The 461,373-nt window shown below is 40.9% G+C and carries 474 protein-coding genes, 1 other RNA gene, 3 pseudogenes, 3 riboswitches and 1 other annotated feature (2 of these 482 running past the window's edge); of the genes and pseudogenes, 174 read left to right on the forward strand and 304 right to left on the reverse strand.

What is annotated here, in order from left to right; genetic code table 11:
• The 3 genes in view from rnz to BLR93_RS00305 are tightly spaced (at most 22 nt apart) and all read right to left on the reverse strand, a layout consistent with a single transcriptional unit that may run on beyond the window.
• Positions 1-489: the 5' portion of a ribonuclease Z gene (gene rnz, locus BLR93_RS00295; RefSeq protein WP_093210285.1), read on the reverse strand. 435 nt of this gene lie to the left of the window's left edge; 489 of the gene's 924 nt are visible here — the first part of the coding sequence; the start codon lies at positions 487-489; its stop codon lies off the left edge, out of view.
• Positions 490-504: 15 nt separating this feature from the next.
• Positions 505-1,524 carry an NADPH dehydrogenase NamA gene (gene namA, locus BLR93_RS00300; RefSeq protein ID WP_093210286.1) on the reverse strand — a complete coding sequence of 340 codons (1,020 nt, stop codon included), beginning with the start codon at positions 1,522-1,524 and terminating at the stop codon, positions 505-507.
• A gap of 22 nt (positions 1,525-1,546) precedes the next feature.
• On the reverse strand, positions 1,547-2,305 hold the full coding sequence (locus BLR93_RS00305) for a glycerophosphodiester phosphodiesterase (RefSeq protein WP_342720192.1): 759 nt from the start codon (positions 2,303-2,305) through the stop codon (positions 1,547-1,549).
• Positions 2,306-2,378: 73 nt separating this feature from the next.
• On the opposite strand from BLR93_RS00305, the gene BLR93_RS00310 reads away from it, so the two are divergent.
• From BLR93_RS00310 to BLR93_RS00330, 5 genes are all read left to right on the forward strand, one after another.
• Positions 2,379-4,001 (forward strand): M20/M25/M40 family metallo-hydrolase, encoded by a 1,623-nt coding sequence (locus tag BLR93_RS00310; RefSeq protein ID WP_093210288.1) that lies wholly within the window; start codon positions 2,379-2,381, stop codon positions 3,999-4,001.
• A gap of 173 nt (positions 4,002-4,174) precedes the next feature.
• Entirely contained in the window at positions 4,175-5,140 is a 966-nt protein-coding gene (locus BLR93_RS00315) for an MBL fold metallo-hydrolase (RefSeq protein ID WP_093210289.1), read from the forward strand.
• Positions 5,141-5,145: 5 nt separating this feature from the next.
• Complete coding sequence (locus BLR93_RS00320; protein WP_093210290.1) at positions 5,146-5,937, forward strand: SDR family NAD(P)-dependent oxidoreductase; 792 nt, start codon at positions 5,146-5,148, stop codon at positions 5,935-5,937.
• Positions 5,938-5,989: 52 nt separating this feature from the next.
• Positions 5,990-6,319, forward strand: a complete 330-nt coding sequence (locus BLR93_RS00325; RefSeq protein WP_093210291.1) for an iron-sulfur cluster biosynthesis family protein — start codon at positions 5,990-5,992, stop codon at positions 6,317-6,319.
• A complete protein-coding gene (locus BLR93_RS00330; protein WP_093210292.1) occupies positions 6,316-6,546 on the forward strand; it encodes a YqkE family protein in 231 nt (76 codons plus the stop codon). Before BLR93_RS00325 ends, BLR93_RS00330 begins: the two co-directional genes overlap by 4 nt.
• 144 nt (positions 6,547-6,690) lie before the next feature.
• On the opposite strand, the gene BLR93_RS00335 is transcribed toward BLR93_RS00330, so the two are convergent.
• A complete protein-coding gene (locus BLR93_RS00335) occupies positions 6,691-7,611 on the reverse strand; it encodes an aldo/keto reductase (protein ID WP_093210293.1) in 921 nt (306 codons plus the stop codon).
• A 133-nt stretch (positions 7,612-7,744) separates the two neighbouring features.
• Between BLR93_RS00335 and BLR93_RS00340 the strand changes: the two genes are divergently transcribed.
• From BLR93_RS00340 to BLR93_RS00380, 9 genes are all read left to right on the forward strand, one after another.
• Positions 7,745-8,290, forward strand: a complete 546-nt coding sequence (locus tag BLR93_RS00340) for an NUDIX hydrolase (RefSeq protein WP_093210294.1) — start codon at positions 7,745-7,747, stop codon at positions 8,288-8,290.
• A 7-nt stretch (positions 8,291-8,297) separates the two neighbouring features.
• Positions 8,298-9,458 carry an endonuclease Q family protein gene (locus tag BLR93_RS00345; protein ID WP_093212247.1) on the forward strand — a complete coding sequence of 387 codons (1,161 nt, stop codon included), beginning with the start codon at positions 8,298-8,300 and terminating at the stop codon, positions 9,456-9,458.
• 87 nt (positions 9,459-9,545) lie between these two features.
• The gene (gene spoIIM / locus BLR93_RS00350; RefSeq protein WP_093210295.1) at positions 9,546-10,184 is read left to right on the forward strand and encodes a stage II sporulation protein M; all 639 of its coding nucleotides are present in this window, start codon (positions 9,546-9,548) and stop codon (positions 10,182-10,184) included.
• Positions 10,185-10,293: 109 nt separating this feature from the next.
• Positions 10,294-10,758 (forward strand): ferric iron uptake transcriptional regulator, encoded by a 465-nt coding sequence (gene fur / locus BLR93_RS00355; RefSeq protein WP_093210296.1) that lies wholly within the window; start codon positions 10,294-10,296, stop codon positions 10,756-10,758.
• Positions 10,759-10,890: 132 nt separating this feature from the next.
• Entirely contained in the window at positions 10,891-11,109 is a 219-nt protein-coding gene (locus BLR93_RS00360) for a YqzK family protein (RefSeq protein ID WP_093210297.1), read from the forward strand.
• Between the two features lie 8 nt (positions 11,110-11,117).
• Entirely contained in the window at positions 11,118-12,005 is an 888-nt protein-coding gene (gene xerD / locus BLR93_RS00365) for a site-specific tyrosine recombinase XerD (protein ID WP_093210298.1), read from the forward strand.
• Between the two features lie 107 nt (positions 12,006-12,112).
• Entirely contained in the window at positions 12,113-13,294 is a 1,182-nt protein-coding gene (gene deoB / locus BLR93_RS00370) for a phosphopentomutase (protein ID WP_093210299.1), read from the forward strand.
• Positions 13,295-13,307: 13 nt separating this feature from the next.
• Complete coding sequence (locus BLR93_RS00375; protein ID WP_093210300.1) at positions 13,308-14,126, forward strand: purine-nucleoside phosphorylase; 819 nt, start codon at positions 13,308-13,310, stop codon at positions 14,124-14,126.
• 22 nt (positions 14,127-14,148) lie between these two features.
• Positions 14,149-15,450 (forward strand): pyrimidine-nucleoside phosphorylase, encoded by a 1,302-nt coding sequence (locus BLR93_RS00380; protein ID WP_093210301.1) that lies wholly within the window; start codon positions 14,149-14,151, stop codon positions 15,448-15,450.
• A 208-nt stretch (positions 15,451-15,658) separates the two neighbouring features.
• Here BLR93_RS00380 and BLR93_RS18200 read toward each other — a convergent pair.
• Positions 15,659-15,893 (reverse strand): annotated as a pseudogene (locus BLR93_RS18200) (IS5/IS1182 family transposase); the annotation flags it as partial.
• Positions 15,894-16,295: 402 nt separating this feature from the next.
• Between BLR93_RS18200 and BLR93_RS00385 the strand changes: the two are divergent.
• The 12 genes from BLR93_RS00385 (at position 16,296) to BLR93_RS00440 (ending at position 25,708) form a co-directional block, all read left to right on the forward strand.
• Positions 16,296-17,486 carry a D-alanyl-D-alanine carboxypeptidase family protein gene (locus BLR93_RS00385; protein WP_093210302.1) on the forward strand — a complete coding sequence of 397 codons (1,191 nt, stop codon included), beginning with the start codon at positions 16,296-16,298 and terminating at the stop codon, positions 17,484-17,486.
• A gap of 105 nt (positions 17,487-17,591) precedes the next feature.
• On the forward strand, positions 17,592-17,942 hold the full coding sequence (spoIIAA, locus tag BLR93_RS00390) for an anti-sigma F factor antagonist (protein ID WP_093210303.1): 351 nt from the start codon (positions 17,592-17,594) through the stop codon (positions 17,940-17,942).
• Positions 17,942-18,382: an anti-sigma F factor gene (gene spoIIAB, locus BLR93_RS00395; protein WP_093210304.1), complete on the forward strand. Its 441-nt coding sequence runs from the start codon at positions 17,942-17,944 to the stop codon at positions 18,380-18,382. Before spoIIAA ends, spoIIAB begins: the two co-directional genes overlap by 1 nt.
• 10 nt (positions 18,383-18,392) lie before the next feature.
• A complete protein-coding gene (gene sigF / locus BLR93_RS00400) occupies positions 18,393-19,148 on the forward strand; it encodes an RNA polymerase sporulation sigma factor SigF (protein ID WP_093210305.1) in 756 nt (251 codons plus the stop codon).
• Positions 19,149-19,298: 150 nt separating this feature from the next.
• On the forward strand, positions 19,299-19,925 hold the full coding sequence (locus tag BLR93_RS00405) for a stage V sporulation protein AA (protein WP_093210306.1): 627 nt from the start codon (positions 19,299-19,301) through the stop codon (positions 19,923-19,925).
• Positions 19,903-20,322 carry a stage V sporulation protein AB gene (locus tag BLR93_RS00410; protein WP_093210307.1) on the forward strand — a complete coding sequence of 140 codons (420 nt, stop codon included), beginning with the start codon at positions 19,903-19,905 and terminating at the stop codon, positions 20,320-20,322. The genes BLR93_RS00405 and BLR93_RS00410 overlap by 23 nt, the downstream gene beginning before the upstream one ends.
• 45 nt (positions 20,323-20,367) lie before the next feature.
• Positions 20,368-20,931 (forward strand): stage V sporulation protein SpoVABEA, encoded by a 564-nt coding sequence (gene spoVAEA / locus BLR93_RS00415; protein WP_093210308.1) that lies wholly within the window; start codon positions 20,368-20,370, stop codon positions 20,929-20,931.
• On the forward strand, positions 20,931-22,412 hold the full coding sequence (locus BLR93_RS00420) for a spore germination protein (RefSeq protein WP_093210309.1): 1,482 nt from the start codon (positions 20,931-20,933) through the stop codon (positions 22,410-22,412). The genes spoVAEA and BLR93_RS00420 overlap by 1 nt, the downstream gene beginning before the upstream one ends.
• A gap of 242 nt (positions 22,413-22,654) precedes the next feature.
• Positions 22,655-23,968 (forward strand): diaminopimelate decarboxylase, encoded by a 1,314-nt coding sequence (lysA, locus tag BLR93_RS00425; RefSeq protein ID WP_175559201.1) that lies wholly within the window; start codon positions 22,655-22,657, stop codon positions 23,966-23,968.
• A 2-nt stretch (positions 23,969-23,970) separates the two neighbouring features.
• Entirely contained in the window at positions 23,971-24,405 is a 435-nt protein-coding gene (locus BLR93_RS00430; protein ID WP_093210310.1) for a peptidylprolyl isomerase, read from the forward strand.
• A 155-nt stretch (positions 24,406-24,560) separates the two neighbouring features.
• Positions 24,561-25,163, forward strand: coding sequence for a site-2 protease family protein (locus tag BLR93_RS00435; RefSeq protein ID WP_093210311.1), 603 nt, complete (start codon positions 24,561-24,563; stop codon positions 25,161-25,163).
• A 191-nt stretch (positions 25,164-25,354) separates the two neighbouring features.
• Positions 25,355-25,708, forward strand: a complete 354-nt coding sequence (locus BLR93_RS00440) for a GNAT family N-acetyltransferase (protein ID WP_093210312.1) — start codon at positions 25,355-25,357, stop codon at positions 25,706-25,708.
• Positions 25,709-25,878: 170 nt separating this feature from the next.
• On the opposite strand, the gene BLR93_RS00445 is transcribed toward BLR93_RS00440, so the two are convergent.
• On the reverse strand, positions 25,879-25,962 hold the full coding sequence (locus tag BLR93_RS00445; RefSeq protein WP_035426703.1) for a YjcZ family sporulation protein: 84 nt from the start codon (positions 25,960-25,962) through the stop codon (positions 25,879-25,881).
• 166 nt (positions 25,963-26,128) lie between these two features.
• Here BLR93_RS00445 and BLR93_RS00450 point away from each other — a divergent pair, with 166 nt between their 5' ends.
• The 17 genes from BLR93_RS00450 (at position 26,129) to BLR93_RS00530 (ending at position 41,711) form a co-directional block, all read left to right on the forward strand.
• Entirely contained in the window at positions 26,129-26,860 is a 732-nt protein-coding gene (locus BLR93_RS00450) for a segregation/condensation protein A (protein WP_093210313.1), read from the forward strand.
• Between the two features lie 5 nt (positions 26,861-26,865).
• Positions 26,866-27,462 carry an SMC-Scp complex subunit ScpB gene (gene scpB, locus BLR93_RS00455; protein ID WP_093210314.1) on the forward strand — a complete coding sequence of 199 codons (597 nt, stop codon included), beginning with the start codon at positions 26,866-26,868 and terminating at the stop codon, positions 27,460-27,462.
• A 53-nt stretch (positions 27,463-27,515) separates the two neighbouring features.
• Positions 27,516-27,998 (forward strand): DUF3907 family protein, encoded by a 483-nt coding sequence (locus BLR93_RS00460; RefSeq protein ID WP_093210315.1) that lies wholly within the window; start codon positions 27,516-27,518, stop codon positions 27,996-27,998.
• 157 nt (positions 27,999-28,155) lie between these two features.
• Positions 28,156-29,040, forward strand: a complete 885-nt coding sequence (locus BLR93_RS00465) for a superoxide dismutase (protein ID WP_093210316.1) — start codon at positions 28,156-28,158, stop codon at positions 29,038-29,040.
• A 170-nt stretch (positions 29,041-29,210) separates the two neighbouring features.
• Positions 29,211-30,305, forward strand: a complete 1,095-nt coding sequence (locus BLR93_RS00470) for a D-alanyl-D-alanine carboxypeptidase family protein (RefSeq protein WP_425440918.1) — start codon at positions 29,211-29,213, stop codon at positions 30,303-30,305.
• A complete protein-coding gene (locus BLR93_RS00475) occupies positions 30,306-30,896 on the forward strand; it encodes a nucleoside recognition domain-containing protein (protein ID WP_093210317.1) in 591 nt (196 codons plus the stop codon).
• Complete coding sequence (locus BLR93_RS00480) at positions 30,893-31,426, forward strand: spore maturation protein (protein ID WP_093210318.1); 534 nt, start codon at positions 30,893-30,895, stop codon at positions 31,424-31,426. The genes BLR93_RS00475 and BLR93_RS00480 overlap by 4 nt, the downstream gene beginning before the upstream one ends.
• An 88-nt stretch (positions 31,427-31,514) precedes the next feature.
• Positions 31,515-32,255 (forward strand): pseudouridine synthase, encoded by a 741-nt coding sequence (locus BLR93_RS00485; RefSeq protein ID WP_093210319.1) that lies wholly within the window; start codon positions 31,515-31,517, stop codon positions 32,253-32,255.
• Positions 32,256-32,309: 54 nt separating this feature from the next.
• Positions 32,310-32,879, forward strand: a complete 570-nt coding sequence (gene resA, locus BLR93_RS00490; RefSeq protein WP_245690024.1) for a thiol-disulfide oxidoreductase ResA — start codon at positions 32,310-32,312, stop codon at positions 32,877-32,879.
• A 28-nt stretch (positions 32,880-32,907) separates the two neighbouring features.
• Positions 32,908-34,542, forward strand: coding sequence for a cytochrome c biogenesis ResB family protein (locus tag BLR93_RS00495; RefSeq protein WP_093210320.1), 1,635 nt, complete (start codon positions 32,908-32,910; stop codon positions 34,540-34,542).
• Positions 34,543-34,576: 34 nt separating this feature from the next.
• Positions 34,577-35,767, forward strand: a complete 1,191-nt coding sequence (ccsB, locus tag BLR93_RS00500) for a c-type cytochrome biogenesis protein CcsB (RefSeq protein ID WP_093210321.1) — start codon at positions 34,577-34,579, stop codon at positions 35,765-35,767.
• A gap of 49 nt (positions 35,768-35,816) precedes the next feature.
• Positions 35,817-36,533 carry a response regulator transcription factor gene (locus BLR93_RS00505; protein WP_093210322.1) on the forward strand — a complete coding sequence of 239 codons (717 nt, stop codon included), beginning with the start codon at positions 35,817-35,819 and terminating at the stop codon, positions 36,531-36,533.
• Positions 36,533-38,302: an ATP-binding protein gene (locus tag BLR93_RS00510; protein ID WP_093210323.1), complete on the forward strand. Its 1,770-nt coding sequence runs from the start codon at positions 36,533-36,535 to the stop codon at positions 38,300-38,302. The genes BLR93_RS00505 and BLR93_RS00510 overlap by 1 nt, the downstream gene beginning before the upstream one ends.
• 120 nt (positions 38,303-38,422) lie before the next feature.
• A riboswitch (cobalamin riboswitch) is annotated at positions 38,423-38,610 on the forward strand.
• Positions 38,611-38,774: 164 nt separating this feature from the next.
• Positions 38,775-39,188: a DUF4430 domain-containing protein gene (locus BLR93_RS00515; protein ID WP_093210324.1), complete on the forward strand. Its 414-nt coding sequence runs from the start codon at positions 38,775-38,777 to the stop codon at positions 39,186-39,188.
• On the forward strand, positions 39,185-39,715 hold the full coding sequence (locus tag BLR93_RS00520) for an ECF transporter S component (RefSeq protein WP_342720194.1): 531 nt from the start codon (positions 39,185-39,187) through the stop codon (positions 39,713-39,715). The genes BLR93_RS00515 and BLR93_RS00520 overlap by 4 nt, the downstream gene beginning before the upstream one ends.
• Before the next feature lie 179 nt (positions 39,716-39,894).
• Entirely contained in the window at positions 39,895-40,431 is a 537-nt protein-coding gene (gene sigX / locus BLR93_RS00525; RefSeq protein ID WP_093210325.1) for an RNA polymerase sigma factor SigX, read from the forward strand.
• The gene (locus tag BLR93_RS00530) at positions 40,428-41,711 is read left to right on the forward strand and encodes a GerMN domain-containing protein (protein ID WP_093210326.1); all 1,284 of its coding nucleotides are present in this window, start codon (positions 40,428-40,430) and stop codon (positions 41,709-41,711) included. Before sigX ends, BLR93_RS00530 begins: the two co-directional genes overlap by 4 nt.
• Positions 41,712-41,812: 101 nt before the next feature.
• Here the strand turns inward: BLR93_RS00530 and BLR93_RS00535 are convergent, their stop codons facing one another.
• Entirely contained in the window at positions 41,813-42,316 is a 504-nt protein-coding gene (locus BLR93_RS00535) for an inorganic diphosphatase (RefSeq protein WP_093210327.1), read from the reverse strand.
• Positions 42,317-42,532: 216 nt separating this feature from the next.
• On the opposite strand from BLR93_RS00535, the gene BLR93_RS00540 reads away from it, so the two are divergent.
• Positions 42,533-42,991: a helix-turn-helix transcriptional regulator gene (locus BLR93_RS00540; protein WP_093210328.1), complete on the forward strand. Its 459-nt coding sequence runs from the start codon at positions 42,533-42,535 to the stop codon at positions 42,989-42,991.
• 56 nt (positions 42,992-43,047) lie between these two features.
• Here BLR93_RS00540 and BLR93_RS00545 read toward each other — a convergent pair whose 3' ends face one another.
• Positions 43,048-43,296, reverse strand: coding sequence for a ferredoxin (locus BLR93_RS00545; protein ID WP_093210329.1), 249 nt, complete (start codon positions 43,294-43,296; stop codon positions 43,048-43,050).
• A 146-nt stretch (positions 43,297-43,442) separates the two neighbouring features.
• Between BLR93_RS00545 and BLR93_RS00550 the strand changes: the two genes are divergently transcribed.
• The 4 genes from BLR93_RS00550 to BLR93_RS00565 are packed head-to-tail and all read left to right on the forward strand — an operon-like array spanning position 43,443 to position 47,038.
• Entirely contained in the window at positions 43,443-44,558 is a 1,116-nt protein-coding gene (locus BLR93_RS00550) for a YpbB family protein (protein WP_093210330.1), read from the forward strand.
• Positions 44,558-46,108, forward strand: coding sequence for a RecQ family ATP-dependent DNA helicase (locus BLR93_RS00555; protein ID WP_093210331.1), 1,551 nt, complete (start codon positions 44,558-44,560; stop codon positions 46,106-46,108). Before BLR93_RS00550 ends, BLR93_RS00555 begins: the two co-directional genes overlap by 1 nt.
• Positions 46,086-46,679, forward strand: a complete 594-nt coding sequence (locus tag BLR93_RS00560; RefSeq protein ID WP_093210332.1) for a CPBP family intramembrane glutamic endopeptidase — start codon at positions 46,086-46,088, stop codon at positions 46,677-46,679. The genes BLR93_RS00555 and BLR93_RS00560 overlap by 23 nt, the downstream gene beginning before the upstream one ends.
• Positions 46,676-47,038 carry a hypothetical protein gene (locus BLR93_RS00565; RefSeq protein ID WP_093210333.1) on the forward strand — a complete coding sequence of 121 codons (363 nt, stop codon included), beginning with the start codon at positions 46,676-46,678 and terminating at the stop codon, positions 47,036-47,038. Before BLR93_RS00560 ends, BLR93_RS00565 begins: the two co-directional genes overlap by 4 nt.
• A gap of 42 nt (positions 47,039-47,080) precedes the next feature.
• On the opposite strand, the gene BLR93_RS00570 is transcribed toward BLR93_RS00565, so the two are convergent.
• The 3 genes from BLR93_RS00570 to BLR93_RS00580 all read right to left on the reverse strand — a co-directional run bounded on the left by BLR93_RS00570 (position 47,081) and on the right by BLR93_RS00580 (position 48,210).
• Positions 47,081-47,650 carry a manganese catalase family protein gene (locus tag BLR93_RS00570; protein WP_093210334.1) on the reverse strand — a complete coding sequence of 190 codons (570 nt, stop codon included), beginning with the start codon at positions 47,648-47,650 and terminating at the stop codon, positions 47,081-47,083.
• Between the two features lie 76 nt (positions 47,651-47,726).
• Entirely contained in the window at positions 47,727-47,990 is a 264-nt protein-coding gene (locus tag BLR93_RS00575; protein WP_245690025.1) for a spore coat protein CotJB, read from the reverse strand.
• Positions 47,983-48,210: a spore coat associated protein CotJA gene (locus BLR93_RS00580; RefSeq protein WP_093210336.1), complete on the reverse strand. Its 228-nt coding sequence runs from the start codon at positions 48,208-48,210 to the stop codon at positions 47,983-47,985. Before BLR93_RS00580 ends, BLR93_RS00575 begins: the two co-directional genes overlap by 8 nt.
• Before the next feature lie 146 nt (positions 48,211-48,356).
• Between BLR93_RS00580 and BLR93_RS00585 the strand changes: the two genes are divergently transcribed.
• The 6 genes from BLR93_RS00585 to BLR93_RS00610 all read left to right on the forward strand — a co-directional run bounded on the left by BLR93_RS00585 (position 48,357) and on the right by BLR93_RS00610 (position 54,287).
• Positions 48,357-48,989: a CBS domain-containing protein gene (locus BLR93_RS00585; protein WP_093210337.1), complete on the forward strand. Its 633-nt coding sequence runs from the start codon at positions 48,357-48,359 to the stop codon at positions 48,987-48,989.
• Between the two features lie 143 nt (positions 48,990-49,132).
• Complete coding sequence (locus BLR93_RS00590; RefSeq protein WP_093210338.1) at positions 49,133-49,900, forward strand: metallophosphoesterase; 768 nt, start codon at positions 49,133-49,135, stop codon at positions 49,898-49,900.
• A gap of 109 nt (positions 49,901-50,009) precedes the next feature.
• On the forward strand, positions 50,010-50,600 hold the full coding sequence (locus tag BLR93_RS00595) for a genetic competence negative regulator (RefSeq protein ID WP_093210339.1): 591 nt from the start codon (positions 50,010-50,012) through the stop codon (positions 50,598-50,600).
• A 229-nt stretch (positions 50,601-50,829) separates the two neighbouring features.
• Positions 50,830-51,759 carry a D-alanine--D-alanine ligase gene (locus tag BLR93_RS00600; RefSeq protein ID WP_093210340.1) on the forward strand — a complete coding sequence of 310 codons (930 nt, stop codon included), beginning with the start codon at positions 50,830-50,832 and terminating at the stop codon, positions 51,757-51,759.
• A 138-nt stretch (positions 51,760-51,897) separates the two neighbouring features.
• The gene (locus tag BLR93_RS00605) at positions 51,898-53,178 is read left to right on the forward strand and encodes a Glu/Leu/Phe/Val family dehydrogenase (RefSeq protein WP_093210341.1); all 1,281 of its coding nucleotides are present in this window, start codon (positions 51,898-51,900) and stop codon (positions 53,176-53,178) included.
• A 116-nt stretch (positions 53,179-53,294) separates the two neighbouring features.
• Positions 53,295-54,287, forward strand: a complete 993-nt coding sequence (locus BLR93_RS00610) for a YpdA family putative bacillithiol disulfide reductase (protein ID WP_093210342.1) — start codon at positions 53,295-53,297, stop codon at positions 54,285-54,287.
• Positions 54,288-54,341: 54 nt separating this feature from the next.
• On the opposite strand, the gene BLR93_RS00615 is transcribed toward BLR93_RS00610, so the two are convergent.
• Positions 54,342-55,310 (reverse strand): asparaginase, encoded by a 969-nt coding sequence (locus BLR93_RS00615; protein ID WP_093212257.1) that lies wholly within the window; start codon positions 55,308-55,310, stop codon positions 54,342-54,344.
• Positions 55,311-55,397: 87 nt separating this feature from the next.
• Between BLR93_RS00615 and prsW the strand changes: the two genes are divergently transcribed.
• The 40 genes from prsW to BLR93_RS00820 all read left to right on the forward strand — a co-directional run bounded on the left by prsW (position 55,398) and on the right by BLR93_RS00820 (position 90,711).
• On the forward strand, positions 55,398-56,084 hold the full coding sequence (gene prsW / locus BLR93_RS00620; RefSeq protein WP_093210343.1) for a glutamic-type intramembrane protease PrsW: 687 nt from the start codon (positions 55,398-55,400) through the stop codon (positions 56,082-56,084).
• Between the two features lie 330 nt (positions 56,085-56,414).
• Complete coding sequence (gene sleB, locus BLR93_RS00625) at positions 56,415-57,293, forward strand: spore cortex-lytic enzyme (protein WP_093210344.1); 879 nt, start codon at positions 56,415-56,417, stop codon at positions 57,291-57,293.
• A gap of 15 nt (positions 57,294-57,308) precedes the next feature.
• The gene (gene ypeB / locus BLR93_RS00630) at positions 57,309-58,652 is read left to right on the forward strand and encodes a germination protein YpeB (protein WP_093210345.1); all 1,344 of its coding nucleotides are present in this window, start codon (positions 57,309-57,311) and stop codon (positions 58,650-58,652) included.
• A gap of 88 nt (positions 58,653-58,740) precedes the next feature.
• Positions 58,741-59,397, forward strand: coding sequence for a flagellar brake protein (locus BLR93_RS00635; RefSeq protein WP_093210346.1), 657 nt, complete (start codon positions 58,741-58,743; stop codon positions 59,395-59,397).
• Between the two features lie 141 nt (positions 59,398-59,538).
• Positions 59,539-60,219 carry a (d)CMP kinase gene (cmk, locus tag BLR93_RS00640; RefSeq protein WP_093210347.1) on the forward strand — a complete coding sequence of 227 codons (681 nt, stop codon included), beginning with the start codon at positions 59,539-59,541 and terminating at the stop codon, positions 60,217-60,219.
• An 18-nt stretch (positions 60,220-60,237) separates the two neighbouring features.
• Positions 60,238-60,819 carry a lysophospholipid acyltransferase family protein gene (locus BLR93_RS00645; RefSeq protein ID WP_093210348.1) on the forward strand — a complete coding sequence of 194 codons (582 nt, stop codon included), beginning with the start codon at positions 60,238-60,240 and terminating at the stop codon, positions 60,817-60,819.
• A gap of 105 nt (positions 60,820-60,924) precedes the next feature.
• Complete coding sequence (gene rpsA, locus BLR93_RS00650) at positions 60,925-62,064, forward strand: 30S ribosomal protein S1 (RefSeq protein ID WP_093210349.1); 1,140 nt, start codon at positions 60,925-60,927, stop codon at positions 62,062-62,064.
• Between the two features lie 11 nt (positions 62,065-62,075).
• Positions 62,076-63,098: a type 2 isopentenyl-diphosphate Delta-isomerase gene (gene fni / locus BLR93_RS00655; protein WP_093212259.1), complete on the forward strand. Its 1,023-nt coding sequence runs from the start codon at positions 62,076-62,078 to the stop codon at positions 63,096-63,098.
• Positions 63,099-63,241: 143 nt separating this feature from the next.
• On the forward strand, positions 63,242-63,850 hold the full coding sequence (locus BLR93_RS00665) for a YphA family membrane protein (RefSeq protein WP_139184368.1): 609 nt from the start codon (positions 63,242-63,244) through the stop codon (positions 63,848-63,850).
• Positions 63,843-64,739: a YIEGIA family protein gene (locus tag BLR93_RS00670; RefSeq protein ID WP_093210352.1), complete on the forward strand. Its 897-nt coding sequence runs from the start codon at positions 63,843-63,845 to the stop codon at positions 64,737-64,739. The genes BLR93_RS00665 and BLR93_RS00670 overlap by 8 nt, the downstream gene beginning before the upstream one ends.
• Positions 64,736-64,921, forward strand: coding sequence for a capping complex subunit for YIEGIA (locus BLR93_RS00675; RefSeq protein WP_093210353.1), 186 nt, complete (start codon positions 64,736-64,738; stop codon positions 64,919-64,921). Before BLR93_RS00670 ends, BLR93_RS00675 begins: the two co-directional genes overlap by 4 nt.
• A 153-nt stretch (positions 64,922-65,074) precedes the next feature.
• Positions 65,075-66,385 (forward strand): ribosome biogenesis GTPase Der, encoded by a 1,311-nt coding sequence (gene der / locus BLR93_RS00680; RefSeq protein WP_093210354.1) that lies wholly within the window; start codon positions 65,075-65,077, stop codon positions 66,383-66,385.
• A 12-nt stretch (positions 66,386-66,397) separates the two neighbouring features.
• Entirely contained in the window at positions 66,398-67,438 is a 1,041-nt protein-coding gene (locus tag BLR93_RS00685) for an NAD(P)H-dependent glycerol-3-phosphate dehydrogenase (RefSeq protein WP_093210355.1), read from the forward strand.
• Between the two features lie 59 nt (positions 67,439-67,497).
• Complete coding sequence (locus tag BLR93_RS00690) at positions 67,498-67,758, forward strand: stage VI sporulation protein F (RefSeq protein ID WP_093210356.1); 261 nt, start codon at positions 67,498-67,500, stop codon at positions 67,756-67,758.
• Between the two features lie 262 nt (positions 67,759-68,020).
• On the forward strand, positions 68,021-68,218 hold the full coding sequence (locus BLR93_RS00695; RefSeq protein WP_093210357.1) for a DUF2768 domain-containing protein: 198 nt from the start codon (positions 68,021-68,023) through the stop codon (positions 68,216-68,218).
• Positions 68,219-68,282: 64 nt separating this feature from the next.
• The gene (locus BLR93_RS00700) at positions 68,283-69,011 is read left to right on the forward strand and encodes a hypothetical protein (RefSeq protein ID WP_093210358.1); all 729 of its coding nucleotides are present in this window, start codon (positions 68,283-68,285) and stop codon (positions 69,009-69,011) included.
• Between the two features lie 230 nt (positions 69,012-69,241).
• A complete protein-coding gene (spoIVA, locus tag BLR93_RS00705) occupies positions 69,242-70,720 on the forward strand; it encodes a stage IV sporulation protein A (RefSeq protein ID WP_093210359.1) in 1,479 nt (492 codons plus the stop codon).
• 975 nt (positions 70,721-71,695) lie between these two features.
• Positions 71,696-71,968: an HU family DNA-binding protein gene (locus BLR93_RS00710; RefSeq protein ID WP_139184369.1), complete on the forward strand. Its 273-nt coding sequence runs from the start codon at positions 71,696-71,698 to the stop codon at positions 71,966-71,968.
• Positions 71,969-72,153: 185 nt separating this feature from the next.
• A complete protein-coding gene (locus tag BLR93_RS00715; protein WP_093210361.1) occupies positions 72,154-72,963 on the forward strand; it encodes a heptaprenyl diphosphate synthase component 1 in 810 nt (269 codons plus the stop codon).
• Between the two features lie 6 nt (positions 72,964-72,969).
• Complete coding sequence (menG, locus tag BLR93_RS00720) at positions 72,970-73,680, forward strand: demethylmenaquinone methyltransferase (protein ID WP_093210362.1); 711 nt, start codon at positions 72,970-72,972, stop codon at positions 73,678-73,680.
• A gap of 22 nt (positions 73,681-73,702) precedes the next feature.
• Entirely contained in the window at positions 73,703-74,674 is a 972-nt protein-coding gene (gene hepT, locus BLR93_RS00725; RefSeq protein ID WP_093210363.1) for a heptaprenyl diphosphate synthase component II, read from the forward strand.
• 88 nt (positions 74,675-74,762) lie between these two features.
• Complete coding sequence (gene ndk / locus BLR93_RS00730; RefSeq protein ID WP_093210364.1) at positions 74,763-75,209, forward strand: nucleoside-diphosphate kinase; 447 nt, start codon at positions 74,763-74,765, stop codon at positions 75,207-75,209.
• Positions 75,210-75,370: 161 nt separating this feature from the next.
• Positions 75,371-76,141 (forward strand): CheR family methyltransferase, encoded by a 771-nt coding sequence (locus tag BLR93_RS00735; RefSeq protein ID WP_093210365.1) that lies wholly within the window; start codon positions 75,371-75,373, stop codon positions 76,139-76,141.
• A 161-nt stretch (positions 76,142-76,302) separates the two neighbouring features.
• Positions 76,303-77,469, forward strand: coding sequence for a chorismate synthase (gene aroC, locus BLR93_RS00740; RefSeq protein ID WP_093210366.1), 1,167 nt, complete (start codon positions 76,303-76,305; stop codon positions 77,467-77,469).
• On the forward strand, positions 77,470-78,549 hold the full coding sequence (gene aroB, locus BLR93_RS00745; protein WP_093210367.1) for a 3-dehydroquinate synthase: 1,080 nt from the start codon (positions 77,470-77,472) through the stop codon (positions 78,547-78,549).
• Positions 78,546-78,908 carry a chorismate mutase gene (gene aroH / locus BLR93_RS00750; protein ID WP_093210368.1) on the forward strand — a complete coding sequence of 121 codons (363 nt, stop codon included), beginning with the start codon at positions 78,546-78,548 and terminating at the stop codon, positions 78,906-78,908. Before aroB ends, aroH begins: the two co-directional genes overlap by 4 nt.
• 15 nt (positions 78,909-78,923) lie before the next feature.
• Positions 78,924-80,030 carry a histidinol-phosphate transaminase gene (gene hisC / locus BLR93_RS00755; protein ID WP_093210369.1) on the forward strand — a complete coding sequence of 369 codons (1,107 nt, stop codon included), beginning with the start codon at positions 78,924-78,926 and terminating at the stop codon, positions 80,028-80,030.
• Complete coding sequence (locus BLR93_RS00760; protein ID WP_093210370.1) at positions 80,027-81,127, forward strand: prephenate dehydrogenase; 1,101 nt, start codon at positions 80,027-80,029, stop codon at positions 81,125-81,127. The genes hisC and BLR93_RS00760 overlap by 4 nt, the downstream gene beginning before the upstream one ends.
• Positions 81,128-81,141: 14 nt before the next feature.
• Positions 81,142-82,440, forward strand: coding sequence for a 3-phosphoshikimate 1-carboxyvinyltransferase (gene aroA, locus BLR93_RS00765; RefSeq protein ID WP_093210371.1), 1,299 nt, complete (start codon positions 81,142-81,144; stop codon positions 82,438-82,440).
• A gap of 51 nt (positions 82,441-82,491) precedes the next feature.
• On the forward strand, positions 82,492-83,373 hold the full coding sequence (locus BLR93_RS00770) for a hypothetical protein (protein ID WP_093210372.1): 882 nt from the start codon (positions 82,492-82,494) through the stop codon (positions 83,371-83,373).
• A gap of 35 nt (positions 83,374-83,408) precedes the next feature.
• Positions 83,409-84,671 carry a tetratricopeptide repeat protein gene (locus tag BLR93_RS00775; protein ID WP_093210373.1) on the forward strand — a complete coding sequence of 421 codons (1,263 nt, stop codon included), beginning with the start codon at positions 83,409-83,411 and terminating at the stop codon, positions 84,669-84,671.
• Positions 84,672-84,701: 30 nt separating this feature from the next.
• Positions 84,702-85,259 (forward strand): ReoY family proteolytic degradation factor, encoded by a 558-nt coding sequence (locus BLR93_RS00780; protein WP_093210374.1) that lies wholly within the window; start codon positions 84,702-84,704, stop codon positions 85,257-85,259.
• Positions 85,260-85,383: 124 nt separating this feature from the next.
• Positions 85,384-85,842, forward strand: coding sequence for a DUF2487 family protein (locus BLR93_RS00785; RefSeq protein WP_093210375.1), 459 nt, complete (start codon positions 85,384-85,386; stop codon positions 85,840-85,842).
• A 25-nt stretch (positions 85,843-85,867) separates the two neighbouring features.
• On the forward strand, positions 85,868-86,104 hold the full coding sequence (locus tag BLR93_RS00790; protein ID WP_093210376.1) for a hypothetical protein: 237 nt from the start codon (positions 85,868-85,870) through the stop codon (positions 86,102-86,104).
• Between the two features lie 307 nt (positions 86,105-86,411).
• Positions 86,412-86,921 carry a QcrA and Rieske domain-containing protein gene (locus BLR93_RS00795; RefSeq protein ID WP_093210377.1) on the forward strand — a complete coding sequence of 170 codons (510 nt, stop codon included), beginning with the start codon at positions 86,412-86,414 and terminating at the stop codon, positions 86,919-86,921.
• A 3-nt stretch (positions 86,922-86,924) separates the two neighbouring features.
• Positions 86,925-87,599, forward strand: coding sequence for a menaquinol-cytochrome c reductase cytochrome b subunit (qcrB, locus tag BLR93_RS00800; protein ID WP_026570134.1), 675 nt, complete (start codon positions 86,925-86,927; stop codon positions 87,597-87,599).
• 31 nt (positions 87,600-87,630) lie between these two features.
• A complete protein-coding gene (locus BLR93_RS00805; protein ID WP_093210378.1) occupies positions 87,631-88,410 on the forward strand; it encodes a menaquinol-cytochrome c reductase cytochrome b/c subunit in 780 nt (259 codons plus the stop codon).
• Between the two features lie 112 nt (positions 88,411-88,522).
• Entirely contained in the window at positions 88,523-89,104 is a 582-nt protein-coding gene (gene lhaT / locus BLR93_RS00810) for a lipoprotein heptaprenylglyceryl N-acetyltransferase LhaT (RefSeq protein WP_093210379.1), read from the forward strand.
• A gap of 87 nt (positions 89,105-89,191) precedes the next feature.
• Positions 89,192-89,956: a sporulation protein YpjB gene (locus BLR93_RS00815; RefSeq protein WP_093210380.1), complete on the forward strand. Its 765-nt coding sequence runs from the start codon at positions 89,192-89,194 to the stop codon at positions 89,954-89,956.
• Between the two features lie 68 nt (positions 89,957-90,024).
• Positions 90,025-90,711 (forward strand): zinc metallopeptidase, encoded by a 687-nt coding sequence (locus BLR93_RS00820; protein WP_093210381.1) that lies wholly within the window; start codon positions 90,025-90,027, stop codon positions 90,709-90,711.
• A 95-nt stretch (positions 90,712-90,806) separates the two neighbouring features.
• Here BLR93_RS00820 and BLR93_RS00825 read toward each other — a convergent pair whose 3' ends face one another.
• The gene (locus BLR93_RS00825) at positions 90,807-91,682 is read right to left on the reverse strand and encodes a YitT family protein (protein WP_175559202.1); all 876 of its coding nucleotides are present in this window, start codon (positions 91,680-91,682) and stop codon (positions 90,807-90,809) included.
• 225 nt (positions 91,683-91,907) lie between these two features.
• Here BLR93_RS00825 and BLR93_RS00830 point away from each other — a divergent pair, with 225 nt between their 5' ends.
• From BLR93_RS00830 to nth, 17 genes are all read left to right on the forward strand, one after another.
• Entirely contained in the window at positions 91,908-92,264 is a 357-nt protein-coding gene (locus BLR93_RS00830) for a nucleotide pyrophosphohydrolase (protein ID WP_093210382.1), read from the forward strand.
• The gene (gene dapB / locus BLR93_RS00835) at positions 92,257-93,057 is read left to right on the forward strand and encodes a 4-hydroxy-tetrahydrodipicolinate reductase (RefSeq protein WP_093210383.1); all 801 of its coding nucleotides are present in this window, start codon (positions 92,257-92,259) and stop codon (positions 93,055-93,057) included. Before BLR93_RS00830 ends, dapB begins: the two co-directional genes overlap by 8 nt.
• Positions 93,058-93,067: 10 nt before the next feature.
• Positions 93,068-93,469 carry a methylglyoxal synthase gene (mgsA, locus tag BLR93_RS00840; protein ID WP_093210384.1) on the forward strand — a complete coding sequence of 134 codons (402 nt, stop codon included), beginning with the start codon at positions 93,068-93,070 and terminating at the stop codon, positions 93,467-93,469.
• A gap of 18 nt (positions 93,470-93,487) precedes the next feature.
• Positions 93,488-94,618: an N-acetyl-alpha-D-glucosaminyl L-malate synthase BshA gene (gene bshA, locus BLR93_RS00845; RefSeq protein WP_093210385.1), complete on the forward strand. Its 1,131-nt coding sequence runs from the start codon at positions 93,488-93,490 to the stop codon at positions 94,616-94,618.
• Positions 94,619-94,625: 7 nt separating this feature from the next.
• The gene (locus BLR93_RS00850; RefSeq protein WP_175559203.1) at positions 94,626-95,822 is read left to right on the forward strand and encodes a CCA tRNA nucleotidyltransferase; all 1,197 of its coding nucleotides are present in this window, start codon (positions 94,626-94,628) and stop codon (positions 95,820-95,822) included.
• The gene (locus BLR93_RS00855; RefSeq protein WP_093210387.1) at positions 95,794-96,768 is read left to right on the forward strand and encodes a biotin--[acetyl-CoA-carboxylase] ligase; all 975 of its coding nucleotides are present in this window, start codon (positions 95,794-95,796) and stop codon (positions 96,766-96,768) included. The genes BLR93_RS00850 and BLR93_RS00855 overlap by 29 nt, the downstream gene beginning before the upstream one ends.
• 15 nt (positions 96,769-96,783) lie before the next feature.
• On the forward strand, positions 96,784-97,638 hold the full coding sequence (panB, locus tag BLR93_RS00860) for a 3-methyl-2-oxobutanoate hydroxymethyltransferase (protein WP_093210388.1): 855 nt from the start codon (positions 96,784-96,786) through the stop codon (positions 97,636-97,638).
• Positions 97,625-98,494, forward strand: a complete 870-nt coding sequence (panC, locus tag BLR93_RS00865) for a pantoate--beta-alanine ligase (protein ID WP_093210389.1) — start codon at positions 97,625-97,627, stop codon at positions 98,492-98,494. The genes panB and panC overlap by 14 nt, the downstream gene beginning before the upstream one ends.
• Positions 98,495-98,508: 14 nt before the next feature.
• A complete protein-coding gene (gene panD / locus BLR93_RS00870; protein WP_093210390.1) occupies positions 98,509-98,892 on the forward strand; it encodes an aspartate 1-decarboxylase in 384 nt (127 codons plus the stop codon).
• A 170-nt stretch (positions 98,893-99,062) separates the two neighbouring features.
• The gene (gene dinG, locus BLR93_RS00875; protein ID WP_093210391.1) at positions 99,063-101,867 is read left to right on the forward strand and encodes an ATP-dependent DNA helicase DinG; all 2,805 of its coding nucleotides are present in this window, start codon (positions 99,063-99,065) and stop codon (positions 101,865-101,867) included.
• Positions 101,868-101,925: 58 nt separating this feature from the next.
• Positions 101,926-102,723 carry a ComEC/Rec2 family competence protein gene (locus tag BLR93_RS00880; protein ID WP_093210392.1) on the forward strand — a complete coding sequence of 266 codons (798 nt, stop codon included), beginning with the start codon at positions 101,926-101,928 and terminating at the stop codon, positions 102,721-102,723.
• A gap of 374 nt (positions 102,724-103,097) precedes the next feature.
• Entirely contained in the window at positions 103,098-103,268 is a 171-nt protein-coding gene (locus BLR93_RS00885) for a YpmA family protein (RefSeq protein ID WP_093210393.1), read from the forward strand.
• On the forward strand, positions 103,234-103,767 hold the full coding sequence (locus BLR93_RS00890) for a cell wall elongation regulator TseB-like domain-containing protein (RefSeq protein WP_093210394.1): 534 nt from the start codon (positions 103,234-103,236) through the stop codon (positions 103,765-103,767). The genes BLR93_RS00885 and BLR93_RS00890 overlap by 35 nt, the downstream gene beginning before the upstream one ends.
• Positions 103,768-103,782: 15 nt before the next feature.
• Positions 103,783-104,964, forward strand: a complete 1,182-nt coding sequence (locus BLR93_RS00895) for a pyridoxal phosphate-dependent aminotransferase (RefSeq protein WP_093210395.1) — start codon at positions 103,783-103,785, stop codon at positions 104,962-104,964.
• Positions 104,965-104,984: 20 nt separating this feature from the next.
• The gene (gene asnS, locus BLR93_RS00900; RefSeq protein WP_093210396.1) at positions 104,985-106,277 is read left to right on the forward strand and encodes an asparagine--tRNA ligase; all 1,293 of its coding nucleotides are present in this window, start codon (positions 104,985-104,987) and stop codon (positions 106,275-106,277) included.
• A gap of 138 nt (positions 106,278-106,415) precedes the next feature.
• Positions 106,416-107,120 (forward strand): DnaD domain-containing protein, encoded by a 705-nt coding sequence (locus BLR93_RS00905; protein ID WP_093210397.1) that lies wholly within the window; start codon positions 106,416-106,418, stop codon positions 107,118-107,120.
• Positions 107,121-107,133: 13 nt separating this feature from the next.
• Entirely contained in the window at positions 107,134-107,799 is a 666-nt protein-coding gene (nth, locus tag BLR93_RS00910; protein WP_093210398.1) for an endonuclease III, read from the forward strand.
• Positions 107,800-107,889: 90 nt separating this feature from the next.
• Here the strand turns inward: nth and BLR93_RS00915 are convergent, their stop codons facing one another.
• Both BLR93_RS00915 and recU read right to left on the reverse strand, forming a co-directional pair.
• A complete protein-coding gene (locus BLR93_RS00915; protein ID WP_093210399.1) occupies positions 107,890-110,547 on the reverse strand; it encodes a penicillin-binding protein 1A in 2,658 nt (885 codons plus the stop codon).
• An 18-nt stretch (positions 110,548-110,565) separates the two neighbouring features.
• A complete protein-coding gene (recU, locus tag BLR93_RS00920; RefSeq protein ID WP_093210400.1) occupies positions 110,566-111,159 on the reverse strand; it encodes a Holliday junction resolvase RecU in 594 nt (197 codons plus the stop codon).
• A gap of 131 nt (positions 111,160-111,290) precedes the next feature.
• On the opposite strand from recU, the gene BLR93_RS00925 reads away from it, so the two are divergent.
• Entirely contained in the window at positions 111,291-112,244 is a 954-nt protein-coding gene (locus tag BLR93_RS00925; RefSeq protein ID WP_245690026.1) for a DUF2515 family protein, read from the forward strand.
• A 62-nt stretch (positions 112,245-112,306) separates the two neighbouring features.
• Here BLR93_RS00925 and BLR93_RS18170 read toward each other — a convergent pair whose 3' ends face one another.
• On the reverse strand, positions 112,307-112,423 hold the full coding sequence (locus BLR93_RS18170) for a spore protein (protein WP_217629267.1): 117 nt from the start codon (positions 112,421-112,423) through the stop codon (positions 112,307-112,309).
• Positions 112,424-112,573: 150 nt separating this feature from the next.
• On the opposite strand from BLR93_RS18170, the gene BLR93_RS00930 reads away from it, so the two are divergent.
• From BLR93_RS00930 to BLR93_RS00970, 9 genes are all read left to right on the forward strand, one after another.
• Positions 112,574-112,894, forward strand: a complete 321-nt coding sequence (locus tag BLR93_RS00930) for a hypothetical protein (protein WP_093210401.1) — start codon at positions 112,574-112,576, stop codon at positions 112,892-112,894.
• A gap of 33 nt (positions 112,895-112,927) precedes the next feature.
• Positions 112,928-113,293, forward strand: coding sequence for a DUF1798 family protein (locus BLR93_RS00935; protein WP_093210402.1), 366 nt, complete (start codon positions 112,928-112,930; stop codon positions 113,291-113,293).
• 107 nt (positions 113,294-113,400) lie between these two features.
• On the forward strand, positions 113,401-113,808 hold the full coding sequence (locus BLR93_RS00940) for a cytidine deaminase (protein ID WP_093210403.1): 408 nt from the start codon (positions 113,401-113,403) through the stop codon (positions 113,806-113,808).
• A 150-nt stretch (positions 113,809-113,958) separates the two neighbouring features.
• Complete coding sequence (locus BLR93_RS00945; protein WP_093210404.1) at positions 113,959-114,372, forward strand: CotD family spore coat protein; 414 nt, start codon at positions 113,959-113,961, stop codon at positions 114,370-114,372.
• Between the two features lie 93 nt (positions 114,373-114,465).
• On the forward strand, positions 114,466-115,026 hold the full coding sequence (locus tag BLR93_RS00950) for an SLOG family protein (RefSeq protein WP_093210405.1): 561 nt from the start codon (positions 114,466-114,468) through the stop codon (positions 115,024-115,026).
• 135 nt (positions 115,027-115,161) lie between these two features.
• Complete coding sequence (gene gpsB, locus BLR93_RS00955; RefSeq protein WP_093210406.1) at positions 115,162-115,467, forward strand: cell division regulator GpsB; 306 nt, start codon at positions 115,162-115,164, stop codon at positions 115,465-115,467.
• Positions 115,468-115,581: 114 nt separating this feature from the next.
• An RNA gene (rnpB, locus tag BLR93_RS00960) (RNase P RNA component class B) lies at positions 115,582-115,965 on the forward strand.
• Between the two features lie 129 nt (positions 115,966-116,094).
• On the forward strand, positions 116,095-117,219 hold the full coding sequence (locus BLR93_RS00965) for a THUMP domain-containing class I SAM-dependent RNA methyltransferase (RefSeq protein ID WP_093212265.1): 1,125 nt from the start codon (positions 116,095-116,097) through the stop codon (positions 117,217-117,219).
• Positions 117,220-117,229: 10 nt separating this feature from the next.
• Positions 117,230-118,732 (forward strand): carboxypeptidase M32, encoded by a 1,503-nt coding sequence (locus tag BLR93_RS00970; protein ID WP_093210407.1) that lies wholly within the window; start codon positions 117,230-117,232, stop codon positions 118,730-118,732.
• Positions 118,733-118,827: 95 nt separating this feature from the next.
• On the opposite strand, the gene BLR93_RS00975 is transcribed toward BLR93_RS00970, so the two are convergent.
• Positions 118,828-119,397, reverse strand: coding sequence for a gluzincin family metallopeptidase (locus BLR93_RS00975; protein WP_093210408.1), 570 nt, complete (start codon positions 119,395-119,397; stop codon positions 118,828-118,830).
• Positions 119,398-119,536: 139 nt separating this feature from the next.
• Between BLR93_RS00975 and BLR93_RS00980 the strand changes: the two genes are divergently transcribed.
• From BLR93_RS00980 to BLR93_RS00995, 4 genes are all read left to right on the forward strand, one after another.
• Positions 119,537-120,304, forward strand: coding sequence for an SDR family NAD(P)-dependent oxidoreductase (locus BLR93_RS00980; RefSeq protein WP_093210409.1), 768 nt, complete (start codon positions 119,537-119,539; stop codon positions 120,302-120,304).
• Positions 120,305-120,504: 200 nt separating this feature from the next.
• Entirely contained in the window at positions 120,505-121,593 is a 1,089-nt protein-coding gene (locus tag BLR93_RS00985) for a type III polyketide synthase (protein WP_093210410.1), read from the forward strand.
• Positions 121,590-122,099: an isoprenylcysteine carboxyl methyltransferase family protein gene (locus BLR93_RS00990; RefSeq protein ID WP_093210411.1), complete on the forward strand. Its 510-nt coding sequence runs from the start codon at positions 121,590-121,592 to the stop codon at positions 122,097-122,099. The genes BLR93_RS00985 and BLR93_RS00990 overlap by 4 nt, the downstream gene beginning before the upstream one ends.
• A 120-nt stretch (positions 122,100-122,219) precedes the next feature.
• A complete protein-coding gene (locus tag BLR93_RS00995) occupies positions 122,220-122,516 on the forward strand; it encodes a DUF6123 family protein (RefSeq protein WP_245690027.1) in 297 nt (98 codons plus the stop codon).
• Positions 122,517-122,604: 88 nt separating this feature from the next.
• On the opposite strand, the gene BLR93_RS01000 is transcribed toward BLR93_RS00995, so the two are convergent.
• The 3 genes from BLR93_RS01000 to BLR93_RS01010 form a co-directional block, all read right to left on the reverse strand.
• Positions 122,605-122,994: a reverse transcriptase-like protein gene (locus BLR93_RS01000; protein WP_093210412.1), complete on the reverse strand. Its 390-nt coding sequence runs from the start codon at positions 122,992-122,994 to the stop codon at positions 122,605-122,607.
• Between the two features lie 138 nt (positions 122,995-123,132).
• Positions 123,133-123,834: a queuosine precursor transporter gene (locus tag BLR93_RS01005; RefSeq protein WP_093210413.1), complete on the reverse strand. Its 702-nt coding sequence runs from the start codon at positions 123,832-123,834 to the stop codon at positions 123,133-123,135.
• Positions 123,835-124,055: 221 nt separating this feature from the next.
• Positions 124,056-124,256, reverse strand: a complete 201-nt coding sequence (locus tag BLR93_RS01010; RefSeq protein ID WP_093210414.1) for a cold-shock protein — start codon at positions 124,254-124,256, stop codon at positions 124,056-124,058.
• 320 nt (positions 124,257-124,576) lie between these two features.
• Between BLR93_RS01010 and BLR93_RS01015 the strand changes: the two genes are divergently transcribed.
• Positions 124,577-125,431 carry a DUF72 domain-containing protein gene (locus tag BLR93_RS01015; protein ID WP_093210415.1) on the forward strand — a complete coding sequence of 285 codons (855 nt, stop codon included), beginning with the start codon at positions 124,577-124,579 and terminating at the stop codon, positions 125,429-125,431.
• 26 nt (positions 125,432-125,457) lie between these two features.
• Positions 125,458-126,057: an HD domain-containing protein gene (locus BLR93_RS01020; RefSeq protein WP_093210416.1), complete on the forward strand. Its 600-nt coding sequence runs from the start codon at positions 125,458-125,460 to the stop codon at positions 126,055-126,057.
• Positions 126,058-126,182: 125 nt separating this feature from the next.
• On the opposite strand, the gene BLR93_RS01025 is transcribed toward BLR93_RS01020, so the two are convergent.
• Together BLR93_RS01025 and BLR93_RS01030 are read right to left on the reverse strand one after the other, a co-directional pair.
• On the reverse strand, positions 126,183-126,356 hold the full coding sequence (locus BLR93_RS01025; RefSeq protein WP_245690028.1) for a hypothetical protein: 174 nt from the start codon (positions 126,354-126,356) through the stop codon (positions 126,183-126,185).
• A gap of 173 nt (positions 126,357-126,529) precedes the next feature.
• Positions 126,530-127,600 (reverse strand): C40 family peptidase, encoded by a 1,071-nt coding sequence (locus BLR93_RS01030; RefSeq protein ID WP_093210418.1) that lies wholly within the window; start codon positions 127,598-127,600, stop codon positions 126,530-126,532.
• A 202-nt stretch (positions 127,601-127,802) separates the two neighbouring features.
• Here BLR93_RS01030 and BLR93_RS01035 point away from each other — a divergent pair, with 202 nt between their 5' ends.
• From BLR93_RS01035 to BLR93_RS01065, 7 genes are all read left to right on the forward strand, one after another.
• The gene (locus BLR93_RS01035) at positions 127,803-128,543 is read left to right on the forward strand and encodes an anthrax toxin lethal factor-related metalloendopeptidase (RefSeq protein ID WP_175559204.1); all 741 of its coding nucleotides are present in this window, start codon (positions 127,803-127,805) and stop codon (positions 128,541-128,543) included.
• A 22-nt stretch (positions 128,544-128,565) separates the two neighbouring features.
• The gene (locus tag BLR93_RS01040; protein ID WP_093210420.1) at positions 128,566-129,525 is read left to right on the forward strand and encodes a thymidylate synthase; all 960 of its coding nucleotides are present in this window, start codon (positions 128,566-128,568) and stop codon (positions 129,523-129,525) included.
• Between the two features lie 24 nt (positions 129,526-129,549).
• On the forward strand, positions 129,550-130,050 hold the full coding sequence (locus tag BLR93_RS01045) for a dihydrofolate reductase (RefSeq protein WP_093210421.1): 501 nt from the start codon (positions 129,550-129,552) through the stop codon (positions 130,048-130,050).
• A gap of 190 nt (positions 130,051-130,240) precedes the next feature.
• A complete protein-coding gene (tatA, locus tag BLR93_RS01050; RefSeq protein WP_093210422.1) occupies positions 130,241-130,438 on the forward strand; it encodes a twin-arginine translocase TatA/TatE family subunit in 198 nt (65 codons plus the stop codon).
• Positions 130,439-130,458: 20 nt separating this feature from the next.
• Complete coding sequence (locus BLR93_RS01055) at positions 130,459-130,641, forward strand: twin-arginine translocase TatA/TatE family subunit (protein WP_093210423.1); 183 nt, start codon at positions 130,459-130,461, stop codon at positions 130,639-130,641.
• A 222-nt stretch (positions 130,642-130,863) separates the two neighbouring features.
• The gene (gene tatC / locus BLR93_RS01060) at positions 130,864-131,586 is read left to right on the forward strand and encodes a twin-arginine translocase subunit TatC (RefSeq protein WP_093212269.1); all 723 of its coding nucleotides are present in this window, start codon (positions 130,864-130,866) and stop codon (positions 131,584-131,586) included.
• A 16-nt stretch (positions 131,587-131,602) separates the two neighbouring features.
• A complete protein-coding gene (locus BLR93_RS01065) occupies positions 131,603-131,821 on the forward strand; it encodes a YozE family protein (protein WP_093210424.1) in 219 nt (72 codons plus the stop codon).
• 93 nt (positions 131,822-131,914) lie between these two features.
• Here BLR93_RS01065 and BLR93_RS01070 read toward each other — a convergent pair whose 3' ends face one another.
• Positions 131,915-132,241 carry a YolD-like family protein gene (locus BLR93_RS01070; RefSeq protein ID WP_093210425.1) on the reverse strand — a complete coding sequence of 109 codons (327 nt, stop codon included), beginning with the start codon at positions 132,239-132,241 and terminating at the stop codon, positions 131,915-131,917.
• Between the two features lie 178 nt (positions 132,242-132,419).
• On the opposite strand from BLR93_RS01070, the gene BLR93_RS01075 reads away from it, so the two are divergent.
• The 13 genes from BLR93_RS01075 to BLR93_RS01130 all read left to right on the forward strand — a co-directional run bounded on the left by BLR93_RS01075 (position 132,420) and on the right by BLR93_RS01130 (position 143,825).
• Positions 132,420-133,574, forward strand: a complete 1,155-nt coding sequence (locus tag BLR93_RS01075) for an exonuclease SbcCD subunit D (RefSeq protein ID WP_093210426.1) — start codon at positions 132,420-132,422, stop codon at positions 133,572-133,574.
• A gap of 1 nt (position 133,575) precedes the next feature.
• Positions 133,576-136,686: an AAA family ATPase gene (locus BLR93_RS01080; protein ID WP_093210427.1), complete on the forward strand. Its 3,111-nt coding sequence runs from the start codon at positions 133,576-133,578 to the stop codon at positions 136,684-136,686.
• A gap of 151 nt (positions 136,687-136,837) precedes the next feature.
• A complete protein-coding gene (locus BLR93_RS01085) occupies positions 136,838-137,227 on the forward strand; it encodes a DUF5365 family protein (RefSeq protein WP_093210428.1) in 390 nt (129 codons plus the stop codon).
• Between the two features lie 68 nt (positions 137,228-137,295).
• Complete coding sequence (locus BLR93_RS01090) at positions 137,296-137,544, forward strand: DUF2584 family protein (protein WP_093210429.1); 249 nt, start codon at positions 137,296-137,298, stop codon at positions 137,542-137,544.
• A 224-nt stretch (positions 137,545-137,768) separates the two neighbouring features.
• Positions 137,769-138,335, forward strand: coding sequence for a VrrA/YqfQ family protein (gene vrrA / locus BLR93_RS01095; RefSeq protein ID WP_175559205.1), 567 nt, complete (start codon positions 137,769-137,771; stop codon positions 138,333-138,335).
• A gap of 127 nt (positions 138,336-138,462) precedes the next feature.
• Positions 138,463-139,425 (forward strand): peptide-methionine (R)-S-oxide reductase MsrB, encoded by a 963-nt coding sequence (gene msrB / locus BLR93_RS01100; RefSeq protein ID WP_093210431.1) that lies wholly within the window; start codon positions 138,463-138,465, stop codon positions 139,423-139,425.
• A gap of 79 nt (positions 139,426-139,504) precedes the next feature.
• On the forward strand, positions 139,505-140,266 hold the full coding sequence (locus BLR93_RS01105) for a TerC family protein (RefSeq protein ID WP_093210432.1): 762 nt from the start codon (positions 139,505-139,507) through the stop codon (positions 140,264-140,266).
• A gap of 49 nt (positions 140,267-140,315) precedes the next feature.
• Complete coding sequence (locus BLR93_RS01110) at positions 140,316-141,362, forward strand: AbrB family transcriptional regulator (protein WP_245690029.1); 1,047 nt, start codon at positions 140,316-140,318, stop codon at positions 141,360-141,362.
• Between the two features lie 188 nt (positions 141,363-141,550).
• A complete protein-coding gene (locus tag BLR93_RS17845) occupies positions 141,551-141,694 on the forward strand; it encodes a VOC family protein (RefSeq protein WP_175559206.1) in 144 nt (47 codons plus the stop codon).
• Between the two features lie 3 nt (positions 141,695-141,697).
• Positions 141,698-142,309 (forward strand): alpha/beta hydrolase, encoded by a 612-nt coding sequence (locus tag BLR93_RS01115; protein WP_093210434.1) that lies wholly within the window; start codon positions 141,698-141,700, stop codon positions 142,307-142,309.
• Between the two features lie 74 nt (positions 142,310-142,383).
• Complete coding sequence (locus tag BLR93_RS01120; RefSeq protein WP_093210435.1) at positions 142,384-142,752, forward strand: VOC family protein; 369 nt, start codon at positions 142,384-142,386, stop codon at positions 142,750-142,752.
• A gap of 32 nt (positions 142,753-142,784) precedes the next feature.
• Complete coding sequence (locus tag BLR93_RS01125; RefSeq protein WP_093210436.1) at positions 142,785-142,988, forward strand: DUF6501 family protein; 204 nt, start codon at positions 142,785-142,787, stop codon at positions 142,986-142,988.
• 279 nt (positions 142,989-143,267) lie between these two features.
• Positions 143,268-143,825, forward strand: a complete 558-nt coding sequence (locus BLR93_RS01130; protein ID WP_093210437.1) for a histidine phosphatase family protein — start codon at positions 143,268-143,270, stop codon at positions 143,823-143,825.
• A gap of 48 nt (positions 143,826-143,873) precedes the next feature.
• On the opposite strand, the gene BLR93_RS01135 is transcribed toward BLR93_RS01130, so the two are convergent.
• Positions 143,874-145,064 carry a M14 family metallopeptidase gene (locus BLR93_RS01135; RefSeq protein WP_093210438.1) on the reverse strand — a complete coding sequence of 397 codons (1,191 nt, stop codon included), beginning with the start codon at positions 145,062-145,064 and terminating at the stop codon, positions 143,874-143,876.
• 284 nt (positions 145,065-145,348) lie between these two features.
• Between BLR93_RS01135 and BLR93_RS01140 the strand changes: the two genes are divergently transcribed.
• Positions 145,349-145,588, forward strand: coding sequence for a ferredoxin family protein (locus BLR93_RS01140; protein WP_093210439.1), 240 nt, complete (start codon positions 145,349-145,351; stop codon positions 145,586-145,588).
• Positions 145,589-145,648: 60 nt separating this feature from the next.
• Here BLR93_RS01140 and BLR93_RS01145 read toward each other — a convergent pair whose 3' ends face one another.
• Positions 145,649-145,924 (reverse strand): acylphosphatase, encoded by a 276-nt coding sequence (locus BLR93_RS01145; protein WP_093210440.1) that lies wholly within the window; start codon positions 145,922-145,924, stop codon positions 145,649-145,651.
• A 351-nt stretch (positions 145,925-146,275) separates the two neighbouring features.
• Positions 146,276-146,650: a PH domain-containing protein gene (locus BLR93_RS01150; protein ID WP_093210441.1), complete on the reverse strand. Its 375-nt coding sequence runs from the start codon at positions 146,648-146,650 to the stop codon at positions 146,276-146,278.
• Between the two features lie 161 nt (positions 146,651-146,811).
• Here BLR93_RS01150 and BLR93_RS01155 point away from each other — a divergent pair, with 161 nt between their 5' ends.
• From BLR93_RS01155 to BLR93_RS01165, 3 genes are all read left to right on the forward strand, one after another.
• The gene (locus BLR93_RS01155) at positions 146,812-148,347 is read left to right on the forward strand and encodes an FAD-dependent oxidoreductase (RefSeq protein ID WP_093210442.1); all 1,536 of its coding nucleotides are present in this window, start codon (positions 146,812-146,814) and stop codon (positions 148,345-148,347) included.
• A gap of 248 nt (positions 148,348-148,595) precedes the next feature.
• The gene (locus tag BLR93_RS01160; RefSeq protein WP_093210443.1) at positions 148,596-149,744 is read left to right on the forward strand and encodes an NAD-dependent epimerase/dehydratase family protein; all 1,149 of its coding nucleotides are present in this window, start codon (positions 148,596-148,598) and stop codon (positions 149,742-149,744) included.
• Between the two features lie 18 nt (positions 149,745-149,762).
• Positions 149,763-150,923 (forward strand): glycosyltransferase family 4 protein, encoded by a 1,161-nt coding sequence (locus tag BLR93_RS01165; protein ID WP_093210444.1) that lies wholly within the window; start codon positions 149,763-149,765, stop codon positions 150,921-150,923.
• Positions 150,924-151,421: 498 nt separating this feature from the next.
• On the opposite strand, the gene BLR93_RS01170 is transcribed toward BLR93_RS01165, so the two are convergent.
• The 3 genes from BLR93_RS01170 to BLR93_RS01180 form a co-directional block, all read right to left on the reverse strand.
• Positions 151,422-152,588, reverse strand: coding sequence for a TraB/GumN family protein (locus BLR93_RS01170; RefSeq protein ID WP_093210445.1), 1,167 nt, complete (start codon positions 152,586-152,588; stop codon positions 151,422-151,424).
• Positions 152,589-152,696: 108 nt separating this feature from the next.
• Entirely contained in the window at positions 152,697-154,115 is a 1,419-nt protein-coding gene (locus tag BLR93_RS01175) for a YfcC family protein (protein ID WP_245690030.1), read from the reverse strand.
• A gap of 186 nt (positions 154,116-154,301) precedes the next feature.
• Positions 154,302-155,228: an exosporium glycoprotein BclB-related protein gene (locus tag BLR93_RS01180; protein WP_139184374.1), complete on the reverse strand. Its 927-nt coding sequence runs from the start codon at positions 155,226-155,228 to the stop codon at positions 154,302-154,304.
• 331 nt (positions 155,229-155,559) lie between these two features.
• Between BLR93_RS01180 and BLR93_RS01185 the strand changes: the two are divergent.
• A pseudogene (locus BLR93_RS01185) lies at positions 155,560-155,889 on the forward strand (transposase); the annotation flags it as partial.
• A 685-nt stretch (positions 155,890-156,574) separates the two neighbouring features.
• Here BLR93_RS01185 and BLR93_RS01195 read toward each other — a convergent pair.
• From BLR93_RS01195 to BLR93_RS01235, 9 genes are all read right to left on the reverse strand, one after another.
• Complete coding sequence (locus tag BLR93_RS01195) at positions 156,575-157,594, reverse strand: thiazole biosynthesis adenylyltransferase ThiF (RefSeq protein ID WP_093210448.1); 1,020 nt, start codon at positions 157,592-157,594, stop codon at positions 156,575-156,577.
• Positions 157,591-158,358, reverse strand: a complete 768-nt coding sequence (locus tag BLR93_RS01200; RefSeq protein WP_093210449.1) for a thiazole synthase — start codon at positions 158,356-158,358, stop codon at positions 157,591-157,593. Before BLR93_RS01200 ends, BLR93_RS01195 begins: the two co-directional genes overlap by 4 nt.
• 2 nt (positions 158,359-158,360) lie before the next feature.
• Positions 158,361-158,564, reverse strand: a complete 204-nt coding sequence (gene thiS / locus BLR93_RS01205) for a sulfur carrier protein ThiS (protein WP_093210450.1) — start codon at positions 158,562-158,564, stop codon at positions 158,361-158,363.
• Positions 158,561-159,703 (reverse strand): glycine oxidase ThiO, encoded by a 1,143-nt coding sequence (thiO, locus tag BLR93_RS01210; protein WP_093210451.1) that lies wholly within the window; start codon positions 159,701-159,703, stop codon positions 158,561-158,563. The genes thiS and thiO overlap by 4 nt, the downstream gene beginning before the upstream one ends.
• 52 nt (positions 159,704-159,755) lie before the next feature.
• Entirely contained in the window at positions 159,756-160,361 is a 606-nt protein-coding gene (tenI, locus tag BLR93_RS01215) for a thiazole tautomerase TenI (RefSeq protein WP_093210452.1), read from the reverse strand.
• Between the two features lie 98 nt (positions 160,362-160,459).
• Positions 160,460-160,560, reverse strand: a riboswitch (TPP riboswitch).
• 82 nt (positions 160,561-160,642) lie between these two features.
• Complete coding sequence (locus BLR93_RS01220) at positions 160,643-162,292, reverse strand: thiamine pyrophosphate-binding protein (RefSeq protein ID WP_093210453.1); 1,650 nt, start codon at positions 162,290-162,292, stop codon at positions 160,643-160,645.
• The gene (locus tag BLR93_RS01225; protein ID WP_093210454.1) at positions 162,285-163,913 is read right to left on the reverse strand and encodes an ATP-binding protein; all 1,629 of its coding nucleotides are present in this window, start codon (positions 163,911-163,913) and stop codon (positions 162,285-162,287) included. Before BLR93_RS01225 ends, BLR93_RS01220 begins: the two co-directional genes overlap by 8 nt.
• A 104-nt stretch (positions 163,914-164,017) precedes the next feature.
• Positions 164,018-164,185: a Spo0E family sporulation regulatory protein-aspartic acid phosphatase gene (locus BLR93_RS01230; protein WP_093210455.1), complete on the reverse strand. Its 168-nt coding sequence runs from the start codon at positions 164,183-164,185 to the stop codon at positions 164,018-164,020.
• A 196-nt stretch (positions 164,186-164,381) separates the two neighbouring features.
• Positions 164,382-165,245 carry a CvfB family protein gene (locus tag BLR93_RS01235; RefSeq protein ID WP_093210456.1) on the reverse strand — a complete coding sequence of 288 codons (864 nt, stop codon included), beginning with the start codon at positions 165,243-165,245 and terminating at the stop codon, positions 164,382-164,384.
• 266 nt (positions 165,246-165,511) lie between these two features.
• On the opposite strand from BLR93_RS01235, the gene BLR93_RS17675 reads away from it, so the two are divergent.
• The 4 genes from BLR93_RS17675 to dapA (BLR93_RS01250) all read left to right on the forward strand — a co-directional run bounded on the left by BLR93_RS17675 (position 165,512) and on the right by dapA (BLR93_RS01250) (position 168,044).
• The gene (locus BLR93_RS17675; RefSeq protein WP_139184375.1) at positions 165,512-165,658 is read left to right on the forward strand and encodes a BH0509 family protein; all 147 of its coding nucleotides are present in this window, start codon (positions 165,512-165,514) and stop codon (positions 165,656-165,658) included.
• A 138-nt stretch (positions 165,659-165,796) separates the two neighbouring features.
• The gene (locus tag BLR93_RS01240) at positions 165,797-166,240 is read left to right on the forward strand and encodes a YaiI/YqxD family protein (RefSeq protein WP_093210457.1); all 444 of its coding nucleotides are present in this window, start codon (positions 165,797-165,799) and stop codon (positions 166,238-166,240) included.
• Positions 166,241-166,366: 126 nt separating this feature from the next.
• Positions 166,367-166,675 (forward strand): hypothetical protein, encoded by a 309-nt coding sequence (locus tag BLR93_RS01245; protein ID WP_093210458.1) that lies wholly within the window; start codon positions 166,367-166,369, stop codon positions 166,673-166,675.
• A 123-nt stretch (positions 166,676-166,798) separates the two neighbouring features.
• Positions 166,799-166,983, forward strand: a riboswitch (Lysine riboswitch).
• Between the two features lie 173 nt (positions 166,984-167,156).
• Positions 167,157-168,044, forward strand: coding sequence for a 4-hydroxy-tetrahydrodipicolinate synthase (gene dapA, locus BLR93_RS01250; protein WP_093210459.1), 888 nt, complete (start codon positions 167,157-167,159; stop codon positions 168,042-168,044).
• A gap of 47 nt (positions 168,045-168,091) precedes the next feature.
• On the opposite strand, the gene BLR93_RS01255 is transcribed toward dapA (BLR93_RS01250), so the two are convergent.
• The 10 genes from BLR93_RS01255 to BLR93_RS01295 form a co-directional block, all read right to left on the reverse strand.
• A complete protein-coding gene (locus BLR93_RS01255; RefSeq protein ID WP_093210460.1) occupies positions 168,092-169,621 on the reverse strand; it encodes a UDP-N-acetylmuramoyl-L-alanyl-D-glutamate--2,6-diaminopimelate ligase in 1,530 nt (509 codons plus the stop codon).
• A gap of 212 nt (positions 169,622-169,833) precedes the next feature.
• Positions 169,834-170,205 carry a helix-turn-helix transcriptional regulator gene (locus tag BLR93_RS01260; RefSeq protein WP_093210461.1) on the reverse strand — a complete coding sequence of 124 codons (372 nt, stop codon included), beginning with the start codon at positions 170,203-170,205 and terminating at the stop codon, positions 169,834-169,836.
• Between the two features lie 202 nt (positions 170,206-170,407).
• Entirely contained in the window at positions 170,408-171,667 is a 1,260-nt protein-coding gene (gene ilvA, locus BLR93_RS01265; protein WP_093210462.1) for a threonine ammonia-lyase IlvA, read from the reverse strand.
• A gap of 141 nt (positions 171,668-171,808) precedes the next feature.
• Positions 171,809-172,762 carry a DMT family transporter gene (locus BLR93_RS01270; protein WP_093210463.1) on the reverse strand — a complete coding sequence of 318 codons (954 nt, stop codon included), beginning with the start codon at positions 172,760-172,762 and terminating at the stop codon, positions 171,809-171,811.
• 176 nt (positions 172,763-172,938) lie between these two features.
• Positions 172,939-173,715 (reverse strand): enoyl-CoA hydratase/isomerase family protein, encoded by a 777-nt coding sequence (locus BLR93_RS01275; protein ID WP_093210464.1) that lies wholly within the window; start codon positions 173,713-173,715, stop codon positions 172,939-172,941.
• A gap of 69 nt (positions 173,716-173,784) precedes the next feature.
• Complete coding sequence (locus BLR93_RS01280) at positions 173,785-175,404, reverse strand: fatty acyl-CoA synthetase (RefSeq protein WP_093210465.1); 1,620 nt, start codon at positions 175,402-175,404, stop codon at positions 173,785-173,787.
• Positions 175,405-175,568: 164 nt separating this feature from the next.
• Positions 175,569-176,447: a gamma-glutamylcyclotransferase family protein gene (locus BLR93_RS01285; RefSeq protein WP_093210466.1), complete on the reverse strand. Its 879-nt coding sequence runs from the start codon at positions 176,445-176,447 to the stop codon at positions 175,569-175,571.
• Between the two features lie 586 nt (positions 176,448-177,033).
• The gene (locus tag BLR93_RS17850) at positions 177,034-177,201 is read right to left on the reverse strand and encodes a hypothetical protein (protein WP_175559207.1); all 168 of its coding nucleotides are present in this window, start codon (positions 177,199-177,201) and stop codon (positions 177,034-177,036) included.
• A gap of 40 nt (positions 177,202-177,241) precedes the next feature.
• Complete coding sequence (gene uvsE, locus BLR93_RS01290) at positions 177,242-178,204, reverse strand: UV DNA damage repair endonuclease UvsE (protein WP_093210467.1); 963 nt, start codon at positions 178,202-178,204, stop codon at positions 177,242-177,244.
• Positions 178,205-178,373: 169 nt separating this feature from the next.
• On the reverse strand, positions 178,374-179,126 hold the full coding sequence (locus BLR93_RS01295) for an STAS domain-containing protein (protein ID WP_093210468.1): 753 nt from the start codon (positions 179,124-179,126) through the stop codon (positions 178,374-178,376).
• Positions 179,127-179,403: 277 nt separating this feature from the next.
• Between BLR93_RS01295 and BLR93_RS01300 the strand changes: the two genes are divergently transcribed.
• Together BLR93_RS01300 and BLR93_RS01305 are read left to right on the forward strand one after the other, a co-directional pair.
• Positions 179,404-180,030 carry a YitT family protein gene (locus BLR93_RS01300; protein WP_093210469.1) on the forward strand — a complete coding sequence of 209 codons (627 nt, stop codon included), beginning with the start codon at positions 179,404-179,406 and terminating at the stop codon, positions 180,028-180,030.
• A gap of 81 nt (positions 180,031-180,111) precedes the next feature.
• Complete coding sequence (locus tag BLR93_RS01305; RefSeq protein WP_093210470.1) at positions 180,112-181,083, forward strand: tripartite tricarboxylate transporter substrate binding protein; 972 nt, start codon at positions 180,112-180,114, stop codon at positions 181,081-181,083.
• Between the two features lie 26 nt (positions 181,084-181,109).
• Here the strand turns inward: BLR93_RS01305 and BLR93_RS01310 are convergent, their stop codons facing one another.
• The 12 genes from BLR93_RS01310 to gltB form a co-directional block, all read right to left on the reverse strand.
• Positions 181,110-183,059 (reverse strand): tripartite tricarboxylate transporter permease, encoded by a 1,950-nt coding sequence (locus BLR93_RS01310; RefSeq protein WP_093210471.1) that lies wholly within the window; start codon positions 183,057-183,059, stop codon positions 181,110-181,112.
• A 61-nt stretch (positions 183,060-183,120) separates the two neighbouring features.
• A complete protein-coding gene (locus BLR93_RS01315) occupies positions 183,121-183,402 on the reverse strand; it encodes a hypothetical protein (RefSeq protein WP_093210472.1) in 282 nt (93 codons plus the stop codon).
• A gap of 25 nt (positions 183,403-183,427) precedes the next feature.
• On the reverse strand, positions 183,428-184,627 hold the full coding sequence (locus BLR93_RS01320) for an MFS transporter (protein WP_093212273.1): 1,200 nt from the start codon (positions 184,625-184,627) through the stop codon (positions 183,428-183,430).
• A 334-nt stretch (positions 184,628-184,961) separates the two neighbouring features.
• Complete coding sequence (locus tag BLR93_RS01325) at positions 184,962-185,345, reverse strand: c-type cytochrome (RefSeq protein WP_175559208.1); 384 nt, start codon at positions 185,343-185,345, stop codon at positions 184,962-184,964.
• Positions 185,346-185,396: 51 nt separating this feature from the next.
• Positions 185,397-186,149, reverse strand: coding sequence for a twin-arginine translocase subunit TatC (tatC, locus tag BLR93_RS01330; RefSeq protein WP_245690032.1), 753 nt, complete (start codon positions 186,147-186,149; stop codon positions 185,397-185,399).
• Positions 186,150-186,167: 18 nt separating this feature from the next.
• A complete protein-coding gene (tatA, locus tag BLR93_RS01335) occupies positions 186,168-186,398 on the reverse strand; it encodes a twin-arginine translocase TatA/TatE family subunit (RefSeq protein ID WP_093210474.1) in 231 nt (76 codons plus the stop codon).
• 41 nt (positions 186,399-186,439) lie between these two features.
• Positions 186,440-188,179: a GMC family oxidoreductase gene (locus BLR93_RS01340; protein ID WP_093210475.1), complete on the reverse strand. Its 1,740-nt coding sequence runs from the start codon at positions 188,177-188,179 to the stop codon at positions 186,440-186,442.
• 22 nt (positions 188,180-188,201) lie between these two features.
• A complete protein-coding gene (locus BLR93_RS01345; protein WP_093210476.1) occupies positions 188,202-188,960 on the reverse strand; it encodes a gluconate 2-dehydrogenase subunit 3 family protein in 759 nt (252 codons plus the stop codon).
• A 237-nt stretch (positions 188,961-189,197) separates the two neighbouring features.
• Positions 189,198-190,178, reverse strand: a complete 981-nt coding sequence (locus BLR93_RS01350) for an LLM class flavin-dependent oxidoreductase (protein ID WP_093210477.1) — start codon at positions 190,176-190,178, stop codon at positions 189,198-189,200.
• A gap of 122 nt (positions 190,179-190,300) precedes the next feature.
• Entirely contained in the window at positions 190,301-191,374 is a 1,074-nt protein-coding gene (locus BLR93_RS01355) for a branched-chain amino acid aminotransferase (protein ID WP_093210478.1), read from the reverse strand.
• Positions 191,375-191,599: 225 nt separating this feature from the next.
• Positions 191,600-193,096, reverse strand: a complete 1,497-nt coding sequence (gene gltD / locus BLR93_RS01360; RefSeq protein ID WP_093210479.1) for a glutamate synthase small subunit — start codon at positions 193,094-193,096, stop codon at positions 191,600-191,602.
• A gap of 16 nt (positions 193,097-193,112) precedes the next feature.
• Positions 193,113-197,675, reverse strand: coding sequence for a glutamate synthase large subunit (gene gltB / locus BLR93_RS01365; RefSeq protein ID WP_093210480.1), 4,563 nt, complete (start codon positions 197,673-197,675; stop codon positions 193,113-193,115).
• Positions 197,676-197,805: 130 nt separating this feature from the next.
• Here gltB and gltC point away from each other — a divergent pair, with 130 nt between their 5' ends.
• On the forward strand, positions 197,806-198,708 hold the full coding sequence (gene gltC / locus BLR93_RS01370) for a glutamate biosynthesis transcriptional regulator GltC (RefSeq protein ID WP_093210481.1): 903 nt from the start codon (positions 197,806-197,808) through the stop codon (positions 198,706-198,708).
• Between the two features lie 636 nt (positions 198,709-199,344).
• Here gltC and BLR93_RS17855 read toward each other — a convergent pair.
• Genes BLR93_RS17855 through BLR93_RS01380 form a run of 3 tightly spaced genes read right to left on the reverse strand, consistent with a single transcriptional unit; the run spans position 199,345 to position 200,771 of the window.
• Positions 199,345-199,482, reverse strand: a complete 138-nt coding sequence (locus tag BLR93_RS17855) for a hypothetical protein (RefSeq protein WP_175559209.1) — start codon at positions 199,480-199,482, stop codon at positions 199,345-199,347.
• Positions 199,483-199,530: 48 nt separating this feature from the next.
• Positions 199,531-199,857 carry a CHY zinc finger protein gene (locus BLR93_RS01375; protein ID WP_093210482.1) on the reverse strand — a complete coding sequence of 109 codons (327 nt, stop codon included), beginning with the start codon at positions 199,855-199,857 and terminating at the stop codon, positions 199,531-199,533.
• A gap of 35 nt (positions 199,858-199,892) precedes the next feature.
• Positions 199,893-200,771 carry a 5'-3' exonuclease gene (locus BLR93_RS01380; protein WP_093210483.1) on the reverse strand — a complete coding sequence of 293 codons (879 nt, stop codon included), beginning with the start codon at positions 200,769-200,771 and terminating at the stop codon, positions 199,893-199,895.
• 158 nt (positions 200,772-200,929) lie between these two features.
• On the opposite strand from BLR93_RS01380, the gene msrA reads away from it, so the two are divergent.
• On the forward strand, positions 200,930-201,457 hold the full coding sequence (gene msrA, locus BLR93_RS01385) for a peptide-methionine (S)-S-oxide reductase MsrA (protein WP_093210484.1): 528 nt from the start codon (positions 200,930-200,932) through the stop codon (positions 201,455-201,457).
• A 137-nt stretch (positions 201,458-201,594) separates the two neighbouring features.
• On the opposite strand, the gene BLR93_RS01390 is transcribed toward msrA, so the two are convergent.
• The 10 genes from BLR93_RS01390 to BLR93_RS01435 all read right to left on the reverse strand — a co-directional run bounded on the left by BLR93_RS01390 (position 201,595) and on the right by BLR93_RS01435 (position 209,629).
• Positions 201,595-202,617: an LLM class flavin-dependent oxidoreductase gene (locus tag BLR93_RS01390; RefSeq protein ID WP_093210485.1), complete on the reverse strand. Its 1,023-nt coding sequence runs from the start codon at positions 202,615-202,617 to the stop codon at positions 201,595-201,597.
• Between the two features lie 31 nt (positions 202,618-202,648).
• The gene (locus BLR93_RS01395) at positions 202,649-203,062 is read right to left on the reverse strand and encodes a GNAT family N-acetyltransferase (protein WP_093210486.1); all 414 of its coding nucleotides are present in this window, start codon (positions 203,060-203,062) and stop codon (positions 202,649-202,651) included.
• Positions 203,063-203,274: 212 nt separating this feature from the next.
• The gene (gene hisIE, locus BLR93_RS01400) at positions 203,275-203,943 is read right to left on the reverse strand and encodes a bifunctional phosphoribosyl-AMP cyclohydrolase/phosphoribosyl-ATP diphosphatase HisIE (RefSeq protein WP_093210487.1); all 669 of its coding nucleotides are present in this window, start codon (positions 203,941-203,943) and stop codon (positions 203,275-203,277) included.
• Positions 203,924-204,691, reverse strand: coding sequence for an imidazole glycerol phosphate synthase subunit HisF (gene hisF / locus BLR93_RS01405; protein ID WP_093210488.1), 768 nt, complete (start codon positions 204,689-204,691; stop codon positions 203,924-203,926). The genes hisIE and hisF overlap by 20 nt, the downstream gene beginning before the upstream one ends.
• Entirely contained in the window at positions 204,688-205,392 is a 705-nt protein-coding gene (gene hisA / locus BLR93_RS01410; RefSeq protein WP_093210489.1) for a 1-(5-phosphoribosyl)-5-[(5-phosphoribosylamino)methylideneamino]imidazole-4-carboxamide isomerase, read from the reverse strand. The genes hisF and hisA overlap by 4 nt, the downstream gene beginning before the upstream one ends.
• Positions 205,393-205,989: an imidazole glycerol phosphate synthase subunit HisH gene (gene hisH / locus BLR93_RS01415; protein WP_093210490.1), complete on the reverse strand. Its 597-nt coding sequence runs from the start codon at positions 205,987-205,989 to the stop codon at positions 205,393-205,395.
• Positions 205,986-206,573, reverse strand: coding sequence for an imidazoleglycerol-phosphate dehydratase HisB (gene hisB / locus BLR93_RS01420; protein ID WP_093210491.1), 588 nt, complete (start codon positions 206,571-206,573; stop codon positions 205,986-205,988). The genes hisH and hisB overlap by 4 nt, the downstream gene beginning before the upstream one ends.
• On the reverse strand, positions 206,560-207,885 hold the full coding sequence (gene hisD, locus BLR93_RS01425; protein WP_093210492.1) for a histidinol dehydrogenase: 1,326 nt from the start codon (positions 207,883-207,885) through the stop codon (positions 206,560-206,562). Before hisD ends, hisB begins: the two co-directional genes overlap by 14 nt.
• Complete coding sequence (gene hisG / locus BLR93_RS01430) at positions 207,882-208,502, reverse strand: ATP phosphoribosyltransferase (protein WP_093210494.1); 621 nt, start codon at positions 208,500-208,502, stop codon at positions 207,882-207,884. The genes hisD and hisG overlap by 4 nt, the downstream gene beginning before the upstream one ends.
• Entirely contained in the window at positions 208,499-209,629 is a 1,131-nt protein-coding gene (locus BLR93_RS01435; RefSeq protein WP_093210496.1) for an ATP phosphoribosyltransferase regulatory subunit, read from the reverse strand. The genes hisG and BLR93_RS01435 overlap by 4 nt, the downstream gene beginning before the upstream one ends.
• 208 nt (positions 209,630-209,837) lie before the next feature.
• Here BLR93_RS01435 and hisJ point away from each other — a divergent pair, with 208 nt between their 5' ends.
• Complete coding sequence (gene hisJ, locus BLR93_RS01440) at positions 209,838-210,674, forward strand: histidinol-phosphatase HisJ (RefSeq protein WP_093210498.1); 837 nt, start codon at positions 209,838-209,840, stop codon at positions 210,672-210,674.
• Positions 210,675-210,743: 69 nt separating this feature from the next.
• On the opposite strand, the gene BLR93_RS01445 is transcribed toward hisJ, so the two are convergent.
• The 5 genes from BLR93_RS01445 to BLR93_RS01465 form a co-directional block, all read right to left on the reverse strand.
• On the reverse strand, positions 210,744-210,935 hold the full coding sequence (locus tag BLR93_RS01445; RefSeq protein ID WP_093210500.1) for a YozQ family protein: 192 nt from the start codon (positions 210,933-210,935) through the stop codon (positions 210,744-210,746).
• A gap of 599 nt (positions 210,936-211,534) precedes the next feature.
• Positions 211,535-215,173: a dynamin family protein gene (locus BLR93_RS01450; protein WP_175559210.1), complete on the reverse strand. Its 3,639-nt coding sequence runs from the start codon at positions 215,171-215,173 to the stop codon at positions 211,535-211,537.
• Between the two features lie 139 nt (positions 215,174-215,312).
• Complete coding sequence (locus BLR93_RS01455) at positions 215,313-216,356, reverse strand: C45 family autoproteolytic acyltransferase/hydrolase (RefSeq protein WP_093210504.1); 1,044 nt, start codon at positions 216,354-216,356, stop codon at positions 215,313-215,315.
• A gap of 142 nt (positions 216,357-216,498) precedes the next feature.
• Positions 216,499-216,960, reverse strand: coding sequence for a CBS domain-containing protein (locus BLR93_RS01460; protein WP_093210506.1), 462 nt, complete (start codon positions 216,958-216,960; stop codon positions 216,499-216,501).
• 93 nt (positions 216,961-217,053) lie between these two features.
• Positions 217,054-217,521, reverse strand: coding sequence for a flavin reductase family protein (locus BLR93_RS01465; RefSeq protein ID WP_093210508.1), 468 nt, complete (start codon positions 217,519-217,521; stop codon positions 217,054-217,056).
• Between the two features lie 230 nt (positions 217,522-217,751).
• On the opposite strand from BLR93_RS01465, the gene BLR93_RS01470 reads away from it, so the two are divergent.
• Positions 217,752-219,698 carry an AMP-binding protein gene (locus tag BLR93_RS01470; RefSeq protein WP_342720196.1) on the forward strand — a complete coding sequence of 649 codons (1,947 nt, stop codon included), beginning with the start codon at positions 217,752-217,754 and terminating at the stop codon, positions 219,696-219,698.
• 104 nt (positions 219,699-219,802) lie between these two features.
• Here BLR93_RS01470 and BLR93_RS01475 read toward each other — a convergent pair whose 3' ends face one another.
• The 12 genes from BLR93_RS01475 to BLR93_RS01530 form a co-directional block, all read right to left on the reverse strand.
• A complete protein-coding gene (locus tag BLR93_RS01475; protein WP_093210512.1) occupies positions 219,803-221,329 on the reverse strand; it encodes an acyl-CoA carboxylase subunit beta in 1,527 nt (508 codons plus the stop codon).
• A 23-nt stretch (positions 221,330-221,352) separates the two neighbouring features.
• The gene (locus BLR93_RS01480) at positions 221,353-222,135 is read right to left on the reverse strand and encodes an enoyl-CoA hydratase-related protein (RefSeq protein ID WP_093210514.1); all 783 of its coding nucleotides are present in this window, start codon (positions 222,133-222,135) and stop codon (positions 221,353-221,355) included.
• Positions 222,132-223,046 carry a hydroxymethylglutaryl-CoA lyase gene (locus BLR93_RS01485; protein WP_093210516.1) on the reverse strand — a complete coding sequence of 305 codons (915 nt, stop codon included), beginning with the start codon at positions 223,044-223,046 and terminating at the stop codon, positions 222,132-222,134. The genes BLR93_RS01480 and BLR93_RS01485 overlap by 4 nt, the downstream gene beginning before the upstream one ends.
• Before the next feature lie 12 nt (positions 223,047-223,058).
• Positions 223,059-223,271, reverse strand: coding sequence for an acetyl-CoA carboxylase biotin carboxyl carrier protein subunit (locus BLR93_RS01490; protein WP_093210518.1), 213 nt, complete (start codon positions 223,269-223,271; stop codon positions 223,059-223,061).
• Between the two features lie 19 nt (positions 223,272-223,290).
• The gene (locus BLR93_RS01495; RefSeq protein WP_093210520.1) at positions 223,291-224,643 is read right to left on the reverse strand and encodes an acetyl-CoA carboxylase biotin carboxylase subunit; all 1,353 of its coding nucleotides are present in this window, start codon (positions 224,641-224,643) and stop codon (positions 223,291-223,293) included.
• A gap of 42 nt (positions 224,644-224,685) precedes the next feature.
• Positions 224,686-225,828: an acyl-CoA dehydrogenase family protein gene (locus tag BLR93_RS01500; RefSeq protein ID WP_093210522.1), complete on the reverse strand. Its 1,143-nt coding sequence runs from the start codon at positions 225,826-225,828 to the stop codon at positions 224,686-224,688.
• A 68-nt stretch (positions 225,829-225,896) separates the two neighbouring features.
• Positions 225,897-226,532 carry a TetR/AcrR family transcriptional regulator gene (locus BLR93_RS01505; RefSeq protein WP_093212277.1) on the reverse strand — a complete coding sequence of 212 codons (636 nt, stop codon included), beginning with the start codon at positions 226,530-226,532 and terminating at the stop codon, positions 225,897-225,899.
• Positions 226,533-226,656: 124 nt separating this feature from the next.
• Positions 226,657-229,113 (reverse strand): DNA topoisomerase IV subunit A, encoded by a 2,457-nt coding sequence (gene parC / locus BLR93_RS01510; RefSeq protein WP_093210524.1) that lies wholly within the window; start codon positions 229,111-229,113, stop codon positions 226,657-226,659.
• 29 nt (positions 229,114-229,142) lie between these two features.
• Positions 229,143-231,080, reverse strand: coding sequence for a DNA topoisomerase IV subunit B (gene parE / locus BLR93_RS01515; RefSeq protein ID WP_093212279.1), 1,938 nt, complete (start codon positions 231,078-231,080; stop codon positions 229,143-229,145).
• A 659-nt stretch (positions 231,081-231,739) separates the two neighbouring features.
• Positions 231,740-232,159, reverse strand: a complete 420-nt coding sequence (locus BLR93_RS01520) for a CoA-binding protein (RefSeq protein WP_093210526.1) — start codon at positions 232,157-232,159, stop codon at positions 231,740-231,742.
• Positions 232,160-232,174: 15 nt separating this feature from the next.
• On the reverse strand, positions 232,175-233,698 hold the full coding sequence (locus tag BLR93_RS01525) for an ABC transporter permease/substrate-binding protein (RefSeq protein ID WP_093210528.1): 1,524 nt from the start codon (positions 233,696-233,698) through the stop codon (positions 232,175-232,177).
• Entirely contained in the window at positions 233,698-234,762 is a 1,065-nt protein-coding gene (locus BLR93_RS01530) for an ABC transporter ATP-binding protein (protein ID WP_093210530.1), read from the reverse strand. The genes BLR93_RS01525 and BLR93_RS01530 overlap by 1 nt, the downstream gene beginning before the upstream one ends.
• A gap of 173 nt (positions 234,763-234,935) precedes the next feature.
• On the opposite strand from BLR93_RS01530, the gene plsY reads away from it, so the two are divergent.
• The 4 genes from plsY to BLR93_RS01550 all read left to right on the forward strand — a co-directional run bounded on the left by plsY (position 234,936) and on the right by BLR93_RS01550 (position 237,393).
• Complete coding sequence (plsY, locus tag BLR93_RS01535; protein ID WP_093210532.1) at positions 234,936-235,517, forward strand: glycerol-3-phosphate 1-O-acyltransferase PlsY; 582 nt, start codon at positions 234,936-234,938, stop codon at positions 235,515-235,517.
• A gap of 184 nt (positions 235,518-235,701) precedes the next feature.
• Positions 235,702-236,637, forward strand: coding sequence for a GTP cyclohydrolase FolE2 (gene folE2 / locus BLR93_RS01540; RefSeq protein ID WP_093210534.1), 936 nt, complete (start codon positions 235,702-235,704; stop codon positions 236,635-236,637).
• 12 nt (positions 236,638-236,649) lie between these two features.
• Complete coding sequence (gene yidD / locus BLR93_RS01545; RefSeq protein ID WP_093210536.1) at positions 236,650-236,877, forward strand: membrane protein insertion efficiency factor YidD; 228 nt, start codon at positions 236,650-236,652, stop codon at positions 236,875-236,877.
• Positions 236,878-237,105: 228 nt separating this feature from the next.
• Positions 237,106-237,393 carry a HesB/YadR/YfhF family protein gene (locus BLR93_RS01550; RefSeq protein ID WP_093210538.1) on the forward strand — a complete coding sequence of 96 codons (288 nt, stop codon included), beginning with the start codon at positions 237,106-237,108 and terminating at the stop codon, positions 237,391-237,393.
• A 67-nt stretch (positions 237,394-237,460) separates the two neighbouring features.
• On the opposite strand, the gene BLR93_RS01555 is transcribed toward BLR93_RS01550, so the two are convergent.
• The 9 genes from BLR93_RS01555 to BLR93_RS01590 form a co-directional block, all read right to left on the reverse strand.
• A complete protein-coding gene (locus BLR93_RS01555) occupies positions 237,461-237,760 on the reverse strand; it encodes a hypothetical protein (protein WP_093210540.1) in 300 nt (99 codons plus the stop codon).
• Between the two features lie 2 nt (positions 237,761-237,762).
• Positions 237,763-238,185 (reverse strand): acyl-CoA thioesterase, encoded by a 423-nt coding sequence (locus BLR93_RS01560; protein WP_093210542.1) that lies wholly within the window; start codon positions 238,183-238,185, stop codon positions 237,763-237,765.
• Positions 238,182-240,470: an AAA family ATPase gene (locus BLR93_RS01565; protein ID WP_245690033.1), complete on the reverse strand. Its 2,289-nt coding sequence runs from the start codon at positions 240,468-240,470 to the stop codon at positions 238,182-238,184. Before BLR93_RS01565 ends, BLR93_RS01560 begins: the two co-directional genes overlap by 4 nt.
• A 153-nt stretch (positions 240,471-240,623) precedes the next feature.
• The gene (gene tlp, locus BLR93_RS01570) at positions 240,624-240,857 is read right to left on the reverse strand and encodes a small acid-soluble spore protein Tlp (RefSeq protein WP_093210544.1); all 234 of its coding nucleotides are present in this window, start codon (positions 240,855-240,857) and stop codon (positions 240,624-240,626) included.
• A 12-nt stretch (positions 240,858-240,869) separates the two neighbouring features.
• Complete coding sequence (locus BLR93_RS01575) at positions 240,870-241,013, reverse strand: acid-soluble spore protein N (protein WP_093210546.1); 144 nt, start codon at positions 241,011-241,013, stop codon at positions 240,870-240,872.
• 85 nt (positions 241,014-241,098) lie between these two features.
• Complete coding sequence (locus BLR93_RS18335) at positions 241,099-241,245, reverse strand: FbpB family small basic protein (RefSeq protein WP_139184397.1); 147 nt, start codon at positions 241,243-241,245, stop codon at positions 241,099-241,101.
• Positions 241,246-241,303: 58 nt separating this feature from the next.
• Entirely contained in the window at positions 241,304-241,855 is a 552-nt protein-coding gene (locus BLR93_RS01580) for a TlpA family protein disulfide reductase (RefSeq protein WP_093210548.1), read from the reverse strand.
• A 218-nt stretch (positions 241,856-242,073) separates the two neighbouring features.
• Positions 242,074-244,782, reverse strand: coding sequence for an aconitate hydratase AcnA (gene acnA, locus BLR93_RS01585; RefSeq protein WP_093210550.1), 2,709 nt, complete (start codon positions 244,780-244,782; stop codon positions 242,074-242,076).
• A gap of 406 nt (positions 244,783-245,188) precedes the next feature.
• A complete protein-coding gene (locus BLR93_RS01590; protein ID WP_245690034.1) occupies positions 245,189-246,325 on the reverse strand; it encodes an ATP-binding protein in 1,137 nt (378 codons plus the stop codon).
• A 341-nt stretch (positions 246,326-246,666) separates the two neighbouring features.
• Here BLR93_RS01590 and BLR93_RS01595 point away from each other — a divergent pair, with 341 nt between their 5' ends.
• Positions 246,667-247,095 carry a DUF2621 family protein gene (locus BLR93_RS01595; protein ID WP_093210552.1) on the forward strand — a complete coding sequence of 143 codons (429 nt, stop codon included), beginning with the start codon at positions 246,667-246,669 and terminating at the stop codon, positions 247,093-247,095.
• 67 nt (positions 247,096-247,162) lie between these two features.
• Here BLR93_RS01595 and BLR93_RS01600 read toward each other — a convergent pair whose 3' ends face one another.
• The 9 genes from BLR93_RS01600 to BLR93_RS01640 all read right to left on the reverse strand — a co-directional run bounded on the left by BLR93_RS01600 (position 247,163) and on the right by BLR93_RS01640 (position 253,463).
• On the reverse strand, positions 247,163-247,639 hold the full coding sequence (locus tag BLR93_RS01600; protein WP_093210554.1) for a CcdC family protein: 477 nt from the start codon (positions 247,637-247,639) through the stop codon (positions 247,163-247,165).
• A gap of 36 nt (positions 247,640-247,675) precedes the next feature.
• Positions 247,676-248,035, reverse strand: a complete 360-nt coding sequence (locus tag BLR93_RS01605) for a response regulator (protein ID WP_093210556.1) — start codon at positions 248,033-248,035, stop codon at positions 247,676-247,678.
• A 14-nt stretch (positions 248,036-248,049) separates the two neighbouring features.
• Entirely contained in the window at positions 248,050-248,478 is a 429-nt protein-coding gene (locus tag BLR93_RS01610) for a Na(+)/H(+) antiporter subunit B (protein WP_093210558.1), read from the reverse strand.
• Positions 248,479-248,543: 65 nt separating this feature from the next.
• Positions 248,544-249,248 carry a cytochrome c biogenesis CcdA family protein gene (locus BLR93_RS01615; RefSeq protein ID WP_093210560.1) on the reverse strand — a complete coding sequence of 235 codons (705 nt, stop codon included), beginning with the start codon at positions 249,246-249,248 and terminating at the stop codon, positions 248,544-248,546.
• A gap of 194 nt (positions 249,249-249,442) precedes the next feature.
• The gene (locus BLR93_RS01620; RefSeq protein WP_093210562.1) at positions 249,443-249,661 is read right to left on the reverse strand and encodes a YneF family protein; all 219 of its coding nucleotides are present in this window, start codon (positions 249,659-249,661) and stop codon (positions 249,443-249,445) included.
• 46 nt (positions 249,662-249,707) lie between these two features.
• Positions 249,708-250,166: a sporulation inhibitor of replication protein SirA gene (sirA, locus tag BLR93_RS01625; RefSeq protein ID WP_093210563.1), complete on the reverse strand. Its 459-nt coding sequence runs from the start codon at positions 250,164-250,166 to the stop codon at positions 249,708-249,710.
• Positions 250,167-250,330: 164 nt separating this feature from the next.
• Complete coding sequence (tkt, locus tag BLR93_RS01630; RefSeq protein ID WP_093210565.1) at positions 250,331-252,337, reverse strand: transketolase; 2,007 nt, start codon at positions 252,335-252,337, stop codon at positions 250,331-250,333.
• Between the two features lie 138 nt (positions 252,338-252,475).
• Positions 252,476-252,712 carry a DUF896 domain-containing protein gene (locus BLR93_RS01635; protein WP_093210567.1) on the reverse strand — a complete coding sequence of 79 codons (237 nt, stop codon included), beginning with the start codon at positions 252,710-252,712 and terminating at the stop codon, positions 252,476-252,478.
• An 82-nt stretch (positions 252,713-252,794) separates the two neighbouring features.
• Positions 252,795-253,463, reverse strand: coding sequence for a YneB family resolvase-like protein (locus tag BLR93_RS01640; RefSeq protein ID WP_093212286.1), 669 nt, complete (start codon positions 253,461-253,463; stop codon positions 252,795-252,797).
• 300 nt (positions 253,464-253,763) lie between these two features.
• Here BLR93_RS01640 and lexA point away from each other — a divergent pair, with 300 nt between their 5' ends.
• Positions 253,764-254,387: a transcriptional repressor LexA gene (gene lexA / locus BLR93_RS01645; protein WP_093210569.1), complete on the forward strand. Its 624-nt coding sequence runs from the start codon at positions 253,764-253,766 to the stop codon at positions 254,385-254,387.
• A 519-nt stretch (positions 254,388-254,906) separates the two neighbouring features.
• On the forward strand, positions 254,907-256,826 hold the full coding sequence (locus tag BLR93_RS01655) for a S8 family peptidase (RefSeq protein WP_093210573.1): 1,920 nt from the start codon (positions 254,907-254,909) through the stop codon (positions 256,824-256,826).
• A gap of 50 nt (positions 256,827-256,876) precedes the next feature.
• Here the strand turns inward: BLR93_RS01655 and BLR93_RS01660 are convergent, their stop codons facing one another.
• The 8 genes from BLR93_RS01660 to miaA form a co-directional block, all read right to left on the reverse strand.
• Positions 256,877-257,137 (reverse strand): holin, encoded by a 261-nt coding sequence (locus tag BLR93_RS01660; RefSeq protein ID WP_093210575.1) that lies wholly within the window; start codon positions 257,135-257,137, stop codon positions 256,877-256,879.
• Positions 257,138-257,436: 299 nt separating this feature from the next.
• Positions 257,437-258,774, reverse strand: coding sequence for a type I glutamate--ammonia ligase (gene glnA, locus BLR93_RS01665; RefSeq protein WP_093210577.1), 1,338 nt, complete (start codon positions 258,772-258,774; stop codon positions 257,437-257,439).
• Positions 258,775-258,797: 23 nt separating this feature from the next.
• Positions 258,798-259,193, reverse strand: coding sequence for a MerR family transcriptional regulator (locus BLR93_RS01670; protein ID WP_093210579.1), 396 nt, complete (start codon positions 259,191-259,193; stop codon positions 258,798-258,800).
• Between the two features lie 173 nt (positions 259,194-259,366).
• Positions 259,367-260,617 (reverse strand): methionine gamma-lyase family protein, encoded by a 1,251-nt coding sequence (locus tag BLR93_RS01675; protein ID WP_093210581.1) that lies wholly within the window; start codon positions 260,615-260,617, stop codon positions 259,367-259,369.
• A 10-nt stretch (positions 260,618-260,627) separates the two neighbouring features.
• Positions 260,628-261,860 carry a GTPase HflX gene (gene hflX, locus BLR93_RS01680; RefSeq protein WP_093210583.1) on the reverse strand — a complete coding sequence of 411 codons (1,233 nt, stop codon included), beginning with the start codon at positions 261,858-261,860 and terminating at the stop codon, positions 260,628-260,630.
• A 97-nt stretch (positions 261,861-261,957) separates the two neighbouring features.
• Entirely contained in the window at positions 261,958-262,869 is a 912-nt protein-coding gene (gene spoVK / locus BLR93_RS01685) for a stage V sporulation protein K (RefSeq protein WP_093210585.1), read from the reverse strand.
• A gap of 140 nt (positions 262,870-263,009) precedes the next feature.
• Positions 263,010-263,234 carry an RNA chaperone Hfq gene (gene hfq / locus BLR93_RS01690; RefSeq protein WP_093210587.1) on the reverse strand — a complete coding sequence of 75 codons (225 nt, stop codon included), beginning with the start codon at positions 263,232-263,234 and terminating at the stop codon, positions 263,010-263,012.
• Between the two features lie 36 nt (positions 263,235-263,270).
• Positions 263,271-264,206, reverse strand: a complete 936-nt coding sequence (gene miaA / locus BLR93_RS01695; RefSeq protein WP_093210589.1) for a tRNA (adenosine(37)-N6)-dimethylallyltransferase MiaA — start codon at positions 264,204-264,206, stop codon at positions 263,271-263,273.
• 247 nt (positions 264,207-264,453) lie between these two features.
• Here miaA and BLR93_RS01700 point away from each other — a divergent pair, with 247 nt between their 5' ends.
• The gene (locus tag BLR93_RS01700) at positions 264,454-264,702 is read left to right on the forward strand and encodes a GlsB/YeaQ/YmgE family stress response membrane protein (protein WP_093210591.1); all 249 of its coding nucleotides are present in this window, start codon (positions 264,454-264,456) and stop codon (positions 264,700-264,702) included.
• 98 nt (positions 264,703-264,800) lie between these two features.
• Here the strand turns inward: BLR93_RS01700 and BLR93_RS01705 are convergent, their stop codons facing one another.
• The 117 genes and pseudogenes from BLR93_RS01705 to smc all read right to left on the reverse strand — a co-directional run bounded on the left by BLR93_RS01705 (position 264,801) and on the right by smc (position 383,943).
• Positions 264,801-265,292: a Dps family protein gene (locus tag BLR93_RS01705; protein WP_245690036.1), complete on the reverse strand. Its 492-nt coding sequence runs from the start codon at positions 265,290-265,292 to the stop codon at positions 264,801-264,803.
• Between the two features lie 228 nt (positions 265,293-265,520).
• Positions 265,521-267,392, reverse strand: a complete 1,872-nt coding sequence (gene mutL / locus BLR93_RS01710) for a DNA mismatch repair endonuclease MutL (protein ID WP_093210593.1) — start codon at positions 267,390-267,392, stop codon at positions 265,521-265,523.
• Positions 267,393-267,410: 18 nt separating this feature from the next.
• Complete coding sequence (gene mutS, locus BLR93_RS01715; protein WP_093210595.1) at positions 267,411-270,026, reverse strand: DNA mismatch repair protein MutS; 2,616 nt, start codon at positions 270,024-270,026, stop codon at positions 267,411-267,413.
• Between the two features lie 129 nt (positions 270,027-270,155).
• Entirely contained in the window at positions 270,156-270,719 is a 564-nt protein-coding gene (cotE, locus tag BLR93_RS01720) for an outer spore coat protein CotE (protein ID WP_093210597.1), read from the reverse strand.
• 806 nt (positions 270,720-271,525) lie between these two features.
• Positions 271,526-271,954 carry a YlbF/YmcA family competence regulator gene (locus tag BLR93_RS01725; RefSeq protein ID WP_093210599.1) on the reverse strand — a complete coding sequence of 143 codons (429 nt, stop codon included), beginning with the start codon at positions 271,952-271,954 and terminating at the stop codon, positions 271,526-271,528.
• Positions 271,955-273,535, reverse strand: a complete 1,581-nt coding sequence (gene miaB / locus BLR93_RS01730; protein WP_093210601.1) for a tRNA (N6-isopentenyl adenosine(37)-C2)-methylthiotransferase MiaB — start codon at positions 273,533-273,535, stop codon at positions 271,955-271,957. It lies immediately after the preceding gene.
• 229 nt (positions 273,536-273,764) lie between these two features.
• Positions 273,765-274,943, reverse strand: a complete 1,179-nt coding sequence (locus BLR93_RS01735) for a glycine C-acetyltransferase (protein ID WP_093210603.1) — start codon at positions 274,941-274,943, stop codon at positions 273,765-273,767.
• A gap of 22 nt (positions 274,944-274,965) precedes the next feature.
• On the reverse strand, positions 274,966-276,006 hold the full coding sequence (gene tdh / locus BLR93_RS01740) for an L-threonine 3-dehydrogenase (protein ID WP_093210605.1): 1,041 nt from the start codon (positions 276,004-276,006) through the stop codon (positions 274,966-274,968).
• A gap of 175 nt (positions 276,007-276,181) precedes the next feature.
• Complete coding sequence (locus BLR93_RS01745; RefSeq protein WP_093210607.1) at positions 276,182-277,102, reverse strand: dipeptidase; 921 nt, start codon at positions 277,100-277,102, stop codon at positions 276,182-276,184.
• A 73-nt stretch (positions 277,103-277,175) separates the two neighbouring features.
• Positions 277,176-277,436, reverse strand: coding sequence for a stage V sporulation protein S (locus BLR93_RS01750; RefSeq protein ID WP_026570294.1), 261 nt, complete (start codon positions 277,434-277,436; stop codon positions 277,176-277,178).
• Between the two features lie 107 nt (positions 277,437-277,543).
• Entirely contained in the window at positions 277,544-278,341 is a 798-nt protein-coding gene (locus BLR93_RS01755; RefSeq protein ID WP_093210609.1) for a TIGR00282 family metallophosphoesterase, read from the reverse strand.
• 140 nt (positions 278,342-278,481) lie between these two features.
• Positions 278,482-280,047, reverse strand: coding sequence for a ribonuclease Y (gene rny, locus BLR93_RS01760; protein ID WP_093210611.1), 1,566 nt, complete (start codon positions 280,045-280,047; stop codon positions 278,482-278,484).
• A 253-nt stretch (positions 280,048-280,300) separates the two neighbouring features.
• A complete protein-coding gene (locus tag BLR93_RS01765) occupies positions 280,301-280,744 on the reverse strand; it encodes a recombinase RecA family protein (protein WP_425440921.1) in 444 nt (147 codons plus the stop codon).
• A 368-nt stretch (positions 280,745-281,112) separates the two neighbouring features.
• A pseudogene (gene recA / locus BLR93_RS01770) lies at positions 281,113-281,718 on the reverse strand (recombinase RecA); the annotation flags it as partial.
• 313 nt (positions 281,719-282,031) lie between these two features.
• Positions 282,032-283,273 (reverse strand): competence/damage-inducible protein A, encoded by a 1,242-nt coding sequence (locus tag BLR93_RS01775; protein ID WP_093210613.1) that lies wholly within the window; start codon positions 283,271-283,273, stop codon positions 282,032-282,034.
• The gene (gene pgsA, locus BLR93_RS01780; protein ID WP_093210615.1) at positions 283,270-283,848 is read right to left on the reverse strand and encodes a CDP-diacylglycerol--glycerol-3-phosphate 3-phosphatidyltransferase; all 579 of its coding nucleotides are present in this window, start codon (positions 283,846-283,848) and stop codon (positions 283,270-283,272) included. The genes BLR93_RS01775 and pgsA overlap by 4 nt, the downstream gene beginning before the upstream one ends.
• A gap of 127 nt (positions 283,849-283,975) precedes the next feature.
• Complete coding sequence (locus BLR93_RS01785) at positions 283,976-284,911, reverse strand: helix-turn-helix domain-containing protein (RefSeq protein ID WP_093210617.1); 936 nt, start codon at positions 284,909-284,911, stop codon at positions 283,976-283,978.
• A gap of 19 nt (positions 284,912-284,930) precedes the next feature.
• Complete coding sequence (locus BLR93_RS01790) at positions 284,931-285,722, reverse strand: YmfK family protein (protein WP_093210619.1); 792 nt, start codon at positions 285,720-285,722, stop codon at positions 284,931-284,933.
• Positions 285,723-285,969: 247 nt separating this feature from the next.
• Positions 285,970-286,230 carry a DUF3243 domain-containing protein gene (locus BLR93_RS01795; RefSeq protein WP_093210621.1) on the reverse strand — a complete coding sequence of 87 codons (261 nt, stop codon included), beginning with the start codon at positions 286,228-286,230 and terminating at the stop codon, positions 285,970-285,972.
• 92 nt (positions 286,231-286,322) lie between these two features.
• Entirely contained in the window at positions 286,323-287,039 is a 717-nt protein-coding gene (gene ymfI, locus BLR93_RS01800) for an elongation factor P 5-aminopentanone reductase (protein WP_093210623.1), read from the reverse strand.
• 7 nt (positions 287,040-287,046) lie between these two features.
• The gene (gene yfmH, locus BLR93_RS01805; protein WP_093210625.1) at positions 287,047-288,336 is read right to left on the reverse strand and encodes an EF-P 5-aminopentanol modification-associated protein YfmH; all 1,290 of its coding nucleotides are present in this window, start codon (positions 288,334-288,336) and stop codon (positions 287,047-287,049) included.
• On the reverse strand, positions 288,329-289,624 hold the full coding sequence (yfmF, locus tag BLR93_RS01810) for an EF-P 5-aminopentanol modification-associated protein YfmF (protein ID WP_093210626.1): 1,296 nt from the start codon (positions 289,622-289,624) through the stop codon (positions 288,329-288,331). Before yfmF ends, yfmH begins: the two co-directional genes overlap by 8 nt.
• A gap of 135 nt (positions 289,625-289,759) precedes the next feature.
• Complete coding sequence (locus BLR93_RS01815) at positions 289,760-290,713, reverse strand: ABC transporter permease (protein WP_093212290.1); 954 nt, start codon at positions 290,711-290,713, stop codon at positions 289,760-289,762.
• A gap of 6 nt (positions 290,714-290,719) precedes the next feature.
• The gene (locus tag BLR93_RS01820; RefSeq protein ID WP_093210628.1) at positions 290,720-291,766 is read right to left on the reverse strand and encodes an ABC transporter permease; all 1,047 of its coding nucleotides are present in this window, start codon (positions 291,764-291,766) and stop codon (positions 290,720-290,722) included.
• Positions 291,766-293,274, reverse strand: coding sequence for an ABC transporter ATP-binding protein (locus BLR93_RS01825; RefSeq protein ID WP_093212292.1), 1,509 nt, complete (start codon positions 293,272-293,274; stop codon positions 291,766-291,768). The genes BLR93_RS01820 and BLR93_RS01825 overlap by 1 nt, the downstream gene beginning before the upstream one ends.
• Positions 293,275-293,512: 238 nt before the next feature.
• Complete coding sequence (locus BLR93_RS01830) at positions 293,513-294,646, reverse strand: BMP family lipoprotein (RefSeq protein ID WP_175559213.1); 1,134 nt, start codon at positions 294,644-294,646, stop codon at positions 293,513-293,515.
• 101 nt (positions 294,647-294,747) lie between these two features.
• On the reverse strand, positions 294,748-295,473 hold the full coding sequence (locus tag BLR93_RS01835) for a GntR family transcriptional regulator (protein WP_093210632.1): 726 nt from the start codon (positions 295,471-295,473) through the stop codon (positions 294,748-294,750).
• A gap of 387 nt (positions 295,474-295,860) precedes the next feature.
• The gene (locus BLR93_RS01840) at positions 295,861-298,161 is read right to left on the reverse strand and encodes an FtsK/SpoIIIE family DNA translocase (RefSeq protein WP_093210634.1); all 2,301 of its coding nucleotides are present in this window, start codon (positions 298,159-298,161) and stop codon (positions 295,861-295,863) included.
• Between the two features lie 175 nt (positions 298,162-298,336).
• Entirely contained in the window at positions 298,337-298,546 is a 210-nt protein-coding gene (locus BLR93_RS01845) for a YlzJ-like family protein (RefSeq protein WP_093210636.1), read from the reverse strand.
• Positions 298,543-299,265: a ClpP family protease gene (locus tag BLR93_RS01850; protein ID WP_093210638.1), complete on the reverse strand. Its 723-nt coding sequence runs from the start codon at positions 299,263-299,265 to the stop codon at positions 298,543-298,545. The genes BLR93_RS01845 and BLR93_RS01850 overlap by 4 nt, the downstream gene beginning before the upstream one ends.
• Positions 299,266-299,479: 214 nt before the next feature.
• The gene (gene dapA / locus BLR93_RS01855) at positions 299,480-300,346 is read right to left on the reverse strand and encodes a 4-hydroxy-tetrahydrodipicolinate synthase (RefSeq protein ID WP_093210640.1); all 867 of its coding nucleotides are present in this window, start codon (positions 300,344-300,346) and stop codon (positions 299,480-299,482) included.
• Between the two features lie 109 nt (positions 300,347-300,455).
• A complete protein-coding gene (gene dapG / locus BLR93_RS01860; protein WP_093210642.1) occupies positions 300,456-301,679 on the reverse strand; it encodes an aspartate kinase in 1,224 nt (407 codons plus the stop codon).
• Between the two features lie 15 nt (positions 301,680-301,694).
• Positions 301,695-302,741: an aspartate-semialdehyde dehydrogenase gene (gene asd, locus BLR93_RS01865; protein WP_093210644.1), complete on the reverse strand. Its 1,047-nt coding sequence runs from the start codon at positions 302,739-302,741 to the stop codon at positions 301,695-301,697.
• A 116-nt stretch (positions 302,742-302,857) separates the two neighbouring features.
• Positions 302,858-303,445, reverse strand: a complete 588-nt coding sequence (locus BLR93_RS01870) for a dipicolinate synthase subunit B (RefSeq protein ID WP_093210646.1) — start codon at positions 303,443-303,445, stop codon at positions 302,858-302,860.
• A gap of 1 nt (position 303,446) precedes the next feature.
• Positions 303,447-304,343: a dipicolinic acid synthetase subunit A gene (dpaA, locus tag BLR93_RS01875; protein ID WP_093212294.1), complete on the reverse strand. Its 897-nt coding sequence runs from the start codon at positions 304,341-304,343 to the stop codon at positions 303,447-303,449.
• 409 nt (positions 304,344-304,752) lie between these two features.
• A complete protein-coding gene (locus BLR93_RS01880; protein WP_093210648.1) occupies positions 304,753-304,983 on the reverse strand; it encodes a YlmC/YmxH family sporulation protein in 231 nt (76 codons plus the stop codon).
• 126 nt (positions 304,984-305,109) lie between these two features.
• Positions 305,110-306,321, reverse strand: a complete 1,212-nt coding sequence (locus BLR93_RS01885) for a M16 family metallopeptidase (RefSeq protein ID WP_093210650.1) — start codon at positions 306,319-306,321, stop codon at positions 305,110-305,112.
• 38 nt (positions 306,322-306,359) lie between these two features.
• Positions 306,360-307,307, reverse strand: a complete 948-nt coding sequence (locus BLR93_RS01890) for a polysaccharide deacetylase family protein (RefSeq protein WP_093210652.1) — start codon at positions 307,305-307,307, stop codon at positions 306,360-306,362.
• A gap of 219 nt (positions 307,308-307,526) precedes the next feature.
• Positions 307,527-309,635: a polyribonucleotide nucleotidyltransferase gene (gene pnp / locus BLR93_RS01895; protein ID WP_093210654.1), complete on the reverse strand. Its 2,109-nt coding sequence runs from the start codon at positions 309,633-309,635 to the stop codon at positions 307,527-307,529.
• 337 nt (positions 309,636-309,972) lie between these two features.
• Positions 309,973-310,242, reverse strand: a complete 270-nt coding sequence (gene rpsO / locus BLR93_RS01900; RefSeq protein ID WP_093210656.1) for a 30S ribosomal protein S15 — start codon at positions 310,240-310,242, stop codon at positions 309,973-309,975.
• Positions 310,243-310,366: 124 nt separating this feature from the next.
• Entirely contained in the window at positions 310,367-311,308 is a 942-nt protein-coding gene (locus BLR93_RS01905; protein ID WP_093210658.1) for a bifunctional riboflavin kinase/FAD synthetase, read from the reverse strand.
• 18 nt (positions 311,309-311,326) lie between these two features.
• Entirely contained in the window at positions 311,327-312,235 is a 909-nt protein-coding gene (truB, locus tag BLR93_RS01910; RefSeq protein ID WP_093210660.1) for a tRNA pseudouridine(55) synthase TruB, read from the reverse strand.
• A gap of 127 nt (positions 312,236-312,362) precedes the next feature.
• A complete protein-coding gene (gene rbfA / locus BLR93_RS01915) occupies positions 312,363-312,713 on the reverse strand; it encodes a 30S ribosome-binding factor RbfA (RefSeq protein ID WP_093210662.1) in 351 nt (116 codons plus the stop codon).
• 41 nt (positions 312,714-312,754) lie between these two features.
• A complete protein-coding gene (locus tag BLR93_RS01920; RefSeq protein WP_093210664.1) occupies positions 312,755-313,033 on the reverse strand; it encodes a DUF503 domain-containing protein in 279 nt (92 codons plus the stop codon).
• Entirely contained in the window at positions 313,030-315,189 is a 2,160-nt protein-coding gene (gene infB / locus BLR93_RS01925) for a translation initiation factor IF-2 (protein ID WP_093210666.1), read from the reverse strand. The genes BLR93_RS01920 and infB overlap by 4 nt, the downstream gene beginning before the upstream one ends.
• Before the next feature lie 4 nt (positions 315,190-315,193).
• A complete protein-coding gene (locus BLR93_RS01930; RefSeq protein ID WP_093210668.1) occupies positions 315,194-315,508 on the reverse strand; it encodes a YlxQ family RNA-binding protein in 315 nt (104 codons plus the stop codon).
• Positions 315,501-315,779 carry an RNase P modulator RnpM gene (gene rnpM / locus BLR93_RS01935; RefSeq protein WP_093210670.1) on the reverse strand — a complete coding sequence of 93 codons (279 nt, stop codon included), beginning with the start codon at positions 315,777-315,779 and terminating at the stop codon, positions 315,501-315,503. The genes BLR93_RS01930 and rnpM overlap by 8 nt, the downstream gene beginning before the upstream one ends.
• Before the next feature lie 14 nt (positions 315,780-315,793).
• Positions 315,794-316,909 (reverse strand): transcription termination factor NusA, encoded by a 1,116-nt coding sequence (nusA, locus tag BLR93_RS01940; protein WP_093210672.1) that lies wholly within the window; start codon positions 316,907-316,909, stop codon positions 315,794-315,796.
• A 14-nt stretch (positions 316,910-316,923) separates the two neighbouring features.
• Positions 316,924-317,397 (reverse strand): ribosome maturation factor RimP, encoded by a 474-nt coding sequence (gene rimP, locus BLR93_RS01945; protein ID WP_093210674.1) that lies wholly within the window; start codon positions 317,395-317,397, stop codon positions 316,924-316,926.
• Between the two features lie 467 nt (positions 317,398-317,864).
• Positions 317,865-322,157, reverse strand: a complete 4,293-nt coding sequence (locus BLR93_RS01950; protein WP_093210676.1) for a PolC-type DNA polymerase III — start codon at positions 322,155-322,157, stop codon at positions 317,865-317,867.
• A 165-nt stretch (positions 322,158-322,322) separates the two neighbouring features.
• Entirely contained in the window at positions 322,323-324,020 is a 1,698-nt protein-coding gene (locus BLR93_RS01955) for a proline--tRNA ligase (RefSeq protein WP_093210678.1), read from the reverse strand.
• A gap of 110 nt (positions 324,021-324,130) precedes the next feature.
• A complete protein-coding gene (gene rseP, locus BLR93_RS01960; protein ID WP_093210680.1) occupies positions 324,131-325,387 on the reverse strand; it encodes an RIP metalloprotease RseP in 1,257 nt (418 codons plus the stop codon).
• 15 nt (positions 325,388-325,402) lie between these two features.
• Positions 325,403-326,548: a 1-deoxy-D-xylulose-5-phosphate reductoisomerase gene (dxr, locus tag BLR93_RS01965; RefSeq protein WP_093210682.1), complete on the reverse strand. Its 1,146-nt coding sequence runs from the start codon at positions 326,546-326,548 to the stop codon at positions 325,403-325,405.
• A 27-nt stretch (positions 326,549-326,575) separates the two neighbouring features.
• Positions 326,576-327,367, reverse strand: coding sequence for a phosphatidate cytidylyltransferase (locus BLR93_RS01970; RefSeq protein WP_093210684.1), 792 nt, complete (start codon positions 327,365-327,367; stop codon positions 326,576-326,578).
• Between the two features lie 14 nt (positions 327,368-327,381).
• Positions 327,382-328,149 (reverse strand): undecaprenyl pyrophosphate synthase, encoded by a 768-nt coding sequence (locus tag BLR93_RS01975; protein WP_093210686.1) that lies wholly within the window; start codon positions 328,147-328,149, stop codon positions 327,382-327,384.
• A 152-nt stretch (positions 328,150-328,301) separates the two neighbouring features.
• Positions 328,302-328,859, reverse strand: coding sequence for a ribosome recycling factor (gene frr, locus BLR93_RS01980; RefSeq protein WP_093210688.1), 558 nt, complete (start codon positions 328,857-328,859; stop codon positions 328,302-328,304).
• A gap of 2 nt (positions 328,860-328,861) precedes the next feature.
• Positions 328,862-329,584, reverse strand: coding sequence for a UMP kinase (gene pyrH, locus BLR93_RS01985; protein WP_093210690.1), 723 nt, complete (start codon positions 329,582-329,584; stop codon positions 328,862-328,864).
• A 160-nt stretch (positions 329,585-329,744) separates the two neighbouring features.
• Complete coding sequence (tsf, locus tag BLR93_RS01990) at positions 329,745-330,629, reverse strand: translation elongation factor Ts (RefSeq protein WP_093210692.1); 885 nt, start codon at positions 330,627-330,629, stop codon at positions 329,745-329,747.
• Between the two features lie 111 nt (positions 330,630-330,740).
• Entirely contained in the window at positions 330,741-331,487 is a 747-nt protein-coding gene (gene rpsB, locus BLR93_RS01995; RefSeq protein ID WP_093210694.1) for a 30S ribosomal protein S2, read from the reverse strand.
• 155 nt (positions 331,488-331,642) lie between these two features.
• Positions 331,643-332,140: a DUF6115 domain-containing protein gene (locus BLR93_RS02000; RefSeq protein WP_093210696.1), complete on the reverse strand. Its 498-nt coding sequence runs from the start codon at positions 332,138-332,140 to the stop codon at positions 331,643-331,645.
• A gap of 10 nt (positions 332,141-332,150) precedes the next feature.
• Positions 332,151-332,453 carry a hypothetical protein gene (locus tag BLR93_RS02005; RefSeq protein WP_093210698.1) on the reverse strand — a complete coding sequence of 101 codons (303 nt, stop codon included), beginning with the start codon at positions 332,451-332,453 and terminating at the stop codon, positions 332,151-332,153.
• Positions 332,454-332,624: 171 nt separating this feature from the next.
• Positions 332,625-333,404, reverse strand: coding sequence for a FliA/WhiG family RNA polymerase sigma factor (locus BLR93_RS02010; RefSeq protein WP_093210700.1), 780 nt, complete (start codon positions 333,402-333,404; stop codon positions 332,625-332,627).
• 55 nt (positions 333,405-333,459) lie between these two features.
• Complete coding sequence (locus BLR93_RS02015; protein WP_093210702.1) at positions 333,460-333,957, reverse strand: chemotaxis protein CheD; 498 nt, start codon at positions 333,955-333,957, stop codon at positions 333,460-333,462.
• A complete protein-coding gene (locus tag BLR93_RS02020) occupies positions 333,954-334,589 on the reverse strand; it encodes a chemotaxis protein CheC (protein ID WP_093210704.1) in 636 nt (211 codons plus the stop codon). The genes BLR93_RS02015 and BLR93_RS02020 overlap by 4 nt, the downstream gene beginning before the upstream one ends.
• A gap of 4 nt (positions 334,590-334,593) precedes the next feature.
• On the reverse strand, positions 334,594-335,064 hold the full coding sequence (locus BLR93_RS02025) for a chemotaxis protein CheW (RefSeq protein ID WP_093210706.1): 471 nt from the start codon (positions 335,062-335,064) through the stop codon (positions 334,594-334,596).
• A 65-nt stretch (positions 335,065-335,129) separates the two neighbouring features.
• The gene (locus BLR93_RS02030) at positions 335,130-337,172 is read right to left on the reverse strand and encodes a chemotaxis protein CheA (RefSeq protein WP_093210708.1); all 2,043 of its coding nucleotides are present in this window, start codon (positions 337,170-337,172) and stop codon (positions 335,130-335,132) included.
• A gap of 1 nt (position 337,173) precedes the next feature.
• Positions 337,174-338,244: a protein-glutamate methylesterase/protein-glutamine glutaminase gene (locus tag BLR93_RS02035; RefSeq protein ID WP_093210710.1), complete on the reverse strand. Its 1,071-nt coding sequence runs from the start codon at positions 338,242-338,244 to the stop codon at positions 337,174-337,176.
• Positions 338,245-338,249: 5 nt separating this feature from the next.
• The gene (locus BLR93_RS02040) at positions 338,250-339,119 is read right to left on the reverse strand and encodes a MinD/ParA family protein (RefSeq protein WP_093210712.1); all 870 of its coding nucleotides are present in this window, start codon (positions 339,117-339,119) and stop codon (positions 338,250-338,252) included.
• Complete coding sequence (flhF, locus tag BLR93_RS02045) at positions 339,112-340,254, reverse strand: flagellar biosynthesis GTPase FlhF (RefSeq protein WP_093210714.1); 1,143 nt, start codon at positions 340,252-340,254, stop codon at positions 339,112-339,114. The genes BLR93_RS02040 and flhF overlap by 8 nt, the downstream gene beginning before the upstream one ends.
• A complete protein-coding gene (gene flhA, locus BLR93_RS02050; RefSeq protein WP_093210715.1) occupies positions 340,251-342,284 on the reverse strand; it encodes a flagellar biosynthesis protein FlhA in 2,034 nt (677 codons plus the stop codon). The genes flhF and flhA overlap by 4 nt, the downstream gene beginning before the upstream one ends.
• Before the next feature lie 17 nt (positions 342,285-342,301).
• Entirely contained in the window at positions 342,302-343,390 is a 1,089-nt protein-coding gene (flhB, locus tag BLR93_RS02055) for a flagellar biosynthesis protein FlhB (protein WP_093212296.1), read from the reverse strand.
• A 1-nt stretch (position 343,391) separates the two neighbouring features.
• The gene (fliR, locus tag BLR93_RS02060) at positions 343,392-344,171 is read right to left on the reverse strand and encodes a flagellar biosynthetic protein FliR (RefSeq protein ID WP_093210717.1); all 780 of its coding nucleotides are present in this window, start codon (positions 344,169-344,171) and stop codon (positions 343,392-343,394) included.
• Between the two features lie 3 nt (positions 344,172-344,174).
• Positions 344,175-344,444 (reverse strand): flagellar biosynthesis protein FliQ, encoded by a 270-nt coding sequence (fliQ, locus tag BLR93_RS02065; protein WP_093210719.1) that lies wholly within the window; start codon positions 344,442-344,444, stop codon positions 344,175-344,177.
• A 21-nt stretch (positions 344,445-344,465) separates the two neighbouring features.
• Complete coding sequence (gene fliP, locus BLR93_RS02070; protein WP_093210720.1) at positions 344,466-345,131, reverse strand: flagellar type III secretion system pore protein FliP; 666 nt, start codon at positions 345,129-345,131, stop codon at positions 344,466-344,468.
• A complete protein-coding gene (gene fliO, locus BLR93_RS02075; RefSeq protein ID WP_093210722.1) occupies positions 345,124-345,795 on the reverse strand; it encodes a flagellar biosynthetic protein FliO in 672 nt (223 codons plus the stop codon). The genes fliP and fliO overlap by 8 nt, the downstream gene beginning before the upstream one ends.
• Before the next feature lie 16 nt (positions 345,796-345,811).
• Positions 345,812-346,174 carry a response regulator gene (locus tag BLR93_RS02080; protein ID WP_093210724.1) on the reverse strand — a complete coding sequence of 121 codons (363 nt, stop codon included), beginning with the start codon at positions 346,172-346,174 and terminating at the stop codon, positions 345,812-345,814.
• Positions 346,175-346,195: 21 nt separating this feature from the next.
• A complete protein-coding gene (fliY, locus tag BLR93_RS02085; RefSeq protein ID WP_093210726.1) occupies positions 346,196-347,380 on the reverse strand; it encodes a flagellar motor switch phosphatase FliY in 1,185 nt (394 codons plus the stop codon).
• Entirely contained in the window at positions 347,370-348,368 is a 999-nt protein-coding gene (gene fliM, locus BLR93_RS02090) for a flagellar motor switch protein FliM (RefSeq protein WP_093210728.1), read from the reverse strand. Before fliM ends, fliY begins: the two co-directional genes overlap by 11 nt.
• Before the next feature lie 32 nt (positions 348,369-348,400).
• Complete coding sequence (fliL, locus tag BLR93_RS02095; RefSeq protein WP_093210730.1) at positions 348,401-348,823, reverse strand: flagellar basal body-associated protein FliL; 423 nt, start codon at positions 348,821-348,823, stop codon at positions 348,401-348,403.
• Entirely contained in the window at positions 348,813-349,034 is a 222-nt protein-coding gene (locus tag BLR93_RS02100; RefSeq protein WP_093210732.1) for a flagellar FlbD family protein, read from the reverse strand. Before BLR93_RS02100 ends, fliL begins: the two co-directional genes overlap by 11 nt.
• Before the next feature lie 41 nt (positions 349,035-349,075).
• Positions 349,076-349,975, reverse strand: a complete 900-nt coding sequence (gene flgG, locus BLR93_RS02105; protein WP_093210734.1) for a flagellar basal body rod protein FlgG — start codon at positions 349,973-349,975, stop codon at positions 349,076-349,078.
• 79 nt (positions 349,976-350,054) lie between these two features.
• Positions 350,055-350,426, reverse strand: a complete 372-nt coding sequence (locus BLR93_RS02110) for a TIGR02530 family flagellar biosynthesis protein (RefSeq protein WP_093210736.1) — start codon at positions 350,424-350,426, stop codon at positions 350,055-350,057.
• Between the two features lie 13 nt (positions 350,427-350,439).
• Complete coding sequence (gene flgD / locus BLR93_RS02115; RefSeq protein ID WP_342720197.1) at positions 350,440-350,889, reverse strand: flagellar hook assembly protein FlgD; 450 nt, start codon at positions 350,887-350,889, stop codon at positions 350,440-350,442.
• Positions 350,890-352,296, reverse strand: coding sequence for a flagellar hook-length control protein FliK (locus BLR93_RS02120; protein WP_175559214.1), 1,407 nt, complete (start codon positions 352,294-352,296; stop codon positions 350,890-350,892).
• Between the two features lie 32 nt (positions 352,297-352,328).
• A complete protein-coding gene (locus BLR93_RS02125; protein ID WP_093210740.1) occupies positions 352,329-352,910 on the reverse strand; it encodes a MotE family protein in 582 nt (193 codons plus the stop codon).
• 3 nt (positions 352,911-352,913) lie between these two features.
• On the reverse strand, positions 352,914-353,360 hold the full coding sequence (fliJ, locus tag BLR93_RS02130) for a flagellar export protein FliJ (protein ID WP_093210742.1): 447 nt from the start codon (positions 353,358-353,360) through the stop codon (positions 352,914-352,916).
• Positions 353,360-354,679, reverse strand: a complete 1,320-nt coding sequence (fliI, locus tag BLR93_RS02135; protein ID WP_093210744.1) for a flagellar protein export ATPase FliI — start codon at positions 354,677-354,679, stop codon at positions 353,360-353,362. The genes fliJ and fliI overlap by 1 nt, the downstream gene beginning before the upstream one ends.
• Positions 354,669-355,430, reverse strand: a complete 762-nt coding sequence (fliH, locus tag BLR93_RS02140) for a flagellar assembly protein FliH (protein WP_175559215.1) — start codon at positions 355,428-355,430, stop codon at positions 354,669-354,671. The genes fliI and fliH overlap by 11 nt, the downstream gene beginning before the upstream one ends.
• Positions 355,423-356,433 (reverse strand): flagellar motor switch protein FliG, encoded by a 1,011-nt coding sequence (gene fliG / locus BLR93_RS02145; protein ID WP_093210748.1) that lies wholly within the window; start codon positions 356,431-356,433, stop codon positions 355,423-355,425. Before fliG ends, fliH begins: the two co-directional genes overlap by 8 nt.
• A gap of 16 nt (positions 356,434-356,449) precedes the next feature.
• Positions 356,450-358,060, reverse strand: coding sequence for a flagellar basal-body MS-ring/collar protein FliF (gene fliF / locus BLR93_RS02150; RefSeq protein ID WP_093210750.1), 1,611 nt, complete (start codon positions 358,058-358,060; stop codon positions 356,450-356,452).
• A gap of 83 nt (positions 358,061-358,143) precedes the next feature.
• Positions 358,144-358,428 (reverse strand): flagellar hook-basal body complex protein FliE, encoded by a 285-nt coding sequence (gene fliE, locus BLR93_RS02155; protein ID WP_175559263.1) that lies wholly within the window; start codon positions 358,426-358,428, stop codon positions 358,144-358,146.
• A 50-nt stretch (positions 358,429-358,478) separates the two neighbouring features.
• Positions 358,479-358,934 carry a flagellar basal body rod protein FlgC gene (gene flgC / locus BLR93_RS02160; protein WP_093210754.1) on the reverse strand — a complete coding sequence of 152 codons (456 nt, stop codon included), beginning with the start codon at positions 358,932-358,934 and terminating at the stop codon, positions 358,479-358,481.
• Between the two features lie 3 nt (positions 358,935-358,937).
• On the reverse strand, positions 358,938-359,336 hold the full coding sequence (gene flgB / locus BLR93_RS02165; protein ID WP_093210756.1) for a flagellar basal body rod protein FlgB: 399 nt from the start codon (positions 359,334-359,336) through the stop codon (positions 358,938-358,940).
• Positions 359,337-359,786: 450 nt separating this feature from the next.
• Positions 359,787-360,566 carry a GTP-sensing pleiotropic transcriptional regulator CodY gene (codY, locus tag BLR93_RS02170; RefSeq protein ID WP_093210758.1) on the reverse strand — a complete coding sequence of 260 codons (780 nt, stop codon included), beginning with the start codon at positions 360,564-360,566 and terminating at the stop codon, positions 359,787-359,789.
• A 21-nt stretch (positions 360,567-360,587) separates the two neighbouring features.
• The gene (hslU, locus tag BLR93_RS02175) at positions 360,588-361,982 is read right to left on the reverse strand and encodes an ATP-dependent protease ATPase subunit HslU (RefSeq protein ID WP_093210760.1); all 1,395 of its coding nucleotides are present in this window, start codon (positions 361,980-361,982) and stop codon (positions 360,588-360,590) included.
• A 15-nt stretch (positions 361,983-361,997) separates the two neighbouring features.
• Positions 361,998-362,543, reverse strand: coding sequence for an ATP-dependent protease subunit HslV (gene hslV, locus BLR93_RS02180; protein WP_093210762.1), 546 nt, complete (start codon positions 362,541-362,543; stop codon positions 361,998-362,000).
• A gap of 18 nt (positions 362,544-362,561) precedes the next feature.
• Entirely contained in the window at positions 362,562-363,476 is a 915-nt protein-coding gene (xerC, locus tag BLR93_RS02185; protein ID WP_093210764.1) for a tyrosine recombinase XerC, read from the reverse strand.
• Positions 363,477-363,762: 286 nt separating this feature from the next.
• Positions 363,763-364,086, reverse strand: a complete 324-nt coding sequence (locus BLR93_RS02190) for a hypothetical protein (protein ID WP_093210766.1) — start codon at positions 364,084-364,086, stop codon at positions 363,763-363,765.
• A 161-nt stretch (positions 364,087-364,247) separates the two neighbouring features.
• Positions 364,248-366,323: a type I DNA topoisomerase gene (topA, locus tag BLR93_RS02195; RefSeq protein WP_093210768.1), complete on the reverse strand. Its 2,076-nt coding sequence runs from the start codon at positions 366,321-366,323 to the stop codon at positions 364,248-364,250.
• 150 nt (positions 366,324-366,473) lie between these two features.
• Positions 366,474-367,415, reverse strand: a complete 942-nt coding sequence (gene dprA / locus BLR93_RS02200; RefSeq protein WP_093210770.1) for a DNA-processing protein DprA — start codon at positions 367,413-367,415, stop codon at positions 366,474-366,476.
• Positions 367,416-367,490: 75 nt separating this feature from the next.
• Positions 367,491-368,393 carry a succinate--CoA ligase subunit alpha gene (gene sucD, locus BLR93_RS02205; RefSeq protein ID WP_093210772.1) on the reverse strand — a complete coding sequence of 301 codons (903 nt, stop codon included), beginning with the start codon at positions 368,391-368,393 and terminating at the stop codon, positions 367,491-367,493.
• A gap of 121 nt (positions 368,394-368,514) precedes the next feature.
• Positions 368,515-369,675, reverse strand: coding sequence for an ADP-forming succinate--CoA ligase subunit beta (gene sucC, locus BLR93_RS02210; RefSeq protein WP_093210774.1), 1,161 nt, complete (start codon positions 369,673-369,675; stop codon positions 368,515-368,517).
• 106 nt (positions 369,676-369,781) lie between these two features.
• Positions 369,782-370,051 carry an EscU/YscU/HrcU family type III secretion system export apparatus switch protein gene (locus tag BLR93_RS02215; protein WP_093210775.1) on the reverse strand — a complete coding sequence of 90 codons (270 nt, stop codon included), beginning with the start codon at positions 370,049-370,051 and terminating at the stop codon, positions 369,782-369,784.
• Positions 370,048-371,883: a hypothetical protein gene (locus BLR93_RS02220; protein WP_093210777.1), complete on the reverse strand. Its 1,836-nt coding sequence runs from the start codon at positions 371,881-371,883 to the stop codon at positions 370,048-370,050. The genes BLR93_RS02215 and BLR93_RS02220 overlap by 4 nt, the downstream gene beginning before the upstream one ends.
• Positions 371,884-371,895: 12 nt before the next feature.
• Positions 371,896-372,675, reverse strand: a complete 780-nt coding sequence (locus BLR93_RS02225; RefSeq protein ID WP_093210779.1) for a ribonuclease HII — start codon at positions 372,673-372,675, stop codon at positions 371,896-371,898.
• A 152-nt stretch (positions 372,676-372,827) separates the two neighbouring features.
• Positions 372,828-373,688, reverse strand: coding sequence for a ribosome biogenesis GTPase YlqF (gene ylqF / locus BLR93_RS02230; RefSeq protein ID WP_093210781.1), 861 nt, complete (start codon positions 373,686-373,688; stop codon positions 372,828-372,830).
• 102 nt (positions 373,689-373,790) lie between these two features.
• The gene (gene lepB / locus BLR93_RS02235; RefSeq protein WP_093210783.1) at positions 373,791-374,348 is read right to left on the reverse strand and encodes a signal peptidase I; all 558 of its coding nucleotides are present in this window, start codon (positions 374,346-374,348) and stop codon (positions 373,791-373,793) included.
• 229 nt (positions 374,349-374,577) lie between these two features.
• Positions 374,578-374,922: a 50S ribosomal protein L19 gene (gene rplS, locus BLR93_RS02240; protein ID WP_093210785.1), complete on the reverse strand. Its 345-nt coding sequence runs from the start codon at positions 374,920-374,922 to the stop codon at positions 374,578-374,580.
• Between the two features lie 208 nt (positions 374,923-375,130).
• Positions 375,131-375,856 carry a tRNA (guanosine(37)-N1)-methyltransferase TrmD gene (gene trmD, locus BLR93_RS02245; protein WP_093210787.1) on the reverse strand — a complete coding sequence of 242 codons (726 nt, stop codon included), beginning with the start codon at positions 375,854-375,856 and terminating at the stop codon, positions 375,131-375,133.
• Positions 375,856-376,380, reverse strand: coding sequence for a ribosome maturation factor RimM (gene rimM, locus BLR93_RS02250; protein ID WP_093210789.1), 525 nt, complete (start codon positions 376,378-376,380; stop codon positions 375,856-375,858). Before rimM ends, trmD begins: the two co-directional genes overlap by 1 nt.
• A gap of 12 nt (positions 376,381-376,392) precedes the next feature.
• Positions 376,393-376,815, reverse strand: coding sequence for a YlqD family protein (locus BLR93_RS02255; RefSeq protein ID WP_245690038.1), 423 nt, complete (start codon positions 376,813-376,815; stop codon positions 376,393-376,395).
• Between the two features lie 194 nt (positions 376,816-377,009).
• A complete protein-coding gene (locus BLR93_RS02260) occupies positions 377,010-377,237 on the reverse strand; it encodes a KH domain-containing protein (RefSeq protein ID WP_093210791.1) in 228 nt (75 codons plus the stop codon).
• Positions 377,238-377,251: 14 nt separating this feature from the next.
• Positions 377,252-377,524: a 30S ribosomal protein S16 gene (gene rpsP / locus BLR93_RS02265; protein ID WP_093210793.1), complete on the reverse strand. Its 273-nt coding sequence runs from the start codon at positions 377,522-377,524 to the stop codon at positions 377,252-377,254.
• Positions 377,525-377,606: 82 nt separating this feature from the next.
• Positions 377,607-378,950, reverse strand: a complete 1,344-nt coding sequence (gene ffh / locus BLR93_RS02270) for a signal recognition particle protein (RefSeq protein ID WP_093210795.1) — start codon at positions 378,948-378,950, stop codon at positions 377,607-377,609.
• Positions 378,951-378,963: 13 nt separating this feature from the next.
• On the reverse strand, positions 378,964-379,290 hold the full coding sequence (locus BLR93_RS02275; protein ID WP_093210797.1) for a putative DNA-binding protein: 327 nt from the start codon (positions 379,288-379,290) through the stop codon (positions 378,964-378,966).
• Between the two features lie 66 nt (positions 379,291-379,356).
• A complete protein-coding gene (gene ftsY, locus BLR93_RS02280; RefSeq protein ID WP_093212302.1) occupies positions 379,357-380,358 on the reverse strand; it encodes a signal recognition particle-docking protein FtsY in 1,002 nt (333 codons plus the stop codon).
• An 18-nt stretch (positions 380,359-380,376) separates the two neighbouring features.
• On the reverse strand, positions 380,377-383,943 hold the full coding sequence (smc, locus tag BLR93_RS02285) for a chromosome segregation protein SMC (protein WP_093210799.1): 3,567 nt from the start codon (positions 383,941-383,943) through the stop codon (positions 380,377-380,379).
• A gap of 181 nt (positions 383,944-384,124) precedes the next feature.
• Here smc and BLR93_RS02290 point away from each other — a divergent pair, with 181 nt between their 5' ends.
• The gene (locus BLR93_RS02290; RefSeq protein WP_093210801.1) at positions 384,125-384,346 is read left to right on the forward strand and encodes a DUF1128 domain-containing protein; all 222 of its coding nucleotides are present in this window, start codon (positions 384,125-384,127) and stop codon (positions 384,344-384,346) included.
• Between the two features lie 47 nt (positions 384,347-384,393).
• Here BLR93_RS02290 and rnc read toward each other — a convergent pair whose 3' ends face one another.
• From rnc to BLR93_RS02345, 11 genes are all read right to left on the reverse strand, one after another.
• Positions 384,394-385,080, reverse strand: a complete 687-nt coding sequence (rnc, locus tag BLR93_RS02295; protein ID WP_093210803.1) for a ribonuclease III — start codon at positions 385,078-385,080, stop codon at positions 384,394-384,396.
• Between the two features lie 129 nt (positions 385,081-385,209).
• On the reverse strand, positions 385,210-385,443 hold the full coding sequence (locus tag BLR93_RS02300) for an acyl carrier protein (RefSeq protein WP_093210806.1): 234 nt from the start codon (positions 385,441-385,443) through the stop codon (positions 385,210-385,212).
• Positions 385,444-385,490: 47 nt separating this feature from the next.
• Positions 385,491-386,231, reverse strand: coding sequence for a 3-oxoacyl-[acyl-carrier-protein] reductase (fabG, locus tag BLR93_RS02305; RefSeq protein ID WP_093212304.1), 741 nt, complete (start codon positions 386,229-386,231; stop codon positions 385,491-385,493).
• 2 nt (positions 386,232-386,233) lie between these two features.
• Positions 386,234-387,181, reverse strand: a complete 948-nt coding sequence (gene fabD / locus BLR93_RS02310) for an ACP S-malonyltransferase (protein WP_093210808.1) — start codon at positions 387,179-387,181, stop codon at positions 386,234-386,236.
• 1 nt (position 387,182) lies between these two features.
• Positions 387,183-388,187 carry a phosphate acyltransferase PlsX gene (gene plsX / locus BLR93_RS02315; RefSeq protein WP_093210810.1) on the reverse strand — a complete coding sequence of 335 codons (1,005 nt, stop codon included), beginning with the start codon at positions 388,185-388,187 and terminating at the stop codon, positions 387,183-387,185.
• A complete protein-coding gene (fapR, locus tag BLR93_RS02320; protein WP_093210812.1) occupies positions 388,171-388,764 on the reverse strand; it encodes a transcription factor FapR in 594 nt (197 codons plus the stop codon). Before fapR ends, plsX begins: the two co-directional genes overlap by 17 nt.
• A 92-nt stretch (positions 388,765-388,856) precedes the next feature.
• Positions 388,857-390,893: an ATP-dependent DNA helicase RecG gene (gene recG, locus BLR93_RS02325; protein ID WP_093210814.1), complete on the reverse strand. Its 2,037-nt coding sequence runs from the start codon at positions 390,891-390,893 to the stop codon at positions 388,857-388,859.
• Positions 390,894-390,898: 5 nt separating this feature from the next.
• Positions 390,899-391,783 carry an L-serine ammonia-lyase, iron-sulfur-dependent, subunit alpha gene (gene sdaAA / locus BLR93_RS02330; protein WP_093210817.1) on the reverse strand — a complete coding sequence of 295 codons (885 nt, stop codon included), beginning with the start codon at positions 391,781-391,783 and terminating at the stop codon, positions 390,899-390,901.
• Between the two features lie 77 nt (positions 391,784-391,860).
• Positions 391,861-392,523, reverse strand: a complete 663-nt coding sequence (gene sdaAB, locus BLR93_RS02335; protein ID WP_093210819.1) for an L-serine ammonia-lyase, iron-sulfur-dependent subunit beta — start codon at positions 392,521-392,523, stop codon at positions 391,861-391,863.
• A 131-nt stretch (positions 392,524-392,654) separates the two neighbouring features.
• On the reverse strand, positions 392,655-394,319 hold the full coding sequence (locus BLR93_RS02340; RefSeq protein WP_093210821.1) for a DAK2 domain-containing protein: 1,665 nt from the start codon (positions 394,317-394,319) through the stop codon (positions 392,655-392,657).
• A gap of 120 nt (positions 394,320-394,439) precedes the next feature.
• Positions 394,440-394,799 carry an Asp23/Gls24 family envelope stress response protein gene (locus BLR93_RS02345; RefSeq protein ID WP_093210823.1) on the reverse strand — a complete coding sequence of 120 codons (360 nt, stop codon included), beginning with the start codon at positions 394,797-394,799 and terminating at the stop codon, positions 394,440-394,442.
• A 232-nt stretch (positions 394,800-395,031) separates the two neighbouring features.
• Between BLR93_RS02345 and rpmB the strand changes: the two genes are divergently transcribed.
• Complete coding sequence (rpmB, locus tag BLR93_RS02350; RefSeq protein WP_026570405.1) at positions 395,032-395,220, forward strand: 50S ribosomal protein L28; 189 nt, start codon at positions 395,032-395,034, stop codon at positions 395,218-395,220.
• Positions 395,221-395,376: 156 nt separating this feature from the next.
• Here the strand turns inward: rpmB and spoVM are convergent, their stop codons facing one another.
• The 15 genes from spoVM to BLR93_RS02425 form a co-directional block, all read right to left on the reverse strand.
• On the reverse strand, positions 395,377-395,457 hold the full coding sequence (gene spoVM / locus BLR93_RS02355) for a stage V sporulation protein SpoVM (protein WP_093210825.1): 81 nt from the start codon (positions 395,455-395,457) through the stop codon (positions 395,377-395,379).
• A gap of 60 nt (positions 395,458-395,517) precedes the next feature.
• Positions 395,518-396,174 (reverse strand): thiamine diphosphokinase, encoded by a 657-nt coding sequence (locus BLR93_RS02360; protein WP_093210827.1) that lies wholly within the window; start codon positions 396,172-396,174, stop codon positions 395,518-395,520.
• A gap of 103 nt (positions 396,175-396,277) precedes the next feature.
• Positions 396,278-396,928 (reverse strand): ribulose-phosphate 3-epimerase, encoded by a 651-nt coding sequence (rpe, locus tag BLR93_RS02365; RefSeq protein ID WP_093210829.1) that lies wholly within the window; start codon positions 396,926-396,928, stop codon positions 396,278-396,280.
• Between the two features lie 5 nt (positions 396,929-396,933).
• On the reverse strand, positions 396,934-397,821 hold the full coding sequence (gene rsgA / locus BLR93_RS02370; RefSeq protein WP_093210831.1) for a ribosome small subunit-dependent GTPase A: 888 nt from the start codon (positions 397,819-397,821) through the stop codon (positions 396,934-396,936).
• On the reverse strand, positions 397,822-399,813 hold the full coding sequence (gene pknB, locus BLR93_RS02375; protein WP_093210833.1) for a Stk1 family PASTA domain-containing Ser/Thr kinase: 1,992 nt from the start codon (positions 399,811-399,813) through the stop codon (positions 397,822-397,824). It lies immediately after the preceding gene.
• Positions 399,813-400,568, reverse strand: coding sequence for a Stp1/IreP family PP2C-type Ser/Thr phosphatase (locus BLR93_RS02380; RefSeq protein WP_093210835.1), 756 nt, complete (start codon positions 400,566-400,568; stop codon positions 399,813-399,815). The genes pknB and BLR93_RS02380 overlap by 1 nt, the downstream gene beginning before the upstream one ends.
• Positions 400,569-400,639: 71 nt before the next feature.
• Positions 400,640-401,986, reverse strand: coding sequence for a 16S rRNA (cytosine(967)-C(5))-methyltransferase RsmB (gene rsmB, locus BLR93_RS02385; protein ID WP_093210837.1), 1,347 nt, complete (start codon positions 401,984-401,986; stop codon positions 400,640-400,642).
• A complete protein-coding gene (fmt, locus tag BLR93_RS02390; protein WP_093210839.1) occupies positions 401,979-402,926 on the reverse strand; it encodes a methionyl-tRNA formyltransferase in 948 nt (315 codons plus the stop codon). Before fmt ends, rsmB begins: the two co-directional genes overlap by 8 nt.
• Before the next feature lie 13 nt (positions 402,927-402,939).
• Positions 402,940-405,348 (reverse strand): primosomal protein N', encoded by a 2,409-nt coding sequence (gene priA / locus BLR93_RS02395; RefSeq protein WP_093210841.1) that lies wholly within the window; start codon positions 405,346-405,348, stop codon positions 402,940-402,942.
• Positions 405,345-406,559 carry a bifunctional phosphopantothenoylcysteine decarboxylase/phosphopantothenate--cysteine ligase CoaBC gene (gene coaBC / locus BLR93_RS02400; protein ID WP_093210843.1) on the reverse strand — a complete coding sequence of 405 codons (1,215 nt, stop codon included), beginning with the start codon at positions 406,557-406,559 and terminating at the stop codon, positions 405,345-405,347. Before coaBC ends, priA begins: the two co-directional genes overlap by 4 nt.
• Positions 406,560-406,778: 219 nt before the next feature.
• Positions 406,779-406,982: a DNA-directed RNA polymerase subunit omega gene (rpoZ, locus tag BLR93_RS02405; protein ID WP_093210845.1), complete on the reverse strand. Its 204-nt coding sequence runs from the start codon at positions 406,980-406,982 to the stop codon at positions 406,779-406,781.
• Complete coding sequence (gene gmk / locus BLR93_RS02410) at positions 406,979-407,599, reverse strand: guanylate kinase (RefSeq protein ID WP_093210847.1); 621 nt, start codon at positions 407,597-407,599, stop codon at positions 406,979-406,981. Before gmk ends, rpoZ begins: the two co-directional genes overlap by 4 nt.
• Before the next feature lie 16 nt (positions 407,600-407,615).
• Positions 407,616-407,876: an extracellular matrix/biofilm regulator RemA gene (gene remA / locus BLR93_RS02415; protein ID WP_093210849.1), complete on the reverse strand. Its 261-nt coding sequence runs from the start codon at positions 407,874-407,876 to the stop codon at positions 407,616-407,618.
• A gap of 87 nt (positions 407,877-407,963) precedes the next feature.
• Entirely contained in the window at positions 407,964-408,845 is an 882-nt protein-coding gene (locus BLR93_RS02420) for a YicC/YloC family endoribonuclease (RefSeq protein ID WP_093210851.1), read from the reverse strand.
• Positions 408,846-409,054: 209 nt separating this feature from the next.
• The gene (locus BLR93_RS02425; protein WP_093210853.1) at positions 409,055-411,700 is read right to left on the reverse strand and encodes a calcium-translocating P-type ATPase, SERCA-type; all 2,646 of its coding nucleotides are present in this window, start codon (positions 411,698-411,700) and stop codon (positions 409,055-409,057) included.
• Positions 411,701-411,790: 90 nt separating this feature from the next.
• Between BLR93_RS02425 and BLR93_RS02430 the strand changes: the two genes are divergently transcribed.
• Complete coding sequence (locus BLR93_RS02430) at positions 411,791-413,506, forward strand: Rqc2 family fibronectin-binding protein (RefSeq protein ID WP_093210855.1); 1,716 nt, start codon at positions 411,791-411,793, stop codon at positions 413,504-413,506.
• Between the two features lie 104 nt (positions 413,507-413,610).
• Here BLR93_RS02430 and BLR93_RS02435 read toward each other — a convergent pair whose 3' ends face one another.
• The 43 genes from BLR93_RS02435 to BLR93_RS02645 form a co-directional block, all read right to left on the reverse strand.
• Complete coding sequence (locus tag BLR93_RS02435; protein WP_093210857.1) at positions 413,611-414,036, reverse strand: hypothetical protein; 426 nt, start codon at positions 414,034-414,036, stop codon at positions 413,611-413,613.
• Positions 414,037-414,598: 562 nt separating this feature from the next.
• Positions 414,599-415,225: an orotate phosphoribosyltransferase gene (pyrE, locus tag BLR93_RS02440; RefSeq protein ID WP_093210859.1), complete on the reverse strand. Its 627-nt coding sequence runs from the start codon at positions 415,223-415,225 to the stop codon at positions 414,599-414,601.
• Positions 415,209-415,919: an orotidine-5'-phosphate decarboxylase gene (gene pyrF, locus BLR93_RS02445; protein WP_093210861.1), complete on the reverse strand. Its 711-nt coding sequence runs from the start codon at positions 415,917-415,919 to the stop codon at positions 415,209-415,211. Before pyrF ends, pyrE begins: the two co-directional genes overlap by 17 nt.
• Positions 415,897-416,826, reverse strand: a complete 930-nt coding sequence (locus BLR93_RS02450) for a dihydroorotate dehydrogenase (protein ID WP_093212306.1) — start codon at positions 416,824-416,826, stop codon at positions 415,897-415,899. Before BLR93_RS02450 ends, pyrF begins: the two co-directional genes overlap by 23 nt.
• Entirely contained in the window at positions 416,826-417,605 is a 780-nt protein-coding gene (locus BLR93_RS02455; RefSeq protein WP_093210863.1) for a dihydroorotate dehydrogenase electron transfer subunit, read from the reverse strand. Before BLR93_RS02455 ends, BLR93_RS02450 begins: the two co-directional genes overlap by 1 nt.
• A complete protein-coding gene (gene carB / locus BLR93_RS02460) occupies positions 417,598-420,801 on the reverse strand; it encodes a carbamoyl-phosphate synthase large subunit (protein WP_093210865.1) in 3,204 nt (1,067 codons plus the stop codon). The genes BLR93_RS02455 and carB overlap by 8 nt, the downstream gene beginning before the upstream one ends.
• Positions 420,780-421,895, reverse strand: coding sequence for a carbamoyl phosphate synthase small subunit (locus BLR93_RS02465; RefSeq protein ID WP_093210867.1), 1,116 nt, complete (start codon positions 421,893-421,895; stop codon positions 420,780-420,782). The genes carB and BLR93_RS02465 overlap by 22 nt, the downstream gene beginning before the upstream one ends.
• Positions 421,870-423,171, reverse strand: a complete 1,302-nt coding sequence (locus BLR93_RS02470; RefSeq protein WP_093210869.1) for a dihydroorotase — start codon at positions 423,169-423,171, stop codon at positions 421,870-421,872. Before BLR93_RS02470 ends, BLR93_RS02465 begins: the two co-directional genes overlap by 26 nt.
• Entirely contained in the window at positions 423,128-424,060 is a 933-nt protein-coding gene (locus BLR93_RS02475; RefSeq protein ID WP_093210871.1) for an aspartate carbamoyltransferase catalytic subunit, read from the reverse strand. Before BLR93_RS02475 ends, BLR93_RS02470 begins: the two co-directional genes overlap by 44 nt.
• An 89-nt stretch (positions 424,061-424,149) precedes the next feature.
• Complete coding sequence (locus tag BLR93_RS02480; protein WP_093210873.1) at positions 424,150-425,517, reverse strand: uracil-xanthine permease family protein; 1,368 nt, start codon at positions 425,515-425,517, stop codon at positions 424,150-424,152.
• A 170-nt stretch (positions 425,518-425,687) separates the two neighbouring features.
• The gene (gene pyrR / locus BLR93_RS02485; protein WP_093210875.1) at positions 425,688-426,230 is read right to left on the reverse strand and encodes a bifunctional pyr operon transcriptional regulator/uracil phosphoribosyltransferase PyrR; all 543 of its coding nucleotides are present in this window, start codon (positions 426,228-426,230) and stop codon (positions 425,688-425,690) included.
• 189 nt (positions 426,231-426,419) lie between these two features.
• Positions 426,420-427,325, reverse strand: coding sequence for an RluA family pseudouridine synthase (locus BLR93_RS02490; RefSeq protein WP_093210877.1), 906 nt, complete (start codon positions 427,323-427,325; stop codon positions 426,420-426,422).
• On the reverse strand, positions 427,322-427,789 hold the full coding sequence (gene lspA / locus BLR93_RS02495) for a signal peptidase II (RefSeq protein WP_093210879.1): 468 nt from the start codon (positions 427,787-427,789) through the stop codon (positions 427,322-427,324). Before lspA ends, BLR93_RS02490 begins: the two co-directional genes overlap by 4 nt.
• A 135-nt stretch (positions 427,790-427,924) precedes the next feature.
• The gene (gene ileS / locus BLR93_RS02500; RefSeq protein WP_093210881.1) at positions 427,925-430,687 is read right to left on the reverse strand and encodes an isoleucine--tRNA ligase; all 2,763 of its coding nucleotides are present in this window, start codon (positions 430,685-430,687) and stop codon (positions 427,925-427,927) included.
• Between the two features lie 115 nt (positions 430,688-430,802).
• Positions 430,803-431,029 (reverse strand) — a binding site (T-box leader).
• A gap of 75 nt (positions 431,030-431,104) precedes the next feature.
• Positions 431,105-431,620: a DivIVA domain-containing protein gene (locus tag BLR93_RS02505; protein WP_093210883.1), complete on the reverse strand. Its 516-nt coding sequence runs from the start codon at positions 431,618-431,620 to the stop codon at positions 431,105-431,107.
• A 125-nt stretch (positions 431,621-431,745) separates the two neighbouring features.
• Positions 431,746-432,519, reverse strand: coding sequence for a YlmH family RNA-binding protein (locus tag BLR93_RS02510; RefSeq protein ID WP_093210885.1), 774 nt, complete (start codon positions 432,517-432,519; stop codon positions 431,746-431,748).
• 43 nt (positions 432,520-432,562) lie between these two features.
• Complete coding sequence (locus tag BLR93_RS02515; RefSeq protein WP_093210887.1) at positions 432,563-432,820, reverse strand: YggT family protein; 258 nt, start codon at positions 432,818-432,820, stop codon at positions 432,563-432,565.
• A 5-nt stretch (positions 432,821-432,825) separates the two neighbouring features.
• Positions 432,826-433,251, reverse strand: coding sequence for a cell division protein SepF (locus tag BLR93_RS02520; RefSeq protein WP_093210889.1), 426 nt, complete (start codon positions 433,249-433,251; stop codon positions 432,826-432,828).
• A gap of 15 nt (positions 433,252-433,266) precedes the next feature.
• A complete protein-coding gene (locus BLR93_RS02525) occupies positions 433,267-433,941 on the reverse strand; it encodes a YggS family pyridoxal phosphate-dependent enzyme (protein ID WP_093210891.1) in 675 nt (224 codons plus the stop codon).
• Between the two features lie 20 nt (positions 433,942-433,961).
• Positions 433,962-434,768: a peptidoglycan editing factor PgeF gene (gene pgeF / locus BLR93_RS02530; RefSeq protein ID WP_093210893.1), complete on the reverse strand. Its 807-nt coding sequence runs from the start codon at positions 434,766-434,768 to the stop codon at positions 433,962-433,964.
• Between the two features lie 65 nt (positions 434,769-434,833).
• Complete coding sequence (locus tag BLR93_RS02535) at positions 434,834-435,100, reverse strand: YlmC/YmxH family sporulation protein (protein ID WP_093210895.1); 267 nt, start codon at positions 435,098-435,100, stop codon at positions 434,834-434,836.
• A gap of 169 nt (positions 435,101-435,269) precedes the next feature.
• The gene (gene sigG, locus BLR93_RS02540; RefSeq protein WP_093210897.1) at positions 435,270-436,049 is read right to left on the reverse strand and encodes an RNA polymerase sporulation sigma factor SigG; all 780 of its coding nucleotides are present in this window, start codon (positions 436,047-436,049) and stop codon (positions 435,270-435,272) included.
• 121 nt (positions 436,050-436,170) lie between these two features.
• Entirely contained in the window at positions 436,171-436,890 is a 720-nt protein-coding gene (gene sigE / locus BLR93_RS02545) for an RNA polymerase sporulation sigma factor SigE (protein ID WP_093210899.1), read from the reverse strand.
• A 27-nt stretch (positions 436,891-436,917) separates the two neighbouring features.
• Positions 436,918-437,838 (reverse strand): sigma-E processing peptidase SpoIIGA, encoded by a 921-nt coding sequence (gene spoIIGA / locus BLR93_RS02550; RefSeq protein WP_093210900.1) that lies wholly within the window; start codon positions 437,836-437,838, stop codon positions 436,918-436,920.
• 346 nt (positions 437,839-438,184) lie between these two features.
• Positions 438,185-439,318, reverse strand: coding sequence for a cell division protein FtsZ (ftsZ, locus tag BLR93_RS02555; RefSeq protein WP_093210902.1), 1,134 nt, complete (start codon positions 439,316-439,318; stop codon positions 438,185-438,187).
• 70 nt (positions 439,319-439,388) lie between these two features.
• Entirely contained in the window at positions 439,389-440,672 is a 1,284-nt protein-coding gene (gene ftsA, locus BLR93_RS02560; protein WP_093210904.1) for a cell division protein FtsA, read from the reverse strand.
• A 289-nt stretch (positions 440,673-440,961) separates the two neighbouring features.
• On the reverse strand, positions 440,962-441,330 hold the full coding sequence (locus BLR93_RS02565; RefSeq protein WP_093210906.1) for a small basic family protein: 369 nt from the start codon (positions 441,328-441,330) through the stop codon (positions 440,962-440,964).
• Positions 441,330-442,049: a DUF881 domain-containing protein gene (locus BLR93_RS02570; protein ID WP_093210908.1), complete on the reverse strand. Its 720-nt coding sequence runs from the start codon at positions 442,047-442,049 to the stop codon at positions 441,330-441,332. The genes BLR93_RS02565 and BLR93_RS02570 overlap by 1 nt, the downstream gene beginning before the upstream one ends.
• Positions 442,050-442,051: 2 nt before the next feature.
• Positions 442,052-442,756: a DUF881 domain-containing protein gene (locus BLR93_RS02575; RefSeq protein WP_093210910.1), complete on the reverse strand. Its 705-nt coding sequence runs from the start codon at positions 442,754-442,756 to the stop codon at positions 442,052-442,054.
• The gene (locus BLR93_RS02580) at positions 442,740-443,546 is read right to left on the reverse strand and encodes a cell division protein FtsQ/DivIB (protein WP_093210912.1); all 807 of its coding nucleotides are present in this window, start codon (positions 443,544-443,546) and stop codon (positions 442,740-442,742) included. The genes BLR93_RS02575 and BLR93_RS02580 overlap by 17 nt, the downstream gene beginning before the upstream one ends.
• Before the next feature lie 246 nt (positions 443,547-443,792).
• Positions 443,793-444,908, reverse strand: a complete 1,116-nt coding sequence (gene spoVE / locus BLR93_RS02585; protein ID WP_093212308.1) for a stage V sporulation protein E — start codon at positions 444,906-444,908, stop codon at positions 443,793-443,795.
• A 58-nt stretch (positions 444,909-444,966) separates the two neighbouring features.
• Positions 444,967-446,316: a UDP-N-acetylmuramoyl-L-alanine--D-glutamate ligase gene (murD, locus tag BLR93_RS02590; RefSeq protein ID WP_093210914.1), complete on the reverse strand. Its 1,350-nt coding sequence runs from the start codon at positions 446,314-446,316 to the stop codon at positions 444,967-444,969.
• On the reverse strand, positions 446,313-447,299 hold the full coding sequence (gene mraY, locus BLR93_RS02595) for a phospho-N-acetylmuramoyl-pentapeptide-transferase (RefSeq protein ID WP_093210916.1): 987 nt from the start codon (positions 447,297-447,299) through the stop codon (positions 446,313-446,315). Before mraY ends, murD begins: the two co-directional genes overlap by 4 nt.
• Positions 447,300-447,345: 46 nt before the next feature.
• On the reverse strand, positions 447,346-448,707 hold the full coding sequence (locus tag BLR93_RS02600; RefSeq protein WP_093210918.1) for a UDP-N-acetylmuramoyl-tripeptide--D-alanyl-D-alanine ligase: 1,362 nt from the start codon (positions 448,705-448,707) through the stop codon (positions 447,346-447,348).
• Between the two features lie 12 nt (positions 448,708-448,719).
• Positions 448,720-450,189, reverse strand: a complete 1,470-nt coding sequence (locus BLR93_RS02605) for a UDP-N-acetylmuramoyl-L-alanyl-D-glutamate--2,6-diaminopimelate ligase (protein ID WP_093210920.1) — start codon at positions 450,187-450,189, stop codon at positions 448,720-448,722.
• A gap of 291 nt (positions 450,190-450,480) precedes the next feature.
• Positions 450,481-452,421 carry a stage V sporulation protein D gene (locus BLR93_RS02610; protein WP_093210922.1) on the reverse strand — a complete coding sequence of 647 codons (1,941 nt, stop codon included), beginning with the start codon at positions 452,419-452,421 and terminating at the stop codon, positions 450,481-450,483.
• An 80-nt stretch (positions 452,422-452,501) separates the two neighbouring features.
• Positions 452,502-454,712, reverse strand: a complete 2,211-nt coding sequence (locus BLR93_RS02615; protein WP_093210924.1) for a penicillin-binding protein — start codon at positions 454,710-454,712, stop codon at positions 452,502-452,504.
• A 15-nt stretch (positions 454,713-454,727) separates the two neighbouring features.
• On the reverse strand, positions 454,728-455,117 hold the full coding sequence (ftsL, locus tag BLR93_RS02620; protein ID WP_093210926.1) for a cell division protein FtsL: 390 nt from the start codon (positions 455,115-455,117) through the stop codon (positions 454,728-454,730).
• Positions 455,117-456,094, reverse strand: coding sequence for a 16S rRNA (cytosine(1402)-N(4))-methyltransferase RsmH (gene rsmH, locus BLR93_RS02625; RefSeq protein ID WP_093210928.1), 978 nt, complete (start codon positions 456,092-456,094; stop codon positions 455,117-455,119). The genes ftsL and rsmH overlap by 1 nt, the downstream gene beginning before the upstream one ends.
• Before the next feature lie 33 nt (positions 456,095-456,127).
• On the reverse strand, positions 456,128-456,559 hold the full coding sequence (gene mraZ, locus BLR93_RS02630) for a division/cell wall cluster transcriptional repressor MraZ (protein ID WP_093210931.1): 432 nt from the start codon (positions 456,557-456,559) through the stop codon (positions 456,128-456,130).
• A gap of 322 nt (positions 456,560-456,881) precedes the next feature.
• On the reverse strand, positions 456,882-458,507 hold the full coding sequence (gene bshC, locus BLR93_RS02635) for a bacillithiol biosynthesis cysteine-adding enzyme BshC (RefSeq protein ID WP_093210933.1): 1,626 nt from the start codon (positions 458,505-458,507) through the stop codon (positions 456,882-456,884).
• 75 nt (positions 458,508-458,582) lie between these two features.
• Positions 458,583-458,966, reverse strand: coding sequence for a DUF3397 domain-containing protein (locus BLR93_RS02640; RefSeq protein WP_093210935.1), 384 nt, complete (start codon positions 458,964-458,966; stop codon positions 458,583-458,585).
• The gene (locus BLR93_RS02645; protein WP_093210937.1) at positions 458,959-459,852 is read right to left on the reverse strand and encodes a 2-dehydropantoate 2-reductase; all 894 of its coding nucleotides are present in this window, start codon (positions 459,850-459,852) and stop codon (positions 458,959-458,961) included. The genes BLR93_RS02640 and BLR93_RS02645 overlap by 8 nt, the downstream gene beginning before the upstream one ends.
• Before the next feature lie 305 nt (positions 459,853-460,157).
• Here BLR93_RS02645 and BLR93_RS02650 point away from each other — a divergent pair, with 305 nt between their 5' ends.
• A complete protein-coding gene (locus BLR93_RS02650) occupies positions 460,158-460,637 on the forward strand; it encodes an N-acetyltransferase (RefSeq protein WP_093210939.1) in 480 nt (159 codons plus the stop codon).
• A gap of 95 nt (positions 460,638-460,732) precedes the next feature.
• Here the strand turns inward: BLR93_RS02650 and BLR93_RS02655 are convergent, their stop codons facing one another.
• Both BLR93_RS02655 and BLR93_RS02660 read right to left on the reverse strand, forming a co-directional pair.
• Positions 460,733-461,218, reverse strand: a complete 486-nt coding sequence (locus tag BLR93_RS02655; protein WP_093210941.1) for an RsfA family transcriptional regulator — start codon at positions 461,216-461,218, stop codon at positions 460,733-460,735.
• Positions 461,219-461,288: 70 nt separating this feature from the next.
• Positions 461,289-461,373, reverse strand: the end of a protein-coding gene (locus BLR93_RS02660; protein ID WP_093210943.1) for an enoyl-CoA hydratase/isomerase family protein. It continues 689 nt past the right edge of the window; only the last 85 of its 774 coding nucleotides appear in the window; its start codon lies beyond the right edge, outside the window; its stop codon occupies positions 461,289-461,291.

Here is a 461,373-nt window from a genome sequence, read left to right on the forward strand (position 1 = left end):
GAGTTTTTCCGGCTGCAGCTCTCCTTGTCGTGTTTTTTCGACGATACGGTAGCCAAAACTGTCAATGCCGTGATCTAATTTTTTGGCGTAAGCTTGCGTATGTTCATTTTCAAAAATTAAACCTTCTGTGACTTCTTCAATAAGTAAAGGATAAGAGAGACTTGTTTTGCTTACTCGCAGACTTGTTTCAATATATTCTTTTAATCCTGCCGGGCCGTAAATAGTGACGGGCAGCTCCCCGCTTTGAAAGGAACGGCTGCTTAGTAATCCAGGGAGACCATAAATATGGTCTCCGTGCAGGTGGGTGATAAAAATTTTTTCGATTTTCCTCGGTTTGATCGTTGTGTGCAGGATTTGATGCTGGGTAGCTTCCCCGCAGTCAAATAACCAAATGGTTTGCTGTTCCTGCAGCATTTGCAATGCAATAGAAGAGACATTTCTTTCTTTAGACGGCAAGCCTGCTCCCGTCCCTAAAAACAGTAAGTCCATATCGAACCTCCTAATCTACATCCAGCCGCGTTGGTACTGTTTTGGTGCTTCTAGCTGACAGCCTAACTCGTCTGCTGCTGACTTGGCCCAATACGGGTTTCTTAACAAGGCTCTCGCAAGAAAAATTAAATCTGCTCGTTGATTTTGCAGTATTTCTTCAGCTTGAATGCCATTAGTAATTAGTCCGACAGCACCAGTAGCTATTCCTGCCTTGTGTTTGATAGCTTCACTTTGGGGAACCTGATAACCTGGGTATGCGGAAATTCCTGCTGGCACCACACCACCGGAACTGCAGTCAATCAGGTCAATTCCCTGCAGCTTCATTTGGCTTGCAAAATAGACGAAGTCTTCTAAAGTGTTCCCGCCTTCGGCATATTCCTCAGCCGAAATCCGCACAAAAATCGGGCCATCCCATTCTGTCTGGACTGCTCTAATAATTTCAGAAAGCAAGCGATACCTATTTTCTTTAGCTCCGCCATATTGATCTGTTCTTTTATTCGTTAAAGGCGATAAAAATTGATTAATCAAATAGCCATGGGCACCGTGAAGTTCAATAATGTCAAAGCCAGCCTGTTTTGCTCTTCGAGCGCCTAGTTTGAACGCTTCTATTGTTTCAGCGATGTCTTCTGCAGTCATCTCGATCGGTTTCCGGTACCTTTCATTAAAGGCAAGGGCACTAGCGCTGTATATTTTTGCTTCATCTTCCGCTTTTCTGCCGGCGTGGGCAAGCTGAATACTGCTTTTTGCTCCATGCGCATGGACCCTGGAACTGATCGTTTTCAAGCCTTCTACTTGTTCATCACTCCAGATACCGAGATCCTTGGAGGAAATTCTTCCTTCTGGTTGGACGGCGGTTGCTTCTACCATGACTAAACCGGCCTGTCCAGCTGCCCTTGACTCATAGTGGGCAATGTGAAAAGGCTGAATGGTCCCATCCTCAGGCTCACAAGAATACATACACATAGGGGACATGACTATCCTGTTTTTTAAAGTGACATTTCTAAACGTTATTGGTGTAAACAGCTTTGCTGACATGTTCCGTTACCTCCAGATTGTTTTAGTAAGAGTGATTTCCTCCGGTAAATAATTGGCGTTGATCGATTGCAATATCGGGCACGTCAGTGAAGATAGCATCAGCTTTAAGTTGATAGCACTTCTTCATTAGGCTGACACGGTTGATCGTATAAACACGTAACGCCATATCTTTTTCGAAGCATTGTTCGACGATGGCGCTGTTTAGCAATCGATGTTTGATGTGTAAAGCATGCGCACCAAGTCCAGCGGCATAATCTACCAAGCCTTTTATTCTCTGTGATGTTAACAGAGCGGTGGCTATTTTTCTATCGATGTGCTTGAAGCGTTCGATGCTGGCAGGATTAAAACTGGAAATGGTCGTCCGCCGTGCGAGCTTATATTTTATTAATAGCTGATAGACCTTCTTCTCCAAGTCTGAATAATCAATGACGTTGTTTTTTAATTCAATATTCAAATCTATATTTTTTCCTTCAGCCCAAGCCAGAAATTCTTCCAGTGAAATAATCGGCGTATTTTCAAACTTTTCCGAAAACCAGGACCCGGCATCTAGATTTTGCAGCTGTTCATATGTATAATCTTGTACAAAGCCAATGGCATTAGTAGTGCGGCGGACTGTTTCATCGTGGATTAAAACAGGTATTCCGTCTTTAGATAATTGTACATCTGTTTCAATGCCTTCCGCTCCCATCTCGTAGGCAAGCTGAAAGGCTGGCATTGTATTTTCCGGGGCTAGTTTACTAGCACCTCGGTGAGCGTAGACGAGCGTTTTCAAAGATTCCACCTCTTCATCGAAAGTATGGTTAAATTGTGTGTTATTTTGTTAGAAAAGTCAATTTACAAGGGAGGATTGAATCATGCAAGAATGGCAGACGAAGGACCAGCTGACAGATTTACTTTGCTCGCTGGTCAGGTATCCCAGTATCAGTGGCAGTGAAGATGAGCTGGCGCTCGCTGAATACTTATATTTCCTATTGAAAAAGAAAGAATACTATAAGCAACATCCTGATTATATTAGTCTTCACCCGTTAAAAGACGGTCGACAGTTATTAACCTCACTCGTCAAACAAGGGGAGGAAGAGGATACGGTCATCCTGCTCAGCCATTTTGATGTAGTCGGTATAGAGGACTATGGATCTTTAAAAAATCTTGCCTTCCATCCTCGTGAATTAACTGCAGAAATGCATAAACGTCAGCAGGAACTCCCTGAATTGGTTCGTAAGGATCTTGATTCTGATGGAGAGTGGCTCTTTGGTAGGGGAGCAATGGATATGAAATCAGGTCTTGCTGTTCATCTTTCCATGCTGGAAAAGGCGATGGAAGGTGAGTTTAATGGGAATATCCTGCTTTTGACTGTACCAGATGAAGAAGTTAATTCTTTGGGAATGCTTACCGCACTTCCAGTTCTAGAAAAGATTAAAAAACAGTTTAATCTGACGTTTCGCGCTTGCCTCAACGGTGAGCCAATGTTCAGCAAATATCCAGGAGATAAAAATCATTATCTATATACTGGATCAATAGGGAAAGTACTGCCTGGATTTTTATGCTATGGGAAAGAAACGCACGTGGGAGAACCTTTTGCCGGATTGAATGCAAATTTAATGATTAGTTTTCTATCGAAAGAATTGGAGCTAAGTGAATCTTTCGTAGAAAAGGTCGGCGAAGAAATCACTCCGCCGCCAGTCAGTTTAATGCAGCGTGATTTGAAGGAAGAATACTCTGTTCAAACACCGGTATCTGCAGTTTCCATGTATAATGTCCATTATCTTAAGCAATCGATCGATTCGATTAACCGAAAATTATTTCAGGCAGCTGAAAAAGCGGCTACAGCAATCGAGCAGCATTATGACGAAAAAGTTGATCAATTTTCCCGGTTATCTTCCGACTTTGTTAAGCCGGAATTCCACGTAAATGTTTATATGTACGATGAATTATACAATATGGCTGTGGACCAATTTGGAAAAGAAGAAGTTGAGCGCAGACAGAATTTATTAATGAAGAAACGGGATACCGGAGACCGCGATTTTTCTACATTATTAGTACAAGAACTGGCAGCTTTATGTAAAGACTTAGCGCCAATGATCGTATTATTTTACAGCCCGCCTTTTTATCCATCTGTATCTTCCCATCACGATCAGTATATAGCAGATGCTGCTGCAAGGGTGAAAAAGTATGCAGGGCAACAGTTTGGATTATCATTGCAAGATATTGAATACTTTCCAGGACTTTCTGATTTAAGTTATATTGGTCCAGTTTCATCGGACAGCAGTATGAAACCATTGACAAGAAATATGCCGCTTCAAAATAAAGGATTTGAGCTTCCGGAAGATGTAATGGAACAAATTACAATGCCGATACTTAATGTAGGGCCTTTAGGAAAAGATCCTCATCAATGGACGGAACGGTTAGAGTTAATATACAGTTTTGAGTATCTTCCAACGTTAGTGAGCGAAGCTATCGAATCCTTACTGAAAAAATAATAAACAAAGCACCCTTTCCTCAGCAGGAGGAAAGGGTGCTTTGTTTTGGGCAGATTATATTTAAACATTCACACATCCAAACCAGGACAAGTGGAATAAAACATGACTTTCCCGGGAGGAAGGAGTACAATAGAAATAATGAATAACCATTCATTATTTGAGGAGGTATAAAAATGACTGTCACAGCAATTAAACAGCTGACTGTTCCTACTCCATTTGCGGTAGGTGATGCACATATTTATTTATTGGAAGGCGAAACACTTTCCCTGATAGATGCTGGTGTAAAAACGAAGGAAGCATGGCAAGCTTTAAAAGCTGGTTTAAAAGAAATTGGCTACTATCCAAATGATATAGAGCAAGTCATATTGACCCATCACCATCCGGATCATAATGGCCTGATTGAAGAATTCCCTAGACTGAAGGCGGTATATGGGCATCCGCTAAACGATGTCTGGTTAAAAAGAGATGAAAGCTACTTTCAGCGATATGAACAGTTTTTTGCAGATTTATATGAAAGATCGGGCGTTCCTGAATCCTATAAAAAGTTTTTAAAAGGCTTGCGGGAGCCTCTTCGTTTTGCAGGAGCAGGAGCGCTAACCGGTAAGCTGTTGGAAGGAGATGGGTTGCCAGGGCATGAGGAGTTTACCGTCATAGAAACACCAGGTCATGCTCAGAGTCATTTGTCTTTTTATCGAAAATTAGATGGTGCTTTTATTGGTGGAGATCATTTGCTTGCGCATATTTCTTCTAATCCATTACTGGAACCCCCGATAAATCCCGGAGAAGAGCGTCCAAAACCGCTTCTGCAGTACCGGGACGCCTTGTTGAAATGTTTAGATTTGGAAATACATAACGTGTATCCTGGTCATGGGCCAATCTTTCAGGAGGTGCCTGACTTGATTGCTAGCCGGTTGGAAAAACAGAAGCAGCGGGCTGAAAAAGTAAAAGAGATTCTCCACGGTAAAAAGGAAAAGACGGTTTTTCAAGTGTGTGAACATTTATTCCCAAGGCATATAGATAAGGAATTCGGCTTAACCATGTCCGAAACAATCGGTCAGCTTGATTTTTTACAGGAACATAATAAAATTGTAATGAGTAATCAAAATGGAGTATGGGAAATCCGGGCAAGAATTGAGTGATATATATGGAAAAATTGAAGGGAAAGAAAATTTTAGTCACCGGCGCATCTGGCGGGTTGGGCGCAAGTATCGCCTGGCATATTGCCAAACAGGGGGGCACGCCGATATTGGTGGCGCGTTCAAAGGATAAAATCGAAAGATTATCGAAGGAAATCTCTCATCATTTTTCAATAAAACCGCCAGCCTATCCTGCTGATTTAACCGACTTAGAGCAATGGGAGGACATTTTAGGTATAATTATTAAAGATAATCAGCCAATTGAAGGGCTTGTCAATAATGCAGGCATCGGCGTTTTTGATTATGTCCATGAAGCCAGTTGGGAAGACTTTGATAACATGTTCCAACTGAACGTTTATGCCTTGGTAAAAACGGTTTATCAACTGCTTCCTCATTTTCTTGATAATAATAAAGGCCATATCATCAATATAGCCTCTCAGGCCGGAAAAATAGCGACGCCTAAATCATCGGGCTACAGCGCGAGCAAACATGCTGTTATCGGTTTTTCCAATGCATTACGGATGGAATTGGCAGGCAAAGGAATATTGGTAACGACCGTGAATCCAGGACCAATCAGGACCGGTTTTTTTGATAGGGCGGATCCTTCCGGCAATTATCAACGGTCTGTTGAGAGGTATATGCTTGACGCGGATAATGTGGCAAGAACAGTAGTCAAGCACATGTTTAAAAGAAAGAGGGAAATCAACTTACCGTTATGGATGGATACAGGCAGTCGGCTTTATCAGCTGTTTCCTGGATGGTTTGAAAGTATAATGAAGAAGCAATTTAGTAAGAAGTAACACTTCATAATTTATTCAGGTAAGAAAGCATTATAAAGTAGGAGGTTTTCCTTTGCATCTAGCGATAACAGACACAGCTTTGCAAAAGATATATGAATTAATGACTGAAAAGGAATACTATTTACAGCTCTTTTATGATACAGAAGGCTGCTGTGGAGTAAATGGTGTTCCAACCCTCCGTCTTTCAGCTGACACGTGGCCGGATTATGTAAAAGTCCACAATAAACACATGGATGTTGTTATCCATCCGCAGCAAGCGGCCTTTTTTGAAAAGGAGATGACCTTGGACTTTAGGAACCATACTTTTCGGTTATCAAGCCCTCAAGGAATTTTAAATGGATTTATTTCACCAAACGACCTGTTAAAAGGAGATGTACCATGAGCAGCTCGAGAAAAAATAAGGATGATGGAAGTTCACTGAAGGATCGATTGGATGCAGAATTATTAACTCAATTAACTTCAAAGAAACACCAGTTGAAAAATGAGCAACAGCAAAAACAAGAATTAGAAAGACAAAAGAAAATAGAGGCGAGAAAGCAAAGGGAAGCAAATAAAAGCTTTGAAGAGCTCCTTCAGGAAAGTAATATGGATTGGAAAAAGTTCAAATAGCAGCAGCTAGTGCGCATTTTCTATATTGGTCTGTGGGGATCGGGCTGTCGAGCAAACCTCGACAGTCCCTTTTTCTTTGGAGATTTAATAAACTTGTAGAAAACCGGGGTTCTCTACAAGTTTAAAGCAAAAGGGTGTTTATTTTTACCGATGTTTCTCATAAATAACTGGTTTAGTAATTTTCTGCAGTTCCTTATAATCTTCAGCTGTCAATGGAGCAGCATGTGAAACATGCAAGTTTTCTACCAGCTGCTCGACGGAACTGGCGCCAAACACGGCGGATGCAAGGGCGGGGTGTTGGAGTACATATTGTAAAGCCAAAGCTGTTCTGCTTCTCGTATCACCTGTGTATAATTTTAACTGCCCGCCGATTCTTTCCAATTCTTCTTTTGAGTAATTGAGGTAGCCTTGATCGCCCTTCTGTTTCACTTTGGTTTCTGCCTGGTCGCTTAGCATTCCTTTCGCCATAGGCCCACGGGCAAGTACGCTAATATTATTTTCATGTAATAGATCGAGCATTTCTTCTTCCGGCCGTCTGTCTAACAGGCTGTATTGCATCATGACACTGACAATATTGGACCGTTTAATATATTCCTTGATTACATTCGGTCTGATGGAGGAGATTCCATAGCAGCGAATCAACCCTTCTGTTTTTAGTTCCTCAAATGCTTCGATGGTTTCCTCTATTGGGTCATCAATTGTGCCGCCGTGCAGCTGGTATAAATCAATATAATCTGTACCCAGCCTGCGCAGGCTATCTTTTACTTCTTCCTTTATGTAGGATTTCGAAGGATCCCAGAACCACTCTCCGGTTTGCTTATTAAAATGATTACCAACTTTTGTGGCCAGGATAACCTGATCTCTTTTTCCTTTCAATGCCTTGCCGACAATTTCTTCATTAGCTCCAAAGTCATACAGGTCAGCTGTGTCCAAATAATTAATACCTGCGTCAAGTGCGCGATCGATAATGTTTTTAGCCTTCTCCTCATTCGTTCCTAAGGACATGCAGCCCAGCCCTAACTCCGATACATATAACTCGGAAGTGCCAATTTGGCGTTTGTTCATAATAATCATCCTCCTGACAGTTTGATTCTATTTTAATGAACGAGAATCAAGGATTACAAATAAGAAGATTCGTACAGGATAGGTATGTTAAAATATTTATGCTTTATCAGTTAAATAAGCAGGAGGAGTTTAAATGAGTAAGTTTGAAGAACGGACAATTACCTCAAAACATATATTCGAAGGAAAGGTAGTCAACTTACAGGTGGATGAAGTCGAACTTCCCGATGGAAAGAGGTCAAAGCGGGAAATTATTAAACACCCTGGAGCAGTGGCAATTATTCCGGTTACTAAAGAAAATAAAATAGTATTTGTCAAGCAATATAGGAAGCCGCTTGAAAAAAGTCTAATTGAAATACCGGCAGGTAAGCTGGAACCAGGTGAAGTACCGGAGGTAACGGCCAAAAGGGAACTGGAAGAAGAAACTGGTTATACAACGGATAATCTTACTTTCTTGACTTCGTTCTATACTTCTCCGGGCTTTGCCGACGAAATTATTCACTTGTATGTAACGAAGGATATAGTACCCCTACAGGAGCTAGTCGACGGGGATGAAGATGAGTTTGTGGAGATAATGGAATTGTCGCTGGAAGAAGCAGAACAATTGGTGAAAGAACAGCGTATCCATGATGCAAAAACCGCTTATGCTATTTTATATTTAAAACTGCAGGGATTGAACTAACGTGGCATTGAACCGTTTTTTTGCTGATTTGCACATTCATATCGGCAGAGATATGTACAACCAGCCAGTCAAAATAACTGGGGCTCGAACACTTACTTTATCGAATATTCTAGTAGAAGCTAGCAGAAATAAAGGTATTGATATGGTAGGAGTCATTGACAGCCACGTTCCCGCAGTGCAAGCAGAGATAGAAGAATTAATTGCTGATTTCGGAGCAAAAGAGCTGACACAGGGTGGAATACAGTACGAAAAAACGACATTAATCCTCGGCTCGGAAATAGAGGTGTACGATCAGTATTGCCAGGGGCCGATTCATGTGCTGTGTTTTTTCCCGTCTTTATCAAAAATGAAGCAGTTCACACATTGGCTCCAGGACAAGATGACGAATATTCATTTAAGCTCTCAGCGATACTATGGTTCAGGCAAGGATTTGCAATATAAAGTAAAAGAGTTAGAAGGCTTGTTTATTCCAGCGCATGTGTTTACGCCCTTTAAGAGCCTTTATGGAAAAGGAGTAACCAGGTCCTTACAAGAAGTGCTTGACCCTGATCTGATAGATGGGATAGAACTGGGTTTAAGTGCCGATACCATGATGGCAGATCAAATCAGCGAGCTGCACAATTATACGTTTCTCACTAATTCAGATGCCCATTCCCTTGCTAAAATCGGCAGGGAATATCAACAAATAGCGATGGAGAACCCCTCCTTCAGGGAGTTGAATTGGGCGCTGCACAGAATAGATGGAAGGGGGTTCACAGCCAATTTTGGGATGAACCCACTGCTGGGGAAGTATCATAACACCGTTTGTTCAGAATGCTTGAATCCTGCCCAAGCAGATAATCGCTGTAGCTCCTGCGGGAATAGGAAATGGATCAAAGGCGTAAAGGAACGAATAAATGAACTTAAAGATAACAATAAGCAAGTTGCCAGGCCGCCATATGTCCATCAAGTACCTTTAGAATATTTGCCCACCCTTGGTCCTAAAACATTACAGAGACTCCTGGATGCTTTTGGCACAGAAATGGATATTTTACATCGGGCTACAAGGAAAGAGTTAGAGCAAGTAGTTTCTAAAAAACTGGCGAATGCTATCCTATTAATGCGTAAAGGGAAACTACCAGCCGTGCCTGGCGGTGGTGGAAAATATGGCCGTATTTCCCTGCCTTAAACGTTCCTATTGTTGGTCTAATTAATAAAACCCTCTCATAGATTTGAAGTATAACCAATACTTCTAACTAGATGATGGGGGATTCGCATGTATAAAAACCGTAGTCTGATTGCAAGCCATATGAAGGATCATGCTGTTATCTACTTTTTTATGGTAGTTCTCTTCTTGATCGGTATAATCTTTGGGGCTATTATTGTAAACAGCATGAATTTCATTCAGAAAGAGGATTTGTTTTTTTATCTCGACCGTTTTTTCGGGCAGATGATGGAAGGGTCAATCGCATCCAGTAATGAAGTATTAAAAGCGAGTATTTTTTACCATCTAAAGTATCTGCTTTTGCTTTTTATTCTTGGATTGTCTGTTATTGGCCTGCCAATCATATGGGTGATGTTATTTGTTAAAGGATTGGTTGTCGGCTTTTCTGTCGGATTTTTCGTAAACCAAATGGGCTGGAAGGGACTTTTGTTCGCAACAGCTTCGATTGCTCCACAAAATTTGCTGATCATACCAGCTTATTTAATTGCGGGGAGTTTAGCGATGATTTTTTCATTGACACTTTTGCGAAAAATTTTCACAAGAAAGCTACAGCAGCCGATATTGCAGCCGTTTGTCAAGTATAACTTGTGTTTTATGGTTATCATGCTGTTTGTATCAGCTGCAGCTGTCATTGAGTCCTTCATTTCCAAACCGGCGATGAAGTTAGTTATTGATTGGATTTATAAATAATTAATATCTCATTATAATAATTATAAATAACTGTTTATAATTATTATAATTTGACACTGGTTCCATGTCTGCTTATAATGAAATTGGTATTATGAGGGAGGGATGGGACTTGGAACATCGAATTGACCGCATAAAAAAGCTGCTCCATGCGCAGAGTTATAAATTGACTCCTCAACGAGAGGCAACTGTCCGTGTCCTATTGGAGCGGGAAGAAGACCATTTAAGTGCTGAAGATGTTTATCTGTTAGTCAAAGAAAAAGCGCCGGAAATTGGTTTGGCAACTGTTTATCGTACATTAGAATTGTTATCAGAATTGAAAATTGTTGATAAGATAAATTTCGGTGATGGTGTTTCTCGATATGATTTAAGAAAAGAGGGAGCAGCGCATTTTCATCACCACCTCGTCTGTATGGAATGTGGGTCTGTAGAAGAAATAGAAGAAGATTTACTAGAGGATGTAGAGAAAATTGTCCAAAATGACTGGGGTTTTAAAGTAAAAGATCATCGACTGACATTTCATGGAGTCTGTCAGAAATGCCAGCTTGACGCTGCCCAAAAAGTACAAACTTCTTAAAGGGACTCTTGTTTATAAAAAACTTTCAATGGTTATGATAATCTGTTAATCTAAACTTGAAGTATATTTTAATGATTTTTTGGCATATCTTTATTAGTAGAAAACTTTTCATTCTATTGAGGAGATATGTCTATGAAGCCTGCAATTTCATTAATAAGAGATGCTTTGAAGATTTTCGTCATTTTTACAGTATGTACGCTGTTGTTTTACTTTGGTTTGAGAGCTATGCACGCAGAATACCAGGATTACCATAGGTATGATCCGCCAGAGGGCAGGGCTGTAAAAGTATTTAAAAATGACGAGCAAGAATGGATAGAGCGGTTGTCGATATTTTTTAGACTAGGGGAGTAGAACCTACCATGAAGGACGAACTAAATGACTTTTTCCATTACTTAACGGTGGAACGCGGGTTATCTGATAATACCCTCCAGTCTTACCGGAGGGATTTGAAGCATTACCATTTGTTTCTTACGGACAACCTTCAAGTTGAAACATGGGAGATAGTGGATCGGACACATATTATGCAATACCTATACGAGCTGAAGGATAGTGGTAAATCGTCGGCCACTTTGGCACGCGCGCTTTCTTCCGTAAGATTGTTCCATCAGTTTCTTGTCAGAGAATGCGGTATTACCAAAGATGCAAGTTTACATATTGAAACACCAAAGAAAGAACGGAAACTGCCAAAGGTTTTGTCCTCAGACGAAGTAGAAGTCCTGCTGAATATCCCTGAAACAAATGCTTTATCAATAAGGAATAAAGCAATGCTTGAAATGTTGTATGCTACAGGATTACGGGTTACCGAGTTAATTTCACTGAAGGTGAGCGACCTCCACTTAACCATGGGTTTTGTCCGTTGTTTTGGAAAAGGCTCAAAGGAAAGAATTGTGCCATTGGGGAATGTTGCCAAAGATACAGTCGAGAATTATATAGAAAACGCCCGCGGAGCTTTGCTTAACCGTAAGAATACAGATGCATTGTTTCTAAATCATCACGGCAGCCAGTTGACGAGGCAGGGATTTTGGAAAGTGTTGAAAGCGATTGCTAAAGAAGCGGGCATAAAAAAGGAGATTACTCCCCATACACTACGGCATTCCTTTGCAACACACTTACTGGAAAATGGCGCTGATCTCAGGGCTGTACAAGAAATGCTTGGACATGCGGATATTTCGACAACTCAAGTATATACCCATGTGACAAAAGCAAGATTGAAAGATATATATAAAGCTTATCATCCGCGAGCTTGACCGGAGGGGAATTTTTTCGCAAGAAGAGGTCTGACATCCTACAACGTGATGATTCGGGCATAATTCGTTTCGCTTTAGGGAAAGTAACAATATTAGGAGGGATTGCTGTGAAGGAATTTAACAGAGTTTTTTTAATAGTAATGGATTCAGTCGGTATCGGAGAAGCCCCGGATGCAGAGAAGTTTAATGACAAAGGGGCAGATACCTTAGGCCATATCGCAGAACATATGAACGGTCTTCATATGCCTCATATGGGAGCATTAGGGCTAAGTAATATTAGAGAAATTAAAGGTATAGAGAAATCTAATAAACCGAAAGCGCACTATACAAAAATGCAGGAAGCGTCAAATGGAAAAGACACGATGACTGGCCATTGGGAAATCATGGGCTTAAATATCCAGCAGCCGTTTCAAACCTTTCCAGATGGTTTTCCAGAAGAATTACTGAACCAGTTAGAAGTGGAAACAGGCAGAAAAATCATTGGTAACAAGCCAGCATCTGGGACAGAAATCATTAAAGAACTTGGTGAGGAACATATGAATACCGGTTCCTTAATTGTTTATACTTCAGCAGATTCTGTCTTACAAATAGCTGCACATGAGGAAATTATTCCTATTGAGGAGCAGTACCGTATTTGTGAGATAGCACGTGAACTGACTTTAGATGAAAAATACATGGTCGGCCGAGTAATTGCCCGTCCATTTGTTGGGAAGCCGGGTGCATTTGAACGAACCTCCAACCGCCATGACTATGCGCTGAAGCCTTTTGGCAGAACAGTGATGAATGAAATGAAAGACAGCGGATACGATGTAATCGCGCTTGGTAAGATTTCGGATATTTATGATGGGGAAGGGGTCACCGAAGCAGTCCGGACAATTGATAATGATGATGGCATGACGAAGCTGTCTGAATCAATGGATAAAGATTTTCACGGTTTGAGCTTTTTGAATTTAGTCGATTTTGATGCTAAGTATGGCCATCGCCGTGATCCGCAAGGTTATGGACAAGCATTGGAGAGCTATGACAGGCGTTTGCCAGAAGTCCTGGAAAAGTTAAAGAAAGATGATTTACTGATTATAACAGCTGATCATGGAAACGATCCTGTCCATCACGGTACAGACCATACAAGGGAATTCGTTCCGCTGCTTGCTTACCACCAAGACATTGATCAAGGCAGTCAATTAGAATTAAGAGAAACATTTGCTGACATAGGAGCAACGATTGCAGATAACTTTAATATTAAAATGCCGTCAAACGGCAAAAGCTTTCTAAAAGATATTACAAAATAGGGGGATACAAAGAATGAATAGTAAGCAAATTCAAGAATCAGCAGCATTTATTCAGTCAAAACTACAAGCAGAGCCGGAGATTGGATTGATTCTCGGTTCAGGACTGGGGGTACTGGCAGATGAAATAGAAAACCCGGTGGCCATTTCTTATAAGGATATTCCCCATTTTCCGGAATCGACTGTCTCAGGTCATAAAGGACAACTGGTTGCCGGCCAGCTGGAAGGAAAGCAGGTTATCGCGATGCAGGGGCGCTTTCACTTTTATGAAGGATACAGTATGGAGCAGGTCACATTTCCGGTTCGTGTAATGAAAAAACTTGGAATTAGCAGATTATTTGTTACAAATGCTGCTGGCGGTATCAATGAGAATTTCCAACCAGGAAACTTGATGCTCATAAACGATCATATTAATAATATGGGGACAAATCCGTTGATCGGCCCTAATGAAGAGGAGCTAGGACCTCGTTTTCCAGATATGTCCCAGGCTTACAATAAGGAATTGTTAAAACATGCCAAACAGTGCGCCGATACGCTTGATCTATCTATCCAGCAAGGAGTGTATGTAGGAAATACGGGACCTACATATGAAACAGGAGCTGAAATAAGAATGCTGCGCACTTTAGGCGGCGATGCAGTAGGAATGTCAACGGTCCCTGAAGTAATTGTTGCCAGCCATATGGGAATTCAGGTACTAGGTATTTCTTGCATCTCGAATATGGCTGCAGGAATTCTTGATCAACCGTTGTCACATGATGAAGTTATCGAGACAACAGAACGTGTACGCCAGGATTTCTTGAGCTTTGTCAAAGAGATTGTAAAAACTTTACCATAATGAGGGGCAAAGGTGATATGCTATGAGAATGGTTGATGTGATATTAAGAAAGCGGAACGGAAGCGAGTTAACTTCAGAAGAAATTGATTATTTTATTGAAGGTTATACCAATGGTTCCATTCCGGATTATCAGGCTTCGGCTTTAATGATGGCTATTTATTTCAAGGGAATGACTGAAAAAGAAACCGCTCGATTGACTAAGGCAATGGCTGAATCAGGAGAAACTATTGATTTATCAGGGATAGAAGGTCATATCGTAGATAAACACTCGACTGGCGGTGTCGGTGATAAAATCACTTTTATTACTGGTCCGTTGGTTGCATCTGCGGGAGTTCCAGTTGCTAAAATGTCCGGAAGAGGACTGGGCCACACGGGTGGTACGCTTGATAAGCTTGAGTCTGTCAGTGGATTTCATATCGAGATGTCAAAAGAAGAATTTATTGAAAATGTCAATAAAAATAAACTTTCTGTTGCAGGACAAACCGGGAACCTGGCACCTGCCGACAAGAAGCTATATGCATTGCGAGATGTCACAGCTACAGTGGATTCTATCCCGTTAATAGCTGGATCGATTATGAGTAAGAAACTTGCCTCTGGGGCAGACAGCATTGTATTAGATGTTAAGACTGGAACAGGGGCTTTCATGAAAACGCTGGAGGAATCGAGAAATTTAGCGGAGGAAATGGTCAATATTGGCAAAAATCTAGGGCGTAATACAATTGCTGTGATAAGTGATATGAATCAGCCGCTCGGATATGAAGTAGGAAACGCTAATGAAATAAGAGAAGCTGTTGAAGTGCTGCAAGGAAAAAGAATTGCTGATTTGCGGGATCTCGGGCTCGAATTAGCCTCCCATATGACCGTTCTTGCTGGCATCTATTCTTCCTACGAGGAGGCATACCGCGGTTTAGAGAAAAATCTCGATAATGGCAAGGCTTTTGAGGCATTCCGTACATTTATCGGAGCTCAAGGCGGCGATACCGCTATGATAGACGATTTGTCAAAACTTCCATCTGCGCCTAATCATATTGAAGTAACGGCTGATACGGATGGATTTGTTGCAGAGATTGATGCAGAATCCATCGGAGTAGCTGCTATGTACTTAGGGGCAGGAAGAGCTACCAAGGATGATAAAATCAACCATGCGGTTGGCATTACATTGAACAAGAAGATTGGCGATTCGGTTAAAGCTGGTGAACCATTAGCGATTCTTCATAGTGAGCAATCAGAGCCGAATGATTCGATAAAAAAAGTGAAAGAAGCTTACCGTGTTTCTTCGGAACAAGCACCAAAAAAACAATTAATATATGAAGTAATCAAGTAAAATATGGTCCGGTATAAAGCGAGGGCACTGAAAAACGGAAGCTCTATGATAGGTAGAATTTTAAAAAAGCGGTCTGTGTGGGATTTAAATTCCATACAGACCGCTTTTCGTCTAACTTCAAGAGGTTTGTGCCTCTATTCCTTCATTGGTTTAACGATCCGTTTCACATGTGCCGTGAAAATCGCCATCGCCCCCTTGAATGCACATGCCTTCGAGACCTTACTAACTCAGGTAATTGCTTACTGTCGTTTTTTGCTCTAGTAGCCACTGTGGCCGCCGTAATGATACGTTCCGGCGACATGCCAAGGTGTGTCTTATATCCAAAGAAAGCAGAGTCAGCTGATTTATGCCAAACGGGCATCAGGATTTTGGGATTCTTGTAACTCCAGTTGGTCATCTGTAATCGTCTCTTTAAGTAAGTTCAAGGGCTCTTTGATTTTGGGATAAAGACGAGCTTTGGTTCCTTTTCCATTGACTTCAAGAAGACGTTCCGAATGATATTGTTTGCCGGTGGATGCTTGCCGCGGGCACGGCCTCAGCTAACTTGGTCAAAAAGATCGCCTGACCAAGTGGATCTTCGGCTCGTGCTCTTCCCGCAGGCGTCACCACCGACCGCCCATCGCGGAAGCAACAGAGGCCGAATTAAAAGGTGAATCTATGAAGCAAATGTTTCCTGAGAAACCAACTGAAGATACGCTTGAAGCTGAGCTGGCATGGAGTCGACAACAACCTTTGACGGTCCCTTTAGCTTTTTCAGTGGCATCGTATAAAGCCGAATCATTTTTTTGTTATAAAAAATTCAGTACATGGAAAAAATAGCAATAATAACACATGGAGGTATTGCTATGAAAAAAATTATCTTAACCCTTGTTTTTCTGTTGGCTTTCTTTTCCATCGTACCAAGCATGACAATTGCAGAGGAAGAGTCAAACAACAAAGATACTGCAGAGGACCAATTGAATCTGGCAGAAAACTCGCAATCAGCAATATTGCTGGAAAGAGATACTGGACAAATTTTATATCAGAAAGATTCGCATAAGCAATTGCCGCCGGCAAGTATGACGAAAATCATGACATTGATTTTGATCATGGAAGCATTAGATGAAGGTAAACTAAAGCTTGATGAAAAAGTTAGGGTTAGTGAATATGCTGCCTCAATGGGCGGGTCGCAAATATTCCTGGAAGCAGGGGAAGAAATGGCTGTTAAGGATTTATTAATGGGGGTGGCCGTCGCATCAGGCAATGATGCCAGTGTAGCTTTAGCTGAAAGAATTGCCGGAAGCGAACAGGCTTTTGTAAAAATGATGAATGACAAAGCCAGCAGCTTAGGTTTGGAAAACACGCGCTTTCAAAACACGACTGGACTGCCAGCCGAAGGGCATTTCAGTACTGCTTACGATATGGGAGCAATGGCAAAAGAATTGTTGAAGCACGAAGAGATTACCGAATATACAAGCATCTATGATGGCTATTTAAGAGAAGGGACAGAGGATGAGTTCTGGTTGGTAAATACAAACAAACTGGTTAAATTTTATCCCGGGGTCGATGGTTTAAAAACGGGCTATACTTCTGAAGCCAAATACTGTCTAACTGCTACTGCAAAGAAAAAGGATATGAGAGTGATTGCTGTAGTCTTAGGGGCAGATACAACTAAGGCAAGAAATAGTGATGTTACACAAATGCTCGATTATGCATTTAACCATTATGATACAAAACTATTATTTAAAAGTGACCAGCCAGTATCTAAACTAAAGTTACTGAAAGCTGCAAAAGAAACAATTGATGTAGTAACCGAAGAACCAATCTCAGTTGTATATAAGAAAGGGCAAAAGCTTGATGAAGTGGTGACCAAAGTAGAAATGAAAGAGGACATAAAACTCCCGCTTAAAACAGGCGATAAGGTTGGTAAACTCGAAGTTATCCAGGGGGGTAAAGTGTTATCAGAAACTCCGCTTGTCGTCAAGGAAGATATAGATAATGCCGGTTATTGGAAGCTTTTCAAAAGAACTTTTCATGAGATGTTGAAAAAAGCATGATAATAAGTGGTTTCAGCGAATTACCACTTCTTTTGTCGTCTTGCAGGAATTAAGCAGGCCCGTAAAGAAAAGGTTCACTACAGTAACAGTAAGGAGGAATCAGTAGTGGGTCTAAACGTCCAATTCACAACCAAAGAGAATGTTTTATTGGTTCGTCTCTCGGGAGAACTTGATCACCATGCATCTGAACAATTAAAGAAGGAATGGCAGCTGGCAATCAAAGAACACGGAGTGAAACACGTAATCTTAAACTTGGAAGATTTAAGTTTTATGGACAGTTCAGGGCTTGGTGTGTTTCTAGGAAGGTATAAGGAAATAATGCAGCTAGGCGGGGAAATGGTCGTCTGTTCGATTTCTCCGGCGGTCAAAAGATTATTTGACATGTCGGGGCTTTTCAAAATCATTCGACTGGAAGAAAGTGAAGAATATGCCTTGCTTCGCTTGGGGGTGGCCTAATGAAAAATAAAATGAATCTTGATTTCTCAAGTGTCAGCTCGAATGAGGCCTTTGCCAGAGTGGCTGTCGCCTCTTTTGTCACACAGCTGGACCCTACTATGGATGAATTGACGGAGTTGAAAACAGTGGTCTCAGAAGCTGTTACCAACTCGATTATCCACGGGTATGATAATCAGCCTGATCAAACGATATACATTTCGTGTACATTGGAAGAAGATGCAATTGAATTAATCATCAAAGACGAAGGAGTAGGTATTGCAGATATCGATGAAGCCGTTCAGCCTCTATATACATCTAAGCCGGAATTGGAAAGGTCTGGCATGGGTTTTACTATAATGGAAAACTTCATGGATAAAGTAGACGTAGTTTCCCATCCTGGCGAAGGTACCATGGTTAAATTGTATAAACAATTAAAGAAAAGTAAAACCTTGTGCAACTAAGGGGATGCCTATGGAAATAGAGCTGAAAAAAAACAAAAAAGAGGAACAATTAACGGATGAGCAAGTAAAGGAGTTAATCCTTAAAAGCCAGGAAGGCGATCAGACGTCAAGGGACATCCTTGTTGAAAAAAATGTCCGGCTGGTTTGGTCGGTAGTCCAGCGATTTATTAATCGCGGGTACGATCCGGATGACTTATTCCAAATTGGCTGCATTGGCTTGCTGAAGTCAATCGATAAATTCGATCTGTCCTATGACGTACGCTTTAGTACATATGCCGTCCCGATGATTATAGGAGAAATCCAACGGTTTATTAGGGACGATGGCAGTGTAAAAGTAAGCAGATCTTTGAAGGAAACTGGTAATAAAATCAGAAAAGCGAAAGACGATTTAACGAAGTCACTGGGAAGAGCCCCTACAATCACGGAAATTGCGGTGGAAATGGAATTATCTCCGGAAGAGATAGTTCACGCCCAGGAGGCTTCAAAACTCCCGCATTCGATTCATGAAACGGTTTATGAGAATGACGGTGATCCAATCACTCTTCTGGATCAGATAGCCGACCAGGATACAAAGTGGTTTGATAAGATAGCTCTAACAGACGCAATTCGAAACTTAGAAAAAAGAGAAAGATTAATTGTTTACTTGCGATATTACAAGGATCAGACCCAGTCAGAGGTGGCAGAAAGACTTGGCATATCCCAAGTCCAGGTTTCCCGGCTTGAAAAACGGATATTACAATATATAAAGGACCAGATTGGCGTATAGATTCTGAAAAAGTAATAGCGAGGTTTCCTGCAGTGACAGGAAGTCTCGCTATTTTAATTTTCCATTTGCTAATCATTGCTCCGACGATGCATGTTTCTTAGGGTTGTTAACCATAATAAGAAGGTATATTGAGCATCGAGGAGGAGTTTTATGGAAGGGATAATATACCTTAGGCTGAAAAAAAAGCTTCTAGTTAAAGAGCATGCAACATTGAAGCTGAAAGATATTGCTTCATTATCAAGCAATGGTCCTGAAGTAAGGGAGTTGGGGGAATCCCTAATATATCAAGTATCTCCTTCTGATGAAAATGTAGCAGTTATTGATGTATTTACCATCATTGATAAATTAAACTCCTGTTATCCGGAGTTAGAGTTTCAACACATCGGCCAAGCCCAGACAATCCTCATTATAGAGACTGGCAAGAAACAAGCTTCTATCTTTTTGGTGTCGATGATTTGGCTGCTCTTATTTGTCGGTTCAGCTATGGCTATTATGAACTTTCACTATGATGTCAGCATGCAGGAAGTTCAGCAGAGGCTGCACTTTCTCATGACAGGGGAGGAACTAAATTATCCATTATGGCTGCAGATTCCTTATTCATTCGGGTTGGGGGTAGGGATGATTCTCTTCTTCAATCATTTGTTCAAGAAACGTTTTAATGAAGAGCCGAGCCCTTTAGAAGTTGAAATATTTAAGTATCAGCAAGATCTAGATAATTATGTTGCCTATTATGAGAATGAGTTGAACAAACCGCATGATCATAATCATTCTCAGTGAAATATTTATTGGCTTGGCTTCTGGTTTGGTTGTTGGCACAGGGTTTGTTGCTTTTTTGACAGTATTAGGTATTATCCCCAGATTAATTCAGCTAAGTAAAACAGAAAAGCATGTAAGACTTTATGAAGCAGGGGTTATCGGTGGCGCGCTGTTTGGCATTTACCTTTCTTTTGTAGGTGTTTCCCTCCATCTCTCCACTTTAGCTACTGTATTATGGGGTGCTTTTCATGGTGTGTTCATCGGTATGCTCGCAGCCGCTCTTGCAGAAGTGCTGAATGTCTTTCCTCTCTTAGCTAAGAGGGTGGGATTAGAACAACACCTGCTTTCTTTGCTAATGGCGATCGTTCTTGGCAAGATTGCTGGTTCATTGTTCCAGTGGATTATTTTTGTAAGATAAGTCCACAGATTAGCAGGACAAGTTAAGCCGAAAGGAATAATTAACATGCAAAAAAAGAAAAAAGTGATTGTGATAACAGATGGTGATACTTATGCCAGAAAAACGATCGATTTTTTAGCAGGACAAATTGGCGGAACCTGTTTGGCTTACTTATCTGACAATCCTACCCACGCATCGGCCGGGGAAGTAATCGCTGCAGTGCTAAAAGCTAAAGAGGAGCCGGTTTATGTCCTGATAGATGATGCAGGGGCGACAGGCCCAGGGGCAGGGGAAAAAATATTATTGGAAATATCAAGGCACCCGGAAATTGCTATCATTGGAGCGGTGGCAGTCGCTGCCCATACGAAAAACATTGAATGGACCCGGTTCACACTAGCGATTGACCAGGACGGACAACTGACCGCGAATGGGATCAGTAAAGAGGGAATTCCGATACCGGAGATCGGCCGGATCAATGGTGATACGATCTACTCGCTTGACCAGCTGGAAATCCCGATAGTGATAGCCATCGGAGATATTGGGAAGATGCAGGGGAAAGATGATCTAAAAAAAGGCTCGCCAATTACCAGGAAAGCAATAGAAATCATTTTAGAAAGAGGTGGTTTTTAATGAAAACAAAGAATAAAAAAAAGGCCACTATCTCATCTCATCTCAAGGATAACCAGCGCTTTATGGAGGAAAAAGTCGGCGTCGGCACTTCTTTTGACGTTGGGTTCAGGGAATTGGAGATTCTCGAAAAGCATATACAGCTGTATTACCTGACAGGGCTTTGTGAAACACCTACTATAGTTGAATTATTGAAAAAATTAACAGAAATAAATGATTTGTATAGTGCGAAGGGCAAAAATGGCAGTCTGGAAGAACTGGTAGAAAGTCATCTTGTCCATCAGCAAGTGACAAAAATAACCAGCATGGATGAAGCTGTTGACCAAATGCTCAGTGGTCTAATCGTTATCTTTCTTGAAGATGCATCAACAGCTTTTGTAGTGGATGTAAGAACGTATCCGGGACGGGCGCCAGAAGAGCCTGACACAGAAAAAGTTGTCAGGGGATCGCGAGATGGTTTTACTGAAAATATTATCGAAAACACTGCGCTAACCAGAAGAAGGATTAGAGATGAACGGCTCCGGCACGAAATGATTAAAGTAGGAGAACGTTCCAAAACTGATATTTGCATTTCCTATTTACAGGATGTAGCCGACCATGGATTGGTAAAGCTGATAAAAGATGAAATTAAACATATCGAAATAGACGGCATTTCCATGGCGGATAAAACGATTGAAGAGTTTCTCGTAAAACAGGGCTATAACCCGTTTCCTCTCGTCCGTTATACTGAGCGCCCTGATGTAGCTGCCACCCATCTTCTGGAAGGGCATGTCTTGATAATGGTGGATACTTCGCCAAGTATGATTATTACCCCAACCACTTTTTTTCATCATGTACAACATGCCGAAGAATACCGGCAATCACCGGCCATCGGGACCTTTATTCGGTGGATAAGATTTCTTGGCATACTTGCTTCCGTATTCTTATTGCCGTTATGGCTTGTGCTGGTGATCGAACCGGCATTGCTTCCAGCATCCTTGCAGTTTATCGGTCCAACGGAAGAAGGAAATGTTCCGATTGTTGTTCAATTGATTGCAGCCGATATTGGCATTGAGTTTTTGAGAATGGCCGCCATTCATACACCAACTCCATTGTCTACAGCAATGGGTTTGATTGCTGCGGTATTGATCGGGCAAATTGCCATAGATGTCGGGTTGTTTAGTGCAGAAGTGATATTATATGTTTCCTTATGTGCTATCGGTTCGTTTGCTACTCCCAGCTATGAATTAAGCATAGCCAACAAAATCAGCCGGGTGACGTTATTGGTCATTACTTCTTTATTTGGTGTGAAAGGGTTGGTGATCGGGTTTACCCTTTATATCTTGTTATTGGCTTTCACCAGATCATTAAATACTCCCTACCTTTGGCCGTTCATCCCGTTTAATGCCAGTGCAATGAAACAAATTATATTCAGAGTATCGGTTCCTTTAACGAAAGATCGTCCAAGTATTGTTCATCCACGCAATAACTATAAACAGCCATAATAGAAAAGATTGAACCTTCGCGTTCGTTGTGGTAAATTTAGTTTATCTATTTTTACATCCTGAAAATATAAAATCGGCATGCGATAGCTGATTTTTATATTTTCCATCCCTTGTTACACTCTTCCATCCATTTGGTCGGTGCAGCGGAGGGATTTTCCTTTGTGGTCCACTACCACTCCATCGCTGTGGCTTTGGCTGGTAATTTTATAGTTAGAACATAACTTTTTGTGGAGGTGTCGATAATGAACCACCCTTTTGAAATAAATAAGGACGGTCATCTCATGGTTGGCGGAGTTGACACAACTTATTTGGCGCGCAAATATGGTACACCTCTGTTTGTTTATGATGTTTCGCTGATAAGGAAGAATGCAAGAGCTTTTGTTGATACATTCAGAGAACTGGGAATCAAAGCACAAGTCGCATATGCCAGCAAAGCCTTTTCTTCTATTGCAATGCTCCAAGTAGCGAAACAAGAAAACCTTAGCCTAGATGTCGTTTCCCAGGGGGAACTGTACACAGCTCTGCAGGCAGATTTTCCGGTGGAACGGATTCATTTGCACGGAAACAACAAAAGCTACCAGGAACTGTCAATGGCTGTTGAACATAATATAGGCTGTATTGTCGTCGATAATTTCTCTGAAATAGATTTGCTGGAAGAAGTTTTAACTGAGCAGAATAAGACAGTTAATGTACTGTTGCGAGTGACACCGGGGATTGAAGCCCATACACATGATTATATACTGACTGGAAACGAAGACTCGAAGTTCGGTTTCGATTTGTTAAATGGACAAGCAGAACAGGCATTTCTCAAACTCCAAAACATGGAGGCGATCAATGTAGTCGGGCTTCACTGTCATATAGGCTCCCAAATATTTGAGACAGACGGATTTATCATGGCTGTCAGGAAGCTATTCGAAACACTTGGAGCCTGGAAACAGAAATTTAGCTATATGCCGAAAGTATTAAATCTCGGAGGCGGATTTGGAATTAGGTACACAGCGGAGGATGACCCAATCCCATTAGGCGGTTATGTAGATGCGCTTGTAGATGAAGTGGCGAAGCAAGTCGACCGGCATGGGCTGGATTTTCCTGAAATCTGGATAGAACCTGGCCGGGCCATTGTGGGGAATGCTGCGGTTACTTTATATACCACCGGAGCCAAAAAGGAAATCCCGGGAGTTAGAAAGTACTTGTCAGTCGATGGCGGTATGACAGATAATCTCCGTCCTGCACTGTACCAGGCCAAATATGATGCAGTGGTGGCAAATAAAGCAAATGATCCATTAACGGAAATGGTGTCTATCGCAGGCAAGTGCTGTGAATCGGGGGATATGTTAATTTGGGATATTGAAGTACCTGAAGTAGAATATGGGGATATATTGGCCGTTTTCAGTACTGGCGCTTATGGATATTCCATGTCTAACCATTACAATCGTTTCCCGAAGGCTGCTGTCGTTTTTGCTGAACAAGGAGAAGATCAACTTGTCATTCAGCGTGAATCCTACCAGGATTTAATTAAAAATGATCTACCATATGAAATAAAGGAGAGGGTTTAATTATGAAACAAGCAACAATCGAATTTGAAAATGGAGAAATAATTAAAATTGAAATGTTTGATGAGGCAGCACCTAATACGGTTGCCAACTTCGAAAAATTGGCAAATAGCGGGTTTTATAATGGGGTAACTTTTCACAGGGTCATTCCTGGCTTTGTTGCACAAGGAGGAGATCCTACCGGTACAGGTGCTGGCGGACCGGGTTACACGATTAACTGTGAAACAGAAGGGAACCCGCACAAACACGTTGCAGGCTCTCTTTCTATGGCACATGCTGGAAAAGATACAGGCGGGAGCCAATTTTTCCTTGTTCACGAGCCGCAGCCGCACTTAGATGGAGTCCACACTGTGTTTGGCCAGGTTACAGAAGGTATGGACACTGTATTACGTATTCAAAAAGGCGACGAAATGAAAAGTGTAAAAGTGGAAACAGTATAAAAAAGCGGGCCATCAGGCTCGTTTTTTTATTGTATGCTAAACAGCAATAACAGAGCGTTTGCCAGCGAATTCTTAAAATTATCTTGAAGAAACATGGATAAACTAATAGAATATACCTTAGACATTCTCGGTTCGAATTTCAAAAGGCGGTATCCATGATTGGATTATTGATGATTGCTTATCTTATTTTCATAGTTGCTCCGTTAGGGACAATTATTCACGAGCTTGGCCACGCTTTGGGTGCATGGTTATTAAAAGCTGACAGAATAGAGTTTTCGCTGGGGACAGGAAGAAGAATGTCAACGATCCACTTGAAGAGGCATCAATTGAATATTCATTTGTTGTTTATAGCAGGCGGCCAGGCTTTCAGCCAAAGACATAAGCCATACTCCAATGTTGAAGCAATTGTTATCTCTCTAAGCGGGCCGCTAATCAACCTAATGGCTGCTGCTATCATTCATTTAAGTGCCAGCTTCCTTACCATACGTTTGGAGTTGTTGTTTTGGTTTAATCTATGGCTGGCCGTTATAAACTTGATTCCCTTTAAATGGAACGGAAAACACTCGGATGGTTATCATGTATTATCATTGTTATTAAGCGAGAAAAGAAGGCTTGTTGGAAAATCGCTGTTTAAAAATATGATTCATAAAGGAAGAGTTGACTTGGGTAATAGCAAGAAGAATTGGATCTTATTTGCGGTACTATTAGTAATTGGCTTCATTTGGGGATTTATTTATTGGTTCTTTATTGTTCTGTAATACCGATTAAATTTGACAAAATCAAATAGATAGGTCATAAATATATTATAGCTCACCAACTATAAAGGGTGATTATAAGAATGAATAATAGCGACAAGCAGGAGAAAAAACTTTTCTGGCTGATGCTCGTCGTTGGGTTAGTTTTTCTTCTCTCCATTTTGACTAAGTTATTTAACTAATGAGGGGTAAATATGTTAATTCGCTATAAAAAGAGTTTTGAAAAAATTGCGATGGGGCTTCTGTCATTTATGCCGGAAGAAAAAGAAGTAAAAAAGCTTCTAAATACCGTCAGAGAATATGAAGAGAATCCCAAATGGCAGCTTTTCCTATGGAAAGAGGAAGATATACTAGGAGCTATAGGGGTAAGAATTGAAAACGACATTAATGTTGTTATTCAGCATATAACGGTCAATCCCTCCCATCGAAATTCTGGGATTGGACAAAAAATGGTTCATGGCATTAAAGAACTGTACGATCATGAGTATGCAGTTTGCGCAGATGACCTCACGGAAAGATTTCTTGAGAAGTGTGAAGCGGAGGAGTAGCTCCCGTCTTTCTTGGCATAAAAAGGGCCAGCTCTTTATTGAGCTGGCTTTTCGATTGTAAGCTTACAGATTTTATCAAGGGTACTATGTAAACCGGCCTTGCTGGATTTCAAGACCGGTTTTGCAGGTGTAAGAGTCATAATATCATTCAGTCACGAATGATTGCTGGCTTACAGCCAAGCAGCACCTACGATAATTAGAAGAATGAACAATACTACGATCAAAGCGAATCCACCGCCGTAATAAGCACCCATAGTCTAATGCCTCCTTTATTAGCAAACGATATTATTTAACTTACAATATTAATCTATGCGGGTGCTGTTATCGTGTATGGGCATATGCCATAGGAGATTTATTTTTTACTGCGTTTGTCTTTTTTAACGAAGGATTAGAGAACAGACAGCAGGGAGGGATTATGATATGAGTTTAGTATATGAAGTGAAAATAGATGCTTTTGAAGGCCCTTTAGACCTCTTGCTGCATTTGATTAACCAATACGAAATAGATATTTATGATATTCCTGTGGCCGAGATCACCGAGCAGTATATGACTTATATACATACAATGCAACAGCTTGAACTTAATGTTGCAAGCGAGTATTTAGTGATGGCAGCAACACTGCTCGCCATCAAAAGTCAATTGCTATTGCCTAATCAAACGATTGAGGCGGAAGACGAAGAATACGAGGAGGATCCGCGCGATGAATTGATGCGCAGGTTGATTGAGTACCGAAAATATAAAGAAGCAGCAGATCAATTAAAGGAAAGGGAATTGGAAGCAAATCGGATTTATACCAGGCCGCCGATGGAGTTTGCTGAGGTACCCTCAAGCAGACCTACGGTTCAAGGCGATGTTTCCATCTATGATATGATCGCAGCAATGAACAAAATTATGGAAAGAAAAAAGTGGAACCAGCCAATGGAAACAAAAATCCAGCGGACTGAGATTCCCATCAGGCAACGGATGGAAGAAGTGCTGACACAAGTGAAACAACATTCCCGCGGCATTTCCTTTAATCAGTTATTTCCATATCCTTCACGTTCACATATCGTAGTCACCTTCATGGCTATTTTGGAGTTGATGAAGGGAAGAGAAATATACTGTACGCAGGAACAGCACTTTGACGAATTAATGATTTATAATATGAGGTGAAAGCGGTGGAGTTATCTGAATGTAAAGCTGTAATGGAAGGTCTCTTGTTTGCTTCGGGTGATGAAGGAATAAGCTTGAAACAGCTTGCTCAAATTCTGGATTTAGATATCGATGCAGCCAAGCATGTTTTGGAAGAACTGCAGTATGATTATGACCATGCAGAACGAGGTATAACTATAATGGAGTCAAATGATGTTTTGCATCTTACAACCAAACCTGAGCATACGGTGTACTACCAAAAAATGATGGAAGCTCCACAATCATCTAGACTGTCCCAAGCGGCTTTAGAAACGTTAGCAATCATAGCCTACCAACAACCGATAACAAGAACGGAAATAGAAGAGGTCCGGGGCGTCAAAAGTGACCGCCCTGTCCAAACCTTGATGTCCAGAAGTCTGATTCAGGAAATGGGAAGGAAAGAAGGGATAGGCCGACCGATTTTATATGGAACATCGACGGATTTTCTAACATACTTCGGTTTGCGTTCGCTTGAAGAACTGCCTCCCCTGCCTGATAATGTGGAAGAAGCAGATGTAGAAGGGGAAGCAGATATCTTTTTTAAAAAATTTCAAGATCAACTGGAAGCGCAGGATAAAGAATAACTTTAGCGAGTATATTCTTTATAAAACAATGAGTAATTACAGGAGGCTGAAAGATGAGCAAAGATTTTTTATATGCTCATGTAAAAGAAGTGAATATATTTCTCGTTAATTCTCTTGAAGAAATGAGCGGTTATTTAAATAACCGAAAACTAGAGGATTTACTGCAAGAAGAAGGAAGCGGAGATGCGGAATATTATAAAGAATTATTAAAAGCACTAAGACGGCTGGAAGTATTCTGCGATGAAGCGCATGACGCGGTCAACGCACTTTTAAGAGAAAACCCATTAAGGGAAACTGCGGCGGAAAAAACATTGCATGGCATTTACCGACAATGCATTTTAGGGTTTTATGCCCCGAAAAATGATGTTTGGTATGAGGACAGCCGGGCTGCTTATACAGGCAGACGTAAAATTAACTACCATAAAACCCCTCCATTATCATTTGCCCGTCTTTTGGATTCCCTTGATGGAGCTTTTGAGGAAATTCGTGAAGAGCTTGGTTACTACGATACCAAAAATCAAGCTAATATGTCTTGACGTTTTTAATGGCTTGAAGCCGTACTGTACTCCCCTGTTTATACAGGGAAGTACAGTATTTTTTTTGCAATCATCTTTCCTGGAGGAAGCACTTCCCTTATGCCCGCTTTCGACACAAACTTGGGCGGGTTGCATAAGATAATAGTGAGGTGATGGTATGAATGAAAAGAAACTAAGTTATTTAAAGTCTTTATTAGCATGGGGAAAGGACATAGAAGAAAAGGCGCAGAAAACAGAAGTGAATTCTCAGGAAATGGATCATTGGAAGAAACAGCTGGTAAATTGGAAGGTAATGCTTCAGGAATTGTTGGAGTCCGATGAGGAACCCTCCGAGGAACAAATTGCTATGGTTCAGGAGAAAAGTGTAAAGCTGCTTGATTTATTGCAGCTAATGATTGAGAAACCGAGAAATAGTATGAGGGTAATTCCAGCAGGTAAGCACCGGCTCCCTGAACTTCCTTACAGTTATGATGCCTTAGAGCCTTATATTTCCAGACAAATTATGCGCTTGCATCATGATCAACATCACAAGTCTTATGTTGAAGGCTTAAATAGAGCAGAATTGCAGTTATATAAAAACCAAGCGGACGAAAAAATGATCAAGCATTGGCTGCGAGAACAGGCCTTCCATGGATCGGGACACTTTTTACACACCCTGTTTTGGGAAAATATGTCGCCAGAAGGTGGGGGCAGACCTTCCGGTGAATTGTTGAGGCAGATAGAGGCAGATTTCGGTTCTTTTGCAAATTTTAAAACATTGTTTACAAAAGCTGCTGAATCGGTAGAAGGTGTTGGATGGGCAATTTTAAACTGGGAAAACAGGTCAGGAAGGTTGGCAATCCAGACAGCAGAAAAACATCAGATGTTCAGCTTATGGGATGTAACTCCTCTTTTGGTTCTAGATGTCTGGGAGCATGCTTATTATTTACAATACAAAAACAACCGAAGCGACTACATTAAAAATTGGTGGAATATTGTTAATTGGCCGTCCGTTTCCAATCGGCTGGAAGAGGCAAAAAAAATGAAATACTCATTAACATGATAACTAAGCAGGGTCGAATGTCTTGTCCATGGGCGGAACAAGAACATTTGACCCTGAAGTTCGATACTTGGTTCTTTTGCGATGGTTCTATACAGCGGATAAAAATTCATACATACGCCTGTCCTTTCTGCATATTATGGTACAAGAGAGTTTGGTAGGGAGGTAGGAAGTTGAAGCGATTAATAGCAATCATGAGCTGTATATGTATTTTATTAATGGCCATACCGAAAACTGCGCTGGCAGTTCCAGGAGTTTCTGCTGCTCATGCAGCTTTGATTGAACAGTCGACGGGAAGGGTCTTATTTGAAAAAAATGCCCATCAGCCACAAAGAATTGCCAGTATTACCAAGATTATGACTGCCATTATAGCAATAGAATCCGGAAAAATGAATGAAACGGTAACAGCAAGCCGCCGTGCTGTATATACAGAAGGCTCCTCCATTTACCTAGAAGAAGGCGAAAAAATGAAACTAAAGGATTTAGTTTACGGTCTGATGCTCCGTTCTGGAAATGACTCGGCCGTTGCTATCGCAGAGCATGTAGGAGGCAGCTTAGAAGGCTTTGTGTATCTTATGAATGAAAAAGCCGCATGGCTGGGCATGAATAACACCCATTTCGAAAACCCGCATGGACTGGATTCTGAAAAACATCGGTCAACTGCATATGATATGGCCTTATTGATGAGATATGCGATGGACAATGAAGATTTTAAAGAAATTACCGGAACAACTTCTTACAAATCGGAAGCGCGGACCTATGCCTGGGGAAATAAGAATAAACTATTGACACAGTATTACAAGTATTGCACGGGAGGAAAAACAGGCTACACAAAAAAAGCTGGACGAACACTAGTAACTTCCGCAGAGAAAGAGGGTATGACTCTAATCATGGTAACGATAAATGATCCGGATGACTGGCGGGATCATATTCGGCTATTCGACTGGGGATTTAATAATTATGAGCTCACTGATCTTCAGAAACAAGGAACGGAAAAGTTTCAAATAAAGGACTCAGGTAAAGAATTAAGCGGCTACTTTCAGGAAGACATTCAATTTCCATTGACAGTTGCAGAGCAGAAACAGGTTGCCGAATCTACTTATATGCTGGAGTCGATGAAAGCAGCTGATTCCGAATTAATCGGTAAAAAAGTATTTAGGGTGAATGGCAGCTACTTAACGGATACTTCCATTTTCCAAATCAGGGAGAAAACATTTGGTGTAAAGTCCTTTATGGAAGTTTTCAATAAAATAACAGGGGTTTTATAAGTGGTTAATTATATTTGGGCCTCCATGGCAGTTATCGGTATTATTTTTGCAATGGTGAATGGTTCAATGGAGCAGGTGAACCAAGCCTTGTTCGAAAGTGCAGATGATGCAGTGATGTTGTCGATCGGCTTAATAAGTGTTTTGGTATTTTGGCTCGGTTTAATGAAGGTAGCCGAAGAGGCAGGTTTATTGTCGGTTCTCGCTAAAATATTTAAACCGGTGGTAACCCGTTTATTTCCGGAAATACCAAAGGACCATCCAGCCATGGGCTATATCCTATCCAACTTTACGGCGAATCTATTTGGGTTAGGAAATGCAGCTACCCCTATGGGAATAAAAGCGATGGAACAAATGAAAAAGCTTAGCAAATCGGATCAAGCCAGCCGCTCAATGATTACCTTTTTGGCTATTAACACTTCGAGTCTTACGTTAATTCCAGCCACGGTAATTGCAATCCGCATGAAATATGACTCGGCAGCACCGACAGAAATAGTAGGCACGACGATAATCGCCACGCTGATTTCCTCTTTCGCAGCAATATTAGTGGATCGATTATTCTACTATAGAAGGGTGAGAAAAACCAAAAAATGAACATTGTAACTACCGTCAGTACTTGGATGATTCCATTGATCATTCTAGTTATCCTCGTGGCAGCAGCTTGGAAGAGGCTGCCCTCTTATGAACTGTTTGTTGAAGGAGGCAAAGAAGGAGTTAATATGGCTTTTTCATTGCTTCCTTTTTTATTAGGGATGATGGTTTCCATTGCAATCCTTCGAGGATCTGGAGCACTTGATGCTTTGATCAATCTGATATCTCCTCTATTGGAATTGTTTGGCGTTCCTCCTGAAATCGTCCCTTTGTCAATTGTTCGTCCGATTTCAGGCACGGCTGCTCTGGGAATGACCACTGAATTGATAAAAACATATGGCCCTGATTCATTTATTGGCCGTCTGGCTTCTACGATGCAAGGAAGTACGGACACAACTTTTTATATAATAACGGTGTACTTCGGAGCTGTAGGGATTCGAAAAATGGGAGATGCTTTAAAAGTTGGACTCTTAGCAGATTTAATTGGTATAATAGCCTCAATCGTTATTGTTTCGATTGTATTCGCAAAGTAAGGCGTTAACAATAGTTAACGCTCTTCTTATTGTTAAAAAATAAATCAGTAACGGCGTGGATAAAAAATTCAAAAGATATGGTGATAATATGACAAATGGTCAAGAACGTTTACAGAAGGTTATTGCACAAAGCGGAATTACATCAAGAAGAAAAGCTGAGAAATTAATCGAAGAAGGCCAAGTGAAAGTAAATGGAAAAGTTGTTACAACACTGGGCACAAAAGTGTCTTCCGATGATAAAGTAGAGGTGAATGGCGTCCCTTTAGAGAAAGAAGAACCTGTTTATTATCTTCTATATAAGCCAAGAGGGGTAATATCAAGTGTCAAGGATGACAAAAATCGCAAGGTTGTCACAGACTTTCTTCCGGAGATTGAGCAGCGGGTTTTTCCTGTCGGTCGTCTGGACTATGATACCTCGGGCCTGCTGCTGCTGACAAATGACGGAGACTTTGCCAATTTGCTTATGCACCCGCGCCATGAGATAGATAAAGTCTATGTCGCTAAAACAAAAGGGATACCAGACAAAGATACACTGTTAACCATTAAAAAAGGCGTCAGGTCTGAAGGTGACTTATTGAAGGCTGCCCATGCGAAAATTTTATCAAATGACCATAAGAAAAATACGGCGATCGTTCAATTGGTGCTTCATGAGGGTAAAAACCGGCACATCAGAAGGATGATGGAAGCATTGAATTATCCTGTTGACAAGTTAAAGAGGGAACGCTATGCCTTTTTGACACTTCAGGGGCTAAACCCAGGCGAGTTTCGTGAGCTTACTCCCCATGAAGTGAAAAAATTGCGTACGCTGGCCGAGAAAAATGTTAAATAAAGTTCAAAAAATCTGCTTGCTTTTAATGATATAATTGCACAAGGAGTGAGCATAGTGAGTAAAGTGGAAGAAGCAAAACAAAGAAAAAATAAAAAGAAGAAGATGCGCCTTGTGTTCCGTTCCAGTATATTGCTGGTTTTGCTGGCTGCTGTTGTGTTTGTCTTAGTTTCTAATTTCAATAAAGATAAAACAGTTATCGGCGTGGGGGCGGATGCTCCTAATTTTAAACTGCAGCAAATGAACGGCGATGGGGGAGAATTAGCCCTGGATGATTTGAAGGGGAAAGGAGTAATGTTGAATTTTTGGGCGACTTATTGCGGTCCATGTAAGGACGAAATGCCTTATATGGAAAGCCTTTACCCTGAGTATAAAGAAAAAGGCGTTGAAATCCTGGCGGTCAGCCTGGATTCCACGGATTTAGTTGTTGACCGGTTTATCGATGATTATGAGTTAAGTTTTCCCATTGTCAGGGACAATGGTGGACAAGTTTTGGAATTATATGATGTCGGAGAGTTACCATCCACCTTATTTATAAATGAAAATGGCGAGGTGGTCGAAAAGGTATCAGGGCCCTTGAGCCTGGACAGGCTGGAGGGATATTTGCAACAGATAGTACCTCAGTAACAATAGTAGTAAATTGCGAGGGATAGCAATGAAAAAAATCATTTGTGAATCTTGCGGGCATGAAAACCCGGAAGGTACAGTATTATGCGGAGCATGTGGAAAGCCGATCGAAAACAATCAACATATTGACGGCAATCAATCTGGTAAACTGTTGAACATGAGATATGAAGGCAGTGCCAGACGGTCACAAACTCACAATAAATCTATAATAGATAAAATATGGAATTTCTTTTCTTCAGTAAAAGTCGGTGTAACTTTGATCGTTATTACACTGATTGCTTCTGCTGTAGGTACAATATTTCCGCAGGAGATGTATATTCCACCTAATGTCAATCCTGCCCAGCATTATGCCGATCAATACGGAATTTTAGGGAAAATATACTATCAGCTAGGCTTTCACAATTTGTACAGTTCCTGGTGGTATATGATATTAATAGCCATGATTGGCACCTCAATAATTATTGCCAGCTTGGACAGGGTAGTTCCCTTGTACAAGGCATTGAAAATGCAAAAGCCAAAGCGGCATACTAGTTTTCTGCAGAGGCAGCGGTTATTCAGCAAGACGGAAAGTGTTTCCAAGGAAGATATGGAGACAGTCGCTGCAAAACTGAAAAGCCAACGCTATAAATTAACAGAAGAAGACGGGCATATCCTTGCAGAAAAAGGGCGTTTTTCCAGGTGGGGACCTTATGTGAACCATATCGGTCTTATCGTGTTTTTATTGGGAGCTTTATTAAGGTTTGTTCCTTTCTTGTACATAGACGATTATGTTTGGGTGCGTGAAGGAGACACAGTAGTGGTTCCGGAAACCGATCAGCAATATTATGTCAAAAACGAAGAATTCATTATTGAGACATATGACGAACAAGATAAGCGCTACCAGGCTGCCATCAAAAAACAGGGAGGATCTGTGCCGAGTAATTACCAGACGGACGCAGTAATTTATAAGGCTTCCAATGCTTCTGTTGCGGGCGAGGATCCCGAACTAGAAGTTGTTAAGGAAGGCAGCATCCAAGTAAATAAGCCGATAAAATTCGATGGGTTTGCCTTGTATCAATCAAGTTATCAATTAGATGAGTTTAAAACGATGACCTTTAAAATCCATGAAACGGAAGATGAAGAGGAAGAAGCGCTTACCAGTTTTACGGTGGACTTGACGAACCCTGAATATGAATATGAGTTGGATAACGGGTTTCGCGTTGTAATTGATCAATATTTCCCGGAATATTATTTGGACGATGGATCACCGGCATCTAAATCTAAATATCCGAGAAATCCTGCATTCGTATTTTTTGTTTATCCTCCTAATGAAGATTCACCTGAAGTAAGCTTTGCCGGAATCGGCCGCAATGTTGACGCAACAGGAGAAAATGATTATAAAGTAGGTCTGCAAAATTTCGAAGTTAGAGATGTGACTGGACTTACCGTGAAGAAAGATTATACATTGCCTTTCATTGCTTTAGGCGGTCTCATTTTTATGATTGGCGTTATACAAGGGATGTATTGGCAGCATAGGAGAGTATGGATTCATCCAAGTGAGTCGGGAGTCTGGCTGGCTGCTCATACGAATAAAAACTGGTATGGCATAAAACGGGATATTGAAAAGGCAATCGACGGCACGGAAGTAAAAATGGTGCAAGATCAACAAGAGTTGGACGAATAATTGGAGCACTTATTTGAAATAAAGGAGGATAATCATGGGAGATTTAACCACAATAAGCAGTAATTTGCTTTATCTGGCATTTATCCTGTACTTGATTGCTACATTTGTGTTCGCTGGAACCATTCGTGATAAGCGTACAGATAGCGGGGACAGTAAGTTAGGTAAGGTGGCAATCACGATTACAATCATTGGCTTTTTGACTCAAATTGGCTATTTCATTACAAGGTGGATAGCAAGCAGTCATGCACCTGTCAGTAATCTATTTGAATTTACTACGTTTTTTGGAATGATGCTTGTTTTTGCGTTTATTATTATCTACTTTATATACCGCTTGAATTTGCTGGGAGTATTCACCTTGCCGGTAGCATTATTGATTATTGCTTATGCGAGCATGTTCCCGAGGGAAATATCGCCATTGATACCGTCGCTTAAAAGTCATTGGTTGTATATACACGTTACAACAGCCGCAACAGGGGAAGCGATATTGGCTGTCAGCTTTGCAGCAGGATTGATTTATCTTATAAAAAAGGTTGATCAGACGAAGAGGAGCAAGCGTACAACCTGGTTGGAAATTGTGTTATTTTCTATTGTCTCTACACTTGGTTTTGTAGTTGTTTCTTCCATATTCAGCGGTCTTAACTATAGTGCTGAGTTTCAGTTCCCTGTAGAAGGCCAGGAAATTACAGCAGAGTATCAATTGCCAGCTTTAGCCGGCCCCAATGGAGGAGAGCTGCTTACAGGCGATGCCATGCAGCCGTGGTTTGAAGCTCCGGGATGGATGCAAGGTGAGAATGCAGCACGAAAATTCAACACACTATTATGGTCGATTGTTACAGGGGCAGTGTTGTATTTACTTGCCAGATTGATACTAAGGAAACGGATTGCAGCTGCTATTCAACCTTTGTTGAGAAAAACAAACGCTGATTTGGTAGATGAAATATCCTATCGTGCGGTTGCGATTGGCTTCCCTGTATTTACGTTAGGTGCATTAATTTTTGCGATGATTTGGGCACAACAGGCATGGGACCGTTTTTGGGGCTGGGACCCCAAAGAAGTATGGGCACTAATCACGTGGTTTTTCTATGCAGCCTTTTTACATTTACGTTTATCACGAGGATGGCATGGAGAAAAATCGGCATGGTTGGCGGTAGGCGGTTTTGCAATAATCATGTTTAACCTAATTGCAGTAAACCTGATTATTGCTGGTCTCCATTCTTACGCCTAATCAACCAATATTCTTTGCTTGATAACATAGAAATGAAGGGGCTGAGATAATGGCCAATAATGAAAAAATATTAGTCGTCGAGGATGAAGAGAGAATCAGGCGGCTGATCCGTATGTATTTGGAACGGGAAAATTATGAAGTGGAAGAAGCCGAGGATGGAGAGACTGGTCTGCTGTTGGCATTAGAGCAGGATTTTGACCTGATACTGCTTGATATTATGCTTCCCGGAAAAGATGGCATTGAAGTGTGTAAGGGCATCCGCGAGAAAAAAGATACCCCTGTAATCATGTTGACTGCAAAAGGAGAAGAAACAAACCGGGTCCAGGGGTTCGAAGTTGGTACCGATGACTATATTGTTAAGCCATTCAGCCCTCGTGAGGTCGTATTGCGTGTCAAGGCATTGTTAAGGCGTTCATCTGCAAAATCCTTTTCGGCAGCTGACCATACGACAAGAGATTTGATTGAATTCCCTCATTTATTGATCGATAATGATGCGCACAGAGTTATGGCTGATGAAATGGAAGTGAGTTTAACACCAAAAGAGTACGAACTGCTTTATTTTTTGGCAAGCTCTCCCGACAAAGTGTTCGATCGGGAACAGTTACTTAAGGAAGTGTGGAAGTATGAGTTTTTCGGTGATTTACGGACAGTAGATACACATGTGAAACGGTTAAGGGAGAAACTCAATAAAATTTCCAGTGAAGCTGCAAAAATGATTGTAACTGTTTGGGGAGTGGGCTACAAGTTTGAGGTTAAAGGAAACTGATGTTTTGGAGAAGTGTAGTTGGTAAGCTTTGGTTTACGATCTTGCTGCTAGTCTCGTTTGTTTTACTGATTTTAACGATTTTGCTTTTAGAGTTTTTTCAAAATTACCATGCTCAGGAAGCGGAAAAAAACTTAATGCAAACTGCAACAAAGGTCTCTGTCATGGTTAAGCAATATGATGACAGGGGCTTGATTTTTGAGACGTCAGAACGAGTCAAGGATCCATCAAGCCGAATAGCGATTATTTTTGGTGAAGACGATTATTGGATTTCCAACAGTAATGACAATCAGCTGCCTGCGGTTTCTTATGACTGGCTGCAAAGCGAAGGGGGATTCACTTCTATCCAGCAAAACCAGGAGGAAGTCAGTAAACAAGTATACCTCCCCCATAGTGACAGCCAGGTTATTATTGTAGGGATTCCTATACCTGATCAAAATGGAGCCGTTTTTGTTTACCAGTCTCTAAGTGTATTACATGAAACATCGAGGCAGACGACGAAAATAATCTGGCTTGCAGCCGGTGTGGCATTAATTTTGACGACTATTTTTGCCTTTTTCCTTTCTTCACGGATAACATCGCCATTAATCAAGATGAGAGAAGGGGCCATCGAACTGGCTAAAGGGGAGTTTAACACGAAAGTTCCTATCCTTACTCATGATGAGATAGGCGAGTTAGCAATGGCCTTCAACCGAATGGGGAGACAGTTAAAGTTCCATATCAATGCATTGCGCCAGGAAAAGGAACAAGTATCCAGCATTTTAAGCTCAATGGCAGACGGAGTCATAACGTTGAATCGAAAAGGGAATATTATTGTCTCTAATCCCCCTGCAGAAAAGTTTCTGGAAGATTGGCATTATGAGAATGATTCACAACTGGAAAAAGACATTCCATTGCCAACAGAATTAATGGAAACATTAGAAGAAGTAGTTAAGACTGAAAAAGAAGTAATGAGAGAGATTCAGATTCAGGGCAGAAACTGGGTAATGATTATGACTCCACTGTATGACCAGGCATATGTCCGCGGAGCAGTTGCTGTGTTTCGCGATATGACGGATGAACGTCGTTTGGACAAGCTGAGGAAAGACTTCATTGCTAATGTTTCTCATGAACTTCGGACACCTATATCCCTGCTGCAGGGATATAGTGAGGCAATTGTCGATGATATCGCTGAAAGTAAGACAGAGAAGAATGAGTTAGCCCAAATCATTCATGAAGAATCGCTGCGGATAGGAAGGTTAGTTAATGAATTACTCGATTTAGCAAGAATGGAATCCGGGAACATCCAGTTGAATCTAGAAACAGTGCGAATGAATCCTTTTGCAGATCGGATTGTCAAAAAATTCGCCGGTATGGCAAGGGAAAAGGATATTAAGCTAACGCTTGATGCTAATTTACCTGAAGATACAATGAAGATTGATCCGGATAGGATTGAGCAAGTTATGACTAATTTGATTGATAATGCAATCAAGCATTCTTTTGCGGGCGGAGAAGTTTTTGTTCAGCTCTCATCAGAGCAGGATGGCATGACATGCTCTGTGAAAGATTCAGGTTCAGGGATACCTGCCGAAGATTTGCCGTTTATTTTTGAGAGGTTTTATAAAGCAGATAAATCCCGGAAAAGAGAGAATGGAAAGGCAGGAACCGGATTGGGCTTGGCGATTGCAAAGAATATCGTTGACGCACATCAAGGGACGTTGTCAGCAAAAAGCAAAATTGGCGAGGGAACTACATTTATTTTCCGGATTCCGAAAAATAGCGAAATATCATAATTCATGAAGAAAAATCTTGTTCCCTATGTAACAATAAATCTTTCTAAACATGAGGAACTGTGGTAGAATAACTTTTGGAAATTGAATATGTAAACGATGGTGCAGTAAGGCTAGTGACCAAGCCGTTATTCAACAGGTGGTTCCAGCCGTAAATGTGCTGAAAAGGGAATCTGGTGCAAAACCAGAGCTGTCCTCGCAACTGTAAGTGCGGACGAAATGAATTGATCCACTGTGTGCTTGTTACATGGGAAGGATTCAGAGTAGAGAGATGCATAAGCCAGTAGACCTGCCATCGTTTTCAGTTTCAAAGCTTCGGGGATTGAGCGTTTGAGACAACCAGTAAAGGGCTGTAGCCTAAAGTCTGGTATGTCTTAAGCTTATCTTCTACGGGGATAAGCTTTTTATTTGGTCATTTACATATCGGCTGAAAAATCGTTCAACAGCCTCAAAAAAACTAAATGGAGGTTGCGAAATGAAAAAGTTTTTGTTTAATTTATTTTCGGTGTTATTGTTTGCGGTATTATTAACTGGCTGTGGCGGACAGGAACCAAATAATAATGAGCAGTCAGAAACGGAACAGACTGGAGAAACAGAAAATCAGGAATCTGTGATGGTGACAATTTCTGAGAATCAGGGCGAAAAAGTAATTGCTGAGAAGGAAATAGCAATAGAAGAAGGAGCTATTTTGCTTGAAGTAATGAAAGAAAACTTTGAAATTGAAGAATCTGATGGGTTTATTACTTCCATCGAAGGTGTGTCCCAGAATGAGGATGAAGGCAAGTATTGGATGTACACCATTAATGGAGAAATGGCGGAAGTAGGCGCTAATGAGTATGAATTGACGCCAGGAGATGAAGTGACTTTTGATTTACAAGCTATGGAATGATTGGTTTGAATACCTATAAGCTTACACTCATAGCGGTTCTTGCTGCTCTTGCTGTGGTAGGAAGGTTTACCTTTCAATTTCTCCCCAATGTACAGCCGGTGACTACGCTTATTATGATTAGCGGTTTTTTTCTTGGGCCCTTATCAGGAATTTTATTAGCCGTGCTGACTACCTACTTATCTAACTTATTTTTAGGAATGGGGCTTTGGACAGTCTGGCAAATTGTTGGCTGGGCACTGATTGGTTTGTTAAGCGGTTTGCTAGGAAAATACTTCAGGTCTGTACCGCTCGTACTGCTAGTTCTGTTCGCTGTCATGGCGGGTTATTTATATGGGTTGGTAGTATCCTTGGCTACCTATACAGTGGCGGGTAAATTCTTGCCATATTACTTGTTAGGCTTACCGTTTGATACTTATCATGCTGTCGGCAATGGAGTTTTTATGTTTATGTTATTTCCGCTTTTTTCCAGGATTTTTAGAAGATACAGCGAAAAATTAATGCCTGCAAAAATACCAACTAGTAAATAGTTGGTATTTTTATTTAATTCATCCTTAAAGATTAGATGGAATGGAGTATAATAGAGACGATTGCTTTTTTACAGCAATTCGGATTTAGAAGGGCACAGCATTTCTGCATAATAAAATTTTCTTTCTTTGTAACTTTTACATAGTGTGCTTCGACAATTATAGTGAACGGGGGATCCAGGATGAAGGCCGTTTTTCAAGAGCTGTACCAAAAATACCACCAGGACTTATTCCAATTTCTCATATACATGGTCAAGGATAGAGAGCAGGCAGAAGACCTCGTCCAAGAAGTTTATATAAAAGTACTAAAATCTTATCATACATTTAAAGGAGAAAGCAGTGAAAAAACATGGCTTTTTTCTATAGCACGGCATGTAGCTATTGACCACTTTCGTAAGCAGGCAAATAAACGAAAAAGAATTTTGGATTTTTTTGACTGGGGCGAACAAGGAGAACAACTCGAGGACGATCGTTCACTCCCAGAGGAAGTAGCTCAGATGAACGAGGAAATAAGGCTGGTATATCGTTGTCTCGATAAATGTACTATCGATCAGAAAAGTGTCATTATCCTAAGATATATTCAGTCTTTTTCCTTGCAAGAAACTGCGGAAACACTGGGATGGAGCGTCAGTAAAGTAAAAACGACGCAACATAGAGCAATCAAGGCACTCAGGCAATTACTTCAAGGAACAAACGGAGAGGAGGGGACCATTCATTGAGCAATAAATGGGAAGACAAAAGGATAGAAGGCTTACTAAAAAAAATGCCTGTAATCAAAGATCAAAAAGATCCAGAAGAAATTTACCAGCAGATTGCTGACAACTTGGACGAGAAAACTCCGCAACGCAAACGGAAACAGAACTCTAAATCATGGTTGATCCCCTCCTTTGCCATGCTGGCAGTTCTGGTGCTTTTAGCTGTGATCGGGCAGAGTTTTATGCGTACCGATTTTAATTCTACTCAACAGGAGTCTGCTGATATCATGAGCAGCGAATCAGCGGAGAATGGCCAGTCAAGTGCGACCCTTGAAGAAAAGGGAGCTCCGCAAGAAGAATCAACTGGCGAGCCAAAAGGTGAAACAAACGATGAACCGAACAAAGAACAAAACGACGAGGGTGATTCTGTTATAACCGATAATGATGATCGGGAGGTTGGCAAAGCAGAAAGAGAACCACAGAATGGAATGGAAGCAGCTAACTCGAAGATTTTGTATCAGGAGAGCGCAGATACAACTATCCTTCAACTGTCGGTCCCGGATAAGACTAATCAATTCTTAGTTCCGCTAGCATATGAAATTATGAATGATGAACAAACGATGGAAGAATATTTAAATCGTTTGGACCAAATAGTTGATTTAAAGGCATTAGGTTTTTCGGAAAATTTGCTGGAAGGGCTGTTATTTGATATCAATACCGAAAGGAATGAGGTAACCATTGAATTTCCGGTAAATTATGCTTTTTCAGGTGACGCAGCAGCACAACAGTTTGAAACAATTCTTTCACAATTATTTTTGCCGCTTAATATTGATCGGGTTATATTGCAATCAAATGGAGAGACAGGAGTAAATCTGGCGCCAATAGGCGAAAATGTGGAAACGTTGAAGCTTAAACCGCCGGGAAAGCAAATTTACAAAATATATCATGATAGCAGCAGGTCTGCAGACTGGCTGGCAGTTCTGCCTGGCGAAGATCAGCAGACTATTGAGCAGGCTTTTCAAGAAATGAAACAGGAAGAACCTGCATATGACTTGGAGCCATCGATTCCTCCCAATTTCGAAATTAGCGTTAATCAACATGATAATCAACTTGCCGTTTCCATTTCCGGGCCAGTTGCCAATAACCAAACCGCTGTTAATATGCTGGAAGCAATCTTGATGACGGCCAAAAGTTTTGGGTTTAAAAAAGTGAACTTTCATGTCGATCAAGCGGAAATAGGACCTTATAATAATTTAGAGAAACCTTTACCAGTACCAGATGGGGTAAACCCTGTCCTGCCATAATATTTGCTTATACAAAAAAGACCAGATTGCATGCTCACGGCAGTTACAATCTGGTCTTTACTCTATATGGATGGGACAATGGAAACGAACAGCATATACTGTTATTTTCCTTCGTTTGCTTCTTTATATCTTTTCAAGCAATCTTCGATTAGTTGGTTGGCAGCTTCTACGCCTTCCCATTCACCAACTTCGGTCTTCTTATTCTGCAAGTCTTTATAAGTTTTGAAGAAATGAGAAATTTCATCAAGTTTATGCGAAGGCACATCATCCAAGCTGTATACGTCTTTAAAACGAGGGTCTTCGACTGGAACAGCAAGTAATTTCTGGTCTTCTTCGCCGCTGTCAATCATATTCAAAAATCCGATTACGCGAGATTCGATCACACAGCCGGGAAATGTAGGGTTAGTAACTAGAACCAACGCATCCAATGGATCGCCATCTAATGCAAGCGTTTCATCAATGTAACCATATTCAGCTGGATAGAACTGAGGGGAGAAAAGTACTCTATCTAATTTAAATACCCCTTTTTCCTTATCAAATTCATACTTATTTTGATTTCCTGTAGGTATTTCCACGAAAACTTCTACGTTTTTGTTATCTGCCATTGTTTTTTCCTCCTTATAATCTTGGGATAGAGGTGGTCCAAAACCAATTTCTATGAGTTTTGGACGTGCACTCATATGTACTAAACTACGATTACATATTATATCAATAATTTTTAAGGAAAGAAAGCAGAGAACATGTTAAAATAAGAGTAAAAATACTCTAATTAGATGATTACGCATAAAGTATTTTTCAATTAAGCAGCAGGGCGGTAGAAAATGAACAAATCAATAGTTATGGAAAAAATATCTGTTAAGATAAAATTAATCAGGGTGGAACGGGGTTATACCCAGGACAAAATGGCATCTATTCTGGGCATTTCAAAAAAGACGCTTGTTCAAATAGAGAAAGGCAGAACACAAGCCAATTGGCCTACTACAGTTACTGTTTGTGCTTTGTTCAGGAATAGCGAAGTTATACAACACCTGTTAGGCGGGGACGTACTGGAAGTAATAGAAACAGTTGCTCATAACACTGTCGAAGAACCGAAGGAAAAAACAATGGGCGGCAAGGTCTGGTGGAAAAACGTCTCAGAGAGCAATGGTTATGTTTTGCAGCAAAACTTGATAAGCCAGCATTACCGGATTATTGACTCGAAAAATAACCGGTGGTACAGTTCATTGGATGATGAAGAAGCCGCGGCGAAACTGGAAGAATTGGGAAGAAGCACTGACTAAATCTAAAAGGGCAATAACTAATAAAGACACCCAGTAAAGGTGTCTTCTTTCACTAATTACTCAAATTTTTCCGGATCCCCGTTAAAAGGCTTTTCTGCGATTTTTATTGAATTGGTAGGACAGCCTTCTAACGCATCCAGCATGTCTTCCTCCAATACATTCGGTATTTCGGTGATTCCTTTATTGTTATCCGCTATGGTTAGCGCAATTCCTTCGTCGTCATAGTCGTATATATCAGGAGCGGCTGCACCGCATGCACCGCAAGCGATACAAGTTTCCTGATTAACGATGGTGTACTTTGCCATCCAAGAGATCCTCCTAATTGTCGTGCTTATAAATGATAAACTTTACTGAATACGGGAGAGAAGAAACGATTAATATTCTTTTACTATACCATTGTAAATCTGTTATCCTGCCATATCAAAGGTTTTATTTTGTCAGGTAAATAAATATGCTGGCCGAGAATATCAAGTTGACAGGAAATCAGCCGAAGGAGCATTCGATTGTGTTGGATTTAATCATTTTGGACTGTATATCTAAAATAAATAAAGAGAGGAGCCTTGCTGCAATTTATCATTTATTAACAGGCAAAAGGTCCTCTCAAACGCTTCAGGATGCTCATATCTATCATCTAACCGGATATTTTGGGATATGCAAGGGAATGGAAAAGGCAGCATTTGATCAACTAATACAATCGGTAATCGACCGGAGATTTGCAAAACCTGAAGGAGATGACGCTGAACTGACCGGGCGGGGAATAGACTTTTTAACCGGCAGCGACTCATCAAGTGATTTAGCCCATTTTAACGGTTTGGCTTATGACCGTGCTGCTTCATTGTTTTATGACAGATTATCCTTATTTATCCAGACGGCTACGAACCTAGAGTCCGGGAATCACAATTTTATCCCTGTAACAGAAAATACAGATACCTTAAGATGGATGAAAAGGTTTTACAATGCTAACAAACACCAGCTTCGCAATTTGCTTGACGGGCTATATCAGGAGCTCTTGATATATCTTCATCAACTCCCGGATGAACAAGCTTCCGTTTTTGTTAAGAGGTTAAGCGGATATTCTCGTTTCGGCCTTAGTAAGGCTCAATTAGCGATAACATATGGATACGAAAAACAGGATTTTAATGTAATTTATTTATTGCTTCTTCATCGTCTGTTGAATTATGTTCTTTATGACAATGAACCCACTCCAACGCTAGCCTTGTTTACGAAAGATATAGTAAAGGAAGTGTTTCTAACTGATTCCGCCAGGAAAACGAACCAGCTGCTGAACAGCGGGAGAAGCATCGAACAAATAGGACGGATAAGAATGCTTAAAGAAAGTACGATTCACGATCATTTAATAGAAATCGCCTATGCTCACCCGCATTTTCCATTAGATAGATATGTCCCGCAACAAGCGATAAAAGAAATCGCCCGTACGGTTGATCGTTTGCAAACCAGAAAATTAAAGATAATTAAACAGGCATTAGACAACCGATATAGTTACCTGCAAATACGGTTAGTATTAGCGATCCACAAGTCTGGCTGGCAAAAGGGGGAGAATATTTAATGAGCTTGATTGACAAAGCGTTAAAAAAGTATTATGGTTTTTCTTCCTTCAGGCCAGGCCAAAAGGAGATAATCGAAGATGTTTTGGCCGGGAAAGATGTACTGGGGATTCTCCCTACTGGCTCTGGGAAATCGATATGTTACCAGCTGCCCGCAAGAGTAGTAGACGGCAGTGTCCTCGTTATCTCGCCTTTGATTTCGTTGATGATAGACCAGGAGAAGGAGCTGCAAGCTTCAGGATTCAAGGATGTTATCGCTTTTAACAGCTTTTTAAGCTTCTCCAGAAAGCAAAGGGCATTTCAACATTTAGCTGATTACAAATTAATATATGCTTCACCTGAAATGCTGCAGAACGAAAGGTTTATGCAAAAATTGTCCAAGCTGGAGATTTCTTTGTTTGTGGTCGATGAAGCTCATTGCATTTCCCAGTGGGGGCATGAGTTCCGTCCAGATTATTTAAAGCTCGATGAAACCATCAAAGCATTGAATGACCCGGCCGTGTTGGCTCTGAGTGCAACAGCAACGCCTGAAGTTCAGAAAGATATAGCAAAACAACTAAATAGAAATGATATCAATAAACATATTTATCCAATGGATAGGGAAAACATTGCCTTTCAGGTAACTACATTGGCGAATGCTGAAGAAAAAATAAATTACATAGCTGGTTTGTTAAAAGAGCATTCTGTTCCAACGATGATTTACTTTTCGAGCAGGAATTGGACAGAAAAAGCAGTGGATCAATTGGCGGCGAAATTGCCTAAGCGTAATATCGCATTTTACCATGGAGGGATGGAACAAACAGACCGCATTTTAGTCCAGCAGCAGTTCATGAAGGATCAGTTAGATATCATTTGTTGTACGAGCGCTTTTGGAATGGGGATAAATAAACCTAACATCCGATTGGTTATCCATTTTCATCTCCCCACTCAAGTGGAGTCTTTTATTCAGGAAGTTGGCAGAGCCGGGAGAGATGGACAGTCAAGTGTCAGTCTTGTGCTGACCGCACCCAATGATGATTTGTTGCCGAAGTTGTTGATAAACTCAGAATTACCAGGAAAGGAAGATGTTCGCCGAACCTTCCAATATCTCAAGTCATTATTGGACAACCACCAGAACGAAATACAAAATGGAGAGCAGTTGATCCAACATTTAAATATTAATGAAACACAATGGAGATTTATGAGTTATCACCTCGAAAAAAATGGTATTATGAAAGATAATAATCTATTACCTTATCATCTATCTAAGTGGCAAACCACTTATGAGGAAATTCTTGCTTTAGCTGCTAATCGGGTCAAATACAAAATGGAGAAGTTATCGGAATTACTCGTATGGGCAGAAAAAGACCAATGCCGGCGTCAAGCTTTATTTGCTTCTTTCCAAGATACAATCAAAGAGCCTGCCTTTAGCTGCTGCGATGTTTGTGGTTTTTCATTTAAAGATTGGCATCCGATAAAGTCGCAATCTCTTGAAAGCTCACTTAATTGGAAGGTGGATTTTAAGCAGCTTATGCTGCAAGGAGGCGATGATGAAAAAGTTAAGCCAGGCTGAATTAATTAAGCGAATATCCGTACCCCAATTAAAAAAACAATTATATTTATCCCAGTTATTATTTTTTTTGGCTGCCTTGGCAAGTGCTGGTTTTTTATTTGATTCGGCTAACCAGTTGATTGGTCTTATCAAGTGGCAGCCATTCGAACTGATATACTACGGTATTGGGTCAGGTATTGCTGTTATACTGACAGATCTCTTATTAATGCGAATTTTTCCTGCAGCAGCATTTGACGATGGGGGCTTAAATGCTAAACTGTTTAAAAATTGCTCTGTTCCGGAAATCTTTTTGATTGCTTTAGTGGTAGCTGTCGCAGAGGAAACATTATTCAGAGGTGTGTTACATACGGAATTTGGTTTTATCTTTGCAAGTTCTATTTTTGCCCTTGTCCATTTCAGGTATTTAAAGAAACCATTGTTATTGTTATCCGTTATTTTTGTAAGCTTTTTGCTGGGATGGATGTTTGAATTGACAAATAATCTTTTAGTTACTATTACGGCCCATTTTGTTATTGATTTTACACTGGGAATATTAATAGCGCAGACAACAAGTGGGGAGGAAGAACAATGAAGAAAGAAAACAAAAAGGATCAGGCGCAACAACTTAGAAGTGCTATGGACAAAGAAGAAAGTAAGAGTTTCTCTCTGGAGAATCAGCTAGAACATCATCCAGATCCTGAAGAGGAAGTAAACGTCTTGAACCTTCCGCCAAGGAAGCAAGTGCACCATCAAAAGAAAACAGGGATGAAGTGGAAAATAAGCATCCCGCTGATTCGTTTTTTGTTGATTTTATTTTTGTTAATTATTGGTTTGGTGCTGGCTGTCCATTTTTGGGGAGACGAGCTATTACGGCTGGAAGGGGAACAACTTGAAGGCAATCAGCCTCCAGCAGGAGAAGAGGTTGAAATTAAGAAGCGTGCAATTGAGTAAAGCCGAGTTTTAAAAAATCAAACCCGGCCGTAAGTTGGCTTGTTAAAAAAAGACTTTTTTATCTTTCTCTTCAATTAAAATTTGGGCAGCTTCCCGGAACCTTTGTGAATGCACTACCTCTCGTTCTCTTAAATATTTTAATCCATCATTCAATTCAGGGTCATCTGACATGTTAATAATCCATTGATAGGTAGCCCGTGCCTTTTCCTCTGCTGCTATATCCTCGTATATATCAGCAATTGGGTCTCCTTTAGCTTGTATGTAGCTGGCCGTCCACGGAACGCCAGCTGCGTTTTGATAAAATAACGCATGATCGTGATTGGCATAATGATCTCCCAGCCCGGCATCTTTCATTTGTTCCGGAGTAGCATCTTTTGTTAATTTATATATCATCGTGGCAATCATTTCTAAGTGAGCAAATTCTTCTGTCCCTATATCCGTTAACAGACCAATGACTTTATCTGGTATGGAATAACGTTGATTTAAATAACGGAGAGCAGCAGCGAGTTCGCCATCGGCGCCCCCGTATTGTTCGATTAAAAATTTTGCCAAGCGAGGATTACATTCGCCAACCCGCACTGGATATTGAAGTTTCTTTTCGTAATACCACATAGAACCCTTCCTTTCGAAACTGGAATTACATCCAATAGAGACGATTTATATGGTTCCCTCTTAAATTTTAGGTTTGTTAGACTTGCCAGGGCCAGGGGGCATCTTTCCAATTCCAAGGATAACTTGAGTAACTCATGCCATACTGCATTAAAGGACCGTATTGTTCTTCATATTGTCTTTTCAACTGTCTGCTTTGTTTGGAATGGTAATTGAATTGTTGAATTGCTTCGTTATCCGATGGGTGCGTGTCGAGATACAGGGTAAGCTCGCATAACACAAAATCAACCGCTTGTATTTGCTCCAACAGCTGGTAATATTCGGGTGGAAAAGCGTTAGTCATCATCTTCACCTCTTTCATACGGTGAGGAGTATGGACTATATAAAAGCGGCCATAAAGTTCCACGGTAGAGTGCCTCTCGGGCTGTTGCGTATTGAGGAAGGCCTGGAGGCTGCATGCCAATATAAAGCTGAGGCGGTGTATCATAGCTTTTTATCTCTATTGGTTTACAAGGATCATAGGGACTGATATAGGGAGTATAATATTTGCGCTGGGTAAACATTTTATTCTCCTTTCCCATATTGCAATATAATTTATGCTATGATTTAACCGGTTTGTCTCATTCCGATGTTAAATAATACTTAAGCAGGGAATGACTTAGTAAGTGTAGAAATAATATAATGTATTACAATAAGGAGGCTGATTATAATGTTTGTAAAAAGTATTATGAAACCAAGCTATAAGTGTATTATCGCTTCCCAAAAGGAAACACTAAAAGCGACTATAAATCTGTTAGAAAGCAATGATATTGAAGCTATGCCTGTAGTTGATTCTGGGGAATTCATGGGAATGATATCAAGACAGGATATATATAAAGCATATTTTCAAAGCGGTCAGCCAAGAGAGGAATTTCTTACGGGCACAACAGTCGGCGATATTTCTTCCCATGGAGATTTGTATATAGATGAAGAAGCTGTATTTGAAAAAACGCTGACCACCTTTAAAGGATATCCTATTTTAGCTGTAGTGGAAAAAAATAAAAAGTTTTTAGGGATTGTCACTAGGTTTGATATGATCGAGCAGTTTGAAAGTGCTTTTGGCGTAAAAAAACACGGGATAAGAATTGCTTTTACTTCAGAAGAATCTTCTGGCAGGCTGTCCCGATTAGCTGATATAATTAAACAACATCATGCAAATGTTATTTCGGTTACTACATTTGATGAAACAGACAAACTTGCAAGAAGGATTGTTTTGAAAGTAGAAAAAACAGATAATATTGAAAAGCTATCACAAAAATTGGAGAAATCTGGTTTCCGCGTTTTGGATATAAAAGAAGTTTAAAGTAAAAAATAACCTCTATTGGCATATAAATATGCCAATAGAGCGTTTTTCTACTAGGGGAAGCGTTATAGACATACGCTTGATGTGGTAAAGAACAGCTTTTTCATTTTCTAGCTGCATAATATTGGTAAAGGAGAAACGGCTTGGGTCCTTATATTTTCGGATTTATTGTGCTTGCTTTATTGTTTATCGTATTTATGGTATACAAAGCTCATCAGGATCATTTAAGATATAATAAAATTTCAATAAGCAAACACACAATGGATAACGAACAAATTAATCTGTTTTTTATTTCCGATATTCATAAAAGAATTATTAAGGAGCATACTTTGGCTCAAATTCAACAGCCGCTGGATCTGGTGATCATCGGAGGCGATTTAACTGAATCCAAAGTTCCGTGGAGCAAGGTCAGCACCAATTTAGCAAGGCTGCACAGGATGCAAGCACCGATTTTTTTTATATGGGGAAATAACGATTATGAGGTCGATAGATATAAATTATTACAATTGTTAGTTGACCAGCATGTCCATATACTGACAAATGAAACAGTAAATATCACATTGAAAAATAACCGTGCGGTAAGTTTGATCGGAGTAGATGACCCTGATAACAGCTCGCCGATAATGGATTTGCTAGTAAGGGAGGCTGCAGGAGAAGTCGTAATCCTGTTATCGCACCGACCGAGTGTCTTTGAAGAAATGGAAGACGTGTTTACATCGGCTATCGACGTAGTGTTAAGCGGTCATACACATGGCGGCCAAATTAGAATCTTCGGATTTGGTCCTTATACGCGCGGTGGAGTAAAGCAGATGAATAGCAAACCTATCTTAATTAGTGAAGGATATGGCTACACTAGTTTGCCATTTCGGCTGGGTACAACGGCAGAGTGCCATGTAGTCACTATCCTGTGAGTTTTATAAGCTGATCAACGTAGATTTCTGTGTTACTGTCTAGGTACCATCGATTCAAATTCCTCATATACTAAATAATTAGATGAGGCATTCAAGGGGGGATAAGTGAATGCGTTTAGAACGACTATCGACCAACCAATTTAAGATTTTTTTGACTTTTGATGATTTGATTGAAAGAGGTCTGACAAAAGAAGACTTGTGGCACGACCTGCCAAGAGTGCATCAGTTGTTTCATGATATGATGTATGAAGCAAGTGATGAATTGGGGATTGAGTTAGAAGGCATGCTGCTTGTCCAAGTACATCTAATGCAAGCGCAGGGAATGCTCGTAATAGTGACTCAAAATAATCATTGGGTAGATGATGAAGACGATGAAGAAGAATACGTAGAAATGAAGGTTACTTTAGATGAAAGCAGGGAGTTGATCTTTGCTTTTACTGATTTTGAAAATATAATCCAGGTTTGCTCTCACTTAACTGATATCGGAATAAACGGCGGTACAGTGTTTTATATGGATGGATTTTATTATATGCAAGTCTCCGATCAGGAGGTAGATGGCCAGAATAGAGAACATGTTATTGCCATCATGTCTGAGTTCTCTTCTCCGAGTATTGTTACTTCTTTTAAACTAAAAGAGTACGGCAAGCTCATTTTTGATAAAAATGCTGCTGCTCAAATAAATAAATATTTTCTCCGTTAATGATCTGAGCCTAAGGAGTTGGTTAACCATTTTGCCAACTCCTTTACATATTGAATCAAAAGAAATGCCATCATTTTTCTAGCTGACTGCCTAGTAAAATGTTACTATATTTACGTACGATACTTAGAAGTTTGTCTATGCTATTTTAAATCAGAATAGCTGCGGTTTATTAAGGTTAATTATCATATGGAAATTGCAGGCAGGATTACGGGTTTAGGGAGTGAAAGTAGTGAAAATCGCAGTTCTTTATGGAGGCACCTCTGGCGAACGGGAGGTTTCCCTTTCTACAGGAAAGGGAATTATCGAAGCACTAAAGAAAAACGGACATGAAGTAATCGGAATTGATTTTGACCCGAGAAATCTAACTGAAATAGTAAATCTTAAGGTTGACTTAGCATTTATTGGGTTACATGGAAAGTATGGAGAAGATGGAAAAATCCAGGGGCTTCTGGAAATGCTGAACATCCCCTATGTCGGATCGGGAGTTTTAGCTTCGGCTTTGGCAATGGATAAGTCAAAAGCAAAGCAAATATTTGAAAAAAATGGCTTGCCTGTTGCCAAAGGCTTGACTATCGAGGTTGGGGATTATTCCCAAGAGGAAATAGTGGAAATGGTGAAAAAGTCATTCACCCCTCCTTATGTTGTCAAGCCGAACCAGGAAGGTTCCACGTTGGGATTGACAATAGTCAAGAAAGAAGAACAGCTTCCTGATGCCATTAAGCTGGCAGCGGAAAGCGATGATGTCCTGCTAATTGAAGACTTTATCTCGGGAAAGGAATATACCGTTGCTATCGTCGGGCAAAGAGGAAAGGAAATCGCGTTGCCGGTGATTGAAATCATTCCGAAAAGCGAATACTATGATTTTGATTCAAAATACAAGCCTGGCGGAAGTGAACATATTATTCCAGCAAGGATTGGTGAATCGCTCACAAAAGAAGTCAAAAATCTTGCTGTCGAAGCCCATCAATTATTAGGGTGTGACGTTTATTCCAGAGTTGATTTCATTATCACGGAGGATAATCACCCGATCATACTTGAAGTAAACACGCTTCCCGGCATGACTCCGACAAGCTTATTTCCGGATGCTGCCAAAGTAATGGGCTGGACTTATGAGCAAATGATTGAGGAGTTTGTTTCATTATCAATAAAAAGGAACTAACTCTCGAGAAATTATTTAATTATAAATATTCATAACATATTGCATAATAGCTTCTAGCGTGTATACTATTGTCTGAAAGAAAATCACAATAACTTAAGAGAAAATTGGTTAATTGAATATTGATTGGGAGGTAAGTTCATGGTAGCCGATAAAGCATCAGATTCTCCAAACGAACAAAAGGACAAACTGGACGTACTAAAATCAACCCAGACCGTTGTACAAATTGCTCTTGATAAGCTGGGTTATCCAGAAGAAGTCTTTGAATTATTAAAAGAGCCAGTGAGGATGATGACCGTTCGGATACCTGTACGAATGGATGATGATTCCATTAAGATATTTACAGGCTATCGGGCACAGCATAATGATGCAGTTGGGCCGACGAAAGGCGGCGTAAGATTTCATCCTGCCGTTACAGAAAAAGAAGTAAAAGCTCTCTCTATATGGATGAGCTTAAAAGCAGGTATTGTCGATTTGCCATATGGTGGAGGAAAAGGCGGCATAGTTTGCGACCCAAGAGAGATGTCTTTTCGTGAACTTGAAGGATTAAGCCGCGGTTATGTAAGGTCTATCAGCCAAATCGTCGGTCCAACAAAGGACATTCCAGCGCCGGATGTTTTTACCAATCCGCAAATAATGGCATGGATGATGGACGAATACAGCAGAATCGATGAGTTTAATAATCCTGGTTTCATCACCGGAAAACCAATTGTCCTAGGCGGTTCCCATGGCCGGGAATCAGCAACGGCTAAAGGTGTTACCATCTGTATTGATGAAGCAGTTAAGAAAAAGGGCATTAAGGTAGAAGGTTCAAGAGTGGTCATACAAGGATTCGGTAATGCAGGCAGCTTCTTAGCAAAGTTCTTGCATGATCAAGGTGCAAAGGTCGTTGGTATATCTGATGCTTATGGAGGCTTGCATGATCCGGATGGATTGGATATAGATTACTTGCTGGATAGAAGAGATAGTTTTGGAACTGTAACAAAGCTATTTGAAAATACAATTTCAAATGACGAGCTATTAGAACTTGATTGTGACATTCTTGTGCCCGCTGCCGTAGAGAATCAAATTACAGAAGATAATGCCCATAAAATCAATGCTTCAATAATAGTCGAGGCAGCTAATGGCCCGACGACATTGGAAGCTACTAAAATCTTGTCTGAACGAGGCATTTTGCTGGTACCTGACGTTCTAGCTTCAGCTGGCGGGGTAACTGTGTCCTATTTCGAATGGGTGCAAAACAAACAAGGCTATTACTGGTCTGAAGAAGAAATTGAAGAGAAGCTTTATAAAGTGATGATTAAAGGCTTTAATAATGTATATAACACAGCAGAGACCAGAAAAGTAGACATGCGCCTTGCAGCCTATATGGTTGGCGTAAGAAAAATGGCGGAAGCAGCAAGGTTTAGAGGCTGGATTTAAAGAAAAGCGGTACTTATCAGCTGTTGGCGGTAAGTACCTTTTCTAATTATATTAAGTAAGTTATAGAAATTCTCTGACATAAACATGGAACGGTTTCCTCTAAAGGAGTGTAAGAAATGCAAGAAGAAAACACAATAATCATTGGGGCTGGCCCCTGTGGCATGTCTGCAGCAATCGAACTGCAGCAAAAAGGGATAAACCCGCTGTTAATTGAAAAAGGCAATGTTGTCAATTCCATTTATAATTACCCTACCCACCAGACCTTCTTCAGCTCGAGTGACCGTCTGGAAATCGGAGATATGCCGTTTATTACAGAAAAGAAAAAACCAGTTAGAAATCAAGCGCTCGCCTACTATAGAACCGTAGCTGAACGCAGAAAATTAAGAATTAATTCATTTGAACGGGTCACTAGCGTTAAACAGATAGCAAGCGGATTTGTTATAAGTACAAAGATAGCTAATGGCAGGGAGGTGCAGTATAAGGCAAGCCACATCGTGGCGGCTACTGGATATTATGATCAGCCGCGTCTATTGGGGATCAAGGGTGAGGAACTTGCCAAAGTCAACCATTACTTCAAAGAGGCTCACCCTTACTTTGGTAAAAAAGTGGTTGTGATTGGCGGTAAGAACTCTGCCGTTGATGCCACCCTGGAACTGCATAAAGCGGGAGCTCATATCACTGTTTTGTATCGCGGTAACGAGTATTCCTCCAGCATAAAACCATGGATACTTCCTGAATTTGAATCCTTAGTAAGAAAAGAAATTGTTCATATGGAGTTCAATGCTTGCGTCACCGAAATAACAGAAGAAGCTGTCTATTACGAAGTTGATGGGAAGAGGAAATCGATTGAAAACGACTTTGTTTTTGCAATGACTGGATATAAGCCTGATAATGAATTTTTGCAAAGTATAGGGATTACTATTGATCAGCAAACAGGAGCCCCAAGTTTCAATGAAGAAACAATGGAAACTAATGTGCCTGGTATATATATTGCAGGTGTGATTGCAGCCGGCTATAATAATAACAAAATATTTATAGAGAATGGCCGATTTCATGGTGGACTGATTGCAGAGTCAATCTGTAATTCTGCTAAGCAAACGCAAGAGTAATAAACAAAAGCTGTATGCCTCATTGGGATGGATGAGGCGTACAGCTTTTTATAGTTATTCAAACATAGGGGAAAGCTCAGTCAACTTATTGGTTAACTCCAACACTACCATTAATTTGATCCTGGCTTTAGGTCCGGTCAGGCCGTTTGCAAAAATTAAGCCCATATTTTTGAGTTGACGTCCGCCGCCTTCATAGGTATAGGTTGCCTGTACAATGCCCTGATAGCATCTGGAGACTAAAATGATTGGAATGTTGTCATCTATCATTTCCTGCAGAGCAGGAATAATCCCTTCAGGCAAGTTTCCTTGACCTAACGCTTCAATTACGAGGCCGTCGATGCCGGCGTTGTGAATAGCTCTGATAAAATTGCTCTCCATGCCAGCATAGGCTTTGACTAAAGCAACATTTTTATTTAATTGCTGGATAGGGTACGATTCATAGGCTATGAGCTTCTGGTGAAACAAAATTTCCTGCTTGGTAATAATGCCGATGGGACCATATTGGGGACTTTGAAAGGTCGCCACATTACTTGTAGATGTTTTTGTAACATTTTTTGCTGTATGTATTTCGTCATTCATGACGACCAGCACACCTTTATCCTGGGCTTCATCTGTGTTGGCCACTCTTACAGCACTAATTAAATTATACAATCCGTCTGAGCCGATTTCATTGCTGGATCGCATAGCCCCCGTAACCACTACTGGTTTTCTGGTTTGTAAAAATAAATCCAAAAAATAAGCTGTCTCTTCCAGTGTGTCCGTGCCATGAGTTACGACCACTCCGTCGAAGTTTCCCGCTGCTAATTTGTCATGGATGCGCCTGCCTAATTCCAGCATATGTGCAGGAGTGATTTGCGGCGAAGGCAAATTAAATAAAAAGTCTTCTTCAATATGGGCATCATGGTTGAAGATAGAAGCCGAATTGGATAAAGGGTGTTCCGTTGAAGTGGAAACTTCCCCGCTGCTTTTGTCTTCCTTCATCGAGATGGTTCCGCCTGTATGGATAATAATAATCTTTTTCAACATTTACACCTTCTTTTATTAGGACTATTTTAATTGCGTCAACTTCATGATACGATGAATCATATTAGATTGAAAGAGGGTGTCGTTATGTTTGCTGTCCTATCTGCAGGGATTGCTCCGACACTAGCACTAATGTCATTTTTTTATTTAAAAGACCGCTTTGACTCAGAGCCTTTATCCATGGTTTTCAGAACCTTTATGTATGGGGCTTTATTGGTATTCCCAATTATGTTTATCCAATATGCTTTCATGGAAGAGGGGATCGGGCAAGCACCAATGATCCGTTCCTTTTTGCTGACTGGTTTGATGGAAGAATTTTTCAAATGGTTTATTTTCCTATATACGGTTTATAAATATACTGATTTTGATTCTCTGTATGACGGCATTATTTACGGAGTTGCTATAAGTCTGGGGTTTGCTACTGTAGAAAACTTGCTTTACTTACTTGCCCATGGTGTGGAATACGCCTTTGGCCGTGCCCTGTTTCCTGTTTCATCCCATGCGTTATTCGGGGTCATCATGGGGTATTATTTAGGGAAGGCAAAATTTTTCACCCATAATCATAAATCCACGTTGCTGTTAGCTCTTATTATACCTGTTACTCTACATGGATTTTATGATTTTATTCTGGAAACGATTCCTTACTGGATTTATATAATGACACCATTCATGATCATATTATGGTTGCTTGGATTGCGGAAAGTAAAAATAGCAAATCAGCATTCATCGAAGCAAGTAGTAGTTATTCCAAAAGAAGAGTCACAAATCCTATAATCATTAGCCATTACCGCTTTAGCGGTAATGGCTTTTTCTATGAATTGAAGTGCTGTTGCTGTATCTCCCCATAGTGAACTTCCGGCTACTCCTTCCGATAAGTCAACATATCGCTGTCGCTCTGTGTTTCCTTTATCTAGTTACGCATGAAGTTCGATCAAAGCCCGCCGTTTTGCACGGCAATGTCGAACCACCCGCGATGCGCGGGTGCACTTCATACGGCGCTAAACAAGGTGCTTTCGCTTTTGTTCATCGTCTATGTATAAAAAAAGGATGGTTTCAAAAAATAAGGCAACAACGAAGACTTAGACTCTCTTAGGAGGAAATGGTATGCGGTTAAAAAAAACAGTTATTCTTTTGTTTTTTGCATTAATATTTGCGATCGGGATTTCAGCTACAAATGATATTCAGCCGACAGAAGCATTCAGTAACCAGGTGATTCAGCAAGGGGCGGTCGGCGATGATGTGATTGAGCTGCAGTCCAGGTTGCAGTATCTGGGTTTCTACAATGGCAAAATAGACGGAGTATTTGGCTGGGGGACTTATTGGGCACTAAGAAACTTCCAGTACGAATTTGGTCTAGAGATTGATGGTCTTGCTGGCACGGAAACAAAGCAGAAATTAGTAAAGGCAAGCGAGTACGATAAAAATTATGTAAATCAACAAATTAAGAAGGGCAATGAATTTACGCACTATGGAGGAACACCTAAAGAACAGCAGGTGAAGCAAGGACAGAAAAAGGGGCAAGAAGGCACGAAAAAACAGCAACAGGGTCAAGGAGAGGGCGGCAAGAATCAGCAGCAGACAAAGGATACTCCGGCAGAACCTAAAGCAGTGAATGTTCCTGGCGGTTTTTCACAAAATGATATCCGCTTGATGGCGAATGCTGTCCATGGTGAAGCGCGTGGAGAATCGTATGAAGGAAAAGTAGCAGTGGCTGCAGTTATTTTAAATCGGGTGGAAAGTCCCACGTTTCCTAATACAGTATCTGGTGTGATTTTCGAACCAAGAGCTTTTACTGCAGTAGCCGATGGACAAATATGGTTGACGCCAAACGATTCTGCCGAGGAAGCTGTTCTGGATGCTCTAAATGGTTGGGATCCAACTGGAGAGGCGATTTATTACTTTAATCCCAATACCGCTACCTCGGATTGGATTTGGTCACGGCCGCAGATCAAACAAATAGGCAAGCATATTTTCTGTATGTAAGGAAGGTGAGAAAAAATGATAAGATGGATTTTAGTAGCAGTACTGGCGATAGGGATAACAGCAACAGGGTTATGGGGGTACCAGGAACATCAGGAAAAAAACGCGATACTTGTTCAAGCGGAAAATACGTATCAGCGGTCTTTCCATGATTTGTCCTACCATATGGACTTGCTGCATGACAAGATTGGGACAACATTGGCAATGAATACCAAAGAACGGTTATCACCACAACTCGCTGACATTTGGAGGTTGACTTCTGAAGCGCATAACGATGTTGGGCAGCTGCCATTGGCACTTCTGCCATTTAATAAAACAGAGGAGTTTCTTTCAAATATCGGGGACTTCAGCTATAAAACCGCTATAAGAGACTTGGAAAAAGACCCGTTATCAGACAAGGAAGTTGAGAGCCTGCAATCACTTTATAAAACTTCTGGCGATATTAAAAATGAATTGAGAAAAGTACAGCATTTAGTATTAGAGAATAATCTTCGTTGGATGGACGTTCAACTTGCCCTTGCCACTGAAGATAATCAGGCAGACAATACGATTATTGATGGATTTAAAACAGTAGAAAAGACAGTGGAAGGGTATACCGAAGGGAACTTAGGGCCAAGTATGACTGGTACATCTAGTGAGAAGCATGAATTTAAATTTCTAACTGGAAAAAAATTAAATGAAAATCAAGCAATGGAAAGAGCGAGACAGCTATTTGACCTTGACGAACAGACCGAAATAACTCTGGCAAAGTCGGGAGATGGAGCGGAAGTGGATATGTACAGTGCTTCCTACCATAAGGATGGGAGAAACGGTTACATGGACTTTTCCATGAAGGGTGGCCATCCTTTGTCGCTGATCATTAACAGAGAAGTGAAGGATGCCAGCAAGAGTCTGAATGAAGGGATGGAAATTGCCCAGGATTATTTGGAGAGACTGGAATTATCCAACATGGAGCCTTTTCAAAGCAGTCAGTATAATAATGTTGGTGTCATTAACTTTCTTTATACCCAGGACGAAATAAGAATGTATCCAGACTCTGTCCAAGTGAAGGTTGCATTGGACAATGGGGACATATTAGGTTTTACATCAAGGGATTACTTTTTGAATCACCAGGAAAGGGAAATTGCTGAACCGAAGATGACAGAGGAAGAAGCAAAAAAGATGGTCAACGGTAATATAGATATACAGGAGGCCAGGTTATCTGTTATTGAAAACGATACAGGTGAAGAGGTTTTGACCTATGAATTTTTAGGATTGCTGGAGAATGAAACCTATCGGATTTTCATTAATGCCATGACTGGGTCGGAAGAGAAAGTGGAAAAGCTTAAGGGAACAGAAGAAAAATTTGAGCAAGCAGTTTAGGGAAAGGGGATTTCTCCTTTCCCTTTTTCCTGTTTTTTGAGATAATATAGAAAGGACAAATATTATTAGAAAAGAGGCGGAGCCATTGATGAAAATAGGTACACCGCTCACCTTAGAAGTTGAAAAAAATAAGGAAATCGAGCGATATCGCTGTAAAATTGTGGAGCGGCAAGGAAGTTTTTTATTCGTAGATTACCCTGTTCATGAAGCAACTGGAAGAACAAGCATCTTTGAAAAGGGAACAGAGTTTTCGGCTAGTTTTGTCAGCAGCAATAATGCTGTTTACCGGTTCGATACCGAAATCAAGGATAAAAAGAACTTGAAAATTCCTACATTAGTATTAAGCTATCCGGGAAAAGATGAGCTGGAAAGAGTGCAGAGAAGGGAGTACGTCAGGATAGAATCAGCGGTTGATATTTCTTTACATGATACGGAAGAAGAGATACAGCCGTTCACCACTATTACCCATGATGTTAGCGGCGGGGGCTTTTCGATCGTCCTCCCCCGTGAGCAGAAAATCCCCAAGGCCAAGCAATTGGAAGCATGGATGGTACTGCCGATGGAATCAGGGGAAAATGCTTATATAAGTTCGCTTACGCAATCCATACGTATTTTTGAAAGAAGCGAAGGGCGGCCTCCGCTCCTATCCATGGAGTTTGTTGACATCGCCGAAAAAGATCGACAGGTCATTATAAGGTATTGCTTTGAGAAACAATTACAGGCTAGAAGAAAGGGTTTAACTTAAGTACTGGCAGTATTGATTTTCCATGAAAATTCAAAACAAAATATGTTATTATCTTATTAAATTATTTGATTCATGCAGGTTATCTTATCTGCTACAGTACATGTCATTCCATTATCAAGCAAGAGAGGATTGTAGAAACAAATGAAAAAAACAGAATTAGCTATTGCAATTGATGGACCAGCAGCTGCAGGCAAGAGTACAGTTGCCAAATTAATTGCAAAAGATTTATCTTATATTTACATAGATACAGGAGCAATGTATCGGGCTCTTACTTATCAAGCGATAAATGAGAATGTCGACTTGGAAAATGAAAGACAATTACGAGGGATCCTGGAGCATATAGAAATCGATTTGCAGCAGAGTCCGGAAGGGCAAAAAGTATTAGTGAACCAGATGGATGTGACTCATGACATTCGTACACATCAAGTTACCAATAATGTTTCCGTTGTTGCAAAACACCCCGCCGTACGTGAAGAAATGGTGAAACGACAAAAGGCGCTGGCTCTGAAACGAGGGGTTGTGATGGATGGCCGGGATATTGGCACACATGTACTTCCTGATGCGGAAGTAAAGATATTTTTAATCGCTTCGGTGGAAGAGCGTGCGGGGAGAAGGCATAAGGAAAACCTTGAAAAAGGATTTGCGTCCGATCTTAATGATTTAAAAAAAGAAATAGAAAAAAGAGATCAGCTTGATTCAGAAAGAGAAGCATCTCCGTTGCTAAAAGCTGAAGATGCAATTGAAATTGACACGACTTCTTTATCTATTCAGGATGTGGCAGACAGAATTCTTGAAGTTGTAGAAGCTGTTAGAAAAAAATAGAGGAGATATTAAAAAGATATGAGCTTGTACAAGTTTGCAAAAAACGTTGTAGGTTTTCTTCTTTTTCCGATTTTTAGAATTAAAGTGGTGGGAAAAGAAAATGTCCCGGCTGCTGGACCTGTTATTATTTGTTCTAATCATATTTCTAATTTTGATCCACCAGTAGTAGGGATAACAGCGCCAAGGGACATTTACTTCATGGCGAAAGAAGAACTATTTCAAAATCGCCTGTTAAAAGGGCTCTTAACCAGAATTCAAGCTTTTCCAATAAAACGGGGCATGAAGGATCGGAATGCACTCCGGCAGGCGCTTCGTATCTTGGAAGAAGGAAATACACTCGGGTTATTTCCGGAGGGTACAAGAAATAGGACAGGTCAAGTAGGCAAAGGTTTGTCTGGTGCGGGCTTTTTTGCTTTACGTTCGAACGCATATATTGTGCCCTGTGCAATTATCGGTCCGTACAAGCCTTTTAAACAATTAAAAGTTGTTTACGGAAAGCCGATTGAAATGGAACAATTAAGGGAAAATAAAACACCAGCAAAGGATGTTACAGAAGTAATCATGCAGGAAATACAACAATTGATGGATAAACATCGATAACTGATTACTGCCTATTGCTTGACAAAAATGGGCAAATGTTAGAAGTTAGAAAAAAGGACATTTCATAAAGTTTGGTTGTGTCGGAAATTGAAGGAGGTCTCTTTTATGGATGAAATGAACAATGAACTTTCAGATTTACAACAACTATCAACCGGTGATCAGGTAACGGGCAAGGTAGTTAAAGTAGAGGAAAAACAAGTGCTCGTTGACATCGGTTATAAAGTGGAAGGGATAGTTCCTATCAGTGAGTTGTCCAGTCTTCATGTGGAAAAAGCATCAGATGCAGTAAGCGAAGGAGACGAGCTTACGTTACAAGTGAAAAAAGTAGAAGATGACGAAGTTGTGTTATCCAAGCGTGCTGTAGACGCTGATAAAGCATGGGAAGATTTAGAAGAAAAATTTAATAATGGTGAAATATTCGAAGCTGAGGTCAAGGATGTCGTCAAAGGCGGACTCGTTGTTGATGTAGGCTTACGTGGATTTATCCCCGCTTCTTTAGTGGAAACGTATTATGTGGAAGATTTTGCAGATTATAAGAATAAACAATTAAGCCTCAAGGTAGTTGAATTAGACCGCTCTCAAAACAGGGTGATTCTTTCACACAGAGCTGTTTCTGAAGCCGATGAAGCTAACAAAAAACAGGAAGTCCTGCAATCATTGGAACAAGGACAAGTGCTGGAAGGTACAGTTCAAAGGCTTACAGACTTTGGAGTGTTTGTCGACATCGGAGGGATAGATGGACTTGTTCATATTTCCCAATTATCGTATGAGCATGTGGAAAAAGCATCCGATGTAGTAGAGGAAGGCCAAAAAATAAATGTAAAAGTATTGTCAGTCGATAGAGATAATGAGCGAATTTCATTATCGCTTAAAGAGACGTTGCCCGGACCTTGGGATAACATTGAAGAAAAAGTAAGTCCCGGTTCTGTTGTTGAAGGAACGGTTAAACGTTTAGTGAACTTTGGAGCTTTTGTGGAAGTGTTCCCAGGTGTAGAAGGGCTTGTCCACATTTCGCAAATCTCGAACCAGCACATCGGTACACCGCAGGAAGTCCTTGATGTAGGGCAGGAAGTACAGGTGAAAGTTCTTGATGTAAATGAACAAGACCAGCGGATGTCATTAAGCATCAAAGAACTGGAACGGGATCAAGACCAGGCTGAATTAAAGCAGTATGAAAAAGAAGAAGACCATTCAGGCTTTCAATTAGGAGATATGATTGGAGATAAGCTTGATAAGTATAAGTGATGGTGAAACAGATGAGCAGAGCCAATAGAAAATTAGAGCATATTAAATATGCTCTTGAATCAAATAAGGAAGAAGTGAGTGCTTTTGACGGGATGAAAATTATCCATCAAAGCGTTACTTCTCTTAATTGGGATGACATCGAACTCCATACAAAATTGGGCGGACTTTCTTTAAGTTCGCCTCTTTTTGTTAATGCCATGACAGGCGGCGGAGGGATGGATACAGAAACTATAAATAAAAATCTAGCCATCGCTGCAAAAGAGACAGGGATAAGTATGTCAGTTGGGTCCCAGATGTCAGCAATTAAAAACAACGAGGAAGAACGTACATATCGGGTAGTTAGGTCGGAAAACCCTAATGGAATTATTTTTGCAAATTTAGGCAGCGAAGCAAGTGTAGAACAAGCCCAAAGAGCAGTGGATATGATTGAAGCAGATGCCCTGCAAATCCATTTAAATGTGTTACAGGAATTAATCATGCCGGAAGGCGACAGAAATTTCGAACGGATGGAATCAAGGATTGAAGCAATAGTAAACCGTTTACCGGTTCCTGTGATAATAAAAGAGATAGGACAGGGCTTTTCCAAAGAATCTGCTTTGCGCATGAAAAATGTTGGCGTCGAATACATAGATGTTGCAGGTAAGGGCGGTACAAATTTTTCAATAGTGGAAAATCGCAGGAGGAAAACGCCTTTATCATCTTTTGACTATTGGGGCATTCCCACCCCTGCCTCGATAAAAGAAGTCCATTCGGTATTTCCTGAATGTCAATTGCTCGCTTCTGGGGGGATTAGGAACGGACTGGATGGAGCGAAATCATTAATTCTAGGGGCAAAAGCCTTTGGTATGGCAGGAAGTCTATTGAAAGTGCTTGTAAACGAAGGACTTGAGGCGTTAGTGGAAAGAATTGAGGATATCCATAAGGAAGTCCAAATGATTATGCTTATGCTGGAAAGTAAAACACCTGATCAGTTAGCTGGAAAACCACACGTATTTACAGGAGAATTGTATGACTGGATCCACCAGAGAATATAAAAGGCCGGAAAGTCGTCTATAATCGACTTTCCGGCCTTTTCCAATATGATAGAGGAATTTTTCTTTGTTTGGGTTCAGGAATGCTTTGATTAAGGTTTAGATGGCCTTTCATATAGTTATAATGCTAATGGAAGGTGAAGCTAATGGATGGATTGCTGTTTTATTGGATAAGTTGGATTTTATGGGTGATATTTACGTTTCTTTTAAAGAAAACGAAAGTTCGCTTCTATTTGTCAGTATGGATACTTTTACTGCTAAGCTGTTCGAATACGGTAGTGGAAATATTGGACTATAAGGTTAATATAGCAATATTTGTTTCATTTGTGTGTGCTATCCTCTATATGGCTAAGTCCCCGGATTGGATGTATCAGTTGTTTGGCAGCTTATGCATGACATTTAGTTACATTGGTATTCTACTCTGGGAGTTAATCAGCCCGATTTGGTTATTTGTTCCCAGAATAATAATCATTCCATTTCTTGCCATGATTATGTTGTATTTCATTGCCGACAATCTAATTGATAAGTGCATGATTTGGTGTCTTGGACTCACAAGCGGTGAAATCCTCCATGGCTTAATTATGAACAGCTATGGCTTTCAGCCTGTTATTGGTGAGCGTTCTTTCTTCGATTTGATGTTTGTAGGTATAGGTTTTCAGATAATAGCGAAACTAATTATGATTATCAAACATAATACGGAAAACCTTCTGCAATCCTTGGAAAGAAAGCTTAAGATGAGGTGGAATCATGAATGAATATACATATCCAATTTTATTTGGTGTGGTGATTGGGACGATAGCCAGATTGGTCATGCTAAGAACAGATTACCGTCAGTATCCAACTTATCTCCATGGGAAAGTCATCCATATTTCATTGGGCTTCATAGCTGCGGCTCTAGGGACCGTAGCGGTTCCTGCAATTATGGAAAAAGAATTTACTGCAGTAACCTTTCTAACAATTGCAGCATCGCAATTCCGTGAAGTGAGAAATATGGAGAGAAATACGTTAACAGAATTAGACGCTTATGAGCTTGTTCCCAGGGGAAACACATATATAGAAGGGATCGCAGTAGCTTTTGAGGGGAGAAATTACCTGGTTATTTTCACTTCATTCATAGCCACGTTGTCTTTTTTGGCGTGGAATATTTGGATAGCAGTTATTTCCTCCCTTATCTGCTTTTTTGTTATTAGAAAATTCATGAGCGGAGCTACTTTAAAAGAACTGGTAAATATAGAGTACCAGAATCTGCATTTTGAAGGGGCCGGGCTGTATATTGATAATATATATATCATGAATATTGGTCTTCCGCAGCGGCAGGAGGAAATTCTTAAATATGGAATGGGTTTTGTTTTGACCCCCAAAAATTTCAATGTGCGTTCAACCATTGCCAACCTGGGCCAACGACAGGCAATTCTTCATGATGCTTCGGTATCCTTAGGGGTTTTCCGAGATTCCGGCACACCTGCCTTAGTTCCGCTGATTAAAAGAGATTTAGATGACGGCAGAATCGGAGTATTCCTATTACCGCAAGACAAAGATGTCGATAAAGCGAAAAGGATTATTGGTGCTGTCCCTGTGTTGGAAAATGCGATTAGAATGCCTTCTGAATCTAAAGCAAACAAAAAGGGGAATAAAAGCCGATGAAAATGGAAAAAGCTGTTTTGGCTGTGATTACAACGCAAAGAGAAAAAATCGGCGGTGGTGCTCCGATTTTTTTATGTGATACAAAAGAAGAGATGGAGAAAATAGCTGCCAACTTGGAGGCTATTTTAGATGGCATCGGTCATGCATTGAGCGATCAGTTATATATCATTGTTAAACATTGACACCCATATAGTCAATGCGAAAAGGATAAGAGGGGAATGCTGACTTTTAAAAAGCGTTGTTTAAAATTTCCTCTTTTGCTAAAATAGAAAAGTTAAAGCTTTCGATAATAAAGATTTATTGGATTAATAGTAGAGGGAAAGGATGATCCTTTCATGAGGAAATCTGTAGTAGCGATAGTTGGCCGGCCGAATGTTGGCAAATCGACTATTTTCAATAGGCTGGTCGGAGAGAGAATATCAATAGTAGAGGATGTGCCTGGTGTAACGAGAGACCGTATATATTCACAGGCTGAGTGGCTTAATACCACTTTCAATATCATAGACACCGGGGGAATCGAGCTTGGTGATGAACCCTTGTTAGTACAAATGCGAGAGCAGGCAGAAGTTGCTATTAATGAAGCAGACGTCATTATTTTTATGGTCAATGGCAGAGAAGGCATTACAGCAGCTGATGATGAAGTAGCCAAAATCCTCTTTAAATCGAACAAACCAGTAGTATTAGCAGTAAATAAAGTCGATAATCCAGAAATGAGAGATCAGATTTACGAGTTTTATTCTTTAGGTTTCGGAGAACCGTTTCCTATTTCAGGCACACACGGGCTTGGTCTTGGAGATTTGTTAGATGATGTAGTAAAGCATTTTCCAGAGCTGGAACAGCCGGAGGAAGACGACTTAACCATCCATTTTAGTTTGATCGGGCGGCCGAATGTTGGCAAGTCGTCGCTTGTAAATGCTCTTTTAAATCAGGAAAGGGTCATTGTCAGTGATATTGCCGGTACAACGAGAGATGCCGTCGACACCCCCTTTACCAAGGACGATAAAGATTTCGTGATTATTGATACAGCGGGTATGAGAAAACGGGGAAAAATCTATGAGACAACAGAGAAATACAGTATATTGCGAGCTTTAAAGGCGATTGAACGATCGGATGTTGTTTTAACGTTGATAGATGCGGAATCAGGCATCATCGAGCAGGACAAAAAAATCGCAGGCTACGCTCATGAAGCTGGAAAGGCAGTAGTCATTGTAGTCAACAAATGGGATACCGTCGAAACAAATGAGAAATCGATGAAAGAATTTGAAGAAAAAATCCGGGCCCATTTTCAATTCTTAGACTATGCCCCAATTGTATTTTTGTCAGCTAAAACGAAAAAGCGGCTGCATACGTTGATTCCAAGTGTACTGGAAGCCAGCGAGAACCATGCTAAACGAGTGGAAACAAATGTTTTAAATGATGTAATCATGGATGCTTTAGCGATGAACCCTACGCCAACAGTTAAAGGAAAACGTTTAAAGATCATGTATGCTACCCAAGTGTCGGTGAAGCCACCAAGTTTTGTTGTATTTGTAAATGATCCGGAATTAATGCATTTCTCCTATGAACGCTTTTTGGAAAATAGAATAAGAGAGGCTTTCGGATTTGAAGGCACTCCGATAAAAATATTTGCTAGGAGAAGGAAATAAGGAGGAGATTCCGTGGAAAAAATAGCAGTGTTAGGTGCAGGGAGCTGGGGAACAGCACTTGCGATGGTTTTGGCGGATAACTCTCACGAAGTAAGGTTATGGACCCATAACCAGGAACATGCCAATACGATTAATCAAACCCATGCAAATGAGAAATACTTACCTGGCGTCCGGATACCGGATGAAATAACCGCCTTTTATGATTTGGAGAAAGCGGTACAGGATGTTTCTACAATCCTGTTAGTAGTTCCGACAAAGGCAATCAGAGACGTATGCAAGCAATTAAACGACGTATTGCATCATCCAGTAACTCTCGCCCACGGCACAAAGGGAATTGAACCAGGTACATTTAAACGGGTGTCTGAAATGATTAACGAAGAACTATCCAACGGGCTTTATAAAGAAGTGGTGGTTTTGTCGGGCCCGAGCCATGCAGAAGAAGTCAGTCAGCGTCAGCCGACAACGCTGACCGCATCATCAGAAGATATAGAAGAAGCAAAAAAAGTACAAGACCTGTTTATAAACGGCAATTTGCGTGTGTACACCAGTCCGGATATGGTCGGTGTCGAACTAGGCGGGGCGCTTAAAAATATAATAGCGCTGGGCGCTGGAATATCGGATGGTTTAGGATACGGTGATAATGCCAAGGCGGCACTGATTACAAGGGGATTGGCCGAAATTGCCCGGCTGGGCACATCCATGAATGCCAACCCGTTGACGTTTTTAGGGCTGACCGGTGTCGGTGACTTAATTGTTACTTGCACGAGCGTCCATAGCAGAAATTGGAAAGCCGGAAACCTGCTAGGCAAAGGTAATAAACTTGATGATGTATTGGAGCAAATGGGGATGGTTGTGGAAGGGGTCAGGACCACACAGGCCGCCCATCAACTTGCTAAGATGCAGGGTATTGACATGCCGATCACCGATGGTTTATTTCGGATACTTTTCGAAGAAGCCCAGCCAAAAGATGTTGTCGACCAATTAATGACAAGGGTGAGACGCCATGAGATGGAAGATTTATCACATATTTTAAGTAACCGTTTTTCCAGTTAACACTGTACTACCCTCTTTGCATATAATGTGGGGAATACCAAGGGCAAGGAGGAGTGCACGTGAGCGATTTTCAAAAGAAGTTGTTTGACCAGATTCAAAACAATTCAAATATTAAATCAGATCAAATTTTCAAAGTGGCTGACTCAGTGAAAAATGCTGATTTTTCGGACGAGAAAACTGTCCGGAGGCTGGTAAGACAACTGGCTAAAATGGCAGATAAACCTCTCTCGAAAGAAAAGGAAGATAAGATTGTAAAATCCATCACTAAAAATAATATGCCAACAGATATGAACTCATTGAGTAAGCTTTTCAAAAAGTAAATGATATTGGGCAAAGTGAGGATACAAAGTGGATAAGGCTCGCATAATATAAATCGCACAAGCATTCATTTTAGAGCCGCAATGGGTATTATTTAGTCACACCGAGGTAGAAATTGCCCCTTCTGCCTCGGTTTTTTATTGTTGTAAAATAACAAGGGCTTTTGCTGGTTTGTCACAATTGTTTTTCCATGAGGGAATGCGATTATGTTATAATACAAAATGCATTATAGGCTTGTCTTACTGTATTAAAGGAGTGAAAGTCTTGTCAGAATCCATGTTGAATATGTATATTTCTTTTGGTGGAATTATCTTTTTATTTTTAGCTATCGGTCTTATCTTGTTAAGCAGATATAAACTAAAAGGTATTTTTGGAACAATTATCGCTATCTTAGCTTATATCTTTTTAATTGTGGGCGGCCTTATTATTTTTTACATAGTATTTAGCGGACCTGCCGCTTAATGTTTACAACAACGCATTGCATAGTGCCTGGTACACCGCCAGGTTTTAGGAGGATGTTGTGTTTATGAAATGGAATATAGCTCTAATGCTGAGTGTTATGACCTTGATTTTGAGCGGCTGTCTTTATCCTAATGAACAGCTTTCGAAAAACCGGGTTCCTAACGAGGTGCAGCTTCAGACGATCCAGCACGCTGTCAATCAATACAGGGAAAGTAAGCAGGGGCTGCTGCCGATTAAAACAAAACCAAGTGATACACCTATTTTTCAAAAATATTTACTTGATTTTACCGCTTTGAAACAGGAAGGGTTCATTACGAGCATTCCCGGAACGGCGTTTGAGAATGGTGGTGTCTATCAATACACTTTGATTTATCCTGAAGAAGATCCTCAGGTAAAACTAATTGATTTACGGATAGCTCAAGAGGTTAGAACGGTCCAGAGGCAAATTGATTTGTACCGGGACGAAAATCTTTATCCTCCTTTCGGCGAGCAGTTGTCCGAGGGGGTTTATAAAATCAACTATGAAAAGATTGGGATCGATACACCGCCTCGTATACCAAGCCCTTATTCTCAATCAAATTTATCGTTGGTGATGGATACCAATGGTCAAGTATATGTCGATTACGGTCCGGATTTATATGAGGCACTTAATAAATATGAACATCAGTACACAGAAGGTGATGATATCCGTTTTATTTTACCGGACAACACACCGTTTGTCCCTGCTTATTCCCTGCCATACACGGTTCAAAACGGAGAACCTGTCATTACTATCGACAATCCCGAAAATTAAATAGAAAGCATCTGAATACTTTATCCCTTGCCGCATATCATGTTGTAAGGGATTTTTTTATTACATACCTTCGAGGTGCTGAAACAGAAATTATCCCGTTAACTTGCAGTAGTTTTGTTTTTTAAATTTTTTCAATCAAACAAGTCATATTTCAATAGGACAACGTCATAGACTTTAAATGTCAAAGATTCGTAATAGTTCTATGGCGAAGTAGACCGGGAGGGGATTTTTTGGAAAGAGTAGATATTTTTAAGGATATCTCGAAACGGACCAATGGAGATATTTACCTTGGGGTGGTAGGCGCCGTCCGAACAGGTAAATCAACCTTCATAAAAAAGTTTATGGAACTTGTTGTTTTGCCTAATATTCAGGATGAAGGGGAAAGAGCAAGAGCGCAGGATGAACTTCCGCAAAGTGCTGCGGGAAAGACAATAATGACTACTGAGCCAAAGTTTGTTCCGAATCAAGCCGTATCTATTCAAGTGGATGAAGGACTGGACGTAAATGTACGAGTAGTAGACTGCGTGGGTTATACGGTGAAAGGCGCTAAAGGATTTGAAGATGAAAACGGCCCGCGTATGATCAATACTCCCTGGTACGAAGAACCGATTCCATTTCATGATGCTGCGGAGATCGGAACACGAAAGGTCATCCAGGAGCATTCTACTATCGGAGTTGTTGTTACTACGGATGGCTCCATAGGAGAAATACCAAGACAAGATTACCTTGAATCGGAAGCAAGAGTTGTCGAGGAATTAAAAGAAGTTGGCAAACCGTTTATCATGGTGATTAACTCTGTACAGCCTTATAATCAGGAAACGGAGCTATTGCGGCAGGAGTTAACAGAAAAGTACGATATCCCTGTATTGGCTATGAGTGTAGAAAGCATGGCAGAGCATGATGTGTATAACGTGCTGAGAGAGGCCTTGTATGAATTCCCTGTGCTGGAGGTTAACGTAAACTTACCGAGCTGGGTAATGGTCTTAAATGAAGACCACTGGTTGAGGGAAAGTTATCAGTCGGCAATTCAGGATACCGTCAAAGACATAAAACGGCTTCGTGATGTTGATCGAGTGGTCGGACACTTCAGTGATTATGATTATATCAACGAGGCAAAGCTAGCTGGGATGGAAATGGGCGAAGGTGTAGCCGAAATTGATTTACAAGCTCCAGACTATTTGTATGATCAAGTGTTAAAAGAAATAGTTGGAGAAGAAATCAGGGGTAAAGACCACTTGCTTGAATTAATGCAGGATTTTGCCAATGCAAAACGGGAATATGATCAGGTTGCAGAGGCCTTGCAAATGGTTAAACAAACGGGATATGGAGTTGCCGCTCCTACTTTAGAAGATATGGTTTTGGATGAACCGGAGATTATTCGCCAAGGGTCGCGGTTTGGTGTTAGATTAAAAGCGGTAGCGCCTTCCATCCATATGATCAAGGTAGATGTTCAATCCGAGTTTGCCCCGATCATTGGCACTGAGAAACAAAGTGAAGAACTCGTCAGGTATTTGATGCAAGACTTTGAAGAAGATCCATTATCTATTTGGGAATCAGATATCTTTGGCAGATCTCTTAGTTCCATTGTAAGGGAAGGAATCCAAGCAAAACTTTCTTTAATGCCGGAAAATGCCCGGTATAAATTAAAAGAAACCCTGGAGCGGATTATCAATGAAGGCTCTGGCGGTCTTATAGCAATAATATTGTAGCGGCTTTTTACAGGCCGCTTTTTACTTGCTTGGCAATGATAAGCCTCTAAGAAACTCCGCTAAAACAAACACGGGAAAGGTGGTTGGAACATAACATACATCCACTTGCAAAATCCGAATGATAACAGCATATGGAGTTTTAAAAACCACCTTCAAGCACTCGATGGATGATGAAATGGATATAAATGCCATGTAACAGTAGGTGATTTCTTAATAGTACAGTATTACGCTGCGCAAATCCACTACGCTTTCCGTGGGCGGCTGTTTTACCTCCTCGAGCTTGCGCTCTGGGGGTCTCACCAAGGCGTTCCCTCCCGCGGGATTCACCGTGGATTTCTCCTCTCTGTTTTCAACCAATAGACCTATCAGCACAGACAGAATCCGTAGACTCCAGGGGAAAAACACAAATCTGAAAATCCCGGAAGAATCCGCTTTTTGCTTCTGAGGACGATGTGGGTGAGGTCTGTCCGCGGAAAGCGGAGTATTCGGTCGGCGCACGTTTAAGCACTCAACCTTTGTTTGAAGGAAGAAATAGAGTTGTCCCTGTGTCTAGAAGTTATCTTTAACATTTGAAAAGAACAATCGAACGAGCTCGAATCCGAAGGATTTCGAATCATCGTTCGATTTTTGCTTTAGCCGCTATCCTTTTGACCCAACCGCTATTTTTTTAAGTTTTACTCATTTTATTCAAAAATCTGCAGTTTTTTTAGCAACATCTTGTAAAACTGCTTGCTGACAGTATTCAACTATGATAATATCCAAATATGCCCGGGCTTATTAATTTTAGGAAATAACCACAAATTTTACGTAAAGTTGTTGATTTTTGTTGAATTTCCTTTAAAACTCGTTTATTATAAGCCTTGTCATCTTTTTAAGAGGTGGCGGAGGTATAAAATACTTATAATTTGTGAACAAATGGAAGTAAGACTTTCCTTGTTCGAAACCGTAAGAAATTATTGGGAGGAGGTGAATGTCATGAATAAAACTGATCTAATTAACACAGTCGCTGAAAAAAGCGATCTATCTAAAAAAGATGCAACAAAAGCTGTTGATGCAGTTTTTGAATCTATCATGGATTCACTTAAAGATGGTGAGAAAGTACAACTAATTGGTTTTGGAAACTTCGAGGTACGCGAACGTGCTGCACGTAAAGGGCGTAACCCGCAAACAGGAGATGAAATTGAAATCCCTGCAAGCAAGGTTCCTGCTTTCAAACCAGGTAAAGCCCTTAAAGATAATGTAAAATAATTTACATAGGGGCAAAAAAGGGTGCGATTAAGCACCCTTTTTATTTTTGTTTAAAATCTCAAAATAAATAGATATAATTAACAGCTGAAATCATACTTTGGCATGAGCCTGATAGGCGATAAGCTCGCGCAGTTGTGTTATAATATTTGTAAGACAAGTTTGGTAATAATGCAGGAAGGGCTTGGGTGATTACTTTGAGAGCATCAAATCTACCGCTTAGTGAGATAAGAGAAGCGATTGAGAATAAAATTCAACATTCCTATTTGGAAAAGTATATACAAAAGCCCGTCATTGATGATGATAAGCTGTGCATTTTATCCTCTATCATAAAAAACACCCCATATTCAGATACAAAAAAGAAGAATTATATTATCACTGTAATGCTGGTTCAAATTGCGCTGGATACACATGATTTGGTTTCCAAGCAAGAAGAAAAAGACGAGCCGGATCGAACAAAGAAACAGCGTCAGCTCACCGTTTTAGCGGGGGATTACTATAGCGGTCTTTATTATTATTTTCTTTCCCAACTTGATGATATATCAATGATACATACGCTGGCTTCAGCTATCAAAGAAATCAATGAGTTAAAAATGACGGTTTACTATAAAGAGTTCGAATCGGTGCAGGAATTTATGGATGATTTAATGTTGATTGAGTCGTTATTGATCAGGCGTGTTGCTGAATTCTTTGAAAGGTCATTTGTAAATGAATTTACAAGCAATTGGCTGCTTACGAGAAAGTTGATGAGGGAAAAACACAATTATCTCAAGCAAGAACATTCGCCCATATTTGAATTACTGACTAACGGACCAGCCCAAAACATTCACTATAATCAGATTGTCGGAACGGTAGAGCAATTCATCCAACGGAGTGTTCTCAGGGTAGAAGAAACAGTTGTCCAACTGCCAGTTCATTTTCAGTCTCTTAAGACCTATGTAAATAAAAAGATATATGAGTCTATCGGCAATAATTCTAAAGTATTGGAAGAGGGTTAACAAAGAATGGTGCAACAAACTAAAGAAGAGCGTGTCCATCACGTATTTGAAAAGATATACAACCGGTATGATGTGATGAACTCCATCATTTCCTTTCAAAGACATAAAGCCTGGCGGAAAGATGTTATGAAACGTATGAGTCTAAAACAAGGTGACTCTGCCCTTGATGTCTGCTGCGGAACAGGTGACTGGTCGATAGCCCTAGCTGAAGCTGCAGGAAAGACTGGTAAAGTCGTCGGGTTGGACTTTAGTAAAAATATGCTTTCTGTCGGAGAAGATAAAAAACAGGAAAATAACATTGGGCAGTTAGAATTTCTCCACGGCAATGCAATGGAGCTTCCATTTGCCGATAACACGTTCGATTTTGTAACGATCGGTTTTGGGTTGAGAAATGTCCCCGATTATATGCAAGTGCTAAACGAAATGGCGAGAGTAGTAAAACCTGGGGGAAAAGTAGTCTGTTTGGAAACTTCCCAACCCACAGCAATTGGATTTCGCCAAATGTATTATTTTTATTTCCGTTTTATCATGCCTTTATTTGGCAGGTTGTTCGCCAAGAGTTATGAAGAATATGCCTGGCTCCATGAGTCCGCTAAAGACTTCCCGGGCAAGCATGAATTAAAACAAATGTTTAATGATGCCGGACTAGCAAACGTGCAAGTGAAGGCATATACTGGCGGCGTGGCAGCAATGCATATGGGAGAAAAGCCATCTTAAAAATAACGTAAAGGTGACCTACATGAAATTAGCAATGACTTATTCTTACTTAAAGCAAGATCTGGACCATATAGAAAAAATGTTAACCAAAACAATTCAAGCGAAGCATCCGGTCCTCAGAGAAGCTTCAAAACAATTACTTCAAGCAGGAGGAAAAAGACTTCGTCCTGTTTTTGTATTGCTTTCCGCCAAGTTCGGAAACTATGATATGGAGCGGATGGAAAAAGTAGCAGTTTCGATGGAATTGATACATATGGCTTCTTTAGTGCATGATGATGTCATCGATGAAGCTGAATTGCGCAGAGGTGAGCCAACGGTAAAAGCCAGATGGGATAACCGTATTGCTATGTACACAGGTGATTACATTTTTGCTCGTTCCCTGGAATATTTAACTACGATTGATAATCCTCGCGCCCACCAGACTTTATCAGAAACTATCATTGAATTATGCATTGGGGAAGTAGAACAAATCAGGGACAAATATGTTATAGAACAAAATGTTCGAAACTATCTTCGCCGGATTAAACGGAAAACGGCACTGCTGATATCATCGAGCTGCAAGATAGGCGCCATAGCAGCAGGTGTTCCAGCAGGTTATGAAAAAGCTTTATATCGATATGGTTACAACATAGGAATGTCCTATCAGATTATTGATGATATTTTGGATTTCACAGCAACTGAAAAGGAACTGGGTAAACCTGCAGGAAGTGATTTACTGCAAGGAAACTTAACGCTTCCAGTGCTTTATGCTATGGAGGATCCATTATTGAAATCAGAGCTCGAAGACTTGTTTAGTGAGCCTTCTGAATTAACAACTGATGGTATCCAGCCAATCTTAGCGAAAATCAAAGCGTCGGACGCTATTTCGAAAGCAAATGCAGTTAGTGAAAGGTATTTACAAAAAGCTTACCAATCCCTTGATGAGCTCCCGGATACTAAAGCCAAGCAAACAATGAAGGATATTGCAAAATACATAGGTAAAAGAAAATCCTAAACCAATTGTCAACCCGGCTTTTTTTTGGTAGAATCTATTAGGTTAGCGCTTTCATACATATCAAAAATATCGCAAAGAGGTGGAAGTAATGGAAAAGACTTTTATTATGGTAAAACCCGATGGTGTACAACGTGATTTAATTGGCCAGATAGTGGAAAGATTTGAGAAAAAAGGATTTCAGTTGAATGCCGCAAAATTAATGCTGATAACGGAAGAGTTAGCAGAGAAACATTACGGGGAACATAAAGGAAAACCTTTTTTTAATGATTTAGTGTCATTTATTACATCCGGACCAGTATTTGCGATGGTTTGGCAGGGAGAAAACGTGATAGCTTCAGCCCGCCAAATGATGGGCAAGACAAATCCTCAGGATGCGTTACCTGGTACGATTAGAGGAGATTTTGGCGTTACAGTCGGAAAGAATATTATCCATGGCTCTGATTCCCCAGAAAGCGCAGACAGAGAAATAGCATTGTTTTTCGAGAAGGAAGAGATTCTATCATACGATAAAGCCAACCAAGGCTGGCTTTACTAATTTTATTCCCCTCATTCTATAATGAATGTGGGGAATTTTTTACAGGAAAAAAGCGTCCGGCAGCGATAATATTTTTTTGAATTAACAAAATTATTATTTACTTATTTGGCTTTATTCATTAGGATTAGTACTAACATGGATTCTGAAAGAGGAGAAATTGAATGACAGACTATCAAGAGTTTATTGCATTGGTTTATAAGAAAACAGGATTGGACTTAAATCTTTACAAGGAAGTACAAATGAAAAGAAGGCTGAATACGTTAAGGGAAAAAAGGGGATATCAGGATTTTGTCGCTTACTATCATGCTTTATCCTCTGATAATATGTTATTAAAGGAATTTCTTGATAGAGTGACGATCAATGTGTCTGAATTTTACCGAAATTATGCAAGGTGGGAAGTACTAGAAAAAAAGATTCTTCCAAATCTATTAAAAAAGAAAAAGAAGTTAAAGATTTGGAGCGCCGCCTGCTCAACCGGCGAAGAACCTTATACTTTGGCGATGATCATGCATCAGTATGTGAATCCCTCTGATATAAATATTGTGGCAACCGATCTTGATGAGTCAGTCATCGAACGGGCGAAAACGGGAATTTATCCTGAGAGGGCTTTAAAGGAAGTTCCTGCACCGGTAAGAAAGAAGTTCTTTAAGCAAGAAGGCCCGTTCTATAAAGTGGAAGATAGCGTAAAGCAATGCGTGACATTTAAAAAACATAACTTATTATCAGATGGATTTGAGTCTAATTTCGATTTAATTGTGTGTAGAAATGTATTGATATATTTTACAGAAACTGCAAAACAAGAAATATATCATAAGTTCAGCAATTCATTAAATAACCAGGGGATATTTTTTGTAGGGAGCACGGAACAAATTTTTCATCCTGATCAGTATGGTTTCGAGGTAATCGATAACTTTTTTTATCAAAAAAAATAGCCAGCAAAGAATAGGCGTTCCTTGTTTAACAGGGAACGCCTTTGAATTTAACAACTATTTTTAAAAAACAGATATGTAAGCGTTTACCTTAATTTAGATGCCCACACAGGCTGGAAGGTATGATATAGTAGTACAAAATTAATGTATATGGAGGTATATTCATGCGCTATTTAACCGCTGGAGAATCACACGGCAAACAATTAACTACAATAGTTGAAGGAATTCCTGCTTTAATGCCTTTAACGAAAGAAAACATTAATGAATCATTACTGCGAAGGCAAAAAGGGCATGGACGAGGAAAAAGAATGCAGATTGAAAAAGACCTCGTAGAACTTGCTGGCGGTGTGCGGCACGGGTATACCCTAGGTTCACCAATCGCTATGGTTATACATAATGATGACTTTAAGCACTGGGAAGATATCATGGGAGAAGATCCATTTCCAGAAGACCAAAAAATAAGAAGGACTGTTACAAGGCCAAGACCGGGCCATGCTGATTTAAATGGTGCCATGAAATATGGCCATAGAGATATAAGAAATGTGCTGGAGCGTTCCTCGGCAAGGGAAACGGCTGCACGTGTTGCAGCTGGAGCTGTCGCCAAAACGCTGCTGGCACAGCTGGATATAAAAATCATTGGATATGTGCGCGAAATTGCCGGCATCATAGCAGAAGAAAATATGGAAATGCCGATACAGGAAAGAATGGAAATATCAGAAGCATCTCCTGTCCGCAGCTTGGATGCTGACGCGGGGCAAAAAATGATGGATGCCATTGACCAGGCAAAAAAAGAGGGCGATTCCATTGGGGGCGTCGTAGAGGTATATATAGAAGGCATGCCTGCAGGGATAGGTTCTTATGTACACTATGATCAAAAGCTAGATGGCAGGATTGCCGGAAGTGTCGCCAGTATCAACGCATTCAAAGGAGTCGAATTTGGCATTGGCTTTGAAGCAGCCCGCAAGAATGGCAGCCAGGTTCACGATGAAATTGCCTGGGATAAGGAAAAAGGATACTACCGAAAGACAAACAGATTAGGTGGATTCGAGGGGGGAATGACTACAGGGATGCCTATTGTCGTCAAAGGAGTCATGAAACCTATCCCAACACTTTATAAGCCCTTGCAAAGTGTGGATATCGAAACAAAAGAGCCTTTTTCCGCAAGTATCGAGCGTTCTGATTCCTGTGCTGTACCTGCAGCGGCTGTAGTAATGGAGCATGTGGTGGCTTTTGAACTGGCTAAGTCGTTATTAGAGCAGTTCCCCCATGATCAATTTCCGAAATTAAAAGAAGCATTAGATAGCTACCGGGAAGAAATAAGGAGCTTTTAAATGGATTCAATTACGATTCATACGAGCACGAACCAATACCAAGTCCATATCGGGCAGAAAATCCGCCACAAGGTTCCAGTGTTTTTAAGTAAGCATTATCCATCCATCCTGATTATTACCGATTCGGTTGTTGCAGATTTATATCTAGAGGATGTTAAACGCTCCTTTTCATCCGAACAGCAAATCTTTACAGCAATTGTTCCGGCTGGAGAAGCTTCTAAAAACAAGGATTGTTTTTTTGATTTAATCACTAAATGCATTGATAGCAGCTTGGATAGACACTCACTGATAATCGCTCTTGGTGGAGGAGTTGTCGGCGATTTGGCTGGGTTTGTTGCTGCATCTTATATGCGGGGGATTGATTATGTTCAAATTCCTACTACTTTGTTGGCCCATGACAGCAGTGTGGGCGGAAAGGTAGCTATTAACCACCCGCAAGGGAAAAACCTTATTGGCAGTTTCTATCCTCCGCAGGCAGTTGTGTATGATGTCGAAACGCTATATACACTACCTGAACAAGAGATCCGGTCAGGTTATGCAGAAATCATTAAACATGGATTGATAAGCGATGAAGTATATTTTGAAGATATCATCCAGAATGGCAGTATAAATAAACTATCTAATTCGATATTAATGGACCATTTGCTTAAAGGGATCGCCGTCAAAGCAGAAATAGTCGAAAAAGACGAAAAGGAAAGCGGACAGAGACAGTATCTAAATCTTGGCCATACTTTAGGCCACGCAATAGAAGCAGAGCTAGGGTATGGAGCTATTACCCATGGTGAGGCTGTAGCGATTGGGTTGTTGTTTGCTATGAAAGTCAGTGAAACAGTATATAGTGAAGATTTTCCTTATCAGCGATTGAAAAATTGGATGAAGAAAAACAACTATCCACTCACGGTTACTGGACTTGATGAACAAGCACTTATCGGCAGGATGAAAAAAGATAAAAAGTCTAAAAACCAAAAGGTACAAATGGTACTGTTAAAAAGCATCGGAAAGCCATGTGTCCACGAAGTAGATGATAGATTACTTATGGAATTGCTTCATAAATTTCTGAGAGAGTTGGTGAATCATTGATCAGAGGTATTCGGGGAGCGACAACAGTATCAACAAATGCATCAGCAGAAATTATAGACAACACCCAGGCGCTGGTTGAGGAAATGGCTGAAGCAAATTCCATCCGGCCGGAAAGTATTGCTACCGTGCTGATTTCTGTAACTGCTGATATTGACGCTGACTTTCCTGCCAAGGCATTGAGAAATATAGAGGGTTGGAAATACGTGCCAGTCATGTGTATGAAAGAAATAGATGTACCAGGTAGTTTGGAAAAGTGTATTCGGGTTATGATGACAGTTAATTGTGAACAAGCACAGCAGGATGTCAAGCATATATATCATCAGGAAGCGGTGAAACTGAGACCTGATTTATTGCGTTGAAAGGAGTTAATAGGGATGTTGGCAAAAGAAGTTTTTAAAGGAATGGCCCCATACAAGCCGGGTAAACAGATAGAGGATGTAAAGGCAGAATTCGGTCTTGATCGAATAGTAAAGCTAGCATCCAATGAGAATCCATTCGGGTTTTCGCCTAAAGTAAAACAAGCTTTGCCGAAACTGATTGAAAATCTCGAAATTTATCCGGATGGATACTCCACAGTACTAAGGGCTGAACTTGCCGCCAAACTTGGCGTTCAAGGCGATCAATTAGTGTTTGGGTGCGGCTCCGACGAGATAGTGGAAATCATTTGCCGTACATTTCTTGATGAAGGAACAAATACGATCATGGCGACCCCTACTTTTCCACAATATAAACATAATGCATTAATAGAAGGAGCCGAAATAAAAGAGGTTCCTCTTATAAATGGTTATCATGACCTGGAAGGAATGTTAAAAGAAATTGACGAGCAGACAAAAATTTTGTGGCTGTGTTCCCCTAACAATCCAACAGGCTCATTGATAAACAAAGAGCAATTCGATTATGTGATGGATCACTGTCCCAACGATGTGCTGGTAGTTGTTGATGAAGCTTATTATGAATATATTGAGACGGAGGATGTCCCTGATACTGTTAAGGAAATAGAGAATTACCCCAATTTATTAGTTTTGAGGACTTTTTCTAAGGCATATGGCCTGGCAGGCTTGAGAATTGGTTACGGGATTGCAAGGGAAGAAATCACTACACTTTTAAATATCACAAGAGGCCCCTTCAATACCACATCAACAGCACAGAAAGCTGCCTTGATTGCATTAAAAGACCAGCAATTTTTAGAAGAATCTTTAGCCAGGAATGTGGAGAATAAACATCAGTTTATGGATTTTTGTACGAAAAATGGCTTGCCTTTTTATGATTCGGAAACGAACTTTTTATTTGTCCAGTTACCTGTGAGCGGAGACCAGATGTTTGAATATTTGTTAACTAAAGGATTTATCGTAAGGTCAGGTGAGGCTCTCGGCCACCCCTTCGGCATTAGAGTAACCATTGGCGCGAGTGAGGATATGAAACAACTGGAATCTCTGATGAGCAGCTACTTAACCGCTATTAAAGAAGGAAAAGCTCAGTGAAGAAAACTGTGGTTATAGCGGGATTGGGTTTGATTGGGGGCTCATTAGCATTAAGCATTAAGCAGACTGGACAGTATTATATCGTTGGATACGATGTGAACAATTCTACGCTTGATTATTGTTTGAAAAACGAAATTATCGATAAGGCTGCGGGAAGTTTTGCAGGTGCAGTGAAAGAAGCTGATTATGTTATATTAGCTGCTCCTGTTTCCAAGACCATAGAACTTATCGAGCAATTAAACGGGATTGAAGTAAATAAACCGATCACGGTCACAGATGTATCATCTGTTAAACAACCGATCATGGAAGCGGCTGGGCGTTTGGATGCTGACTTTATTCACTTTATCGGCGGCCATCCAATGGCCGGTTCCCACAAAAAAGGGATAGAGGCCGCCAAAGAGCACTTGTTTGAAAATGCTATTTATGTACTTACCCCAATGCGGAATTGCTCCACAGGCATTGTGGAAGATTTGAAAGAAGTGTTAAGAGGTACGAAAAGCAAGTTTATGATCCTTGACCCTGCAGCACATGACGAAATGACTAGTGTTATTTCGCATTTTCCGCATTTAATTGCATCTTCCCTGGTCCATCAGGCGAAAAGCTGGCAAAAAACTCACGCTTTTATTCCTAAGCTGGCTGCGGGGGGATTTCGTGATATCACCCGTATCGCTTCGAGTAATCCTGAAATGTGGCAGGATATTTTCTTTCATAACAAAAAAGGAATGGCCCGTCTGCTCGATGATTGGATAACGGAAATGAGTACTTTAAAAAGTCTGTTGGAAACAGGGGACAAGGCATCGATGTTCCAGTACCTGGAGCAAGCCAAGGAATACCGGGACGGATTAGGGCCAAAAAGCAAGGGGGCTATTCCCTCTTTTTACGATTTATACGTGGATATTCGTGATCAACCCGGAGCTTTGTTAAAAGTAATAGAATTACTTGCTGGAGAACAAATAAGCATTAATAATATAGAAATTTTGGAAATAAGAGAAGGTATAACCGGTGCCTTAAGGGTAAGTTTTCAAGACAAGCAAGCCCAACAGGCTAGTGAGCGGATTTTATTCAGAAATGGCTATGAAACCACAATACAAGAATAAAGGGGACAAGGCAGATGTCGAAGAAAGTATTGGAGCCGTTAAAATCTTCGTTATCGGGAGAATTGACGGTGCCCGGGGATAAATCAATTTCTCATCGGGCAGTTATTTTCGGTTCACTGGCAGAAGGAACCACAGAGATCACCCATTTTTTAGATGGGGAAGATTGTATGCGGACGATCGATGCTTTTCGGGCTATGGGCGTAGAAATCGAAAAGGATAACCAAAAAATTGTGGTTCACGGACAAGGTATTAGTTCTCTTGCGGAACCTGAACAACCAATAAACCTGGGGAATTCAGGAACGACTGCCAGACTGTTATTGGGGGTTCTTTCAGGCCTCCCTCATCATTTTGTCGTTTACGGGGATGAATCTTTATCAAGACGCCCGATGGATAGAGTCTCCATTCCTTTGCGGAAAATGGGCGCAGAAATAGACGGACGCGAAAATGGGCGTTTGCTGCCGTTGGCAGTCAGGGGTGGGAGTTTACAGAATATTGCCTATGAGACCCCTGTTAAAAGTGCTCAAGTAAAATCAGCTGTTCTGCTGGCGGGACTGCTTGCAGAAGGAACAACGACGGTTACCGAAAAAACGACCACAAGGGATCATACGGAGACAATGCTCAGAGGATTCGGCGGGGAAATTACTAAACAAGGGGATGTAATCTCCATTACCGGCCGTCAATCCTTGAAAGCAGCGAAAGTGGAGGTTCCAGGTGATATTTCTTCGGCAGCTTTTTTCCTGGCAGCAGGAACGCTGGTACCAGGAAGTAAACTGATTCTTAAAAAAGTCGGGTTAAACCCGACTCGTACCGGGATGCTTGATGTACTAACAGACATGGGAGCAAGGCTGGACATAATCAATCAGCGTACAGTCGGTGGGGAAGCTATTGGTGATATCCTCGTGGAATATTCCTCCTTGAAAGGAACGACGATAGAAGGAGAGATAATTCCCCGTCTCATTGACGAACTGCCGATTGTTGCATTATTGGCAAGCCGAGCGGAAGGCGAAACAATCATCCGTGATGCCGAGGAACTCCGGTATAAGGAAACGGACCGAATAGCTGCTGTTGTAGACACACTTGCCAGCTTAGGTGCTGATATATCTGCAACAGAGGATGGCATGGTCATAAATGGTGGAAGTTCTCTCAGGGGAGCTGTAGTTGACTCGTATGGAGACCATAGAATCGGAATGATGATTGCCATTGCTTCGCTAATCGCTAGCGGACAAGTAGTTCTTACCAACCATTCTTGCATAGGGATTTCTTATCCTGATTTTTTCGCAGACCTGCAAAAAATCTCGACAAATCTATCATAGATTAATCAAAACCTTCATAGCTTGTACAAATCCATAAGGAGGAGTACGGCTATGGGGGTTTATTATTTTTATAGTGAATTCTTTTTTGACGAAAATTCCTGGAATACACAAAGTGTAAGTGTCGAAAATGAGAAGTTCGCCCGCGAGCTTTGCGGTAAAGGGAATGCAATGGAACTGAATACAGACCATTTTTGGGTTGGCCCTGGCAAGGTTTATTTAGATTATGAGGAACCCGTTTATTACCAGACTTCCCCGGAAAACACCATAAAAAAATTCATTTATCGCGGATGTACCCTGCTGCTTTGCCAGATGCCGGTTTTGAGCCATACAAATTACAAAGAAAAATTTAACCAGTTCAAGAAGCAATTATCGGGGATGGCGATTGACTATATGATTGTTCCTAGACTTCCGGTATCTATCCTTAAGCCAGACCTTGTCAGGTATTTTGGAAGAAAAAGACTTCCATTTATTCTTTTGGATGCCAATAATGAACAAGAGCTTAAAGAAGTTAAATGGGAGTGGATCCAACAAGCCCAGGGATTAACACAAATACCGCTTTTATTAGTTACCGAAGTGCAAACCAAGAATGAAAATAAAAAAATTGCCGGTACATGGGAGTCTATCGTTGAAACTTATGGAATTTTCACTATTATAGAAAGCTCTTTAGCCGTTCCCCTTTCAAAAAATATGCTTAAAATGACAGGAATATCTCCCTATAAAGGCGAAATATTAGCACAGGCAAGTGCTGATTATAATCTTTATTTGCAGCATAAAGTCCAATCCATTGATGAACAGCCTGAATTCAGATATCATAAAGCTATTCCGGAGGTTACAGTTGCCAAAGGAAGAGTTATTAAAGTAAACCATATCATACAGTGCCTGGAAGGGAGTGGATCTTATACACATGTTTCCATCCCCAGGCATTTCATATAATCGGGTTTAGAGCTGTTTAGAAAGGATGACTGAGATTGGAAGAAATACATGAAGCGATCAAACTAATGGAGCAGAATAAAACGGAGGAAGCGATAAATAAACTTGAAACTTATCTTCCTGTGGCCAATGAAGAAGATAGGTATACAATTGGTGAGCTGTATATGCAGTGGGGAATGCTGGAGGAAGCGAAATTTATTTTTCAGGCACTTTCTGAGCAATACCCCAAAGAATCCGAATTAAAGATTATGCTTGCTGAGATCCATATAGACCTGCAAGAGGATGAAGAAGCGATAGAAGTATTAAATCGTTTTACATCCGAGGATGAAGAATACATGGAAGCACTTGTCCAATTAGCAGACCTTTATCAGGCACAAGGGCTATTCGAGGTATCTGAGCAAAAGCTGCTGGAAGCGAAAAATTTTGACCCGACAGAGCCGGTGATTGATTTCGCGTTGGGAGAGTTGGCTTTTTCCACTGGCGAATACCAAAAGTCTATTCCTTATTATGAAAAAGTTTATGAAGTGCAGGGCTTAATCGGAGACATTGAAGTTGCAGCAAGGCTGGCTGAAGCATATGCAGCCACAGGCGAGTTTGAAAAAGCCATCGAGTTCTATCAATCAACCGAAAGCGAGAATCCTGATAATCTATTTAAATACGGATTTACAGCTTATAGGGCCCAGCGCATGGATATAGCTGTCAAAGTCTGGGAACAGTTAATCGAAAATGACCCATACTATCAGTCGGTATATTTATATCTTGCCCAGACCTATGAAGCAGAAGGCATGATAGAAGAGGCTTACCAGACAGCACAGAAAGGTTTAAAAACGGACGAATTCAATAAGGAACTTTACCATTTAGCCGGTGTGCTTGCCTATAAACTTGGAAATAACGAAGAAAGTTATAAGTTAGTCAGGGAAGCCGTCGCAATAGATCCCGGCTTTAAAGAAGCTGTCTTATTTTTAATTGAAAGCTATAAAGGGAATCAGGATTATGAGGCAATTGCTGAATTATTGTCTTCGATAATGGAGAATGGGGAAGAAGATGCCAATTACCATTGGGAGCTTGCCAAAGCATACCGTGAGATAGAATCCTATCAAGATGCATTAATTCAATACCAGGCGGCATATACTAACTTCAAAGAAGACTCAGACTTCTTAAAAGAGTATGGTTATTTTCTTGTAGAAGAAGGGAGGACACAGGAGGCGAAGGAAGTATTTGCGAAATATCTGGTCATCGAACCGAGTGATCATGAAATTGAAGAGTATCTCAGTCGTTTGTCCGAAACAGAAGAAATGTAACTCTCTTTGATGAAGGAGGGAGCGAATAATTTGAACACACCAATTTCTATTAAAGATAAAAAAGAATTCATCCGCTGGTTTCTTCGTAATTATCAATTAAAAAGAAGAGAAAGCGTATGGATTTTAAATTATTTAATTAATCATGAGAAATTGTTAGAAAGGGTTCATTTTATAAGGGAAGCCCGTTTTTGCCCGAGGGGAATAGTAATATCAACTTTTTGTTCAGACGAAGCTCCTTTTCGCTTTTATAAAAATCATATTGTCACGACAGATGCCGAAAAATCGTTCCATGATATTAGGTTGAACCGGAAAGATCCGGTCTATATCCAATTGAATTTTAAAAACGCCAATCAATCAGCACCATATGTAGCTGTATTGGAGGATAACCCTTACCTTCCGGACGATTACTTTATCACCAAAAAAGATCGCTTGGCAGCCAAAAATTTATTAGAAACATCTATTTATCACACCCAAAAAGAAAGACTTCAATTTGAAATCGACAGGGCCCTTGACGAGCGGGACCAGAAAAGATTCGATCAGCTGTTGCAAGAGTTGAAGCAACTGCAAAATGAATATTCGAATTTATAATTGATAGTCTTCAGGATATTATATAGATAAAGATAGGACGGATTTCATTTAATTAGATGAAATTCGTCCCTTTTTATGATAATTTTAGTAAAGTGACAAAGAATAGGAAAGGTGATAGCTGAAAATGCAATGGAATAAGCAAGACTTGGGTCAATATTTAACTGCAGAGGAATACATCGATACATTATTAATCCCCCTGGTACCTATTTCGCTTGCAACCGGAGAAGATATGGTGAAGGGCGCCGGACAGATGGAAACAACTAATATCTTTGTAAAAGAGATGGAGAAACAATACAAGGGTCGGATTTTCCTGCTGCCAATCTACAGCTATCTTAGCTCCCCGGACTTAGAAGCGGAAGCTGTCAGGCTCAATAAATGGGTGGAAAATGCCTGTCAGCGGCCATTCAGGCATGTCTTTTTTTTCACCTTTGACCATCAATGGAAAAAGCAGGAACGTTTACTAAGTGGGAATCTTTTATGGCTTCCTTCCATTAAGGCCGACGATATTCAATCCAAGGAAACGAAAGCGGTTGTCAACGACCAAGTCAGCCAACTCACCGAACTAATCAAATCCTATTGGTAGAGTCAAAAGCGGAAGCGACCGGTCTGTGCCAAATTGGCTGGACGGTACCGAAGGAGATAAAGGAAACACGCACGAAGTAGCGATGTTGACTTATCGTACGGAGGTAAAGGAAGCCGATAGGCACAGGGAGCTGCAGCTAGCCGAGTCAAAAGCGGAAGCAACCGGTCTGTGCCAAATAGGCTGGACGGTACCGAAGGAGATTATTAAAACTAGCTTATCGCTTGTGCTAAAAGCGAGAAGTGTAGTTTTGATTATACTTTGATCCATTTATAAAATCGCTTTGGCAAAGTAAAAAGGAAACACGCACGAAGTAGCGATGTTGACTTATCGTACGGAGGAAAAGGAAGCCAGAAAGGCACAGGGAGCTGCAGCTGGACGAAATCGAAGTGCCGGGAATACTGATAAACAATTACTAAAACGGTCTATAGAGCTGGTTAGCTAAGCTGCAAGAAACTTTGCTGACCAGCTGATAATTTATTGACCGGACAAACAGTTTGCGCTATCATGGTAATGTCCTAGTAAACTTATAATTATCATGTGTTGGATTTTAGCATAGAGGGGGGTAAACCATGAGTGAAAAGAGACAACAAGTATCCCGTCGCCAGTTTTTAAACTATACACTTACCGGTGTAGGTGGATTCATGGCTGCCGGAATGCTTGCACCGATGGTACGTTTTGCCATTGATCCTGCACTGCAGGCTTCTACTGCAGGCGAATTTAAAGCAGTGGAAGAAGTGGACAACATCACGGAAGAGCCAACGAGAATCGATTGGGAGATTGAACAGGTTGATGCCTGGTATGAATCTACTGTAACGAAAACAGCGTGGGTGTACAAAGATGAAAATGGGGATATTGTTGCATTATCGCCAATTTGTAAGCACCTTGGCTGTATGGTTACTTGGGCCGGCAGTGACGAATATCCAGATCAATTCTACTGCCCTTGTCATGATGGACGCTATTACAAGGACGGGGAAAACGTCCCTAATACACCACCGGCAGAAGGCCTGGATTTCTACGAATATAAAATTGAAGATGGCACCTTATTGCTTGGGCCTACAAAACCAAGAGGGGAGGCGTAATAAATGTTGCAAAAACTTTATGACTGGGTCGACGAGCGTGTTGACATTACGCCTTTATGGCGGGACATCGCCGACCACGAGGTACCAGAGCACGTAAACCCAGCCCATCACTTTTCGGCCTTTGTTTACTGTTTTGGCGGATTGACATTCTTTGTAACGGTCATTCAAATTCTATCTGGAATGTTTTTGACCATGTATTATGTTCCGGATATTGAAAATGCATGGAGATCTGTTTATTATTTGCAAACAGAAGTGGCACATGGACAAATTGTAAGAGGCATGCACCACTGGGGAGCCAGTGTTGTTATTGTCATGTTGTTCCTACATACTTTACGTGTCTTTTTCCAGGGAGCTTATAAAAAGCCGAGAGAACTTAACTGGATGGTAGGGGTGCTTTTATTCTTTATCATGCTTGGATTAGGTCTGACAGGCTATTTGCTTCCTTGGGATAACAAAGCTTACTTTGCTACCCAGGTTACCTTGGAAATAGCAGAAAAGGTACCATTTATTGGAGAAGCAACTAAAACATTATTGGCCGGAGACCCGAACATCGTCGGGGCACAAACATTGACTAGATTCTTTGCTATTCATGTATTTTTCCTGCCGGCTGCGCTATTCGCATTAATGGCTGTCCACTTTATCTTAATTAGAAAACAAGGTATTTCCGGACCGCTTTAAGTTATTGACATCGTAAAAAGGAGGGAAAGCTGTGCATAAAGGGAAAGGGATGAAATTTGTCGGTGATTCCCGAATTACCGCTGAACGCAAACCTAATATACCAAAAGATTATTCGGAATATCCTGGAAAAACAGAAGCGTTTTGGCCAAACTTCCTTTTAAAAGAATGGTTGGTTGGAGCTGTTTTCTTAGTAGGTTTTTTATGCTTGACCGCGGCACATCCAGCGCCTTTGGAAGGAATTGCTGATCCAACTACTGCAGGGTATATACCTTTGCCAGACTGGTATTTCTTATTTTTATATCAATTCTTGAAATATGAATTTGCAAGTGGACCTTATTTTGTCATTGGGGCAATTGTTGCACCCGGATTGGCATTTGGCGGCCTTTTACTTGCTCCATTTCTGGACAACAGGCCTGGAAGGAAAGTTTCCCAGCGCCCTATAGCAGTTTCATTAATGATTCTTGGTATTGCAAGCGTGTTTTGGCTTACGTACGAATCTGCAGCACATGTAGACTGGGAAACGAGAGCAGAACAGAATACACCTGAAATGCCAGTAGAAGTGGAAATTGATGAAAGTCATCCTGGATATGAAGTCTATCAGAACAACAGTTGTATCCAATGTCATGGCGAAAGCCTGGAAGGCGGAGCTGCTGCTCCTGCTTTAACTAATATTGACCTCTCAGTAGACGAAATCAAAGATATTGCTGTGAACGGTATTGGAGACATGCCGCCTGGACAGTTTGAAGGCTCGGATGAAGAATTACAGCAATTAGCTGAATTTATTGTACAAGTCAATGAAAGCGGAGATTAAGCATTCTTCATGAAACTGAATCAACTGGTATAAACCCCCGCCTGCTACCTTGGCGGGGGTTTTCTGCTATTCTGATTTGCTTTAAATTCCAAGTGAAAGGGATTATACAAAAATGTATCAGTATATCTTAATGAATAACACATTTTTATGGCTGCTTTTAATAGTGAACAGCCTAGGGACTGTGTATGGGTACATGTGGTATGGCAGCCAGTTATCTGTCACTCCAGCCATTTTTCTCCCGTTTGTACCCGATAGTCCTACAGCAAGTTTGTTTTTTTGTTTCGTTTTAGCATTTTTTTTGATTGGGAAAAATTCGCCCTATATTGAGGCATTAGCGGTGACTACCCTATTTAAGTATGGCATTTGGGCAGTGGTTATGAATTTGCTTACATTATTTGTGGAAGGGGAGATAGGCTGGCAGGGGTATATGTTAATGGTCTCTCACGGAGCAATGGCGCTGCAAGGGTTGCTATACGCTCCATTTTACCGTATGAAATTAAGGCATATTTGTTTTGCTGCGATATGGACTTTACATAATGATATTATCGATTATGTGTTTGGCATGATGCCTGTTTATTCTTCATTGTCTGATTACATGAATGCAATTGGCTATTTTACTTTTTGGTTGAGCATTTTATCGATTGCCATTGCTTATTATATAAGTGAAAAAAGAATGAGCCTTACCAAGGTTTGAATCTAACAAGAGAATTTTTGTTTTGCTGGTCTAAACTTGTCCTGCCTTTCATACATTTGAAAGGAAAAGGTAGGAGAGGGGATCTCTATGAAAAGGACAAGTTATTTTATATTATTATTGATAATCATATTGCAAATAGGGGGTCTTTTCTCCAGCAGTTATGCAAATGCCCATCATCAGGATATCCACTCCTCCATCTACCAGTACATGCGCCTTATTCAGGAGGATAAACATACAGAGGCAGAGTTGTTGATTAATCAGCATAAGCTGGAGTTGTATGAGTATGCCGAAAAGCATGCTTCTGAAAAAGATCTCCCGGCTATCATGTCAGTTATTACTAAGAATGTGGACACCATTGCGGCAAATAATGCTGATAAGCGTGAAAAATACATTCAGGCTATGTCGATGCTGCTCGTTTTTGACGCCTTGAAAAGCGAAGAGGCCCCTTTGTGGTTACAATGGAAACAGGAATTTCAAAAAGAATTAAAGGCTTTAATGGCCGAAGAGATACTGACAGATCAATCCGTAGAGAAACTTGCCGCCAGCTGGGACATTATCGAACCGGCTTTGCAAATCATGGCCAGCAGTGATGATTACCAGGCGGCAAAAGACGAGTATCAACACTTCATGTCGTTATCCTCCAGTACGGTTTGGAAGCAGCAATTAGCGGCTGTTGACGCTCAATTGAATCTCATAGATATCAAAAACGATGAGAAACTAAAACGTAATCTAACATTGATTTTTATGCTGGTAGCAGTCGGTGGGTTTATTACTATCACCTTGTCGTACGTTGCTTGGAAAAAGTACAAAGGGGAAAAAAGCAACGACGGAAACAAGAGTGAAAACAATTGACTTTTTGATCATCTTTGACTAAAATTGACCTTAGCAAGCAATTGATTTTCAACAATGGAGGAATGAGCATGTTTGCATCACTAGGCGGTTATTTGATATATATAGCACTTTTGATGATTATTCCGCTTTGGGCACAATCCAAAGTGAAAAGCACTTACAAAAAATACTCAAAAGTTGCTACGTCATCCTATATGACTGGTGCCCAAGTGGCTCGGAAAATATTAGATGACAATGGCTTATTTGATGTTCAAATCGAAGAGACAAAAGGTAAATTATCTGATCATTATGATCCGAGAAAAAAGGTTGTACGACTTTCCAGTGATAATTTTCATGGCCACTCAATGGCAGCTTCAGCTATCGCTGCCCATGAAGTAGGACATGCAATACAGGATGCGGAAGCTTATGCATTTCTTCGTTTTAGGCATTCGTTATTTCCGTTAGCTAATTTGGGTTCAAACTTATCGTTTATATTAATTATTGGCGGTGCTCTTATGGGCTTGATGAACTTAGTGTTAGCCGGAATTGTGTTCATGTCATTTGCCGTTCTGTTCCAGCTCGTAACGCTGCCAGTCGAATTCAATGCTTCAAGCAGAGCAATGGGACAGCTGGTATCGAGCGGAGTCATCCGCAATAACGAAGAACGCCAAACGAAAAAAGTACTAAACGCTGCTGCGTTAACATATGTAGCTGCTGCTATGGTGGCAGTAGCGGAATTAATCCGTTTTGTCTTAATGTTCTTTGTTTCGGAAGATTAATAAATGCAGGGCTGGCCAATCTTATTGAGCCGCCCTGCATTTTTATTTGTATTTATTTTTTAAATAGCTGACTTATCAGTATTATCTATTTCGAGTCAATCTTCTATCGGTTTTTTGTTCTCATCCAGGGTGAATCCTTCCCCTAGGACATCATGTACCGAGGTGACAGCCACAAAAGCATGAGGGTCGGCACTGTCAATAATATTTTGCAGCCGTACGATTTCGTTCCTGCCTACGACACAGTATAATACTTCTTTGTTTTCACCTGTATACCTTCCCTTGCCTTGTAACACTGTAACACCTCTGTCCATCTGTTTCATGATTTCCTCTGAAACTTCGTGGCTGTGGTTGGAGATGATCATGGCCCCACGGGCAGCATAAGCACCTTCCTGAATAAAATCAATTACCCGGGCTGCCACATAAACGGCTACTAAGGTGTACATTCCTTCCACCAATTCGAGGTATGCGATAATCGAAGTAGTGATTACCACGGCGTCAAATAAGAACATTGTTTTTCCCATACTCCATCCTGCATACTTGTTGACTATTCTTGCGATGATATCCACTCCGCCGGTAGTTCCTCCATAACGGAAAATGATACCAAGACCAATCCCGATGGAAACCCCGGCAAATAAAGCAACAAGCGTCATGTCAGACTGGAGGTGCAAATAAAATTGGTTAGCTTGAAAGATGCTTAAAAACAGCGAGACGGCAAACGTTCCTATAACTGTATAAATAAAAGTATTACGGCTTAAAAATTTCCAGCCAACGATAAAAGCCGGAACATTCAATACGATATTCATTATGGCGGGATCCCAGCCCCATAAAAAATAAAAAAGTAATGTTATTCCTGTAAAACCACCTTCGCCAAGTTCGTTTTGCATATTAAAATGTACGATGCCGAAAGAAAATATTGCAGATCCTAGTAAAATAAATAAAGTGTTTTTTATCTTCAAACCAAATATACTCATTTCATCACCTCTCGTTTAGAATTTCCCTAATCATTATAGACAATCCCTGCTCAGGGAACAATGGATATCCTTCTTATGAATAAATAATTTGTCAAAACCTATCCTTTTAGCTAACATGTTAAGTAATAATGGAAAAGGCGTACTAGTTTCAAACCAGCCAGGGTAATTCCTTGTAAGCAGTGAAACGCACTAGCCCGGCTGTCGTTAAGAAAAGGAGAATAGCAAATGAGTGTCGAAAAAACTTATCATACCGAACAAATGCAAAAAAGGGTAGATGAATACATATCACAATTCAAAGAAGGCTATTTTTCTCCTTTGAGTATGTTAGCTAGATTATCCGAAGAAGTAGGAGAAATGGCTAGAGAAGTGAACCACTTTTACGGAGAAAAACCGAAAAAGAACGATGAGAAAGAGAACACGATTGAGGACGAATTCGGAGACTTATTATTTGTTATGGTAAGCTTTGCCAATTCGTTGGGAATTGACATTTCTGAAGCGTTTGATCGCTCCATGAGCAAAATAGAATCTAGAGATAAAGACCGATGGACCAGAAAAGATGGAGAGGGAGATAATCATGAATAATGTACGAGTCATCGTAGCCGGCCCCCGTGGCAAAATGGGCAGTGAAGCTTTGCGGATGATAGAAAAAGAGGAAGGCTTGGAATTGGCAGCCTGTATTGACCGGAAGCATAACGGAGAGCAGGTAAAGGATTTAAAGGGCTTGCCTGCTTTTGATGCTTTCATTTATGAAGATATAGAAGAGTGTTTCCAAGCGGTTGAGGCAGATATACTAGTCGATTTAACCACACCGGCATTTGGCTATAAACATACGAAAACAGCACTGGAATATGGAATACGTCCAGTAGTCGGTACAACTGGCTTTACAACAGCACAGTTGGAAGAACTTACTGATTTAGCTGAAGAGAAAGAGTTAGGAGTAGTCATCGCACCTAACTTTGCATTGGGAGCAGTGCTGATGATGCAGTTTTCTAAGTGGGCAGCAAAATATTTCCCCGATGTGGAAATCATTGAAAGGCATCATGATAATAAGTTGGATGCTCCCTCCGGAACTGCTGTGAAAACGGCGCAATTGATCCAGGAAGCAAGAGAAAGCAAACAACAGGGGCATCCTCAGGAGAAAGAAACAATTGAAGGAGCCAGAGGTGCTGATATAGATGGCATGAAAATCCACAGCGTCAGACTCCCCGGTTTAGTTGCTCACCAGGAGGTCGTGTTTGGATCTTCCGGACAAAATTTAACTATCAAGCATGACTCGTTTCACAGGGAGTCATTCATGTCGGGAGTTAAACTGGCAATAGATCATGTACAAAAGCTCGACGTATTGGTTTATGGCCTTGAAAATTTACTAGATTGAGGGGATAAAAGTGAATATTGCTCTAATTGCGCATGACAAAAAGAAAGCTGATATGATCGAATTTACGATCGCATACACGCATATTCTCCAGAAGCATGAGTTATTTGCAACAGGGACGACGGGCACAAAAATTTCCGAAGCGACAGATATGGAAATTTACCGATTCCAATCAGGTCCCTTGGGTGGTGATCAGCAGATTGGCGCCATGATTGCCCAAAATAAAATGGATGTCGTTATCTTTTTCAGAGACCCTTTGACCGCACAGCCGCATGAGCCGGATGTAAGTGCGCTTATGCGCCTCTGTGATGTTTACCAAATTCCTCTTGCAACTAATTTAGGAGCAGCAGAAATCGTAGTAAGAGCCCTTGAACATGGTGATTTCCAATGGAGAGAGATTGTCAGGGGAAAATAAATAGTTAGGAAGTCAGACATGATAAAAATAGGAATAACCTGTTATCCATCAGTGGGAGGTTCAGGTGTAATAGCAACAGAATTAGGAAAACTACTTGCCAAAAAAGGAAATGAAATACACTTTATTACTTCCAGCTTGCCTTTTCGGTTAAATGGGGTGGATTCCAATATTTATTTCCATGAAGTAGAAGTGAATCATTATCCTGTCTTTCAATATCCTCCATATGACTTAGCGTTGGCCAGTAAAATGGCTGAGGTGATTGATCGGGAAAAACTGGACATCTTACATGTTCATTACGCCATGCCTCATGCGATTTGTGCAATCCTGGCAAGAGATATGGCAGAGCATGACGTAAAAATTGTCACCACTTTACACGGGACAGATATAACTGTGCTAGGCATAGATAAAAGCCTGACAAAAATGATCAAACATGGAATTGACCAATCAGATGCTGTTACCGCTGTTTCCCACAGTCTGGTTGATCAAACGAAAGAAATGTTGGGTGTAGAGAGGGAAATAGATGTTGTCCATAATTTTATCGATAACAATGAGTATTTTTACCGTGAGAATAGTAACTTAAGAAAGCAATATGGTATCAAGGATGATGAAAAAGTACTTATTCATATTTCTAATTTTCGGAAGGTAAAGAGAGTTTCCGATGTAATCTATGCATTTTCTGAGATAGCTTTGAACATTCCTGCAAAGCTTCTGTTGGTTGGGGACGGTCCTGAGTATTCAGAAATGTACAGACTTGTTAAGCAGTTGAATATTGAGGAAAAAGTATTGTTTCTCGGCAGGCAAATGAACGTGGCTGATCTCCTTTCCATTTCGGATCTTAAGTTGCTGCTTTCTGAAAAAGAAAGCTTTGGATTAGTATTATTAGAAGCTATGGCTTGCGGTGTTCCTTGCATAGGGACAAATGTCGGCGGTATTCCTGAGGTGATTGAGGACGGGGAAACAGGTTTTATTACAGAGCTGGGTGATGTCAAAAATGTCGTGAAGAAAGCAATGGAATTGCTGACCGATCAGGAGCTTTGGACTGCCTTCTCGAGCAAAAGCATCGAGCAAGCGTATCAGCGTTTTAATGCAGAAAAAATACTTTCAGAGTATGAGCATATTTACGACTCTACATTAAAATCAGGTGGTTGACATGGAGATGGACACATTTTATAAAGGAAGAAAAGTATTGGAGACCCTCGAATCCCATGGTTTTCAAGCCTATTTTGTCGGTGGATCTGTCCGTGATTATTTGATTGGAAGGTCAATAGGCGATATTGATATCACTACTTCCGCGAAACCGGAGGAAGTACAAAGAATTTTTCCGAAAGTGATACCGGTCGGAATAGAACATGGAACGGTGATCGTAAGAATGGACGGAGAATCGATCGAAGTGACTACTTTCCGGGTGGAGGAAGACTATTCGGATTACCGCCGCCCCGATCAAGTCCACTTTGTCCGTAATCTTGAAGAAGATTTAGCGCGACGTGATTTTACCATCAATGCAATAGCTATGGATAGACATGGTAATATCCTGGATCCCTTTAAGGGAGCCACAGATATCAAAGAAAATTGTATTCAAACTGTCGGCAGCGCAACACAGAGATTCCGGGAAGACCCTCTTCGAATGCTACGTGCATTGAGGTTTGCCAGCCAGCTTGGATTCCAGTTAACAGCGCACACTTTTTCTTCACTAAAAGAGGGGGTCCCTTTAATTAGGGAAATTTCCATCGAACGGACAGCAGTCGAGTTGGAAAAGTTATTCTCAGGAAGCTATGTCCAGCAAGGAATTCGCGGCTTGATCCACACGGGATTATTAGACCATTTACCGATATTCAGGGAATATAAGCAGCTTATACATGAATTAAACACTGTCTCCCGCCCGTTTGGTTCTTTTCGCGAAGTCGTCTGTCTCTTAGTTTTGGCAGAACCACAAGTACCAGTAGAAATGTGGGCGAAAACATGGAAATTGTCCAATCGCTTCAAAAAAGAAACTGGACAGCTGCTAGAGGCAATCAATTATTGCAAACGTAATAAAATAGATCGATGGCTCGTCTATCGGCTTCCTCCCCACCTATTTGGGAGTTTTGCCAGGGTTTATGAAGATGTGTTCGGTTCCATCAATGTCGCTGACCTGCATGCTTTAAGGAAGACATTGCCGATTGAGCAGAAAAGGGAGCTGGCCGTTACCGGCTCAGATCTGGTCCACTTGTTTCCTAACAGAAACAAAGGTCCATGGATCAATGACTATTTACAAGCTATTGAAAAAAAAGTAGTGTCTGGGGAGCTTACCAATAGCAAAAAGGCGCTGAAGGAGTGGGTGATATATGAGCACCACCCGCAATCAACTGATTGAATTGCTGGAGAATAATCAACAGGAATATATTTCCGGACAACAGCTCTGTGAAAGGTTAAATATTTCCCGAACAGCTGTCTGGAAACACATGAAAGAATTGGAGAAAGACGGATATCGCATTGTAGCGGTACCAAAAAGGGGCTATCGAATTATTGAATTTCCGGATAAGCTTAGTAAAAACACACTTCAATGGGGCCTGCAAACGTCATGGCTTGGCCGTAACATTGTTCATTATCCAGAAATTAGCTCTACCCAGAAAATTGGACATCAGCTGGCTCTGGAAGGTGCTGCCGAGGGAACGGTTATCATAGCTGACCAGCAAACCGAGGGAAAAGGCAGAATGGGGAGGAAATGGCATTCCGCCAAAAATGAAGGAATTTGGATGAGCATCATCCTGCGCCCCCAAATCATTCCTCAGCTCGCTCCTCAAATCACCTTAATGACTGCTGTTATTTTAGCAAAGGCTATCGAAACAGTGACTGAGGTCTCTCCGGCTATTAAGTGGCCTAATGACATTTTCATTAACAACAGAAAAACGGCTGGAATATTGACGGAAATGCAGGCAGAACAGGATGAAATTCAATACATAGTCTTAGGGATCGGCATTAATGTAAATCAATCCAGGGACAACCTGCCGGAAGACATCCAAAAAATCGCTACCTCGATTAAGCAAGAGTCAGGAAAACAATGGAGGTTAGTACCGCTAATCCAGGAAATTTTCATACAGTTTGAACAAAAGTATGAAACCTTTTTACAAAAAGGGTTTACTGATATTAAAGAAGAGTGGGAAATGTACGGGTACAAGATTGGCGAGCAGGTAAGAATTTCTTCAAATAAGCTTACATATCCTGCGAAACTGATCGGACTGGAAACGGATGGCGCATTGAAAGTCCAGAAACAGGACGGAAGTACAGAAAGTATATATTCAGCGGAGATACTTTGGTAAAAGAGGGGAAAAAAGATGATAAATACATCCCAATTTCAACAAATGAAAGAAAAAGGCGAAAAAATTTCTATGGTAACCGCTTATGATTATCCTTCTGCTAAACTGGCCCAACAAGCGGGAATAGATATGATTTTAGTTGGGGATTCGCTTGGCATGGTAGTGTTAGGTTACTCATCTACGATAAAAGTTACCGTAGACGATATGATTCATCATGGCAAGGCGGTGGCTAGAGGTGCGGGTGACACTTTTATCGTTGTCGATATGCCCTTTATGTCTTACCATGTGTCTTTGGAGGAATCTCTTAGCAATGCCAGAAAGATATACCAGGAAACTGATGCCCATGCATTAAAAATCGAAGGCGCCTCCTCGGACACCATCTTGTTGATTGAAAAATTAACGGAGGCTGGTATTCCAGTGGTTGCCCATCTAGGGCTTACGCCACAATCGGTAAATGTTTTGGGTGGTTACCGGGTTCAGGGAAAGGATAAACAAACAGCTGAGCAGTTGCTCACGGATGCATTGGCTGTGGAAGCATCAGGAGCAGCGGCGCTCGTTCTGGAATGCATTCCTAAGGAGTTGGCAGAACTCATCACCCGGTCAGTAAGGATACCGACAATCGGAATTGGAGCGGGAGCTTCCTGTGATGGCCAGGTGCTTGTTTACCATGATATTGTTAAATATGGTGTCGACCGCGTTCCTAAGTTTGTTAAGTCGTACAAGGATAATAATGCGGAAATTAAAGTCGCTATAGAGTCTTACATAAATGATGTGAAGTCCGGACAGTTTCCGGGGGAAGGACATTCCTTCTCCATGAAACGCGAGTTCTTGCCTGATATACAGGGAGAGGATAAAACAAATGGAGATCATTAGATCTGCTGAAGAATTACAGCAAAAAACGTTAAAGATCAGACAGAAAAATAAACAAATAGGTTTTGTCCCAACGATGGGATATTTACATGAAGGCCACGAGAGGCTGATGGAAGCAGCCCGGAAGGAGAATGAACTGCTGATTGTCAGTATTTTTGTAAATCCCCTGCAGTTTGGCCCAAATGAAGATTATGACTCATATCCGCGTAATGAAGAGCGCGATATACAGGTAGCAAAAAACAACCAAGTTGATATACTATTTCTGCCTGATGCAGCGGATATGTACCCGGCTGAACAGGCAATTACCATGCAGGTGGTTAAGCGTGTCAATGTACTGTGCGGCAGAACGAGAAAGGGACATTTCGATGGAGTTGCGACCGTGTTAACCAAGCTATTCCATTTGACCAACCCTCACCGGGTATATTTTGGCCTAAAAGATGCTCAACAAATAGCGGTAGTCGACGCACTTGTCCATGATTTGAACTTTTCTCTTGAAGTCATCCCAATTGCTACTGTTCGCGAAAAGGATGGCCTGGCAAAAAGCAGCAGGAATGTCCGGTTATCAGAGAAAGAGAGAAACGAAGCGAAATATATTTTTCAAGCGTTGCAATCGGGACGTCAATTAGTAATTGACGGAGAGAAAAATCCTGTTAATATTGTTAAAGGGGTAGAACATTTCATAAAAAATCATACCCATGGTAAAATAGATTATATTGAATTATTAAATTACCCAGATCTGACAAAGCCGGAATTTATTAATCAACAGGTTATTTTAGCAGCGGCCGTTCATTTTGAAAACGCCCGCCTGATTGATAACTTAGTTTTCGATGCGAATGGTGTTATTTCTGAGCAATTATAGTAGGGGGAAGACATATGTTACGAACCATGATGAAATCTAAAATTCATCGTGCAAGGGTAACGGAAGCCAATTTGGATTATGTTGGCAGTGTTACGATTGATCAAGAGATCTTACGGCAGGTTGGCATCTTACCGAACGAGAAAGTGCAAATTGTGAATAACAATAACGGCGAAAGACTTGAAACATACGTAATTCCTGGGGAATCCGGAAGCGGTGTAATTTGCTTAAACGGAGCAGCTGCCAGACTAGTCCAAAAAAATGACATCGTCATTATTGTTTCCTATGCCATGATGTCAGAGGAAGAGCTAGCAGTATATTCACCGAAAGTTGCTATTATGAACGAAGAAAATAAGATCGTTCAATTGATCGAGGAAGAGCCGCCGCTTACAGTAATATAACCTTTAAACCAATGAAATAAATACCATAGAGGTATGTCCTTGTTTTTGAAAACTCTTATCAACGTGGTGTTTGATAAGAGTTTTCCTTTATAATACATAACTTAAAGAAGAAGATAGGGCAAAACGATTGAAAAGATATTTTTAATTGCAGGGCGCTTGGAGGTGTTTGTATGCAAAAATTCGCAGTAGTTGACTTAGAAACGACCGGCCATACTCCTTCAAAAGGGGATAGGATTATAGAAATAGGCATTGTGGTAGTAGACAATGGTCTTGTTGTCAAGAAGTTCTCCAGTTTAGTTAATCCAGATACATCGATACCTCCATTTATTTCAAGCTTAACAGGCATATCAGACGAGGATGTTGCTGACGCCCCTGAATTCGAAGATATTGTCGATGAAGTCATCGAATGCTTTGAAGATGCCTACATCGTTGCACACAATATTCCGTTTGATCTCGGTTTTTTAAATTACGAAATTCAAGCAGCAGAGAGGAAACCATTAAAGCAGCCAGCGATTGATACAGTGGAGCTGGCGCGGATTCTCATGCCGCAGTCGCCTGGCTTTAAATTGGGACAGCTGTCGGATTATTTAGCATTGCGGCATGATGACCCGCACCGCGCTTTGTCTGACGCAGATGTTACAGCAAAACTTTTATTATTCCTGTTTACTAAGCTGGAGGCTCTTCCTTTAGAAACCCTCACCCAGCTGCAGGAGCTAGAGTCTCGTTTAAAAAGCGATCTTTTTGCAGTATTGCAAAGTTATATCGATGAAGCATCTTTCACTGAAACTTTAAGAAATGATTTGGAAGTTCACCGAGGCATTGCCCTTAAAAAATTTGACCTCCTTGAAGACACCCACATAGAGGCCATGCCTGCTTTCGGTGATTTCCTGGACGATATTTATAATGAAGGTGGAAAGATTGCAGACTATATGGCTGATTATGAAATCCGCCCAGGACAAAGAGAAATGTCTGAAACTGTTTATGACGCGTTTGAATCAAAGCAGCATGCATTAGTCGAAGCTGAAACAGGTACTGGTAAATCGCTGGCCTACTTAGTCCCGGCTATTTATCAATCATTGTCTAAAGGAAAACGAATCGTAATCAGTACGCATCTAACGCAGCTTCAATCACAATTGCTGGAAAAAGAAATACCTCTGTTGAAAAGTATGCTGTCGCTTCCTTTTAAGGCAGCCTTAATAAAAGGAAAGCAGCACTATTTGAGCTTGAGTAAGTTTGAAAGAGAAGTTTTTTCCAGCCAACAGGATAATTATGATATTGCGCTCACAAAAGCGATTTTACTGGTCTGGCTGACAGAAACAAATACTGGGGACATCGATGAAGTTCAATTGCCTTCAAGCGGAAAAAAATACTTTAGGAGTATTTCGACCGATACAGAGGGTTACTTGGATCCACACTCTCCATGGTTCAGCCGTTCGTTTTACCAAAGGGTCAGGAATCAAGTACAGCGGGCTAATATTGTCATCACTAACCATTCGCTGTTTTGTACAGATTTAAATAGCGACTATCAGCTATTGCCCTCATATAAATTGGCAATTATTGATGAGGCCCATCATTTGGAGACCACTGCTGCCAAACATTTCGGTTTAAAATTGGATTATGTCGGTCTCCAGCATTTGCTCAATCGGATAGGTACGACAGAGCCCGGTGATTGGTTCAACAACATAGTGAAACAGGGGCAGTTACTAAGAGAAGGGCTAGTTGAAGAAGATTGGGACCGGTTATGGCAGCAAGCGAAGATCGAAGCAGATGAACTATTCCGCTATATTTTTAATTATGTTGTTGAGCGGAATCAGCGCGATGTAGCTGTCAATGACATTGGGAGATTCCAATACCGCTTTCAAGAGGATAAAGAGGTTGCTCAGAAATGGAACACAATTAAAGAAATGGCCACAAGGCTTACTTTCTTTTTAAGAGATTTAATTCATATCCTGTCGTTTGCGAAAAGCAATTACAATGTAAAACAGCCAGGAATGGATACAGCTGAAGTGCAAGAGGAACTGCAAAACAATATCGACAGTTTACAAAAAGTAATTGATGATTTGGAGCACTTTTTTCTGTCAGACGATGAAAAACAGGTGAAATGGGTCGAGATTGAAGCATATGGCGCTAAAAATGCGGTCTACTTATATAGTGAGCCGGTAGAAGTCTCACATGTCTTGTTTGAAGGGTTGTTTCAGAAAAAGGACAGCATTATTCTGACTAGTGCTACATTAAGTATGAAGAAATCTTTTCAATTTATCCGAGAGCGGTTAGGCTTGCCTGAAGAAGGAACGATCGAAAAGAAAATTACTTCTCCTTACCAGTACGACAATCAAGTTCAGTTATTGGTACCTAATGATTTTCCCGATATTAAATCCGGGAACCAAGAGACGTTTATTTACTCTGTATGTGAAGCTGTCTACTCACTGGCAGAAGTAACTAACGGACGAATGCTTGTCCTGTTTACTTCCTATGATATGTTAAGAAAATCTTACCAAATATTAAGGGAATTAACAGAGGAACAGGATTTTATGTTGATCGCCCAAGGCATTTCAAGTGGCAGCCGGGCGAGGTTGAAGAAGAACTTTCAGGCATTTGACCGTTCGATCTTACTGGGAACCAGTTCCTTTTGGGAAGGTGTAGACATTCCCGGAAGTGATTTGTCGTGCCTGGTTATTGTCAGGCTTCCTTTCCAGCCGCCTGACCACCCTGTTTATGAAGCGAAGTCAGCTCAAATAAAAAATACCGGCAAAAACCCATTTATGGAATTATCTTTGCCAAATGCAGTAATAAGGTTCAAACAGGGTTTTGGCAGGTTAATTCGTTCCAGTACTGATAGAGGCATTGTTTTTATTTGTGATGAACGGATCATTAAAGCTCGTTACGGGAAGTATTTCACCGAATCGATTCCGGATGTTCCAATTACTTACGATAGTACAAATAATTTAATGAAAAAAGCAGAAGAATGGCTATGATATGAAATGAATTTCTACATACCCTATAACTAGTTTGACTAGGATAGGTGATGGATTTGTGAAAATGATAATCAGGCTTTTCATTCTACTTTGTTTAATGCTATCGGCCCCTGCAAGTATGGCGATGGCTGAAACGTCAATTGGATTAAAGGACAATGAAATTTATTATGCTTTTTTCAACCTTCCAGATGGTGAAGCGGCCTTGCTTGAAGGCAATGGTGGAGCGGTATTAATCAATACTGGTTCTCCTCAAAGCGAAGAAGCGCTGTTTAATCAACTCGAAGAACTAGAAGTAACGGAAATTAACACCTTAATATTAACAAAACAGCTGATGGATTACTGTGGCAATGCCAGGCAATTAATCGAACAGTTTCAACCGAAATCTGTGGCTTATACCGGCAAGCTAAGTAATACATGCCAAACGCAGCTGGAAAACACGAATATCGAGGTGTGGGATAATGGGAAAAGTATCGAAATGCCAATGGGAGGCACTTTGACGGTACTAAAGGCTGAAGAGTCTGGAGAAATGACTTTGGATATTACCTATGGCAAGACTTCTATGCTGTTTTTAAGCAACAGCCATATAGAGGATGAAGATGAATTACTCCAATATGAACTCGACCCGCAAATTATAAAAATCGGCGACTACGCCCGAGGTAAGTCACCAAGTGGCTATCTGCTTGATAAAATTGACCCGCATATCGGGATTATTTACAATTGTAAACAAGGCTTGCCGAATGAAGGATTAATGGAACGTTTAAATGAATCATGGATAGATGTTTACCATTTGAAGCAAGTTGGAACCACTATAATCCGACTTAATGAAACAGATTACGAAGTACTTTCTTTTGATTAATGGAACAATTATGAATCGTTCCCAGTCCTTGTTTTTTCAAGAAAAAATGTGCGCTGGAAACAGCGCACAATCAAGTATGGGTTAGGTTAATTGTAGTTGAAAAATCACAAATCATCATAAAAATGTTCCAAATAACTGTTATAATAAGAAGGGAATTTGTTTTTCAACCTACTTATATTGTGGGTAAATTCAGCCTTGCTATGTGTTACAAATATTGAAAGTATGACAAACATCTGCTTATTTTTCACTTAGCTGGCTAAATATAAAGAAGATGTACAACCTGCTTCAAGTCTGCAGCAAAATGGGTTATGATAAAGAAGGATGGTTAACAGGGTATATCTGGTCCTGGATGTATCTAGTACGGAGGTGCTGTAATGGATAATAAAATCGAAACATTATCGACAATCAGAATTAAGCATTCGGACGATCTGTATAAAATTGTCGACAGCTTAAATAGAACTTTGAAAGAAGATGATTTAATGTTTGGTTTAGCATTGGATGATGAAGATGATGGAAAAGCAATTTTCACCATTTATCGTACCTAATTGGCTTAAGTGGGGGCTAATTGTCCTTCTGTTACTTGTGGTTAGTCTATTTGCTTACAGCATTTATTTATATAATAATATACTAGAAAGCAAGCAATCAGGATTTGAAGCATCAGTCGAGCTTGCATTGGATCAAACCGATTTAGCTGAAGCGGAAAATGTGACCAGATATTCTGGAAAAATGCTGTACCATGTTGTCGCAGGAAAGACAGAAAACGGAGAAAAGGCTTTTGCTTATGTTCCAAAGAACCCAGAAAAGCAAGTGAAGATTCATTTTTTCCTCGCTGAGGATATTGTTTCAGAACAACAAATTGTAAATGACTGGCGCAACAGCTGTGCCGACTGCGAATTACTGGAAAGCAAAATGGCAATTGAAAATGAAAAACCATTATTGGAAGTTAAATACATAGATGAAAAGGATCGGTATGTATTACAGTATTTTTCTTTAATTGATGGAAGTTCTGGTGATCATTTTCGGTTTAACCGATCCTCATCATAGAAAGGTGATAAAATTATGGAGTTAGCGAACAGAGTAAAAACATTGACTCCTTCTTCAACGTTGGCAATTACAGCAAAAGCGAAGGAATTGAAAAAAGAGGGACATGATGTCATTGGCTTAGGAGCTGGAGAACCTGATTTTAACACGCCTGCCCATATTTTGGAGGCTGCTGCCAAAGCAATGAAAGAAGGGCATACAAAATACACTCCAGCAGGAGGTATGATGGAACTCAAGCAAGCCATCACAGACAAGCTTCTTAGCGATCAGCAGCTTGCTTATCAAGCTGACGAAGTTATCGTCACTAATGGAGCGAAGCACAGCCTTTATACTTTATTTCAAGTTATTTTGAACCCCGGCGATGAGGTGATTGTTCCTGCGCCATATTGGGTCAGTTATCCAGAGCAAATCAAGCTTGCCCAAGGAAAACCGGTAATTATCGAAGCCAAAGAGGAAAATGACTTTAAAATCACACCTGAGCAAGTAAAACAAGCTGCCACCGACAGGACGAAGGCTATTATTATCAACTCGCCGAGTAATCCTACAGGTGTGATGTATTCAAAAGAAGAGTTGCGGCAACTGGGTGACGTCTGCTTACAGAACAATTTACTTATCGTTTCTGATGAAATTTATGAAAAGCTCATTTATACAGAGGAACCCCATGTGTCGATTGCCGAACTAAGCAAGGACTTAAAGAATCAGACAATCATCATTAATGGCGTATCGAAATCTCATTCAATGACAGGATGGAGGATAGGCTATGCCGTTGGGAACAAGGAAATAATCAAAGCGATGACTGGGTTAGCGTCTCATTCCACTTCCAACCCAAACTCGATTGCACAGTATGCAGCATTGGCCGCCTATCAGGGAGATCAGGAAAAAGTAGAAGAAATGAGAGAGGCATTCCAGGAGCGCTTGGAAAAGCTATACGGATGGCTCACAGACATCCCAGGAATAGCGTGTGTAAAACCTAAGGGTGCCTTTTATCTCTTTCCAAATGTGAGTAAAGCAGTTCAATCAAGTGGATTTCAAACTGTTGATGACTGGGTTAATGCATTGCTTGAAGAAGAAAAAGTGGCACTTGTACCAGGTTCCGGATTTGGTGCTCCAAACAACGTTCGTTTGTCTTATGCCATTTCCCTGGATCAATTAGAAGAAGCAGCAAAAAGGATTAAACGTTTTGTTATCAACCATCAATAAATGCATTCGGAGGTATTATCTTGAAAACAACCATATCACAAGTTTCAAAATATGTCGGACAAGAGGTAACAATTGGAGCATGGCTGGCCAATAAACGCTCTAGCGGAAAGATAGCTTTTCTGCAGCTTCGCGACGGGACAGGCTTTATTCAAGGAGTTGTGGTGAAAGCGGAGGTAGCTGAAGAAATCTTTCAGTCTGCTAAGAACTTAACGCAAGAAACGTCTCTTTATGTAACAGGGGTAGTTGCCGAAGATAACCGATCTCCTTTTGGTTATGAATTACAGGTGAAAGATTTGGAAATCATTCATGAATCTACCGATTTTCCTATTACACCTAAAGAGCATGGAACAGAATTTTTAATGGATCACCGCCATTTATGGCTTCGTTCTAAAAAGCAGCATGCGATAATGAAAATCCGCAATGAGATTATCCGTGCGACATATAACTTCTTCAATGAAAATGACTATGTCAAAATTGACCCGCCTATTTTGACTGGTTCTTCTGCTGAAGGTACAACCGAGCTTTTTCACACTAAATATTTTGACGAAGAAGCATATCTTTCGCAAAGCGGACAGTTATATATGGAAGCTGCTGCCATGGCGTTCGGCAAGGTGTTTTCCTTTGGACCGACTTTCCGGGCAGAGAAGTCAAAAACCCGAAGGCATTTGATTGAATTCTGGATGATTGAACCAGAAATGGCATTTATGGACCATGAAGATAGTTTAACTGTTCAAGAACAATATGTTAGCTACATAGCTGAAAATGTGCTGCAAAATTGTAAACTGGAATTGAATGCATTGGAGCGAAACACGGAAAGCTTAGAAAAAATAAAAGCACCTTTTCCGCGGATTACTTACGATGAAGCGATAGATTTGCTAAAGGAAAAAGGGTTTGATGATATTGAGTGGGGAGAAGACTTTGGGGCTCCACATGAAACAGCTATAGCGGAAAGTTTTGAGAAACCAGTGTTTATCACTCACTATCCTGCTGATATTAAAGCATTTTATATGAAGCCCGATCCTAAACGGCCTGAAGTTGTATTGTGCGCTGACTTAATCGCTCCAGAAGGTTATGGCGAAATCATTGGCGGCTCTCAAAGAATTGATGATTTGAGCTTAATGGAGCAAAGATATGAAGAACATAATCTAACAGGTGATGCTTACAAATGGTATCTCGAGCTGAGAAAATACGGTAGTGTCCCTCATTCTGGTTTTGGACTTGGTCTGGAGAGAACAGTCGCCTGGTTTGCCGGAGTTGAACATGTACGGGAGACTATCCCATTCCCAAGATTGCTAAACCGCTTATATCCTTAATCAAGCTTATTACTAGTAGTTATAATAAATAAGCGGTGTAATGAATCCCTTGCCACTCAGTGACAAGGGATTATTGTCTGTATTTGGAAAATTTACAGAGAAAAACGCGTGCTATAATGAAGACGAGGTGAGTTTTCCATGGAAAGCCATATGAATTACCAAATGATTGTTCAAGATCAATTCGTTATCCCTTCGATTTTGCTGAAAAGCTATCATCAATTAAAATTATCTGAAACAGAAGTCATGGTTATTTTACATATCCATCGATTTCAAATGGAGGGCAACAAATTCCCGACGCCTGAAGACATTGCCCAATACACTAGTATTTCCGGACAGGAGTGCACGAAAATATTGCGTACGCTTATACAAAAAAACATACTTGTAATTGAGCAGGAAGAAAATGAAAATAAGCTGCTGAGCGAATGCTACTCATTGGAACCATTATGGGTAACCTTGTATAAAGGTGATCAATCAAGTCAACCACCTGTCCAGGATACTAACGATCAGCAATCCAATATTTTTATTTTATTTGAACAAGAATTCGGACGCCCGTTATCCCCCTTTGAAATAGAGACAGTTAATATATGGATTGATGAAGAAGAACAAGCACCCGCGCTGATAAAAGCTGCATTAAGAGAAGCAGTTTTGATGGGGAAATTGAATTTCCGGTATATCGATCGTATTCTTCGTGAATGGAAGAAAAAAGGCATAAAGTCAGTAGAACAGGCCAGGAATCAAAGTAAACAATTCCATGCAAATCAATCAGGCCAGCCAGATAAGCAAAAGCAGACCACAGCTGCGAGAGATGTTTCCTTGTATTACAACTGGCTAGAGGATGAGTAGGGAGGGCGAAATGATGCTTAATAAAAAACAAGTCAGATATTGCCTGGATGCCATGGAAGAAATGTTCCCTGAAGCGGAATGCGAATTGGTGCATGATAACCCCTTCGAATTAGTCATCGCTGTTGTATTGTCAGCTCAGTGTACAGATGCTTTGGTAAATAAGGTGACAAAAGATTTATTTAAAAAGTATAAAACCCCAGAAGATTATTTAGCAGTTTCGCTGGAAGAATTACAGCAGGATATTCGCTCGATCGGATTATATAGAAATAAAGCAAAAAACATTCGTAAACTCTGCCAAATGTTGATTGAAGAATATGGCGGAGAAGTTCCTTCTACTCAGGAAGAACTCGTAAAACTTGCAGGAGTAGGGAGAAAAACAGCAAATGTAGTAGCTTCTGTTGCTTTTAATGAACCAGCCATTGCGGTAGATACCCATGTAGAAAGAGTTTCAAAACGGTTAGCTATATGTAGATGGAAGGATTCTGTCTTAGAGGTAGAGAAGACCCTTATGCAAAAGGTGCCGAAAGAAGAATGGAGTCAAACGCACCACCGAATGATTTTTTTCGGGCGGTACCATTGTAAAGCTAAGAATCCGAACTGTTCTGAATGCAAACTACTTGATATTTGCCGGGAAGGACAAAAAAGAATGAAAGCAAGAAAGCTGGATTTAGAAGTTTAACTATAACCACATATATGAGTAGAGAAGAGGAATAACAAAACAAGGCCGGCTGCATTATTTGCAGCCGGCCTTGTTTTTATGCTATTAATTTTAAGCGATAAAGTACTTTCTTAATGCCGGAGAAGAAATAGTAGCTGTTCCTCCGTCACCCTCTGGTTCCGTAGGTGGTTCTTCACCAGCTGGAGGATCCTCGCCGTCTCCTTCTGGATTTTCAGGATTATCACCTTCGTTTGGATTTTCTTCATCTCCAGTATTTTCATCATCATCGTTGCCATTACCATTTCCATTACCATTTCCGTTGCCATTGCCATTGCCATTTCCGTTCCCATTTCCATTACCATTATTTCCTTCGTCTTCATTCGTTTCGTCTTCCTGGTTTTGGTCTTCTTGTTCTTCTTCTGTTTCTTCTTCAACTTCATCTGGAACTTCTACTGTGACAGTAGAAGCCTCACTTGTGTTGCTGGAGTTTTGGTCACTGACAGCAGTTACTTCGATTGTATAGGCAGTACCGAAATCGACATTGCTGATTTCCAGGCTGGTCTCCTTTGTGCTCGTTATCTTTTTCAAAGAGCCACCGCCTGATCCAGCTTTTACATCAAAAGTAACAGGACGTTTACTATCTTGCTCGTAACTCCAGGATACTTCAATCGATTGGCTTTCTTGATTAAAGCTGGCTGACAGGCCGCTGACAGCGTCAATTTGATCATATTTTTCTGATGTCTTTTTAGGTTCCTGTCCTTTTACAAATAGTTCTGTCACTATATTAGATTGTGGAGTATATTCACTAGGAAGCTTTGCCGGATTGGAGCCTTTTTCTACTTGGACTTCAACCACAGAGTCTGGTTTACTAAAGTCTGGTGTATCAACTCCCTGGGAAATGTGTGCCATTGTTTCTTTAAACAAATGTTGAGCTATCACAGTTTCCTCGCGTCCAATCAGCGTTTTTTTCTGCTTCTCATATCCGGTCCATACTGCAATCGTATAATTAGTCGTATAACCGCTGAACCAGGAGTCAGGACTGCCTTCTTTACCTTCAATATTCGTCGTGCCTGTTTTTCCTGCCATAGGCAGTCCAGCGACTTTGGCCGCTGTTCCGGTTCCACTAGGATCATCCACTACTGATTTAAGCATGTCGGTAATCATGTAAGCTGTGTATTCATGCATTGCTGGTTTTGATTCTGGCTTCAAGTCAATCGAGCGGCCGTCACTATAGACAACTTCTGTCACAGCGTAAGGTTCATTATAGATACCTTTATTACCAAAAGCACTATAGGCGCCAGCTAATTGCAAAGTTGTGACCCCAGTTCCTGACCCGCCGATGGCGTCACCGATTACCATGGTATCATCAGCAAAGTCTATTCCTAATCCTTCAGCAAATTCCTTGGCTTTTCCTGTGCCGATTTCCTCCAGCGTCTTAGCGGCTGGCACATTCAATGAGCGGGCAATTGCTGTACGAATGGACATCCAGCCTGTATGCTGACTGTTCCAGTTGTCGATATACTTATCTGTACCGGCAATGGCATACGGGCCATCATCATTTATTTGGTGGTAAGTTGACCACTGCGCATTTTCAATGGCAGGGCCATATGCAGTAATTGGCTTAAAGGTAGAGCCGGGCTGTCGGTTTTTATTGTCTATTGCAAAGTTCCAGCCGCCTTTAGTATTATCGAGATTTCTGCCGCCGCCAATGGCGCGGATAGCTCCGGATGTTGTATCCAATACCGTCAATCCTGCTTGGAATTCATCGTTAGGGTACTTAATTGGATTGTTGTCATCTTCACTGAGCAAAAACTCGACGTGTTCTTGGGCGCCTGGGTCAAGTGTAGTATGAACTTCCAATCCATCACTATAGATATCGGCGTCCAGTTTCTCCCTTACTTCATCTTGCACCTGTTGAATAAAGGCTTCATAAGGGGTAGATTCGGGCCGGTTTTCAACCAAAAGTGACTCGATGGAAACTTCGCTGGCTTCGTCTGCTTCTGCTTGAGTGATCTTTCCGTGCTGTACCATTAAACTTAGAACCGTGTTCATCCGTTCTTTCGTCAACTCTGGATTTCTCGTAGGATCGTAAGCGGATGGGCGCTGCGGAAGGCCGGCCAAAACAGCGGCTTCAGGCAGTGTGAGTTTATCCAAGTCTTCTTTTCCGAAATAATAATCAGCTGCTTCTGCAACTCCATACACGTTGCCATAATATATACGGTTTAAGTACATTTCTAAAATTTCTTCTTTAGAATATTGGCTGTCTAAACGCAATGCCAGCCATTGTTCCTGTACTTTTCTTTTTAACGTTTTTTCAGGAGTCAAAAAGGATCCTTTAATAACTTGCTGAGTTATCGTACTAGCACCTTCTGAACCAAACCCGCTAGTAATATTTGCCAGTATGGCACCGCCAATTCTGCGGAAATCTATTCCTATGTGGTCAAAGAACCGAACATCCTCGGTGGCAGTTACTGCATCAATTAAAAGGTCAGGGAGATCTTCATAATCAATTTTGGTCCGTTTTTCTTCTCCCAGATTGGCAAATTCCTCACCGTTGATATCTAACAGTTTTGTTGATGCTGGTACTGAGAGGCTTTCCGCATCCAATTTCGGGGCGGTAGCTATATAATAGGTGAACAATCCACCGATTCCTAATCCGATTAATAACACAAAAATGAATAATATCTTAAAAAATCTTTTCCAAACTGGTTTCTTCTTCTTCTTAAGCTGCTTTCTTCTTGCTGAACGAGATTGGCTTTTTTCTGCCATCACTCATCTTCCTCCGTTCTAAAAATAAAGCTGATCTAAAATTTCCAAATAATCTACCCTTGCTTGATATTTAAAAGGGATCTGGTGACCAGCTTCTTTGATTTCTTGATAGGGGATTGATTTTCTCCCTCCATTATATTGACTCTCCCAGTAGGGGAAAAGTTTCACAGATGGAAACAAAAAAGTTTCTTCATAATAAGAAAATCTTATAATCAGAAAGCTTATGCCGCCATGTTCTCTTACTTGCCTCATATGAGAAATTTGGTGTTCGTGTATATTAGAGAGAGGGAAAGACGTCTTATTTTTTGTTTCCTTTGCCTCGAAATCTATATATTTTTCACGGTACACCCCATTATAATCCGTAGTCGATGCTTGCTTAAAGTATGCCTCTTTTATGACAGCAGCACTCCTTTTAGGATAGTCGACTTTAACGATTTGGACGGGAGTAGGTTTCTTATGGATGACGGCTTTGTTTAGGTGCAGATAATGGTCATTTGTCGCATTAATATCATCTTCAAGCGTCATTCCTCTGTTGCCAAATGCGAGTTCATTTGATTGCTGGTTCTTACCAGGACGAAAAGATGCTGACTTCTTTCCGTTTGGATAATTCATTTTCATCCCCCCATACATGAAAGTATCATACCAGAAACAAATAATAAATGATAATTATAAATCGAAAAATTGATGACATTTCCTTTTTAAAATTGTTTTTTGTACAACCTAAATGGAGGGAGGCGATCCTCTTGAGTGCTAATATGGAAGAGATTGTTCAATACATTCAAATAATGACGAAAAGAAACAACCTGGATAACATAGCAAGGACAAAGGCGTATCTTTCTTATTACATGGCACATCCGGAAATAAAATGGGCATTCCTGGCGAGCATGGTATCAAGAAATGCAGGATGGAATATGACTGATTTATATACACCTGTCTTTAAAGGATTGTTATCAGGAACGGTCAGGAAGCAGTTGTTTTCCACTTATGAAAGGGCAAACTGGCTGATTTTTTCCGATGCATATCCCCAACTGCTTATTTATCAATTTTCTAAACAATTGAACCAACCTTTATTCGAGCTTTTGCCGCGGTTTCACGTCACAAGATATATGGAGGAGGAGTGGCGGTATTATTGGCAGTATCAAAATCGAAATCGCTTAATGAGATCTTTAATCATTAACGAACAAAATGTTATTGAGCAGCCTGTCATTAAAAATCCCTATTACCGGAAACATGTTTTTTTAAGGATCCCATATCTAGCTCAGGATTTTTTTCTTGTCAATGCTGTGCTGTTTCCTGATCTCCGCGGACAAGTAATTGGATCATATGTTCATGATTTTTCTAATCTGAATAAACGAATAGTGCTCGGTAAAAAACTTGCTGCCAAGTTATTCTCTCCGCATAATTATCATGGCGTATTGGATTTTGCATTGCACATTGAACCTACAGGGTCGAGGGACGAATATGAACAGTTTTTTAGCGATAAACAGGCTTCCTTCTCTTCTCCCGAGTTAAGGGAGGTTTACTCTGTGATAAACCATCAAGACAGAGTTCGTGAAGATTGGAGTGTGAAAGGGGGTATAAACAAGAAATGGTTGAAGGCTGTCAAAGAAACGGATGATCTTCAGACGGCAGAAAATTTTTACAAAAAAAGAAAGCTACTTGAACGAATATGGTTAATAAAACAAATTTGGAAATAGCGAAGCCGGGCTGCCATAAAAGCTCGACACCCCGGCCGTGGAACCGCTGGAAAAATAACAAATTACACAGAAGGACGATCGGGTCCGCCTAGTTTTTTATCGGTATAATCGGTCCGTTTCTTTTCTTCATTTTTCCGGTCTTTTTTTTGCTGGTCTTTTGATTTGTTGCTCATTTTCATCCCTCCTTACCGTTAGTCTGGTTTATTGATTGGGAATTCATACGATTAATTCACTTTTTTTGTCTGCTTTCTTCTAGTTTTGTCGGAAGGGAAGGGAGCCGTGGAGGGTGCGACGAATAGGAGAGTAAACAGATAGAAGGAGAGATCTATATGGGATATGCATTAAAAGAAACCAACACGGCCAAAAACGGCGTGTCAAAACAGGCGTTCGAAAAAGCTTACATCGACCTTACGGATCGAATGAGACTGATTGACCAAAAGCTGGCTACAAAAGCTGACGAAGTTGTTTTAACGTTAACCTTATCCCACAGGCAAGAGATAGAAGAATTACAAACAGAAGTGTTAAAGCTCCATGAGGAATTGAAAAAACTTAAAAGCAAAAAAGAGGTACACAAAGCTGAAACTTATTATGCTGTAAAGACCTCCCTTTTCCGAGGCTTGTTTAAAAGAATGCAATTATCCCGCAAATAATGGTAAAGTAGAGGGGAAAGGCGGGAATGCAACATGGAATTAAAGACGATAACTGAACAATTAAAACAGGAAATCACAAAGTTGAAAAACAGGTTTGAGACGAACGAGAAGCCTGAAGACCGCCGGGATCGTGAATTCTTTAATTTTGTTAAAGAAGAAACAACTCCGATCCATTCTTTAGTTCAGGAATGGGAAAAGCAGGCGTCCCTATTTGTGAAAAACAAACAGGTTTCCGTCCATCCTCAACAAGTTGCTTCAACATCCGATAATCTGCAAATCCTGTTATTGAATAGTTATTATATAGACACACCAAGGAAACGTTATATGGAGATGTACCATTCCATTCATTATGTCTTGGATCAACTGTTGAGCGATATCGAGAAATCCGATGTTAATTGACTGCGCCTTTTCAACGATTGGTTTATCCATAAAGGAGTGCAAGCCTTTACAAGCTGGAATTTTTCTTTTATAATAATCTTCCCCCTTTAAAGAAAGGATGCAAAACTATGGATAAAAATAATCTGTTCGAAAAAGCTAAAGAAATTAGAGAAAGGGCTTATACTCCGTATTCTAAATTTCCTGTAGGAGCTGCTCTTTTGACGAAGTCAGGAAAAGTATACCAGGGATGCAATATTGAAAATGCCGCTTATCCTGTGAGTCTTTGTGCTGAAAGAGTCGCTATTTTCAAAGCGATCTCTGATGGGGCCACTGATTTTGCTGAAATGGCAGTTGTTGCGGATACAGGCAGGCCAGTACCACCTTGTGGGTCATGCCGGCAAGTAATGAGCGAATTCTTCGATAAAAAAATGAATATACATATTGGAAATCTTTCCGATCAAAGTAAAACAATGACAATGGAGGAGTTATTGCCATTCTCTTTTGAGCCTGCAGACCTACCGAAGGATAAAAATTAATTACTTTCCACAAGGAAACCCTGTGTTCATTTTACACAGGGTTTTTCCGTTATCAAGATATTTATAACAAAATTAGGTTGTTGTCTCAGACATGTCTTAGCCTCTTATCATAGGTTATTAGTGAACCTATCATAAGAAAGGAGACAAATTATGAGACATCATCATGGCCCGCACTGCGGATGCCCTAACCCAGTGGTTTATCCGACAAAAGAGAACGTCATCCACAATTGCAGCGAGCAAACGATTGATCATATTCATCCATCGCATACAACAATAATGAATCACCATCTGGTGAAAAATAATCATGTGTACCCTCACTCTACATCTGTTGCAAATACAGTGGACAGTGTAGACGTATATGGCGGTTCATTCAATGTACCAGGAAACCAAGTAGCAGGTGCTGCGACTCCTCCTGGCGGTCCTGGTTATCCCGGCGGAATGGGACCTGGGGGACCAGGCAATTCAGTAGCTGGAGCTACGACACCCGGCGGACCTGGCATGGGACCGGGTTTCGCTCCTCCTCATGGAATGAAAGGATGGAAAAAACCGAATAAATGGTGCTAACAAACGTAAAGAGCTGGCTTCATCGCAGGTCAGCCAGCTCTTTATATTTTCTTTTACAGCAAATGAAATACATAACAGGCGAGGTGGATACATATGGATGTACTAGCTGTCACTGGATATAAACCAATGGAGATGAACATTTTTAAAGAGGACGACCCTAAAATTGCGTATATTAAAGCCGCTATTCAAAAGAAGATAATCGCTTTTATCGAGGAAGGATTAGAGTGGGTATTGATTTCTGGACAGATGGGGGTGGAATTATGGACAGGCGAGGTAATTATTGAATTACAAGAAGCATACAATATAAAGCTTGGCATCATTCCTCCTTTTCAAAACCAAGAAAGCCGCTGGCCGGAAGCAATCCAACACAAATATCAGGAATTGACCAGCTGTGCCGATTTTTTTCAGCCGCTTTATCAAAGCGAGTACAAAGGGCCCTTTCAGTTTAAAGCAAAAAATAAATGGCTGGTTGAAAAAAGTAATGGATGTCTTATCTTACTTGACAGCGAATACCCGGGAAGCTGTCGTTTTTATCACGAAGAAGCACAGCTGGCCAACCAATCAAACGGTTATCCTATCTATTTGATAACGCCAATGGATTTAGATGATGTCGTTCAAGAACTGCAAATGGAGGATCCTGATTACTGGTCATAACGATGAACAGGAAAAAAAGGAATGGTATAATTAGAAATAGGGAAAAGGGAAATGGACACCGGAAGTAAAAATTGACATTCGATCAATGTTTTGAAAAAATAAGAAATAAGTTGTACGAGATATGAGGTGATATTAATGGGCTTAGATCGTATTCAATTGTCAGGAAAAGATATATTAGAGAAAAACTTCAAAACAGCCATGAGGGGATACAATCAGGAAGAAGTAGATGAATATCTTGATACCATCATTCAGGACTATGAGGCTTATCAACAGGAAATTGAACGTTTAAGACAAGAGAACGAACGGTTGAAAAGACAGTCGGATCCATCAAGAACAAGAACAGCGCCGACAAACCACCAGGTGAACTATGATATCTTGAAACGCGTATCTAATTTAGAAAAAGCTGTTTTCGGAAAAAAATATGCAGACGCAGATTCCTAATCTATTTAATTTCCTTTGATTACCAATGCACAGCAGAGCAGTACATGTTATAATTGGTTTTGTCGCATTGACTTAAGTTAAAGATGATATTACAATAGATTAGCAATTAAATGAATGTTTGAGTAATCGCTGCACATTCTTTTTGTGTAGAGGAAAGTCCATGCTCACACAGGCTGAGATGCTTGTAGTGTTCGTGCTTGACGAATTCATAAGTCAAGGTAATCCTTTTTAGGATTAACGGCAGGGAAGATGCCTAAGTCCAACGGATATGGTATCGCAACCTTGAAAGTGCCACAGTGACGTAGTCAGGCGGGAAACCGCCTGAGTGGAACGAGGTAAACCCCGCGAGTGAGCAACCCAAATATTGGTAGGGGCATCCTTCATTAGGGAATTCAACCGAAAGAGGGCCAAGCTTTTGCTTGGAGATAGATGATTACTACTTGCGTACGAGGTTGACCACCGATGGCAGTACAATAGTACAGAACATGGCTTACAAAACATTCATTGGTCGTTGCTTATATTTATGAAAACAGCAACCCTTTCTAACAGCAGGCGTGTTAGAAAGGGTTTTTTATTTACATACTAAAAGCAAACAAAAAAGCTATAGTCAGGAAAGGATATATGTATATGGAACAAGTAACATTGATAGCAACTGCCGCTATGGGACTTGAAGCACTGGTGGCAAGTGAAGTGAAGGACCTGGGATATAGGGAAGTAAGTGTGGAGAATGGACGTGTGACATTCAAGGCAAGTGTTTCCGCGATTCCTAGGTGCAACCTTTGGTTAAGGACAGCCGACAGAATTAAGGTGCTTGTTGGAGAATTTGAAGCAAAAACGTTTGATCAATTATTTGAAAATACAAAAGCACTTCCGTGGGAAGATTTTATACCGGAAGACGGAGAATTTCCGGTCATCGGAAAATCGGTAAAATCAACTTTGTATAGTGTTTCTGACTGCCAGGCAATCGTCAAGAAGTCCGTTGCAGAACGATTGAAACAGAAATACGGTGTTGCCTCGTGGCTTGAAGAAACCGGGACGTTTTTCCGAATCGAAATTGCTATCCATAAGGACAGGGCTACTTTGTCTATCGATGCATCAGGCAGCGGATTGCATAAACGGGGCTATCGAATCGGACAGGGGGATGCGCCTTTAAAAGAAACATTGGCAGCCGCGTTAATCAAATTAACCAATTGGAAGCCAGACCGGCCATTCGCAGACCCATTTTGCGGCTCAGGAACCATTCCGATTGAAGCTGCTCTTATTGGCCAAAATATTGCCCCAGGCTTTAATAGAGAGTTTTCTTCAGAGGATTGGAGATGGATTGGCTCAAGCTTATGGGAGAACGCCCGCGAGGAAGCCGAAGACCTTGCCAACTATGATCAGCCTTTAAATATAACTGGCTCGGATATTGACCACCGGATGATTAATATTGCTAAGGACAACGCGATGGAAGCTGGTCTCGGAGATTTGGTTACTTGGAAGCAAATGCAGGCAAAGGATTTCCATAGCAATCAAGAAAAGGGTTATCTAGTGGGAAATCCGCCATATGGTGAAAGAATCGGTGATAAAAAAGAAGTAGAAAAGATGTACAAAGACTTTGGAGAGGTGATGAAGCGTTATCCATCCTGGAGTGTCTACATCTTAACCTCCAATGAACAATTTGAACAAGTATATGGAAAGAAGGCTTCGAAAAAACGAAAGCTGTTTAATGGGTTTATTAAAACCGATTATTATCAATTCTTTGGTAAATAGGGGGATGCAGATGGCAGAATACAATTTACAAGCAGAACGTGAGTTTCGCGGCTTACTAAAAGAACGGCAAGCTTACGAGGAAGCATTAGCGTTAATCCAATGGGATTTGCGGACAAAGATACCTGCAAAGGGTGCCGATCAGCGATCAGAAGTGATCGGTTTCCTTTCGCAAAAATCTTACCAGCTATCTACCTCTGACAGAATGAAACACTATATTGATACCCTTAAAAGCCGGCCGAGTAATGAGAACATTAAACGGTCTTTGGAGGAATGTGAAGAAGAATATAATCGAAATAGAAAAATTCCTGAACAGGAATTTAAAGAATTTACGATGCTGCAATCCAAATCGGAAACGGTCTGGCAAAAGGCTAGGGAGGCAGGGGACTTTAAACTTTTACAGCCTTATTTGGAAAAGCTTGTAGACTACAATATAAAATTCGCTGAGTATTGGGGCTATGAAAAGAACCGGTATGACGCCTTGCTGCAGATCTATGAACCCGGGGTGACTACGGAGTTATTGGACGACGTTTTTCAAAAACTGCGAACGTCACTGACAGATTTAGTTGAAAAGGTAAACCAAGCAAAGCAAAAACCTGATTCTGCGATATTACAGAAGCATTTTCCTAAATCCGGTCAGGAAAAATTCACAACAGAAATTTTAAAACGAATGGGATACGATTTCGAGGCAGGACGACTGGATGAAACGATTCACCCATTTGCTATCGCCTTAAACCCCCAGGATGTCAGGGTAACCACAAGATATGATGAAGAAGACTTCCGCATGGCAGTCTTTGGGACAATCCATGAAGGCGGACATGCCTTGTACGAGCAAAATATCAATGAAGAATTGGCTCTAACCCCACTGGCTACAGGTACTTCGATGGGTATGCATGAATCTCAATCATTGTTCTGGGAAAATTTCGTAGCAAGAAGCGAAGCTTTCTGGATAAATCATTATCCTTTATTTCAATCGATGGCACCCGAGCCATTTAAAGAGATTGCGTTTAGTGATTTTTATAAAGCAGTTAACGAAGTAAAGCCTTCGCTCATAAGAATTGAAGCAGACGAAATGACTTACTCGCTTCATATCATGATTAGATATGAATTGGAAAAGGCCTTAATAAACGAAGAGATTGAAGTAAAAGACCTTCCGGAGCTATGGAATCAAAAAATGGAAGCTTATTTAAAAGTAAGGCCGAAGTCGGACCGGGAAGGCGTTTTGCAGGATATTCACTGGTCTGCAGGTGATTTTGGCTATTTTCCCTCCTATGCATTAGGTTATATGTATGCTGCTCAATTCCATCAATCGTTGAATAAAGAGATGGACGTTGATGAGGCGGTCAGAAGCGGTGATTTTGGAAAAATAAAACATTGGTTAACTGAAAATATCCACCAACACGGTAAATTGAAAAGACCATTGGAAATATTGAAAGAGGTAACAAACGAAGGGTTGAATCCTGAATATTTAGTAAATCATTTAAAAGAGAAATATTCAAAAATCTATCGAATGTAAGAAGAAGAGCACATGCCGTTTTCAGCATGTGCTCGATGTTTACCCTATGATAGCCCAGGCATGGTGTCTGCTAGAATAAAAGCTGCTCACTCATGTTAGCTTAAAGCATCGGCCATATTTGGAGCAAACATGTCTTCGCCTTCATAAATATCTGTGATTGAGCTTTGGAAGTTGTCCCATTTTTCCTGGGCAGCAGTAAAGTCAGGCTCTAAAGCTGATTCTTCTATTGCGGCCTCTGCTTCACTATAATACTCGGCAAGAATAGCAATTGCCTGCTCATAACGTTCCTTAATATCTTCTGGCACATTTGCTTCTATCTTGTAGCCATCCAATTCAGATTGCGCTTCCCCAGCAGCGGTCAAAGCTTCATCAGCAGCCTTCTGAATATCTTCATCAGTTGCTTCTTCATCTGCTAAGCTTGCCTGATAGGCATTAATTTTTTGCTGATAAGGGCTGATTTTGCTCGTGAAGTCCATTTGAGCGCTAAGCAATTCTTTCTTTACTTCTGCGTTATCTGATGATTCCTCTTCCTTCTTGCTTTGTTCATCCGTGCTTTGTTCTTCGCTATTGTCGTCGCCATTGGTTTCTTCATCTGTTTCGGATTGAGAGCAGCCAGCGATAACTAATGCGGAAATAAGCCCTAATGATAGTAAAAACTTTTTCATTCGATAACCCCCTGTTAGAATATTATGTATAATCATCAAATAGTAGTTTAGTACTGAATCGACAAAAAGTAAACAATTTGGAGAAATGTTTTAATTATCAAAATAATATAAATTTTCCCATACGAACAGGAGTGAAGCAATGTATTTACCAAGTTTTAAATTAGAGGATAAGTTAGCCGTAATCACTGGAGCAACGAAGGGGATTGGAAAAGCGATCGCTTTAGCCTATGCTGAATCTGGAGCAGACGTAGTGCTGATTTCCCGGACTAGACATTCACTGGAAGCGCTCAAAGAGGAAATAGAAGTCAGTGGCAGAAAGGCTTATATCATTTGTGAAGATGTGAAGGACTATACGGCTATTATTAGTCAATTGGACAAGCAGATTGGACAGCGGAAGATAGATGTCTGGGTCAATAACGCAGGCATTAATATAAGAAGTGAAGCATTGGAAGTTACTGAGGAGGAAATGGATCAAATTATCGGGGTAAACATGAAGAGTTCTTTTTTCCTGGCCCAAGCTGCTGCTAAACGGATGAAGAAACACAATCAGGGGAAAATTATCAATATATCCTCTGTCGGCGGTCATGTTGCTCTGAGGACAGGAGTAGTGTATGCCATGACGAAAAGCGCCCTCATCCAGATGACCAAAAACCTGGCGATGGAATGGGGAAAGTATGGGATTAATGTCAATGCAATTGGTCCTTGGTATTTTCCAACTGCATTAACAGAAGAACTGTTGAAAGACGAAGATTATGTGGCTGATATCTTAGCTAGAACTCCTCTGAAGCGGATCGGAAAGCTGGAAGAGCTAGCAGGGACAGCTGTGTTTCTTGCTTCCGATGCCAGCAATTACATAACAGGGCAGACGTTGTTTGTCGATGGAGGAATGACAATTTATGGCTTCTAATAGCTTATCCTTGAAATTCCTGCGTTGATTATAGCGGAGAGCCCGCTTATTAGACCATGCTTGGTTTTTTTGCTCAGGTTAGGAAATCCTATATATCTAATGGAAACAGCTTTGTTTTTTAGCTTAGCAAGTAGGGAAGAAGGAAGTATACAACTATTTTTTCTGCTAATTATTATGATATAAAAAGAGAAGGTGGATATATGTCTTATATAGGTTCTTTGGGAGTCAGTCTTCCGGAATACGAAATTCCTCAAACAGAAATAAAGGGATTAATCGAGAATATTTTCCCGCGTCCAGAAAGGGAATTAAACCGGTTGCTTCCTGTATTTGAAAATGCTAATGTAGCAACCAGGCAATTTGTTGTTCCGAAAAACTGGTTTTCGGTCGAGCATACTTTTGTCGAACGGAATAAGATCTACCAGGAAAAAGCACTGCAACACAGCCTGCAGGCAATCGATGAATGCTTGTCAAGTTCCGAATTTCTTCAACAATCCATTCCTTATCATGCAGTTGACTCTATAATCTTTGTCTCAAGTACAGGGATATCAACTCCTTCATTGGATGCCCACATTATTAATGAACGGGACTTCCGTTCAAATATTACCAGAATGCCACTTTGGGGGCTGGGTTGCGCCGGCGGAGCCAGCGGGCTGGCAAGATCGCATGAATGGCTGGAAGCCAATCCGCAAGGAGTATCGTTAGTTGTTTGTGTAGAGCTTTGCAGCTTAACCTTCCAAAAGGATGATGACAGTAAAAGTAATTTTATCGGTACGGCACTGTTTGGAGATGGAATCTCAGCAGCCTTGATGATCGGTGATCAGTCCGAATATAAGCATTATTTAAAAAAACCTGCACCAAAAGTGACAGCGGTTGATTCACGAATCAAAAAAGCATCACTCGATGTTATGGGTTGGGAAATCGCCCCCCATGGATTTGAGGTGATTTTTGCTAAAAGCATTCCTCAATTGGTAGAAACTTTTTGGAGGGACCATGTCCATGCTTTCTTTTCCGCCCAAAACACCAACAATGCGGATTATTCCTTTTTTGTAGCACATCCTGGTGGAAAAAAAGTGCTGCAAGCGATAGAAGGAGTTTTAACAATTGATAGTGAGCAGCTTTTTCATTCTTACGAAGTCCTGAAAAAACACGGAAATATGTCTTCTGTCACTGTTTTATATATACTAAAAGAATGGATGGCCCGAAACATCCAGCCGGGGGAAAAAAGTGTTATCTCAGCTTTGGGGCCTGGGTTTAGTTCAGAACTGATAGAACTGGAGTGGTCACAATGACATTATGGATGTGGATCCTGTTTTTGTTCCTAATATTCCAACGAGTGATTGAACTAGCAATCGCACGCAGAAATGAAAAATGGATGAAAGCGCAAGGAGGGATAGAGGAAGGTTCAGATCATTATAAATGGTTTGTGATCACTCACAGCTTGTTTTTTGTGTTTTTGCTGGGGGAAGCCTTCATCAGGCAATTAAATGACCTTCCTGTCAACCAGTTCCTGTTGGCAGTTTTTTTGCTGTCACAGTTATTCCGGATGTGGTGCATTGCTTCTCTGGGAAAGTTTTGGAATACGAAGATAATTATTTTGCCGGGCGCGGAGTTGGTCAGCAAAGGACCCTATCGATTCATCAAGCACCCCAATTACCTGATTGTCCTGATAGAATTGATCGTTATTCCATTATTATTTCATACATATATAACAGCTATTGTCTTTCCGGTGCTACACCTTCTTTTACTGAAGATCAGGATTCCGGAAGAAGAAAAAGCGCTTGCGAGGCTCCAATAAACCAAAGGGTGATAATGGACGACGGAACGTTTGTTCTGTATAATGGAAAAGAGATGTTCAGATGATTTTTACTACGGTTAAACTTTTTGCAATATGATTTAAAACCAGGAGTGATTTTGTATGGCCACTGGGATAGAGAAGGATAATCAGCTCGGTTACTTTATTGAAGATTTATGGGCACAAGGATTCAGGCTGTCCGATAAGGATGTGCGCTTTGTTTATTTAGGGAAAAACTCGACCGCTGCTCCAGAGTGGAAGGTAATCAAAGCATTGAAAGTAACCTTGCAATTTCAACTCCATTTTGATGGAAGTTTCTTTTTGAGTGTATTAGAACTTCTGGCTAAGGATTCTGTAAAGAACAGAAAGATGGCAAACGCAGTATTGAAGGAAAAGGGATTTGCCATAGAGAAAAAGTAAATAAGGAAGAAATGGACCAGAAAACTGCGCGAATAATGAAGATAAGCTGAAAACTTCGGTGTTTACTACATAAAAAAGCTATCCGTAATCAGTTTGATCGGATAGCTTTTCTAGCTAATTCATCTGCATGTTTGTTTTGTTTCTCTGGAATCCACTTGATAAAGAAGTAAGGAAAACTACTGGCCTCTTGCTTTATTTTATTTAGCAGGGGAAGGTAGTCCTTATTTTTAGTAAAATCTTTTTCCACCGCCTCAACCACAAGTTTTGAGTCGGAGCGAAAAGATAATATTTCTTGCGGAAACAATTCTTTGCAAACTTGCAGTGCTTTTATAACTGCATGAAATTCAGCTTCATGGTTTGATAAATTGCCTAGTGGATAGGAATATTTATAGCTTTCTTTTCCTGATTTAATATATACCCCTGCACCGCTTAAACCAGGATCTCCACTGGCAGCTCCATCGGTGTAAACCTCAATCAATGAGCAAAACTCCTTTCTGGCCTTGCTGCTTTTTAGTGATAGACCAAAAACAAAACAGTTCATTATTCCATTTATTTATCTCAATAGATAAAGCATGACGCTAGCAGCAGAAAAGAAGAGGTCCTGCTTTCCACTTTATCACAAGGATGTTTTTTCTGTCTGTGCGGAATCTTTGTGCATTGCTTTTGCCCAATACAGGAATGGTGTATCTATTGCAGCTACAAGGAACTTTATAATGTAAGTTGTGAAGAAAATTTCCAGCCAAATGTCTAAAGGGTATTCCCCATAAAAGGCAATTCCGCAGAAAACAGCGCTGTCCAATAATTGACTGATCATTGTGCTGGCATTATTCCTTATCCAGAGATATTTAGAGCTTGGGAACAGGTTCTTTAATCTGGCATAGATCCAAACATCAAAGTACTGGCTGATAATGTAAGCAGTTAGACTTCCAATTGCTATATTGGGCACCAAGCCGAACAAGGTTGCCAATGAGTCCTGGGCAAAATCATCTGGTCCAGGTTGGAACTTCAGGGCAATCTGCATCATTATAGTCATTGCTATCAAAGTGGAAAAACCCATCCAGACTGCTTTTTTCGCTTCCTCTTTCCCATACTTTTCGTTAAGAATATCTGTTGCCAGAAATGCTGTACCATAAATAATATTGCCAAGTGTGGCAGTCAGGCCAAACAATTCTACTGTCTTGACCACTTGGATATTTGCGATAACGGTAGACATCCCTATCCATACAAATAAACCAGGCTTGCCGAAAATCCGGTAGACAATCAGCAGCATACCAAAGTTAACCAATGCAAAAATAATCCATATTAATTCATTTTCCATCAAAATAGCCTCCTTAGTTTTGGTAACGCGGGAGATTGCGAACCGCGGGTTTTACCGGCAAATTTATATTATACTTCCACAAATTCAGTTATGCAACGAGAGAGAATAGAACGAATTTCTCTTCTATTGGTTGTTAGCCGATATCTGAAAGAATGTTTGTATTTGAACAGCAAAAAAACGGTGATCATTTTGATCACCGTTTAAATTATCTTTATATAGATTTAGTTTTTGGTCACATTAGCAGCTTGTGGTCCGCGTTCTCCTTCGACAACTTCGAACGTCACTTCCTGGCCTTCTTCTAATGTTTTGAATCCTTCCTCCTGAATAGCAGAGTAATGAACAAAAACATCATTGCCATCTTCTAATTGGATGAACCCGTAACCTTTTTCAGCATTGAACCATTTTACTATTCCGTTTTGCATGTAAATAATCCTCCTAAAAACCTTCACGTCATACGTGGAAATTTCACAAAAAAGATGAGGAAAGCAAGATGAGTAATAGTTTCCTGAGAAATTGCAGATTCTCTCATGTTTTTGCTCCCATCTTCATTGCTTGCCCCAAATATAGCGTATTTTCAAGAGCTAGTCAAGAATTTACTCATGAAAACATCGGTTTGTCAAGGCACAATTTATCAACAGTTTTTTTGATGTGCACGAGGTTTAACATCATCGGCGAATGGTAGTTTTTTTATGGAAATTATACTACTATTAGTATATTACCTTTCAGTTGGGAGGAGTAGCCAATGCCGATCAATATCGGAGTTACCGGATGGGGAGACCATGACATTCTTTATCCAGATAAGACTCAGGCTAAGGATAAGCTTAGTGTCTATAGCTCTCACTTTCCAGTAGTGGAAGTGGATACAGCTTTTTATGCCATCCAACCTCAACGCAATTATGAAAAATGGGTAAAGCGTACACCCGAAGGCTTTTCCTTCGTCATAAAAGCCTTTCAAGGGATGACTGGACATGATCGCCATTCTTTAACTACCCAGGAAGCAAAAGATATGTTTAAAGCATTTTACGAATCGATTCAGCCGGTTATCGAAGCTGGAAAGCTTAATGCCGTATTGTTTCAATTTCCGCCCTGGTTTGGAGTGAGTCAGCAGAACATTGCCAGGCTAAGAAAGACAAGGGAACTGCTCGCAGATTTACCACTAGCTCTCGAATTTAGAAATCAAACATGGTTTGAGGAGAAATTTCGGGAAAGCACCTTGTCATTTATGGAGCAAGAAGGCTGGATCCATTCGATTTGTGACGAACCGCAAGCAGGGGTCGGTTCCATACCGACAGTTCTTCATCCGACCCATCCCGACAAGACCCTTATCCGGTTTCATGGCAGAAATGTACATGGCTGGAACCGTAATGGGCGGGATAACTGGAGGGAAGTCCGGTTTCTTTATAAATATAACGCAGAAGAGTTACAGGAATGGAAAGGGTATATTCAAGAACTGTACAAACAGACAAAGGACATCACCATTTTGTTTAACAACAATTCAGGCGGAGATGCAGCCGGAAATGCGAAACAGCTGATTCATTTGCTGGATATTAAGTATGAACATTTACATCCACGGCAGCTTGATTTGTTTCATTTCTGAATTTTATACGCAAAGGCGGCAAAGGCATGGATAAAAAAACAAGCTTATCTAAAATAGAAGATTACGTTATGCAGCTATTTCAGAATGAAGGAACCGGCCACGATTACTACCATATGAAACGGGTTGCTTTGATGGCGAGGGGGTTTGCCCGGGAAGAAAATGCCGATACCTTTGTTGCGGAGGCTGCTGGCTGGCTCCATGATATCGGAGATAAAAAATTATTTAATGACCCATTTTCTGCAAAGGAAGGAATGAAGGTTTTTTTACAGCAGATTGGGCTGGACGATGAACAAATCTCCACCATTGAAAGGGCTGTTGCTGATGTCTCCTTTAGCAAGGGACATAAAAAACCATCAACCTTGGAAGGGCAAATTGTCCAGGACGCTGATCGACTTGATGCGCTAGGAGCGGTTGGCATTGCCAGGACGTTTGCTTATGGGGGGGCTAACGGTCAATTAATTCATAGTGAAAATACTGCAAATACATCGATCCAGCACTTTTATGATAAATTGCTGCTTCTCAAAGATTTGATGATTACTGCCGCTGCCAAAAAGGAAGCAGGAATAAGGCACCAGTTTATGAAAACCTACTTAGCGCAGTTTTTTAAAGAGTGGGATGAACAGTAAAGGATATGATATCTACGTGTTGCTTCCAAACTAATTGGTTTTAACGATAGGAGGAATGACATGAACAGTGATGAACCTTTGCCTATATTGATGCTTCCAACAGGGGCAAGTGCGGGGATTCGCTGTTACGCTTTTTGTAGTTCTTCCTCAAAATAGAAAGTCCCTGGATACTCAGCGACAATATAGGAGTATTTTTTCATGTGTTTAATGTATTGCCATTTGGATATGGTTACGGGTTCTCCTGTTTTTGCTATATGAACGACGTCGCCGTGGGAAAATTGATTTGTTAGATGTTTCAATTGTACACTTCCTTTCATTGGTCTATCTTAACTATAACACAAATGAAGAGAATAAGGGGATTTCTTTCTTGCAGCTAATCTTTGAAAGAAGAAGCTGGAACAAGAAAGAGCGGGTGTGATACAAACCACCCCCCCGCTTCATTTCATTCATATTTATAGATTATGAAAAATGGTTACTGTGTATTCAAGCGTTTGGCTCCGAGGTATCTAGGCTGCCAGTAAGAATTATCCATTCGGCTGATTTCGACTCCTCGTGATTCTCCTGCATGGAGGAATTGGCCATCTCCTACATAAATTCCCATATGAGAAGGGCCAGAGCGGTATGTTTGAAAAAATACAAAGTCACCTACTGACGGACTGTCAACTGGTTTGGTAATATTCCAGAGTTCGTTTACCGTTCTTGGCAGCTGAATACCAAGTTCTTTGTAAATGTATTGGATCAAGCCGCTGCAATCGAACCCTTGGGGGGAATCCCCACCCCATACATAGGGAGTGCCAACCAGTTGTTTGGCCGTTTTCATCACTTGAGCTACATCAATAGCTGACTTTGCTTTTACCGTTTTCGGTTCCTTGGCAGCGGGGGCAGACTTTTCTTTTGGGTTCGGGGCTTTAGCAGCTGCGGTCTTTTCCTCTGCAGGAGCAGAAGCGTCACTGTCTATAGAAGCTTCTGGTTCTGCGGTATAGATAGCATCGATAACCTTCTCGCTCACATGATCTTGCACTTCATAACCATTGTCCTGCTGAAAAGATTTTAAAGCTTGCGCGGTAAGCGGTCCAAATATTCCATCGATTTCCGCCTTGTAATATCCAAAATAATAGAGAGCTGTCTGAATTGTTTCAATTTCTTTTCCGGTATCGCCGGGGCGGAGAGGAGAGGAAAGCTCCCGCAATGGAGCCAGATTCTTCTCTCTTTCTTCGATGATCAACTTATTGACTGTCCTGCGGTCAGCCATACCCGTTATCGATAAGTCTTTTTCTTTTTGAAATTTTTTTAGGGCATATTCCGTAAGTACACCGAAGTCTCCATCGATCGGATGGTCAAAATATGACAATGTTTTGAGTTTATGCTGCAATACTTTCACTGATTCATTATGTTGTCCGTAATATAGGACATCCGATTCTTTAATGATATTATTTTGTATTGAAGGGTATGCATCCACATAAAAAGCAAATGGCTGGCTCAGCACAAAACCATAAGACAACGAATGCTTGACGACATGTTGAACGGTTGCATCAGTAAGCATGCCTATAACCCCTTTCCAATTTGTACTCTTAACAAGATATATGTAGAATGGACGGGAATATGATTTTATTTGTTAAACGAAATATAACTGTAATATGTTAAAATAAATATACCACTTTTACATTTTTACATAGTGCAAAAGATTAAGCGGCAGTAAATGAGAGATATTATTCTTTGTTATTTTCATGCATGTTATGGGCAAATTGCTTAAATCAGTAAAACCGATCGCTATTATCCTATTGTTCTTATTTATTCCATTTGTCGATATCACACGCCCTTTTCACGGGATGATGTTACAGAAGGCACAGGGTGGAGATAAAGTCAGTCGATTGCAAAACCTGGAAAATTATGATGTATTGGATCAATTAATTGTGATTCCCCAAAACCCAAGCAATCCAGATGCTATTGTGGCAATGGTCGAGCGGATTAATCAAATAGATCGCCCGGTACTGGAACTGTTGGCTTCCCAACAAGTAAAGGTACGTCTATTTGAAGGGAATCTCACTGACGAGCCATTGCTGTATTATTTAAAATGGCAGAAGCCAAGAGGCTGGGAGCAGGATATTTCCTGGCAGGATGTCCCGGGATCGGGAGGCAGCTGGCTGATTTCTGCTAAAATAGGTGCAAGCAATCCTGGCAGCGGCCATGGTTCTTTTAATCTGGAGCTTCATGAAATTGGACATACTGTTTACCGATTGTTAATGAGCGAACAAAAATATGCCAGACGTATTAAGCGAATTTGGAATCGCGAGGCTGAGGCTGTGTTTCCTGGACAGGATTACTTTATTACTTATGCTTCTGAATATTTTGCTGAAATGTTTTCTTATTATTACTATGGCTCCGATGCTGCAAACAAAATGTTCGCCAAGGCACCGGAAACCTATCGATTTTTCTTAAAGCTTCAGGATTTGGACATTCACCAATTCGAAGCCTACTATTACTAATTTGAAGGAAGGAAAGTTAAAGATGAGTGACGGAGAAAAAACATACTTAGATTTGTGCAGAATGGTGTTAGAAACAGGTACGAAAAAAGAGGACAGAACAAATACAGGCACATATTCGCTATTCGGCCATCAAATGCGATTTGACTTAAGCAAAGGATTTCCTTTATTAACAACCAAACGTGTGCCATTTCGTTTAATTGCCAGTGAATTGTTATGGTTTATAAAGGGAGATACGAATATCCGTTACTTATTGGAAAATAACAATAACATTTGGAACGAGTGGGCGTTTAAGAACTGGATCGAGAGTGACGAATATCAAGGGCCGGATATGTCTGACTTTGGTCATAGAAGCCAAAATGACCCTGCTTTTAAAGTAGCTTACGAGAAGGAAATGGACAACTTTAAACAAAAAATTTTAACCGATGACTCCTTCTCTGAAAAATACGGAGACCTTGGTTCTGTGTACGGTCAGCAATGGAGAGCCTGGAAAACGTCTAAAGGAGAAACACTGGATCAATTGAAGCAAGTAATAGAAGCAATTAAAACCAATCCGGACTCACGCAGGCATATTGTAACAGCCTGGAATCCGGAGGATGTGCCAGGTAATATGGCTTTGCCTCCTTGCCATACGATGTTTCAGTTTTACGTTGCTGAAGGAAAACTGTCGTGTCAGCTTTATCAACGGAGTGGCGATATCTTCTTAGGCATTCCTTTCAATATTGCCAGCTATGCGTTATTAACCCATTTGATCGCCTACGAGTGTGGCTTGGAAGCAGGGGAGTTCATTCACACCTTGGGAGATGCCCATATTTATTCCAATCATTTAGAACAGGTAAGGACTCAGCTGGAACGCACCCCGTATCAACTGCCAGAGCTAGTAATTGACCAACATGCCTGCTCGCTTTTTGAGATAGAAATGAAAGACTTACACATCAAAGATTATCAATCTCATCCGCCAATCAAGGCTCCAGTAGCCGTTTAGCTGCTGATCAAAAGGAGGAAAATGATGATATCTCTGCTTTATGCCATGGATCACGCCAGAGTTATTGGCTATAAGAATGACTTGCCTTGGAGGCTTCCAAATGATTTAAAATTCTTCAAGCGTCTAACAACTTCCCATTGTGTCATCATGGGGAGAAAAACCTTTGAGTCCATGAATGGACCTCTTCCTAACCGGAAAAATGTAATACTTACCCGGGATGAAGAATACCATCCGGAGGGCTGTGAGGTTATCCATTCGATTGATACAATCGTCGATTGGAGTAAGGCAAATCCGGAGGAAGAGTATTTTGTCATTGGCGGGGGAGATATTTTTGAACAAATCCTTCCTTTTTCCGATCGTATGTATATGACGCTTATCGATGAGGAATTTCCGGGGGATACCTATTTTCCTATGTTCGATGAAAGTGAATGGTCGTTGACAAGAAAGGAAAAAGGCGAGAAGAATGAAAAAAATCCTTATGACTATTATTTTATCCAGTATGACCGGAAATCAGGCAGGAAGTAACTTGTCTAATCCGGCTTACAGGTAGGAAATGCCTGGTATTATAATAGAAAACTTTTATTTTATTAGGACATGCAGCAAAAAAAGTGGTAAGATGGACGAGAAATATAAACCGTAGGTGTTTTTGTTTTGTAAGTTATTGATTTTTCAACCATCAATTAGGTTACTTAATAGTAGGCAGGTGATTGATAAGATGTTAACATCTATTGGCATCCCAGGGCTAATACTGATTTTAATTATTGCTCTAGTCGTTTTTGGTCCGAAAAAATTGCCTGAAATTGGCAAAGCAACGGGTCAAACGTTAAAAGAATTCAAGAATTCAACCAAAGAACTTACGGAAGATTCTTTCGATGAACAAAAGCATGCAGACTCAGATAAGGAAAACAAATAAAGTTAGCGGAGTGATGCGTTATGTTTAGCAATATCGGCTTTCCCGGCTTAATCTTGATTTTGGTTATTGCCTTGGTTGTTTTTGGTCCTGCCAAACTTCCGGAAATCGGTAAAGCGGTCGGCAGCTCTTTGAAGGAATTTAAAAAAGCCACTAGAGATATTGTGGCGGACGAAGATGCCAGCAAAACAGAGGATAAAAAATAAAATAGCGACACATCCATGTAAGTTTTAGGCCGGTCAAAGAAAAGTATCGGTGTACTGCGGAATCCTGTGGTAAGCTGAGTTTTTTCTAAAGAAGGTGTAGGGATAATTATCCTTACATCTTCTTTTCTTCCAGCTTGGGATCGAGCATTTTTTCAATCAGCCTTTAAGGAATTGAAGGGGGGAGCAGCATTGTCCGATTATGATAAAGGCGTCCATAAAGATATGAATATGACTGAACATTTAACAGAGTTGAGGAATCGTATTATCTGGACGGCTGTTATATTTATTGCTTTCTTTATTATAGGGTTTGTTTTTGTTAAGGATATATATAGCTTTTTTGTGAAAGATTTGGAGTTTTCCTTACATGTGATTAGCCCGGGGGAAATCATATGGATTTACTTTACTATGGCTTCTGTAGTCGCTATTATAGGTACCATTCCCTTTTTTTGCCTACAGGCTTGGCTTTTTGTCCGCCCGGGATTGACTCCAAAAGAGCGCAAGGTTTCGCTCTCCTATATACCAGCGACATTTTTACTGTTTATAGGCGGAATGGCCTTTGGCTATTATGTTTTCGTTGATTTAATCCTCCCATTTTTATTGTCGTTGAACGATGGGATGTTCAATCAAATTTTTACGGTAGATAAATATTTTCGATTTTTGCTCCGGATAACGCTTCCTTTTGCTATCTTGTTCGAAATACCGATTATTACGATGTTTTTGACCAGTTTAGGTATTTTGACGCCAAGCTTTATGAGGAAAACCAGGAAATATGCTTATTTGATTCTGGTTATTATCGGCACCATGATCTCGCCGCCTGATTTTGTCCTACAAATTGTGGTAGCCGTTCCTTTAATTCTCCTGTATGAAATCAGTATTTTCTTGTCTAGTTTTACTTACAGAAGAAAACAAAAAAAGCATGAGGACTTTATGAATAACAACGAATAGGGGAGGTGGAAGGACATTGCGTTCTTTTTATCATTATATGATGAGATATCGGGGAGCCGGCCCTAGAAGTAATGAACGGCGCCTTGCTGATTGGATGTTTAATGACCATGACTTCCCTAAACAAGCAACTTCTTATGATGAAGTCAGCCGTTACTTAGAATGGAACATCCCGTTTACTGAAGCCTCTCAAGTATTTGACCGTTTGTGGGAGGATTATTTAAATAATGAAAGTTGATCGTTTCAAAGAAGAGCCCTTGATCGGGCTCTTCTTGTATTTTCATGAATTCATTAGCTGTTGGTAATATTGGCAGGTATCCAATTGAACTTTTCAGTGAGTTATTTCTGCCCGGCTGATCTCCGAAAAGCCAATCGAATAGTTTTCTCCATTTTGCCGAATAGTTAACAGTTGTTTCTCTGGTTTGATAGCAGTAATCTTTCCGGTAATCACGAGTTTGCTGCTTTGGCGGAAGACTATCAACTTCACGGGTTTACCCTGCTCCCAAGCTTCAGAAACTACCAGGCTTATTACCTCCAGCTCCTGGTCATCTATAATTGGTTTTGACTGTTTCTCATCCTCTGCCCATAAGCTGCGAAGCATTTCCACATGCTCTGGCAGCATTAAAGATGTCCATTTGATTGTTCCGCGCTCATTCATGTTGTAACACTCCTTTCCATTTATTATAACCAAACAGGTGTTCTACAATCAATGGAAATAGAACCTATGTTTGGTTTAAAATGGAGAAGCATAAATAAGATTAGAAAGAAAATGGCAGCTGCATTTAATTAAAACACGATTGGAAAACGTGCTAAAATAACATATAGGAGGGAATACCGTGAAAATATTACATACCGCAGATTGGCATTTAGGGAAAATAGTTAATAGTGTTCATATGACGGAAGATCAAGCCTTTATTCTCGATCAGTTGCTGGAGATAATCAAAGAAGAAAAGCCTGACGCAATTATTATTGCCGGGGATCTTTATGACCGTTCAGTACCGCCGAAGGAAGCAGTCGAACTACTAAACAACATGTTAACCACAATCATTTCTGAGTTACATATCCCAGTATTGGCGATCTCAGGCAATCATGACAGTCCAGACAGACTAGACTTCGGAAGCAGACTGTTTCGCTCGCAAGGGTTATATTTGGAAACCAAATTTAAAGGAGATTTATCACCAGTAACTTTATATGATGATTACGGCCCTGTCCATTTTCATTTGATTCCATACATCGAACCGGCAGATGCCAGAGCATTTTTCAACGATGACGAGATTCACTCTCACCAATCAGCAATGGAAGCGGTAGTGCGGCATATAGAGTCGACCAATGATATGAATGAACGCCATGTTTTCGTGGGACATGCCTTCCTTGCTGGCGGAATGGAATCAGAGTCAGAGGAACGCTTATCCATGATTGGCGGGAGCCCTTATGTAGATGCCCACTTATTTTACAACTTTTCTTATGTAGCACTTGGGCATTTGCATCAGCCGCAACGTGTATTAAAAGAAAATATCCGTTACAGCGGATCGATATTAAAATACTCTTTTTCAGAAGCGAAGCAAAAAAAGTCAACGACTATACTGGAATTGGACCAGCAAGGATTTTGCGAACTGTCTTATCGTCCATTAGTGCCGAAGAGGGATATGAAGGTTGTAGAAGCATATTTTGAAGCGTTAATCAGCGGATCAATCGATATTTCTCCGGATGATTATTTACATGTTCAGTTACTTGATGATGGCCAATTAGTGGATCCAATGGGGAAATTAAGAAAACGGTACCCGAATATTCTACGGCTGGAACGTAAGGCACTTGCGTCCCAAGTGCAGTTAAACGATCTAAGCAGAATCCGCGAGAAGCAACGAATGTCCCACACAGAGCTTTTTGAAGCTTTCTATATGGAAATGAAGGGCGAAGAAATCCCCGAGGAAAGAAAACAGCAAATGAATCAAGTAGTACAGCTATTAATGGAAGAGGAGAGAGGGAAGTAATATGCGTGCCATTTCATTATCAATGACAGCTTTTGGTCCTTACAAAGAAAAACAAACGGTAGATTTCAGAGAAATCGGTGAAGAAACGATATTTTTGATTACTGGTCCTACAGGCGCGGGAAAAACAACTATTTTTGATGCCATTTGCTACGCATTGTACGGAAGAGCCAGCGGAAGTGACCGGGATCATGATTCGCTTAGAAGCCACTTTGCCGAAATAGACTTCTCCACAGAAATCAGCTTTTGTTTTTCCTTGAGGGGAAAAACCTATCATGTAACAAGGTATCCAAAGCAATTGAAGCGGAAAGCGCGTGGCGAAGGGCTTACGGAGGATCCAGCAAGGGCTGAATTATATGAGATTCAAGACGGACAGAAGGTTTTGCTTTCCTCGAAAATCAAGGACGTAAATGAAACGTTAGAAGAAAAACTTGGCCTGGATTACGAACAATTTCGCAAAATGATAATGATTCCCCAAGGGGAATTCCGCAAATTGATTTCAGAAAACAGCAAGGAAAGAGAAGAAATTCTCCAGAAAATTTTTCACACGTATTTCTATGAAAAGATAACAGACGAATTGAAGAAACAATCGAGGGAATTGCATCAATCGATTCAACAGATTGAAACGAGACTGGAACAAGAGGCCGATAAAATAACATGGAGGACCTTGGAACCAGAAGAAACAGATTCTATCGAGGATATTGCCAATAAGCTGTCAAAGGAAATTGATATAGTGAAGCAGGAGCTGGCCGAAACGGAAGAAGCCCTGAAACGGGAAAAGACGGAATTGAACCAAGTGCAGGCAGCATACTATCATGGCAAACAGTTGGAGGAAAAGTACAAGGAATACGATGAATTAAAAGGCACAGAGAAAGAATTGACAGAAATGCAGCCTGTCATCGAAAGCAAGCAGGAAAAACAACTTCTTGCTGAAAAGGCTGCTAAAGTCATTCCATTTGAAGAACAGGCTCTTAACAGGAAGCGGGAGTGGGACGAGCAAGCAGCACGCCTAAAAGAGCAAAAAGAAAAAAAAGAGGGGGTTGAGCAGCGCTTTGAAGCAGCAAGAGCGGGCTATGAAAAAGAACTAAACCGGGAAAATGAACGCGAAAAATTAAAAGAAACCATTGAAACAAATAAAAAGCAATTAGAAAAATTAAAACAATATAAGCAGCTTAACCAGGAGAAGCAAAAGGTCGAGCAGGAAAAACTAGCAATAGAGAGAGAAATCGTTGATGTCGATAAACAACTGGACACCCTAATCAGCAAGCGGGAACAGTTGGAAAAAAAACTTCAAGCCCAAAATCAGATGACAAAAGAGTACTACAAGGCAGAACGGGATTGGAAAGAGGCTCTGGAAAAACCGAAGAAATTGGAAGAGATAATCAAGCAAAACGATAAACTGAAGAATATGCGAAACAATTTTCAAAACGTGCAAAAACAATATGGCGAAAAGCAAAAAACGATCGAAACATTGCAAAAGTCGATTAAAAATCTGGAGGATGGGCAAAAAAGCAATCACGCTATCTTGCTCGCCCAAGAGCTGCAAGCCGGGAAAGCATGTCCAGTTTGCGGTTCAACGGAACATCCGGTAAAAGCAGCTGGTACGACCACAGAAATTTCTGATCATCAACTTGAGGAGTTGCATGAAAAGCTCGAAGCTGAAAAGAAGAGCTTTAATGAGTGGCAAAACCGGTATATTCAAGTGAAATCCGAAGGCCAGGCACAACGCTCATTGATCGACCAGCTTTACCAGGACTTCGAAACAAGTCTAGGCGAATTTAATGAACAAGCTATCCATGACCATCTAAAACGTTCAAGAGAAGAAGTGGAATCTAAAAGAGAGCAGAAGGAAGCGGTAGAAAAACAGTTGAAAAGCATTGAGGAAGCAAGCGCCTTACGCGAACGAGTATTAACAAACATCCGCAGCAAACAAACAGAGATGGAAAACAAGAAACAATCAAAAGAAAAAGTAACAGAAGCATGGCTGAAAATCAACATGCAAATGGAACATACCAAACAGGAAATCGGACAGCCTGATAAGGATCCTGCCGATTTACAAAAGGAGATAACTGCCCAGGAACGATCATTGACAGACTGGCTGGAAACTTGGGAGAAAATGAAACAAGATTACCAAGAGTCAAAAGAACAGCTGCAACAGTTCCAAACCATTTTACAACAGCAGGACACCTTTACGAAAGAGACGGAACAAAAATACAGTAAGGATTTAGACAAATTCGAGAGTATGATAGCATCGAATGGTTTCTCTTCTATAGCAGCTTATCAGTCTGCCCGCTTGACAGAAGCGGAGCGATCACAGTTGCAAACAGAAATTGATACATTTAACCAAAGAAAGCAGCTAGTTAAGGAAAGATTACAGGAGACAGCTAAACATTTAGAGAATAGTGATAAGCCGAATATTGAAAAGTTACAGGAAACGTTAAGCGCAAAGGAAAAAGCTCTCGAGCAAGTAAATCAGACACTTCAACAATTGAAATTTTCCCATCATGCCCTCGGACAAATTAGCGATACTATGCACGGATTGCTCGAGGAACATCATAATAAAGCAAAACAGTATTATGATATCGGGGAACTTGCCGATTTAGCGCGAGGAGAAAACCATTTAAGACTTTCATTTGAACGATATGTGTTATCTTCTTTCCTTGATGAAATTTTATTACAGGCAAATTTGAGATTTGGGCAAATGACCGAACATCGGTATCAATTAATCCGTAGTGACCAGGTAGCGAAACGGGGAGCACAAAGTGGCCTGGATTTGGAAGTATTGGACCACCATACTGGCCAGCAGCGTTCTGTCAAAACCTTGTCAGGCGGAGAAGGATTTAAGGCGTCATTAAGCTTAGCCCTTGGCATGGCGGATGTTGTCCAGGCACATGCTGGCGGGGTTCAGTTGGAAACGTTATTTATTGATGAAGGCTTTGGAACGCTGGATGAATTATCCCTGGAACAGGCAATAGAATGTTTAAAAGGGCTGCAGCAAAGCAACAGGGTTCTCGGCATTATCTCCCACGTTCCCCAGCTTAAGGAAGAGATTCCCGCCAAGCTGCAAATAACACCTTCACAAACCGGATCGAATGTAGCCTTTACTTTTTCCTGATTATTCAGTTGCCAATAATTACTCCTTATCGGTGAAAAGTAGAACATGGTATAGTGTTAAGTAACTGCTAAACTTGACTAATCTGCCGCTGCAATGAAATGTACAGATATAGGTGGCAGGTTTAACTTTTCAGCCTTACAGGAGGAATAGCATGAAAGTAATAACCGCATCCACTCCCGAACAGCATCAGTACGTACGGAATCTTGTGGAAGACTTATACAACAGGGTATTTCCTGAATATTTTTCCGGACAGTACATAGCTGAATTGAAAGCATTCGAACTGATGGATCCGCCTTTCATTGAGGATTTATCTATGATGGAAATATTGGAAGTAACTACTGCCATTCAGGCAATAACGTCCATTTTGGATACGTATGCGCAGTACCGGGAGCCGGCTAGTATAAAAAAGTACCAGTGCATATTTGAAAAAAACACACAAATTTTAGGGAAACATAACGTGAATTTTCCTTTTCGTTTGCATGATTTTCTGGCAGGTGATTACAAAATCACTAAACAAGCGGATAAAACCTTTTATATATAATAAATCTTGCCAATCCTTCCTATGTGTCTTAGGATAAAGGGAACAGTTACGATGGAGGAGAGTATTATATGCCAATGCCTATGTCAATAGAGTGGAAATTGCTGACTCACGGGAAAGAAAAGCGATTAGAAAATAAAGAAAATATGTTTGAAATCGAATTTGAAGGATATAAATTATTTCCGCTTAATCAGGTTATCGAAATAAAGAGACATCATGATTCAGACCAGATCGGCAATGGTAAAATTGTCGAATTGACATGGAAAAACGAATCTACACGATGCACTTATCAACTGCTTTCTTTATATAACGTCAATTAACGACAATTCGAATGCGAGCAGCGTCGCTTTCTGCGCTTGCCCGGGAAATATTCATTATTTTATGGTGAAATAATTCACCGCTTCAAGAGCATCTATTGGATGCTCTTTTTTTATATGCTCGAGGTCCTATCTCCATGCAGAAGATCTATCTTTTAATGCCTACACCTATCTTTATGAATATACGTACAATAAACCAATCAACTTACCGAAATGAGGGGATTCTTATGTTTTATCCAAATCAACAGTCTTCAGGTTATGGTCCATTCCCGTTTTCCCAGGCAGCTAGGCAGCCTGTTCCTTATCAAACCAACTTTCCTTACCAGACTCCCGGCGGAACAGCTGGAAGGGGAGGTGTGCAAGGTCTGCTGCAACGATTTATCCAACCAGCAGGCGGGGGCGCTTCGCAACTTCCTGCCGCTGGCTCCAAATTAACCAGCACCCTTGGTAATGTACAGCAGGCGATAAAAATGGCTCAGTCTGCAATGCCGATTGTACAGCAGTATGGGCCAATGATAAAAAATATTCCAATGATGATTAATATGCTGAAGGCTTTCAATGCAGATGAAGAGGAGGAAGAGGGTGCAGCTGACACTGTCAATCAAGATACAGATGATGACTTGGATGACATTGGGGCAGGTGAACAAAAAGAAACAGAGAAGCACTCGGTTGCAGTCCAGCAAGAAAACCTTTATAAGATAGAGGCAGCTGAAAAAATCGCTGAAAAAACAGAGATAGAAAAAAAGTCGAAAAAAAACGGTGCGGGGCAGTCATTACCAAAGCTATATATCTAGTCCTCCTATGCAGACTGCTTGATTTTTTTTCATAAAAGAGAAAAAATAAGGAGGATGCAGACTTTTTTGTGTAGAAGAGGAAGAATTCTTCTGCAGTTTTTCGAATGTCTAAAAGGAGGAATAAATGATGGCTGGAAATCAGTTAGAGAAAGCAACGTTTGCCGGAGGCTGTTTTTGGTGCATGGTGGAGCCTTTTGATCAGCGGCCGGGGATAGAGAGTGTTATCTCCGGTTATACTGGCGGCAGAACAGAGAACCCAACTTATGAAGAAGTATGTTCTGATACAACTGGCCATGTAGAAGCTGTGCAAATCACCTTCAACCCTGACATTTTCCCATATGAAAGGCTATTAGAAGTGTTTTGGCAGCAAATTGATCCTACAGATCCTGGCGGCCAATTTAACGACAGGGGAGAATCCTACCAAACAGCAATTTTTTACCACAACGAACAGCAGAAAGACCTAGCCGAACAATCAAAGCAAAAACTACAACAAAGCGGTAAATTTAATCAGCCGATAGTAACCAAAATACTTCCGGCAGCTCCTTTTTATAAAGCTGAAGAAAAACATCAGGATTATTATAAAAAACAGTCTTTTCACTATAAATTGTATAAAAAGGGATCTGGCAGACAAGATTTTATTGAGCAACATTGGAAGCTGCCAAAAAATCCTGAGGAATTAAAAAGCAGACTGTCTCCTTTGCAATACCATGTTACCCAGGAAAATGGTACAGAAACGCCATTTAACAATGAATATTATAATCATGAAGACGAAGGTATCTATGTGGATATCGTTTCTGGTGAACCGTTGTTTTCTTCCAAGGATAAGTATGACGCTGGTTGTGGTTGGCCAAGCTTTACCAAGCCAATTGATAAACATCAGGTGAAGGAGAATACTGATACATCTCATGGAATGATCCGGAGAGAAATCCGCAGCAGCCAGGCAGATTCCCATCTTGGCCATGTATTTGAGGATGGGCCTCAAGACAAGGGCGGACTTCGTTATTGCATGAATTCAGCAGCCATGAAGTTTGTTCCGAAAGAAAAGATGGAAGAAGAGGGTTATGGATATCTGTCGTATTTATTCGATTAAGTCATTGCTGTCTCGGAAAGGATAATAAATATTCCGGGACAGCTTCTTTTGTTAACTACATAGGAGGAAGGTTATTGTATTGAGCACAAGTATATTACTGGAATATGGATGGACCCTGCTTGCCTTGATCGGGCTGGAAGGGCTGTTGGCTGCTGATAACGCCTTAGTAATGGCGTTGATTGTTAAACATCTGCCCCAGGAAAAACAGCGGAAAGCGCTGCTGTATGGATTGGGAGGAGCTTTTATCTTCCGGTTTGGTTCATTATTCTTTATCTCGTTTCTTATCGATATTTGGCAAGTACAAGCTTTAGGAGCAATATATTTACTGTTTATTTCAATTAACAATCTATTGAAGATTTACTTTAAGAAGGAGCCGAAAGAAGGACAAGTCCTCAAAGCTAATAAACAGTCTGGATTTTGGGTAACCGTGATTAAAGTTGAATTAGCGGATATCGCATTTGCTGTTGACTCTATTTTAGCTGCTGTAGCTTTGGCAACTACTCTGCCGGAGACTCCTGCGCCTTTGATCGGAGATATGGACGGCGCTCAGTTTGCAATTATTATAGCTGGTGGAATGATTGGGTTGATTCTGATAAGGATTGCTGCGTCTTATATAGTCAGGCTGCTTAAGAAGAAACCAGCCTTGGAAACAGCAGCCTATTTAATTGTAGGCTGGGTTGCTGTTAAGCTTGCAATCCATACGCTGGCCCATCCAAGCCTTGCTATCCTTCCCCAGCATTTTCCTGAATCTCCTCTTTGGAAGACTACCTTTTGGGCTGTTATGGCAGGCTTCGCCCTAATTGGATGGTTTTGGCAACCTGGCGACAAACATAAAAGATAGGTTAATGCTGAATAGATTCTTGTTTTTGGAATGAAAAGAGGCTGGTATCTTGTTTCATGTTGGTCATTTACTCTTCACGTATTTAGTAGGTTTGCTGGGCGGGTTGCTTTTTTTATGGCTTCATTTACCGCTGGCTTGGATTCTTGGCCCTTTATCACTATTGTTGATTTACAAAACCTTGCCGAAGACGTCGACAAGGGCTTCCTTACGTTTACGTAAAGTCAGCTTCGCCATTCTTGGCATTCAAATCGGCAGTACCTTTACTTCATCAACACTAACAGCAGTGACACCTTATATCCTTCTTTATACGGGTCTGACTTTACTGTTAATTGCGATTAGTTTATTTAACGCTTATCTAGTGACGAAGTGGATACCTATCGATGTCACAACAAGTCTTCTCGGCAGTATTCCTGGCGGATTGTCTGCCGTTCTGGCATTAAGTGATTCTTTTAATGGAAATACTGTCCTTGTTACGATATTCCAAACCATTCGATTAATAGCAGTCCTTTTCCTTATTCCTTTCTCAGCTACGCACTTGTTTTACGAGAATGTAAATACTGTCCAAGAATCTTCAGGGCAGCAAATGGCGTCAGGATCGTTATGGACTCTCCTGATTTATATAGCGGTTTTTCTATTGGCGCTGCTGCTCCAGAATAAAGTTCCTGCCGCTTTAGTGCTTATACCGATGCTGGTAATAGCAGTCCTGAAAATAAACGGGATACCATTATGGGAGCTTCCTGTAGCTATTTATCTATTTGCACAGCTTACCATTGGTGTCTATCTGGGCAATTCAATAGAAATGAAAGATCTATGGAAAGCAGGTAAGTATTGCATTTATTATTTGTTACTGGCTATTGTATTAATAGCTATTTCCTTTTTATTCGGTTATATATTCAGCATGTTTACCAACTTGAATTTAGCTACTGCTGTATTGAGCCTGGCCCCTGGAGGCTTAATCGAAATGGCGCTTACTGCTCAATCAGTAAACGGTGACCCATCGATTGTCAGTTCGCTGCAAATGATAAGGTTGCTAACGATCGTTATGCTATTGCCATTCTTTTTAAAGTGGCTGCTAAAAAGGATACAGTCTAAATAAATCTTTTGCCAATCCTGCTGAAAGGGTAATGATTATTATTAATAAATATGATATGTTAAAATAATCTTGAATCTGAGATTATTTTTCGGGGATTGTTTGCAATAACATAATTATGTTAACAAGAAGGTCGACAACCAAAAAATAAAGGTTACTTTCCCTCGATTTTCTTCCAGGAGTTTGGAGTCTTATTGATTGAGCTTTCAACAGATTCTCCAGGCTTTGCTATCGAGGGGGATCTAAGCAATCTCGGCCAATCGTTTAAACTGCCAGGATGGCTGGAGGAAGAACGGACAGATATTATAAAGAGCTTACCATCATTAAAGGAGGAGTAGAAAATGCATCATTTTTATCAGGAAGGAAAATACGAAGACGGACCGGTATTTTTATTGTTACACGGGACTGGAGGTTCAGAAAAGGACTTGCTGCCGATTGCCAGCATGATAGATGAACATGCTTCTGTACTGGGGGTAAAAGGAAATGTTTCTGAAAATGGGATGGCACGTTTCTTTAGGAGAATCCGTGAAGGTGTGTTTGACGAAGAAGATTTGATTGAACGTACCGCTGAGTTACATGCATTTTTAGACGAAGCGGCGGAAAAATATCGATTTGATCGAAGTAAAATCGTAGCTGTTGGTTACTCGAACGGTGCTAATATTGCTGCAAGTTTGCTTTTCCATTATGAAACATCCTTAAACAGTGCTATTTTATTTCATCCGATGGTGCCTAGAAGGGGAATCGAGCTTCCAGATCTTGCAGGAACCCCAATTTTTATAGGTGCAGGTACAAACGATCCTATAATAAATAGTAAAGAAACAGAGGAATTAGCACAAACATTAACTGCTGCCAATGCATCTGTTGATTTGCATTGGGATAATATGGGGCATCAACTATCGGAAAATGAAGTATTGCAAGCAAAATCATGGTATAGTGAGCATATCAAACAATAAGTTGAATAAATGCAGAAATCAGGCATGATGGCCTATGCCTGATTTCCTTGCAATCGTAAGTTGGAGGGATGTTCATGACTTTTATTTTTCGAACGATTGACCATGTGCAGTTAGCTGCTCCGGCCGAAAGTGAGCAAATTTGCCGGGAGTTTTTCCATAACATTTTAGGTATGGAGGAGATCGAGAAGCCGGATAGCCTGAAGAAAAACGGCGGAGTCTGGTTTAGGTGCGGGGAGCAACAACTACATATCGGAATTGACTCGGATTTTATGCCAGCAAAAAAAGCGCATCCTGCTTTTTATATCGAGAATTTGGATGAATTGAAAAAAAGGCTGCTGGAAAAGCAAATAAAAGTCCAGGAGGACGATCGGCTGTCCGGATATAATCGGTTTTATGTGAACGATCCGTTTGGTAATCGATTGGAATTCCTGGAGATAGCATAGTTGAAATTTTCATCACAAAGAGGAGGATAAAAGTGATTCACAAAAATTGGGAAAACAATAAAACTATTAAAAAAATAGAATGCGTTCATGCTGACGCGAAGAAGTTTGTGGTCGATACTACACTGACCCCCGGGAAAACCTATGAAGTTAAAAATGAAACGGATGAATTTTACTTTATCATTGACAATACGAACCGTATAGGCGGTTTTTACAAGGAGTATTTCAAAGAATTATAAATCAGCAATAAAAACTAACCGTACCAATAGGGCCGGTTAGTTTTTATTATTAAGTATGCAGCTTAAACTTTTTTTAGTCTGTCGGTAACATTTGGGCAGTATGGATAGATGGAAAAAAGATAAGAAAAAAAGTTTCCAATTAAAGAATAGAAAAGCTTCGCGATGGCGAGAATTACAAGTATATTGTATTGATTTCACAAGAAGAATATAGATATGTGCTTGTTTTTATGGCTTGGTTACTAGATAATAGAGATATGACCCTTGGAGGAGATGGTTTGCATGAAAAGGCTGTTTATGATTCGTCACTGTAATGCAGAAGGTCAACACAAGGATTCACCATTGACTAAAGATGGAGTAATACAAGCACAGATAGTAGCAGAATTTTTGCAAGATTATGGCTATAAAATGGATCGTATCTTGTCCAGTCCTTTTTTACGGGCAGTGGAGAGCATTAAGCCATACGCACAACGAAACAGTCTTCCCATTGAAATTGATGAAAGGCTGGAGGAACGATTGCTTAGTGAAGAGCCAGTCGATGACTGGATGGATGTATTAGAGCAATCATTTACAGATATGAACTTTAAGCTTCCTGGCGGTGAATCATCCAATGATGCCAGCCTGCGGGCCAAACAACTAGTGGATGAAATAATGGAGGATGATTCCTGCGAGAATGTAGCAATTGTCACTCATGGCAATCTTCTTGCCCTTCTGTTAGGTAAATATCAAGCCGATATTGGATTTGCACAATGGAAGGGACTTACTAATCCAGACATGTACTTAATCCAAAAAACCGGAGGAGAGTACATAGTAGAGCGTATTTGGCAGGATAAAAACTAAGCGTGCCTTTCAAAACACGCTTAGTTTTTCTGGTTGTTTTCTTTGCGATTACATATATAAATTAGCTAGCAGGATGCCGCTGGCGGCTCTGTAGATTTGATTGAATTGGCTGAGCGGAAGCGGATTTGTTCCTCTGCCTAACTCAATTGTAAATCCTGGGCGATTCCACTCCTGAATAAACCAATCCTTGTAGCCTGCATAACTTTCGACAGTACGGATTGGCAGGTAGCCGCTAACGTTAGCGTATTCCTGCACAATGGTTTCCGCTTCTGGCGGTTCCTGGTCTTCAAATCCCCAGTAGATGACTTCTCCCTGAGTGTGCAACGCGTTCACTCGCCTGAAATCCATGCTTCTCGTTAGTTCTGCCATAGCTTGTGCCTCTGGCTCTGATAACGGGAAAGGGCCTGGATAATCTCTAGGACTCGGAACTTGGCGTTTCCGCGCTTTTTCTATTTCCCATTTGGCTGGGAATTGATTGTTTAAATCGACTCCTCTGATATTGGCTTTCCAACCAGAGAAATCCCTGCTCCCTCCATTGATTTCCAATACTTCGCTTCGGTACGGCTCTTGTTCAGGTAATCCATTGAGAACAAGATTGACCCCATCTGGGTTCACCATTGGTACAATCGACCACAACACATTGTTGTATATTTCCGGCATGTTTATATTCGCAATCGACCCATTATTCGTTACTGCTAATAGATAATCGTTTAGAAACCACATCATAACCGGGGTGGTTATCCATTCATTGGCATGAAAAGAGCTGTTTGTATGAACTTGTTTTGCTCCTCGGCCTACCCTGATTTCCGTAATGTTTTTTCCCATCACAGAATTCCCGATAGTCTCAGTCATCAAGAAGGGATATATGTTGATTAACTGATTGATGTCTTCATTCATTGCCTCATAATTGTATGCTTCCTGCCCGTCTACCACCCGCCATGTAACTCTTGCAGGTAAAAGAAGCCGCTGTCCAATCGTTAGCTGCTGGGGGTTCACTGCTGGATTAAGCAGCGAAAGAGCATCGGCATTCAGGTTTCTCCGTGCTGCTAACGACCAAAAGGTATCGCCGCTTTCAACTGTATATTCACTGACAGTAAAACCGGGAATCTGGATCGTTTGCCCTGCGGTTATCTGGCTGGGGTTTATGTTCCGGTTGGAATCATAAACCAACTGCGCGGGTATTTGGAATAATTGGCTGTAATACCATAAAGAATCGCCCTGCCGAACTGTTATCTCCATCCTTACGCCTCCTGTTAACTTGTATAATTAACTATATGAGCAAGAGGACGGAGGGGTTAAAGCTGTGTAAATTCATGATAGTAAAGGTAGAAAAATGAAAAAGTATATAGTATACTCAAATTTAATGCTTCGAAAGTATTGCTAGTACCAAAAGGCTTTCAAGCATAACCTGCTGTTAAGGATAAAAGTTTTTGGTATAATAAATAACCTAGTAACAGTACCTCACGTTATAACGGGCGGTACTTTCCAACAAGCATGTCGATTATATGAAGGAGGAGATATACTTGGCTTTTGTAATTACATCACCTTGTAAAGATGAAAAAGCTGGCGAATGTATGGAGGTTTGTCCAGTAGATTGTATAGAGGAAGGAAAAGACATGTTCTTTATTGATCCTGATATTTGTATCGATTGTGGAGCGTGTGAAGCTGTCTGCCCTGTCGAGGCTATCTATATGGAAGATGAAGTTCCTGAAGAAGAAAACGAATATATTTCGTTGAACCGCAAATTCTTTGAAGATAGATAATTCTTTCCAATGGCAATACTTACGATAGAAATAAAAAAAGCCGCTCACCAGCGGCTTTTTTTAATAAACAACATCAAAAGAAGTATAACCCTTCTGTTCGTCAGACCTGTCTATTTCTAGATTATCTACTTTGATAAAACGATGTGGTCCTTTTCGGATGGTCTCGACAAATTTATTCACTTGTTCAGGAGTTCCCTCTGCTTCCAGCTCGACATCTCCATTGGGAAGATTTTTTACCCAGCCTTTCACCCCGGTTTCGATTGCTTTTTGCTGGGCGGTCGCTCTAAATCCTACCCCTTGGACCGTTCCACTGGCAATCATATGTGCAATAGTCATAACCGTTCACCTCTTGTGCTTTTTTACATCTCATTGCCTTTTGTGCATCTATTAAAACATTTCCTGTTCCACTAAATAAGGGGAAATTACGATTGATCCGTTCAATGATTTTATGGGTGTCCATGAAGCAGAAGATGAGGCTGTAACTGGCTTCCAGTGATTACTTTCGTAGTTCGACTCAGATGGCAGCTGATGCCGACATATAGGTTTTGGCAGCACAGGCAACAGAAAAACAATCGAATAATCCACCGAAGGATATTTCAGCTGCCATGAGCAGAAGCTGCACCAAATAGTGCGTCTTTATCTTTAGTTGAACAAAAACTTACCAACATTTTTCAAAAGCCTTGCAGGTTATAAAACGTGGCTTGCCAGAGCTTTATGCACTTTATAGATATTGTCCCCTTTTCTGAACTCTTTTACGATAGGGGCGGAAGATCCGGAAATCCATATTTTTAATTCTGCATCAAGGTCAAAACTTCCAGCAGTTTCTACACTAAAATGGGTAACTGCCCGGTAAGGGATAGAATGATATTCTACCTTCTTGCCTGTAACTCCTTGTTTGTCGACAAGAATCATCCGTTTATTGGTGAATACAACCAAATCCCTGATGATTTTGTAGACACTTGCTAATGTTTCCTCGTTTGTAATAATCTCCTCCAGGTCTTTTTCCACCTTTTCAACGTCAACTTCTGAAGCGTTGCCCATCAAACCATCCAATATTCCCATGGCTGACATCTCCTTTTTTAAGTTATATGGTCATTATAAGTGTTGTTTTCCAAACATGAAAGGAGGATATGCTGAATCCTCTGTTAACGAAGGTTTAATATTCAGCTCGACAGGTAAAAGACAGAGGACGAGTAATACGAAAAACGGAGGTGGAAGACTATATGACGAAGCATGGAAAATTTGAATGGCTATCAGAATCCCCAGACTCTTTGTGGAGGGAAACGGTAAAGATACCTGATTTCCCTCGCCTAAGAAGTAATCTTGAAGTCGATATTGGTATTGTGGGAGGCGGCATAACCGGAATAACTGCAGCATACTTACTGGCGAAAGAAGGATATAAAATTGCCTTGATGGACGCCGGCAAATTATTGGAAGGAACCACAGGAAATACAACTGCTAAGATTACGGCCCAGCATGGATTAATATATGACGAGCTAATCCAGCAGTTTGGTGAAGATACTGCCGAACTATATTATCAATTTAATCAGGAAGCCATGGAGCTTATAGAAGAATTGATAGACATTCATCAAATTGAATGTGGCTTTTCGCAGGAGGACGCTTATATTTATACTGCCTCCAGCCAGTTAGTGGATACATTAAAGAAGGAAAAACAGGCGTATGACATACTCGGGATCGATAATGAGCTGGTCAGTGAACTGCCAATCGGACTTTCGGTGGAAGCAGGTTTAAAAATGAAAAACCAGTATCAATTCCACCCGCTTGAGTATCTTCGCAAATTAGTCGAGAAGCTGGAAGAACAAGGTGTTCAAATATTCGAAGAGACGACTGCCACAGGGGTAGATAATAAAGGTAAACCGACCATTGAAACGAAGGATGGTTTCCAGATTACTTGTGAGAAGGTAGTGGAAGCGTCACATTTTCCGTTCACGGACGCCCGCGGTGTGTTTTCAACAAGGATGTATCCAGAACGATCTTATGTTGTAGCGGCTAAATCAGCTAGACCGTTTCCTGGCGGTATGTATGCCAGTATTGATACACCGACAAGATCGATACGTTCCGTCTCGGCTGCAGGAGAAAATTGGTGGCTGATTGGCGGGGAAGGACACAAGACAGGAAAAGGAGGAAATACAGCCGGCCATTATCAAGCTTTGGCAGAGTTTGCGGAAACCCATTTTGAAGCTGAAGCTTATCCTTATTACTGGTCTGCCCAAGATTTAACTACTTTGGATAAAATGCCATTTATCGGCCCTATTTCGGATGATCAATCAGATATTCTCGTTGCTACCGGATATAGAAAATGGGGGATGACGTTAGGTACAGGAGCAGCTATGATGATAACTGATATCATTCTCCAAAGAGAAAATCGATTTCAGGAAGTCTTTTCTCCGTCGCGTTTCCATGCTGATCCGGATTTAGTGTCGTTTGCCAAGTATAATACTGATTCCGCTAAAGAGCTAATCAAAGGAAAATTGGAATACACATCGAAAAATGTCGAAGATATCCCTGCTTCGCAAGCGGATATAATAAGAGTGAAAGGCAAGCGGACAGGAGTCTATAAAGACCCGGAAGGACATATTCATATGGTAGATACTACTTGTACCCATATGGGGTGCGAAGTTAACTGGAATGAAGCAGAGCGGACATGGGATTGTCCTTGCCATGGCTCCAGGTTCACTGCTACAGGGGAAGTGATCGAAGGACCGGCAAAAATTCCATTGAAAAAGAAAGACAACTAATAGATCCACCTGATTAATAGGAAGTTAATTCCGTTTTATTGATTTGGTTTAAATGCCTGGTTTAGTTCAATTCCTTATTTTTGTCGATAGGTTAGGTATGTAATTGTTTTGAAAAGGTAAATATAATGTAAAATAAATGAAGCTAAGATAGAAATATACTAAATATAATGGATTATATTTCTCAACTAACCCGAGATGTTTTATAATAATGGATAGTTGTGTAATGAAAATGTAACAGGAGGGGAATTATGAGAATTATCGTAGCGGGGGGAGATGGCTTCTGTGGGTGGCCAACAGCCCTATACTTATCCAACCAAGGACACGAAGTAACGATATTAGATAACTTGGTCAGAAGAAAGATAGACGATGAATTACGATCGAACTCGGTAACACCAATTGCTTCGTTGGAAGATCGGGTTGCCAAGTGGAAAGAGTTGACGGGGAAAGAAATCAAAACCTTCACAGGCGATTTAAATCACTATGACTTTCTTACAGAGGTTTTTAAACAAACAAACCCGGAAGCGTTTGTACACTTTGCAGAGCAGCGTTCTGCTCCATACTCGATGATTGACAGGGAGCATGCGGTATTTACTCAGACAAACAATGTGATGGGGAATTTGAACGTTCTTTATGCCATAAAAGAGTTAGCCCCTGACTGCCATCTGATTAAATTAGGCACCATGGGCGAGTATGGCACGCCTAATATTGATATTGAAGAAGGTTATTTAGAAATAGAGCATAATGGAAGAAAAGATAAGCTGCCTTATCCAAAGCAGCCCGGTTCTTTTTATCACTTATCCAAAGTACATGACAGCCATAACATTATGTTCGCCTGCAAAATTTGGGGAATCCGTGCAACTGATTTAAACCAAGGGGTTGTCTATGGTTTACATACGGACGAAACAGAAATGGATCCAATGCTTGCTAATCGATTGGATTATGATGGAGTATTTGGAACGGCGCTAAATCGGTTTATCATTCAAGCGGCGATAGGCCATGACTTGACTGTTTACGGAAGCGGCGGACAAACTAGAGCATTTTTAAATATTAAAGACACGGTGCGCTGCATTGAAATAGCAGCCAATAATCCGGCCGATAAAGGTGAATTTAGGGTATTTAACCAGTTCACGGAATATTTTTCAGTTAATGAGCTGGCTGAAAAAGTGCAGAAGGTCGCTAAGGAAGCGGGACTTGCTCCGGAAATCGCCAACATTGAAAATCCTCGTATAGAAGCTGAAGACCATTATTATCATGCAGTAAACACTAAGTTGCGTGATTTAGGGTTGGAGCCTCATTTATTAACAGAGGAAGTATTACAAGGGATCCTAAAAGCTGCACTCGAAAATAAAGAACGAGTTATTAAAGAAAACGTCTTACCAGCTATTACTTGGAAATAGAAGAAGGAGCTTTACACGTTGAAAATTGCAATCATTACAGAAACCTTTTTACCATCCACCGATGGCGTGGTTACCAGGTTGACAGAAGCAATTAAATATTTAAGGAAACTGAACCACGAAGTAGTAGTGATCGCACCAGACCTGGGTGTATATGAATATAAAGGAGCGATGGTGGAGGGAGTTAAAGCCACCACGATGCCCTTTTATCGTTATCGCCCTTTTTCACTGCCGCAAAAAAAGGTGAAAAAACTTTTAGAAAAACATAATCCTGATCTCGTACATGTAGTTAACCCAGCACTTGTTGGCGCTACTGGTGTATATTACGCGGAAAAACTGGGTTTTCCATTGATTGCTTCTTACCATACCCATGTTCCTAAGTATTTAGATTATTATCGATTATACCGTCCATTAAAGCCGATTTTTTGGAGCTTTTTCAGAAATTTGCATAATAAAGCCGAACTAAATCTTTGTACATCGGAAGCGATCCGGGAAGAGCTAGTCGAAAAGGATTTTTTCAATGTGCATGTTTGGAAAAGGGGAGTGGATATCGATAAGTATCACCCTGATCATTATAATGCAAATATGCGCAGCAAGTTGACGAACGGACATAAGCAGAAAAAATTGCTTTTGTTCGTCGGCCGGCTTGCCATTGAAAAAGAAATTCATAAATTAAAACCTATGTTGGAAAAAAGAGAAGATGTTTGTCTTGCAATCGTAGGAGACGGTCCTGCCAGAGCAGAATTGGAACAGACATTTGCAGGTACGAACACTTTGTTTACTGGCTTCCTGCATGGAAAGGATTTATCAGAAGCCTTTGCCAGTGCCGACGCTTTTGTATTTCCATCGGTAACAGAGACGCTTGGCCTGGTTATTTTGGAATCGATGGCTTCTGGCTTACCGGTAATCGCAGCAAAAAGCGGTCCGACAATGGAACAAATTGACCATGGCAAAACAGGGTTGCTGTATGAAAATGGAAATACTGAAAGCTTGATTAATACATTAGAATATTTAGAAACTCCAGATAAACTTAACGAAATGAAGCAAAATGCTCGGTTGGAAGCTGAAAAATTCAGTTGGGAAAAACCATCGAAGCAATTAATGGAATTTTATGAGCAAACATTAAGGCTTCACGAAGTTGGCGGCATTTCATTTAAAGATTCTCAGAAAGAAAATTCATGATAATCAAAGCATCAAGAATTAGTTGATTGAGTGTAATTTATTTGGCCAGTTAATATAGAATTATTTTTAATATCTCAATATCTCAAGAATACTTAAGTTTTGAGACTTGAGATATTAAAATTTCATTAACTTCCTATAATATATATTATGTAAACTAAAAATAAAATTAAAATAATAACTGAATGGCTTGATTTATGTTACCTCCTATTTTTGCAGTAAATTGTTTTGTATGGATTACAAATCAAATCTTCTCTACTGAAGCTCTATGATAGGTAGAATTTTTAAAAAGCGGTCTGTGTGGGGTTTAATTTCCATACAGACCGCTTATCGTCTTTTGTGCCCTCTATTCCTTCATTAGTTTAACGATTCGTTTCCCATGTGCCGTGATCCACTCTTTTTACATTGGCCTCTGTTGATTCCTCGATGGGCAATCAGTGGTGACGCCGTGCCCGCGGCAAGCATCCACCGCCAACCGATTCGTGGAACCAACAACAAACTTTACAAGTTTTCAATAAATAAACGGATTACGTCTGCTCCGCCAATTACTGTTCCTAAGGTACTGCCGATATTTGCTAATACAATGATCAGCAGAATCCGAGTCACTTTGTTATTCCAAAATCCCTTTACATGCAATACATCCTCCGATAGTGTTTCAAAGTCTCCGACATTTGGCTTTCGTATCATCGCCTGTACGATACCTGCAAACCAACCAGCCGCGATTAATGGATTTAATGACGTAATCGGAGCAGCTACAAAAGCCGTCAGAATTGCCAATGGATGCCCTAATGCCAGTGCAGTACCTAGCGCTGAGAAAGAACCATTCCATAACACCCAGCTAATTGTCTGCTGCGCTCCGGCAGATGGATTTGCATAAAATGTGTAAGCAATCAATGCAATAATCAAGACAGGTATTGTCCAGCCAATTAACTTCGGAAGCTTTGATTTTGGCGGCTGTTCCGTTAATCGCTCTAGATTATGCTCTCTATGGATTTCTTTTTTAATCCCTGGAACGTGGGCTGCACCTAATACGGCAACAACTTTATTGCCAGGAGCTTCCTTGATTTTTTGCGATAAGTATTGGTCTCTTTCATCAATTAAAGGTACTTTGAGTCTTGGGAAATTTTCCGTAAAATCATTGAGCATCGCATCAAGCATATCCTGGGATTTCATTTTTTCTAAGTCTTGCTCAGAGATGGATTCATTGCTGAAGATGCTGTAAATAACCTGTAGGAGCAGTTTTGCTTTACCGAAAAAACCGACCCCTCTCCATATACGGGAAAAGGTAATTTGAATATTTCTGTCAGCTAATACTAGATCGGCATTGACGTTTTTTGCTGATTTTATTCCCTGAATCATCTCCTGTCCTGCGTTAATGCCGAATTGTTTTGCCATTCTTTTTTGGAATGAAGAGATGGCGAGATTCATTAACAGCAATGTTGCTTTTCTTTCTTTTATTACTTTAAAAATATCAGTCTCGGCCCATTTGCTTCCCTCGGTGATCGATTGATATCTTTGTTCGTCGAGCTCAATACAAACAGCATCCGGCTGTTCAGCTTCGATAACTCTCTTAACCTGCTCTGCGCTTTGCTTGGATACGTGAGCAGTTCCGATAAGAATAATTTCCTTACCGCCTATGTCTATTCTGGTGATATTTTGCTCTGGCATAAGTAACCTTCCTTTAAAAAATTCATTAAATACACAATTTAGTATTAATTATAAACGTTTTTATATGGAAGGAAAACAATATATCGAAATTGGTTGGAAAGTTATCGATTAGAATGGCCCCCAATTGATCATTACACCGATGGATAACATAATAACAGCAATCACTACCCAAGCTAAAAACAAAGGAAATATGAACTTTACCCATTTTGTCCAGGGAACACCCGCAACAGCAAGACTGGCCATCAAAATTCCCGATGTTGGAAAAATACTGTTCGTTAATCCATCTCCGAATTGGAATGCTTGCACGGCTACCTGCCTGGTCACACCTACCATATCAGCCAACGGCACCAGCATCGGCATGGATATCATGGCCTGTCCACTTCCGGAATTGACTAAAAAATTAAGGAAAGCACTAGAGATAAACATGCCTATCGCAGCCAAAACAGAAGGTAAATTCTCCAATGGAACAGATAAAGCCTGAACAATAGTATCGAGGACTTCTCCGTCTTCCAGGACTACGATTACTGCTCTAGCCAATCCGACAACAAGGGCACCGTAGACTAGCTTTTGCGTTCCCTGCAAAAAAGTTATGGCAATAGTATTGTAGTGCATTCCTGCAATGATTCCAGATACTAGTCCGATTAATACAAAAAAGGCAGCCATGTGGTTAATCGACCACCCTAAGTTGATGGAAGCGTAAACGAAAAATACTAATGCTAACCCGACAAAACCGAGTAACAGCTTATGCCGGAGAGTAAACGCTGATGCAAGCGTTTCTTCATCCTTTTCTTCATCATAAACACCAATTAAGCTTTTGTCGGGATCCTCCATTACTTTTTTAGCATACCTCCAAGTGTACCAAATGGTAAGAGCCAGGATAATAACAAAGACGATCACCCTGAATAATGCACCTGAAAAAAGCGGCAGATCTGCAATATTCTGGGCAATCCCAACTGTATAAGGATTGATAAAACCGACATTAAACCCGGCAAAATTAGCGCCAAAGGTAATTGCCACTGCTACAATCGGATCGAGCTTCAGCATTCTGGCGATTATCACGCCGATTGCAACAAAGGCGATGACTGCATTAGCAACAGCACCGACTGCTCCGCCTAAGGCGAACAGCGTTGACACGATAGCAATCATCCAAAATTCCTTGCCGCGTGTGATGCTGACAGCACTGTTAATCGCCCCGCGTAATGCTCCAGATCGTTCAATGATTTCGAAGGCCCCGCCGGTAAACAAAACCATAAAGATGATATCCGCGGATTGCACCATCCCCATTTGTATCGCTGTGAAAATATCCATAAGACCTAATACAGATCCGTCCGTTAGCGTATAAGTACCAGGAATTACCCTTTCGACATTATCAATTGTTTCTCTTTCAAAGTTGCCTGAAGGAACTAAATAGGTAGCAATGACACCTGCTAACAAAACTAAAAATAAAATAACATACGTATCTGGCATCTCCCATCTTTTTCTATTGCTGCTGAGCGATTGATCCCTTTTCTTTTCTGTAAGTGCCATACGTTACAAAACCTCCAAGTTGTTTTAATTGTACGAATAGTCAGAATTCATTAAGTATTAATCTAGCATACATTTTTGAAAAAATAAAATAAATGTATTCGTAGTCCCGTTTTGTTCTTAGATTAATATACATAAACTTTAATAACCGCCCTCCTATTGGGCGGTTATTATGATGAAGAGTTTTTGTTAACTAATTGCTACTCCGGCACTGGCATAACCTGCAATAGTACCTGCCAATTCTACTCCTTCTGCAGTAGCTGAAAAGACTAGTAAGATTCGATCCCCTTCTGTGACTGGAATAGCTAATCCAGACAAACTACCTCTGCTAATTTCCCCGATGGTAATTGGTGCTGAGATTGCAGGAGTCAAGGTAACCAAAGTCCCAGGAATAGGGTCGAAAATGTTAGTTGCCGGGCTTGGTGAACGATATAATTGGGCATTTATCGTAAGATCACCGATTAAATTGACCGAGGCTGTCGTGCTAAAGTAAGCCTCAATTGAGGTGATTGTACCATCCCTTGGTACAGAGAACGCAAAGTTCAGAGCGGTTCCTCCTGCACCAGTAATATCTATTTGCCCTCCTCCTAAAATCTCTACGCCTGTATTACTGCTTCCGAAGCCAACCAGACTAGTAGTGTCTACAACTCCACCTAGTGCCGTAGTGAGCACCACAGGTGTACCAGATGCGTAAGGGATAATCGCGGCTCCTCCTGCCTCCCCTGTCGCCCCGGTAGCGCCAGTAGGCCCTGTAGCTCCTGTTGGTCCAGTAGCGCCAGTAGGCCCTGTAGGTCCTGTAGGTCCGGTAGCGCCAGTAGGCCCAGTAGGTCCCGTTGGTCCAGTAGCGCCAGTAGGCCCCGTCGGTCCGGTAGCACCAGTAGGCCCTGTAGGTCCCGTTGGTCCAGTAGCACCAGTAGGTCCTGTAGGTCCCGTCGGTCCGGTAGCACCAGTAGGCCCTGTAGGTCCTGTTGGTCCAGTAGGCCCAGTTGGTCCCAGATCAATCACTCTGGTAAAAGTTGGCCTTCTAGGACCCCTTGGCCGGCATAAGGAACTTCCGGTAGGGCAGCATATTACCTCTGGAAAGCACTTATTCTTATTCGAATTTGGCTTTTTCATCCATTTTACCTCCTTCTTAATTATTGAATGAATTACTAGAAAAATGTTTAACCTGGACATACCTCCCTGTTAATCGACTTATAATTATACCTTTAATTACCAGCCTTACTACAAATTATTCTTTTTCTGATATTTTGGATGGTCGACTGTTCTATTTTTTTCTATTTACTGATGATTGGTGAAAGTGTCTTTATAGTTTTTTTATCCTAAAATAAAAAGTTAAGAGTATCGCCCGGTCTAAGGTTGCAGAAGAGTGAGTTTAATTTCTGCTTTATTTTAAGGCTCTGTTATAGGTGCATGTTGATATTTGATACCTATCCGAGTTCTTCATATAAACAATATAGGAACGAAGGTTCGATATGGAGGTTGTCAAGGTGAAAAAGAACAAGTATATCAATGGGTTCAGTGCTACGTTGAACCTGCTTCCTCTGCGGGTGGTCGTTTAATCAACGAAATGAGGGAAACTCGCTTTAAAGAAGGATTTGAGTGTCCTTATTATACATCAGGACACGTTGTTCGATTCGGAAAATATAATGGTCGCCAACGGTATCGCTGTAAGTGTTGTGATAAAACCTTCACTGACACAACTAATACCGTTTTGTATCGTACTCGTAAAGGCAACGAATTTGATTGTATTTATAAAGGCTATTCCCTGCGGAAATACGAAATATCTTGATAATTACCTTGCTTGGTTCTTATTTGCCGATAGTCGTAGTAACGAAAGCACTAATCACCATATTAAAGAATTTATTAACATCATTTGTGTTTGAAATGACGGACATATATCATTGTTTACGAGTATCAAAATTTAATTTGTAGTCAACTAAAAGAGCAAAAGTGAAACTCTAATTTTTTCTAAATCGTATAAGGGTATAGAGATTAATATAATTGGTGCGATAAATGAATAAGATATATTAAGATTAAGGGGATGTCAGCTGTGTCTACAGGTATTATTGCAATAGTTTCTATTGTTATTTGGATAGCAGTTTCCAGTGAACTTCGGAAATCTTCAGAAGAAACGAACAGACGGAAAATAATCACTTTAATGTTTGCTGGTTGCTTATCAACCTTGATAATTACCGTTTCGCTTTTTCAAAATATCCAATTTTAAAAGATTAAAGTATAAAGCAGATTATTGCTTAGAGGAAAGTATGTCGAAAGTTTTTGTAAACCTTCATAATTAAGTGCGTTACTAGCACAATATTGAAGGGAACCCAATTAAATTGGATTTCCTTTTATTTTTACTCAAATTATCAACATTAAATATTAAAAGAGCCCATTTTAAAAAGTCCGCTAAAATAAAAAGAGACACTGCTTATATTCACTAGCAGTGTCTCTCATTTTTTTCATGCAAAATAACGGTGGTATATTGTTCTGGCTTTAGAAATATCGCTGGTTCCATGTACCAATACTCTGCCATCCAGAAACAAAACAAGTCGGTATTCCTCCACCATGAAGGATAATAAAAACGGATTCATGGAAACCTGCCTGCCTTGTTTGGAAAGTAAGGCAGCATACTTTTCTAAGTCTGGTTCCGACCGTTGCGACGGGCGTATTTGAACAGTGTCTCTTCCACATAACACGGCCGTTTTCGTTCGATTCGTGTAATCTAAATAAGGGTACGTTGGTTCCGGTCCGCATGATAAGCATTTTTCTTTTTTTACTTTGTCTACATTTATAGCCGTCTGTTGGTTATTCCATAAGTCAAACGATACTAGTTTGTTGCTCAAAGCGGCGTCGTCTTCTACAAGTATCTTTAATGCTTCTGTTAGTTGATAGGAAGCAACCATCTGTACTGCAGGATTGATGATACCGGCCGTCTCGCACGTAGCTCCCCCCATCGGAACCGTTTCAAGTAAACAATGCAAACAAGGGGTGACTCCTGGCAAAATCGTATAACTAAGCCCATAACTCCCGACACAAGCGCCATAAATCCAGGGGATGCTAAACTTCTGGGAGACATCGTTGATAATCATTCGAATATCAAAGTTATCAGTTGCATCAATGATTAAGTCGATTCCGCTAATCAGCTGTTCGATTTCTTCTACCGAAATATCGATGATATAGCTTTGTATCTCTACTTCTGAGTTAATCTGCCTGAGCCGATTTTCTGCAGCAACAGCCTTAGGCACCTTTTGAGCGGCATCTTCTTCGCTGTACAACTGCTGTCGCTGTAAGTTACTCCATTCCACATAATCACGATCAACGATAGTCAATTTACCAATCCCTGCCCGGACAAGGCTTTCTGCACTGCTAGTTCCAAGAGCTCCTGCACCGATTATTAATACATGTTTCTTTCTGATTTTTGCCTGCCCCATTTTGCCGATAGGAGCGAAAAGTTCTTGGCGTGAATAACGATTTGTCACCCTGTGCTCATTCCTTCGGCAGGACTGCTTGCGGTTGCATATTGTTTTTTTGCTATTCTGCCTGCTTGATAGCTTAGCCTCCCCGATTGGATAGCCAGTTTCATCGCTTCTGCCATTTTTATTGGATCCTTTGAGCCGGAGACAGCTGTGTTCAGCAAAACGCCATCTGCTCCTAATTCCATTGCTTCTGCCGCATCTGATGGAGAGCCAATACCAGCATCGACTATGACAGGAACGATCGCCTGTTCGATAATAAAGTGTAAGTTTAACGGATTTACGATGCCTTGGCCCGATCCAATAGGAGATGCCCCAGGCATAATCGCATGGCAGCCTAATTCTTCTAAACGCTTGGCGAGCAATACATCGTCTGAAGTGTACGGTAAAACAATGAATCCTTCTTTTAGCAGTTCTTCGCATGCTTTCAGGGTTTCGATTGGATCGGGCAGCAATGTTTTTTGACAGCCGATTACTTCCACCTTTACCATGTCGCATAAGCCAGATGCTTTAGCTAACCTTGCAGTCCGGACAGCCTCTTCAGCTGTTTTGGCTCCTGCCGTATTCGGCAGCAGTGTATAATCGGAAGCTTCAAGCTTTTCCAGGATATTTGGCTGGTTAGCTTCAAAAATATTCATCCTTCGGACAGAAAAGGTAAGAATTTCTGTTCCAGAAACTTCTACCGCTTTTTTCTGGATGTCAAAATCGGGGTATTTGCCAGTGCCCAGTAATAGTCTTGAAGAAAAATTATAAGGTCCTATTTTTAACATAATCATCCTCCTCCTACAAAATTAACAATCTCAATTTTATCCTCATCCGCAACAAAAGATTGCTCATGGCACTCTTTTTCCAGGATACGTTTATTCAACTCTACGATAACTATTTGCTGATCCAGGTTAAAATGTTTTAAAAGATCGGACACCGTCCGGATGGAATTTGAAACTTCTATTGCCTCTCCATTAATGACTAGCTTCATATCGAGCCTCCATTCCCTACTGACGTCATATTATTGCGTTCTAATCGAAAAGGAGTAAGGTCAACGCCAGTCGTTTTTTTCTCCACTAGGTCAGCCATAACTTCTCCGGTTATGGGAGAAAGCAGAATACCGTTTCTGTAATGTCCCGTTGCGACAAACAATCCTTCCAACGCTGGGTGTTCCCCCAGATAAGGGAGGGCATCAGCAGTTTGGGGTCTGATGCCAGCCCAAGCTTTCTCCAATTCTGCATTAATAATAACCGGAACCAAGCTTTTGGCTTTATCCATTAGGGAGTAAATCCCTTTCATCGTAACTGTTCGATCAAATGTATTTTGCTTTACAGTTGCGCCAACAATGATTCTCCCTCCACTTTTAGGGACAAGATAACAACCATCAGAAAATATGGTATAGCTAAGCAGCGGCTTTTGGATCAATAATGAAAAGCATTCACCTTTCACAGGATAAGTATTTAAAGGAGCTTCTGTTTCTTTTAGTAACTTATCACTCCATGCACCCCCTGCTATAATGACGTTTGGGCTCAAATAGCTGCTTTTGCTCGTATTTACTCCTGTGATTTCTCCTCCTTGCTGCTGTAAAGATAGTACCTCCTCGTATTCGAAAATGTCAGCTCCTAATACTGCGGCAGCGTATAAAAACCCCCGTGTGAGATGTGGTGCAGACACGTGACCATCTTTTTTTATATACATTGCTCCTCTCACTGCACATGACAGATTTGGCTCTAATTTCTTTGCCTGTTCAGCAGTCAGCCAATCCGCTTGTTCCCCAGCTTCTTGATATTTTTCAATAGATTGTTTGCAGGCGATCTCTTCTGCTTCTGTAAGTGCCGGTTTAAGAGTCCCTTTATTCACCAGCTGAATGTCCACTCCGCTTACCTTTTTAATTTCCTCTTCGAGAAAGGGGAACATTCGCCTGCTTTCTTTCGCCAATGGAAATAATTGTCCGCATCCGCTTAGCTCTGCTTGCGCAGCAAGCATACCTGCAGCTGCGCTTGAGGCTTGGCTCGCTAACCGGTCTTTTTCCAATAATAAAACCTTTTTCCCTCGCTTTGCCAGGTTATATGCAATCGCCCCCCCAATCACACCACCGCCAACTATAATAGCTTCATATTCTTTGCTCATAAAAGAACTCCTTTTCTCATGATAATTACTTACCAACATAGAAGCATGAGGTTTAGAAAGCCAGTTTCGCACAATATGCCTGTACCTCCCTTAAAGGATCAGGAGCATCCATTACCCCCGACATTACCGCTGCCCCACTGGCGCCAGAATCAATCACATCCCTGATATTATCAGGTTTCACACCACCAATAGCGATAACCGGAATCGAAACTGACTTGCAAATTTCCTCTAATTGCTTTAATCCCTTTGCTTGTAACCCAGCTTTACTGTTTGTCGGGAAAACGTGGCCAAACAACAAATAATCAGCTTTTCCTCGTTCAGCCGCTTTGGCTTCCTCTAAAGAATGGACAGAACTACCTACTTGTAATGGAGAAAAGTTGTTTTTTACTAATTTTACCGATATCGAATGATTAGTAAGCTGAACGCCCTTTACCTTAGAGATATAAGCTGCATCCACACGATCATTGATGATGATTTTTGAACGGGGCATCCGTTTTTGCTCCAACTGGGAAATTAAGTCCATAAGAAGGCTGGCTGTGCAGTTTTTTTCCCGAATATGAAAAGCGTCTAGATAAGGATGTATTTGTGAAGCAATCTCTACAAGACGCTTGGTCGATTGTTTCCCAGTTGAAACGATGTGCAGATCTCCCTTATACATGTCATCCCGCCTTTACAAAGTCTCCAAAAAATTAAATTAAAAACACCACTCCGGACAGAAGTGGTGTCTCATTATGAATAACATTAATTAATTGATAATATTCATATCGGCCACTTCCCTCCGCTGGTTTCACCCAGATCAGGTTCAAAGGGTCTGGAAACTCCATCTCAGTCCGTAAAGGACTCCCCTAGTGATGCTTTATTATTAAAATTTATAGATTAATTGTAACATAACTGTTTCCGCTTACAAGAGTCCCCAATCATAAATTCCCTCTATATTATTTAAACTCTATCAAGTATTGGCGGAATTTCTTTTGGATCAACTACTATCTCAATTACTGACGGTCCCATTCGATTGTCTAGTGCTTGTGCAAACGCCTGGGCGATATCAACCTCGTCCCGGCATTTAAACGATAAAGCGCCTAAGGATTCACCGAAAGCTTGTACATCTAACCCCTGCTGGTAAGAAGAACCTACAGTAAAACCTAGCATTTTGTCCATGCCCTTATCGACCATATCTAAACTGTAGTTATTTAATACAATATAAATGATTGGCAGTTTTTCATCAACAGCTGCAGCGATTTCGGTGCCATGCATAAACATGCAGCCATCGCCAGTTAAGCAAGCAATCGTTTTGTCTGGCTGCGCGAGTTTGGCGCCTATCGAATACCCGATCGCATGCCCCATCGTACCAAATACATCATCAAAAAAGAATGTGCCTGGCTCATAAATTGCGAAGTGTTTTATAGCGTGAAAAGTATGGCTTCCATCATCTCCAAATAAAACAGCATCGTTTGGCAAATGGCTTCTGATTAATTTGACTGCTTGTTCGGCAGTAATTTTGTTGTTTGCATAAATAGCGTCAGGGCCTTTTGTTTCGGGCTTTGTACTTCCATAATGTGGTTGGGGAATAACCTTTATATTTGATTGTTCAATTAATCTCTTCATTTCGGAAATGTTTGCTTTAGCATCGCCTAATATCTTAAGCGTTGGTAATGGAAGCGACTTTTCCATAAATTGAGCATCGATATCTAAATGGATCATATGGGAAGGATGCATCGATTCGGAAAACCCTGCAAGAGACATGTCTGTCAGCTTGCTTCCTATCACGATCATCTCATCCACCCCTGCTGCTATAAAATCACGGGCGGAAGCGTTTCCGCCTAACCCGAAAGCTCCCAAAGAGAGCGGGTGTTCTGTAGGGAATGCTCCTTTGCCTCCAGGCGTTGTAACAACGGGGATATTCCAGCTTTCCGCCAGCCACTGCACTTGCTTATAAGCTTTTGAGATATGGACTCCTTTGCCGACAAACAAGACAGCATGTTCAGAGTTGTTTAGTCTTTCGATAACAGATGGCAATCTAGCCGAGATTGTTTCAGGTCTTTCGGCAGGAAGATCAAAAGAGAAAGGAGGGATCTTTTCTAATAGCACCTCCATCGGAATGGAAAGGTGGACAGGTCCTTTCCGGCCGCTGCAAGCATGATCAACTGCATGCTTTAACATTAGTTCAAATTGAGCGCTAGTTTCAACTTTAGCGCTAAATAAAGTAACGGACTCGAACATTTTCACTAAGTCAGTACCGAATATGGATGAATCTTGTCCTAAAGGTTTGCCTGTTTGTCTGGAAGATGGATGTCCGGTAATAAACAACACAGGGGCATGGTAAGCTTTTGCCTGTCCGGCGGCTGTCAACAGGTTTGTACCGCCAGGCCCTGAAGTGCCAACAGCCACTCCTAACTGATTATTGATTAGCGAATAACCAGCAGCTGCAAAACCAGCACCTGACTCGTGCCTCGATAGAATAAACCTCATTTCTTGTTTTTGAAATTCTGCTAACAGTGGAACAAGGGGTTTTCCAGGAATGCCAAAGGCATAGTCGATGCCCCATTTTTTAAAGAGAGTTGTAAGTATTGATGCAATTGACTTATCCATTTTTTCTCTTCCTTTCAGGGATATTATGAAAGGGCAGGATCAGATAAATAGTTGTTCCTACTCCTTTTTCAGATTCAACATCGATCGTTCCATTGTGGGCTTTTATAATATCAAAGCAGATTGGCAGTCCCATACCAAGACCGCTTTCCTTAGTAGTGAAGAATGGAGTGCCAAGACTTTCAATTTCCTTTTCTGTCATTCCTTTGCCTTCATCTGAAATGGAAATGGCCAATTCCTTCTTTTCATGGTTCACTTCCAGGTTGATGATTAGCCGGCCGCCATCAGGCATGGCTTCAAAGGCATTTTTAATAAAGTTAATTAACACCTGTTTAATTTGTGATTCATCTACAAAAATATATAGGTCTGGAATGTCACTGATAAAATCAATTTCAATATCATTCAACTGGGCGTTGCTGTTCATCAGTTCGACCGTATCGCTTATTAACCTGGGAATATTGCTATTTGTTTTGTGTAGTTTTGTAGGTTTACCTAGTAATACAAATTGATTTACTAAGCTTTTCATTCTTTCTAGTTCATCCGTGATGATTTCCAGATACTTGTTTTGTTCATTATTTTCTTTTAAAAGCTGGGTCAGTCCAATAATAGAAGTCAAAGGATTCCTTATTTCATGAGCTAATCCGGCTCCTAGTTTTCCGATAGCTGACAACTTTTCCGACTGAATCACTTGTTTTTGTAATTCATAGTAATTCGTCATGTCTCTAAATTGGGCAAAAGCTCCGATCGTTTGCTGAAAGCTGTCATATAAAGGCAGAACGTCGAGCAAACAGACCTTGTCTGTTCTCTCTTTATAGTCTTTTACTGTGACTTCCATATTTTCTATCTTGTTCCCGTTGCTGAGGACTTTATCTATGTATTTATTAATCTCACTTAAGGAAGTAATTCCCTTCTGTTTAATTTCCTCTTTCGTTAAACCGATGATATCAGCTGCCCCTGGATTATACTCGAGTATCTCTCTATTCATATCAGTCATTACTATCCCTAAGGGAGCAGAGTTAATAAGTACTTGGTTTAGTAAATGCAGCTTATTGTTTTGCTCCTGGAGCCGAATCTCTCCTTCAATGGTATCTACTGCCGATGATAGTAAGCCAAGGTGGAACTGATTTGCATATTCAACCAAAGTCATAATGGAGACAGTTCCTGCCAGCTTATCATTATCAGAATAGGAGAAGGGTGCTGAATAGCAGGCTACACCAGCAAGAACGTCGTGAAAGTGATCATCGCCAATCAAGCCAATCGGCTCGCCATATTTAAGAGCAAGTGAAACAGAATTTGTTCCTACATCTTTTTCATCAAATTTCACTCCAATGGTTATTCCTAACGAATCAACCATTTTTTTGATGCTTGAGTCCCCAAAAATCTCTAAAACATAACCTTTATCGTCTGTTGTAACAATTAAGGTTGGAATGCCGTTCATATATTCAATCAGTTTTTTCATGAACTCGTTCACGATTGCCAAAACTTTTCGATAAGTTTGCTGTCTGTGCTGTAATTGTTCCTTGGTCAGACCAACCTTTAAAAAAGGGATTTCATCTGGTGACATGCCAAGAATATTTTTGCAGTCATCTTTAGATTTACGTATATAAGTATTAAAATCCTTCATAGGATAATCCTCCTCTTTCACACATCCGATACAGTATTATAATAAAATTCGACAATTTTCGCGTATCCTTTAACAATAATAGGTGGTAACGGAGGAAATAGCTATTAATTTCCTTTTTTGTACAGCAATTTTTGGTAAATGATAATTTTTTCATCCAATTTCTCGCTTAATCGAAGTATTTCTCCACTCGAATAATAATCTGTTTGTTCTCCTAATTTATATAATTTCAATTGTAATAGACGAATTTCTCTTTCCAGCTCTTTAATCTGCATCGAAAAACCCCTCGCGATTTCCTTTTTTATTACAATACCATAATTAGGCAGTTAATTGTGCCATAATCCCCTAAAATATTCGCTTTTCAAGGTTTTTGGCGCTTTTTCTGTGAGTATAAGCTCAATAAGCTAATAAAAGAATCCTTATGATACAAAAAAAAGCACTAACCGAAGCTAGTGCTTTTGGTACCAATAATTAATCAGAATCCTTCAGGACGGTCTTTCCGTTTCTTTGTGAAACTTTCTCCTCTTTCATTAGCTTTCCCAGTGCTCTTTTAAAGGCAGCTTTACTAATTCTAAACGTAGCCCGAATCTCCTCAGGATCACTCTTATCCGAAAGTTCCATTTCTCCTCCGTGGCTTGCCAAGTAATCTAGAATGTTTTCTGCATCTTCGTTCATCCCTTCTTGCTTGAGGGGCAGCAAGGACACATTGATCGTACCATCTTCTTTTACATCAATTACCCTTCCAGTTACCGTCTCTCCTAATCTCGGTTCATTTTTTCGTTCATGCGGGTGGATAAAACCGCGGTAGCCTTCTTCTGTCAAAAGAAAGGAGCCAGCTTTTGTCGAACGGTAGATCCGTCCGATCACTTGTTGCTTAAGTATGCTGGAGGAAGCTGGAACTAAATCTTGCACGATATCTGCTTCACCAATCGGTTTGGCAAGCAGCCTTCCCTTCTTATCTGTTTCCAAACTGACAAATAGATGATCTCCGTCCTTTGGCCAAACAGCTTCCAGAATAGGTAAGTCATCTTTGGACACAAGTATTTCTTTATTAATTCCAATATTGACAAAAACACCGAGGTTTTTCACTACTTCTATTACCTCTGACCAGCCATAAGCATCCAGCCGAGCTTCAGGAATAGTCATAGTAGCAGTGGTTTCTCCTTTTTTATCTGAATATAGAAATACTTCTACTTCTTCTCCCGGTTGAATCGCTGTAGGGATTTCAGTTTCCGGCAATAAAATTTTATTATTTCCAAATTCCAAAAGGAATCCATCCGTTATTTCTTCGTAAACCTTTAAGGTTTGAATCGTGCCTAATTGGTTATCATTCATGCATTGTACCTCTTTCTCGCTAATTCTTATAATAATAGTATAACCGAGCTGGTATAAAATTAAAAATGATCAGGTATTATACATAACGACCAAGAAGTGCTGCTCAAGGGAATATCCGGCAGAAAAGGAGAAACATGCTTTGATTGTATTGTTTACTGTTTATACATCTAATTTTGATATTGTTTTAATCTCGAATTGAGATATATAATAAAAACAACATCAGAAAACGCTTTAGATAACTTTCTAATTCCTAAGGGGGATTTTATATGAGCCAAGTTGTTCGTGAAAACATGATGGAACGCTTATCGGATTTAGCAGCACTGGATAAGGAAGAAATTTTCAACATGACTGATGCGGAGATAGAATACTACCATTGGCTCTACTTTGAAGAATCTGTTTATGACCTAATGTAAAACATGAAATAAATTATACAACAGCCTCGGCTCTTCCGGAGGCTGTTTTTATTTTGAATTCATTCCACCTTCCTTGGGTGCTATAATAAACCAAAGAAAACGGCGCTGTTCTTATAAAATTTAATGAAGGAGTATCATATGAATATTTTTGTTGATGCGGATGCCTGTCCTGTAAAAGAGATTATTATAAGAGAAGCTGGAAAAAGAGCTGTTCCAGTATGGTTAGTAAGCAGCTATTCCCATTACAGTCCCAGAGAAGAAATGGAAGGTGTACATTTTATCTATGTTGATACTGGCGCCGATTCGGCTGATTATCGGATTATGCAGCTGGCAGCTAAAGAAGATATCATCGTCACCCAAGATTATGGACTTGCTTCCCTTGGGCTTGGCAAAGGCTGTATTGTTCTGCACCACAAAGGGTTTCAGTATAGCACTTCCAATATTGATGAATTATTGAACATGCGCCATTTTAGTGCGAAAGCGCGTAAAAGCGGAAAACATACGAAAGGACCGAAAGCACTTACCAATGAAGACAAGGAAAAATTTAAAGAGCTTTTGTCCTGTATTTTGAAAGATGGCTAACAAACTTTCTTTTTTTGCTTATATCTAGGTGTTTATCCCTTGCCTATTCCGCATCTATCCATATGCTATTTAAGTAAACGGAATATGTATTTACCAATCGGTATTAAGCAGAAAGGAGAAAGTTTAATGTATCAACAACTACCTGCTCATTCTTCTTTACCTAATGAATATGGCTATGGGCATTATGATGACGAACGGAATCTTGCTTTTAGCCCACTAGGGGCTGGCTTAGTCGGTTTAGGACTAGGTTACTTAGGGGGCGAGCTCTTCGGGAATCCAGTAGTAGGCTATCCGCGGCCTCGTCCTTATGGTTATCCTGGTCCTTGGTTTGGAGGCTACGGCTATCAAGGTTTCGGCCCTGGGTATGGCGGCTATCCACACGGAGGCAGACCACCTATTTCGCCAGGGTATGGATACGGCTTTCCACGGTCGTAATCCATCTCTCTGTTTGTAAGCTATGTTTAACCCAGAGAAATTCATGATGCCATTGCAACCGAGTAAAAAATTTGGTATATTTTAAATACAATTTCATCTGCTTTACTTCAATTTTAATTTTGAAGTGAGGATAGAGGTGCAAAAACCATTAGTAAGCTGCCGGAGGATAATGAGGTCTGAAGAGGGCTGCTAAAAGGGGAATTTGCCGAAGTGGAAAAGAACTCATATTTCTGTTCCACTGGTTCTGTATTAAATAGATACAGGGCTGTCATATAACTTGTTTAGTTATATGGAGGGCTATCTCACGCATCATAAAGGAAAAAATAGTGATGCAGCAACGATAGCTTCGTTGCTGCTTTTTGTTGTTATTTTTTAGCTTTAGGAACGATGTTTCTTTGTGATGAGATAGCCTCTATTCATGTGGACGTGACTGTCTATAGTATGATTGCTTTTTCCAAAACGATGAATAGAGGTGCAAAAAATGAATTTTGGTCGAATTTTAACAGCAATGGTAACACCGTTTGATCATGCAGGAAATATTGATTACGCAAAAACAGACAAGCTTATTAATTACTTAATTGCAAATGGTTCGGAAGGCTTAGTTGTTGCAGGCACTACCGGTGAGTCCCCTACCCTGACCAAACAAGAAAAAGCAGATTTGCTGCAGTTTGTTGTAAAGTCCGTAGGGAATCGCGTACCGGTTATTGCAGGAACAGGGTCTAACAATACGAGGGAATCAATTGAGTTTACCCAGCTTGCAGAATCCTTCGGTGCTGATGGTGCTATGTTAGTCACTCCTTATTACAATAAGCCTTCACAAGCAGGTATGTATCAACATTTTAAAACAATCGCACAGGCGGTAACTTTGCCGATCATGTTATATAATATACCTGGACGAAGTGCTGCAGGCATGACGGCAGAAACTATTATTAAACTCTCTTCTGTTAGTAATATTGTTTCTGTTAAAGAAGCAAGTGGAGATCTTGAAGTGATGACTAAAATAATTAGTGAAACAGATCGTTCATTCAGCCTTTATAGTGGGGATGATGGATTAACTCTTCCAGTGCTTGCTATCGGAGGTGCAGGGGTAGTATCTGTCGCATCCCATGTGCTCGGTAATGAAATGCAGCAAATGGCCAATAGCTTCTTTTCAGGAAATTATCAAGAAGCGTCAGCCCTCCACCAAACACTTTTACCTTTAATGAAGGCTTTATTCATGGCGCCGAGTCCCTCGCCTGTTAAAGAGGCCTTGGCTTATGCCGGAATTGACGTCGGCTCTGTACGATTACCAATGCTGCCTTTAACCCACGATCAGCGTTTAAGATTACAGGAGGTTTTTTATTATTATAAAAATTATTATGCCGGCTAATTAATAAACTTGGACAAAGCCCTGTTATTATAAAAATAACAGGGCTTTTAATTAGCTTCACATTCAGGGGATGCTAAAGGCTTGTATGTTTGAATATTAGCGTAAAACTCTTCGATAATTGACTCGTCGGAATGTGGAACAGATTCTCCTTTAATTAATTGACAACCGTTGATACAACCTCCTGTCAAAACGATTAAGTCATCTTCCTCGGCCTTTAATAAAGCTGATATTACACCATCTTTTCTAGTAAGTGCAGGAGTGATGTTTTTTGCTTCGCTGTCGGAAAAGCCGTTTAGTACATTTTTGATAATTTCTTCCGGTTGCTTGAAACCAGGATGGTCGACAGAAACAATATATTCATCAGCATGTCCATCTGCAGCTTCCGCCATTTTGGGCATTTTGCTCTCATCTCGGATCCCGACACCAGTAATCATTAAAATGATTTTATTGTAATCCAGCTTTTTGACTTCCTCCAGCAAATGAGCAATAGCGGTAGGTGTATGAGCATAATCCAAAATAATTTTTGTTTTTGCCGGTGTTTCAATTAATTGGAATCTTCCTTGCGGGCTCTCTATTATGGAAAGGGATCGGACAATTTCTTGTATCGGTACATCTAATTGCAGAGCAGTACAAATTGAGGCCAGCAAATTGGATATATTATATGCACCGAAAACAGGAGCATGGACGAGGTAAGATTTTTTATAAACCCGCAATTCAAATGCTGTACCTTTATTGCTAACCTTTATTTTCGAGGCTGTCACATCCGCTTGATTGTTTCCATTCACACTATAGGTAATAACAGGTCCTTGAAAGCTATCTAATATATCTTTCCCCATTCCTTTGTCATCCCGGTTAACTACAGCCTTTTTCACCTGCTGGAACAATTTTAGTTTAGCTCTTTTATAATTGGCGAATGTTTTATGATACTCTAAGTGTTCAGTCGATATATTGGTATGGACACCAATATCAAAGTATATACCTTCGACTCTTTTTTGTTCTATCGCTATAGAGGAGACTTCCATTGCTGCCGCTTTTTCATTTTTTTGATGAAATTGGTGGAATATATGGTGTAATTCTGGTGCTTCCGGTGTTGTCGGAGTGCTTGGCTGAAAATCAATTTGGCCAGAAGAAGACAGGGCACCGACTGTTCCGACGGAGCCTGTAGGAATTCCACAGTTGTTCAACAAAGATCGGATATAAGCTACTACAGTTGTTTTCCCATTGGTTCCGGTTACGCCAATTGTCGTAAGCTTTTTATACACCTCTTGATAATATAAGACAGAAAATTTCGACAAGGCAGAGCGGGAATCTTCTACCAATAAATAGGTGATATCTTTATACTTTTTAAACATGTTTATCATTTCTGCTTCTCTAGTCCCAACAATAACTGAGGCACCATTATGGATCGCTTCTTCCATGAAAAGGTGCCCATCTTGGTTTTCTCCTTTCATGCAGAAAAAAGCAGCATCTTGCTGGACTTTGCGTGAATCATAGTGTAATGATTTTACGACATTAACCGATTTTCCCCAAACAGCCTCAGTTCCTATTCTGTTATCTTGTTTGAAATTTATAATCATATATAATTCCTCATTTTTTTGGATATAGGTGAGTAATAAGAAGTTCTATTTCTATGTGGTTACCTTACCCGATTTATATAAGGAATACTCTTCCTAAGTCGTTTAAGAAAATGATTCGTTCCTTTTGCCTAATTAGCAACTAATTAAATCTGTCCGGTAAATAACGGAAGCGTTGCCGTGAAAATTATAGCTCCCTTCTGCGTTTAAAAGTGTTAATAAAAATTGTCTTTGACGGCTTTCTGGAGCAAGTGGATACATCTGTCTAATTCATGCTTCAATAATTTTTTATAGGCGCTTGCCTTTTCCCTTCCCTCGTCGGTGAAATGATAGTAGACAACTTCCTGGTATACAGTCCCCTGCTTTTTCTCTTTACGTTGATAGATAATTCCCTGCTCCATTAAATCATGTAAGGCTTTATATATTTCCGGGTGCTTTGGCTGGAATCCTAATTCTTTAAATTCATCTTTAAGCAGATCTCTAAGTTTTAATCCATATAAATATTTATTTTCGATTAAAGTAATTAAATACAGCTTTAAAAATGCCCGTTGTTTTATTAGGAAGCCGCTGGAAATCTGCTCGCTCATGTTCATTCCTCCTTGTCTTCTTTTGAGGTGTCTTAGGGGCTGGACGTGTTTTGTTTAATGGATATGCGCTATGTTTGGTGTGAGTTGTTTTATTTAGCAATTGTTTATTAAGAACATAGTTTTCTAAAAACATGTTTGCAGAAATAAAAGAAAGAGAAGCCTGACAGCTCCTCCTCCTAGTTTATCGTTTTTTTGGTTTGCATTAAATCAATAAGCTGAATAAGTCTTGATCCTTATTGATTTCAATATAAGTAAACCCCTTTTTATTCATGCGGTCGATTAATGGTTCATAATCCATTTTGTTTTTCAATTCTATCCCAACAAGTACGGGACCTTTATCCCGGTTGTTTTTCTTTGTATATTCGAAACGGGTAATATCATCAGATTCTCCTAATACTTCGTCCATAAATTCCCTCAGTGCTCCTGCACGCTGCGGGAAATTAACAATAAAATAATGTTTAAACCCTTCGTAGATAAGCGATCTTTCCTTTATTTCCTGCATGCGGTCGATATCATTATTTCCGCCGCTTATGATGCAAACAATGTTCTTACCTTTAATTTGATCTTTATAATAATCGAGAGCTGATACCGGAAGTGCTCCTGCTGGTTCGGCTACAATTGCATTTTCATTATAGAGATCCACCAGTGTCGTACTAATTTTCCCTTCAGGTACAAGAACTACATCATCAATAACTTCTTTTCCTATTTCAAAGGTAAGCCGGCCCACTTGTTTGACGCTTGCTCCATCCACGAATTTGTCAATCTTGCTTAATGGGTACACTTGGTTATGTTCTATTGACTTTTTCATACCAGGAGCGCCTTCAGGCTCTACACCGACAACCTGTGTGCCCGGGCTAATATTTTTTATATAAGAACCTACACCGGAAATTAAACCGCCACCGCCTACCCCCATAAAAATGTGAGAAACCGGGTCTTCTATTTCCTCTAATATTTCTAATCCAATAGTTCCTTGGCCTGTTATTGTCCGGTAATCGTCAAATGGATGGATAAAAGACATATCGTTTGCTTCACAAAACGAAGTTGCTTCATCAAAAGAATCATCAAATGTATCCCCCGTTAAAACGATTTCGACAAAGGGGCCGCCGAAAAACTCTACACGATCCACCTTTTGCCGCGGAGTAGTCGTAGGCATGAAAATTCTTCCTTTAACTCCAAGGGCTTTACATGAGTATGCCACTCCTTGTGCATGGTTGCCTGCACTTGCACATACGACTCCATTGCTTAATTCCTCTTTGCTAAGACTTTGCATCAGATTATATGCGCCTCTGATTTTAAATGACCTGACTACCTGTAAATCTTCCCTCTTTAAATAGACATTACATGAATATCGCTCTGATAGTATTGTATCTTTTTGCAGAGGCGTCTTCACGATGACATCTTTAAGCATTTGATGGGCAATAATTATATCTTTAACATCGATAGTTTTAGTTTTTGTACTCATACCACGTATCCTTCCTGATGAAAAAATGGTTAGCACAATACTACCATATACAAGCAGATTGTAAACTGTATTTTTTATATTTTCTTAAAATTTAGATAAAAAGCATAACAAGAAGCAGATACTTCAAGTATCTGCTCTAATTTATCCATGCATATTCAATTTTGCTTTTGTCTTCGCCTTACGGAAGTGAAAGTTCGTCTTTGTTTTTTTCTGTTTTGTATAAACAGTAAAAAATAAAGAGCAAACGAGAAATAAAAACCCTGCCCATTGCCAATTGTTTAATTTGTCATGAAAGACCGCGACACCAATCAATACAGATACCACCAGCTCAACAGCAGAAAGAATGGTTGCTTTGCTTGATTCCACATAAGACAAGCCAATGGTGTATAATACATATGCTGCGATCGTAGAAATAAGCGAAATACCGGCGATATAGCCCCAGACATCCCATTGCAAAAAAAGCTCTTTTTTTAGCCATACAGAGCTAGTAGGTACCATAAAAACGCTGCCGCTCAGCATCGCATAAAAAGTAACTGTTAATGGGTGATAGATGCGGCTTACCTGTTTTCCGATTATGCTGAAAAGTGAACAGAATAAGCCGGCAAATAATCCAATAACAATGGTAACTCCTGATATATTTATTGCCCCTACTGGAATAAAACCTATCACCAAACCACAACCTGTAATGGTGAATAAGATAGCCAGGCTTTTTTGCAAAGTTATTTTCTCCTTAAAGAAGATACTTGCGATTATTGCTGCGAATACCGGCGATGTGTATACAAAAATTACTGCAATTGACAGGGAAGCCCTCTCTATTACAGCAAAATAACACCAATTAAATAAAGCAATACTAATAACTCCAAGCACCCAAAAATAGGGAAGATGTTTTATCTTCACTTTTAAATACTCTCTGCCGATTGTCAGCATTGCCAAAAACAAAATTAAGCTGGATATGGACAACCTGATGGCTACAACTTCCCAAGCCGTAAATCCATATTCATATAAATAACTGACAAATAAACCGGTACCTCCCCAGAAGGCAGCGCCAATGATAATGATGCTGTAAGCAAGATAATGATTCATCTTAAACTTCATCGTCTCACCCCTCCTATTCTCTCTCTCTGTCAGGTTCAGGATAAAACAATTACTGCTATAAAACTATGATGGTTACAAAAATGATCCTGCTCTGTAAAGCTACAAGATAATAGGTCTGATTTCAAGCACAATGCATGAATAAACGACTGGTTCTTTTTTCCTGTCAATATGTCAGGTCACATACCTGAAAACCGCGGCTTTCTTTTTTCCAGGAACGCTTGAACACCTTCCCGATGGTCCTCCGTTTGCAAAAGGCTGCACTGAATTCTATTTTCCTCTTGTAAGGCAGTGCCAAGCGAAAAAATATCTGTATGATTGAGCAGATATTTTATATACTTATCTGTCTGGGATGGTCCATTAATGATTGGCTCCGCAAATAATCTGGCACTTTCGTAAACATTTTCGTTTGACAGCCGGTTAACGAATCCCCGACTAAACCCCTCTTCAGCAGATAGAACTTTTCCTGTAGCCGCCCATTCCTTCACCGTGCCGGAAGGAATACGACTTGACAATAATTTCAACAACCCTAAATCGGGAATTAATCCCACTTGTTGAAAGCTCATGGCGAATTTTGCCGTTTTATCTGCAACAAGGAAATCACAAGCCATCGCCAGGCTGAAACCAGCTCCCGCAGCATATCCGTGCACTGCTGCAATCACGTATTTTTCCAACTCTACAATCGTTTTAGTTAGTTGGGAAGCACGTTCCATATAGTCGGATAATTGGCTTGCATGGTCAACATTCCCCATTGTTGATAGATCTCCGCCAGAACTGAATGCCTTCCCGCTGCCCGACAAGATAATTACCTTAACCCTCTTGTCGTTTTCCACCTTCTTTAACTGATCGATTAATTCTTCAATAAATTCAGGGGAAAGCGAGTTTAGCTGTTTTGGCCGGTTAAATTTCAAATGTGCAATATGATTATCAATGGCAGTGATAATTTGACTCTCCATGAAAACATCCTTCCAATGCCTTGAAAAAATTTTTGTTCCTATTCTGTCATTGCTTAAGGTTATAACTTTTTAATTGTTGGAACCAATATCTTTATATTTTTCCCGAAGTGTTCTTTTTAACAGTTTCCCGCTAGGATTTTTTGGCAATTGCTCTGTGATCTCTATGAATTTTGGCACTTTATAATTTGCCAGCCTGCTTTTACAAAAGCTTTTGATTTCGCTCACCTTTAACTCTACACCTTCTTTCGGAACAATTATTGCCGTAACAGCTTCTATCCAATACGGGTCTGGAATACTTACGACTGCAACCTCTGAAACGCCTTCATATTGATAAATTGCTTCTTCTACTTCCCGGCTGGATACATTTACGCCTCCAGTGTTTATCATATCTTTTTTTCTATCAATAATTGTGATATAGCCTTCCTTATCCATCACGCCCAGATCTCCGCTGTGAAACCAGCCATTACGAAAAGCGTCCGCGGTTTTGGCTGGGTCATGTAAATAACCTTTCATCGCATGCGGGGAACGGTGAATAATTTCTCCTATTTCATTGCGGGATACTTCTTTGTCGTTTTCATCTACTATTTTTGTTTCCACATGCAAAACAGGCTTTCCGGCGGAGCCTAATTTACGTAATTGGTCCTCAGGCTGTAGAGCTGTTGCTAAAGGGGCCACCTCTGTTTGGCCGTAAAAATTCCAAAACCTCGCCTGCGGAAGACGTTCAGACAGCTCCTTCATTACTTCTTTTGGCATAATGGCTGCCCCATAATAGCACTTCTTCAGGGAGGTTAGATCGCGTTTATTAAAGTCAGAATGTCTTAATAGGGCAATCCATACAGTCGGCGGGCAAAATAATTGTGTAGCCTTTTCTTTTTCAATTGTTTCCAAGATGATTTCCGGACTCGCCTGCGGCAAAATAATGCCGCTGGAGCCTAAATAAACTGCAGGGCCTAAAAATACATGGAGCTGTGCACTATGGTACAACGGCAAAGCATGGATGACGATGTCTGAGGCTTCCATATGACCATCTACCACACAGCTGACATATTCACCGAGCAGGCTTCTATGGGTTAGCATAACGCCTTTCGGTTTGGACTCTGTTCCGCTTGTATATAAAACTTGAGCAAGATCATCCTCTTCAATGTCCTCTTCTACAAGATAATCTGGCATTCCCTCCCTTAGAGAAGACAGAAGCTGCCATCTTGCCAGCTCCCTTGAATGCGGTTCCTCGTCAGTTTTATCCATAATATATCGAAAAGAAATAGAAGCAGTACTTTCGGCGGCAGCTTCATCGAGTACTGGGGCTAACGTTCGGGAGGCTGCAAACCCTTCAATTTTGGCATGTTCCAAAATGTAGCGTATGTCTTCCGCCTGGAGCATGTAATTAAGGGGTACCATAACAGCTCCCAGGCGCGCCAATGCAAAGTTGATTACAACAAAGTCCAAGCTGTTATGGGATAAGACAGCAATCATCGTTCCTTTTTTAATCCCATCCTTTCTTAAGCCATGGGAAGTTACATTTACCAAATCATTTAACTGTTTATATGTAAGTCTTTGTTGATTATAAGCGACAGCTGGTTTGTCAGGCATCCTGCTAGCCGTCCTTGTCAGTATGTCAGATAACGTATTCCGTCTGGCCCGCTGTAACACCTTTTCTAATTCATCATCTTCTTTCGTTTGTGAAGTCATTGTGTCATCTCCTTTAACTGAATCATTTATTGTAAGGGCTTACATTTTATTATATTTCAGAATTTTCAGATGTACAACTGCTTCTCAGCTTTTCTAGTAAGATATTTTAAGAATTAAAAAACCAGACAGCTAACGACTGTCTGGCTGAAAGTATGACGTTACGATTACTTGAAGGAATTTATCGGAATTGATAACTGAAATTTATTTAGCAGGTCATGCTCCAGCTGGCTATAGTAGTGGTCACTCACAAAACCGGAAGCGCCACGGAGTATTTCTGTCGCATAATGGATAGGAGGAGCGATTTCCTGCGATTTGTCGATTACAAGGAACGTCAAAACATGCTTATGAAGAACTCCATCAATTATCACATCGACAAACGCGGGCCTGTAGTGGTTTCCAGCTACACCCTCGCGGACAAACAAGTATTCAAGTGCTTGCTTATTTAACTGATACACCTTCCCCTCTACCGTACCAGTCGATTCAACAATATCTGCTCTTCCGCCATCTTCAGCGGCTCTCGTGTAAGCCAATGAAAAGTTTTCTGCTATTCCGCAGCCTGCTACCTGCTTAAATAATTGATCGACCCCTGAAGATGAGAAACGCTCGGTATCCATACATGAGCCATATGCAAAATACAAAAATGAGTCTCTGTCCAGGTAGCGATGAGCTTTCCAATCGCCGAAAGCAACTCGTTTAAGAGATTCGAGCTGAAAGGATTCATTGACATAAACATTCGCTTGGAAAATACCAAAATCGGATTGGATAGTCTGGACGGTTCTTGTAAACCCATTGTCTTTTTTCTTGTCTTGAAAACCTTCCAATTTGTCTATCTCTTGTAAATCTTCTTCGCTTATTTCATATACCTCACCATAAACTCTCTGGCTGGAATCTAAAGAGAGAACGGGATACCCTTTTCTTGTGTCATATAAGGCACCAGATGTCCATCCATGCCTGGCAACACATTTAGCATCCTTTAATAGATGATGGTTGGGTTCATGTTCCATAAGCGTGCCATAGACAAAAATCAAATGGTTTGTTGACATTAAAACTCTCCCTGATTTTAATTGTATTTAAGATTTGGTAAATTTGAATATAATCGCTATTATTTAATAATTCTTATTAACAATAATAACAGTATAACAAGAGGATTAACTTATATCAACCCTTCACGGAAGCTTCTCCGGGTGGTTTTTCCTAAAAAAATTTGCCGATATCTTTTCAACATGACTAGTTTTTATTTATCCCGATTTCAGCCCCAAAACAAATACTAGCCGTCTGTAAAACAGCATCCACAGCCTGGTTAAAAAGGGCTGCATCTTTCGGATCCACTGACGATAGCTTTTTATTAAAAAAATCTTTCTGTCCCAGCATGATGTTATGCAAAGGACGGAAAGATTTCATCCGCGGTACGACCTTTATTGATATTAAGTTGCAATACCCTTTTAACTCCTTAATGCAGAAGCACGGTCGGTTTCCCGACAGTTCAAAGGATAGGTTCGAAAGGAATCCTGTGTGAGAAAACTTCCAGCTGATTGTCTCTCTTCTCTGTCCTCATTCCCCTATCTAATAGCTCTTATCAAAAAGGTCATATCAACACGATGGTTATTTTTTGAATTGTCAATCTCTTCATCAATTCTCTTTGTCTTCTATTTCTTTCTGTTCTGAGTCAATTACAATCGTTGCGATTTTACTGGATTGCCAGCGGTTTGCAGTCGAATCATCGACCTCATATTCTTTTCCTTCTCTAAAAATTTCCCCATGGTAAGCTGTTTGGACGTTCATCCTTACTAATAACATAATTATATCCTCCTGCCCCTTTATTTGGTATCTCCCATTTTCATAACGAAAATGTACTTTGATTTATCCATTCTAACTCTTTGTATTTTTTAAGGTCATTTACAAGCTTTAGCAAAGCAAGGTCCTTTTGCTTTGCTTCAAGCATACAATCAACTTGCGTGACACTTCCTGAAACTTTTTTCGCAAATTCCATTACCATGTTAGCATCGACATAATCCGCATGATGACGAAACTGCTGTTGATTTTTAGGGCTTGAAAAATGGACTTTAACAGGTAGCTGCGAATGATGCCATGTGCCCACAATTCGCTCCCAGTAATCCATCCATTCAGGAAGATGATGATTCGCTTGATGATGATGGAGATCAAATACTGCCGGCATCTCCAATTTCTCGCACAAGTAGAGAACATCCTCGATGTGAAAAGACTTATCGTCGTTTTCCAAAAGAATCATTTTTTGTAATTGGGTGCTAATTCTGCTCCAGTTATCAATAAATTGTTCAAGTGCCTTTTCTTTATTTCCATACAAACCGCCGGTATGAAGGACACAGCGGTGAACTGCAGAAAGCCCCATTGCCGATAACAGGCGATGGTGATATCTTAAGGTTTTTACTGAACTGCTTAAAATTTCTTCCTTTGGCGAGTTTATCACGACAAAATGATCTGGATGAAAATCAAGGCGCATTTGGTTACCCTTTGCAAACCTCCCCAATTCACCCAGATCTTCATCGATTGCTTCTAAATAATCCCAATCCGCTAACTCTTCATGGGTGGCGAGCGGAACCAGCTTGGAGCTCAGCCTGAAAAAAGAAATATCAAAAGCTTTGTTATGTTTTAATAATCTAAGGCAGTTTCTTATATTGCTCTGTGCGATTCTTTCTAATTTTCTTATCGCTGCTTCCCTGTCACTGTATTTGTTAAACGTTTTAAAGGTCACTGTTTGGGAAGGCGAACTATTTTTCACCTGCATACTCATTGCCACGTAACCGAAGCGAAATATTGTCATCTAAACACTCCATAACTTCTTTTTTGCTTAGTATTTGTTAAGAGTGAAAAGATTAAACGATTGATATTTTCTTCGTGGCTCAGAAAAATTGCTTGTTCCCACAATTAAAAAAGAAATCCTCGCATAGGTCCCTTGCCAAGCAGCAATCCACATTGGCTAAAAGCTGCTTTTATCGTGAAATGATGAACTTTATGGCAGCTTTCATTGTTGAGAAAATAGGTACCTCGTAGGCATAGCTGCCTAATCTCTTTGCCAGCTCCGGTTTTATGCCCACTATAATACAACTTGTCCCCATAAGACTTAGACCATTGATCATTCGATCTATTTGGTTAGCAATTTCTTCATGCCATTCTGTTACCCCACTAAGATCAATAGCAGCGTAAAGAGCTTCATTGGCCTTGCATTTATCTAGTAAGCTTGCCAGTATATAATCAAATCTCTCTACATTCATTGGCCCTGCCAGTGGTACTGCAATGGCATTATCCCAAATATGTAAGAGAGGAACAGATAATTCGTTGATTAGTTTTTCTTTTCTTTCTTCTTCCTGGGCTTTCGTCGTTACATCCAATAACAAAACAACATAGCCGAGGATGGCATTTTGTTCATTTTTAATTGGATTGATAACAATATCTGTTACAATTTTATCCTTTATAATAATTCTGGACCGGTGAGAGTTTTCTAACCTTTCCATAATAGCCTGTTGATATGCCGGTCTCGAATGAAAAAAGCTCATATTCAAACCGACAAACTGTTCAACATTCTCCAATCCGTAATCATCGACTAAGCCGGATAATAGGTTGACGGCTGCTGGGTTAAGCCATACTACGTTATAATCTTTATCAGCAAGGATGATATTTTCTCCTATTACCTGCAAAACCTCGCAAGAAGAAATATTCGCTGGGACTTCTCCTAATGACTTCATAAGTGTACACCTTTTTCTATCTGAATTAGTTTCATGCATTGTTTATAAATAAGTATATACTGTTCCTTTACCCTGTTTAACCAGTCTTTTAACTAGAAATTAAGTTAAAAGATCGTACGCATTCTCACATCGGAACATAATACGGAAAAAACAATAATATAATGACAAAAGACAAGCTTTAAAACGGGTGGAGGAGCAACATTGATGCCTTTCGTTACTATTATTATAGTTCAAATATCTCTTGTATTGCAATTTTTCGGTAAAGGGCGAAAATCTAGTGAAGCATAGGTTAATGGTTCTGATAACTGTTACTTGTGGCGCGGTCATACAAGGTTATGCCATGTCTGTTTTCTTATTCCCTCATTTTATTCCCTCCGGCGGAGCTGGCGGGATTGCGGTTTTGCTTAATTTCTGGTTCGGGCTGCCACTCAGTTTTGCCCTTTGGCTAGTAAATTTCCTGCTTCTAACAACAGCTATTAACTGGCTGGGAAATGCCAGCGCATTAGGAACAATGTATGCTATCACGATAACTTCCCTTTCGATTCATTTGTTCGACCTCCCGTTATTTCAAATGGCCAAGAATGTTTGGCTGGATCTATTGATTGGCTCGCTTATTCTTGGCTGTGGGATCGGTCTTCTGTTGAGACATGGAGTGTCAAATGGCGGAATGGGTGTAATTGCTCTTATAACAGCAAAGTACAGGAAGATTCCACCCGGAAAACCATTATTGCTGCTTAATGGGTCCATTTTCATTTTAACTGCTTCTATTATTGATTGGCATATTGTTCTGCAAGCCCTTATCTGTCAGTGGATTTCGACCAAGATGGTGGATTTGTTGTTCGAGCTCCCTGGTCCTTTCCAATCGAAAAAATGGAAAATAGCTAATCCCTGGAGAAAAAAATAGAGCTATTTTTAAGGACAACATTTAATATATGGCTACTGTGCATATCCTTTCGTGATAAGGCTTGAAAGGAGGAGCCCCAGAATGAAAAATATAGTTAGTTATTTGATTTTACTTGGCTTGTTGTTTTGCTGCTTAGCTGGTTGTAGTGCCAACAATTCATCATCCGCTAACTTCCCCGAAAATAGCATTCAGCTGGTGGTAGCCTTTTCTCCAGGAGCAGCTACAGACACACAAGCCAGAATTATTTCAAAGTATGCGAAAAAACATTTAGGACAGGAGATCGCTATCGTAAACAAACCTGGCGGAGGGGGCCAGGTCGGCTGGAATTATTTTTCCTCGGTAAAACCTGATGGCTATACTCTGGCAGCTTATAATTTACCTCACATAATTACTCAGCCCCTGGTAGGTGATACCTCTTACCAGCCGGAGACATTTGAACCGATTTTCAATTGGGGAGGCGATCCGACAGTTTTTGCTGTAAAGAGTGACAGCGATATAAAAACATTAGATGACTTGATTGCTAAAGCAGAAAAATCTCCTGCTGCGTTAACCATCGGTAATGCCGGAAAGTTCGTTGGTCAACACTTAGCCATTCTTTTATTTGAAAATGCTGCGGGAATTGACGTGGAAGATGTTCCATTTAAAGGATCCTCGGAAGCGATTTCTTCTTTACTTGGTAATCATACCGACGTTTTAGCCGGAAATTTATCAGATGTTTACCGTCTGGGCAAAGAGGTACGGCCTTTAGCGATTGCAACGGAAGAACGGCACCCCTTCTCTCCTGATATCCCGACTTTTGCAGAACAAGGTTACCCGGAAGTAATAATGAGTACCGATCGCGGGATTGCCGCACGGGATGGAACACCGAAGGAAATTATTGAAAAATTGGAGGAAGGTTTTTCAAAAATGATGGAAGACGAGGAATTTTTAGAAGAAATGAAAAGCGCTGGAGCTGATATGCTAATTATGGATCGTCAGGAAGTACTAACAGAGATAGAAGAACGAACAAAAGAGTATGAGGACTTACTTAAATCGATCGATATACTAAAATGACGAGCCGGCTTTTACAACCAGCCCGGTTATATTATAGAAGGAAACGGAACTTGGAAAATAACCGTAAACATTAGATAGAGAAAAAGCGTAAACAACACTGTAACTAACCCTATCCAAAGCGGATTTGATCGATACCAGTTTTTCCAGTAAGCATATAAAGGGATGGAAAGCATAAATATGATTACTTGTGTGTAGAAACCGATTATATCGATTAACATACTGACAGTAACCACAAGAATAAGAAGTGGTACTGCTCGCCTGGAAATAACAGAAGCCTTTTTCCCTATTCCTGTTTGCCTCACATTCTTTACCATTTCAATTAATGAAAGCAGGAGTAACAGCAGCAAAGTAATTTGCGGCAATATTTTTAATTCTAATTCCAGTTTACTTATAGCTGAAAAAGCAATAACACTGAGAACTGAGGTCACAATCCAGGGAATAATGGCAGGAATTCTTCTTTTGGCAGTTCCGACTGTGGCATTTTTCCTCAGTGGTCGTTTATGGTTGATGCCTTGAAAAACCGCCGCTGATACAGTGGCAACTATCAAAACAACCAAGGTAATATTCCATGCACCGCTGAAAAAATAGCCAATCGTTTGCCCGTTCGCCGCACCTACTTGCATGCCCAAAAGCAAGCCTTCTTCTGCGATACCGCCCAGGATAAATCCTAAAGCAACAGGTGCGGGAGAGAAAGCGTATTTTTGCATAATAAACATTAAAAGTCCGATTATTACCACGGTGTATATATCAAATACGCTGTTCTGTGTCGTATAGGCTCCAATGATGGAAAAGGAAACAATAATAGGTGCCATCATGATGGACGGTATCCGGGAAAGCTTTGTGACATACTTTATCAAGGCCAAACCCAGAAACAAAAGTAAAACTTGGGCCGCCACCATACTATATAAAAATGTATAAGCTACATCGGCATGGTCGATAAACAAGTTCCTCCCCGGCCATATTCCATGGATCAGCAATCCGCCGAGAAAAATTGCAGCGGTTGGTGAACCTGGGATGCCAAGTGTGAGCAATGGGATCAATGACCCGCCTACCATTGCATTGTTGGCACTTTCTGAGGCAATAATTCCATGTTTTTCTCCTTTCCCAAACGAATGCTTATGCTTGGAAAAGCGTTTAACTTCATTATAAGCGAGAATGCTTGCTATATTGCCACCTGCTCCGGGTATCATTCCAATAAAGGAACCTAAACCGCTGCCAATTAAGACAGACTTGGGTTTTGTAAGGATATCTTTGAAGGACTCCTTTATTGTAGATTTCTTTAAATTGCAGGCTGCGTCCGGACGGGATGGTTTGTATGGAAGCAGCTCAATCAGCCGTAGTGCTTGTGGAAATGCGAATAACCCGATTAAAACCGCTACGATATGAAAACCACCGACAAGGCCTTCTACGCCAAAAGTGAACCTGGCTGTTCCAGTTACGGTGTGGATTCCTACAAAGGATAAACCAATGCCGAAACAGCCTCCAATTAAATTTTTCGTAATCGAACCTTCAGAAATAGCTGCAATAACCGTTATCCCGAAAATAGCAATCCAAAAACTCTGAGCAGGGCCGAATTGCAAGGAGACATCCGCGAATATTGGAGCAAAAAATAAAAGTAGAAACATACCAGCTAAACCACCAATAACAGAGGCGATCGTTGTAAGCTCTAACGCCTTTCTCCCTTGTCCGTTTTGCGCCATAGGATATCCATCAAAGGTGGTAGCTACAGAAGCAGGTGCCCCTGGTACATTAAACAAAATGGCTGGAATCGAACCGCCATAGACACTGCCGCAATAAATGCCCCCTAATAATATCAATCCCTCCGTAGGCCCTAAAGAAAAGGTAAATGGTATAGTCAGAGCAACTCCCATGGTTGGTGTTAAGCCGGGCAATGCCCCTACAATTATCCCAGTCAACAATCCGCAAATAAGAAATATCAAGTGGCGGAGCTCAAATATTTCAAAAATATAACCCATAGCCTTACCCCCCTGTTTATCAGAAGATAAGATAGGATATTCACCTATATATTAGAATGTGTCAGCTCTTGTTTTCCTGGTCGATGTCCACTTTTTGCCCGCCTACTGTCAAATAAGAATACACTTCTAAATTAGGCTTTAATTTCGTAAGGCCTTGTAAATAAGGTTTTATTAAATCCTTGAAATCTTCGGTAACGCCTTCCTGTTCTAATTGGCCATAGACATACATTTTTTCTTGTTCCATTAAAAAAGCCATATAACCGACTGCTTTATTGCTATCATCTACAATATTAAGCACTTGCGCTTCCTCTTTTAAGAATTCAGGTGAAAAATATATTTGCAAGCTGATTACCTCCCTAATGGTGTTGTTATTCTGCAGTTAATTGTAATTTTTTAAACAATGAATGGCTTTCATCATCTTTATCATCTGAATCTTGTTTTTTCACATGGATGAGAATTAAACATAAAAAGGCTACTAATAAAGTCAAACCAGCGGTACTTAAAAACATCCCGTTTCTGGACCAATTCATCAGCCACCCATAGACTGGCGGGCCTGCTGCTACCCCTAAAAACCGAACCGAACCATATAGGGATGTAACAAATCCCCTTCTTGCTTTTCCGACTGATCCGGTAATAAAGCTGTTCAGACATGGCAGAACCAACCCTGTACCGATACTGCTAACGACTAATACTGCAATAAATGGAATTAACTTTGTGAAGAAAATGAGGGACGCAAAGGAAGCTGTCATTAATAACAAGCCGAGTACGATCAAATGCTTCATGGCCCGATGGTTTTTCCCTATTTTACTGCCTGTTGTAAAAGAAGTACTCATTAAAAACAATAAAGGAATTGCCAGGACACAGCCTTTTAGAACTCCAGTTATGTTGTAATCAGTCTCTAATACATCCGATAAGTAAAACAGCAGACCAAACAATGTAAACAGTCCAGTGGCACCTGCTAAATATGCAGTGAAAAGCCAGCGTCCTTCATGTTTAAACACCGTAAACAGCCCTTTTAAATAGTTGCCCAACGTTGGTGGTTTTTGTTTTTTCTTTTTTTCTTTGACGAAAAAAAGCAGCAAAAGAATAGAAACAACACAAAAAATGGGAAACCCGAAAAAGGGGCCATACCATACTATCAGTGCTAAAAGTGAACCAACAATAGGAGAAAGCACCTTACCAAATCCATTGGAAGCTTCTACTAAGCCTAAAACCTTGCTTTGCTCTCCTCCCTTGAACAAATCTCCAGTCAAAGCCATGGCAATCGGTGCTGTTCCAGCTGCTCCAACCCCTTGGAGTGCTCTTCCGATCAATATCCATAAATAAGCGCTATCGAACCATGCACTTGCCATTCCAGCAAGCAGTCCTCCTAAACCGTAAAGAGCCAATGCGGGCAGGATAATACTCTTCCTTGAAAAGCGATCTGATAAATAGCCAAGTACTGGTATCGATAAGGCTGCAGCAATCGAAAATATCGTAATAGTCAAACTTGCTTGAAAAGAATTGATATTCAATTCTGATTCCATCTTAGGAAGAATCGGTATCAGCATTGAATTGCCAAGTGTCATGATTAATGGGATAGAACTTATCGCTAATATGGCCGGTCCTTTTTTCAGTTTATTTGCCAATGCTCTTGACACTCTCCTTTTATTCTTTGCTACCTATTATCCGAGTGCTTGGAATAATTATGAGTAAAAAATATTACCATATGGCCAAAGGAATCAAAAAACCGGCTGTAGAGAGGAATTTTCTCTGTGCTCGAATCACCCAGTATTTCTAATATACGTGAAAATAGAGGCTGTCAGGATATGTTTACTTCAAGAAGGATAGGAAAAAAGGAGGATGGAATTTCCTATCCCGCCAGGGAACAATAAAAAGAGCAGGCTTTACAGCCTGCTCTTTTTATTCACTCATTGGAGCTATTTCTTCTGTAATATAAGCAGTGACATCTGCTATCTCAGCATCGGATAAATCTCCTTCAAATGAAGGCATGCCATTGCCGCCAGATCTGACCATTTCTTCTACCTGGCTTTGGTCTTCCGCTACACCGGATTCCTGAAGATTTGGTCCGCTGGCGCCAGCACCTTGTTCTCCGTGGCAGGATAAGCAGTTATTTTCAAACACTGATTCACCATTTGACGGATCTCCGGATTCAGCAGTTTCTGATTCACCGCCTGATCCAGAGCCAGAGCTATTATCATCCTCTCCCCCGCCACCACATGCTGCTAGCAGCAGTGCGAGAGAAAAGAGCGAAACAAATAAAAGGAACTTTTTGTTTTTAATCATGAACATGCCTCCTGAAATTTAGTAAGTTATTTTAATGAATAACTTAACGAGTTATGACGCTTCCTCTTCTTGTGTTGATCGGATTTTTCGTTTATACATCACTTTAGATAGAACAACGCCTAATTCATAAAGTGCGATTAACGGTCCCAGCACAATTACTTGAGAGATTACATCCGGTGGTGTAATTAAGGCGGAAAGAACAGCCATCAGTATATAGCCATATTTTCTTATTTCACCGAGTTTCTTTGGTGTAACAAGTCCGACAGCCGTTAAAAACATTAACAGCAACGGGACTTCGAATAAAAAACCCAATGGAATAGAAGTCATCAGCATAAATGAAAAGTATTCTTTTGCAGTGATCATCATATCAAAGTTTTGCGTCCCCAGGTTCATTAAAAAACCGAATACTGTAGGGAAAATAACAAAAAATCCAAAAGCCAGACCAGCGACAAAACTTAAAAAGATGCCGGGAATAAATGAAATAGCTGTCTTGCTTTCTTCCTCTGTTAAAGCAGGTCTGACAAATTTCCATATTTGGTAACCAATAAAGGGGGCGGAAAAGCCGAGGCTTAAGCTCCCGGCTATCCCCGTATAAAACCGGACTACATCGAGAGGTCCCAACATTACAAGTTTTTCCCTATCCGTCAAAATCGGTATAACTTGATTAATAGATACCAAAATAAGAATGAAACATGCCACGAAAAAAATCACCGAATAAATGATTGCTTTGCGCAAATCAGATATGTGCTCTACTAATGTCTGTTCCTCCAGCGTTTGTTCCTCTATTTGAGCCTGTTGCATCATCATTCTCCCCCTAAAAAATTAAGATGGCAAGTCTTTCTTTTCTTCCTCAGGGGCTTCTACGGTTTCGGTCTTTTTCTTGTCCGAACCTTCATCATGATCACTCATTAGATTGCTGGCAGACTTCTTGAATTCTGAAAGAGTCTGTCCAAATGCCGCACCTATTTCCGGTAATTTTTTCGGGCCGAAAATGATCAACGTTACAACTAAAATGATAATCAAGCCCGGGACCCCTATATTAGTAAATCCCATATTCATCTCTCCTTTATTATTTGACTTGAATGTTTATCTACTTACGCAAGCTGGCTGCGTCTAGTCTTTTGGACGAGCTGGCTATCTTCTTCCCTGAATTTCAAAATTCCTTCTGCAGCCCGATAAGCTAGCGCTCCTACCGTTCCTGTCGGATTATAACCACCGTTGTGTGCGAAAGCAGATGCTCCGACAACGAATAGATTATCAGCATCCCACATTTGCAAGTAGTTATTGACAGCAGAAGTCTCAGGATCGTCGCCCATTATGACTCCGCCCGTGTTATGGGTTGTTTGGTAAGGAACAATATTGTAATGGTCGCTAACGGACCTTGATTCTACTTTGTCGGCTCCCATTTCTTCCAGTATTTCTGCACATTTTGCAGAAATATACTCATGAAGCTTCCGGTCTTGCTCCGTATAGTCATAAGTCAATCGAAGCAGCGGGTTTCCGTATGCATCCTTGTAGTCAGGATCAAGACTTAAGTAATTTTCCCGGTGCGGAATAGATGCCCCCTGGCCGCCTACTGATAAAGAGCGGTGGAAATACTTGATGGATTGTGACTTGAATTCCTGCCCCCAGTTAGGTGTCCCGCTTGGAACGGTATTGTTATTGATAGGACGCTGCCCAGTCTGACTAATAGAAACAGAAGCCCCATGAATAAAATCGACATCGGAATGATCAAAGTTATCTCCATTATAATCGTCCACAGAAGCACCGAGAGCTCCAGCACCCATATAAGTATTAAACTTTTCTTCCTCAAAGAAGCCGGTTGCTCCAGGCAAAATTTGATAGCAATAATTTTTACCGATTACGCCTTTACCCGTTTCAGGATCATATGGCTCCCCTATTCCGGATTGAAGCAATAAGCGGGTGTTATTCATTACATAGCTTGTCAATACCACTATATCTGCAGGCTGTTCAAATTCTTCGCCTGATTGAACATCGACATAACGAACACCAGTAGCTCTGTTTCCATCATATAAAATGTCGGTAACATTAGCGTCTGTCCGCAGTTCAAAGTTCCCGGTTTTTTGTGCAGTCGGGATCACTGTCATATTCGGGGAAGCTTTAGCTCCGTATTCACAACCGAAACGTTCACAGAATCCGCAATACTGGCATTTATACATCTTCTGCCCATCAGGGTTTTCGTAGTTTTCTGTCATGTTGGCAGAAGGCATTTGAAATGGATGCAAATTAAGATTTTTAGCTGCGTTTTTAAAGCGCTTGGTAATTGGTGTATCCATCATTGGTGGATTTGGGTAAGGATTGCTTCTTGGCGCCCCCATTGGATTATCTTCTCCGCCGATGCCTGCTGTTTGTTCATATTTATAAAAATAAGGTTCTAATTCCTCGTAAGTAATTCCCCAGTCCTGCAACGTATAATCGTCGCTTAATTTGTTTTCTCCGTATTTTTCGTCAGTCATCGACTTTATTTGCAAATCATACGGCAGGAAACGCCATGTTTGTCCATTCCAATGGACTCCGGCACCCCCAAGACCTTCACCTAGTAGAAATGAGCCTAATTGCCTCATTGGCAGTGCTCGCTCATCCCGATTATTCCGAAAAGTAATCGTTTCTTTTGATAAATCCTGCATTAAATCATAACGAATAGCATAACGATATTCATCATGCACCATTTGGAAATCTTCGGTAGACCTTTCCTTCCCTCTTTCGAGTCCAACGACTTGGACTCCTTCTTTGGCTAGTTCGGCAGCAATGATCCCGCCAGTCCAGCCGACACCGACTGTCACAACTTCCACTTTATCTAATTTCGTTGCCATATTCATCCTCCAATTCTGCTAATTATGATGAGATATGGGCTCGTAAAGCCCTAGGTTCCATTTCTATGAATTCTTCTGAATCAATCTTTTTGATATAGCTCATTTGGCTTCCCGGAAATTCTTTCATTTTCCATGCTTCCATGTTGCCATTTCCGCCGTAAAGGGGATCTGAATAGGCCCCCTCGATGGTAGCTGAGCGAAGCAGTTCAAAGAAAGTTGTCGAAGTGACCCCTTTAATATCTACGTCGCCATCCTGGAATTTCTGTAAGATTTCATCCTGCTGTTTACCTTCCAAATCTACGAAAGAAGCATCGAAGTTATTTTGGCTTTCCCGCTCAATTGCTTTAATCCCAGCATCAAATACTTCATGACGTTTGAGTCTTGTCTGATAGCCTTGGAAATCAGACCCTTCATAAAACGGTCCTTGCATGTACTCTCTGTCATTATGTCCATACCCACCTGCTAGTTGGTGATCAATGAAGTAAGGAACTCCCAATTCAATGGCACCAGGTCCATTATCATCTTCTGGGAAAATCCTTTCTGTGGCTGCGCTAAGTATGTTGAAGTCCGATTGTCTTGAGAAATACATCAAAGCCTTATTAAAGTTAGTCTGGTCCGATCCTCCGTTCGTGCCAGTTGAAGCTGTTTGGCTGCCGTTGTTAGTGACATTAGTTGTTACAAGTGTTCCTAATAAACCTCCGCCAATTGCACCACCGGCAACATAACCGGAATTTTTTATGAATTTCCGGCGGGACATTTTCGTATTTTTATTATCCGCCATTTTGGTCCTCCTTCCATTTTATGTAGATTTTGTTACTCTCTTAAAGTAACTCTTAGTACTAGTTACCACTGACAAAGCTTATTAAACTTAAAAACAAGAATTTTCTCCTTCACTACCCGCAAAATTTCGTAAATTTATAAAATGAAAAACGGGCCACTAAATGACCCGCTAACAAACATCCCCCGTTCTTCACAAAGAACAGGGGATGAATAAGTTGTACTGTTTTCAGTATAATAATCATCTTAACAGGCTGTCTGCTATCAATTGGAAGGATTTTTTTCGTTCCTTATAACTATCCGTGAAAGTTACCAGCATAATTTCGTCGATCGGGTATTTGCTCTGGATATGTAACAGCTGTTCTTTTACCTCTGTAGGATTTCCTGCCACCATCTTCTCCCTTTTTCTGTGTACTTCTAGTTCTTCTTCTTTCGTCAATTGCAATTCAACTGTTTCCCCATTCCTTCGTTTTTCCTTTTCGGTTAGTACTTGTCGCTTGTTCACTGAGAACGCGATTTGTTCTGCTTTTTCAGTGGTTTCAGCACATACAGCATTGACCGCTAGAATCGTATAAGGCTTGGCAAAATGGAAACCAGTGAGAAATTCCCTTTGATACAAATTTAAAATTTCCCCCGTCTCCTTATCGCTCATAAAATGCCCGAAAACATACCCCATGCCGTATGAAGCAGCTCTTCTTGCACTTTTCTCGCTAGTTCCTAGCAGCCAGGGAACAGGACTGATTTCCGGAACAGGCATTGCCTTAGTTTTTGAAAAAAAATCCCTTTCATCAAAGTCATCCTGGAGAAAATGAAGCAATGTTTGCAGAGAGTGCGGAAAATCTTTTACATTTTCCAGGAAATTACCGGATAAAGCAATTGACGCTTCTGGAGATCCGCCTGGCGCTCTGCCCACACCTATATCTATTCGGCCAGGAAATAGTGTAGCCAGCATATTAAAAGTCTCCGCTACTTTATATGGTTTATAATGAGGCAAAAGAATAGCTCCCGCTCCCAGTCTTATATTTTTTGTATATGCTCCTAAATAACCGAGCATTACTTCTGGCGCCGGACAAGCCAAGTTTTCAAAGCCGTGGTGTTCCGCCATCCAGTAACGCGAATAACCCCGCTCATCTGCTAGTACAGCCAACTCCCGGGAAGCTTGTAACGCTTCAAATGCACTCCCAGAATTTACTGGGGCCAAATCTAGAATACTCAGTTTCATGAAAGTTCACTCTTCTTTCCTCAACATTTTTTCAAAGAAAAAGAGGGAATCAAAGATTAATTGCTTAGTGATCCCCTCTTCGTCTCTATATGAAACCGCCAAAATGTCGGGCAGTTACATGTTTACTCTATTTCTACTGTCCAATTGAACGGATCTTCTTCTTTACCAGTCTGGATGCCTGTTAAAATTCCATAAAGCTGTTTAGATACAAAGCCTGTTTTACTTTCATTAATGACGATGTTTTCTCCTCTCCAGGCTAGCTCGCCAATTGGGGAGATTACTGCTGCCGTACCAGAACCAAATGCTTCTTCAAGTGTTCCATTCTTATGCGCTTGATATACTTCATCCATCGTTATTTTTCGTTCGTTGACAGGGTAACCCCAGTGTTTCAATAGACTGATCACAGAGTTTCTCGTCACACCTTCCAGAATACTTCCATTCAAAGCAGGGGTAATAATTTCTCCATCTATCTTAAAAAACACATTCATACTTCCGACTTCTTCAATATATTTTTTTTCGAGGCCATCCAGCCATAAAACTTGCGCGTAACCTTTATCAGCAACAAGTTCCTGAGCCTTCAGACTGGAAGCGTAATTACCTGCTGTTTTTGCCTCACCGGTTCCACCGGCGACAGCCCGGACAAATTGGTTTTCCACTGCTATTTTAACCGGATTAATTCCTTCTTTATAGTAAGCTCCAACTGGCGCTAAAATAACGATAAACTGATAGTTTTTTGAAGGGGCAACCCCTAAATAAGGTTCCGTTGATATTACGAATGGTCTTATGTAAAGCGAGGTGCCTTCTGCAGAGGGTACCCACTCCTTATCAATCGAAATTAACTTCTTAATTGCGCTAAGTGCTAATTTTTCATCAATCTGCGGGATACAGAGCCGGTCATTCGATTTATTCAGGCGCTGCATGTTTTTCTCCGGACGAAAAAGCCTGACTTTTCCTTCCGGAGTTTCGTAAGCTTTCATTCCTTCGAAAACTGTCTGGCCGTAATGAAAGACGATCGCGGCAGGATCAAGGACCAATGGCTGGTAAGGGATAATCCGGGCGTCATGCCATCCCTTGCCTGCCGTGTAATCCATAATAAACATATGATCCGTAAATATCCTTCCAAATTCCAACTGTTCTGCTAATGGTTTTTGTTTCAATTGATCTGCTAAAGTTACCTTGATTTCATTCATGGTCATTGCTCCTTGCCATTCTGTAATTTGTCACCAATCATTATTCGAAATTATCTGTAAACAACATTTTAGTATGAAACAGGTTAATAATACAACTATGTTTGCTTACTTTTTTCATTTACTTCTTATCAGGACTTAAAAAAAGCTAACAAATAAACCCCAAAAGCAGAGAAGCTCCCGTTTCTCACTACGTGGTGAGCCGAGAGCTTCTTAAAGGTAACTTAATATAGGTTACATCGCTTCAACGGTAGGCAGGTTAGAGCTTCCCATTAAATAACTATCTACTTGGCGTGCCACTTCCCGGCCTTCGTTAATCGCCCATACGATCAAACTTTGCCCGCGGCGAGCATCACCGGCAGCGAACACACCCTCTACATTAGTGGAGAATTCTCCATAAGCAGCGTCAACTTTCCGGTTGGCAGTATTTAAACCAAACTGCTCTATCAACGGCTGTTCCGGGCCTTCAAAGCCTATCGCTATTAAGACAAGCTGTGCTGGCCATACTTGTTCCGTACCTGGAACTTCTTCATACACAAACATGCCGTTTGCATCGGTTACTTTTCTCATTTGGATTGTATGAAGTTCTATCAGTTTGCCTTTTTCATCCGCAACAAATTTTTTCGTTTGGATAGAGTATTGCCTAGGGTCCTCCCCAAACTTAGCCTCTGCTTCTTTATGTGCGTAATCCACACTAAATACTTTAGGGAACTCCGGCCAAGCATTGTCAGATGTTCTGGCCAAGGGCAGTTGTGGATGTTTGCCAAATTGGACAATACTGTTACAATTCTGGCGAAGTGCCGTTGCGATACAGTCAGCACCTGTATCTCCACCACCGATGACAATGACATCCTTGCCTTTGGCATCAATAAACTCCTCATCTTTTAGTGGCGCATCAAGCAGGTTTTTTGTAGATGCTGTTAAATAATCCATAGCGAAATGTACTCCGTCTGCTTGACGGCCTTTGAGCGGCAAATCCCTTTGTTTTTGAGCACCTGTACACATAATTACAGAGTCATATTCGGCTTTTAATTCTCCTGAGCTGATATCTTTGCCCACTTCTGTATTAGTAATGAATTCAATTCCTTCTTGTTCCAGCAAGCGAATTCTCCGTGCTACCACATCCTTCTCCAGCTTCATGTTAGGAATACCGTACGTCAGTAAACCTCCCGCCCTGTCAGACCGTTCATAAACAGTAACAGAGTGCCCAGCCTGGTTCAGCTGGTCAGCACTGGCAAGACCTGCTGGACCTGATCCGATAATTGCGATTTTCTTACCGGTTCTTTTTTCCGGGGCTCTCGGTGTAATCCAGCCATTTTCAAAGCCTTTGTCGATAATCGCTCGCTCAATATTTTTAATGGCAACTGCTGGATCAGAGATCGCCACTGTGCAAGATCCTTCACATGGAGCAGGGCAGACTCGGCCGGTGAATTCCGGAAAATTGTTCGTTTTAACAAGCCGCTCAAGAGCTTCCTTCCACTTTCCCCGGTACACTAAATCGTTCCATTCAGGGATTAAATTATAAACAGGGCAACCAGATGTAGCCCCATTTATTTCCGTTCCGATATGGCAGAAAGGAGTACCGCAATCCATGCAGCGTGCCCCTTGTCTGCTCATGACTTCATCAGTGAAAGGAGCAGAATATTCTTTCCAGTCATTTAAGCGTTTATTGGGATCTCTCTCAGTAGCTTCTTCCCGCTTAATTTCAATAAAACCAGTTGCTTTACCCATATTCGTGTCTCCTTTCTTAATGTACTACTACCTTTTCTTGGTTTTTAGGCGCAGGGATTACTTTGTTTTCTTTTTTTGCATTAAATGCTTGCATTTTTGCTTCATCCTCACTAATCCCTGAAGCCTTAAGGGTTTCAATTTGCTGCAGCATCTTCTTATAGTCTTTTGGAATAATTTTAATAAATTTATTAATAGAATCGTTCCAATCGTTGAGCAGGCCGGCAGCCTTACTGCTGGAAGTATAATTGTAGTGGTTTTCCACCATTTCCCGGAGTTCGTTGATCTCTTCGAAGCTGTCAAGCTCTTCAAATTCAATCATTTCTTGGTTGCACAAATGCATGAACGCCTGCTTATCGTCGACGTAAACATAAGCAACTCCGCCTGACATACCAGCTCCGAAGTTTTTACCTGCATCGCCTAATACAACGACACGCCCTCCAGTCATATATTCACAACCATGATCGCCGATACCTTCTACAACGACCTTGGCCCCGCTATTTCTTACGGCAAATCTTTCTCCTGCACAACCGTTTATATATGCCTCGCCGTCTGTAGCCCCATAAAATGCTACATTTCCGGCTATCACATTTTTGCTCGGGAATAACGTCGAGCCCTTAGGAGCAGAAATGACAATCTTCCCTCCGGATAACCCTTTGCCTACGTAATCATTCGCATCCCCTGTCAAAAACAAGGACATGCCTTTAGGGATAAACGCACCAAAACTTTGTCCAGCTGAACCTTGGAAACGTAATGTGATTGTATTTTCAGGAAGACCTGCTTCCCCATAAAGTTTAGAAACTTCACTACCGGTGATCGTTCCTGTAACACGGTTAATATTTTTGATTGGGAATGACAAATCAACCTTTTGCTTACTTTTTAATGCCGGTTGTACCGCCGGAAGGATTTCTCTCATATCCAATGACTCGTCAATCTTATGATTTTGCGGTGTTTGATTCGTTCGCACTCCTTCCATTGGATGAATGAGTGTCGTCAAGTCAAGGTCTTTCGCCTTCCAATGGTTTTTGGCCCGATCACTGACAGCAAGGACTTCTGTTCTGCCAACCATTTCATCCACTGTTCTAAAGCCCAGCTTTGCCATAATCTCTCTAACTTCTTCAGCAATAAATCGCATGAAGTTCACAATATGGTCAGGGTCTCCCATGAATTTCTTTCGCAATTCCGGATTTTGGGTAGCAACCCCGACAGGGCAAGTGTCCAAATGGCAAGCACGCATCATGACGCAGCCTAATACGACTAGTGGAGCCGTTGCAAATCCATACTCTTCTGCTCCAAGCAATGAAGCCATAACGACATCTTTTCCAGTCATTAATTTGCCATCTGTCTCTAAAACTACGCGATCGCGTAATCCATTTAACATTAGCGTTTGATGGGCTTCTGCAAGGCCAAGTTCCCATGGCAGTCCCGTATGCTTAATACTTGTTTTCGGGGAAGCTCCAGTGCCTCCGTCATATCCTACAACAGAGATTACGTCTGCCGCACCTTTGGCAACTCCTGCTGCAATCGTTCCAACGCCTGCCTTCGCCACAAGCTTCACACTTATGCGAGCGTGCCTGTTCGCATTTTTTAAATCATGGATTAATTGGGCTAAATCTTCTATTGAATAAATATCATGGTGTGGAGGAGGGGAAATCAAGCCGACACCTGGCGTTGAACCGCGCACATCAGCCACCCAAGGATATACCTTATTTCCTGGCAATTGTCCTCCTTCACCAGGCTTAGCCCCTTGAGCCATTTTTATTTGTAATTCTTCGGCATTAACTAAATAGTGACTTTTCACGCCAAAACGGCCGGAAGCAATTTGTTTAATGGCGCTTTTACGAGAATCACCGTTTTCATCTGGTGTGTATCTTGCCGGATCTTCTCCGCCTTCCCCGCTGTTACTCTTACCGCCTAACCTATTCATAGCAATAGCAAGGGACTCATGTGCTTCCTTGCTGAGAGACCCAAACGACATTGCCCCTGTCTTAAATCGACGGACAATTGAATCAACCGATTCCACTTCTTCCAACGGTATCTGGTTGCCGCTTTCTTTAAAAGTAAATAAGTTTCTTAAAAAACCGAGTCTTTCTTCATCAGCAGCTTCTGTATATTGCTTAAAGAGGCTGTAATCACCTCTCCTGCATGCCCATTGCAGCGTATGGATCGTTTTAGGGTTAAAAGCGTGATGCTCTCCGCCTTTTCTCCATTGAAAGTCACTGCCAGAATCAAGTGTTTCATCGATGCTCTCGGCATATGCCTTGTCATGCCGCAGCTTTGCTTCTTGGGCAATAGTTTCCAAACCGATTCCATCTATCTGCGAGGCAGTGCCAGTGAAGTATTGATCGATGACTTTTTTGCTTATTCCTACAGCTTCGAAAATTTGGGCGCCTCGATAACTTTGAATGGTGGAAATACCCATTTTGGACATTACTTTTACGACGCCTTCGGTTACACCTGCAATATATTTCTCAGCTGCTTGCTGATATTCCATATCTAAATTGCCTTCTGCAATTACTTGTTTTAGCGATTCAAACACAAGATAAGGATTGATTGCATCTGCCCCATAACCGATTAAGGCAGCAAAATGGTGTACCTCCCTCGTTTCTCCTGTTTCAATGATAATGCTTACCTTCGTACGGCTGCCCTGCTTAATGAGATATTGGTGCAGTCCGCTAACAGCAAGCAATGCAGGTATTGCCGTTTTTTTGCCATTCATCCCTTTATCAGACAACACTAGCAAATTAACCCCTTGAGAAATAGCTTCATCAGCCTGTGAAAAGATTTTTTGCAACCCTTCTTCTAAACTTTCTTCGAAAAGTGAATGAATGATTCTGCTAGTGAACCCTTCATATTTATTGGCTAAAAATTCACTTAACTGATAATTGGAAATCAGCGGAGTTTCCAACTGAATTCGATGACAGCTGCTTTGGTCAGGATGGAGAATATTGCCTTCAGGTCCAAGCAATGTCATAGTCGATGTGACAATCTGCTCCCGATAAGCATCAATTGGCGGATTGGTTACCTGGGCGAACAATTGTTTAAAATAATTAAACAACGACTGCGGTCTATCTGATAAAACTGCTAGTGGAACATCGCTGCCCATTGAACCAATCGGATCCTTCCCTTCGTTGACAACAGGAACCAAATATTTATACATATCCTCGTAAGTGTAGCCAAACGCTTTTTGTCGTGTGAATAAGTCTTCTGTTGGAGTTTCCTTTTCATTTTTCACCTTGTTCGAAACTTTTACTAGTTGGTTGTCAAGCCATTCTTGATAAGGCTCTGCCTGGGCCATTTCTGTTTTGATCTCTTCGTCGGCAATGATCCTGCCTTCTTCAAGATCGAGCAAGAGCATTTTTCCAGGGCTCAACCGGTCTTTGTATAGCACGTTTTCTTCTTCAACATCGATAACCCCGACTTCTGAAGAATAAATAATATAGTCATCCTTTGTCACATAATAACGTGCGGGACGCAGGCCATTGCGGTCTAATATAGCACCTATCTGCCTGCCATCTGTAAAAGTAATTGATGTAGGGCCATCCCATTGCTCCATCAATGCGCTATGGTATTCATAAAAGGCTCTCTTTTCCGGAGAAATATGCGGATTCTTTTTCCATGGTTCGGGGATTAACATCATCGCCGCATGGGCTGGTTTTCTTCCGGCTAATGTAAAGAACTCCAAGGCATTATCAAGCACAGACGAATCACTTCCATCTGCATTCAAAATAGGAAGGACTTTATCCAAGTCATCGCCAAATGCTTCAGAGACAAACTGCTGCTCTCTGGCTCTCATCCAATTGATATTCCCGCGCATTGTGTTTATTTCTCCATTATGAATGAGATAACGGTTTGGATGTGCTCTTTCCCAACTTGGAAAAGTATTAGTGCTGAAGCGCGAATGGACTAAAGAAAAAGCAGACACAAATGCCTCGTGCTGCAAGTCCAAATAAAATTCATCCACTTGTTCGGGTGTTAACAACCCTTTATATACAATGGTCCTGCTTGACAAACTAGCAAAATAAAACCGAAATTCTTTTTCATTCGCCCAATTTTCAGCCTGTTTCCTTATTACATAAAGCTTTCTTTCGAATGCTAATTCATCAATTAGTTGATCAGCAGCACCGATAAACACCTGGCGGATGACAGGACAGCTCTCTTCTGCTTTAATTCCGATTTTTCTGACATCTACAGGGACATCTCTCCAGCCTAACAGTTTTTGTCCCTCATGTTCGATAATATGATTAACATAATTCTCTATTTCTTTTTGTTCTGTTTCATTTTTTGAAAAAAAGACCATTCCCACGCCATATCTTCCGGCAGCCGGTAACTCCATATCACTACAAACGCTTCGAAAATAGGCGTCAGGTATTTGTACCATTAATCCGGCTCCGTCTCCCGTTAACGGATCACTTCCTTGTCCGCCGCGGTGATCTAATTGACAAAGCATTTTCAATCCTTTTTTTACAATATCGTGTGTTGCTAATCCCTTGATATGAGCATATAAACCGATTCCACATGCATCATGTTCAAATTCAGGATTGTATAAACCTTGTGCCTTTGGCATCCGATTATAACTCATGATATACGCCCCCGTTTACTCTATTCCAATTAAGGTGTCTTATTTCCATTGTAGGTTTTCTTATTCATCCAAACAATATATAATATAGATTAAAACAATCTCATAATGAGATAGAAGGGGAAAATTCATTATGGAATTACGACAACTTCGATACTTTATGGAAGTGGCGGCTAGGGAACACGTATCAGAAGCAGCGATCCATCTCCATGTCGCCCAATCAGCAATTAGCAGGCAAATCGCCAATCTAGAAGCAGAACTTGGGGTTGCTCTTTTCGAGCGCGAAGGAAGGAATGTAAAGCTGACCCAAATAGGCAAGGTCTTTCTCACCCATACAAAAGCAGCAATGAAGGCGATCGACCATGCCAAGAAACAAATCGATGAACACTTAGATCCAGAAAGAGGAAGCATCAGAATTGGTTTTCCGACCAGTTTAGCTAGCCACCTTCTTCCTACTGTACTATCGGAATTTAAAAAGAAATACCCAAATATCGCCTTTCAACTGCGGCAAGGGTCGTACAACTTTCTAGTCGATGCTGTCAAAAAAAGAGAATTAGACCTGGCATTCCTCGGTCCCGTGCTTACGAACGACCCAGAAATTGATGGCAGTATACTATTTACCGAAGATATTGCAGCACTCGTTCCTTCCACTCATAGACTGGCCGAAAGAAAAAGCTTGCACTTGCGAGATATGAGAAACGAAGAATTTGTGTTATTCCCTGAAGGCTTTATTTTGAGAAAAATCGCTATGGACGGGTGTAAACAAGCTGGTTTTACTCCACGTATTTCGTCAGAAGGCGAAGACTTAGATGCGATTAAAGGTCTAGTGTCTGCCGGAATCGGCGTAACCTTACTTCCGGAAAGTGTGTTTTCCGAAACCACTCCAAGGTTTACAAAAAAAATCACTATCGAGAATCCTCATTTACGTAGAACTGTCGGGATTATCAAGCCAGCAACAAGAAACTTGGCGCCTTCTGAACAAGTGTTTTACCGATTTGTCCAGGAATTCTTTTCTGTGCTTGAGCGTTTTCAATAATTTTATCATTCCAGCAATATCATTCTAATTAAATATATTGATGGCTGCTTTAAGTGATTCAAAGAGGTTGGGACATAACCCACTTGCGAAAACCGAATGATAACAGCATATGAAGTTTAAAAAAGGCATTTTTAACCATTCGATTGATGACTAAGTGGATATAAATGGAAGTATATCAAGAGGTAGTTCCTTAATAGTATCGAATAAGCATTAGTACGGCGCTACGGCAATATCACTACGCTTTCCGCGGGCGGCTGGTGAGCCTCCTCGAGCATGCGCTCTGCGGGGTCTCACCGAGTCCTTCCCTCCCGCATGGGAACAGCATGAGTCTGAAGACCCCGTAAGAAACGATTTCTGCTTCTGAGCACAAGGAACGCTTCGGCAGCGAGTCATCGCACGGTGAAAATTGCTCCTTTATTTTCAAGGAGGCTGAAGCAGTGGCCACAGAAAGAGGAGTATTCTGTTGGCGCAAGTTTAAGCATCCAACCTTTTTAGAAGGAAGAACTAGAGTTGTCACTGTGTCCGCAGTTTAAATTAAACACAAAAAAAGAAAAATCGAACGGGTTCGAATGTTAAAATTTTCGAATCATCGTTCGATTTTGCTTTGACCGCTATCCTTTTTGTCGAACCTCTTTGTTACCGCCTCGTATTACTCTTCTTGGCTTTTTCTTCAAGGTCAGAATGCGGCCGGTGATCCGCCGCGTCCTCTGTTAATCCCTGCGGATTGACACTAGGCGCAGCTTGCCCTCTGTCACGCTTCTTTTCTTTTGCCATCCTTACCACCTCCAACTATAGATTGGTCGGAAAATGCACTTTTATCCATTACCGACCAAAATAAAGATGGTGATGGATTTTACACCCTGGATTAAAGGGTGACTTACAGGATGGGCAGCAATCTGTATATAAATATTCTGTAATGGTGAGTTCATAATGGCAGGCGCCGCACAAAACTGCCCGTTCATTAAATTCTGTTTTCTCCCACACTTCCGCTGAATGGCCGGTGGATTCCTGGTGACATTTGTAGCAGGGATAATATTGTTTACAGCAGGCAAATTTTATGGCAATGATATCCTGAGATGAATGATAATGCCGGCATCTTGTGTGTGAATCTATCACTTTTCCGAATATCTGGTGATTTCCTACCTCCACAGCATCCCCTCCTGTCTATGTTCGGCTTATTTGGATTATCCTACTTGGCTAAGCATTTTAGATAAGCCCCGCAGTTCCAATTCCTCGAACTTTTTCTTGATTGAATCCTTATTGACTTGCCAAAGCGCATCTTCTAGCGCACATTCTAACGGGACTTCACAATGTATCTCGGCAAGCTTTCTGGAGAGGTGCAGCATGTCAAGATTTTGTTCAATTTTATTTCTGATTCCCTTGGAAAGCTTGTCTAAATTATCCAGAATAGCTTCGATGGAGCCATATTCCATTAAAAGTTTAAGCGCGGTTTTCTCGCCGATACCCTTAACCCCAGGATAATTATCGGAAGCATCGCCCATCAACGCTTTTAATTCAATAACCTGGTAAGGTGTTATCCCTTTCTCTTCCATAAATGTATCTCCCTGATATAGTGCGTAATTCCCCTGGCCTTTTTTCATAATCGCTACAGAAATTCGTTCATCTACCAGCTGTAAGATGTCCTGGTCGCCCGTTAATATAGTTACCTGGTGATTTTGGCTGTACTGTCTGGCCAGTGTTCCGATACAATCATCAGCTTCATACCCTGCCGTACCCACATTCGGGACATCAAATGCATCCATGACTTCCTTGATCATATCAAATTGCGGGATTAGCTCTACCGGTGGTTCACCTCTATTGGCTTTATACGGAGTGTACAGTTCATTTCTAAACGTTTTGCTCCCCATATCCCAGCAACAAATGACGTGGCTTGGCCGGAAAGTTTCTACTGCATTTAAAAAGTACTTTAAAAAGCCGAATATGCCATTTGTAGGAGACCCCTTGCTGTTGAGCATGAAGTTCCCTGTAAAAGAAGTCGCGTAAAACCCTCTGAACAGTAAGGCCATACCATCTACTAATAGAACGTTATGTTGTTGTTTCATTATAATAACTCCCTTGTTTTATAAATAACTGACATGATTGATTTTAACATATTTCACTTGTATATTCTTAGATTGCCAGAAGGAAACAATTAAATTGTAGGAAATAATTGTTCTGTGTTATAGTAAGTCCTACAAAAAAAGAACAGAAGGTGGAAGACATGGGAAGGAATACAGCAGTGGCTACTTTTGCCGGAGGGTGTTTCTGGTGCATGGTTAAGCCCTTTGAAGAATTTGATGGCATTGATCAGGTTGTTTCCGGATATATGGGAGGAACAGTTGAAAACCCGTCGTATGAGCAGGTGAAAACGGGAGAAACCGGCCATTATGAAGTCGTGCAAATTAGCTACGATCCAGCGCTTTTTAGTTATGAACAGCTGTTAAATATATATTGGCCCCAAGTGGATCCTACGGATGACGGCGGACAATTCCATGATCGCGGAAGCCAGTACCGGGCCGCTATTTTCTATCATACAGAGGAACAAAAACAGCTGGCAGAGAAATCAAAGCAGCAAATTGCGGAAAGTGGCAGATTTGCAAAACCGATTGTCACAGAGATTCTGCCAGCCGGTATTTTTTATCAAGCGGAGGATTTTCATCAGGATTTTCATAAAAAGAATAAGAAAGAATATGAAGAAGACAGAGCCAAGTCTGGCAGAGACGAGTTTATTGAACAAAAGTGGGGTTAAACGCGAAAATAAAATCAACCCTTGCAAAAAGATCAAGATGAATGATGCTTGATCTTTTTCATTTTTATTTTAGTAACTGTTCGCTAGTTTACGCTTATTTCATTTTAGTTTACATAATAATGTTATCGCCAATTTATCTAATTGTTTCTTCCGTTGGCGGGCGCTGCAAATCCGAATTCCCGGGTAATTAACCGGTAAGAATTTAATTTTGCTTTAAAGTCATATATATTAGTTATGATTAAAAATTCTTCGGTTTGGTATATTTCTGCAAGTTCTTCCAGCCTGCTTTTGACAAAATCCGGCGTTCCAATAATGCTGCGCTGGCGATTTTTACGAATCGTGCTTAACTCTTCAGGTGTATAGGTATGTTTTTTGGCTTCCGCTATAGAAGGAACCTTCGTATCCCTCCCATTGCCCACATTCAACAGCCACTTATCCTGAGAAAGAGCCAATTCCTCGGCCTGTTTTTCTGTTTCTGCACAAACTACAAAAATACAGACATTTGTCTGAGGTTGCGAGAAAGTCGCAGATGGCTTGAATCGTTCACGATATGTTTGCAGTGCCGATTCGCCATTGGCAGGGTTTATAAAATGTCCATAAGTAAAACCTACACCTAAATTTGCCGCATTTTTTGCTCCTCTGTCTGACAAACCAAGAATCCAAATATCCGGGCTTGTTTCTACACGTGGTCCAGCTTTTACGGTTTTATATGGATGGTCCGCCGGAAGTGAATCGTGTAAGAAACCTTGCAAATCTGCTGCTTGCCTGGGAAAGGAGCTTAAACTCTTTTTATGGCCGTCCGTCAATGCCAACCTTGTCGTTTGCGGGCCTCCAGGAGATCTGCCTAAACCTAAATCAATTCTTCCTGGATAAAATGCTTCCAGCATCTTAAAATTTTCGGCTACTTTGAGCGGACTGTATTGTGGAAGCAATACTCCGCCAGAACCAACTCGAATTTTTTCCGTATTCGCTGCAATTTGCCCAATTAGAATTTCCGGGGAAGTACTGGCCAGGCCACTCGTACTGTGATGCTCTGCAACCCAGTACCTTGTATAGCCTAATTTTTCAGCTTCCTTTGCCAATGCGATTGTATTATTTAATGCTTCTCCTGGTTTATCCCCTCTGGAAATCGGTGCCTGGTCAAGTACACTTAACTTCATTGTCATTCACCTTTCTGCTATATTGACTAATTTACTCTTCGAGTGTTTTTCTGAATCCATAAAAAGGACGGAAACCTAACTGATGATAGTATTGCTCTGAATTACTGGAGGCAAGCATTTCCATCCGCGTATCCGGGAATTGCTGATGTACATAATTCAACAGTTCAGTACCTGCTCCTAACCTGCGATAAGGTCGAGCAATCAGCAATTCACATATATATAACGTTACAGCAGTATCGGTAAGTCCTCTAACATAACCTGCCATAATATCACCATCAAATACTACATAGGCCACGTGGGAATTATTCCAAGCATCTCTTGTCTTTTTTTCATTCCAAACTAAACTGTTCCAATTTTCTTCTCGATTGAGCTTTTGAATATGATAAAAATCAGACATCTGATATTTTCGGCATAAAAGTGTTCCATTTCTTAGTCTTAACTCCATCGCCCATCCCCCCCTTGTTTAGTTAGTCATCTACCCCTTAAATGATTGTTCCCCACTTGTGCGGTTGGTTATTAGATGTCTGTCCCTATATTTTACTATTAACCCAGCATCGGTTGCGAAGTATATTGCTTAGCAAGCTCCACTTATTTGGCTATGGCGTAAATGAAACATAATGGAAAAACACGCTAAGTACATGTACCTAGCGTGATTGATTACCAGTTTTTAATGTGCGGTCGATCGCCTTTGCTGTTTCCTTTTTTTGAAAACCGTCTATTCAACTCACTCTTTATGTCATCCAGTGACACATTTTGATCTGCCATGAGAACAAAACTGTGGTAAAGCAAGTCACTCAGTTCGTTAATGATCTCCTGCTTGTCTTTATTTTTAGCGGCAATGACGACTTCGCCAGCTTCCTCAATGACTTTTTTTCCAATCTTGTCAATCCCTTTGTCAAATAAATAGTTTGTATAGGAATTTTCTACGCGTACTTTTTTTCGTTCCTCCACTTCCGCCATAACATTGTCAAAAACCGAAGTATGGGCAGTTGATTCTTCCAGCTGTATAATATCTCCGTCCCTGGTTAATTGATGGAAAAAACAAGTTTTATTCCCCGTATGGCAGGCAGGTCCTTGCGGATCGACCCTGATAAGCAGGGTATCGCCATCACAATCTATATAGATATTTTTAACAGTCTGATAATTTCCTGACGATGCACCCTTATTCCATAGCTTTTGTCTGGAACGGGAATAGAACCAGGTTTGTCCAGTTTCGATTGTTTTCCGGTAAGCCACTTCGTTCATATAAGCAACCATCAATACATCATTCGTATGGTCGTCTACGATTACAGCGGGTATCAACCCTTTAGAAAAATCCAGGTTCACGAATATTCACCCCTTGTCCTGCACAGCTTTGTTTAACTTCTTTTATCGAAAAAGTGCCCTGGTGAAAAATAGAGGCAGCTAATGCGGCAGATACGCCGGTTTGCTTGTATACCTCTGTGAAGTGCTCCGGGCTTCCACAGCCCCCTGAAGCAATAACAGGAATGCGTACTGCATCGACAACTGCCTTGGTAAGTGAAAGGTCGAACCCATGCTTGACACCATCAGTATCGACGCTTGTCAACAGTATTTCTCCTGCCCCTTTTTGTTCTGCTGTTTTCACCCATTGTAAGGCATCGATACCAGTATCCATGGTACCGCCATGCGTCATCACGTGCCATCCGTCTGCATACCTTTTGGCATCTACAGCTATGACAATGCATTGAGACCCAAATCTGGCGGAGGCTTCCGTAATCAACTCAGGATTGGACACTGCCGCCGAATTAATGCCAACTTTATCAGCCCCTGCTTTTAACAGCCGGCTAACATCATCGATTGTTTTTACCCCTCCCCCGACCGTAAAGGGGACAAAGACTGTTTCCGCCGTTTTTTTGACGATATCTGTCATGGTATTCCGGCCTTCATTGGTGGCAGAAATATCTAAAAAAATGATTTCATCCGCTCCTCCCCGCGAATAGTCGGCGGCCATCTGAACCGGATCTCCCAGTTTTCTTAACGATACAAAATTAGTGCCTTTAACAACCTTTCCATCTTTTACATCGAGGCATGGAATCACGCGTTTGGCAATCACTTGGCGGCCCCCTTCAATCTTACCTTCCCATCGTAGATCGCCTTACCGACGATAGCTTCTTGAATGCCTATCTTCTCCAAAGCTGCTATATCAGTATTATCTCTAATACCTCCTGAAGCAACGATGCTGCAGGAAACCGCTTCGGAAATTTCCTGTAGGGCGGTAATATTCGGCCCAGTCATTGTCCCATCTTTGGATATGTCCGTAAATACAATAGTCTGTGCCCCGTACAGCTCCATCTTCTTGGCAAATTGGATATAATCAATATCAGAGACAGTTTCCCATCCTCTAGTCGCCACTTTTCCATTTTTTGCATCGATTCCTATTACAATTTTGTCGCCATATTGTTTTAATGCCTCTTTTAAAAATGTTTCATTCTCTATAGCTGATGTCCCTAAAACTAACCGGGAAGCACCAGCGTCCACTAACAATTTGACTGTTTCCATTGAACGGATACCGCCCCCGACTTCAATGGGAACGGTAGATTGGCTGCATAGCTTTTTGATTAACTGATATTGTCTGGATTCGCCGCTGCGGGCGCCATCCAAATCCACAACATGCACCAACTCTGCCCCATCACGAATAAATTCGGCCAGTTGTGACTCTGGATCGCTGCCGACTTCTGTAGACTTACTGAAATCACCCTGGTATAGTCGGACACACTTACCCTCAATTAAATCTATTGCTGGAATAATTACCATTTATAATTCCTCCTGAAGAAAGGTCTTTAAGATTTGTATACCAACTTCTCCGCTTTTTTCGGGATGAAACTGTATCCCATAGATATTATCTTTTTTTACGATTGCTGGGACACTCACTCCGTAATCGGCTGTTGCAGCTATAAATTTGTCTTCCGTGTTGGCTGCAAATGTATGGACAAAGTAAACATGCTCGTTTTCAAAGCGCTTAAAAGGATTTGTCTCTCCGCGTATTGCCAGAGCATTCCATCCGATATGGGGGAGTATATAATCTGTCTCCATTCTTTCTACCGAACCTGGCAGAATATCCAGACCATGGGAAAATCCCCCTTCAAAACCCTCCGTGAATAGCAGTTGCATGCCAAGGCAAATACCAAGAAAAGGTTTTGTCTCTGACAGCTTTTGCAGCGTCTTTTTTAAATCTCTTCCCCCTATCTCCGCCATAGCAGCATGAAAGGAACCTACACCTGGCAGTACAATATGCGTGGCATTGTGCAGCATTTGTTTGTCATCAGTAATAGCGGTTTCATAGCCTAGCCGCTTAAAGGCTGTAGATACACTTGCTACATTCCCCATTCCGTAATCTACGATGGCTATCATTCAATTAACCCCTTTGTTGAATTTACTCCGTTAATACTGGGGTTGATAGTTACTGCTTCAGCAAGCGACCGGCCCAGCGCCTTAAAGATAGCTTCTATTTTATGATGGGTATTTTCACCGTAAAGAACTTTTGCATGGAGGGTAATCCCTGCTTGAAACGCAAAAGCTTGCAGGAATTCACGGACCAGCTCTGTATCAAAGTTTCCTAATCGCTGATTGGAAAACTCAGCTTCAAAAACTAAAAATGGACGTCCGCTAATATCCAGTGCTACAAATCCGAGTGCTTCATCCATTGGTACATAGGCCTGGCCATATCGGTTAATCTGTGTTTTATCACCTAGGGCCTCCTTCATTAATTGGCCTATTACAATTCCTACGTCTTCAACCGTATGATGGCTGTCAATATGTAAATCTCCTTTTGCTTTTACCGTTAACCCAAGACGGGCATGGCGTGCCAGCAGCTCGAGCATATGATCAAAGAAACCCACTCCGGTTTTTATCTCTACTTGATCACCGTCATCGAGATTCCAGGCAGCTGCTACTTCGGTTTCCTTCGTTTTTCTTGTTTTGCTAGCTGTTCTCATTGCCATCCCACTTTCGTTCATTTATTTTTTGACCCTTTCGGAAACGTTGCTTTACTGCTCGAGAGTGACCCTCCAGTTTTTCAACCTCTGCAATATTAGTTATATGCCCTGCTGCCGATTCAAGGGCTTGAGATGAATAATATAGAAAGGTAGTTTTGGTCAAAAAATCGTCTACAGATAAACCAGATGAAAATCTGGCCGTTCCGGATGTAGGCAAAACATGGTTGGGGCCAGCAAAATAATCACCTAAAGCTTCCGGCGTATAATTACCAAGAAAAACCGAGCCTGCATTTTTCACTTTTGAAAGCAACTGCAATGGCTCCTTCGTTTGAATTTCCAAATGCTCCGGAGCAAGTTGGTTAACTAAAGCAAATGCTTCATCAATATCCTTGACCACTATTACAGCACCTTTATCTGCAAGGGATTTTTCAGCTATATTACGCCTTGGCAGGCTGGAACATTGCTCATTAAGTTGTTTGACTACAGCTTCAGCCAGTTGTGAAGAAGTTGTAAACAGAAATGCACGGGCATTTTCGTCATGTTCTGCCTGGGCAATTAAGTCAGCTGCTACATAGGATGGAATAGCATAATCATCTGCTATGATGGCAACTTCAGATGGACCAGCAATCATATCGATGCCAACATCTCCGAATACCAGAGATTTTGCTGCTGCAACATAAGCGTTGCCTGGGCCTACTATCTTATCGACAAAAGGAATCGACTCGGTACCATATGCCAATGCTGCAATCGCCTGAATTCCGCCTACTTTATAGATTTTATTCACTCCTGCGATATCAGCAGCTACTGCCAATACGGGTGAAATTTCCTGGCTATTCCTTACAGGAGTTGCCATGAACAGCTGATTCACCCCTGCCAAGGCTGCCGGAATTGCGTTCATTAGTACGGTAGATGGATAACTGGCCGTACCACCTGGTACATATAAACCAACCCGTTCAATCGGGCGGTATAACTGGCCAGAGATAACGTCTTCTGTCATATCCATAAAGCGAGTATTTTGCAGTTGTTTTTTGTGAAAATTTCTTATGTTTCCTGCTGCTGCCTGCAGTGACTCAATCACTTCTTTTGGCACTTGGCTCCACGCTTGCTCCCGTTCCCGCTCAGTTACTTCCCATGATTCAGGAATGATACCATCAAATCTTTTCACATAAGCAGCCAATGCCTTGTCGCCATTACTGCGTATATCGTCAATTACTTGCCGGGCGGTAGTTAGAATTTTATTGTCCAATTGGTTTCCTTTACGCCGTTTTAAAAATAAGTTACGAAATTGTTCAAGATCATAATAAGGAATCATGTTACTGCTTCCCCTTTCTGTAATGCTTCAATTAGAGGAGTTAAACAATCCTTTTTAATTTTCAAAGAAGAACGATTGGCAATACATCTGGCAGTGTACTGGTGAAACTCTTCCTTAATGATCAAGCCATTCTCCTTTAAAGTTGTTCCGGTTTCCACAATATCGACAATTCCATCCGCCAATCCAAGTATCGGGGCTAGTTCAACTGATCCTTCCAATTTGACGATATCTACCGATTCACCTTTCAACCGGAAAAATTCTTTCGTAATATTCGGATATTTGCTTGCAATCTTCCGTTTTCGTTCCGGCCACTTCCCACCTGCTTCAGCAGCAAGCGCCATGCGGCATTGCCCGAATGGAAGAGGCAGCAGATTGAAAACGTCCGGCTGGAATTCTGTCAGAACATCCTCCCCGACAATCCCTAAATCTGCAATTCCGTGCTCTACGTAAGTAGTGACATCCACCCCTTTGGCAAAAACGAACTGAAAATCTTCCGTATCGACGCGCAGCTTTCTTCCTTTTTTGACCAGAGGTTGTATATCGAATCCCAGGGACTGAAAATATTCTAGGAACTGTTTCTCAAGCCGACCTTTTGTTAATGCAATGCACGGTTTCATTTGTCAACCACCTTATCTTCCTTATTGAGCTTTGTAACGTCAACAATTTGATCATAATCAGCCCTATCGCTGTCATGAAGTGCGTAACGAATATCAACAATCCTGCCAGTATATTTCTTCCGCAGTTCTTCGGCATAAGCGTGGCTTTCTTCGGAGGCAACGAGGCAAATTTTTTCTTGTTCTTTTCCAAAGGGCAGTTTATCTGATAAAACGTCTACGTCAAATGCTAAACCGACAGCAGATATCTGTTCATCAAATTGTTCGTATAATTTATCGTAACGGCCGCCGGAAAAACAGGTTGCTCCATTATCTTTTAAATAACCTCTGAACATCGTGCCGCAGTAATATGGTAAGTTTTTCACTCTGCCAAGGTCTACCAATATTTCATCAACCCCACAATCGGACAGAAGCTGAGCTAATTTTTTTAAGTGTTGGATTATCTCGACAAGACGATGGTTGCTTTTCCAGTGTTTTTCATAGACTTCAATAACTTCCAGGGACCCAAAGGCATCTACTAAATTGGTCAACTCTTCAGCGGCCCGTTCAGAACCTGACTCGGAAGCTAAGTGAAGCACCTCATCTTTTCGTTTATCATGCATGGCTTGCCTTAATTTTTCTAATTGGGCAGGGCTTAAGTGTAAGGGTGCTGTCAGCTCTTCAAAAATCCCGGTATGACCCAATTCGATTACATACTCCGAGATACTAAGTTCTCTTAAAAAATTTACTGCAGTCAACAGGCACTCACTTTCACCTAAAAAAACAGGCGTATGAACAATTTCTATTCCAGCTTGCCTGCTTTCCATCCCATCTTTATCACTGCGATATACCGAGCCCTGATAACACCACTTTAATTGAGATGGGGGCTGGTTGACTAAAGCCCTGGCCACCGCCGTCGTCCAATCTGGCCGCAGGACTTCTATTTCACCTTCACGATTAAACCACTTAAGCATCGACTGCAGTGCCATTCCTGCATACTGATTGGTAAACGTTTCAGCATATTCCACTACTGGAGTGGAAATTGCCTCGAAATTCCGTCTTTTTGTCACTGTGCCGAAGATTTCATATGCATGAAACCGATTGTTTATTTGCTGTCCTGTTTCGTCTTGGCTTCCTGCTGGTAAAAACATAGGAACACTCACCTTCTATATAATCCTTTATCACTCTACCACTTTACTACATTAAAGTACTTTGTTGTTTAAAACTTAGCATAATTATATACTACCGTCAACAGGGTTGCTTTTAAATATAAAACTATTTAAACTATTAGAAATTGTTATTTATTTAAGTTAGAAAGTATAGTAACGTACAGTTAAAAATAAGGAGGTTAGCATATTCATGCGCATACAAGGTGATTTTCATGTTCATTCCAACTTCTGTCCACACGGCACAACCGATAAAATGGAAGACTATGTACTTGCAGCTATTGAAAAAGGGTTACAATATATAAGTTTTACGGAACATGCACCATTGCCCAAAGCTTTTAATGACCCTTCACCAGCTGGGGACAGCTGCATGAACCCCGATTTAGCTGAAGATTATTTCAGAGAAGGTGAACGGTTGAAGGCAAAATACGCTAATCAGATAAAAGTCACTGTCGGCTTTGAAGTTGATTACCTTATCGGCTATGAACAAGAAACTACAGCACTTCTGAATCAATGGGGAGGTTATTTGGAAGATGCTATTCTTTCTGTCCATATGTTGCAGACTCCTACTGACGAGTATGTTTGTTTAGACTATAGTCCGGAGGAATTTAACAATATAATAAAAGCATTTGGATCGACTGATTCAGTTTATGAAAATTACTATCAAACACTTCTTTCAGCTGTCAAAGCCGACTTGGGGCCCTTTAAGCCGAGGAGAATCGGCCATATTACTTTGATTGAAAAATTTCATCAGAGATTTCCCGTTCAACGGTCTTTTAAACAAGAGATACAAACAGTATTAAGAAATATGGCAAAATACAAGCTTGAAATCGATGTCAATGCTTCTGGCTATTTTAAACAGTATTGCCAGAAAAGCTATCCCGGTACTGATATAATAAAGGAAGCGAATAAACTTGGCATTCCATTGGTCCCAGGTTCTGACAGCCATGAACGCAATCATCTTACTCGTGGTTTTTACCGGCTGCCGGCTTTGGAGTACGCACTGCCCGGAGGTTTGCAAACTAAATAAAAAGCCGCGGTCAGAATGTATCATCTGGACCACGGCTTTTGGGTTTGCTTATCGTCAACAATAGAACGACTACTTCGTTTTACCCTTTTCATCATCTTCATTTCTATCAATGGTTCCATCGGTTAAACCACTTTCTACTTGCTTATGGGTTTTATCCAATCCTTTTTCTACTTCACTTTTTTCATTGTTTTTTTCGTTATCATAGTTTTTTTCAGATATCTCTTTGCTTTGTTCCTGGTTCACTTTATTATTTTCAGACATCGTTAGCCTCCTTGACTATATTTCAGATTGGACAATTAACTTTATATGTAATACATAAACGTTTTTATCCTCTTTTAAACCTATCGGAAAATATTAGCATGAAAAAGAGATTGGGACATAGCAAAAAAAAATGAGCGATAACAGGATAGGAAGATAGGAAGTTTAAAAAGGACCTCTTCAAGCATTCATTGATGACGCAATGGTTATAAATGGCGATGTAACAGTAGGTGATTCCTAAAAAGTATCGGATTAGCCTTCTTACTGCGTTGCGATCTTAAGTAAATCATAAGCATTTGTGTACTGCTGAAAACAGTACGCTGACTTTCATCGGAGGAAATCCACGGAGACTCCTGCGGGAGGAACGGCCTAGGTGAGATCCCGCAGAGCGCAAGCTCGAGGAGGCTGAGGCGGGCCCACTGAAAGCGAAGCATGCTGCCTGCGCAAGTTTAAGCATCCAACCTTGTAGAAAAAATGGGTTGTCACTGGGTCCCCAGGTTTTCTTAACCATTGGAAACCAAAAATCGAACGAGTCCGAATGTTAGAGTTTTCGAATCATCGTTCGATTTTTGGTTTGGCTACTACCCTTTTGTTCTCTTTTTTTAAGATGGCAATATACTCGTTATTGTATCTCTCGCATTTTCCAGACGGTGCACATCCGTTTGTTCAGAAAGCGTATGTTGTATCCCTTCATAGTATTGGGAAATCGCTGATAATTGATGTGTTTGCATTTTTCTAACCTGTTCCTCCCACTCCTGCTTATAAAAATCATGTAACATTGTATGGTTTTCGGTTAAATATTCGCTGATCAAAGGAGTCAGTATTTCCAGTAACCGGTTTTTCATTTCTTCTTTCTCATTTTTTTCAAAAAACGCTTTAGGGTTTTTGTATAAATTCAAAGCTGGATGAAAGACAGACATATCTAATGCTGCGAAGGCCGAAACAATATTCGGCGAAGCAAAAGAACGCACTTCAACATTGCCGATATCCAGTTCTTCTCGTACATTGCGACATCTCTCAAACATTTGCTGGTTCCATTCTTTTGCTTTGCTGTTGATGAACTGTTCCATTCTTAAAGAAACAGCTTTAAGCTCCTGTGCTAACTCAAATCCGATCTCCTTGATTAGTTTATTTAAGGCATTCTGCAAGTATGGTCTCGCATCCTTTCCACTTCCTGTAATTGTCGCAGGGTTAAAAGCCGCCTTAAAAAAATCAGTAAATTGAATGGACATCCGTTGTTGAACAAAATAAACCTGTTTGGACAGCTTCTGTGAGATTTGCTTTGTATAAATCTCTGGTGTGCTTACTTGAATGGTTTTTTCCAACTTTACCTGTTCGTCTTTATATTTCTCTTTAAGTTGTTCCTTTTCATGGTTGCTCATTGTAGCAGCGGAAATATAATTGTTAAGTAATTGGCTGGCACGCTTCATATCTGATATGGCTGATCCTACTAACAGCCCCGCAAGTTCTTCATGGATAAACTGGTAAAAAGCGTCTTCAAATCTATCCATACCGGAATTCGTTTTTCGATTGTTCTGCTTCTCTATCAGCGCCTGCAGACTGGAAACAGGAAACAAGCGCGGGTTTCTAATGCCAAATCCAAGCAGTTGTTCAGAAATATAATTGGTTACTAAGCGCAGTTCATCTGAATCCTTCGCCAGATCAGCTGCATTGATAATAAAAAACATTTTATCAAGGCTGAAAGCATCCTTCACTCTGCCTAATTGTACCAAGAAATCTTTGTCCGCTTTGGAGAATGGATGGTTGTAGTATGTGACAAAAAGGATTGCATCTGCTTGTTTAATATACTCAAACGAAACATTGGTGTGCCTGGAGTTGATTGAATCGGCCCCTGGCGTGTCTACTAACGAAATCCCCTGTCTGGTCAGTGGGCAATCGTAATATAATTCCATCCAATCAACAAAACAGGCAAGAGACTCTTCTGCTACATAATCAGGAAATTCATTCATCGTTATCGTTAACTGATTTCCTAGTTTACTGCTTAAATGTTCGTATCCTTCGGCGACAGCCGCTAAAAACGATAGGTGCTTTTGACTCATCTGCTGTTTTTCTTGTAAATATCGATTGGCTAGCCAATCGATGGCAGAACCAAGTGTTTCTATCTCTTCCCCCTCAAAACCGTTTGTTATATCAGCAATTTCCTTTATCAATGAGTATTCCTGTTTCATTTGTACGATGACAGTCCCATGAATTAGTTCAGAAGTCGGCGGACAAATTTTATTTATTGCAGCAGTTGTTGGGTTTGGTGATACAGGAAGCACATTCTCCCCTAGAAGCGCATTTGCGAACGATGACTTACCAGCGCTAAATGCACCGAATAAAGCAATGGTATATTGATTGTTTTCCAGCCGGTGTTTTTTCTGGATAAGGTCTTCTCTTATGACTTTAAAGCCTGGAAGATGTTTGGTCGCTGTCAGCGTCGTCGTAATCATCTCGACAGTTTTTTCTATCGTATGGCTGGCATTTACAGGTTTTTCCGGTTTCTGCAATTGTTCTTCTTCTAATGCGCTTGGCAATGCAGACTTTTCAGCCGGCTCCGGCGTTTCCGGTTTCCGAAACACAATGGATGACTGTCTTTTATTTAAGGCGTCCCTGATCACAGCCATAGAATTGTCCACTGGTCCGGAGTAAAAAGCAAGCTGCTGAAGCTCTTTCTTTTCGATTATTATTTGATCATCAAGCGCTGTTAAGCGTCCTTCTAGCTGATCATATTCTTCAGAATTATTAATTAATCTTTGTAATTTTTCCGTTTTTTGTGCAGCTATATCACCAACAAAACGTTCAATAGTAGTTAGCAGTGACAATGATTCTTGTTTATATAACTGCTTTATATGATTGGAAAGGTCCTCTGTATACCTTAATAAATATTCACCAGTTAACGTGGCTCCAGGCTTTATCAGTCCGGTCAGTTTATCCTTAGAAAAATCTACCGAAAGCTCGTGGACTTGTTCCAACAAAACTGGATCTTTGATTTGGTAGTTCTTTAAAACACCGGAAATTTTGTCTCGTAATTTCCATTCAATGGAGCTTTCCATTGTTTTTAACAATTGATGATAAAATAAGTCCAGCCGCTCTTCGCGAATGCGTGTTATTTTCCCTTTCGTAGAGAAGAAGCCTGCTTTAAATTTTTCCTGCCGTGACTCTAAAAAAGCTTCTGCCAGGGTGCGAAGCTCATATGGCATTAAATAAGCATTCTTTAAGGTCGATTCTACTGTCTCACGGATTTCTGACTTAACGGTAGATGCAAGGGCTTTCAGTTCTTTTACCTGTTGTTTTCTTTCCTCAAGTTGATTGGGTCCTTCTGCCCCATCATCGAGTTTGTTCAACTTTTGATAAATAGCTGCCTTTTCATCTTCCATTTGCTCCTTTAACCATTGTATATGCTGGTCTATAAGGGTAGCTGATGACTTAGCAATCGTATCAACAATTGCTTGATCCCGGACGGCCATTAGTTCAGTAAATAGTGTTTTCACTTGTTCTAATTGGTTGATGGGCAGCTGATTCTTTTTTAACGATGTATAGAATGTCTTTACTGGCTTTATACCCCAGTCGCTGAAGGTGTTTTTCACCCGGTTTGTATATTGCTCGAAAGACAGCTCTTGCTCTCGGTGTTTATCTACTTGATTGATAATAATATAAATTTCCTTGCCGATTGATTGCATTTCTTTAAGAAAGGACAAGTTAACTTCAGACTGAACATGATTGTAGTCCATGACATAGAAAAGTACGTCGACCAAGTGCAGGGATGATTCGGTGATAACCTTGTCTGCATCATTTGCTGAATCAATCCCCGGCGTATCCATCAATGATACGCCTTCCGGGATGACCGTGAGTTTTTTTGCGATTTCCACTTTTATAATTTCATCGCCATCTTTGCAGTAGGATTTAATCATTTCCATGTCGTAAGGTTCATCATATTGAACCTGGCCGCCCTGTCGATAATAAATTCTTGCCTGTCCTTCTCCTGAATAAATTTTCACGACGTTTGCGCTAGTAGGTATTGGACTTTGCGGAAGTATTTCTTCACCAATAAGTGTATTGATCATCGACGATTTCCCAGCGGAAAAACTGCCCGAAAAACTAATGGTAAATTCCTTGTTCTTGAATTTTTCCAATAAATCAAGAACCTTCTCTGCTGATTCTTCATCATTGTTCTGCTTGAACTTTGTATATAAAGCAGATAAATATCCGGCTGTGTTTGTTTGAAGCAAGGTTTTCATCAGTTGATTGACTCCCTTTAGTTCAATTGGTAAACGGTACATCAGATTAAAATCGTCTACTTTTTTTTGCAGACCGCCTTGGCTTTTAACATCCTGTTATGTTAATTATACGATTTTTGTGATTGATTGACTACTACCTTCAGCCTTCCATAAAAGGCATCGGTTCCTCGGTGTTTAAGAAGCCCCTGAGCTGTTTGATTTTCGAATCTTTCCCTGCTAGCCAATCTTTAAAAGAAATCACAAATGGCTCCCTGTCTCCCCCGACAGCGAACCATACAGATAATTTAGAAGGAATATATGCTGAGGTATGTAAGGTTCCTGCCCAGTTAGCGTATTTTTCTGAAAAAACACCTTTGTCTCTATCGTTAAAAAAACGGAAGGCCTGGTAAGGCGAGTGCAGTTTTTCCATGTTTTTTGACAATAATGCCATTCTTCTCTTGGAATCTTCCAGATGGTATCTATTTTCCGTTGTTTGTATGTCAAAATGATTGGTGCTGATTTGTGCTTCTTTTACGGTAACATTTCTGGGAGATCCTTCAACCACGTGAGAATTCCCTTGCTTATCATATACTAAATAATTAAAAGAATGCCGATGAGGCAGCTCCTTCAGCATGGCAAGCGCTTCCCTGTTATCTTTACAGTTTTCCAGAACCATTCTAGTAATCGCATTACAAATAAACCCATCGCCTGGATTCCTGCGGTGGACAAAGTTATATCCCATCGTCAGCCCATGTTCATTCATTCCATCAGCACGACCTGTAATCCGTTGACTGGGCCCAATGGTGGCATATCCTTCGTCTGGCTGGTATATCACAAATCTTCCTTCATACGTTTTAGGGTGATAATCATAATTCCTCACCAAAAAATCGTTGCCTGTTATAATTGAACAGCCTGATTTCTTCCACTCCTGCTGGTATCCACTGTAGTTTGTTACAGCCTCTTCCAAGGAAACGTCCAAACCATCCGCAAGGCCTTGTAACTCTCTCCATTGCCGGGGAGAATATTTTGAAAGCAAATCATATGCCTTGTTCAGATCCACTACATATCTTGGCCTTTTTCTAGGTTTATTTACTTCGCGGTAATTTTTATATAAGGCCGTATTTATCAGCCTCTTCCCTTGGGCCAAGCCGAAATCATAATGGCTGCCTCTAAATTCAAAAAATTGAGTTGTAATATTTTTCATTAGATGCGTCCTTTTCTTGAAGTATAAGCATGCAGCTGTTTATAGCATCTACAGGCGAGTGAACTAACTGGCAATTTAAACTGAAAAAAATAAAACAGAAGAAGTTCTGCTCTATTTTCGTAAACAATGCAAATTCCCGTGATTAATCTTTTATCAGCTCAGTAGAAATATAACGAATCAGATCCCCTCTGCTGATAACACCTGTCAGACGCCCGGCATCGTTTACTACCGGTATCTTTTTGAACCTGTTTTCTGCTAAGATATTAATCGCTTTTTCAATATGATCATTCGGTTTGACCGTATAGAGCTTTTGTTTTTTCATCATTTGCTTAACAGGAAGATTCATGCTTTTTTTCAGTTTCTCTTTTAAATCCTCCTGTTCACTGACAAGAATCAATGTGTAAACATCATATATTGTCCGTCCTCGTGGTTGTAAAAAGCGGATGACATCTCCATCACTTATCATTCCTTGCAGTTTTCCTTGTTCATCAATGACTGGAACACCGCCAATTTTATTTGTTACTAATAGTTTCAATAATTCTTTAATTGTAATTGTTTCCCGGACTTTTATAACATCCCTGATCATAAATTCATTAATGTTCATAACTACACCTCTTCGGCCTCATGGGTTTCAATATTTCCTTATTTGCCATGAAACAATCATTTTCTGGCTGACATAATCGGATATAGGGCCATCCTAGGAATTTAAATTTCGATATTCTCCGCTGAAATATAAAATTGGTTCTTCCCTAGCGTTTCCAAATTGAAGATCAGTAACCTCGGCAATAAATATCATATGGTCTCCAGCTTTGGCAGTTTCCTGGATGTGGCATGCCAAGGTGACGAGGGAGTCGTTTACTACTGGGACTCCACCTAAGTCGACAAAAGGAATTTCTTTATCTTTATCCTTCTGCTTTGCCAGAATCATAGAAATGTCTTTCTGGTCCTCTGCTAATATACTAAGGCCGAATCCATTGGATTCTTGTAATTTATCATACATTGAAGCCTTTTCATCAATAGAAACAGCTATCAATCTAGGTTCCAAAGAAACTGACATAAATGCATTTACAGTCATCCCATGTATCTCTCCGTTATTTTCGATCGATACAATAGTGATCCCGGTTGCAAACTTTCCCATAGCATCTCGAAACAAACGATTATCCATCTAACAAACCCCTTTTATCTTTTACCTTTCATTTTAGAATATCATGTATTTTTAACCGATGGAATAAAACTGCTTGCCAGTAAATTGCCACCGCACACAGTATTTAATCGATTATATGTCTGGCGGTACCAGTTCGTTCGAAATTCACCGCTCCAATAGCTCGAAAAAACCGCCCTATTTAATGTATAATGGACAATGGAAGCACTTTCAAAATGAGGGAGGCAGTTAAATTGTCGATTACCAACACTTATGCCTGGCAGCCTACTAACACGCAAATAGAGGCTACAAGGTTATATCAATGGATGAAAAAGCTCGGTTTCTCCAGCTATGAAACATTCCATCAACAAACGATTACTTCTGTTGATTGGTTTTGGGACCAGGCTGTTAAAGAACTGGGGTTGAGTTGGTTTCATCCATATGATACAACACTTGATTTGACAAGGGGAATCCCATATCCTGATTGGTTTGTAGGCGGGAAAATAAATGTTGCTTACAATGCAGTCGAAAAATGGGCGGAAAAACCTGAAACAAGGAATAAGGTCGCTTTGTATTGGGAAGGAGACGATGGAACTAAATCCTCTTATACTTATCTACAGCTAAATAACTTAGTAAATGCGGCCTCGCATGGATTCGAGCAATTGGGCATCCAGCCTGGAGATGTAATTGCTGTTTATTTGCCGATGATTCCGGAAACAGTTATCACCATGCTTGCTGCCTCCAAAATCGGGGCTATATTCACCCCCTCTTTTTCTGGTTATAAAGCATATGCCGTAGCTACCCGCCTACAGGCTTCAGGAGCAAAATTATTAGTTACTGCAGATGGGTATTACCGGCGAGGCAAGAAAGTCCCGATGAAAGAAGAAGCTGAAAAGGCGGCCGCCAAAGCTAAAAACATACAGAAAGTAGTGGTTGTTGAGCGGATTGGCAATAATACAGTTGAGAATGATAGAGAAATTACGTGGGAAACGTTAACTAAAAATGAAAGCGATTACAAATGCCGTGAGACTTTTGGAAAAGACCCCTTTATGATTATTTATACCTCCGGAACAACCGGCCGGCCGAAAGGGACAGTGCACACCCATGCCGGTTTTCCTGTAAAAGCAGCCTTCGATGCAGGTATATGTATGGACCTTCGTCAGCAGGATACTTTATTTTGGTACACCGACATGGGTTGGATGATGGGACCATTTCTAGTTTACGGCGGATTAATAAATGGTTCATCGATTGTTATGTTTGAAGGTACACCTGACTATCCTGAGCCCGACAGACTGTGGAAGCTAGTCGATGATTACCAAGTAACCCATTTAGGGTTATCTCCTACGTTGGTACGTTCGATGATGAAGTACGGAACTAGTCCAATTGAAAAACACTCTATTTCTAGCTTGCGGTTGTTCGCGTCTACCGGGGAACCATGGAATGAAGAATCTTGGAAATGGTTATACGTCCAGGCAGGAAACTCCCAAATCCCTATCTTTAATTATTCCGGTGGGACAGAAATTTCAGGTGGCATTTTTGGTAATATTCTAATCAAGCCTATCAGGCCTGCCACCTTTAATGCTGCCTTACCTGGAATGGATGCTCGTGTCTTCAACCAAGAAGGACAGCCAGTAACAGATGAAGTTGGTGAATTAGTCCTGCTAAAACCATGGGTAGGAATGACAAATGGTTTTTATCACGAAAACGACCGCTATGAGGCCACTTATTGGAGCCGCTGGAAAGATACTTGGGTACATGGTGATTGGGTTGTACAAGATGCTGACGGGCACTTTACCATTACCGGCCGTTCCGATGACACTTTGAACATTGCCGGGAAACGGATTGGACCTACAGAAATCGAATCAGTTGTCGCCAGCCATGAAGCTATTATCGAAGCAGGAGTTATTGGAGTTCCTGATCAGATTAAAGGGGAAGTGGCGGTTGCTTTCGCCGTTTTGTCCCCGGAATGGCGGAATATAGCAGAGTTAAAGTTAGAGATACAACAATTTGTGACGAATCAATTAGGTAAAGCACTTGCACCTGGAAAGATGTTCTTCGTTAATGATTTACCAAAAACGAGGAATGCAAAAGTAATGCGGCGGGCTATCAAATCTGCTTATTTAAACAGAGAGGCTGGCGATTTAAGCTCCCTGGAAAATCCGGATACACTGGAGGAAATCAGATTAGCAGGTAATCGTTAAAACCATTGTATAACTTTGTCCTGTAGCTGCTTAATAAGGTAAAAAATAGAAAAAGGGTGGCTTCTACTGTTGCGAAGCCACCCTTTTTATTTACTCACTATCCGTTATACAGGATAAACCCCATGTTTTCTCTCTGTGAAAGTAACAGACTTATTCGAATAGATCTCATATCTTTTAACTAATTCGCCTCGTAATTTATCGGGCTCTATAATGGCATCTATCACCATTTCCGAGGCTAGCCGATAAATATCAATATCCGCCTTGTACTCTTCTTGTTTCTGCTTAATAAACGCCGGTCTCTCTTCTTCGGAAATCTCTGCTATTTTATTCGCATATACAGCGTTAACCGCAGCCTCTGGTCCCATTACAGCAATCTGCGCACTAGGTAATGCCAATGTACAGTCCGGCTCAAAGGCTGGACCGGCCATCGCATATAAACCGGCACCGTAAGCTTTACGAATGACTACCGATATTTTAGGTACAGTTGCTTCACTCATAGCAGCAAGCATTTTTGCGCCATGCCTGATAATCCCAGCCCTTTCCACTTTAGTCCCTATCATGAACCCGGGAATATCGACGAGGAACAGCAAAGGGATATTAAAAGCGTCACAAAGTTGAATGAATTTGGCGGCTTTGTCTGCTGAATCCGGAAAGAGTACTCCGCCTTTTACTTTGGGCTGATTGGCTATAATACCGACTACATTTCCTTCCAAACGTGCAAAACCGGTAACTATCTCTGGGGCAAACAGCTTTTTAATTTCGCAGAAAGAATTCTCATCAATGAGTCTGCCAATTAATTCATAAATATCAAATGGCGCATTTTGATGATCAGGTATCAACTCGCTAATCGATGACCCAAATGATGCTGGATGGACCGGAGGAATAGCAGCAGGTTTCTTTTTAAAATTGTCTGGAAAATAACTTAAATACTTTCTGGCAAAAACAATCGCTTCTTCTTCGGATTCAGCCAGCACATCCCCACACCCTGAAACCGAGCAGTGCATGGCCGCTCCTCCCATCTCTTCCAATGTTACTTTTTCTCCGATAACTTTTTCTGCCATACGCGGGGAGCCTAAGTACATCGATGCGTTTCCATCGACCATTATTACGGCATCACAAAATGCGGGTATATAGGCACCTCCTGCTGCCGATGGGCCGAACAATAAACAGACTTGAGGCACTCTCCCGGAAAGTTTAATCTGGTTGTGAAATATCCGTCCAGCCCCCCGTCTTCCTGGAAACATTTCTACCTGGTCAGTAATCCGGGCTCCGGCTGAATCTACTAGATATAACATCGGAACATTTAATTTAGCTGCTGTTTCTTGTATTCTAATAATTTTTTCAACTGTTCTCGCTCCCCATGAGCCGGCTTTAACTGTTGAATCATTAGCCATTACACAGACCGTCATTCCATTTACTTTCCCAATTCCCGTTACAACACCGTCTGCGGGAAGCCCTTCACTCATACAGTTGGCAAAGAAAGCATCCTCGATATCCACCGATTCATCAAACAACTTTTCCAAGCGCTCTCTCACAAACAATTTATTTTTTTTTGAATTTATTTTATGGTATTTTTCTGCTCCCCCTTTTTTAATTTTGTCTACTAGATTTGTATAAGTATTGTTATCCATCGATATTACCTCCATTATCTCTCCTATTTGCCAATGAAGTGCGGGGGCCTTTTTTCTTTAAAAGCTGCTAAACCTTCCAGTCTGTCTTCCGTTTCTATCGTCTGTTGATAACAATGCTGCTCTACTTTTAAGGCCGAATGAATATCTACATCATACCCTTGCGTAATTGCCTGCTTTGCCTGTTTGAGGGCAATCGGAGCATTTCTCCCTATCATCGCTGCCAACGCTTCTGTCTTGTCCGCTAACTGTTCTAGTGGGTAACAGTACTCTACTAAACTGATTTGTTTAGCTTTTGCTGCGGTGATTGCCTGGGCGGTAAAAATAAGTTCTTTAGCTTTAGCAAGTCCAACCTGTCTGCTTAATCTTTGTGTCCCTCCTGCTCCAGGGATGATACCTAAGGAGGTTTCCGTCAATCCCATATTAGCGTGCGCTGCCGCCATCCGGATATCACACGCTAAGGCAATTTCCAGCCCCCCGCCATAAGCAGAGCCATTCATCATAGCAATGGTCGGAATAGGCAGCCTGTCGATATTATTGATTGTTTCTCCAATGTATTGGACTGTTTTATAAACTTGCTGATTCGTCATCGTCATTCTTTCTTTCAAATCAGCACCTGCACAGAAATTCTTATCTCCAGCACCAGTGATGATTAAACAACGAATCGTTTTATCCATGCTTATCTGCTGCAGTGTGGCATTTAATTCCTCCAGCAGGGCAAGGGACAAAGCATTCGCAGCTTGTGGGCGCTCCAACCTTATTACTGCCGTATGGTCACTTTTTTTGTCATAGTTTATTAGAGATGTCATTGAGATACCTCCTCATGGCTGATTAGCTGCATTTGCCGGCTCGGCAATGATTTAGCCAGACTCCTTTGGATTAGTTTCGCTGCCTCGATTAATTTATGGTGATTAACACCTGTATTTACGTTCATCTGGTGAAGCATATAAACTAAATCATCTGTAGCCAGATTTCCTGAAGCGCCTTTGGCATAAGGGCAGCCTCCCAATCCTCCTAATGAGGCGTCGAACGTATTGATGCCTTCGAGCATTGCTGCCAAAACGTTGGCCATTGCTGTACCTCTTGTATCATGGAAATGGAGAGCGAATTTTTGTGCAGAATAACGGTCGGAAAGATCTTTTATTAGCCGGCTTACTTGCAGAGGATCGGCAACTCCCACTGTATCGCCCAGCGATAATTCTTCTATTCCCATCTCAAACAGTTTGTCACATATGTTCAGTAACTTGTTAAAAGATATATCACCCTCGTAAGGGCAGCCAAACACAGTAGAAACATATCCTCTGACTGTTTTACCCTCCTGCTTTGCTGTTTCGGCAACTTCTTTTAAAACAGGAAAGGTGTCAGCTATCGATTTATTAATATTCTTCTTGTTGTGCGTCTCGCTGGCCGACATGAAAACTGATACTTCATCTATTCCGACAGCCAGTGCCCGCTCTAACCCTTTACTATTCGGTACCAAGGCCGCATAGGTAACATTAGGATTGCGAATGATTCCTCGCCCTACTTCAAAAGCATCACTTAATTGAGGAATCCATTTCGGGTGGACAAAGGAACTTATTTCAATGTAGGATATGCCTGTATTTGACAGAGCATTAATCCAGTTAATTTTTTCCTCTGTTGGTATGATCTCCGGTTCATTTTGCAAGCCATCGCGGGGACCAACTTCCTTTATTTTGACTTCTTCCGGTATATTCATCATTTTTCCTCCCCATTATTCAATCGTGGCAAGGACGTCTCCCTCATTAACAAAATCCCCTTCGGAAACGGATAACTTTATCACCTGTCCGCTTGCTTCACTAGCAATCGGTATTTCCATTTTCATCGATTCTAAAATAACTATGTCCTGGCCTGTGCTTATCCGCTCTCCTTCTTTTACGGTTATCTTCCATACGCTTCCTGCCATATTAGCTTTTATTTCTGTCATCTTACATCCTCCTGTTTATTTATTTGCTCAACATAGGGAGATAATGATCCTCTATGAAGCTCGTTAACGTAGTTCCTTCTATAAACTTTTCATGGTTAATCACTTTCTTTAACATAGGAATATTTGTTTTTATTCCCTCGACCCGGTAGTCTTCCAATGCATCATTAAGCAATTGAATTGCTTCCGATCTGGAGGATCCAGAAACGACCAACTTAGCTAGCATCGGATCATAAAAAGGTGTCACTTTCGAATTTTTTTCAATGGCTGTTTCATGTCTGATACCTATTCCTTCAGGCAGCTCCCATCTAGTAATCTGACCTGGCGAAGGATAAAAACTAACCGGATCTTCTGCATATATCCTTGCTTCTATGGAGTGGCCAGTAATAAACAGTGATTCCTGGTCATATTCAATCCTTTCACCGTTTGCAATTTTCAATTGCTGTTCGACAATATCAATGCCGGTGATTTCTTCGGTTACCGGATGTTCTACCTGGAGTCTAGTATTCATTTCCAGAAAATAAAAATTCTCCTTGTGATCGACTAAAAACTCGATGGTTCCTGCATTTTGATAATTAATCGTTTCTGCAGCTTTGACCGCAGCCCTGCCCATTCTCTGCCTGGTCGATTCAGAAATAAAGGGAGATGGTGCCTCTTCTATGATTTTTTGGTGTCTTCGCTGGATGGAACATTCCCTGTCAAATAAGTGGACAGCATTCCCATGTGAATCTGCCAGCAGCTGGATTTCGATATGCCTTGCGTTTACTATTTTCTTTTCGATAAACATCGTTCCATCTCCAAATAAAAGGGAAGCTCGTTTAGAATTACTGGAAAACACCTTCTTAAGCTCCTGTTCATTGTAAACTTCAGCCATGCCAATGCCTCCGCCTCCAGCAGACGCTTTCAACATCACAGGATAACCTATCCTGTCGGCAGCCAAAGCGGCATCCTCAGCAGTAGTCAACGGAGTATTGCTCCCTGGTATCACGGGTATCCCGGCATTTTCCATCATTTTTCTAGCTTTTATCTTACTGCCCATGCTTTCAATTGCCTGCCAGGATGGCCCGATAAATGTAAGGCCTTCCTGCTCACATTTTTTCGCAAATGACGCATTTTCACTTAGAAATCCATAGCCAGGATGAATTGCATCAACCTTGCTTTCCCGGGCAATAGTAAGTATCTTCGTGCTGTTCATATAGCTTTCACTCACTTTTGCAGGTCCTAGTAAATAACTTTCATCTGCCATCCTTACGAACGCGCCATCCTTGTCTGCCTCTGAATAAACGGCTACCGTTTGGACACCCAACTTCCTGCAAGTTCTAATAATTCGAGCTGCAATTTCTCCACGATTGGCAATCAATATTTTTTCAAACATGCCCTGCCTCCTAATCACGAATTACAAAATCTGATAAGTAAATTAACAACCGAGCTGTCTAGCGATCACTAATCGCTGAATTTCTGAAGTTCCTTCTCCTATTTCCATTAACTTTGCGTCCCTAAGATAACGCTCTACCTCGTATTCGCGCATGTATCCATAACCGCCCATAATTTGAATCGCCTGATTGGCTGCTCTTGAGGCAACCTCACTGGCAAACAGCTTGGCATATGCCGCCTCCTTAGTAAAAGGCTTGTTTTTGTCTTTTAACCAGGCGGCTTTTAGAATCATATTTCTAGCCAATTCCACTTCCATAGCCATATCAGATAATTTGAATTGGATCGCTTGAAAGGATGAAATGGATTTTCCGAACTGTTTCCTTTCTTTGGCATAATCCAAAGCTTTATCCAGTGAAGCTTGTGCTATGCCTAAAGACAAAGCCGCTATAGAAATTCTCCCGCCATCCAACGTGTACAAAAATTGTTTAAAACCTTTCGAAGAATGCCCCAGCAGATTTTGCGCCGGAACTTCCACTTCTTCAAGAATAATTTCTGATGTATTAGAACCTCTAACTCCCAATTTTTGATAGTTACTGTTAATGGTCAGGCCTTTAGCATCAGCAGGTACAATAAAAGCAGAAATAATATTTTTTCCTTGTTCATCTTTGTCCGTCACTGCTGTCACAATTATTGAGTTGGCATAGCTTGCATTGGTAATAAAGCATTTCTCTCCCGAGATAATGAATGTATCACCATCTTTAGTTGCGGTAGTTTTTGTGCCACCGGCATCAGAGCCGGCATTCGGTTCAGTCAGACCGAAGGAGCCAAGCGCTGTGCCGCGCGCCAGCGGAACTAGAAATTCCTGTTTTTGTTCCTCAGTCCCAAAATAGTAAATGGGGCTGGCACCGAGTGAAACTGCTGCAGCATAGCTCAACCCTGTACTCCCGCACACACGGCCGATTTCTTCCACTGCTAATGCATAGGTAATCGTATCCCCGCCCGATCCGCCATACTCCTCGGGAAAAGGAATTCCCATCATCCCTAATTCACCTAATTGCTTGAAAATATCTTCCGGAAATTCAGCAGAAGCATCGATCTCGACAGCTCTGGGAGCAATCACAGCTTGCGCAAAATCCCTCACCATTTTTTGAGTCATTCGTTGTTCTTCTGTCAATTCAAAATCCATTTATTCTCCCCCTTAAATTTGAAATGAGCAGACCGACCGGTTGGTCTGATTAGCATTGAAAGCGCTTACTAATTGTGGTAAAAAAAAGGCTCCTGCAATAATAACTGATGATAAGCTTCTTTTTGTAATAAATGATGTTCCAGAATCCCATGGAGAATTAAATCGACAAAAATGTCTGCTATATCCTCAATGCTGTATTTGCCGTTATGGTGGTACCATTTGTAAGTCCAATTGACCATTCCAAGTATGGCCATCACCGTTATTTCCAATGGAAGTTCGTAACGGAACTCTCCATGTGTTTTACCTTCTTTAATTACTTCGAACAAGATGGTCTTAAACTGGTCCCTTTTCTTTTTTATTAGCTCTCCATATTCAGGACGTAGGTATATGCTTTCTTGATAAAAAACAGAAATGTGAGGCTTGTATAAATCAAATACTTTGACAAACTCTTTTATGATAGTTTGAAGTTTCTTGGTGGGGGTGGGTTGTGTCTCTCTCGCTAATGTGGCTTTTTCCAAAACGTACGTTATAAAAGTATCATGGATAACAAAAAGGAGTTCATCTTTGGAGTGAAAATGGTGGTAAAAACCGCCTTTGGAAGTACCTGTCACTTCTACAATTCGACTGACAGTAACTCCATGGAAACCATGCTCTTCAAATAAGGTTAATGCTGTATCAATTATACTATCTCTTAACTCAGACATATCGCCCTCCTTATCAGTTTTTATTTTATCATACTTTTCTAAAATTACAATTAATTTCAAGGTCTTTTCCTGTATTAAAAGTCCCCTGCAAGAAATTTTGCAGGGGGCTGTTAACATAACTTTATTATTGTGAATCCTCTTTTGCCTCGAACGGTCTTTGATAAGGAGTATCTCTCCATACCTCTGTTACTTCGCCCTGCTGATCCGAATCAATTACGTAAGAACCGTTGCTATAACGGTCACTCTTAGGCAATTCCAGCGGCAATAAAGTCTGAACGGTACCAGACGAAGTCTTAAATTGTAATACTTCCTTTTCGTTGACAAGATAAAAGCCGACAATTCGATGTGGCTTCTGTTTTAGCTCTCTAAGCATCACAACTCCCCGCTTGGCCCTGGACGTTTGTTCAAACTCATTTAATTTCATACGCTTACATGCGCCTCTCTGGGTAATCAACACCAAGCTAGGGTCGGCACCATTCTCGAACACTTGTCCGCTGACAACATATTCCCCTTCTTTTAGCTGAATGGCCTTTACTCCGGCCGCACGTTGCCCGACAGGCGTCACTTCAGATTCTTCAAACCACAATCCATACCCTTTATTTGAAGCAATGAAGATATCATGATTTCCGGAAGTGATAAATACATTCTGGACTAAATCATCTCCCTTCAAATTCACAGCTACGAGAGCTTTGGAGTATCGCTGGGCTTCATAAAGATTCAACTCACTCCGTTTGATCATTCCGTTTTTCGTAATGAACAATAAATATTTTCCTTCAGTGAAATCCCGTACGGGAATGGCTTCTACAATCGTTTCATCTTTTCCAATGGAGACAATGTTGGAAATATGCTGACCGAGATCCTTCCATCTGATATCCGGTAATTCGTGGACAGGCAGATACAAATATCTACCTTTGTTAGTGAATAGCAATAGTTTATCCGTCGTATTGATTTCCTGCAATGCTATCAGATGATCGTCATCTTTAATTGCCAGATCTTCTCCATTGGAAGCCGCATAGGATCTAAGGCTTGTCCGCTTGATATAACCATCCCTTGTCACTGTAACCAGAATATCTTCACTGGCAACCATTACTTCCAGGTTGATTTTCAATTCCTCGATTTCCTGTTCGATGACGGTACGACGCTGTTCCGAATATTTCTTTTTCAAACTCTTTAAATCGTCTTTGATTACTTTAAACAGCTTTTTAGGATTGTTCAAAATTTCTTCCAAACCGGCAATTCGTCCGCGCAATTCTTCTGCTTCTTTCTCCAGAGAAGTGATGTCCGTATTTGTTAAACGGTATAGCTGTAAATTAACAATTGCTTCTGCTTGCTGCTCGGAGAACTGATATGCTTCTTTAATCCGGGATTTAGCATCCTGTTTATCTTTGGAAGCACGAATAGTTGCAATTAATTCGTCCAGAATGGAAATCGCTTTTATTAACCCTTCTACAATGTGAGACCTTTCTTTGGCCTTGCGTAAATCATATTGGGACTGTCGAGTGACTACATCTTTTTGATGTCCAATATAGGCATCAAGGATCATGTTAAGGTTTAACAATTTCGGTGTTTTATCTTTAATGGCAACCATATTGAAGTGATAAGTGATTTGTAAATCGGTGTTTTTATATAGATAGTGGAGAATCCCTTCACTATCAGCATCTTTTTTTAATTCGATGACAATTCTCATACCTGTACGGTCGGTTTCATCTCGCACTTCAGCTATGCCTTCTACTTTTCTGTCAATGCGGAGTTCATCCATCCGCTTGACTAAGCTGGCTTTGTTTACTTCGTACGGAATTTCGTCGATGACGATCTGCTCTCTGTTGGTCCGCATTTTTTCTACTGTTGCCCGCCCACGTACGACCACTTTTCCTTTTCCGGTTTCATAAGCTTTTTTTAATCCTTCTACTCCTTGAATAATGCCCCCAGTTGGAAAGTCAGGCCCATGAATCACTTTCATCAATTCATCTATCGTAATATCAGGATTGTCGATTTTTTTAATTACCGCGTCAATAACTTCAGCTAAATTATGCGGAGGAATCTCAGTGGCATAACCAGCAGAAATACCAGTCGAACCGTTTACCAACAGATTAGGAAACTTGGCCGGCAGTACGACTGGTTCATTGATGGTATCGTCAAAGTTAGGTACAAATTCAACCGTTTCTTTTTCGATATCCCTGATTAATTCAGAAGAAATGCTGGATAGCCTTGCTTCTGTATAACGCATTGCTGCGGGCGGGTCACCATCCACACTGCCGTTATTCCCATGCATTTCTACTAGGACATTACGTACTTTCCATTCCTGGCTTAACCGCACCATTGCTTCATAAACAGAACTATCTCCATGCGGATGATAGTTACCAATCACAGTACCTACTGTCTTTGCGGATTTACGGAAAGCTTTATCATGGGTATTCCGTTCTTCGTGCATTGCGTACAGAATTCTACGTTGTACTGGTTTTAAACCATCCCTTGCGTCCGGCAGTGCCCGATCCTGGATAATATACTTACTATATCTGCCAAACCGGTCTCCAATAACATCTTCCAAGGGCAAATCTAAATATTGTTCTACTTTAGCCAAGTAGGCTCCCCCCGTTTCAAACTCTCGATTTACGTATGAATATTTTCATTTTCTAATATATTTGTTTCTTCTTCCAAGCCAAATTCTACATGGGATTCAATCCACTTTCTCCGCGGCTCCACTTTATCTCCCATCAAGGTAGTCACTCTTCTTTCGGCCCTTGTTAAATCATCTATCGTGACACGGATTAATGTGCGTGTTTCCGGATTCATTGTTGTTTCCCATAACTGGTCGGCGTTCATTTCGCCTAGACCTTTATATCGTTGGATGATGTATCCGTTTTTTAATTTCTTGGTCGCATCCTTCATTTCCTCTTCATTCCAAGCGTAATGAATAACTTCTTTTTTTCCTTTGCCTTTAGATATTTTATAAAGCGGAGGAAGTGCAATATAAACCTTTCCTGCTTCAATCAAAGGCCGCATATAACGATAAAAGAAAGTCAACAGAAGAACTTGGATGTGAGCTCCATCTGTATCGGCATCTGTCATGATGATAATCTTGTCGTATTGGACATCATCTAAATTAAAATCCCCTCCGACTCCTGCTCCTATCGTATGAATAATGGTCGAAATTTCTTCGTTTTTTAACACATCTGCCAGCTTGGCTTTTTCTGTGTTTATTACCTTTCCACGCAGAGGGAGCACTGCTTGGAACTTACGGTCTCTTCCCTGTTTGGCAGAACCTCCGGCAGAGTCACCCTCCACGAGGTAAAGTTCATTTTTCGCCGCATTTTTAGACTGAGCTGGTGTCAGCTTTCCGCTCAGCAGTGCATCTTTTCGTTTCTTTTTCTTGCCTGTCCTTGCTTCTTCTCTAGCCTTCCTTGCCGCTTCTCTAGCCTCTTTAGCCCTTACGGCTTTTTTGGTAAGCATACTGGCTATATCGGCATTTTCCTCTAAAAAGTAGGAAAGCTGTTCAGAAACGATTGCATCAACTGCTGATCGTGCCTCTGCTGTGCCCAGTTTCCCTTTAGTCTGGCCTTCGAACTGGAGTTTATCTTCCGGTATTCTAACGGAAACGATTGCTGTAAAACCTTCCCTGATATCGTTCCCCTCCAGATTTTTATCCTTTTCTTTAAGAATACCGGTCTTTCTGGCATACTCATTGAAAACTCTGGTAACAGCTGTTCTTGCACCAGATTCATGAGTTCCTCCGTCTTTGGTTCGAACATTATTAACAAATGACAGCATGCTTTCCGCATAACCATCATTAAATTGAAAGGCAAAGTCTATCTCTATTTCCTGCTGTTCACCTTCAAAAGAGACTACCGGATGAAGTGTATCTTTTTCCTCGTTTAAATAAGAAACAAACGACTCCAATCCATCCGGATATTGATAAGTTTCCTGTTCGCCGCTTCTTTTATCAATGATATCTATTTGCAAGCCCTTCAAAAGAAAAGCAGCTTCGCGCAGCCGTTCAGATAACATTTCAAATTGATACGTGGTTGACGTGAAAATAGTAGTATCCGGCTTGAAACGAATCGTTGTTCCCTTCTTTTTGGTAGCTCCTTTTTTCTCTAAGGAGGTAACAGGCACACCGCCGTTTTCAAACCTTTGATAATAGGTGAACCCATCTCTATAAATAATGACTTCCAGCCATTCTGATAATGCATTTACGACAGAAGCGCCAACCCCATGCAAACCGCCGCTGGTTTTATAACCTCCCTGGCCAAACTTTCCGCCAGCATGAAGGACAGTGAATATAACCTCAGGAGTAGGTCTTCCAGTTTTGTGCATGCCTGTAGGCATCCCTCGTCCCTTGTCTTCTACCGAGATACTATTGTCCTCGTGGATGGTTACCCGGATAATATCTCCAAACCCTGCCAACACTTCATCAACAGCATTGTCGACTATCTCATATACCAAATGGTGTAGTCCGCGGGAATCTGTACTGCCAATATACATGCCAGGCCGTTTTCTGACAGCTTCTAGTCCTTCTAATACTTGTATGGAATCATCCGAATATTGCATTGTATGTTTAACCAATCGAACACCGGCTCCTTTCTGCTACTCTTATCATATCATAGAACAAACGTTTGCTTGTGTAAAGAATCATAAGAAAACCTGTTTGCCCGCCAGACCAGGCAGCTTTTTTCCTTTGCTTGATCCTCTTCAACAAGATTCTTGCCTTTTCCATTTTAGCTTGTTTTTACGTTTAATCAAATTTCCTCTTATGTAAAAGCATCCCTGCGTGCTCTTATATATCCTAAGGAATAATCGTGAAAAAAGTCAATCCCTTCTCCCAGCTTCCTGTCAATAAAGGGCATAAAAAGCACCGATTTGCTTAAGAAAAAAAACTGAATACAGCGGGTATGCCGCACTATTTAGGACAAAGCAAATAAGTTCAAAGAAAAATCTTCTGCAAAGCAAGGGGGGTATATATTATGGATAAATAACTGGTTTTTCTACAGTTTCATCCCGAGCTTTCCCCAGGAAGACGCCCGAGCTCACCTTCGGGGCGGCTACCGTGGGAATAACAATATTTTGGAGTGTTTTGGTTGCAACAAAAATACTGTCTCTAAGGATTCTCTCTTAGGTTAATAACGATGATGCCGAAATAGGAAAATAGACAAAAAATTCAGGCTGCCAAGACTTCCTTGACAGCCTGTAAACCTCTGCACACCTAAAGTTTATTTTCCTATCGTAATCGAATGAGCTACTTTTATACACGTGTCCATTACAACAGTGAAGTCATTCTCTTTCAAAAATTCATATGCTTCATCATGATAAATACCTTGCTGTGCCCAAAAAACGTTTGCTTTTGTTTCTACAGCTTGCCTGGCGATATCCAGGAGAAATTCCGAGCGGCGAAAAATATTGATGATATCAATATTTTCTGTAACTTCAGTAAGAGAGTCATAAGCTGGCTCGCCCAACGATTCATCGATTTCCGGATTTACGGGGATTATTTTATAACCCGCCTTTTGCATTGCTGAAGCGATCTGATAGGATGTACGATCCGGATTATCTGATAATCCTACCACCGCTATTGTCTGGGCATTTTGCAGAATTTCTTTCATTTCTTGCTTTGAAGGACTTTGATAAGCCATCGATTTGTCTCCTTTCTAATCTAATAAGCCTTCGTTCTCTAAGAAATCACGAGCTACTTGTTCGTGGCTTTCCCCTTCATAGTCTACTCTATAATTCATTTCCCTCATTTGTTCATCTGTAATCTTGCCGGCAAGTTGATTTAATATTCCCTCCAATTCCGGATATTTATCCAGCGTTTCCTGTCTCATTAGCGGTGCGCCCTGGTAAGGCGGAAAGAGGTTTTGATCATCTGCTAATGTTGTTAAATTTAATTCCACCATATAGCTATCCGTCGAGTAAGCATCTATTATGTCTACCTGTCCGCTATCAATAGCTTCTTGCCGTATCCCGGGTTCCATCGTTCTAACTTCGCCAAATTCAATTCCATAAAGCTCCTGGATACCTTTATACCCATCTTCTCTATCATTGAATTCAAGTGTAAAGCCAGCAGTCACTTCATCTTCTATTGCGTTAAGATCACTAATCGTTTCCAGATTATGATCAGCAGCAAATTGCTTAGTTGTTGCTAAGGCGTACGTATTGTTATACTTCATTGGCTCCAGCATTGCCATGTTGAATTTTTCTTTCATTCCTTGTTTAGCCTGTTCATAAACCTTCCGGGGATCATTACTGGAAGCTTGCTCTTCCATATGAGTGACGATAGCTGTTCCGGTAAATTCCGGATAGATATCAATACTCCCCTCTTTTAGCGCGCTAAATACAAATGTCGTTTTACCTAAGCCTTCCTCCAACTCTACATGGAGATTTGTTTCCTCTTCAATTAACAATTTATACATATTTATCAAGATGGTAGGCTCTGCATTCAGTTTTCCGCCAATGACTAAATCTGTGCGCTCCTCTGTATTAATCAAAAAAGGACTGACTATAACTAAAGCAGCGACGATCAGCATGACGATAAGTGAACGAAATCCGGATTTTGCAGAAGTCCGTTCAAACACACGTAATATAAAATCCAGAACTATAGCAAGCAGGGCCGCTGGGACAGCACCAAGCAAGATCAGATAAATATCGCCGCCGCGGTCAATACCGAGTAGAATGAGTTCGCCCAATCCTCCTGCACCAATTAGCGCAGCAATCGTCGTTGTACCGACAATCAACACCATCGAAGTTCTGATGCCTGCCATGATCACCGGCATCGCTAATGGCAATTCAATTTTCGCTAACCGGCGGAAAGAATTCATCCCCATTCCCGTTGCTGCTTCCCTCAAGGCTGGATCAACTTCTTTAATTCCAGTATATGTATTCCTTAAGATCGGCAGCAGTCCGTAAGCAATCAAAGCAATAATTGCAGGCTGCTTCCCAATTCCTAAAAAGGGGATTAGAAACGCCAGTACCGCCAGACTAGGGATAGTTTGTAATATGGCAGTTATCCCTATTGCCGGTTCAGCAATCCGTTTTATTCTCGTTAGCAAAAGGCCAAGCGGAACAGCGATCATTATCGCAATCAACAAGGAAATGATGGAAATTTGTAAATGCTCCCATATTTTTTCCAAAAGCATTCCTTCTCGGGCGTGAAACACCTCAATGAATTCAGACATTATTGAATCACCCCATTTTCTTTCTTCGTTTTACTTTCAAGAAAATGGACGATATCTTCGTAAGAAAGGGTCCCAATCACTCGGTCGTTTTTGACAACAGGCAGCAAATCCGTTTTATTAGCACGGAAGGTTTCGATCGTTTTTACAAGCTGCAAATAATTTGGAAGCTCTGGATGAACGATTTTTTCCCCGTTTATTAATGTTCCAATATACTCCCCTTCGTGTCCGATAATAATATAGCTCCCGGAAGGATTAACGTTTTGTTCTTCTATCTGGGGCAACGTTACTGTCCTGCTCATTGATCGGTCCATTAGGATATCCACTGCTGTTTGCCAAGGAGATTTTTTTTCACCAATAAAGCTTTTTACAAAATCGTTTTTAGGATGGAGTATTAATTGCTGTGGTTTGTCCACTTGAACTATCTCGCCATCTTTCATTAAACACACTCTGTCCCCAAGTGCCATCGCTTCGTCAATGTCATGGGTGACAAAGACAATTGTTTTTTTGATTTCCTTTTGCAAATGACGGACATCGTTTTGCAGTTGCTCGCGGGTAATTGGATCAAGAGCACTAAAGGGCTCATCCATGAGAATGATATCTGGATCAGCGGCAAGCGCCCGGATGACGCCTACACGCTGCTGTTGGCCGCCAGATAATTCATCTGGCTGTCTTTTCCGGAAAGTAGCCGGGTCCAGGCCTACCATTTCCATTAATTCGCTAACCCTGTGGTTTATGTCACTTTTTTTCCATTTGCGCATCTCCGGAACGATGGTAATATTCTCTTCTATTGTCATATGGGGAAATAAGGCAATTTCCTGTAATACGTATCCTGTATTCCAACGTAACTCGTGGATATTGTATTCCCGAATGTCTTTGTTATGTATTTTTATCGATCCTGCCGTTGGCTCTATTAATCGATTGATCATTTTCAGTGTTGTTGTTTTACCGCAGCCGCTAGGCCCGATTAAGGCCATTAATTCCCCATTTTCTATGGTTAAATTTAAAGCTTTCACAGCTTCTGTTCCATCTGAATAAGATTTGCCGACATTGTCAAAATGAATCATCGTATTCTCCCTCAAAAATTAAATTTGTTTTTAATTACCTACCCTTAACGTCAGGATGGAAAACATTTGTTGATAAAGAATTAATTTAGACGTTAAAAGTTAGTGATGTAACTGCTCCCCCTTCGTGGTAAAATATCAATAGATGTCCTCATTGTAAGAAAAGGAGTTTTAATATGAATTATATTATTTTTGCAATTATCGCTTACCTGATTGGATCTATTCCTTTTGGACTTATTGTCGGAAAGCTAGGATTTAAAATCGACATCAGAGAGCATGGCAGCGGCAATTTGGGAGGTACAAATTCTTTTCGGGTACTCGGATTTAAAGCCGGCCTGTTAGTAACTGGTTCCGATATTTTAAAAGGAACGGCAGCTACTGTACTGCCTCAAATTATCAATGCCGAAGTCAATCCGCTGGTTATTGGTATATTTGCTGTTATTGGCCATATGTATCCATTGTTTGCGAAATTTAAAGGCGGAAAAGCTGTCGCTACTTCCGGCGGAGTTATCCTAGGAGTCAATCCACTGTTATTCGCGATAATGTTAGGAACCTTTTTCCTGATGCTTTATTTAACCAAGTATGTATCGCTTGCATCTATGGTAACCGGGGTTGTCACTGTTGCAGTCAGCATAATCTTCCGGGAAACCGGACTGTTGATTGTTACCTCTCTTATGACTATTTTTGTATTTTACCGGCATAGAGCAAATATTAAACGGATTATTAATAAAACAGAACCAAAAATCACCTGGATGTAACCAAGAGGGCCTGGCCAAAGGTTAGGTCCTCTTACTCTGAACAAGCTCATAAATGATAATTTATAATAATTATCAACTAACATAGATTATTCTATTATTCCGTTTTTAAGCTGAAAAATTGAATAATAAAAGGTTGTTTATTATACTTTTAAATAGCTACTGATGGTGGAAAGGAGCCTGAGCTATGAACAATACAGAACAAGTCATAAAAAAAACCCTTCCAAGCAAAGTGGAACGACATAAACTTTTCGGATCCGTAAACCCTGGTCCACGGACAAAACCAGTTGAGAAAGAACAAATGGCTGATTTACAAAATTCAAAAAAAGATTTTTTATTTGATATAGATGCAGTAGGGATTGCTAATGTGAAGAATCCCATTAATATCAGCAGTAACATAAAACCATTGAACCAGACTACCATAGGTACTTTCAGCTTCACTTCAAGAATAGACAAGGACAGCAAAGGAACAAATATGAGCCGGTTTACCGAGCAGTTAAACGAATACTACCTCAATAATTATACGATAGATATCGAGACATTAAAAATCTTTACTAAGGATTTAGCCACAAGGTTAAATCAACAGGATGCCCAAATGGAAGTTTGCTTTCCATGGTTTTTCGAACGAAAAGGCCCGTCTTCAGAGCTGGCCGGGTTGAACCATGCCAATGCATCTATCCGTGTTGACTTTGATCAAGAGAAGGGGCATCATGTCGAAGTTTCTTTGTCAGGGACAATCACTACCTTATGCCCTTGTTCCAAGGAAATCAGCGAGTACAGTGCCCATAATCAAAGAGGTATCGTTACAATGACAGCAAATCTTTCAGAGGAGTTTGATGAAAGGGAAATCGATTGGAAGGAAGCTTTATTAGAAGCAGCGGAGAGTAATGCAAGCGCCCGGATACACCCTGTATTAAAACGCCCGGATGAAAAAATGGTAACCGAACAGGCATATGAAAATCCACGCTTTGTGGAGGATATCGTGCGCCTGGTCGCTGCGGACTTATATGAACTCCCCTATGTTGAGAAGTTCTCCGTTTATTGTAAGAACGAAGAATCGATCCACCTGCATGATGCCGTAGCTTCTTTGACATATGATAAGCGACAGGAAGCCCATGTGTAAAGGATGAAACTGATGAAGAACCTGCTAATCTTTTTCGTGAAATTTTACCAAAAAGTAATCAGTCCCATCAAGCCGCCAACCTGCAGGTTTTACCCTACTTGCTCTCAGTACGGCTTAGTTTCGCTCCAAAGGTTCGGAGCTTTTAAAGGCAGCTTTCTGGCAGTTAAAAGAATTTTAAAGTGTCACCCCTTCCATCCAGGAGGATTTGACCCTGTCCCCGAAAAAAAGACAAAACCTTAACACCTCTCCGATATAGTTGGAGAGGTGTTTTACGATGTATAGACAGCCATTCATGCACAACAAAAGCAAAATTTATAGTTCTGTTATTTAACAGTGCCAATTCGTATCAAGGTTAGGTAATCAAAGAATCACGACAAAAAATTAATACTTGAATCTAACTTGATGTTTCATTTCACCTTATTAAGTAAATAGACTTTCATAGAAGGAATTTAAGGAGGAGCTGATGAGATGAATTTACAAATATCAGAGGAAGCTGCCGAATGGTATAAAAATGAATTGGAATTAGAAGAAACCGATGAGGTTAGGTTTTTTGTACGGTATGGGGGGATTGGCGGCCACCAACCAGGTTTTTCACTGGGTATAGCTGCAGAAGCACCAAGTGAACCTGTCACTGAATCAGAAGTTCATGGTATTTTGTTTTTTGTAGAGCAGCAAGATTCATGGTATTTTGACGGTGCAGACTTGCACATTGAATATAATGGCGAAACAGAAGAACCTAGCTTTGAATATAATTAAAGAAACAAAGAGGCATACCCCCTCTTTGTTTCTTATATCGCCTCAATTAGAGAAGTGAGTCACTTTTTTAATCGATAAAACGCTCCAGCTGATTCCATTGCTTTTCTGCTGTAAGGATTTTCTTTTGTATCTGTCCCATTAAATCATAGTGCGGGAAGTGTTCATCTCTGTGTATCCACCTCGGGTCAAGCCCGTATTTATTTCCCCATTCCACCAATTTATCGATATCACTGCATCCCACTTTCGTTACAGTGTCACAGTCAGGAAACCTGCTATCAATCCAGTAATGAGTCAGAAAAGCAATCTTCCCTTGAGAAACCTCCTGTTTCCACTTAATTAGTTCGTCACGCCTCAGTCCAAACGCCATCGCTACTCTCCGCCCATGGCGCTTTGATATGCTTGATGCCAATCAGGAAGCGTTCTTCGGATAGAGACAGGGCGGAAACTGTCCTTTTTCACAACTACATGTTTCGTAGAGCCTGTAACTGCTGTTTGTCCCTCCGCACCGTATATTCTATAAGCATAGGAAACGCGTAAACCATCATAATCTTTTAGCCATGTTTCGATATAAGCATCTTCGCCATACCGGATTGGCTGCTCGAAGGACAAATCGGCATCTACTACTGGTGAAACGACCCCAGAATTCTCCATTTCATGGTACTTAAAACCTAACTCTTCAATGAAGGCTGTTCGTCCGATTTCAAACCAAACCAGATAATTGGCATGATAGACAACGCCCATTTGATCCGTTTCCTGATATCTGACTTTTATTGGTGTGGTTACTTTTTTCATGTTCGTTTCCCCCTAATCGAGGTCCATGCCTGTTCGAAGTCTTCTTTTATCAGCAGCTGGCTAACATTCGGACTATCCTTTTCGTCTCCCAATACTCGAAGAGCTTGAAATTGGACAGCTTCATCAATTAAATTGACAACAAACCGCGCATTTCCTTCAATTTTGTTTTCATGGAATTGTTGATTGAGATATGCTCTCGCTAGTTCATCCAACTGATAATGATATTCACCCACATGGTACTCCGTGATTCTTAATAAATCTTCTGCTGCATAATCCTGGAAATGGAAGTATTTCTTAAAACGGGAAGCCAAACCTGGATTGCTATCAATAAATTGATCCATCTCTCTATTATATCCGGCGAGTATCACGACTAAATTCTCATTATGCTTTGTCATTTCATCGACAAGTGTATCGATTGCTTCTTTCCCGAAATCTTTGTCTCCTCTGTATAAAGCATAAGCTTCGTCGATAAATAATACCCCGCCAAGTGCTTCCTTTACTTTTTTCTTCGTTTTAATCGCCGTCTGCCCAACGTACCCGGCAACTAAATCGCCTCGCGATGCTATCACTAAGTGTCCGCGCTTTAACAAGCCGCAATTATTCAATATACGCGAATAAATGTTGGCGACAGTCGTCTTTCCTGTACCAGGATTCCCGGAAAACACAGCATGCAGCTGAACAGGTACTGTCGGAAGCCCGTTTTGTTTACGTTGCTGCTGTACTCGCACAAACGATGACAGTTTTTTCACTTCTTCTTTCACATTAGATAACCCAATCAGTTCATCAAGCTGCTGCATCGGATGCTGGTCATCTTCTTTTTCATCGATAAAGTTAAGGTCATCGGGCTCTATTCTCATATGATCCAGCCAATTTTCACTGGAATGCCAGCTTTTATATGCTCCCTTTTGGAAAATTGCTTTCAACACCAAATCTCTTACAGTTCTGGCATTCCCAAATGTTTCGTCTACCCGCGACTGCTCGATGAGCCCTTCAAATTTGTTAAGCGCCTGTTCAGTGAAAAAGTAATCATTACTTAACGCTGTCTTTTCTGCAATTTGAAGAAGCTCGTTGGTAGCAAAGTCCGGCAAGGTAATATGATTAGGTTCCGGGAAGCGGCTGCGCAGACCTGGATTTGACCATAAAAATTGCCGCATCTCTTCGGGATAGCCCGCCAGAATGACAGCAAACCGGTCAGCATATTCCTTGCCTGTCATACTTGATACGAGTGTGTCAATCACTGCTTGGCCGTAGTCGTTCCCGCTCTGCCCTTCTCTTCGTAAGCTGTACGCTTCATCAATAAATAAGATCCCACCGACGGACTGACGGACATAGTTAATAGTGTTTTCTTCACTTTGTCCTACATAAGAACCAACCAGATGCGCCCTGTTGACCTCTGTGACATTGTTTGTTTCCAATAATCCAAGATCATGGTAAATAGCCGCCAACAGCCGGGCAATAGTCGTTTTTCCTGTTCCAGGATTGCCGCTGATAATCATATGCATTCCTGGTTCATCGACGATGTTAAAGCCCAATTCCCGTCTTTCTTTTTGGTACTTTAAATAATGATAATATTGATGGATATATTGTTTAATTTCTTTCATTCCAATCATTTCGTCGAGCATTTCCAGAGGGTTTTGCTCATTTGGCTTTTTGAATGCATCCGGAAAACTTTCCAGCAGTTCACTTCGCAGCCTGGATGTTTCTCTAACTTGTTGGTTCAATTCTTTTACGGGAATAGTGGTTTTTTTATTTTCTATCGCATGGACAGAATCTTGGAGCATTGCCAGCAAAATGTCCAGCTGACCAAGGACTTGTTCCGCAATATTCTTTAGTTGACTCGGTTCGATTTCATCGAAATTAACAGTTATTTGTTGCTTGAAATCTTCAATCTGTTCTGCCAGTTCTTTTGTTTTTTTAAGCTTGGCAGGATCAAAATCTGTTTCACGAATTGCCCACTGGTCCAGATGGAGTCTTTCTATATCCGAAAACAAATTCAAGTATAATTTCAAATTTTTTATCTCCACCAATACATTGGGATAAACAGCCATTGACTCTGCCTCTCTTAGTAGTATATCCACAACGTGGTCATCGTTATAATTTCTTCTCAGTCTATGATAAGCGATAATACTATATAAAATCGATGTTTTCTCATCTGCAAGCAGTTGCGGATTTTGTTTAGCATCATCCATCAACCGTAAAGCTTCCACTTCACTTAAAGGAGGCGTTTCATTGATAGTAGACCATGTATTAAGTTTTAAATGATAATCTGTTTCCTGTTGTTCCAACCCCTACCGCTCCCTTCTCATATCACTCATCATTTTAACATAGCCCAACCCTAATGTTGACTATCCTGCATTTTCGAGAGTACAGAGCTGAAAAAGAACAAAAACAAGGCTGCCGAGTGTTTCTCGACAGCCTGACAGTGCCACAATGGGCCGCTATTGATTTTGTTGATCGTGGTACTCGTCTTTAATTTCTTGCCGCAATCCACGAATCGATTCTTCCCGGCGGGCATTTTTAGCTTTAATTTGTTCTTTTTCTTCTCCTGAAGCAAACTTCATCGTTTCGTGGGAAGCTTCCAAGTTGGCGATTGTATTCTGAACCATATCTTGAAGTTTTTCTACATTATCAGAACGATCATCAGGCTTAGGATGAGTATTGTGCTTATCCATCAAAGCGGCCTCCTATTCACCTTTAGTTTGAATAACTTGTGGTTTTTGGTCACTTTTAACTTGCATTTGCTTTCCCTTATTGCCGCCAGCTTCCAAAGGCTGTGTACCCAAGTGACTTGGTCTGAAATGTTTCGAGTCCTTTTTGGGATTTCCCATATAGTTAGTCTCCCCTTTCTAAAAGGAGTAAGCTTATTATGAGCTAACAGAACTGCACCTATACAAAAAGGATGGCTGCATGCAGTCATCCTTTTTTTTCAAGCGAGCTATTTATCCGCTTATCGATCCTATCCTCGATTTGGTTTAAGATTTGACTGTCCCGCAAAATATTGTCCCTGTTTTCTTTAATCAAATCTTCCAGTGATTTTCGTTTTCTTAATGAGATGGTAATCCGCTCCTCTTTCTCTACGTCTTATTAAGAGGATTACCATTTTTCTGAAAAATATAAGTCAATTCATTGAATTTATTGTTTGTTCCATAAATTCATACGTCATTGGCCCTGTCACTGTTTTTTTTATTTTTCCATCGCTTCCGATAAAATAAGAGGTAGGAATGTTAAGCACCCGATATTTCTCTATTATTGTTGAGTCTTTATCCAGCAAAATCGTAAAAGATACATTTGCCTGTTCCTTAAATTCCTGAACTTTTTCTACACCCTCCAGCTCTGTTGCCGTTGCGTTTACTGCCAGGATCTCTACTTCATTTCCGTAAGCTTTTTTAAGCTTCTCCATTGCCGGCATCTCTTCTTTACAAGGTCCGCACCAAGTTGCCCAAAAGTTAAGCAAAACCTTTTTTCCTTTGTAATCAGAGAGAGTAATTTCTTTATTTCCTTCTAACGATTGGAGGGACACAGTAGGTGCTTCAGTCCCGGCTGCCAAACTGTCAGAAGTTGCCCCATGCCCATTGCTTTCTTCTATGTTATTCTTTTGCTCTGAAAAATTATAAATAAATATCACAATCAAAGTTAATAATAAGATAGAAGCAGTAAACTTCTTTACCATAACAACACATCCCTATTCGCATTCACAGCTTGTACCTTCAATTATATGCTTTCTAAAGGATTTTAGAATAATACAATTCCACATTATCATAAATATTTTTCTTTAGCATGTAAAGATTACCTGTGAAATTTGGTCCTATGACACTCGAAACACCAAAAAACAGCCCGGCGAATGCCGGACTGTAATAATCAATCCATTAAGCTCAATGAACTTTAGTATTAGTTAGTTTCTAATTTATTTCGCAGTACCATTTGCAGAATTCCACCATGACGATAATAATCGATTTCCACTTCACTATCAAATCGTGCGATGGCTTTGAACTCTGTTTTGTTCCCCTGTTCATCCGTAGCAGTAACTTTTACTAAATCATGAGGTTTCACTGACTCATCGACTACCACATCAAACGTTTCTCTTCCAGTTAAACCAAGTGAATCTGCACTGTCGCCTTTTTCAAATTGCAATGGCAATACACCCATCATAACAAGGTTGGAACGGTGAATCCGCTCAAAACTTTCGGCAATTACAGTCTTAATGCCTAATAAGTTTGTGCCTTTCGCCGCCCAGTCACGAGAGCTTCCCATTCCATAGTCTTTCCCTGCAACAACTATTAAGCCTGTGCCATCTTGCTGATATTTCATAGCAGCATCATAAATAGGCATCACTTCTTCTGTCGGCCAGTAGGTAGTATAACCGCCTTCAGTGCCAGGCGCTAACAGGTTTCGAATCCGGATGTTGGCAAAAGTACCGCGCATCATTACTTCGTGGTTTCCGCGACGGGAACCATAAGAATTGAAGTTTCTTGGTGATACGTCTTTTTCTTGAAGATATTTACCTGCAGGCATATCTTTAGCAATCGCTCCTGCTGGAGAAATATGGTCTGTTGTCACTGAATCACCAAACTTACCAATTGCCCGAAGGTTATTCAATGGACGCACTTCATCTGCTTCTTTAGACAAACCTTCAAAAAACGGCGGATTTTGAATATAAGTTGAATCATCATTCCACTTGTATAATGGTTCATCGGTTGTGTTGATTGCATTCCACTTTTCATTGGATTCAAAAACTTGCTCGTACTCTTTTCGGAATATTTCTGGAGTGACTACAGTAGCCACTTCATGCTTGATTTCTTCGATGGACGGCCAGAGATCATTGAAATAAACGTCTTTTCCATCCTTATCTTTGCCAATAGGTTCATTGTATAAATCAACATCTACACTGCCTGCTAATGCATAAGCAACGACAAGCGGCGGTGAAGCCAAGTAGTTGGCTTTAACTAGCGGATGGATCCTGCCTTCAAAGTTCCTGTTACCAGACAGGACAGAGGACACCGTTAAATCACCGTCAAGGATTGCTTGCTCAATTTCCGGAGCCAGCGGACCTGAGTTCCCGATACAAGTCGTACAGCCATAGCCCACGAGGTTAAAGCCAAGCTTATCCAAGTAAGTCATCAATCCCGAATCCTCCAGATAACGCGTAACTACTTTTGAACCCGGTGCAAGCGATGTTTTCACATATGCGGGCACTTCCAAGCCTTTTTCAACAGCTTTTTTCGCCAATAAACCAGCACCAAGCATGACGTAAGGGTTGGATGTGTTCGTGCAAGAAGTGATTGCTGCAATCGCTACTGCCCCAGTTTTCATCACAGAAGTTTTTCCACTAGGATGATCGATTGATACCTCTTTATCAAATTCTTTTTCGTCCAAACCAAAGCCCTGGTTGCCAGCAGGTGCTGTTACGGCATTGGTGAATGATTCTTTCATTTTAGATAATGGAATTAAATCCTGCGGACGTTTTGGACCCGATAAATTAGGCTCTAACTCAGAAAGATTAATCTCTACTAGTTCTGTAAATTCAGGGTCTTCCTGGTCAGGAGAATACCATAAACTGTTTTCCTTACAGTATTGTTCTACCAATTCAATATGTTCTTCACTGCGCCCTGTCAAACGCAAGTAATTTAAGGATTCCTGATCGACAGGGAAAAATCCGCAAGTTGCTCCGTATTCCGGTGCCATGTTGGAAATCGTTGCACGATCAGCCAAAGGCATATCCTGCAAACCAGGACCGAAGTATTCTACAAACTTTCCGACAACATTACGTTCACGAAGTACTTGAGTTACTTTCAACGCAAGGTCAGTGGCAGTCGTTCCGTTCGGGAAGCTGCCGGTGAACTTAACCCCGATGACATCAGGGGCCGGGAAATAAGACGGCTGTCCGAGCATTCCAGCTTCAGCTTCAATGCCTCCCACTCCCCATCCTAATACACCTAAACCATTAATCATGGTTGTATGCGAATCAGTGCCGACTAATGTGTCAGGGAAAGCATCATATTCACCGCTTTCATTTTCGAGCGCGTGAACTACATTAGCAATGTATTCTAAGTTTACCTGGTGGACAATCCCCGTTGCAGGCGGAACGGCACGGTAGTTATCGAAAGCTTTTTGCGCCCAGTTCAAAAATTCATAACGCTCTATATTTCTTTCAAATTCCAATTCCATATTAGCGTTTAAAGCATCAGGTGTACCGTACTTATCCACTTGCACCGAATGGTCAATAACTAAATCAACCGGTACTTCCGGATTAATTTTGTCTGGAGCTCCACCCATATCTACCATTGCTTTTCTCAGTGAAGCTAAATCCACTACTGCCGGTACGCCGGTAAAATCTTGTAAGATGACCCTGGATGGTTTAAAAGGAACATCTTTCCCTTTAGCTTCTCCCCATTTGGCCAAACTTTCAACGTGTTCATCTTTGATAACAAATCCATCATGCTGTCTTACTAAGGATTCTAGTAATACTCTGATAGAAAAAGGCAGGCGTGAAATTTTACCAATCCCCGCGTCTTCCAGGGCTTTTAGTTGATAATAGTTATACTTTTTGCCATTAAGTTCAAATTGCTTTTTTGCATTGTAAGTATTATTTGCTGCCATAAGACTAACGTTACCCCCTTTTAAATTGTGAATAGCCGAAAGCGCTTGGATACCCCATTGTTACAACCTTCGACAAAAATATAATAGTTAAATCCACCTACTTATTTTAAATGAAATCGATTTATAAGTAAAATATTTGATCACAATTTTTCTGAAAGCTTTAAAAGATTAGAAGAATAGCAGACTCATTTAATGGTTCGGGGTTATCATGCAGAAGAAAATGCTGGAGGAAAAAAAGCGTACCTTTGCACGTATAGAATATAAGAGGCGGCAAACGAACAACTAACATATATTCCTTGCCCTTAATTGCAAGCTCGCAGTCCAGCGGAAAGAGCTTTCCTATAGAAAGATGGACACAGGCAGCGCTAAGTCGATCTTTCTATAGGAAAGACAGAAAACAACTACGTTAATACTCTCTTTTCAAGGGAATAATCACTCTGAAAGTGCTCCCTTTTTCTTTGTTGCGATAAATTTCGAGGCTTCCATTATGTTTTTCGACAATCTGGTTGGAAATCATTAATCCCAGCCCTGTACCGTCTTTTTTTGTAGTGAAAAAGGGCTCTTTGAGTTTATGAATCAGGTTTTCTGGAATTCCGGGTCCTTCATCGATGATATCTATCTGGCAGAAATCCTTATGTGTATCTGCAACAACGAATACTTTTCCTCCGTCTTTCATTGCTTCTATAGCGTTTTTAATTAAGTTAATAAATACTTGCTTGATTTGCGACCGATCACAGTAAATGTATTGTTTTTCGTCCAAATCCATACAAATATCGACATTTTTTAGCTTTGCCTGGGATTTCATTAAGGTGATCACATCGCTTAACAGCTCAGAAAGCAATTCCTTTTTCTTATCATCTGTCATAGGCTTGGAAATGAATAATAACTCAGAAGTGATTGTTTCTATTTTTTCTATTTCATCCACCATTATTTTGTAATATTCCTCTTTACGGTCAATCCCTGCCTGTAATAACTGGAGAAATCCTTTAATAGATGTTAAAGGATTTCTAATTTCATGAGCTACCCCGGCAGCAAGCTGGCCTGCTACAGACATTTTCTCTGAACGAATCATCATTTCTTCGGCTTCCTTTTTATCCTGGATATCTTTTGTCACCGAAATCAACACATCAAACGCACGTTCCTCATCGTGGACTCGCCCAATTACACTTTCCGCCCAAATATACTTTCCATCTGTATTTCTAATACTTAAATGAAACTTTTGTGATTCGCCAGACTGCTTGCTGAACTTTGTCATCATCATCTCCTGGTCGTACGGAGACAATAATTCTAAGACAGGCACACCAATTAGATCCTTTGATTTGTAACCAAGCATCTTGTAGACCGAATCAGATACATATAATACGCGACCTTTCAGGTCACAGATAGTAATCAGATCATATCCATTTTGTTCAACCCATTTGAGCATATTATTCGGGAGGTTCGCTAGCATAAATTCAGTAGCAGGGTGATGATGGTCAGCTAGCTCCATTTGTGAATGCGAGAGAGGTAGGTTCACCTCTTTATTTGTTTGTTCTGAATCCATTCATTCGTCCCCCTATCTCATATACCTTACTACTAGACTGATTATCTCAAAAAGCAGGCTATTCATCTATTCTTTTTTGCCTATTCATTACTTGAAAGCTTGTATTTAAAGACATATCCTTTTATAATAACGATATTAAAATGTAACATATTTAATGGAACCAGACAGAAAATCCAAGTAACTGCACTTCCATATTTTATGAATAAAGAAATAAAACAATTATTAGTAATATTACTATAAATATCAAAAAAATAAAACTTTTGTATGATTTTTTTCTTTTATCGTAGTATATGTCTTCCTATTTGTTTAGTATGTCAATTTTAGAAAGAATGGTGGTTTTTATGACAGGCGGATTTGCATATTTCATAGTTGCCTGGGTATTTATATTGGTTGGATTGATGGGGATCGGCGGCTTTTTTATGTTCCGCAAATTTTTAAAGCGCCTGCCGAAGGAAGATGGCAAATCCACTCTGGACTGGGAAGAGTATTATGTTAATAAGACAAAGCATATGTGGGGAAAATCTGAACTTTCCTTACTAGAAGAACTCGTATCACCTGTTCCGGAATTATTCAGGGATGTTGCACGGCAGAAAATTGCTGGGAAAATCGGTGAAATTGCTTTACAAAAGAAAAGAAAAAAAATCACCCAGGACATCCTTATCGAAGGCTATATCATTGCAACACCAAAACGGGACCACAAGTTTTTAAGAAAAAAACTTATGGAAAAAGAAATAGACATGGAGCCATATGCAGACCTCTTCGATCAATAAAACTAAGAAGACTGACTCTTTTAGCGTTAGCTGTCAGCTAATGCTTGACAATGGGTCAGTCTTCTTTTCATGTGGTCAATGTCCCGTTTAATTCCTTTTCAATTTTTGTGAATTTTAGAAGCATGGCTATTCGCCAGGACAAAATCATGCCGAAAGCTAGTAAATAGAACATCCCGCTCGTTTCGCCCACAGACACGGTTTGGCCAATGAGCACTTTGAGCACTATCCTAATCAATAGTAGTCCGAACAGGATAAATACGAAGGCCTTGGAAGGAATTAGATAAATATAGCCGTTTCTCACTTCAAAATTAGATGTTTTTATCAGAAATAAAGAAAAAATAACCCCTACGCTAACCGCCTCTATTACCTGCTGCCAGGACACTTGAAAAGCAGGAAACAAAAACATAAAAGCCCCGGTGCTCATAAAAAGCGGTGGTAAAATTATCCTTGCTTTGCTTGCAGGACGCTTCGATGCTTTCAGTCTAATAAAAACCATCGTAACAGCCATTAGCACACCTAAAATTGTGGTAGCTGTAATCAACATATTATCAACTCTTCCATGTTGTCTATGTAACCAATACTAACTAAGTACACGGTTTACAGCCTCAAGAACCCTGTTCTCATCAAAAGGCTTCACAATAAAATCCTTTGCGCCCAATTCGATTGCTTCAACTACCAGTTTTTGCTGGCCCATTGCTGAACACATAATAACTTTAGCTGTTTGATTAAACTCTTTTATTTCCTGCATTGCTTCCATCCCATTTTTCCCTGGCATAGTAATATCCATTGTAACAAGGTCTGGTGTTAATTGCTTGTACAATTCAACCGCTTGTTCTCCGTTCTCCGCTTCCCCCACCACTGTATGGCCGCCATTCTTGAGGATACCGGATAGAGTCACCCTTATAAATTTAGCATCATCGACAATTAATATATTCGCCATCAAATCCCCCCTAACTAATCACGGTCGCTTGCAATAGATAAAATGATTGTCATTGTGATTCCTATTACAGTCAGATAAACGCCCAAATCGAATAAAAGCGCTGTGGCCAGCTCTTTATCTCCCAAGAAAGGAATATGAAAATGGCCAAACGTTTGACTAAGAAAGGGCTGCCCAAACAAAAAAGATCCTAAACCAGTAATGAGTGCGATCAACAGCCCGACAGGGATCATATAGCGAAAATTTACAGGGATTACTTTTTTAACGGCTGCTTCGCCATAAGCCATGTACATGAGAACGATAGCTGATGCTGTCATTAATCCCCCAATAAATCCTCCCCCCGGGGCATTGTGACCTGCCAGAAACAAATAAATAGCGAAGGCAAACAATATAAAGGATATTAAAATTGTCGCCGTTCTAAGAATCAAATCGTTTGTGCGATGCATCCATAAAACTCCTTTTCTATATCAGTAATTCTATCATAATACAAACTTCAGCCAAATTCCATTACTTATAGCCCATAAAAGTCAAACCAGCCTGCCAGGAAAGAGGTCAGAGCAGTTAACCAGTCAAAAAATAAAGCAATCCCCATAAAAATCATAACGTAGCCGCCTATTTTCACAAGAAACGGCCCATTCCGCTTGATCCACTTCATCTTACCAACAAAAAATGACAAAATTAGAAAAGGCAGAGAAAAACCTAAGGAATAAGCTGTCATCATCACAATCCCTAAATCAGGGTTTTCAGCCGACAAAGAGATGACAGCTCCTAATATAGGACCGGTGCACGGCGTCCATCCCATTGAAAATGCCATACCAATAATGAATGAGCCAATAAACCCGCTCGGGCGGTTCCGGAAGACAATTTTACGGTCTTGCATTAAGAATCGGATGTTCAATACTCCTATAATCACCAAACCAAAAAATACTATTAATATGGCCCCGATCTGGCGGATAGCATCCTTCCAGACAATCAAAAATTCCCCTATAAAGGTAGTGAAAAAGCCGAGCAACAAAAAAATACTGGAAAAACCGAGCAGGAACAGTATCGTATGTAAAATACTCTTCCCATTAAGCATCCCATTTTCTTCTTTAATATCATTTACACTCATACCAGTAATATAAGATAAAAATGCAGGGTATAATGGTAACACGCAAGGAGAAATAAAGGATAAGAATCCTGCTCCAAAAGCGATAAAAACATTCAATTCGGACATAATCTTGCCCCCTAAATAATAGTTCTTTCCCTTTATTTTATCAAAATAATGAACCTTCATTGTGACAACTAAATGAATTTATGCCTGCACATATAAATCCCTTGCCACTAAAAGTGTACAAGGGATTTTATATGTGCAATGCTCAAAAGTATCTATAAGATATTTTCAAAACACAGATGTCTGTATTCATTCCGTTATTTTGTCTGATTGTTCATTGCACGCATCATTTGATTAATTTTCTTTTGCGATGGCTTCTGGCCCATCTGCATCATCATTGTGCGCAGCATTTGCTCATTAATTGGCGGGTTTTTCTTTAAGTAATTCATCATATATTTTCTTGCAATGAAAAATCCAAGAGCAACACCGGCAATCAATGCTACTATAGCTATTAAAACGACCCAAATCGTGCCCATGTCAAGCTTTCCTCCTATCATGTTGTCTCTCATACAGTATAGTAAATCAAAGAAGAGAATACAATAGCTGCTTATTTAATCTGTGATAACTTTTGTGGACAGGCGAAACCCATCCATACTTTTCGGATTCCGTTTCTATGATAAAGAAATTCCTGTCAAATTTTCTTAGCGTCTGAAAAAGTATCTCTTCTGCCGCTTCCATACTCTTCGAACTACCGGATAAGTATCGATCGCCTAAAAACAAATTCAATTTGTTTCCTTTGGTTTGAATACTAATATGCCTGCTCTCTTCAAATTGAAACCTTCCTGGTGCCAAGCATTGTTTCATATGCTTTAGTAATCGATCTACCGGAACTTGATGGACTACATACGCAAATTGTTTCATCAAAATCTCATTTTCCGGCTGAAGATGGCATTGCTTTAGAAATCGAAAGAGTACGTCAGAACGATAAAAATAATGACGGTGAAACTCTTCCTCAATCCAGTAAATAGAATAATCAGGCATTTACTTGTCCTCCCTTAATTTGAGGACAATTATACACAAAGTTACTTGAAACTGTTGTCAAACCACGTATAAGAATTCGACGAGTTTTGTCGAAAGCCGCAGCGAAGATGGATTGTACACATAAGGACCCCCCGGGCTAGGTAAAGCCTGGGGGGAGAGAATAGTTACCCTTTAATTAAAGATTCAGCTTGGCTTACTACGTTATCTACGGTAAATCCGTATTCTTCCATAATCTTTTCGCCATTTGCTGACGCTCCGAAGGTTTCAATTCCTAATACTATCCCTTCATCTCCTACATATCTTTCCCAGCCGAATGGCGATGCCATTTCTATCGCCAGACGTTTTTTGACAGAAGGAGGAAGTACTTTCTCCTTGTATGCTTTGTCCTGGTTTTTGAAGCGATCCCAGGAAGGCATGCTGACTACGCTGACATCATAGCCTTTCGCTTTTAATTCCTTTTGTGCTTTTACCGCCAGCTGTACCTCGGAGCCAGTAGCTAGAAGTAAGGCATCTGGAGTTTCTTTTGTTGCTGGACTAATAACATAAGCACCCTTTTTAACCCCTTCATAGGCATTTTCCTTCGTACCTTCAATAGTCGGAAGCCCCTGACGAGTTAAAACCAATGCAGTCGGTGTTTTACTGGATTCCAATGATAGTTGCCACGCTGCTTTCGTTTCATTACCATCTGCCGGCCGAATAACTGATAGGTTCGGCATCGCTCGAAGAGACGGTAATTGTTCAATTGGTTCATGAGTAGGACCATCTTCACCAACAGCTATAGAATCGTGGGTAAATACATATGTGACGGGCAAGTCCATTATTGCTGAAAGCCTTACTGCCGGGCGCAGGTAGTCACTGAAAACAAAGAAAGTACCGGCATATACTTTCAATCCGCCATGCAATGCCATGCCATTAAGGGCTGCTGCCATTGCAAATTCTCGTACCCCAAACCAGATATTTCTGCCTGAGTAATCATTTCTGGAAAAGTCTCCTGCATCCTTTACAGTTGTTTTATTTGAACCTGCTAAGTCTGCACTGCCTCCGAAGAAGTACGGTACTTTTTCAGCAATTGCATTAATCACTTCTCCAGAAGAAGCACGAGTAGCAAGCTTGTCTTTTTCAGGCTCAAAGGTCGGAAGCTCATCAGCCCAGTTTTCTGGAAGCTCACCCTTCATCGCTAATTCCAATTCTTTACCCAACTCAGGAAATTCAGCTTTATACCGTTCTAAAAGAGCATTCCACTCAGACTCTGCCTGCTTTCCGCGTTGTACAATTTTCTGATTAAAATCTTCATATACCTCTTCAGGAACATGGAATTCTTCGTGTTCCCATTCGTAGGCTTCTTTTGTCAATTTTATTTCGTCAGCGCCAAGCGGTGCACCATGTGACGCGGCAGAGGCTGACTTGTTAGGCGAGCCATATCCAATAATTGTTTTCACTTCAATGAGTGTCGGCTGATCTGTATTTGATTTAGCCTCTGTTATTGCCTCGCGAATAGCAGCAACGTCGTTTCCATCTTCTACACGGATGACTTGCCAGCCGTATGCCTTAAATCTATCTTCAACATTTTCCGAAAAGGATTGGGATAACTCTCCATCAAGAGAAATATCATTTGAATCATATAAAGCAATTAATTTACCTAATTTTAAATGGCCTGCTAGTGAAGCCGCTTCATGGGAAATCCCTTCCATTAAATCTCCATCACTCGTGATAGCGTATGAATAATGGTCGATAACAGGATAGCCTTCTCTGTTATATTTAGCAGCTAAGTGCTTTTCTGCCATTGCCATACCAACAGTCATAGCCAGCCCCTGGCCGAGCGGTCCTGTTGTTGCTTCTACCCCATCCGTATGATGGACTTCCGGATGCCCTGGAGTTTTAGAACCCCATTGGCGGAATCCCTTTAAATCCTCGATCGACAAGTTATACCCGGATAAGTGTAAAAGGCTGTATAACAGCATCGAACCATGTCCTGCTGACAGAACAAAACGGTCCCTGTTAAACCAGTGAGAATTTTCCGGGTTGTGGGACATGAAATCGGTCCACAATGCATAAGCCATTGGGGCTGCACCCATCGGTAGACCTGGATGGCCTGAGTTCGCATTTTCAATCGCATCAATAGATAAAGTACGTATGGTATTAATAGAAATTTTTTCTGTTTTATTCACCATTATCTTTATGTAACCCCTTTCTAAGTCAACAGTTTAAGTACAATTAATATCCTATAATGAAATAACAAAAGAAACAAGTATTACAGTATGCCCATTATATGATTCCGCTGTAATACTTGTCAAAATTGTTCTATTGTCTTAATGGTTATTCTTTTCACGGTTTTTTAAATCTTTTACTTTCTGGGGAGTTACATCTTTACCTTCCGGATCGACGACTGTCATACTCTTGAATTGGTTTTTAAAAGATTTTCTAACATTTTTCAAGTATTCTTCTCTAAGGGTTTTTTGCTCTTGTTTCTCTTTAGTGGTCAATCCTTCAGCTTTTGCTTTTTTGGCAAGTGTATTAATTCTATCCAATTTATCTTTTGAAAGCATAATAAACTCCTTTAACCATTATGGTATATGTTTAACTGATAATAAAAAAACAAGCCCCGAAGAACTTGTCTTTTTTTATATCTTATCTTTTGTCTGTATGAGAATCAAGCGAAACATATTCCTTATATCTCCTGTGCACCGTTGCCTTTGAAACAGGATAACCAAGTCCTTTAAGCGTAGCCGCGATTTCCTCAAACGTTAATTTATTACCCTTTAGCCTAACAACTTCTTCGATAGGAAATTCTATTCTCTCTCGGCCGGACCCATGATTTTGATGGGAAAAGTTCCTGCTCGGATCATATCCCCGCTCGATTGCTTTTTTCATGCCTCGCTTTATTTTCATGTTATGGATTTTTCGTTGGTATTCCTCCACAATGCCTACAATTTGCAAAACCATTGAATCGGATTCAGATAATTGAAGTTTTCCTTGGTGTGAAACCGAAAAAACAGGGACATCAAGCTTGTTCAGTTGATGAAATAAAGCGATTTTCGTATTCCCTCTGCCTAATCTTGTCTCATCCTGAATTAATAGACAATCGGCCCTTTTGGCTGTAAAAAGTTCCAACATAGAAAAAATACCTTCCCGCTCGATTTCATAGCCGCTTTTCTTTTCTTCAATAACCTGAATGATTTTCATGTTTTTGCTTTTAGCCATTTCTAACAATTCGTGTTTCTGCCGCTTTAAGGAAGTTTCCTGTTCTTCTTTCTCCGTACTTACCCGGCAATAGATAACAGCCTTCCAACTCTCCAAGTTCTCCACTATATGTCATCCTTTATCTGTCAGTAAACTATTTGATTAACTAGTAACCATTGAATAATACATAAACCCTAACGTCAAAAAAAATAAGGTAATATAAAAGAAATCCACTTTAGTCAACTTTTGAAACATGTAAATCCGCCTCCTAAAAATAAGAACCTCTGTTCGTTTGTATATTTCTATTATATACGAACACAGGTTCTTGTCAATGATTTTTTCGAACGAATGTTTGTATATCGATGGTAGCCATGGTATAATATTCTCAATAAATACTATGTCCGAGGTGTTATATAAATGACTAAGTTATCAAAAAGACAGCAAGCAATTTTGGAATATATTAAAGACCAGGTATTGGATAAAGGTTATCCACCCTCTGTAAGAGAAATCGGCGAAGCTGTTGGACTAGCTTCCAGTTCAACCGTCCATGGCCACTTATCAAGATTAGAGAAGAAAGGCTATATCAGAAGAGATCCGACCAAACCACGCGCCATTGAAGTACTCAGTTTGGAAGAGGCAAACGATATACCGACTGGCGAAGCAACATTTGCTCCAGTTATTGGTAAAGTTACTGCCGGGATTCCAATTACTGCCGTAGAAAACATCGAAGAGTATGTGCCATTGCCAAACACTATTGCGAATCCTGATGAAAACATATTTGTTCTAGTCATCGAAGGAGAAAGTATGATGGAAGCAGGAATTCTTGATGGTGACATGGTGATCGTTAAACAGCAGCAGACGGCCCAGAACGGGGAAATTGTTGTGGCTATGACGGATGATGGAGAAGCAACGGTAAAGAGATTTTTCAAAGAAAAAGACCATATCAGATTACAGCCGGAAAACGCGACAATGGATCCGATTATACTGAACAATGTCTCGGTTCTGGGCAAAGTGGTTGGCTTATATCGTCATATTCAATAAACAGGGTTCTACTATATAAATAGATAACAAAAAACCCAAATCAATAGATTTGGGTTTTTTGTTTCTCTGCTTGAATATATAATTGCAAAACAAGTAGTTTTGTAGTTAGTTGGTTGCTTTTTGATCTTGTTCATCTGAAAGCGGGAAAACTACCAAGAAGGCGAAGTAACTGAGGAGAAAAACATTCACGAAAAACAACCAAATAGAAGAGAAGTTGTATATTTCCTGAAAATTGTTCGTAACTGCAAAAACTAATACTGCAATCATTATAAAACCAAGATACTTAATAAAAAACACCTCCCCTTCGTAGATTTTATAATTTTTCAAAGAAAATGTCCAAAGTTTTTTTATAGTTATAAGGGTATCCATTATAATGATCCCCCCCTATCAGACATGCTTATATCGTTCTTTTCAAGAAAACCTATGCCCCAAATTTCATCTTTCAAGATAATTATTAGAGACAAGATATTAAAAAACTGATAAAGTTTATAATTATGAAAATTAAAGGAGCCTTCAAAAGTGAAAACCACAGTTTACAAATTTTCTTTGTTCTCATTCATCATTATTTGTACATTATTTTATAATTCTTCCGTTCCTTCTCATGCCGCAAATTCAGACCAATTACTCGTAGGTTATGAAAATAATAAAAGCAAAGAAGCCATTATAGAAGAAAGTTCCCAAGTAGTTCATCAATTTCAAAACATTCCTGCAATGTTGGTTTTAATTCAACCCGATAAATTAGAATACCTGCATGAAAACTATGAAATTTCTTATACAGAAAATAATCTAGACCTTGAATTAACGTATGACAAAAGTAATAAATTAGAAGACCATCCTATTAACGATACTGTCATTGAACAATGGAATATAGAAGCGATTGGCGCTCCTTCAGCATGGCAAGAAAGTTTAACAGGAGAAAATATTAAAATAGCAATAATTGATACAGGTATCAGCGATCATGCTGATTTGGCGATATCTGACGGAATTTCCACCGTAGATTACACGACTAGTTGGAAGGATGATAATGGTCATGGAACGCATGTAGCAGGGATAATTGGAGCTAAGCAAAACAAAATAGGTATCGTTGGGGTTGCTCCGACAGCAGACCTGTTTGCTGTAAAGGCTTTAGACAATAACGGAGAAGGCAACCTAGCTGACTTAGTTGAAGCAATAGATTGGGCAATTCAACAAGATATGGATATTATAAACCTTTCCCTGGGCACGTCTCATGATAGTCAAACATTGAAAGAGATTATAAAGAAAGCTTATAGTTCTGGGATTTTAATAGTAGGAGCAAGCGGGAATAACGGATCAGAAAGTTCTTCAGTAAGCTATCCCGCAAAATATCCTGAGGTTATTGCTGTTTCCGCCATTAATAAAGACTTATTGATCGAATCCTTTGCATCAACTGGAACGGAGGTTGAATTGTCAGCACCTGGCACGGAAATCACGAGTACCCATTTAAATAATCTGTATGCCAAATTTACCGGAACATCGCAAGCATCCCCTCATGTTACCGGGATGCTGGCTTTATTGAAACAAAAACATCCAAACCTTTCTAATAGAAGATTACGGGAAATCATAGCTGATAACTCACTCGATTTGGGCGAATTAGGAAGAGACTCATTTTATGGGCATGGGATGATAAATTACTCTCAATCTGATATAAAACCTCCGGCAGAAGTATCTGGTGTAAAAGTTACGAATTATACAAGCAACTCAATTACTATCAGCTGGGATAACCCAGATGATAAGGACTTAGCCAAAGTGAATTTGATTATTAATGAAAATGCCCAAACATCAGTAAGTAGAGTTGATAAATCTACATTTACATTTTTTGATCTAGCACCTGATTCCCTTTATGAGATCATTATTAAATCGGTAGATAGTTCAGGAAATGAATCGGAAGGTTTTAAAATCTCCACACGAACAAAAGAAGAAAAAGTTGAAGATAATATTAGGAATAACCAAAAAGAGGTTAATCCTAAAGAAGTTATTTTAAAGGAAGAAAAACCTTTAGAAAAAAAGCGAGAAGAAAGTGAAGAAAGTGAACAAAGTAACAAGAAACCCATAAAAAATTCACAAGAAAAAGACACTAAAAAAACACCAGCCAAAGAAATAGTAAAAGATAATGTAAGAGAGTCAAAAAAGAAAGAGGAGAATTTAAAAGAAGTTTCTATTCAGGATTCTTCTTCACCAGCTAAATCCCCACCCTCTAATGGTAGGAAAGTGTCTGAAGAAATGAATACACCTGTAAAACAAAAACAGGCATTACAAGCGGCACCTAAAGAAAACGATGCCTCAACAATAAGAGAAATTAAAGATAAATCAAAAAAAGATAATGATATTACTACAAACTTTAAAGAAATAGTAGCTTTTTTAACTATCTTTTTAGAACTATTCGAACGCTTTATAGGGAAGTTACTTTCGTTTTCTTAAGAAATTGAATTAAAATGCCATCCATAAAGAATAGACGCTCATAAGAGCGTCTATTCTTTAGTACTACCCTCTCTTTTCTTTACTAATTCAAACAATCCTGTGCCCCCCAAACCGGCCAGACCGCCTGCCCATAAACGAAGGACAAGGTCCATTTCAGTAAATGGATAAGCTGCTGCGCCAATCAATACGCCAATTAGCAGACTGATAGATGGAATAATGTTTTTCGGCATAGTGAATGTTTTTTTCACCAGCTCCACCAAAGCCGACACTATTGGCAATAGTACGGAAGCAAAAATCAATACTTGTTCCATAAGACCACCCCTTTATATCTTATTTACAACAAAGCTAAATAAGACATAAAGAATAGCTTATCGAGTGTCACTGATTACTCTTTTTAACAGCCTTTTTCGTTATCTCCCGGTTGTTAAAACCATTGTCGCTGAAAGCATTATTGTTGTTCCGATTGTTTTTAATCGGCCCGCCTTCCGTATCAAACTCCTTTTCACTTCATAAGTTATTGTTTGTCCTTTGAGCTTAACAATACATCTGTTCAACCCGTTCCTCAAGAACAAAAATCCCTCAGTGCCTGAGCACCAAGGGATTAATCAATTTAGTAAGTTTGCAGGTATTGCTCGCGTTCCCAAGGGTGTACTTGTGTACGGAACATATCCCATTCGATTTCTTTTGCTTCAACAAAGTGTTCGAATAAATGTTCACCTAGAGCTTCTACAATAATTTCGTCTTTTTTCAATAATTCAATTGCATTATATAGTGTAGCCGGTAAATCTTGGACACCATTTTCTTCTCTTTCTTCTTTATCCATTACATAGATATTTCTATCTACGGCAGTAGGTGCCTCCATTTTATTCCTGATACCATCCAGTCCTGCTGCAAGCATTACCGACATAGCCATGTACGGGTTTGCTGCCGGATCTACACTGCGAACCTCCACTCTTGTACTCAATCCTCTTGAAGAAGGAACACGAATTAGCGGACTTCGGTTCAATCCAGACCAGGCTACATAACATGGGGCTTCGTAACCAGGTACCAATCTCTTATAAGAGTTAATCGTAGGGTTAGTTACTGCTGTGAAATTCGTTGCGTGCTTAATAATGCCTGCAATGAATTGGTAAGCAGTTTCACTAAGTTCCAATTCTCCTTGAGAATCAAAGAAGGTGTTTTTGCCGTCTTTAAATAAAGACATGTTTGAGTGCATTCCCGAGCCATTAACGCCAAACAATGGTTTCGGCATGAATGTTGCATGTAATCCATGCTTTCTGGCGATTGTTTTAACTACTAGTTTAAAAGTTTGAATGTCATCACAATGCTTTAGCGCATCGGAATATTTAAAGTCGATTTCATGCTGTCCAGGAGCTACCTCATGGTGGGAAGCTTCAATTTCAAATCCCATTTCTTCTAATTCAAGTACAATATCGCGGCGGCAGTTTTCACCTAAGTCGGTAGGAGCTAAATCAAAATATCCGCCTTTATCATTCAATTCCAGCGATGGTTCTCCTTTTTCGTCCAATTTGAATAAGAAGAATTCCGGTTCTGTACCGATGTTAAATGCAGTGAAACCTAACTCTTCCATCTTTTTCAGGTTTCGTTTTAAGTTATAACGAGGATCTCCTTCAAATGGAGTCCCATCTGGATTATAAATATCACAAATGAATCTAGCGACTTTACCCTTTTCAGAAGTCCAAGGGAATACAACAAAAGTATCAAGGTCTGGGTATAACTTCATATCAGACTCTTCAATACGGACAAAACCTTCAATGGACGAGCCGTCAAACATCATTTCATTATCAAAGGCTTTTTCTAACTGACTTAGAGGAATCTCAACATTTTTAATTGTTCCCAGCATATCAGTAAACTGTAGTCGGATGAACCTTACATTTTCCTCTTTGATTTTTTTCAGGATTTCTTCTTTAGTAAATTTAGCAGCCATTTTGTTTCTCTCCTCCTATATTATTAATGGAAGAATCGTGATAATTCTCCCTGGCGCAACGATGCTTTTCCCAAACGGCCAGTATTGTAAAGTTCCTTTTGCAAAAGTTTTCTTAACTCTTTTTCCGACAATTCCGGGGCTTGTTCATTTTCTTCCAGATGTTTCGTTGTCGGAAGATCTTTAATATTAAGTACTTGTTTAATACCAGCCAGGTTAATCCCTTTTTCAATCAGTTCCTTAATTTCGAGCAAACGATCTACATCATTAAACGAAAATAATCGCTGATTACCGTTTGTACGTGCGGGATGAACCAGGTTATGTTCTTCGTAATACCGAATCTGTCTCGCAGTTAAATCTGTTAAAGATTTTACAATACCTATGGAAAATAACGGCATGGAACGTCTATCCAGGTCACTCATCATATAACCCCTTTCCCGTTTGTTTTTCCATAATTCCATTATACAATCGGTACATTAATTGTCAAGAGATGTTAGCTTTCTTCACATCAAAAAATTAAAAATTCCTGTAATTTTCTGATTATAATCCCCAAATAAAAAGAAAAGCCGGAGCTTTTCTTTTTTGGAGTCAGCTATCAGGTGGTTGATAAATACCCTAATTCCTGAAGCTGCTTAACTGCATCTGTTACTGCTATTTTCACATGGGCATAAGTTAAACCGCCTTGGACAAAAGCTGTGTACGGCGGACGGATTGGACCATCGGCAGTAAGTTCCAGGCTTGCCCCTTGAATAAAGGTTCCTGCCGCCATGATTACTTCGCTGTCGTACCCAGGCATGGAGGATGGATAAGGCATTACGTGAGAATTGACGGGAGATGCTTTTTGAACAGCCTGGCAAAATGCTACCATTTGCTCTGCTGTCGAAAAGTTAACCGACTGGATTAGATCTGTCCTATGCTCCTGGTAGGCGGGCGACGTGCTAAATCCAGAGCGTTCTAAATACAAGGAAGAAAACACAGCTCCTTTAACCGCTTCCCCTACCATATGGGGAGCTAGGAATAAACCTTGAAACATCTCCTGAAGCATGCCAAGGCTAGCACCTGTTTCTTTACCAAGACCAGGGGCTGTCAGCCGATTGGCACATAGCTCGACTAATCGTTTTGCTCCTACAATATATCCGCCAGTGCGAACAATACCGCCTCCGGGATTTTTAATCAGTGAACCGGCTATTAAGTCGGCTCCTACATGCAAAGGCTCTTTAGTTTCCACAAATTCTCCGTAACAGTTATCAACGAAAACGATTGTCCCTGGAGCTAACTGTCTGATATATCGAATCATTTCTTCGATTTGCTTAATCGAAAAGGAGGGTCTGTCCTGATAGCCTTTTGACCTTTGAATTCCGATTACCCTGGTGTTTTCAGTGATCGAGTTCTCAATGCCCCGCCAATCGACTCCTCCCTGCTGAAGAAGCGGAACGCTATGGAAGCCGATTCCGAAATCCTTTAAGCTGCCAAGATTATTATTATCCCCACGGCTGCCGACAACCGCTTCCAATGTATCATATGGTCTGCCAGTGATATAAAGTAACTCATCATCAGGCCGCAGCAATCCGAACAAAGCAGTAGTAATCGCATGTGTGCCGGATACGATTTGCGGGCGTACAAGCGCATCTTCCCCGCCAAATACCTCTGCGTAAACTGCTTCAAGAACTTCTCTTCCAAAGTCATCATAGCCATATCCAGTAGTTGGGTTAAAGTGACTGTCACTTACTTTGTGGTTCTGAAATGCCCGAAGTACTCTACGTTGGTTTGTTTCTGCTGTATCACTTGCCAATTTTAGTTGTAATTGAATATCTGCTTCTACTTGTTCTATCATATTCTCAGTCATTGTTCTCCTGTTACCCCTTCAGCTTGTAATTCAGCGGATGCTGTGAATCTATATAGCCAGTGACCTGATAACCTTCAGGGTCCTCCTGGTATTCCCTGTCCATGACAACTGTCTGCCTGGATATCTTTTGCAGAAAACGACTATCGGAGGCAGGTATGAACACTTGATAATACTCCCACTGGTCAATCAGCTGTTGTTCAATTTCATTTAAAACCCTTTTTAAATCAATGGGATCATGAGCACTCACAGTGATAGATGGGTATGCCGACGGGATAAATTCCTCTTGCAAAACATCTTTTTTATTATAAACTGTCAGCATCGGCAAATTTTCCGCTCCCAGTTCCTTCAGCAGCTTATTGACAGTCGCCTGATGGTTCTCTTGATCAGGATGGGAAGCATCAACCATATGGAGGATAAAATCGGCCTCAGTTACTTCCTCCAATGTAGAGCGGAAGGCAGCGATCAAAGTTGTTGGAAGATCCTGAATAAATCCAACGGTATCCGTAATCAATGCAGCAAATCCAGAAGGGAGCTGAATTTGCCTTGTCATTGGATCCAATGTAGCAAATAATTGGTCCTCCTCTAAAGACTGGCTTTTCGTTATTCTATTAAAAAAAGTGGATTTCCCAGCATTGGTATAACCTACTATGGCAATCTGGAATGCTTTATTCGCTTTTCTCCGGCTTCTATATTGGGCACGTTGTTTGACAATGCTATCGAGACGGGCCTTAATATCATCAATCCTTCTTCTGATATGCCTGCGGTCTGATTCCAGCTTTGTTTCCCCGGGACCGCGAGTCCCTATCCCGCCTGCTAAACGGGATAACGACTTACCTTGCCCATAAAGACGCGGCAGCATATACTGAAGCTGGGCAAGTTCTACTTGGAGCTTCCCTTCCCTGGTATTGGCCCGCTGGGCGAAAATGTCTAAAATTAATTGGCTTCTATCAATAATCCGCACGCCAAGCCGTTCGCTTAAATTCTTGGACTGGCTTGGGGAAAGCTCATCGTTGGATATTACCAAATCGATCTCCATGTCCTCAACAAAACCAGCTATTTCCTCAATTTTCCCTTCTCCAAGATATAGACCTGGATGAATCCTTTCACGATTTTGGGTAACTATTTTCAACACATTTCCTTGTGCGGTTTCTGTTAATGACTGCAATTCACTTAGTGATGATTGAAAGCGATCTTCATTTTGTCTTGGATAACGAACAGCTACTATTAAAACTTTTTCCTGCATGGTTTATGACCTCTTTCTCTAATTCTGCTATCATCATACCAAATAATAATCGGAATTAAAAACGGGTAAGCCCTGCATCGAAGGATGCAGGGCTTACTTACTCCAAACTCAAATCATGTTTCGTTATTAACGTTAATTCTTTGGTTGAACAATTTTGTTTTTTGATAAGCCTGACAGCATGCTTTCTTATTGACTTTTCCAAAACATTTCTGACAAAGCGGGCATTAGAAAATTCTTCCTGCCGACTTTGCTGTCTCATCAAATACTCCTGCAGCTTCCACTCCGCTTCTTTGCTGAATTGGTATTCTCTCTCTGCCGCCATCTGTTTTGCAATATCAAGCAGTTGATCGATTGAGTAATCATCAAAATCCAATACAATCGGGAACCGGGATTTCAATCCGGGATTAAGCGAAAGAAAATGTTCCATTTCGTCCGGATAGCCAGCTAAAATAAGAATGAAGTCTTTGTGGTTATCCTCCATGTGTTTTACCATTGTATCAATTGCTTCTTTTCCAAAATCCTTCTCTCCGCCGCGGCCTAACGAATAGGCTTCGTCTATAAACAGGACACCGCCGGAAGCTTTGTCAATCAAGTCTCTTGTTTTTTGGGCAGTGTGGCCAATATACTCCCCTACCAAATCAGCTCTTTCAGCTTCGATAAAGTGACCTTTCGATAAGATGTTCATCTCAAAAAATGCACGGGCCAGTTTCCTGGCGACAGTGGTTTTCCCAGTTCCTGGATTTCCTTTAAATAACATATGGAGTACTTGCTGCTGTGTTTTCAGTCCTGCTTTTTCCCTTTTTTGGTTAATGTGTATCGATGCATATATTTCTTTAATCGTTTCTTTTAAGTTTTCCATTCCTATGAAGGAAGCAAATTGTTCGTCGATCCCAGCAAAAGGGTCATAGCTGGCTTGCACCTTGTCATCTTTATCCGTTGAAAATTTTTGTTTTTCATTTAAGATGATATTTATCTGGCCGTTTCGTTTTAGTGATACTTGAGATTCCACATAACCACCCCTTATTCACGATATTATATGGAATAAGCAGTAAGTTTGTGACATTGGCCCAGATAAGTGGAAAAGCAGGCATCCTTCCATAGGATACCTGCTATGCTTTTTAATGACGGCATTTACGGTTGTTTTAAAAATTACTCTTTTTCCAATGTGACGTTTTTAACAGGGGCAAAAGTAGAAATTGCGTGTTTAAATATCAATTGTTGCTTCCCATCTGTATCAAATAATACAGTGAAATTATCGAAAGCTTTGACGGTTCCTCTTAATTGAAATCCGTTAAGCAAAAAGACAGTAACTTGAATCCGTTCTTTTCTAAGCTGGTTTAAATAGTGGTCTTGAATATTTACCGATTGAGACATGATCTTTCCTCCTCTTTTTATCTGTATTATGTAATTCTATTTTTTATCCAGCATTCCTGCTAAATCGGATAAAATAATTTCAAACTTTTGCTGTTTTTGTTCAGGGGTGATTTCATACCATTCTACATTCAACTTGTTCTTAAACCAGGTAAATTGGCGTTTCGCAAACCTGCGGGAATTTCGTTTAAGCAATTGTACAGATGACTCTAAACTGGCCTCTCCTTTAAAATATGGGAGGAATTCCTTATAACCGATCGCTTTCATTGATTGGGCTTGCTCCAATCCTTGATCATACAGTTTCTTTACCTCTTGCAATAATCCTTGCTCCATCATTTGATCGACCCGCTGATTGATGCGCTGGTACAGCAATTCACGATCCATTTCTAAACCGATAAAAATCGGCTGATAGTCAGATTCCTGCTGCTGATTAGCTTGGTACTCGCTCATTGGCATCCCGGTGGTTTCGTAAACCTCTAACGCACGGATCACTCTTCTTTTGTTGTTTGGATGAATTTTTTTCGCCTGTTCCGGGTCTACTTCCTGTAGCCTTGCAAAAACAGTTTCAATCCCCTTTTGTTCAATTTCTTCTTCAATCTGCATATGAAATCCTTCATCTCTTTTCTGCTCGGAAAAATTGTAGCCATACAGAGCAGCCTGAATATAAAGCCCTGTGCCCCCAGCAATGATTGGTAACTTGTTCCTTTCAAGGATATCCTCCATATGGTGCCTTACTAACAGCTGGAAATCAGCTACGGAAAAAGCTTGATCAGGGTTTTTGATATCAATCATATGATGAGGAATACCTTCTGTTTCTTCTTTGGTAATCTTGGCTGTCCCTATGTCCATCCCTTTATAAATTTGCATGGAATCACCGCTGATAACTTCTCCTTGAAAACGTTTGGCGATTTCGATACTAAGGCTCGTTTTCCCTACGGCAGTCGGGCCAACGACAGCTATGACGAATGGTTTCATTTTCATACTCCTAGTTCTTAAATAAATTTAACCAAAGTGCAGGTAACTATACTTTCCTGGTGGACTTCCATTATACATTATCAAACATTTTTAGCAATCTTCCAATGAACGGCTATTTTTTAATCTGTGTGTTTTATTTTAGCAGCTATGGGGTAAATTGATTAACGAACACAGCATATTACTTGCTATTGTGTGAATAGATTTATTTATAATCTTTATTTTAAATTATTGAAGGAGGTACACAACCATGGGTTTAATTATTTATTTAATTGTCGGCGGTTTAATCGGCTGGCTTGCAGGATTAATCGTTGGAAAGGATCTTCCTGCCGGTATATTCGGTAATATCATAGCAGGTATCATAGGTGCCTGGATCGGTGGAGAACTGCTTGGTCAGTGGGGACCTGAACTCGGTGGCATTTCCCTTATTCCAGCTTTAATCGGGGCGATCATTTTTGTTTTAATTTTAAGTGTTATTATCAGAGCCGTACGAAGATAACAGAGAAAGGTGCCGTTATATATTGCGGCACCTTCCTGTTTGTTAATAAACCAAAAAGAAAGCTAAAGCTTATTCAAGCTTTAGCTTTCTTTTATATTTTATTTAAGGTGCCCTTCGTATGCATTTAGCATCCATACATGCTTTTCCAATCTTCCTTGAATTTCATTTAGTAAATCGAGTGTCGGCTGATCATTGACTTCCTCTGCCAATTTGGCGCCTTTCCCTTTAATTTCATCAATCATCGTTTGATAATCTTTCGTCAGCTGTGTAATGATTTCATCTTCTGTATCATCTGCCTGTGCCTCATGCAATGTCGTTTCTTTGATAAACTTATGCATGGTCGCCAAAGGCCGGCCGCCAATCGATAAAACCCTTTCAGCAATCTCATCTAAATCCTCTGCAGCTTCATTATATAAATCCTCAAACACCTCATGAAGCTTAAAGAAGTGTCTTCCTGTTACAAACCAATGGTAACGATGTAATTTAATATACAGTACAGCGAAATTCGATAACTCCTGATTCAAGAAATTAATTAACCGTTGGTTCTCTGGCATGTTTTCATTCACATGGACATTTAAGTTTTCAGCCATCTTTTATCTCACCTTCCTATATGGTTATTTTTTAAATAATGTACCTTTTTATACATCATTTAATGAGCTGTTTTTTTTCAATTAGTATATAAATACCCCTAATAATAGTCTCACAAACACATACCATGCAACTGTCGAAGTGCTATGGCACCGCCTCGGAATGGCTGAACTAAAAAAAGCATACTTCCCTTCCCGGGAAATACGCTTTTCAGAATAAAGTTTTTCGAACTACATGACGCGTTTGAACATTTTTTCCATTTCGTATGGAGAAAAGTGGGCAATAATCGGCCGACCGTGCGGACAAGTGAATGGGTCAGTCGATTTTCTCAAATCTTCAAGCAATTGAAACATGTCATCATGATTTAAATAATGGTTAGCTTTTATCGACCTCTTACAGGACATTAAAATAGCCGCTTCTTCTCTGACCTTGTGGAGATTCACTTTTTCATCAGTGATTACCTGCTCGACTATTTCCTGGATAACTTCCTCTTCAAACCCTTTAGGGAACCATTGTGGATGGGAACGAATCGCATAGCTTTGCTGGCCGAAGGGTTCAAAAAATAAGCCGATTTTTTTAAATTCTTCCAAATACTGTTCAATCAGCAATGCTTCTTGCTTAGAAAAATCAAAAGTAAGCGGCATTAATAATTCCTGGACTTCGTTCGGAACCTCTCCAATTTTATCTCGGAAGTATTCATATTTAATTCTTTCCTGGGCGGCATGCTGATCAACAATATACAAGCCGTTTTCATTTTGGGCTAAAATATACGTCCCATGATGCTGGCCAATCGGATACATGGCAGGCAGCCGCTCAACGTCTGTGTCTGCTATATATTGCGGCGAAGCAGAGGGATCGCCTGCCGGCTTAGCAACTTTATCCAGATTTCCAGGAATTTTTTCCTTATCTATCGGATTCTCCTCTACTGAAGAATAAGCTGAACGCCGTATTTTCTCCTCAGGCCAGGAGGTCTTTTCTACGGGTGGAACGGTCTCTGTTTCTTTTAGATAAGATTCAAAGCTGTCATGGTTATTTGCTTGATATGGCTGATGAAAATCCAACGAATGCTGGACTGTTTGTTCTTTTTGTTTTTTTGGCTGACTAGCCTCCGGTATTAGTGTTTCCTTGCGGAATGCTTCCCTGATTGTCGTTTCTATCGCTTCAAATAATTCTTTTTCTTTACTGAAACGCACTTCCAGTTTAGCAGGATGAACATTGACGTCGACCAATATCGGATCCATCTCAATATCAAGCACCACTAACGGCTGCCTGCCAATCGGGAGCAGTGTATGGTACCCTTTTAGTATAGCTTTATTTAAAGGTATACTTCGGATGAACCTGCCATTCACTAAAGTGGATATATAGTTCCTAGAGGCTCTCGTTACTTCCGGTTTAGCGGCATAGCCTTTGATGGAGAAGTCTAAGGTAGAGTATTCGACAGGAACCATTTTTTTGGCAACACCCATCCCATAAACTTGGGCGATTATTTGCAGTAGATCGCCCCTGCCTGATGATCGGAACAGCTGTTTCTCATTATGGTACACTTCAAAACGAATATCGGGATGGGACAAAGCCATCCGGTTTAGTACGTCGGTTATATGCCCAAGCTCCGTATGGATAGTCTTCATGTACTTCAACCTGGCAGGTGTATTAAAGAAAAGATCTTCTACAATGATTTCTGTTCCCTGTCTTGCGTCGCTTTTAGTTTTATTGACTACCTTTCCCCCCTCCAGTTCAAGAAAGGTGCCGGCTTCTTCCCCTGTGGATGTTTTCAACGTCAGACGGCTGACCGCTGCAATACTTGCCAGTGCTTCCCCTCTGAAACCTAACGTCTTAACATGAAATAAATCATTTTCATTCCTGATTTTACTTGTTGCATGGCGATAAACCGATCGTTCACAATCCTCCGCACTCATTCCATCGCCATTATCGGATATTTTAATCCTTTCCAAGCCAGCTTCAAAGACCTCTACTTTTACCCAGGTGCTATTAGCATCAATGCTGTTCTCCACTAATTCTTTTACAACGGAAGCGGGGCGTTCAACTACTTCTCCTGCTGCTATTTTATTGGCCAGCGAATCTGGCATCTGGCGGATTTTCATTCAGATCCTCCTTTCCTACTATTGCTTTGCTTTCTTTTGCAATTGATAAAGGGCGTTCATCGCCTCCATAGGAGTCATCTCCATGATATTCAACTGCTCGATTTCTTTAATGAGTGAATGGGCTTGTTTAGGATTAGTTTGCTTCGGTTGATTTGCTGCGCCTTCCGAAACAAAGAAGGACATCTGCTGTTGTTCTTCTTCAGTTTGCGGAGGCAGGCCAGGATCTTTCTCGCTTTTCTTTACCATACTTTTATCATTGTTTTCAAACTGCTGCAAGATTTCGCTGGCTCTCGTAATTAAATCAGGCGGCAATTCAGCCAGTTTAGCTACATGAATGCCGTAACTCTCATCTGCAGCTCCAGGTTGGATTTGATGAAGAAAAATGACATTCCCCTGGTACTCCTCGGCACGGACATGGATATTCCTCAACTTACCTAAAGAATCTTCCAATCCGGTCAGTTCATGATAATGTGTGGAAAACAAAGTCTTTGCCTGGACATGTTCATGTAAATATTCAATGATTGCCTGGGCAAGAGCCATCCCATCATAAGTACTTGTCCCCCGGCCGATCTCATCTAATAAAATTAAACTGTTTTCTGTTGCTTGTGTAATGGCATGCTTTGCCTCAAGCATCTCCACCATAAAAGTACTCTGTCCTGATACAAGGTCATCTGCTGCACCAATTCTAGTGAAAATCTGGTCAAATACGGGCATTTCTGCAGATGAACAAGGAACAAAACAGCCGATTTGCGCCATGATTGCCGTCAATGCCAGCTGCCTCATGTAGGTGCTCTTGCCTGACATGTTAGGCCCTGTGATCAACAGCATTTCTGCTTCTTCATCCATCGTAACGTCATTAGGAACAAAGGATTCTTCTTTCATCACCTTTTCGATGACAGGGTGTCTCCCTTGCTTTATATTAACTTTCCTCTCCTCATTAAAGGTTGGCCGCGTATAATCATTTGACTCGCTCACTGTAGCAAAGCTTTGCAAGACATCAATATTACTTATTTGTTCAGCTAACGCCTGGAGTGCCGGGATAAATTGCTTCACTCGTTCTCTGAGCTCAATAAACAATTCGTATTCCAATTCAACGCTTTTTTCTTCGGCCTCAAGTATAAGCGACTCTTTCTCTTTTAACTCAGGAGTAATAAATCTTTCAGCATTGGTCAACGTTTGCTTGCGTTCATATTTCCCTTCTGGCAAAAGATGCAGGTTTGCCCTTGTCACTTCAATATAATAACCGAACACCCGGTTGAAACCGATTTTAAGCGACTTAATATTAGTTGCCTGCTTTTCTTTCTTCTCCAGCTCACTAATCCATTTCTTCCCATTTTTCGAAGCATCACGGTAATCATCCAATCGATCGTTATATCCATCTTTGATAATTCCGCCTTCTTTGATAGTCAGTGGAGCGTCCTCACTGATACTTTCCTCAAGCAACTGGGATAATGATTGCAAATCGTCAATTTCATCCCCAAGTTTTTGAACGCTTTTGCTGTCAAATTGGGATAAAATCAATTTTATCTCAGGAATTTTGTTTATCGATTGCTTGACTTGAATCAAATCCCGCGCATTAACGTTCCCAAAGGAAACACGGCCAGCAAGCCGTTCCAGATCATATACCGATTTAAGAGCTTCTCGAATTGATTCCCTTTCGAAGAAATGTTCAAGAAAGGCCGCTACAATTTCCTGGCGCTGCACGATGGATTGTTTATTAAGTAAAGGACGTTCCAGCCACTTCTTTAACATTCTTGCTCCCATGGCAGTAACCGTTTGATCAAGCACCCACAATAAACTGCCCTGCTTTCCTTTCCGAAGAATTGTCTGGGTCAGTTCCAAATTCCGCTTGGAAAACATATCTAGCGCCATAAATTGATTTAATTCAATGATATGAGCCGGCTTTAAATGATCCAATGACCTTTTTTGGGTATTCTGGATATAATTGAGCATCCGGCCAAATCCCTCGACCAACTGCTGGTCTTTGTTTAACTTTTCAGCTAAGTATTGGAATTCTTCTGTAATCCCTGTTTCCTGCTGATAGGAAACAGTGACTAGCAATTTCTCCTTCAAATCATCCTGAAAGCTATCTGGCAGATCAGGAGCAATCACTACTTCTTTTACCGGACGATTAAAAAGTTCACCCAATACAGCTTCCCAACCAGTAGAAATGCGAGCGACACTTGTTTCTCCTGTAGAGAGATCATTATATGTGATGATAAATGTCTCAGCTGAAAACTCGCTTATCCCCGCCAGGTAATTGTTTTCTTTCTCGTCAAGCATAGCTCCTTCCATGACAGTACCCGGGGTGATCAATTGGACAACGTCCCTTTTAACAACGCCTTTGGCAGTTTTTGGATCTTCCACTTGCTCACAAATCGCAACTTTAAATCCCTTTTCCACCAAATTTTTAATATAGTTCTCAGCAGAATGATAAGGGACACCACACATTGGGATTCTATCTGCAGATCCCCCATCCCTGCTTGTCAATGTGATTTCTAATTCCCGCGATGCCGCAAGAGCGTCATCGAAGAACATCTCGTAAAAATCGCCTAAGCGAAAAAATAAAAAACAGTCCTTGTATTCAGCTTTTATTTTAAGATACTGCTGTATCATTGGTGTGTATGTAGACATTCTTTGTTCCCCCAAACCTACTAAATCAACTTTCATTATATCACAATAGTAATTAATACTTTAAGATGATTGATTGTAACTTTTAAAAGTTAAAAAATAAAAAACGAGAGATTTCTCCCTCGTTTTTCGCTACTCTTCTTCCTCAGTTGCTAAAAAGTCTGGATTAATATCCTTAAATTCTTCATCTGACAATTCGAAGTCCCAGTCATCGTCATCACCTACATAGCCATTTGGATCTACTCTTACACATACTTTTGTTTCTCCGATGACTTCGACCAAAAATTCGCGTTCAACTTCTACAAGAATCTTATGGTCGTGGCTGGCAATTTTACATTCTAAACAGTTAGGCTGCTGAATGACTTTAGCAAATACTTCATACTCATCATTAAGCGTTTGGTCATCCTTTACAGAAAGCTTCACATGGTCACAATAAGTGATCCGTTCTGTCACAACTTCGGTTTTTGTATTGTCGTTGTAAGAATACCAGATATTCACATCATAGCTGCCGTTTATCTCTACAGTGTCTTCACCTTTTTTCTTGGCATTGTATAAATGATTAATTACCCAGCACCCAAGAATACTGGAAGGTCTATGTGAAGGTGTGATGGTGTTGGTATCTTGGATGAACTTCCGCCCTTTACCGATAACGGCTTTTGTTATGATTTCCCGATATTCCTGATCAAGAAATGACATAAGAACTAAAACCTCCTCTTTTTTTCATAGTCAGTTTATGCATGACAACTACCTATAGTGCATAACTTTTCCGATTTTTCCTTGGGGAATTGGCATGTTAGGTTCTAGTTCATCCTATGCAGCAGCCCACCAAAATGTACATACAAAAGTAAAAGCACCTGGAAAGCGGCGTACAGTCTGGACAGATCTGTTCAAAATAAAGGAAAACCAAAAGGTTCCCCTTTTATGTTTGACTTATTGAAGAACAGAGAAGGAAGACTGCCAGCCGCTAGGTGCTGGAACTGGATGATACAAAAGTAAAAGCACCTGGAAAGCGGCATACAGTCTGGACACATCTGTTCAAAATAAGAGAAAACCAAAAGGTCCCCCTTTTATGTTTGACTTATTGAAGAACAGAGAAGGAAGACTGCCAGCCGCTAGGTCCTGGAGCTGGATGATACACTCCCTTTTATGTATTACTTTCATTGTGCAAGAAAAAAAGAGTGATTTTCTTTGATGGATAAAAGAAAATCACTCTTTTTAAATGGCCTCTGTTGATTGATTCCGCGATGGGCGATCGGTGGTGACGCCTGCGGGAACATAAGCCGAAGATCCACTTGGTTAAATGATTTTCTTGACCAAGTTAGCTGATGACGTGCGCCCACGGCAAGCATCCACCGACAACCGATTCGTGCAATCAACAACAAACTTTGACAGCCCCTTTAGATTAAAAAGACTTTTTCAGGGGCCTCGAAAAACCAAGGGGTTCTCTACAAGCCGAGACTGTCTCTATGGCCAAACAGCCCGATCAACTTATTGATTGCCGGTTAATGGCTGCATGAAGATCCGTTCCCAAGTTTCGAACCGGTCTCACCAGCTAGCAGGTCGCCGCCAGTAGAGCGGATTACTTCATTGGAAACCTCACGTGCAATCGTATTCGTAACTAATTGCAAGATATCATTGATAACCATTTGTGATTCCTTGAATTCTTGTACAATTGGTATATCGTCGATTTCTTTTTCGATTCTATCTATTTCGGCTTCCGCCTTCTTCTGCGCCTCTTCTTTTCCATAAGCCTGGAAATTCACTGCTTGTTTTTGCATTGCCTTCATTTTCTTAATCAAAATCTGTACTTTTTGATTAGCATTCAATTTCGCTTCCAACTGTTTAAAACGATCGATTTCCTCTGTATTAGCCATCATCTGCGCAAGCTTATTCGCCTCTTCGATCACTTGTTTTCTAGTAAATTCTGCCACTTATTTCACCTCTACCGCATCTTCAACCATTTCTCCGTCCAGAGACCAGGTTTTTGCATTAGTTATTTTTACTTCCACAATTTTTCCGATTGCTGATGTTGGAGCTTTAAAATTGACTAATTTGTTTCTCTCGGTATAGCCAGCCAATACATCAGGGTTTTTCTTACTTTCCCCTTCGACTAACACTTTCACCGTTTGTCCTTCATACTTTTTCATCGCTTCGGCTGATTGTTTGTTAATTAACTTATTCAAACGCTGCAACCGTTCTTTCTTTACCTCCATCGGTATATTATCTTCCCATCTCGCGGCAGGAGTACCTTCTCTTGGAGAATAAATAAAGGTATATGCACTTTCAAAGCCTACTTCTTCTACAAGGCTTAATGTTTCTTCAAACTGTTCGTCCGTTTCATTCGGAAAACCAACAATAATATCTGTAGTAAGCGTAGCATTAGGCATCGCTGTACGGATTTTATCTACTAGTTCTAAATACCTCTCCCTCGTATAACGGCGGGCCATTACTCTTAATACTTCCGAACTTCCAGATTGTACAGGCAGATGAATATGGTCCAGCAGATTTCCACCTTTAGCGAGTACTTCTATTAAACGGTCATCAAAGTCTCTCGGATGGGAGGTAGTAAAGCGGACTCGCGGAATATCAATTTTGCTTATTTCATCCATTAAATCGCCTAGTCCATACTCGATATCGGTTAAATCCTTTCCATAAGCATTAACGTTTTGGCCTAATAGGGTAACCTCTTTGTATCCCTGGGCAGCCAATTGCCTAACTTCCTGAATAATATCCTCTGGTCGCCGGCTTCTTTCCTTCCCGCGTGTATAAGGTACAATACAGTACGTACAGAATTTGTCGCAGCCGTACATGATATTTACCCAGCCCTTTATCTTTCCTTTCCTGACTTTAGGAAGGTTTTCAATGATGTCTCCCTCTTTCGACCATACTTCCACTACCATTTCCTTACCGAACATTGCTTCTTTCAGCAGTTGCGGTAAGCGATGGATATTGTGAGTTCCAAAAATCATGTCTATGAATGGGTGCTTTTTAAGAATGCGGTTTACGACAGACTCTTCTTGAGACATACAACCACAAACTCCTAAAATAACATCAGGATTTTCTGTTTTAAGCGTCTTTAAATGGCCGATTTCGCCAAAGACTTTATTCTCGGCATTTTCCCTGATTGCACAAGTATTAAGCAGAATGATGTCAGCCTCCTGGGCGTTATCCGTCGATTGGTAACCCATGTCTGTCAACAGTCCTGCCATTACTTCCGTATCATGCTCGTTCATCTGGCAGCCATATGTGCGAATCAAGAATTTTTTATCCTTGCCGATATTCGCCATATCTTCAGGAACTTGATAATCATAATGGATTTTTACATCTTCACGCCTTCGCTTCTTAGCCTTTTTTAAGTTGGGAGGCTCATATGTGGTTTGAAAGTATTTCCCGATAAGCTCATCAGAATCAATATTTTTCAAACGATCCAGGTTTTCTTCCTGGTCGGATTTTATGTCCGCTGGATTGGCCTGGTTAATTTGATTCATTTCTTTCCGTTGTTGTTCATTCATCACGGAAGCTCCTTTCCATTAAATGCTTGTGTTCCGCTCTCGTATGTAACAGCCGGAACGCTTTATTCCATATTGGCTTAAAGGTATCTCCAATTTACTTATTATAGCAAGATAAACAATCAAAAATAAAGGGCTTTTGCTTTAATTGTCTATTAAAATCATTAGCTGCCCGAACATCCGATAAAAAATGCGGAAGACGCAATTCAGCATCTTCCGCCATCTGAATAAGTTATTTAAGTATGTTTAATTGCTTTCCAGCACGCTCAAATGCTTCCAAAGCTTCTTGCAAATCTTGTTTTGAATGCTCTGCTGTTACAATTGTCCGAACTCTGGCTTTCCCTTTTTGTACTGTCGGAAAAGCAATCCCCTGGGCAAAAACTCCTTCTTTAAATAATTGATCAGAAAATTTATGCGTTAGTGCATCATCACCAATCATAACAGGAGTAATTGGAGTCTCGCTAATCCCAATATCGAACCCTAAATCCTGTAGGCCTTTTTTGAAGAACTTTGTATTTTCCCAAAGCTTATCAATTAGTTCTGGTTCTTCAAGGAGAACATCCAGAGAAGCATTGCAGGCTGCAGTAACTGCAGGAGGATGGGAGGTACTGAACAAGAATGGACGGCCTTTATGGATTAAATAATCCTTTAAAGACTGGGTACTTGCTACATAACCTCCCAGCACACCAATCGCTTTACTAAGTGTTCCTACTTGGATATGCACTCTTCCATCAAGGCCAAAGTGATTCACTGTCCCTCTGCCATTCTCTCCTAGGACACCACTGGCATGGGCATCGTCTACCATGATTAATGCATCGTACTTTTCTGCCAGCTCAACGATTTCAGGTAAAGGAGCTATGTTGCCATCCATGGAAAATACTCCATCAGTGACTACTAATCGTTTACGGTAGTTTTGGGTTTCCTTCAAAGCCTCTTCTAATGAAGCCATATCAACATGCTTATAAATTCTTCGGCCAGCTTTGGTCAACCGTATGCCATCAATGATAGAAGCATGGTTCAATTCATCAGAAATGACCACGTCCTGATCTGTAAGTATCGAAGACAACACCCCCTGATTTGTCGTGAAACCAGATTGGAAAACAAGTGCTGCTTCTGTATGTTTAAATTCCGCCAATCTCTCTTCATAGTCTTCATGCATTTTTAAAGTCCCTGCAATCGTTCTAACCGATCCAGTTCCAACTCCATAATCGGCTATAGCTTCCTCCGCTGCTTTCTTCATTCGCGGATGGGAAGTCAATCCAAGATAATTGTTGGAAGAAAGCTGGATTACGTTTTTCCCTTTAATAGTAACTCTTGCTCCTTGCGCAGATTCCAGAGGAATTAAGTGTCGAAATGTACCTTCTTCTTTCATATCATCCAGCTGGTTCTGCAGGTACTCAAATCCTTTCATATTAAAACGCCTCCCTAAATTATTATGGGTGTAAGACCACTTTACCACATTTTCCTGCATTCATAAGCTCAAAGCCTTTTTCAAATTCTTCTAATGAAAAATGATGGGTGATCATTGGAGTAAGGTCCACCTGATTAGAATAAAGCAAACCAGATACCTGCTGCCAAGTCTCAAACATTTTTCTGCCTGTTATCCCTTGAATGGTAATCCCCTTGAAAACTATATCATTCGTAATATCGATTTCTACCGATCTAGTCGGCAGACTTAGAATAGACACTCTTCCACCATTAGTAATCATTTTGAAACCTTGATCAATTGCCGTTGGATGGCCGCTCATTTCGCAGACAACATCCACTCCGTGGCCACCGGTATGCTCTTTAATATAATCTACCGGATTAACTTCCGCTGAGTTAAGAATAGTAGTCGCTCCCATTTGTTGAGCCAAATCCAGGCGGTAATCATTTAAATCTAAAGCAAACACCTGCGAAGCCCCTGCTGCTTTAGCTACTCCTACAGCCATTAGTCCAATTGGACCGCAGCCAATGATCGCAACCGACTTTCCTACAACATCCCCGCTAAGTACGGTGTGGACAGCATTACCCATAGGCTCCTGCACAGAAGCAATCCCCTCAGGCATGTCGGCAGGATTTTTCCACAAATTGTCCTCAGGTAAAGCAACATATTCTGCAAAACAGCCATCACGGTCTACTCCGATTATCTCTGTGTTTTCACAGATATGATACTTTCCAGTTAAACATTGCGGACAATGGCCGCAAATAATATGGGTTTCTGCGCTGACATAGTCGCCTACAGTAACTTTCGCCACTTTTTCCCCGACTTCGACTACCTCACCGGCAAACTCATGGCCAAAAACATACGGAGGATTCACGCGGCTCTGGGACCATTCATCCCAGTTATAAATATGGACATCTGTTCCACAGATTGATGTCGCCTTCACTTTGATCAACACTTCGCGATCACCAATAGATGGTATTTGTACCTGCTGAATTTCGGCGCCTTTTTCCCTTCCGTTTTTCACTAATGCTTTCATTGTTCCATTCACAGTGAACACAACTCCTCAAGTTTTATCCATTTTTAATTGATATATTCATATTTTAACATGTTAAAAATAATAATCAATCCTGTTTGTCTATTCAGAATGGACATATGAACATATATAAAAGCAACAGCCTGTTTCGGGAAGGACTGTTGCTTTTATCATAGGAATAACGCTTATATTAGGCATGGGGAAATTTATTGATAAAATTCTGACAAGTGATTTTATGTACTGTTTCCACCGGCCAACGCCTTAAAAGCTGCTGCCGAAACTGCTCATAATCTAAAGGGTCATATAGACCAGATACAAATGCTTCTGTTCCATCAAAATCGGAGCCCAAACCAATACAGTCTTCAGCACCTTTGTCGATATAATATGCTATATGGCTAATAACATCCTCAACATTTGCTTTTCCCTGGTCATTTAGAAAGTCAGGAACAAAGGTAACGCCGATCCATGCCTTACGTTTTATTAGTAATTCAATTTGCTGATCATCCAGATTTCTGGGGTGTGATGCTAGGGCAATCACATTTGAATGGCTGGCCATCGGATAGTCTGCTAAATCAAGTACATTGAGAAAACCTTGATACGAAAGATGGGAAACATCTGTCCATATTTTCTCTTTATTTAATAATTGCACCACTTCTTCACCGAATGAACTTAATCCGGCCCCTCTTTTTTCTTCAATCCCATCGCAGACAGCGTTCGCTTGATTCCACGTCAACCCGACTGCACGGACGCCCATTCGGAGCAGAGTTTTTAGCTTTTCCAGGTCATTACCGATGGAGTGACAGCCTTCTAAGGTTAATATTGCGCCTTTTTCACCTTCCGCTAGGCTGGCCAGGTCTCTTTTACTAGTAATGTGTTTCACGTTCTCATAAGGTTCAACTACTTGTTCATAAAAAATATTCGCCATTTCCAGAGCTGCTGAATACTGGGCCTCCGCTGCCACTTCCGGAGGTACAAAGATGGCAAAACATTGAACCTTTACAGAGCTGTTCATCCATTTCTGGTAATTGACTTGGAGCTGATCACTTGAATGAAAAGATAATTGTTGCTGCCATATTTTAACCAATGCATCACAGTGTGCATCAATAATCATCTACATACCCCCGGTAGTAATCTGTTTTTGCCATAAGAAAGCCCGCTTGCACAAGCAAGCAGGCAAAATATATTTATCTAGGTTCGATAATAAGTTTAATAGCAGTCCGTTCCTCGTTATCAATCATAATATCAGTAAAAGCCGGAATACAAATTAGATCAACTCCACTTGGGGCCACAAATCCTCGGGCAATTGCAACTGCTTTTACGGCCTGGTTTAATGCCCCAGCGCCGATTGCCTGTATTTCTGCTGAGCCGCGTTCTCTTAGCACGTTCGCGAGTGCACCTGCTACTGAATTCGGATTTGATTTAGCTGAAACTTTTAATATATCCATTACTAGTACCTCCTTCGTTTTCTAAAGTAGTTCCACTTTTACTATATTCTTGGAGATGATAGTTATTCCCTTTTATTATGGGCTAATTTTTCGCAAAATTCAAATAATCAACTAAAAAAGGGATGATCGTCATTAATAAGTACCCGCTCAACTTTTTTTGCCATTCCTGAGTTATTATCGATATCTACAATAACAGCATTCAATTGTGTTCTTCCCTGTTTCGTCACTTCGAAACGTACCGGCAGATTGGTAAGAAAACGGTTTATCACCGCTTCCTGATCGGTGCCAAGTATGCCATCATATGGACCTGTCATTCCTACGTCCGTTATGTAGCCGGTACCCTTTGGAAGAATTCTTTCGTCCGCTGTCTGTGTGTGGGTATGAGTTCCTACTACTGCGCTGACCCTGCCATCTAAATACCAGCCCATCGCCTGTTTTTCACTCGTGGCCTCTGCATGAAAATCAACAAATATAAGATTTGTACGCTTTTTAGCTTCTTCTATCAATTGATCTGCTTTGCGGAAAGGATCATCCAAAGGCGGAAGAAATGCTCTTCCTTGCAAATTGATAACCGCTGCTTCTACATTATTGGAACGTACATACACAATACCTTTACCAGGTGTTCCTTCCGGGAAATTAGCAGGTCTCGCCATATATTCAGCATGATCGATAAATTCAAAAATTTCCTTTTTATCCCAGGTATGGTTACCCATTGTAACTGCCTGTGCACCTGCTTCCAGAAACTGTTTGTAAATTTTCTCAGTAATCCCTTTTCCAGCTGCTGCATTTTCTCCATTCACAATACTTATATGTGGTTGAAATTTCTTTTTCAATTTAGGTAAGTAGTCACGAACCATGTCTCTCCCTGGGGAACCAACGACATCTCCGATAAATAAAATTCTCATTTCCTGCAACCATCCTATCATTTTAATTATTATCAGTTTCACATAGATGACTTACCATGTCAAAATCAACCACGTCAGACGAACATGGCTTATTATGTATGGTTCCCTGAATTAAAAAAATAAAGCGGCTGAAGGCCGCTTTATTTTGCATATTCTACTGCACGAGTTTCCCGGATAACAGTTACTTTAATGTGGCCAGGATAATCGAGCTCATCTTCGATTTTCTTTCTAATTTCTCTTGCAATTTTCAAAGCCTCAAGATCGTCTATTTCATCTGGTTTCACCATGATTCTTACTTCACGGCCAGCTTGAATAGCAAATGACTTTTCTACGCCTTCATAGGACTCTGAAATTTCTTCCAGCTTCTCGAGTCTCTTAATATAATTCTCGAGTGTTTCACTTCTAGCTCCCGGTCTGGCAGCAGACAAGGCATCAGCAGCTGCTACCAATACCGCGATAACAGATGTAGGCTCCTCGTCCCCATGATGCGAAGCAATCGAGTTAATAACGACTTCATGCTCTTTATACTTCATAGCAAGTTCTTTACCAATCTCTACGTGACTGCCTTCCACTTCATGGTCAATAGCCTTACCGATATCATGGAGTAAGCCGGCCCTTTTTGCGAGAGTTTCATCCTCTCCCAATTCTGCTGCGAGCAACCCTGAAAGATGAGCCACTTCCGTAGAATGCTTTAACACATTCTGGCCATAGCTTGTACGATACTTCAAGCGGCCGAGGATTTTAACAAGATCTGGATGGAGTCCATGTGCCCCCACTTCAAAAGTAGTCTGTTCTCCGACTTCCCGAATATACTCGTCCACTTCTCTTCTCGACTTATCCACCATTTCTTCAATCCTGGCTGGATGGATTCTGCCATCCTGGACAAGCTTTTCTAAAGCAATGCGGGCTGTTTCTCTTCTAATCGGGTCAAATCCAGATAATATTACAGCCTCTGGTGTATCATCAATAATCAAGTCAATTCCAGTTAAGGTCTCTAAAGTTCGTATATTTCGTCCTTCTCGTCCGATAATACGTCCTTTCATTTCATCATTCGGCAAATTAACCACCGAGACAGTTGTTTCTGCAACATGATCTGCTGCACAGCGCTGCAAAGCAAGGGATAGAATGCTTTTTGCCTTCTTGTCAGCCTCTTCTTTTGCTCTGTTCTCCGCTTCTTTGATCATTATTGCCGATTCGTGGGTAACTTCTTGTTCAACCCGTTCTAAAATCACTTGTTTTGCCTGGTCAGTAGTGTATCCGGAAATGCGTTCAAGTTCAGCTTGTTGCTCACTTATCATAGCTTCCACTTTGCTTTCCATTTCTTCAATTTGTTGTTGTTTTTCTGTTAGAGAATGTTCCCTCGTCTCTAACATTAGCTCGCGCTTATCCAGCGTTTCACTTTTACGGTCCAGATTTTCTTCTTTTTGCATCAAGCGGCTTTCTTGCCTTTGGAGTTCCGAACGTCTCTCCCGCAATTCTTGATCCGCCTGCTGACGAAGCTTATGATTTTCATCTTTAGCTTCGAGAAGCGCCTCTTTCTTGGCTGCATCTGCGTTTCGATGCCCTTCTTCTACTATTTGCTTTGCCAATTGTTCTGCACTAGAAATCTTTGCTTCAGCAATAGATTTACGAATCAGATAACCAACAACAATACCGACGATAAGGGTAAGCAAAATGGAGATGATAATTAGGGTAACTAATTCCATGATTTCACCTCCTCTTGCTATAAATTTGTACAATCAATTTTAGTCGGCATGTACAGTGTCTTTCATTAAATAAACTTTTTTGAAAAGAATCGTATAATAATAAGAAGAATTATACATATCAATTTTAAGCTTGGAAAATTATATTGTCAAGGAACCGTCAAATTTATGTAATAAACTTTTCCATTGACACATAAACTAATAAGATTTGCCCTTAAAATTCAACCCCTGCCGATCTGGCAGGGGTTGAATTTTTTTACACGTCCATATCAAGTGCTTCCTGGTTTTCCTTTTCTTCAGTTGCTTCCGGAGCGGTATCCATATTGTAATGGCTGCGCACCGAATTATAAATTTCTTCTTTGATATCTTCATTTTCCTTTAAGAACTGCTTCGCATTTTCACGTCCTTGCCCAAGCCGTTCTTCATTATAGGAATACCATGCGCCGCTCTTTTGGACAATATCAAGATCTGAACCGATATCAAGCAATTCACCTTCTCTGGAGATTCCTTCTCCATACATGATATCTACCTCAGCTTGTTTAAATGGAGGTGCCACTTTATTTTTGACCACTTTAATTTTTGTTTTATTACCAACCATGTCATTTCCTTGCTTCAACGTTTCGGCTCGGCGCACTTCAAGTCTCACGGAAGAGTAAAACTTAAGCGCACGGCCGCCCGGAGTCGTTTCAGGATTCAGCATTGTTATCACAAGAGTTTTTTATCTCCTGTTTCTGGAGGTTTCTTTTCCCTCATATCCTGGATCAGGAATACGACCAGTCCTTTCTGGTCCAGCTCAGCATATCTTTTCATCTTCGACAAGCTCGTTAAGATGATGCGGACTCTTGGAAGGATTATATTCTGCCTAAGACAGGTTCACCTTCTATGCGTTGCCCCTGACTGTAATATTACTTACAGCCTTCGGTTCGGATTTGCTTCTCAGCATCCCCGCTTCATTCCGCATTGATAATCTGAAAAATTTCTTTTTCAGACGGCAAGCTGCTTCCGTTTAGAGAGAGACATTTACAAGTTTTCTGTCTCTTCCTATATCACTGGTTAAGCAGCATTCTCACCAAACATTACTCCGACTTTTTCACGAATTTGGTTAATAAAAATAGCAGTCGTTCTCGACTTATTAATAGCACCGGAGAGCTTTCTCAATGCCTGGGACATCAATCGTGCCTGCAGTCCTACGTGGGCATCTCCCATTTCTCCTTCTATTTCAGCTTTCGGTACAAGTGCAGCTACAGAGTCAACAACCACCATATCTACCGCACCACTTCTTACTAAAGCCTCCGCTATTTCCAAAGCCTGTTCTCCTGTATCCGGCTGGGATAACAGCAGTTCATCAACATTGACCCCTAATTTTCTTGCATAGACCGGGTCCAGTGCATGTTCAGCATCGATAAAGGCAGCTTGTCCTCCCTGTCTTTGTGCTTCAGCGATAGCATGAAGGGATACCGTTGTTTTACCGGACGATTCAGGTCCGTAAATTTCTACCACTCGCCCTCTAGGATAACCACCTACACCCAAAGCAACATCCAATGCTAATGAACCACTGGGAACTGTTGCAACTTTCTGTTCTGCCCGTTCACCCAACTTCATTATCGAACCTTTACCAAACTGTTTTTCTATCTGTTTCAACGCCATATCTAAGGCTTGCTTACGATCGCTCAAATTATTTCCTCCTTAATATTAAACTATTACTATCATAACTTGTTTTATGAGATTTAACAAGCAAAAAGCGAATAAATGTTCCCTTTTTTTATTTAAGAATATATGATAAAAAATATAAATTCTTCTAAACCAAAAAGCGAATTCCAGTGATGGACATTCCGTCGAAAGAGAATTTTACTTTTTTTGTGGCGGCTGAACATTACTGCTCCTCTAGTGAAATATAATTACTTTATGGAACCGCAAGCAAGACTTGGCTTATCGCCAAGTCTTTCGGTTGAAACATGCAGCTTATCCAACCAGTCCTGAAAACAGATTAAATTTGCAGTAACATTTCCAGCCCTTTTTTTACCGTCCTTTGGCGAATTCCGCTTCGGCCGCCCTGGAAATTGAATTCTCTGGACACGGTACCTTTCGTTTTATGGTGCACGCTGATAAATACAGTGCCAGGCGCTTTGCCCTCAGATGAATCTGGTCCTGCTACACCGGTAAAGCTAATGCCTATATCAGCGCCCAATTTCTGTTGGATGTTTTGGGAAAGTTCTTCCGCACATTGTTTGCTTACTGTCCCGTATAATTGGATTGTTTCTGGATTAACACCAACTAACTGCTGTTTGCTCTGTGGAGAATAACAAACAATACCGGCGATTACTGCTTGAGAAGCACCTGGAACGGAAATAAGCCTATCAGTGAATTTTCCGCCGGTCAAGCTTTCAGCTATTGCCACCTTCAAATTCTTTTCCGCTAATTTTTCGATTACTTTCTCTTCCACTGTTTCCTCATCATAGCCATAAAAGTAGCCGCCAACTTGACTTAATATTTCCTTTTCCAAATCATCGATTAACAGATCAGCTTCTTTTTTTGATCGAGCTTTTGCTGTTAATCGAATTGCCACCTCCCCCTCCTGGGCAAGAGGAGCAATCGTAGGATTGTTCTGTGCATCAATCAATCTCCGTAACTCATGTTCCAGCTGAGACTCACCTATTCCAATAAACCGCAGCATCCTCGATTGGATAACAGCATCTAATTGGTATTTGTTTTTTATATAAGGGAAAGCGAAGTCATTGGCTATCTGTTTCATTTCCCTTGGGACACCCGGCATAAAAATCCAGGTAACGCCTTCGACTTCAACAACCATTCCTGGAGCCATCCCAACTAGGTTGGGAAAGACTTCTGCTGTTTCAAATACTAATGCCTGCTTCTTATTATTTGGCGTCATATCCCGATGGTTTTTTTTGAAATAATTGCTGATTTTGTTCAAGGAAACCTCGTCTTCCTTAAGATTCAAACCAGTAATAACTTGAAACGCTTCTCTGGTCAAGTCATCATCCGTCGGACCTAAACCGCCTGTCACTACAACAATGTCCGAGCGTTGTCCCGCATATTCAAACACTTGTCTGACCCTGCCAAGATTATCACCAACGACACTATGATGGAAAACATTGATTCCGTAATCCGCAAGCCTTTTAGAAAGCCATTGCCCATTTGTGTTCGCGATTTGTCCCAATAGCAATTCTGTTCCGACAGCGACAATTTCTGCTCTTAGCTGCTTCGTCATTTGGAATCTCTCATCACGTGCCAATTTTTTTTGAAGTATTCATAACCAGAAACAACAGTAATGATTAAGGCCAAATATAAGGTGATCAAACCAAAAGGAATTCCTATATAAGAAAAAGGAAAATCATGTAGCAATAATGCGGATATCGCCACAATTTGCAGTACCGTTTTCAACTTTCCCATCTGACTGGCCGCAAGGACAATTCCTTCTCCCGCGGCCACTAACCGTAAACCTGTCACAGCAAACTCTCGGCTGATAATCAAAATGACAATCCAGGCAGGAGCACTGCCCATTTCGACTAAAAGAATCAGGGCCGAGGCTACAAGTAATTTATCGGCGAGGGGATCAAGAAACTTTCCCAAATTTGTGACAAGATTGTATTTCCTGGCGTAAAATCCGTCCACCCAATCTGTAGCTGAAGCAACTATAAACAACAATGCTGCAGCGAAATGGGATACAGGCAGGTCGTTGTCGCCAATATTCCAATTTCCCCAATCAAACGGAATACTCAACAGAACAATAAAAATAGGGATAAGAAATATACGGGATAATGTAATTCGATTTGGTATATTCATTCAAGTCATCCTCCAAAGGTAATAGTACAATGTTTGAAAATTTAGCCGAAAATAAGGGCCAACACCTTTGAACCTACTGTCTAATGGATACTCTGGCAGGATGGTTCAAGGAATTAGCCCTGTTAAATTAATCTTGCTGCTGTGCTGACTCATCCGCAACTTCTATAAAGACTTTCTGAACTTTCGTACTGGCCATATCAGGCACTTCCAGCGGAACGCCGGCAACGGAAATCTCAATGCCGCCGCTCGGATTGCCATATCTAATCATAAATTGGTCAGCCCCGGTTAAGTCCTCTTTCAATGGCGAGTCGCTTTCCCCAAACATGGCGCTATATAACTCATTATTTTCGCCTTCTCTAATTTGCAGCCAATGATCATTTTCCGAGGTCACCTCTACTATTACTTCATCACCCGGATGGACAAGCTCGAAAGTAGTCACCTGGTCATCTCCTTGTGTACCTTGATCGACAAGTTTTAGTTCAGATTCCGGTTCCGGTTGTTCCTCTTTTTCTGTATTCTCATCTTCCTGGCTGCCTTCCTCTTCTTCATTATCATTACTGGTATTATTGCTTTCTTCATCTTTCGTTTCGGAAGCATCAGGGTCACCTACATAAACCTCATCATTATCATTGTTCCCTTGATTTGCTGAATCTGGACTACCCTCCTGTGATTCCTGGTATAGGTACCATACAGTAAAAATGATGCCTATAACCAGTAACACGACAATAACCGTGGGCAAAAAAGAGAAGATAGCAGGACTTTTTGTTGAAGTCGTCGTGTCTTTCCTGCTGCGTTGAACTCTTGTATATTGTACAGAGCTTTCATCGCTGGCAGCAGGCAGCTCACTTCTATGTTCCTCCATTAAGGCATCCGGGTCCAAATCTACAGCTGCAGCATATTCCTTAATGAATGCACGGACATAGAAGTTACCTGGCATAATGCTGTAATTCCCTTTTTCAATTGCTTGCAAATATCTCGTTTGAATTTTCGTCGCTCTTTGGATATCATCCAAAGATAGATTTTTAGCCTCCCGTGCCTCTTTAAGTGTTTCACCAATTCCCATCTATTAACACCTTCCAATTCTAAAAATCGAACATAGAAAAGCCGCCATCCTGGTCAAACTTCGGCTTTTCAATCGGATCATATTTTATCTCTTCATTTTCATCATTTCTCAGCTCAATAATATAATCAAAATCATTCAATGTATATTCTGTCTGCTGCACAAATATATCGGGATGCTCGACAACTTTCGTTGCAGGCAGGCGCATAATCTCCCTTACTAACTCCCAATGCTTCTCGCTTGCACGCTGAGTGGATACAATTCCATCGATAATGTAAAGATTATCGACATTATACTCATCTTTAATTAATTGACTTCGGATTGTTTGTTTCAATAGGGTGCTTGACACGAACAGCCATCGTTTGTTGGCACAAACACTTGACGCTACAATCGATTCTGTTTTCCCTACTCGCGGCATCCCTCTAATGCCTATTAGCTTATGTCCTTCTTTTTTGAATAATTCCGCCAAAAAATCGACAAGCAAGCCGAGTTCAGTTCTGACAAAGCGAAATGTCTTTTTGTCATCGATGTCACTGTGTATGTATCTCCCATGCCTGACAGCAAGCCGGTCGCGCAATTTAGGCTTCCTCATTTTTGTAACATTGATCGTTTCCATTGTTTCCAGGATCGATTTCAAGCGCGTAATTTGCTCATCTTTCCTTGATAATAGCAACATACCCCTGCGCGAGTTTTCTACACCATTTATAGTGATGATATTTATTGACAGCATCCCTAATAGAGAGGAAATATCCCCTAGTAAACCTGGTCTGTTATGTTGAATTTCATATTCAAGATACCACTCAGTTTTTTCCATTGAACAAAAGCTCCTTCATAAATCAGGCTGCTAAGAGTTCTGTATAAAATGCAGATACTATTATCATAAATGATTTTTCTTGTTTAGAAAAGGACATAATTCGGTTTCGTACGAATAATTTCCACATTTTCTTAGTACTTAAACAGTCGAAATGGATTGCGCACGTTAACGAAGATAAAATTCTATACAAGCAACAAGGCCCCTGCTGCAGAAAGCAGGGGCCTTGTCTTTTTACTTTTGAACAATACTATCTACCGGTTCCTTCATTTTTAACCATTTTAACCATGATATTAGCAATAGCATGCTGTTCATCCTGGGATGCAGCATTCCACAAGTCACGCAGCACGGCTTCCTGGTCGTTTTCTGCATCTACTTGTTTAGAAAGATAACCGCCGATTTCAAATGCCAGGTCGGAAATTGTATTTTGATCCATTCCTTGTCCCTGCGCTTGATGGAGTCGATCACCAAGAAAGTCCTTCCAAGATTCAAAGTTATCGAGAACTGACATATTTTTTCCTCCTTCAATCATCAACTTTCAAGCTTAGCATTTGAATTTCGCCAATCTTTATACATGGTAATAAGGAAGAAAATTATTATTAATTACCAGGCTCCCGATACATTAATAATTTCACTTTGAATGTAGCCAGACCGCTCATCTAATAAAAAAGAGACCACATGTGCTACATCCACTGGCTTTCCAGCTCTATTGACCGGTATTTCACCGATAATGCTGCTTTTTTCCTCATCGGTAAATAACTGGTTCATTTTCGTATCGATAAACCCTGGGCTCACTCCATTTACAGTGATTCCGCTAGGCGCCAATTCTTTTCCTAACGCTTTGATGAAACTGTTCTGGGCGCCTTTCACAGAAGAATATATCACTTCGCAGCTGGCACCCGATTCTCCCCAGATCGATGAAACCACGATGATATGGCCTGATTGGTTTTGAACCATTGCCGGGATTACATGTTTACTAATGGACCAAAGTGCCTTTACCTGAATGGATAACATCCGATCCATGGCAGCTTCATCTGTGTCTTGAAGAAGACCGATATGACTTGTACCACTGGCAAATATAACGGAGTCAACAGTAAGGTCCAGGTTGTCTAAAAAGAGCTGAATTCCCTGATTATTTCCTAAATCTCCTTGCAGGACAGCTAATACCGATTCATCGGGCAGTACACTGGTTAATTCAGCAATAGCCTTGGCATTTTGATGGTAATGGAGCAAAAGCTGGAAGCCATCATCAGCGAGTCTGATGGCGATTGCTTTGCCAATATCACCGCTTGCACCAATAATTAAGCATTTCTTTGGCATACTTTGATTATCCTTTTGATGGAATAACCTGACAAACGGATATTCGGTCTTCTTTTATCCAGTTTTTCAAAAATTCATTTGCTTCTTCAACGGTTAAAGCTTCAATAGCCGGCAGAACCTTAAATAAATCAATTCCAAGCAAATGATAGTGAATAAACTGATTGGAAACAAACTCCAATGAATTCATAGCCCGTAAGAACTGGCCGATTTTCTTTCTTTTCATAGTCATAAATTCATCTTCGTTTAATCGGTTCTCTTGCAGAGAAAGCAGCATTCCTTTAACTTTTTCAGCCAATTGCTCAGGTTTGGAAGTATTGCCCCCTATGATGGAAAAACCGAAGTTTCTTTCAATATTGGTTTCAAACTGAAAGCTGTTATCGATTAAATCCTGTTCATAAAGCTCCTGATAATACTCCCCGCTTCTGGAGAAATAATAATCGAGCAGCATTTCGGTCAGTAATTCTGATCTTAAAAAGTCATCATTCGAACGTCTGTCCACTTTTTCCTTTATTCCAACCATGCATTTAGAAATAGAGACAGGCATCTCGATGACCTTCTGCTTTTCTGCTACCTCGTCTGGTTCTTCAGGAAAGCTGCGTTCGATTTCTTGCGGTGGAGCGAATTCCTTGCTCTCCTGATTGGCTATGATTAATTCCATCAATTCCTCAGCATCAAAATTGCCCGCTAAGAAAAATGTCATATTGGATGGATGGTAAAAAGTGTTATAGCATGTGTAAAGGTCATCTTTAGTTATTTTTTGAATAGAGTCCACTGTTCCAGCAATATCGACTTGGACAGGATGGCTTTCATACAAGCTTTGGATAGTCCCGAAAAAAGACCGCCAATCCGGTTGATCGTTATACATTTCAATTTCCTGTCCGATAATCCCTTTTTCCTTTTCTACGGATTGTTCGGAAAAGTAAGGATCCTGTACGAAATTCAATAAAGTCTTTACATTCTCTTTGATATTATTTGTTGCTGAAAAGAGATAAGCGGTTTTGGTAAAAGATGTGAAAGCATTGGCAGAAGCGCCTTGTTTCGTAAAGTCTTGAAAAACATCTCTATCTTCTTTTTCAAACAATTTATGCTCCAGAAAATGAGCAATTCCATCTGGTACTGTTTGAAGCGCATCGTCTCCAAGCGGGACAAAGGATTGGTCGATTGAACCGTAGTCAGTAGAGAAAATCCCGAACGTTTTAGCCATTTCCGGTTTTGGCAAGAGAAAAACGTGCAAACCATTAGCTAGCTTTTCGGAATATAAAGTTTCTTTTAATTGCTCATAGGTTGTTTTATTCATGGCCGCTCCCCCCTTTACTAGTTAAAAAGTAGACGGTGTCCAATTCTATTTTTTGTCCGACGTCGAGAACATCCTGCCTGGTAACCTGTTTCACCTTTTCTATCATTTGGGCTGGAGTAATTTTCTTTCCTGATAAGGCTTGATGATATAAAATTTCTATCAATCCTTGAGGATGGTCCATCGTCTCAAGCAACTGGTTTACGACAAGGTCTTTCGTGTCATTCAGCTGCTCATCAGAGAAATCTCCTTGCTTCATCAAAGCCATTTGTTCATTAATAATATCCTTCGCTTGTTGGTAGTCTTTAGGCGCAATTCCACTGAAGACGAGCAACAACCCTTTATGGCTTTCGAATCGGGATGCTGCATAGTAAGCTAAGCTGTGCTTCTCCCTGACATTCATAAACAGCTTGGAACTCGGAAACCCGCCGAAAATTCCGTTAAAAACCTGTAATGCAAAATAACCCGGTTCATTAAATGAAGTGTTCGTGCGGTAACCAAGATGCAGCTTAGCTTGCTGCACATTTTGTTCTTCGGTAATCGTCCGGACCTCATTCACCGGTTGATGAACAATATCCGCTTTATCGACTTGTTCTGTCTCTGACTCACTTTTGGCAGAAAAATGGGTTTCAATTAGCTTTTCAACGTCTTTCCCTTCGAAATCTCCAAGAACATACACATCCATTTGATCTTCAATAAGCAGCTTCTGGAAATATTCATATAAAGAAAATTCATCAATCTCAGGTAAATCTTCTGAATATCCGTGAACATGCAGGCGGTATGGTTCTTCCGGACACATCTCGTCGATCAGGCGCATATTTGCATAACTCATCTTATCATCAATAATGGAGTCTATTTTTTGCTGTAGAGTATACTTTTCCCTTTTTACAACTTTAGGATCAAATCCATCATTCATGGAGCGAGGATCAAAAAGAATACTGCTCAACATCTCGACTGCACGTTCCAGGATTTGTTCTTCTGAAGATAAGTATGCTTCATTTGCTGTTTCCAGCCGCAAAGTTATGATATGGTTTTCACCCTTTTTAGCACCATCAACACCCAAGACAGCTCCATACAAATCATCAAGTGCCGTACGAAGCTTTCTGGCGCTGGGGAACTTATTTGTTCCCTGCTGCATGATATATGGCAACAATGCCCGCTTGGTAATCGTACTCCGTTCTAACGGAGCTTTTAACTTAACAATTACATTCACTGTTTTATATTTTTTGCTTTGAATGACATGCAAGTTGTAACCTTGTTTACTAATTAACTGTTCTTCAATGGCATCCATCTGCTTTCCTCCCTTATCAATATATATGCATAGCATTTGAATATTTCCTAAAACTATCCTCGTATGTATGTTTCCCCCGTTCATATTCATATTAACGAAAAACAAACCCGGTAACAAATACCAGGTTTGTAAATCTTAACGGCTTCCTTTTATATATGGTTCCCCATTGGCTTTTGGAGCTTCTGCCCGGCCAATGAAGCCGGCCAAGGCCAGAATCGTAAGTACATATGGTGCGATCAATAAATAAATTTGCGGAATGTCTTCCAGCAATGGTATGCCAGCACTTATGACACTTAAGCTTTGTGCAAAGCCAAAGAACAAGGCTGCCCCCATGGCCCCTAACGGATGCCATTTACCAAAGATAACTGCTGCCAATGACATAAAACCTTGCCCGACGATGGTTGATTGCGAAAAGTTCATAGCAATCGTCAGGGCAAATACAGAACCGCCGATTCCTCCCATAGCTCCAGAAATCATAACAGCTATATAACGCATGGCGTAAACATTTATACCGTTTGTATCAGCTGCCATCGGGTGCTCTCCTACAGAGCGTAAGCGCAGTCCAAATGGTGTCTTATATAAAATAAACCAGGCAATAAATGCGATGAAAATCGCTAAATAGGAAGTCATGTACATATCTTGGAAAAACAATGGTCCAAGTATCGGTACATCGCTTAAAAAAGGAATATCTAACGAATAAAAAGGCTGTGATACCATATCTGTCTGGCCTTTGCCATACCATTGCTTCGTTAAAAATACACCTAAACCTAAAGCTAAAAAGTTGATAGCAACCCCGCTGACTACCTGGTCCGCCCTGAAAGAAACAGAAGCGACCGCATGGATAATCGAAAAAATCGACGAAACGACCATAGCTGCCAATATTGATAACCAAGGGGTCGCAGCTCCAAACACATCAGCGAAAGTTAAATTGAAAACAATTCCTACGAAGGCCCCCATTACCATCAAGCCTTCCAAGCCAATGTTTACTACCCCTGAACGTTCACTAAAAACCCCGCCAAGAGCAGTAAAAATTAAAGGAGCAGAGAAAAACAGCGCAGTTGGGATGATCGATTGAATAATGTCTAGAATACCCACTTATTTCCCCTCCTTTTTAAGCCTTAATAATGCCCAGCGAATAATATAGCTTGAGGCAACAAAGAAGATAATCAATGCTATTACAATTTCCACAAGCTCTGAAGGTACGTCTGCTTCAGTTGGCATATTTAATGCGCCGATTTTTAATGTGCCAAATAATATTGCCGATAAAACGACTCCAAGGGCATGATTCCCCCCTAATAAAGCAACAGCAATTCCGTCAAAACCTAAATTTGTAAATGCTGAGTGCGTAGGCATGTAGCCAAATGTACCAAGCCCTTCCATTGCTCCTCCCAATCCAGCAAAAGCTCCTGAAATGACCATGGCAAGGATGATGTTTTTCCCGACATTCATGCCTGCGTACTCCGATGCATGCTTATTGAAACCGACAGAGCGCAGCTCAAAGCCGGCTGTAGTTTTTTCTAATAAAAACCACATAACAACCGCGGCAAATAACGCAACTAATATCCCGTAATGGAGCCTTGAGTAACTCGTCCATTCCATTAGCCAAGACGATGCCAATGAAGCAGAATCCGTTATTTTATCCGATGTATCTTTATTTTCGCTTAAAACTGTACGGATAAGAGTATTGGAAACGTGCAGTGCAATATAATTCATCATAATTGTAATGATAACTTCGTGCACTCCCAGTTTGGCTTTGAGCAATCCAGGCAGGAATCCCCATAATGCTCCAGCCAATGCTGCTGCTATTAAAGCAAGTGGAAGATGGATAATCATTGGTCCATCAAATGAAGCCCCTACCCAGACAGAAGCTAACCAGCCAACAATGACTTGTCCTTCAGCACCAATATTGAATAACCCGCTCCGGAAAGCAAACGCTACTGCTAAACCTGTAAAAATATATGGAGTAACCTGGCGAATCGTTTCTCCAAAGAAGTAAGTATCTCCGAAAGAACCATTCCAAAGGGCCTGATAACCAGCAACAGGATTATAGCCAAAGGAAATCATGATCACCGCACCGGCCAAAAGCCCTAAAACAACAGAGATAACCGGGATAAGAATATTAAACAAACGATTGGAAAACATCAGCGTCCACCTTCTTTCTCTAACTTGCTGCCAGCCATCAGAAGGCCCAATTCTTGTTCGTTTGTTTCTTCCGGTGTAACGTTCGCCACAATCTTCCCATCAAACATTACTGCAATTCGGTCGCTTACATTCAAGACCTCGTCCAACTCGAAGGACAACAATAGGACGGCCCGCCCTTTATCTCGTTCTTCAATCAATTTTTTATGGATAAATTCAATAGCCCCGACATCCAGTCCGCGAGTAGGCTGTGCCGCTATTAACAAGTCAGGGGACCTGTCCACTTCACGCCCGATAATTGCTTTTTGCTGATTGCCACCTGACAATGCCCGTGCCTTCGTAAATGCACTTGGAGTTCTTACATCATACTCTTTAATCAGCCTTTTGGCATGCTCATAAATGTTTTTATATGACAGCATGCTTTTTTTAGCAAATGGTGCTTTATGATAGGTTTGTAAAACCATATTTTCACCCACCGGAAAGTCCAGAACCAAACCGAATTTATGCCGGTCTTGCGGTATGTGAGCTACACCTGACTCTGTTACTTTTCTAGGAGGCAAATTCGTTATGTCTTTGCCATTAAGGGTAATAGTACCAGCCTCTGTCTTTCGCAAGCCTGTAATCGCTTCGATTAACTCAGACTGGCCGTTCCCATCGACACCGGCCAAGCCGACTATTTCTCCCGCTCTCACTTCTAAATCAAGCCCTTTTACCATTTCTACTTTGCGGCTGTCTTTCGCCCGCAAGCCTTTAATGGAAAGAATGCTTTCTTTAGGATTGGCAGCAGTCTTTTCTGTTTTAAAACTGATTTCTCTGCCTACCATTAAAGATGCGAGTTCATCAGGGCTGCTATCCTTAACAGTAACTGTTCCAATGCCTTGACCTTTTCGGACAACCGTACACCTATCACAAACCTCCATGATTTCTTTCAGTTTATGGGTAATCAGGATAATCGATTTTCCTTCTTTGATTAACGAATTCATTATATCAATTAGTTCTTTAATTTCCTGAGGTGTCAGTACTGCTGTTGGTTCGTCCAGTATTAAAACATCGGCTCCCCGATAGAGAGTTTTCAGGATTTCAACACGTTGCTGCATGCCGACAGATATATCCTGAATTTTAGCAGACGGGTCAACTTTTAAACCGTAACGGTCTGAAAGAGCTGCCACTTCTTTTTCTGCCGTTTTAATATCAATGGTGCCGCCTTTTTTGGGTTCACTGCCTAAAATAATATTTTGGGTCACTGTAAAAGTATCGACAAGCATAAAATGCTGATGAACCATTCCAATCCCTAATCTATTGGCAATATTCGGATCAGTTATATTGACTTTTTCACCTTTAACTTTTATCTCTCCGTTTTCCGGCTGATACAGCCCAAACAATACATTCATCAGCGTCGATTTTCCTGCACCGTTCTCACCAAGCAAAGCGTGAATCTCGCCTTGCTTCACTTGAAGCGTAATATTGTCATTCGCAACAATACCAGGGAACTCTTTGCGGATGTTTAACATTTCAACAACATAATTCTCCAAAACGTTCACTCCCTAAGCACTCATAAGATCACTGAATGGATGACTATTATTCTCTTATGCTAATGAAATAGAATAGCATAAATATAGTAAAACCTAGTTTCTAACTAAAAGAATTGCGCAAAACGCGAATTGGATATACAGGAAGGATAGTGGTTCTTAAAGTTTTTTGATTATGTAGGGGAAAAAGGCTAGATTGTCTAGCCTTTTTCTTGATTAATTAAAGAGTATTTAAGTACTCATCAAGCTCGTCTTCTGTGCTCGGCACTTCAACTTCGCCATCGATTATCTTTTGCTTCCAGTTTTCTACTTCTTTCACGATGTCGTCTGTCATTGCATCTTCATTCGTTTTAGCTACAGAAACACCATCATCTTCAAGTCCGAATTCCAATACTTCCCCTCCTGGAAACTCACCGCTCTGCGATAAGGCAGCAACTTCCTGGACAGCGATATCTACACGTTTAACCATTGAAGTCAACGTCACATTATTATCACCGATTGCTCCTTCTTCATGCTGGTCACGGTCGACTCCGATTACCCATACATTGCTGGAAGGATCATTTTTCTTAATATCCTTCGCCTGGGCAAATACTCCGTTTCCAGTTGCTCCTGAAGCATGATAGATAACATCTACGCCTCCGCTATACATATTTGATGCAATTACTTTTCCTTTATCCGCAGCACCAAAAGATTCTGCATACTGCACATTTACTTCTATGTCTGGATTAACGGATGCTACTCCAGCCCTAAAGCCAGATTCAAATTTTTTGATTAGCTCACTGTTTTCTCCACCTACGAAACCGACTTTATTCGATTCCGTTTTCATTGCTGCAGCTACACCTACCAAGAATGAACCCTGGTGTTCTTTGAATGTAATATTGGCAATATTTTCTGCTTCAGCTACTGCATCTACAAGAGCAAAGTCTGTCTCCGGATTTTGTTCAGCAACTGTGTTTAAAGATTCAGTCAATTTAAATCCGATACCAAAAATCAGGTTGTAATCTTCTCGTACTAATCGGTTTAGGTTAGGCATATAGTCAGCATCATTTTCTGATTGAGCATAATCGATGCCTTCCCCTTGAGCTAAGCCATTCTCCTCCCCAAATGCTTGTAACCCTTCCCAAGCTGACTGGTTAAAAGATTTATCATCGACACCGCCAATGTCTGTTACCATGGCAGCGCTGAAATCAGAATCTGCTGCTTCTCCAGAATCTTCTTTATTTGTATCAGATCCTGACGAGTCATCTCCTGCATTTCCTTCGCTTCCTTCCTCGCCGGAAGAGCCACAAGCGCCTAAAACCAACCCTACAGTTAACAGCAAAGCAAACAATAATAGCAAACGATTCTTTTTCAAAATTACTACCCCCATATAAAATGATAAATTTAAAATGTACTGCAGAATCTTACCTGATTAATTATGTATCGATCACCCCCTAAAATCGTTTCGGCTGGCTATCAAATCCTTTTTCTAACGACATAGAAGCTAAAGGTATCCGCCCGGAAGTAGTTGGACGAGTACAAAATAGGTTCGTCGTTTTCTGTATAATGCATTTGCTTCAACAATAATAAGGGCTGGTCGGGCTGGCAGTTAAGCACTGGTGAAATGGTCTCGTGGTAGCCAACTGGTTCAATAAATGTAACTGCATAACTGACATGCTTGCTCCCGTATTCTTCCAACACTTGAAAAATAGAATCCTGGTTATGTACTTTTTCTAAGGGGATTAACTCTTTCAGGATTTTATCTATACAGTAAACCACCGGCTCCCCGTCAGCAGTTCTAACCCTTTCAATTTTTGCGAGTGTATCAATTTGAGAAGGCAGAAATCTTTTCTGGTCATCCTTGGATGCTTCTACTAATTCTGTAGATAAATACTGGGACCCAGGCGTTTTACCAGAGCGGATGATCATGTCTGTCACACTGTTTAGATGTTCTATTCCCGAAGAGTAAATGGGTTTAGGGTTAACGAAAGTTCCAACACCGTGCCTTCTTGTAACTACATTGTCTTCTTCCAATAATCGAAGAGCCTCACGCAGCGTTGCCCTTGAAACACCCAGGCGTTTTGACAGCTCGAATTCTGAAGGGAGTTTTTCTTTTTCTTTATATTTTCCGTTTTCAATATCCCGTTTCAACTGGTCGATTACTTGAAGGTATAGTTGGCGAGCATCTGCTTTGATTGACATAAAACTACCCCCGAAGCTATTTGGTTTGGTTTGCCTAGGTCAGAGTCCTTATTTCCCATTATCAAAAAAGGTAGGAAGAAAAGAACAGACATCTGACGTGTGGGGCTTTACCGAAACAAATATACCACTTTTGATCTAGTAAATAAACAGTAATAGGAGAAAAAACTACATAATATTTCAGTTTTATAGAAATTTTATCAAATCTATTAATTTTCTTACATTTTAAATCAAACTTTTAACTGTTTTAAAAGCATTTTTATAAAAAAAATACATATTAATCCATATCTACTATTTATTTTCAAATGGATATAAAAATAAAAAAAGTCCTTTAGAATTAGATGAGGATGATCCATCTAAATTCTTAAGGACTTTATAAAGAAAAGCAGATTAAGATGTTTTCTCTTCGCTTTGCTCTGAAATTAATACTGTCCTAGGCTTACTGCCTTCATATGGGCCGACAATTCCCCTTGCTTCCATGGCATCGATCAATCTTGCGGCTCGAGTATAACCAATCCTGAACCTGCGTTGCAGCATCGATACGCTGGCGCTTTGCATTTCTAAGATCATTTGGACGGCATCGTCAAAGAGTTCATCATCTACCTCTTCCACAACCTCTGATTCCTCATCGGGGATCATTTCTTCCTGGTATTGTGCTTTTTGCTGGTCAATACAATGGTCGACAATCCGTTCCACTTCTTCGTCAGATAAAAAAGCGCCCTGGATTCTCGTAGGTTTGGAGGAGCCAACCGGAATAAACAGCATATCTCCCCTCCCCAGCAATTTTTCCGCGCCGCCCGAATCAAGGATAGTCCGGGAATCGGTCGCAGAAGATACACTAAATGCTATCCTGGAAGGGATATTTGCCTTAATGACTCCTGTAATGACATCCACAGATGGACGCTGTGTGGCTATGATAAGATGGATTCCTGCAGCACGGGCCATTTGCGCAAGCCGGGTAATCGCATCCTCAACATCATTGGATGCTACCATCATTAGGTCAGCAAGCTCATCAACTAAAACAACAATATAAGGAAGCTGCGGCTGGTTATCCCCGTCTTCCTGATTATGTTTTTTGATATATTCATTATAACCCTCAATGTTTCTAGTACCTGTATCTGAAAACAATTCATATCGCCGTTCCATTTCTGATACTACTTTTTTAAGTGCACGCGAGGCTTTTTTAGGATCAGTTACAACAGGCGAGAGTAAATGCGGAACACCGTTATACACATTTAGCTCTACTTTTTTAGGGTCTATCATCATCATTTTCACTTCGTGCGGTTTAGCTCTCATCAGGATGCTGGTTATTATCCCGTTAATGCAAACACTTTTACCGCTTCCGGTAGCACCAGCGACCAGCAAATGCGGCATTTTGTTTAATTCAGCCATTACTGCGTCTCCTGAAATATCTCTGCCTAAAACAAACGAGAGCTTGGACCCTTGCTGTGCTTGTTTTGTTTCTAGTACTTCTCTCAAGGATACGGTGGCAACCTCCGTATTAGGAACTTCTATTCCGACAGCAGACTTACCAGGAATCGGTGCTTCAATTCGGATATCTTTAGCAGCTAATGCCAAGGCTAAATCGTCATGCAGATTAACTATTTTACTTACCTTCACACCTACATCTGGATAAACTTCATACTTAGTAACAGCCGGTCCAACATGAACTTTGGTTACTTTTGCTTTTACGCCGAAGCTGTGAAAGGTTTTTTCCAGTTTGCGTACGATAGCTTGAATTTGAGACCTTTCCTGCTGTTGGGTATTATGTTCCGGCTCTATGAGCAATTCCATAGAAGGTAACTTGTAATCAACATTTTCAACTTCCGTCATTGGAAGCGATTCGGCTATCTCCTCATCTCCTGATTTAGCGGCTTCCTTACTAGTTTCCTCTGTTTTTTCATGCTTTTCCTGTTGATTTGATTGTAAATCAACAGAATAGGCGATATCTGTGAAATCTTGGATTAATGGCTCCTCTACCGTGCTTTCCATAGTATCGCTCGTATCAGATAAGCCATGCTCTTCATCTGTGTTGCTTTTCTTGCGTGTTTTTGCCGAATGTTTTTTGGTTTTCTTCATTTGCTTTAATTGTTTCTGGAAAAAACTGCGGCAGCTATTCCAAGCTTTTTCAAGGACATCACCGATAGAAATCTCCGTCAAAAACAGAGCCCCTATGAGGATGGAAAAAACAGCTACTATCTTAGCTCCTGCCGAAGAAAATAAATAATAGCAGAATGCAAACAGAAAGGATCCAAACATTCCGCCCCCTAAATTAGCGGCAGGCACTTCTCCCCCCATATAAGCAAAAATATTGTCCCATGTTGTCATAATGATCGAAGAACTGATGGAATCACTCAATACTTCTTCAAATGTTTGGATATGAGTAACCAGAAGGATCCCTGAGAAAATTATATAGAAACCAATTAAGCGTTTATGCAGCAGATATGGCACATGCCGCTTGATCATTAAGTATAACCCTGTCCCTAAAAGAAACAATGACGCTGCAAAATACCAAATTCCAAAGAAAAAACGGAAGATATTCTCTAAACCAGCAGGGATCGCCCCATCGCTAATCGCACTTGCTCCGCTGCCTAACACAGCAAGAAATACCAATAAGATGCCAATTAGTTCGTACTTTACCTGCTTTTTAAGCTGGTGTTGTTTTTTTCTGTTCTTCTTCTTCTTTGCCATAACTTTCACCTCTGTACTAGTGGCCGTCTTAACCTGTATAACACGAAGAGATAAACCCTTGCCTTTTGGGTGACAAGGGTTTATCCACTGGTTATTTAGCAAGATTACCCACAAATCTATCTATTTTCATTATAGCACAGAGCTCGGCCTGTTTGAGGAGAAGACACTAATTTTACTAATTAGAAATAACAGAACCAGGGGTGAATGAAGCATCTAAATAATCCTGTGGATCAGTAGACATCAATTGCAATATGCGGTAAGTCCCTTCTGCAGTTCTTTCTGCATGCACTAAACGCCCATGGACATTCATGAACTGCCGGTTATTAAAAGCTTCTGGGTCTGTTCCAAAAATATCTACTTCGCTGAGAGGTGTGTATAAAATCATTGCAGCATATCTCCTGCTTGTTTCTTTTGTTCAATCAACTCATTCAGTTTGCTCATCGCTTCATTAACTCCTCCTATGCCATCGATTAAACCATGTTCAACGGCATCTGCACCGACGACGTTCGTTCCGATGTCTCTAGTTAAATTTCCCTTGGCAAACATTAAGTCCTTAAAAGTTTCTTCATCTATTTTTGAATGGGACATCACAAAATTGATCACTCGGTCCTGCATTTTATCCAGATACTCAAAAGTTTGTGGCACCCCGATTACCAGCCCGGTCAGCCTGATGGGATGAATGGTCATCGTTGCCGTCGGTACAATATAGGAATAATCGGTGGATACGGCAATCGGTACACCTATCGAATGACCGCCGCCTAGGACGATAGATACAGTTGGTTTAGATAGAGAAGCAATCATTTCCGAAAGCGCTAATCCTGCTTCAACATCGCCGCCTACCGTGTTAAGTAATACAATTAACCCTTCAATCTTCGGGTTTTGTTCTATCGCCACGATTTGGGGGATGAGATGCTCATACTTGGTTGTCTTGTTTTGTGGAGGAAGTTGGACATGGCCCTCAACTTGCCCGATAATCGGCAAGACATGAATATTTGAATCTGGCGCTTGCGGGACCGTCGACTGCCCCAGCTGCTGGATTTTTTGGACAAGTGCTGACGGGTTGGTTTGATCCTGGTTGTCCTGTTTTGTCTTATCTTTTCCCATAACTATATTACACGCTCCTTCTTGAAAACATATTACTAGTATGGTCAGCTGGCGAACATACATACAAGAACCTGGAGTGGCTTTTTTTGCTAAATATTGTTGCTTTTACTGCTGGCTAAACAAATCTTGATAATTAAATTTTTTACAAATTTTACATACAAAAAAACGAGCTTGGTTTCAAGCTCGTTTTGCTGGCCCTCATTGGGTTGCTTCTTTAATTGGATAACAATTGTGTCAGTATATTTCTTTCCTCCGAACTTAACGGTACCAACGGAAGCCTTACACCGCCAACATCCATTCCTTTTATCTGCAGTGCTGTTTTTACAGGGGCAGGAGAAGGAGCCATGAATAATGCCTTCATGAGCGGTAACATCTGCCTGTGCAGCTGGGCAGCTTTTTTCACCTCACCCTTGTGGTAAGCTTCCAGCATTTCCTGCATTTCTTTACCGATGATATGGGAAGAAACAGAGATAATTCCATTGCCACCAACAGAAGTGATCGGCAAAGTTAAACTGTCGTCGCCGCTATAAACGGAGAAATCATCACTAGTATTTTCAATAATATAAGAAATAGCATCCAAATCACCCGTCGACTCTTTAACCGAGACAATGTTTGGTATCTTGGACAGCTCAATCACCGTTTCCGGTTCCATTCGAACAACTGAACGGCCGGGGATATTATACAATACAATTGGGAGCGCAGTCTCCTTGGCGATAGCAGCGAAATGCTCATATAAACCTTTTTGGTTCGGTTTATTATAATAAGGGGTCACCAACAACAATCCATCAATTCCTGTGGTCTCCGCTTTTTTAGTGAATTCAATTGTTGAATACGTGTTATTACTGCCAGTACCAGCAATAACGGGAATTCGGTTATTAACTGTTTTAACCACATGGGAATACAAGGCAAGTTTTTCCTCAGGCGTCAATGTCGGTGATTCCCCTGTCGTTCCTGTTACGACGAGGCCGTCTGTGCCGTTACTTATCAAGTAATTCACCAATTCAGTTGTCTTTTCTAGGTCGATATTCCCCCGATTATCAAAGGGGGTAACCATTGCTGTAAGTACTCTGCCGAAATTCATGGCGATCACGGTCTCCTTTCATCTTTCACTCCACTATTCCATGTTTATTAGTTAAGTGTAGCAGGCGGAACAAGTCCCACCTGCTTTTTTGCTGCATTTAGTAAATGATTTATCCTTCCTGAATATCTAACTCGAAGGTATTATGAAGTGCATTAACCGCTGAAATCAAATCTTCCTGATGGATAAGAACCCATATTGTTGTATGGCTGTCTGCTGACTGAAGAATGTGTACGCCGGCGTCGGTCAATGTCTGCACAATTTTCGCGGTAACCCCAGGCACTCCCGTCATTCCTGCGCCCACTAGGGATACTTTGGCGCAGTTTTTCGTTAAAATAGGCTGATAATCCAGATTTTCCAATAAATCGGCAGCTTCATTAGTAAACCGCTCTGGTATAGTATATACCACACCTGTCGGCGAAATATTAATAAAGTCTACAGAAATTCCGGCAGCGGCCATTGCTTTAAAAACTTCCGAATGCAAACGATATGGTTCTTTATTCGCATTCACCCGGACTTGGGTAATATCAGAAATATGAGCTATCCCTGTCACCAGGCGGTCAGGTATATCCCTTCCCTGTGAAGATCCCCTTGAGGAAGTAACCAAAGTCCCGGTTTTTTTAGAATGTGTAGACCGTACTCTAATTGGCACTTTTGCTTGCATGGCAATCTCTACGGCCCGCGGGTGAATGACTTTCGCCCCTTGATATGCTAAGTTGCATATCTCTGTATAAGTGACAACATCCAAAATCCTTGCCGATTCGACTACCCGAGGATCTGCTGTCATAATTCCTTCTACATCGGTAAAAATATCGATATATTCTGCTCCTAATGCAGCTCCCAAGGCAGCTGCTGAAGTATCGCTGCCGCCTCTGCCGATAGTAGTAACTTCTCCGTCTTCTGTTTTTCCTTGAAAACCTGCTACTACTACCACATCATGAGCCTGGAACTCATCGATTACTCTATCCACTTTCATCTCTTTAATTTTTGCTTCTGTGAAATCTTTGTTCGTAATAAATCCCGCTTGTGCGCCTGTTAAAGAAATTGTTTCCATTCCCATACCAGCTAGTTCATTGGAAAATACGACCGAAGAGATAGTTTCACCGCATGACAGCAGTAAGTCCTGCTCTCTTTTGCTAATCCTGGAATGGGGGAAATCTACCAGTTCCAATAATGCATCTGTTGAATAAGGATCAGGATATCTTCCCATAGCTGATACAACGACTACTACTTTATAACCTTCTTTTACGGCATCCTTTATATGGTCAGCGGCACTTTGCCTAGTTTCTTTACTCTGGACAGACGTACCACCGAACTTCTGAACTAATATTTTCATAAATACACCTCAAAGTTACAGCAATTTATTTTTAATAAGACTTTCTGCAATTTGCACAGAATTCCATGCTGCCCCTTTTAGTAGATTATCAGATACGACCCAAAGGTGGAAGCCTTTTGGATTATCCGGGTCCTTTCTTACTCTGCCCACAAAAACCTCACTTCTGCCAGCTGCGCTTAAAGGGGTCGGATACTGCTGATTTGATGGATCATCTTCCAATACAATACCCTCTGCCTGTGATAGCACTTGCTGTACGTCAGAAACTTGTAAATCTTCATTTTCCACCTCTATATATACACTTTCTGCGTGAGAAGTAAAGAAAGGCAGTCTTACACATGTTGCAGCAACATGCAAAGCGTCCGAGTGTAAAATCTTCTTTGTTTCATTAATCATTTTCATTTCTTCAAAGGTGTAGCCGTTATCCTGGAAGGTGTCGATTTGCGGCAAAGCATTGAATGCTATTGGGTAATGCTTCTCATCGCCCTTAACTGGAAGGATTTCCGGATTTAACTCTTCCCCGCTTAGAAAGGCCTGGGATTGCTGTCTCAATTCCTCTGAAGCGATTGTTCCTGCACCTGAAACTGCTTGATAAGTAGATACAATCACTCTTGTCATCCCAAAAGCATCTTGGATAGGCTTCAATGCAGCTACCATTTGGATAGTTGAGCAATTCGGGTTAGCAATAATCCCCTGGTGATTAGCGATATCCGCTTCATTCACTTCCGGAACGACCAGGGGAACGTCTTTATCCATTCGGAAAGCGCTGGTATTGTCAATAACTACCGCTCCTCTTTTAACCGCTTCGTGTGCCAGGCTTTTTGAGACAGAGCCTCCTGCCGAAAAGAGGGCGATTTGAATTCCTTCAAAACTTTCAGGTGTTGCTTCCTTTACTATAAGTTCTTCCCCTTTAAAAGTGATGCTCTTTCCAGCAGAACGGCTGGATGATAATAAAGTTAAACTTTCGATAGGAAAGTCTTTTTTCTCTAAAGTTTCTAGCATTTTTTCTCCTACTGCTCCGGTTGCTCCTACAACTGCAACCCGATATCCTTGCTGTTTCTCCATCTAGAAAATTCTCCTCCCTGTTTTTTAGAGTGTCTGTTATAACGAATAAATGATTTTACTCATAGTTTTTATTTTAACATACTAAAAGTTAGGAAGGTACAGAAAGGCTGTTCTTCTCATTTTCTTTCGATAATGACCGGCTGCAGCTGCTTATATTGTAAAGCACTCTCGACTGTCGTCAGTAATTGATCCATGTCAGAAACCATAGAATTAGGCTTCTTTACTGGATCATCCTGTCCATATGGAATGAAGTAAATGAGTTTACTTGCCATCAAACGCATTAAATTAACGCCGTTCAAACCTAAGGCATCATTTGTGGAGATTCCCAAAACTACCGGATTGCCATTTCTGATAGTAGCTTTTGCTGCCATTAATACCGGAGAATCTGTTAACGCGTTAGCAAGTTTACTCATCGAGTTGCCGGTTAAAGGGGCTATTACCATACAATCTAACGGTTGTTTGGGGCCCAGCGGCTCCGCTTCAGGAATGGTAGTAATAAGTTCTTTTCCTGTGATTTCTTTGATTTTATTCATATGTGCTGCTGCTTCACCAAAATGGGTGTCGGTTTTTTGGACAGTATAGGAAACAACCGGTACTACCTCAGCTTTTGCAGCAACCAGCTTTTCCATTTGCGGAAATACCGCATCGTATGTGCAATGGGATCCTGTTAATCCGAAACCAATTCTTTTTCCTTCCAATGACATGCTATTGACTCCTTTCTTCCATATACTCCGTCAAAACTTGTGTTACCACCCTGCCAAGAATTGCGCCTGCTGTTTTGGGCGCTACGATTCCGGGCAATCCAGGCGCTGGCATTGCTTTAATCCCTCTTTGTTCAGCAAACTTAAAATCTGTGCCTCCTGGCTTAGAAGCTAAATCAATGATTAAAGAATGAGATTTCATTGGTTTGATAACTTCTTTCGTAACAACGAGTGCAGGTATTGTATTTAAAAGAAAATCGCAATTTGGGGAATAGGAAGTTAAATCATTTAAATGAAATGGCGTCAAACCCATTTCCGTTATCCTGGCGAGGTCTTCCTTGTTTTTGGAACCGACAGACACACGGGCACCTAAACCTGCAAATTTGTTTGCCAGGGTAATTCCAACTCTTCCTAATCCCAACACAATTACATCAGAAGAATGGATGGTAAAATCGGTGTGTTGGATGGCCATCATAATTGTTCCTTCGACTGTTGGTATAGAATTATAAATGGCAACATCATCCCGTGCAAAAAGCGGAATTAATTTAACATCCGACTGCTCTGCCATATTATTTAAATACGGAGTGGTTATACCTGTAAATACCAGACAGCCTTTTTTAAGCTTGGAAAACCAACTTTGTGTCAATTGAATTTTTTTATCAGAAAAAACTGTTTCAATAAAGCCTTGTTGATCGGTACCAGGAACCGGAAGAATAATAGCATCCAGGCTGCTCAATTTCAGTTCTTCTATTTCGACTTGTTTGGCCCCAGTAAAGCCCTGATTAAGTTGATCAAATCCGATAATCGAAAGTTCAATTTCGGGGTTCAGGGTTAAATGTCTTATCATTTCCAAGTATCTTGCGTCACCGCCGATAACAGCGATACTTACTTTTGTATCCATTACTTCACCTCGCGTAGGGATAATCCGTCTCTTTTCATAGTATGAAATAGTAATTGGATAGTGACTGTCAAACACACAACAACCACCCAACTTAAAAGAAAAGCGAAGGGAATCTGTCAGCAGCGTAGAAACTGGAGCAACGGATTCAAGATAAAGGAAAGCCAAAAGCTGTTTTTTGCTTTTGTGCTTGACTTATTGAAGAATTAGGAGCGAAGTTTCCTAGCTGCTGATTCCCAGAGCTGGACAATAGAAAAGCGAAGGGAATCTGTCAGCAGCGTAGAAACTGGAGCAACGGATTCAAGATAAAGGAAAGGCGAAAAAAGCTTTTGAAGGTTCTCAAAGGGAATATTGGAAATAGAAAAAGGCCTATGTCAGTGGAATGACATAGACCTTTTGGAGATAGATGTATTTATGAGTCGATGATGATCATATCTTCCCCGATTTTTTTAATATCCCGCCAGCTAATCCTGACGTTTTCACCTTCTTTTTTCATACCGAACCACTTGTAGTTCGGTATTATAAAGGATTCGATTTGTCCCGTTTCTTCATTAAACTCCAGATCGGTATGCCCTAAAATGCCAAGCCTCGATCCGCTGCCAACGTCAACAATCTCCTTACCGCTAAGCTCTTTGTATCTCATATGACCACCTCATCCATTTCTCGGATACTCGCTTCTCTACTATTATATGATGGTATGTCTCAATAAATGAGTTAAGAGGCTGTACCAAGGAACGCAAAGTGATAATCAATAAACCAGGGATAATTATTAAGGAGCGATAAGGGCACTGGAATTAGCTTGCTTGAATAATGAATGAATAATATGATTTGTGGACTCATGGGAAACATTATCTATTTCATTCACCATTTCATCCAATGACCGATGCCTGTTCAATATCAATTCATTCTTTCCGTTACGGCTCATACGGCTATTCGTACTTTCTAAGCTAAGCATTAGATTACCCTTCAATTGCTCCTTGCTGTTGCGGAGTTCTTTATCGGTCAGGCCATTATGCATCAAGTTTCCAATCGTTTCTTCAATGGTTTCTTTTAATATGGACAGTTGCTCTTTGCCCGTACCTGCATAAATGGTCAATAACCCATCGTCTATAAAAGAACTGTGATAGGAAAAAACGGAGTATGCCAATCCCCGTTGCTCCCTGACCTCTTGAAAAAGTCTGGAGCTCATGCTTCCGCCTAACACATTATTCATGACAATTAAGCTGTATATGGATGAGTCATCAACAGGTAAGCCTTGATAGCCCAAGCATAAATGTGCCTGTTCTGTTTCTTTTTTTCTTTCCATATGTTTGGCTATAAAAGAAGGCTGCTTGTATGAAGCGGACGAATCATCCGTTTCATATTTGCCAAAAAGCTTCTCTACGTGTTTAAAATAACTATCATCTACATTTCCCGCGACGGAAATGACAACATTGGCAGGAGTGTAATGATGTTCTTTATATCTTCTTAAATCGTCCTGTTGAAAATTAGCCAGAGTCTCTGCTGTCCCCAGAATCGGATATGCAAGCGGGTGATTGCCGTAAGATACTTCTGACAGCATATCATGGATAATATCATCCGGAGTGTCCTCTGACATTTTTATTTCCTCTAAGACGACTTTTTTCTCCCTCTCCATCTCTTGTTTGTCAAATGTGGAATGGAAGAACATGTCCGCTAATATTTCTAACGCGTACTCTTTATGCGTATCGAGTACTTTAGCATAAAAACATGTGTATTCTTTAGAAGTAAATGCATTTACTTGTCCGCCAATTGCATCGAACTCCTCAGCAATATCTTTGGCGGTTCTGCTGGCAGTTCCTTTGAAAAACATATGCTCCAAAAAGTGGGAAATTCCATTATTGCTCTCTGTTTCATTTCGAGATCCTGTTCTGATCCAAATTCCTACTGTTACCGACCTAACTGCCGGGATATCTTCCAATACTATTCTAAGTCCATTGTCGCATGTGTATTTTTTTAACAAAACGAATCCTCCTAATTGTCCCTTTAGAAGCTAAAAGCTCATCTCTGTTCACTTAACAACCGTTCGATTGTTCCAATTTTAAAGTTCTTTTGCTTTATCAATAAAATTAATCGTTCAAGACCATTATTAATTACTTCTGTCGGATGCATTAAAATCATTGCTCCAGGGTGAATTTGGTCGCTAACGCGATTGATCATCACTTCCACAGAAGGTTTTTGCCAATCTATGGTATCTACCGACCACAGCACTGTTTCCATTTCCAATTCGGCAGCTAAATCAACCACCTTACTATTAAAGCTTCCGCTTGGAGGGGCAAACCATTTTGGCGCCTTTCCTGTAATAGCTTTAATAATGTCATTCGTTTGTTCTAATTGTTCCCTATTTTCCTCAGGAGATAAACGGCTCATATCCGGATGATTATAAGCATGATTACCGACTATATGTCCTTCCTCCTGAATCATCTGTACGATGTCTGCATTTTGGCTGGCCCATTTTCCTTCAATAAAAAAATTTGCCTTCACATTCATCTTTTTTAGCGTTTTTAACATACTCGGTATATTTTCGGTTCCCCATGCTACATTTATTAGCAAACTAACCATGTTTTTTTCTGGATGCCCTCGATATACTGGTGCAGCAGGGAGGTCATCAAATGTTATTTTAGGCGGAACTTGTTCCATGACTAACAAAGACTTATCAAATGCACCCTTCTTGCTCATTTTTTCTAAGGACTTATCAATATTAACTTTTAACCCGTTCCTGCCCGGTATTTTTTTCCATACCTTGTCGATACGGGCATCTTCAGGTTCTACTCGATTTTTTATTGCTTCTTTTTCTACCCGATTACGCAAATCATCCACATTTCCAGACACTTCTGCGTCTTCAGAAAAACTAGCCAAATAATGATATTGGAAAGGATTGGCTTTGACTGGAAAAAATGCTGCCAGTAAAAATACAAATAAAAGAAAATGTATAACTAACCGCTTCACCTTGATCCCTCCTCCATAATAGGTATGATAAACAGGGACAAGGTAGAACTTATATGGATGATCCAATCCAAAAGCTATTCTGTACACACTAGCCTTAATAGCAAAAAAAGAAACTGGGGAACCAGCTTCTTGTTTTACACTTGAACAAGTATAAAATTTTCAGATGGAAATAACCGCTGCTTTCAGATGATTCTCAGCAAACCGCTATTTCCCATCTTTTTATTTTTCGTTCTCTTGCTTTTGTTCCAGTAACACTGCTTTCCGCGATAAGTTGACTCGTCCTTGGTTATCGATTTCTTTTACTTTGACCATGATTTGGTCACCGATCGAAACGACATCTTCCACTTTACCGATTCTTTCTTCAGCAAGCTCGGAAATATGGACTAACCCATCTTTCCCTTTAAATAATTCAACAAAGGCACCAAATTTTTCGATGCGTCTCACTGTTCCAAGGTACATTTCGCCGACTTCGACCTCTTTTACCAGGTCTTCGATAATTTTCTTAGCCTTCTGGTTCATATCAGATTCGGTAGATGAAATGAATACCCGGCCATCCTGTTCAATGTCAATCTTTACACCGGTATCTTCGATTATTTTGTTAATTTGCTTACCACTCGGCCCGATGACATCGCGGATCTTATCAGGATTAATTTCCATAGTAAGAATTTTCGGTGCGTACGCGGATAATTCTTCTTTTGGTGAACCAATTGTCTCAAGCATATGGCCTAAAATATCCATACGGCCTTTCTTAGCTTGCGTCAATGCCTCTTCCAGGATTTCTCTTGATAACCCTTCAATTTTTATGTCCATTTGTAATGCAGTTACCCCATTAGCAGTACCGGCAACCTTGAAATCCATGTCACCAAGAAAGTCCTCCATGCCTTGAATATCGGTAAGGATGGAATAATCTTCCCCCTGTTTGATCAAGCCCATGGCGATACCTGCAACAGGCGCCTTAATCGGAACCCCTGCATCCATCATCGCCAGCGTACTGGCACATATACTTGCTTGGGAGGTCGAACCATTGGATTCAAGAACTTCCGAAACTAAACGAATCGTATAAGGGAATTCTTTTTCTGATGGCACTACTACTTCCAATGCTCTTTCCCCTAAAGCCCCGTGCCCTATTTCGCGGCGGCCAGGTCCTCTGATTGGTCCTGTTTCCCCTACACTATACTGCGGGAAATTGTAATGGTGCATAAAACGCTTGGACTCTTCTAAATCCAAACCATCTAGAATTTGTACGTCCCCTAAAGCTCCGAGTGTACATACACTCAATGCCTGTGTTTGTCCCCGGGTAAACAGGCCAGACCCATGAGTCCTTGGAAGTACACCGATTCGTGAAGACAACGAGCGAATTTCATCAACTTTACGGCCGTCAGGACGGATTTTTTCTTTCGTAATTAAGCGCCGTACTTCTTCTTTTACAAGTTTGTCCAAAACAGCTTTAACTTGTTTGATGGTTTCTTCGTCAGCTTCAGCTTCCTCGTAACTGGCAATTACTTCTTGTTTAGCTTCGTCAATCGCTAGTTCACGGGCATGCTTTTCCTGCACCTGAATCGCCTGGACCAATTTAGCTTTCGCTTTTTCTTCAACTTCTGCACTGAACGCTTCATCCAATTCGAACAGTTTCACTTCTTTTTTCTCTTTGCCTACTTCGGCAATTACTTTTTCCTGGAAAGCAACCAATCTTTTTATTTCTTCATGGCCAAACATAATCGCTTCCAGCATTATTTCTTCGGGCACTTCTTCAGCACCCGCTTCCACCATGTTGATGGCGTCCTTCGTTCCAGCAACTGTAAGATTAATATCACTTTTTTCTAATTGATCGACGGAAGGATTGATGATAAATTCTCCGTCTACTCTCCCTACAATCGCTCCAGCAATCGGACCGCCAAAAGGTATATCAGATACTCCCAATGCTAAAGAGGAGCCTATCATCGCTGCGACAACTGAGGAACAGTTTTGGTCTACACTCATCACAGTGCTTATAACTTGTACTTCGTTACGAAAACCGTCCGCGAATAACGGGCGAATCGGCCGGTCTATCAACCGGGACGCCAAAATCGCTTTCTCACTAGGACGGCCCTCCCGCTTGATAAAACCTCCTGGAATTTTTCCAACTGCATATAAACGCTCTTCATAATTTACAGTCAAAGGGAAAAAAGGTAAATCTTTTGGTTCATTGGATGCTGTAGCAGCTGTTAATACAGAGGTATCTCCATATTGAATCATACAAGCTCCATTGGCTTGTTTAGCTAATTCTCCGATCTCCACTGTAAAAGGCTGACCGGAAATTTCCGTAGTAAACACTTTCTTTTCTGCCATGTATTATACTCCTCTCAATAAAAATCAGACTTGCAATATGAGCAATGCGGGCTGAAACCCACAATGCAGTAATACTCGGCATGACTTACACTTCTAATTTAAGTCTTGCCGTTTGTTATGATTACATACTACTCCATAGAGAAGTGGCGTATGGGAACCTTTCTTACCTCTCGAAATATCGAAAGCAGCATCATGTTCCAAGAGACCCTTTGGATAAAAGGTTGTTCAAAGAGCAGGAAAAACCCCTGTCTCTTTAACCCTCTAGTTAAAGATTGCTCTATGTATTCGTTTTTAAGTACAGAAAAAGCGGGAATTCTCCCGCTTTCCCTGAACAAACTTAGCGACGAAGGCCAAGTCTCTTTATTAAATCGCGATAACGTGTTACGTCTTTAGCGCGAAGGTAGTTCAACAAGTTACGGCGTTTACCTACCATTTTTAATAGACCACGACGAGAGTGGTGATCTTTTTTATGAACACGCAAATGCTCATTCAAGTTAGTTATTTCTTCCGTTAGGACAGCGATTTGAACTTCTGGAGAACCAGTGTCATTATCGTGTGTTTTGAAATCATTAATGATCTCATTTTTACGTTCTTGTGTGATTGCCATCCTTTTCACCTCCTGTAAATGTAAAATCCCCAATCCCCTAGCAAGCGTCGGAGTTTCGCGTTGCCAAGCGATGGTTTCCGTATTTTAGATTAACTCTTTTGTTGATAAATTGCAAGTAATTACACTAAATCTCTTGAAGATAAGTGCGAATTTTTTGCTCATCTCTTGTCAGCTGGCTTACCAGGCTGTCTACACCATCAAATTTAAACTCTTCCCGAATGAACATCCGCCATTCAACCGTTAACTCACTGCCATATAAATCTTCTTGAAAATCAAATAAATGAACCTCAAGAGCAGGTTGATTTACTTCTTCATTGAATGTTGGTTTATACCCCAGGTTAGCCATCCCTTTGAGCAGCCTGCCCTGATATCCAACAGTGACAGCATAAACTCCCGGCTTAGGTAAAAAATAATTTTCCGACAATGACAAATTAGCTGTAGGGAATCCAATGGTCCGGCCCCTTTTATCACCTTCCACTACTTCTCCTTTGATTGTTAAAGGACGGCCTAATAAATGGTTTGCCTCTTCTACATCGCCAGATAGCAGATGTTGCCTGATCAATGTTGAACTTATTTTTTCCTGCTTGTCCCTTACTTTTTCAACCTTAGTAAACGAGAATTCACCTCTTGCATGCTCGGAAATGGTTTCCATTGACCCTTGACCTTTATGTCCATAACTAAAATCAAAACCAGCCACCAAATGCTTAATATGTAATCCGATCAGAAATTGATCGACAAATGCCTGCGGCTCCAAATTGGACAATTGTTTGTTAAATGTTATCACATACAGTCTGTCTATTCCTAATTGTGAAAGTATGTGCTTTTTTTCTTCCATTGGAGTCAGATAGCTTACATGCTGTTTGTCCTTTTTTAAAACGACGGAAGGATGAGGATGGAAGGTAATGACAGCACTCGTAAGATTTTGGCGTTTAGCCAAATCGGCTGCTGTTTTAATCACTTTCTGATGGCCCCTGTGGATTCCGTCAAAGAAGCCAATTGCCGCCACTGTTGCTGGTGTACTTGCTTTTTCTATTTGATGTGGATAGGATAGCTGGATGGTTTTCATAACAATTCACCTACTTTTTCAATCATAATGAAAGACTTTTAATGGTTTAATCATACCATGTTCAGTTGGATGGTACTGGTATATTGCCAATAATTTATCTCCTAGCTGGACCCGAAAGCTGTCACCGCTTGGAGCTTCACTGGGAATTTTAAGCTTTTGCCCATGGTATATTTTAGCAGCAATGTTTTCTTCTACATACAATACATCTAAGTGTTCGACGCCTGCCTGCAATGGAAGCAGTAAAGATAGATGGGTATTTAGTGCTCTAGCCTGTTCTACATCTTCCAGCGTATAACTGTTTTCTCTAGTAAAGGAGCCTGTTTGGGTTCTAACCAGGTCAGACATATGAGCCGGATAACCTAGCGCTGACCCAATATCGGTACATAAGGTTCTAATATAGGTCCCCTTGGAACACTCAACTTTAAACTGAAACTGCTGTGTCCCATTTTTAACCGCTTCCTCATTAGAAAGCAGTTCGATTCGAAATATACGAATGGTCCTCTCGGGCCTTTCTATGGTCAAACCTTGCCTTGCATACTCATATAATTTCCGTCCCTGAACTTTTACAGCAGAGTACATAGGGGGAGTCTGCTTAACTTCTCCATGGAATTCGGTAAGTACACTATTTATCTTTTCAATACCTACCGGTTGGTTTACAGGAACTGATTCTATGATAGCTCCATGGCTATCCTCTGTTTCGGTGGCGGCCCCTAAAGTGACTTCAGCAATATAGGTCTTTTTCGTTTCGGTAAGATAAGGTACTAACTTGGTTGCCTGTCCGATACAGATCGGCAGGACGCCTTCTACTTCTGGATCCAATGTGCCTGTATGACCAACCTTTTTTGTACCATATAAGCGCCTAAGCCTAGCCACACAGTCATGAGAAGTAAGCCCTCTTGGTTTCCATAATGGCAGTATACCATCCATTTAAATTCCCTCCACCTGTAACTTTAACAGTCTTATTAGTAGTCCTCCTCTTTTAAAACAAAGGAAAAACCCTTGTAAATTACTAACAAGGGTTTTCCGTATCCAAAGGCAGCATCAAAATACTTGCTCATTCCTCTGTATCATTGATCTGACGCAGAATATGCTCAATCCTGTTCCCTTTTTCAATTGCTTCGTCAAATTCAAAATAAAGTTCAGGAGTTTTCCTCAAACGGATCCTTTTTCCTATCTCAGACCGAATAAACCCTTTCGCTTTAGCGAGGCCGACAAGTGTATCTTGTTTTTGTTTATTTTCGCCAAGTACAGAAATAAACACTTTAGCCTGTTGCAAGTCACCTGAGACTTCCACGTCGGTTACTGTTACAAAGCCTACCCGCGGATCTTTGATCTTACGTCCAATTATATCTCCAAGTTCTTTCTTCATTTGTTCCCCTACACGATTTGCTCGTAATTCATTCATTTTCTATCACCTCTATTAATGTGGAGGGAAAGTTATCTTGCCTACAACCACTCTAAGTCGGTGGTTCCTCGTTCTATTTCCGGAAAGGAATCGATAAGCTTTAACGCTTGATTGATAACCCTTTCTGCTTGGACCTTATCATTTGATATAGTGACCAGCCCGATTTGCGTCCGCTGCCACAAATCCTGATGGTTTATTTCGCTTACAGCAATATTATAATCATTTTTCAGCCTTGTTATTATTCTTTTTATCACCGAACGCTTTTGTTTTAAAGAATGAGAATCATAAATAAAACAGTCCACTTCAGCGACTAATATCATACGCGCTTGATTTCCTGCATGACATAGGCTTCAAAAACATCGCCCTCTTTAATATCATTGAAGTTTTTAACTGTAATGCCGCACTCATAATTTTGAGCAACTTCTTTCACATCGTCCTTAAACCGCTTTAAGGTATCTATTTCCCCTTCATAAAGGACTACGCCATCACGGATGACACGTACTCCTGCATCACGGGTAAGCTTTCCATCGGTAACATAGCTTCCTGCAATTGTCCCGATTCTGGATACCTTGAAGATTTCACGAACTTCAGCCTGGCCGATTACCTTTTCTTCGAATTCCGGATCGAGCATCCCTTTCATTGCTGCTTCGATTTCCTCGATCACTTTATAGATAATTCGATGTAGACGGACATCTACTTTTTCAGTTTCAGCCGCTTTTTTAGCATTATTATCAGGTCTAACATTAAAACCAATCACGATAGCGTTTGATGCTGAAGCAAGTATAATATCTGATTCAGCAATGGCCCCCACACCTGTGTGGATGATATTTACCTTTACGCCTTCAACATCTATCTTTTTGAGTGATGAAGCTAATGCTTCTACGGAACCTTGAACGTCTGCTTTCAAAACAAGGTTTATGTCTTTAACTTCCCCTTGTTTAATTTGTTCAAACAAATCATCAAGACTGACTTTCGCTTTATCTGTACGCTTTTCTTCAATTTGCTTTTGTTGTCTCGCTTCCCCTACCTGTCGTGCTTGCTTCTCGTTAGAAAAGACGACAAATTGATCACCAGCAGCCGGAACTTCATTCAAGCCGGTAATTTCCACTGGTGTCGAAGGCCCTGCAGCTTGAACCCGGCGCCCTAAGTCATTTACCATTGCCCGGACTCTTCCATAAGTATTTCCTACGACGATGGCATCACCCACATGCAATGTTCCATTTTGGACAAGCAAGGTTGCTACAGAACCACGGCCTTTATCAAGCTGTGCTTCAATAACGGTTCCATTTGCATTACTATTAGGATTTGCTTTTAATTCTTCCACTTCGGAAACAAGCAGGATCATTTCTAATAAATCGTCAATGCCCTCGCGTTTAATGGCAGATAACTGAACGAAAATTGTATCGCCGCCCCAGTCTTCCGGTATAAGTTCATGCTCGGTCAGTTCCTGCATCACCCGATCTGGATTGGCTCCTTCTTTATCCATTTTGTTCACAGCTACAATGATTGGCACTTCTGCTGCTTTCGCATGGTTTATTGCTTCCACGGTTTGCGGCATAACTCCATCATCAGCTGCTACCACCAAAATAGCTATATCTGTTACCTGTGCACCGCGGGATCTCATGCTAGTAAAAGCGGCATGGCCCGGTGTATCAAGAAATGTGACTTTTTTTCCATTATCTTCGACTTGATAGGCTCCGATATGCTGGGTGATACCGCCTGCTTCACCTTCAGTCACCTTTGTATCACGAATCGAATCCAATAAAGTGGTTTTACCATGATCTACGTGACCCATGATAGTAACAACAGCTGGACGTTCGATCAAATCTTCAGCCTTTTCTTCTGTTTTGAAGTTGTCCAAGTCGATTTCATCTACTTCCACCACTTGCTCTGCGGTAACTCCATACTCTTCACAGATTAGCTCGATTGAATCTTTATCCAAGTCCTGGTTTTTTGTCGCCATAACCCCAAGGAACATCAGCTTTTTAATGATTTCAGCTGTATCCTTGTTGAGTTTCTCTGCTAATTCACTAACCGTCAAAGTGTCAGTATATGTGATATTCTCGGGTGTCGCTTTTTTAGGAGCTTGGGATTGATTGTTATTGTTAGAAGCTCTTCCGTTATTGCGTTTTTTGTTCTTGTTGTTGTTCCCTTTTCCACTAGGTTTATTGCCGCCTTGATTATTTTGTGGTCTTTTCGCTGAATTACTGCCTTGTTTATTATTTGGTTTTTTGTTTTTTGAATTAGCGCTTGTTTGATTAGATGAACTATCGCCGCTAACCGGTTTTTCAGGCTGCGCTTGTTTTTTCTCACGGCTGCCGCCATCAAATGCGTTATCTAGTTTCTGGACAGTGTCCTGTGAAATAGTCGACATATGGTTGGCAACTTCAATATTCAATTCCTTCATTTTATCTATAACCACTTTGCTGGATAGATTTTTTTTCTTTGCATATTCGTAAACTCTTGTTTTACTCATACGTTCACCCCCGAATAGATTCATCGAGTAACGATGTCAATTTAGCGGCGAATCCAGTATCAAGAATAGCAACAGCCACTCTTCCCGACTTTCCGATAGCTTGTGAAATAGTTTCCCGGTCGTCAACTTCTATCAAAGGAATTTTGTAGTACAGGCACTTATCTGTGATTTTTTTCCTCGTTTGTACTCCCGTATCTCTCGCTATAAGAACTAGTTTCGCCTTCTGTCTCTGAATGTCGCGTATAATGGCCTCTTCTCCGAGTGAAAGCTTTCCCGCCCGAAAGGCAAGGCCTAATAAATTCAGATAATCTTTACTCAATTTTCTTACCCTCAATAATGTTTTTTAACTCATCATAAACTGTTGGATCAATGTCTGTATTTAAATGCCGCTTTAAAATTCCACTATTTTCTGCTGATTGAACAACTTCCAAACTTCTAGAAAGGTATGCTCCCCGGCCATTTTTCTTGCCAGTAGTATCGACAAAAACTTCGCCTTCTTTATTTCGGACCACACGGATTAGTTCTTTTTTTGGTTTCATTTCCTGAGTCACTATGCATTTTCTAAGAGGAACTTTCCTGGTTGCTGCCATTTTCATCCCACCCCTTATTCAAATGGATCTTCGTCAATATCTGAATAAGCATCGTCAAGTAAATCTTCTTGCGCTTTATCTTGCAATAAGCCTTCTTCCCGTGCTTCACTTTCGCTCTTAATATCGATTTTCCAGCCGGTTAACTTTGCTGCCAGTCTGGCATTCTGCCCACGCTTGCCTATTGCCAGAGATAACTGATAATCAGGGACAATAACCGTTGTAGCTTTATCTTCCTCATTCACCAGCACTTCGACAACCTTTGAAGGACTGAGGGCATTAGATACGTAAACAATCGGATCTTCGGACCATTCCACGATATCGATTTTTTCACCTTTTAATTCGTTTACAATCGTCTGGACCCTTTGCCCGCGCTGGCCGACACAAGAACCAACGGGATCCACTTCCGGGTCTGCTGCATAGACCGATATCTTGGAACGATCACCGGCTTCACGTGCGACAGACCTGATTTCTACTGTACCATCATAAATTTCGGGTACTTCCATTTCAAAAAGCCGCTTTAACAAGCCTGGATGGGTCCGGGAAACATAAATTTGCGGCCCTTTATTGGTGTTTTCCACCTTCGTGACCAAAACTTTCAATCGGTCATGGACTTCGTAATGCTCTGCAGGCATTTGTTCTCCCTCAGGTAACCTCGCTTCAATTTTGCCTAAATTGACATAGATAAAACGAGGATCCTTTCTTTGAATTATACCTGTCATGACGTCTTCTTCCCGATCAGCATATTCGCTGAAGATGACACCGCGCTCTGCTTCCCTCACCCGCTGTGTAACGACTTGTTTAGCTGCTTGGGCTGCAATTCTTCCAAAGTCTTTCGGTGTTACTTCTACTTCGATGACATCGCCAATTTCATAATTAGGATCCTTTTGCTTTGCTTCCTCAATGGAAACCTGCTGCAAGGAGTCTTCTACTTCCTCAACAATGTCTTTCCTGGCATAAACATGCATGCTGCCAGTTTGTTCATTTAAATCCACTCGTACATTAGTGGCAGATTTGAAGTTCTTTTTATAAGCGGAGATAAGAGCAGCCTCTAAGGCTTCCATAAGGATATCTTTGTCAATCCCTTTTTCTTTCTCCAAATAGTCGATCGCATCAAAAAGCTCACTGCTCACCGTTTTTTCCCCCTTTAATTAAATGATACCGCCAGCCGTGCTTTAGCTACCTTCTCAAACGGTATTTGTATCTCTTTTTTTCGGGTTTTCACTATAATTTCCAGTAAGATAGTATCTTCTTGAAAATCTTTAAGGATACCTTCGTACTCTTTTTCGCCATCCAATTTCTCGTATAGCTTTACATGTATTTTTTTATTAATATTAGCTTTTAAATCTTCTGGTTTTTTCAGCGGGCGTTCTGCTCCGGGAGAAGATACCTCTAAAAAATAAGGAGCCGATACTGGATCTTCTTCATCAAGTTTTTCGCTTAGTTGTTCAGAAACCTGACCGCATTCCTCGATATCAACTCCGCCTTCTTTATCTACATATACACGCAGAAACCAATTTTTTCCTTCTTTTTCAAATTCAATGTCTACCAGGTTCAAGTTCATATCCGCCAAAATTGGCTGAACCAATTTTTCGGTTGTTTCGGTAACTTTCGAACTCAATTGTTTCCCTCCTTTTTACTACAATTAAAAAGTTCTACTATTGTTTTTGGTTAGAAGTAGTATACTCAATTAGCCGCTGTTTCATTTCAATTGCCTGGATATTCACGCTTTCCGCCACATTAATTACAAAACCCTTGTCATTTAGTTAATTGACAAGGGAACTTTATCAGCTTCTCCTATTGCAGTGTAAAAACTCTAAATAATGACAAACGGAGGAATAAAGCAAAATCCTAATCAAGCAGTGACAGTCTTTACACAATAAAGTCCCAGGCATGTGATGATGCCCCGTCTGTGTTCCGTCAAAAGCGAGTTCCATTGCAGAAAAAAAGAAATAGGTATGAAGAAAGAGTGGGGTTCGCCCACTCTTTCTTACTTGCGTATCAATGCTTACCGTAAAAAATATACCATATCTAACAATTTAATGCAAGATTAACCGCTTCATTAGCAATGCTCTAATTAACCTCTGATTAGAACAGGGATAACTGATTGGCATCTGCCATACCCTCTAAACAACCATGATTATCTAAATATTCGAGCACAGTCTTCGAAATTCTACTTCTTTCGCGCAAATCTTCTTTTGAGAGAAATTCTCCTTCTTTTCTTGCTTTTACAATATTGAGAGCTGCATTTGTACCCAGGCCGTCTACTGCGTTAAAGGGCGGAATTAAAGTATCGCCTTCTACAAGGAAATCTGTCGCACTGGACTTGTACAAATCGACTTTCTGGAACGAAAATCCTCTGGCATTCATCTCCAGGGATATTTCCAGGACAGTCAACAGGTTTTTTTCTTTTGGCGAAGCATCATTTCCTTTGGCTGTTATTTCCTGAATCCGTTTTTTGATTGCTTCTGAGCCTTTGATCATTGTATCCAGTTCAAAGTCTCCTGCTCTTACTGTGAAATAAGCAGAATAAAAGAATATAGGGTAATGGACTTTAAAGTAAGCAATCCGGACTGCCATTAATACATAGGCAGCAGCGTGAGCCTTAGGGAACATATATTTAATTTTCTTACATGATTCAATATACCAATCAGGGACGCCGTGTTTTTTCATTTCATCTATCCATTCATCTTGCAGACCTTTCCCTTTACGGACAAATTCCATGATTTTAAATGCCAGAGATGCATCCAAACCTTTATGCATCAAATAAACCATAATGTCATCCCGGCATCCAATTACATCGGGAAGATTGCAAATACCATCATTGATTAATTGCTGCGCATTTCCCAGCCATACATCGGTTCCATGGGAAAGCCCCGATATAATAACCAATTCGGCGAATGTCTTTGGATTGGTATCTTCCAGCATCTGACGGACAAACCTTGTTCCGAATTCCGGTACTCCTAATGTTCCTGTCTTACAATTAATTTGCTCTGGAGTAACACCCAAAGCCTCAGGACCGGAAAATATTTTCATTACTTCCGGATCGTCTGTGGGTATCGTTTTTGGATCAATACCGCTTAAATCCTGAAGCATTCTTATCACAGTAGGATCATCGTGTCCCAGTATATCTAATTTCAACAAGTTATCATGAATAGAATGAAAGTCAAAATGAGTGGTCTTCCATTCGGAATTCCGATCATCAGCAGGAAATTGGATCGGAGTGAAATCGTAAATTTCTTTATCATCCGGGACAACAATGATACCGCCGGGGTGTTGTCCTGTGGTTCGTTTAACGCCTGTACAGCCTTGCACTAACCGGTCAACTTCCGCATTCTTATACTGCAGCTGATGGTCACTGGCATAGCCCTTAACATATCCATAGGCTGTTTTTTCAGCAACCGTGCCGATAGTTCCAGCCCGGTAAACATTATCCTCTCCGAACAAAACCTTCGTATAATTATGGGCCTTTGGCTGATACTCTCCGGAGAAGTTCAAATCAATATCCGGTACTTTATCCCCTTTAAAGCCAAGGAAAGTTTCAAACGGAATATCCTGTCCATCTTTCTTCAAAGGACTTCCGCATTTAGGGCAGTCTTTGTCATCCAAGTCAAAACCGCTCCCGACTGAACCATCATTAAAAAATTCATTATATTTGCACGATGGACAGACGTAATGCGGAGGAAGCGGATTTACTTCTGTGATTTCCGTTAAGGTAGCTATCAACGAAGAACCGACTGAACCACGCGAACCTACTAGATAACCATCTTCTAATGATTTTTTAACAAGTTTGTGGGAAATTAAGTAAATAACCGCAAAACCATGGCCAATAATGCTATCAAGTTCTTTTTCAATACGTTTCACTACTAATTCAGGCAGCTCTTCGCCATAAATGCTTTTAGCCATGCTATAACTCATTTCTCTGATCTCTTCTTCCGCACCATCGATATTTGGAGTGTAGAGGTCTTCTTTTACAGGGACAATCTCTTCGATCAAATCATTAATCGATTGGCTATTGGCGACCACTACCTCTCTTGCTTTTTGTTTGCCTAAAAAGTCAAAACATTCCAGCATTTCATCAGTTGTCCGGAAGTGGACGTCGGGCAGAGTCTGCCTGCTTAACGGGTTGCCGCTTTGTGATGAGATTAAAATTTGCCTGTACAGTTTATCCTGTTGGTCTATATAATGCGTGTTTCCCGTCGCAACGGCTTTCTTTCCCATGCTTTCTGCCATATCGACCAGGTTTTTCAGTATATCAAATAATTGTGCTTCATTACCGATCAATTCTTTCTCAATCAAATGATAATAATTGGAAGGTGGTTGAATTTCAATATAGTCATAAAATTCGGCAGCTTTTTCTGCTTCTTCCTTTGACTTTTGCATCATTGTTTCAAATACTTCCCCTTTATCACAGCCAGAACCAACAAGGATTCCCTCCCGGAACTTTTGTAATTGCGATCTCGGGATCCGCGGGACACGATAAAAGTAATCGACATGCGCCATGGAGACAAGCTTATAAATATTTTTCAAGCCAACTTCATTGGCAGCAAGTAGTGTGCAATGAAACGGCCTGGACCGTTGGTAAGCCTTACCTTCCCCCATATGCTGATTAAATTGGTTATGGTTTACTATCTCTTTGTTGAATGATTCTTTCAGTAGTTTCCATAAAAGATATCCAGTCGCTTCCGCATCATAAATAGCCCGGTGATGCTGGGTCAGTTCAATATCAAGCATTTTACATAGAGTGTTCAACCGGTGATTTTTAAGGGACGGATACAGAAACCGCGCTAACTCCAGAGTATCGATTACTGGGTTTTCTGCTTTTTGGTAGCCTATCTTTTTCAACCCTTCATTCAAAAAGCCCATATCGAAGCTGGCATTATGCGCAACAAGCACCGAGTCTCCCATCCATTCGTGAAAGTCCCGCATGACTTCACTGACTTCTGGTGCATTATTGACCATGTCATCGGTGATTCCAGTCAAATCTATCGTAGTTTGTGATAACGCATGATGAGGATTGGCGAACGACTCAAACCGGTCAATAATTTCGCCGTCTTTTATTTTTACTGCAGCCAATTCAATGATTGTGTCATAAACAGCTGAAAGACCAGTGGTTTCTACGTCAAATACAGTGTAGGTTGCATCCTCTAGAATCAGATCTTTTTCGTTATAAGCAATTGGCACACCATCATCGACTACATTAGCTTCAAGGCCGTAGATGATTTTTATGCCGTGCTTACTACCGGCAGCATAGGCTTCTGGGTATGATTGAACAACCGCATGATCTGTAATGGCTATTGCCTGGTGGCCCCACTCTGCTGCTTGTTCAACCAGACTGCTGGCTGATACAACAGCATCCATCTGGCTCATTGCCGTGTGGGAATGAAGTTCTACTCTTTTTTCGCCATCATCTGCTTTGTCTTTTCTTTTTTCCGGTTTTATTTCGTTAATATCCTGTACCATCATCGTCAGTTCATTTGTGAAATTGTCCGTTTGGATACTTCCACGCGCTTTTACCCACATTCCTTTTTTCACTCTGGCAAATTTCTCGGCGTCCTGGTCGCCTTTCGAAAACATTTTTAATTGGAAGGAATCCGTATAATCAGTAACTTTCACAATCAGCAAATGCCTGCCAGACCGCAATTCTCTTACTTCAGCGTCAAAAACATAGCCTTGGATGGCCATTTTTCTTTCCTCTTCAAGGATATTTTCCATTTGCACAATCTCGTCTTGAATGTTGTACCCAATCATCAATGGCCCTTCAAAGGCACCCTCTGCTTTCTGTTTCTCCCTATCCTGTCTCTCTTTCACCGCTTTTTGAACAAGCTTCTGATCTTCCAGTGCCTTTTGCTCTCTAAATTTTTGGATGTTTTCCAACTCATTTCCAACATCTACAGAGAGCGTATAAGTCAATGCCCCAATTTGCTGGCAATAACTTTTGAAGCCTGGCTCCAGCCTTTTTTTTAATGCACTTGCCTCTGCTTGATTGCGAGAGGTTAACATAATCTTATTCCCGTCCACTTTGGGTTTTTGCTCATGGACTAAATCCCGATAAGCTGGAGAGAGATCCGTTAAGGAGTGGACAAATTCTTTCCAATATTCACAAACATCCTCTTCTGCCAACACTTTATTTTCTGCATATATGGTCCAGTCCACTGAAGCAATTTGCGAAAAAGCTTCCTTCAGTTTCAAAGCAAATAGTCGATATACTGCAGGAGGTAATATATTGGTAACGTTTATATGAAAATGCCAAAGCTTCTCTTTTGTATAAACTTCTAACTTAGATAGATAACTATCCTTAAAATGTAAATCAATTAAATCTTCGGGCATATCAATCTGCTTCAGCAGTAAGCCGAGTTTTTCTTTGCTGGATATGTCCATTCTTCTTCCTCCCCGTTTCCTAAACCATTCATCTTGCAATCCACTGCCAAGGCGGCAGCAAAGCAAATAAATAATATTCTTTAAAAAATCACTTATTGTAATAGTTTACTACTTATTAAAACCCTTGTCATTATGAATCAGACAAGGGTTTTAAATAACCATTTTTTATAGTAAAGTTTTGATTTGCTCCAGCAATTCAGATTCGTGCAGCTCGGTCTTGTCTGCGCCTGTACGATGCTTTACTTCTACGATTCCCTCTTCAGCCCGTTTACCGACAGTTATTCTTAATGGAATTCCAATAAGGTCGCTATCTGCAAATTTAACTCCAGCTCTTTCTTTCCGGTCATCAAACAACACTTCTATTCCAGCTTGACTCAAGGAATGATACAGTTTTTCTGCCAGCTGTTTTTGATCGTCTTTTTTCATATTCATCGCCAATAGGTGTACTTGGAATGGAGCAATATTCGCCGGCCATACCATGCCATCTTCATCGTGGTGCTGTTCCACAATTGCAGCTAGCGTCCGTGATACACCAATACCATAAGACCCCATCACCATTGTCTGTGATTTCCCCTGGTCATTTAGAATCGATGCACCCATTCTTTCCGCATAAAAACTTCCTAATTTGAAGACATGCCCTACTTCAATTCCTTTAGCAAATTGAATCTTGCCAACTCCATCAGGAGAAGGATCTCCTTCTTTGATAAAACGAAGGTCAGCATATGTATCAATAGTAAAATCGCGCCCTTGATTGGCGTTTAAATAGTGAAAGCCATCCTTATTAGCGCCGCAGGATACATTCGTTGTATATTCAACAGCATTATCCGCTACAATGTCGATACCTTCTGCAATCCCTATTGGTCCCAGCGAACCAAAACCAGCTCCGGCAGCAGCTTTAGTTTCCTCTTCCGTAGCTAATTCTACGCTTTCAGCCTTGAATAGGTTTTTCAGTTTAATATCATTTACTTCATGATCCCCGCGTGTTACTACAAGAACCAGCCTGTCATCCACTTTAAACATTAATGCTTTCAGCCCTTTTTCCAGTGGATGGTTCAAAAACTCGGCAACATCCTGCATTGTCTTTTGGTTCGGCGTTTCCACTAATTGAAGGGGTTCCTCGGATTCCTGACTTTTCTGGTAATCAGCAATTACGGGAGCCATCTCTACATTTGCTGCATAGTCAGAACTATCTGAGTATGCTATTGTATCTTCTCCAACCTCAGATAATACCATAAATTCATGCGTATCCTTTCCGCCCATCGCTCCCGAATCCGCAATGACTGCCCGGAAATTAAGCCCACAGCGTTGGAATATAGTCGAATAAGCATCAAATATACGTTGATAAGTATTATCCAAACTATCGTAAGAATCATGAAACGAATAAGCATCTTTCATGATAAACTCTCTACCTCTCAGCAAACCAAATCTGGGTCGTTTTTCATCTCTGAATTTTGTCTGGATCTGGTAAACAGTCAAGGGAAGTCTTTTATAACTTTTTATTTCATCTCTTACAATACTTGTTATAACTTCTTCATGTGTAGCGCCTAAAGCAAACTCCCGGTCATGACGGTCGTTCAATCGCATCAATTCGGGCCCGAAGTTATTCCATCTCCCCGTTTCCTTCCACAGTTCGGCCGGCTGCATTGCAGGCATGACCATTTCATTTGCTCCTGTTTGGTCCATTTCCTGCCTGACGATGTCTTCCACTTTGCGTAGTACCTTTTTTCCTAAAGGCAGAAAACTATAAACACCTGACGCTGTCTGACGAATGAAACCAGCCCTTACGAGCAGCTGATGGCTTTTTATTTCAGCATCGGCAGGCACCTCTTTAAATGTTGGGATTAGCATCTCGCTCTGTTTCATGTTTATGTCACCTCTATCTCTCTTGTAATGTGGGTATTCGATATATGTACGTGGAAAAGTCTAGCTTCCTCCCTGAAGGGGGAAGCTAGCTTATTTTTTTTGCATGTAAATTACAAAAACAACCTTTGGATGTCATTCCAAGTAACAACTATCATTAACAGCATAAGCAGTGCAAACCCGACAAAATGGACAATGCCTTCCTTATGTGGATCCACCGGCTTGCCTCTGACAGCTTCAATTCCGACAAATAGAAGCCTTCCTCCATCAAGGGCAGGCAATGGCAACAGATTGATGATTCCTAAATTGATACTTAGTGCTGATGTCCACATGAGCAAATTAAGTATGCCAGTCTGAACCACTTGATCGGTTGCGTCATAAATTCCTACTGGCCCTGAAAGCATATCAAGCGAAAATTGCCCTGTTACTAACTTACTTAAATTGACGAGGATTAACTTGGTCCATTCATAAGTCTGGTTAATGCTGTAAGGAACTGCCTTAAATAAAGACTTTTCAAAGTATGCCTGGACCCCAATCTGTCCAATCTCCACATCCTGAGTGACCTGGCTCCTTGGAACCACTTCTAGTTCTACTTGTTGATTGCTTCGTTGTACAGTCATCGATAACTCTTCTTCCGGATGATCCCGGACGATTTCAGTGAACTCGTCCCAAGTAGATATGGAAGTTTCTCCAATCTGAACTACCTCATCCCCATCCTGAAAACCAGCCTCTTCAGCAGGACTGTCAGATACTACATTGCCAATAATGGCTTTGTCTGCAGGCACACCTTGAATAAGGCCCAACAGCAAAAAGATGACAGCTGCCAGCAGAAAATTCATCAATGGACCGGCAAAGAGCTGCATTGCCCTTTGTGGTAATGTTTTGGAAGCAAATTGGCGATCGTAAGGAGCAATCTGTGTTTCTATTTCATCCATTACATAATCGGCCTTTGGATCGATTGGAAATGTTAATTTCTCTTCTTCATCTATTTCATAACCTTCGATAATCAATCGATGATCAAGATCAGCATGCTCTACCTCAATCACCCTTGCTTGCGGGTGCTTAGACTTATTGTTGACGATGATCTTATTGACTGCCCCTTCTTGATTGAATTCCAACCCAATATGCTGTCCAGGCTTTAATTCAATGATTTCAGGGTCTTCTCCGGCAACTCGCACATAGCCCCCAATTGGCAGCAGTCTTACCGTATAAAGTGTTTCAGTCTTTTTATGGGAGAATATTTTTGGGCCGAATCCAATCGCGAATTCGCGCACTAGCATGCCCGCCCGTTTAGCAATAATGAAGTGGCCAAACTCATGTACGAATACGAGTAGACCAAACATTAATATGAATGCAATAATTGTATTCAAATGATGCACCTTCCTTTAATCTAAATAGGATAACACCTTTGTTCTCGTTTGATGATCAACTTCCAATATCGTCCCTAAATCCGGGCGTGAGATTGTTTCGTGTTTGTCCATTGCCCTTTGAATCAATTCTTCTATTTCCAGAAAAGAAATCCTTCCAGTTAGGAACATCTCGACCGCTATTTCATTTGCTGCATTAAGAACCGTAGTCATTGTTCCTCCTTCTTTTCCGGCGTCATAAGCCATTCTCAAGCAAGGAAACCTTTGCTGGTCCATCTCGGAAAAATGGAGCTTGCCTATTTCAATTAAGTCTAACCTTTTTGACTTAGGTAATTCAAGCCTGGAAGGATATGCCAAGGCATACTGAATGGGAACCCTCATATCTGGTGTTCCCAGCTGTGCAATAACACTATTGTCTTTATATTCTACCATGGAATGAATAACACTTTCTTTGTGGAGGACTACATCGATTTCTTCATATGGCACATCGAAAAGCCAGTGGGCTTCAATCACTTCAAGGCCTTTATTCATCATTGTCGCAGAATCAATGGTGATTTTCGCTCCCATGCTCCAATTAGGGTGTTTTAATGCATCATCCAAAGTCACATCGGCAAGATCTTGTCTTGATTTATCACGAAAACTCCCTCCTGACGCAGTCAAGAGAATTTTTCTGATATCGTTTCTTGCTTCGCCGTTTAAACTTTGAAAAATTGCAGAGTGTTCACTGTCGACAGGCAGCAGCTCCACCCCATGTTTTTTCGCCTTTTCCATCACTAAATGTCCTGCTGTTACAAGTGTTTCTTTATTTGCAAGTGCTACCTGTTTTTTTGCTTCAATTGCTTTTAATGTTGCTTGCAGTCCGACACTTCCCATGACAGCATTGACGACTACATCGACTGCTGGCTCTATACTGATAACCTCTAGACCTTCATTTCCGGCAATCACTTCTAAACGTGGGTGCTCAGCCAATAATGCTCTACGTGATTGTTCATCACTTACTGCCACTAGAGAAGGTTTGAATTCTTTAATAATCGGCAAAGCTTTTTCGATATTCTTACCGAAAGCCATAGCATATAAAGAAAATTCCTGCGGGTGCTCCCTAATAACTTCAAGGGTTTGCAAACCAATTGATCCGGTCGCTCCCAAAAGTGAAATGTTTTTCATGTGACACGCTCCTATATCTATTCAAGCCTATGAAATAAAATGTATCAAGTGCAATAATGGAAAAATGAACAACCAACTGTCAAACCGATCTAAAATTCCTCCATGGCCAGGAAGAAGATTCCCGGAATCTTTCACGTCGTAATATCTTTTGAAAGCCGATTCTACCAGATCACCGATTTGTCCCACAAAAGAAGCCAGGATGGTTACAAACACAATAATACCCAGGTTGTGTGGGAGCGGGAAAATCAAGTGGAAAATCACTGCAACTACACAAGCCAGCACTACGCCTCCAACAGCTCCCTCAATTGTTTTGTTTGGACTAATTTCCGGCCATAATTTTCTCCGTCCGAAAGCCCGTCCACAAAAATACGCTCCGGTATCCGTCGCAAGGACCACGATAATACCATAAAATATAAACTCCGGTCCTGCTTCTCTAGCGTCCATGAAATAGTAAAAACCAGTTCCAACATAAATAGCAGATAACACGAGAAAACCTGCATCTTCAAAGGTAAACTTGTTCTTTACCAAAACGGTATAGGACAATAACAGCAGCACTGCGGTCAAGGTCATTTCGGTTTTATTTATTTGCAGTAAGTCCATGATTTCATGCTCTGTCAATGGGATTAATAAAGCCCATAATAAAAGGATGGTAAGGGCAAACGGCACTACATAATTTACAGTCATCCTCATTTTCAGCAACTCTAAAACCCCTATTGTTGCTATTATATATACTAGTGTTTTAAACGGCCATCCTCCAAAAAATACAATTGGAAAAAATAAAAGGATAGCAATTACAGCTGTTATTATCCTTTGTTTCATTTATTCTCATCACCTTATATACCACCATAACGGCGTTTTCTCTTTTGATAATCTGTTAATGCTTTTTCAAATAATTGTTCGTCAAAATCAGGCCAAAGCACTTCTGTAAACCAGAGTTCTGTATAGGCCGACTGCCACAATAAGAAATTGCTCAGCCTTTGCTCACCGCTAGTGCGAATCAATAAATCGGGATCTTTTATGTCATCTGTAAATAAGTAATTAGCAAATGAGTCCTCGGTTAATTCATCAATGGACCTTTCCTCTGCCTCTACATCTTTCATGAAGTTTTTCATAGCTTCAATAATTTCGTTTCTACTACCATAGTTTAAAGCTATATTGAGGATTAATCCAGTATTGTCTTTTGTTTGGTCTTTTGCCTTTTGAACTGCCTCTTTAGTGTGAATAGGTAAGCCGTCAAAATAACCGATCGTCTGCACCCTTACGTTTTTTTCAATCAATTCTGGCAAATATGTATTCAGAAACTCCATCGGCAGTTTCATTAAATAGTCGACTTCCCGTTTAGGCCGCCGCCAATTTTCTGTGGAAAAAGCGTAGAGCGTCAGGGTTTCCAGCTGATGACCCGCTGCAGCAGCCACAATTTTTTTGACATTAGTCATTCCCTCTTTGTGTCCAGCCATGCGCGGCAGACCACGTTTTTTCGCCCATCTTCCATTTCCGTCCATAATAATGGCAACATGCTTGGGTAATGCATCTTTTTGTAGTTCAATATTATTTTTTGTAACCTTATCTTTCTTTTTTATAAAGGGAAGTTTGATTGGCATAGTAATCCTCCATAACAGCCTTGCGATTAAACTAGCGGTATAGCTGCGATACAATCTTTCCGTTGCTAGTCATGTGTATTATTTTCTTAACGTGCAAAAACCCCCTTAGTAAAGAGGGTCTTTTTATATATAGTATTTTACATGTTATATACTCAAACTTCCATAATTTCTTTTTCTTTTTCTTTTGCCAATTGATCAATATCAGCAATATGCTTGTCTGTAGCCTTTTGGACATCGTCCTGGAAACCTCTTAGTTCATCTTCTGTCAGATCTCCATTTTTCTCGGATTTCTTCAAAAGATCATTAGAGTCACGGCGGATATTCCTCACTTGTACTTTAGCCTCTTCCCCATATTTTCCAACAACTTTAACCAAGTCTTTACGGCGTTCTTCTGTCAAAGCAGGGATGTTGATTCGAATCACATTTCCATCGCTGGAAGGTGAGAGACCTAAATCAGCTTTTTGTATTGCTTTTTCGATGTTGCCAACTGACGATTTATCAAACGGAGTTATTACTAATAGTCGGGCTTCAGGAGCTGATACAGTCGCCAATTGGTTCAATGGTGTTGAAGCTCCATAATAATCGACGTATACACTATCTAAAATAGAAGGGTTAGCTCTGCCAGCCCTTACGGATGCCAGGTTTTTAGAAAATGCTTGTACTGCTTGCGTCATTTTTTCATTAGTGTCTTTAATGATTGCTTGTGACATGGTTATTTCCCCCTTATAATTGTTCCGATTTTTTCACCTAAAACTGCTTTTTTGATGTTGCCTTCTTCCATGATAGAGAAGACGAGCAGTGGAATGTCATTATCCATACACAAAGAAGATGCAGTGGAGTCCATTACAGCTAATCCTTCATTTAAGATTTGCAAATACGAAAGCTCTTCATACTTTTCTGCATTTTTATCAGTCTTTGGATCGGCTGTATATACACCATCAACGTTATTTTTTGCCATCAAAATGACATCTGCTTCTACTTCAGCCGCCCGCAGGGCTGCGGTCGTATCTGTAGAAAAATATGGATTCCCTGTGCCGGCAGCAAAAATAACGACCCGTTTTTTCTCCAAATGGCGAATCGCTTTCCTTCTGATATATGGCTCCGCCACCTGCCGCATTTCAATGGATGTCTGAACTCTTGTTGGGATGCCGAAGTTTTCTAAGCTGTCTTGAAGAGCAAGAGAATTCATGACTGTAGCAAGCATTCCCATATAATCGGCATTCGCACGATCCATACCCATTTCACTACCGACTTTTCCCCGCCAGATGTTCCCACCACCGACAACAACGGCGACTTCTACACCTAATTCGGCAACCTCTTTAACCTGGTCTGCAACTGACTGGATGATTTTCGGTTCTATTCCATAACCTTGCTCTCCGCTAAGAGCTTCTCCACTTAATTTTAAAACAATTCTTCGGTAGCGTGCAGTAGTCATAAGTTACCTCCATAGTGTATGTATATATTTTAAAATGAATATTTTTGAAAAACAAGCATCTTTATCCTTCTTACAAAAAGGCGAAAAACGTCTGTTATTACGCAAGGATAGTATGATGTGGAAAAAGGGAACACAATGTGTCCCCCATTTCATAAACCAACTACTTTTTCACTTGGCTCATAACCTCTTCGGCAAAATTGTCTTCGCGTTTCTCCATACCTTCGCCTACTTGGTAGCGGATAAAGCCTTTTAATGAAGCACCTTTATCTTCTACATATTTTTTGACCTTCTGGTCTGGATCTTTAACAAAGCTCTGCTCTAGCAAGCAAATTTCTTCGAAGAATTTGCCTAGGCGTCCTTCAACCATCTTCTCGACAATATGCTCAGGCTTTCCTTCGTTAAGGGCTTGTGTTTTAAGTAATTCACGCTCTTTTTCCACTTCTTCTTCAGACACTTCATCACGGGAAACGTAACGAGGGTTGACAGCAGCTACATGCATAGCTACATCTTTAGCGACGGCTTCATCTGTCGTTCCTTCTACAACAGTCAAAACACCGATGCTTCCACCCATATGCAAGTACGCACCAAATGCATCATTGTCAGTTTTTTCAGCAATGGTAAAACGGCGCAAGGATAGTTTTTCACCGATTTTTGCAATATTGGAGTTAATGTATTCTTGTAAATTTTCCCCTTCACCATGAAGCTTTTGTTCTAAAGCAGCCTCTACTGATTCTGGTTTTTGCTCGATAAGATGTTTTCCTAATTCGGCAAGCAAATTTTTGAATTGGTTATTTTTTGTAACAAAATCTGTTTCACAATTCACTTCAAGTAATACAGCGCTGTTTCCTTTAACTTCGATATGTGCAGAACCTTCTGCCGCGATGCGGTCTGCTTTTTTAGCAGCTTTTGAAATACCTTTTTCACGAAGCAAATCAATCGCTTGTTCAATATCTCCGTCGGTTTCTTGTAAAGCTTTTTTGCAGTCCATCATCCCTGCGCCTGTTTTTTCACGCAGTTCTTTTACCATTTTAGCAGTTACAGCCATTATTAATTTCCTCCTTATGGTAGACCAAGGCTTGATAGGCCTCGGTATTTTCGAGTCTCTTAAAAAAAGGTGATAAAAGGTCCCCCCCTTATCACCCTTACAACCTTTTTCTTACTCTTGTGCTGCTTCCGTTTCTTCTTTAACTGGCTCTTCGACTTCTGCTTCCTCTTCCGCTTCTCCTTGTTTCGCTTCCAAAATAGCATCAGCCATTTTAGAGGTAAGAAGTTTGACAGCACGGATAGCGTCATCGTTTGCCGGAATTACATAATCGATTTCATCAGGATCACAATTTGTATCAACAATTCCTATAATCGGAATGTTCAATTTATGAGCTTCTGCTACAGCAATGCGCTCTTTACGTGGATCAATGATGAACAAAGCATCAGGAAGCTTGTTCATTTCTTTGATTCCGCCTAAGAATTTAACAAGACGTTCTTTTTCTTTAAGCAATCCGACTACTTCTTTTTTAGGAAGGACGTCAAAAGTACCGTCTTCTTCCATACGCTCAATATCTTTCAAGCGATTGATGCGTTTACGGATTGTCTGGAAGTTGGTAAGAGTTCCTCCTAACCAACGTTGGTTGACAAAGTACATCCCAGAGCGGATTGCCTCGTCACGCACAGACTCCTGTGCTTGTTTTTTTGTACCGACGAAAAGAACAGTACCACCGTCTGCAGCAATGTCTTTTACGTATTTGTACGCTTCATCGACCTTTTTCACCGTTTTTTGCAGGTCAATAATGTAAATGCCGTTACGCTCAGTGAAGATATATTTCTTCATCTTAGGGTTCCAGCGGCGTGTTTGATGTCCAAAATGAACACCAGCTTCAAGTAGTTGTTTCATTGAAATAACTGCCATGAATAATTTCCTCCTAAATGGTTTTTTTCCTCCGCCTGCGTCCTTTTCAAGCAGGAACTAGCTAATTGCCAGCACCTCCCCCTTGAATCTACAAGCGTGTGTATTAACACCAAAAGTAAATATACCACAGGTGTTTCGTGCAATCAAGCATAATATCAGTTTTTTCGATGAAATTTTACCATAAGCTCTACTTCTGTTTTACCGAGGTTCAGCTTTTTGGCAATCTCTTCAATAGAATAGCCACGATCATACAATGAATATACTTTCGCGGCAGCAGATTCTTCCACGATGTCTTCTTGCTCATCACTCAGGGGAGGCATATATGGTGTTTCGGCTTCCGGCTGTGCCGGCGGATTACCGTATGCCTTGTTAAGGCGGCCGTTGTTGTTTTTTTCCGTTAGTGCGGGTTGGTTATTATTCGTTTGTTCAGGAGAGGCAGGATTTTTTTCCTGTAGAATTTCATTAATTAAACGATTGTTTTCTTCGCGAAATTCATGTAAATAAGCGCTTAATAGTTCCTCCGTCTGTTTGGCTGACTCCGTTGTTTGGGGTGCAGCGTCGGTTTGATTTTGGATTTTCTGAAACAAAAATCTAATAACAATGAATGAAAGCAAATGCAAAATCAAACTAAATAATACTAAAAATGTAAGCATGTTATCCCTTCTAACCGCTGTAATCTATTTGCTTGCCAAGGAAAGGGTGCTCTGATTCTTGCTTTTCATGTGAATCTCCCTCTTGTTCCTGGTTTCCTTGAAAGCTTTCCTTTTCTTGTTTCTTTTTGTTATGAAGTTTATCTTTTCTTTCAAACTCATTTACTTGCTTTTTCCTTTTTTCATCGATAGTTTGCTGTGCAACTGCCACACTATCCTGAAGATGCTGACCCCGTTGCTGCATTTGCTCCTGGATTTTCCCTGCATCCTGCACTCTAGGCAGCGCCACTTGCATTTCAACTGATTTCCAGCTCATCATCATCGCTTCCTTTACTCTGGATTATAGGAAGTTGATCTGGGTTGTATAGCAACATTGGAAATTTCCAGCACCGCTAATGAGACTTTATCCAGTATTTCGCTTTCCTGATAAACAATTCCTGCTACAATCATATAACTTTTCTTAAAACAGGCAAAAGGATAGCGTTTGTTAATCAGCCATCCTTAATAAAGATAATGAGTTTTTCAGTTTAAAAATTGCTTTACGATGGATTTGAGAAATTCTGGAGGTAGTCAAGCCGAGAACTTGCCCAATTTCCGTTAATGTCAGTTCTTCTTTATAAAACAAACTTACTACCATTTGTTCATTTTCGTTTAATTGTTTGATGCCTTCTTCTAATTCGCCAAAGTCTTCCTGCTTGATCAACCGCTGCTCCGGCGTTGTAGAATGTGTGTCTGGAAGTGTATAGCCAATACCCTCTTTATGATCATTTGAACCGTCTTTTGTCTTCTCTTCCATGGATAAAACATTCGCAAACAAAGTGTCTTTTACAGCATCTTCTACCTCTTTTTCCGATATCTTTAAGTATGCTGCAACTTCAGAGGAAGCGGGCGGCCGTTGATGTTTTTGTTCTAATTCCTGCATCGCCTGTTCTACCTGTTTAGCTTTGTCGCGTACAGACCTGGGCAGCCAATCCTCTTTCCGAAGCCCATCGAGTATCATTCCCCGGATACGGAAAGAAGCATATGTATCGAATTTCAAGTCCCGGTCAGGATCAAATTTTTTAAGCGCATCATATAAGCCGATCAGACCTAAGCTTTTTATATCATCTTTGCTGACACTGCCGGGTAAATGGGTGGAAATTCGACTCACATGAAAATTAACTAAATATAAGTATTTCTTAATTAATTTGTCAGCTGTCTCGTTATCTTTATTCTTTATCCATGTGTCCCACAATTGCTCTTCAAGAGGAGAGGTGTGTTTGGACATTTATATCCTCCTTACGTTTCACTATCTTTATTTCAGAAAAACAACCGCGAATCAGTCAAATTTCTGACTCGCCCATGTTGACGGTTCGGATCTTAAGTTTCCCGGTATCGATAGAGAATTCGATGGTACGGCCATTATTTCCCCCCACCTCTTGTGCAACGATGGGGATCCGGCTATCTTTTAATCTGGTAATCACTGCCTCTACATTTCTAGTTCCGACACGCATCATATCACTTGACGTACTAAAGGAAAACATCTGTGCGCCGCCAGCTATCTTGGCTTTTAAAGCAAATTTCCTGGCCCCCTGGGCTATCAATTTTTCCATCAGCATATCAATTGCTGTGTCAGCGTATTTCATCTTATTTAATTCCCCGGTTCTAGTCAATGTCGAATCAGGCAGCATAACATGTGCCATTCCAGCCAGCTTTAAGGGAAGATCATAAATTACTACTCCCACACAGGAACCTAGTCCTGTAGTTCGAAGAATGTCGGGTGTAGTGGCAATTTTCAAATCAGCTATACCAACCTTTACTACTTGATTGACAGCGTTCATTGTCCATCTACTCCCAATGCAGCAAATATTTTTTCAAACGATTCTGGGTCAGGCAGCAAAAAGAAATGCCCCTGGATGTTTTGTTTATCGGCACCTGGTTCCTGGATTGTTGTATCAATGATAATCGCATAATCACTTTCTCGGGACAATTCCATTAAACCCTCAGATATAATTGCCCCTGCCATATCCATTGTCAGTGATGGAACGGAAGGCTGCATATTAATTAACGTAAAATCCGACAAAGCAGTCAGATAGGAACCAGCTAAAATATTTCCGATTTCATGCAAAATAGATAAGCCCATTTCCGGGTATGGCGGGTTAGCAAAGGAGAACTCCTCATTACCAGTTATCTGGTGAACGAATTGTTCCGCCTGTTCTGGCGAAAACACATAAAACATACTGCCAGGAGCCTCGCCTTCAATCCGGAGGAAGACCGAAACGATCACCGTTTCTGCTCCCCCCACCATTTCCATCGTTTCATCAAAACTAGTTATGCGCACGGATGGAGTCTTCATATCTATTTTTCTGTCTAGTAACTTCGAGAGTGCTGTTGCTGCATTGCCGGCGCCAATATTGCCAATCTCTTTTAAAGTATCTAACTGATAGTTAGACAGATTCTCTATAAAGGACATCTGGTTATCCTTCCACCGTTTTTAGTGCTTTTACTTCTTCATAGGACAATACGTTATTCATGTTCAACAATATCAGCAGCCTTGAATCAAGTTTAGCAACACCCTCAATGTAATCGACATCCACAGTTCCGACGACCTCTGGTGCGGGCTCGACGGCGCCTTTAGGTATATCGATGACATCGTAAGCTGCGTCCACAATCAAACCTACTTCCATGTCTTCCATATAAACAATAATCATGCGAGTACTCTCGGTAAACTCGGAGGCTTCCAGCCCGAATCTTTTTCTCAAGTCAATTATCGGGGTCACTACCCCTCGCAAATTAATAACGCCTTTGACAAACTCAGCAGTTTGAGGAACTCTCGTAATATGCTGCATTCGTTCGATTGAACCTACCTGTTTTACCGAAATGGCAAACTCCTCTTCATTCAACTGGAACACAATAGCTTTAATATCCTGATTACTCTCCTCTGGCATTTTAAAACCTCCATCATCAAATTTTTCTCTATTTTTGACCTCAGCTGCCCTGCTGCCGTCTATCTTTACATGATTAAGGAATTACTATCTATAATCAATGCAACCTGGCCATCGCCCAATATTGTCGCTCCTGATATGGCAAATACATCAGTTAAATAATTGCCCAATGACTTAAGCACTACTTCCTGCTGGCCAATAAACGAGTCAACAATTAAGCCAGCCATTTTATCACCTTTTCTGATAATCACAATCGAGTAATAGTCATCTTCCTCGTTATCACCAGGTACTTCAAAAACATCTTTTAAATTGATCAGAGGTACAACTCTTCCTCTAAAATCAATTACTTTTTTGTTATGGGCGGACATGATATTCGATTTTTTAATCACTGCTGTTTCTATGATGGAAGACAGCGGTACAGCATATTTTTCTTCTTCAATTTCTACCAACATAACCGAAATAATTGATAAGGTAAGCGGCAGCTGGATGGAGAATACAGAACCTTGATCCAGTTTTGAATCAATAGTAATATTGCCACCTAAAGATTCAATGGTATTTTTCACTACGTCCAACCCTACTCCGCGGCCAGAAACATCAGATATTTTATCTGCGGTAGAAAAGCCGCTTTCCATAATCAATTGAAATACCTGCTTTTCCGTTAACGTTTCAGACTGTTCGCTTGTAATGACCCCATTGGAAATTGCTTTGTTAATCACCTTGTCGCGATTTATTCCAGCACCATCATCGGAGATTTCAATGAAGACATGATTACCACTATGATATGCATACAGCTTAAGCGATCCTTCTCTCGGCTTGCCTTTTTGCTCCCTGATGTCTGGCTGCTCAACACCGTGGTCTAAAGCATTTCGAATTAAATGAACCAGTGGGTCTCCGATTTCATCGATTACGGTTCTATCTAGTTCGGTTTCTGCACCTTCAATTTCGAGATTGATCTGTTTTCCTAAATCTTTCGCCAGCTGTCGCACCATACGAGGGAATCTATTAAACACCTGGTCGATTGGCACCATTCTCATATTCAGAATGATGTTTTGCAAGTCTCCAGATATTCGCGTCATTCGCTCAACCGTTTCTTGCAGTTCATTATGTTTAAGACTATCGGCGATCTGCTCGAGCCGCCCTCTGTCGATAACCAGTTCTTCAAAAAGGTTCATCAACGCATCTAGCCTGTCTATATTCACTCTTATCGTTTTATTGTTCACCGGCGCTTTGTTTGCAGAAGCCTTTTTGTCAGCTTCTTTCTTGACCGGAGCTTCCGCCACTGCAGTTTGGCTGCCATTAGAAGCTGGAGCTGGTTCATCTCCGCCGTTCTTAGTTGGTTGTCCGGGGGTGAATAGATCAGCTTGGACCTTGTCCACTTCGGATACTTTCATTACTTTTTTCTCTATTTCCTGAGGATCTTCTTTTGTTACCAACAAAACTGTAAATGATAAGTCAAAGTTTTCATCTTCTAGCTCTTGAACTGTCGGAGAGGACTTTATTACCTCACCAGATTGTTCTAATATTTCGAAGACCATATAAACTCTGGCAGCTTTTAAAAGACAGTCTTCCCGTAAAGAAATACTCAATTCTAAGTTGTGGAATCCTTGTTCTTTTGATTCCAGTAATACCGTCCGCTCGAATTCATCTAATGTAGAAGCTAGATTAACAGCACTGGAATGAGAGACTTCTTCCTGGGAATCGTCTACTTTCTTGGTTGCGGCCGGGATTTCTTCGCCGTTTTCAATCGCATCCAATTGTTCGACAAGCAGTTCAACATCTTTACTGCCTTCTCCGCCGGAAGCAATATCTAATACCATCTCCTCCAGTTGATCGACTGCCTCTAATACTACATCAAGGATTTCCGTATTAACTGCCAGTTTGTTATTTCTCACAGCATCCAGGACATTTTCCATTTTATGCGTTAAGTTTGCTAGATCCTGGTAGCCCATTGTCGCTGACATCCCTTTTAAAGTATGGGCAGACCTGAAAATTTCATTGACCATGCTAAGGTCTGATGGATTCTTTTCCAATTCAAGCAGATGGTCATTCAGTGACTGGATATGCTCCTTGCTTTCCTCGATAAACACTTCTAAATATTCATTTGTTTCCATTTTAATTCCCCCCATGACGCAATAGTTGTTGAACCAATGTACCACTGATGTTTTCAAGATTCTCTATGTAGTCGACTTTACCCGTATTCACTGCAGCTAAGGGCATTCCATAAACTACGGACGTTTGCTTGGATTCAGCAATAACTATTGTATCGTTTTTAACTTCTTTCATTTTGCTAATGCCAGCAGAACCATCTGCCCCCATGCCTGTCATCACCAAGGCAACTATTTGAAACAACTGTTGTTCTGCCAATGACTCGAACATGATATCAACACTGGGCCGATGCCCTCTGACAGGATCTTCATCCGTAACATGCGCAGCCAGTGATCTGCCTACTTGTCTAACTCGAAACTGAAAACCACCTGGAGCAATATAAGCTGTTCCATTTTGTAAGACTTCCCCGTTTTCAGCTTCTTTGATATGTATCTGAGACAAAGAATCGAGACGGTTAGCCAATGATTTAGTGAAGTTAGGCGGCATATGCTGTACAACTACGATTGGTGCTGGGAAGTTCTCCGGCAATTGAGTCAACACTTCATGTAAAGCCTTTGGACCACCAGTCGATGTGCCTATCGCAACCACTCTTTTTAATTCATGCTTTCCTGGTAAATTCACTAGCTTTGGTACCTGAATGTCTTTTCTGCTCGTAAATGCTTTTCCGGCCTGGGCTTTCGTTCCAGCCGCCTCGATTACCTTGTTGATTATTTCTTTTTCTACCTTTTTTATGTCTAGAGAGATAGACCCTGAAGGCTTTGCTATAAAGTCAACAGCTCCCAGTGACATTGCTTCCAGAGTACTGTCCGCTCCCTGTTTCGTGAGGCTCGACAACATCACCACTGGAACTGGATTTTCTTTCATCACTTGTTTTAATGTTTCAATTCCATTTAATACGGGCATTTCTATATCTAATGTAATAACGTGAGGAGAAAGCTGCTTATTCTTTTCTAAAGCTTCCCGTCCGTTTCGTGCTGTTGCAACCACATGAAGGCGTGAATCGGAATTTAAGATATCAGAAATCATCTTTCTCATGAATGCAGAATCGTCCACCACCAATACCCGTATAGGTTCCATGTTTTCTACCTCTCTTTGATGAATTGTTTAAGTTTGTTAATAAATGAACGAGAGTCCGTAGTTGTACTCTCCATCCTGTCTTTCTCGCCAAGAAATCGGTCGACAATTTCTACCATTGCTCTGGCTACATTTGACTTTTGGTTGTATAGCATAAACGGTGACTGACCTGTCACCGCTTGGACTACAGCTTTATCATCAGGCAACACTCCTAACTGAAGTAATTCCCTGTCTAAAAACCGGTTGACTACTTGTTGAAGACGATTGCCGGTTTGAATACCTGACTTGCGGTTTTGTGCCCTGTTGACCAGTAACCGTAAAGGTATAGTGCTATCCTTCATGGAAATATGCTTGATCATCGCATAAGCATCCGTCAATGAAGTTGGTTCAGGAGTCGTTACGACAATACATTCATCGGTTGCCATCAAGAAGTGCGCTGTTCCCTCGGTAATCCCGGCTCCCATGTCAAAAATGATAAAATCATATCCACTGGCAAGCTCTTCAAATTGGGTGGTGAAATAGTCAAAATTGGCTTTATCCATGGTGAAAATATCACTTAGGCCTGAACCGGCAGATATATAAGATAAAGAATCAGCAGCTGTTTCTATAATATCATGAATCGACAATTTATCCTCAAACATATTTACAATCGATAGCCTCGAACTCTTACCTAATAATATATCGATATTTCCCATGCCTATATCCAAATCAAATATCAGTACTTTTTTATCCTTCAAAGTTAAGCCAAGAGAAAAATTCAAGGCGAAATTAGATTTTCCGACCCCACCTTTGCCGCTGACAATTGCTATCGTTTTCGCTTGCCGAAAATTCCGACGGACTTCGATTTTTCTCCGCAAATTTTCCGCTTGATCATTCATTGCCATAATCACCAACTATCAACTCAGCTATCTTCCTGGGGCTCAGTCCTTCAATATCATCCGGAACATCTTGTCCAGTAGTAATATATGCAATGCCTATCTCTGCTTCAAGGCATAAATTAACCATTGCACCAAAGGTGGATGTTTCGTCTTTTTTTGTAAAAATCAATTGTTTTAACGGAACATTTTTGAACTGATTATATATTTCTTTAAGGTCCGAGCTTTTTGTCGTAAGTGACAATACTAAATAAGTATCTATATCTCGATCAAGATCGATGATTTCCCCTAGTTCCTTTACATACTTTTCATCCCTGAAGTTTCTGCCTGCTGTATCGACTAATACTAGGTCATAATCCTCGAATTTTTGCCTCGCCTTGTTGTAATCTTCCAGGTTATAGGCTATTTCCATCGGAATATCCAATATTTTTGAATAGGTTTTTAACTGGTCGATTGCTGCAATACGGTAAGTATCTGTCGTGATAAATGCCACTTTTTTATTTTCTTTCAGTACACTGTTAGCAGCAATCTTGGCAATAGTTGTCGTTTTACCGACACCGGTAGGCCCTACTAGATGGACAAATTGTTTATCATAGTTAATCCCGCCAAACGTGCCAGCTTGAATGCTCTTTTCAAGTTGATTGCTTAACAGATTGGTATAGGACTCGCTGCTTCTTTCTGGTTCCGCTTGTTCCTGAACCATCCCATCAACCAACTGGCGAGCCTTGTCATCGTCAATTCCCTGTTGAAGAAAATGCTGGTATATCAATTGATAAGAAACCGGATAGTCAGGAAGTTGACTTGCTGTGTTAAGTTCCATCCATTTTTTTAAATCTCTGATTTCTTTCAGCACACCGTCCTCTGTATTTACGGAACGAGGATTAGGGATGGTATTTGGGTTTTGATTTGGTTTCTCTTTGCTTGCTTCTGGTAAGACAGGTTTCTTTTCAGGCTGTGGCTTATGCGGTTGTTTGTCCAATGCAGCGATGACTTCGATATTCTTCTTTTTGAAAAGGCCGAGGAATCCGCCTTGATGGATAACTTTCGAATTAAGGATTACTGCGTCAGCACCTAAATCTTTGCGGACCTTTTGCATAACTTCTGGCATCGTCGGCGCTATAAACTTTTTTACCTTCATGCTACTTTCACCACCCCTACACTTTGTACTTCCAAGTTAGGTTCCAGTTCGTTATAGGATAAAACGACAACCTGTGGGAAAAACCGATCTAACAACTGTTTCAAATACATTCGGATAGAAGGGGAACATAGTATAATCGGTGTTTCCTCCTGGAGCGACAGCTGCTCAATCCGCTCAGTGACAGAACGGATAATCGTCTGCTGAGAATCCGGATCAAGGGAGAGGTAACTTCCATGTTCCGTTTGCTGAACATTTTCAGCAATCATTTGCTCTACTTCTCCTGATACAGTGACCACTTTCAAAGTCCCGCCACTATCAACATACTGTTTAGTAATCTGCGAAGCTAGCGATTGTCTTGCATACTCAGCTAAAAGTTCTGTATCGCTGGTCATTTTTCCGAAGTCAGCCAGCGTTTCAAAAATAATTGGTAAATTTCTAATAGAAACATGCTCCCGCAGCAGTTTAGCAAGCACTTTTTGTACGTCCCCAATGGACAAAGGCTCTGGCGTAACCTCTTCCACCAAAATAGGATACGTTTCTTTTAAATGGTCTACTAACTGCTTTGTTTCCTGACGGCCAAGCAGTAAGTGGGCATGCTGCTTGATAACTTCTGTAATATGAGTAGAAACCACTGATGGTGGGTCAACTACTGTATATCCGGATAGCTCTGCTTCATCCTTCAACTCTTCACTAATCCATTTAGCCGGCAACCCGAAGGCGGGTTCCTTCGTGTCGATCCCTTCAATACTCTCGTCATCAATTCCAGGGCTCATAGCCAAGTAATGATCTAGTAACAACTCGCCTTTTGCCACTTCATTCCCTTTGACTTTCAGTCGGTATTCATTCGGGTTCAATTGGATGTTGTCCCTGATTCTTACTACAGGTATAACGACACCTAATTCAATCGCCAGCTGTCTGCGGATCATTACCACCCGATCTAGCAAATCACCGCCCTGGCTGGTATCTGCTAATGGAATAAGTGCATAACCAAACTCAAATTCAATCGGATCTAAACTTAATAGATTAACAACATTTTCCGGAGACTTCATATGGTCGCTTTCTGCCTCTTCTTCTTCATCAACGGTTGGAAGATCAGGTGCTTCCAGCTCTTTAGATAGCCAGTATGCCCCGAAACCAAGAATAGCTGCAATTGTGGTAGTCAGCATGAAATTAATCGGTGTGAGCCCCAAGAAGAAAATCGTCCCCGATGCAATATAAAGGAGCTTTGGGTACCTGAACAACTGTGTCGTTACGTCTGTTCCAAGATTGCCTTCGGAAGCTACTCTTGTTACCACAATACCAGTAGCCGTGGCAATCAGCAAAGCCGGGATTTGACTCACAAGACCGTCACCTACAGTTAACTGCATGTATGTATTGACAGCTTCCGTGAAACTCATATCCATTTGGACCATTCCGATAATCAAACCGAAAATAATGTTTATTAATACAATGATAATTCCGGCGACGGCATCCCCTTTAACAAACTTACTTGCACCATCCATCGCGCCATAGAAGTCAGCTTCATTTTCAATTTTTTCACGTCTTTCTTTTGCCTGTTGTTCAGAGATCATACCTGCATTTAAGTCAGCGTCGATACTCATTTGCTTACCAGGCATTGCATCGAGCGTGAATCGAGCAGCTACTTCGGAGACACGCTCAGCTCCTTTGGTAATAACGAGAAACTGGATAATTACCAGGATGGAGAACACGACAAAACCTACTAGAGGATTGTCACCAATTACAAAAGTTCCGAAGGTTTCCACCACTCCACCGGCATCAGCCTTCGAAAGAATGGAACGTGTCGTGGAAACATTCAAGCCTAAACGGAATAATGTCATCAATAATAGTAAAGATGGAAAAATCGAGAACTGTAAAGCTTCCACCGTATTCATGGATACAAGAATCACAATAAGTGCTAAGGATATATTAATTAGAATAAACACACTTAATAACCATCCTGGCAAAGGGATGACCAACATGATAATAATTAAAATAACACCCAATAATACTGATAAATCTCTGATTGCCATTATATTCTCTCCTTAAATCACTTACTTGAAGCCTTATGACCCATTTTATATACATACGCCAGTACTTCTGCCACTGCTTGGAAGAAATTTTCGCTTATAATATCTCCGATTTCCACCTCATTATAAAGCCCTCGTGCCAACGGGCGATTTTCTACGATAACTACTTCGTTCGCTTTTGCTACTTCTCTGATTCTGAATGCCACATAGTCTACTCCTTTAGCAACAACATAAGGGGCATCAGCTTTATCTTCATCATACTTAATGGCAATTGCATAATGAGTTGGGTTAGTAATTACTACATCTGCCTGCGGTATTTCGCTCATCATTCTTCTCATCGCCATTTGCCGCTGTTTTTCTTTTATTTTAGATTTAATCAAAGGATTACCTTCAATGTTTTTATGTTCATCTTTTACATCATTTTTCGTCATCTTTATGCTTTTTTCGAAATCATACTTTTGGTAAGAATAATCGATAACTGACAACACCAGTAACGCAATAGAAGCAGCAATGCCCATAGTGATTGTCGTATCACCAAAAAATGCTAAGGAACTATTCACATCTTTGCCGGCAAGCTGCATCATTTCATCTTTCCGCATCCATAAGATTGCAAAAGTGATCGAACCAATGAATACAATCTTCAGCAAAGACTTTACCAGTTCGACCAATGCCCTTGCAGAAAAGATTCTCTTTGCACCTTGAATGGGATTAAGTTTACTCAATTTAGGCTTCAATGGTTCACCGGTAAACAGAAAGCCAATTTGCATGAAATTCGAGGCCAAGCCGGCGACTAAAGCTATTCCCATGATGGGCGCTACGGCTTTGCTCATTTCAATGGTGGTTTCGACAAATACTTGGTGGGTCGTATGCTCAGTAACATCCCAATTGATATATTCAGTAAAGGAATGCTGATACATTCCGGTCATAATATTTTTTAAGTAGCCGCCAAGAACGATAAAAAGTAAAAAAACAAAAAACAATAAAATAGCAGTATTGACATCCTGACTCTTAGCGACTTGTCCTTTTTTTCTTGAATCCTGCCGTTTCTTCGGAGTTGCTTTTTCGGTTTTTTCTCCAGCAAAAAATTGCAAATCCAATCTTAATTCCAGCTTAAGCACCTCCAAACAACTCCATTAACTGCCTCATCGTCTGAAGCAGTACATCAAACAAATTTCTTACCAGCATCATATAGAAGGTTAAAAAAGGCAGAAGAACAATAAAACTTACCAGGATCTTTAACGGAAGTCCAACTACGAAGACATTTAGCTGAGGAACTGTTCTTGCAATAATCCCCAAGGCTACATCCACCAAAAACAAACAACCTACAACAGGGATGGCAATTTGGAAGGCAATTAAAAACATTTCATTAAATGCCTGAACTGCAAGTTCGCTAAATCCCTCGTTGCCAAAAGAGATAAAATCATCTATCGGAACGGTCTGATAACTATAAAAAATTCCATCGATTAATAAGTGGTGGCCATTGACTGCTAATATGAATAGTAATGCAATCGTATAAAAATATTGGCCAATCAGCGGGCTTTGTGCTCCTGTTTGCGGGTCAATCACATTCGCAATAGCGAAACCCATTTGAAAATCGATAAATCCACCGGCAATTTGCAGTGCCGCTAAAATAATATAAGCAATTAAACCTAACAGTAAACCAACTAAGGCTTCCTTTAAAAGCAGTAAAATAAATGTTTCATCAAACGGTAATTCGGGTATATCCAGTGTGTAAAACATAATCCATGATAAGAAAAAACTAATGCCAATCTTAAAGTGAGTAGGTATATTCCGGTATGAAAAAATAGGTATGGTAACAAAAAACGAAGCAACTCTTACGAATATAAGCATAAATGCAGGAATGCTCGAAAGATTTATTAAATCCAGCATAACCTAACCCACAAATTGGTTTAAATTTTGGAATATATTTGCTGCAAACTCAACCATCCTAGTCAGCATCCATGGCCCGAAAAATATAAGACCTACAAGGACAGCTACAATTTTAGGAATAAACGCCAGCGTCTGCTCCTGTATTTGGGTGGTTGCCTGGAAGATACTAACGATAAGACCTACAACCAAAGCTAACAACAAAAGCGGGCCAGTAACTAAGAGAATCGTGTATATCCCTTGTTGTGCCAACGATATGACAAATTCACCGCTCATAAATCTTCTCCCCTTTCAAGTTTAGAAACCATCTAATAAAGAATGGGCAATTAAATACCAGCCATCCACTAATACAAATAATAGGATTTTAAACGGCAGAGAGATCATTACTGGCGGTAACATCATCATTCCCATCGACATCAAAACACTGGCAACGGCCATATCGATGACTAAAAATGGAACGAAAATCATGAATCCCATTTGAAAAGCTGTCTTCAACTCACTTATTGCAAAAGCAGGAACTAATGTGGTCAGTGGAATATCCTGAATAGAGTCAGGTTGATCCATCTGCGAGTAATTCATAAACAACTCCAGGTCTTTCTGCCTGGTATGCTCTGCCATAAACTCTTTAATCGGCGCACTTGCGTTTTCATAAGCCTCGTCTAAAGTTATTTCTTCATTCATCAATGGAGACAGTGCTTCCTCGTTGATTTCCTGGAAGGTCGGCGCCATGATAAAAAATGTCAAAAACAACGCAAGGCCTATCAATACCTGATTAGGCGGCATTTGCTGTGTTGCTAAAGAAGTTCTGACAAAAGACAGGACAATAATGATTCGTGTAAAGCATGTCATTAATATCAAAATACTTGGTGCCAGCGAAAAAATCGTCATTAATAAAATTAATCGGACCGAGGTAGAAATGCTGCCTGGATCTGTTCCAGAAAAAACATCCATAAATTCATTCATTGCTATTTTCATCCTTGTTTTGGCGTCGTTCAATTAATTGCTTACGACCCTGTTTCAATCGATCAAGCTCCGTCTGGAACAGCTGGGAAAAGTTATTATTTGTTTGCTTCTCTTCCCCTGCTTCTGCTGTTTTCTTGTTTTTAGACAAAACCGAAGTTAATAGATTTACAGGCCTGAATTCAGCTCCGCCATCATTATTCAAAAGTTCCGTTTTCGTTTTTTCATCCGTAATCTCGGTTAACATTTCTACATTGTCGCCAACACCTATAACGTACACTTTTTCGCCAATCCGAACGATTTGCAGCGACTTTTGCGATCCAAGCGAAATGCCGCCGACATTTTCCATTGCACGTACTTTTTGAAACATCTTATTTCTCCGGTTAAGAAACTTAAGCAGAAAATAAATCAATGCTAGTACAAAAGCTAATGCAAAAAAGAGTTTTACAAAGTAAAAGAACAAATTGGAAGACGGTTCTTCCACTTCCCCTGACTGATTTTGTTCATCTGCGCCATCTTCGCCTGTACCAGGTTGTTCGGAATCGGTGTTGCACTCTTCATTATTGTTATTCATACAGTCATCGACACTCGGGGCCGCCCATGTCGATGCAGGCCAGACACAGATAACCAAAACTGTAATTGCCAGTATTATTAATCTTTTTAGCATGAGTTCACCACTTATATTAGTCTAGTACTTTTTGGATTGCTTCGATTACTCTATCGGACTGAAACGGCTTAACAATAAAGTCCTTGGCCCCAGCCTGAATCGCATCGATAACCATGGCCTGCTGGCCCATCGCAGAACACATGATGACTTTTGCTTCGCCATTTAACTGCTTGATTTCTTTCAAAGCAGCAATGCCGTCCTTCTCTGGCATTGTGATATCCATTGTAACCAAATCTGGAGAAAGCTCCTTGTATTTTTCCACTGCCTGGGCGCCATCTTGTGCTTCCCCGACTACCTCGAAGCCATTCTTGCTCAAGATATCCTTAATCATCATTCTCATAAATGCAGCATCATCAACTATCAATATTTTATTACCCACAAAAAACTCTCCCTTCGGTTCCTAATTTAATTTTTTAAGCCGATCAGTCGGGCTAACAATATCTGTTACTCTGACACCAAAGTTTTCATCAATGACAACTACTTCTCCCTTGGCAATCAGCTTTTCATTTACATTTATATCAACTGGTTCACCTGCAAGCTTGTCAAGTTCGATTATCGATCCAGACGAAAGTTCTAAGATTTCTTTTACAGAGCGTTTTGTCCGTCCTAATTCAACAGTTACCTTTAACGGAATGTCCATTAAGATATCCAGGTTCCTCTGTTCTTTTTCAGGAAGCTCAACATTTTCGAAGCTTGAAAATTCAGCCTGTTGGATATTGGCAGTAGTATTTTTCACTTTCCCGCCAATATGACTTGGACCATTATTACTGCCCGATTGTTGTGACGGATTACTGGATTGCTGTCCAACCTGGCTCGTTGTCGGTTTATCGGCTGACTGGCTTTTGTTTTCAGTAGCTTGCTCGACAGTTTCCGGTTCATCCGCCGGTGGGTTCAATAGTTGATCGACTAAGTCTTTCGCAAACTCCACAGGTAAAATCTGCATGATATTCGAATCAATCAAATCTCCGATTTTCAGTTGAAAAGAAACTTTCACCATAATTCGTTCTTCGTTAATCGTCTCTGTTCCCTGATCACCTTCAACATCTAATACACTAATGGCCGGAGGCGATATATCTACCTTCTTGGTAAACACCGTTGACATGCTGGTAGCTGCCGTTCCCATCATTTGGTTCATTGCTTCTTGCACGGCACTAAGATGAATATCATTTAATTCTTCGGCAGGTGCCTGACCATCACCGCCCAACATTAAGTCGGCAATAATAGCAGCGTCCTGCGATTGGATGACAAATAAATTCACACCAGAGAATCCTTCCGTGTATTCCACTTCCACCCCTACATACGGCTGCGGAAACTCAGCTTCCAAATTCTCCTGGTGGATTACTGAAATAGTAGGTGTTGTAATCTCTACTTTCTGATTTAGCAATGTTGATAATGTCGTTGCTGAGCTGCCAAAAGATATATTTCCTATTTCACCTAATGCGTCCTGTTCTACTGTTGTCAAATAGTCATCCACCGGGGGATCTTGAGTTTCTTTCTCATTTATATTTGAGTCCCCATCATTATCATCAGTACTCTTTAATAGAGCATCGATTTCATCTTGGGACAGCATATTGTCATTCATCATAGTCGTTCCCCCCTTGTATTTCCTCTAGAACTTGAACAGCCACTTTGTTTTTTTGCTTTCCGGGCTGAACATAAAATTTCGGTTCGTTGTCCACTCGAAGTGTAAGTGGTTTATCTATTTCCTGATCCAATTGGATAATATCATCACTCTTTAGATTTAATAAGTCGCTAATACTGATCGTCGACTCTCCTAATACTGCTTTTACGTCTACTTCCGCTTGGCCAATGCTATAGGCCAGGTCTTCATATTCTTCAGGTTTGCTTTCCTTTGTTTTTGTCTGCATCCAGTAATGAACAGACAACTTAGAGATAATCGGCTCTAGGACTACATGGGGAATACAAATATTAATCATGCCGCTGCTCTCCCCGATAGTCGTATTGAGAGAAACTACGACAACTGTTTCATTCGGCGAAACTAATTGAAGAAATTGAGGGTTGACCTCGAATTCTTCCAGCATAGGGTCAATCTCAATGACGGAGCTCCAAGCCTCTTGTAGGTTTTCCAGCGCTTTTTCAAACAGCTGGGACATTAATGTTGTTTCAATCTCCGTTAGGTTTTCAATTTTATTAACGCTCTTCCCTTTACCGCCCAGTAATCGATCCAGCATCGCGTATGCAATATTTGGATTAAACTCAAAAATGATTCTCCCATCTAAGGGATTCATGCTGTATATATTCAGGATTGTCATTTTTGGTATCGAACGGATAAATTCTTCGTAAGGTATCTGGTCAACGGAAGCAACTGAAATTTGGACATATGTTCGCAGCTGGGCTGAGAAATAAGTTGTCAGCAGCCTCGCGAAATTTTCATGTATTCTCGATAAGCTTCTAATTTGATCTTTTGAAAAGCGAAGCGCTCGCTTAAAGTCATATACTCTTACTTTTCTTTCTTGTTCTTCTTGTTTTAATGTACTCGCATCCATCTCCCCTGAAGAGAGAGCCGATAAGAGATCATCTATTTCATTTTGTGAAAGTACTTCCTCTGCCATATCCGCCACCTCCTATCAGGAGTCCTTCTAAACTATTGTAAGACTTTGTTGATGGTGTAAACATCGACAACTTTTCCTTCTTGCATTAAGCCGTTCAGCTTTTCCTTCATAACATCTTCCAATTCACCTAAACCAGTTTTAAATGCTTCTCTGTCCATGCTGGCCAACTCTTTAATTAGTATATTTTGCGTCTGGAATTCTCTTTTTGCAATTTCTTCTTTCGCTTTTTCACTATCCGTAATGATTTGGAATTGGATCCTGACAAAACTACCATCTTCTAAATCTGTATTCATTTCACTTGTCTGAAACGAATATTCCACCATTTCATCCAAAGTCTGCTCTTCATCTGCTTTGTCTTCACCAGAAACATTGAGTACAACGACAAGGACAGCTGCACCTGCTATTGTCAAAACGGCTAAGATAGCAACCAATGACTTAAGTAATTTATTGCTCATTTAAATCACCTGTTTCTTTGACGCATCCTTGCATTCCAATGGATTGATAGAATTTAAAAATTAACATATTAACTTGATTCTCCGTTTCTCTTACAACTAATTTTTTTCCGGTGTATAAAGTGATCGTCGTATCTGGAAAGGATTGAACCTGTTCAATAAATATAGCATTCAAGCTAAAACGATCTCCATTTAACCTTGTTAATTGAATCATATATGGAGGGGGCTGAAATTACGCCCCCCTGCCTCCCTTAACTATCGTTTCAGATTGACTAATTCTTGCAAAATTTCATCAGAAGTAGTAATAATTCTGGTATTAGCCTGGAAACCCCGCTGGGCGGTAATCATTTCAGTGAATTCTTCCGACAAATCGACATTCGACATTTCCAATGCTCCCGCTACTACGGAGGCAGAACCATCCTGCTGCGGTATCACCAGGTCGTCAATATTGTTGAAGTTTTCGTCGCCATCGGTAAATACGCCGGAATTATTGGTCAATTGATATGTGTTGGCTCCTGTTTTTTGCAGACCGCCTGGATTTGAAAACTTCGCAAGCCGTATCTGTCCTGCATTCATCGTGTCTCCATTTTCATCCACGTAAGTGACAGTACCTGTTCCTTGAATACTAAAGCTTTCCGCAGATTCTGGTATTTGTATCTTGCCAAGCTGACCGTCAATTGCTCCATCACCATCTGTATCAGCATCACCGAGCAAATACTTTCCGTCTGGATTAACGATATAGCCGTCATCATCCAGATAGAAATTCCCGGCTCTCGTAAAGCTTAGCTGAGTATTATCAAATGTAACCGGATCGCCTGTTCCTTCTCCCAATACGAACATTCCGTCTCCTTCAAGAGCTAGATCCAGCGGACGATTGGTAGTTTGCAAGTTTCCTGTGGTATGTATGTTATCCACCGAACCGAGCTGGGAACCAAGCCCCACCTGTGATGGATTAATACCACCCCTGATTGTATTTCCTCCTTGTACCACTGGCCCTTCTGCGCCTGAAAGAGACTGGCTCATCATATCTTGGAATGTAACCCGGCCCTTTTTAAACCCGGAAGTATTTACATTAGCAATATTGTTGCCAATAACATCTAACTTGGTTTGGAAATTTTTCATCCCTGATATTCCTGCATACATGGAACGTAACATTCAATCAACATCCTTTTTTATTTTTTATTGGCTTGCCTCTATCATTCAACAAGTCATGGCTTCCCTGTCTGGGTCCAGCCTATTCATCCATTAAAATCGTGCCGTTTATATTTGTGAAAATTCTGCTGGCAGCTTCTGCCCTGTTCATAGCTGTGACAACCGTATTATTTTTGGTACTGACTAACAGAGCTGCTTCGTTGGTTAAAACCAGGGAGTCAGTAATACCTTTTTGCTTCGCCTCTCCGATTTTATCCGAAATTTTCTGCCACTGCTCTGTATCTATATCAATCTTGCGTTCGGTCAGCCTTTGCTTCGCGTGCTTACTCACCTTTAAACCTTGTGCCTCGGTCAATATTTTTTTAAAAGAGGCCGCATCATCAACCTTAGGACTTCCTTTATTGCCAGCAGGAATCTGCATCGGCTGCTGTAATTGTTGAATTCGGTGATCCATAACTTATCATCCTCTATTCAGATGATGGGCTGCTCACCTTCAAGACCGCGTCTACGTATGCTTTTTCTCCATTGGCAAATTCTAAGACAGCTTTGCCATTATATTGGCTGACAGCCTTGACCTCACTGACAGGCGTGTCAATGATTTTACCTGTATCTTCATCGTACTTATTATAGGTAACTTCTTTCCCAATCAAGTTGCTGTGTTGAAGAACTGGAGAAATATTTTGCGCCTGAACCATTTTATCCATAGAACTCGACATATTCGTCATTTGTTCTAATGAAGAAAAACTTGCCATCTGTGTGATAAACTCTTTGTCTTCCATAGGATTTAGCGGATCCTGATTCTGCAGCTGAGCCATCAATATTTTTAAAAATTCATCTTTTCCCAGATTAGAATTTGTTGTTCCTCTAGGTTGTTGGTTTAAATAATAGGAAGCATCAATCTTTGTCACTTTTTTCACCTACACTTTCTCATTCATAAGTAATTCAGAGAAGCTGCTTTCACCATCGTCATCTTCATCCCCTGATTGCTGGGAATCCTGCTGGTACCCATCTTCCTGGCCGGATTCATCCAAATCACCTTTACCTTGCTGCTCGCTCTCTTTGCTATCCTGCTGTAATAGTTGGGCATCCTGCTTCTCAATTACCACTTGCTGCGGAGAGAACATATGCTTTAATTGATGTAAATTTCCTTCCAGCATTTCTTTTGCTGCCTGGGAAGTTACTGTAATTCTTACTGCCATTTCACCATTGATTTGTGTCATTTTGACCATGATATCCCCTAGCTGGGCAGGACGCAGTTTCAAAGAAATTTGGGTACTGCCATTGTCCTTAAGGAAGCTGCTCTCTTTAATCGCTTTCTGGAGTGTTTCCATCAATTGTTTTTGATTAGCCTCCTGGCTTCCTGTTTGGTTCAAATGGACGATATACTGTTCAATTTTAGAAGCTGGCATGCTACTCATAGAAGCGGAAGAAAGATTATTGTTAGTACCGGAAATTTCCTCTCCATACTTACCAAGTGCCTGCTTGATCCATTTGCCGACATCACTTCCAGTAACGGCGGAATTACTCTGATACCGTTGTTGTGACAGTAATGCGCTTCTGCTGCGGAAAGTAGTTAGCAGCTGGCTCCACACCGTTTGCTGCTTGGTATTATCCCCCTTGCCAGCAGACTGATCTGTAAGCTGTACCATGTTCGTTTTTCCTGACTGCTTTTCCAACGCTGTCCATTGCTCTAACAGTTTTAAAAGCTTTGTTTCCTGCTCCTTAGTTGGTGAGCCGCCTTGAATACCAGATAATAGCAAGTTTGCCTGCTGCCATATATTTTTATATTTAGCGTCCATCTCTGCACCCTGGTGTTCTGCTCCCTTTACAAAAGCAATTACATTGGTTAACGGGAACAAGTGATTCACAGACTCTAAACTGCTTTTTTGCTCTTCAGCACCCTGACCTGGTTTTTGAGAACCTTGCCCGCCTAATTGCTGGATCAGAGCTGCCAGTATTTGAGCAGATGAATCGCTTATTTGATCTTCCCGAGCAAGTGTTGCCATTATTTGGTCACTGGACAATTCCGACAGCTTTCCAAGTAATTCTTCAGGAATTTCATTTAGTAGATCTAAGATAAGTTGCCCATCTTCACTCTGTGCTTCCTTCTGGCCATCCTGAAAGGATTGTAATGCATTTAACAAATCATCAAGAGCGTTAGATAAATCGATTTTCTCCTCACTTGAAAGGTTTTCCAAGTCAGCTGTCTGTCCGAGAACATCTTTGAAAGCCAAGGCGACACCACTCGCTTTAGATGATCCACTTTTGCCTGTTTGCGATAAAGAAGCATTCGGCTGTGTAAATAAAACACCTGCACTATTCATTTTTTCACCTCCCTTCAATCGCATGTCGTTTATCAGTTATCCTGGGACGCATAAGCATTTGTTAGTCTGGCTGCTTCATCAGGATCCATTTCGCCAAGTATTGAACCCATTGTCTTTTTTGAAATTTTCTCCATGACTAAGAGCGCTGTATTTTCATCTAGGTTAGCCAGGATTACTGCGGCGTTTTCTGACTCCATATTTTGGAACGAGGTAGAAATGTCAGCTATCACATCCGTTTGTTCCTCACTGGTGTCTTCTTCCTCTGCAGCCATTTCCTGCTGTAAATCTTCTATTTGCATATTCAATTCGTTAATTTCCGACTCGCGTGTTTCCAATTCAGCTTCTAACTGTTCAATCTGTTCATCTTTTGCACTGATTGCGGACTCGATTTGTTTTTGTCCCTCCATATCGCCCTCTTCAGCCTCTGTAGAAACGAGGGAAGCGACTCCTGGTATGTTACCAGCATACTTTTTAGCATAGCCTGGGACATCTACTCCAGCTGCAGCCATGATAATCAATGCGAAAGTACAAACTAATATAAGTGGAATAAAAATGAATAATAGCAATTGGAATATTCCGGTTTTTTCTTTTTCGCTCCTAGCCTTGCTCGCCATATTTCACCATTCCCTGTTATTGATAAACTGTGTGACAGATATTTCGTCCATTTGTTTATCTTCTTCTGATTTAATCGCCGCATGAAGCTTCGCCTTTTTGACTTCAATCATTTTTTCAAATTTCTTAGCTTCTATATAAGCATCTGTCAGTTTTCCCTGACGGTCATCCATAAGGTTTCTTGCCTGATTGACTGAAACTTGCAGCTGATTGATTTTTTGTTTTAATTTTTCTATATAAGAAAAATGAGAACTTAAAGTGGTCACCGTTGCCGAACGATGTATATCATTGTGATATGCCTGTTCGGCATCTTCCTTCTGCTTCAGAAGGTGATACATATCGGAAGCTACTACTTCAAAGTCTTCTACTGACTGTTTATATGCTTTTTGTGCTTCCTGCTTTTCTTTTTCCCGTACATCCAGAAGCTTTTCAAAAGTTTTGGGGCTTGCCATCAGCCTCTCCCTCCTGCTAACAGTTCAGATATTTCCTTTAGTGCTTCTGTCCTTGAAACGACATCATTTGTTTCTTGTTTTAAAAAATTGACTATTTTGGGTTGGTGGTGAATAGCTTCATCTATTTCTCTGCTAGTTCCACGCTTGTACGCACCAATTTGGATTAATTCATGATTTTCTTCATATACCCCCATCATCGACCTCACTTTAACAGCCAATTGTTGATGTTCTCCTGAAATAATTTGCGGCATTACCCTGCTTACTGATTTCAATACATTAATAGCTGGAAAACGACCTTGCTCTGCCAGACGCCTGTCCAAAACAAAATGGCCATCTAAAATACCCCTCGCGGTATCGGCAATCGGCTCATTCATATCGTCGCCGTCTACCAATACGGTATAAAAAGCTGTGATTGATCCTGTATCACTAGTACCGGCACGCTCTAACAATTTTGGTAAGATTGCAAATACAGATGGTGTGTAACCTTTCGTTGTGGGCGGCTCGCCTGTAGCCAAACCGACTTCCCGCTGGGCCATCGCTACCCTTGTTACAGAGTCCATCATCAGATTGACGCTGTAACCTAAATCGCGGAAATACTCACTTATCGCTGTAGCTGTATAAGCACCTTTAATTCTCATCAAAGCCGGCTGGTCTGAAGTGGCTACCACTACAATCGACTTACGAAGACCTTCTTCGCCCAAATCTTTTTCGATAAACTCCCTGACTTCCCTGCCGCGTTCACCAATTAACGCAATAACATTAATATCAGCACTGCTGTTTCTGGCAATCATACCGAGTAAAGTACTTTTACCTACTCCGCTTCCAGCAAAAATTCCGACACGCTGTCCTCTGCCGACTGTAAGCAAAGTATCAATTGCTTTCACCCCAACCTGGATAGGCTCATCAATCGGCGGTCTTTTTAGAGGATTTGGCGGAGACTGATCTGATGGATAGGAAGCCAGCCCTTTCGGTAAAAAGGATTCATCAAGCGGCTTCCCCAGCGAATCAACTACTTTTCCTATCAAGCCTCTGCCAACCTTGATTGACAACGGCTGGCCAGTGGCTTCCACTAAACATCCTGGGCCGATATTTTTAAGTTGGGAGTAAGGCATGAGCAGCACTTTTTCATTATTGAATCCAACTACTTCAGCTAAAATCTTTTGCTTACTATCAGGGCTAGGATAAATATAGCAAACATCCCCTATGCTAGCTTCAGGACCCTGTGACTCTATCATCAAACCAACGACACGGTGGATTTTCCCATAGCGTTTGTAGCTGTCAAACTGGTCGATTACATCAAGATATTTTTCAATGTTCATTTGGGTTCCCCCGGGAAACCTCGAATAATTTGTCTCTTAATTCCAATAAGCGCGTGTCTACACCCGCATCAATTCTCCCAAAAGACGTTTCCACAATACAGCTTCCTTTTGCTAAATCTAAAACAGGATAAAAGTATAATTCTGCCTGGCCAACAACAATGTTACGGAGCTCGTCTTTTTGCTTCATAATAACTTGATAATCGTCAGGGTGGGAATATACAGCGATTTTCTCCTGGTCCTTCGCTTCCCTTATAACCTGCTGGACAATGTTAGCAAAGACGTCGCTTTCCGCCAGTTCCCTATGAATGATTCTTGAAGCTGCCCTGATAGCTAATTCCAGAACCGTATCTTCGCTTTTTTCTAAGACAGCTTCGTAATCCGTTTTAGCATCATTAATAATTGCTTTTGCTTCGTTAAGCATCCCCTCGTATTGCATGATGCCCTCTTGTTTACCCATTTCAAAACCAGCCTGGTATCCTTGTTGTTTCACTTCTTCATATAAACGTTCTTTTTCTTTCAACCAGTCGCTCTTTTGTTTTTCAGCTTGCTCGTTTGCTTGCTGAACCGTTTGCTCTGCTTCCTGCTTGACTCTTGCTAATTTTTCCTTGGCAATCTCCAGCTGCTGCTCGACGTTTTGCAGCTCATCTTCCGGAGTTGAAACAGGAATGGATTCAACCTTTTTCACAACCGGCTTTAAGCCAATAATCTTTCTGTTGCCTTCTGCTTGATGCTCCTGTCTACTATTAGACAATGACATCATCTCCTCCGCCTCTGGCAATTACTATTTCGCCAACTTCTTCCAATCGGCGAATAACAGAAACGATTCTCGTTTGAGATTCTTCCACATCACGGAGTCGGACAGGACCCATGAATTCCATTTCTTCTCTAAATGTATCGGCCATCCTCGTGGACATATTATTAAAGACAATGTCCTTCACTTCCTCGCTTGCGACTTTCAATGACAAGCGGAGATCATCATTTTCAACTTCTCTAATAACTCTTTGAATAGCCCTGTTATCCAGTGTAACGATATCTTCGAACACAAACATTCTCTTTTTGATTTCTTCTGCCAATTCCGGATCTTGGATTTCAAGGGAGTCAAGGATCGTTCTTTCCGTACTCCTGTCAACACCATTAAGCACTTCAACGACAGCCTGGATACCACCTGTTTGGGTATAATCCTGGGTTACCGTTGCCGACAGTTTTCTCTCCAATATCTGCTCTACTTCATAAATAATTTCCGGTGAGGTAGAATCCATGACGGCAATTCTTTTCGCGATATCTGCCTGCATTTCCTGAGGCAGTTCTGAAAGTATTTGGCTCGCTTGTTCAGCATCCAGATAAGACAACACTAAAGCAATTGTTTGCGGGTGTTCATTCTGGATAAAATTGAGCACTTGAGACGGATCTGCTTTTCGCGCAAAATCAAATGGCTTCACTTGTAATGATGATGTCAGCCGGTTGATGATACTGTCTGCTTCACTTAGTCCCAGCGCCTTCTCCAGTACTGTTTTAGCGTAATTGATACCACCCTGGGAAATATAATCCTGGGCAAGCGCAATTTGATGAAATTGATCCAGCACCTGTTCTTTCTGTCCGGACTCTACCTTTTTCACTGATGAGATTTCCAACGTTAGTTTTTCAATTTCCTCTTCTGTTAAATGCTTGTACACTTGTGCGGAGACATCCGGGCCAAGCGATATCAGAAGTATTGCAGCTTTTTGTCTCCCTGTTAATTCTTTGTGTCTTGCCATAAATAAAGGTCGCCCCCTAATCTTCCGCTATCCAGCTTCGAAGCAGTTTTGCGAATTCTTCCGGCTTTTCTTGCGCCATCTTTTCCAGCTGCTTAGTCCTGATTGTAGCTTCTGTTTCTGGATTTTCTTCAATGTCTGGAACGGCTGCCGGCTGTGGCCGATAAGTTTCTTCGGCAAATTCGACTTGCTCTTCCTCTTCTTTCGTTCCTTTTCTTCTCCATAACAACCATACGAGCGCTAGAATAATTACTACAAGAAGCCCGCCTACTATATACATCCAAGTAGGTATGGTAACCGTCGCCTGAGCAGAAGATCCTTGGTTTCCGTTGAATTCTTGTAAAACAATCGAAACTTTTTCTTCTGGATTTACTTCTCCGTATTCTTTATCGATAGAAGTAGTTATGATCGAATCTAAAATCGACGCTATTCCATCTTCTACTGTCGCTTCTTCAGCAGCAGACAAGTATTCTACTTCTCCATTTTCAGTTGCCGGCTCTTTCGTGTTATCGACTGCCACCTGAATCCCTAAATCCCGTATCTTATAAGGGCTTTCGACAATCTCTTTTTTGATTCTGTTAAACTCATTATTAATTGATTCCTTAACCATTTCATAGTCGCCATCCTGGCCTTCTTCCCCAGCAGGATAATTGGGAACTTCCTCTTCGCCGGTACCAGCAACCCCGCCTTCTGGTGCAGCGCCTGTGTACGTTTCTTTTATTGACTCGACACTGACTGGCAGGCCTTCCATGTTTTCTTCATCAACCGGTGTGACCAGCTCTTCAACTCTGTTTTCCTGTGTGAAATCTATATCTGCGGTAACAGATGCAACCACTTTATCATTACCTACCATCATGCCAATCATCTGCTGAACGCGCCGCTGAATATCGCGTTCGATATCTTTTTTGACATTCTGCTGGTAAGTATAAGTGTCCGTAGAACCGGCTGTTGCAGAATTATTTAAATCGAAATACTCAAAATTTTGATTCATGATGACGATATTATCAGTAGGAAGATTTGGAACGGTTTTAGAAACTAAATGATATAATGACTTGATTTGACTTCCTTCTAATTGATATCCCGGCTGAGTGTTCACTACAATAGAAGCGGAGGCTTCCATTGGCTGTTCACTAACGAACACCGGCTCCTCAGGCTTATTTATCATAACATTGGCATCCTGGATGCCATCGATGCTTTTGACAAGGTTGGCAATCTCCGTTTGCATTGCATCCAATTGGATAACGTCAAACTCGTTATCAGTCATTCCCCAAGAGGTATTCGCGCTAAAAAAAGAATAATCTACATTTCCACTGTTTGGCATTCCCTGGGCCGCCAGGTCAACAAGCAAAGTATTTGCTTGATCTTCCGGAACCAGAATGGTCTTGCCAGCATCTTGAAGTTCATAGGGTAACCCTCTGGCATCTAGTTCAGCTTTAATTTGCCCTACTTCCTGCAACGATAAATTATTGTATAACGGCACCATGTTGCTTTTATTCGCAAAAATGGATCCACCAATAATTAAAAAAAGAACCAGCAGGATAGATCCAATTAAAACACCTTTAGACCTGGAGGATTTTGCTCCCCAATATTTAGTGAATTTCTCTTTATATATGTCAAATTTTTGTTTCATTCTCTGCCCCCAAAAAAACTCGCTTTTTCTTATCGGGAAGCTGCCAATAAGAAAAAGGAACGGTATACTCGAATCCTATGTATTTATACCTGCATTCTCATTATTTCTTTATACGCGTCAATTACTTTTCGTTGGACTTCTACTCCAGTTTGCAAAGCGATACTCGCCTTTTGGGCAGTAATCATGACATCATGTAAATCATCAATCTCCCCATTGGCGAGCGCTTGTGTCTTAGCATCAGATGCCACTTGATATTGGTTTAAGTTATCGATAGCGTCCTTCAAGCTTGATGCAAACTTTTCCTGTGCTTCTGCAGGTGTACTATTCTTTTTTACATTATCCTGAAGGGCCATTGATGCCGACTGCATACTCCCTACGTTACCGATATTCACCACTAAGGTCACTCTCCTTTGATTTGTTACTTACCAATTTCCAATGCCTTTAACAGCATGTTTTTCGTTGCATTCACGGATGTCACGTTAGCTTCATAGGATCTTGTTGCGCTCATTAAATCAACCATCTCCTCTAATGGGTCTACATTAGGCAACTGGACATAACCATTTTGGTCAGCATCCGGATGGTTAGGGTTGTAGACTTGTTTGAAAGGTTCCTCATCCTCTGAAATCTCGCTGACCCTTACTCCTTGACCTGGGGAGTCTGTTTTCCCTGTAGCTTTTTGTAAGAATGACTGAAAATCAGGGGCCTTGGTTTCTAGGGAAACCAACTTTCTTCGATATGGTTCATACTCCCCGTTTTCATTAATAGTAGCTCTAGTAGTTTCGGCGTTAGCTATATTTGAGGAAACAGTATCCATCCGCAGTCTTTGTGCAGTCAATGCACTAGCACTGGTATTTAAGGCATTAAAAATGCTCATCGGTTACCTTCCTCCTTTAATTACTGTTTGCAAGCTGGAAAACTTTCCATTCAACCTATCTACCAGCCCTTGATAATAGATTTGGTTTTTGGCTAGCTCGGTCATCTCTTTATCTATATCAACATTGTTCCCATTATGATTATAAGTTGTATTGGAATTAGAAACGACTTGGAAGGATTGCTGGGCAGAACCTGGCTGAAAATTGATGTGTCTGGAATCGGTGCGCTTTGTTTGAAAAGTGGATCCCATTTCGTTTTGAAGGACATTTTTGAACACAGCACTTTGCGCTTTATAACCAGGTGTATCTGCATTGGCAATATTGTTGGAAATAGTTTGGTTTTTTACTGAGGCATAATCTAACGACTTTTCTAAACTACTAATAGTTGAACCAAAAAAAGACAATTCCCTTTTCCCCCTATTTTTCAGAACTTATTAGACATTATTTTTATTTTTTCTCTTTAACCGTCATAATTTGTCTATCATCTTCGAATATTGTAATTTAATTCTAATTCTGTGTCTATGCAATTTATCAATAATCTGACTTTCGGTCTGTAAAAATATACAAACTCCTGTTACTTTAGTATTAAACTAATCCAACTTTTTCCAAATGTCCCGATTATGGCTGTGTCGAACTATGTCTTTTTTCCTTAGTGTTTATTATTGCATATTCTTCATGAAATGGAAATATCGTTTTTGAATTGTCGAAAAATAATTGCTATTTTTTTATTAATCGTTAGCTCATGGAAAAGCAAGCAAACAAAAAACAGGCACTATCACGCACATTGCAGGGAATTACCCACTCCTCTGCATTGATAAGCGTGTAGTGCCTGTTCATTTTCAACATTGAATTAGTTAGTTCGATTTGATTTTCTGTAGTTCAACAAGGAACTTGTTATTCAAGACCTTGATATAGGTTCCTTTCATCCCAAGCGATCTGGATTCGATGACTCCCGCACTCTCCAGCTTTCTTAAAGCATTCACGATGACTGAACGGGTAATGCCTACTCTATCGGCAATTTTGCTGGCAACGAGCAGTCCTTCATTACCATCCAATTCATCAAAAATGTGTTCAATTGCCTCCAGTTCACTATAAGAAAGGGAACTGATAGCCATTTGTACAACAGCTTTGCTTCTCGCTTCCATCTCAATTTCTTCTGTTTTTTCATGAAGGATCTCCATTCCTACAACGGTAGCTCCATACTCTGCCAGCAAGAGATCATCTTCATTAAAACTTTGGGTCAGCCTGCTTAAGATCAATGTACCTAATCGTTCTCCACCACCGATAATTGGAACAATGGTAGTGAGGCCGTTTTTAAATAGTTCTTTGTTTTCTACTGGAAAAGCTGTATATTCACTGTCAATATCGATATTAGAAGTAGTTTCCTGGATATTGAATAAGCTGTCTGTGTACTCCTTAGGAAATTGCCTTTCCTCAAGCATTGATTTCATTCTTTCATTCTCTATTTGCTGATTAATTGCAAAACCTAGTAGCTTCCCTCTTCGGCTAACAACAAATATATTTGCAGTGATTATATCCCTTAAAGTTGCAGACATATCATTGAAATTCACCGATTTTCCTGTAGTTTTTTGTAGCATTGAATTGATTTTTCTTGCTCTGTTTAATAATTCCATCATTATCCTCCAATCTAGTATTTACAATATAAACTCGCTTAAATCTTTATTTTTGGCGATGGTGCTTAATTTTTCATCTACATATTGCGGAGTTATCTCTATCTCCTCCATATTGATATCAGGAGCTTCGAAAGATAAGTCTTCCAATAGTTTTTCCAGAATCGTGTGCAATCTTCTTGCTCCGATATTATCTGTTTCCTGATTGACATCAAATGCCACTTCCGCAATTCTAGTAACAGCATCGTCCGTAAAGGTGACATTTATACCCTCCGTGCCAAGCAGTGCCTGATACTGTTTTAGCAGTGCATTGGAAGGTTCAGTCAAGATACTTTTAAAGTCATTGACTGTTAGCTTATCGAACTCAACTCTGATAGGAAATCGCCCCTGCAGCTCGGGGATCAAGTCTGACGGCTTAGCCATATGAAAGGCGCCGGCTGCTACAAACAAGATATGGTCCGTTTTCACGGGACCGTGCTTAGTAACTACCGTCGACCCTTCAACAATCGGCAAGATATCACGCTGAACCCCTTCACGTGAGACATTTGCCGCTTGGTCGCTTTTGCCGGCTACCTTGTCAATTTCATCGATAAAAATCATACCCGATTGCTCTACCTTTTGTACAGCATCCTGGGCAACTTCATCCATATCGATTAATTTTTGAGCTTCCTGCTGGGTAAGAATTTTTCTTGCTTCGGAAACAGGAAGGCGCCGTTTTTTCTTCTTTTTAGGCATCAGTTGGCCGAAGGCATCTTGCATATTCATTCCCATTTGTTCCATACCTGAGCCTTGAAGCATGTCAAACATCGATGGTGACTGTTCATCCACTTCAATCGTTACTAACGTATCTTCTAACTCGCCCATTTCCAGTTGGCGCCGGATTTTTTTTCGTTTGCTTTCAATTTCCTGCTTATCGCTATCTGGTTCTTCGCTTTGATTCTCTGCTCCTTGCTGCGGAAAAAACATTTCCAAAGGGTTTTTGAAATTATTTTGTTTCTTTTCCTCTGGTACGATAATTTTCACCAAGCGTTTGTTGGCTTGTTGTTCAGCTTTTTCCATGACACTAGCCATCTTTTCTTCTTTGACCATACGGACAGCCATCTCAACTAGATCCCTTACCATTGATTCCACATCGCGGCCAACATAACCTACTTCCGTGAACTTAGTAGCCTCTACTTTCACAAATGGAGCACCAACCAATTTCGCCAGACGTCTGGCAACTTCTGTTTTACCAACCCCTGTTGGACCTATCATCAAGATATTCTTAGGGACTATTTCATCACGCATTTTATCGTTCAGCTGCATCCTGCGAAATCTATTTCTAAGTGCAATTGCTACTGATTTTTTGGCGTTTTTTTGACCAATTATGTATTGATCAAGCTGTTCGACGATTTGTTTTGGGGTCTTATTTACTGTCATTAGGAAACCCTCCTTTTAATCCAGCACCTCAAGCGTTATATGATCATTGGTATATACGCAAATTTCCCCAGCCACTTCCATAGCTGCCTGAGCTATTTCTCTTGCCGATAGTTGCTTGGAATAGCGGGTAAGCGCTCTACCTGCACTCAACGCATAATTTCCTCCAGATCCTATGGCAAGCAGCCCATCATCAGGTTCAATTACTTCCCCTGTTCCAGAAACAAGCAGCATAGCATTCTTATCCATGACAATCAGCATAGCCTCCAGCTTCCTTAAAACTTTGTCACTACGCCATTCTTTAGCAAGCTCTACCGCCGCTCTCGATAAATTTCCATTGTATGCTTCCAATTTCCCTTCGAATTTTTCGAATAATGTGAAAGCATCTGCCACAGAACCCGCGAACCCAGCCAGGACTTGCCCTCTGAATAATCTACGTACTTTCTTCGCTTTATGTTTCATCACTACTGCATTTCCCAGTGTAACCTGCCCGTCACCGCTCATCGCGCATTGGCCATTGTGCTGCACTGCGAAGATAGTCGTTGCATGAAATCCGTTATCCAAATAATCCACTCCTTCTTTTTACTCCCGGTGATTAGCACGCGGATGGCTGTTCATATAGATATTGCGAAGATGATCCTTAGTCACATGAGTATAAATCTGTGTTGAAGATAACTGTTCATGGCCAAGCAACTCCTGGACAACTCTTAAATCAGCCCCCTCATTCAGCATATGGGTAGCAAAAGTGTGCCTTAGTTTATGGGGATGAAGATTTACGGTTAACGCTGCATCTTTCACTATTTTTTCCAAAATCAATCTTACTCCGCGCGGCGTTAAAGGATTACCTCTGGCATTTAAAAAAACGGCAGTAGAGGGAGTTGACGTTTTTTGCAGCAATTGTTTTCTTCCATTGTTTATGTAATTCTGCACAGAAATATCTGCAAAGCTTCCAAACGGCAAATAGCGTTCCTTCCTGCCTTTACCCCTTACAAGTATTGAACCAATATCAAAATCTATATCCTCAAGTAACAGGCCCGTACACTCGCTAACCCGGATTCCTGTTCCATAAATCAGCTCAAGTATGGCTTGATTTCTTTGTCCGAGAGGGGTTGTCAAATCACTAGCCTCAAACAATTTCTCCAGTTCTTCTTTGTATAGAAATCCTGGTACAGGCTGATCCGTTTTCGGCATCTTTATATGAAGAAATGGGTTCGCTTTAACATCCAATTCTCTGTCCAAAAATTTATAAAAGCTTCTTAAGCTTGATATTTTCCTTGAGACACTGCGACGGGACAGTTTTTTCTCATACAAAGAGGTAAGATAAATTCTGACCGTTTGGTAGTCAACATTTTCTAAACTGCTAATTGCTTCTCTTTGGAGAAAATCAAAAAAGTTATCAATGTCTTTTTGATAAAACTCAATGGTGTACGAAGAAGCGTTTTTTTCAATTTGCAAATACTCTGTAAAGGCTTTCTTAGCTTCCTTCCAATTTATCATTTTCCCCACCTCGCTCAAGGCGTTTAAATAGTAACACATCTGCCCTTGTCCATGCAATGTATTTTACAAAATTGTAACAAAATTCTGAATTGTATCCTGCAGGCTGTTTTTTTAGTAAGGAAACTATATGAAAGGCTGCCGTTAATCTCGACAACCTTTCTATGCCGCAATGACAGTGTCAAGTAAAACCCTCTTACAGAACGGTAATTATAGCCGTATTTTTGACAACTGTCAAATAAGAACTTTTTCCGACATTTTTATTTTGGCGAACAAGCGGAACACCGGATTATTTTTCTTCCAATATACCGATTTGTTCTATTTTTTCTTTCGTTTCCGGTGTTCCTAATTCATGGATCCTTTTATAAATATTGACCATTTCATCGTCGTATTGCTCTCGTTCTTTATCAGCTGATATTTCTTGGAAAGGAGCACGGTAATGCAATTCAGCAGATCGGCTGCCGGCCAAGTGTTGTTCATGGAATAAATTTTCGATGCTTAGTTTGTCTTCATAATTGCCTTCAATCTCGTATTCTACACTATTATCAGGAGTCGGAGCTGATTTCACTTCTCCAGAATCAACCTTCACATAATATTTTTTCTTTTCAGACATATTATCCCTCCTATTCATTATTCTCATACCCTAAATATCGATTTTTGTAACAAAACATCTACGAAATATCTGTTCTGAAAACTGAAAGCAGCTTTCAACTAAAATGAAAATAAAAACACCAAACCATTTGGTTTGGTGCTTTGCGCCCGCTCTATCATTTATCAGTTTTGTGTTTCTTCCTTATAATCGCAGTTGGTACACTGAATTTGTGTGCCTTTTTTAGACTTTTTCTCTACTAACAAAGAGTCACATTTCGGACATGGCCTGGAAATTGGCTTATCCCAGGAAATGAATTCACAGTCAGGATAGCGGTCACACCCATAAAATGTCCTTTTTTTCTTTGTTTTTCGTTCTACTACATTGCCTTCTTTACAGGTAGGGCACTTTACGCCTATCTCCTTTAAAATCGGCTTTGTATTGCGGCATTCTGGAAAGTTTGAGCAAGCAAGGAACTTGCCGTATCTTCCCATTTTATAAACCATCTCATGGCCGCAATTTTCACAGTCAATACCAGCTGGCTCATCTTTTATTTCTATTTTTTCCATTTCTTTTTCTGCTTTTTCTAATCGTTTATCAAAACCGGTGTAGAATTCATCTATAATTTTGATCCATTCTGTTTTTCCATCTTCGACCGCATCCAGGTCGCCTTCCATTTTCACCGTGAAGTCAACATCTATGATCTCCGGGAAAAACTCTTTTAATAAATCAATTACTATTTCACCCAGTTCCGTCGGGACAAACCGTTTATTATCCAAAGTAACATAGCCTCTGCGCTGGATGGTATCCAAAGTCGGTGCATATGTGGATGGACGTCCCAGTCCTTGTTCTTCCATAGTACGGACAAGCCGTGCTTCGGTATATCTTGGCGGCGGCTGTGTAAAGTGCTGGTTCGGTTCAATCTCACCTGCTTTAACAGTCATGCCTTCTTTTAAGTCCGGCAGCAGTATGTCTTCTTCCTTTTTATTATCATCCCGGCCTTCGATATAAACTTTCATAAATCCCTTAAACTTAACTTTTGATCCTGATGCCCGGAATTCGACTCCTTCATTAATTAAGTGAACCGTCATAGTGTCCATCACGGCAGGGGCCATTTGACTTGCAGTAAATCGATCCCAAATTAATTTGTAAAGACGGTATTGGTCCCTGGACAGCATACTTTTCAAAGACTTCGGATCCCGGTAAACAGATGTAGGCCTGATTGCTTCATGGGCATCTTGTGCTCCTTCAGCGTTTTTAGCCTTCTTACTTGAGCCGAGATATTCCTTGCCATAATTCTCCGTAACATACTCAGCTGCTTCCTTTTTAGCTGTCTCGGAAATTCTGGTGGAATCTGTTCTCATGTAAGTGATCAATCCGATTGTTCCCTCTTTTTTGCCTAAATCGATTCCTTCATATAATTGCTGGGCAACCATCATTGTTTTTCTTGCCCTGAAGTTAAGCTTCCGGGCTGCCTCTTGTTGTAAAGAAGAAGTAGTGAACGGTTTGGAAGGATTACGTTTTCTTTCTCGTTTATTCACCTTATCGATGGTAAAATCCTTTCCATTTAGCTTGGAAAGAACTTTGTCGACTTCTTCTTTATTAGGTAAATCCTGCTTCTTACCGTCGATGCCATAAAAGGCACCTTCGAATTTTTCGCTGCCTTTTAAAAAGTCAGCTTCGATTGACCAATATTCGTCAGGTTCAAACTTCTCTATTTCCCGTTCCCGTTCAATAATCATTTTCACGGCAACTGATTGGACTCTTCCGGCACTTAAGCCTTTTTTTACTTTCTTCCATAAAAGCGGACTGATATTGTAGCCAACTAATCGGTCCAAAATCCGCCTTGCCTGCTGGGCATCTACTAAATCCATATCTATCGCCCGTGGATGTTTGAATGATTCTTTGATCGCGTCTTTAGTGATTTCATTGAACACTACCCGACAGTCAGAGCTGCCGTCGATATCTAAACTGTGGGCAAGGTGCCAGGCAATCGCTTCCCCTTCTCTGTCAGGGTCGGCAGCAAGATAAACCTTTTTAGCTTTCTTTGCAGCTGTTTTTAGTTCTTTTAATACTGGTCCCTTTCCACGGATCGTTATATATCTGGGTTCAAATTCATTATCTACATCGACACCCATTTGACTTTTTGGTAAATCCCGCACATGCCCCATTGAAGCTTTCACTTTATATTTTTTGCCTAGATAACGTTCAATCGTTTTGGCTTTTGCAGGAGATTCTACAATTACAAGATAATCTGCCATGTTTGTTCCTCCCAAGAGGTAATCTGTCTCTATCAATTGATTAGTTTTTTATTTATTTCTTCCGAAGAGGAAAACTGTCCTTCCGGGTCTGAAATTTGTCTGATAAATCTTCCCTATTATTAAATACTTTTTTATGATTTGTCAAACGTGCTACTGTAGATCATTCAAAAAATCGAAAGCGATTTCTCGTTTTTCTGACAAAAACCGACTCCATTTGCTACTGGCATACTGCCAATCCTCCAGCAAATCATAGGTATTTTGTACTAATTTAGCCCCCTCCTGAATCATTTTATTACAGCCCGCAGCTTCAGGAGACAATGGGGAACCTGGAATTGCATATACCTCCCTGCCTTGGTCTAACGCTTGGTCGACGGTGATTAATGTCCCGCTTTTTTCCTTTGCCTCGACAACTAGAGTACCGAAGCTCAAGCCGCTGATTAACCTGTTTCTTTCCGGAAAATAGTAACGCTGGGGAGGGCTGTTTGGAGGGTATTCAGACAGGAGTAATTGGGAAGCCGCCATTGTATGAAAAAGACCTCTATGATCTTTCGGATAAATATGCCGGAAACCTCCACCTAGAACAGCAATCGTTTTTCCTGATCCTTCGATTGCCAATTGATGGGCAAAGCCATCAATTCCTTTAGCCATTCCGCTAACGATTAACCAGCCTTCACTAATCAATGGCGGGATAATTTTATTCATTTTATAACACGCCTCTTTCGAAGGGGTTCTTGTGCCAACGATACTTAATGAAGGAAAATGCCGCACTAAGCCTATTTCTCCAATGAAGTATAATACGAGCGGACAATCCTTAATGCTTCTCAGTAGGGGAGGATAAGCGGAGTCAAATATTGTAACAGCTTGAAAGTTAGATAAGTCTGCTTGGAGCTGATGGAAGACGTGTGAGCTGTGGAGATCTGAGTAGAGGGAACGAGCCCGGTTTTCTGACAAGGAGAAATTTTGCTTCAAATCTAGGATTGAATAGTTGAAAACCTGTTCTAACTGAGGGTCCTCATTTAAAATTTTTCGCATTAACGGTCTTGTTGCTCCCCGACATCGGTGAATAAGGAGCAGTTTGTTTTTTCGGTCCATGCCATTCCACTTCCTTCTTGATTAAATATGTAAAAGCTGGCTTAAAACGTTCCGCTTTAAGCCAGCCGCCAATGATTAATGAGTTTTACATTTATCCAAAAGACCTTTGTCTTTCAAAACGCCAATCATTGTTTCTCCCATGACAGCAGGGGTTTCAGCCACCTGAATGCCACAGTCATTCATTACTTTAATCTTTTCTTCTGCGGTTCCTTTACCACCTGAAATAATTGCTCCAGCATGGCCCATACGTTTTCCAGGAGGCGCAGTAGCACCGCCAATAAAGCCTACTACAGGTTTCGTCATATTTGCTTTCACCCATTCAGCAGCTTCTTCCTCAGCAGTACCTCCGATTTCACCAATCATCATTACTGCTTCTGTATCAGGATCTTCATTAAACGCTTTAAGTACATCGATGAAATCTGTGCCATTAACAGGGTCCCCGCCGATACCAACAGCAGTCGACTGGCCGAATCCTTGCTCTGACAATTGATGTACAGCTTCATAAGTCAATGTTCCCGAACGTGACACAACGCCAATATGACCTTTTTTATGGATATATCCCGGCATGATACCTATTTTGCATTCTTCAGGAGTTATCACACCTGGACAGTTAGGGCCTACAAGACGGGTTTTCTTGCCTTCCATATACCGCTTTACCTTTATCATATCAAGGACCGGAATATGCTCAGTGATGCAAATTGCCAAATCAAGTTCTGCATCAACCGCTTCCATAATTGCATCAGCGGCAAATGCAGCAGGCACATAAATTACCGAAGCATTAGCGCCAGTTTTTTCAACAGCCTCTTGAACAGTATCAAATACAGGTACCCCTTCTACTTCGGTGCCGCCTTTTTTAGGAGTGACACCGCCGACAATTTTAGTGCCATATTCCAGCATTTGTTTTGTATGGAAAAGGGCTGTAGAACCTGTAATACCTTGAACTATTACTTTTGTATCTTTATTAACAAATACACTCATTTTCGTCCGTCCTTTCTATTTTTACTCTTCAGGGACTATCTTTAGCAGCGATGAATCCAAGAGGAAACCATTCGGGCTGCTTTCATTTAGCCATAGAAATACCGCACCACTGTCTTATAACCTATTTAACTAGTGATACGATTTTTTCCGCACCGTCTGCCATTGACTCAGCAGCAGTTATATTCAGGCCGGAATCAGCAAGAATCTGTTTGCCTAGATCGACGTTTGTTCCTTCGAGGCGAACAACAAGCGGAATCTCCAAACCGACTTGCTTAGTTGCTTCTACAACGCCCTCGGCGATCACATCACACTTCATAATTCCGCCAAAAATGTTGACCAAAATTCCCTTTACATTGGAATCGGACAAAATGATTTTAAATGCTTCGGTTACTTTTTCGGCTGTAGCACCGCCCCCTACATCAAGGAAGTTTGCGGGATCGCCGCCATAGTGCTTAATTATATCCATGGTTGCCATGGCAAGGCCGGCGCCATTAACCATACAGCCAATATTCCCATCAAGAGCAATATAGCTGAGGTCATGTTTTGATGCTTCAATTTCTTTTTCATCTTCTTCTTCTAAGTCGCGGTATTCAGCGATATCCTTTTGGCGGAATACCGCGTTATCATCAAAATTCAACTTAGCATCCAAAGCAAGGACTTCCCCATCTCCAGTTGTAACTAAAGGATTTATTTCAGCAATGGAGCAATCTTTTTCTTCAAAAACAGTATATAAGCCAATCATGAACTTAACTGCTTTTGAGAGATATTCTTTCGGAATGTTAAGGTTAAATGCCAGTCTTCTTGCCTGGAAAGGTGTCAAACCGACAACAGGGTCAATTACTTCTTTAAAAATTTTCTCGGGAGTTTCTGCTGCCACTTCTTCGATTTCTGTTCCGCCTTCTTCGGATGCCATCATAGTTACCCGGGAAGTAGCGCGGTCCAGCACTAAACCGACATAGTATTCTTTTTTGATATCGCAGCCTTCTTCTATGAGTAAACGCTTAACTTCTTTACCCTCAGGTCCTGTTTGGTGAGTAACCAGCGTTTTACCAAGAATTTCGTCGGCATATGTACGCACTTCATCAAGATTTTTAGCTACTTTTACTCCGCCAGCCTTACCTCTGCCGCCGGCATGAATTTGTGCTTTTACTACCGATACATCACTGCCTAATGCTTTCGCAGCTTCTACTGCTTCATCTACGGTATAAGCAACACGGCCATCCGGAACAGCAACGCCGTATTTACGCAAGATTTCTTTGCCTTGATACTCGTGAATGTTCATCTTCCATCCTCCCATCAATTTTCACTGCAAATCCATTGTATAAAAAAAAGTCGTATACTGTCCACACATTACTATCAATTATCAATAGATTCATAACTTTTTAGCATTACATCTTCTTATCTGCCCTGTATATAAACGCGAATACTTCCGCTACTGCTTGATATAATTCATCAGGTATTGATTCATTGATATCCAGCTCAGATAGAAGTTCGACCAATGTAGAATCCTCCTGGATCGGGATATTGGCAGCCTCCGCCCTTGCAATAATATTATCTGCAACATACCCTCTCCCAGCTGCTGTCAGTTTTGGCGCTGTATCTTTATCCTCCTGGTATCTTAAAGCTGCTGCTTTTCTGAATGGTTTTTTTTCAGTCATATCCGGTAGTCGACTCCTTGTTTTCTGTCATTGCCAGTATCTGATTGAATCATAGAAAGTTCTTTACTATTGCTTTCCAAAGGTTTAAGTTGAACAGAAGATAAGTGGTAATCAAGGTTTTTCAACCCCTGCTGCAGAGCCGGCTTAAAAAAAGAAAATAAGCGATCAAGCTGTTCGTTATTATTGTAAACAGTTATACTGACCATTCTTTTTTGTATATTCATATCCACCACAGTCTCTTCCATCTTTTCCAAATCCAAATAAAATAAAATATGGCAAAAATCAGGATTTATTTTTCCGGATTCATCCTTCTGGCCTTCAATGTCGATAGAAATATCTTTTTTCATTCCGATTTTATCTCCGGGAAGCTGAAGGTTTATTTGTAAGAAGTTCCCCGCCTCCTGTTGATTGGTGAGCTGTATCCCATTTAAGAAATGAAGTAAAGTGTCAAGCTTTTCAATTCCTTTCCCGCTGCTGGTGCTGTCCTGGATTGATTGAAGAAGTAACGACTTCAGGGAATGATCCTTCGATTGTAAGTTATCAAGATTCGCCTTTGCCAGCTCATATTCATGGTTTATACCTGATCCTTGAAATATTTGCTCTAATTTAGCCAGAAAGTATTGTTTTGGATTCGATGCCAGCTGCTTTTGGCCTTCTATACTGCCTGCCGTTATTTCAGATAAAGCAGCAGCAATGGATGGGGATAACTGTTTATCTGCAATACTTTTAAGCAATTGAACTGCTTCCCTGCTTATAGAGGCAGTTTGGGCAGACTGTCTGATCGTCTCCTTCTGTCCGTCAGTAAGTGGAAACGCTTTGTTTCCTGCCTCTTTCAAAATCTGCATCTGTAATCCTGCAAGCCTTTGCTGTTCATTCGCAGTTAATGAAGACTTAGCTAATTTATCCGATAGTTGTAAAAGTTCAGCAACAGCCTGCTTTGAATTTTCCGGTAACTGCATGAGTTGTAATTGCTCTATGTTAGATAGCCATTGCGTTTCTTTTCCTTGAAGAGTAAAAGGTGGAACCGTACTCGCTGATTGGCTGTTCTGCCAGCTTCGCCAGTTTTCCTGCCAGTCTGCAAAACGGACAGTGGAAGGAAGCATTTCTGTTTTTTTTAACAACTGGAAAATCACTTGTTTTTCTTGGTTTACCTCCTTGATTATTTGGTTTCTAAGTTGAACATCCAAAGAATTACCTTCCTGGAAAGTAAATTGACTTATCTTACCTGCAAGGGCTGCTTGGTTAGCAGTCGGTGTTCCGGAAGCCTTTATATTGCTTTGTACGGTTGACAGCAAATCCCCAAAGGCATTTTCATTGATAGCTTTAACAGCCTTATAAACAGATGGTGTCACAGGAAGCTTGCGGTGGAACATCTGCATTATTATCTGGCGTGCCGTCTGCTTATCAATCGATCCTTCTAGCAGCTTAAATGCTTCTCCAAGACTCTCTTTTTGAAAAGGAATCTTATCTATTAGCAATTGCCTGAGTAAAGCAGACCGGGTTTTTGTCTCTTTCAACCCCAACTCTTCAAAAAGCTTGGAAATAGCTTGCTTAGATTGATCAGCAGGCCTGTTGGACAAAATTTTCAACCGGATAAATTGGCCGACAGACTGAACCTGAAACCAGTAGTTATCCTTAACAGTCAAAGGCGCCTCCAATTGGGCAACCATTTGCTGGTTTCCGAGCTGAATGGAAGCTTTTTGATCCGGATAAAGTTTCAACACTTTCCCGGCCAATATTTGCCCTGGTTTTAAAGACAGGCTTTGCTGAGCCGGCATTTTATTATGTAAAGTATCAAAAAGTTTTGAAGCAGCAGGGTTCGTTCCAGCCATATTAGCACTCCTTTACTTTGTAATCAGCTCTCTGATTGGTGCAAAGCTCTTTCGGTGATATGGAGTAATTCCATGTTTATGTAAAGCAGTAATGTGAGCCTTTGTTCCATATCCTTGATTGGTTATAAAGTCATATAGTGGATAGTCAGCATGAATGTCAGCCATCATTCGGTCTCTGGTCACTTTGGCAACTATACTTGCGGCAGCGATCGAAATACTTTTTTGGTCACCCTTAATAATAGCTTCAGAAGTACATGGAAGTCTTTCTAAAGGGACAGCGTCAATCAATACATGGTCAGGCTGCTGCTTTAAGTTGTTTAAAGCGATGTGCATTGCTTTTTTTGATGCTTGATATATGTTTAAATTATCAATTTCCTGATTATCAATTACGCCGACCGCCCAAGATTTCGCCTGACTGGTAATTATCTGATAGTATTCATTGCGCAGCCTTTCATTTATTTGCTTAGAATCATTTAATCCTGGCAAATAAAAAGACTCGCCTAGAATTACAGCAGCAGCTACCACAGGACCAGCCAGCGGTCCCCGTCCGGCTTCATCGATACCAGCAATAAATGATTTACCGCTTTGCTGCTGTATTCTTTCATATGTACTCATTTCAGTAAATAACTGTTTATCGAGCAACGCTTTTTCCTGGCGGCGCTGATAACCGTCCAGTAACTTTTGTACACCTCTTCTATTATCATGTTTTAACTGACTTATAAATTCTTCGGATATCTCCTGTTGGGATTCTAATTTATTTTTAATATCCCTTATTGTTAGTGTTGAAACCATCTTTTCATCTCCCATAACTATAATATCGTCACAACAATAGTAGTTTTAAAGCAGGAAAAGGCACCATCAGAAGATGAATGCCTTATCAGCTTTTTATTAAGTATCCAGTTTGGCAACGGAAAATATAAAGGGATATACCAGCACCATCGGTGTTATTTACCTTGATGGTTTACCGGGGTTTCTAATGTTAGTGCCCCTAATCTGCCTGATCTTAAATCACGGATGATTATATCAGCAGTTTTCTCAAAATTTATCCTGCCTCCGCTTTCCAGACAGCCTCTTAAGCTTCCGATCTTTTCAAAAACCTGCCCCATATCTTCTACATCGCTATCTAAATTAAATCGTTCTTTCAACAATTCAGGGTAGTTGTCACGAAGATAACCGATAACGAAAGCTGCTACATCCTCTAAAGGAAGAAGCTGATCCTTAATCGTTCCAATCGCAGCCAGTCTGTAACCGACAAGCTCATCTTCAAACTTTGGCCACAAAATACCTGGTGTATCCAACAATTCAAAGTCCTTTTTTATTTTGATCCATTGCTGGCTAGTTGTTATTCCAGGCCGGTCGCCTGTTTTAGCTATTTTTCTATTGGCTAGCCGATTAATCAAAGTTGATTTACCAACGTTAGGAATACCCAAAATCATCGCCCGGGAGGGTCTCGGCCTTATTCCTTTTTTCTTTAATTTTTCAAGCTTTTCTTTTCCCATCTCTTTAGCTGTCGTTATTACCTTTTGGATGTCCTGCTTATTCTGAACATCAACCGCAACCGCAGGTGTGCCTTCTTTTTCAAACTTTGCTTGCCAGGCACTGGTCACTGCTGGGTCTGCAAGATCTTTTTTCATCAAGATTCTCATTCTTGGCTTGTCCTGCAATACTTGCTGAAGCATCGGATTTTGAGAAGACTCCGGCACTCTGGCATCAACTAACTCAATAACAAAATCGACCAGCTTTAATTTTTCCTGTACTTCTCTTTTAGCCTTGGCCATATGGCCCGGAAACCATTGAATCGTCATCTTTTATGCCACCCCTCCTTTTTATCATGATAAGTAACCAAAGGTTTATCCATTATGTTTCTACGTACAGATAAATCATTTCCAGTATCCATCTGGGATGGTTTATCTGATTAAGCGAAAGCGGTCAAGCGGCCAATATAACAACTGAACTTCTCCAACAATCTGGTCATAGGAAATTAAGCCAAGCAAACGGCTGTCAGTAGAATTTCCCCGGTTATCACCCAAAACCAAAACATGGTTTTCCGGGATAACTTCGTAGCCGCCAGGTAATTCCTCCAATTTAAAGTCAAAGGTATAAGTGCGATTATCCCCCATCATCCCTTTGGAAGAGTCAATATACGGCTCCTCTACCTTCTCTCCATTGATATACAGCGAATCATCCTTAACTTCAACATGGTCGCCAGGAACTCCAATCACCCGCTTAATATAATCCTTTTTCGCTGTAGCATGGAAGACGACAATGTCAAAACGGTCTGGGTCTCCTATAGAATAATTTATTTTATTAACGATCATATGATCGCCGTCGTGCAGTGTCGGCTGCATAGACGGCCCATCCACAACAATAGGAGCGAAAAAAAACATTCTTACAATAACAGCCAGCAGGCCGGCAATCAGAAGCGCTTTTATCCAGTCCAGCCATTCATTCTTTTTTTTGGCCATACTCTAACCTCCATGTATTACAGCTTCACAAGTGGTTATACCTACCCACTAGTTTAAGTGGTCCATAAACTTAGTTTATCCTACCTGACCACTTGCACAATAAAATACTATTTAAACAGTTTTTTAAATAAATGATTAATCCAACTATATGAGCGAATGTTAAGCTTGTCAGCATTTAATGGTAGAAAAAAAGAGCTTGACTAAGCAAGCTCCTTTCAAAATTTTCAAATTAGCGAATTTCTTTAATACGAGCAGCCTTACCACGAAGGTTGCGAAGATAGTAAAGTTTCGCACGGCGTACTTTACCGCGGCGGGATACTTCAATCTTGTCTAAGCGAGGAGAATGTACTGGAAAAGTACGTTCTACTCCCACACCATAAGAAATTTTACGAACAGTAAAAGTTTCGCTGATTCCGCCATTTTGACGTTTGATTACAACGCCTTCAAATACCTGGATACGTTCACGGGTTCCTTCCACAACTTTCACGTGGACTTTAACTGTGTCACCAGGGCGAAATTCAGGATGGTCAGTGCGAAGCTGTTCTTTTGTAACTTCTTCAATAATGTTTTGCATCCTGTTACACTCCTTCCAAACCAATGTTCTTACCTTAAGAATAAAGACAGCGGAACACTGTTTATAAGGCTTAAACACCACTGTTTAAGCACAACAAATAATATACCATATCCTATCTATTACTTCAACTATTAATTGATAATACTCTCATGGTCTGTAACCAAAACTGCCTTTTTCCAGATGAATTATAGGTAGAGAAACGGGCGACCTATTTGAGACTTTCCAACCATTCTTTTTCTTTAAAGGATAATGGATAGTTTTCCAATAAATCGCGGCGCCGCTCAAACGTCCTTTTTAAGGATTGAAGCTTGCGCCATTCAGCAATTTTTCCATGGTTACCGGAAACTAGTACGTCAGGCACCCGCAGGCCACGGAATTCAACAGGTCTCGTATAATGTGGATGCTCAAGCAAGCCATTGGAAAAAGAATCTTCCGGTGCAGATGAATCATTCCCCAGCACCCCCGGAAGCAGCCGTACAACACTATCAATAACTACCATAGCACCCAATTCCCCGCCTGTGAGGACATAATCGCCGATGGATATCTCATCGGTTGCCAGGTGCTCTCTGATCCTTTCGTCATAACCTTCATAATGCCCGCAAATAAAAATCAGATGTTCTTCTTTGGAAAGCTCCACTGCTTTTTCCTGTGTGTGGGTCTCTCCCTGAGGGCATAGCAGGACCACCCTCGGCTTATTATCAAAACCTGCGGATAAATCCTCGACAGCATCAAACAGCGGCTGAGGGGTCAATACCATGCCGGCACCGCCTCCATATGGATAGTCATCTACTTTCTTATGTTTATTTTCGGAGTAATCCCGAAAATTCACCAGCTTATACTGAAAAGCATCTGCTTCTTGGGCTTTTTTCAATATCGAATGATTAAATACTCCTTCAAACATTTCCGGAAATAGGGTCAAAACATCAATTTTCATTAGTCCAGCAGTCCCTCCATAGGCTCGATGACTACTTTACTGTTATCGATATTAATCTCTTTGACTACATCTTCAATATAAGGAATAAGTAAGTCTTTCTGTCCTTTACGTTGAACAACCCATACATCATTCGCTCCCGGCGATAATATTTCTTTAATAACTCCTAAATGCTCTCCAGAAGATAAGTGAACCCCACAGCCGATAATTTCATGGTAATAGAACTCCCCTTCTTCCAGCGGCGTAAGCTGGTCTTCTGTTACTTTTAACATTCCGTTTTTTAACTTTTCTACATCATTGATCGAATCATAACCTTCAAAATGAAGCAAATCGAAGTTTTTATGGCGTCTATGCCCATCTACCACAAGAGTTACCGGATCTGTTTGGTCTTCTCCTGTCCAGTACAACTGTCTTCCTTCTGCAAATCTTTCTTCGAAATCAGTAATCCTCAACACTTTTACCTCGCCGCGGATTCCATGGGTATTAATTACTTTGCCAACATTAAACATTTTTTTATTTATATTCATAACGTTCACCTGCTATTTTATTTGGATAACAGTACCATCCTTTACGATGATTGCTTTATCATCTACAAGGCTGTCCCAGTTATATCCTTCTTCAACTTCAACAAGAGATTCAACTTCGCCTTCCGTTATTTCACTGCCTACCGGAAGTATGCTCAACTGCTCCACCTGAAATTCTATCCATTTTATTTTGTCCCTACGTTTCGTTATTTCTTTTTGGAAACGGTTTGCCACTTCTTGCCTGGAAACACCTTTTTTATTCTGGAGTTTTCTTTGTTCAAACTGGAGTTGTTGACACTCTTGTTCAAGCTGCTGTCGATTATGATTAAATTGCTCTGACAGCTCCTGTTTGCTTTTTTCGGTAATCACCTGTTTCACTGGAATTTTCCGAATAATTTTCACTATCGTTCCTGCCTTTCTATTAGAAAACTTCGCCAAGCCGCCCCTTCTTTAGGAGCGAGATAGTTGTTTGCTTTTCTATCCTTCCGGTTACATCCTGGAGATAGCACAAAAAAGCATAAGAAGAAATCAATTTTAAAAAAATCATCTATCAACGATGAATGATTAGGCAGGGGGATTGGATGATTCCTTTTGGAATTGGGAAAAAAGGGAAAGGTTTCCCCTTCCCCTTTTCACATGATATCCAAATAGATACGCTTTTTTGTATCCGAACCAGCAGCATAAACTACTGTTCGTACAGCTTTAGCTATACGGCCGTTTTTGCCGATAACTTTGCCGACATCTTCCTGGTTGACAGCTAAGTGGTATGTTATTCTATCGTCTGTTTCATTGACTGATACTACCACATCATCCGGGTAGTCGACTAATGGAGCCACCATTGTTTCAATTAAGGCTTTCATGATATCACACTACTTTACTTTTGGTTTTTCATGTCGTGGAATTTAGTCATGATGCCTTGTTTAGAGAATAAGTTACGTACTGTATCGCTAGGCTTTGCACCTTTAGCCATCCAGTCAAGCGCTTTTTCTTCATCTAATTTAACTTCAATCGGATTAGCTACCGGATTGTAAGTGCCAATTTGTTCGATTAAACGTCCGTCACGAGGAGAACGTGAATCAGCTACTACTACGCGATAAAAAGGGTTTCTTTTTGAACCCATGCGCTTTAGGCGAATTTTAACTGCCATGTCTTGCACCTCCATCATTAATATTGCTTATCACAAGTTTAGATTTTATCAGAAGTTCTTTTAGCTGTAAAGTGTTTTTCCATTACATAAACGGAAATTTCATTCCTTTTCCTTTTTTGCCCTTCGGCATATTGGACATCTGTTTCATCATTTTCTTCATTTCCTCGAATTGCTTTAACAGCCGGTTGACTTCTGATACATTTCGCCCCGACCCCTTTGCAATTCTTTTTTTACGGCTGGCATTCATAATGCTGGGATCCTGCCGTTCTTGTTTTGTCATCGACTGAATAATCGCTTCTACATGGGATAGCTGTTTTTCATCAAACTGGACATTTTTCAGGCCTTTCATTTTGTTTGCTCCAGGCAGCATCCCAATAATGTCTTCCAGCGGCCCCATATTCCGGACCTGGCCCATCTGTTCGAGGAAGTCATCAAAAGTGAATGTTGCAGAACGCATCTTCTCTTCTAATTCTTTTGCCTTGTTTTCGTCTACAGTATCCTGGGCTTTTTCAATCAGGGAAAGCACATCACCCATACCAAGGATACGGGAAGCCATCCTTTCTGGATGAAATGCTTCCAATTCGTCCAGCTTCTCTCCCATCCCGGCAAATTTTATCGGTTTATCTGTGACAGCTTTAATGGACAAAGCTGCCCCGCCCCTTGTATCACCGTCCAGCTTAGTCAGGACAACACCGGAAACTTCCAACTGTTCATTAAAGCTTTCCGCAACATTGACAGCATCCTGTCCAGTCATAGCATCGACAACAAGAAAAATTTCATCAGGCTGTACGTTGGCTTTGATTTGTTGTAATTCATCCATTAAATCGTTATCTACGTGCAGCCGTCCAGCTGTATCAATAATCACATAATCCTGATGGTCCTCTTTTGCTTTCTCTATCGCCTGGTTAGCTATATCGACGGGATTTGCTTCAGTCCCTAGTGAAAAGACAGGCATATTCAGCTGTTTTCCTAAGGTTTCCAGCTGATTGATTGCTGCAGGGCGATAAACGTCGGCTGCCACAAGCATCGGATTTCGGTTATATTTTTTTCTTAGCAGATTAGCTAGTTTCCCTGTTGTCGTTGTTTTACCTGCACCTTGCAAACCTACCATCATGATTACTGTCGGCGGTCGATCAGCGACAGCTATCTTGCTTTGTTCTCCGCCCATTAATTCAGTCAATTCATCACGGACAACCTTAATAACTTGTTGACCAGGAGTAAGGCTCTCCATCACTTCCTGTCCAATTGCCCGTTCTCTGATGCGCTTGACAAAATCCTTTACTACTTTGAAGTTGACGTCTGCTTCTAATAATGCCAGACGAACTTCCCTTGTCATTTCTTTGACATCTTGCTCTGTTACTTTACCTTTGCCCTTAATTCTTTGGATTGTACCTTGCAGGCGGTCGGCCAAGCCTTCAAATGCCATAGAAGGAGCCCTCCTAATCTAATTCTTTGAGAGAATCGATCAATTCTCTTAAAGTTGTTATCTGATTTGAACGAAATGCCTGTTCCATTTCTTCCAGCAGGCTGTTTCGCTCTTTAAACTTTTTATACAAATGGAGCTTATCCTCATAAGCTTCCAGCATCGCTTCTGTCCGCCGAATATTATCATAGACAGCTTGCCTGGAAACGTGGAAGGTTTCGGAAATTTCTCCAAGAGAGTAATCCTCTAAATAATAAAGTTCCATGTAATTCCTTTGCTTTGGTGTTAGTAATTCCTGATAAAAGTCAAACAGAAAATTAATTCGAGTCGTTTTTTCCAGCAAGATGAGCACTCCTTGTTAAGTGAAAAACCTTTACATAGAAATACTACCTAACATTACCTTCATCTGTCAAGGCGTATCTTCTTCCATCATGTCTGCAAATAGCCCGTAAACGAAGGCATGTGCATCAAATGCTTGTAAGTCTGTTACTTTTTCGCCCAGCCCTACATACTTCACAGGAATACTCATTTCATTCCGAATTGCCAGCACGATTCCCCCTTTAGCTGTGCCATCCAGCTTGGTAAGTACGATGCCGGATACATCAGTAGCCTCTGAGAATGTCTTCGCCTGACTCATTGCATTCTGACCTGTAGTAGCATCAAGGACAAGCAGAACTTCATGGGGTGCTTCAGGAATTTCTCGGGAAATAACCTTTTTAACCTTTGACAATTCATTCATTAGATTAACTTTGTTTTGCAGCCTTCCCGCTGTATCACATAAGAGAACATCCGCTCCTCTGGACCTCGCAGCCTGGATTCCGTCAAATATAACAGCAGCTGGATCACTGCCGGCATTATGCTTGATTACTTCAACACCGACTCGTTCTCCCCAAACATCCAGTTGTTCGATCGCCCCGGCACGGAATGTATCGCCTGCAGCCATCACTACCTTTTTTCCTTCCTCCTTCAGTTGATGGGCCATCTTGCCGATAGTCGTCGTTTTACCGACCCCATTAACTCCTACAAACAGAATGACGGATAAGCCGTTTTGGTTGAGGTTTAATTGTTCTACATCTTCCGCTTCTTCCCCATAATAAATATCTACTAGTTTTTCAGAGATTACTTCTTTTACTTCCTTACTATCTTTGATATTTCTCCGTTTCACTTCCATTTTCAGTTCGTCAATCAAATCCATAACCGTTGCTACACCTACATCGGCCGAAATAAGTATTTCTTCCAAATCTTCAAAGAAATCTTCATCGACTTTCCGATAGCGTGCAACGAGATCATTGATCTTGCCTGAAAACGAGCTTCTTGTTTTTGACAATCCTTCTTTGTATTTATCTGACTGTGTTTCTTGCTTTGTTTCATCACCGCTGAATTTTTCTTTCAGCTTTTTAAAAAAGCTCATAGTACCTTCCTCTCTCATTTATGCTTTTACCAGTTCCGGAGCATCCTCCAGCCTTACAGATACAAGCCGGGAAACGCCGGATTCCTGCATGGTGACGCCATAAAGCACATCGGCTTCTTCCATTGTTCCCTTCCTGTGAGTAATCACAATAAATTGGGTTTTTTCGCTGAATTCTTTTAAATACCTGGCAAATCGGTTGACATTGGCGTCGTCCAGGGCTGCCTCCACTTCATCAAGTACACAGAATGGTACGGGCCGTACTCGTAAAATCGCAAATAATAGAGCAATCGCAGTCAGCGCTCTTTCTCCTCCAGAAAGTAATCCAAGATGCTGGAGCTTTTTGCCTGGAGGCCTGGCGATAATATCTACTCCTGTTTCCAGGAGGTTATCAGGCTCCGTCAGTTTAAGCTCCGCATTGCCTCCTCCGAATAATGCATGAAAGACAGTGGAAAATTCTTCTTTTATTTGCGTAAAGGTTGCCTCAAATCTTCTGACCATTTCTCCATCCATCTCTGAAATAACACCGAACAGTGTATCTTTTGCCTGTACCAAATCTGTTTGCTGGTCAGTCAAGAATTCATACCGCTCTAATATTCGTTCATATTCGTCAATAGCGCCCAAATTGACAGTTCCCAATTCTTCGATGGACCGCTTAATCAGCTTCACTGATTGCTTGGTTTGTTCCACGTCCTCGGCTTTTTTGTATGTTTGGCGGGCTTTTTCAAATGATAACGAATATTCATTTTGTAAATGATTCAGTCGGTTTTCAAGCTCAACATCAAACCTGGCTGCCTTTAATTCCTTATCTTGGAGGTCTTGGGCAATTGATTGATATAACCGGTTTTTTTCTTTGATTTCCCGCTCCTGGTCATTCATCCGCTCTGTTTTATCTGAACGCTCCTGGCGGCGCGCCTGGATAAGCTGGGTCACTTTTTCTTTATGTCTTCTTTTTTCCAGCAGCTTCTCATCGATTTCCTGCTCTGTTTCAGCATTGTTTTGGAACTCGTATATTTGCTGTAATTGTTTGATATTATCCTGTAATGACTGATAAGTTTCTGTATATTGCCGTTCCAGCGACTGGCATTTTTCCTTTTGGCTATTCACTTGTGCTTCTTGTTCGGCCATAGTGACTTCCAGCTGATGATGTTTAGATTGCAGTTTATCCTGGTTTTGCTGATGGTCTGACTGCTGTTTGTTTAAGTCATCTATCTTTTTTTGGATTTCTTTCAGAACAGCTTCAATGCCGCTCAATTCATTCGCCAGTCCTGATTCACGTCGTTTTAAATCTGCCAAATCAGTTTCATATTGATTGGTATCCTGGTCATATAGTTTTAAGTTCTCGTTATAATGGGAAACCTTTATTTCAACCTCTTTCAGTGCTGAAATCGAGTCTTGCTCTTCTTGTTCAGCTATCTTAATCGCTTCCCGCTGTTTCTCCATACTTCTTTCCAAATCTTCATTGGACTGCTTTCGATCTTTGACCTGTTTCTCAAAAGCCGATGCTTTCGTTTCAAAATCAGCAAGCTTTTTCGTAATATCCTGTAAGTCTTTTTCACGAGAAAACAGGGATTGGCTGTTTTTCTTTTGTGCACCACCGGTCATAGCCCCGCCGGGATTTATGACATCCCCTTCAAGGGTGACTATCCGGAACTTCCGTTGCAATTTGACGGCTATTTCATTCGCATTTTTCAAATTATCTGCGATCACTACATTGCCTAAAAGATTCCTGACAATGGATTGATGTTCATTTTTATGTTTAACCAAATCCGAACCAATACCGACAAAACCTGGATGGTTTTTAGCAGAAGTCATTAAATCGCCTGGTATAAATTTTGGTTTTATAGCAGTAATCGGCAAGAAGGTAGCGCGCCCTTTATTATTTTTTTTCAACCAATTGATGGCTGCTCTTGCTTTTGCTTCATCTTCTACAACTACATGCTGGGCCTGTCCGCCAAGAGCCGTTTCAATCGCAGAGATATAGTCAGCTGGAACATCGATCAGCTCGATGACTGCCCCTTCTATGCCAGCTATTTCACTTTCCTGCCTTGCCTTCAGTATTTCCTTTACACCTTGGAAGAACCCTTGAAATCCTTCCTTCATATCTTCAAGCATCTCTTTCTTCGATTTAAGCTTTTCTATATACTGGTAGCCTTGATAAAGTTTGGTTTGCAGCTCTTGATAATTTGCTTTATCTGATTCCAGCGCTTTTTTCTGCTTTTCGAATTCTTGTTCAGCAGCTTTCCGTTTCTCCGTACGGCCCTTTAATTCGGCTTGCAGTTCTTCCAACTGGGCTTCAAGCTTCTCCCGCTCACTTATAAGTCCTTTGAACTTATCCTGCTGGCTGTTCTTTTTCATCCCGATTTGTTCCAGCTGCTTGGCTATCGATTGTCTCTCGTTTCGCTTTGCCGCTTGTTCATTTAAACGCTCTATATATTCACTTTTGAGTTCTTCGATTTGTTCTTCGATGTTTTGCCCGGTTGCCGATAGCTGTTTTGCTGTTTGCTTAAGGCTCTCTCTGGTTTCCTGCTTCTCTCTTTCCCATGCAGCCAATTTTTCATTTTCGCTATCCAGCTCGTTTTTCAATGTTTCTGATCTTTCCCTTAATTGGCCATTCTCTTCTTCAAGCTTTGACTTATTATCCTGGAAATGCTTATGGCGCTCATTAATTAATTGCTTTTTCCCTTCCAGATTCTCCAACTGCTGGGTAAGATCCAGTAATGACTCCTGCAGCTCTTCGATGGATTCATCCAATGCCTGGATTTGGCTTCGCCCTTCCTCAAGGTTTGCCTGCTTCTGTTGAATGCTGGTTTGCATTTCGATTTCTTTTTGTTTCTGTACTTCAATCTCTGAAAGCAGAGCTTTCCATTTTGTATGAAGCTCTTCAATTTCAGCAATCAACAGGGAAATCTCAACTTCTTTTAACTCATCTTTCTTTTGTAAAAAATCCTGGGCAACGGCAGCTTGCTCCTTCAAAGGCTCCAGCTGCCCATCTATTTCATATATAATATCTTCAATTCTATTTAAATTCTCTTGTGTCTCAGCCAGCTTATATTCAGCTTTCTTTTTTCTTTGTTTGTATTTCAATACTCCTGCAGCTTCCTCAAAAATAGATCTTCTCTCTTCTGCTTTGGAACTTAATATTTCTTCTACCTTCCCCTGGCTAATAATTGAAAAAGCTTCCCGACCTAAGCCAGAGTCCATAAATAGATCAATGATGTCTTTCAAACGGCAAGACTGCTTATTAATCAGGAATTCACTTTCTCCCGATCGATAAACCCTTCTCGTCACACTTACTTCATTGTAATCGAGTGCTAATGTCTGGTCACTGTTATCAAGCGTAAGGGTAACCTCTGCAATATTCAGGGCTTTTCTGGAATCGCTGCCTTGAAAAATAATGTCCTCCATTTTGGAGCCGCGCAAGGATTTCGCTGACTGTTCTCCCAGTACCCACCGGATAGCGTCCGTAATATTACTTTTACCGCTGCCGTTTGGGCCTACTACCGCTGTCACACCCGGTACAAAGTCAACGGATATACGTTCAGCAAAAGATTTAAAACCAACTGTATCTAATCGTTTCAGGAACATAATCATTCTCCTATTTTACTATTCAATCCATAAAAACTATTGTTTAGAATACAAACTGAATCTGCTTAGATTCAGCAGTAGTATGTAGTCCTGTGTTATGATAAATTTGCATTTCAACTCATTTATTTTATCATAAAGAATAAGGTCTTAGAAGGAATCAATCAAATGAAGGAGTGTTATTGTGAGTTTAAATGAACCATCAAAAGAAAACCTGGACATCATCATCAACAATATGGCGAGGCAATTACAAGTCGTCAATCGCTCAATTATGAATCCGGACGATTATGACTTGGACAAGTACGAGGAACTGAAATCTCTCCACGATATGCTGCAGCAAAAAGGACAGCTCAGTGTTGCTGAAACTCAAGCAGTAATTGAAGAACTGGCCGCTCACCGTAAATGACAGGAAATGAAGGAGGCTTTCCGTATAGGGAATTGCCTCCTTCATTTCTATCTCGCTTCATAATTATCCAGAGCTTTTTTTGCTGCCCTTTGTTCTGCTTCTTTTTTTGTTCTACCGTATCCTGTTCCGGCAACTTTCCCTTGAATTTGAACCTCTGCCACGAACTCTCTATTATGAGCCGGCCCTCTTTCATCGGTGATCAAATATTCAATGTTCCCGTTTTTACTTCTTTGTACCAACTCTTGAAGCTGACTCTTATAATCCATCGCATGCGAAAAAGCACCTTTGCTTATTTTAGGATAGACGTATTTTTCCAGAAAATTAATCGACACATCAAAACCTTGATCCAGGTAAAGCGCACCGATAAAAGACTCAAATACATCCGCCAGGAGAGCTGGCCGGTTTCTGCCGCCCGTCATTTCTTCCCCTTTTCCAAGTAATATGTAAGCAGAAAATCCTAAGTCATTAGCGAAACTGACTAACGATGGCTCACATACAATAGAGGCCCGGAATTTAGTTAACTCTCCCTCAGCCATTTCCGGATATTCCCGGTACAAGTATTGGGAAACTCCCAGCTCTAATACGGCATCACCTAAAAATTCCAATCGTTCATTATCGCGAAAATACTTTTTTCGATGCTCATTCACATAAGATGAATGGGTAAATGCTTGTTGTAAAAGCCTTTCATTTTTAAAGGATATTCCAAGCTGTTTTTGCAGCTGTGAAAAATTCATTAATCACACCTCCCTTTAGATAAAAAATGGCTTGTAATATGGAGAAAGCCCCGCTTAAACGGGACTTTTCCTATCGCTGCTTCATTAAGCCACAGTGACATCATCATGCAAATAAATAAGTACTATTTATTATTGAATGCTGTTTATGTAGTTAACAGCATCGCCTACTGTTTCAATTTTCTCTGCTTCCTCATCGGATATCTCCATATCAAACTCATCTTCCAATTCCATCACAAGTTCAACTACGTCCAATGAATCTGCTTCAAGGTCATCTTTAAATGAAGCCTCCATTGTCACTTTGGACTCTTCTACATCCAGACGATCGATAACGATCTTTTTGACACGCTCAAATGTATCTGCCATTCCAATTCACCCCCTTTCAAAGTGCTGAACAAGGTATTACCTTTCTGTTACATAACCATTCCGCCGTCCACATGAATCGTTTGGCCGGTGATATAATTTGCATCCTCAGAAGCAAGAAAGCGGACAACTTTTGCCACGTCCTCTCCTCTTCCCAGTTTAGAAAGCGGGATCATGTCTAACATCCCATCCTTTTGCTCTTCTGTCAGTTTCTCAGTCATATCCGTTCCAATAAATCCTGGCGCTACAGCGTTAACCAAAATATTGCGTGAAGCCAGCTCTTTAGCGGTCGATTTTGTCAAACCGATTACTCCTGCCTTGGCAGCCACATAGTTGGCTTGGCCGGGATTTCCGCTTACACCTACAACAGAAGCTATATTAATGATTCTTCCGCTTTTTTGCTTCATCATCTGTCTGGTTACTCCCTTTGTACAAAGGAAAACACCTTTCAAATTAATATCAATTACTTCATCGAATTCTTCCTCTTTCATCCGCATCAGCAAATTGTCTTTCGTAATGCCGGCATTATTGACAAGAATGTCCAGAGTACCAAACTGGCCGACCACTTCTTTTATCATTTGTTTAACATCGGCTTCTTGCGACACATTTGCTTTAATTTTTATAGCCTCAGAACCTAGTTCGCTGATTTCATCAACAACTTCCTGGGCTTTCTCTTCGTTTCCCGCAAAGTTTACTGCAACCTTTGCTCCCTGTCTTGCTAATTCAAGAGCAATCGCTTTTCCTATTCCGCGGGAGGCCCCTGTCACTAATGCAGTTTTCCCATGTAACATCATTAGGATTCCTCCTTATACCATTCTATAAATGTATGGATCGATTCTGTATCTTGTATGGAAAAAGTTTTGGTTCGGCGGTTTATTTTCTTAACCAACCCAGTTAAAACTTTGCCATTACCTACCTCAACAATTGCATCCACACCCTGGTCAAGGATATTCTCGACCGTTTCCTGAAACCTGACAGGAGAGGATAGCTGTTTTATCAAAAGGTCAGAAATCGTTTGTTTATTTGTCACCGGTGCTGCAGTTACGTTGGCATAAACCGGAATATCTGCATCTGACAAGTCCGCTTCATTTAAAGGTGAGGAAAACTTCTCAGCTGCCGGCTGCATTAACCTGGAATGAAACGGACCGCTTACATTAAGCGGAAGCACGCGTTTGATTCCACTTTCTTTCAACCGGGATGCTGCATCTTCTATCCCCTGTTTAGTTCCTGATATGACTACTTGGCCTGGACAATTATAATTTGCTGCATCAACCACTTGATCAGTGCTTTCATTCACCTCATCAAGTATTCTATGTATGTTTTCTATGTCTCCGCCAAGTACAGCTGCCATCGCACCTCTCCCAGCCGGATATGCTTGCTCCATTAGCCGCCCTCTCAAACGCACCAACGGCAAAGCCTCTTCTAAAGTGAATGCTCCAGCAGAGACTAGTGCACTATATTCACCGAGACTATGTCCAGCAGTCATGACAGGCTCGACGCCGTATTGTTTAAGAATCGCATCAATAACCGCACTGTTTAACAATAAAGCAGGCTGTGCATTTTCGGTATTCGTCAATTCTTCCTTCGGACCTTCAAACATCAGCTGCTTTAACGGTTTGTCCAACCATTGATCAGCCTTGTCAAAAAGCTTCTTTGCTATCTCGAAATTTTCATATACATCTTTCCCCATGCCTGTATCCTGGGATCCTTGTCCAGGAAAGACAAATGCCACTCTTTTCATTTTACTCCTCCTCTGCCGACAATGAAAGCTCCTCGATTGTTTTCTCTATGGTGCCTGTAACTTCTAAGTCAACCATGTTACGCGCTTGCTTGATTGCATTGTAAATAGCCCTTGCATTGGATGATCCGTGTGCCTTAATGACAGGTGCTGCCAAACCAAATAATCCCGCACCGCCATATTCCGAGTAATCCAATTGTTCTTTTAACCCTTTTAATTCGGATTTTACTAATCCCGCAGCCATTTTCGTTTTCATATTAGTCATAAAGGCGGCTTTCAACATAGAAAACATTGTCATAGCCGTACCCTCGATCGTTTTCAAAGCTATATTACCGTTGAAACCATCTGTCACAATAACATCTGCAGGTCCTGATAATAAGTCTCTGGCTTCTATGTTCCCTACAAAATTAACCGGGGCAGCGGATAGCTCAGCAAAGGCTTTTTTCGTTAAATCATTTCCCTTGCCATCCTCGGTTCCTATATTCAATAAGCCTACCCGCGGGTTGGGAATTCCCCGTACTTTTTCTGCATAAATCGAACCCATGATGGCGTACTGGACAAGATGGTTAGGTTTTGCATCGACGTTCGCCCCAACATCAAGCAGTAAAAATCCCGAGCCATTCTCAGTGGGAAGGGTGGGACTAAGAGCCGGACGATCAATGCCTTTTATCCGTCCAACCACAAATAACCCTGCACTCATTAACGCTCCAGTGTTTCCTGCTGATATACAGGCGTCAGCCCGGTTTTGTTTCACTTCCTCAGCCATCAGGACAAGCGATGAATTCTTTTTTCTTCTAACCGCACGGACTGGTTCATCCTCACCTGTAATAACTTCTGTTGTATGTATGACATTTATTCTGGTATTACTATGTAACATCGGCTTTATTTGTGCTTCATCGCCAATTAATGTTAATTCGATATCCTTCCATTCTTCGACGGCGGCAAGTGCACCTAAAACTATTTCTTTAGGTGCATGGTCGCCGCCCATCGCATCAATCGCTATCTTCATTGGCAGATTCTCCTTTTTGATGATTGGAACGGAACATAAGAAATTCTCCTGAAAATACTTTTTCATTGTCTACAAAACTATTCACTTGTACCGAAGTACGGCCCTTAGAATCGTTTCCAATTACTGCAGCCTTGGCAATCACTCTTTCCCCCTGCTTTACCTGTCTGGTAAATTTGATTTCTGCCCGGGCTGTGAGTGCAAGCTCATCATCTATTACCGCGACAGCAAGCGAGTTGCCCTGGGCGAATAAATGATGACCTCTCGCGATTTTATTCCTTGAAAATACGTGCTCTTCGCTAATGTCTAAAATCGAGATTGCACGTTTATCTAAGTCTAAGTCAATCACCTCGCCAATAACTTCGTCTATAGGAAGTGCTTTGACTGTTTCATTCCATTGATTAGCTGCTACCGATTTGATCCGTTCCCGCAGTTCAGGAATCGATAATTCCATCCGGTCTAAACGGATCGTCTGTATGCTGACTTCAAACTTTCTGGCCAGTTCTTCATCCGTAATGAAAGGCATATCCTCAATGGTCTGTTTGAGTAAATTCTGCCTTTCTTTCTTCGTTCTTTTCATCTCTCCACCGTCCAAATTAAGACTAGGTACTAATAGTAATATATAATACCAAAAAAGAATATGCAAGCATTTATCGCAGCAGCAAAAAACAGTCAGTCCAGAGTTTCGCCTTTTAGAATACTGTCATTCAGTACACTTATTTTTAGAAGCTCATATTCTTTATCCTTTTCTAAGAGCTGGGAGGCTATTATCTCTTGGGCATCATTCCTGGCCGTCTCTAAGGCTCGGTAGTCATGAACCATATCTGCCACCCGGAATTCGGGTATTCCACTTTGTTTTTTGCCAAAAAAATCTCCCGGTCCTCTAAGTTTTAAATCCTCTTCGGAAAGTTCAAAGCCATTAGCAGTTTCCGTCATGATTTTCATTCTTTCCTTCCCTACTTCTCCTTTGGGATCAGCAACAAGAATACAATAACTTTGATCTTGTCCCCGGCCAACACGGCCTCGCAATTGATGCAGCTGGGACAGCCCAAACCTTTCGGCATCATAGATGACCATTACGGTAGCATTAGGGACGTTTACCCCCACTTCCACTACAGTAGTGGAAACTAATACTTGAATATGGTTCTCCGCGAATTTTTTCATCACTTCTTCTTTTTCATCCATATGGAGTCTTCCGTGCATCAGTCCAACCGCTGCACGAGGTTCAAAATATTCCTGTAACTGGTGGTATAGGTCAACTGCATTTTGAATATCCAGTTTGTCGGATTCCTCAATCAAAGGGCAAATTACATACGCCTGATGACCGTTGCTTATTTCTTTCTGGATAAACTGCAGAACGCGTTCTAGTAAGTTATCCTTTACCCAATAAGTTTCCACTTGTTTTCTTCCTGAAGGCATTTCATCAATGACAGACACATCCATGTCGCCAAAAGCTGTTATCGCTAAAGTTCTTGGAATCGGAGTAGCTGTCATAAATAAAACGTCTGGTTGCAATCCTTTATCTCTAAGGACTCTGCGCTGCTCTACTCCAAACCGGTGTTGCTCATCCACAATCACTAATCCCAAATCATGGAATATGACTTCTTCCTGAATCAGGGCGTGTGTACCGATGACTATATTAGCCTGATGGCCGGCTATGTCGCTAAGTATTTCTTTTCTTTTTTTGCCTTTCACAGAACCCGTAAGCAATACAACATTAGCTTTATCAGCAAACAAATCTGTCAGTGATTGATAATGCTGCTCTGCCAATATTTCTGTTGGCACCATCAAAGCACCTTGTTTTCCAGCTGTAATCGAAGCATATAAGCTGATTGCCGCTACCGCTGTCTTGCCTGACCCCACATCTCCTTGTAAAAGCCTGTTCATCCGGTATGGAGATTGCAGGTCAGTCAAAATATCTGTCAAGGAACGCGTTTGAGCAGAAGTCAACGCAAAGGGCAAACTGTTTTTAAAGCGCTCCACTTTCTCTTCCTGGAAAACCTGGCTGTTTCCGAGGGTAGCTTCCCGCTTCCGCTTCCGCAGAAGCTGCATTTTTAACTGAAACAGCAAAAACTCTTCATAGACAAATCTTCGCCTGGCGTGTTTCAATACTTGATGGTTGTCCGGCATATGCATATGCTTGACAGCTTCTAGACGTCCCGGCAATTTATAAGCCGTTAAGTATTGTGCCGGCAAAATTTCCTGAAGGCTATCCTGATATTGGGCAATGGCTGTTGCAACCGCCTTTTTTATTTGCAGGTTGGAAACATCGCTTTTCAATGCATAAACAGGCTGGATTCTCGCCTGGCTATCAGCCTTTCCTTTTTTATAATTGCTTACCGTGATTTGCAAACGGTGCTGGTCCCACTTACCTGTAACGGTAACCACATCGCCCGGACGCAACTGTTTTTTAGCAAAGGAACGATTGAACATGACCGCCTTTACTACGACATGTTCTACTTGCAGACTGACGGTCAGCCTGGATTTTCTCTTTCCATAAAAAGATAGGGAAGGTTCGCCGATAACCTCCCCCTCTATCGTCACTTTATCCTGATGAATCAGCTCGCTTAACGGCTTTATCTCATAAACATCATATCGAGCGGGAAAATAAAGGAGAAGGTCTTCAATAGAATAAACCCCTAAACTGTTTAACCCCTGTTCAAGCTTTGCACCGATTCCTTTAATATTTGAAACTGGCTCATTCAACAAGTCTTTCACTCTTTCTTCATAGGGATTCCATAAATCTTTGCTTCTAGTGCCCTTCCTGTTGGAGTAGCCGCCAAGCCGCCTTCAGCGGTCTCTTTATGAGCTGATGGCATCGCACGTCCAATCCGATACATAGCCCCGATTACTTCGTCGCAAGGGATCCTGCTGGTTATTCCCGCCAACGCCATATCTGCAGATACAATGGCATTGGAAGCACCTGCAGCATTCCTTTTAACACATGGAACCTCCACTAGCCCTGCAACTGGGTCACAAACTAATCCAAGCATGTTTTTTAACGTAATAGCAAATGCCTCCGAACTTTGTTGAGGAGTACCGCCTGCCATTTCCACGATCGCTGCTGCCGCCATCGCTGCTGCAGAACCAACCTCGGCCTGGCATCCGCCCGCTGCGCCTGAAATAGACGCATTATTAGCTACTACGAAACCAAAAGCTCCAGAAGTAAATAGGAAACGAATCATTTCTTCTCTCGTTGGGTTTAAACGGTTTTTGACAGCAAACAAAGTACCTGGTACGCATCCGGCGCTTCCCGCAGTTGGTGTAGCACAAATCGTTCCCATAGCAGCATTAACTTCATTGGTAGCTACAGCCTTGCTGACAGCATCAAGCAAAAGTTCTCCTGACAAAGGCTGCTTTTCTTCGAGGTATTTTTGGAGAAGGACAGCATCTCCTCCTGTTAAACCAGAGTGGGACTTTACGCCTTGTAAACCTTCTTCGACAGCTTTTTCCATGACAGACAGATTCTTTTCCATTTGGGAGATAACTTCTTCCCTCGTTTTTTCTTTGACATCCATTTCCTGCCTGATCATTACTTCTGATATCTTAATATTCTCATTTTCTGCTATTTCTACTAATTCAGCAACATTACGGAACACATGTAAAACTCCTCTCGATCGAAAAAAACAACGTTCTAACGTTTGTTGTTTTTTCCTGCTGATTTTTCTACTGTCTTCTAATCCACTATTTTGGCAACTTGCAAAATATGGGAAGCGTTCTCCAATTCTTTTAATATATAATCACCGACATTTTGATCGACCTCGATAACCATCAGTGCTTCTTTGCCTACATCCTTCCTGGAAACTTCCATTCGGCCGATATTTATTTCATGTTTGGCCAAAATCTGTGTAACGGAAGCAATCGCGCCATGTCGGTCATTGTGCATGACAAGCACGGCCGGGTGGTTTCCAGATAAACGGAGCTCAAAGCCATTTAATTCGGTAATTTCTGCTTTTCCTCCGCCAATCGATATACCTACTAATTCCAAATCTTCTACACCATCGCCAATCCGCACACGAGCTGTGTTTGGATGATCGGTTGCAGCTTCATCTTCATGAAAAGATATTTTCATCCCTTTTTTTTCTGCTATTTCAATAGATTTACCAATACGCTGGTCATCGGTGTCATAATCAAGCAAACCACCGATAATTGCCACATCTGTTCCGTGGCCTCTGTATGTTTTAGCGAAAGACCCGTACAGATGGATCTCCGCCCATGCAGGTTCCTTACCAAATAAATTTCTTGCCGCCCTGCCAATCCTGGCAGCTCCCGCGGTATGGGAACTAGAAGGGCCGACCATCACGGGGCCGATAATATCAAATACAGATTTGTACTTCATATTTACACTCACCTCTCCTCTTATATTTTAAAGCCTTGAGAAAGGAAACGCCAACATAATTATCTTTTTCAACAACGCTGTTCTCAGAAAAAAAACCCTCTTCCCCATAAGGAGAGGAGGGTATTGCTGCTTTATTCAATCGCAATGATATAAGAGTAAATTGGCTGGTTGCCTTCATGTATTTCTACTTCTATGTCTTCATAATTTTCTTCAAGGAAAGCTTCCAGTGCTTGTACCTCTTCACTTGTTGCATCTTCCCCTTGCAGGATAGTGACAATTTCATCGTCTTCATCCATCATTCCATTAATTAATTCTTTGACAGTTGCAAGTTTGTCTTTGTTCGTTGCCTTGATTTTTCCATCGGCAAGCCCCATAAAGCTGCCATTTTCAATCGTCATGCCATCGATTTGTGTATCTCTGACTGCATAAGTGATTTGGCCCGTCTTCACTTGTTTGCTAGCTTCGAGCATACTTTGTTTATTCTCGTCCAAATCTGCATCCGGATGAAACGCCAGCAAAGCGCTCATCCCTTGAGGGATCGTCTTGGTAGGCACGACAGCTACATTTTCTTCTGCTAGTTCAGCAGCTTGATCAGCTGCCATAACAATGTTTTTATTATTTGGAAGAATGATAATGTTGCGTGCATTGGCTTGTTTAATGGCATCGGCGATATCCTGCGTGCTTGGATTCATCGTTTGCCCGCCTTGGATGACAACACTTGCCCCCAGGCTTTCCAGTAAATTCTTCAGCCCTTCTCCCATTGCTACTGTAACAATGGCAAATTCAGCGGTTTCTTTCGGCTTTTGCTGATTTGTTTTAGCGCCGACAATCGAGGTATGCTGTTCCCTCATATTTTCAATTTTTAAATTAATTAAACTTCCAAATTGTTGCCCTAGTGTAAGCACCTCTCCCGGGTACTCGGCATGAATATGGACTTTTACGATTTCTTCATCAGAAACTACTAATAAAGAATCCCCGTGCTCTCCTAATTCATTGCGAAAGTTATCTTCAACAAAAGGGTTATCGTTCAGTTTTTCCTCTTCAAGTTTCACCATGAATTCGGTACAGTAGCCGAATTCAATATCTTCAGTATTCATGAAATCCTGAGCCATTTTGTGATGTTCCGCATTAACCATATCACTAATGTCCACATCAGATTCAATAGCAGTCGGAAGCTCCTCCCCCTTTAATGAAGAAAGAAGTCCCTCATAAATTGTAACAAGGCCCTGGCCGCCGCTGTCTACCACACCGACTTCCTTCAGAACCGGAAGTAAATCAGGTGTCCTTTTTAGCGAAGCCTTTGCCTCTGCCAGGACTTGTTCCATAAACGAAACGATATCGCTAGTAGATTGTGCGGCTTCCTCAGCTTTGACTGCTGCGTCTTTTGCTACCGTTAATATTGTCCCTTCCACAGGTTTCATCACAGCTTTATAAGCTGTTTTCACCCCGGTTTGAAAACCAGCAGCAAAATCCTGTGTATTAAGTTCAGTCCTGCCCTCTACGCCTTTAGCAAAACCGCGGAACAGCTGGGATAGGATGACACCAGAGTTACCCCGCGCACCCATCAGCAGCCCCTTTGAAAATGCCTGGGCAACCTCACCCGCATGGCTGGAATTAGTATTTTTCACCTCTGTAGCTCCAGAAGTCATTGATAAATTCATATTTGTACCAGTATCTCCATCTGGTACCGGAAATACATTCAGCGAATCAATCATCTTAGCATTGTTAGTTAAATGCTGCGCCCCCAGCAAAACCATTTGGGCAAACGTAGTACCGTCAACCGTTCGTACCGTCACTGCAACTTCCTCCTTATTCAACAAACTAACCAGAAATAGATGAGCATTCCTAGGAATGAAAAAGGTTTCTGGTCATCTAGCCTGCAGTCATGTTTCTCGTTTCATTTTTTAATCATCAATTTACTCAACTACACGTACTCCTTGAATATAAATGTTTACCGAACTGATCGATAAACCGAGTGTTTTATCAAGCGTGTATTTCACCTGTGACTGTACATTATGAGCCACTTCAGAAATTTTCGTACCATAACTAACGATGATATACATGTCAATATGAAGGTTTTCTCCATCCTGGCGTACAACGACACCACGGGAAAAATTTTCTTTACGAAGAATTTCCGCAATTCCATCTCTGAGTTGATTTTTAGAGGCCATACCTATAATTCCATAACATTCGATTGCAGCTCCGCCTGCTATTGTGGATACTACTTCGTTTGTTATTGTTACATGGCCATCTTTCGTAGTGAGTTCAATGGACATCATGACTCCTCCTTGTCTCATTAAATATCTATTCTAATTAATTTTATTATAACATAAGTCATTTTGAAAGCAGTTTCACTACATATAAACCCCTTTATACAATGGACGAAAACAAATAATCTGTCAAGCCGATTTTCTTGATATTTGCTTAAAACAATAATTGCATTATCCGCTGGGCTGTGATAAATTATATAAGTATGTGAAGATATTTATGGTTTTAGGAGGGATAAACATGGGACGTAAATGTGTTGTTACAGGTCGTACAACTCGTTCAGGAAATACCCGTTCTCATGCCATGAACGCTAATAAACGTAATTGGAAAGCTAATGTTCAAAAAGTGCGCATTATGGTAGATGGTAAGCCTAAGCGTGTTTATGTTTCTGCTCGTGCCTTAAAATCCGGCAAAGTAGAACGCGTATAATTAAGCATTCAATTAGGAAGGATTCAGCCAACTTTAAAAAGAAAAAGCTGAGCCTTCAAGTTTAAAAAAGTGTGAGACATTAAAAAAGCACCCGCGCCGGGTGCTTTTTTAATGTCTAAGCAACATCAGGTATTGCTCAAGGTTACAACTTTCCCCTTAATCTTTTTTAAAGGTACCAATGATTGCTCGGACGAATCCGCCAATGAACCTCGGGAGTTTAAAGGTATAAAACTTCATGAAAATCCCCCTCCTCTTTTCCGGATGGCTGTTACCTGCGCTTGGATTTAATATATGCCCTTATTCTTCTATAAGTACATCGCGGCTCTTTATAACTAATAATATGCCTTCCGCAAACGAAAAAGTACCTTTTTCTAAAAGAAGCTCATTTGACATACATAGCGTGGATCCCCAGTTAATCGTCTTATTAGTTAATTTATAATAAAAGCCATCCAAAGTTATACCAGTAACTTTTCTGGTAAACGGGAGAAAAGATATGTAGGGATACTCATCATCCCTGCTAATTTCATTCGAGCCAGGGAAAGACAATGCCAGTTTATTTCCTTTATCAATGATCATCCCCTCTATCTGCTGCTGCTTCAGTTTGTATAAAAGTTGAATATTAGCCAGGCTGTGGTCAATCCTGCCGCCGGTTACTCCAAATAAAAGAAAAAGCCGGTTTTTTGTTTTGAAGGCCTCTAACACAGCAAGTTCAAGATCCGTTTCATCCTTTTCCTCAGGAAATTCCCTGAAGTCCTTCGCGATTGTTTTTATCCGTTTCTTTTCTTCTTCTGAAATTGAATCAAAATCTCCTAACGCTAAATCAGGGGTTATCCCATGATTAATTAAGGTCAGAGCGCCCCTATCCGCACCTATCCAGAAATCAACTTCCTTATATGCGTGTAGATATGGGATATATTTTTCTGGCCCTCCCCCGACAATTGCAGTTACACCCATAGAAAATTTGCTCCTTCTCTTTTAATAAGCCCTCTTTTCTTCTAGAACTGACAGGCTTCAAATTGCTCATACTAAATAAGAAGGCCGCCATCCGGCAGCCTTCTTATTCGGCCTTTCTAATCTCGGAAATGGCCTGCTCTCGATCTTCTGCGGAAAAAACGGCACTGCCGGCAACCAGAACATCTGCTCCAGCATCGACACAGTCTCGTGCAGTTTGTGCATTGACTCCTCCGTCAACTTCAATTTCAAAGGAAAGACCCATTTCTTGTCTCCATGTAGCAATTGTTTTAATCTTTTCTAACACTTCCGGAATAAAAGACTGGCCTCCAAACCCTGGATTGACAGTCATAAGCAATACTAGATCGACTTCTTTCAGGATCGGCTTTAACCCTTCGGCAGGCGTTGCTGGGTTAATGACGACTCCAGCTTTTACACCAGCAGCTTTTATCAACTGGACGGTGCGATGTAAATGCGGGCATGTTTCCTGATGGACAGTAAGAATATCCGCCCCAGCATCCGCAAATGCTGATATATAATGCTCAGGATTTTCGATCATCAAGTGAACATCCAAAGGTAAAGTAGTTACTGGTCTTAGTGCCTTTACTACTAAGGGACCGATGGTTATATTAGGGACGTAGTGACCATCCATCACGTCAACATGGATATAATCTGCTCCGCCTCGTACTACGTCTTCGATCTCTTCTTTAAGGTTGGCGAAATCCGCGGATAATATGGAGGGTGCGATTTTTGTCATTCTTGTTAATACCTCGGCTTTCTGTTCTGTATTTCTTCCATAAATTGCAAGTAATGGTTGTATCTGTATTCGGGTATCTCACCACTATCTACTGCTGCCTTCACAGCACACTTTGGTTCTTTATGGTGCATACATCCCCTGAATTTACAGCCTGCTTTTCTCTCGTTCATTTCCGGGAAACAATCGGAAAGTTCATCAAGCTCAATTTCATTGAACTCAAGCGAACTAAAACCTGGAGTATCAGCCACAAACCCTTGATTTATTTCAATTAGTTCTACATGGCGGGTCGTATGTTTCCCCCTGCCCAGGCTCTCTGATATTTCATTGGTTTCTAATTCCAGCAAAGGGTCAATGGCATTCAGGAGAGAAGACTTTCCTACACCTGACTGACCGGCAATCACAGAGGTTTTCCCTTTAAAATGTTTAACGGCCTCATCGAGTCCCTCCGGACGCATAGTGGAAACCGGTTGTACCTTATAGCCAATTTGCAAATAATCTTGTTTAAACTGATGAATTTGCGCTTGTATATCCGGCGCTACCATATCCATTTTCGAAATGAAAATAATCGGTTCAATTTGCTTCGACTCTATTAATACGAGAAAACGATCCAAAAGCAATGTACTAAAGTCTGGTTTAACTGCAGAAACAACAATAATCGCCTGATCAATATTAGCTATAGGCGGACGTACTAATTCGTTCTTTCTCGGTTTTACATCTACAACATAGCCTTCTCCAGGATTACTTTTTTCCATTTCAACAATATCACCAACGAGCGGGTTTACCTTATTTTTTCGGAATACGCCTCTGCCTCTGCATTGATATGTTTCCTGGCTGTCGGTAGTCTTCACATAATAAAAACCACTAAGTGCTTTTATGATTTTTCCTTCCGTCATTTAGTCACCTTCCCCATCTTCGTACGGGACCGTTTTTTCTATAATTACTTCCTCATCGCGCATGACTCGATATTCCGCTTCTTCGCCAGGCGGAATCGTCAGTCTTATGGTGAATTCTGTATCCTCCGAGATGGATTGCTGTTTATGAAGTTCAGTTATATCTCTGTCTGAATCTCCTACATAAATTTTGACATTCTGTTCAACGGGCTCTTGAGCTTCTTCACCTTCGCCCTCTCCGTTATCGCCTGTATAGGGAACAGTAAAGGTAACGGAATGAGTAACCGGAGGCAATTCTTCAGGTCCAAGCGAAACTACAATTTCCACCTTGGAATCCAAGGTAACTTCACTGAATGGTTCAGGGGATTGGCGGATAACCGTCCCTTCTTTAACATCAGAAGAGTTTTCTTCCGTAACTTCTACGCGCAACCCTTCCCCTTCTATGGCATTTCGCGCCTCCGATTCAGTCATACCTTGATAGGATTGCAGAGTTACTTTCTCAGGTCCCTTACTAATTTCAAATATTACATTCGTTTCCTCTGGGACCACTTCGGAATCCGGCTGTGGCTGGATTTGAGTTATAATTTCCCCAACTGGTCTATCTGAAAATTTTTCATAGGCGTTAATATTTTTATAACCAGATTGTTCAAGCAAGCTCTCAATCTGGCTGAAGTCCCTGCCTACATAATCATCAAAAGATACTTTTTCCTTGCCGTCACTGGCATAAACGGTTACCGTAGAACCTTCCTTAACTTCCGTACCTGCTTCAGGGTCCGTACGGATCACTTGGCCTTCAGCAACCTCATCTGAATACATGGTTTCCCTTTTCACTTCTAAATTCAAGGCTTCTAACTCATTAAAAGCTTCTTCATATTCCATCCCTGCGACATCTATTAATTCGACATCTTTCGGCTGCAGAATCCCAGGAATAAAAAACAAAGCTGCAATCGCCGCAGCCAAGAGAATAAACAAACTGACCGCTATCCAGATAAACGTCTTTTTCCGCTTTCTTTTTCTAGCTTTTTTATCCTTGCTCAAGGCACCGTTTTTTGTATCGTGGATAATCGTTTCTTCTGTGGATTTTGTTTGAAAAGTATCTTCCGTAATAATTGGAATTGCCTTCGTTTCTTCACCGTTCTCTTCAGGTGTTTTAAAAACTTCTTCATTTAATCTATCTGGATCCAAAGAAGTCTCCAAATCCTGTTCCATCTCATCTACCGTTTCATAACGATAAAAAGGATCTTTTGTCGTTGATTTCAGGACGATGTTCTCCACACTTTGCGGGATATCAGGTTCCCAGCGCCGTACAGAAGGCGTTTCACTTTGAAGATGTTTAAGTGCAATGGAAACAGCGGATTGGCCCGAAAAAGGAAGTCTGCCAGTCAATAACTCAAACAAAACAATTCCAAGCGAATAAATGTCTGACTTTTTGTTAGCCATTCCTCCGCGCGCCTGCTCAGGAGACAAATAATGGACAGAACCTAACACAGAATTAGTTTGTGTCAGCGAAGTTGCACTCAAAGCTACAGCTATACCAAAATCGGTCACCTTTGCGTGTCCAAACGGGTCTATTAAAATATTTTGCGGCTTAATATCCCGATGAACGATATCATTGGCATGCGCATGGGTAATAGCAGAGGTAACCTGTTTCATAATATTTAAGGCTTCCTCTACATTTATCGGGCCATACGTCTGTATGTATTTTTTTAATGTCATTCCATCGACATATTCCATGACCATATAATAAATGCCATCTTCCTCGCCAACATCATAAATATTTACAATGTTAGGATGGGAAAGGCTTGTCGCAGAATGAGCTTCCCGATGAAAACGGGCAATAAATTCATCATCATTAGCATATTCCAAGCGCAGGACCTTAATGGCAACATCACGATCAAGTATAATATCTCTTGCCAGGTACACATTGGCCATCCCGCCGCCGCCGATGGTTTGCTTTATTTTGTATCTTTCGTTCAATATTCTGCCGCTTAACACTATGATTCACCTTCTCCCGATGGTTCATCGTGATGAATCAGTACCACGGAAATGTTATCTTCGCCGCCCCGTTCATTAGCCATATCGATTAATGATTGGGCAATCTCTTTTAATTCAGTCGTTTCAAGGACAATTTCCTTAAGTTCTTCCTCTTCAAACTTGTTCGTCAATCCGTCCGAGCAGAGGAGCAGGCGGTTACCTTTCTCCCACCCGATTGATTGAACGTCAGCTTGAACACCGACTTCTGTTCCTAATGCTTTTAACAAAACATTCTTGCGAGGATGGTGCTCAGCGTCATCTTTGCTTATCTGTCCAGAACGAACAAGTTCATTTACTAATGAATGGTCTTCAGTGATTTGTTTAAAACCCTGATCATTAGCAAGGTAACACCTGCTGTCACCGACATGTGCAATGGAAATAAAATCCTTGCTGCAAACAACCGCGACAATGGTCGTTCCCATCCCTTTACATTCTTCATGGTCCTGGGCATACTGCAATATCGATTTATTGACTTTCTCTAGACTGGTGGTCAGCCATTCCTCTGCAGCTTCAGGAGAAAGCAGTGCTTCCGTTTCCTTCCATAAATCACTTAACAGGGATGTGGCCATCTGGCTCGCAACGTCACCAGCTTTATGCCCGCCCATTCCATCAGCAATTACTGCCAGGGTTTGTTGGTTAGAATTACTAAAAAAGCCACCGTCATCCTCATTATGGTTTCTCACTTGTCCTTGATCGGTCAAATAATAGCCATTCATGTGTTCACCTACTCTCTTTCATCATGCCTTAACAAAGCATATTTTCTATCCTGTAACAGTTTTTGTGCCATTTATTTTCTAATCAATCTTGTTAAAAAGAAGCCATCTGTATCATATTCATAAGGAAAGATCTGCAATCCCCATTTAGTGAGTCCTTCTGCATCTTTCAAGACCTGAGGCAATTCCGTTGTGAATTGGCGGTCTACTTCAAACTCTTGATGTGATGATAAAAACTTTTCAACTACTTGTTCATTTTCAGCTTTGTCTACAGTACACGTACTATATACTAGTTTACCACCTTTTTTTAATAATGAGGACAGATTTTCCAATAATTCAAGCTGAACCCCAGCTAAAGAAACGATATCATTCTCCGATTTATGATACTTGATATCCGGTTTCCCACGCATGACGCCCAACCCAGAACACGGAGCATCTAATAAAATCCTGTCAAAGTGTTCTTTCTGATAAACGGTGTGCAGTTCCCGCGAATCGGCTTGTTTAGCGTCGATAATTGTCAAGTCCAATTCAAGTGCCCGCTTTGCAACCACCTTTGCTTTTTTACTGTGCAAGTCATATGCATGCACCTCGCCTTTATTTTCCATTTTTTCAGCAATGTGCGTGGTTTTTCCGCCCGGAGCACTGCAGGCATCCAAAACGACCATTTCTTGTTCTAAATCGAGCATTTCCGCTACAAGCATGGAGCTTTGATCCTGAATCGTAAGCATTCCTGACTGAAATAAAGCATTTTTTAAGATGTTTCCTTTTAGGACATTGATACCCTGCGCGGAAAATTGCGAGGCCTCAACTTCATATCCCTCTTCCCGCAATCTGCTGATAGCACTGTGCCGGTCTATTTTCATGGGCTGTACTCGGACGCTCATTGGCTTATGAAACAGATTAGCCCTGCACATTTTTTCGGTTGTCTCTGCTCCATACATATTCATCCATCGATGCACGAGCCATTTGGGATGGCTTGTTTCTATGGATAACCGCTGAACCTGGTCAGATATATCTTTAACATCCGGAAGACCTGTCCGTTGAATATTCCGTAAAATCCCATTTACGAACGAGGAAACTCCTTTGTGTCCCTTTTGTTTTGCTATTTCCACAGATTCATGGATAATGGCATGGTCTGGGACTTTGCTGAGATACTCCATTTGATAGATAGACATATATAAAAGCCATTTGACCCAGGACTGCATTTTTTTCTTAGGGTTTACGAAATGGTCCAGGTAGTATTCCAAAGTCAATCTGCGTTGAATCGTGCCATACACAATTTCAGTCAAAAGGCCCTCATCTCTGTCACTGAAACCTTCTGTCTTTATCGCCCTGTCGATAAGCAAATGGCTGAAGCCGCCGTTTTCACCGACACGAACCAGGATATCAAGGGCTGTTTTGCGCAATTGGTATTTAGCCATCATTATCTCCTAACTTTTCCCCAATTTTCATCGTATTGCCGGCACCTCTTAAATATTCTCCTGCCATCATACGTTTTTTGCCAGCTGGCTGGAGACTGGTTACTTTAAGGCCTTTCGCGTCTCCACATACAACTACAAAACCATCCTCGGCAAGTTCGGCAATTTCACCAGCCTGGCCGTTATAAGTTTCCGACAGCGGTTCTCCCCACCATATTTTCATCACTTTTCCTTTATATGTAGAAAAAGCGACCGGCCAAGGATGCAATCCACGGATCTGATTATAAATATCTTTAACAGGTTTATTCCAATCTATTTGTTCATCACTCCGTTTAATATTAGGAGCAAACGTGGCCTGCTCTTCTGCTTGTTTTACTCCTTCTAATTCTCCATTAAGCAATTTGGGAAGGGTGTTCTTCAATAGGGCTGCTCCTGCAGCAGACAATTTATCATGCAAGGTGCCTACATGATCACCTTCCTCTATCTTCACTTTTGTTTGTGTCAGTATATCTCCTGCATCCAGCTTCTCCGCCATATACATGATGGTAATGCCAGTTTCTTTTTTTCCCTGGAGAATCGCATATTGAATAGGGGCCCCGCCGCGAAGCTCTGGCAAAAGGGATGCATGGACATTAATACACCCAAATGCCGGAAAATCGAGCAAAGGTTTTGGAAGGATTTGCCCGAAAGCTGCTGTTACGATCAAATCAGGCTCCTGGTCTAGTACGTATTGATATTCCTCTTTTATTTTTCTTGGTTGAAACACCGGGATTCCTAAATGTTCTGCTTCTACTTTTACAGGAGGAGGGGTCATGATTTTCTTTCTTCCTTTTGGCTTGTCAGGCTGTGTTACTGCCAGCACGACATGATATCCATCCTGGACTAGCTGCTTTAACACAGGCACGGAAAAATCAGGCGTTCCCATAAAAACAATCCTTTTCATGGTTGTCTCCTTTCTACATCAATTGATATGGCTGCATATCAACACTTATTAACAGTTCATTTTGTTTCGTTTCATCTTCAAACATAGCCATTATTTTTTTGATTGATTTACTAAGGTTTGGTTCATTTTTGTATTTTATCATGCTTTGATAGCGATATCTATCTTTGATCCTGGTTAAAGGAGACGGAGTCGGCCCGAGAATAGATGCTTGCCTCGATAATTGGTTATTCAGAAGCATGGTGATTTTTTTGGACACTTCGATCACCTTCGCCTGATTTGGATGGGAAACAGTGATTAAAGCAAGAAAAAAATATGGTGGATAGTGAAAAGTCCTTCTCATTTCCATTTCCTTGCGATAAAAGCTTGTGTAATCATACTTACTAGCCATTTGCACACTATAATGTTCTGGTGTATAAGTTTGGATAACGACTTCTCCTGGAAGTGTGTGTCTTCCTGCCCTCCCGCTAACCTGGGTTAGCAGTTGGAAGGTTTTCTCGGCTGCACGGAAGTCTGGCAGATGAAGCAACGAATCAGCTGCCAGAACACCGACCAAGGTAACATTAGCAAAGTCAAGCCCTTTGGCGATCATTTGTGTCCCTAACAGTATATCGGCCTGTTTATCCGCAAACTTATTCAACAACGTTTCATGGGAGCCTTTTTTTCTTGTTGTATCCACATCCATTCGGACTACTCTTGCTTGTGGAATTAACTCTGTTAACGATTCCTCGACCTTTTGGGTACCAGTACCGAAGTAGCGGATTGTTTCACTCTCACATGCCGGGCACTGATTCGGCATCTTATCTTCATGGGAGCAATAGTGACATTTTAACCGTTCATTCTTCCGGTGATAGGTCAAAGCAATATCGCAATGTGGACATTCGATTACATGGCCGCAGTCCCTGCACATGACAAATGTAGAATAGCCGCGACGGTTAAGGAAAAGGACAATTTGTTCATTTCTTGCCAATCTTTCCTCAATTGCCTCTTTCAATTGCCTCGAAAACATGGAGCGGTTGCCCGCATGCAGTTCGCTGCGCATATCGACCAACTCCACTTCAGGCATGGAGGCCTCGTTCATACGCTTACTTAAGGTCAGCAGCTGATAAACACCTTTTTCTGCCCGGGCGTAAGTTTCAAGCATAGGCGTTGCACTGCCTAAAATTACAGGACACGCATGGTGCTCTCCTCTGAAAATGGCGACGTCCCTGGCATGGTAACGCGGATGGTCCTCTTGCTTATAACTTGTTTCATGCTCTTCATCAATAATGATGATACCTAAATTTTCGAATGGAGCAAAAATAGCGGAACGTGCCCCAACGACGACTTGAACTTCTTTCCGTTGGATTTTTCGCCATTCATCAAACTTTTCACCGGCAGAAAGAGCACTATGCAGGACAGCGACATTGGAGCCGAACCTGCCTTTAAATCGCTGCACCATTTGCGGGGTAAGCGCAATTTCCGGGACTAATACAATGGCTTCCTGGCCGTTATTAATGACGGCCTGAATCGACTGCAAGTATACCTCCGTCTTACCGCTCCCCGTCACACCATGCAAAAGAAAAACATCATGGCGGCCATGTTCCACCCTGTCAAAGATGGGGTCTATTGCAGCGGCCTGTTCCTCTGTTAATGTCAATGCCTCTGTTCTCGGATAATTCTCTTCCTTATATGGATTGCGATATACCTCTTGCTTGTGTTCCCGCAGAATCCCTCGATCGATCAATGGCTTTAAAGCCGCCCTTGTCGTATGCAACAAAGATAAGAGTTTTTTTTGCCTGACAGGTTCGTCAACTTCCGCCATATATGTTAGTATCTCTTTTTGTTTGGTAGCCTGTGCCGGCAAATCCGCAATAATCTCCTCAATCTCAATCGCTTCTTTATGCTTGTCTATATATGTTTCCAGCTTCTTCGTTTCTCTTGACTTAACTAGATAAGTAACTTCCACTAACCCTTCCTGGATAGCCTTTTGCAGGGACTTAATACTTCCCTGCCTTTCGATAAATTCTTCATATGGTATAACGTCTCTATGGGCAAATATCTCTTCCAGTCCAAATGGCAGATCGCCATCCACTTGTCGCTGTAATTCCTTCTTATATTTTGCTTTCAATACTTGGGGCAGCATGGCCTGGTATGCAGAGATATAAAAACTCAGTGTTTTTTCGGAGATCCATTTCCCCAGTTTAAGCAATTCATCAGTGAGTACTGGAATAACATCCATTACATCAATTATCTCTTTTAACCGGTCAAATTCAGATCGATCAGAAAGCAGCAAAACAAATCCCATGATTTTGCGCGGGCCGAATGGAACAATGACTCTCATGCCCGGGCGGATAGTCCCAACTAGTTCAGCCGGCACTTTGTAATCAAACAATCGATTCGTCTGGCTTGCTGGTACATCAACAACTACTTTTGCAATATTCACTGCTGCTCATCCCTTATTTCTGTCCATATCATTTGATATAGTTGTCTGGCGATTTCAGTTTTTTCTGCCAAGTGGATTTCTTTTTCCGCTCCCTGGCGGCTGATAAAGGTGACAATATTTGTATCACTGCCAAAACCTGCACCTTCAGTCTTTATATTATTTACTACGATAGCATCTAAATTTTTGGCTTCCAGCTTTTTTCTTCCATACTCCAAATGATTGATCGTTTCTGCAGCAAAGCCTACTAAATATTGACTATTTTTTCTTCTTCCCAGCTCTTCGAGTATATCCTTTGTTCTTTCCATTTCTATCGTCAGGCCATCCTGCTTTTTTTTCATTTTTTCTTCATAAACCGAAATCGGGCGATAGTCAGCAACTGCAGCTGCTTTGATGACAACATCCTGGTCATTATACCGACTGACCACTTCTTCGTACATCTGGTTCGCTGTTTCCACATCTATTCTGGTGACTCCGTCCGGTGTCTTCAAAGTAACAGGTCCGGAAACCAAGATGACTTCCGCCCCCAAACGAGAAGCTTCTGCGGCAAGAGCAAAGCCCATTTTTCCGGACGAGTGGTTCGTAAAATACCGGACTGGATCAACACTTTCTTTCGTGGGACCTGCCGAAATCAATATTTTTTTACCTGTCAAAAACTTTTCAGTCAAACCCCTGTTTAGATGTACTTCTATTGCTTCCATGATTGTTTCTGGTTCTTCTAAGCGTCCTTTTCCTACATAACCGCATGCCAGCAAACCACTTCCCGGTTCTATAAATTTATACCCCCAGCCTTCCAGTCTTTTCATATTGGCTATGACAGCAGGGTGGGCATACATGTGCACATTCATTGCTGGCGCGATATATACGGAAGCTTCAGTAGCCAGGATACTAGTAGTTAGCATATCGTCACCAATACCGTTAGCGATTTTTCCTAAAAAATTAGCTGTAGCAGGGGCTACTAAAAATAAATCAGCCCAGTCAGCAAGATCAATATGGGCGATCTTAGCTGGGTCTTTCTCATCAAAGGTATCAGTGAATACTGGATTTCGGGATAAAGCTTGAAAAGTTAACGGCGAAACAAATTCAGCAGCACTTTTAGTCATGATCACTTTGACGTCAGCGCCCTGCTGTGTTAGCTTACTCGTCAAAGTACACGCCTTATAAGCCGCGATGCCTCCGGTAACTCCTAAAACAATCTTTTTGCCTTTCAACATATTTGTTTCCCCTTTCCATGTTGCGGACAACGATCAATAATGTCTTATTTATAACATATAACTGGCCATTTATAGAAACAGTCGGGCTTGGTTTCAAATGGTTGTGATACAGTTTCGAGTCTCTATAGGTACACCTTAGACAAAAGGAAGCCCTTGCTGAAAGCAGCAAGGGCTGTGTTTATTCTGAAATAAGAAGGAAATTTACCTAAGCAAAAGGGATTATTCTTCACCCGGAGTAAATGTCAGTTTTTCACTTAAAATCTCTTCAAGAGCAATGCCTACATATTTATGAGAGTTTGGATTATCAATCATATAATTTTTTGTTTCCTGCATTTGCCTTGCGCGGCGCGCAGATAATGTTACCAACGTGTACTTTGAATTAATTTTTCCTTGCAATGCATCAATAGATGGTTCTAGCATCATCCCAACTCAGCCTCCAGTACTTTCTTATATTGTTTTGCAACACGTTCCCGTTTACAATGTTCACTTCTTACTATGGATTGGATTTTTGAAACTGCGGTATCAATCTGATCATTAACGACAACATAATCATATGCATCCATCATTTCAATTTCCTTCTTAGCCTCTGTAAGCCTATTATTTACGATATCCTCTGTTTCAGTACCTCTATTTATAATTCTGTTTGCCAGTTCTTCCAAACTAGGTGGGAACAAGAAGATGAACACACCTTGAGGAAAATTCTCTTTTACTTGCAGGGCACCCTGCACTTCAATTTCTAAAAAAACATCCTTGCCTGATTCCAATGTTTCTTCCACATACTCTTTGGGAGTACCATAGTAATTTCCGACATATTGGGCATATTCAAGCAATTTCTTCTCTTCTATCATACGTTCAAACTCTTCTTTAGACTTATAAAAATAGTCAATTCCTTCGGTTTCGCCTTCCCTTTTTGCACGTGTCGTCATTGAAATCGAGTATTTCAATGCCGTATCTTTGTCAAAAAGAGCCTTTCTCACTGTACCTTTCCCTACACCCGACGGACCAGATAATACAAATAAAATCCCTTTCTCTTCAATCAAATTACTTTCCTCCTAGCTATTCATCCGAAATCTCATCATGGCTGATCACTCGCTGCCCAACCGTTTCAGGCTGTACGGCAGACAATACCACGTGGTCGCTGTCTGTGATAATGACTGCCCTCGTACGACGCCCGTATGTAGCATCTACTAATTTATTATTGTCACGTGCCACAGTTATAATCCGTTTAATTGGTGCTGACTCTGGTGAAACAATAGAAATAATCCTATTTGCAGACACCACATTGCCAAAACCTATGTTAATTAATCTCAAGCTCAAAATGTGCTCCCCCTTTTGCGATGACTGTTTTTTTGCCCAGTCTACCATTATTTATATTATATCGGCAATGTTCATTAAAACACAATCTTATTCGATGTTTTGCACTTGTTCTTTAATCTTTTCTATTTCACTTTTCAAACCTACGACCCATTCGCTAATTTGAATATCGTTTGATTTAGAGCCGATTGTGTTCGCTTCCCGAAGCATCTCCTGCAGGATAAAATCCATCTTTCTTCCGACCGCCTCGTTTAGCTGAATCGTTTTACTAAACTGATTTGCATGGCTGTCAAGCCGGGTAACTTCTTCTGTTATATCCCCCTTTTCAGCCAGAATAGCCGCTTCCTGAATCATCCGGGATTCATCGTTTATTCCGTTATCCTGCAAGTATTCCTGTAGTCGGTTCACAATTCTATCCCGATATTCCATTATAACAATCTCTCTTCGTTCTCCCAACCATTTTGCAATATTTCTAATATAATCGATGCGCTTCAGCATATCGTTTGCCAGTTCACTTCCTTCTTTCCTGCGCATCTCATATACTTGACAACAGGTGCTGTCCACCCCATCAATGATAGCCGCCGCTAGTTCGTCCTGACTATGTTCCTGTTCCTGAACGTTAAATATATCCTCGATTCCCGTTATCATTTCCAGAGGGATATTGCCTTGTAAATCATAACGGTTCTTGATTGTACTTAAATGCTCTATGTATTGGTCCATTAATGTCCAGTCAACTGTAAGGCTTCGTTTGACTAGACCGCCCCCTTCAATATTGATAAACACTTCTACCCGCCCCCGTTGGAAGTAGGACTTGATTGTCCTCTTTATTTTTTCTTCCAAAAATAACAGCGACCGGGGCATTTTAGCAGATATATCCAAGAACCGATGATTGACACTGCGTATCTCCACAGTAACGGCCGTCTCACCTATGGTAGTTATCTCTCTTCCATAACCCGTCATGCTCCATACCATCTATATCCCATCCCATTGTTAAATTGTGCTGAAGTTTCCCTCTTTAAAGCTTTAATTACCAGTGTTAAAGAAAAGTTTACCACCTTTATCATAACAAAAAATAATTTAGATGCCTATTTAGACAGCAGCTGAATGATGATGAGAAAACGTTTTAAACAGTTGCCAGACTAAAAAAGGCCCAATAGCAGCTAATGCGGGCCTTTTTATCATTATTTTTTTGTAAAGCCAAATAAAACGGTTGGTATCGCCGCAAGAGCCAAAATAAAAGTCCAATCTTTGAATTGCAAATCCGTTGTATGGAAAACTTCCTGGAGCGGCTCGAAATATAAAACCACTAATAAGAGCAGGACGGATGAAATGACAGCAGCTACTAAATAAAGGTTTTGAAACGGGTTTCTAGAAAAAACGGATTTTTCCGAGCGGCAGTCGAACACATGGATAAGCTGTGCCATTACCAGCGTAGTAAAAGCGACGGTTTGCGCGTAACGGAGCTGGTCAGGATCTCCTTGATAAGCTGTCACAAAAGCTGCCAGTGTCACTAGGCCAATCATTAAGCCTCTACTTACTATTTTAAACCCTAGCCCTCTAGAGAAAATACCTTCCTTAGGGCTTCTCGGCTTTCTTTTCATAACATCCTGTTCTGCCTGGTCAAGTCCTAAAGCCATTGCCGGCAGACCGTCAGTGACCAAATTGACCCATAATATTTGAACGGGGATCAGCGGCAGCGGTAATGCCAGCAGCATGGCAAACAGCATAACCAGAATTTCTCCTACATTGGAAGCAAGCAAATAACGAATAAACTTTCTTATGTTTTCATAAATATTTCTGCCTTCTTTTATCGCTGACTTAATCGTTGCAAAATTGTCATCAAGCAAAACTAGGGAAGATGCCTCTTTTGCCACATCTGTACCGCTGTTTCCCATACTGATGCCAATATCACTTGCCTTAATTGCAGGAGCATCATTCACACCATCGCCTGTCATTGCTACGATATGGCCTTTTCTTTGAAAGGCTTTAACAATTTTTAGTTTGTGTTCCGGGGTAACGCGAGCAAACACATAGACATCCTCGATCATATTACTTAACTGTTCTTCCGTCATATTGCTAAGCTGATGTCCTTCCAAGACCTGTCCGTCTTTTGGCATCAGGTTCAGATCTTTTGCAATAGCTTGGGCAGTGATGGAATGGTCACCTGTAATCATCACGGTTTTTATCCCGGCACTTCTGCATTCAGCAATCGCTGTCTTCACTTCTTTTCTTGGCGGATCGATCATGCCTGTGATACCTAGAAAAGTTAAATCCTTTTCAAGGAAAAAATCGTCAGGAACAGCCCCCGATGGTACTGCTTTAATACCAATAGCAATTGTCCGCAGCGCATTTCCGGCCATTCGGTTAATTGCCTGTTCGATCTGTTTTTGGTCATTTGCTTTCATTGCTCTTCTCTCATGATCGACTAAAAAGGTTGTTCTTGATAATAATACGTCAGGCGCTCCTTTAGTAATTGCAAACCGGTTTTTATTTTTATCTTCTACTAGTACAGTCATCCGTTTTCTATCAGAGTCAAAGGGTATTTCTTTGATGATTTTAAACTGATTTGTTTCGGCTGTAGTTATCCCGGCTTTTCGTGCGGCAACCAGTATAGCCCCTTCGGTAGGATCACCATCGACTAACCATCTGCCTTTTTTCTGTTCAAGTGAAGCGTGGTTGCACAATGCGCCGTATAATAACATAGCTTTCAGGTTGTCAGGGACAATTTCCTGACCCCCTTGGAAGAAGGAGCCTTTCGTATCATATCCTTCACCAGTAACGGAAAAAGCAGCTGATGGTGTATAGATCTCTTTTACAGTCATTTGGTTTTCAGTCATTGTCCCTGTCTTGTCAGAGCAAATAACCGAGGCACTGCCAAGAGTCTCAACCGCTGACAACTTTCTTACAATCGCTTTTCTTTTAATCATCCTTTGAACGCCAAGCGACAATGCTACAGTAACAATCGCAGGGAGTCCTTCAGGAATGGCAGCTACCGCAAGAGAAACTCCGGCCAAAAACATCTGATAGAGGGGATGCCCTTGATATACACCAACCAACACAACAAACAAGGTCAATAACAATGCGATGATAATCAGCAGTTTGCCTAGCTCTGCCAGCTTTTTTTCCAGAGGAGTTGCCATATGGTCGGTTTTGACCAGAAGCGATGCAATTTGCCCCATAGCGGTATTCATACCTGTTCCTACTACTATCCCTTCACCGCTGCCTCTACTTGCTAAAGTTCCCATAAAAACCATATTCTTTTGATCCTGTGCTTCCAAATGCTCCTGTTGCAGCGGTAAAGCATGTTTTGCTACTGGCAAAGATTCTCCTGTTAATGCAGACTCTTCCATTTCCAAGCTGCTAACCTTGCTAAGTCTTATATCTGCTGGCACTCTATCACCGCTGGAAATTTTGATAATATCTCCAGCCACCACCTCTTTGGAAGGGATCTTCATCCATTGGCCTTCCCTTTTCACATGGGCAAGCGGGGCGGACAGTTCTTTTAATTTCGCGAGAGATTTCTCTGCTTTCTGTTCCTGGAAAAAACCGATCAAACCATTAATTAACACAATGACCATAATAGCAATAGCGTCAATATACTCTCCTAATAAGCCTGACACAAGAGTTGCAGCCAATAAAATCAATACCATGAAATCTTGGAATTGCTTTAAAAATACCAGCCATAAAGAAGTGTGTTTTTCATCTTCTAATACATTCGCTCCAAATCTCTTTCTTCTATTGTCAGCTTCTTGTAATGTCATCCCCTGTTTCGGATTTACACCAAGCTTTTGCTCGACTTCTTCTGTCTTCAAATGGTACCATCTCACAATAGCATTCCTCCAAGTCCATTTCTATCTGTTGTATATCTATTCAGACTCGTCCAAAAAAATGCTATAATTACGAAACGAGGTGATCCCATGGCATTTGACGGTATAGTCACCCGAGCTGCCGTACATGAACTTAATCAGGAATTGGCAGCAGGTCGGCTACTTAAAATTTACCAACCAACAGAAACGGAACTGATTTTTACAATTAGAAGCCAAGGATCTAATAAATCTTTACTTCTATCCGCCCATCCAAGTTATGCGCGCTTTCATCTAACCAATGATACCTATCATAATCCGAAAACTCCCCCAATGTTTTGTATGTTGTTAAGAAAACATTTAGTTGGCGGCTTTGTGGAAGAAATAACACAGCATGAAAATGAACGAATCGCTATGTTTCATATCAGGGGAAAAAATGAAATCGGAGATGAAACAGAAAAAACGTTGATCATAGAAGTGATGGGTAAACACAGCAACATTTTATTAGTCGATAAGGAAAAGGGATATATCCAGGATAGTATCAAACACGTTCCTCCTGCTCAAAACCGCTATCGGACGATTCTGCCAGGGAACGAATATATACTGCCGCCTGATCAAGGGAAAACAAATCCTTTCTCCATTGATCCTGAAGGGTTTATTACCAAACTTGACTTTAACGCGGGAAAACTTGACAAACAAATTGTCGATAAATTCATGGGTTTTTCTCCATTGATTGCTAAAGAACTTGTCCATAAAGCCAGGCTTGGCACGAGTGATACCTATAAAGACACTTTTGCCAACCTCCAATCTGAACTGCTGGATCACAAGTATGATCCAGTAATTTTCACTGGCGGTAAAGAGGACTTCTATGTAATGGGGCTGTCTTCGAAGTCAGAGGATAGCCACAGGTATTCATCGATCAGCAAGATGCTGGACACTTATTATTCTGGCAAGGCGGAACGTGATCGGGTCAAGCAGCAGGCGGGCGATTTGCTTCGCTTTTTGAAAAACGAGCGTGATAAAAATATCCGCAAAATTAAAAAACATCAACAAACGTTAAAAAAAGCAGAAAAGGCTGATCACTACCAGCGTATGGGCGAGCTTCTTACAGCAAATATGCATACAGTCAAGCACGGAGACCAAAATGTACGGGTAGTTGATTACTATGATCCGAACCAGCAGGAAATCACCATCGAGTTAAATCCTAATAAAACACCGAGCGAAAATGCCCAGAGCTTTTTTAAGACTTATCAAAAATTAAAGAAATCAAAACAGATTGTTGTTGAAGAAATAACGAAAGCTGAACAGGAAATTAATTATTTAGATGAACTGATTCAGCAGATTGCTGGCGCAAGAGAAAAGGATATCGAAGAAATCCGGCAGGAATTAAGAGAAGAAGGCTATCTGAAAGCTAAATCGACTCACAAGAAAAAGAATAAACAGCCAAACAAGCCCGAGCCTGAACCGTTTTATGCTTCAGACGGCACGTTGATTTTTGTAGGCAAAAACAATAAACAAAATGAATACTTGACAAACCGTTTGGCTGCTCGCGATGACATATGGCTCCATACCAAAGATATACCTGGATCACACGTTGTTATCAGGGATAGAAATCCAAGCGAGCAAACGTTGCTAGAAGCAGCTCAGTTAGCTGCCAATTTCAGCAAGTCAAAAAACTCTTCTTCTGTTCCAGTTGATTATACACTTATCCGTCATGTTAAAAAGCCTAATGGAGCAAAACCCGGCTTTGTAACATATGATCATCAAAAAACATTGTTTGTTACACCGGAAGCTGCTGCTGTAGAAAAGCTAAAACAAAAACCGGAGTAATTACCCCCTTAGGATGCCAAACCATGCGACTGAGGAGATATTATATTTCGTAAATAAAAGGAGCAGCCCTTCGGACTGCTCCTTTTCACATGTTTTATTTTTGCTTAATGCGGTTGGTTGTAAGACTGGTTTCCGGAACCATTTCCATTAACTAATTCTTCTTTCGCATCTTTAACTTTGCTTCCTACTTCCTTTGCAGTAGAAACAGCTTCCTGTGTATCTGCTTGCACGTCTTTCATTTCCTCCCGCAAATCGCCATTTGCTTTACTGTATAATTCTTGAACACTATTTGCTGCATCTTTTAATACTTCGGATGCCGATTTAATTCTTTCCATCAATTGATCTTTGGTTTCACTTGGATTTTCCTTTACATCATTAGCAAGACTGGATACGGAATCTTTCATTCCACTGACATTATTCTTTACATTTGATCTTGTGTTAGAGTTAAGCATAGCAATTGCTGCACCAGCTAGTGCACCAGCCGCCATTCCTACAACTAATTTACTTCCGCCTTGTTGCTGCGTTTCCATATTTGTCACTCCCTTTGTTATTCTGGATAGTTTTTATCAAATAATTATCTTTACATAATTACTTGTACCACCTTCTCGGGACGACTAAACAAATAAATGAATAAATGGATCGGGACTCATGCTGTTTCCACTGGAGTCTATGTATTCTGCCTGCGCTGATACGGCTGTTCTCACTTTCTTGCATGATGACCGCGATCTCAAGTAAACCATAAGCATCTGTGTACTGCTGAAAACAGTACACTGACTTTCAGTGGAGGAAATCCACGGAGACTCCTGCGGGAGGAAAGGCCTCGGTGAGACCCGCAGAGCGCAAGCTCGAGGAGGCTCACCAACCGCCCGCGGAAAGCGTAGTGTATTTCCGCAGCGCCGTACTAGCGCTTATCCAATACTATCAAGAAAATTACCTACTGTTACATCGCCATTTATATCCACTGCGTATTCAATCGAATGCTTGAAGATAGCCTGGTGAAACTTCATATGCTATTATCGTTCGGTTTTTGCAAGTGGAGGTATGTTATGTCCCAACCTCTCGTACCTGAATTACCATTGAGTCTGTGTTTTTCTACAAAGGAGCAGTAAATCCGTTCCGCCATTCAAGCAAGCTGTGTTTCTCCTGTGCAGTTATTTTCTGAGTTTCTGCCAACATGCCGACGAGAATATCAAAGTTCGTTATCGTATGTAAAGCGAGTCCTTGCGAATCGAAATTTTGTGTAGCTTGCGGGAGTCCATAGCTGAATATAGCAGCCACTCCCAGGACGATGAATCCTTCGTCTTGCAAAGCCTGAGCAGCTTGAAGTGATGAACCACCGGTAGATATTAAATCTTCAATTACGATCACTCGCCGGCCAGGTGTAATTTGCCCTTCTATTTGATTTCCTTTTCCATGGGCTTTAGGTTTTGATCTTACATAAACCATTGGTAAATCCAATTGGCCGGCAAGCCAGGCTGCATGCGGAATCCCTGCTGTTGCACAGCCCGCGATAACGTCTGGCTGCTCCTCCATCGTTTCGACTAGTTGTTTGAACGCCGAGCTGATTCTCTTTCTTATTTCCGGATAAGACATCGTTAAACGGTTATCACAATAAATCGGTGATTTAATTCCTGAAGTCCAGGTAAATGGATCGTTCGGACTGATTTTGACGGCTCCGATGCTTAATAAGTCGTTAGCAATTTCATAGTGGCTGGACATTGTCCCACTCCTTCATAACGTTGATATATGCTGCTGCAGGGTCAGCAGCTGCGGTCACACTGCGCCCTATAACAATGGCATCTGAACCTAATTCTTTTGCCTGTTGTGGATGGGCTGTTCTTTGTTGATCCTGTTTACTGTCTTTTTCCAAGCGGATACCGGGGGTTATGGCATAAAAAGCAGAGCCGCATTGCTGCTTGATGATCGGCACCTCAAGCGGTGAACAAACCACGCCATCTGCACCGTTTTGTTTAGCAAGCCTTGCCAGGTGAATAGCAGTGGCTTCGACTGGCTCTTTGATCAATGATTCTGATGCAAAAGTTCTATCATCCATGGATGTTAAAACAGTAACTGCCAGCAATTTTGTCTGATTCCCGCCCGCACCTCCCTCTCCTAACCCTTGTTTCGCTGCCTGGATCATCTTACTTCCGCCTAAAGCATGGACGTTCGTCACATCAACACCTAGATGACTGAGGTTTTTCATAGCTTTATAGACAGTGGTTGGTATGTCATGCAATTTTAAATCCAAAAATATAGCATGATCGTTTTCTTTCAATTTATAAATGATTTCCGGACCTTCTCTGTAGAATAATTCCATCCCTACTTTGACCGGAACGCCTTGGAAATTATTCTGATAAATAAAACGTTCTGTTTCCTGCCAATTTGGAAAATCAAGAGCGAGAAATACCGGCATGCTCCATCCCCCCTCCAATCGCTTCCTCTACTGATGAAAAGCCGTATTGCTGCAAAACACCAGGCAGATCATTGATAATATTAATACAAGCGAGCGGATTCTGGAAATTGGCCGTACCAATTGCTACAGCACTCGCGCCTGCTAATAAAAACTCAAGTACATCTTCTGCAGTCGTGATTCCCCCCATTCCAATGATGGGTATGGCGACTTGTTTTTTTACTTCATATATCATTCGAACAGCGATCGGCTTAATAGCTGGTCCAGACAACCCACCCGTTTTATTAGCGATTGTCGGACTTCTGTCAGGCAGATTGATTTGCATTCCAGTAATCGTATTAATCATTGATAAACCATCGGCCCCGGCCGTCTCAACAGCTTTAGCCATTGCTGTAATATCTGTGACATTAGGGGAAAGTTTGATATAAACCGGCTTCATCACTGCGTCTTTAACCTGAGCAGTAACCTCCGCAGCCAGCGCAGGATCTATTCCAAATTGGATCCCGCCCTCTTTTACATTTGGACAGGAGATATTCAATTCAAGCGCTGCGACTAATTCCGAATCTGCTAACATTTTTGCCACATATACATATTCTTCAATACTGCTTCCTGCTACATTTGCAATCACCGGAGTATTGAACTGTGATAAATACGGCAATTCCTTTTCAATGATTGCCTTTACACCTGGATTTTGCAGACCGATGGCATTAAGCATTCCTGCAGCTGTTTCTGCTACTCTCGGTGTCTGGTTTCCTGCTCTTGCTTGTTTTGTTGCCGCCTTGATAATAATAGCGCCAAGCTTGTTGAGATCGTACAAGTCACCGAATTCCCTCCCAAACCCAAAACAACCTGAAGCTGGCATGATGGGATTGTCCAAGGCCAGACCCGGCAGGCTCGTTTGCAGAGAAATCACAGAACCACCTCTTTCGCTGGAAATACAGGACCATCTTTACAAATCTTTTTTAAACTGCCGTCTCCCGCGGTGGAAGGAATGACACAAGCGTAACAAGCTCCGATACCACAGCCCATCCGCTGCTCTACTGAGATATAGCCTTGTTTATCAGCAAGTCGGCTTGAAACAGCCCGGAGCATACCAGCAGGACCACATGTAAAGAAATAATCAAAGTCATTGGTAACCTTGCTAAGATGTTCGGTTACAAGCCCTTTTTCTCCGAAGCTGCCATCATCAGTCACCATTATCGTTTCTCCGAGTTTGTTAAACTGCTGTTGGTAGAATACGTGCGCTTTCGTTTGGAAACCGAGAACCGAATAAATGTTGACCCCTTTTTCTTTCAAAACTTTTCCAAGGTAGTACAACGGTGGAACCCCGATTCCTCCGCCGATTAACAAGGCGCGTTCCATTTGTAATTCTTCAATCGGATAGCCAGTTCCGCATGGAATTAACACATCAAGCTCACTGCCCTCTCTCCATTGGCTTAAATGTTTGGTTCCCTCACCGGTAATTTTAAAAATAATAATGACTTTCCCGCTTTTATCGACATCGGCTACCGATATTGGCCGTCTCAGCATATGGGCGGACCCGTCTCCGACTTTAATGTGGAGAAATTGGCCAGGCTGGATGACAGATATATCTGCCATTCCTGAGGTTGTGCTTGCCTGTAACACCATTTCCACTGTCTCTTCTGCAATCTCATTTATCCTGGTTACCGTTAAAAGTTGTCTATTCATCTATTACGACCTTTCTTCTAGCTACCGGACTGGCGTTAAATGTAGTGGAGTCAATTACATTTAAGATAGCCACCGCTGTATCCAGGCTAGTTAAACATGCGATGCCGTGTTCGACAGCTTCCCTTCTGATCAAAAAGCCATCAGACCGGGGCTGCTGCCCTGAAGTCAATGTATTAATAACTACTTGCGCTTTACCGCCTTCAATAATCGATAGAACCGTCTCTCCTTCTGAACCGATTTTTCCAACCTTCTGGACAGGAATACCAGCATCTAAGATATATTCTCCTGTGCCTTCTGTTGCGTATAGCTGGAAACCGAGTTCGTTGAACCTTTCAGCTATCGCCAGCATTTCTTCTTTATCTTTATCGGCCACTGTCAAAAGAACTGCGCCTTCTTGGGGTACAGATAACCCGGAAGCGATCAGTCCTTTATAAAGAGCTTTCTCCAACGTTTTATCTCTTCCGATAGCCTCGCCAGTAGATTTCATTTCCGGGCCAAGAATGGTATCTACACTGCGCAGCTTCTCAAAAGAAAAGACGGGAACCTTGACGGAAACTTGCGGTTGTTCATGCATGACTCCACTTGCATAGCCGTTGTCAGCCAGAGATTCGCCCATCATACAGCGGGTAGCTAGAGCGGCCATCGGCACACCAGTTATTTTGCTTAAAAATGGTATAGTTCTGCTTGCCCGGGGATTCACTTCTAAAACATAGACTTCTTGCTCATGGACAACGAACTGGATATTAATTAAACCTTTCACCTGGAGTCTTGCAGCTATTTTCATGGTGATGTTTACACATTTTTGTTTTATCGTTTCTGAAATACGCTGAGGAGGATAAACAGCAATCGAGTCTCCGGAATGGACTCCCGCCCTTTCAATGTGCTCCATCATCCCTGGAATAACTGTTGTTTCTCCATCACTTATAGCGTCAACCTCCAATTCAATACCTGTTAAATACTTGTCGATAAGGACAGGATGGGTATGTTTGATATGGCTGCTTTTTTGTAAATATGCTGATAGTTCCTCTTGGTTATAAACAATCTCCATCTGGCTGCCTCCGATTACATAGGAAGGTCTGACAAGGACCGGATAACCGATTTGTTCAGCAGCGTTAATAGCTTGGTCAAGCTGGCGTACACTTTTTCCCTTTGGCTGTAAAATATCGAGTTCTTCCAAGAGTTGTTCAAACTTATCCCTGTTCTCGGCTGTATCTATTGCTTCAAGAGAAGTTCCCAAAATATGGACCCCTCTTCTTTTCAGCCCTTCCGCCAAATTGATGGCCGTCTGCCCGCCAAATTGCACAACTACTCCGACAGGCTGCTCCAATTCGATGACATGCATGACATCTTCCAATGTGAGGGGTTCAAAATATAATTTGTCGGAAACACTAAAATCGGTAGATACTGTTTCCGGATTACTGTTCATAATAATTGCTTCATAGCCAGTTTCCTTTAAAGAAAGAACGGAGTGGACGGTAGCATAATCAAATTCAATCCCCTGCCCAATTCGGATGGGACCAGACCCAATTACGAGCACTTTATTTCGTTCAGATCGGACGGATTCGTTTTCATCTTCATACGTGCTGTAAAAATAAGGCGTTTCTGATTCAAATTCGGCGGCACATGTATCCACCATTTTATAAACAGGCTGAATGGCAGCTTGTTTCCGCATCTGGTAAATAGTATCTATATCCGACTTCCATAACCGAGCGATTTGCACGTCAGAAAAACCGGCATTTTTGGCTTCCTTCAGTTTTTCCAGATCATTTTCATGAGCAGAAAGCACCATTTCCAATTCAATAATTTTTTTAATTTTTACTAAGAAATAAGGATCAATACGGGTTAGTTGAAATAATTCTTCTGCCGTACAGCCGCGCCGCATCGCCTCTGCTAAAATAAAAATCCGTTCATCATCCGGTTTTTCTAAACGCACGAGCAGCTGTTCCAATGAAAGCTTAGTTAATTTTTCCATCCACAGCTCCTCAGCCCCTATATCAAGTGATCTAACCCCTTTAAGCAAGGATTCCTCAAACGTGCGCCCGACAGCCATCACTTCTCCGGTAGCTTTCATTTGTGTGCCAAGCTGGCGGTTGCCATTGGCGAACTTATCAAATGGAAAGCGCGGCAGCTTCGTTACCACATAATCAAGAGCCGGCTCATAGCAAGCATAGGTATTTCCCGTAATCGGATTAATGATTTCATCCAAAGTCAGCCCGATGGCTATTTTTGCTGCCAGCTTAGCGATCGGATAACCTGTTGCTTTTGAAGCTAAGGCCGATGACCGGCTCACGCGTGGATTAACCTCGATAATATAGTACTGAAAGCTGTCAGGATCTAAGGCGAGCTGTACATTACAGCCGCCTTCTATTTCCAATTCCCGGATAATTTTCAGTGAGGCATTCCTCAACAGCTGATACTCTCTGTCGCTCAGTGTCTGGGAAGGAGCTGTTACAATGGAATCACCTGTATGAATACCGACAGGGTCTACATTTTCCATGTTACATACGACGATTGCCTGGTCATTTTTATCCCGCATAACTTCATATTCAATTTCTTTGTAACCAGAAATATTTTTCTCAATCAGGCATTGGGTTACAGGGGATAGAGCTAATCCATTTCTTGTTATCTCGATTAGCTCTTCTTGTTGATAACACATTCCGCCACCAGTGCCGCCAAGTGTATAAGCTGGCCGGACAATTAACGGAAAACCAATTTCCTCCGCAAAACTTAATGCTTGGTCGACCGTTGTCACAATTCTACTTTCCGGTACCGGCTCCCCAAGTTCATTCATCAAATTCCTGAATATCTCTCTGTCTTCAGCTTTTTGAATCGCTTCGAGTGACGTGCCAAGCAGTTCTACATCATATTCTGCCAGAATACCGGTCTTTTCCAAAGCTACAGCCATGTTAAGTCCCGTCTGCCCGCCCAAGGTAGGAAGAATGGCGTCTGGCATTTCCTTCCGTATGATTTTTATTAAAAACTCCGGAGTCAAAGGTTCCATGTAAACAATGTCGGCAACTGTATCATCGGTCATAATTGTTGCAGGATTGGAGTTTGCCAGGATCACTTGATAGCCTTCCTCTTTTAATGACTGACAGGCTTGTGTGCCTGAATAATCAAATTCAGCTGCCTGGCCGATAACAATTGGACCGGAACCGATTACTAGAATTCGTTTTATATCTGAACGCTTTGGCATATAGCATCCTCCTTTAAAGCTGATTGATGAATGGTTATGTTCGAAAGAAACTGATCGAAAAGCTGATAAGTGTCTTCAGGCCCTGGCGAGCTTTCGGGATGGTACTGGACAGAAAAAGCTGGATATACCCGGTGCTTAATTCCTTCCACTGTTTGATCATTTAAGGCAATTTGCGTAAGCATTAAGCCGGTATTTGCCAGCGACGACTTGGTAACTGTATAGCCATGGTTCTGGGAAGTCATCACCGTTTTATTAGTAGCTAAATCTTTGACAGGATGGTTGGCTCCTCTGTGGCCAAAGCGAAGCTTCTCCGTATCGGCGCCACAAGCTAAAGCCAGTAATTGGTGTCCGAGACAAATACCGAACACAGGTATTTTATCAACAATATTACGAATCATTTCGATTGCCTCTCCAACATGTTTTGGATCACCAGGCCCGTTGGAAAGCATGACTCCTTCCGGCTTTAATCTCATAATACTCTCGGCAGAATAATGATAGGGAACGACAGTAACATGGCAATTCCTTTTTGTTAGTTCTCTTAAAATGCCATGTTTCATGCCAAAATCCACCAAAACGATTCTTCTGCCCCGTCCTGGTACAACGTAAGGTTTTACTGTAGATACCAACTCTACTTGATTGTTGACAGGCTTCTGTTGGTTTAATAGGTCGATGATAGCTTCCACAGAATATTCTGCAGATGTAATCATTCCGCTCATCGTTCCGTGTCTTCGAATGATCCTTGTAAGTTTTCTCGTATCAATTCCTGCCAATCCAGGTATATCATTTGCTTTTAGAAAGCTGTCCAACGATTCTTCTGAACGGTAATTAGACGGGAAATCACAAACCTCTTTGACTATTAATCCATTGATTGAAGGGGTGATGGTTTCAAAGTCGTCCCGATTGATTCCATAATTGCCGATAAGCGGGTATGTCATTGTAACAATCTGGCCGCAATAGGATGGATCTGATAATATTTCCTGATAACCTGTCATCCCCGTATTAAAAACAACTTCACCACTAATCTCCCGGTCACTTCCGAATCCTGAACCTATAAATCTAGTGCCATCCTCAAGCACGAGCTGCCGTTTTTGCATGTGAATCCTCCTCGTAAATGATTTTTCCGGACGCGATCGTTGCCACCGGCTTTCCAACTACTTTCCAGCCCTGAAACGGTGTGTTTTTTCCTTTTGAGAAAAATTGCCTTTTGTCTATCGACCATTGCTTCTCCAAATCCAGAACAACCAGGTCTGCATTCCCACCTGCTTCCAATTTCCCATATGGTAAGTGAAATACTTTGGCAGGTTTAACAGTCAACCAGTCAATCAGCTGCTTTAACGTCACTTTATTTGTCTTTACCAGGTTCGTGTATAAAAGCGCAAAAGCTGTTTCTAACCCGACAATACCAAACGGTGCTTTCAGTAATCCAAGTGCTTTTTCCTGTTCTGTGTGTGGTGCATGATCGGTTGCGATAAAATCAATCGTCCCATCCAAAAGTCCTTCCAGTAACGCCTGTTGATCCTGTTGCGAACGAAGCGGAGGGTTCATTTTATAATTTGCATCTCGCTCTACTATCTTGTCCTCATTAAGTATCAGATGATGTGGAGTTACCTCCGCAGTTACACGGATACCTGCTTTTTTGGCGTCCCTGATCACCCTAACCGATTCTTTTGTGCTTACATGGCAGACATGGTAATGGCAGGACGACGCTTCTGCTAACAGCACGTCTCTAGCAATTTGTACGGATTCACATACAGACGGTATCCCCGGAACTCCAAGCTCTTTGCTAGTATCTCCCTCGTGCAGCACACCACCATGGATTAAAGTGTTCTCTTCGCAATGTGCAACAATCGGCATATCAATCGCTGCTGCCCGTTGCATAGCTTGGAGCATCAAATCTGCAGACTGAATACCAACCCCATCATCCGTAAAAGCAAAGGCACCTGCTGCTTTTAAAGCTTCGAAATCTGTTAATTTATCTCCAAGCAGTCTCTCCGTAATGGAAGCATACGGCAATACTCTTACATGGGCTGCAGCCTTTATTTTTGCCAGTAATTGATTGAGTGTGGCAGTACTGTCGGGGACTGGCCGAGTATTTGGCATTGCACAAACAGTTGTAAACCCACCTGCAGCGGCTGACCGTGTCCCCGTTTCAATTGTCTCTTTGGCTTCCCCGCCTGGCTCACGCAGATGAATATGAACGTCGACAAATCCTGGCGTTATCAGCTTATGGTTACAGTCAATCACTTTCCCTTCCGGATGGCTGATCTTTTCCGAAACCTCCAGGATCTTTCTGCCTTCGATCACAACCTCGCATGGCTTCCATTGATTATCTGCTGCTAACTGCTTCCCGTTGATTAAAGTGATTTTCATCTATGATCCCCCTGTCTGTTAATAAGCGTTTCATAACCGCCATTCTGGCATAGACACCATTTTCCATTTGTTTAAAAATACGAGATCGGCTGCATTCTACTAATTCATCAGCAATTTCCACTCCCCGGTTAACTGGGGCCGGATGCAAAATGATTGCATGCCGCTTCATTCGTTGCTCCCTGGCTTTTGTCAATCCATAAGCAGACAAGTAATGTTGCTTGCCATACGCAACACCGCCTTCGTGCCTCTCGTGTTGAATTCTTAACAACATGACAATATCACACGTTTCCACTGCTTCATCTATCGTTATATAAGGATAATCAAGTTGGTTATCCTGCCAATCTGGCGGAGAAGTAAGGTAAACTTCAGCGCCAAGTGTTTGTAAAGCCAAAGCATTGGACCTTGCCACACGGCTGTGCTTGATATCTCCGGCAATAGCAATTTTTAATCCTGTAAACTTGTTGAACTCCTGATAAATGGTAAGTAAATCGAGCAGGCACTGTGTTGGATGCTCTCCTTTGCCATCTCCTGCATTAATGACAGGGATTGATACATGTGCTGCTATTTGATTGGCTATATTTTCCTGGTTATGCCGTATCACCAACATAGATGCACCTATTGCTTCAAAAGTTTTTGCAGTATCGTAAATACTCTCTCCTTTTTGTAGGCTTGAAGTTTCCCCTGCAAAGTCAAGGGGGTCAATTCCCAGTTTTCTTTGTGCAATAGTAAAACTCATCTTTGTTCTCGTACTAGGTTCAAAAAATAAGTTTCCGGCGAATAACTGTTTGTGTATCGGGGAAACACCATTTTCTTTAATAGCATCAGCTTCCTTGATCAATCGTAAAATTTCATGCTCTGAAATATTCTTCATAGACAAAAAATGCTCCAATGCCGCTCCTCCTTTTTAAGCAGGGACTGTCCCTTCCGTTACATTGAAAGAACAGTCCCGTTTTAGACAGTTTTTAGACAGTTGGCCAATCAATCCGCCGTTTGTTGGCTGTCGCTAAACATATTTCCATTTCCATATCCTTTTTCTTTTCCTGGCAATATGAGGTTGAGCAATACGCCGATAATAGCCGACAAGGCCATACCTGCTATTTGCAAATCATCGGTTACTTGGATAAATGCCCCTCCGATACCGATTACCAGGATTACAGAAGAAATAATTAAGTTACGCTTGTCTCCTAAATCTATATTATTATCCACCAGCATTCTTAAACCGCTGGAGGCAATGATACCAAAGAGAAGTATCGAGACACCGCCCATAACTGCTGATGGAATTGATCCAATTAGGGCTGTGATAATACCTATGAATCCAAATAAAACCGCTAGTACAGCAGCGCCTCCGATGACAAAGACACTAAACACCCGAGTGATTGCAAGAACGCCAATATTTTCGCCATATGTTGTGTTTGGCGGTCCGCCAAGGAGTGATGCAATCACAGTAGCTGCCCCATCTCCCATAATGGAACGATGTAAACCAGGCTGTTTAATAAAGTTACGGCCGACAACCTTGGAAAGTACCATTTGATCTCCTGTATGCTCTGCGATTGTTACGAGAGCTACCGGGACCATGGCAAAGACAATCTGCCAGCTGATCACAGCGAATGGTGAGTAATCAACGAAAGGTATGACAAAACCGGGATTTTGAAACAAAGCCCCCAAAAATGCTCCGACAGATCCTGCAGAGGTCAATTCCGCCCATTCGGCGGAAATCCCTGTTGTATCCACAATTCCTTGAAATAAGGCAAAAAGATATCCGCCGATGATTCCAGTCAATATCGGAATCAGTCCGAAAAAACCTTTAAAAAACATGGTGGCCAGGATGGTTATTGCCAATGTAACCAGGGCGACTGACAGATGTGTACCGCTATAAACCTGTTCATCAAGACCTGGAAGGTACATGGCCATCTCTATAGCAGTAGTAGCGAGGCTGAGACCAATAACGATAATAACCGGACCGACTACGATTGGCGGAAGAATTCTCATCAGCCAATTAAGGCCAGAAGTTCTAATCAATACAGCAACAAGGCCGTACACCAAACCGGCAAGAAAGCTTCCAATCATTGCTCCAGGTATTCCGCTCGCTTCGCTGACTGCCGTTAATGGATAGATGAACGCAAAGCTTGAACCCAGATATGCAGGAACTTTTCCTTTTGTTATCAGTAAATATGCAAGCGTACCTATCCCGCTTGATACAAGCGCCACCGCCGGCGACAGCCCGGTTAGAAAAGGGACTAATATAGTTGCGCCAAACATGGCGAATAAATGCTGTAAGCTTAAGGTAATCCATTTCGGTATTTTTGGGATGTCTTGTACATCCATTACTATCTCTTTGTTGTTCATGCTCATTTCCCCCTTGAATGTTTGCGAAAATTTATTCTGCCTGTTGCTTTTAGTGGACAAAAAAGCCTCTTTGCGCAAAGTCGCAAAGAGGCAGACGCGTAGAAATACACACGTATCCTTAGCGACCTTGCAAGCCTCTCTGGACTCAATTAAAGGTCTTTCTTTTTTATTTATTTTTCATATATGCTAACTTGATCCTGACGGTCTGTCTCATCCAGCTCGACAACAATAACTTCTTCCTGCGAGGTAGGAATGTTTTTGCCGATAAAATCGGCCCGGATAGGAAGTTCTCTATGGCCTCTGTCCACCAAAACGGCCAATTGGATTTGTGCTGGCCTTCCTTGATCAACAATTGCATCCATAGCCGCCCTTACTGTACGCCCAGTGAATAACACATCATCAACCAGGACAATGGTTTTCCCAGTGATATCTTCGAGAATCTTTGTTTCTTTCAGCTCCGGTTCGTTATGTTCATGCTGGATCGAAAGGTCATCACGATATAAGGTGATATCCAATTCACCAATCGGTATATCCACCCCTTCAATCTGGGAGATCTTTTCACGCAGCCGCTCTGCCAACGGAATTCCCCGTGTCTTTATCCCTACAAGAATCAATCCTTCGACGCCTTTATTCTTCTCAAGGATTTCGTGGGCAATTCTGGTCATTGATCGGCGAATTGCAGAATCATCCAGCAATGTTGCCTTTTTGTTCATACCGTTTCCCCTCTCATCTCAATAAAAAATCCCTTCTCTCGCAAGGAAAGAAGGGATTTGGACATACTTAGAGCATATAAATCATCCGATCCTTTCCAGCCTCACGGGACTGTTTTAAAGGGTTGTATTTTTTTAGCCAGTTCATTTATCTACCAATAATTATTCCAAAGAAACGGTGCCATGTCAACATCATTTTTCTAATTTCACTAAAATATCCTGTAATTCTGCAGGAAGCTCTGCCTCAAACTCCAGCCATTCTCTTGTTTGGGGATGTTCAAAACCTAGGACTGCTGCATGCAGTGCTTGTCCTTGGATATCGAGAGTTTTTCTTGGTCCATATTTAGGATCGCCTGCCAATGGGTGGCCAATATACATCATATGAACCCTGATTTGATGTGTCCGGCCTGTATCCAATACACATTCTACATGGGTATAGCTTCCAAACCGGTTCACCACTTGGAAATGAGTGACTGCATGTTTGCCGTCACGAACAACCGCTTGCTTCTGTCTGTCTTTTGGGTCTCTTCCCAAAGGTGCATCTATGGTCCCGTACTCGTGTTGAATGTCCCCATGGACAATTGCCTGGTATTTTCTTGTTATCGTTTTGTCCTTTAACTGGTCAGCGAGTGAAACATGAGCCTGGTCGTTTTTCGCCACAACCAGCAATCCGCTCGTATCTTTATCGATTCGATGGACGATGCCTGGACGGATGACTCCATTAATGCCAGAAAGATCGTCGCAATGGTATAACAATGCATTAACCAAAGTCCCGGAATAATGCCCTGCGGAAGGATGGACAACCATTCCCTTAGGTTTGTTAACCACCAAAAGGCTGCTGTCTTCATAAACGATTTGAATAGGTATATTTTCCGGTTCAACTTGCAGGTCTTCCGGATCGGGAACTTCCCAGGATATTTTTTCTCCAGCCTGGCATTTATGGTTGCTTTTTATCGTTTCTCCATTCACAAAGACTAAATCATCTTTTATCCAGCCTTGTACCTGTGATCTGGAGGCTTCTTTATTGATTTCTGCCAGCAATTTATCGATCCTCATGCCGTTTTGCTCTTGTAGTACGATATGACTTGTTTTCGTCATTCTGTGGATCTTCCTTTCCGTTTCTCATCAATAAACATAGCCGCTAATAATAATATAACCCCGCATACAAGCGAAGAATCAGCTATATTGAAAATAGGATAATCATAGCTGCCAATATAAACATCAAAGAAATCGACCACTTCTTTCCGGAACAAACGGTCAATAAAATTACCTACAGCTCCGCCTAAAATTAGGCCTAACGACCACCCTGCCAGCCTGTCAGCCTTCGCAAGCGTGTTGATGTAATAGATTATAACTATGACAACAATCAAGGTAACAATGTAAAAGAACCACATTTGTCCTTCAAGTATTCCCCAAGCAGCGCCTTTATTCCGGTGGGAAGTAATATAGAAAAAATCATTGATTACAGGTATTTGTTCTCCAATATCCATCGTTTTAGCGATCCACCATTTAGAGATTTGGTCGACTATGACGATAATAACTGCAAGTATATAATATAGCACGTAACTTCCCCCGTTCTTAAACTGTCTATGTACCACTAAAGTTTACCACAAAAAATAGGCAGATAGAAAATTTATTCCTATAAAAAAGCCAGCAGCCCTGCGCTCTAAGCATGATTGGCTGCTGGTTTAGAATACCTATTCTGCTATATCTCTATAGTGCTCCTTGACAACTTCAGCACAGCGGGTGCACAATTCCGGATAATCGTTATCCTCTCCTACTGTATCTGAAGATACCCAACAGCGTTCGCATTTCTCGCCAGGATGTTTTTCTACAAGCACAGAAACATACTCATATTCTTTCGCATCTTTGTTTGTTTGTTGAACTTCCACTCCAGAAACAATCAGTAATTGCTGAAGATGCTCAATTCCATTTAGCAATACTTCTGTCGAAGCATCTTTAGGTACAATTTTGATATTAGCCTCCAAAGACTTTCCTATTGTTTTTTCCGCACGTGCTTCTTCAAGTGCTTTCAAAATATCATCTCTTACAGCTATGAATTTGTCCCATTTAGCTTTCAGTTCTACTTTGTTATCAATAACTTTTGGTTCTGGCATGTCTGTCAGCTGGACACTTTCTTCTTCAACTCCCGGAATATAACTCCATACTTCATCTGCCGTATGTGAAAGTATCGGTGAAAGCAATTTGACCAACGCTGTCAGGATTTCATGATAAACCGTTTGAATGCTGCGTCTTCTCGGGCTGTTTTCTCCCTCGATGTAAAGCACATCTTTAGCAAAATCCAAGTAAAAGGAACTTAGGGAGATGGAACAGAAGTTATGAATATTATTATATATCGTTGAAAATTCGTATTGATCATATGCCTTCCGTACTTTTTCAATCAATTCCTGCAGCTGGATCAACATATAGCGATCCACTTCCTCAAGGTTCTCGTCTGCCACTCTGTCCTTGCCCGGCTCAAAGTCATGTAAATTACCAAGCATGAAACGGAAGGTATTTCGGATTTTTCGATAGCCTTCGGAAGTTTGCTTGATGATATCATCGGAAATCCTTACATCTGCCTGATAATCGACAGAAGCTACCCACAAACGCAGGATATCAGCTCCATACTGTTTTATGATTTTTGAAGGAACGACAACATTTCCAACCGATTTACTCATTTTACGTCCCTGGCCATCGAGGGCAAATCCATGGCTGATGATCGTTTCATAAGGAGCTTTGCCAGTTACTGCCACAGCTGTCGAGATGGAAGAGTTAAACCAGCCCCGATATTGGTCGGATCCTTCTAAATAAACATCTGCTGGACGTTGGAGCTCTTGGCGGCCATGGAGCACAGCTTCATGCGAGGAACCGGAATCGAACCATACGTCCATGATATCTGTTTCTTTCGTAAAAGTGCCCTTAGGGCTATGTTCCGATGTGAAGCCTTCTGGTAAGAGGTCTTTTGCGTCCCACTCAAACCAAATATTAGACCCATGTTCGTTGAATAAATTGGAAACATGTTCAATGGTTTCTTCCGTAATGATCGGTGTTCTGTCCTCTCCGTAAAATACCGGAATCGGTACGCCCCATGCTCTCTGCCGGGAAATACACCAGTCCTCGCGGTCACGAACCATATTGAACAATCTGGTTTCCCCCCATTTAGGCAGCCAATTGATCCTTCTGATTTCGCTTAAAATTTCTTCACGGAAATCTTTTATTGATGCAAACCACTGATTAGTTGCACGGAATATGGTCGGTTTTTTCGTTCTCCAATCATGAGGATACGAATGAGTAATGAACTCAAGCTTTACTAAAGCCCCTACTTCTTCCAGCTTTTGGGTGATCTCTTTGTTAGCAGAATCATAGAACATTCCTTCAAAGCCGGGAGCTTCATCGGTAAAGTTTCCTTTTTCATCGACAGGGCAAAGGACTTCTAAACCATAGCGATTACCGACAAAAAAGTCATCTTCCCCATGGCCGGGAGCTGTGTGGACACAGCCTGTTCCACTTTCAGTAGTAACATGGTCGCCAAGTACAACGAGAGAATCGCGTTCATAAAATGGATGACGCGTCACAACATGTTCTGCTTCTTTTCCTTTGAATGTTTTAACTACCGAATGGTTATTCCACTCCAAAACTTCAGAAACAGTTTCCAGCATGTCGTGGGCAATCACGTATTTTGTTCCTTCTACAAGTACTACAGCATATTCAAGGTCAGGATGAAGACTAATAGCCAAGTTAGCAGGAATAGTCCAAGGAGTTGTTGTCCAGATAATGAATTTCTCATCACCATCAAATAAATTTTTTCCATCCTGCACATCAAATGTGACATAAATCGATGCAGACCGTTTATCCTGGTATTCAATTTCGGCTTCAGCCAATGCAGACTCTGAGGAAGGCGACCAGTAAACAGGCTTCAAACCTTTATAAATGTAGCCCTTTCTTGCCATTTCTCCAAAAACTTTAATTTGGGCAGCCTCGTAATCCTTTGTAAGAGTGACATAAGGGTTTTCCCAATCACCGCGGACACCAAGCTGTTTAAACTGGGTGCGCTGATTATCGACTTGTTTTAAGGCATATTCTGCACATTTCTGGCGGAATTCAGCGACAGTCATTTTTTTCCGGTTCACTTTCTTTTTGGCAAGTGCCTGTTCGATCGGCAAACCGTGAGTATCCCAGCCTGGTACATATGGTGCGTGAAAGCCAGCCATTGACTTATATCGAACAATAAAGTCTTTTAAGACTTTATTTAAAGCGTGACCCATATGAAGGTCCCCATTCGCGTATGGAGGGCCATCATGCAAAACAAACAACGGTCTTCCCTCAGTTCTTTTTTGGACTTTTTCATAAATAGACATTTCATCCCATGCCTCTTGCATTTTCGGCTCCTTGTTTGGAAGGTTCCCACGCATCGGAAATGCCGTCTGTGGCATCAATAATGTTTGTTTGTAATCCATCCTATTTTTCCTCCTTCGATTGCTATACGATCCGTTAAATACCTTTACCTACTGTCTAATTCAATGAAAATACCGTTGATAGAACCTCTGAAAATATAAAAAGCCCCTCTCATCCCCAAGGGACGAGAAGGACTCGCGGTACCACCCTTATAGACCGGTATTCGGCAGAATACCTATCCACTTGAGATTCTTAACGTGAATTAGCCGTCCATTTCTAATGGGAATCCGTTCAAAATGGATACTTAAGGGTGATCTTCTAAAAGATATTCCTGCCAAGCTTACACCGCCCCTGGCTCGCTATAGGAAATGTTTCTTTTATACTGTCCCTGTCTTTGTATTTAACGATTTTTTCATGATTTTGTAATTTTAAAGTTTATGTTTATGAATTATATGTAAAATTCATCAAAACGTCAAGGATTAGTAATTATTTTCAACCGCTTCTTTTTCAAAATCGGTTTCTTCCTCTACCTGGGTCGTCAGTAAGCCGTCCCAATCATCATTTTCAATCATATCCAATTGGGCTTCAACTAGCATCTTTAAGCGGGTCCTGAAAACCTTCGCCTGCTTTTTTAATTCTTCGACTTCCATGGATATGCGGCGTGATTTATGCAATGCTTCATTAATGATCCGGTCTGCATTCTTTTCTGCTTCCTTAATAATTAACTTAGATTCTTTAGAGGCATTGCCTTTAACCTCTTCAGCCGTTTCCTGGGCTACTAATATCGATTTATTCAATGTTTCTTCAATATTGGTGAAATGGCCCAGCCTTTCATTCAACTGATCGACCCTCTCTTTTAATTCCTTCTTCTCCCGAATGACCATTTCATAGTCCTTGATCACTTGGTCCAAAAATTCATTCACTTCGTCTTCATCATACCCTCTGAATCCGCGGGTAAATTCTTTATTATGGATATCTAGCGGTGTCAATGGCACATCGGCCACCTCCTATCTAATAAAATATCTTAATAATAATAATAAGTGCTTTCATAAAGAACTTTCATGCAAGCTATTTACAAGCTATTCGACAAATATGGAGAAAATCCTGCAAGAAGCCGTATTTATTTCAATATTTCCGCAGTGATTTTATACTTATCTTTCCTGGACAGTCCGTGAACCGCTTTTACATGGCTGCGGCCTTTTCCCCGTAATGAAATTAAATCGCCCTCCTCCAACAGAAAAGCAGAGGATTCGACGACCCGGAAGTTAACCTTAACCAAACCCTTTTGGATAAACTGTGCAGCATTTTGTCTTGAAATATTATAAATTTCTTTGAGCACTACATCCAGCCTTAATGAAGAAACCGTTGTATTTTTTTCCTGCCATGCTTCGTCCTTTTCCATTAATGCCGATAAAGGTTTAGGGGCAAAACTGACAGCAGCTTTTTTAATGGCAGTTAAATTAAACTGTACATAGGTGCTTATCTCTGAAGCGACGATGATCTGGATCACTCCATCTTTGACGATCAAGTCTCCCATCTTTTTCCTCTTTATTCCCAAAGACAAAAAGGATCCCAATACATCTCTGTGTGCCAGGGTTACAAATTTGGCTGGATAGCTTGCTTGCAATAATACAAGTTCAAAATCGGGCTCAACTGCTTCTTCATAATAAGGAGCAAGGATTGCCCGCTTTCGTTCCGATTTTGTTCCTCCGCCAAAAAAACGCCAATGGAACTCTTCATTATTGCCTATAATTGATGCAAAGATTTTTTGTTCTCTAGGGTCTAAAAAATCACTTAACTTCCGCTGAAAAGAACGTCCTACTTCCTCCTGCCAAGAAAGGACCTGGTCAATAAAAGGCTGTTCCTCTTTTCGAAAATGCTGGTATATTTCCATGCTCTCACCTTTTGAATTTCTATTTACGGCTGATTACAGCTTTCTAATAACCAAATAATACTGCCAAACCTCTTGTAGCAAAATTAAGTACTAATATTGCTACTAGAGGAGAAATATCAATCATTCCAAGCGGCGGAATGATTTTGCGAAACGGCTCCAGGTATGGCTCGCAAATCCTGGCCAGGAAGCTCCCGAATGAAGACTCCCGCGCTCCGGGGAACCACGACATTAGTATATAGGCAATCAAGGCAAAGCTATATATTTCAATCGCATAAAAAAGTATTGTGTACAATTGACCCATTCCATCTACCACCTTTTGTCCAAATCTTCTTCATTTAACATGTCCGAAATTGTTCCAGATACATCGACATTATCAGGAGTACAGAGAAACGTATGCGTGCCTAGTTTTTGAATATCCCCCGATACCGCATATACTGTACCGCTTAAAAAATCAACTATTCGCTTAGCCTGACTGTGGTCAACACGCTGTAAATTGATGACTACCGCTCTTCTGTTTACAATATTGTCAGCTATTTCTTGTGCCTCACTGTATGTACGAGGTTCCAATAACACAACCTTTGATGAAGGCTGGACGCTCTTCAGGCTGACTATATTTTTGCTTTTATCCTTTTGGGAAGAAGCGGTTTCAGGTACTTCCAGTTCCTCTTCTTCGACATATTCATATTCATCATCCAATGTAAAAAACGTTTTGATTTTGTCTTTAATACTCATTATATTCACCTCAAGCTATTTTTGGCCGACAAGCTTGGAACCGACTCTTATATGGGTGGCACCTTCTTCGATAGCAATTTGATAGTCATTGCTCATTCCCATGGACAATCCTTCGCACGGAGCGTGGCGGAATCCTCTATCTCTTATTTCATCTCTTAATTTTCTAAGCTTGCGGAATGCCTCCCTGATTAAACCTTCTTCTTCCACGAAGGGAGCCATCGTCATCAGCCCAATCACTTTCACTTTTTCATACTTAGCCAAACCTTCAATAAATGCCATGGCATCTTCTGGTTTCAAACCGTGCTTTGATTCTTCTCCACTTGTATTGATTTGGACAAAACAAGGAATCTCCCTTTCTGCCCGCTTGTTAATCTCTTTTGCTAGGGAATTCCTGTCCAGAGAATGTATCACACCTATCCTATCAATCATATCTTTAACTTTACGGGATTGCAATGATCCGATGAAATGCCACACAGCTTGGCTTTTGATTGCTTCGTATTTTTGATTAAATCCTTCCAGGCGATTTTCTCCGAGATGCTGTACACCAGCTGCCAATGCTTCTTGAGCCCGCTCAATTGTAACATATTTCGTCACACCAATGAGCGTTATCTCGTGCTCATCTCTGTTTGCCTTTTGACAGGCATCGCGAATGTCCTGCTGAATTATATGCAAATTTGTTTGTACATCCAATGGAGAGACTCCTTTCCCGATTATGTTTGATAGCCAATGAACCCAAGCATACGCCCGGTTGTACCTTTATCCCTTCGATGAGAGAAAAACTTATCCTCTTCTGAAAAGGTACAAAGACTTGTCCTGCTAATATTTTCACTTGGAATTCCTGCTTGCTGAAGAATCTCCTGATTTAATTTCTTTAAATCCAAAAATGAGGAATTCTCTTTCCATGTTACTACACGATCAGCCAAACCTGCAGGTATTTGCTCAATGACATAGTTATCAACTTCATAAACTTCCGCTCCTATCGATGGGCCGATAGCTGCTAGAAGTCTATTGAGAGCAACCCCCTGGTCACGCAGTTTCTTAACCATTTCAGCTGCCATTCCTTTAACCGTACCCCGCCAGCCAGCGTGGGCAATACCAAGCCAACCTGTTAAAGGATCAAAAAAGTATAACGGCACACAATCAGCGAAGAATGCTGTACAAAGAATACCAGGTTGATTCGTAATCAAACCGTCACATCCTTCCAGCGAATCTGCAGTAGTAATAGCACCTTTCCCCTTATCGCTGGAAGTTACTATAGCAATATCCGTTCCATGGATTTGTTCCCCCGCGACCCAGCTATCCAATGGAAATCCGGTAATATCCGCAAGTTTCCTTCTATTCGCCAAGACGGTATCTTCTTCATCGTTCACATGCAAACCGAGATTCATGGTTTCAAACGGAGGCTTACCCACCCCTCCTTTTCTCATGGTGATTCCAGCTGTTAGTGATGCGTCTCTCCGCAGCCAATCTTGAAGAATCAACGTGGAGCAATCATTATGTTGAAAGGGGTCCTTCATTATATTCCTCCTTATTTTTTATCCATTTTATCATAATTTGTAGAATTTATGCTGCATGATTAGCATTATTCCTTTTTTTCAGAATATAACCGGGGTTCCTTCTGTTTCTTAACCAAAATGACATCAGATCCAACCGTTACAATGCTCTCCCAGGGAACTACCACTTCTTCTTCCTTGCCAAACAGCCCCATCATTTTACCTCTTAATCCTATCACCAGAAAAGTTATCCTGCCTTGGTCTACGTCGATCTCTAAATCGGTAATGTTGCCAAGTTTTTTACCATCCTCTACTACTATCACATCTTTCATTTGCAATTCCGAAAGTGTAATCATCTCAACACCCGCCTTTATTTCTACTATATGCAAAGCACTGCCTGGTTTTTCGAAAAACTTACAAGTGAGCTTTATTCTTCACCGTTCCGTACCATTAACTCCATAATTAAAAACTCCTGCCATAGACAGGAGCTTCTTTTTCAATACATATTTAGTTATTCATGTGATTTTATTCAAACATTTCTTTATTCATTTCCTGGATTGCTGCTTTTTCCAGGCGAGAGACTTGTGCCTGGGAAATCCCTATCTCCTCCGCAACTTCCATTTGCGTCTTACCTTGGAAAAAGCGCTTATTAAGGATCATTTTTTCTCTTTCATTCAACCGCTGCATACCTTCTTTTAACGATAAATTATCCAACCAGGTTGAATCTTTATCCTTGGTGTCACTAAGCTGGTCCATGACAAAGATCGGATCTCCGCCATCATTATAAATTGGTTCAAAAAGAGAAACAGGATCCTGAATGGCATCCATTGCAAAAACAATTTCCGAGTGGGAAACCCCCATTTCTTCCGCAATTTCCATGGGTGTTGGCTCCTTGGAGGATTTACTAATTAGCTTTTCTCTTACTTGAAGTGCCTTATAGGCTATATCCCGTAAAGATCTAGAAACTCTAATGGGGTTATTGTCCCTTAAGTATCTCCTGATTTCACCAATAATCATTGGTACGGCATAGGTCGAAAATTTCACATTCTGGCCTAAATCAAAGTTATCAATGGATTTCATTAAACCGATACAACCAACTTGGAATAAATCATCTCCATATTCCCCGCGGTTGTTAAAGCGCTGGATAACACTCAATACAAGTCTTAAGTTCCCATTGACTAGCTGCTCTCTGGCAGATAAGTCTCCTGATTGCATTTTCTTGAACAGTATCCGCATTTCATCATTTTTCAGTACTGGTAATTTTGAAGTGTCTACTCCGCAAATTTCTACCTTATGTCTTGTCATGCCTTACCCTCCCAGTTGGAGATGCTATTCATGGAACAGTATCTCCTCCAGGAGGATTTTTATGCAGTATTTGACACGCTCAAAACGGACGAAAACGCTTCATCATAAGAACGACAAGGGATTAAACCATTTTATTAAATTCCTTTTTTAATCTGCTGATAATTTTCTTTTCCAGCCGTGAAATATAGGATTGGGAGATCCCCAGCATATCAGCTACATCCTTTTGTGTTTTTTCTTCTTCTCCAATCAATCCAAAGCGCAGCTCCATGATTTGTTTTTCCCGTTCATTCAGCTGCTCTAAAGCATTACGCAAAAGATTTTTATCGACATTGGCTTCCAAATCCTTAGTTGTAATGTCCTCATCTGTCCCAAGCACATCCGATAATAATAATTCATTGCCATCCCAATCAATATTGAGCGGTTCATCAAAAGAAATTTCGGTTTTCAGTTTATTATTTCTCCGTAAATACATAAGGATTTCATTTTCTATGCAGCGAGAGGCATATGTTGCTAATTTTATCTTCTTTTCTGGATTAAAAGTGTTAACAGCTTTAATTAAGCCAATGGTGCCAATGCTAATTAAATCTTCTATGTTAATTCCTGTATTCTCAAATTTTCTGGCGATATATACTACGAGACGCAAATTTCTTTCAATCAACATTGCTCTGGCGGCTTTATCTCCAACCGGCAGCCTTTTCAGAAGTTCATGCTCTTCCTCTTTGCTTAACGGAGGAGGCAAAGCTTCACTACCGCCTATGTAATAAACCTCTTTCGATTTGACTCGCAGTTTGATAAGTAATTTATACCACCATAATTGTAGTTTTAATTTCCATTTCGCCATATGTTATCCTCTCCTTTTATACGTTAATTAAGCAGATGATGCTACCGAATACTTTAGCAAGCCTTGGTGAAGAAGACAGTGGTAACTGCCGTCAGCAGCAAGACTGCCAAACTGGATACCGACAAGCACTTTATTGGTGGTAATATGTTTATTCTCATAGACCAGGTGAATATTATCCGGCCTGAATACGAGCATAAAGGAATTGTTACCGCTAACGCCTTGATACGGTACTAATCTAATCGCATCTATACAACTGCTGGGCAGTGAGTCAAATGCCAAGTTTTCCTGAACTGCTTCCAATGCTTTTAATTCCGTCGTTGTGAACCAATTCTCCAGAAACTCTACATCACATACCACAACTGGATCACGGGTTATCGGATCGACAAGTGCGTTACCGCTGTCCATATAGCCAGTAGTTAGAAAAGATTCTCCTTTCCATTTAATCGTTACTGAGAATAACTGATCGATTTGTAACTTTTCCCAAGCATGCTTGTCCATACGGGTCTTCGTAAATATCCAGACAAAAGGGAATCCAATTGCTACAAACAACCAGCTGATTTGATCGCCAAAACCGGTTTGCGTAGTCAAAATGCCACTCTCAGAAGCCAATATTTGCTGGCCGATTAAGAAATGGATACCTATCAGACTTCCTCCCAACGTAAACGATATAAAGTAAAATGATAACAAATGCCTGCGAAACTCCTTAAAGTGGCTATAGCCGAAAGCAGACCAAACAATTATTAAAGAGTATATCCCTTTACCCCAAAACGAACTGACAGGTGAATCGGGAAAATACACAGTTAATGGTACTAACAAAGAAGCCATGAATGCGCCAAATAAAATCCTTAAACGCTTAGGATGACTTCTAGTAATAAATTGGGTCAGCAACAAAATCATCCAGTCCAACAAAAAGTTCAAAAGCCATACAGCGTCTAAATAGATTGTCAAAATCATTCTTCCTTTCAGCTCTACCAACCAGGACTTGTAGCAAGTATAGCTAAACCTGGAATAGAAGTCTGTCACTTCTTGGGGTTTAAAGTGAACTTATTTTCAGAAATTACCTCTGATTTTGTCAAACCAACAAAACTATGAAAAAGAACGAAATGCGTAAGCGACCGGGAATGATGAGCAGAATGGACTGCACCGCTGGAGATAAAGGAAACACGAGCGTTAGCGAGATTGTTGACTTATCGACGAAGGGGCAGGAAGTCAGCTAATCATTGGGAGCTGCAGACTATAAAAAAACCATCCAAGGATATTTCCCTTGAATGGTTTTTTAAAATTGATATCTTTTTTATCTTCTCCGGTTCCTGTTTCGCAAGAAAGTAGGTATATCTAAGGTATCTTCTTCCTGTTTTACTTTTTGCTGTTGAACAGGAGCCTCTCTACGCGTTTCTTCTTTTCGATTTTCTCCGGATGGTTGAGGAGAATTGCTTACCGATGGCCTTTGTTTCGGCTGTTCGGGGCTTACTTGAGACTCATCGAAACCAGTAGCAATTACTGTAACAACAATTTCATCTTTTAAATCCTCATTGATGACGGAACCAAAAATCACGTTAACTTCCTGATCCGCAGCTGAAGTCACTAAGTCGGCAGCTTCTTGAACCTCATACAAGCTGAGGTTTGCTCCACCGGTAATATTCATTAAAACACCATGGGCACCATCAATGGAAGTTTCCAATAAAGGTGAAGAAATTGCTTTCTTAGCAGCTTCAGTAGCACGGCTTTCACCAGTAGCTACACCGATTCCCATAAGCGCAGAACCTTTATCATACATAATTGTCTTCACGTCGGCGAAGTCAACATTGATTAATCCCGGCTTAGCAATCAGGTCAGAGATACCCTGTACACCTTGACGTAACACATTATCAGCTTCGCGGAAGGCCTCCAGCATCGGTGTATTCTTATCAACGATTTCCAATAAACGGTCATTAGGAATCACAATCAAAGTATCTACATTGCTTTTTAAAGCATCTATTCCGCTGACTGCCTGTGTAGAACGCCTGCGACCTTCAAAACTGAACGGCCTAGTAACTACTCCGACAGTTAGAGCCCCGATTTCTTTTGCAACTTGGGCAATGACAGGTGCTGCTCCTGTACCTGTACCGCCTCCCATTCCTGCAGTAACAAAAACCATATCGGCTCCTTGTAAAACTTCCTCAAGCTGTTCCTTACTTTCTTCGGCAGCCTTTCTCCCAACCTCAGGGTTCGCTCCAGCTCCCAAGCCGCGAGTCAATTTTGATCCTATTTGCATTTTCACTTCGGCCTTAGACAAATTTAACGCCTGGGCATCGGTATTAACGGCGATAAACTCGACACCTTCCACTCCATGCTCGATCATGCGGTTGACAGCATTACTGCCTCCGCCGCCAACACCGATTACTTTAATCGTTGCTAGCTGGTCCATATTTGTATCAAACTCTAACATTTTCGTTCCTCCTAATTTGCAAGATTACAAGATTCATTGAAGTTAATTCATTCTGTAAGGGAACGCTTGTTTAATCAAAGAAATACTTAAACAAATTCGCGATTCCGGAGTCTTTCTTTTTATTAGGCGCTGAGTCCTTTTGTTTAGTAGTTCTTTTCGTTTTATTTAGCTTTGGAGCATCATGTTCAGCAGGCTTCACTGATGCAGAAATTTCTTTCCCTTGTATTTTCGCATTGCTGTACGCAAACTTCAAGATTCCCACTCCAGAGGTAAACTGCGATTCTCTTACTCCTATGTAGTCAGGTATAGCGATACGTACATTGGATTGAAATATATCCTGGGCCAGTTCCAGTGCACCTGGTATGCTTATGGTACCGCCTGTCAACACATATCCTCCTGCCAACTCCCTGTAACCCATTTTCCTTATTTCTCTTTCAGCATACGCATAAATTTCTTCTAGTCTAGCTTCAATCATATCAGAAATTTGCAATTGGTTAAATGTTTGTTTTTTATTACTGCCAATTATGGTAGCATCAAACGTTTCTTCTTCTCTGGCATCATCAAAGAAAGCATGTCCATAGTTCAATTTGATTTCTTCCGCTTCTTCAGAAGAAGTCCGCAGACCGATTGATAAATCCTTTGTAATATTGTCTCCGCCCAGAGCTATAACACTAGTAGAAACTAAGTGGTCATTTTCGAACACGGAAACGGTGGTGCTCCCGCCGCCTACGTCAATCAATGCGACTCCCAGATTCTTTTCATCTTTTGACAATGCAATCGCCCCTGCTGATAATGGCTGTAAGCAAATATCCATAACTTGCAGGTTAGCTTTTTCCACACATTTAAGAATATTATGTAACAAGGTTCTTGAGCAAGTAATAATGGTTCCTTCCATCTCAAGCCTTACGCCGATCATGCCGCGGGGGTCATTGATCTCATCCAAACCGTCAACAATAAATTGTTTAGGAACGACGTCGATAATTTCCCGTTCTGGAGGAACCGAAATCACCTGTGCACCATCAATCACCCTAGCGATGTCTTCATTGCCTATTTCCCTGTTTTCACTAGAAACAGCTACCACTCCATGACAAGGCTGCAATTGGATATGGTTTCCATTAATGCCTACCACAACTCTGTCGATATGCATATCAACCATTCTCTCTGCTTGTTCGACAGCAGTTTTTATCGATTGCACCGTTTGGTCTATATCTACGATGGCACCCTTTTTCATCCCGTTTGATTTCGCTGTTCCGACTCCAATTATATTTAAGGAATCATTGAGTACTTCACCTATAATAACTTTTATTTTTGATGTACCTATGTCAAGGCTGACTAATATTTCACTGTTGTTCAAAGAAAGGCACCTCCCAGTCTAAAACATTTTGAATAGTTCACATATTATCGAACATTTGTAATAATTACAATTAAAACAGAATCTCTAATTAAGTAAAACACTTAATGGCAATAAAGTATATGGAAATTTTAAGCCATTCCAAAATTCTTTTCAATAAGAAGCAGCGAATTATTTGTGATGGCTTTGTCATTGAAGCGGCAATACAACCAACTTAATATATATTCCCATCCGGTGTGTCTCATAAACCTGTTAACTTTTAGAGTATTCTACAAAAAACGACGTTTTCCTCTTAATTTCTTTTGAGTTTTTTCAATTTCTTTGCAAAGTACTTTTTGTCAATGAGATAGCGTCTGATCATCGCAATATTTTGAAAAAGACGGACTCCGAAAGCAAACACGGCAGCTAAATACAAATCAATCCCTAATTGAACCCCGATAAAGGCCAGCATGGCAGCAAGCAGGACATTGAAGAAAAAGCCGCTCAAAAAGACTTTCTCATCAAATTTTTCTTCTAAATATGCTCTTATGCCGCCAAAGAGTGTATCAAACGCAGCCAATACGGCTATCGATAAGTAATTGGAATATTCATCTGGTATTTTGATATCCGTGAGAAGCCCCAATCCTAAACCGATAATTAAAAATAGAATGGGAAGCCACATTATTGCTCACCTGCTTCCTCAGAATCTGTGACCTGCAGCGAATTGATAACAATTGGATCTTCATATTTGGCTAGTGTTATTTCCTCTTCATAATGGATATCCAATTGTAGATTTTCAATCGAAAAGTCTTCTTTAGACTGGCTTACTTCCATGTAGTCAATTAATCTTTCAGGGTTGTCCGCCAATACCTTCACTTGAATAGGAACAGAAGGCAGCGGATGGTTGTTTACATAGGTTTCCCCATTAACAGACCTTATCGGCGTAATATGGACAATTCGTTCATTTGCTACTGCTATATCCGTTGCTCCATATGCATTCAGCTCATTGATTAGTCTATTAAGCAATTCGGGAGATAGCTCAGGATATGTTTGCAGTGATTCGTTTTCCAAAAATACAGGGGTAATATCAATGATGAGTCCCGCCTTAGTGATTTCAGTAAATCCAGCCTCTTCTTTTAAAACTTCCAAGGACTCTTTAAGCGTCTGAACCTTTTCCGATTCAGATTTGGCCTGGTATTGTTCAATCGTTGTCTCGGCTTCTCTAATCTGTTGATATAATTGCTGCTGTTGTTTTTGTTCATCCTGCAATTGAGATCTAATTTCCCAAAGGTCTCTAGTATCGCGTTCGGTTGGTTCCCGGTTCGATTGAAATTGGATCGCAACCATCAAGCCAACCAGTCCAAAGACTAGGGAAATAACTAATTTGTGCTTTATTTTCAATGTTATCCCCTTTCCTTGTTGACCCTAGTGCTCATTTGAATGGCATCTATTCTTTCCATTTCTACCTCAATATTGTCACTGACTAACTCATCAACAAGTCCATCGGTTAGATTAATGCTAGAGTATAATACGTCCTGATCACCGATAGCTTCGATGGTAAAAGGGGCAGGATAAGTAACGCCGTCAACAGATATGACCGGTCCGACACAAGAAATATAACTGTCTTGAAAGACTCTTTGTCCATTAATCGAAACAGCCTCTGCTCCCGCACTAAGTAGTTCGTTTACAACCCGATGAATGTGACGTTCGTGTACAATATACTGGTTAGCATTTTCCTCAGAAGGCACATATTCAGCATCACTTAAAGATACCTTGACGCCTTCGCCGTGTACCGGAAGCTCGCCTGTAATCATTTGCAGCTGCAGCTTTCTTTCCACATAATTGTTTATTGTATCTGTTTGTCCTCCCAATTCGGACTCTAATGTTTGAATTTCCTTCCGTTTGTTTTCAAGCTCATCCCGCAATTCTTTATTTTTTTCCTCTAAGTTGATTAATTGCTGTCTATAATAAAAATCTTTTTCCCACTGCTGGTCTGTCACTTGAATGACTTGGGATTCCTTCTTTGTATGCTGGTAGCTAAAAGCGATTAAAAAACCAGAAACCAATAACACTAAAGCCAGAATGACATGCTTACCCTTCAGCTTCATCTTGCTCACCCTCTTCAGATTCCGCTTCTTTCTTCTCTTCCTGTTCCTGGTAAGATTCAAAGTACGCTCCCACGCCGATATGGATTATCCCCTCACTGCCCGGCTCTAGCTGCGCAACAATGGAAGGATAAGATTTCATCTTATTAGAAAAATTACGGATTGAGCCTTCTACTTCATAGCCGTCATTCATGTAAAGCGCAATTCTATAGGGATTTTCTTCGGTCGGCACCCATGTAATTTCCGAGATTAAGTCGACAATATTTGACGGTAGTCTCTGCAGCTCTTTTGTCATTTCTTGTAAATATGTTTCTTTATCAAAACCGTTCAGTAATGGAGCGTCCCCTTTTGCTGTTTTCATCTTATTATCAATCAGGCTGTTGCCATTCTCTAATACTGGATAAAAGCTATCATCCTTTTTAACGTAACCAACGCGGGCAAACTCCTGTACAGTGACTTGAATCGTGGTCGGAAATTGTTTGTCGACTTCAACCTTCTCGACAACCGGATGTCCGCTGATTTTGTCAACAACTTCATCCGTATCGACACTCCAAAAGTTATCATCTGTTGACAGTCCACTCAATGATTGAATCTCCTGGTTGTTAATGTATTGATTCCCATTGATCTCTATATTGTTAACTTGGCTGAGCGGCGACTGAAGATAAACGACAATCGAGATCAATACAAAAAATACGGAAAGGTAAAATATCAATCTGCGGTTTGCTTTCTTTTTCCTCGCTTGCTTTAGCTTAGGAATTCTATCTTCTATAGAAACTACTTTTTTTTCCTTCATTTTATCTATCCTTCTTATTATTCCTCTTACCGGATACTACGGATCACCGGCAGAAAACAGTTAATCTTCATATAGTTTATTTGTTTTTCTGTATTCAAACAAACGGCATGCAGCATGCCGTTTGTTTATCTCTATTAAAAATTATATCATATTTTCCCGGTTCAGAAGGGAAAACGTCCGAATAATTTCGTAGGATTAGATTATATTTTGCAGCCAATAAAGATAACCCTGATCAACAGTTTGATATCACAGTTTAGCATAACGGCTGATATTTAATAAAATGCCTACAGAACATAACGTTAAGGTGAGTGAAGAACCGCCATAGCTTAGAAATGGCAGCGTAATTCCAGTTACAGGAATTAACCCGGTAACTACACTCACATTTATCATAATTTGGATGGTAATCATACCGATAATCCCTAATCCAAGTAAACTGCCAAAAGTATCAGGAGCAGCCAGTGAAACACGTATGCCTCGCCATAACAATAGGACAAATAAAACGATCACAAAGGACCCGCCGATAAACCCTAATTCTTCTGCCAAAATTGCAAATATGAAATCATTGTGCGGTTCAGGGAGGTAGAAAAACTTTTGCAAGCTTTGCCCTAGGCCTAACCCCATTAGCCCTCCTGGACCGATGGCATATAGCGACTGGATGATTTGGAACCCGTTTCCAAGCGGATCCTCCCATGGATTTAAAAAGGCTGTTATCCGGTTAATCCGGTAAGGCGCTGAAATAATCAATCCCAAAAATCCAGCGATGCCCAGAATCCCTAATCCGGCAAAATGAGAAATTTTAGCGCCCGACACAAATACCATTACCATACAGGTTAAAACAAGAACGACTCCTGTTCCTAAATCCGGTTGAAGCATAATTAATCCAAATGCTACAAACACAAGCAATATAACAGGTAAAAAACCTTTTTTAAATGAAGTAATATATTTTTGATTGGAGGTTAAATAGGAAGATAAATAGATAATCAATCCAAGCTTCATGAATTCAGAAGGCTGAATACTGAACGCCCCTACACCAATCCAGCTTCTGGCACCTCCACGTACCATACCTACACCTGGGATTAAAACTGCCAGCAAAAGAATAAAACAGATAATCAGCAACGGTTTAGCATATTTTTGCCAAGTGATATATGGCACATTAATCAGGAAGAACATTGCAACAACGCCTGCAGCAGCAAACAAAAGCTGCCTTTTCACAAAAAAGAAAGAATCGCCGAATTTGTATTCCCCCCAAATAGCGGATGCACTATACACCATGACAACACCAATAAGCAGCAATAGAAAAATAGTTAAAGCCAGTAAGTAGTCCGGAGAATTTTTGGATCCTTGAAAAAGCTTTTTAGACAAAAAAACACCCCATTTCCGTTTCAATCCGGTTCATGGGGGTGTGAGTAGTACAAGCCCCCTACTCTAATGTATGCACAGCTTCGATAAACATGTCTCCTCTTTCTTCGAATGTCCTGTATTGATCCCAGCTTGCACAGGCAGGAGATAAGAGAATGACATCTTCTTTTTCGGAAAGCCCATATGCTTGCAGAGCGGCTTGTTTTACATCCTTGGCATATTCAATTGTTTCTATTCCGGCTTGAGCTGCCGTCCTCGCTAATTTATCTGCCGTTTCTCCAAATACAACCATCGCTTTTACCGATTCCAGAGAAGGAATTAGCTCATCAAAAGCATTACCACGGTCCAGTCCCCCTGCCAGCAGAATGGTGGGGTGGGCAAAGGAGGATAATGCTTTACTGGTTGCCAATATGTTAGTCGCCTTTGAATCATTATAAAACAGCCTGCCGTTAATATTGGCGATAAATTGCAGCCGGTGTTTCACACCAGTAAAGGTTGACAGCACTTGGTGAATACCTTTGTTGTCAGCTCCGCCTAATTTAGCAGCAGATACTGCTGCAAGGATGTTCTCTAAGTTGTGGCTCCCGACAAGAGTAATCTCACTCAGCGCAATAATTTTCTCCTGTTTAAAGTACAAGTACTCGCTGTCGCACCAGGCACCGGCTGGTTGCTTTTCAGCTATAGAAAAAGGAACCTTTACAGCTTGGGCATTTTGGACAATATCCTCTATTTCAGGATCATTTGCATTGTAAACAACATAATCGTCGTTTGTCTGGTTCCGAAGAATGTTTGCTTTTGCCTGCTTATAATTTTCGAACGTTTTATGGTAATCCAAATGTGCTTCAAACAAATTCAACAGCACAGATATCTTTGGCTTGAAGCTTTGGATACCCATTAATTGAAAAGAAGACAATTCGATTACCATCTGTTCATCCATCTCCATCGTCTGGGCTGCTTCACATGCTACATTACCGATATTCCCGGCGATTTGTGTTTTACAATTGCTTTGGTTCAACATCTCAAATATAAGTGTAGTTGTTGTCGTTTTGCCATTGGATCCTGTGATCCCGATAATGGAATCATTGACAAGACGACCTGCCAGTTCGACTTCCGTAATCACCGGTATCCCTCTTTTTTCTGCTTCGAGAACAATTTCATTCTCATAGGGTATACCCGGATTTTTGACCAGCATATCTATGTTATCTAATACAGACATAGGGTGACCGCCCGTAATTACATCAATGCCCAGATTTGTCAGTTCTTTGACCGATGGATCTTGCTTATTAGCTTTAAGATCATTGACACGCACTTTCTTTCCGCTGTCATGTAGAAGTTTAGCTGCCGCAGTACCGCTCTTAGCTAGGCCGAGAACGAGTATTTGATGATAAGGAAAGTTTGTTAATGTTTTCAATATGACCACACCTCAATATAGATACCGAGCGCTGCAAAAACCAATCCAACTAACCAAAAGGTAGTTACCACCCGCCATTCAGACCAGCCTATCAACTCATAGTGATGGTGCAAGGGGCTCATTTTAAACACTCGTTTTCCTGTTGTTTTAAAAGAAATAACTTGTATGATGACCGAGAGTGTTTCTAACACAAATACACCGCCAATAATAATCAGCAGTATTTCCATTTTTGTTAAAATCGCAATCGCGCCTATAGCTCCTCCCAGAGCCAGCGAGCCCGTGTCACCCATAAATACCTTTGCAGGATGGGCATTGAAAACAAGAAAACCTAACAACGCACCCACTACTGCAAGAGAAAATATCGTCACTTCAAATTGAGTGAATCCATACCAGGCAAGTATGCCAAAAGCTCCAAATGCGATAGCTGCTGTACCTGCCAGCAATCCATCAAGCCCGTCGGTTAAGTTAACGGCATTAGAAGATCCGACAAGCATAAAAATAATCAATAACGCATATCCCCAACCTAATTCCCACTGAACATTTGTACCGGGAATCTGGATATACGTTGGAAAATCATTGGCACGCAGGATAAAATAAAATACAAGAGAAATTAATATCTGTCCTGCCATTTTCTGCTTGGAGGTCAACCCTAGATTTCGCTTCAGGGCTACTTTAATAAAATCGTCCAGAAATCCGAGCAGTCCAAACCCCAATAACACAGTTAATAATAGCAATATTTGAAAACTGAACGGATTAGGGTTGAATTTTCCGATCATAATCAACGTTGTCACAGCAACACTGATAAGGATCATCACTCCACCCATCGTCGGTGTCCCTGTCTTTTTCATGTGGGATTTAGGGCCTTCTTCTCTAATACTTTGTCCAAACTTCAATCTACGTAAGAAAGGTATAAATACAGGAGAAATCAGGACGGTTATTAAAAAAGATATTGCCATAGTCATTAGTAATACATATTCATTCATTTTTGTTTCCTCCTTTGCTACAAAAACCCGCCCATTTTGCAGTTCATTAATTAGTAATATGTTCTAGCATTTTTTCGAATTTCATTCCCCTGGATGCTTTCAACAAAACCAAGGTACCTTCTTGTAAATAGGGTTTTAATTCCGTAACTAATTGGTCCATGGATTCGAAATGATCGACAGCTTCCAGTTCACCTTGCCGCGAGACTGCTTTGGATATTTCTTCTGCATCCTGGCCAATGGTAAAAAGCACGCTGATTTCTTTTGTAATCACATCTGCTACTTCCCGATGCAGAGATTTAGAATCCTCGCCTAATTCAAAAATGTCCCCTAATACTAATATTTTCTTTTGATATGGCTCCATTTGTTTAACCACGTTAATCGAAGCCTTCATAGATGTCGGCGAAGCATTATATGCATCATTTATAACCATTGACTGGTTCTTTCCTTGCACAAACTCAAACCGCATGCCAGTTAGCTGTAAATCTGCCAATGATGCCTTAATTTTGTCTTCCGGAATCGCCAGCTTTTTACCAATCGATATAGCAAACAAAGCATTCTTAACGTTATGTTCTCCAAGCATATTTAATTCGTATGGTTCTTTCCCATTAAGCAGAAACGATGTTTTATCCGATTTCATCTTGATTTTTCCCGCTCTTACGCTATTATCCTCCGTGAAGCCGCAGTCTATTACATTAGCTCTTGCTTTTAACGGAGCAAGCAGTGGTTCGTCGCCATCTATAAACAGGGTAGACTCTGTATTCATTCCTGCCATGATTTCTGCTTTGGCCTGAGCTATTCCTTCCCGGGACCCTAAATATTCGATATGGGACTCACCGATGTTCGTAATTACACCATAATCGGGTTCAGCAATCTTCGATAAAAGTTCAATTTCGCCAAATCCGCTCATTCCCATCTCCAATACAAGCACTTCTGTCTCTCTTTCCATTGAAAGAATCGTTAACGGCATCCCGATATGATTGTTAAGGTTTCCTTTCGTCCGGTGTGTTCGATAATGGGAAGAAACCACAGAACCAATTAAATCTTTGGTAGTTGTTTTTCCGTTGGATCCTGTCACTCCTATTACAATTGGATTTATTTGTTTAAGGTATTCAGCAGCGAGTTTTTGCAAAGCAGACAGTGTATCTTCTACGAAGAATACCGGAAAATCACTTGGGAGAAAATCGGGAAGCGGCCGGTCTTCAGTCCAGAGTGCTGCTACCGCCCCGTTATCAAAAGCGCCTTTGATAAACTCATGTCCGTCAAAATTTTCTCCTGCTATCGGCACAAACAATGATTTATGCGTCTTTACCCGACTGTCGGTTGTCACCTCGCCAATCGCGATTTCATCTTGGACAGAACCTTTACTATTTTTAAATACTGCCCCCAAGAAATTCGTAGTAAACAACATCGATTATTTCTCCTAACTGATCTTATTCTTGATTGCTTCTTCTGCCACCAGCCGGTCATCAAAGTCAAGTGTGTCGCCTTTGATTTGCTGGTATGTTTCATGCCCTTTGCCGGCTATTAAGACAATGTCGTCTTTATCAGCCAATTCGACCGCTTGATAAATGGCATCTTTTCTATTTTCTATAACTCTATATTTTTCAGTCTCTATTCCAGTAATCATATCAGCGATTATTGCATCCGGTTCTTCTGATCTGGGGTTATCTGAAGTGAATATTGATAAATCTGCATACTTTACGGCTGAAGCAGCCATCAGCGGCCGTTTTGTTTTATCGCGATCTCCTCCACACCCGACTACCACATATACTTTCCCCTTAACAAAAGAACGGATAGTCGACAGGACATTTTCCAGTGAATCCGGAGTATGAGCATAGTCGACAATAACTCCGAAAGGCTGGCCAACCGTAACGGGTTCAAAGCGGCCGCTCACACCCGTGGTAGCCTCTAATGCCCTTTTTATCGTATGTAAAGGAATACCCGAGCATAAAGCAGCAGCAGTAGCAGCCAGCATGTTATAAATACTGAATTTTCCCATCAGCTTACTTTTGATAGGGATTTCCTCATCAGTAGTCTTTAAAATGAAGGTGGCGCCATTTGCGTCAAGATTAACGTCTAAAGCCCTGATATCTGCCTCAGAATCAATTCCATAGGTGACAACCGGCTGGGAGGTGCTTTTTATTAAACTTTCGTGATGGACATCATCTTGATTAATGACTGCAAACTTCGGCCTTTCACTGTCATATGTGTTACCAAGCTGGGCAAACAACAAGCTTTTTGCACGCAAATAATCTTCCATACTAGAGTGATAGTCTAGATGGTCCTGGGAAAGATTGGTAAACACAGCAACGTCAAAGTCACATCCATACACCCTCCCGATGTCGAGAGCATGTGAAGAGACTTCCATGAAGACTGTATCTATATTCCTCTCAAGCATTTGATGAAAGCTCTTTTGCAGAAATAGCGAGTCAGGGGTCGTATTTTTAACATCAAAGCATTCTTCCCCCATTTTCATCTGAATCGTACCTATTAAGCCTGTGCGATGCTTATGTTCTCTGAAAATAGCTTCCAATAAGTATGTCACAGACGTTTTTCCGTTAGTGCCTGTTACCCCGATAACATTTAGGCTTTGTGTAGGATATTCAAAATACTTATTGGCTAGAATGGCAATCGCCTTCGTTGTATCGTTCACAATTATTACCGGTATCGATACATCTAAAGGCTTTTCAGCTACAATAGCAGCTGCACCTTTGGCTTCTGCTTGACGGGCATATAAGTGGCCATCAACGGTGAATCCTTTAATACAAATAAACAGGTCACCTTTTTTTACGTTTCTGGAGTCCATCTCTAATCCAGTAATTTCGATTTGCTCTATACTTTTTGTTTTTTTGTAAATATAAAGGGCCTTGGTAATTTCACTAAGTTTCATACATTACACATCCTAACTTTCCACACCAAATTCATTTATGTTTTTGCCGCTCATTCTTTTTTACTTCCCTGTTTCTCACGTAACTAATCCTTGTTATTTTCCATGCATTTACCTCAGTCACTTCATTGCTTATAAGGACTCATTATGCGTTTTTTACGCTTCCCCTATACGCTCCAGTCGCTATTAATCGATTTTCCTTCATGTTCTGGCCATACGGGTTGCCCATTATTCCATTTCCCAATGTTTCATCACTTTATTATAACAGAAGATTTTTGTTTGAACGATTTCAAATTAATTTTCGTTGGGTTTTTTATCAGATAGAAATATCCGGATTTCTTTTCCCTGTTCCACTTTCTCACCTGCTTTAGGGGCCTGATCAATAATATAATCTCCCTTTCCTTCCGTTTCAATGGATAAGTTTACCATGTATTCCATTAACTCGTTTTTGGACATTCCTATTAAGTCAGGAACCTCCACTAAAGGTTGATCCGGCCATTGATATTCCTTCTCCAAGCCATCTTCTCTTCTTTCAACCCCAAGTGCTCTTAAACTGTCGCCAATGACATTGCCTACTATCGGAGCTGCAACCACACCACCAAATTGGACGGTATCTTTTGGATTATCGATGGCAACATAGACGACGATTTCCGGATCGTCTGCCGGAGCGAAACCAATAAAAGAAACTATATGGTTATTACTCATGTACTTTCCATCCTTGCCAACCTTTTGAGCCGTACCAGTCTTGCCGCCAACACGGTATCCTTCCACATACGCACTTCTTCCTGTCCCTTTAGCTACTACACTTTCCAATGCTTCACGAATTTGTTTTGATGTCTCCTCTGAAATGACTCTTCTTTGCAAATTCGGCTGGTTTTTTTCGATTACTTTGTTCGTTACTGGATCAATCCATTCATCCGCCAAATAAGGTTCGTATAGGTAACCGCCATTTACGGCCGCCGCTACTGCCATTACCTGCTGAATAGGCGTAACAGATACTCCTTGCCCGAATGCTGTTGTAGCCAGTTCAACAGGTCCTACATTTTCTGGCTTGAACAATATTCCTTTCCCTTCTCCTTGTAAGTCTATGCCAGTTTTTTTTCCGAATCCGAAATTATCAATATAGGAGAATAATTTCTCTTTTCCTAGCTTTTCTCCCAAAGAAACGAACCCTGGGTTACAGGAATTTTGCACAACTTCTAAGTAGGTTTGCTGGCCATGGCCGCCGCTTTTCCAGCAATGGAGATGGGCTCCTCCTACTTCAATGGAGCCGTCATCATAATATTCATCCTCATGTAAATCAACGGCTTTTTCTTCCAGGGCCGCAGCCAATGTAATAATTTTAAAAGTAGAGCCTGGCTCATACGTACTCCATATCGGTAGATTTTTATTATAAATGCCTGAATCAAAAGCTTGATAATTTTCCGGATCGAACGTTGGTCTGGAAGACATGCCAAGTACCCCGCCGGTTTTCGGATCGACAGCAATGGCCAAGGCTCCATCCGGGTTATACTTGGAAACAGCCAAATCCAATTCCCGTTCAATGATGGTTTGCACTTTAGAATCGATGCTCAGTTTTAAATTGTTGCCATCGACAGGTGGTTGATAGACATCTGCTAAATTGGCCATCCGCTGGCCCTTCGCATCAGAAAAATATGACAAGCTGCCTTTCTCGCCGCTTAGCATCTCGTCGTAATACAATTCCAAACCCATCAATCCCTGATTATCAATTCCACTGAACCCTAAAACATGAGACAGGTAGGAACCGTTCGGGTAATGGCGCTTTGAGTCTTCAGCAATATAAACACCCTCTAACCCTAACGCCCTGATTGCTTCTGCCTTTTCTTCCGAGATTTTTCGTCCGTCAGGATGGAGTCTTACAATATTTTCATTTTTGGTAACTTCCTGGTATGCTTTTTCTTTATCCATTCCCAGGATTTTGGCCAAGTATCCCGCAGTTTGTTCCGGATCCTTAATTTGCCGCGGAACAAGCATTACTGTTGGTGCTGACACGTTTTCTGCCAGAACTTCGCCGTTCTTGTCCAATATTTCCCCGCGCTCTGGCTCGAATACAATATCCCGGCTCCACAATTCTTTCGCCTGGCCCATCAGCCAATCCCCCAAGACAAATTGGACATACCCCAGCCTTATATCGATAATACCGAACACCAAAATCCCCAAAAGAAAAACAGTGACTATTCGTTTTCTCATCGTTACATTGGATACACGTTTCATGATACATCTCCTTATGACAAAGATATGCTTGTATCCAATATATGAATGGTAGAAAATGAATAGAACACTGCTTCATTGCTTTACTCAGGCGGGCTTTCCGAACCGTCAGTCTCATCTTCCTGCCCTTCATTGCCGCCTTGTTGATTTTCAGGCGGGGAAAACTCGACAACTAAGTAATCTTTCTTTTTCACCTTGCCGCCTTCTTTTATGCTTTGTTTCGTGGCAAACCCGCTCCCCATAGTTTCCACTTCTAATTCTAACAGATCACTAAGCTTTAAAACTTCACGCTTTGACCAGCCATTCACATCTGGCATGGTAGGTTTATCGGTCAAGATTATTATTCTTTCATTAGGAAGCAATTGCTCTCCGGGACTATTGCTAAGCGCTTTAATACTGTCGCCTTCACCTAGCACAGTTACATCGAACCCTTTCTCCTGCAAACTTTCTTTTGCTTTATTGGCGGACATACCCGTGACATCCGGCATGTCTATCGTTTCTACTTGTTGACTATTATCTTGATCCGGATCTATGTTCAAATAATGCAGGCTATTCTCCATGACGTTTTTAAAGATAAAGGAAACAGGAGCGGATCCTTGTTCATTTACATCTAATTCCGGCTGTTTGACTGATACATACATTACCAGCTCTGGATCTTCTTTGGGTGCCATTCCAAGAAAGGAAAAAATGTAGTTTTCATCTCCTGTTAAATAACCGCCATTTTTTGGATCCGGTATTTGGGCTGTACCTGTTTTTCCAGCGACGGAATAATCATTTAAATTATAAATGTTATGACCGGTCCCATTCTCAGAGGTTATTACCGTCTCCAAGATGTCCCTAACTTCTTCAGCCGTTTCTTTTGAAACTGGGCTTCCTACCGTTTCCGGCTGTTTTTCTTTTACCACCTTGCCAGTTTCAGAGTCAACAATTTTTGAAATTACATATGGCCTGACCATACTCCCGTCATTGGCAATAGCCGAGGCTGCCATCATTTGCTGAATCGGCGTTACGGTTGTCCCTTGTCCAAATGAACTGGTCACTTTTTCTATCGGCCAATCGTAAAGGATATGGCCAGCTTGCTCATTAGGAAGGTCAATCCCTGTCGGCTGGTCAAAATGGAACGCTTTTAAGTATTCAAGAAATTTTTCTGTGCCAAGCTTTTCCCAAACGAGCTTAGCCGCAGCTACGTTAGAGGATCGTTGAATTCCCTCTTTGTAAGTAATCGGTCCCCAGCCGCCTAAGTGGTGGTCGTTGATCGCCTTGTTCATATCGTCATTTTTATAGCTTCCTGATTTGTATGTTTCCTCCGGGTTGAAGACCCCTTCTTCAATAGCGGCAGCCAATGTAAAGATCTTCATTGTCGATCCTGGCTCAAATGGGGTGGAAATAATATCATTATACCAGTTGCTGACTTCCCCCAGCTTATTAGGATTATAGCTGGGGCGGCTGCTCATCGCCAGCGTCTCTCCAGTCTTCGGATCCATTACAACTGCAGTTATTCTTTCGGGGTTATATTGCTCATCAACCTGAGCTATAGCATCCTCCAAAAGAGTCTGGATTTTTTGATCAATAGTAAGATAAACATCTTCGCCATTGTCCGCTTCCTCAATCACTTCATCGGGATTTAGCAGTTTGGCATTAAAATTATCGCGCTTATAGGAAATGAAGCCATTCTTTCCACTTAATACGTTATCCATTTCCGCTTCAATACCATTTCTGCCAACAAGTACATCGTCTTGTTTTTGCGCTAAACCAATTACATGTGATGCAAAAGTACCATTGGGATAGTAACGTTTGGATTCTTTTTCAAAGTTTATCCCCGGAATCTGCAATGCTTCAATTTCTTCCTTTGTCTCTTGGGATAAGTCTTTTCCCTGCGCCCCAAATTCGACCTGGAACTTGCCTTCTTCCTTGCCTCTTTCCAAAATGGCAGCAATCTCAGTGGCTTCCATGTTCAAAAGCGGAGCCAGGCCAGCTGCTGCTTTGTCAATATCCTTTACATGCTTTGGTTCCTCGAGGCCTTTTGAATATTCCTCATCCAATATGGCGGAAATTTGGTATGTTGCCCGGTCATACGCCAAAGTCATGCCATTCCTATCGAGAATTTTCCCTCTCTCTGCTTCCAATGTATAGGAATTCGTCCTTTTTTCATCCGCCAATTCCTGCAATGACACACCATCCACTTCACCTGTTCCTTGGATGTAAAGGAAACGGCCGGAAATTACCAGGAATACACCGATGAATAATAGTATAAATACCGACGACATGACATGGGTTGTTTTATTTTTTCTCACGCCATATCTCCACCCTTATCGATTAGCTAATTGGGTTGCCTGTTTTACTTCAGCATTCTGAATTTTCAAGCCGTTATCTTTTGCGATTTCCAAAATTCTATCTGGATTACTAAGCTCTTTCTTCTTATATTCAAGGTTCTCATTCACTTCCTGCTGACTTTCCACTTGTTTTTCCAACTGCTGTACTTCCCTGTTTAACGCATCGGTTGAACTACTGAAGGAAACGGAAAAATACAACACTGTCAATACAATGGCACTAAACATAGTATAAAGGAATTTCTCGCCGGTGGAAATCCATTTTTTCTTTTGTACTTTTACTTGTCGTTTAGTCTCCGTTGTCGTTTGGGGATTTCCTTCCGTTTGCTGCCAAGATTGCTGCCAATTCTTTAATGGAGAAGTGCTCATTATTTATTCCACCCTTCTTGGTAATTATAATCATTTGTCCATGGTTTTAATTTCTCAATAATTCGTAATTTTGCCGATCGAGACCTGCGGTTGACATCCAACTCAGCTTCTTCCGGCAAAATTGGCTTTCTGTTTATTTGACGAAATGGAGGTTTACTCTCCTCCGGGATAATCGGTATATTCCTTGGGAGTTGAGGAGTAGTACTCCATTTTTTAAATGCTTGCTTGCACAGCCTGTCCTCCAATGAATGGAAAGTAATCACCGACAAGCGGCCGCCGATATTTATAACGTCAGCCGCTTGGTGCAAGGCATCATCAAAAGCATTCAATTCATCATTAACAGCTATTCTGACCGCCTGAAAGATCCTTTTGGCAGGGTGTCCGCCCTTCCTTCTTGCCGGCGCAGGTATGGCTTCTTTAATGATGTCTACGAGCTCAAACGTCGTTTCAATTGCTGCCGTCTTCCGTCTTTCTTCAATTTTCCTGGCTATTTGTTTGGAGAACTTTTCTTCCCCATAACGGAAAAAAATCTTGACCAGCTGTTCATAAGGCCATTCATTGATCACTTGATATGCAGTGAAATCCTGCGATTGATCCATACGCATATCCAGTGCTGCATCGTATTGATAGCTGAATCCCCGCTCTGAATCATCTAATTGCGGGGAAGAAACCCCCAGGTCGAATAAGATTCCATCCACCTGATTTATTTCATGTTTAACTAATTCTTCTTTTAAATTACGAAAGTTCGAATGTATGTATTTCACACGGCCACTGTACTTCTCCAGCCGTTTTTGGGCGGCTGCCAATGCCTTTTGATCCTGGTCGAAGGCTAATAATAAACCATTAGCGCCGAGTTGGCTGACAATCTTTTCAGAATGTCCTCCACCGCCAAGCGTACAATCTACATATGTGCCATCGGCCTTTACACTCAAACCTTCTACTGCTTCTTCCTTTAATACACTAAAATGTTCAAACATGCTTTCACCTGCTTCAGCTTTGTTTGTTCCTCATTAAATATCGAAATCCATCATATTCTCTGCTATTTCTGCAAAAGAGTCCTCAGAGGCCTCAAAATAGGTCTCCCATTCACTGTCAGCCCAGAACTCTATTCGATTGGAAACACCGATTACTACGCATTCTTTATCCAATCCAGCATATTTTCTCAATGGTGCTGGGATGTTTATTCTTCCCTGCTTATCAACTTCACATTCTACTGCTCCAGAAAAGAAAAACCTGGTAAACGCACGGGCATCTTTTTTGGTTAGTGGAAGCTTCTTCAATTTTTCTTCGAGGAGCTGCCATTCGTCCATGGGATATGCAAATAAACATTTATCAAGTCCACGGGTCAGCACAAAGTTCTCTCCCAGGCCATCTCGGAACTTGGCAGGGACAATTATGCGACCTTTGGTATCAATATTATGTTGAAATTCACCCATGAACATATAGACCGCCCCCACTTTCTAAAATTATCGTACCACATTCCCCCACTATTCACCACTTATTTTTCACTGAAACATAAAATTCTTAAAAAGCTAAATTTAAACAGGTATTCTGCGTTCCCGTTCATCCTTTATTCTGCCAGGGATCTGCTCTTTGTTATCCGGAAAAAAGAAGAGCACAAAAAAACTTGCCCTTTGGTGGAAAAGGCAAGTTTTTTATCATCGCATTCCAGTGACCCTCAGGCTGACAGGCATAAAATGCGTAATATTCATTATTTCCTCTTTACTCATTTCTTTTTCATATTTGGTGGGGAGAAGTGGGGGCTTACAAAAACGCTATATAATGTTCCTCTTGATAATCATAGCTACCTTCCACTAATTGATTAATAAAATCGATTCCATACTCGTTAATCCAGGGAATGATATTCCAGTTTCTTTCCTGTAGCCCACCTTCAGGATGCAAGACGATTTCAAGATTGTCAAAGGCATGGATTGTTTTCGCATATTTCTCTTCAACCGCTTTTGTCATCCGGTCTTCCAGATAAGAAAGGTCCTGAAACAAATAGAAAAGATTTTTTTCAGCCACTTCACCTAAATCCGCCCGGATATCTTTAGCAGCTTTTCGCAAAGGCAAATGGGCTGCTTCAACAGTATATTTCACTTGATCAATAAGTTGTTCAATCGGCGGAGAACTTTGAGACGCCAGCCAGTTAACTTTGACGGCGCTGATCCCCTCGCGTACTACCTGCTCCACAGGCAAAGAAAAGTTTTGAAGCACTTTTTCTGTGGTCCTGCCTGCCAATGTGAAGGACAGTCTTGGAAGAACAGGCGGCATCTTTAAATCAAGCGCCTGAAAGGCTGGCTTTAAAACAGACCAATAGCTGATCTCGCCCGGCCCGCCGATAAAGGCAAGGCTAGGAAAGAGAAGCTCCTGCATTAATGGCCTTGTCACTACGTTATTGCTCAACTGCTCTGGATGACAGGCGGCAATCTGCTCTAATTCCTCAGTCGTAAATTCGCATTCATTTTGCTTGCCTGCCCAAACATCGCCTGCTCTACGAAACAATAAGATTCGTTCACCGTTTTTATGATAAAACAAATGGGCATTATCTTCTTCTGCCTCTAATTCAATCGGATAGCCTTCTGTCTGGCTTTGTTTTACAGCTTGATGAACACCTTGGCTTATGGCCGGCTGATTTTCAACCATTGAAAGAAAATGTTCACTTTCCAGTTTCCGTAATAAAGGACTTCCTGAATCCACCAATACAATTCCTTGCTTATCAAACAATTGAAAGATTACTCTCGCAAAAAAGTCCACATATGTATCCGAACTCTCCAGAATCCTTTTAAAAGTGTTAAACAATGTTTTTGTATGACTGGTTTCTACCTGTTTTTCAAAAATCCTGTCAAGCCACTCTGCAGCATAAACCTGATCGATTTGCAGAGCAGATGCAGATTTTTTTTGATACGATTTTTGCCTTATCTTATGTTTCTTCATTCGATTTGCTTCCTTAACCATAATATGGTTAATTTCATCAAAGTCATGGTCTTCGCCAGCTATCCAAAATACCGGAACGACCGGAATGTTCAGTTTTTCTTCTTGTTGGCGGGCAAAATTAACAATTGATATTATTTTATGTATCGTATAAAGCGGGCCTGTCATTAGGCCAGCCTGCTGGCCGCCGATGACTACTACGCTATTTTCATCCTTCAACCGGTCGATGTTTTGATTGGTTGCAGCCGGAGCACCCCATTGGGAATTTTGCTCATGCAAGACAGCGGCCAAACCCTCTCTATTGTATTCACGCTCCTTAATATCTAAAGCCCTTAGCTCATATGTTTTTTGTTCAAACGGAAAATAATCAAATTTATTTTGAATAAGTTCGTCTCCCGAACGATACCCGGAGAACAACTTGCTTTGTTTATTTAGCTTCATTGGGTCGATCCGCACTATTACCTGCTCCTTTTTAATATATTGGCCTATTCGTATTTTACATAAAAGCCAGCGTAAATTCACCCGTTCTGTTTACACTGATAAGATTCTTACAGTAATACCGTAAATAATAAGCACAAAATACAACAAAGCAAACAATAGAAAGCTGAATCTCCAAAACCCTTTCCATGCAAATCGAAACAGGACCTCGTCTTTTGTTTTCCATTGAACGATCGTTGAAATACACAAGGAAACTAACAAAAAGATAAAGATAATACCAAAATGGTTTTTTTCCAACAGGCTATTCAAAATAAAACCAACGGAAAGGATATACAGTATGGTTGTATAGTTCACCGTTGTGTGTAATGCCTTCAGCTTGTTTCTGCTGCTTTTAAGAGCGACTTTATATACAATCCAGGAAACGACCACCGGGAGCGTAATCATAAAAGCTAATATATATGCAAGCGAATTAAGCATACGAATCCCCCTTACTTAATGCTTCTAAAGCTTTGATACTTCGATAGACAAAGGATGTATAGGGAATTACCGCCTCTGCTGCTTGTTCAACAAGAAAACCGGAAATGCCGTCAATCTCAGTCCTATTTCCCGATTCGACGTCTTTTTTCATGGAAGAGTGGTTTTTAGCAGTCTGCCGGCAAACGCTGGAAACCCTCTCCCATTGCCTTTCCGCATTCAGATTAAGCACTTGGCATGTTTCCTGGCATAATTTTCTTGCAATCCGATTAAGTTCACGGTTACCGATAACCTCCCCGTTTTGCACGTGAAACAGAGCAGTGAGAGGGTTTATTACCGCATTGATTACTAGCTTATCAGCGAGCATAGCAAACCATTCTTCCTCTGCAGTTACCGGGAATCCGGGAAGAGATATTTTATCTGCCAGCCACACAGCCTCCCTGTGATAGGATTGCATAGACGCCAATCTCATAAGTCCTTTTCCAGTATGTTCGACCGTATGTTCGTTTATTCTTACAGCTCCATGCTCCAGCACACCGGCGAATACAGAATGGTGTTGACTTAATTCTTTCATTGTATCTATATGACCCATCCCATTTTGAAGAAATACGAACGGTACAGATGGAAGAACAGCAATTTCCTGAAACACATCTTGCACATGGTATTGTTTAACAGTGACGATCAGTAAATCCTCTTGTTCGATTTCACTAATATGTAAAGCCTTGACCCAATATGTTTTGTCAACAGGTAACAGTTTTATTCCGTTTTCATTAATTTTCTGCTTTTGTATTCCTCTTTTTACATAGACGGTGACTTGATGGTTCCCCGAACATAAATAGCCGGCGGTTAACAGCCCTATCGCTCCGCCGCCGATGATGCCTATTTTCATCTTATTGCCTCCAAAAACTTTTTTCCTATTAGGATTGTAGCAAATAACCAGTAAAATATCTGCCTATCTACGCATGGTTTTTTAAATTATCAACAATTCATTTCATTCTGAAAATTTTTATACTATAATATAAATGGAATCGGAAACATGGAAGAAACTTAAGCCTGCTCTGACAAACCAGTATTCACGCTTGTCGGATATTGATAACGGAAAGCATGCTTCCTGGTCGGCGAAGGTTGATTTTCTAATTCTTTTAAATGATTAAATATAGGAATTTAAAAAAGGCAACAGAAAGGGGAACAATGATGAATAATATTAAAGTGGAAAGGTTATTAGTTAATTATAAAACACTCGAAATGTTTAAACGTTTTAAAGAATACGGAAATCAAGAGCTTTCCATGCTGGAAGACTTGGAAAGCAACATTATAGAAAATGACAGTGAATCTCCTTTTTTCGGGATTTACTATGGAAACGCTTTAGTTGCAAGAATGAGCTTATACAAAGTGAGCGCTAAATATGATCAGTATTTTAATCCTCCTCAAGATTACCTTGAGCTTTGGAAGCTGGAGGTTTTACCTGATTACCAGGGGAGAGGATACGGCAGCGCCTTAGTAAAATTCGCAAAAGAATTCCAACTCCCTATCAAAACAAATCCTCGTATTAATTCACAAACGTTCTGGGAGAAGATGGGCTTTCAGAAAGCAAAATATAACATGGAAAGAGACTTAGGGGAAAACCCACTGATATGGACACCGAAAGGCGTGGCCGAACAAAGCGTTTCTTGAAATATAAAGTAATAGAGCCGTCCTATTGGAGACCATTCCATTCATTTCAGAATGATCTCTATAGTACGGCTCCTTTTTAGGATTATGCCTGATTACTATTCAGCCTGCTTATTGTCTGAATGGTCATCGACCCATTTCCACAGCTGTCCTACCTCCAGCCAGGCATCCTGGTATCGTTTTAGCTGCTTTTTCAATTGTTCGTTTTCTGCCTTTAGTTTCAGGACCTCTGTATCGTTACATTCACTTTTTCCAGCTTCGTAACTATGCCGCAGTTTTTCAAGCAGGGAAATAGCTGCTTCGAAACCAGCGTCCTTTTCTCCTCTGTCCACTTCAGGTTTGAAGGATTCATAAGAATCCGCCTGTTTTCTTTCTTTTTTAGCTAATTGAATTGCCTGCTGATATTGCTTTCTAATGGAAGCATTCCAACGGAAGCCACAGGCTGCTGGTGTTCGAGATAAACGATTAGCTACTTCTTTAAATGCTTCTAACTGGGTCTTCCCTTCTCTAATATAGCGAAGAACAGTTTCGGCAAGCAGGACATCCTCATCCTGGCTCCAAGCATCCTGTCTCGTATTATTCATATCATCCCTCCTGGAAACGGTTTGCTATCAATGTATGCGAACGATAGGAATGATAGAATAAATATCCCCTCTATTTTTTTGAATGGTGTAGAAATGCTTCTACCGCATTAACATGTTCGACAGAATCCCATAGAGAAGCACAATTTTTCACTTCC

The organism is Sediminibacillus albus (genome assembly GCF_900101125.1).
Lineage (GTDB): Bacteria > Bacillota > Bacilli > Bacillales > Amphibacillaceae > Sediminibacillus > Sediminibacillus albus.

Excerpts from the sequence above, each read along its gene's own strand:
- namA (WP_093210286.1), bottom strand. The coding sequence starts at position 1,524 with ATGTCAGCAAAGCTGTTTACACCAATAACGTTTAGAAATGTCACTTTA.
- BLR93_RS00310 (WP_093210288.1), top strand. The coding sequence starts at position 2,379 with ATGCAAGAATGGCAGACGAAGGACCAGCTGACAGATTTACTTTGCTCG.
- BLR93_RS00315 (WP_093210289.1), top strand. The coding sequence starts at position 4,175 with ATGACTGTCACAGCAATTAAACAGCTGACTGTTCCTACTCCATTTGCG.
- BLR93_RS00320 (WP_093210290.1), top strand. The coding sequence starts at position 5,146 with ATGGAAAAATTGAAGGGAAAGAAAATTTTAGTCACCGGCGCATCTGGC.
- BLR93_RS00330 (WP_093210292.1), top strand. The coding sequence starts at position 6,316 with ATGAGCAGCTCGAGAAAAAATAAGGATGATGGAAGTTCACTGAAGGAT.
- BLR93_RS00335 (WP_093210293.1), bottom strand. The coding sequence starts at position 7,611 with ATGAACAAACGCCAAATTGGCACTTCCGAGTTATATGTATCGGAGTTA.
- BLR93_RS00340 (WP_093210294.1), top strand. The coding sequence starts at position 7,745 with ATGAGTAAGTTTGAAGAACGGACAATTACCTCAAAACATATATTCGAA.
- spoIIM (WP_093210295.1), top strand. The coding sequence starts at position 9,546 with ATGTATAAAAACCGTAGTCTGATTGCAAGCCATATGAAGGATCATGCT.
- BLR93_RS00360 (WP_093210297.1), top strand. The coding sequence starts at position 10,891 with ATGAAGCCTGCAATTTCATTAATAAGAGATGCTTTGAAGATTTTCGTC.
- xerD (WP_093210298.1), top strand. The coding sequence starts at position 11,118 with ATGAAGGACGAACTAAATGACTTTTTCCATTACTTAACGGTGGAACGC.
- BLR93_RS00375 (WP_093210300.1), top strand. The coding sequence starts at position 13,308 with ATGAATAGTAAGCAAATTCAAGAATCAGCAGCATTTATTCAGTCAAAA.
- BLR93_RS00380 (WP_093210301.1), top strand. The coding sequence starts at position 14,149 with ATGAGAATGGTTGATGTGATATTAAGAAAGCGGAACGGAAGCGAGTTA.
- BLR93_RS00385 (WP_093210302.1), top strand. The coding sequence starts at position 16,296 with ATGAAAAAAATTATCTTAACCCTTGTTTTTCTGTTGGCTTTCTTTTCC.
- spoIIAB (WP_093210304.1), top strand. The coding sequence starts at position 17,942 with ATGAAAAATAAAATGAATCTTGATTTCTCAAGTGTCAGCTCGAATGAG.
- sigF (WP_093210305.1), top strand. The coding sequence starts at position 18,393 with ATGGAAATAGAGCTGAAAAAAAACAAAAAAGAGGAACAATTAACGGAT.
- BLR93_RS00405 (WP_093210306.1), top strand. The coding sequence starts at position 19,299 with ATGGAAGGGATAATATACCTTAGGCTGAAAAAAAAGCTTCTAGTTAAA.
- BLR93_RS00410 (WP_093210307.1), top strand. The coding sequence starts at position 19,903 with ATGATCATAATCATTCTCAGTGAAATATTTATTGGCTTGGCTTCTGGT.
- spoVAEA (WP_093210308.1), top strand. The coding sequence starts at position 20,368 with ATGCAAAAAAAGAAAAAAGTGATTGTGATAACAGATGGTGATACTTAT.
- BLR93_RS00420 (WP_093210309.1), top strand. The coding sequence starts at position 20,931 with ATGAAAACAAAGAATAAAAAAAAGGCCACTATCTCATCTCATCTCAAG.
- lysA (WP_175559201.1), top strand. The coding sequence starts at position 22,655 with ATGAACCACCCTTTTGAAATAAATAAGGACGGTCATCTCATGGTTGGC.
- BLR93_RS00430 (WP_093210310.1), top strand. The coding sequence starts at position 23,971 with ATGAAACAAGCAACAATCGAATTTGAAAATGGAGAAATAATTAAAATT.
- BLR93_RS00435 (WP_093210311.1), top strand. The coding sequence starts at position 24,561 with ATGATTGGATTATTGATGATTGCTTATCTTATTTTCATAGTTGCTCCG.
- BLR93_RS00440 (WP_093210312.1), top strand. The coding sequence starts at position 25,355 with ATGTTAATTCGCTATAAAAAGAGTTTTGAAAAAATTGCGATGGGGCTT.
- BLR93_RS00445 (WP_035426703.1), bottom strand. The coding sequence starts at position 25,962 with ATGGGTGCTTATTACGGCGGTGGATTCGCTTTGATCGTAGTATTGTTC.
- BLR93_RS00450 (WP_093210313.1), top strand. The coding sequence starts at position 26,129 with ATGAGTTTAGTATATGAAGTGAAAATAGATGCTTTTGAAGGCCCTTTA.
- BLR93_RS00460 (WP_093210315.1), top strand. The coding sequence starts at position 27,516 with ATGAGCAAAGATTTTTTATATGCTCATGTAAAAGAAGTGAATATATTT.
- BLR93_RS00465 (WP_093210316.1), top strand. The coding sequence starts at position 28,156 with ATGAATGAAAAGAAACTAAGTTATTTAAAGTCTTTATTAGCATGGGGA.
- BLR93_RS00480 (WP_093210318.1), top strand. The coding sequence starts at position 30,893 with ATGAACATTGTAACTACCGTCAGTACTTGGATGATTCCATTGATCATT.
- BLR93_RS00485 (WP_093210319.1), top strand. The coding sequence starts at position 31,515 with ATGACAAATGGTCAAGAACGTTTACAGAAGGTTATTGCACAAAGCGGA.
- BLR93_RS00495 (WP_093210320.1), top strand. The coding sequence starts at position 32,908 with ATGAAAAAAATCATTTGTGAATCTTGCGGGCATGAAAACCCGGAAGGT.
- ccsB (WP_093210321.1), top strand. The coding sequence starts at position 34,577 with ATGGGAGATTTAACCACAATAAGCAGTAATTTGCTTTATCTGGCATTT.
- BLR93_RS00505 (WP_093210322.1), top strand. The coding sequence starts at position 35,817 with ATGGCCAATAATGAAAAAATATTAGTCGTCGAGGATGAAGAGAGAATC.
- BLR93_RS00510 (WP_093210323.1), top strand. The coding sequence starts at position 36,533 with ATGTTTTGGAGAAGTGTAGTTGGTAAGCTTTGGTTTACGATCTTGCTG.
- BLR93_RS00515 (WP_093210324.1), top strand. The coding sequence starts at position 38,775 with ATGAAAAAGTTTTTGTTTAATTTATTTTCGGTGTTATTGTTTGCGGTA.
- BLR93_RS00520 (WP_342720194.1), top strand. The coding sequence starts at position 39,185 with ATGATTGGTTTGAATACCTATAAGCTTACACTCATAGCGGTTCTTGCT.
- sigX (WP_093210325.1), top strand. The coding sequence starts at position 39,895 with ATGAAGGCCGTTTTTCAAGAGCTGTACCAAAAATACCACCAGGACTTA.
- BLR93_RS00535 (WP_093210327.1), bottom strand. The coding sequence starts at position 42,316 with ATGGCAGATAACAAAAACGTAGAAGTTTTCGTGGAAATACCTACAGGA.
- BLR93_RS00540 (WP_093210328.1), top strand. The coding sequence starts at position 42,533 with ATGAACAAATCAATAGTTATGGAAAAAATATCTGTTAAGATAAAATTA.
- BLR93_RS00545 (WP_093210329.1), bottom strand. The coding sequence starts at position 43,296 with ATGGCAAAGTACACCATCGTTAATCAGGAAACTTGTATCGCTTGCGGT.
- BLR93_RS00550 (WP_093210330.1), top strand. The coding sequence starts at position 43,443 with ATGCTGGCCGAGAATATCAAGTTGACAGGAAATCAGCCGAAGGAGCAT.
- BLR93_RS00555 (WP_093210331.1), top strand. The coding sequence starts at position 44,558 with ATGAGCTTGATTGACAAAGCGTTAAAAAAGTATTATGGTTTTTCTTCC.
- BLR93_RS00560 (WP_093210332.1), top strand. The coding sequence starts at position 46,086 with ATGAAAAAGTTAAGCCAGGCTGAATTAATTAAGCGAATATCCGTACCC.
- BLR93_RS00565 (WP_093210333.1), top strand. The coding sequence starts at position 46,676 with ATGAAGAAAGAAAACAAAAAGGATCAGGCGCAACAACTTAGAAGTGCT.
- BLR93_RS00570 (WP_093210334.1), bottom strand. The coding sequence starts at position 47,650 with ATGTGGTATTACGAAAAGAAACTTCAATATCCAGTGCGGGTTGGCGAA.
- BLR93_RS00575 (WP_245690025.1), bottom strand. The coding sequence starts at position 47,990 with ATGACTAACGCTTTTCCACCCGAATATTACCAGCTGTTGGAGCAAATA.
- BLR93_RS00580 (WP_093210336.1), bottom strand. The coding sequence starts at position 48,210 with ATGTTTACCCAGCGCAAATATTATACTCCCTATATCAGTCCCTATGAT.
- BLR93_RS00585 (WP_093210337.1), top strand. The coding sequence starts at position 48,357 with ATGTTTGTAAAAAGTATTATGAAACCAAGCTATAAGTGTATTATCGCT.
- BLR93_RS00595 (WP_093210339.1), top strand. The coding sequence starts at position 50,010 with ATGCGTTTAGAACGACTATCGACCAACCAATTTAAGATTTTTTTGACT.
- BLR93_RS00605 (WP_093210341.1), top strand. The coding sequence starts at position 51,898 with ATGGTAGCCGATAAAGCATCAGATTCTCCAAACGAACAAAAGGACAAA.
- BLR93_RS00610 (WP_093210342.1), top strand. The coding sequence starts at position 53,295 with ATGCAAGAAGAAAACACAATAATCATTGGGGCTGGCCCCTGTGGCATG.
- prsW (WP_093210343.1), top strand. The coding sequence starts at position 55,398 with ATGTTTGCTGTCCTATCTGCAGGGATTGCTCCGACACTAGCACTAATG.
- sleB (WP_093210344.1), top strand. The coding sequence starts at position 56,415 with ATGCGGTTAAAAAAAACAGTTATTCTTTTGTTTTTTGCATTAATATTT.
- ypeB (WP_093210345.1), top strand. The coding sequence starts at position 57,309 with ATGATAAGATGGATTTTAGTAGCAGTACTGGCGATAGGGATAACAGCA.
- BLR93_RS00635 (WP_093210346.1), top strand. The coding sequence starts at position 58,741 with ATGAAAATAGGTACACCGCTCACCTTAGAAGTTGAAAAAAATAAGGAA.
- cmk (WP_093210347.1), top strand. The coding sequence starts at position 59,539 with ATGAAAAAAACAGAATTAGCTATTGCAATTGATGGACCAGCAGCTGCA.
- BLR93_RS00645 (WP_093210348.1), top strand. The coding sequence starts at position 60,238 with ATGAGCTTGTACAAGTTTGCAAAAAACGTTGTAGGTTTTCTTCTTTTT.
- rpsA (WP_093210349.1), top strand. The coding sequence starts at position 60,925 with ATGGATGAAATGAACAATGAACTTTCAGATTTACAACAACTATCAACC.
- fni (WP_093212259.1), top strand. The coding sequence starts at position 62,076 with ATGAGCAGAGCCAATAGAAAATTAGAGCATATTAAATATGCTCTTGAA.
- BLR93_RS00665 (WP_139184368.1), top strand. The coding sequence starts at position 63,242 with ATGGATGGATTGCTGTTTTATTGGATAAGTTGGATTTTATGGGTGATA.
- BLR93_RS00670 (WP_093210352.1), top strand. The coding sequence starts at position 63,843 with ATGAATGAATATACATATCCAATTTTATTTGGTGTGGTGATTGGGACG.
- BLR93_RS00675 (WP_093210353.1), top strand. The coding sequence starts at position 64,736 with ATGAAAATGGAAAAAGCTGTTTTGGCTGTGATTACAACGCAAAGAGAA.
- der (WP_093210354.1), top strand. The coding sequence starts at position 65,075 with ATGAGGAAATCTGTAGTAGCGATAGTTGGCCGGCCGAATGTTGGCAAA.
- BLR93_RS00700 (WP_093210358.1), top strand. The coding sequence starts at position 68,283 with ATGAAATGGAATATAGCTCTAATGCTGAGTGTTATGACCTTGATTTTG.
- BLR93_RS00710 (WP_139184369.1), top strand. The coding sequence starts at position 71,696 with ATGAATAAAACTGATCTAATTAACACAGTCGCTGAAAAAAGCGATCTA.
- menG (WP_093210362.1), top strand. The coding sequence starts at position 72,970 with ATGGTGCAACAAACTAAAGAAGAGCGTGTCCATCACGTATTTGAAAAG.
- hepT (WP_093210363.1), top strand. The coding sequence starts at position 73,703 with ATGAAATTAGCAATGACTTATTCTTACTTAAAGCAAGATCTGGACCAT.
- ndk (WP_093210364.1), top strand. The coding sequence starts at position 74,763 with ATGGAAAAGACTTTTATTATGGTAAAACCCGATGGTGTACAACGTGAT.
- BLR93_RS00735 (WP_093210365.1), top strand. The coding sequence starts at position 75,371 with ATGACAGACTATCAAGAGTTTATTGCATTGGTTTATAAGAAAACAGGA.
- aroC (WP_093210366.1), top strand. The coding sequence starts at position 76,303 with ATGCGCTATTTAACCGCTGGAGAATCACACGGCAAACAATTAACTACA.
- aroB (WP_093210367.1), top strand. The coding sequence starts at position 77,470 with ATGGATTCAATTACGATTCATACGAGCACGAACCAATACCAAGTCCAT.
- hisC (WP_093210369.1), top strand. The coding sequence starts at position 78,924 with ATGTTGGCAAAAGAAGTTTTTAAAGGAATGGCCCCATACAAGCCGGGT.
- aroA (WP_093210371.1), top strand. The coding sequence starts at position 81,142 with ATGTCGAAGAAAGTATTGGAGCCGTTAAAATCTTCGTTATCGGGAGAA.
- BLR93_RS00770 (WP_093210372.1), top strand. The coding sequence starts at position 82,492 with ATGGGGGTTTATTATTTTTATAGTGAATTCTTTTTTGACGAAAATTCC.
- BLR93_RS00785 (WP_093210375.1), top strand. The coding sequence starts at position 85,384 with ATGCAATGGAATAAGCAAGACTTGGGTCAATATTTAACTGCAGAGGAA.
- BLR93_RS00795 (WP_093210377.1), top strand. The coding sequence starts at position 86,412 with ATGAGTGAAAAGAGACAACAAGTATCCCGTCGCCAGTTTTTAAACTAT.
- qcrB (WP_026570134.1), top strand. The coding sequence starts at position 86,925 with ATGTTGCAAAAACTTTATGACTGGGTCGACGAGCGTGTTGACATTACG.
- lhaT (WP_093210379.1), top strand. The coding sequence starts at position 88,523 with ATGTATCAGTATATCTTAATGAATAACACATTTTTATGGCTGCTTTTA.
- BLR93_RS00815 (WP_093210380.1), top strand. The coding sequence starts at position 89,192 with ATGAAAAGGACAAGTTATTTTATATTATTATTGATAATCATATTGCAA.
- BLR93_RS00820 (WP_093210381.1), top strand. The coding sequence starts at position 90,025 with ATGTTTGCATCACTAGGCGGTTATTTGATATATATAGCACTTTTGATG.
- BLR93_RS00825 (WP_175559202.1), bottom strand. The coding sequence starts at position 91,682 with ATGAGTATATTTGGTTTGAAGATAAAAAACACTTTATTTATTTTACTA.
- BLR93_RS00830 (WP_093210382.1), top strand. The coding sequence starts at position 91,908 with ATGAGTGTCGAAAAAACTTATCATACCGAACAAATGCAAAAAAGGGTA.
- dapB (WP_093210383.1), top strand. The coding sequence starts at position 92,257 with ATGAATAATGTACGAGTCATCGTAGCCGGCCCCCGTGGCAAAATGGGC.
- bshA (WP_093210385.1), top strand. The coding sequence starts at position 93,488 with ATGATAAAAATAGGAATAACCTGTTATCCATCAGTGGGAGGTTCAGGT.
- BLR93_RS00850 (WP_175559203.1), top strand. The coding sequence starts at position 94,626 with ATGGACACATTTTATAAAGGAAGAAAAGTATTGGAGACCCTCGAATCC.
- BLR93_RS00855 (WP_093210387.1), top strand. The coding sequence starts at position 95,794 with ATGAGCACCACCCGCAATCAACTGATTGAATTGCTGGAGAATAATCAA.
- panB (WP_093210388.1), top strand. The coding sequence starts at position 96,784 with ATGATAAATACATCCCAATTTCAACAAATGAAAGAAAAAGGCGAAAAA.
- panC (WP_093210389.1), top strand. The coding sequence starts at position 97,625 with ATGGAGATCATTAGATCTGCTGAAGAATTACAGCAAAAAACGTTAAAG.
- panD (WP_093210390.1), top strand. The coding sequence starts at position 98,509 with ATGTTACGAACCATGATGAAATCTAAAATTCATCGTGCAAGGGTAACG.
- dinG (WP_093210391.1), top strand. The coding sequence starts at position 99,063 with ATGCAAAAATTCGCAGTAGTTGACTTAGAAACGACCGGCCATACTCCT.
- BLR93_RS00885 (WP_093210393.1), top strand. The coding sequence starts at position 103,098 with ATGGATAATAAAATCGAAACATTATCGACAATCAGAATTAAGCATTCG.
- BLR93_RS00890 (WP_093210394.1), top strand. The coding sequence starts at position 103,234 with ATGGAAAAGCAATTTTCACCATTTATCGTACCTAATTGGCTTAAGTGG.
- BLR93_RS00895 (WP_093210395.1), top strand. The coding sequence starts at position 103,783 with ATGGAGTTAGCGAACAGAGTAAAAACATTGACTCCTTCTTCAACGTTG.
- BLR93_RS00905 (WP_093210397.1), top strand. The coding sequence starts at position 106,416 with ATGGAAAGCCATATGAATTACCAAATGATTGTTCAAGATCAATTCGTT.
- nth (WP_093210398.1), top strand. The coding sequence starts at position 107,134 with ATGCTTAATAAAAAACAAGTCAGATATTGCCTGGATGCCATGGAAGAA.
- BLR93_RS00915 (WP_093210399.1), bottom strand. The coding sequence starts at position 110,547 with ATGGCAGAAAAAAGCCAATCTCGTTCAGCAAGAAGAAAGCAGCTTAAG.
- recU (WP_093210400.1), bottom strand. The coding sequence starts at position 111,159 with ATGAATTATCCAAACGGAAAGAAGTCAGCATCTTTTCGTCCTGGTAAG.
- BLR93_RS18170 (WP_217629267.1), bottom strand. The coding sequence starts at position 112,423 with ATGAAAATGAGCAACAAATCAAAAGACCAGCAAAAAAAAGACCGGAAA.
- BLR93_RS00930 (WP_093210401.1), top strand. The coding sequence starts at position 112,574 with ATGGGATATGCATTAAAAGAAACCAACACGGCCAAAAACGGCGTGTCA.
- BLR93_RS00935 (WP_093210402.1), top strand. The coding sequence starts at position 112,928 with ATGGAATTAAAGACGATAACTGAACAATTAAAACAGGAAATCACAAAG.
- BLR93_RS00940 (WP_093210403.1), top strand. The coding sequence starts at position 113,401 with ATGGATAAAAATAATCTGTTCGAAAAAGCTAAAGAAATTAGAGAAAGG.
- BLR93_RS00945 (WP_093210404.1), top strand. The coding sequence starts at position 113,959 with ATGAGACATCATCATGGCCCGCACTGCGGATGCCCTAACCCAGTGGTT.
- BLR93_RS00950 (WP_093210405.1), top strand. The coding sequence starts at position 114,466 with ATGGATGTACTAGCTGTCACTGGATATAAACCAATGGAGATGAACATT.
- gpsB (WP_093210406.1), top strand. The coding sequence starts at position 115,162 with ATGGGCTTAGATCGTATTCAATTGTCAGGAAAAGATATATTAGAGAAA.
- BLR93_RS00965 (WP_093212265.1), top strand. The coding sequence starts at position 116,095 with ATGGAACAAGTAACATTGATAGCAACTGCCGCTATGGGACTTGAAGCA.
- BLR93_RS00970 (WP_093210407.1), top strand. The coding sequence starts at position 117,230 with ATGGCAGAATACAATTTACAAGCAGAACGTGAGTTTCGCGGCTTACTA.
- BLR93_RS00975 (WP_093210408.1), bottom strand. The coding sequence starts at position 119,397 with ATGAAAAAGTTTTTACTATCATTAGGGCTTATTTCCGCATTAGTTATC.
- BLR93_RS00980 (WP_093210409.1), top strand. The coding sequence starts at position 119,537 with ATGTATTTACCAAGTTTTAAATTAGAGGATAAGTTAGCCGTAATCACT.
- BLR93_RS00985 (WP_093210410.1), top strand. The coding sequence starts at position 120,505 with ATGTCTTATATAGGTTCTTTGGGAGTCAGTCTTCCGGAATACGAAATT.
- BLR93_RS00990 (WP_093210411.1), top strand. The coding sequence starts at position 121,590 with ATGACATTATGGATGTGGATCCTGTTTTTGTTCCTAATATTCCAACGA.
- BLR93_RS00995 (WP_245690027.1), top strand. The coding sequence starts at position 122,220 with ATGGCCACTGGGATAGAGAAGGATAATCAGCTCGGTTACTTTATTGAA.
- BLR93_RS01005 (WP_093210413.1), bottom strand. The coding sequence starts at position 123,834 with ATGGAAAATGAATTAATATGGATTATTTTTGCATTGGTTAACTTTGGT.
- BLR93_RS01010 (WP_093210414.1), bottom strand. The coding sequence starts at position 124,256 with ATGCAAAACGGAATAGTAAAATGGTTCAATGCTGAAAAAGGTTACGGG.
- BLR93_RS01015 (WP_093210415.1), top strand. The coding sequence starts at position 124,577 with ATGCCGATCAATATCGGAGTTACCGGATGGGGAGACCATGACATTCTT.
- BLR93_RS01020 (WP_093210416.1), top strand. The coding sequence starts at position 125,458 with ATGGATAAAAAAACAAGCTTATCTAAAATAGAAGATTACGTTATGCAG.
- BLR93_RS01030 (WP_093210418.1), bottom strand. The coding sequence starts at position 127,600 with ATGCTTACTGATGCAACCGTTCAACATGTCGTCAAGCATTCGTTGTCT.
- BLR93_RS01040 (WP_093210420.1), top strand. The coding sequence starts at position 128,566 with ATGAGTGACGGAGAAAAAACATACTTAGATTTGTGCAGAATGGTGTTA.
- BLR93_RS01045 (WP_093210421.1), top strand. The coding sequence starts at position 129,550 with ATGATATCTCTGCTTTATGCCATGGATCACGCCAGAGTTATTGGCTAT.
- tatA (WP_093210422.1), top strand. The coding sequence starts at position 130,241 with ATGTTAACATCTATTGGCATCCCAGGGCTAATACTGATTTTAATTATT.
- BLR93_RS01055 (WP_093210423.1), top strand. The coding sequence starts at position 130,459 with ATGTTTAGCAATATCGGCTTTCCCGGCTTAATCTTGATTTTGGTTATT.
- tatC (WP_093212269.1), top strand. The coding sequence starts at position 130,864 with ATGAATATGACTGAACATTTAACAGAGTTGAGGAATCGTATTATCTGG.
- BLR93_RS01070 (WP_093210425.1), bottom strand. The coding sequence starts at position 132,241 with ATGAATGAGCGCGGAACAATCAAATGGACATCTTTAATGCTGCCAGAG.
- BLR93_RS01080 (WP_093210427.1), top strand. The coding sequence starts at position 133,576 with ATGCGTGCCATTTCATTATCAATGACAGCTTTTGGTCCTTACAAAGAA.
- BLR93_RS01085 (WP_093210428.1), top strand. The coding sequence starts at position 136,838 with ATGAAAGTAATAACCGCATCCACTCCCGAACAGCATCAGTACGTACGG.
- BLR93_RS01090 (WP_093210429.1), top strand. The coding sequence starts at position 137,296 with ATGCCAATGCCTATGTCAATAGAGTGGAAATTGCTGACTCACGGGAAA.
- vrrA (WP_175559205.1), top strand. The coding sequence starts at position 137,769 with ATGTTTTATCCAAATCAACAGTCTTCAGGTTATGGTCCATTCCCGTTT.
- msrB (WP_093210431.1), top strand. The coding sequence starts at position 138,463 with ATGGCTGGAAATCAGTTAGAGAAAGCAACGTTTGCCGGAGGCTGTTTT.
- BLR93_RS01115 (WP_093210434.1), top strand. The coding sequence starts at position 141,698 with ATGCATCATTTTTATCAGGAAGGAAAATACGAAGACGGACCGGTATTT.
- BLR93_RS01120 (WP_093210435.1), top strand. The coding sequence starts at position 142,384 with ATGACTTTTATTTTTCGAACGATTGACCATGTGCAGTTAGCTGCTCCG.
- BLR93_RS01130 (WP_093210437.1), top strand. The coding sequence starts at position 143,268 with ATGAAAAGGCTGTTTATGATTCGTCACTGTAATGCAGAAGGTCAACAC.
- BLR93_RS01135 (WP_093210438.1), bottom strand. The coding sequence starts at position 145,064 with ATGGAGATAACAGTTCGGCAGGGCGATTCTTTATGGTATTACAGCCAA.
- BLR93_RS01145 (WP_093210440.1), bottom strand. The coding sequence starts at position 145,924 with ATGACTATTGCACATATGATTGCCAGTGGAACGGTCCAAGGGGTAGGA.
- BLR93_RS01150 (WP_093210441.1), bottom strand. The coding sequence starts at position 146,650 with ATGGGAATATTGGATGGTTTGATGGGCAACGCTTCAGAAGTTGACGTT.
- BLR93_RS01155 (WP_093210442.1), top strand. The coding sequence starts at position 146,812 with ATGACGAAGCATGGAAAATTTGAATGGCTATCAGAATCCCCAGACTCT.
- BLR93_RS01160 (WP_093210443.1), top strand. The coding sequence starts at position 148,596 with ATGAGAATTATCGTAGCGGGGGGAGATGGCTTCTGTGGGTGGCCAACA.
- BLR93_RS01170 (WP_093210445.1), bottom strand. The coding sequence starts at position 152,588 with ATGCCAGAGCAAAATATCACCAGAATAGACATAGGCGGTAAGGAAATT.
- BLR93_RS01175 (WP_245690030.1), bottom strand. The coding sequence starts at position 154,115 with ATGGCACTTACAGAAAAGAAAAGGGATCAATCGCTCAGCAGCAATAGA.
- BLR93_RS01180 (WP_139184374.1), bottom strand. The coding sequence starts at position 155,228 with ATGAAAAAGCCAAATTCGAATAAGAATAAGTGCTTTCCAGAGGTAATA.
- BLR93_RS01200 (WP_093210449.1), bottom strand. The coding sequence starts at position 158,358 with ATGTTAAAAATAGGACCTTATAATTTTTCTTCAAGACTATTACTGGGC.
- thiS (WP_093210450.1), bottom strand. The coding sequence starts at position 158,564 with ATGAAGCTAGTCATTAATGGAGAGGCAATAGAAGTTTCAAATTCCATC.
- thiO (WP_093210451.1), bottom strand. The coding sequence starts at position 159,703 with ATGAGCAAAGAATATGAAGCTATTATAGTTGGCGGTGGTGTGATTGGG.
- tenI (WP_093210452.1), bottom strand. The coding sequence starts at position 160,361 with ATGTATAAGGGAGATCTGCACATCGTTTCAACTGGGAAACAATCGACC.
- BLR93_RS01220 (WP_093210453.1), bottom strand. The coding sequence starts at position 162,292 with ATGGATAAGTCAATTGCATCAATACTTACAACTCTCTTTAAAAAATGG.
- BLR93_RS01225 (WP_093210454.1), bottom strand. The coding sequence starts at position 163,913 with ATGAAGGATTTTAATACTTATATACGTAAATCTAAAGATGACTGCAAA.
- BLR93_RS01230 (WP_093210455.1), bottom strand. The coding sequence starts at position 164,185 with ATGCAGATTAAAGAGCTGGAAAGAGAAATTCGTCTATTACAATTGAAA.
- BLR93_RS01235 (WP_093210456.1), bottom strand. The coding sequence starts at position 165,245 with ATGAATGATAACCAATTAGGCACGATTCAAACCTTAAAGGTTTACGAA.
- BLR93_RS17675 (WP_139184375.1), top strand. The coding sequence starts at position 165,512 with ATGAGCCAAGTTGTTCGTGAAAACATGATGGAACGCTTATCGGATTTA.
- BLR93_RS01240 (WP_093210457.1), top strand. The coding sequence starts at position 165,797 with ATGAATATTTTTGTTGATGCGGATGCCTGTCCTGTAAAAGAGATTATT.
- BLR93_RS01245 (WP_093210458.1), top strand. The coding sequence starts at position 166,367 with ATGTATCAACAACTACCTGCTCATTCTTCTTTACCTAATGAATATGGC.
- dapA (WP_093210459.1), top strand. The coding sequence starts at position 167,157 with ATGAATTTTGGTCGAATTTTAACAGCAATGGTAACACCGTTTGATCAT.
- BLR93_RS01255 (WP_093210460.1), bottom strand. The coding sequence starts at position 169,621 with ATGATTATAAATTTCAAACAAGATAACAGAATAGGAACTGAGGCTGTT.
- BLR93_RS01260 (WP_093210461.1), bottom strand. The coding sequence starts at position 170,205 with ATGAGCGAGCAGATTTCCAGCGGCTTCCTAATAAAACAACGGGCATTT.
- ilvA (WP_093210462.1), bottom strand. The coding sequence starts at position 171,667 with ATGAGTACAAAAACTAAAACTATCGATGTTAAAGATATAATTATTGCC.
- BLR93_RS01270 (WP_093210463.1), bottom strand. The coding sequence starts at position 172,762 with ATGAAGTTTAAGATGAATCATTATCTTGCTTACAGCATCATTATCATT.
- BLR93_RS01275 (WP_093210464.1), bottom strand. The coding sequence starts at position 173,715 with ATGGAGAGTCAAATTATCACTGCCATTGATAATCATATTGCACATTTG.
- BLR93_RS01280 (WP_093210465.1), bottom strand. The coding sequence starts at position 175,404 with ATGACTTCACAAACGAAAGAAGATGATGAATTAGAAAAGGTGTTACAG.
- BLR93_RS01285 (WP_093210466.1), bottom strand. The coding sequence starts at position 176,447 with ATGTCAACAAACCATTTGATTTTTGTCTATGGCACGCTTATGGAACAT.
- BLR93_RS17850 (WP_175559207.1), bottom strand. The coding sequence starts at position 177,201 with ATGTTATTAGTAAGGATGAACGTCCAAACAGCTTACCATGGGGAAATT.
- uvsE (WP_093210467.1), bottom strand. The coding sequence starts at position 178,204 with ATGACAATATTTCGCTTCGGTTACGTGGCAATGAGTATGCAGGTGAAA.
- BLR93_RS01295 (WP_093210468.1), bottom strand. The coding sequence starts at position 179,126 with ATGAAGTCATTAGGAGAAGTCCCAGCGAATATTTCTTCTTGCGAGGTT.
- BLR93_RS01305 (WP_093210470.1), top strand. The coding sequence starts at position 180,112 with ATGAAAAATATAGTTAGTTATTTGATTTTACTTGGCTTGTTGTTTTGC.
- BLR93_RS01310 (WP_093210471.1), bottom strand. The coding sequence starts at position 183,059 with ATGGGTTATATTTTTGAAATATTTGAGCTCCGCCACTTGATATTTCTT.
- BLR93_RS01320 (WP_093212273.1), bottom strand. The coding sequence starts at position 184,627 with ATGACACTTGGCAATTCAATGCTGATACCGATTCTTCCTAAGATGGAA.
- BLR93_RS01325 (WP_175559208.1), bottom strand. The coding sequence starts at position 185,345 with ATGATTAAAAACAAAAAGTTCCTTTTATTTGTTTCGCTCTTTTCTCTC.
- tatC (WP_245690032.1), bottom strand. The coding sequence starts at position 186,149 with ATGATGCAACAGGCTCAAATAGAGGAACAAACGCTGGAGGAACAGACA.
- tatA (WP_093210474.1), bottom strand. The coding sequence starts at position 186,398 with ATGGGATTTACTAATATAGGGGTCCCGGGCTTGATTATCATTTTAGTT.
- BLR93_RS01340 (WP_093210475.1), bottom strand. The coding sequence starts at position 188,179 with ATGGCAACGAAATTAGATAAAGTGGAAGTTGTGACAGTCGGTGTCGGC.
- BLR93_RS01345 (WP_093210476.1), bottom strand. The coding sequence starts at position 188,960 with ATGGCGGATAATAAAAATACGAAAATGTCCCGCCGGAAATTCATAAAA.
- BLR93_RS01350 (WP_093210477.1), bottom strand. The coding sequence starts at position 190,178 with ATGAAACTGAGTATTCTAGATTTGGCCCCAGTAAATTCTGGGAGTGCA.
- BLR93_RS01355 (WP_093210478.1), bottom strand. The coding sequence starts at position 191,374 with ATGACCATGAATGAAATCAAGGTAACTTTAGCAGATCAATTGAAACAA.
- gltD (WP_093210479.1), bottom strand. The coding sequence starts at position 193,096 with ATGGGTAAAGCAACTGGTTTTATTGAAATTAAGCGGGAAGAAGCTACT.
- gltB (WP_093210480.1), bottom strand. The coding sequence starts at position 197,675 with ATGAGTTATAATCGGATGCCAAAGGCACAAGGTTTATACAATCCTGAA.
- gltC (WP_093210481.1), top strand. The coding sequence starts at position 197,806 with ATGGAATTACGACAACTTCGATACTTTATGGAAGTGGCGGCTAGGGAA.
- BLR93_RS17855 (WP_175559209.1), bottom strand. The coding sequence starts at position 199,482 with ATGGCAAAAGAAAAGAAGCGTGACAGAGGGCAAGCTGCGCCTAGTGTC.
- BLR93_RS01380 (WP_093210483.1), bottom strand. The coding sequence starts at position 200,771 with ATGAAACAACAACATAACGTTCTATTAGTAGATGGTATGGCCTTACTG.
- msrA (WP_093210484.1), top strand. The coding sequence starts at position 200,930 with ATGGGAAGGAATACAGCAGTGGCTACTTTTGCCGGAGGGTGTTTCTGG.
- BLR93_RS01390 (WP_093210485.1), bottom strand. The coding sequence starts at position 202,617 with ATGAAGTTAAGTGTACTTGACCAGGCACCGATTTCCAGAGGGGATAAA.
- BLR93_RS01395 (WP_093210486.1), bottom strand. The coding sequence starts at position 203,062 with ATGGAGTTAAGACTAAGAAATGGAACACTTTTATGCCGAAAATATCAG.
- hisA (WP_093210489.1), bottom strand. The coding sequence starts at position 205,392 with ATGGTAATTATTCCAGCAATAGATTTAATTGAGGGTAAGTGTGTCCGA.
- hisH (WP_093210490.1), bottom strand. The coding sequence starts at position 205,989 with ATGATAGCCATCGTAGATTACGGAATGGGGAATGTAGCAAGTGTATCT.
- hisB (WP_093210491.1), bottom strand. The coding sequence starts at position 206,573 with ATGAGAACAGCTAGCAAAACAAGAAAAACGAAGGAAACCGAAGTAGCA.
- hisD (WP_093210492.1), bottom strand. The coding sequence starts at position 207,885 with ATGATTCCTTATTATGATCTTGAACAATTTCGTAACTTATTTTTAAAA.
- hisG (WP_093210494.1), bottom strand. The coding sequence starts at position 208,502 with ATGAAACCGTGCATTGCATTAACAAAAGGTCGGCTTGAGAAACAGTTC.
- BLR93_RS01435 (WP_093210496.1), bottom strand. The coding sequence starts at position 209,629 with ATGTTTTTACCAGCAGGAAGCCAAGACGAAACAGGACAGCAAATAAAC.
- hisJ (WP_093210498.1), top strand. The coding sequence starts at position 209,838 with ATGCGCATACAAGGTGATTTTCATGTTCATTCCAACTTCTGTCCACAC.
- BLR93_RS01445 (WP_093210500.1), bottom strand. The coding sequence starts at position 210,935 with ATGTCTGAAAATAATAAAGTGAACCAGGAACAAAGCAAAGAGATATCT.
- BLR93_RS01450 (WP_175559210.1), bottom strand. The coding sequence starts at position 215,173 with ATGAAAACCTTGCTTCAAACAAACACAGCCGGATATTTATCTGCTTTA.
- BLR93_RS01455 (WP_093210504.1), bottom strand. The coding sequence starts at position 216,356 with ATGAAAAATATTACAACTCAATTTTTTGAATTTAGAGGCAGCCATTAT.
- BLR93_RS01460 (WP_093210506.1), bottom strand. The coding sequence starts at position 216,960 with ATGAACATTAATGAATTTATGATCAGGGATGTTATAAAAGTCCGGGAA.
- BLR93_RS01465 (WP_093210508.1), bottom strand. The coding sequence starts at position 217,521 with ATGGATAATCGTTTGTTTCGAGATGCTATGGGAAAGTTTGCAACCGGG.
- BLR93_RS01475 (WP_093210512.1), bottom strand. The coding sequence starts at position 221,329 with ATGGATAACAATACTTATACAAATCTAGTAGACAAAATTAAAAAAGGG.
- BLR93_RS01480 (WP_093210514.1), bottom strand. The coding sequence starts at position 222,135 with ATGACATCTCTAATAAACTATGACAAAAAAAGTGACCATACGGCAGTA.
- BLR93_RS01485 (WP_093210516.1), bottom strand. The coding sequence starts at position 223,046 with ATGATGAATATACCGGAAGAAGTCAAAATAAAGGAAGTTGGTCCCCGC.
- BLR93_RS01490 (WP_093210518.1), bottom strand. The coding sequence starts at position 223,271 with ATGACAGAAATAAAAGCTAATATGGCAGGAAGCGTATGGAAGATAACC.
- BLR93_RS01495 (WP_093210520.1), bottom strand. The coding sequence starts at position 224,643 with ATGTTTGAAAAAATATTGATTGCCAATCGTGGAGAAATTGCAGCTCGA.
- BLR93_RS01500 (WP_093210522.1), bottom strand. The coding sequence starts at position 225,828 with ATGGATTTTGAATTGACAGAAGAACAACGAATGACTCAAAAAATGGTG.
- BLR93_RS01505 (WP_093212277.1), bottom strand. The coding sequence starts at position 226,532 with ATGTCTGAGTTAAGAGATAGTATAATTGATACAGCATTAACCTTATTT.
- parE (WP_093212279.1), bottom strand. The coding sequence starts at position 231,080 with ATGCAATATTCGGATGATTCCATACAAGTATTAGAAGGACTAGAAGCT.
- BLR93_RS01520 (WP_093210526.1), bottom strand. The coding sequence starts at position 232,159 with ATGGCTTATCAAAGTCCTTCAAAGCAAGAAATGAAAGAAATTCTGCAA.
- BLR93_RS01525 (WP_093210528.1), bottom strand. The coding sequence starts at position 233,698 with ATGTCTGAATTCATTGAGGTGTTTCACGCCCGAGAAGGAATGCTTTTG.
- BLR93_RS01530 (WP_093210530.1), bottom strand. The coding sequence starts at position 234,762 with ATGATTCATTTTGACAATGTCGGCAAATCTTATTCAGATGGAACAGAA.
- plsY (WP_093210532.1), top strand. The coding sequence starts at position 234,936 with ATGAATTATATTATTTTTGCAATTATCGCTTACCTGATTGGATCTATT.
- folE2 (WP_093210534.1), top strand. The coding sequence starts at position 235,702 with ATGAACAATACAGAACAAGTCATAAAAAAAACCCTTCCAAGCAAAGTG.
- yidD (WP_093210536.1), top strand. The coding sequence starts at position 236,650 with ATGAAGAACCTGCTAATCTTTTTCGTGAAATTTTACCAAAAAGTAATC.
- BLR93_RS01550 (WP_093210538.1), top strand. The coding sequence starts at position 237,106 with ATGAATTTACAAATATCAGAGGAAGCTGCCGAATGGTATAAAAATGAA.
- BLR93_RS01555 (WP_093210540.1), bottom strand. The coding sequence starts at position 237,760 with ATGGCGTTTGGACTGAGGCGTGACGAACTAATTAAGTGGAAACAGGAG.
- BLR93_RS01560 (WP_093210542.1), bottom strand. The coding sequence starts at position 238,185 with ATGAAAAAAGTAACCACACCAATAAAAGTCAGATATCAGGAAACGGAT.
- tlp (WP_093210544.1), bottom strand. The coding sequence starts at position 240,857 with ATGGATAAGCACAATACTCATCCTAAGCCTGATGATCGTTCTGATAAT.
- BLR93_RS01575 (WP_093210546.1), bottom strand. The coding sequence starts at position 241,013 with ATGGGAAATCCCAAAAAGGACTCGAAACATTTCAGACCAAGTCACTTG.
- BLR93_RS01580 (WP_093210548.1), bottom strand. The coding sequence starts at position 241,855 with ATGGTAAAGAAGTTTACTGCTTCTATCTTATTATTAACTTTGATTGTG.
- acnA (WP_093210550.1), bottom strand. The coding sequence starts at position 244,782 with ATGGCAGCAAATAATACTTACAATGCAAAAAAGCAATTTGAACTTAAT.
- BLR93_RS01590 (WP_245690034.1), bottom strand. The coding sequence starts at position 246,325 with ATGGATTCAGAACAAACAAATAAAGAGGTGAACCTACCTCTCTCGCAT.
- BLR93_RS01595 (WP_093210552.1), top strand. The coding sequence starts at position 246,667 with ATGACAGGCGGATTTGCATATTTCATAGTTGCCTGGGTATTTATATTG.
- BLR93_RS01600 (WP_093210554.1), bottom strand. The coding sequence starts at position 247,639 with ATGTTGATTACAGCTACCACAATTTTAGGTGTGCTAATGGCTGTTACG.
- BLR93_RS01605 (WP_093210556.1), bottom strand. The coding sequence starts at position 248,035 with ATGGCGAATATATTAATTGTCGATGATGCTAAATTTATAAGGGTGACT.
- BLR93_RS01610 (WP_093210558.1), bottom strand. The coding sequence starts at position 248,478 with ATGCATCGCACAAACGATTTGATTCTTAGAACGGCGACAATTTTAATA.
- BLR93_RS01615 (WP_093210560.1), bottom strand. The coding sequence starts at position 249,248 with ATGTCCGAATTGAATGTTTTTATCGCTTTTGGAGCAGGATTCTTATCC.
- BLR93_RS01620 (WP_093210562.1), bottom strand. The coding sequence starts at position 249,661 with ATGGGCACGATTTGGGTCGTTTTAATAGCTATAGTAGCATTGATTGCC.
- sirA (WP_093210563.1), bottom strand. The coding sequence starts at position 250,166 with ATGCCTGATTATTCTATTTACTGGATTGAGGAAGAGTTTCACCGTCAT.
- tkt (WP_093210565.1), bottom strand. The coding sequence starts at position 252,337 with ATGGTGAATAAAACAGAAAAAATTTCTATTAATACCATACGTACTTTA.
- BLR93_RS01635 (WP_093210567.1), bottom strand. The coding sequence starts at position 252,712 with ATGCTTTCAAAAGATAAATTGGATAGAATTAATACACTTGCCAAAAAA.
- lexA (WP_093210569.1), top strand. The coding sequence starts at position 253,764 with ATGACTAAGTTATCAAAAAGACAGCAAGCAATTTTGGAATATATTAAA.
- BLR93_RS01660 (WP_093210575.1), bottom strand. The coding sequence starts at position 257,137 with ATGGAACAAGTATTGATTTTTGCTTCCGTACTATTGCCAATAGTGTCG.
- glnA (WP_093210577.1), bottom strand. The coding sequence starts at position 258,774 with ATGGCTGCTAAATTTACTAAAGAAGAAATCCTGAAAAAAATCAAAGAG.
- BLR93_RS01670 (WP_093210579.1), bottom strand. The coding sequence starts at position 259,193 with ATGAGTGACCTGGATAGACGTTCCATGCCGTTATTTTCCATAGGTATT.
- BLR93_RS01675 (WP_093210581.1), bottom strand. The coding sequence starts at position 260,617 with ATGACTGAGAATATGATAGAACAAGTAGAAGCAGATATTCAATTACAA.
- hflX (WP_093210583.1), bottom strand. The coding sequence starts at position 261,860 with ATGCAGGAAAAAGTTTTAATAGTAGCTGTTCGTTATCCAAGACAAAAT.
- hfq (WP_093210587.1), bottom strand. The coding sequence starts at position 263,234 with ATGTCTCAATCGGTAAATATTCAAGACCACTATTTAAACCAGCTTAGA.
- miaA (WP_093210589.1), bottom strand. The coding sequence starts at position 264,206 with ATGAAACCATTCGTCATAGCTGTCGTTGGCCCGACTGCCGTAGGGAAA.
- BLR93_RS01700 (WP_093210591.1), top strand. The coding sequence starts at position 264,454 with ATGGGTTTAATTATTTATTTAATTGTCGGCGGTTTAATCGGCTGGCTT.
- BLR93_RS01705 (WP_245690036.1), bottom strand. The coding sequence starts at position 265,292 with ATGGCTGAAAACTTAAATGTCCATGTGAATGAAAACATGCCAGAGAAC.
- mutL (WP_093210593.1), bottom strand. The coding sequence starts at position 267,392 with ATGAAAATCCGCCAGATGCCAGATTCGCTGGCCAATAAAATAGCAGCA.
- mutS (WP_093210595.1), bottom strand. The coding sequence starts at position 270,026 with ATGTCTACATACACACCAATGATACAGCAGTATCTTAAAATAAAAGCT.
- cotE (WP_093210597.1), bottom strand. The coding sequence starts at position 270,719 with ATGTCATTTCTTGATCAGGAATATCGGGAAATCATAACAAAAGCCGTT.
- miaB (WP_093210601.1), bottom strand. The coding sequence starts at position 273,535 with ATGAATGAACAACAACGGAAAGAAATGAATCAAATTAACCAGGCCAAT.
- BLR93_RS01735 (WP_093210603.1), bottom strand. The coding sequence starts at position 274,943 with ATGAAAGGATTTGAGTACCTGCAGAACCAGCTGGATGATATGAAAGAA.
- BLR93_RS01745 (WP_093210607.1), bottom strand. The coding sequence starts at position 277,102 with ATGATTATTGATGCACACTGTGATGCATTGGTTAAAATATGGCAGCAA.
- BLR93_RS01750 (WP_026570294.1), bottom strand. The coding sequence starts at position 277,436 with ATGGATATATTAAAAGTTTCAGCTAAATCAAATCCGAATTCAGTAGCA.
- BLR93_RS01755 (WP_093210609.1), bottom strand. The coding sequence starts at position 278,341 with ATGAGAATTTTATTTATCGGAGATGTCGTTGGTTCCCCAGGGAGAGAC.
- rny (WP_093210611.1), bottom strand. The coding sequence starts at position 280,047 with ATGGAATTAGTTACCCTAATTATCATCTCCATTTTGCTTACCCTTATC.
- BLR93_RS01765 (WP_425440921.1), bottom strand. The coding sequence starts at position 280,744 with ATGCTGAATCCTGAAACGACTCCGGGCGGCCGTGCGCTTAAGTTTTAC.
- BLR93_RS01775 (WP_093210613.1), bottom strand. The coding sequence starts at position 283,273 with ATGACGAAGCAGCTAAGAGCAGAAATTGTCGCTGTCGGAACAGAATTG.
- pgsA (WP_093210615.1), bottom strand. The coding sequence starts at position 283,848 with ATGAATATACCAAATCGAATTACATTATCCCGTATATTTCTTATCCCT.
- BLR93_RS01785 (WP_093210617.1), bottom strand. The coding sequence starts at position 284,911 with ATGGGAATTGGTGAAACACTTAAAGAGGCACGGGAGGCTAAAAATCTA.
- BLR93_RS01790 (WP_093210619.1), bottom strand. The coding sequence starts at position 285,722 with ATGGAAAAAACTGAGTGGTATCTTGAATATGAAATTCAACATAACAGA.
- BLR93_RS01795 (WP_093210621.1), bottom strand. The coding sequence starts at position 286,230 with ATGTCAGTTCTCGATAACTTTGAATCTTGGAAGGACTTTCTTGGTGAT.
- ymfI (WP_093210623.1), bottom strand. The coding sequence starts at position 287,039 with ATGCCAAAGAAATGCTTAATTATTGGTGCAAGCGGTGATATTGGCAAA.
- yfmH (WP_093210625.1), bottom strand. The coding sequence starts at position 288,336 with ATGAATAAAACAACCTATGAGCAATTAAAAGAAACTTTATATTCCGAA.
- yfmF (WP_093210626.1), bottom strand. The coding sequence starts at position 289,624 with ATGGATGCCATTGAAGAACAGTTAATTAGTAAACAAGGTTACAACTTG.
- BLR93_RS01820 (WP_093210628.1), bottom strand. The coding sequence starts at position 291,766 with ATGTTTTCCAATCGTTTGTTTAATATTCTTATCCCGGTTATCTCTGTT.
- BLR93_RS01825 (WP_093212292.1), bottom strand. The coding sequence starts at position 293,274 with ATGTTAAACATCCGCAAAGAGTTCCCTGGTATTGTTGCGAATGACAAT.
- BLR93_RS01835 (WP_093210632.1), bottom strand. The coding sequence starts at position 295,473 with ATGTCAATCAAAGCAGATGCTCGCCAACTATACCTTCAAGTAATCGAC.
- BLR93_RS01840 (WP_093210634.1), bottom strand. The coding sequence starts at position 298,161 with ATGGCAAAGAAGAAGAAGAACAGAAAAAAACAACACCAGCTTAAAAAG.
- BLR93_RS01845 (WP_093210636.1), bottom strand. The coding sequence starts at position 298,546 with ATGATTTTATACACACCTCTCAGCGAAGTAGATATTTTTGGAACAGAC.
- BLR93_RS01850 (WP_093210638.1), bottom strand. The coding sequence starts at position 299,265 with ATGGGAAAAGATAAGACAAAACAGGACAACCAGGATCAAACCAACCCG.
- dapA (WP_093210640.1), bottom strand. The coding sequence starts at position 300,346 with ATGAATTTCGGCAGAGTACTTACAGCAATGGTTACCCCCTTTGATAAT.
- dapG (WP_093210642.1), bottom strand. The coding sequence starts at position 301,679 with ATGAAAATATTAGTTCAGAAGTTCGGTGGTACGTCTGTCCAGAGTAAA.
- asd (WP_093210644.1), bottom strand. The coding sequence starts at position 302,741 with ATGGAGAAACAGCAAGGATATCGGGTTGCAGTTGTAGGAGCAACCGGA.
- BLR93_RS01870 (WP_093210646.1), bottom strand. The coding sequence starts at position 303,445 with ATGTCATTGGAAGGAAAAAGAATTGGTTTCGGATTAACAGGATCCCAT.
- dpaA (WP_093212294.1), bottom strand. The coding sequence starts at position 304,343 with ATGGATACAAAAGTAAGTATCGCTGTTATCGGCGGTGACGCAAGATAC.
- BLR93_RS01880 (WP_093210648.1), bottom strand. The coding sequence starts at position 304,983 with ATGAGATACAAAGAGCTTAGCGGTAAGGAGATTGTTGACGTTGGCAGC.
- pnp (WP_093210654.1), bottom strand. The coding sequence starts at position 309,635 with ATGGCAGAAAAGAAAGTGTTTACTACGGAAATTTCCGGTCAGCCTTTT.
- rpsO (WP_093210656.1), bottom strand. The coding sequence starts at position 310,242 with ATGGCAATCACACAAGAACGTAAAAATGAGATCATTAATGATTTCAAA.
- BLR93_RS01905 (WP_093210658.1), bottom strand. The coding sequence starts at position 311,308 with ATGAAAACCATCCAGCTATCCTATCCACATCAAATAGAAAAAGCAAGT.
- truB (WP_093210660.1), bottom strand. The coding sequence starts at position 312,235 with ATGGATGGTATACTGCCATTATGGAAACCAAGAGGGCTTACTTCTCAT.
- rbfA (WP_093210662.1), bottom strand. The coding sequence starts at position 312,713 with ATGAATGAATTACGAGCAAATCGTGTAGGGGAACAAATGAAGAAAGAA.
- BLR93_RS01920 (WP_093210664.1), bottom strand. The coding sequence starts at position 313,033 with ATGATATTAGTCGCTGAAGTGGACTGTTTTATTTATGATTCTCATTCT.
- infB (WP_093210666.1), bottom strand. The coding sequence starts at position 315,189 with ATGAGTAAAACAAGAGTTTACGAATATGCAAAGAAAAAAAATCTATCC.
- rnpM (WP_093210670.1), bottom strand. The coding sequence starts at position 315,779 with ATGGCAGCAACCAGGAAAGTTCCTCTTAGAAAATGCATAGTGACTCAG.
- BLR93_RS01950 (WP_093210676.1), bottom strand. The coding sequence starts at position 322,157 with ATGGACATATCCAGCAAAGAAAAACTCGGCTTACTGCTGAAGCAGATT.
- BLR93_RS01955 (WP_093210678.1), bottom strand. The coding sequence starts at position 324,020 with ATGAAACAGAGCGAGATGCTAATCCCAACATTTAAAGAGGTGCCTGCC.
- dxr (WP_093210682.1), bottom strand. The coding sequence starts at position 326,548 with ATGAAAAACATTTCACTTTTGGGAGCGACCGGATCAATTGGTTTGCAA.
- BLR93_RS01970 (WP_093210684.1), bottom strand. The coding sequence starts at position 327,367 with ATGAAACAAAGGATAATAACAGCTGTAATTGCTATCCTTTTATTTTTT.
- BLR93_RS01975 (WP_093210686.1), bottom strand. The coding sequence starts at position 328,149 with ATGCCAATCAAACTTCCCTTTATAAAAAAGAAAGATAAGGTTACAAAA.
- frr (WP_093210688.1), bottom strand. The coding sequence starts at position 328,859 with ATGTCACAAGCAATCATTAAAGACACTAATGAAAAAATGACGCAAGCA.
- pyrH (WP_093210690.1), bottom strand. The coding sequence starts at position 329,584 with ATGACTACTGCACGCTACCGAAGAATTGTTTTAAAATTAAGTGGAGAA.
- tsf (WP_093210692.1), bottom strand. The coding sequence starts at position 330,629 with ATGGCTGTAACTGCTAAAATGGTAAAAGAACTGCGTGAAAAAACAGGC.
- rpsB (WP_093210694.1), bottom strand. The coding sequence starts at position 331,487 with ATGGCAGTTATTTCAATGAAACAACTACTTGAAGCTGGTGTTCATTTT.
- BLR93_RS02000 (WP_093210696.1), bottom strand. The coding sequence starts at position 332,140 with ATGCTTACATTTTTAGTATTATTTAGTTTGATTTTGCATTTGCTTTCA.
- BLR93_RS02005 (WP_093210698.1), bottom strand. The coding sequence starts at position 332,453 with ATGAGCTGGAAATCAGTTGAAATGCAAGTGGCGCTGCCTAGAGTGCAG.
- BLR93_RS02010 (WP_093210700.1), bottom strand. The coding sequence starts at position 333,404 with ATGTCCAAACACACCTCTCCTCTTGAAGAGCAATTGTGGGACACATGG.
- BLR93_RS02015 (WP_093210702.1), bottom strand. The coding sequence starts at position 333,957 with ATGAACGCTGTCAATCAAGTAGTAAAGGTTGGTATAGCTGATTTGAAA.
- BLR93_RS02020 (WP_093210704.1), bottom strand. The coding sequence starts at position 334,589 with ATGTCCTTTATAGAGAATCTGTCTAACTATCAGTTAGATACTTTAAAA.
- BLR93_RS02025 (WP_093210706.1), bottom strand. The coding sequence starts at position 335,064 with ATGCCAGAGGAGAGTAATCAGGATATTAAAGCTATTGTGTTCCAGTTG.
- BLR93_RS02030 (WP_093210708.1), bottom strand. The coding sequence starts at position 337,172 with ATGGAAACAAATGAATATTTAGAAGTGTTTATCGAGGAAAGCAAGGAG.
- BLR93_RS02035 (WP_093210710.1), bottom strand. The coding sequence starts at position 338,244 with ATGGAACCTATACGGGTATTGGTGGTGGACGATTCTGCATTCATGAGA.
- BLR93_RS02040 (WP_093210712.1), bottom strand. The coding sequence starts at position 339,119 with ATGAATGATCAAGCGGAAAATTTGCGGAGAAAAATCGAAGTCCGTCGG.
- flhF (WP_093210714.1), bottom strand. The coding sequence starts at position 340,254 with ATGAAGGTAAAAAAGTTTATAGCGCCGACGATGCCAGAAGTTATGCAA.
- flhA (WP_093210715.1), bottom strand. The coding sequence starts at position 342,284 with ATGGCAATCAGAGATTTATCAGTATTATTGGGTGTTATTTTAATTATT.
- fliR (WP_093210717.1), bottom strand. The coding sequence starts at position 344,171 with ATGCTGGATTTAATAAATCTTTCGAGCATTCCTGCATTTATGCTTATA.
- fliQ (WP_093210719.1), bottom strand. The coding sequence starts at position 344,444 with ATGAGCGGTGAATTTGTCATATCGTTGGCACAACAAGGGATATACACG.
- fliP (WP_093210720.1), bottom strand. The coding sequence starts at position 345,131 with ATGAATGAATTTATGGATGTTTTTTCTGGAACAGATCCAGGCAGCATT.
- fliO (WP_093210722.1), bottom strand. The coding sequence starts at position 345,795 with ATGCTAAAAAGATTAATAATACTGGCAATTACAGTTTTGGTTATCTGT.
- fliY (WP_093210726.1), bottom strand. The coding sequence starts at position 347,380 with ATGATGAATGACAATATGCTGTCCCAAGATGAAATCGATGCTCTATTA.
- fliM (WP_093210728.1), bottom strand. The coding sequence starts at position 348,368 with ATGGCAGAGGAAGTACTTTCACAAAATGAAATAGATGATCTCTTATCG.
- fliL (WP_093210730.1), bottom strand. The coding sequence starts at position 348,823 with ATGAGCAATAAATTACTTAAGTCATTGGTTGCTATCTTAGCCGTTTTG.
- BLR93_RS02100 (WP_093210732.1), bottom strand. The coding sequence starts at position 349,034 with ATGATTCAATTAACAAGGTTAAATGGAGATCGTTTTAGCTTGAATGCT.
- flgG (WP_093210734.1), bottom strand. The coding sequence starts at position 349,975 with ATGTTACGTTCCATGTATGCAGGAATATCAGGGATGAAAAATTTCCAA.
- BLR93_RS02110 (WP_093210736.1), bottom strand. The coding sequence starts at position 350,426 with ATGGATCACCGAATTCAACAATTACAGCAGCCGATGCAGATTCCTGCT.
- BLR93_RS02120 (WP_175559214.1), bottom strand. The coding sequence starts at position 352,296 with ATGAATAGTGCAGGTGTTTTATTTACACAGCCGAATGCTTCTTTATCG.
- BLR93_RS02125 (WP_093210740.1), bottom strand. The coding sequence starts at position 352,910 with ATGGCGAGCAAGGCTAGGAGCGAAAAAGAAAAAACCGGAATATTCCAA.
- fliJ (WP_093210742.1), bottom strand. The coding sequence starts at position 353,360 with ATGGCAAGCCCCAAAACTTTTGAAAAGCTTCTGGATGTACGGGAAAAA.
- fliI (WP_093210744.1), bottom strand. The coding sequence starts at position 354,679 with ATGAACATTGAAAAATATCTTGATGTAATCGACCAGTTTGACAGCTAC.
- fliG (WP_093210748.1), bottom strand. The coding sequence starts at position 356,433 with ATGGCAAGACACAAAGAATTAACAGGGAGACAAAAAGCTGCAATACTT.
- fliF (WP_093210750.1), bottom strand. The coding sequence starts at position 358,060 with ATGAAACAAAAATTTGACATATATAAAGAGAAATTCACTAAATATTGG.
- fliE (WP_175559263.1), bottom strand. The coding sequence starts at position 358,428 with ATGCAGTCGGCATCAATGGCCCTTCAGGATAATGTAAAAAAGAATAGT.
- flgC (WP_093210754.1), bottom strand. The coding sequence starts at position 358,934 with ATGAGCATTTTTAATGCCTTAAATACCAGTGCTAGTGCATTGACTGCA.
- codY (WP_093210758.1), bottom strand. The coding sequence starts at position 360,566 with ATGGAATTATTAAACAGAGCAAGAAAAATCAATTCAATGCTACAAAAA.
- hslU (WP_093210760.1), bottom strand. The coding sequence starts at position 361,982 with ATGACAGTAAATAAGACCCCAAAACAAATCGTCGAACAGCTTGATCAA.
- xerC (WP_093210764.1), bottom strand. The coding sequence starts at position 363,476 with ATGATAAATTGGAAGGAAGCTAAGAAAGCCTTTACAGAGTATTTGCAA.
- BLR93_RS02190 (WP_093210766.1), bottom strand. The coding sequence starts at position 364,086 with ATGTCTGAAAAGAAAAAATATTATGTGAAGGTTGATTCTGGAGAAGTG.
- topA (WP_093210768.1), bottom strand. The coding sequence starts at position 366,323 with ATGGCAGATTATCTTGTAATTGTAGAATCTCCTGCAAAAGCCAAAACG.
- dprA (WP_093210770.1), bottom strand. The coding sequence starts at position 367,415 with ATGGACCGAAAAAACAAACTGCTCCTTATTCACCGATGTCGGGGAGCA.
- sucD (WP_093210772.1), bottom strand. The coding sequence starts at position 368,393 with ATGAGTGTATTTGTTAATAAAGATACAAAAGTAATAGTTCAAGGTATT.
- sucC (WP_093210774.1), bottom strand. The coding sequence starts at position 369,675 with ATGAACATTCACGAGTATCAAGGCAAAGAAATCTTGCGTAAATACGGC.
- BLR93_RS02215 (WP_093210775.1), bottom strand. The coding sequence starts at position 370,051 with ATGACTGAAAAAAAACCATTCAGAAAAGCAGCAGCTTTAAGATACCAG.
- BLR93_RS02220 (WP_093210777.1), bottom strand. The coding sequence starts at position 371,883 with ATGGCTGGAACGAACCCTGCTGCTTCAAAACTTTTTGATACTTTACAT.
- BLR93_RS02225 (WP_093210779.1), bottom strand. The coding sequence starts at position 372,675 with ATGGTTTCAACACTAACAATAAGGGATATTAAAAATAAATTAGAATCC.
- ylqF (WP_093210781.1), bottom strand. The coding sequence starts at position 373,688 with ATGACGATTCAATGGTTTCCGGGCCATATGGCCAAGGCTAAAAGAGAA.
- lepB (WP_093210783.1), bottom strand. The coding sequence starts at position 374,348 with ATGGCCAAAAAAAAGAATGAATGGCTGGACTGGATAAAAGCGCTTCTG.
- rplS (WP_093210785.1), bottom strand. The coding sequence starts at position 374,922 with ATGCAAAACATTATTGAAGAAGTTACAAAAGAACAGCTTCGCACTGAC.
- trmD (WP_093210787.1), bottom strand. The coding sequence starts at position 375,856 with ATGAAAATTGATGTTTTGACCCTATTTCCGGAAATGTTTGAAGGAGTA.
- rimM (WP_093210789.1), bottom strand. The coding sequence starts at position 376,380 with ATGAATATAAATAAAAAAATGTTTAATGTTGGCAAAGTAATTAATACC.
- BLR93_RS02260 (WP_093210791.1), bottom strand. The coding sequence starts at position 377,237 with ATGAAAGCCTTAATTGAAACAATGGTGGCTCCATTAGTCGACTACCCG.
- rpsP (WP_093210793.1), bottom strand. The coding sequence starts at position 377,524 with ATGGCAGTTAAAATTCGCCTAAAGCGCATGGGTTCAAAAAGAAACCCT.
- ffh (WP_093210795.1), bottom strand. The coding sequence starts at position 378,950 with ATGGCATTTGAAGGCTTGGCCGACCGCCTGCAAGGTACAATCCAAAGA.
- ftsY (WP_093212302.1), bottom strand. The coding sequence starts at position 380,358 with ATGAGCTTTTTTAAAAAGCTGAAAGAAAAATTCAGCGGTGATGAAACA.
- smc (WP_093210799.1), bottom strand. The coding sequence starts at position 383,943 with ATGTTCCTGAAACGATTAGATACAGTTGGTTTTAAATCTTTTGCTGAA.
- rnc (WP_093210803.1), bottom strand. The coding sequence starts at position 385,080 with ATGAATTTTTCACAGCTGCAAAAACAGCTTGGAATATCCTTTAAAAAT.
- BLR93_RS02300 (WP_093210806.1), bottom strand. The coding sequence starts at position 385,443 with ATGGCAGATACATTTGAGCGTGTCAAAAAGATCGTTATCGATCGTCTG.
- fabG (WP_093212304.1), bottom strand. The coding sequence starts at position 386,231 with ATGTTACATGGGAAAACTGCATTAGTGACAGGGGCCTCCCGCGGAATA.
- fabD (WP_093210808.1), bottom strand. The coding sequence starts at position 387,181 with ATGAAAAGAGTGGCATTTGTCTTTCCTGGACAAGGATCCCAGGATACA.
- plsX (WP_093210810.1), bottom strand. The coding sequence starts at position 388,187 with ATGAAGATAGCGATTGATGCGATGGGCGGCGACCATGCACCTAAAGAA.
- fapR (WP_093210812.1), bottom strand. The coding sequence starts at position 388,764 with ATGAAAAGAACGAAGAAAGAAAGGCAGAATTTACTCAAACAGACCATT.
- sdaAB (WP_093210819.1), bottom strand. The coding sequence starts at position 392,523 with ATGAAGTACAAATCTGTATTTGATATTATCGGCCCCGTGATGGTCGGC.
- BLR93_RS02345 (WP_093210823.1), bottom strand. The coding sequence starts at position 394,799 with ATGTCCATTGAACTCACTACGAAAGATGGCCATGTAACAATAACAAAC.
- rpmB (WP_026570405.1), top strand. The coding sequence starts at position 395,032 with ATGGGACGTAAATGTGTTGTTACAGGTCGTACAACTCGTTCAGGAAAT.
- spoVM (WP_093210825.1), bottom strand. The coding sequence starts at position 395,457 with ATGAAGTTTTATACCTTTAAACTCCCGAGGTTCATTGGCGGATTCGTC.
- BLR93_RS02360 (WP_093210827.1), bottom strand. The coding sequence starts at position 396,174 with ATGGGTGTAACTGCAATTGTCGGGGGAGGGCCAGAAAAATATATCCCA.
- rpe (WP_093210829.1), bottom strand. The coding sequence starts at position 396,928 with ATGACAAAAATCGCACCCTCCATATTATCCGCGGATTTCGCCAACCTT.
- rsgA (WP_093210831.1), bottom strand. The coding sequence starts at position 397,821 with ATGACGGAAGGAAAAATCATAAAAGCACTTAGTGGTTTTTATTATGTG.
- BLR93_RS02380 (WP_093210835.1), bottom strand. The coding sequence starts at position 400,568 with ATGAATGGCTATTATTTGACCGATCAAGGACAAGTGAGAAACCATAAT.
- rsmB (WP_093210837.1), bottom strand. The coding sequence starts at position 401,986 with ATGGCTAAATACCAATTGCGCAAAACAGCCCTTGATATCCTGGTTCGT.
- fmt (WP_093210839.1), bottom strand. The coding sequence starts at position 402,926 with ATGAAAAGGATTGTTTTTATGGGAACGCCTGATTTTTCCGTGCCTGTG.
- coaBC (WP_093210843.1), bottom strand. The coding sequence starts at position 406,559 with ATGTTGAAAGGCAAAAAGATTGTTTTAGGAGTTACCGGAGGCATCGCG.
- rpoZ (WP_093210845.1), bottom strand. The coding sequence starts at position 406,982 with ATGATGCTAGAACCATCTATTGATGCATTGCAAGGAAAAATTAATTCA.
- BLR93_RS02420 (WP_093210851.1), bottom strand. The coding sequence starts at position 408,845 with ATGGTATGGAGCATGACGGGTTATGGAAGAGAGATAACTACCATAGGT.
- BLR93_RS02430 (WP_093210855.1), top strand. The coding sequence starts at position 411,791 with ATGGCATTTGACGGTATAGTCACCCGAGCTGCCGTACATGAACTTAAT.
- BLR93_RS02435 (WP_093210857.1), bottom strand. The coding sequence starts at position 414,036 with ATGGAAACGCAGCAACAAGGCGGAAGTAAATTAGTTGTAGGAATGGCG.
- pyrE (WP_093210859.1), bottom strand. The coding sequence starts at position 415,225 with ATGTCCAGCCACTATGAAATTGCTAACGACTTATTAAGCATCGGAGCC.
- pyrF (WP_093210861.1), bottom strand. The coding sequence starts at position 415,919 with ATGCCGGTATTTCTCGCTCTTGATTTTCCAAATTGGCAGGAAACAGAA.
- BLR93_RS02455 (WP_093210863.1), bottom strand. The coding sequence starts at position 417,605 with ATGAATAGACAACTTTTAACGGTAACCAGGATAAATGAGATTGCAGAA.
- carB (WP_093210865.1), bottom strand. The coding sequence starts at position 420,801 with ATGCCAAAGCGTTCAGATATAAAACGAATTCTAGTAATCGGTTCCGGT.
- BLR93_RS02465 (WP_093210867.1), bottom strand. The coding sequence starts at position 421,895 with ATGCAAAAACGGCAGCTCGTGCTTGAGGATGGCACTAGATTTATAGGT.
- BLR93_RS02470 (WP_093210869.1), bottom strand. The coding sequence starts at position 423,171 with ATGAAAATCACTTTAATCAACGGGAAGCAGTTAGCAGCAGATAATCAA.
- BLR93_RS02480 (WP_093210873.1), bottom strand. The coding sequence starts at position 425,517 with ATGAACAACAAAGAGATAGTAATGGATGTACAAGACATCCCAAAAATA.
- pyrR (WP_093210875.1), bottom strand. The coding sequence starts at position 426,230 with ATGAACAAAAAGGCAACATTGCTGGATGATTCTGCAATTCGCCGATCA.
- BLR93_RS02490 (WP_093210877.1), bottom strand. The coding sequence starts at position 427,325 with ATGACGAAAACAAGTCATATCGTACTACAAGAGCAAAACGGCATGAGG.
- ileS (WP_093210881.1), bottom strand. The coding sequence starts at position 430,687 with ATGGATTACAAACAAACATTATTGATGCCACAGACGGCATTTCCGATG.
- BLR93_RS02510 (WP_093210885.1), bottom strand. The coding sequence starts at position 432,519 with ATGGAAATATACCAGCATTTTCGAAAAGAGGAACAGCCTTTTATTGAC.
- BLR93_RS02515 (WP_093210887.1), bottom strand. The coding sequence starts at position 432,820 with ATGGGTCAATTGTACACAATACTTTTTTATGCGATTGAAATATATAGC.
- BLR93_RS02520 (WP_093210889.1), bottom strand. The coding sequence starts at position 433,251 with ATGAGTATTAAAGACAAAATCAAAACGTTTTTTACATTGGATGATGAA.
- pgeF (WP_093210893.1), bottom strand. The coding sequence starts at position 434,768 with ATGAAGGACCCCTTTCAACATAATGATTGCTCCACGTTGATTCTTCAA.
- BLR93_RS02535 (WP_093210895.1), bottom strand. The coding sequence starts at position 435,100 with ATGATTACACTTTCGGAATTGCAAATGAAAGATGTGATAGTAGTAGAG.
- sigG (WP_093210897.1), bottom strand. The coding sequence starts at position 436,049 with ATGACAAGACATAAGGTAGAAATTTGCGGAGTAGACACTTCAAAATTA.
- sigE (WP_093210899.1), bottom strand. The coding sequence starts at position 436,890 with ATGGCGAAATGGAAATTAAAACTACAATTATGGTGGTATAAATTACTT.
- ftsZ (WP_093210902.1), bottom strand. The coding sequence starts at position 439,318 with ATGTTAGAGTTTGATACAAATATGGACCAGCTAGCAACGATTAAAGTA.
- BLR93_RS02565 (WP_093210906.1), bottom strand. The coding sequence starts at position 441,330 with ATGTGGCTTCCCATTCTATTTTTAATTATCGGTTTAGGATTGGGGCTT.
- BLR93_RS02575 (WP_093210910.1), bottom strand. The coding sequence starts at position 442,756 with ATGAAGCTGAAGGGTAAGCATGTCATTCTGGCTTTAGTGTTATTGGTT.
- BLR93_RS02580 (WP_093210912.1), bottom strand. The coding sequence starts at position 443,546 with ATGAAGGAAAAAAAAGTAGTTTCTATAGAAGATAGAATTCCTAAGCTA.
- mraY (WP_093210916.1), bottom strand. The coding sequence starts at position 447,299 with ATGAATGAATATGTATTACTAATGACTATGGCAATATCTTTTTTAATA.
- BLR93_RS02600 (WP_093210918.1), bottom strand. The coding sequence starts at position 448,707 with ATGTTGTTTACTACGAATTTCTTGGGGGCAGTATTTAAAAATAGTAAA.
- BLR93_RS02605 (WP_093210920.1), bottom strand. The coding sequence starts at position 450,189 with ATGAAACTTAGTGAAATTACCAAGGCCCTTTATATTTACAAAAAAACA.
- BLR93_RS02610 (WP_093210922.1), bottom strand. The coding sequence starts at position 452,421 with ATGAAACGTGTATCCAATGTAACGATGAGAAAACGAATAGTCACTGTT.
- ftsL (WP_093210926.1), bottom strand. The coding sequence starts at position 455,117 with ATGAGCACTTCTCCATTAAAGAATTGGCAGCAATCTTGGCAGCAAACG.
- rsmH (WP_093210928.1), bottom strand. The coding sequence starts at position 456,094 with ATGTTTGAACATTTTAGTGTATTAAAGGAAGAAGCAGTAGAAGGTTTG.
- mraZ (WP_093210931.1), bottom strand. The coding sequence starts at position 456,559 with ATGTTCATGGGTGAATTTCAACATAATATTGATACCAAAGGTCGCATA.
- BLR93_RS02640 (WP_093210935.1), bottom strand. The coding sequence starts at position 458,966 with ATGCTTAATTCGCTTGCATATATATTAGCTTTTATGATTACGCTCCCG.
- BLR93_RS02645 (WP_093210937.1), bottom strand. The coding sequence starts at position 459,852 with ATGAAAATAGGCATCATCGGCGGCGGAGCGATAGGGCTGTTAACCGCC.
- BLR93_RS02650 (WP_093210939.1), top strand. The coding sequence starts at position 460,158 with ATGAATAATATTAAAGTGGAAAGGTTATTAGTTAATTATAAAACACTC.
- BLR93_RS02655 (WP_093210941.1), bottom strand. The coding sequence starts at position 461,218 with ATGAATAATACGAGACAGGATGCTTGGAGCCAGGATGAGGATGTCCTG.